The organism is Kitasatospora sp. NBC_01302 (genome assembly GCF_035976515.1).
Lineage (GTDB): Bacteria > Actinomycetota > Actinomycetes > Streptomycetales > Streptomycetaceae > Kitasatospora.
Genome location: NZ_CP108404.1, coordinates 850364 through 1311736, shown reverse-complemented (window position 1 = coordinate 1311736; position 461373 = coordinate 850364). Strand labels below are relative to the sequence as shown.

The following is a 461373-nucleotide window of genomic DNA, read 5'->3' as shown; positions in this document are numbered from 1 at the left end:
GTCGGCACCGCGATCAGGAACGAGGTGAGCGAGAAGAACGGCAGCAGCACCTGCCCGGTGGCGAACATGTGGTGGGCCCAGACCACCGCCGACAGCCCGGTGATCGCGATGGTCGCCCCGACCAGCCCGAGGTAGCCGAAGATCGGCTTCCGGCTGAAGACCGGCAGGATCTCGCTGACGATCCCGAAGAACGGCAGCGCGACGATGTAGACCTCCGGGTGTCCGAAGAACCAGAACAGGTGCTGCCAGAGCAGCGCGCCGCCGCTGTCCGCGTCGAAGGCGTGCGCGCCGAGCCGGCGGTCGGCCAGCAGCACCAGCAGCGCGGCGGTCAGCACGGGGAAGGCGAAGAGCGCCAGGATCGAGGTGAAGAGCACGTTCCAGGTGAAGATGGGCATCCGGAAGAGCGTCATCCCCGGTGCGCGCAGGCAGGCGATCGTGGTGACGAAGTTGACCGCGCCGAGGATGGTGCTCAGGCCCGCCACCGCCAGCCCGGCCGCCCACAGGTCCCCGCCGGTCCCGGGCGAGTGGACGGCGTCGTTCAGCGGGGCGTAGGCGAACCAGCCGAAGGCGGCGGCGCCGTCCGCGGTGAAAAAGCCGCTCAGCACGATCAGGCCGCCGAACAGGAACACCCAGTAGGTGAAGGCGTTCAGCCGGGGGAAGGCGACGTCGGGCGAGCCGATCTGCAGGGGCATGATCCAGTTCGCGAAGCCGGTGAAGGTCGGGGTCGCGAAGAGCAGCAGCATGATCGTGCCGTGCATGGTGAACAGCTGGTTGTACTGCGCGTCGGTGACCACCTGCATGCCGGGTCTGGCCAGTTCGGCGCGCATCACCATCGCGAGCACCCCGCCGACCAGGAAGAAGCCGAAGGAGGTGGCCAGGTAGAGGGTGCCGATCAGCTTGTGGTCGGTGGTGGTCAGCCAGCCCAGCACGGTGCTGCCGCGCCGTACCCGGGTCACCGTGCCGGGGGCGAGTTCCGGCGCCGGCCGCTCCGGCTGCTCCACGACGGTCATCCGTCCTCCAGGTGGTTGGTCGGCCGACCGGATGCCCCCGTCCCGCGTGCTGCTCGCGGACGGTCACGGACGGTCGGCGGGTCGGGGACCATGCTGGGCCCGGCGGGCGGCCGGGTGGCCGGCGCAGCGCGGGGGAACGGACGCGGTTAGCCCGGACGGCGGCAGGGGGCGTGGGCCGGTCGCCGCCGGGTGTGGCGGGGGCCACGGCGGGGCCGATTTCTGACGGAGGGTAGCGCTCTGATTGCGTGGTGCTGATCCCGTGCGAGGTCCGGCGGGTGGCGTGCGTCACGGAGAGGCGGGGGTGGTGGGGGTGTTTTGGCTGCTTTTCGATGCTTTAGGGCTGATTTGAGCCGCAGGTTACCTCGGGTAATGGGTGCTGGCCTGGGGATTCGCCAAGCGGTTGAGGGCGGACCGCGGGTTGCCTAGCTTCGTTCTCGGTGCAGCGAGCACCACCCGGTACCACCGAGCCCCGAAGGCGGGGGGTGGGTCAGGGCGCCGGAACCCTTCCCGTGACGTGGTCTGTGGGGGCGTGGTTCCGTGCGGCCCGGTCCGGGGCCTGCGACATGGGAGATCCTTTGACTTTCCGTAACGAGAACACCGTCACCACCGCTGTCAAGGCCGCCAAGCGCAACCGCGTCCGGCTGGCCGTCCTGGGCGGGGCGGTCGCCGTCCTGCCGGTGGCGGGCCTCGTCACGGCGACGACGGCTTCGGCCGCGTCGGCCTCGACCTGGGACGCGGTCGCGCAGTGCGAGAGCACCGGCAACTGGAACATCAGCTCCGGCAACGGCTTCTCGGGCGGCCTGCAGTTCACGCCGAGCACCTGGGCGGCGTACGGCGGCACGCAGTACGCGGCGAGCGCGGCGCAGGCCACGCAGGGCCAGCAGATCGCGGTGGCGGAGAAGGTGCTGGCGGACCAGGGTCCGGGTGCCTGGCCGGTCTGCTCGGCCAAGGCGGGCCTGACGGCGGGCGGTGCCCCGGCGCAGGTCGACACCGGCAGCAGCACCCGTGGCACCGGCAACAGCGCCCCGGCCCCGGCCGGCCCGGCCGCCGCCGCGCCGCAGGGCGCGCCGGCCGAGCAGGCGCCGAAGCCGACCCAGCCGAAGCCGACCCAGCAGCAGGCGCCGAAGCAGGCGCCCAAGCAGGCCCAGAAGGACGTCCGGAAGCATGCCCCGGTCCAGCGCGGCGCCGACTCCTACACCGTCAAGAGCGGCGACACGCTGAGTGCGATCGCCGCCGCGCACGGCACCAGCGTGGCCGAGCTGCACGCGCAGAACGCCCGGATCATCGGCGCCAACCCGGACGTCATCCTGCCCGGCCAGGTGCTGAGCGTCTGATCGCGTCCGCTGTCGCGATGAGGTCGGGCCGACCGTCAGGCCGTTCCCGGGGAGGAGCGGCCTGACGGTCGGTCGATTCAGCTCGCCGTGGCGGTGGCCGGCGCGTGCAGCCCTGGAGCCAGGGCCAGGGTCACCGCCAGCGAGGCTGCTGCCGGCAGCGCCATCGCCGGGGCGGGGGAGCAGTGTTCGGCCAGGGGCTCGGCTCGGTGGGGCGGCATCTGAGGGTGCTGCTGGACGCCGGCCTGGTGGGCCGGCGGCGGGCCGGGCGCTCGGTGCTCTACCAGTGGACCGGGGCCGGCGAGACGCTGGTGCGGGCCGCGAAAGGCTGACGAAAGTGACGGGTGTTGCGTGATGTGGCCTGTGGGACAACGTGAGGTCCGACGGGCCTGGGGGAGCCGGACCGGCGGCCCGAGGAGCCGTCCGCACGTCCCGAAGACCCCTCCAGGCACCCACAACGCCGACCGCCGGCCCGGTGGCCCTCGCCGCAGCGGGCGGGATGGGGCCACCGGACCGGCGGTCGGTGGGAGCGTTCGAGGCGGTCCGCTGCGGCGCAGGGGTCAGAGCGACTGCCAGGCCGGCTTGGCGGCGTAGGTGGCGCGGAAGTAGTCCGCCAGCTTGAGCCGGGAGGCCGCCGCCTCGTCCACCACGACCGTCGCGTGCGGGTGCAGCTGCAGGGCGGAGGCGGGCACGAACGCGGAGAGCGGACCCTCGACGGCCTGCGCGACGGCCTCGGCCTTGGCCTCGCCGGTGGCCAGCAGCACCAGGTGGCGGGCCTCCAGGATGGTGCCGATGCCCTGGGTGATCACGTGGTGCGGCACCTGGTCGATGCTGTCGAAGAACCGGGCGTTGTCCACCCGGGTCTGCTCGGTCAGCGTCTTGATCCGGGTTCGCGAGGCCAGCGAGGAGCACGGCTCGTTGAAGCCGATGTGCCCGTCGGTGCCGATCCCGAGCAGCTGCAGGTCCACGCCGCCCGCCTCGGCCAGCGCGTGGTCGTACGCCGTGGCGGCGGCGGCGATGTCGTCGGCGGAGCCGTCGGGGCCCAGGAAGGCGCTCTCGGCGATGCCCAGCGGCTCCAGCACCTCACGCAGGACGACCGAGCGGTAGGACTCCGGGTGGCCCTGGGGCAGGCCGACGTACTCGTCGAGCTGGCAGATCCGGGCCCGCGAGACGTCCAGCGCCCCGGCCCGCACCTTGGCGGCCAGCGCCTGGTAGATCGGCAGCGGCGTCGACCCGGTGGCCACGCCGACCAGCGCGTCGGGCTTGCCGGTGAGCAGCTCCGCGATCGCCGTGGCGATCAACTCGCCGCCGGCGGCAGCGTCGGGAACGATCACAATCTCCATCTTGACCAACCGTCCGAAAGCGTGTATGTAGTGGTCTAGACCAATATAGGCTGGGCTGAGCTTATCGCAGCTGGTGACTGGTTCGAAAGCTCATCTCCAGGATCGGTCGCACCAGCCGGAACGGCGGCCGGACCAGGGCAGCCCGTCGGGCGCGACTTGAGTTATCCGCCGGTGCCGTGGATGCTGGCCGGACGGACGACCGGAGGACGGGGCAGCAGTGAGCGGGACCGTGCGCAGTGAGACCGTTCGCGACGAGAACAGCAAGCGCAGGGCGGCGCTGATCCGGGCCGGTATCTACATCGCGGGCACGCATTTCTTCGCGTTCTTCGTGATGCTGCTCTTCTATCTTGGCAACCACCACCACTGAACGCACCGCTGGAGCCGCCCCGCCGGGGCTCGAGCCGAGGGTTCGGACCGGGGGCGGCTCAAGCCGGGGGGCTCAGGCCGAGCGGTGGCTCAGGCCGCGCCCTGCCACTTGCTGTCGCGCGGCTCGGGGGAGCGCAGCAGCGACCGCAGCTCGGTGGGGCTGACCCCCTCGTAGAAGTGCATGAAGACGGCGCGGCCCGAGCGGCCCATCGGTGTGGCGGCGCCGATCCACAGGGAGCCGGCGCCGTAGCGGGCGTGGATCAGCGGCCGGATGTCGCCGTCGGGGCCCGCGCGCCCGGCCGAGTGCAGCGGAGTGCCCAGCGTCTCCTCGGTCCAGCGCGCCAGTTCCGCGAGCGCGGGGTGGTCCGGGCACTCCTGCAGCTGGATGTCCAGCTGCGGCACCGCACGGCGCAGCCAGTACTTCGTGTGGTCGGGCAGCTGGGCGCGGCCCTCCCAGACCATCCACTTGAAGATGTTCTCCGGCACCCGCCGCCGGAAGAACGTCTCCTCGAACGCGTCGTTGTAGGCGATCACCCGCCACGCCGCGTCGACCGCGTAGGCGATCGGGCCGACCAGTTTGAGACCGGGCGCGTGCTCGCTGACCCGCGCGACGGTGTTGCGGACGAGCGTGGCCCACGTGTCGCGGGCGTCCGCGTTGGTTGTGCCGATGGGATGCTCCTCCGGGTACGTCATGGACACGATTGTGCCTGCCGGGTCGGGAGTTCTGCCAGGGAGGCCCCGGGTCGGCGCGGGCGTTCACCAGCCGCTCGCCCGGCGCCGACGGACCCCGGTGACGGTGCGCTGCCGTCGCTCTGACGGCCTGTGATCTGATGCCATCGATCCTGTCCCCGTGCCCGGCGTACTCCCCGATGCCGCGGTCCCGGGGGGGCGCAGGCACTCGACAGTCGAAGGAAGTCAATGGGACCCGTATATGTCAGCCGGCCGGCCGTGGTGCTCCCGCCCCACCAGGTACCACGCCAGCTGATCACCGACGACATCATCACCAGGCACGCCGCGCAGCTCCCGCCCCGGCTGCCCGAGCACCTGGCCCAGCTGCCCGCGAACCGCCACTACAGCCGCCCCCTGCCGGCCGTCCTCGGCGAGTGGGCCATCGAGGAGCGCAACCAGGCCGTGGTCACCGACCTGGTGGCGATCGGCCTGGACGCCGCCCGGGCCGCGATCGACGCCGCAGGCCTGCGGCCGGCCGACATCGACTGCCTGATCACCGGGCACGCCACGGGCTTCCTGCTGCCCGGCCTCGATGTCGCGCTGCACAACGCACTGGGCCTGCGGCCCGACGCCGCCTGCCGACCGGCCACCGAACTGGGCTGCGCCGGCGGCGCGTACGCGCTGCTCGCCGCCCGCGAGTACCTGGCCGCCCACCCGGGCGCGACGGTGCTGGTGGTGGCCGCCGAGATCCTCAGCCTCGCGGTGTACCACCATGAGGACAGCAGCATCGACCACCTGATCTACAAGGCGCTCTGGGGCGACGGCGCGGTCGCCGCGCTGGTCACCGACCGGCCGCTCGGCCCCGGCCTGCGGATCGACGGCAGCTGGGAGCACCTGCTGCCGGCCACCGCCGCGCGCTACCGGGCCCGGCTGGACGCGGTCGGCCACCACTTCGACTCGGACCACAGCGCGCTGAACTCGGTGCCCGAGGTGCTGCCCGCGCTGCGCGAGCACCTGGCGGCCGAGGGCGGGCGGCTCGACTTCGTGGTCTGTCACCCCGGTGGTCCGAAGATCCTCAAGCAGCTCGCGCACGGCCTGGCGATCGATCCCGAGCTGCTGAGGCACGCCCGCGCCTGCCTCGACGAGCACGGCAACCTCGGCGGGCCCTCGGTGCTCGCGGTGCTGGAGCGCACCCACGCGGCGCCGCCGGCCCACGGTGAGCAGGGCGTCCTGGTGGCGGTCGGCCCCGGGTTCCGCTGCATCGCGCTGCGTGCCACCTGGTGGGCCCCGCCGTCGGTGGGCTGACTGCTGGTGGCCTGATGGCCGGGGGCCGGGCAGCCACCCCTGGGGACCGGCGGCCCGCCGCGCGGGAGAGCGGCGGGACGGGCGGGCTCCGGGGAACGGGAACCGGGTGAACGGGGGAAGCCACGACGGGGGAGCGACCCGCAACGGGGGAGCAACGGGGAAACGGAGCCGGCCGTCGCGATGGTGAGATCGCGGCGGCCGGCTCCCGTTGTGTCCGGGACCGCGCTGCCCGACCACCCGCGCCACCCTGTCGCACCGTCCTTAACACGAACGTCAACTGACACACCATTGACAAGGAGCGCATCCTGCGATGGCCTGGACACCTCAAATTCCGAGAGGGGATCCGCCGTGCCCATGTCCGCACGTCTGCGACTCGCCGCCACCGCGGCGGCGGGAGCCTTCGCGCTCGCCGCGCTGCCGACCGTGGCCCAGTCCGCCGCCGCGCCGCTGCCGGCCGTGCACCTGCTGCGGAACGCGGGCAGCGCCGACGACCCGGTGCTCGCGGCGCCGCTGGCCACCAGCGACTGCGTCACCCAGCTGCACCGCGCCTGCTACTCGCCGTTGCAGTACCGCACCGCGTACGACCTCGACCCCCTCTACCAGCAGGGGATCACCGGCGCGGGCCGGACGATCGTGATCGCCGACTCCTTCGGCTCGCCGACGATCCAGCACGACCTGGACGTCTACTCGGCGCACTGGGGCATCCCCAGCACCCAGGTCGAGGTGGTGAAGTGGGGGCAGGTGCCGCCGTTCGACCCGAAGAACGCCGACATGGACGGCTGGGCCGGCGAGACCACCCTGGACGTGGAGGCCGCCCACTCCCTGGCGCCCGGGGCGAAGATCGTGCTGCTGGAGACCGGGGTCGCCGAGACCGAGGGCCCGGTGGGCGTGCCGGAGCTGATGAGCGGCATCAACCACCTGGTCAACAGCGACGACGCCGACGTGGTCTCGATGAGCTGGGCCACCAGCGAGGGCCAGTTCCCCGGCTTCGACCAGGGCGACTACACCAGCCTGACCACGCTGCGTTACGCCTTCGTCAACGCGGCCAAGCACGGCGTCACGCTGACCGCCAGCTCCGGCGACGGCGGCGGCGACTCGAAGAAGCTGGACGCGGCCTGGCCGGCCGGTGACCCGCTGGTCACCGCCGTCGGCGGCACCGAGCTGGCGCTGAACGACCAGGGCACCCGCACCACCCCGGACATCGCCTGGTCGGGCAGCGGCGGCGAGCAGTCCAAGGTCTTCGCCCGCCCCCGCTACCAGGACCCGGTGCGCTCGGTGGTCGGCGACCACCGCGGCACCCCGGACGTCAGCATGGCCGGCTCGCCCAACGGCGCGCTCTGGCTCTACTCCAGCTTCGACCCGGCCAACACCGGCTGGACGGCGGACGGCGCGGGCACCAGCGAGTCCTCGCCGCTGTTCGCCGCCGTGGTGGCGCTGGCCGACCAGGCAGCCGGCCACCGGCTCGGCCAGATCGACAACGACCTCTACCGGCTCTACGCCCACCACTCGGCCGGCCTGGTGGACGTCACCAGCGGGTCGACCGGCGCGGACGGCTACACCGCCGGACCGGGCTACGACCAGGCGACCGGCGTGGGCACGGTGGACGGCGCCAAGCTGGTGCGGGCGCTGGCGCACGGTGACCGTGCGTGACGGGCGGACCACGCGGGTGCATCTGACGGCTCCCTGAGGGGCCCGGCGCGGGCGGCGGCGAAACTCGACGCAGCCGCCGCCCGCCACTGGGCGCAGACTGGTACCAGAGGCCTGTCGGTGGCGTCCGGCGGCCGCCCGTCGAGTACCGAGGAGGCGTGCCATGTCAGCCGCATCCCTCTCGCATCGGTCCGCGGTCGGCCATGTGCCCGTGAGCTGCCACCTTCGGCGGGCCGTCGGACGGGAGCACAACCCGCTCTGCCGCCCGGTCGACCGCTCCCGCAGCCGGCTGCTGATCGCGCTGGTGGCGGCGGTGGCACTCTCCCTCGCGGTCGGCGCGGTGGTCTTCGCGGTCCTGCTGGGCGGCGCCCGGGCGCACGCCCAGCAGTCGGCGCTGCACCGCCACGAGGTCACCGCGACCACTCTGGCGGCCTCGACCGCGAGCCCGACCGGCTCCCCGTGGGCGGCGCAGGCCCAGGCCAGCTGGGCCTATCCGGGCGGCGATACGCACACCGGCGTGATCGGGGTGCCGGGCGACACCCCGGCCGGCAGTCACCTGCTGCTCTGGGTCGGCGACAGCGGGATCCCCAGCACACCGCCGGAGCCCTACGGAGAGTTGGCCGCAGCCGCCGCACTGTACGGGCTGGGCGCGCTGGCCGTGGTCGACGGTGCGGCCTGGATCGGCTACGGCCTGCGGCAGCGGGCCCTGGAGCGGCGCGGCGAGGCGGCCTGGGAGGCCGACTGGGAGCGGGTCGAGCCGCAGTGGACCGGGCGTAGCCACTGACCACCGGAGCGTGTCCGCGCCCTGTTCTTCGGGTGAGCGGAGCGGTTACCGTTGCGGACGGAGGGGGAGGGGACACCGCCATGCAACCACCACCGCCGCACCGGCCGCCGCCAGCGGGGCAACCGCCCGACCGGCCGGCGCCGGAGCGCGAACCGCTCTGTCTGACGCCCAGACTCGCGCCGCTGCTCGCCTCGGTCCTGGCAGCGACCGAACTGCTGCACTCACTGACCGATGCCCTGGGCTCACCGCTCAACCTGGTGCTGCCCGAACAACTCGCCGAGAACGTCGAGGGGTTCCGTGCCGTCTACCGCAGCCACCACCTCGCCGGGGAGATCTTCTTCGCGCACAAGGCCAACCGGTCCAGTGCGCTGGCCCGCCAACTCGCCGCGCTGGCGGTGGGGATGGACGTCGCCTCGGTGGCCGAGCTGCAGCACGCGCTGGGCGCCGGTTTCACCCCGGCGCGGATCATGGCCACCGGCCCCAAGAACCCGGAGTTCCTCTGGCTGGCCGCCCGGCTGGGCGTCACCGTCAACCTCGACTCGCGCGCCGAACTGGAGGAACTGGCCGCACTGGTGCGCAAACACGGGCTGCCCCGGGTTCCGGTGCTGCTGCGGCTGTCGGGCTTCCACGGCCCGGGCGTGACGCTGCTCAGCCGGCCGAGCCGGTTCGGCACCGACCTGGCCGAGCTGGACGAGCTGCTGGACGCGGTGGAGCGGCACCAGGACGTGGTCGAACTCACCGGCGCCGCCTACCACCTGGACACCGTGGGCCTGCCGGAGAAGGCGATCGCCCTGGAGGCCTGCATCGGCGCGCTGGACGCCTGCCGCCGGCGCGGCCTGAGCCCGCGCGCGGTCGACGTGGGCGGCGGCTACGGGGTCAACTACCTGGCCGACCAGGCCCAGTGGGAGCGCTACGGCACCGAGCTGACCAACGCCGTGCTGGGCCGCAGGCCACCGCTGACCTGGCAGGGCCACGGCTACGGGCTGCGCGCCGAGTCCGGCACCGTGCGCGGCACGCTCGGCCTCTACCCCGCCCACCGGTCGCTCGCCGCCGGGGGCTACCTGGACGAACTGCTGAACCTGCCGGCCCCCGAGCTGGGGCGTCCGCTGGCCACCCTGCTGCTGGAGAGCCTCTACGACCTGGTCGTCGAACCCGGTCGCGCGCTGGTCGACCAGTGCGGCGCGGTGCTGGCACGGGTCGTCGAGGTCCGCCGGAGCGCGGCCGGCGAGCCGCTGGTGCGCCTGGCGGCGAATGCCGGCGACATCGGCCTCGAACAGCACGGAGTCCTGGTGGACCCGCTGCTGATCCCCCGGGGCGGCGCGCCGGTTGCGGACGGGGACGGCCCGGTGGGCGTCTACCTGGCCGGAAACCTGTGCCTGGAGAGCGATCTGATCACCCGTCGGCTGGTCTTCCTGCCCGGCCTGCCCCAGCCCGGCGACCTGCTGGCCTTCGCCAACACGGCCGGTTACTGCATGGACTTCACCGCCCACCACGCGATGGGCCAACCGCTCGCCCGCACCGCCGCGCTCTACCGGGCGGACGGCCGCTGGCGCTGGCGGCTGGACGACGAGTACTGGCCCATCTATGGGACAAGGGAGAACAGTTGAGGTACGAGAGCATCACCGAGGCGATCGGCGAAACCCCACTGGTCAGGATCAGCCCGGCGGTGCACGGACTGCGCACCATCGACCTCTACGCCAAGTTGGAGATGCTCAACCCGTTCGGCTCGGTGAAGGACCGTGCGGCCTGGCGGATGACCCGCGCCGCCCTCCCGGAGGCGGTCGAACGCGGCGACACCATCGTGGAGTTGTCCAGCGGCAACACCGCCAAGGCGCTGGCGCTGATCGCCGGCCTGCACGGACTGCGGTTCAAGAGCGTGACCAACCGGATGAAGGTCCCGGAGATCAAGGAACTGCTCCTGCTGCTCGGCGCGGAGATCGAGGAACTGCCGGGCCAGGCGGAGTGCCTGGACCCCACCGACACCGACGACCCGCTCACCCGGATGCACCGGATGCTCACCGAGGCGGGCGGCGGCTACCTGCACACCGACCAGTACTACAGCGCCCTGAACACCGAGGCGCACCTGACCGGCACCGGTCCGGAGATCCTGCGCGACCTGGACGGGCGGGCGCCGGACCACTTCATCGCCTGCGTCGGCACCGCCGGCTCCTCCACCGGCGTCGCCGCCGCACTGCGCGCGGGCAACCCCGGCCTCGGTGTGCTCGGCCTGGTCGCCCACAAGTCGGACTTCATCCCCGGCATCCGCACCATCGACGAGGTGCACGAGGTCGGCCTCTTCGACCCCGCCACCTATGACGCCATCGAGTCGGTGACGGCCGACCAGGCGATCGACGGCATGGTCACCCTGATCCGCCGCTGCGGCCTGCTGGCCGGTCCCACCGGCGGAGCGGCCTACTTCGGCGCGGTCCGCCACCTGCGCCGCCTGGAGGACGAACAGCAGGCACAGGCCGCGCGGACCGGTGACCCGGACGGTGCACCGGTGCCGCGGCAGACTGCCGTCTTCATCGTCTGCGACCGGGTGGAGAGCTACCTGAGCTACATCCGCCGCCGCCGCCCCGAACTGCTCGGCCAGCCGCCGCGCCACAACTCCCTCGCCTCGCTCACCCCCGCCGAACTCGCCGCCGCCCCAGCCGTCGACCTGGAGGCGGCCCGCAAGTGGATCGCCGCCGAGCACCCGCTGGTGATCGACCTGCGCGGCCCCTCCGCCTACGCCGCGCTGCACATCGAGGGCTCGATCAACATCGTGGATCAGCTGTTCGACGAACTCCTGCACGGCGGCCTGCCGTTCAGCACCCGTCAGCCGGTACTGCTGGCCTGCCCGGTGGGCGAGAAGTCGCTCGGCTACGCCGCCCTGCTGACCCGGATGGGCCACCGGGACGCACGCAGCCTGACCGGCGGCATCGTCGGCTGGCGGGATGCCGGCGCCCCGCTGGTGCGGGACTGAGGCGCCACGAAGTGACAACCAGCGACGAGGAGTTGGCGAGTCTGGCGGAGTGGCAGCGGGAGCTGCGCGAGCAGTTCCCGATCATCGTGGCCAACCCGGGGCTCGCCTACCTGGACAGCGCGGCCACCGCGCAGAAGCCGCAGGCCGTCCTCACGGCCGTGCAGACCTATCTGACCACCGAGAACGCCAATGCGGGACGCGGCAGTTACCCCTGGGCCAACCGGACCACCGCACTGCTGGCCCAGGCCCGGCAGCGGGTCGCCGGGTTCCTCGGCGACCACGACCCGGACGGGCCCTCGGCCGTCCACTTCGTCAGCGGCACCACCGAGGGCCTGCGCACGGTCGCCCGCGACTGGCTCACCACCCTGCTGACCGACGGCGACGAGATCGTCGTCCCGTTCGCCGACCACCAGGCGAACCTGCTGCCCTGGCTGGAGGCCGAGCGGCTGCTCGCCGCCCGGGGCGTGCGGATCGCCGTCCGCCCGCTGCCCTACCAGGCTTCCTCGCAGGACTACGACACCGCCGCGCTTGCCGAACTGGTGGGCGAGCGCACCGCGTTCGTCGCCGCCACGCATGTCCACCACGTCTACGGCGGCAACCTGAACGTGCACCGGATCCGCGAGGCGGTCGGCCCTCGGGTGCCGATCTGCCTGGACGCCGCGCAGTCGGTCGGCCACCTGCCGCTGGACGTCGGCACGCTCGACGTCGACTTCGTGGTCTTCTCCGGCCACAAGGCGATGGCGCTGCCGGGCAGCGGCGCGGTGTGGGCCCGCAACACCCGTGGCCCGCGCTTCGAGCCCGGCGGCTGGTCCGGCACCCCGAACACCGTCGGCGCCGTCGCGCTGACCGCGGCGCTGGACTGGCTGGCCGCCGCCGGTGAGGCCCGGATCGAGCGCTGGACGGTGGCACTGGCCGCCCGCCTCACCGAGGGACTGCGCCGGCTGGCCGACTACGAGGTGCTCGGCTGCCAGCTGAGTCTGGCCGCGGATTCGACCGTCCAGCGGCGGCAGGGGATCGTGACCTTCCGGCACCAGGGCATCAAGTCCGACGACCTCGGGTTCGTGCTGGCCGCGCACGGCTTCCTGGTCCGCTCCGACAGCCTCTGCCAGGCGGGCCGGGACGAGCGGGAGGGCTCGGTGCGGGTCAGCCTGCACGTCCACAACACGCCGGCCGAGATCGACCGGCTGGTGGAGGTGCTGGGTTCGCTCTGACCGTCGGCTCGGCGCCGGACGGCGATCGGCTGCTGCCGGAACCGGAACCGGAACCGGAACCGGAGCCGGCAGCAGAGCGCGGGGTGCCGGTGGTCGTGTCGGGCTCGCCCGTTCTGTGCGGATATCGCTATCTTCGGGCGGCAGCGGGCCTTTTGTCACCGCCGCTGTTCCGCACCCCCGAGAGGACGTCCCCGGATGACCGCCGCCACGCAGCACGAGCCCCACACCGACCACCCGCACCAGCACGGCGAGGGCTGCGGCCACGTCGCGATCCCGCACGGCGACCACGTCGACTACGCCCACGACCGGCACCTGCACCGGGTCCACGAGGGCCATGTGGACGAGTGCGCCACCGGCGGACACGAGGTGCACCCGGGGCACGAGGGCCACCAGCACGGCACGGACTGCGGCCATGTCGCCGTGCCGCACGGCGACCACGTGGACTACGTGCACGACGGACACCGCCACGCCGCCCACGAGGGCCACTGGGACGACCACTGACGGCCCTGTCGCCGATCGTCCCGCCGTACCGGGACACCCTCCCTCACGCACGGTGGTCGCCGCCGAGCTGCACGTGACGATCACCTCGCCTAGCGTCGTCAAGGAGCGCCGGAGACCCGGCCGGGCGGCCCGCCCGGCCCCGCCCGGGGCCGGCAGCCGCCGCGCGTGTTGGAGGGACGAGCATGACTGGCTACCGCAGAGCGCTGGGGCCGCGCCCCGCGCGTCCGGGGCCGCTCGCGCCCGACCTGGCCGGGTGGCCGGCGGAGGGCGCGGCCCCCGGCGCGTCGGTGTTGCTCTCCCAGCTCGCCACCACCTGGCCCGGCGCCGAGCTGCGCGGCGGTGACGCCGCCGTGGTCGACTGCACCCACGACAGCCGCCAGGTCCGCCCCGGCTGGCTGTTCTGCGCGCTGACCGGCACCCGGACGGATGGCCACCACCACGCGGCCGCCGCCGTCGCGGCCGGTGCCCGGGCCCTGCTGGTGCAGCGCTTCCTCGAACTCGACGTGCCGCAGCTGCGGGTGCCGAACGTGCGCTGGGCGATCGGCCCGATAGCCGCGGCCCTGCACGGGTGTCCGGCCGAACGGCTGTCGATAGCCGGAGTGACCGGCACCAACGGCAAGACCACCACCAGCTACCTGCTGCACGCGGCCTTCGTCGCCGCGGGCTGGCGGGCCGGGCAGCTCGGCACGGTGGAGACCCGGATCGGCGAGCACCGCTGGGCCTCGGCCCTGACCACCCTGGAGGCGCCGGACCTGCAGCGGGTCTTCGCCCGGATGCGCGCCGAGCGGGTGCGGGCCGCCGCGATGGAGGTCTCCTCGCACGCCCTGGACCAGCACCGGGTGGCCGGGATCGCCTTCGACGTGGGCGTCTTCACCAACCTGTCGGCCGAACACCTGGACTACCACGGCACGATGGAGCAGTACTACTACACCAAGTCGCTGCTCTTCGTCCCCGGCCGCTGCCGGCAGGCACTGGTCTGCGTGGACGACGAGTGGGGCCGGCGACTGGCCGCCCAGGCACTGGTGCCGGTGCTCACCTTCGGCCACAGCGAAGGGGCCGAGGCGCGGATCACCGAGACCTGCTGCGACCGGCACGGCACCCGGATCCGACTGGACTGCGCGGACGGCCTGGTCGAGCTCTCCGCCCCCGTGCTGGGCTCCTGCAACAGCACCAACCTCGCCGCCGCCTACCTGACGGCGCGCGCGATGCGGGTGCCGGCCGACGAGGCCGCGGCGGGCATGGCCGGCTGCGCGCCGATCCCCGGCCGCTCCGAACTCGTCGACGCCGGGCAGCCGTTCCTGGTCGTGGTCGACTACGCGCACACCCCCGGTGCGCTGGCGGGCCAGCTGGCCACCTGCCGCGACCTGGTGGGCCCCGGTGGCCGGGTGCACCTGGTGGTCGGCTGCCGCGGCGGGCGCGACCGGTACAAGCGCCCGGAGACCGGCCGGGTCGCCGCCGGCGCCGACACGGCCATCCTCACCAGCGACAGCCCCGGCGACGAGGATCCGCGGGTGATCGTCGAGCAGATGCTCATCGGCGTACTGGACCGGCCGGACCACCGGGTGGTGCTGGAACCCGACCGGGCCGCCGCGATCCGGCTGGCCGTCGCCCGGGCCGAACCCGGTGACGCGGTGCTGGTGGTCGGCCGCGGTCACGAGACCACCCAGCAGGTGGCGGGCCGCGAACTGCCCTTCGACGACCGGGAGCACGCCCGCGCGGCGCTGGCGGCCCGTGGCTGGCCCCCGGCCCGGCGGTCGGCCGTCCGGCGGCGGCGCCGCGCGGAGCGCCGCGGGCACGGCGTGACGGTCGGTGATCTGACGCACGGCACGGTCGAGGAGGCGCGGCTCGGCTTCACCGATCCGGCCGACGAGGTCTCGCCGCGTGCGGTGCCGCCCCCGTGAGCGCCCCCGTGCTCGCCCCCGAGCAGCGCCGTGCCCGCCGGCCGCGCCCCGAACTGGCGATGGCCGCCGGCACCGCGCTGTCCCGGCTGACCGGCCTCGGCCGGGTCTTCGCGCTCTCCTACGCGCTCGGCGTCACCCCGCTCGCCGACGCCTACAACCTGGCCAACACCACGCCGAACATGATCTACGACCTGGTGCTCGGCGGCGTGCTGTCGGCCACCCTGGTCCCGGTCTTCGTCGCGCGCCTGCGGCCCGGCGGCGAGGCGCAGGACGAGCAGGACGGCTGGCGCGGAGTGTCCGCCGTGGTGACGCTCTGTCTGGTCGTGCTGGTCCTGATCACCGGCCTGGTCGCGGTCGGTGCGGGGCCGCTGATGCGCGGCTACACGCTGGCGGCCCCGAGCGGCACGGCCGGGACGGAACACGCGGTGGCGGTGCGGCTGCTGCGGCTGTTCGCCCCGCAGGTGCTGCTCTACGGGGTGATCGCGCTGGCCACGGCGGTGCTGAACAGCCTGCGCCGGTTCGCGCTGGCCGCCTTCGCCCCGATCGCCAACAACCTGGTGCTCATCGGCGTGCTGCTGCTCCTCTCCGGCACCCTGCGGCACAGCTCGACCGGCCGGGCGCTGGCCGACCCGACGCTGCTGCTGCTCCTCGGACTCGGCACCACCGCCGGTGTCGCCGCGCAGACGCTGATCGTGCTCCTCGGGCTGCGCCGCAGCGGTGCCCGGCTGCGCTGGCACTGGGCCCCGCGCGAGCCGGCGGTGCGGCGGGTGGCCGGGCTCTCCGGCTGGACCTTCGCCATGGTCGCCGCCAACCAGGCCGCGCTCTTCGCGGTGCTGCTGTTCGCCAACAGCCGGCCCGGCGGAGTGAGCGCCTACACCTACGCCTACAGCTTCTTCCAGGTGCCGTTCGGCGTGGTGGCGGTCTCCATCACCGGCGCGCGGCAGCCGGGTTGGGCCAGCGACTGGGCGGCCGGGCGGGTGCGCGAGCTGCGCACGGCGGTGACCGGCGGGCTGCGGCTGCTGGTCCTGCTGATGGTGCCGATCGCCGCGGTGCTGGCCGCGCTGGCGGACCCGATCGTGCGCCTGCTGCTCGGACACGGCGCGACCAGCGCGGCGGGTGCGGCGCTGACCGGGCAGGTGCTGACCGTGCTGGCGCTCGGGCTGCCCGGCTTCTCCGCCTACCTGTACTTCATCCGGGTCTTCCAGGCGATCCAGGACCTGCGTTCGGCGTTCGCGCTCTACGTGCTGAACAACGGGCTGACCGTGCTGCTGGCGCTGCTGCTCTACCGCTCGGCGGGGGTGCAGGGCGTGGCGGTGGCGGTCTCGGTGGGTTACGCGGTCGCCGCCCTCGCCGCCGCCGTGGTGCTGCGCCGGCGGATCGGCGTGCTGCCCGAGGAGCCGACGGTGCTGCCGGCGCTGGCCAGGGCGCTGGCCACCAGCCTGCCGGCCGCGCTGCTCGCCTGGCTGACGGTCCATGCGATGACGCCGGTGGCCGGTGTACGGGCGGTGCTGCCGCTGCTGGTCGGTCTGACCGTGGTGGCCAGCGCGCTGCCGGTGAGCCTGGGACTGGCGGCGCTGGCGCCGGCCGGCTTCTCGCTGCGTGACCGACTGCTGGGCGAGCGACTGCCGGGTGAGCGACTGCTGCGCGAGCGCCTGCTGGGTGAGCGATCGCTGGGTGGGCGACCGGCCGCCGGCCGCGGGTCCGCGGCTCAGCCCCGGCGCAGCCGGCGCCGCACCCGGCCGCCCAGGAAAGGGAGCAGGTAGCCCACGGCCGCGCCGGGCACGTGCCGGGCCAGGCCCGCCAGCCGTACCTCGCGCAGCACTCCCCGGGTGTGGTGCGGCTGACCGGCCAGCAGGAAGGCCAGCGCGAAGCGCAGGTGGTGCCAGGTCAGCACCCGGGCGAAGCCGACGGCGGTCAGTGTGGTCCCGTGCCGTTCGCGCTGCAGCATCGTCAGCATCCGCCGGTACAGCCGGGGCAGGTCCTTGCTGTAGCCGGTCGGCTCGTCGCGGTAGACCACCAGCGGGACGTCCAGCTTGACGGCCGGGCCCAGCTTGGCGCAGCGCAGCCACAGGTCCCAGTCCTCGGCGCCGTCGAGCGCCGGGTCGAAGCCGCCGCACGCGGTCAGCACCTCGGTGCGCACCAGGACGGTGGAGGTCTGGAACCGGTTGAGCACCAGCAGGTCCCCGTAGCCCAGCAGGGTCTCGGTCTCCGGCGCCATGGCGTTGCCGTCCGGACGCTGCGGCGTCGACGCCGTGCGGACCCAGTCGCCGGCCAGCAGCACGGCCTCGGGGCGCCGTCCGGCGATGGCGAGCTGCCGGGCCAGCTTGCCGGGCAGCCAGAGGTCGTCCGCGTCGAGGAAGGCCACCCAGGGCTGGCCGGCCGCGCGGATCCCGGTGTTGCGGGCCGCCGAGGGCCCCTGGTTCTGCTGCGTGATCAGCTCGACCCCGGCAAAGGCCGCGGCCACCGCGGCCGTGCCGTCCGTCGAGCCGTCGTCGACGACGACGACCTGGGCCGGCGGGGGGAGCTGCGCCAGTACGGAGGCCAGCGCCGGGCCCAGGGTCCGCTCCGCGTTGTACGCGGCGATCACCACGCTGACGGGTGCTGGCTGCTCGGCCATCGCGCATCTCCTCGTGCTCGGTCGGGGGCTGTCCACCCGGTCGCCGGGCCGTGGGGCGGCCGGCCGCCCTCATGGTGCGGGCACGACCGGCCGGGCCCGGGCAGCCGGAAGGCGTGGCGTGCGCGGCGCAAGCCATCCGGCGGACGCCAAGGCGCGTCGGAACGGCTGGGCCGGTGCCGGCGGCTAGCCTCTACTGCTTAGTCCCCCCACCCCGATGCCCCGGCCAGGGCCCACTGGCCGGGTCGTGTCCTGCTGACGGAGCGGAGCCGCCCGTGGTCCCCATGACGCTGCACGAGATCGCCGAGACCGTGGGCGGTGTGCTGTACGACGCACCCGACCCGGACGCGCTGGTCGACCGCCCGGCGGTGATCAACTCCCGGCTGGCCGAGCACGGATCGCTCTTCGTCGCGCTCCCCGGGGCGCACACCGACGGTCACCGCTTCGCGCGCGCGGCCGTCGCCGCCGGAGCGGTGGGCGTGCTGGCCGCCCGGCCGGTGGGGGTGCCGGCCGTGGTGGTCCCCGACGTGGTCGCCGCGCTGGCCGCGCTGGCCCAGGGGGTCTTCGCACGGCTGGAGGCCCCGACGGTGGTCGCGCTGACCGGCTCGGCCGGCAAGACCAGCACCAAGGACCTGCTCGCCCAGGTGCTGGAGACCATGGACACCACGGTGGCCACCCCGCGGTCGTTCAACAACGAGATCGGCCTGCCGCTGACCGTGCTCGGCGCGGAGCCGGGCACCCGCTACCTGGTGGCCGAGATGGGGGCCAGCCGGGCCGGGCACATCGCCTACCTGACCGGGATCCTGGCGCCGAACGTGGGCCTGGTGACCAACGTCGGCACCGCCCACATCGGCGAGTTCGGCGGCAGCAAGGAGGCGATCACCGCGGCGAAGAGCGAGTTGATCCAGGCGCTGCCGGCCGACGGCCTGGCGGTGCTCAACGCCGACGATCCGTACGTGATGTCGATGGCCTCGTGCTCCGCGGCCCCTGTCCTGACGTTCGGTCAGACCCAGGGCGACGTACGGGCCGTCGAGGTGATCCTGGACCGGGCCGGCCGGCCCTCCTTCACGCTGACCCACCACGGCGCCGCCGCCCGGGTCGAGTTGGGCATGTACGGGCTGCACCACGTGGCCAACGCCACCGCAGCCGCCGCCGTCGCGCTCGGCCTCGGCGCCGGACTCGACCAGGTCGCCGAAGCACTCTGTGCGGCACGGCAGTTGACGCCAGGACGAATGGAGGTCAGCGAGCGCCCGGACGGCGTCACGGTGGTCAACGACGCGTTCAACGCCAACCCCGACTCGATGGGGGCGGCACTGCGCGCGGTGGCCGCGATGGCCGACGGGCGCCGCCGGGTGGTCGCCGTCCTGGGTGAGATGCGCGAGCTGGGTGAGGACTCGGCGGCCCACCACACCGAGCTGGGCCGCCAGGTGGCGGCCACCGGCGTCACCGAGCTGATCGCGGTCGGCACCGACGAGGCCGCGCTGACCCACGCCCAGGCGCGGGCCCAGGGCGTGTCCAGCACCCTGGTCCCCGACCGCGATGCGGCGCTCGACCTGCTGCTCGCCTCGCTGCGCCCCGGCGACCTGGTGCTGCTCAAGGGCTCGCACACCGCGGGCCTGGAGGAGACGGCCGTGCGCCTGCGCGAGCCCGCGCAGGCACCGGCCGCGTTCTAGGCCGTGTCTCACAATTCGCGTCGCGCGCCTGGCGGGAATTGTGAGACACGGCCTCTAGGTGTACTGACCACGGAGGTTGGTGACAGAGCTCACGGCTGGGTGATCTTGAAATGAGTGAGGGCCTTCTGGCTCGGTGTGGATTGCGACATCTGCACCGACTTCAGAAAGGCCCTCATGCCACACCGTAACGCACCCCTGACCGAGACCGGACGCCTGCGCCTGGCCCGCTGCGTGGTCGAGGACGGCTGGCCCCTGCGTCGGGCCGCCGAGCGCTTCCAGGTCTCGCCGACCACGGCCAAGCGCTGGGCCGACCGCTACCGTGCGCTCGGCGAGGCCGGGATGGTCGACCTCTCCAGCCGGCCCCACCACAGCCCCCGCCGGACCCCGACCCGCACCGAGCGGCGGATCATCAAGGTCCGCGTCCTGCGGCGCTGGGGCCCGGCCCGCATCGCCTACCTCCTGCGACTCAACCCGGCCACCGTGCACCGGGTCCTGACCCGCTACCGCCTCGCCCGCCTGGCCCACCTGGACCGCGCCACAAGTCGGCCGATCCGACGCTACGAACACAGCGCACCTGGCGAGTTGGTCCACGTCGACATCAAGAAGCTCGGCAACATCCCCGACGGCGGCGGCCACAAAACCCTGGGCCGCCAGGCCGGCCGCAAGACCCGCTCCGGTGCCGGATACAGCTACCTCCACAACGCCGTCGACGACCACTCCCGCCTGGCCTACAGCGAGATCCTCCCCGACGAACGCAAGGACACCGCCGCAGCGTTCTGGACCCGGGCGAACGAGTTCTTCGCCCGGGCCGGGATCACCGTGAAGCGCGTGCTGACCGACAACGGCTCCTGCTACAAGTCCCACCCCTGGCGCGACGTCCTCGCGGCGGCCGGGATCACCCACAAGCGAACCCGGCCCTACCGCCCGCAGACCAACGGCAAGGTCGAACGCTTCAACCGCACCCTGCTCGACGAGTGGGCCTACGCAAGGCCCTACCGCACCGAGCAGGAACGACGCGACGCCTACCCCGCCTGGCTCCACACCTACAATCACCACCGCGGACACACCGCACTCGCAGGCAAGCCACCCGCCAGCCGCGTCCCCAACCTCACGGGTCAGAACATCTAGGGCTCAGAGCTCGGTGAGCGGGACGTCCGGGTCGGCGAGGGCGGTCGCGTCGACGGGGCGGCGGGAGCGGACCAGTTCGCGGATCGGGTCGGTGACGTCCCAGACGTTGACGTTCATCCCGGCCAGCACCCGCTCGCCCGCCAGCCAGAAGGCGATGAACTCGCGGCCCGCGACATCGCCGCGGAAGACCACCCGGTCGTAGCCGCCGGGCTCGACGTAGCCGGTGTACTCCATGCCGAGGTCGTACTGATCCGTGTAGAAGTACGGAATTCGGTCGAAGGAGACGTCCTGGCCGAGCATGGCCCGGGCGGCGGCGCGCGGTTGGTGCATCGCGTTGGCCCAGTGCTCCAGGCGGATCCGGCGGTCGTAGAACGGGTGGTGGGCGTCGGCGACGTCGCCGGCCGCGAAGACGTCGGGGTCCGAGGTGCGCAGGCTCTGGTCGGTGGCGATGCCGTTGCTGACGGTCAGGCCGGCCGCCTCGGCCAGGGCGGTGTTCGGGGCGATGCCGATGCCGACCACCACGGCCTCGGCGGGCACCAGCGAGCCGTCCGCCAGCCGCACGCCCGTCACCGTCCCGCCGTCGCCGACGAGTTCCGCCACCTGCACGTTGAACCGCAGGTCGACGCCGTGCTCGCGGTGCAGGTCGGCGAAGACCTCGGCGGCCTCGCGGCCCAGCACGCGCAGCAGCGGCAGCTCCAGGGACTCCAGCACGGTGACGCCGACGCCCGCGGCCCGGGCGGCGGCGGTCACCTCCAGGCCGATCCAGCCGGCGCCGATCACCACGATCTGCTTGGCCGTGCGGAAGAGGGTGCGCAGTTCGTCGCTCTCCGCCAGCCGGCGCAGGTAGTGCACGCCCGCCAGGTCGGCGCCCGGCACCGGCAGGCGGCGGGCGGAGGCGCCGGTGGTGAGCAGCAGTTTCGCGTAGTCGAGCGTGCCGCCGCCGGCCAGGGTGAGGCGGTGCGCCGCGAGGTCCAGACCGGTGACGGCCGTCCCCAGCCGCAGCTCGATCCGCTGCTCCCGATACCACTCCTCGGGGTGCACGAAGACCGCGTCCCGCGGGTCCTTGCCCAGCAGGTAGCCCTTCGACAACGGCGGCCGCTCGTAGGGGATCTCGCTCTCCTCGCCGACCAGGACCAGCGGGCCCTGGTAGCCCTCCTCGCGCAGGGTCCCGGCGGCCCGGGCCCCCGCCAGGCCGGCGCCGACGATGACGTGGGGCGCGGTGGTGTCCATGCGTGCTCCTTGCTGCCGCTCGGGTACTGATCGGTGGTCAGGGCCGGTGCGGGTCGAGTCCATCACAGCGCCCGGAGCCTGGGAAGGGGCAGTGGGGGAGCGCGGGAGCCGCGCCGACTGGGTCCGCCTACGGCGCGCTGGTCGCCGGGCCGCCCAGTGCGTTGCGGCGCTCGGGCATCCGCAGGGTGGTCATCCGGCGCCAGCCGCCGAGCTGTTCGTAGCGGTAGACCGCGTGGATGCCGCCGGCGAGCACGGCGGACTTGGCGCGCGGCCAGTGCAGGATCGCGGCCAGGTGCGCCATCACGGCGAGGCTGACGTCGCGGTAGGTGCGGATCTCGGCGCGCGCCGTCTGCTGGAGGGTGTGCAGGATCAGCCGTCCGTGGCCGGCCGCGGCCAGCCGCAGCAGCTCCTCGTGACAGTAGGCGAGGTGGTTGTCCTCGTCCTCGGAGATCATCCGCACGGCGCGGCCGACCTCGGGATGGCCGCCGAAGACCTTGCGCAGCAGTTGCATCTGCTCGGCGGCGCGCTGCTCGGTGACCCGGCTGTGCGCCAGGTAGGTGATCACGTCCCGCTCAGTGAGCGGCTCGTTCCGGCGCAGCCGGTTGTGGGTCAGGCCGATGCCCTGGCGTTCCAGGAGCATCGTGTAGTCGGTCTCGTCGGGGACCGGGACGGCGCCCAGGCCGCGCTTGTGCAGCAGCGCGTTGAAGATGCGGCCGTGCTTCTCCTCGTCGGCGCCGTGCCGGGCGATCTTCGGGGCGAGTGCCTGGTCCGCCACCAGCAGAGCGATCCGTCCGTTCTCCCAGCCGCCCTGGTCCTCGCCCTTGGCGGCGATCGAGCAGAAGAGCTGGAACGCCTTGTCGTTGCTGTGGATCTCCTGGAACAGACTGCGGGCTGACAGCACCTGCACCACCCTCGCGCGGCCGGCCTGGGCCGGGATTCGGAGTCGGAACTCCGATCAGTGAATGCAGCCCGTGCGGCCGGGGCAACCGCTGACCCGCGCGTTTGCCCCGTTCGGGGGATGACGGATGGCGCGGACGGGGCAACAGGCCCGTCCGCGCCATCCCCTGGTGCGGGCGGGCCTGTCAGACCTCCAGGTCGGCCTCGATCTTGGCCAGCTGGTGGCGTGCCATGGCGAGGTTGGCCCGGCGCTTGTCGAGCGCCAGGTAGAGGAAGAGGCCCTTGCCGCTGCGGCTGGTCAGCGGCCTGATCAGGTGGTACTGGCTGCTGAGCGTGATCAGGATGTCCTCGATGCCCTCGTTGAGCCCGAGCATCTCCATGGTGCGCAGCTTGGCCCGCACGACGTCCGTGTTGCCGGCGGCGGCGACCGTCAGGTCCAGCCCGCCGCCGCCGTCCACGGTGCCCAGCGCCATCCCGCTGCCGTAGTCCACCAGGGCGGCGCCGATCGCGCCTTCCACGGTACTCATCGCCTGGCGCAGCGAGCTGTCGGCGTCTGCCATGTCGTTTCTCCCAAGGTTGCTGGTGTGGTGGGGTCGGGTGGTGCGGTGGTGCAGGGAAGGCGGGGAGGGAAGGTGGGGGTGGTCAGGGGGTGCTCTGGAGCAGTTCGCCCAGCCGCTGCGCCGAGCGCCGCGCCTCCAGGTGCAGGCGGCCGACGCTCACGTCCGGGTGGGAGAGCAGCGTCAGGACGCAGACCGGGCCGGCCGCGTAGGTCGCCACGTAGCCGTGTTCGCCGCGGACCAGCGACTCGCGGAAGTCGCCCTGGCCGGTGGCCTCGGCCAGCCGCCGGGCAACCCCGAGGGTGGCGGCGGTCAGTGCGGCCAGGCTGTCCGGCTCGGTGCCGTGCGTGTCGTGGGCGAGCAGCAGGCCGTCCACGCTGGCGACCAGGCCGCCGGCCAGGTGCGGCACCCGCTGGCGCAGCACCCGCAGCTCGGCGAGCAGGGCGTTCTCCAGGGCCGCCGAGTGGCGCCGTTCGCCGCGCGGTTTCAGTGCCCGCCTCATGACCGGGTGCGGGGGGCGGCGGGTGGAGAGGGGGTCACAGTCGAGCCTCCAGGGCGGTTCGGATCCGGAGCAGCAGGGCGGTCTCCGGGGCGTGGGCGGACAGCTGGTCGTCGGCCGCGCGGCACCGGGAGGCGCCGCGGGTGCGCCACGGGAGCGGTTGCGGGCGTGCGTCGGGGTGGGGCGGTGCGGGGCGCGACAGCGCGTCGACCGCGCAGGTGGCGGCGCCCCTCGGCAGGGCGGCCGGGTGCGCGGGGGCCGGGTGCGCGGGGGCCGGCGGTGTGACGGCTGGGGGTGTGGCGATCAGGCCGGCCGCGGCGAGCCGGCGGACCTCCAGCACGGTGGCGTAGCTGGAGCGGCCCAGCAGACGGGCCAGGTCGGCCGGGGTGCGGCGGCCGTCGGCGTGCTCCAGGATCTCGCGCCGCCGGCAGCCGGGCGGCAGTGCGCCGGGCAGGGTCCGGCCGGTGCGCACCACCGGCGCCGAGTCGACCTGCGGCCAGGGCCAGACCCGCTGGAGCAGCAGGCGGCGGCGGACGACCTCGCGGTGCAGCAGCCGCGGTGCCACGGCGTTCACCGGACCCAGCCAGTGGCGCGCCCCGGGCTCGAAGCCGGTGTGACGCGAGCCGGGGCCGAGCGCGAAGTAGCCGGCGTCGTACAGCGCGGCAACCGAGCAGGCCTCCAACTCGCCTGTGGTGGCCACCCCTTGGGCGACGAGCAGACGCCCGATCCGGTGCTCGCCGGCGAACCGGTCCAGCAGGCGCTGCCAGGCGTCCGGGGTGATCCGTCCGCAGCCGATCAGCAGCTCGCCGAGGCCCAGGCAGTGCGGGCTCTCCGCGTGGACCACGGCGCCCTGGTGGAGGAAGAGGGTGCCGGTCTCGGTGTGCAGCGCTCCGGTGGCCCGCCGGTCGGCCAGCCGCGCCACGGCGGCCGCGTCCTCGTCGAAGGCGGTGCCGTCGACGTCGGCCCTGGCAACGTTGGTGCTGTCGGTGCTGGTGGCGTCGATGCCGGTGGCGCCGCGGACGGGGACGGCGGCGGTGGTGTTCACCCGAGCACCAGCTCCTCCGCGAGGGCCTGCAGCCGCAGCCGCGCGCCGGCCAGGTTGGCCTGGTCGCGATCCAGCCACAGGTGCAGCAGCAGCCGGCTGTCGAAGACCGTGCCGATCAGCCAGAACAGGTGGTAGCTGCGGGTGCTGGTGAGGATCAGGTCCTGCAGGGGCAGCCGCGGATCGCCCGGGTCCGCGAAGCTCAGGCTCTCCGCGGCCAGCCTGACCAGGTCGGTCGCCTCGGTGGCGGTGGTCTCGTGGTCCTCGGCCGCGCTGGCGCCCGCCGTGCCCAGCGCCAGTCCGCTGCCCCAGTCGAACAGACCTGCCCCGCGGGCGCCGGGTATCCGCAGGGCCGCGGACAAACAGTCGTCGATCCCCGGCACCTGACGCTCCTTCGGATGGTGACAGCGGTCGGGCAGGGCGGCGCGAGGCCGAACGTCCGCTACGACGCGTCGCTCTTCTGACACGGAAGGCTACTGAGTGACGCCTGCGTTATGACAATGCCATTGGCATATCCATAGAGGGGGCGTCGATTTCAGGCCAGCCCGTTGGTCCGCCGTTTTCCCGACCGCAACGCCCCGGCGTGGCGCTTCTGCGGCCGGGCGGGTCGGCTGGAGCCCCATGGCGGGTGGGGAGTTGGCCGGTTCTCGACCGGCTGCGCGGCGCCCCGCTGCGGGTTACGGTGGCCGGGTCGAGTCGTTCGGGGGGAGACTGAATGGCACAACAGGTGTACGACCGGCTGGAGTTCGACGCCGCAGCAGGCCGGGGCGGGGTGCGGACCATCGACCTGCGGGTCGGCACCGGCCCTGAGGGGAGCTGGGAGCTGGTCCGGGCCGCGCCCGCGGGCGCCCCCGGCTCCGGCGTGGCGGGCTACCGCGGCTACCGGCTCGCCCTGCACCGGCCGCAGCGCCGGCTCGAGATGCCCAGCGGACTGGTCACCCTGCTCCTCGAGTTCGGCGGTTCGCTGCGGCTCGGCCGGGTCGGGCGCTCGCTGACGGGCGACCCGCAGGCCGGCTGGACCCGTCTCGACTCGCTCTTCGCCGGTCTGCAGACCGAGCCGACGGTGGCCGAGCACGACGGGCGGCTGTGCGGGATCGAGGTGCTGCTGGAGCCCTGGCTGGCCTACACCGTGCTCGGCGTCGGCCTGCACGAGCTGCACGGCGTCGCGGTGCCGGTGCGCGATCTGCTGGGGCGCCAGGGGGCGTTGCTGGCCGAGCGGTTGGCCGGGACGCCGCGCTGGTCGGACCGGTTCGCCCTGGTGGACGCGTTCCTGCTGGAGCGCGTCGCGTGCGGCCGGCCCGCCGCGGAGCAGGTGGTGCACGCCTGGCGGCAGGTGGTCCGGTCGGGCGGTGACGGGTGTGTCGGCGGTCTGGGAGCGGCGGTGGGGTGGAGCGAGCGCCACCTGGAGCTGCGCTTCCGCGAGCAGATCGGCCTCTCGCCCAAGCGGGCCGCCCGGTTGCTGCGACTGCGACACTCGCTGCGCCTCCTGGAGGCCGGCTGCCCACCGGCCCGGATCGCGGTCGCCTGCGGCTTCTACGACCAGGCCCACTACGCACGGGAGTTCAAGGCGATGACGGGCTGCACGCCGGCCGGTCTGCGCCAGCTGCGTGCCATGCCCGAGCGTCCGGTGGACCGCCTGCCGGGCCGGGCCACCAGCGTACTGCTGCGCGGCCGCCCGGCGAACTCCGCTCGGCCGGAGAGCCGTTAGCGGATTTCTCCAAGACCGGACGGCGGGGCTGCTGGCATGTTGGCGTGCGCACGGCGCACTGTCCTTCCAAGCGTCCATCACGGACGCCGAACTGATGGAGAATCAGATGCAGATCGGACGCAGGGTCGCTGCGGTCCTGACCTCGGCGGTGCTCTTCGGGGGCGTGGCCGGCCTCGCCGGGGCCACCGGTGCGAGCGCGGCGGCGCCGTCGGTGCTGAAGCCCGCGATCAGCTGCAGCGGCTGGTCGACCAGCCACACCGACCCCGGCACCTACGCCTACCTGACCGGCACCTACAACCTCAAGGTCGGCCCGTACGCGAGCTGCGGGAACGTGGCCTCGGTGAGCTCGGGCACCGAGCTGTGGATCTGGTGCTACGCCACCAACGACTACGACAACGTCTGGTACTACGGGCGGATCGCGGGCACCAACACCACGGGCTGGATGTCGGGCGACAACCTGACCAACTGGGGCGGCAACTTCGGCTACAGCCAGTGCTGATCCGTTCCCGCTGACCACCGCCCGGCCGCTCCTCGGCCGGGCGGGATGGTCGAAGTTCTAGAGCGGGGGCGCCAGTTGGGCCCAAGGGCGGGCGGTCTCCAGCTGGGCGGCGAGGGCGAGCAGGGTGCCCTCGCCGCCCAGCGGGCCGACGAACTGCACGCCCAGCGGCAGCCCGTCCGGGGTGCGGTGGGTGGGGACGCTCATCGCGGGGCGGCCGGTGAGGTTGGCCAGTTGGGTGTACGGGGTGGCCGAGAGGTTGGCCACGACGGCGCGCTCCCAGGCCTTCGTCCCCGACAGGGTGCCCAGCAGGCCCAGCCGCAGCAGGACCCGGGCCACCGCGCGGACCGGGCGCGGGGTGTCCAGCTCGCCGATCCGCACCGCCGGGCGGGCCAGCGTCGGGGTGAGCAGCAGGTCGTAGCGCTGGTGGAAGGCGGCCAGCGCGCGGTTGTAGGTGTTCCAGCGCTGGCGGGTGCCGTGGTGGTCGCAGGCCCGCTGGGCCCGGCCCGCGGCGGCCAGCAGGAGGGTGTCCAGCTCGAAGCCCTCCGGACCGGCACCGGTGATGCGCCGGGTCTCGGCCACCGCGTGGGCGGTCTGGACGCACCACATGCTCAGGAAGTCCAGGGCCATGCGGTGTTCGTCGATGCCGGTCTCGGCGGGCTCGACCTCGTGGCCGAGTCCGGCGAGCAGCGCGGCGGCGTCCTCGACGGCGGCCACCGCCTGCGGGTGCACCGGGGTGCCGAGCGGGGAGCGGGTGCTGAAGCCGATCCGCAGCCGTCCCGGTTCGCGCCGGGCGAGTTCGGCGTACGGCAGCTCCGGGCGGGCGGCGAGGTAGGGGCCGCCGGGGTCGGGCGTGCCGGTGAGGACGTCGAGCATCGCCGCGGTGTCGCGCACGCTGCGCGAGATCACCCCGTTGGTCGCCGCGCCGTCCAGGTGTTCGGCGGACAGCGGGCCGGCCGGGACCAGGCCACGGCCCGGCTTGAGGCCGAAGAGCCCGCAACAGGCGGCGGGTATCCGGATCGAGCCGCCGCCGTCGCTGGCGCCCGCCACCGGCACGACGCCCGCGGCGACCGCGGCCGCCGAGCCGCCGGAGGAGCCGCCGGGGGTGCGGCCGAGGTCCCAGGGGTTGCGGGTGGGGCCGTTGGCCTCCGGCTCGGTGACGCCCTTGGCGCCGAACTCGGGGGTGTTGGTCTTGCCGAAGACCACCAGGCCGGCCTCCAGCCAGCGGCTGACCACGGTGCTGTGCTCGGCGGCGACCCGGTGCGCCAGCGCCCGGCAGCCACTGCCGGTGGGCAGCCCGGCGTAGTCCTGCTGGAGGTCCTTGAGCAGGAACGGCACACCCGCGAACGGCCCGGTCAGCGGCTGCGCGGCGCGGGCCCGGGCGAGCTCGTACATCGGGGTGACGATGGCGTTCAGCCGGCCGTTGACGGCCTCGGCCCGCGCGATCGCCAGGTCGAGCAGCTCGGTGGGCGACACCTCGCCCGCCGCCACCAGCTCGGCCAGGCCCACCGCGTCGTGTGTCCGGTACTCGGCGTAGTCCACCGGGTGGTGCCTCCTTCAGACAGGGCCTGGCGGCGCTGATCGACTGGAGGCGGACACTACACGCGCCCCGGCGCGGCACCAAGACCCCCGGTGCGCCCCGGCGGCTACCAGCGCACGGCGGTGAAGTCGACGGGCCTGGGCCGGAGTTGCCCGGTCCGTTCGGCCAGGCTGCGCAGCCGCTCGGCCATCTTGTCGGCGGGCAGCTGCCGCCGGTCGCCGTGGCCGGGCAGCAGCCACTCGAAGCGCAGCCTGGGCGCGGTGCGGGCCAGCGAGGCGGCCAGTTCGCGGATGGAGTACCAGGTGACGCTGTCGGCGACTTCGAGGTCCCCGGTGGTCCGGGACCAGTAGAAGCTGTCGCCGCTGAAGCAGTACCGGTCGTCCGCGAGGTAGAGGACGCTGCCCTCGGTGTGGCCCGGCAGCGGGAAGGCCGTCACCCCGGTGGCGATCTCGGTCGGCTCGGTGCCGCGCAGCACCTGGTCGGCGTCGGGCGCGGCGGCGAGGTCGCCCTCGTGGATCCACAGCCGGGCGCCGAACTCGTCGGCGTAGCGGCGGCCGTGCGCGGCGTGGTCGCGGTGGGTGAGCAGCACGTCGGTGACGCGGCCGAGCGCCTGGTAGCGGGCGGCCAGCGCGGCGCTCCACCGCGGCGTGTCCACCATCATCGCGCTGCCGTCGGGGCGGGCCAGCAGGTAGGAGTTGGCCCCGGCGGTGCGCGGCGAGTTGTGGCCGCACAAGCGCACGCCCGCGTCCAGCGCCAGCGGGAACGGGTCCAGGACCGGGTCCAGCCGCCCCTCGGGCGGGCGGATCGACCGGGTGGGGCAGGCGTGCGCGGCGCTGTGCAGGGCCTCCCGCTCGACCTGGTCGCGCGGCTGGCGCAGCACCACCGAGCGGCCCTCGGCCTCGCCGATCAGGCCCGGGGCCAACTGCCGCGCGACGTCGCAGTTGGTGCACCGCTCGTCGACCCGCCAGCCCTCCGTCAGCTGTTCCGTCCCCATGCTCTCGACCTCTCCCGTCGGCGGGCACCCGCGGTCGGGCGCCCGCCTCCAGAAGTACCGTGCGCCGAACGGAAACCGGAAGGGGGCGCGGATCTTGTGGTTACGCCGCGGGGCCGCTCTACGGGCCGGCCGCACGACCGGTCGCAGCGGCGTACGCCCCCGGCCGGGTCGCCCTCACCGCGGCGGGCGGCCGGTGGCGTGTCACCGGCCGGTCCCGGTCCCGTCCCAACCGTGCGCCCGGCCTTGGCCGGCCCCGGGCGGCGGCGGTAGCGTCCAGGGGCGAGGTGGCGTCGGACCGCCTTCGGCGGTACGCCGGGCGGCAGCGCCGCCCGGCAGGGGGAGGGGCTCGGGATGCGGGCGGTAGTCAAGGGCAGCACCATGCCGGTGCTGGAGGTCGAACTGGAGGCGGGCGAGAGCCTGGTCTCCGCCCACGGCGAGCTGTCGTGGATGTCGGCGAACATGCAGATGTCGCAGACCACCAACGCCGGTGGCGGGCGCGGCGGCCTGATGAACACGCTCAAGCGCGCGGTCGGCGGCGGTGGCATCTTCCTGACGCAGTACCAGGCGCACGGCGGCCCGGCCCTGGTGGCCTTCGCGGCCAAGGTGCCGGGGCACATCGTGCCGGTGGACATCGCGCCGGGGCGCACCATGCTGGTGCACCGGCACGGCTGGGTCTGCGGCACCCCCGGGGTCAGCCCCACCGTCGCCCTCCAGCAGTCCTTCCGGGGCGGCCTGTGGGGCGGCGAGGGCTTCGTGCTCCAGCGCCTGCAGGGGCAGGGGCGGGCCTGGGTGGAGCTCTCCGGTGAGCTCACCCAGTACACCCTGGGGCCCGGCCAGACGATGCTGGTCCACCCCGGGCACGTCGGGATGTTCGAGGAGTCGGTGCAGTTCAGCATCACCCGGGTGCCGGGCATCGCCAACAAGATCTTCGGCGGCGACGGCTACCACCTGGTGGCACTGACCGGACCGGGCCAGATCTGGCTGCAGAGCATGCCGCTGTCCAACCTGGCCCACGCGCTGGAGCCCTACCTGGCCCGTGACGCCGCCACCGCCGGTGCCGAGGGGGTCGGCCTCGGCGGCATCGTCGGCACCATGATGCGGAACTGACGGATCATCAGGCGATCTGCGGCAGCAGGCGGGCGAGCGGGCGGGGCAGCCACCAGTTGAGGTTGCCCAGCAGCTCCATGATCGCGGGCACCAGCACCATCCGGACCACCGTGGCGTCCAGGAAGACCGCGACCGCCAGACCCAGGCCGAACTCCTTGACGGCGATGTCGGGTGTGGCGAGCACCGAGAGGAAGACGGTCACCATGATCGCGGCGGCGGCGGTGATCACCCGGGCGGTGCGGCCCAGGCCCTGGGCCACCGCCTCCCTGGTCGGCGCGCCGGCGTCGTACTCCTCGCGGATCCGGGAGACCAGGAAGACCTCGTAGTCGGTGGAGAGCCCGAACAGGATCGGGAAGATGAACAGCGGCACCCAGGCCGTGATGGGCGCCGTGGTCGGGAACCCGAGCAGGCCGCCGAGCCAGCCCCACTGGACGATGGCGACCAGCACGCCGAAGGCCGCGCCCACCGACAGCAGCGTCATCACCGCCGCCTTCAGCGCGATCGCCACCGAGCGGACCAGCACCAGCAGCAGGACCAGCGCCAGCCCGATCACGGTCGCGATCAGCCAGGGCAGCCGGGCCGACACCTCGGCGGCGAAGTCGGTGTCGCCCGCGGTGGGACCGCCGATGTGCACCACCAGCCCGGTGCCCCGGACGGCGTCGGGGATCACCTGGCCGCGCAGCCGGTCGAGCAGCTTCGGGGTGGCCGCGTTCTGGTGGGCGGTGGTCGGGTAGGCGATGAAGAGCGCGGCCATGCCGTCCTGGCTGGTCTGCGGGGGCGTGACCGCCGCGACCCCGGGCGTGCGGGCGACGGCGGCGACCACCGGGTCCAGCTGCGCGCCGCCGCCCGGTGCGCCCGGCGGGGGCGCGGCGGGCAGGGCGGCGACGATGACGAAAGGCGCGTCGAAGCCCGGCCCGAAGCCCTCGCTGAGGATCCGGTAGGAGGCGTAGCCGCTGGTGTCGTGCGGCTCGGTGCTGTTGTCCTCGAAGCTCAGCCGCATCGAGAAGGCGGGCACGGCGAGCACGATCATCAGCGCGGCGCCCGCCACCAGGCCGGTCACCGGGCGGCGCTGGATCACCCGGGCCCACCGCTCGGCCATCGGGCTGCGCGAGCCGGTCCGCCCGAAGTAGGGCAGCTTGAACCGGTCGATGCCGCGCCCGGCGAAGCCGAGCAGCGCGGGGAGCAGGGTGATCGCGGCGACCATCGTCATCAGCACCGTGACCGAGGCCGCCACGGCGGTGGCGTTGAGCAGCTTCTGCTGCACCACGAAGAGCCCGAGCATCGCGATCACCACGGTGGCCCCGGCGAAGAGCACCGAGCGCCCGGCCCGCGCGATCGCCACCACCACCGCGTCCTCGGGTGTCAGCCCGTCGGCCAGGCCCTCGCGGTAGCGGGTGACGATGAACAGCGCGTAGTCGATGCCCACGCCCAGGCCCAGCAGCGTGGAGACGATCGGACTGAACGACGGCGCGGGGAACAGGTGGCCGAGCAGGAAGATGAGGGCCAGCCCGGTGCCGATGCCGAACAGCGCGGCGAGCATCGTCAGACCCGTCGCCAGCAGTGAGCCGAACGCGACGAGGATGACCACCATCGCGGCAAGGCCGCCGATCGCGTCCGACGCACCGCCGTAGGGAGTCTCGGCCGCCACCACGTCGGCGCCGCCGAGCGCGAAGGTGACGCCGGTGCCGCCGGCCGCCTTCACCTGGTCGACGAGGTGGCCGACCTCGCTCGCCGGCAGCGGGGTGACGGCGGACTGCAGCGTCGCGAAGGCGATCGTGCCGTCCGCCGAGATCTGCCCCGGGCTGCTGTACGGCGAGTGCACCGTGGTGAGGTGCGGGGCGCCGGACAGCTGGGTCAGCAGGGCGTCCACCCGGTCGCGCACCGCCGGGGCCGCGACGCCCGCCGGGGCCTGGACCGCCAGCGTCAGACCGCTGCCCTGGCGCTCGGGGAAGTGCAGCTTGATCAGGTTCTGGGCCTGCGCGGACGGCGACCTCCCACCGGTGAAGTTGTTGTCGGCGGGGGCCTTGAAACCGAAGCCGACGAGCAGCAGCAGGACGGTACCGACCACCCAGAGCAGCAGCACGAGCCGACGGCGGCGGTAGCAGAAGCGGCCGAGCCGAGCCATCCGTCCTTCACGGGCGACCGCTGATGCCATGCCGGGACCACCTCGTCCGCTGCCGAGCGCCTCGGTCGCGCCGGACTGGCGCAACCTCCTGATCAAAGCGCGCCGGCCAGGCGGGCGCACGCCCGGCGAGCCGATCGGCCGACGGGTCGGCGGACCGGGCACCGGTCAGCGTTGAACGCCGCGGCGGCCCCGATCCGTCCCACAGAATGCCGGAACCGAGACAGTGGAGAGAGGACGCACCCATGAACGACGTCGTCGAGGTGACCCAGCTGGTCCTGCACGAGCGCCAGGCGCGCGACCGCGGCTGGTGGGAGCAGATGCGCGCCTGCTTCGCGCCCACGGCCACGGTGCGACTGAGCTGGTTCCGCGGCAGTGCGGCGGACTTCGTCACCGCCTCCGAGCAGATGGTGGCGAGCGGCGACCTGGCCGCCCACCGCCTCGGCCCGCCGGTCGTCGACGTGCACGGCGCGCGGGCGGTGGTGGAGCTGCCGGCGGCGATCGAGCTGCGGGCCGAGCTGGACGGCGTCGAGGTGGACCTCACCTCCTACGCCAGGCTGGTCTACCGCGTGGCGCGGCACGAGGGGCGGTGGCTGATCGAGTCCTTCGACCCGGTCTACGAGCGGGACACGCTGCTGCCCAGCCACCCCGGCGCCCGGCTGGTGGTGGACCCGGCGGAGCTGAGCGGGCTGCGGCCCGCCTACCGGCTGCTCGGCCACCTGCTCGGCCGCCGCGGCTACCGGATCGCGGACGACCTCTACGGCGACGACCGGCCGGAGCCGGTGGCCGCCTTCTACCGGGAGACCTTCGCCTGGCTGAACGCCTGAGCGGGCGTCAGCCAGGGAGTCAGGGACGGCCCAGCCGCCGCGCACCGCCCGGGGCGGTGTCGTAGGCCAGCTCGTAGTGGGCGAAGACCGCCGCCTCGTCCTCGGCCGGCAGCACGTCGTCGGTGCCGATCGACGGCGCGTCCTTGACCTGGTCACGCGGGTAGCGGACCTTCAGGTAGCCCGGCCCCACGCTCGCGCCGGCCAGCGGCACGAAGGTCAGCCGTCGCCGGGTCGGCATGCCGACCACGACGGTGGCGAAGGCGGGCTGGTCGCTGAGGGTGTCCACGTAGACGGCCTCCAGCTGGCCGATCCGGCGGCCCTCGACGTCGACCACGTCGTGGCCGCGCCACTCTCTGATGTCCTCGGGCTCGAACACTGCTCGACCTCCTCGCGCGTATCGCATTCCATGGTCTCGCGGGTCCGCCGGAGCGGCGCGTCCACCCGGGCTCCTGCGGAGACCGGTTCAGAACAGGCGGTTGGCGAACTCCTCGGCCGTTTCGGGCCAGCACAGCCGCTCGCTCTCGGTGCCCGGCGGCACCAGCCGGTAGCTCGCCGCCAGGAAGTCCTGCAGGTCGGACGCCTCCAGGTGGAAGGCCGCGAAGCCCTCCGCCGAGTGGAAGGTCAGGCGCACGGTGCCCGCCGACGGCAGCGGCCGCAACCGCAGGTCCCCGAGCCCCGCCGGGGTGTGGCTGCCCTCCGCCAGCAGCTCCCGGCCCACCGTCCAGGACAGGCCGCTGCCCGCGCCCGGCTCCTCGTCGAACCGGGCGCCGCTCGGGAAGCAGAGGTGGACGGCGTACGGGTCGTCGGCCCGGTAGCGCAGGACGACCCGCAGGCGGCGTGGAAGTGGGCCGGTCAGCTCCCCCGAGGTGAGGAACTCCACGGTCTCTGGCATGCCCGGCCTCCTGCGGCGAACGGTGGTTCGTGTTGTCTCCAGAGTCGCGTCTGCCCGGAATCACGCGCTCCATGCCGGGCGTGTCGCGAGGCGCTGCCGCTGCCCCCCGGCGCGCATCCGGGCGGCGTCACGGGCGGGCGGCGGAGGTCGGGATCTCGTCCCAGGACCGAGCCGGTTTCGGAACAGAGCCGTTGCTGCGCCGGGCTCGTTCCCTAGGATCCTTGCCATGCTCGCCTATCTGCTGGCCGCCCTGCTGGGCGCCGCGTTCGTCGTCCGGACCCGCCGAGACCGCAGGCGGTTCGGCAACGGCGTGCTGCTCGGCCTGGCCCTGTGCTGCCTGGCGCTGGGCCTGCTCGGCGAGCTGAGCCGGTTCCCGCTCCGGGCGGCGCACGTGGTGCTGGCGGTGCTGCCCACGCTGGTCGGGCTCAGCGTGCTGGCGACCGCGATCCTGCTGGTGGCCAACGGGGTCACCATGGTCCGCCGGGAGGGCGGGCGGCTGCCCAACCTGCTCTCCGGGCTGGCGGGCCTGGGCATCTTCGCGCTGCTGGGCCTGCTGCTGGCCGCCGTGCACCTGGACAGCCGTCCGCTGCGGATGCTGGCGGTGGTGCTGCTCCTGCTCGCCGGCTACTTCGGCTTCCTGCTGCTCTGCTTCGTCGGCTACGCGCTCCTCTACAGCCGCCTGATCCGCCGGCGCCCGGTGGACTTCGTGGTGGTGCTGGGCGCCGGGCTGGTCGACGGCTCGCGGGTGCCGCCGCTGCTCGCGGCCCGGCTGGAGCGCGGGCTCGCCCTCTACCAGGCACAGGCGGGGCGCGGCTCGGCGCCGCTGCTGCTGGTCTCCGGCGGCAAGGGCTCCGACGAGTCCCGCTCCGAGGCCGACGCGATGGCCGACTACCTGATCGGTCGCGGGCTGCCCGCCGAGCGGATCAGGCGCGAGGGCCGTTCGGTCAGCACCGAGCAGAACCTGGAGTTCAGCCGGGCCCTGATGGAGGCCGAGCGGCCCGGCTACCGCTGTGCCGTCGTCACCAGCAGCTTCCACGTGCTGCGCGCGGCGGTGATCACCCGCCGCGCCGGGGTGCGCGGCCAGGTGCTCGGCGCGCCGACCGCGCCGTACTACTGGCCGAGCGCGACGCTGCGCGAGTTCGTCGCCGTCCTGGTCGGCCACCCCGTGACCAACCTGGGGGTCTGCGCGCTGCTCGTGCTGCTGGGCACGAGCGCCGGCTGGCACCGCTGAGGGCTGCCGACGGGCAGGCGCGGCGCGCGCGGGAAGCGCCTGCCCGCCGGCGGCCCTCAGCCGGCCGGCAGGTCGATCTCGGCCCAGACCGCCTTGCCGGGCCCGTCGGTGCGCGGGGTGTGGCCCCAGCGGCTGGCGAGCAGGGCGACCGTGTGCAGCCCGTGGCCGCCGGGCCGCCCGGGGGTGTGCGGCAGGCGGGGGACCGGTGGGGCGGCGACCGCGTCGAAGACCTCGATGCGGATGGTGCGGGCGCTCGCGCGCAGCACCAGCTGGTCCGCGCCGCCGGTGTGCTGGCAGGCGTTGGTGACCAGTTCGGAGACCACCAGCAGCAGGTCGTCCGCTCTGGCCTGCTGGTCCGGGTCCTCGGTGGGCAGCAGGCCCCAGTCGTTCAGGGCCTGGCGGGTGTGGTCGCGGCACCGCCCGACCGTGCCCTGGGTACCGGCCAGGGTCAGCCGGCGGATCTGCCCGGAGGCGGGCAGGCCGGGCAGCGTGGGCAGACCGGGCGGCGCGGTCCGGTCGCTGGTCCGGAACTCACTGGCGCTCATCTGTCCTCACTTCGGCGGCCTGGTGAAGTGGCGGTGGTCGACACTCGCTGTCTCGTGTGCCCGCTGGAACTCACCGGACACCTGGTGCTCCGGTGCCCGGTGCGAGCGTGGCGGCACGGCCGGCGGACGGTCATCCGCGGACGGCCGCGGGGACGTCGGGGCGGATGTCGAAGACCGCGTCGGTGCCGGTGAGCTCGAAGACCCGGGCGACGGTGGCCTGCAGGTCGGCCAGGACCAGGGTGAGGTTGGCCTGCTGGGCCTCGATGCGGGTGGTGAGCAGGAGGTTCAGGCCGGTGGAGTCGCAGAAGGACAGGCCGTGGCAGTCCACCACCACGCGTTCGGTCGCGGCACCGATGGCCTCGCGCAGCCGCTCGTGCAGCAGGCCGGCGCTGTCGAAGTCGAGTTCGCCGACCGGGGCGACGACCACGGCGCCGTCCGTGGCCCGCACCTCGGCGGTGAGCCGTGCTGCCGGCTGCCGCCCGTGGGGCGGTGTGCCGGCCCCGCCCTGGGCGGGGACGCTGTTGCGCATGGTGCTCCTTCGTCGGGCCTTCGCCGGGGCCACCGCCGTGCTGGAGCCGGCCGCGCGACGCACTGCTTAGACCATACGGGTGTGGTCCCGCACGGGGTAGGCAACAGTAGCCCGGTCGGCGAGCCAGGCGCCTGCTCCGTGAAGTCCTCGGGTGGGATGTGAGGGAAGTGTGTCGTATTGGTGGAACATCGGAGAAGTTCGGAGCAATGAGGTCTGGCCTCGCCGAACCGGGGCACCCGACCCCCTGTTGCCAGCAGCGAGCGACTTCCAGCAGAGGAGAGAGAGCATGCCGACCATCGTGTCCGGCCCTTCGACCACTGCCCAGCGCGAGGGCGCCCGGCCGAGCGACCCCGCGCCCGCGGCGGCCGTGACCGGCCCGGCGGACCTGACCAGGCTCGCGGCCGACCTCGGGATCGACACCGAAGACCTGGCGCGGGTCTGCCCGGCCGACGCGCGGGCGCTGTCGAAGGTGCTCTTCGACCGGCTGCGCGCGGCGGAGGAGGGCACCGCCGAGTACTCCTACGTGCGCGGCACCCTGATCGAGCTGAACATGGCGCTGGTCAGGTTCGCGGCCGGCCGGTTCTCCCACCGCAGGGAGCCGGTGGCCGACATCCTGCAGGTCGGCACGATCGGCCTGATCAAGGCGATCGACCGCTTCGACCCGGCGTACGAGGTGGAGTTCTCCACCTTCGCGCTGCCCACCATCAGCGGCGAGATGAAGCGCTTCTTCCGGGACACCGGCTGGATGGTGCACGTGCCGCGCCGGCTGCAGGAGCTGCGGCTGACGCTGGCCAAGGCCTCGGACGCGATGGAGCAGCTGCTGGACCGGGTGCCGACCGCGGCCGAGCTGGCCGCCCATCTCGATCTGACGGAGGAGGAGGTGCGGGAGGGCCTGACCGCCTCCCAGGCGCAGAGCACCAGCTCGCTGGACGCGCCGGCCGGTGCCGACGGGTCGGTGGACGGGTGCCCGCTGGGCGAGCGGCTGGCCGTGGAGGAGCGCGCCTTCGAGACGGTGCTCTGCCTGGAGGCGCTCAAGCCGCTGATCGCCGCGCTGCCCGAGCGCGACCGCACCATCCTGTCGCTGCGCTTCGGCACCGAGCTCACCCAGGCCGAGATCGGGCGCGAGCTGGGCATCTCGCAGATGCACGTGTCGCGGCTGCTCAACCGGATCCTGGCCCGGCTGCGCACCGCGCTGCTCGCCGAGAGCTGAGCCGCCGCTCGCCGGGGGCTCGGCCGCGCCCGTTCCCCGTTCGGGGTTCGGTGCCCGGGTTCGGTGCAACTCGTGGTGCTGGTGGCACGGTTGCGCCTATCGTTGCGCCATGGCGGGATTCGACGGTTATGGCGTGCTGGTCACCGGCGCCGGGCAGGGCATCGGCGCGGCGATCGCCCGGCGCTTCGCCGCGCAGGGTGCCGGGGTGCTGGTCACGGACCTCGACCCGGCGCGGGCCGAGCGGGTGGCCCGGGCGATCCGGCAGGACGGCGGCGCGGCCGAGGCGGCGGGCTGCGACGTCGGTGACGGCGCGGCGGTGACGGCGGCGGTGGACCGGGCCGTGCGGGCCTTCGGCGGCCTGGACGTGCTGGTCAACAACGCCTATGCCTGCCACCCGGATCCGGAGCTCTTCGAGGACCACCAGGACGCGCCCTGGTACCAGGACTTCGAGATCACCCTGCACGGCGCCTACCGCTGTGTGCGGGCCGCGCTGCCCAGCCTGGTGGCGGCCGGCGGGCGCGGCGCGATCGTCAACATCGGCTCGGTGAACGCCGAGCGCTGGTTCGGGGTGCACGCCTACAGCGCCGCCAAGGCCGCGCTCGCCTCGCTGACCCGCACGCTCGCGGTGGACTGCGCGCCGCGCGGGGTGCGGGTCAACCTGGTCGAGCCCGGCACCGTCGGCACCAGCGTCTGGGACGACCGCCCCGGGGTGCTGCAACGCGCCGCGACCCAGTACCCGCTGGGACGCGTCGGCCGGCCCGAGGACATCGCGGCGGCCGTGACCTTCCTGGCCTCGGCGGACGCCTCCTGGATCACCGGGGTGACGCTGCCGGTGGACGGCGGGCTGCTGGTGAGCAACCTGGGGCTGAACCGGGCGATGTCGCCGCCCTTCGACTGAGCCCGCTCCGGCCACAGGCCCTCGGGCCTGTCCAGCACGCCCTATGGCCTGGCCCGGCCAGGGCGGTGCTCCGCCGCCGCCGGCGGGTCGGGGGTCAGCGTCCCGGGGCCGAGCGAGTCGGGCTGCGGGATCTCGCGGAGGTCGAACTCGTCCATCTTGACCGGGAGTTGTTCGATCACGGCGGCCAGGGCCGGAGGCAGCTGGGGCGCCAGGCCGCGGTGGCAGCGGGCCAGGATGTCGCGGCGCACGGCGTCCGGCAGCAGCGGCTGGCTGGAGCGCAGCGGCCGCGGCGGCGGGGAGGCCTCGGCCAGCTCCGCGCGCTCGGCCAGGTCGCGGGACCAGGCCTGCCAGTAGTCGGCGTCGCTCAGCTCGCCCAGGTGCAGGTGGTGCAGGTGCAGGCAGTAGGCGGAGATCCGGCTGCCGGAGCCGGCGGCGAAGCGCCACCAGAACTCGGCCCCGTCGATCCGGCCGGTGGCGTACAGCAGCGCGGCGAACACCTCGGCGCCCTCGGGCTGGATCTGCTGACTGTTGACCAGCAGGTCCAGGCCGCTGGCCGCCTCCGGTGCGTCCAGCACCAGCGCGACCACCAGGCCGAGCTCGAACCGGGCCTGCTCGTGCTCGGAGTGCAGGTTGACCGGGGCCGCGGTCAGGCGGGCCTCGCGGGCGGTGGCGATCCGCTCGTCGTACGGGCGCGGTGGAGCCGGCACCACCAGCGGGCCGGCGCTCGCCGCCGCGTCCGCGCCGGGCCGTGCGCCCCGGTCCGGCGCCGCGGGCTCGGGCGGCTCGGCCGGGTCCAGGCCCAGCCAGCTCTCCAGCGCCTGGGGTTCGCCCGGACTCCGGTGCGGGCCGCTCATCGCTCGGCCCTGCGATCCGGCAGGTCGGCGATCCCCAGCCGGCGCGCCAGGCGCTCGCGGGCGTGCCGCAGGCTCGAGCGGACGGTCTCCACCGGCCGGTCGAGATAGGCGGCGATCTCCTGGTCGTCCAGGTCCAGGACGTAGCGCAGGATCACCGCGTCGCGCTGGCGGTCGGGCAGCGCCAGGATCGAGCTGTAGAGCCCGATCTGGTCCTCCTCGGTCCGCAGGCTGTCGCCCGCCAGCTCCTTGAACCCGCCGATCACCGCCGCGAAGGTGGTGGCCTCGACGGCCAGCGCGTCCTCGTCCCAGGACCAGGAGTGCAGATGGGACTTGAGCAGCCGCCAGGCGTAGGCGGCCGGCAGCGGGTGGCGCAGCGCGTGCGACCACTGCTCGGCGAGGTCCGTGCGCATCGCCGTGACCACCAGCTCGGCGTCCGCGCGGTTGCCGATCCTGGTGCGGGCGAAGGCGAGCCAGGCCCGCCCGTGGATCTCGCAGAAGACCTGGTAGGACAGACGCAGCCGGGCACTGGCCGCGTCCTTGCCGGTGCTGTCCACCGCCTGCCCTCCCTGGCGTCCAGCGGTCTGGCCGCCCCTGTCGAACGTCATGGGTCCTGCCTTTGTCGGTCGTCGGCGCGGCCGGGCCGCTGCGGGAAGCCTCGGTCATACCCTCGCGGACCTATGGAACCAGAATGGACACGCTCTGGTGCAAGACAAGAACAGTTTGTGATGCTCAGACAGTCCTACAGTCCGAGAACTGGTCGGACATCCCACTCTGACATATTGTCATATGCTTTTGGCACAAGCATCCTTGGGGCCCTCGGTCCTGATGGTTGCGGCGCTCGGTCCCGGGAACCATGATGATCGGATCATGACGGAACGTCCGTCCGCGCTCACCTGGGGGGAAGCCGATGACCGACTACGACGGGGTCAACCTGGAACTGCACCGGGCGCACTCGGCCCGGATGTACGACTACTTCCTCGGCGGGGTCACCAACTTCGCGGCCGACCGGGAGGCCGCGGGCAAGGCCAAGGCGGTCATGCCGTGGATCGAGACCACGGCCCGGATCAACCGCGCCTTCATGCACCGCTCCACCCGCGCGCTGGCCGAGGCCGGAATCGACCAGTTCCTCGACGTCGGCACCGGTATCCCCACCTCGCCCAACCTGCACGAGGTCGCCCAGCAGGTGAACCCGGGGGCCACGGTCGTCTATGCCGACAACGACCCGATCGTGCTCGCGCACGCCAAGGCGCTGCTGGTCGGCACGCCCGAGGGGCGCACCGCTTACCTCCAGGCCGATGTGACCGATCCGGCCACGTTGCTCGACTCGGCCGAGCTGCGCGAGGTGCTCGACTTCTCCCGGCCGATCGGGCTGAGCCTCAACGCGCTGCTGCACTTCGTGCCCGACGAGCTGGGGACCTACGAGATCGTCGAGCACTTCAAGAGTGTGCTCGTCCCCGGCAGCACGCTCACGATGACCCATGTGACCTCGGACTTCGCGCCCACCGAGATCGCCCGCCTGGTGGAGATCTACCAGGCGGCCGGCACTCCGCTGCAGTCGCGCAGCGAGCAGGAGTTCACCCGGTTCTTCAGCGGCTGGGACCTGGTGGCGCCCGGTGTGGTGCCCACCCAGCGCTGGCGTCCGGGCACCCCCGAGGTGGCGGCGGCCAGCGACGTCGAGTCCTCGGTCTACGCCGCGGTGGCGCTCAAGCCCTGACGGTGCGTCCGCGGGGTCGGCGGTTCTCCGGCCCCGGCCGGCGCAGGGCCCGGAACGCGCCGGTCCGGTGCGGTCGGCAACCCGCCGACCGCACCGGACCCCCGGGGCGCGTGCGTCAGGCCGCCCCGGCCGCCGCAGGTGCGGCCGCTGCCGGCTCGCGCAGCGGGAAGTGGCAGGCGGCCAGGTGGTCGCCCGCACCGAAGGCCACCAGCGGCGGCTCGGTGCTCGCGCACAGGTCCTGCGCCGCCGCGCAGCGGGTGCGGAACCGGCAGCCGGACGGCGGGTCGATCGCGGACGGCAGCTCGCCGGCCACGCCCTGGCTGCTCTTGGCCTTCTCCAGCACCGGGTCGGCCACCGGGACGGTGTCCAGCAGACCGCGGGTGTAGTGGTGCACGGGGGAGGAGTAGACCGACTCCGCCGGGCCGACCTCCACCAGTTTGCCCAGGTACATCACGCCGATCCGGTCGGCCAGGTACCGCACCACCGACAGGTCGTGCGAGATGAACAGGTAGGACAGCCCGAACTCGCCGCGCAGGTCGCTCATCAGGTTGAGCACCTGGGACTGGATCGAGACGTCCAGCGCCGAGACCGGCTCGTCGGCCACGATCAGCCGCGGCTGCAGCACCAGCGCCCGGGCCAGCCCGATGCGTTGGCGCTGCCCGCCGGAGAACTCGTGCGGGTAGCGCTCCAGCGCGCTGGACGGCAGGCCGACCACGTCGAGGATCTCGCGCAGCCGCTTGTCCCGCTCGCTGTGGCTGCCGACCCGGTGGATGTCCAGCGGCTCGCGCATGATCGTGCGCACGGTCATCCGCGGGTTCATCGCCGCGTACGAGTCCTGGAACATCAACTGCAGTTCGCGGCGCAGCCGGCGGCGTTCCGGGCGCGCGGCCCGGGTCAGGTCCTTGCCGTCGAAGAGCAACTGGCCGCTGGTGGGCGCCTCCAGGCCGACGATGAGCTTGCCGAGGGTGGTCTTGCCGCAGCCGGACTCGCCGACCACGCCCACCGTCTCGCCGTGACGCACCGTCAGCGAAACGTCCGCCACCGCGCTGACCGCGCCCACCGCCCGTCGCAGCAGCAGGCCCGAGGTGATCGGGTACTCCTTGACCAGGTTGGCCACCCGCAGCAGCGGCTCGCCCTCGGCACCGTCGAGTTCTCGCACCGTCCTGGTCCGCTCGGTGGCCTGCGCCACCGCCTCCCGCGGCAGCGCGGCGGCCTCGCCGCTCTCCGGCGCGCCGACCGGATGGAAGCAGGCGAAGCGGTGTGCGGGCACCTCGCCGCCGAGCGGCGGCTCGGTGCTGCGGCACTCCTCGGTGGCGTAGCGGCAGCGCGGGGCGAACCGGCAGCCGGCCGGCGGCCGGGTCAGGTCCGGCGGCAGGCCGGGGATCGAGTACAGCCGTTCCCCGGACTCCGCGCCGCGCTCCGGCAGCGAGGCGAACAGCGCCTCGGTGTACGGGTGGCGCGGGTTGGCGTAGAGCGTCTCGGTGTCGGCGGTCTCCACCACCTTGCCCGCGTACATCACCGCGATCTGGTCGGCCCGGCCCGCGATCACCCCGAGGTCGTGGGTGACCAGGATGACGGCCATGCCCAGCCGGTGCTTCAACTGGTCGATCAGCTCCAGGATCTGCTTCTGGATGGTGACGTCCAGCGCCGTGGTCGGCTCGTCGGCGATCAGCAGCTTGGGCTCGTTGGCCAGCGCCATCGCGATCATGGCGCGCTGGCGCATCCCGCCGGAGAGCTCGTGCGGATAGGCGAGCGCGCGCTGCGCGGGACTGGGCATCCCCACCAGCGAGAGCGCCTCCACGGCGCGTTCGTGCGCCTCCTTGCGGGAGGCGTGGCGGTGGATCCGCACCGACTCGGAGATCTGCTTGCCGATGGTCATGGTCGGGTTCAGCGAGGTGGCCGGATCCTGGAAGATCATGCCGATCTCGTTGCCCCGGACGTGGTCCATCGCCGCGTCGTCCAGTTTCAGCAGGTCGCGCCCGTCCAGCAGCACCTGGCCGCCGACCACGTCACCGCCGTTGGGCAGCAGTTGCATGATCGACATGGCGGTCATGGTCTTGCCGCACCCCGACTCGCCGACGATGCCGAGGGTCTGCCCGGCATCGACGCGCAGGCTGACCCCGTCCAGTGCGTGCACCACCGAGCGCTTGAGCCGGATCTCGGTGCGCAGGTCGGTCAGTTCTAGAAGGGCCACGGCTCACCGCTTCTGTAGACGGGTCTCGAAGGCGTCGCGCAGGGCGTCGCCGATCACGTTGAAGCACAGGATGATCAGGATGATCACGACGGCCGGCGGATAGATCATCCACCAGTACCCCTGGCTGGCGAAGGTGGTGCCGATGTCGAGCATGCCGCCCAGGTCGTTGTTGGGCGCCTGCAGACCCAGGCCGATGTAGCTCAGGGTGGAGAGCGCGAAGACCGCGTCGGCGATCGAGAACGTGGTGTTGACGATCGTGGTGCCGATGGTGTTCGGCAGGATGTGCCGCAGCACGATCCGGCCGCCGTTCGCGCCCATCATCCGGGAGGCGGAGACGTAGTCGCGGACCTTAAGGGTCAGCGCCTCGCCGCGCACCAGACGGGTGATGCCGAACCAGGAGGTGAAGCCCACCTCCATGATCAGCATCGTCTTGCTCTTGCCGTAGACGCCGCTCAGGTAGATCAGCAGGAAGATCAGCGGGAAGGACATCAGCGAGTCGATCACGCGCATCATCAGCGCGTCGATCCAGCCGCCCAGGTAGCCGGCGATCGCGCCGTAGAGGGCGCCCGCCACCGCGGCGATCAGACCGGCGGCCAGACCGATCTCCATGCTGGTCTGCCCGCCGACCATCATCTTGCCGAGCTCGTCGATGCCGTCGTTGTCGGTGCCCAGCGGGTGTCCGGTACCGGGCGGCTGGGTGACGGCGTGCAGGTCGACCACGGTGGTGTTCGAGTGGTAGAAGAGCGGGCCCAGGAAGCAGAATCCGACGATGACCACCAGGATGCTCACCGCGGCCAGCGCCAGCTTGTTCTCCGCGAAGACCTCCCAGCCGCGCCGCAGCATCGAGCGGGGCCGCTCGATGGGCTCGGTGCCGGGCGCGGGGACCGGAGTGTCTGACGCCGTGTCAGTTGTCGTTGTCATCAGGCGAGCCTCACTCGGGGATCGAGCACGGCGTAGCTGAGGTCGGCGATCAGCGAACCGACGACCGTGACCACCGCGGTCAGCAGGGTTGCCGCCAGGGTGATGCTGTAGTCGTTCTGCTGGGCCGCGCGGGTGGTCAGCAGGCCGATCCCCTGGATGTTGAAGACGTACTCGACGATCAGCGAGCCGCCCACCAGGACCGGCAGCGACAGGCCCACCAGGGTGACCATCGGGATCAGCGCGTTGCGCAGCACGTGGGCGTAGAGGGTGCGCCGGCTGGAGGCGCCCTTGGCCTTGGCGGTGCGCACGTACTCCTGGGTGATCTGGTCCAGCACCCCCGAGCGCATGTAGCGGCTGTAGCCGGCCACCGTCGTGATGGTCAGGGTCAGTACCGGCAGCACGACCGCCTCGGGGTTGCTCAGCGCGTCGCCGAAGGTGGAGACCTGGTTCTGCACCGAGACCCACTTCAGGTCGTCCTCGAACCACTGCTGGATCAGGAAGCCGAGGAAGAAGGTCGGGACCCCGTAGGCCACGAAGGAGAAGACCGTGAAGCCGTGGTCCAGCGCGCTGTTGCGCTTGATCGCCTGCGCCATGCCGACCGGCACGGCGATCAGCAGGGCCAGGACCAGCGCGGCGCCGACGATGAAGGCGGAGGCGCCCAGTGCGTTGAACAGCAGGTCGGAGACCGGGCGTTGCTGGGCGTAGTCGAAGCCCAGGTTGCCGTGCAGCAGGCCGTCGAGCCAGTTCCAGTACTGCACGTAGACGGGGCGGTCCAGGCCCATCTGGTGGGTGAGGTGTTGGATGGTGGTCGGGGTGGCGCGTGCGCCGAGGATCGCTCGCACCGGGCCACCCGGCATGAGTTGCATCAGGCCGAAGGAGATGACGGTGACCATGAACACCGTGACCAGGGCCTGGAACAACCGACGGACGAGGTAGGCCGTCACTGCGACCCCCCGAGGAACAGGGGGGCCGCAGCGGGCAGTTCAGCGGTCAGAGTCATTTGGTGTAGTACCAGTACTCCGGCTCGTAACCCTGGAACGGGTCACCCGCGTCGATGTGCAGGTTCTTGCTCACCTCGCCGGCCGCCAGCAGGTTGGGGTTGTAGATCACCGGCTGGTCGTTGGCGATGTAGTCCTCGTAGGCGTACATGTCGTTCACGTCGTTGCTCGTGGTGACCTTGGCCGCGAGCGCGTCGAGCTTCGGGTCGGAGAAGCCCCAGATGTTCGGGCCGGCGCCGGTGGCGAAGAGCGCGTCGCCGGTCGGGTAGTAGTCGGGGTTGAAGACCCAGCCGCCGTAGAGCAGCGCCTGCCACTGGCAGCCCGCGGGCTGCGACGGGGAGCAGGCCACGCCCTCGTTGCCGATGGTGTTCTGCGCCTGGCTGACCGTGTTGATGCTGATCCCGGCCTTGGCCGCGTCCGAGCGCATGTCGGCCGCCATGGTGTCCAGGGCCGGCTCGCCGGAGGGGTAGTCCAGGGTGAAGGCGGCCTTGGTGCCCGCGGCGATGCCGGCGCCGCACTGGCTGTCGCCGGTGCCCGGCGAGGTGCACACGGCCGGGGACTGGCTGGTGTCCCAACCGTGGCTGGTCAGCGCCTGCTTGGCGGCCGAGGGGTCGTAGTTGACCTGCTCGGAGGCGCTCTTGGGCGACAGGGGGTTGCCGGACGGCTGGGAGGGCACCGCGCCGGTGGTCGGGTAGGCCCAGCCCTTGTAGATGCCGTTGATGATGCCCTGCTGGTCGACGGTCTGCTGCAGGGCCTTGGTGAAGTAGGACTGCTTGAAGAGCGGGCCCACGTTCGGGTTGGCGAAGTTGATCTGGTAGTACGAGATCGAGTCCAGGTAGGTCGGCGCCGGGATGTAGTAGCCCTGGCCGCTCAGCGGGTTGCCCGCGTCCGGGTTCTTGGCGTTGTACTGCGGGGTGTCCTGGGCCGGGAGGTAGCCGACGTTGATCGCGTTGGCGCCCGAGCTGCCGGCCTGCAGGTCCGCGAACTCCTTGGTGTCCGAGGTGTAGGGGACGAAGTCCACCTCGTCCAGGTAGGGCTTCTGCGGGCCCGAGTAAGTGGCATTGGGCGCCATGGCGTAGGCGCCGGAGGTGCCGTCGTAGCTCTTGAGCTTCCACGGGCCGTCGACCACGGACCAGAGCGGGCTGCCGACGTAGCTGCTGCCCTTGGTCGACTCACCGCTGAGGTAGGCGTAGTCGGCGGCGCAGTCGCTCTTCATCGCGTCCGAACCGTAGGTGTCCGTCGCGCACTTGCCCTGCTTGCCCGCGCCGGTGACGTCCCAGGCGAGCGGCATCGGGACGATCTGGCTGAGCTCGTTGTCCAGGAACCAGGTCTGGTTCACCTGGGTGTTCAGGGTCAGCGTCAGGGTCTGGCCGGAGGCGGTGGCCGAGGCGATGTTGTCCGGGAAGTACTTGGCACCGATCGCGGGGTTGGGCGGCGTGTAGTTGCCGCTGTTGCTGGTCTCCGCCGCCGACATGTTCACCCAGAACAGCGCGTCCTGGGCGGTGACGGTCTCACCGTTGGACCACTTCCAGTCCTTGAGCTGGATGGTGACCGTGTTCCCGTCCGCGCTCCAGCTGGGCGTCTGGCCGATCGACACGTCGGGGTCGAGCGAGATCTTGTCGTTCAGGCCCCAGTAGTACAGCGGGCGGTACATGAGCTGCTGGAACTGGGTGGTGTTCACCGTGGATTCCTGCGGAGCGGTGTCGAACGGCCAGATGGCGTTCGGGAAGGCGGAGGGCGTTTCGGCCACGCGCACCACGCCGCCCTGCTTCGGCGTCCCGGTGGGGCCGTTCGCGTTGTTGCCGCCACCGCCGCTGCCCCCACACGCGGCCGTGGTCGCAAGTGCCGCGATCAGCACCGCGGCCTTGGAGAGCCTGCGTGGCCCCACGGATTTCCTCATTGCGTGACACGCCCCTTATCCCCTTGGACATCAGCGGGTTGCCGCCCTGCGCGTCCGGCCGGGTCTCGGCGGGCGCGAGGTGATGTCTCCTCATAAATGGTTTGCTGCCGTGCGGTTGAGCGAAGTACAACTGACCCGGAGGGCCTGGTGCTCGCCGTGCTGGGCTGTGCGAGGTGCGAGTACGTACGGGCGCGTGCGCTGTCCCGGCGACGGGTCGCCCCCAGGTTCGAGGGCGCAGGCCGCCATCGGCCGAACAGCTGATGCGCCGTCAAGCCGCAGTGCCGCGAGTCGGGTACGACCGATCGTAGGCGTCGCAGCCCGGACTCCTCGCGGGCCCGATACTGCTGAGCCTGATCGCGAGTTGTGCTACCTAGTTAGACCGATTTCCGAACCGGAGAGAAGAGGCCGGAAGGACACGGCTGGTCACGTTTCCATCAAGGAGTGGACCATGAACCGGAACCTGCGGCGCCTGGCGTGAGCATGCCGGATGGCTGTCCCGGTCGCCATCCGGGCCTTGATCAGGTCGTCTTCACTGGTGGATCGTCCAGGGCCGGGGTGGATCACTGGTGCGGTGCACCACTGCCCGCCATCCGGACGCGTTGCTTCAATCCTTTCATCGATCTGGTGGAGGACGGTGAAGAGCGTGGACCTGAACACGGTGCTGGAGGTGCGCGATGCCCGCAGCCGCGGGGTGTGGCGGCCCGGTGATGCCTGGCTCGGTGGTGGGACCTATCTGTTCTCGGAGCCGCAGCCGCAGCTGCGCCGGCTGATCGACCTGAGCCGCACCGGCTGGCCGCCGCTGCGCATGACCGCCGAGGGCGACCTGGAGATCGCCGCGACCTGCACCATCGCGCAGCTGTCCCGGTATGCCGCGCAAGCGGGTTGGGCGGCCGCGCCGCTCTTCGAGCAGTGCTGCCGGGCCTTCCTCGCCTCGTGGAAGATCTGGAACATGGCCACCGTCGGCGGTAACCTGTGCAACTCGCTGCCCGCCGGGCCGATGATCTCGTTGACCGCGGCGCTGGACGGGCGCTGCCGGCTGCTCTCCCAGGGCGGCGGGGTGCGCGAGGTGCCGGTCGCGGACTTCGTCACCGGGGCGGGGCGCAACGTGCTGCGCCCCGGCGAGCTGCTGCGTGCGGTGACGCTGCCCGCCAGCGCGCTGGCCGCGCGCACCGCCTTCCGGCAGGCGTCGCTGTACGGGCTCGGCCGGTCCGGCGCGTTGCTGATCGGGGCGCTCGAACCGCCCGCGGCCTCCGGCCGTCACGGCATCCTGACGCTCACCGTCACCGCTGCCACCGTGCGTCCGATCCAGCTGCGGTTCCCGGTGCCGCCCAACGCCCGCGCGGTGCGCGAGGCGGTGGAGAACGCCGTCGAGCCGGGCGAGTACTTCGACGACATCCATGGACTCCCGGCCTGGCGACGCCACATGACGCTGCGTTATGCCGAGGAGATCCGCACCGAGTTGGGCGGGGAGGAGGACCGATGAGCTTCTCGATCCGGGTCAACGAGCAGTCGTTCGACAACGATCCGCGCCCCGGTCAGTGCCTGCGCACCTATCTGCGCGAGCGCGGCTGGTTCGGGGTGAAGAAGGGGTGCGACGCCGGGGACTGCGGCGCCTGCACCGTCCAGGTGGACGGCGAGCCGGTGCACAGCTGCCTCTATCCGGCGGTACGGGCCGACGGCCGCTCGGTGACCACCGTGGAGGGGCTGGCCGAGGACGGCGAGCTGCATCCGATGCAGCGCAGGTTCCTGGACGCGCAGGGCTTCCAGTGCGGTTTCTGCACGGCCGGCTTCCTGATGACCAGCTCGGCCCTGACGGAAGATCAGCTGACCGACCTGCCAAGGGCCTTGAAGGGAAACCTGTGCCGCTGCACCGGGTACCGGGCGATCGAGGACGCGATCCGCGGCGTCACGCACACCGAGCAGCCCTGCGCCGGGCAGGCGGTGGGCCGCAACCTGGGCGCGCCGGCCGGCCCGCAGGTGGTCACCGGAACCGCCCGCTACACCTTCGACCTCGAAGTCGAGGGCCTGCTGCACATGAAGCTGCTGCGCTCCCCGCACCCGCACGCCAGGATCGTCTCGATCGACACCTCGGCCGCACTGCGGGTGCCCGGGGTGCACGCCGTCCTCACCCACCGCGACGCCCCCGAGCGCCTCTACTCCTCGGCCCGGCACGAGCACCCCACCGAGGACCCGGACGACACCCGGGTGCTGGACGACGTGGTCCGCTTCGCCGGGCAACGGGTGGCCGCCGTGGTCGCCGACAGCGAGGGCGCCGCCGAGGAGGGCTGCCGGCGGATCGTCGTGGAGTACGAGCGACTCCCGCACGTCATCGACCCGGAGCTCGCGATGGCCCCCGGCGCGCCGGTGCTGCATCCCAAGGGCCCCGAGTCGAGGATCGCCCGCGCCGAGGCCAATGTGTGCGGCGAGGTGCACGGCGAGATCGGCAGCGTCGAGCAGGGCTTCGCGGCGGCCGACCTGGTCTACGAGGAGACCTTCCGCACCCAGCGGGTGCAGCACGCCAGCCTGGAGACGCACGGCTGCGTGGTGTACTTCGAGCAGGACGAGGAGGGCACCGAGCGGATCGTGGTCCGCTCCAGCACCCAGGTGCCGTTCCTGACCCGGCGCGCCCTGTGCGACCTCTACGACCTGCCGCAGGAGTACGTCCGGGTGGTCGCGGGCCGGGTCGGCGGCGGGTTCGGCGGCAAGCAGGAGATGCTCACCGAGGACATCGCGGTGCTGGCCGCGCTGAAACTGCACCGCCCGGTGAAGCTGGAGTTCACCCGTGCCGAACAGTTCCACGGTGCCACCACCCGGCACCCGTTCACCATCGGGTTCAAGGCGGGGGCCACCAGGGAAGGGATTCTGACGGCCCTTCAGCTGAGAGTGGTCGCCAACACGGGCGCCTACGGCAACCACGGCCCGGCCGTGATGTTCCACAGCGTCGGGGAGTCGATGGCCGTCTACCGGGCCCCGCACAAGAAGGTCGACGCCTACTCCGTCTACACCAACTGCGTGCCGGCCGGGGCCTTCCGCGGCTACGGCCTGGGCCAGGTGACCTTCGCCGTGGAGTCGGCGATGGACGAGATGGCGCGCCGGCTGGGCATCGACCCGCTGGTCTTCCGCGAGCGCAACATCATCGGCCCGGGCGAGCCGATGGTCAGCCCGGGCGGCGAGGAGGAGGACCTGCACATCGCCAGCTACGGCCTGGACCAGTGCCTGGGGGTGGTCCGCCGGGCCGTCGCCGAGGACCGCAGCACCGCCGACGCCCCCGAGGGCTGGCTGGTGGGCCACGGCGCCGCGCTGTCGATGATCGCCACCGGGCCGCCCGGCGGCCACTTCGCCGACGCCACCGTCAAGCTGCTGGAGGACGGCGGCTACGACATCGCGGTCGGCACCGCCGAGTTCGGCAACGGCACCACCACCGTGCACAAGCAGATCACCGCGGGCGCGCTGGGCACCACCGTCGACCGGATCACCATCCGGCAGTCGGACACCGACGTGGTCCGGCACGACACCGGCGCGTTCGGCTCGGCGGGCACGGTGGTGGCGGGCAAGGCGGTGATGAAGGCCGCGAACGCGCTGGCCGAGCGGATCCTCAGCTTCGCCGCCGAACACGCCCGCACTCCGCGCGCCCTGTGCCGGCTGCTGGCCGACGCGGTGGACTGCGAGGGGCGCCCGGTCACGCTCAAGGAGCTCTTCGAGGCCGCGCGCGAGCAGGGCGTGGCGCTCTCCGCGGACGGCCACTGGGGCGGCTCGCCGCGCTCGGTGGCGTTCAACGCCCAGTGGTTCAGCCTGGCCGTCGACCCCGACAGCGGGGAGATCAGGATCCTGCGCAGTGTGCACGCGGCCGACGCGGGCAAGGTGATGAACCCCATGCAGTGCCGCGGCCAGGTGGAGGGCGGCGTCGCGCAGGCGCTCGGTGCCACGCTCTTCGAACAGGTCCTGGTGGACGAGGCCGGCCAGGTCACCACCGCCGCGTTCCGTCGCTACCGGCTGCCGGCCTACGCGGACGTGCCGCGCACCGAGGTGCACTTCATGGAGACCTCCGACGCGATCGGGCCGCTGGGCGCCAAGTCGATGAGCGAGAGCCCGTTCAACCCGGTCGCGCCCGCTTTCGCCAATGCGCTGCGCGACGCCACCGGGGTGCGGTTCACCGAGGTGCCGTTGCTGCGGGACCGGGTCTGGCAGGCGCTCGCGGACCGGCGCGACCGGCCGTGACGCCGCACGCGCCCGCCCGGCCCGCGGTCTCAGTGCCCGAGCAGCGCGGCGAAGTCGGTGCCCAGGTTGGCCACCTTGGTGAGGTCGCCCAGGTCGGAGATGGCGCCGACCGGAATGCTGTAGGTGTGCTCCTGCTTGGACGGCGCCGGGTAGTTCGGGTCGCCGGCGGTCGCCGCGGCCGCGCCGCCGACGGCGGCGAGCACGGCGGTGCCGAGCAGGAGGGTGGTGACGGTGATTCGGGCGGCGGTGCGCATCGGGCCTCCGTGGTCAGGGACGGGCTGACCTGATCAACCGTCGGCGGCGCCGCAGGTTACGGGCGTGCCGCGGGGTACGACCGGCCGGTCGTACCCCGCGCTCTGTCCGGCGGTGGCGCGAATCAGCTGATCGGATGGGGCGAGTCGCCGGCCAGCAGCATCTGCGGCACCTGCGTGAAGCGCCAGCCGGTGCCGTCGGCGGTCAGCACCCAGACCACGTCGAACCGGTTGTCCGGCCAGTCGGTGGGCGGCGCCGGGGTGATGGTGCCGAGGCCGGCGAGGATGGCCGCGATGCTCTCGTGCTCCCAGGCGACCAGCTGGGGGCCGCTGGTGGCCAGCAGCGCCGCCGCGAGACCGGCCTCGTCGCCCTTGGCGTACCGGGTGTCGAGGGTCAGTCCGAGGGCCGCGGTGAGCGGGGTGGCGGTCTCGGCCGGGCGCTTGCTGCCGCCGGTGGTCGGGTCGGCCGCGTAGACCGTGGCGGGCCGGGTCAGGCCCGTCGGTACCGGCGCAGCCGCCCCGCCGCCGGTCCGCGGTGCGAAGAGCGAGATCAGCGCGCCGGCCCGGGTCCAGCCCTGGACGGTCAGCGACTCGGAGTCCTTCTTGCCCTGGTCGGTGACGCCGTCCGGGGCGCCGGAGCCGGTGGGCTTCTCGGCATGACGGATGATCATGATCACACTGGAGGCGTCGGCGGGTCTGGCGGGGGAGACCGCGGCGGCCTGGACGGCCCGGGTGGACCGGTGCTTGGGACTCTTCGTCTCCTCGGCGCCGCAGGCGCCCAGGGCGGGCACCGCGGCGGTGGCGAGGATGCCGAGGACGGCGCGACGGGCCGTCATGATGTTCTTCACCATTCTCCGAACGTCCTGTCCGATCACGGGGTGGCGGAGACTGCTGCCATTGCTGACAAGGTACTGAGCGAACCTGTGGATCGGATGAGAGCGGTGGGCGCAGCCCGTCGTACAGGCCCTATGCTGCCTCCCATGCGCGATCGAGCCCCGGACCAGCCCGAGGCGCTCCTGCCCGCCCCGGCGGACGAGGAGCGCCTGACCGTGCGCGTCACCTGCCGCGGCTGCGGCCGGGTGCTGCACGACCCCGAGTCCCGGATGCTGCGCCTGGGCCCCGGCTGCCGGCACCCCGCCGAGCCGGTGCGGCGCCACGAGGTCGACCAGGACACGCTGCCGGGCCTGTGAGGGCCGGGGCCTGACGGTCTGCCCGGCAGGCGCTAGCTGTTCTGACCCGTGAGGTTGGGGACGCGGCTGGCGGGTGGCTTGCCTGAATCGCTGCGGGTTCTTCAGAGGCTCTAGATTGTGGCTGTGACCTGCAGGTTTGGCTGTTGGCTGTAGTACTTGGCTTCGTATTCGGCGGGTGGGGTGTGGCCGAGTTCACTATGGAGCCGGGTGGAGTTGAACCAGTCGACATACTCTGCGGTGGCGATCTCAACGTCGGCAAGGGTGCGCCAGGGGCCCTGACGCTTGATGAGCTCGGTTTTGTACAGCCCGATGGTCGATTCCATCAGGGCGTTGTCCAGGGCGTCTCCGACCGATCCGATGGACGCGGCGATCTTCTCCTTGGCCAGGTGGGTTGCCAGGCGGAACGACGTGTACTGCGAGCCGGCATCGGAGTGGTGTATCAACTCCCTTGGCATTACCGGGAATCCGGAGCGGTCCCGCTGCCACAGGCCCATCTCGAGGGCTGAGAGGATCAGTGGGGTCTGCTTGTTGGTGGCCGCCGACCAGCCGACGATCCGCCGTGAGAAGGTGTCGACGACGAAGGCGACGTAGACGGTGCCGGCCCACGCCGCCACGTGCGTGAAGTCCGCCACCCAGACGCGGTTCGGTGCGCTCGCGACGAAGTTGCGCTGGAGCAGGTCGGGCGCCCGGTCGACGCTCTTGTCCGAGACGGTGGTGACGATCTTCTTGCCGCGCACCGCTCCTGACAGTCCTTCTGCCTTCATCAGGCGGGAGACCGTGCACTGGGCGACCGTGTGGCCGCGCCGGTTGAGTTCGGCCCAGACCTTGCGGTAGCCGTAGACGCCGTAGTTGCTCTCGTGGATCTCCTTGATGATCGGGACGATTTCGGCGTCGCGGCGGGCGCGGGCGGAGGTGGTGCCGCTCTTGTGGGCGTAGTAGGTGCTGGGGTGGATGCCGCAGTCGTTCGCGGTGAGCGTCCTGCAGATCGGCTCGACTCCGCCGAAGCGGTCCCGGTGCTCGTCGATGAACGCTACGAGCGTGTGTGTGGCCGGTCGAGCTCGGCCGCGAAGAAAGACGCCGCGGCCTTGAGGATCTCGTTGGCGCGCTTCAGCTCGGCGTTCTCCCGCTTGAGCGCCTTCATCGCCGCGGATTCCTCCGTCGTCGTGCCCGGCCGGGCGCCGGCGTCGGTCTGGGCCTGGCGGACCCACTTGCGCAGGCTTTCCGGGCCCACGTCGAGCTTGGCGCCGATCGACCGGATGCACTGGTACTCGGTCTCGTACTGATCGCGGGTCTCCAGCACCAGGCGTACCGCCCGCTCCCGGACCTCACTGGGGTATGGCTTCCTCATAACGGAATCGATCCTTCCAAGAGAAGGAGTCTCGGTCAAACCCGCAGCGATTCATGCCTGCGAGTGCGGTGTGTCCGCGGTGGTGATTGTAGGTGTGGAGCCAGGCGGGGTAGGCGTCGCGTCGTTCCTGCTCGGTGCGGTAGGGCCTTGCGTAGGCCCACTCGTCGAGCAGGGTGCGGTTGAAGCGTTCGACCTTGCCGTTGGTCTGCGGGCGGTAGGGCCGGGTTCGCTTGTGGGTGATCCCGGCGGCGGCGAGGACGTCGCGCCAGGGGTGGGACTTGTAGCAGGAGCCGTTGTCGGTCAGCACGCGCTTCACGGTGATCCCGGCCCGGGCGAAGAACTCGTTCGCCCGGGTCCAGAACGCTGCGGCGGTCTCCTTGCGTTCGTCGGGGAGGATCTCGCTGTAGGCCAGGCGGGAGTGGTCGTCCACGGCGTTGTGCAGGTAGCTGTATCCGGCACCGGAGCGGGTCTTGCGGCCGGCCTGGCGGCCCAGGGTTTTATGGCCGCCGCCGTCGGGGATGTTGCCGAGCTTCTTGATGTCGACGTGGATCAACTCGCCTGGTGCCGAGTGTTCGTAGCGTCGGATCGGCCGACTTGTGGCGCGGTCGAGGTGGGCCAGGCGGGCGAGGCGGTAGCGGGTCAGGACCCGGTGCACGGTGGCCGGGTTGAGTCGCAGGAGGTAGGCGATGCGGGCCGGGCCCCAGCGCCGCAGGACGCGGACCTTGATGATCCGCCGCTCGGTGCGGGTCGGGGTCCGGCGGGGGCTGTGGTGGGGCCGGCTGGACCTGTCGGTCATGCCGGCCTCGCCCAGTGCGCGGTAGCGGTCGGCCCAGCGCTTGGCCGTGGTCGGTGAGACCTGGAAGCGTTCGGCGGCCCGGCGCAGGGGCCAGCCGTCCTCGACCACGCAGCGGGCCAGGCGCAGGCGTCCGGTCTCGGTCAGGGGTGCGTTACGGTGTGGCATGAGGGCCTTTCTGGGTGCCGGGTCAATGCCGTTGCTTGAACTCGTCAAGCAGTTCGTGACGTCGGGGTGGCACGGTCGTTGGGCCTGGCATGCATCCGTGGGTGGGGTTGTCCGATCAGGTGCGGCTGGGGGTGGTGACCCGGTGGGTGACGCCGGAGCTGGTCGCCGAAGTGCTGGAGAGGTGCGGGGTCCGGGACAAGAAGCCCGGCGCGCTTCCTGCTGGGTTCATGGTCTACTTCACGCTTGCCCTGGCGCTGTTCCAGCAGGACTCCTATGACGACGTCGCCGAGCAACTGGTATGCAATGTGCCGGAGTTGAGTGCCAGCGTCCCGAACAAGTCCTCATTCGCTCGGGCGCGCACCCGCCTGGGGCCGCAGGTCCTGGAGACCTTGTTCCGCGAGTTGGCCGGCCCCTTGGCTTCGGTCGGCCCAGAGGGCTCCTTCTACCGCGGGATGCGGCTGGCCGCGGTGGACGGGTTCGTGCTGGACGCGCCGGACACGAAGGCGAACCGGGCCACGTTCGGCGGTCCGACCAAGAACGGCCAAGCGGCCGGATTCCCTCAGGTGAGGGTGGTGACGTTGACCGAGTGTGGCACGCACGCGCAGATCGACGCGGCCGTGGGTGGATTCAACGGCGGTGAAAGGGAGTTGGCGATCGATCTGGCGCCCTCGGCGAGCAAGATACTGGTCATCATGGACCGGGGCTTCCCCGGGGTCGAGTTGTGGAAGGCATATCTCGGGGCCGGGGCCCACCTGCTGATCCGGGCCCGGTCACCGGTGGCGCACCGGCCGGTCGAGTATCTGCCCGACGGGACCTATCTGGCGAAGATGAGCCTGGCCGGCCAACGAGCCTCGCATCCGGGCGGGGTGACCGTGCGGGTGATCGAGTACCGCGTTGACGACGGCGAGGTGGTCCGGCTGCTGACCGATCTGCTGGACCCGATTGCGTATCCGGCGGCGGAGCTGGCCCGGCTCTACCACGCCAGGTGGGAGGCGGAGTCGGCGTTCCGGCAGATCAAGACGTTCCAGCGCGGGCCGGCCGAGGTCCTGCGCTCAGCGGACCCGCAGCTGGTACGGCAGGAGGTCTGGGCGCACCTGGTCGTGCACCACTGCCTCACGCGAGTCATCGTGCGCCTGGCCGACGACAACGGCATCGATCCCGACCGGATCTCGTTCGTCAAGGTCCTCAAGCACACCCGACGCAGTGTGGTCCGGCAGTGCGCGGACACACCCACGAAGATCAAGGAGTTCCTGGCCGTGCTGGCGGCGAAGGCGCGCCGCAAGCTCGACAACGGCGCCAGGCGTCTACGCGAGGCGGACCGGCATCTCAAGCGGCCGGACTCCAAGTACTCCTCGAAGCTCTCCTATCGGATCAACACCCGAGACCGGCAGCCGACACGGCGCGTCACACCCAAGGTCATCACCCTGCAACCAGCGATAGTTCACTGAGTCAAGCAACGGCATTGGGTGCCGGGTAGATGTCGCAATCCACACCGAGCCAGAAGGCCCTCACTCATTTCAAGATCACCCAGCCGTGAGCTCTGTCACCAACCTCCGTGGTCAGTACAGCTAGCGCAGACGCGGGTCGCAGGCGTCCCGGACGGCGTCGCCGAGCACCATGAAGCTCAGCACGGTGGCCGACAGGAAGAGTGCGGGAAACAGCAGCAGGTGCGGGAAGTCGAGGAAGTAGGCCTGCGCGGCGTTGAGTTCGAGCCCCCAGGAGACCGCCGGGTACTGCAGCCCGACGCCCAGGAAGTCCAGCGTCGCCTCGCCCGAGATGACGTTCCCGACGCCCAGCATCGCGACCACCAGCACCGGTGTCACCGCGTTGGGCAGGATGTGGCGGAGCATCAGACGGCCTCCGCCTGCGCCGGTGGCCCGCGCGGCCCGGACGTAGTCGGTCTCCTTCACCCCGATCACCTGGGCGCGCATCACCCGGGTCATGGTCGTCCAGCCGAGCACCACCAGCACCAGCGTCATGGCACCGAGCCCGTGGTCGGGGAAGGCCACCAGCACGACGGTGGCGCCGAGCACGAACGGCAGGCCGAAGAAGACGTCGGCGATCCGGGAGACCAGCCCGTCCACCCAGCCGCCGTAGAAGCCGGCCAGCAGCCCGAGCAGCACCGACAGGGCCAGCGCCCCGGCCGTCACCGCGAGGCCGATGAGCAGCGAGGGGCGGCTGCCGCGCACCGTCTGGGCGAGGTAGTCGCAGCCCTGCACATCGAAGCCGAACGGGTGCGAGAGGCTCGGCCCGACCCGGGAGTCGGCCAGCTCGCAGCGCCCGGTGTCGTGCGTCAGCAGCGCGATGAACGGGTCGGGGAAGGCCGCCATCAGGGCGACCAGCAGCAGCACCGCGGCGGCGGCCAGCGTGCCGGGACGGGCGCCGAGCACCGGCAGGGCGCGGGCCCGGAGCCGGGCCCGGGTGCGGGTCCCGCCCAGGCCGCCGGCCCGCTCGCGGCCTGCTCGGCCGGCGGGCGGCGGCGGCTCCTGGGGGCCGGGCGGCGCGGTCACGGGCGGGGGACTAGTCATGCCGGATCCTCGGGTCGAGCAGGCCGTACAGCAGGTCGACGGCCAGGTTGGCCAGGCAGAAGACCAGCACCAGCACGGTGGTGATGCCCACTACGGTGGGGCCCTCGCGCAGTTGGATGGCTTGGAAGACCTGCTGGCCGATGCCCGGCAGGTTGAAGATGTACTCGGTGACCACCGCCCCGGCCAGCAGCGAGCCCAGCTCGATCCCGAGGAAGGTCACCACCGGCACCAGCGAGTTGCGCAGCGCGTGCACCACCACCGTCCGGCGCCGGGACAGCCCCTTGGCGGTCGCCGTGCGCACGTAGTCGGCGCCCAGGCTCTCCAGTACCGAGGAGCGGGTGAGCCGGGCCACGTAGCCGGCGCCGAAGCAGGCCAGCACCAGGCCGGGCAGCAGGTAGGCACCCGGCCAGCCCGCCTCCGCGCCGGCCACCGGGAACCAGCCGAGCCGGACGCCGAGCACCAGTTGGGCGAGGTAGCCGAGGATGTAGACGGGTACGGCGGCGGCCAGCGTGGTGCCGCCGAGCACCGCGCGGTCGGCCCAGCGGCCGCGGCGCAGCGCGGCCCAGACGCCGAGGCCGATGCCCAGCACCGTCTCCAGGAACCAGGCGGTCAGGCCCAGGCGCAGGGTGACCAGCCAGTGCCCGGCGAGTGCGTCGGCCACCGGCTCCCCGGTGAAGGTCCGGCCGAGGTCGCCGCTGAGCAGGCCGCGCAGGTAGCGGGCGTACTGCACGAAGAGCGGGTCGTCGAGGTGGTAGCGCCGGTGCAGCTCGGCGACGACGGAGGGGGAGATCGGCCGGTCCCCGGCCAGCGCCTGGATCGGGTCGCCGGGCAGCACGAAGACGAGGGTGTGGATCAGGAAGGTGGTGGCCAGCAGGACGGGGATGGCGTACAGCAGGCGGCGGGCGAGGTAACGACCCATCGGGCAGGGCCCCTTGGTTCGGACGGCTGGGGAGTCTGGGCGGGAAGTGGTCAGTGCCGCACGGTCACCTGCTCCAGGTGCAGGCCCGCCACGTAGGGGTCGAACAGGACGTTGCCCACCCGGCTGCTCCAGGCGCTCTGGTCCTGCCAGTTCCACAGCGGGATCAGCGGCAGCTGCTGCAGCGCGAGGTCCTCCGCCTGCTGGTAGTAGGCGATGCCCTGGGCGGCGCTGGGGGCCGCGTCGCCGCGCGCGAGCAGGTCGTCGAAGGCGGGGCTGCTCCAGCCGGGGCGGTTGCCGTGGCCGAGCAGCCCGGCCAGGTAGTCCTGCTCGCTCGGGTAGTCGGCGACCCAGTTCTGCCGGTAAGGGCCGGTGGCCTTGCGGCTGTTGAGGATCGGTGCGAGGTCGGCGCCGGGCATGGTGCGGAACGCGACGTCCCGGATGCCGAGGTTCTGGCGCAGCTCGTTGGCCACCGCGGTCATCCACTGCAGGTAGCTGGGGTCGGAGTTGGCGAAGTACAGTTCGAGCCGTCCGCTGAAGCCGCCCGCCTGCCGGAGCAACTCCCGTGCTCTGTCCGGCTGGTAGTCGCAGCTCTCGCCGCAGGCGCCGGCCCGGTGGCCCGGGATGGTGACGCCCACCAGCGAGTCGGCGGGCAGGTACACCTCGTTGTAGATGGCCCGGGTGATGCCCCGGCGGTCGATCGCCATCGACAGTGCCCGGCGGAGCTCGGGCTTGGCGTAGCGCGGATCCCACAGCGGCAGTCCGAGGTAGTCCATGGTGCCGCCGGGGCGCACGGCGTAGTGGTGGCCGAAGGTGCGCCGGGCCTCGTAGGCCCGGGCGGCGGGCACGTTGGTGACGAAGTCCACGTGCCCGGCGCTCAGTTCGGTGTACGCGGTGTCGGTGCTGGTGAAGATCTTGAAGTGGACGCCGTCGGCCATCGGCGGCCGGGGCCCGGTGTAGGCGGCGGCCCGGCGCAGGTCGATCCGCTGGTTGCGCTGCCAGTCGCCGGCCATCTCGAAGGGGCCGTTGCCGACCGGGTGCAGGTCGAAGTGGTCCGGGTCGCTGAACGCGGCCTGCGGCAGCGGGGCGAAGGCGGGGAACGCGAGCAGCATCGGGAACTGGCTGAACGGGGCCTTGAGGGTGACCCGCAGGGTGCTGTCGTCCAGCACGGTCAGGCCGCTCAGGTGCCGGCTCGCGGGCGGGCGGCCGTCGGTGGGGTTCAGCGCGTCGTAGCCCTCGATCTGGGCGAAGTAGGAGTTGGCGTCCCAGCCGTCCGGGCCGTAGGCGGCGGCCTCCCAGGCGGCGGCGAAGCTGTGGGCGGTGACCCGTTCGCCGTTGTGGAAGACGCCGTCCGGGCGCAGCGCGACGGTCCAGACCCGCTGGTCGTCACTGGTCACCGAGCGGGCCGCGAGCGGGACGGGGTGGCCGTCGTGCGGGTCCAGGGCGAGCGGGGTGTCGAACAGGCCCTCCAGGACCTGCAGTGCGTAGCTGCTGGTGGTGCGGCCCGGGGTCAGGTGGTCGGGCTCGGTCAGCGCGACGGAGTACGAGCCGCCCGGGACGGCCGGCACGGGCCGGTCGTCGTCGGCGCTGCCGCGCGCGCAGCCGGTGGCGGTCGCGGCGAGCAGCGCGAGGGCGGCAAGGGAGTGTCCGGCCAGCGCCACCGCGCTCCGGCGGAGCATCAGCATCGGCCCGCTGCCGCGCAGCCGCTCTCCCAGTCGTGGGCGATGCCCGGCGGGAGGCGCCGGGGGGTCGGTCCGGGGCCGGCGGCAGCGGCCGACGCATCGGTGCCGGCGAGCTGGGCGGCGAAGGCGTCGAGCACCGGACGCGGGCTCTCGCCCGTGAAGTCGTCGAGCAGCACGGCGAAGGCGAGGGTCCGCCCGTCCGCCCGGTCCAGGTAGCCGGCCAGCGCCTCCACGCCCGTCATCGACCCGGTCTTCGCGTGCACCCGCCCCTCGGCCGGGGTGCCGCGCATCCGGCCGCTCAGCGTGCCGCCGACCATCCGGCGCGGATCACCGGCCACCGGCAGCGCGTCGTACCAGGCCGCGAACCACGGCTGCTGCCGGGCGAAGTGCAGCAGCGCGGTCAGGTTCCGGGCGGTCGTCAGGTCCTTGCGGGACAGGCCGGAGCCGTCGGCCTGGCGAGTGCTGGCAGCGGTCAGACCGGCGCGCCGGGAGAAGTCCGCCAGCTGGGCGAGCCCCGCGGTCCAGCTGCCCGAGCCGGACCGCACCCGGCCGACCTCCTTGACCAGGTGTTCGGCGATCCCGTTGTTGCTCAGCTTGAGGAAGGGCGGCAGCAGTGCGGCGAGCGGTACCGAGTCGTGCTCGGCCAGCACGGCCGCGCCGCCCGGCGCCGGCTGCTCGCGCACCTCGCCGCGCACCGTGACCCCGTGCCGGGCCAGGGCCGCACGGAAGACGGTGCCGGCGAGCCGGGCCGGGTCGGTGACGGCGACCCACTCCTCGGTCGGCCCCGCGTCGGCCGGCAGGGTGCCGGAGAGCACGATCTCGTTGCCGCCCGGGCGCCGGTCCGCCTCGGCGGTGGTCTCACCGCCCGGTGCCCCGGTGTCGACGTGGCCGCTCAGGCGCACCGGCGCCTCGGCCGGGGTGACCCGCACCGCCGCCGGGTGGCCGGGCGCCGGGTCGGGGGTCAGGGTGAGCCGCACGCTGCCCACGTCGTCGTCGGCGTCGGTGGTGAGGGTGAGGGCGGAGATCTCCGGACTGTAGTAGGCGCCCTGGTCGTCCCAGGCCCAGCCGGCGCCGAGCGGAACGTCGTCGTAGCGCGAGGCATCGGCCAGGACGTCGCCCGACACTTCGCCGATCCCGGCGGCGGCGACCCGTGCCGCCAGCGCGTCCAGGTCGGCCGGCAGCAGGCTGGGATCGCCGCCGCCGCGCAGCACCAGGTCGCCGGTCAGCACGGTGCCGGTGCGCCGGCCCGCAGCGAGCACGGTGGTGGTGAACCGGTGGTCCGGGCCGAGCAGGTCGAGCGCCGCCGCCGCCGTCACGGTCTTGAGCGTGGAGGCGGGCAGCAACTGGGCGTCGGGGGAGTGCTGGTAGAGCACCTCGCCGGTGGTCGCGTCGGTGACCAGCGCGGAGACCGCGGCGCCGGTCAGGCGGCGGTCGGCGAGCAGCCGGTCGAGTGCGGTGGCGGCGAGCGGTGCGGGGCTGGCGGGTGCCGCCTCGACCGCCCGCGGTGCGGTCCCGGGGGCCGGGCCCGACCCGGTCAGCAGCAGGGCGACGAGGGCGGTGGCCAGGGCACGCCCCAGGACAGGCCCTTGCGGCGCGGCCGACCGCCGCGGCGGGATGCAACGCACGGCGCCTCCAGGGCGGGCGGGCTGAGGGTGGGGCGGCCGGAGCCGGGCCGCGGTTCGCGACCCGGGCTGCTGCCCGGCCAACCACCCCACCTTCGCGCCGACCGACCGCCGGTGGCGGTTGTTGACACGCGCGCGCCGAGAAATCGCCCGCACGGCGCACAGGGTGACAGCTCATCAGTTCGACGGCGGTGCTGTCAGCCCGATTCGCGGGAGCGCTGGGCCGGCACCCTCGCGGCCGTCGTCTCCGGTGCCGAGCGCCGCCGGGCCCGGGAGCCGCCGCGTCCGCTCGCGGCGCGGCGGGCACGGCGGGAGCGGCGGCGGGCGAGGGCTGCCCGCAGCACGATGACGAGCAGGGCCGCGAGCAGGGCCGCCGCCATCACCGGGAACGCGTGCACCACCCAGCGCGCGGCGGCAGTGGCCAGCGCGCTGCCGTGGAGGCTGTCGTGGTGCTCGAGGTACTGCGCCCCCGACGCCACCGCCAGCACGATGACCGGAGCGCTGGTGCTCACCCACCACCAGCCCGCCCGGCTGCTCAGCGCGGCGGCGAGGGCCGCGCCGAGCACCGCGCAGACGGCGAACACCGGACCGGGCCCCGAGCGGGTCAGTTCGTCCACCAGTGCTCCGCACACGGGCAGTCCCAGGGCCGGCAGCGCGCTGGGCACCCGGCCTCGGCCCGACCTGGACCGGTGACCGGCTCGGGGGCCGGACTCGGCTTCAACTGCCGGACTCTGGCGATCCGTCAGCTGCTCGGACGGCGGCGGCCCGCCGACGGCGGCCACGCGATCAGTCCACGCAGGCGAGCGAGCCCGCCTGCGGCGTCGCACCGGCTCTGCCCGCGAGGCCCGCGGCATCCCCGCCGCCCCCGCCCCCGCCCCCGCCGCCGGTGTCCGGTGATCCCGTCCCCGTCCCCGCCCCCGCTGCCGTCTGCGGCGCGGCGAACCGCGCCTGGACGAACGCCTTCGCCGCCACTGGGTCGACCATGCTCACTTCCATTCCTCGTACCGTCTCGATTCCCTCGCTCGGCAGCGTGCTGTAACTCACGTCACCGCCGGTCAGGTTGGGCACCTGCCGGAGGAAGTCCAGGACACTCCACCGGTCGTCGATCACCACGTCGTCGTGCACCGCGGCCAGCAGCGACTGCAGCTTTCCGAGGTCGGCGAAGACACCGGCGTTCGCCAGCGTGCTGCGCAGCGAGGCGAGGAAGGCCTGCTGACGGCGGATCCGGTCCAGGTCGCCGGCCAGCAGCCCGTGCCGCTGGCGGACGAAGGCGAGCGCCTGCGCCGGGCCCAGCGCGTTGATGCCTGCCTCGAGGTGGGCGCCCGACCCCTGTCCCTGGACCGACGGGTCCGAGACGGCGTGGTTGAGGCAGACCTGCACCGGGCCGATCGCCTCGACGATGTCGTAGAAGCTCGCCAGGTCGACCTCGGCGAAGTGGTCGATCCGCACGCCCAGCAGGTTCTGCACGGTGGCCAGCGTGGCGACCCGTCCGGCCTCGCGGCTCTGCTGCTCCAGCTGGCCCGCGGAGAGCCCGTGGCCGGTCAACTCGGCCTGGGCGGTGGCCATCGCGATGCCGTAGGCGCCCGCGATCCGGTCCATCGGGCCCTTCGCGTCGCCGGTGCCGCTCGTGCCGTCCACCCCGTAGGTCTGCACGTAGTCGTCGCGCGGGATGGAGACCCCGCTCACCCGCCCCCCGTCGGCCGGGATGTGCAGCAGGAGGAGGGTGTCAGTGTTGTAGCCGCCCGCCGCGCTGCTGCCGGCGTGCAGTTGATCCCGGACGAACGGCGCGGGCAGGTCGTTGCCGGCCAGGTCCTTGCGGCTGTCCAGGCCGATCAGCAGCAGGTTGACGGACTTGTCGGCCGGAGCGGTCACCGTCGGTGAGCTCTGCGCCGTCAGGTCCAGTGCCCGTGAGGTGGTGACCGGCGGGGTGCGGAGCTCGTTCACGAGCAGTCCGCCCGCCGTGGCCAGCGCGAGGGCCAGCGCCGCGCCGGTCAGCGCGATCCGCCGGCGCCGGCGCCGGGCCCGGCCGCGGGCCATGCCGCCGGCGATCATCGCCTCGGTCCTGACCGGCACCGTGTCGGCCGCGCGCTTGAAGATCTCGACGAGTTCGTCGGCGGACGGTGGTTCCGGCGTCGGATCGGTGGCCATGGTGTGCGATCGCTCTCTCTGCGGGCCGTGCGGTCGGCCGGTGCGGGGGACGTGGAGTGGGGTGGTGGTGTGGGGTGCGCGTCAGCGGGCCGCGAGTTCGAACAGCGAGTCGCCGAGCAGCCCGCGCAGCTTGACCAGGGCCCGGCTGCTGCGCACCCGCACCGCACCGGAGCTGACCCGCAGGATCTCCGCGGTCTCCTCCACGCTGCGGTCCTCCCAGTAACGCAGCACCAGGACCGCCCGGTCGGTGGGCTGGAGCTGGGCGAGCGCGTCGAGCAGCGCCACCCGCAACGTCGGGTCGGCCTCCTCGCCCGCCAGCTCGGGGAACTGGTGGGTGGGCCACTCGGTGCTGCTGCGCCGCCGCCGGTGCGACAGGAAGGTGCGGACCAGCACCTGCTGCGCGTAGGCGGCCGGATTGTCGATCTGCCCGCGCTGTCCGCGCCAGGACGTCCGGTGCCAGAGCGTGTACATCCGGCCGAGGGTCTCCTGCAGCAGGTCCTCGGCGAGGTGGCTGTCGCCGCCGGTGAGGAAGTAGGCGGAGCGGTACAGCTGCCCGGTGCGCCCGTTCGCGAACTCCAGGAACCCGGCGTCCACGCCCTCCCGCGCACCGCTGCTCTTGCCCAGCGCCACTCCTCGTACCCCCGCATCGATGATGTTCAGCTCTAAGACGTGCCGGGGTGGGGATGGTGTTACAGCTGTCGGGCGAAATCTTTTCCCGTCCGGCTGTCACGGGGCCCATGGGCGGAGCACACGGGTGCCGGACGCGCAGGTGTCGGGCGCGCGGGAGGATGGAGGTCAGGAAGGGGGCAGCCCCATGGAGCCGACCGCAGCGATCCTCTTCGACCTGGACGGCACCCTGGTGGACAGCGGCTACCTGCACACCGTCTGCTGGTGGCAGGCGCTGGCGCAGCACGACCACCGGGTGCCGATGGCGCGGGTGCACGGCGCGCTCGGACTGAGCGGCGCGCGACTGCTCGACGAGCTGCTCGGCCCGGGCCGCGACCGGGCCGCGGACGAGCGGATCGAGGCCGCCCGTACCTTGCTCTGGGCCCGGTACTCGGCGGTGCTGCAGCCCTTCGAGGCCGCTGCCCCGCTGCTGCGCGAGTGCCTGGTACGCGGTTGGCAGGTGGTGCTGGTCAGCCCGGCCGGGCCGGTCGGCGCCCGGGAGCTGGCGGTGCTGGGCCGTGCGCTGGACGGCGCGGAGCTGCCGGTGGCCGCCGGTGAGCCGGGGCCCGGGCTGCTGCGGAGCGCGCTCGCCCTGGCCGGCGCCGCGGCCGAGCACTCCGCGCTGGTCGCCGACACCGTCTGGGACGCGCGGGCGGCCGGGCTGGTCGGGCTGCCCTGCGTCGCGGTCCGCAGCAGCGGCATCGCGGAGCAGGACCTGCTGGCGGCCGGCGCCGCCGAGGTGCACCCCGACGTGGGCGCGCTGCTGGCCCAGCTGGACGACAGCCTGCTGGCCCGGCCGCGGGTGTTCGGGCAGGCGCGGAGGTGACCGGCGCCCGGCGGGCGGCGGAGGTCAGCGGCCTGCTGGCCGGGCTGCCGCCCCACGAACAGCGCCTGCTCCGCCCGGCGCCTGCCGACCCGGGCACCCCGATGCTGGCGGTGTCCGGTACGGCCGGGGCCGCCGGAGCTGCTGGCTCCTTCGGCGACGGCTGGCTCTTCGAGCGCAAGCTCGACGGCATCCGCCTGCTCGCCGTCCGCGACCGGGAGCGGGTGCACCTGTTCTCCCGCAGCGGCCGTGCGCTGGACACCGGCTACCCGGAGGTGCTGGCCGCGCTGGCAGCCCAGGCGTGCCAGGACTTCGTGGTGGACGGCGAGTTGGTCGCACTGAACGGCGGCCGGACCGACTTCTCGCTCCTGCAGCAGCGCATGCAGCTGACCCAACCCGCCGCCGTCCGCGCCAGCCCCGTCGTCGTCAGCTACTTCCTCTTCGACCTGCTGCGCCTGGACGCGCGCGACACCACCGGGCTGCCGCTGCGCACCCGCAAGGCCTTGCTGCGCGACGCCCTCGCCTTCCGTGCCCCGCTGCACTACACCGCGCACGACGAACCCGGCGCCCGGGGCGGCCGGGACCTGCTGGACCAGGCGTGCGCCCGGGGCTGGGAGGGGCTCGTCGCCAAGCGGGCCGACGGCCGTTACCTGCACCGCCGCTCCACCGACTGGCAGAAGCTGAAGTGCGTCGGCGGACAGGAGTTCGTGATCGGCGGGTTCACCGAACCGGCCGCCGGCCGGACCGGCTTCGGCGCGCTGCTGCTCGGCTACTACGAGCAGGGGCGGCTGCGCTACGCCGGCAAGGTGGGGACCGGCTTCGATGCCGCCGCGCTGCGGGCGCTGCGCGGCGGGCTGGACACCATCGAGCAGCCCCGCTCACCGTTCCAGGACGAGCCCGCGGAGCGCCGGGCGCACTGGGTGCGCCCGGTGCTGGTCGCGCAGGTCGGCTTCTCCGAGTGGACCAGGGCGGGCCTGCTGCGCCACCCCCGCTTCCTGGGCCTGCGCGATGACAAGCGGCCCCAGGAGGTGGTCCGCGAATCCCGGTGAGGGTCAGGCCTCCACCGGGTGCTGCGTGGCCAGGAACTCCAGGATCAGCCGGTCGAGCTCGCCGGCCCGCACGGCGGGCATCGCGTGGTGCGAGACACCGGGCAGCACCACCGTCTCGGCCTGCGGCAGCAGCTCCCGTGCCGCTGCCTGGACCCGCCGGACGTCGTGCGCCCGGCTCGCCCCGGCGAGCACCACCAGCGTCGGCAGCGTGCAGGCCTGCAGCTGGGCGGCCGTCGGGCGCTTGCCCACCACGACCTTGCGGCGCGGGAACTCGGCGGCCAGCCCGTACAGCTCCAGGAAGCCCGGGTCGAGCTTGGCGCCGCCGGCCTCCCACCGCAGGAAGGCGCGGGCGCCGCGCGCCGTGGGCCGCAGCAGCATCGGCAGTGCGTGCAGCAGGTAGCCGGGGCGGAAGCCGGCGAAGCACTGGGTGGGGTCGAGCAGCACCAGCCGGCGGACGCGCCGCGGCGCGCGCAGCGCGTACGTCAGGGCCTGCCAGGCGCCGTAGGAGTGGCCGCACAGGTCGGTGCGGTCGAGGCCGAGGCCGTCGAGGACACCCTCCAGCCAGTCGAGCAGGTCCGGGACGGTGCGGATGGGGCGCTCGCCGCACCGGCTGCGGCCGGCCTCGCCGATCCGGTCGACGGCGTGGACGCGGCGCTCGCGGCTGAGGTCGGCGATGTTGGCGAACCACGAGGCCGCCGTGTTGCCGCCGCCGTGCAGCAGGACCAGCGGCTCGCCGTCCGCGGGGCCGCGGACGAGGACCCGGGTCGTGCCGTACGCCGACGCCAGGTCGATCCGCTCGACGCCGCCGGTGCCGCCGGGCGCGGTCCAGCGGTCGAGGAGGGTGTCGTACGCCGTGTGGAACGCAGTCGGATCCGCCGAAGGCATGAGAGCTCCCCGAAAATAAGTCGCTGAGCAACTATCTCGCTGAGCAAGATACTATGCCCCTCATGGACGAAACGGAGCCCGGCCTGCAGACGGTGCATCAGCTGCGCGCGCTGACCCTCGAACTCCATCTGCTGGGAGCGGAGTTCGCGCAGCGCAACGGCCTGCACCCGACCGACCTGCGCGCGCTGATCTGCCTGCTGGACGCGGCCCGGGCGCAGACCCCCGCCACGCCGGGCCGGCTCGGCCGTCAGCTCGGCCTGAACTCCGCGGGCACCACGGCCGTGATCGACCGGCTCGAACGGCTCGGCCATGTGCGCCGCACCCGGGACGACCGCGACCGGCGCCGGGTGCTGCTGGAGGTGGACGAGCGGGCGGTCGCGCTCGGCCGGTCCTTCTTCGGTCCGCTGATCGCGGACGTGGTCGCTGCCGCCCAAGCGCTCTCGGAGGCGGAGCTGGCGGCGGTTCAGCGCTTCCTGGGTGCGGTGCAGGAGTCCGTCGCCGCCCAGCGCGACCTGCGCTGACCTGGTCGGACGCGGGTCTCCGTGCGCCGGAATATATGAACGGTCATTCATTAACCGCCTGTATGATGAGACGCATGGGTCATGGAGCCGCATCCCCGCAGAACGCCGTCCCGCGCACGCGCCTGGACGCTGCCGCCGCCGCCCGGGTGGCCACCACCCTGCAGGCCCTGGCCACCCCGTCCCGGCTGCTGATCCTCTCCCGGCTGCGCGAAGGCCCCTGCGCCGCCACCGAACTCGCCACCGAGGTCGGCATGGAGCAGTCCGCCTGCTCCCACCAGCTCCGCCTGCTGCGCAACCTCGGCCTGGTGATCGGCCGCCGCAACGGCCGCTCGGTCGTCTACGCGCTCTACGACAACCACGTCGCCGAACTCCTCGACCAGGCCGTCTACCACATCGACCACCTGCGCCTGGGCCTGAGCGATGCGGTGGACCCGGTGGACCCGGCGGCCACCCCGGGCTGAGCCGTCCGTCCGCCGCCCCCGCAGCATCCGCGAACTCCGGGAGCCCTGTCGGCTTCGTCCCCAGCCACGACGTCGTCGAGTGGGCCCAGTGCTCCAGGCAGGCGATCGGCTCAGAAGAACGTGGGCTGGCGCGTGACGTAGGGCGCTTCGAGGGAGTCGATCTCCTCAGTGGTGAGCTTGATGTCGAGCGCGGCGACGGCGTCCGCGAGGTGGTGCGGCTTGGTCGCACCCACGATCGGGGCGGAGACCACCGGGTTCTTCAACACCCAGGCCAGCGCGACCTGAGCCATCGACACGCCGCGGGCCAGGGCGATGCGCTGGACGGCCTCGACGATGGCCCGGTCGCTGTCGAGGAAGATCGGCCGGTCCTGCTGGTCGGTTGTCCGGTTCAGCTCCGCGCGCGGCGTGGAGCGTTCGCCCCAGGGCCGGGTGACCAATCCCCCGCCCAGCGGGCTCCACGGAATGCTTCCCACGCCCTGGTGGGCGAGCAGGCCGAACATCTCGCGTTCCTCCTCGCGGTGGATCAGGCTGTACTGGTCCTGCATGGAGACGAACCTGGTCCACCCGTGGGCCTGCGCGGCATGCTGCATCGTGGCGAACTGCCAGGCCCACATGGACGAAGCACCGACGTAGCGGGCCTTACCCGCCTTGACCACATCGTGCAGCGCCTCCATCGTCTCCTCGACCGGCGTCTGCGGGTCGAAGCGATGGATCTGGTAGAGGTCGACGAAGTCGGTGCCCAGGCGCCGCAGCGAGGCGTCGATCTGCTCCATGACGGCCTTGCGGGACAGCCCCGCCCCGCCCGGGCCCTGGTGCATCGGCGCCCACAACTTGGTAGCCAGAACGATGTCGTCACGCTGGGTGTACTTGCGCAGCGCCCGCCCGACGACCTCCTCCGAGGTGCCCAGGCCGTAGATGTTCGCGGTGTCCCAGAAGGTGATGCCGAGTTCGACGGCCTGGCGGAAGACCGGCTCGGCCGCGTTGTCGTCGAGCGCCCAGGTCGTCCGCTGGGCGGGGTCGCCGAAGCTCATACAGCCCAAGGCGATCCGGCTGATCTTGAGTCCTGATGTTCCCAACCGCGTGTACTCCATGGCCTGCTCCTGCTCGGCGAGGTGGACTTGTGCACGTGCTCCAGAGAGCGGTTGCCTTCACTGCCCACCCTGGCACGAAATGCCGCGCATGGCGGATACATCAAGCGCGAACGCGGCACCGTGCGCGGCGGGGGCAGAAGTCGGCGGCCAGGTCGAACAAGTGGGCGCGTGCGGCCTCGTCGAGCTGAAGGGAGGCGTTTGACGCCGCCGCGGTGCTGGAGGACGTCATGGGTGGCCCAGCGGGTGCGGAACAGCTCGCTCCGGGTGGAGAGTTCTCCGACCAGGTCGATCAGGCCCCCGTCGTGGGGGTCGCGTCCGGCTTCGGCGCGCGCAGGATCGCGACGGTGCCAGCGGCCATGCGTTCCCCGTCGTCGGCGAACTCACCCTCGGCTACGAAGCCCTGGCGCTCCCCGCCGACACCGGGCTGACCATCATGGCCGACAGCGCCGAACCCGGCACACCCGCATGCGACGCCCTGAACCTGCTGGCCGGTTGGGCCGCGACGATGGACCGGAACGACGGCTCCGATGCGGAGCCTCGTCCCATGTCCACCCCGTGGCCCGGCACCTCCGCCTGACGGCATGCCGATCGTCGCGTCGTCGGCGGGGCCGTCACGCGGCCGAGTCATCAAGGCCGACCCGGGCGCCCGCCCAGCCGGGCCCGCCCCAGGCCCTCGGGCCTGTCCGGCCCTAGCCGTGTGCCGCCGCCAGCTCCAGGAAGCGGTGGCCCACCCGGGTGACCTCGTCCGGGGTCCAGTGGAGGGCCGGGGCGCCCAGGGTGACCTCGCCCATGGCCAGGCCCGGGGCGGCGTCGGACCAGTAGCCGATGAACCAGGTGCCCTCCTGCTCGGCGAGGGCGAGGTTGGCCGCCCGCAGGGCCTCGGCCGAGTGGGGGAGCCAGAGCTGGAACTCGTGGGTCGGCGGCGCGGCCGGGTTGATCCGGGCGCCGGGCAGGGCGGCCAGGGCGGGGACCAGGGTGGCGGCGTGCTCGGCGTAGCGCGGGATGTGCGGGAGGACGGTGTCCAGGCCGTGCAGCGCGGCGACGGCCGCGGGCCACTGCTGGAACAGGTCGCCGCCCATCCGGTGGCGCCAGGCGCGGGCGTAGCCGGCCAGCGCCGAGGTACCGGCCAGGGCGGCGCCGCTGATGCCGCCGAGGTCCTTGTAGAAGGAGACGTAGGTGCTGTCGGCCAGGGCCGCGATCTCGGCCAGGGAGCGGCCGAAGTGGGTGGTGGTGTTCCACAGCCGGGCGCCGTCGAAGTGCACCCGGGCGCCGACCGCCCGGGCCGCCTCGGTCAGCTCGACCAGCTCCGTCCAGCTCGGCAGCAGGTAGCCGGGGTCGCGCAGCGGGAGTTCCACGGCCAGGGTGCCCAGCGGCTCGCCCAGTTCGGCGATCTCGGCGGGGGTGGGCTGGCGCTGCTCGGTGGTGGGCCACAGCGCGCGCAGGCCGGTGAGCTGGTTGTAGGCCTGTCGCTCGTGCTGCTCCAAGTGGCTCAGCGGGTGCAGGGCGACGGTCCGGCGGCCGGTCAGCTCGGCGCCGTGGCGCAGCGCGACCTGCTGGGCCATGGTGCCGGTGGGGAAGAAGACGGCGTCCTCGGTGCCGAGCAGTTCCGCGGTGCGCTCCTCCAGCCGGCGCACCGGCCCGTCGGTGCCGTAGAAGTCCGGCACCTCGTCGAGCCCGTCGATGGCGGCGAGAGTGGTGAGCCGGTCGCGCATGGTGCGCAGCGGGCCGTCGGACAGGAAGCGCTTGCTGGAGAGGCGGGCTGCGCGGCGCCGCTGGACGGCGCTCTGATCATGGCTCATCCGGCGATTGTCTGATCATCAGCGAGAGCGGGCCAAGCGATTTTCGCCGGCGCTGCCCGCTGCCCGCTGCAGCTGCCCGCCCGCGCTGCCTATGCCTGGGTGGACCCGAGGATGCGGCGGAGTACGTCCAGCAGCTCGCCGGGGCGGGACGGCCGGCCGGCCCGCCAGCCGATGTGGCCGTCGGGGCGGACCAGGAGGGCCCCGGTCGCCGGGAGGCCGCAGAGCCTGCCGACCGCGCCCGGCTCCGCCTCGCGCAGCGGCCCGCTGTCCAGCGCGTGCACGGTGACCGGGTGGCCGCCCGCCGCGGCGGCGTCGGCCTGCTGCCGCCAGGCCGGGTCGTCGTGCGGCGTCAGCAGGACGAACCCGGGGCCCACCAGGTCGAGCGTGGAGCCGACGCCGGGTGGCCCGGCGAGCCGCGCGTGCGGCAGCCGGTGCCCGGGCGCACCGCTCGGACGGTAGCCGGCGAGCCCCAACGGCAGCCACTCCGAAGCCTCCGACGCCTCCGAAGCCTCTTGGGCCCCCTGGGCGTCCGGAGCGGCCTGGGCCCCGTCGTCGATCACGGCGCTCGACCGGTAGGCGGCGGTGAGCAGCAGCTCGTCGTCCATCCGGTAGCCGCCGCCCTGGGCCCGGGCCCGGGCGTTCTCGCTCGACAGCTCGATGACCTGACGCGCCACCGGCCGGCGCTCGGCCTGGTAGCTGTCCAGCAGCGCCGGGGCGCCGAGACCGGCGGTGACGGCGGCCAGCTTCCAGGCGAGGTTGTCCGCGTCGCCGATCCCGGTGTTCATGCCGTGCCCGCCGGTGGGCGGGGTGAGGTGGGCCGCGTCGCCCGCCAGCAGGACGCGTCCGCGGCGGTAGTCGTCGGCCAGCCGGGCGTCCATCTGCCAGGTCATGGTGGAGTGGATCGTCACGTCCAGCTCGGGCAACCCGGCCATGGTGCGGACGAGTTCGGCCAGCCGGCGGTGGTCGGTGAGGTCCTGGTGCGGTCCGGGGACGGCAGGGTCGAACGGGTACTGGTAGACCCACCGGCGGTCGTTGTCGATGGCCAGGAAGCCGCCGAGCCCGGGCGGGGTGAGGAAGTACGACGTGCTGGCCCGGTCCGCCACCACCGCGCCCAGCGGTGCGTCGAAGCGGATGCTGAGGAAGTGCCGCAGGCCGGTCGGGCCCGTCATGGCCAGGCCGGCGCCGGTGCGCACCGTGCTCGCCGCGCCGTCGCACCCGATCAGCCAGTCGGCACTCACCTGGTACGGCTCGCCGCCGTCCCGGTCCTGCAGGACGGCGCGCACGCCCGGCTCCGCGCCCTCGTCCGCCGTCTGCTCGAAGGAGAGCAGGCGCACGCCGAGCCGGATCCGGTCCGCCGCCAGTTCGCGGGCCCGGTGGCGCAGCAGCGGCTCCAGCAGGTCCTGGGAGCAGACCACGCCGGGGGAGGGGGTGTGCGCGGGTCCCTCGGCCCGGTCGGCTGCGACCCCGGTACGGACGAAGCCCGGGTCGACCAGGTCCCGGCCGCGGTAGAAGGACACATGGGAGGCGGGGAGCGCGCGCTCGCGGATCGCCGCCTCGACGCCGCAGCGCCGGAAGATCTCCATCGAACGGGCCGAGATGCCACGGGCCTTGGGGTGCGGCGAGCTGTCCGTGCGCGCTTCGACCAGCAGATGGTCCACGCCCTGCGCGGACAGCAGGATCGACAGGGTCAGGCCGACCGGCCCACCGCCCACGATCAGTACCGGGGTCGTCGTCGGTGACGGCATGGCTCTCCCATGGGGCGAAGGCAGCAATAGTTGGTAACGTCTAACATCTAATTTTGACGTTACCATGGAGTCATGCCCGAGAACCTCGCCGATGCCAACCCCCGCGGCCTGCACTTCATCGTCGAACTCGCCAACGCCGTCCAGGACACCGTCCAGGACGGCACCCGGGTCGGCGCTTCGGACCTGATGGAGCTGCTGGCCCGCCATGGCGGCCCGCCGTTCCGGCTCACCGAGGCCGATGCCAGTCGACTGTGCGATGCCACCGGCGAGTTGATCGGCATCCTGGCCGCCAAGGAGCCGGATGCGGCGGCCGAGGCCATCAACGCCCTGCTCCGCCGCCACCCCGCCCGGCCGCACCTGGTGCGCCTGCCCGGCCGCCCCTGGTCGCTGCACGCCCAGGCGGACCCGGAGGACGGCCCCGTCCCCTGGCTGCTCGCCACCGCCGCGCTGGCGCTGGGGCTCTGGTTCAGCGAGCGCGGCGGCTGCGCCTGGGGGCAGTGCGCCGCACCCGACTGCGCGCACTACTTCATCGACACCGGCCGCCGCACCCCGCAGCGCTACTGCTCGGCCCGCTGTGCGACCCGGGTCCGGGTGGCCGCCCACCGCGCCCAGCGCGGCAGCGCCGCCCCTGGTGGGGCAGGTGAGTGAGCGTCAGCGCCCGTGCGAGGGTGGCGGGCCGCCCGCCGCCAGCTGCTCGGCCAGCAGGGCGAAGGCGCGGATCTTGGCGCTCTCGGTGTCGGAGCGCCAGATGAGCGCGCCGTTCGCGGGTGCCATCCCGCTCAGCGGGCGGCGTACCACCCCAGGGTGCTGGTAGAGCCGGAACAACCCCTGGTGGGTGGCCCACACCATCGCGCCGGCGGCGACCTGGTTGAACGCCTCCTGGTAGGTCTGGCCGCCGGCCTCCCGCACCAGCGGCCGTCCGAGCGGGGTGAACGGCGGGAACAGGTACAGGCGCAGCGCCTGCGGCAGTTCGGCCGGGCCGTCCAGCAGGACCTGCCCGGCCAGGTCCTCGACGTCGATGCCCCGGCGGCGCGCCAGGGGATGCCCGCTGCCGACCGCCAGGACCCGGTCGTAGGAGACCAGGACCGGTCCCACTGTCAGGTCGGGTTCGGCCACCGGCAGCAGGGTGAGCACCAGGTCCACCTCGCCGGCGCGCAGCGGCCCGTACGGATCGGCCCAGGAGACCTCGACCGTGGCGATGTCGCAGGCCGGGTGCCGCCGCGCGAAGCCAGCCACCACGTCGGTCAGCGGCGGCCCGTTGAGGCAGCCGAGGAAGCCGACCCGCAGGGTGCCGACCACCCCCTGCGCGAGGCTGCGGGCCTGCTCGAAGGCGGTGCGCAGCGCCTCGTGCGCGGCAGCGAGGCCGCGCCGGGTGTGCTCGCCGAGCGGCGTCAGGGCGACCTGGCGGCTGGTACGGGTGAACAGCGGCGCGCCGATCCGCCGTTCGAGCGACCGGATCTGCTGGCTGACCCTGGACTGGGACAGGTGGCGGCGTTCCGCGGTGCGGCCGAAGTGCAGTTCCTCGCAGAGCATGAGGAAGGTCTCTATCTCCGCCAGATCCATGTTCTCTCCCCCGGATCGATGAGCGTGGCTGATGGATTGTGCTGCAGATCGACCTTGATCGGCTACCGGCCGCGCTGCCAGGCTCCTGGTGACGGGGGATCAGCAGCAGGACGATCGAGCAGCAAGTGATGGGGAGTCATCTCGTGATTGTGGTCACTGGTGCGACCGGTACCGTGGGTTCGAAGGTGGTCGGCGGCCTTCGCGAGCGCGGCGCCGCCGTGCGGGCGCTGGTGCGTGACACCGACGCCGCCCGGGGGACCTGGGACGAGGGGGTGGAGCTCGCCGCCGCCGACTTCGCGGATCCGGCCTCACTGGACGCCGCCCTGGCCGGCGCCGACGCGGTCTACCTCCTGGTGGCGGTCCACCCGGAGATGGGCACCCACGAGCGCAACGTGATCGACGCGGCGGTCCGCACCGGCCGCCGCCCGCACATCGTGCTGCACGCCGCCGCCGGCATCGAACAGCGGCCCAAGGGCGTGCGTTTCGTGGCCGCGCACGTCGCCGGCCACGACCACCTGGCGGCCAGCGGCCTGCCCTGGACGGTGCTGGCGCCGAACGGCTTCCACCAGAACTTCCTGGGCATGGCGCAGGCGGTGCGCGGTGGCGCGCTGGCGCTGCCGGGCGGCACCGGCGCGGTCTCCTACGTCGACGCGCGCGACGTGGCCGACGCCGCCGTCCGGGTGCTGACCACGGACGGGCACCAGGGCGCGACCTACACCCTCACCGGCCCCGCCGCGCTGACGCACGACGAGATCGCCGCCGTGCTCGCCACCGCCGTCGGCACCCCCGTGGCGTACACCGCCGTGGCGCCCGAGGCGGCGCTGGCCGGCATGCTCGGCGCCGGCTGGGACGCCTGGCGGGCCGAGGGGATGGTCGAGCTGTACGGGCTCTACGCCGCCGGGCGGGCCGCCGCCGTCAGCTCGGACGTCGAGAAGCTCACCCGCCGCCCCGCACGCTCCTTCGCGGAGTTCGTCGCCGAGCACGCGCAGCTCTTCGCCTGACCGACCGCCGCACGGCCCGCCGCGCGTCCCCGCACCCCGCGCCGACGCTCCGGTCCGCACCCCGCCCCGACGGCCCGTCCACCGGGGCGGTCGGCGCGGGGTGCGCCGGCGGGTGACCGCCGGTCAGCGGCTGAGGTCGAGCCACATGGTGACCTCGTCCCGCTCGTCGCCCGGCGCCACCCGGATCGCCCGGGGCGCCCGCCCGATCTCGGTGTACCCGCAGCGCCCGTAGAAGGTCTCCAGGCCGTGGCCGCCACGCGCGGTCAGCCGCAGGCCGCTGAGCTTCCAGTCCCGGGCGATCCGGGCCGCCTCGGCCATCAGCTCCCGGCCGTACCCGAGCCCCTGGAAGTCGGGGTGGACCATCACCGCCTTGAGCATCCGCCAGTGGTCCATCGGCGCGAAGCGCAGGTCCTCGAAGAAGAGGAAGCCCGCCAGCCGCCCGCTGTCCGCCTCGTGGGCGACCAGCAGCCGGTCCGGCAGGCCGGGCCCGACCCCCGCGAGGTTCTTCCCGGCGGCCGTGCGCACCTCGGCCGCCGTCACCGGGGCGACGAAGCCGACGGCGCCGTCGGCGTTACTGGCGTCCGTCCAGAGACGGACCATGGACTCGCGCAGCTCGTCGTCGATCCGGGGATCCAGCGTCATGGTCAATGTCATGGTCGAAGAGGCTAACTGACCATTACATGCCCGGACAACGGATTTTCACCGGAGAGTGAGCAGAAGTGGCGGGCCGTGACCTGCGCCCATAGCTTCGACTCAACGGACACGCGCAGCCGGGCGCCGAGCGCGGCGTCGCCGACGGACTGCCATCCGGTCCGCCGCTGAGCACGGAAACTCCTTGCCGGGGTCCTGGAAAGCAGGTTGGGACCATGCCCACACGACGGGCTCGCCAAGTGGCGGGCGCGACCGCCGGCCTTCTGCTGGGGCTGGGGGCCGCTTCGCCCGCCCACGCCAGTGCGACGCATCCCGCCGTCGTCCACGTCCATGCCGGCCACCCCGGCTCCACCGACCGGACCAGCCGCACCGCCCTGACCGGCCGCATCGCCCGTACGGTCCACACCGTCCGCCCCGGCCAGTCGATCCAGCAGGCCGTGGACGGCGCCCGGCCGGGGGACACCGTCCTCGTGCTGCCCGGCACCTACCGGGAGAGCGTGCAGATCACCACCTCCGACCTGACCCTGCGGGGCGCGGAGGGCCTGAGCGTGATCACCCCGGGGCCGGCCGGCGCCACCGGGTCGGCCGCCGCGTGCGCCCGGGCCGGTCACGGCATCTGCGTCACCGGCGCGGAGGGGAAGCGCCTCACCGGGGTGCGGATCGAGTCGCTCACCGTCTCCGGCTTCCCGAAGAACGGGCTCTCGGCCTCGCAGACCGACGGGATGACGGTGCGCCACGTGCTGGCCGAGAAGAACGGCGAGCAGGGCATCAGCCAGGAGAAGTCCATCCGCGGCCGGTTCCTGGACAACGAGTCCCGGGGCAACGGCCAGTCCGGCATCTTCCTGGCGAACATCGCCGACGGCAAGGGCGGGGCGATCGACACCGAGGGCGCGCAGGTCAGCGGCAACCGCCTGACCGGCAACCGGATCGGCGTGGTGGTCCGGCGGCTGCGCGACCTCGTGGTCGAGCACAACACCATCACCGGCAACTGCGGTGGCGTCTTCGTCGTCGGCGACGACGGCAGGCCCCGCGCGGGCGATCTGACCGTGCGGCAGAACACGGTGGACCGGAACAACCAGTACTGCGCGCCGAACGACCGCCTGCCCTACATCCAGGGCACCGGCATCGTGCTGACCGGCGTGGAGCAGACCCGGGTGACCGACAACGAGGTGCTGGACAACGTCGGCGCCTCGCCGCTGTCCGGCGGCATCGTGCTCTTCCGCAGCTACGTCGGCGGCCTGAGCGCGGACAACACCATCAGCGCCAACACGGCCAAGGGCAACGGGCCCGCCGACCTCGCCGACCGCGACGGCGGCCCCGACAACACCTTCAGCGGCAACACCTGCCGGGTCTCCGAGCCCGCGGGCCGGTGCTGAGCGGCCGGCAGCCGACGGCCCGGGGCCCCGGCCTCCCCAACCCCATCGAGAGAACGGCGGCGCTTATGACCACCACATCGTCCACTCCGACCACACCCACCACCACGCCCACCACCATGACCAGCAGCTCGGCCGCCGCCCCGGCGGCCATGCGGCTGCGTGAGCTCGTCTTCGGCGCCGCCTGCGCGGCCGCCGTGCGGGCGGCGGCCGGACTGCGCGTCGCCGACGCGCTCGGCGAGAGCCCGGCCACGGCCGACGAGCTGGCCGGCACGCTGGGGATCGAGCCCGGTCCGCTCGGCCGGCTGCTGCGCGCCCTGTCCTGCTACGGCATCTTCGCCGAGACCGGGGACGGCCGCTTCGTCCACACCGAGATGTCCCGGCTGCTCCAGGAGGACGCCCCCAACAGCCTGCGCTACATCGCGCTGTGGTGCACCGCCCCGTGGACCTGGGAGGCCTGGCCGCGCCTGGACGAGGCGGTCCGGTCCGGGGAGAGCGTCTTCCCCGACCTGTACGGCAAGGAGTTCTTCGACTACCTGCACGACGACGCGGCGGACACCGCCCGGGTCTTCGACAAGGCGATGACCCACTCCAGCCGTCAGTCCGCCGACGACATCGCCCGCTTCGTCGACCTGACGGGGGTCGACTCGGTGGTGGACATCGGCGGTGGCCAGGGCCACGTGCTGGCCAGCCTGCTGGAGCGCTACCCGCAGCTGCACGGCGCGCTGCTCGACCTGCCCACCGTGGTGGCGAACGCCGATCCGCGCCTGCGCGAGGGCGGCGCGCTCGCCTCGCGGGTCCGGCTGCTGCCGGGCGACTGCCGCAGCGAGGTCCCGATCCAGGCCGATCTCTACATCATCAAGAACATCCTGGAGTGGGACGACGACAGCACCCGCCGCACCCTGCGCAACGTGGTGGCGGCCGCCCGGCCGGGCGCCCGGGTCCTGGTGATCGAGAACCTGGTCGACGACAGTCCCTCGATGCGGTTCACCACCGCCATGGACCTGCTCCTGCTGCTCAACGTCGGCGGCGCCAAGCACTCCAAGGACAGCCTGGTCACCCTGATGACGGAGGCCGGCCTGGCGGTCGGCGACGTCCGTCCGGTCAACGCCTACCTGCACGCCTTCGACTGCACCGTGCTGGGCTGACGGCCCGGACACAGCAGGGCGCCGGCAGCGAAATCGCTGCCGGCGCCCTGCTGTGCGGGGTCGGAGGTCAGCCGGCCGGGACCGGGGCGGCGGGGGCCGGCGGCTCCTCGGCGGGCTGCTCCTCGGTCATCGCGGCGACCAGGCCGGTGGTGTGCCGGGCGGTCTGGAAGAGCGGGTGCGCGAGGGTCTCGCGCAGGAAGCCGATGGTGGTCCGCACACCCGGGCCGGCCACCCGGAACTCCTCCAGCGCCCGGTCCATCCTGACGATCGCCTGCTCCCGGTCCGGGGCCCAGACGGCCGCCTTGGCGAGCAGCGAGTCGTAGTCGGGGCCGACCCGCCAGCCGGGGTAGGCGTGCGTGTCGATCCGCACGAAGGGGCCGCCGGGCGGCACGAACTCGGTGAGCAGGCCCGGCGCGGGCGCGAAGTCACGGGCCGGGTCCTCGGCGTTGACCCGGCACTCCAGCGCCACGCCGCGGGTGCGGACCTCGTCCTGACGCACCGACAGCGGCAGGCCCGCGGCGATGGCGATCTGCTCGCGCACGATGTCCACCCCGGTCACCAGCTCGGTGATCGGATGCTCCACCTGCAGGCGGCAGTTGATCTCCATCAGGTAGAACTCGTGGTCCGGCGTCAGGACGAACTCGAAGGTGCCGGCCCCGACGAAGCCCACCGCGGCGGCGCCGCGCACCGCCGCCGCCCACATCGCCTCGCGCAGCTCGGTCGGCAGCTCGGGCGCGGGGGCCTCCTCGATGAGCTTCTGGTGCCGGCGCTGCACCGAGCAGTCGCGTTCGCCCAGGTGGATCACCGAGCCGTGCCGGTCGCACAGCACCTGCACCTCCACGTGGCGCGCGTCCTGGACGAAGCGCTCCAGATAGAGACGGTCGTCGCCGAAGACGGCCCGGGCGTGGGCCTGGGTCTCGACGTAGGCCAGCCGCAGGCCGTCGGCGTCCTCCACCACGGCCATGCCGCGACCGCCGCCGCCCGCGACCGCCTTGAGGATCACCGGATAGCCGACCTGCTGGGCGAGTTCCTTGGCCTCGGCCGAGGAGGCCAGCGCATCGGTGCTGCCGGGCAGCACGGGCAGCCCGGCCTGGGCCATCAGGGCCCGGGCCACCGCCTTGTCGCCGAGCTGCTGCATCACGTGCGCGGGCGGGCCGATGAAGACGATGCCGTTGGCCTCGCAGATCTCCGCGAAGTCCGGGTCCTCCGACAGGAAGCCGTACCCGGGGTGGACGGCCTGCGCCCCGGTCTGCAGCGCCGCCTCGATGATCGCGGGAACGCTGAGGTAGCTCGACTTCGCGGCGGGCGGGCCGATGTGCACCGCCTCGTCCGCGAAGCGGACCACGGCCGAGTCGCGGTCCACGGTCGAGTACACCGCCACCGTCCGGATGCCGAGTTCGCGGCAGGCGCGGGCCACCCGCAGCGCGATCTCCCCACGGTTGGCGATGAGAACGGTTGAGAACATGGAGATCACCTCGGTGGTCGGGGCACGCGGACGCACGCGCGAAAGGCCGAAGGGCCCGTCCGGCCGTGCCCGCGCACGGCGGGCACGGCCGGACGGGCCCCTAGTCCTCCTCGGCGGCGACGGGTTCGAGGGCGATCAGGCGCTGGTCGAACTCGACGGCCTGACCGTTCGGCGCGATCAGCTCGACCACCCGGCCGCCGACGGCGGAGGTGATCGTGCTCATCATCTTCATCGCCTCCAGGACCCCCACCGGCTGGCCGGGCTGGACCAGGTCGCCGATGCCGACGAACGGTGCGGCCTCCGGCGAGCTGGCGTGGTAGAAGGTGCCGACCATCGGGGAGCGGACGTAGCTGAGGTCGTCCTGCTCCTCCGCCACCGGCCCGCCGGGCTGCTCACCGGCCGGCGTGCGGCCCGCGGGCTGCGCCGGGTCGCCCGGGTCGGGCCACTCGACCTCCACGCTGGTCTGCCCGTCCCTTATCCGGATCCGCCGCGGTGTCGCCGGTGCGGCCTTGGCCAGCTGCGCGACATTGCGGCAGACCGCGTCGAGCAGCTCGCCGGGGGCCGGCGCCGGGTGCTCGGCCCGGCTGCCGTTCGCAGCCTGGCCCGCGTGTCGCCCGTCCTCGGGGTCCAGCTTGCGGCGGTCCTCCTCGCGACGGGCGAGCTCTCGGCGTTCCCACTCCACACGGTCCGGCTTCACCGGGCACCTCCTTCAGCACTCAGGCCGCTGTCGAGTCCGAAGCGGTGAAAGCGGTCGCGGCGCTCGCTCAGCAGCCGCTGCGGCTCCCATGGCTCCAGTTCGTCCAGGGCGGTGGTCACGGCGTTGCCCAGCAGGGCGGCGGCCTGCAGGTGGTCGGTGTGCGCACCGCCCGGCGGCTCCGGCACGACGCCGTCGACGATACCCAGGCGCAGCAGTTCCCCGGCATCGACGCGCAGGGCCGCCGCCGCGGTCGGCGCGGCCTGCGCGTCCTTCCACAGAATGGCGGCGCAGCCCTCGGGGCTGATCACCGAGTAGATCCCGTTGGCGCAGATCAGCACCCGGTCGGCGACGGCCAGCGCGAGTGCGCCGCCGCTGCCGCCCTCGCCGGTGACCACGGCGACGATCGGCACCGGCAGCCGGGCCATCAGGCGCAGGTTCTCCGCGATCGCGACGGCCTGGCCGCCGCGCTCCGCGTCCGGCCCCGGGTTGGCGCCGGGGGTGTCGATCAACGTGACCACCGGCAGGCCCAGCTTGGCCGCCATCCGCATCAGCCGGGCCGCCTTGCGGTAGCCGCCGGGGCTCGGCATGCCGAACTTGCGACGCTGGCGCTCGACCAGGTCGTTGCCGCCCTTCTGGTGCCCGATCAGCATGACGGGCCGTCCGTTCAGCCGGCCGGGGCCGCCCACCACGGCCGAGCAGTCCTCCGAGATCCGGTCGCCGTGCAGTTCCCGGAAGCCGTCCAGCAGGTGCGCGGCGTAGTCCAGCGTGGTGGGCCGCTCGGGATGGCGGGCGAGCCGCACCGCGCTCCAGGCGTCGCCGGTCGGCAACTCCTCGACGCTGCGCAGGATCCCGCCGCCCGGCCCGGCCGGCTCGGCGGTCTGCGCCGGTGCGGCGTGGGCCGCGGAGCCGTCCGGCGCGGGCTGCAGGCTCAGCAGCTGCGCGAGCGTGGCGCGCAGCGCGGCCCGTGGCACCACGCCGTCGACCAGCCCGTTGCGCAGCAGGAACTCCGCGGTCTGGAAACCGGCCGGCAGGCTCTCGCCGATGGTCTGCTCGATCACCCGCGGCCCGGCGAAGCCCAGGCGCGCGCCCGGCTCGGCGATGATCACGTCGGCGAGGGTGGCGAACGAGGCGGCCACGCCGCCGTAGGTCGGGTCGGTGACCAGCGACACCACCAGGACGCCGGCCTCGTCGAGTTCGGCCAGCGCCTGGGAGGTCTTGGCCATCTGCATCAGCGACAGCACGCCCTCCTGCATCCGGGCCCCGCCCGAGGCGGTGACCAGCAGCAGGGGAATCCGCAGCCGCAGGCTGGTCCGGGCGGCCTCGGTGATCAGCGCGCCGACCCCGCAGCCCAGACTGCCGCCGAGGAAGCGGAAGTCCATCGCCGCCACCACCACCGGGCGGCCCTCGACGGTGCCCCGCACGCAGAGCACCGCCTCGCGCAGCCCGGTGGTGGTCTGGGCGTCCAGCAGCCGCTCCGGGTAGGGCCGGGTGTCGGCGAAGCCGAGCGGGTCGCTGACGCACTCGACGTGGTCGAGCGGCTGGGCCGAGTCCGGGTCGAGCAACTGGTCCAGCCGCTCGCGCGCGGTGAGCCGGGCGTGTGATCCGCAGTCGGGGCACACGCGCAACGCCCGGCTGAAGCGCTTGCCGTAGATGAGAGTGACGCAGCGCTCGCACCGCACCCAGGAGGGTGCCTGTTCGGCCGCCGGGTTCCCTACCTCGACCATGGAGTTTCCTTCCAGCCTGTGCGTCCGCTACCGGCGGGCGCCGCGCGGACCTGTCCGGCGGATCTTCACGCGGTGGAGCCGCGCTCCCAGCGGTAGAACTCGCGGGCCATCGCGTCCTTCGGCTCCCGCCAGGTCTGCGGGTCGTACGCCTGGACGTAGGCGGCGAGCCGTTCGCTGACGTCGCGGAACTCCGGGTGGCCGGTCACTTTGGCCACCTCGGGGCCGGGGGGACGCTCGGCCTCGATCAGGTGCAGGTACAGGTCGCCGAACTGGAACAGGCTGCGGCCGGTCACCCCGATCAGCTGGGGCAGTTCGCCGCGGTCGGAGTCCGCGAAGGTCCTGGCGATGTCGGGGGCCGCGCCGGGCTTCATCCGGGCGACGATCAGAGCGCGGTGCATGGGTCGCGTGCCTTTCCTGAAGTGCTTCGCGGGCTGGGTCAGTTGGGCATGGCGGCCGGGGCGCCGCGGCCGGTCTCGCGGGCGTGGCGCTCGACCTTGTCGCGGATGAGCTCCATCTGGATCCTGGAGTTGCGGTTGATGTGGGCGGTCATCCCGGCGTCGTCCACCGGCGCGGTGGGCTTCATCGCGAAGTCCTGGATCCAGCGCATCGCGGTGCCGCCGTCGGCCTCCCGGTACTCCCAGCGGATCTCCATGAACTCGAAGGGGCCCGGCTCGACCCGGCGCGCCCGCACGCTGAGCGCATCGCGGTCGGTCTCCCGCTCGGAGACCCAGCTCCACACCTGGCCGTTCTCGTCGGGGTGCATGGTCAGCCGGAAGGTGACCTTCTCGCCCTGCCGGTCGAGCACCTCGACGGAGGCGTACTCGCTGAACAGCTGCGGCCAGCCCTCGAGGTCGTTGGTCAGGTCCCAGGTCAGCCCGACGGGGGCGGCGATCAGGATCTCGTTCTCGGTGTGTCCGGTCATCTCAGGCTCCAACGGTGAGTTGGTCGTTGACGAGGGCGAGGAAGTCCTCGGGGGTCTTGCAGCTCTCCGGCTCGTTGCCGATCGGCTTGCCGTAGCGGTTCTCCAGCTCGGAGACGATGCCGAGCAGGCCGAGCGAGTCGAGCCCGAACTGCTCGAAGAGCGCGTCGGGCTGGCGCTCCAGGTCGGCGGCGTCGACCGACAGTCCGGCCCGGCCCTTCATGAGCGAGGCGAGTTCTTCGAAGGTCACGGGGTCGTTCATCTTGGTCTCCTTCAGGGTGGGGTGGAGCGGGATCAGGGGCGGTCGTCGGTGCCGCGCCGCAGCACGAGCGCCGAGTTGCAGCCCATCAGGCCGCGGCTGAGCACCAGCGCGGTGCGCAGCGGCAGCTTGCGGGCGTGGCCGGTGACCAGGTCGAGGTCGTGCCGCACCTCGGTGATGTTCGGCGTCGGCGGCACCAGACCGTGTTCCAGCGCCAGCACGGCGGTGGCCACGTCCAGCGACGAGGCGGCCGAATAGGCCCGGCCGTAACCGGTCTTGGGCGCGGTCACCGGGACCTCGGCGCCGTGCGGGCCCAGCGCGTCGGCGATCGCCAGCGCCTCGGCCTGGTCGGCGGCGGGGACGCCGAGGGCGTCGGCGAAGACCACGTCGATCTCGTCGGGCGCGCAGCCCGCCTCCGCCAACGCGCCCTGGATCGCCCGTGCCAGGCCCTGCCGGGAGGCCTCCCAGCCGGCGGTGCCGGTGAAGGTCGCGGCGTGGCCGGCCACCATGGCCCGGACCCGGGCGCCGCGCCGCTGCGCCGCGCCCGCCTCCTCGACGACGAACATCGCGCCGCCCTCGGCCGGGGAGAAGCCGCAGGCGTCGTCGGTGAACGGCAGATACGCCCGGTGCGGCTCCTCGGCCAGGCTGAGCTCCGGGTAGCCGAGCTGGCAGACCACCGAGTAGGGGGCCAACGGTGCCTCGGTGGCGCCGGCCACCACCGCGTCGGTGCCGTGCCGGATGGTCCGGCAGGCGTGCGCGAAGACGTCGAGGCCGCCGGCCTCGTCGTTGGCCAGCACGCCGCACGGCCCCTGGAAGCCGCCGCGGATGGAGATCTGGCCGGTGCTCGCGGCGTAGAACCAGGCGATGGACTGGTAGGGGCCCACGAACTTGGGCCCCTGTCCCCACAGGTTCTGCAGCTCGCCCTGGCCGAACTCGCCGCCGCCGGAGCCGGCCGCCGTCACCACGCCGATCCCGAAGGGCTGCTGCGGGTCCTTCGCCAGCTGGGCGTCCTCCAGGGCGAGTTCGGCCGCGGCCATGGCGAAGTGGGTGAACCGGTCGGTCTGCACCAGGAAGCGGTTCTCGATCAGCCCGGCGGGGTCGAAGCCGCGCACCTCGCCGGCCACCCGCAGCGGCAGGTGGGTGCAGCCCTCGCGGGAGACCGGGCCGAGCACGGCGGTGCCCTGCTGAACCGCCTTCCAGAAGGCGTCGGTTCCCACCCCGCTCGGCGCGACCACGCCCAGGCCGGTGATCACCGCCCGGCGCTCGTCCGGTTGCCGTGCCGGGTCACGCTGTCGGGTCATTGCGTCCTCCCGTCGGAGCGGGTGAGCACCACCGCGGACTGGAAGCCGCCGAAGCCGCTGCCGACCGAGAGCACGGTGCGCAGGTGCGCGGCGCGAGCGGTGCGCGGCACGTAGTCCAGGTCGCACTCCGCGTCGGGCGTCTCGTAGTTGGCGGTCGGCGGCACCACCCCGTGGGTCAGGGCCAGTGCGCAGGCGGCCAGTTCGATCGCGCCGATGGCGCCGAGCGAGTGCCCGACCATCGACTTGATCGAGCTCATCGGCACGGTGTAGGCGTGCGCGCCCAGTGAGCGTTTGACGGCCGCCGTCTCGTGCCGGTCGTTCTGCTTGGTGCCCGAGCCGTGCGCGTTGACGTAGTCGACGTCGGTGGGGTCGAGCTGGGCCTCGGCCAGCGCGCGGTCGATCGCCTCCGACATCTCCCGGCCCTCCTGGGTGAGGCCGGTCATGTGGTACGCGTTGCCGAAGGTGGCGAAGCCGCGGATCTCGCAGTAGATCCGCGCACCGCGGGCGCGGGCGTGCTCCAGCTCCTCCAGCAGCAGCACGGCGGCGCCCTCGCCGAGCACGAAGCCGTCGCGGTCGGCGTCGAAGGGGCGCGAGGCGTGCGCGGGGTCGTCGTTACGGGTGGAGGTCGCCTTGATCGCGTCGAAGCAGGCGACCGTGATCGGGGAGATCGGCGAGTCCGAGGCGCCGGCCACCACGATGTCCGCCTTGCCCTCGGCGATGGCGTGGAAGGCGTGGCCCACCGCGTCCAGCCCCGAGGTGCAGCCGGTGGAGACGGTCTGCACCGGACCGTGCGCGCCGATGTCCTCGGCGACCTCGGAGGCCAGCGCGCTCGGCGAGAAGGCGCGGTGCAGGTGGGCGCCCGCGCCTTGGTGGTCCACGTCCCAGCGGCCACCGCCGGCGCTGACCGCCACGTAGTCGTGCTCCAGCCGGGTGGTGCCGCCGACGGCCGAGCCCAGCGAGACGCCGATCCGCCAGGGGTCCTGCACCCCGAGGTCGAGCCCCGAGTCGCGCAGCGCCTCGGCGGCGGCGGCCAGCGCGAACTGCACGTAGCGGTCGGCGCGTTCGGCCCGCTCCGGCTCCAGGCCGCAGGCCATTGCGTCGAAGTCGCACTCGGCCGCGATCCGGGAGCGGAACCCCGCGGGATCGAAGAGGGTGATCCCGCGGGTCGCGGTCTGGCCGGCCGTGAGCAGGTCCCAGAAGGCCCGCACGCCTATCCCGCCGGGGGCCACCACACCGAGGCCGGTGACCGCGACGCGGCGCATCACGCCGTCGCTCCGGTCGGGTCGGGCGGCATCGACAGGGCACCGGCCACCTGGGTGGTGTCCTCGGTGTCGACGTGGCCGAGTTCGGGCCGCGGCGCCAGCGGCCCGAGGTGGAAGACCATCCGGGCCTCGGTGCCGCCGGTGTTGCGGAAGCGGTGGCGCACGTCGCGCGGGATCATCAGGCCCTGGTCGGGCCGCAGCGGGTGCGTCGCCCCGTCCAGGTCCACCTCCAGCTCGCCGCTGACGACGAAGACGAACTCCTCGGAGTACGGGTGGTAGTGCTCACCGATCCGCTCGCCGGGCTGGATGATCGCCAGCCCCATGAAACCGCTGGTGGCGCCGACGGTGGTCGGCGTGAGCAGGGCGCGCAGGTCGCCGCCGCGCCGCCGGTTGGGCTGCGTCTCGTCGAGGTGCACGATGCGTACGGGCTTGGCGGTCACGGGTCACTCTCCGGTGGCGGCGGACGCCGGGGCGGCGTGCGGGTCGGGGGACGGGGACTTGCGGTCAGTGACCAGGTCCATGGCACAGCCGTCCAGGAAGCGGGTGATCCCCGCCGCGGTCGTCAGGTCGGTGTCCGCGGGCAGGTCCAGGTGGCGGCTCAGCGCGGTCGGCGTGCTGCCAGGGGCCAGGCCCGCCGCCTGCGCGGGCGCCTGCCGGTAGGGCACCCGCAGGTCGACCAGGCGCACCAGCAGGCCGTCGCGCAGGAACATCGTGGCGGCGGCCAGCGGGTGCGTCGCGTCCCCGGCGGCCGACTTGTCCTGCTCGGCGAGCAGCTCGACGGCGGCGGCGCCGTGGCCGGGCCGCACCGGGTAGAGGAAGGCCAGACGGGTGAGTTCGCCCGTGGCGGACTCGCCGCCGGTGTGGTGCACCGCGGGCAGCGCCGCGCGGGCGAAGAAGGCCCGGGTGGAGGCCGGGTCGGCGAAGTCGCGGGCCTCCTCCAGGTACGGGTTGACCGCCTCCTCGACGGCCCGCACCTCGGGCTGCACCGCCACGTGCCGCAACGCGTTGCCCAGGTCGCCCTCCACCTCGACGGCCCGCACCACGCGGTTGCCGCGCATGAAGAGCGAGGTGCGGCAGAGCCGGGTGGTGCGGTCCACCTGGGCCTGCGGCGAGCGGTAGCCCGAGAGGATGTCGGCGACGGCCGCTTCGCTGCCGGGCTTGACCGTGAAGGTGAGCGCGTGGCGCACCACGCCTCCGTTGGCCAGGGGCGGCGTCGGCAGCGGGTCGGTGCGCCGGGTGGGGGGCCCTGCGCTGACCGCCGCGGTCCTGCGCAGGGGTGCGCCGGTCGGTCCGGGCGTCGGCTCGGGGGTCTCCCGGGCGATGACGAACCGCAGCGAGCGGGTGTCGCTGACGCACTGGTGGAGCGGTTCGACCACCTTGCGGTGGGCGGCGCTGTCCACCCAGCTCAGGAAGGGCTCGGCGCCCTCCCACTCGCTGGTGATCAGCCACTGCGAGGCGTTGCCGAGGGACTGGCACAGCTGGTCGCTGATGTGGCCGGGGACCTTGGCCACCTGGTGGCGGATCTGCTCGTAGGCGGCCAGGAAGCGCTGCTCCTGGCCGTCGTGCACGTCGAGCAGCAGCACGACGCGCAGCCGGGAGTCGGTGGCCGGGGTGAGGGGTGGGATGTGCCTGTCGGACAGGGTTGTCACGGTGCTAGTTCCTCTCGCTCGATCCCGGCCCTTGCACACGTTCCGGGGCCTGATCGCATGCGTTCGATACTACGTACCGCAACGATTCCCGCACGATGCGTGAGTCGCTCGGGTGAAGATCCGCTTCCGGTCGGCCGCGGCTGGGAATACGTAGGCCCCGGGCCGATTCGGAGCGTCGCGACGGCGGCGGCCGGGCCCCTTCCCCGTACGGCTGGAGAGACCTCATGACCTCGCAGGTCGACGACCGCGTGCCGGTCCTGATCGTGGGCGGTTCCCTGGTGGGGCTGTCCGCCTCACTGTTCCTCGGGCGCCTGGGCATCGAACACCTGGTGGTGGAGCGACATGCGCGCACCTCGCACCACCCGCGCGGACGCGGCAACAACGTGCGCACGATGGAGCTCTACCGGACGGCGGGGGTGGAGCAGCAGATCCGGCAGGCCGCCGCCGTGCTGGCCGAGAACCACGGCATCCTGCAGGCCGGCACGCTGACCGGCGCCGACCAGGAGTGGCTGTTCCGGGAGATCGACCCGGGCGGCGCGCTCTCCCGGCTCAGCCCCTCCGGCTGGTGCCTGTGCAGCCAGAACGACCTGGAGCCGGTCCTGCTGCGCTGCGCCCAGGAGTTGGGCGGCCAGGTGCGCTTCGGCACCGAGCTGGACTCCTTCGAGCAGGACGGCGCCGGGGTGACGGCGCTCGTCCGGGACCGGGAGAGCGGTCAGCTGCGCACGGTGCGCGCCGACTACCTGATCGCGGCGGACGGTCCGCGCAGCCCGGTGCGGGAGAAGCTGGGCATCGGGCGCACCGGGCAGGGCGACCTGTTCCACAACGTCAGCATCACCTTCACCGCCAAGCGGTTGGCCGACGTTGTGGGCGAACGACGTTTCATCGTCTGCTACTTGACCAATCCCGAGGGCGCGGGAGCGCTGCTGCCGGTGGACAACCAGCAGCACTGGGTCTTCCACGCGCCCTGGCACCCGGACCGCGGCGAGGAGTTGGCGGACTTCACCGACGAGCGGTGCGTGGAGCTGATCCGGGCCGCCACCGGCGTCCCCGACCTGGAGGTGGAGGTGACCGGCAGGGCGCCCTGGCACGCCGCCGAACGGGTCGCCGAGCGCTACGGCGAGGGCCGGGTCTTCCTCGCCGGGGACTCGGCGCACGAGATGTCCCCGACCGGGGCGTTCGGGTCGAACACCGGGATCCAGGACGCGCACAACCTCGCCTGGAAGCTCGCGGCGGTGCTGCGCGGCTGGGCGGGCCCGGGGCTGCTGGAGACCTACGACGCCGAGCGGCGCCCGGTGGCGTCGGCGACCAGTGCCCGCGCCTCGGCGCGCTCCGCCGAGCACCGCCACCCCGGGTACGAGGTCAGCCCCGGCACCGGGCGGCAGGCCGGCATGATGGCGGTGGTGCTGGGCTACCGCTACGACTCGACTGCCGTGGTGGACAGTGCGGCTGACGGATCGCCGGTTCCGCAGGACTTCCGGCCGATCGCCGAACCGGGCGGCCGGGCGCCGCACCTGTGGGTGCGCCGGGGCGGGGCCCGGGTGTCGACGCTGGATCTCTACGAGACCGCGCCGGTGCTGCTGAGCGGACCGGAGGGCGGGGCCTGGCACGCCGCCGGGCAGCGGGTGGCCGAGCGGCTGGGCGTGCCGCTCGCCTGCTACCGGGTCGGGCCGGATGCGCAGCACGACCTGGTGCCCGAGGACGGCGCCGACTGGGAGCGCCTGCACGGGGTGGCGGCGGACGGCGCGGTACTGGTGAGGCCCGACGGGTTCGTGGCCTGGCGGGCGCGCGGCTCGGCGGCCGAGCCGGAGCTGCTGCTGGCCGAGGTGCTGGGCCGGGTGCTGGACGTGCGCGCCGGCTGACCGCCGGGCGCACGACGGCGGGGGCGTCCGGACCGGGCGCCCCCGCCGTCGCGTGCTGACGGAGCGTCAGGTCACTTGGTAGCGACCGACCATGCCGCCCATCATGTGGTGGATGACGTGGCAGTGGTAGAGCCAGTCGCCGGGGTTGTCCTCCAGGTACTCGATGGTCAGCGTGGTGGAGGGGCCGATCATCTGGGAGTCCACCCAGTCCTGGTGGCCGGGACCGCCGCGCCAGCGGTGGCCGTGCAGGTGGAAGACGTGGAACTCCTGCCCCAGTGCGGCGATCCGCCACCGCACCCGGTCGCCCTCCCGCGCGGTGAAGGTCGGGGTGTTGCCGAGGAAGGCGCCGCCGTTGAAGAGGTTGAGGTTCTGGCCCAGGGAGGGGATGTCGGCCTTGTAGGCGTCGTGCAGGAAGAGCACGAACTCGCAGTCGACCTCGGGGGTCTGCTCGTCGGTGACCACCAGGACGCCGAACAGGCCGAGTTCGGCACCGATCTCCATCACCGGGTCGCTGGAGCTGAGCCGTTGGGACTCGTCCAGCCCGTACTCCTTGTGCGCGGGCCCTGTGCCCGCGCCGGCCGGCGCGGGGATCGACTGCGGGGTCGAGTGGTCGTGGTAGAGCCAGGTGCCCACCGAACTGGGCGGGCAGGCCCAGGTGTAGGTGTAGCTCTGGCCGAACGGGACGGCCGCGCCGGGCCGGTCGGGGTCGTCGGCCACCCAGCCGCCGTCGTTCTCCCGGTTGTAGCGCACACCGTGCGGATGGATGCTGTGCGGCCAGCGGTAGTGCGCGTCGTTGTTGCGGAAGTGCACCCGGATCAGGTCGCCGACCTCGGCGCGCAGCACCGGCCCTGGGACGCCCTGGTTGGCACCGAGTCCGTCGGGGCCGAGGTCGGCGTCGAGCGGGTGCTCCCAGTTCGGCGTGTAGGCGCGGAAGCCGACCGCCCAGAACGTCAGCCTGTCGGCGTCGACATGATGGCCCATCATGGCGTCGTGGCCGGTGGGCACCGGGTTGTGCCGGAAGGACTCGGCCTGGATCCAGTACTCGCGCACCCGGCCGCTGGGCCGGAAGGTGTCGGCGGCGAACGGGTCGTGGGCCTCCTGGCGCCGGACCGGTGCCGGGGTGCCCGCGGGGGCCGGGGCGGCGGACGCGGGCCCGGCGGTGCCGGCCAGCGCGGCGGCGGCGCCGCCGCCCAGCAGGGTCCGCACCACGGACCGGCGGCCGTGTTCGGTCCTGTCGTCTCGCTTCTCGTCTTGGGCCTGATCAGCCGACATGGGTCCCTTTCGGGTGGGGACGTGGAGCTGGGTGGGGATGGGGAGCCGGCCGGTGGGCCCGGCCACCGCTCCGCGGATCAGCAGTCCCGCCGAGGTTAGGCACACTCCGGCGTCGGGGCGGGGAGCTGACCGGCTGCTATCGCCCAGTCGGCCGAGCCGGTTGCTCCGAGGGTGCCGGTTGCTCCGGGGGCGGTGGTGGTCCGGGGCCGGTCGGGGTCGGGCCCGCATCGATAAGACAACCTTTCAACCTGCCAAAACATCGCTTGGTGATCTTGTTATGCATGGAAAAAGCTCGATTTGAACTAGGAATCTAAGCGTGTAAGGCTGTGCTGCCAGCCGTTACCAAGAGGTAACCCGCCGTGGCCGCTGCCCCGCCGACCTCAGGTCCGTGGTGGGTGCCGCACGGCGCGGAACAGGCCGAGCTGGCGATTCCCAGGGCCCCGGTGCTGACCGGTGCGGCCCTACCTTCGAGCTGGAAAGCGTTGGTGTCATGCAGAGCCGGACTGCCGATGTGGCGACCCTGCGAACCGAGATCGAGGAGCTGTGGGAGCGGCGGGACGAGATCCCGCTGGACGGCGCCGAGGCGGCGGCCGCCGTGGACGCGGCGATCGGGCTGCTGGACACCGGGCGGGCCCGGGTGGCGGAGCTGGTGGACGGTGAGATCGTGGTCCACGACTGGCTGAAGGCCGCGATCCTGCTGCTCTACAAGCAGGCCCAGCCGCAGCCCTCGCAGTTCGGGCCCTTCGAGTGCGCCGACAAGATCCCGCTGAAGACCGGCATCGCCGGCTCCGGGGTCCAGGTCTCGCCCGGTGCGGTGATCCGGCGCGGCAGCTTCCAGGAGCCCGGCGCGGTGGTGATGCCCAGTCACATCGGCATCGGCTCCTACGTCGGCGAGGGCACCCTGGTCGACTCCTGGGTCGGTATCGGCTCCTGCGCCCAGATCGGGCGCAATGTGCACCTGTCGGGCGGGGTGGGGCTCGGCGGCATGATCGAGCCGCCGATGGCCAGGCCCGTGGTGATCGAGGACGACGCCTTCATCGGCGCCCGCTCGATGATCTACAGCGGCGCCCGGGTCGGCGAGGGCGCCCTGCTCGGCGCCGGCTCGCTGCTGACCGACACCATTCCGGTCATCGACGCCGCGACCGGCGAGGAGCTCAGTCGCGGCTCGGTGCCGCCGTGGACCGTCGCGGTGCCCGCCAGCCGGCCGCGCGAGTTCGCCGGCGGCACCTTCGGCCTGCCCTGCCTGCTGGTGATCAAGCACCTGAAGAAGGGCGAGCGCCACGACAAGGCCAAGCTCAACGACGTGGTGCGCACCCAGCCGCCGGTGCTGAACCTCTGACGCCCCGTCGTCTGTCGCCGCGTCACATCTGAACCGTTCGAGGAGTACTTTCCCGTGTCTGCCAACGGAATCCTGCCGATACTCAAGCGCCACCCGGAACTCGGGGAGCTGCACGCCCGCCTGAGCGCCTTCCTGGACACCCATCTGCCCGTCCCGCTGTGCGAGGAGGCCGACCGGCCCGACTGGCTCGAGCTGCGCCGCAGGGCGGCCGCGGCCGGGCTCACCGGGGTCGACCTGGCGGACGCCGGTGCCGCCGTGCGGGAGGGGAGCGCGGCGGGCGGGCGGGTCGCCCAGGGGATGGCCATGTTCCTCGCGGGGGAGCGGGACTGCGACGCGCGCGAGGTCTTCAGCAGCGGGCACGGCGCGATGGCGCTGACCTACGGGACGCCCGAGCTGGCCCGGCTGGTCCACGAACAGGTGGTCGTCGACGGCAGGTTGGCCGGTGTCGCGTCCAGCGAGCCGCAGTCCGGATCGGACCTGCGCGGCTTTCGCGCCACGCTGGTCGACCACGGCGGCCACTACACGCTGTCGGGCTCCAAGGGGCTGATCAGCCGGGTCGAGGAGGCATGCGGGTTCGTCGTCTTCGCCAAGATCGTCACGGCCGCCCAGGCCGGCACCGTCGACCTGCGCGAGGTGCCGCTGTCCGCGGTCTGGCTGCCGATGGACACCAAGGGCGTGCTGACCGAGACCACCGACCCGCTGGGCATGCGGGGTTGGAGCTTCGGGCACCTGCACTTCGTGGACGCGCAGCTGCCCAAGGACCTGCTGCTCGGGGCGCCCGGCGAGGGCCGGCGGATCTTCGACACGCACTTCTCCGCCTGGCGGCTGATGATGTCGCTGGTCTGCCTGGGAGCCGCCGCAGCCGCGATCCAGGAGGCCGCGGACCGCACCCGCCGGCGCACCGTCGGGCGGCTGTCGCTGGCCGCCATCCCGTCCGTCGCCGCCCGGCTGGGAACGGCCGCGGCCGAGGTCGAGGCCGCCACCGCCTGGTGCTTCGCGCTGCTGGAGCGGATCGACCAGGGGGACGTGGACGCCGCCGCCTGCTCGGCCGCCAAGGCCCTGGCCACCGACGCGGCCTACCGCGCGGTGGACCTGGCCCTGCAGCTGCACGGCAGCGAGGGCTACACCCGGCGGACCCCGATGGAGAAGCGGCTGCGGGACATCCGCGGGCTGCGGATCGCGGACGGCCCCAACGACACGCTCTACAGCGTGCTGGCGCACGCCATGCTGACGGAGAGTCAGGAGCCGTTGCAGGCCGTGCCGTCCGAGTCCCTGCGACCGCTGGCCAGCCGCTGACATGGAGAGCCAGCCGAACCCCACCAGCGCCCCCTTCCGGTCCGAAATCGTCCAGATCCTGGAGGTGTTGGCCGCCGACCGCGAGCGGGAGGCGATCCGCCACCAGGGGCAGGTCCTGACCGCCGGCGAACTGCTCGACCTGACCCACCGGTTGGCCCGGGCCATGCAGGCCCGGGGCATCGGGCGGGGCCGGACCGTCACCCTGCTGAGCGGGAACCTGCCGGCCGCGATCGCCGCGCGCTACGCCGCGGGCCTGCTCGGCTGCCGGGTCAACCAGCTCTACACCAAGCTGCCCGCCGAGACCCAGGCGGTCATGGTGCGCGACGTCGAGACGCACACCCTGATCGTCGACCCGCCGCACGCCGAACGCGCCGCCGAGCTCACCGCAGCGGCCCCGGTGGCCGGCGTCCTGGCCCTCGGGCCGGCGGCCGGCACGACCGACCTGCTGGCGCTGGCCGCCGAGCAGTCGGCCGGCCCGTTCGCCAGCCTGGCGCGCCCGCAGGACGTGCGGACCATCCGGCACTCCGGTGGCACCACCGGCCACTCCAAGGGCATCTGCGTCAGCTACGGGCAGGTCCGGCCGTTCGGTCCCGACCTGCCCGGCGAGCCGGGCCGGCCGCCGCGGCTGCTGGTCTGCACCACTATCGCGCACGCGGCCGGGCAGATGGCCGACAAGGTGCTGCGAGCCGGCGGCAGCGTGGTGCTGCTGCCGGAGTTCGACGCGGCCACCGTGCTGGCGGCGATCGAGAGCGAGCGGATCACCGACCTGTTCCTGATGCCGCCCCTGCTCTACCAGCTGATCGACCACCCGGCCGCGGCGCGGACCGACACCAGCAGCCTGCGACGGCTGAGCTACGGCGGCTGCCAGGCCTCCCCGGCACGGATCATCGACGCGCTGCGCCTGCTCGGGCCGGTCCTCGTCCAGCTCTACGGGCAGCACGAGGCGGGCATCATCAGCGTGCTGGCCGCCGAGGACCACGACCCGCTGCGCCCCGAGCGACTGCTCTCGGTGGGCCGGATCGCGCCCGGCTACCAGGTGGTGATCCGCGACGAGGCGGGCCGCGAGCTGCCCGCGGGCACGCCCGGCGAGATCTGCGTGCGCTCCGACACCCTGATGCAGGGCTACTGGAAGCAGCCGGAGCTGACCGCCGAAGCGGTCCGGGACGGCTGGCTGCACACCGGCGACATCGGCCGGCTGGACCAGGACGGCTACCTGACCATCGTGGACCGGCTGAAGGACCTGATCAACACCGGGGGCGGGCACGTCTACACCTCCGAGGTGGAGGACCTGCTCAACTCCCACCCCCAGGTCCGCCAGAGCGCGGTCTTCGGTGTCCGGGACGCGGACCAGGTGGAGCGGGTGCACGCGGTGGTGGTGCCGGTGACGGGCGCCGCGGTCACGGCGGAGGAGCTGCGTGCCCTGGTGCGCGAGCGGCGCGGGGTGACGCACGAGCCGGCCCGGATCGGCTTCGCCGAGGCGCTGCCGCTGACCGACGCGGGCAAGCCGGACAAGAAGGTGCTGCGGAGCCTGGCCGAGCAGGCCTTGGCAGGTGCGGTGGACTAGTGCCGGCCCCGGCCCAGCCTCCGCCCGTTTCCGCATGGGGAGTGGGCCCCCATGTTCCTGGCGGACCAGTGGGGGTCGCGTGGTGGAAATATGGGGGCCGGCACCCGATGTGCGGGTCCGGGTCCGGGTCCATGCTGCTGACGGAAGGTCAGTGGCACATCGACCCAGGAGAAACCGATGGGTGAGCCCGTGCGAGTCAGCATCGTAGCCCTGGATCCGGTGCTGGAGGCCGGCACCAGGAGCACCTTGCAGAGCAGCGCCGATGTCGCGGTGGCGCTGCCGACCGAAGCGGCCGAGGTCGCCGTCGTCATCGTCGACCGAATCGCCCGGCAGGCACTGGACGTGGTGCGCGCGACCCGGAACGCACCGCACCGCCCCGAGGTCGTCCTGGTGGCCACCGACCTGGCGCCCACCGAGGCGGCGCAGGCGATCGCGGCGGGCGCCCGCGGGCTGCTGCGCCGCACCGAGGCGAGCGCGGACCGGCTGGCCAGGACCGTGCTCGCGGCGGCCGGCGGCGACTGTACGGTGCCGCCGGAACTGCTGGAGGGCCTGCTCGACCTGGGCGCCTGTCCGCCGGGGACGGGCGCCCGGGCCACGTCGGCCGGGGCCGCGGGCGCTCAGGGTGAGAAGGCCAGGGGCGGGCCCGGTGCGCAGCCGCCCCGCGGCGCCGCCGGCCTCAGCGAGCGCGAGCGGGCGGTGCTGCGGCTGGTCGCGGACGGGCGCGAAACAGGGGAGATCGCCCGCGAGTTGTGCTACTCGGCGAGGACGGTGACCGCCGTGGTGCACGACGTGACCCAGCGGTTCGGGCTGCGCAACCGGGCCCACGCGGTGGCGTACGCGCTGCGAGCGGGGCTGCTGTGATCGGCGCCGCGCTGCTGGGGGGCGCGGCGCCGACGAGTGGCACGGTGCGGCTCGCGCCGGACGGTGCCGGGGCGGGCCGGTTGCGGGTCCGGGTGGACGCGAGCGATGCGGCCGTGCGCGAGGCCGTGGTCAGCAGGCTGCGGCACGGCGGCCTCGCGGCGCTGCCCGATCCCGGCCGGGGGCCCGGCACCGTGGTGGTGGCGGCGGGGTGCACCGTGGACGACGCGATCGACGCCTGCCGGGTGAGCCTGCGCGACGGCGAGGTGCGCCTGCTGGTCGTCGCGGACGTGCTGTCGCCCAGCGGGGTGCTGCGGGCCGTGCGGGTCGGGGCACGGGCGATGCTCCAGTTGGCCCAGGCCACACCGGAGCGGCTGGTGGCCGCCGTGCACTCCGCGCACCAGGGGGACGGGCGGTTGCCGCACGGGGTGCTGGTCGCGCTGCTCGACGGCGTCGCCGGGGCCGCCGGGGCCGGGGCGGCGGATCCGACACCCGGGACGGGCGCCGTGCCGCTCACCGCCCGGCAGACCGAGGTGCTGGCGCTGATGGCCGAGGGGCACGGCAACGCGGCGATCGCCCGCGCGCTGTGCTGTTCGGAGCACACCGTGAAGAACGTGATCTACGAGCTGATGGCCCGGCTCCAGGTCCGCAACCGCTCGCACGCGGTGGCGCACGCCGTTCGTACCGGACTGATCTAGTGCCGCGTCAGGCAACCTTCGCCCCGTCAGGCACCCCGCGCTACCGATCCTGCTGCGCGTTTGTCCCTACCCCCGGTCGGTGCGGCCGGGCAGGCTGGGTCGACGTCAGCGCAGGGTCGTGGGGACGGCCCTGGCTGGCGTCACCTTTCCGGTCGCGCCCGGGCGTGGTGGGCCGGTTGCCGCCGTCGTCACCGGCGGCAACACGGCCACGGCGCTCAGCCTGACGAGCGCTGGAACAGGCGCAGCGGTATCGGCCCGCGGTGCAGCACGTGCGGGACGTCGCCCCAGGGCAGGCCGGGCTCGTCGGGGGCCAGGGTGCGCAGCCGGGCCAGCGCGCGGTCGGTCACCTGGGAGACCGCCCGCAGGGTCGCGGTGGTGAGCGGGAGGTAGTCGTCCTCGTCGGCCGGGTCCGCGCTGAGCCGGCCCCGGGTGAGCCGCATCAGCCGTACGCAGCACCGCCGCGGGTCAAGCAGGGCGGCGTCCAGAGTCCACATCCGCGGGTCAGCCACCGCCCGTCCGGCGCTGCGCATCGCGCCGAACAGGAGCGTGGAGTCGACCGGTGAGAGGAAGACGACGTCCGTCCACGCGCAGTCCAGTGGGAGCACCCGCTCGCGCAGCCGCTCCTCCCGGCCCTGGTACTTGGCGAGATGACGGGCGTACAGGTCCGGGTAGGGGGCCTTCAGGGCGGAGAGCGGCAGCAGGTCCTCGCCGCGGGGATCCTTGATCGCGGTGTGGAAGAGGGTGCCGCGAGCGGCCGGCACGGGGCCCTGGTCGGGCCGGGGGACGTCGAGTTCGGTGGGCATGAAAAAAGCGTCGCGCCACCTCGTGGTGACGGACGCCTCATAAGAATTATATCAGGTGCGGGGTGGCGCGGGCCAGGAAAGCGGTTGATCGGACCAGCTCGCCTGGTTAGGCTCGCGGAGATCATCTTCCGAAAACCGAAGGTCGTGCCATGGAACTGAGCAACCGTCACACCCTCCTGATCGGCGCCGCCACCGCCGCGCTCGCCGCCGCGGCCGTCGTGGGGGTGAGCGCGGGCGAGCAGTCGGGGAACACCCACGGCCTCGTGGTGGAGGCGCACATGGCGATATCGGCCCCGGTCGCGGGTGCCGCGCCCGCCGACGCCGCCGACGGCCTGGTCGTGCCCGACCATATGGCGCTGGCCGACCACATGGCGCTGGTGGTGCCCGACCACATCGCGATCTCCTGAAGGTACCGGCGCCCTGAACACCATGGTCGAGAAGCCGGGCGATCCCACGGCCCGGCTCATCGCCGAGACCGCCGAACGACTGGTGCGGCTCTGGGCCTCCCGGTCCGAGCTGCACCACCCGGGCTGGGGGCGCCCGTTCCGGCCGCTCGGTGAGCTGCTGCCCGAGCAGGACACCGAGTTCGCCGCGCAGAACCCACAGATGGTGCCGCTGCTCTGGTATCCCGCGCTCCGCCACGGCAGCAGCCGAGCGCCCGTGGTCGACGTCTTCGACCACCTGCCCGCGGAGCTGGGCCCTGCCCTGCCCCGGCGCCAGGAGCTCTCGCGCATCTACAGCTGGGCGCTGGCCTCGCGCACCGCGCTGGACTGGATCGCCGAGTGCCTGGACGGGCGTGGCCTGCTGGAGGTGGGCGCCGGCAGCGGCTACTGGGCGTGGCTGCTGCGGGCCAGGGGCATCGACGTGCTGGCCACCGACGCGGCGTCCGGTACCGAGCAGAACGGCTGGACCGACCGGTTCCAGTTCACCGCGGTGCGCCCGGGCGGGGCCGCCGAGGAGGCCGCCGCACACCCGGACCGGGTGCTGGCCCTGCTCTGGCCCCCGTACCGTGACCCGATGGCCGTCGACGCCCTGCGCACCTACCGGGGGCCCGGTGTGCTCTACCTCGGCGACCGCCCCGGCGGGATCTGCGCCGAGCGGTCCTTCTTCACCGAACTGGCCACCCACTGGCGCCCGTTGTCGCACTGCCCGCTGACCCTGCGCTGGCTCGGCAACCGGGACGTGGCCACCTTCTTCGTGCGGCGCTGACGGTCCGCCCTCGTCGTGCGGCGCCGACGGCCGGCGCCGCACCGGTGCCGGGCCCTGGGTGAGGGGGCCCGGCTGCCGGGGCGCCGCCGGTCAGTCCAGTTCCACCTCGAAGTCCCAGGTGGCCAGCGGCTTGCCCGCCGCGTTCCAGGTCAGCGTCGAGTGGCCGGCCGCGAAGGTGCCCGACAGGTGGAGCACGCCGTCGTGGCCAGGATCGACGGTGACCGAGGCGTTGTCGGCGGTGAGCGGGATGCCGTGGCCGAGCTCGTCGGTGGCCGTCAGGTCCTGCGCGCTGAGCTGCTGCTGTCCGGCCGTCAGGTGCAGGGTGACGGTGAGGGAGCCGGCCGACTGGCTGGCCGGTGCCGCGCCCGGTGCGGGGTCGCTGTTCGCCAGCTCGGGCCCGGTCGCGGTGATCTCGCCCTGTTCGGCGCCCAGGTCCAGGTGGACCCGGTCGCCCATCGCGACCAGCTGGGCGTGCCCGGGGGCGGCGGTCACCACGATCGGTGCGCCCGGGGCGCTGGGGATCGGCACCCGTCCCAGGTCCTGCTTCGTCGAACCGGCGCACCCCGCCGCACCGAGCAGCAGCGCGGTCAGCAGCAGGGGCAGCGCACGGCCTCGGCTGCTGGAGCGGTCGGTCACTTGCCGGCTCCGGGCTTCAGGCTGTCCTCGGCGGCCGAGGCCCCGGTGAAGTCGGGCGCGACCACGGCGGGCTGGTCCTTCGGCTGCTGGCCGGTGGCCGACCAGACGCCGTTGCTGCCCATGGCGGCGGGCTGCATCGCCTTGCCGCTCGGGTTGTTGTACACGTCGGGGCCGAAGGCGCGCAGGCCCGGCGTGGCGGCGTAGCCGAGGTGGCCGTGGCCGTCGGTGCCGCCCTTGGTGACGTGGAAGAGGTCCTCCATGCTGCGCAGCCAGGAGTAGTGGTTGTAGGGCTGGTCGCTGATCGTGCCGGGCTTGATGTAGCGCGAGATCAGCAGCGAGCCGGTGATCCCGCCGCCGGGGGTGGTGTCCTGGCCGAAGGCCTGGTCGCCGGGCTGCGGGGTGTTCGGCCCGGGCAGCTCGTTGCAGCAGGCGACCACGGACTGCGCCGTGTCGGTGGGGGTGTTGAGGGTGGGGTCGCTGTTGCCGGTGTAGTCGGCGCCGGAGTTCCCGTAGAGCTTGTAGGGCGGGAACGCCTCGTCGAAGGTGATGTCGATCATGCCGTTGTCCTGGAAGGCCGGCGAGGCCATGATCTGCGGGATCCACTTCTCCAGGAACAGGTCCGAGGCGTACAGGCCGCCCTGGTGGTTGTTCGGGTCGCCCGATCCGTTGTCGCCCTTGCAGGTGGAGTCGTGCGCGTCCGAGCAGTTGTCCGGGGTGATCCAGGAGAACTCGGGCGTGGTCGCCTCGCTCTTGAGGTCCTGGGCCAGACCGCTGAGGGCGGCGTGCCCCGGCTCGGCCGGGCGGCCGTCCAGCGGCACGACCTGGGCACACTCCTGCGGGTCGTCGATCAGCGAGTGGAACCAGGCGGTCGGGTTGTGCTTGGGCACGTACTGGTCCTGGGCGGTGGCGCCGCCCGGGTCGACCACGCCGGCGCCGGACGGGTCGCCGGGGGTGCCGCACTTGTACGGGTCCTCGCGGCCCGGGGTGTTGCCCATGTCCTGCATGTACGCCTTCCAGCTGACGTTCTTGTCGTCGAGCTGGTTGAAGAGGGTGTAGACCGAGTCCGGGTAGACGCAGCCGGTGGCGGCGTGGGTCTGGCCGTCGGCGGCCGGGGTGCCGGGCGCGACGTCCTGGTACTGCGGGCAGTCGTTCTGGGTGGCCGGCGCCGGGGCCTGGCCGCTGACCGCGCTGATGTAGTTGTCGAGGCTGTAGTGGCCGGTGCCGTAGTACTGGCGCAGCAGTTCGCCGTACTGCGGCAGCGTCTTCCACAGGTAGCTGTTCTGGTTCAGGCCGGTGAACGAAGCCTCGTAGGATTTGTTCTCCAGCATGATCATCCAGACATGCTTGATCTTCGGCGGCTGGAAGTGGTGCGAGGCCGCGACCGCCGTGCCGCTGCCGCCGACCAGCCCCGCGGCTGCCAGTGCTCCCGCCACCAGCGTCGCGGCTATCCGCGGGCGTCGGCCCGTGCTCATCCGGCGCAGCCGGATTCCCCTGAGATTCATGGCCATATACTGGCATGAACATTGCATATAGGGGCAATTGAGGTCGCGTCAGTCCTGGGGGTCCGGGTCCGGGTCCGGGTCCGGCCGGCGGCGCGGCAGCGTGGTGGCCAGGGCCAGGACGGCGAAGGCCAGCAGGGTCAGCGCCGCGGTGCGGGCGCCGCCGGCGCCGGGCACCAGGTGCAGCGCGAGCGTGACGGCGGCCACGCCGATCGCGGTGCCGAGGCCACGGGTCATGTTCACCATGCCGCCGCCGGTGCCCGCCGAGGTGCTCGGGACGGCCCGCATGACCAGGGTGTTGTTGGCGGGGATGAAGGTGCCCAGGGCCAGTCCCAGCAGCGCGAGCGGGTAGGGCAGCAGCGCGGCGTGCTGGGGCAGCACGGTGAGCAGCAGCAGGGCCGCCACGCAGCCCGCGGCGCCCAGGCGGCTGCGCCGGGTGTCGTCCCAGCCGGCCGGCAGCAGCCGGTCGGCGGTGGTGGCGGCGAGTGCGAAGCCGACCGGCAGCGCGGTGAGGACCAGGCCGGTGGCCAGCGGCGTGGCGCCGTGCCAGGAGAGCACCACCGGCACCAGGACCAGTGGCCCGAAGAGCACCAGGTAGCCGCAGAGCCCCGCCAGCAGCCCCGGGCCTATCCGCCCGGAGCGCAGCAGGGTCAGGTCGACCAGCGGGTTGGCGCAGCGGGCCTGCCGCCGGACGAAGGCCCAGCCGGCCAGCCCGGCGAGGCCCAGCAGCGCGGCCGTGCTCCAGCCGGGCAGGCCGAGGCCGGAGGCGACGGAGAGCGCGAGCAGCGCGCCGGTGGTGGCGGTGGCCAGCAGCAGCACCCCGGTGGTGTCGATCCGGCTGGTGCGCACACAGCCGCGGGTGCGGGGCAGCAGGTAGTGGCCGGCGACCAGTGCGGCGATCCCGATCGGGACGTTCACGCCGAAGACCCAGCGCCAGCCCAGGGTGGCGACCAGCGCCCCGCCCACGGTGGGGCCGAGCGCGAGGCCGATGGCCTGCCCGGCGGCCTGGATGCCGAGGGCGGCGCGCATCCGGCCGGGCGGCGCGCTGGTGGTGACCAGAGCGACGCTGTTGGCCTGCATCAGCGCGGCGCCGACGGCCTGGACGACGCGGAAGCCGACCAGGGCGGCCAGCGTGGGCGCGAGCCCGCAGGCGGCGGAGGCGGCGGTGAAGACGGCGAAGCCGTAGAGGTACATCAGCTTGCGGCCGTGTACGTCGGACAGCTGCCCGACCGGGACCAGCAGCGCGACCAGGGCCAGCAGGTAGGCGAGCGAGACCCACTCGACGCCGGCCAGCGAGCTGTGGAACTGGGTGCGCAGCGAGTGGTAGGTCAGGGTGACGATGCTGGCGTCGAGCTGGCCCATGAAGGCGCCGAAGCAGACGGTGCCCACGGCCAGCCGCCAGGCCCAGGGGTGCTCACGGACGGCGTCGGGACGTGGGCGTTCGGTGGTGAGCAGGGTGCGCAGGCGCGGCGCCGACGGGCGCGGCCGGTGCTGCCTGTGCTCGCTGAGCGCCATGGTGACGTCCCCCAGGGGGTGGGCCGGGCCGGAACGGCTCGGCTGGCTCGGCCTTCGAGCCTCGTGACCCACGCCCGCACACCCGAGCGGGCGCACCCGGACGTGGGCACGTCACCAGATTACATCTGCGGCAGACATATTCGGTAGGGGAGGTTGTCTGGGTGGGACGGACCGCTCAGTGCGCGGCCTCCGTGGGCTCGGTGGCCGCGGTGGCTTCGGCGGCGTCCGTGGACTGCGCGACTTCGGCCGCCATGGGCTCGGGTGCCGGCCGGTTGCGGGTGAGGACCAGGTAGGCCACCGCGCCGAGGAAGACGATCAGCGCCGTCCAGTCGTTCAGCCGCAGGCCCAGGATGTGGTTGGCGTGGTCGTCGCGCAGCGCCTCCACCCAGCCGCGGCCGACCGTGTAGGCGGCCACGTACAGCGCGAAGAGCCGTCCCGAGTGCAGGCTGAACCGGCGGTCGGCCCAGAGCAGCAGGGCGACCACGCCCAGGTCCCAGAGCGACTCGTAGAGGAAGGTCGGCTGGTAGGTGGCGATGTCCGGGGTGGCCGGCGGGCGGTGGGCCGGGTCGATCAGCAGGCCCCAGGGCAGGTGGGTGGGGTCGCCGTAAAGCTCCTGGTTGAAGTAGTTGCCCCAGCGGCCGATCGCCTGGGCCAGGATCAGGCCGGGTGCCAGCGCGTCCGCGTACGTCGCCAGCTTGATGCCCCGGCGCCGGCAGCCGATCCAGGCGCCGACCGCGCCGAGCGCCACCGCGCCCCAGATGCCCAGGCCGCCGTCCCAGATGTACAGCGCCCGGATCGGCTGCTCGCCGGCCTTGAAGTACAGCTCCGGGTCGGTGATCACGTGGTACAGCCGGCCGCCGACGATGCCGAACGGCACCGCCCAGACCGCGATGTCCGAGATGTCGTCCGGGTTGCCGCCCAGCACCGCCCACCGCTTGCGGGTCAGCCACACCGCGGCGGCGATGCCCGCGATGATGCACAGCGCGTAGGCGCGGATCGGAAAGGGGCCCAGGTGCCAGACGCCTTGGGAGGGGCTGGGCAGATACGCCAGGTGATGCATGCGGGGCCGTTTCCCTTGCCGGCTGGGGCGCGGTGGTGGTCCCGCCGCGCGAGGGGCACCACAGTACCTCGGGGCCCGAACGACTCCGGAGCAGCACTGTTCCCCTCCGGGTCTGTTGACTGATGAGCCATCATGTTTGAAAATGTTGGCATCGGATGCGGTGTGGCACTTCGGCCCCGGTCCGCGCGGGCCGACCCGGCGCCCGGAGCCCTCGGAGGAGCGTGAAGTGGGCATGCCCATCGGCGAGTTGGCCGGTCGCACGGGGTGCCGCATAGGGTTGACCGGGTGACCAGCCGCGACGGGATCGATCGCACCGTGGGCGAGTCCGGCGGGCGCAGGGGCGGAAAGGGAGCAGTACAGGTGTCTGAGAACAGCAACCTCCTGGCGGAGCAGCGCCGCGCGCTGATCGTCGACGAGGTGCGGCGGCAGGGCGGGGTGCGGGTCAACGAACTGACCCGCTGGTTGAACGTGTCGGACATGACCATCCGCCGGGACCTGGACGCGCTGGCCGGGCAGGGGATGCTGGCCAAGGTGCACGGCGGCGCCGTGCCGGTGCTGGAGGCCAGCACCCACGAGCCGGGCTTCGAGGCCAAGTCGGGGCTCGAGCCGACCGCCAAGGAGGCCATCGCCCGGGAGGCCGCCCGCCTGGTCGCACCGGGCAGCGCGATCGCGCTGTCGGCGGGCACCACCACCTACTCCCTGGTGCCGCACCTGCTGAAGGTGGCGGGGCTGACGGTGGTGACCAACTCGCTGCGGGTCGCCGACGCCTTCGAGCACGCGCTGCGCCAGGGCGGACCCGGCGTCCACCCGGCCACGGTGGTGCTGACCGGCGGGGTGCGCACGCCCTCGGACGCGCTGGTGGGTCCGCTGGCCGACCGCGCGATCAGATCGCTCCACTTCGACCTGCTCTTCCTCGGCTCGCACGGCATCTCGGTCACGGCCGGCCTGTCCACCCCGAACCTGGCGGAGGCCGAGACCAACCGCTGCTTCATCGCCTCGGCGCGCCGGGTGGTCGCGGTGGCCGACCACACCAAGTGGGGGACGGTGGGCCTGTCCAGCTTCGCCCGGCTCAGCGAGGTCGACACCCTGGTGACCGAGGCACCGCTGCCGGAGGAGATCCGCGCGGCGGTGGCCGAGCAGGTCCGCGAGATCGTCATCGCCCACGGGTGAACCCGGGCAGCGCGAGGCGCCCCGCCGGTGAACCGGCGGGGCGCTCTTTCGTCGGGCTCGGAAGGGGGTCAGCCCTTGTTGGCGCCCAGGGTCAGGCCCGAGACGAACTGCTTCTGGAGGGCGAAGAAGACCACCAGGGTGGGGATCGCCACGATCAGGGCGGCGGCCGAGATCAGGTTGTTGTTGACGAAGAACTCGCCCGTGAGGTTGTTGAGCGCGGCGGTGATCGGCCGGTTGTCGCCGGTCTGCATCAGCACGGTGGCCCAGAAGAAGTCGTTGTAGATCCAGGTGAACTCCAGCGTGGCCAGCGCCGCCAGCACCGGGCGGCACAGCGGGAGCACGATCTGCCAGTACTGCCGCCAGGCGGAGGCGCCGTCCACCAGCGCGGCCTCGCCGAGTTCGGCGGGGATGGTGCGCATGTAGTTGGAGAGCACGAAGGCGCAGAAGCCGGTCTGGAAGGCGACGTGGATCAGGATCAGGCCGATGAAGGAGTCGTCCAGCTTGCCGGAGGCGGCCAGCCAGTCGGGCAGCGGGATGAGCTGGTAGAGCTTGTAGAGCGGGGTGATGATCGCCTGCTGGGGGAGCAGGTTGCCAGCGGTGAAGATCATCAGCAGCGCGATGTTGATCCGGAAGTCGTACCGGGCGACCACGAAGGCCACCATGCTGGCCAGCGCCAGCGTGATGAGCAGTGCCGGCACGGTGATGATCATCGAGTTCCAGAAGTACCGCGGCAGGTCGGCCTGGGTCCAGGCGGCGGTGAAGTTGGCGAAGCCGTAGTGGCCGCCGACCGAGACGTAGCCGTGTTTCGCGGTGTCCTGGTAGGGGCGCAGCGCCGTGTAGAAGGCGTAGAGCAGGGGCGCCAGCCAGACCAGCGAGGTGCCGATCAGGAACAGGTGCAGCAGGATCCGACCGGTGCGCGGCGGCCGGGCGGCCGTCCTGCCGTGCTCCGCCGCGGAGTTCGCGAGGCTGCCCCGGGACAGCGGGCCCCGGGGGTGTGGGCGCCGGTCCATGGCGGCGGTCATCCGCGCTGGTCCTTTCGGAAGACGGTGATCAGGTAGGGCACGATGAAGACCATCGAGATGAGCAGCAGGATGGTGGCCAGTGCGGAGCCGAAGCCGATCCGGCTGGCCTCGCCGATGATGTTGTCGGTCACCAGCACGGAGAGCAGTTGGAGTCCGTTGGTGCCCTTGTTGACCACGTAGACGATGTCGAAGGCGCGCAGCGACTCGATCACGGTGATCACCAGGACCACCACGTTGATCGAGCGCAGCGCCGGCCAGACCACGTGGCGGAAGGTCTGCCACTGGTTGGCGCCGTCGAGCGCGGCGGCCTCCTTCATGGCGGGGTCCACGCTCTTCAGGCCGGCCAAGTACATGATCATGATGTAGCCGGTCTGCCGCCAGCAGGCCATCACCAGCACGGCCCAGATGTTGAGCTTGGGGTCGCCCAGCCAGTCGATCATGCCGTGCTGACCGGCGTGCCCGGTCAGGTTGTTGATCAGTCCCTGGGTGGGGGAGAAGATCAGCTCGGTCATGAAGCCGATCAGCGCGAGCGAGAGGACCACCGGCAGGAAGAGCACGTTCTGGTACAGCCGGGAGAAGCGGATCTGCTTGTCCAGCTGGACGGCGAGGAAGAGGCCGAAGGGCGCGGGCAGGCAGAAGAAGACCGCCAGCCAGAGCAGGTTGTGCTCGACGGCCGGGGTGAACTGCGGGTAGATGGTGAAGATGGTCCGGTAGTTCTGCAGCCCGATCCAGTGGATCGTGTCGATGCCACCGATCCCCGGCCAGCTGGAGAACGACAGGACGACGGACAGCAGCGCCGGGAGCCAGACGAAGCCGACCGTCAGCACGGTGGGCACGCCCGCCATCAGGGTGAGCGTCAGCCGGTCCCGCGGTGACAGGCGCCGTGGCCTGCTGCGTATGCGCTCGGTGGGTTTGCGGTCCGGTGCAGTCATGCGCGTCCTCGATGCTGTGCAGGTGTCGGTACGTGGCTGGCCGGGCGGGACCGGCCGGGTGGGTCAGCCGTTGGCGGCCCAGATGGTCTTGGCCTGCTTGTCGATGTTGGAGAGGATCCCGGCGGCGCCGTCGGGGCTGTTCAGGAACTGCTGGATGGCCGGCAGCATCACCGGGTCGGCGAAGTCCGGACGGGTGTCGCGGTCCATGAACTGCGAGAGGTGCTTGGCCCCTTGGATCAGCTGCACCGAAGCGGCCTGCGGGGCGGTGTACTTGCTGGTGTCCACGCCGGCGGCGGTGGCGATGTCGGCGGGGTTGGAGCCGAGCCAGGTCTGCTGCGCGGCGGCGGTGCCCAGGTAGGAGAGCACGGTCTGGGCGCCGGACTTGTTCTTCGGCGACCTGGACATCATGAAGCCGTCGATCGGGGCCTCGACCGCGTCCTGGCCGTAGCTCGGGTTGATCTCGGGGAAGGCGAAGAAGCCGAGGTCGTCGGCCTGGGCGCCGGTGAAGATGGTGCCGATCTGGTCCAGGCCGAGCACCATCATGCCGGCCTGCTTGTCGAGCAGCTGCTGCGCGCCCTCCTGCCAGGTCAGGCCGAGGAAGCCGGGGGAGTAGTACGGGATCAGCTCGCGCCACTGGTCGAAGACGGCCTTGACCTGCGGGGTGTTCCACTTGGTGCCGTTGCGCATCAGGTCGATGTGGAAGTCGTACCCGTTGATCCGCATGTTGAGGTAGTCGAAGGTGCCCATCGCGGGCCAGCCGTCCTTGTCGGTGAAGGCCATCGGGATGAGCCCGTCGCCCTTCATCTTCTTGGCCAGGGCTATGAAGTCGTCCCAGGTGGTGGGCGCGGTGTAACCCTTGCTGGCCCACAGGCTCTTGCTGTAGTAGACGGCCCAGGGGTAGTAGTCGAACGGCACGAAGTAGTAGTGGCCGTCCGCTCCCTTGCTCTGCGCCTTCATCGCGTCGGTGTAGTTGGCGCCGATCTTCGCCCACACGTCGTCGACGTTGCTGAGCAGGCCCTGGGCGGCGAAGAACTGCATGCGCTCGCCGGCGAACCAGCTGAACACGTCCTGCGGGTTGCCCTGCAGGTAGGTGGTGATGTTCTGCTGGAAGGTGTTGTGGTCGACCCAGTTGACGTTGACGGTCAGTCCGGTGCTCTGCTGCACCTGGGTGAAGAGGGTCTGGTACGCGCCCTTGGGCTCGGGGATCGCGGCGTTGGAGCCGAGCGTGACGGTCTTGGGGTCGCCGGAGCCGCCGGAGGAGCTGCTGCACGCGGTGAGGAACGAGGGCACGGCGATCGCACCCGTGGCCATGAGAGCCCCGCGCAGCAGTGAGCGCCGTGTGAACGACTGTGTGAACGTGTCGGGTGCTGCGGACGTGGACTGCCGGTTCTCGGCAGAGGGCTGGGCCATGGCCCCTCCTGGGGGTGCGAATGAAACAGAAACCAACGTGAGCGTTCAGATATCACCAACAGCGGGGGAGTGTGTCAAGGCTCTGGGCGCGACCAATCTGCGACCGCCCGGCTGCCGCCCGGCGCCCTCGGCGGCCCGGCTCGGCGGTGATCGGCGGGCGCTGCTCCCGGCGTAGGGGCTGACCTGCGCTGTTGTCAGCAGGTGGCGCGCGGCGCCGATCACGTGCGGGGAGTCGGGCCTCCGGTGCCGCGGTTCGGCGCGGGCATCGTGATCTAATCGCGACCCGAGCGCGGCGGCGGCCTGCCGAGGCTGCGGGATCCCTTGACACCCCTCCGGCGCTGCGTTCTTATGTGGGCAGATCCGTTTGGAAGTGTCCGATTCTGGTGTTCCTTGCGGATTCCACCGCCGGCTGACAGCCAGTCAGACCGGCTCCGCTGTGGCTCGGTCCCATCCGGTCCCCACCCCTGGAGACACCGTGTCCTTCACCTTCACCGCCCGGCTGAGCCGTCGGCTCGCCCGGGCGGCCCTCGCCGCGGCGCTGGCCGGCGCGGCGATCCCGGCCGCCCTCGCGGGCGCCGCGCCCGCGCACGCCGAGGCCAATGGCGTCGCGGCCACGCCCCCGATGGGCTGGAGCAGCTGGAGCTACCTGCGCAGGACTCCCACCGAGGCGAACATCGAGGCCCAGGCCAAGGCGATGTCCACCAGTGGCCTGGTCGCGCACGGCTACCGCTACGTCAACATCGACGACTTCTACTACCTCGACCCCACGACCACCGTGGACGCCAACGGGCGCTGGGTCACCGACCCGGCGAAGTTCCCGGACGGCATGGGCGCGGTCGGCGCCTACGTCCACAACCTGCACGAGCAGTTCGGGATGTACCTCACCCCGGGCATCCCGGTCGCCGCCTACAACCAGAACACCCCCATCCAGGGCACCGCCTACCACGCCCGGGACATCGTCTCCGACACCATCGACCACGAGACCAACTACAACTTCGGCAACGGCTCGATGTACTACATCGACTACGCCAAGAACCCGGCCGCCGCCCAGGCGTACCTCGACTCCTGGGCCGACGAGCTGGCCTCCTGGGGCGTGGACTACCTGAAGATCGACGGGGTCGGCGACTGGGACGTCCCCGACATCCAGCACTGGTCGCAGGCGCTGAACCAGACCGGACGGCCGATCCACCTGGAGCTGTCCAACAGCCTGGACGTCAACAACGCGAGCACCTGGCAGAGTGACGCCAACGGCTGGCGGATCGACGGCGACGTCGAGTGCTACTGCGGGGCCGGCGGCTCCTCCTACCCGCTGACCGACTGGAACAACGTCGCCGCCCGCTTCACCGACGCGCCCAAGTGGACCTCCTACGCCGGCCCCGGCGGCTGGAACGACCTGGACTCCGTCGAGGTCGGCAACGGCGACAACGACGGCCTGACCCCCGCCGAACGCCAGACCCAGCTCACCCTGTGGGCCATCGAGGGCGCACCGCTGCTGCTCGGCACCGACCTGACCGACCTGGACAGCGGTGACCTGGCGCTGCTCGGCAACGACGCGGTGATCGGCGTCGACCAGGCTGGCCACCCGGCCCGCCCCGTCGACCAGCTGACCCAGCAACAGGTGTGGACCGCCGCCAACGGCGACGGCAGCTACACGGTGGCCCTGTTCAACCTGGGCTCCGCCGCGGCCACCGTCACCGCGCACTTCTCCGACGTGGGCTTCAGCGGCACGGCCGACGTGCGCGACCTGTGGAGCGGCAGCGACCTCGGCAGCGCGACCGGCAGCGTCGCCGCCACCCTGGCCCCGCACGCCTCGCGCCTGTTCCGGGTCACCCCCGCCGCCGGCAGCCGGGCGGCGACCCTGCACTACAACATCGTCAACGCCGCCACCGGCCAGTACCTGGACGTCAGCGGCGGCTCCACCGCGGACGGCGCGGCCATCGTCCAGCAGCCCGCCGACGGCGGCGCGGACCAGCAGTGGCAGCTGGTGCCGACCGGCGACGGCAACGACACCCTGGCCAACGTGAACAGCGGTGACCTGCTCGGCATCCCGGGCAACAGCACGGTGGCCGGCACCCCACTGGTGCAGCAGCACGAACAGGGCGCGGGCGACGCGCGCTGGAAGCTCAGCCCGAACGGCAGCGGCGCCTACACCATGACGGCACGCTCCGACGGTCAGGCCGTGGACGTCGTCGGCGGCTCCGGTGCGGCAGGGGCGGCCGTGGTCCAGGCCGTCGCGAACGGCGGCGCCAGCCAGAACTGGCGGCTCGTCCCGGTGCCGGTGCCCGGCGCGCAGTACAAGCTGGTCAACGGCGCCACCGGCGGCCGGATGGACGTCTTCACCGACTCCACCGCCGACCGCGCCCCGATCGTGCAGTTCAGTGACAACGGCGCCGGCGACCAGCTCTGGACCTTCAACCCCCAGGGCGGCGGTGTCTACACCGTGGCCAACGTCAACAGCGGCAAGCTGCTCAACATCCCCGGGCCCACCACCATCCAGGGCACCCAGCTGATCCAGTACTACGACGACGGGAACAGCAACTCGCGCTGGACCCTGGTCGACGCCGGGCCCAACCGGATCCAGCTGAAGAGCTCCTACGACGGCCAGCTCATCGACCTGGACAACAGCACGCTCAGCCTCGACGGGTCCGTGCTGCAGTGGCCCGCGGACGGCGGCGCCAACCAGACCTGGAGCCTGGTCCCGCCGTCCTCCTGAGGATCTGTTCGTTCACGTTTGATCCTGTTTGATCCTGGTGGGTCCTGCCCCTGTGTACGGCGGGGCCCACCATCCCCCACCCTCACCCCTCCGGGAGCTCCCCCATGTCCATAACGCTGCCCCACCCGCCTCGGCGCAGAGCCCTCGGGCGGTTGCCCGGTGCCCTGCTCGCCCTCGCCCTGGCCGCCTCGGGCCTCGGCGCAGCCGCCCTGGGCACCGCCGCCCCGGCCGCCGCGCTCGGCAACGGCGTGGCCCTGACGCCGCCGATGGGCTGGAACTCCTGGAACTCGCTGGGCACCGGGGTGACCGAGCAGCAGATGGTCCAGACGATCGACTTCATGAGCGCCAACGGGCTGGTCGCCGCCGGCTACAACACCGTGACCATCGACGACGGCTGGTCGCTGGGCCACCGCAGCGGGCAGAGCAGCGACTTCGCCAAGGACGCCTACGGCTCGATGCAGCTCTACGACACCGCGGGCAACCCGGTCAGCGGCACCGACGGCACCGGCAACGACCCGACCTCGGGCGACCTGCTCCCCAACCCGGCGAACTTCCCGCCGCAGACCGTCAACGGACAGACCGTAAACGGCATCCAGTACCTGGCCTGGTACGCGCACAGCAAGGGCATGAAGTTCGGGCTCTACGCCACCGACACCTACACCACCTGCCAGGGCCACCCCGGCAGCCTCGGCCACGAGAGCACCGACGCGAGCGACTTCGTGGCCTGGGGCGTCGACTACGTGAAGTACGACGACTGTCCCTACGGCCCGGCGATCACCGGGCCCGACGGCCACAACTACGGTACCCAGGGCGAGGGCAAGGAGCTGACCGAGTCGATGTACGCCCGGGTGCAGGCCTTCCAGCACGCGCTGGACGCCGCCTCCACCGCGCAGGGGCGGCCCCGGGTGACGCTCAGCGTCTCCGCCCAGCCTGTGCACACCGGCGTGCCCTACCTGGAGTCGCCGAGCGACCCTGCCCGGACCGACCCCGTGGTGGTGGCGGCCGGCACCGCGCCGTACGACGCGCCCGGCTACTCGCCCACCGGCACCTGGTGCGGGCAGGTCGCAAACCTCTGCCGGATCGGCGGCGACCGCGACAGCGAACTGAGCGGCGTGCTCTACGGCGGCCAATTGCAGACCGCGCTGCAGTACGCGGGCAACGTGCGGCCCGGCAGCTGGAACGACATGGACATGATGTTCGCCGGCTGGAACGACGTCTACGGCGACTACGGCGTCACCGACACCTACCCCGGCCACAAGCCCTTCACCGACGACGAGTCGCGCACCGAGATGTCCGTCCTGTCGATGATGGCCGCCCCGCTGATCTCCGGCGCGGACTTCCGCACCGCCGCCGACTCCCAGCACAGCGCGAACGGCTACACCTGGTCCACCGGGATCAACGCCGACAGCCTGGCCGTCTACAAGAACACCGATGTGATCGGCATCGACCAGGACAGCCTCGGCCAGCCCGCCACCCTGGTCGGCAGCCCGCCGAACTCGCCGACCGCCCCGGTCGTCCTCAAGCGCCGGCTCGCCAACGGCGACACGGCCGTCCTGCTGGTCAACCAGGACCCGAACAACTGGCAGACCATCTCCACCAGCCTCGGCGCGCTCGGCCTCAGCGGCTCCGGCTACAACTACAAGGAGCTGTGGAGCGGCGCCACCGGCCAGTTCACCGGCACCGTCGGCGGCACCTGGGTCGCCCCGCACGGCGTCGCGCTCTACCGGCTCACCGCCCAGGCCACCAGTGGCCCGGCGGCCGTGATCGGCGACGGCCGGTACCACAGCCTCAGCCCCGGCGGCAGCGGCGGCCAGGCCCTGGAGGTGGCCGGCACCTGCAGTGCCGCGGACGGCGCGTCCACGGACGTCAACACCTGGTGGAACACCCACACCTCCGAGCAGTGGACCTTCGCCGCGAACGCCGACGGCACGGTGCGGATCACCGACAACTGCTACACCGGCACGCAGGTCCACGGCACCCTGACCGCGCCGGGCTCGCCGGGCAGCGCGGCGTACGTCACCAACGGCTACGACCCGGGCAACGCCGCGCAGAAGTGGACCGTGCGGCAGAACACCGCGACCGGGGCGCTGACCATCACCAACACCGCCACCGGGTTGGTGCTCGACGGCCCGGGCGGCAGCGGCGGCACGGCGACCGCGTCGGCGCTGAACCCGGCCTCCGGCGCGGCGAGCCAGAGCTGGACCACCCTCTCCTGACCATCTTCGCCCCCGTATCCCGACTCATTCTGGAGACCGTATGCGCAGGACCTGGGCGGCGTTAGTCGCCGCTGCCCTGACGGTGGCGCCACTGGCCACCGTCTCACTGACCGCCACGCCCGCCGCCGCCCTGGACAACGGGCTGGCCCTCACCCCGCCGATGGGCTGGAACGACTGGAACGCCTTCGGCTGCAACGTCAGCGCCAAGCTGGTGGAGCAGACCGCCGACAAGATCGTCTCCAGTGGTCTGCAGGCCGCGGGCTACCAGTACGTCAACATCGACGACTGCTGGATGGGTTCGAGCCGCGACGCGGGCGGCCACCTCGTCCCGGACCCGGTGAAGTTCCCCGGCGGCATCAAGGCCGTCGCCGACTACGTGCACGCCAAGGGCCTCAAGCTCGGGATCTACGAGAGCGCCGGCACCCAGACCTGCGCCGGCTTCCCGGGCAGCCTCGGCCACGAGACCACCGACGCGGGTGACTTCGCCGCCTGGGGCGTCGACTACCTGAAGTACGACAACTGCTACAACCAGGGCGTTCCGGCCCCGCAGCGCTACCAGGCGATGGGCGCTGCGCTGGCCGCCACCGGGCGGCCGATCGTCTACAGCCTCTGTGACTGGGGCCTGGAGTCCGTGCCCAGCTGGGGCCCGGGAGTCGGCAACCTCTGGCGCACCACCGGCGACATCAACGCCTCCTTCGGCAGCCTGCTGTCCAACTTCCACCAGAACGTCCAACTCGCCGCCGCCGCCAAGCCCGGCGCCTGGAACGACCCGGACATGCTGGAGGTCGGCAACGGCATGACGGCCACCGAGGACCGCTCCGAGTTCTCGCTCTGGGCCGAGATGGCCGCCCCGTTGATCTCCGGCACCGACCTGACCACCGCGAGCACCGACACGCTGGCCGACTACGGCAACCGCGAGGTGATCGCGGTCGACCAGGACAAACTGGGCCGCCAGGGCACCCCGGTGACGCTGGCCGGCGGTCTGGACGTGCTGGCCAAGCCGCTGGCGGACGGCAGCGTGGCGGTGACCCTCTTCAACGAGAACGCCGCCCCGGCCGTCATCTCCACCACGGCCGCCGCCGTCGGCCTGCCCGGCGCCCACGGCTACACGCTGCGGGACCTGTGGGCGCACCGGACCACCGAGAGCGCGGGCACCATCAGTGCCTCCGTCCCGGCCCACGGCACGGTCATGTACCGCGTGGCGAGGACCAGTTCGCCGGGCACGTACGCGCCGAGCGTCCAACTGGCCACCACTGTGCCGAACCAGACGCCCGGTCAGAGCAGCACCGTCACCGCGACGTTCACCAACAACGGTGCCCAGGCCGTCGGTGACCTGCGGCTGGGGCTGAACGCTCCGGCCGGGTGGCAGGTCAGGCCGCTGACCGGCACCGCCTTCGGCAAGGTGCCCAGCGGCCATGAGGCGATCGCGGCCTTCCAGGTCACGGCGCCGGCCACGCTGCCCGCCCCGATCACCCACGCCACCCTCACCGGCACCGCCTCGGCCCACTGGAGCGGCGGAAGTGTGAGCGCCGACTCGGCGAACCCGGTCGAGGTCGCCGCCCCGGTGGCGGCGCCGTTCAAGACCTTCACCGACAACAGCGCCGTCTTCGGCAAGCAGGGCGACGCGATCGCCGTCGACGGCGCGGGCGCGGATCTGTGGGGCAGCACCGACCAGTACAGCACGGTCTACCAGTCGGGTGCCGAGCACGACGGCTCCACGACGGTCGTCAAGGTCACCGGCCAGGCCGACACCAGTGACTGGGCCAAGTCCGGGATCATGGTGCGCAACGACCTGACCCAGCCCGGCGCCTCGGCGGGCTACGTGATCCTGGCCGAGGCCCCGGGCAAGGGCTACGTGCTGCAGTGGGACAGCACCGGCAGCGGGCAGTTGGACTCCAACAGTGCCCCGGCCAACCAGGGCACCGGCACCGCCGCGTACCCGAGCTGGCTCAAGCTGGTGCGCAGCGGCTCCGTCTTCACCGGCTACTACTCGACGGACGGCAGCACCTGGACCCAGGTCGGCAGCGCCACGGTGCCCGGCGTGCACCCGACCCAGGACGTGGGCGTCTTCACCAGCTCGCACAGTGACGGGACCTCGGGCGAGGCGGACTTCTCGGGCTTCAGCCAGAGCTGAGCCGGTCCACAGCGTGGAACGGGGCCCGGCCGGGGCGATCTCGGCCGGGCCCCTCGGGTTGGTGCTGTTGCTGCCGCCGCTGTTGCTGCTGCGGCGTTGCCTGCTACCGCTGCGTGGCCTGCTTCTGCTACTTCGCCGCAAGCACGTCCACCGGCACGATCTCCGGGGCGCTCGCCAGCAGTCGGGGTGCCTCGGCCATCAGGGCGGCGGCGATCGGTCCGTCCAGGTGGGCCTTGCGGCCCGCGTCGTCGCCGAAGGTGTCGAAGATGCCGAAGGTGGTCGGGCCCAGGCGCAGCGCGAACCAGGCGTTGGTGCCGGGCTCCGCCTGGGCCAGCGGGAGGGCGCCGGCCAGGAACTCGCCGAGCTCCTCGGCGTGCTCCGGCTTGGCCTCGAGGCGGACGAGCAGGCCGACGCGGTGGGTGGCGGAGGTGGTCATGAGGAGGTGGTCCCTTCAGGTGCTTGGCTTGATGTGACCAACCTATGAGCGGGGTGGGTATCCCGCTCAGTGGCGGAAACGACACATCCCTTACCGTTTCCGCCATGAAGATCTCGGTCCTGGTCCTCGACGGCGTGTTCGACTCCGGTCTCGCCTCGGTGCTCGACGTCTTCCAGACGGCCAACGAGCTGCGCGGCGAGCTCCCGCAGCCACCGCCGCGCTGGGAGCTGACCTGCGTCAGCCCGCAGGCGGGCTCCCGTCGCGGCGGTGACGGCGGTGACGGCGCTGGGGGCGGCGCGACGGTGCGCACCGCGGCCGGGCACGCCGTGGCGGTGCGCCGGCCCGAGGAGGCCGACCCGCCCGAGCTGCTGATCGTCCCCGGCGTCGCCCACAAGCAGCCGGGCCCGCTCGTCGACTGGCTGGCGGCGCCCGAGCGGCGCGCCGACCGCGAGCTGGTCGAGCGGACCCATGCCGGCGGCACGGAGCTGGCCGCCGCCTGCACCGGCACCTTCCTGCTGGCCGACGCCGACGTGCTCAACGGGCTTCCCGCGACAACCAGTTGGTGGCTGTCCCCGCTCTTCCGACAGCGCTATCCGGCGGTGGCACTGGACGAGAGCAGCATGCTCACCCGCGCCGCCGGCATCACCACCGCCGGTGCCGCGCTGGCCCACCTGGACCTCGCGCTCGCCCTGGTCCGCGACCGCAGCCCCGCCCTGGCCGATCTCGCCGCCCGCTACCTCGTGGTCGACTCCCGCCCCAGCCAGGCCAGTTACGCCATCCCCGAGCACCTCGCCCGCACCGACCCGACCGTCGCCGCCTTCGAGCGCTGGGTCCGCGAGCACCTCGACCAGCCACTGCGCATCGCGGACGCGGCCCGCACCCTCGCCACCAGCGAGCGCACCCTGCAACGCGCGCTGGACCGGGTCCTCGGCATCTCCCCGCTGCGCTTCGCCCAGCGCATCCGCCTCGAACAGGCCGCCCACCTGCTGCGCACCACCGACCTGCCGATCGAGACCGTCGCCCGCCGGGTCGGCTACGAGAACGCCACCACCTTGGCCACCCTGCTCCGTGACCGCCTCGGCACCACGGCGGGCCGGCTGCGCCGCGAGGTCGGGGGCTGAGACCCGGGTCCTGCGCCAGAGATGGACGGCGGCGGGGAGCACGAGCAGTCTGGAGTGGGGGACACGGACCGCTCGGCAGGCGGGAGGCTACTGATGGGGCTCAGACAGTGGTGGGAGCGCCGTTCGACGGCGGGGAAGGTCGCGGTGGTCAGCGTTCCGCTGGTCGCCATCGGTGTCGGCACGGCGCTGGCCACCATCAGCGGCGGCGGTGGCCACCCCACCGCGGTCTCCTCCCCGACGGCGTCCGGCCCGCCCTCCGGCGCCCCGACGGCGCCGCCGTCCGGCTCGCCGAACGGGGTCGCCCCGCTCACCGGGCTCGACCAGCCGGAGGGCCGGATCGTCGCGGTGAAGATCGACAACATCGTCAACGCCCGCCCGCAGACCGGGATCAACTCCGCCGACGTCGTCTACACGATCGAGGTGGAGGGCGGCATCACCCGCTTCCTGGCGGTCTTCGACGCCAACCACTTCCCCTCGGTGGTCGGACCCGTGCGCAGCGCCCGCGAGTCGGATCTGCCGATCCTCGAACAGTACGGGAAGGTGGCCTTCGCCTACTCCGGCGCGCTGACCAGGTTCCTGCCTGTGCTGGCGGACGCGAACATCTTCAACGCCTCGGCCACGCAGGCCGGTTCCTCGTACTTCCGGGGCCCCGGCGTGGCGCCGTACAACCTCTTCGTGCGCCCGAGCAGCATCCTGGCGGCCTACCCCGACTCCGCGCAGGCCCAGGACATCGGCTTCCGCTTCGGTCCCGCGCCGGCCGGCGGGCAGGCCGAGAGCACCGTCAACGTCGGCTTCCCGGCTGCGAAGTTCAGCTTCGACTGGTCGCAGCAGGAGCAGAAGTGGCTGGTCTCGATGGACGGCAAACCGGCCCGGACGACCGACGCCGGGCAGATGGGCGCACCGACCGTGGTGATCCAGCACGTCGCCGAGACCACCTCGCCGCGCGGCTTCGAGGACTCCCCGGGCGTCCCGTCGCCCTACGCCCCGACGGTGGGCAGCGGCAGCGCCACGGTGCTGCGGGACGGCAAGGCCTACGACGCCAGTTGGTCGCGGCCCACCGACGCCAGCCCGACCACCTTCACCCAGCCCGACGGGCAGCCGATGGACTTCCATCCGGGCCAGGTCTGGGTGGTGCTCGCGCCCTCCTGAACGCTCCGGGGCGCGTGGACGCTTCGGGGCCTGGGCGCTTCGGCTCCCGGACGCTTTGGCTCAGCCCGCGGTGTCCCGTGGGACGACGTGCCAGCCGTTCGCGGCCCGCCGCCGGATCTGGGTGACCACGTACTCGCCGCCGCTGCCGCCCTCCACCCGCTCGGCGTGCGCCCGGGCCCGGGCGTCCGCCATGGGGTCCAGGCCGATCCACTCGACGTCCAGGACGCCGTCCGGGGCGGAGAACTCGTAGGTGCCGGGGGTGCCGATGCGTGGGTCGTCGCTCATCTCGCCCTCCAGGTTCGTCGGGGCGCTGCCGGTGCGGCTCACCTCTCCCTTCATCCTCGCCCCTTCGCCCGACGGCCGCCCGCGCCCGCGCTCGCGCTCGGCTGTCCGCCCGTCCGCTCGCACGTGCCCGCCTGTCCGCCCGCTCGTCCACGCCTGCCCGCCTGCCCGCCTGCCCGCCTGCTCGTGCCCGTCCGCTCGTCCGCTGCCCCGGGACGGCGCACAGTGGAAGACATGGGTCTGCGGCAGCGCCTCGCCGGCGGCGGGCAGCCATGGCGGTCGAGCCATGCGCTGGTGGCCATTCCGCTCGTGCTGATCGCGGTGATCACCCTGGTCGACCTCGCGGTGCCAGCGGACGTGCACCTGGGCCCGCTGCTGGTGATCGCGCCCGCGATCACCGCCTCCTTCGCCGGGCCCCGGCTCACGGCGCTGATCGGCCTCCTGGCGGTGGGGGCGCAGGCCTGGATCGGTCTGCACTTCGGGGTGCTCGCCTCGCGCAACGTGATGGTGCAGATCGCCGCCCTCGCGGTGCTCTCCGCCTTCATCGTCTTCTTCTGCCGGGTCCGCGAGCGACGCCGGGAGGAGCTGGCCCGGGTGCGCTCGGTGGCCGAGGCCGCACAGGCCGTGCTGCTGCGCCCGCTCCCGCACCGGCTCGGCCCGCTGCGGATCGCCAGTCGCTACCTGGCCGCCGAGCACGAGGCGCGGATCGGCGGCGACCTGTACGCGGCGACCCGCACCGGGAGCACGGTCCGGGTCATCATCGGCGACGTCCGGGGCAAGGGCCTGGCCGCCATCGGTGAGGCCTCCGCGCTGCTCGGCGCCTTCCGCGAGGCCGTGTACCAGTACGACACCCTGCCCGAGCTGGCCGCCGCCCTGGACCGCAGCGTGCGCCGCTACTTCGCCGAGGCCGCCGAGGTGGACGGCGAGTTGGTGGAGCACTTCATCACCGCGCTGCTGCTGGACATCCCCGAGGAGGAGCCGGTGCTGCGGCTGACCAGTTGCGGCCACCCGGTACCGCTGCTGCTGCGCCGGGACAGGGCCGCGCCCGTCGCCGGGCTCTACCCCTCGCCGCCGCTGGGGATCGGTCCGCTGGGGCCGGCCGACCACAGCGTGCACACTGCCGCCTTCGAATCCGGCGACACCCTGCTGCTGTTCACCGACGGCGTGGTGGAGGCCCGCGACCGGGACGGGCGCTTCTACCCCCTGGCCGAGCGGGCCGCCCAGTGGACCGGGCTCGGCACCGAGGCCCTGCTGCACCACCTGCGCCGCGACCTGCTCGCGCACGCCGGCGGTCACCTGGGCGACGACGCCGCCCTGATCGCGCTCCACCGCGCCGCCGGGCCCGAACTGGGCCGCCAGCTCGGCCGGATCGTGCACCACCAGGGGCATGACCACCGCGCACCGCCCGGGGCGTGACCTCGGTGACCGCGCACCACTGAGGGGCATGACCTCGGTGCCGCCGCCGTGTCCGTCGGCGACCGATCGGCTACCGTACGGAGCGACCCCGACCCACCTGGGAGGACCGGCATGCCGGCGACCGGAACCACCCACGCCCGCACCCGTACCGTCGGCGAGGGTGCGCTCACGCTGGGCACGCTGCCGGTGGCGGCGGCCGTGCTGACCGCGACGGTGGCGCTCTACCTGCTCCTGGTGGTCTTCGGCAACATCACCGATTTCGGCACCAACCAGCAGTTCGTCCACCACGTGCTCGCGATGGACACCACCTTCCACGACCGGAACCTGATGTGGCGGGCCATCACCTCGCCCGCGCTGCAGGACGCCGGGTACGTCCTGATCATCGTCTGGGAGGCGCTGGCCGCGCTGCTGCTCCTGGTGGCGACGGCCTGGTGGGTGCCCGCGCTGCGGCGGCGGGAGTTCACCCGGGTGCGGCGGGTGAGCACGCTGGGGCTGCTGATGATGCTGGTGCTCTTCGGGGTCGGATTCATCGCGATCGGCGGCGAGTGGTTCGCGATGTGGCAGTCCAAGGCCTGGAACGGGCTGGACGCCGCGATCCGCAACGTGACGCTCGCGGGCCTGGCACTGCTCGTGCTGCACCTGCCCTCGACGCACTGGTCGACCGACTGAGCCGGGCGTTCGGGGGGTAGGGCTGGGGGAGGCCGACGTTCGGGAGGGGGTCGCATGTCTCAGCCGCTGGCTCAGCCAATGTCTCAGCCGCTGCCGCAGTCGCTGCCGTTGGCGGGCGTCACGGTGGTCGCGTTGGAGCAGGCGGTGGCCGCGCCGCTGGCCACCCGGCACCTGGCCGACCTCGGCGCCCGGGTGGTGAAGATCGAGCGGCCCGACGGCGGCGACTTCGCACGCGGCTACGACCGCAGCGTCGGGGGACTGGCCAGCCACTTCGTCTGGCTCAACCGGGGCAAGGAGTCGATCACCCTCGACCTGCGGACACCCGGGGGCCGGGCCGTGCTCGCCGACCTGGTGGCGGGCGCGGACGTCTTCGTGCAGAACCTGGCTCCCGGGGCCGCCGCCCGACTCGGCTTCGGCGCCGTCGAGTTGCGCGCCCGGCACCCGCGGCTGATCACGGTGGACCTCTCCGGCTACGGCTCCGGCGGGCCCTACCAGGACAAACGCGCCTACGACATGCTGATCCAGGGCGAGGTGGGGCTGGTCTCGCTCACCGGTACGCCCGAGCAGCCGGCCAAGACCGGCGTGCCCAGTTCGGACATCGCCGCCGGCATGTACGCCCTGTCGGGCACGCTGGCCGCGCTGGTCGGCCGGGCCGGCAGTGGGCAGGGCAGCGCGGTCCGGATCTCGATGTTCGAGGCGACGGCGGAGTGGATGGGCCACCAACTGCACCACACCCAGGGCACCGGCCGCTCGCCGGGCCGGGCGGGCCTGTCCCACCCGGGCATCGCGCCCTACGACGCGTTCCCCACGGCCGACGAGCAGGAGGTGCTGATCGGCATTCAGAACGACCGCGAGTGGGCCAGGTTCGCCGAGCACTTCCTGGCCCGCCCCGAACTCGCGGAGCACCCCGACTGGGCGACCAACGTCGAGCGGGTGCGCCGCCGGCGGCAGGTCGACGCGCTGGTGGCCGGGCGGACCGTGACGATGACCGCGCCGGAGGTGATCAAGCTCCTGGACGCACTGGCCATCGCCTCGGCCCGGCTGAACGACGTCGGCGACCTGCTGGAACACCCGCAACTGGCCGCCCGGGACCGCTGGCGCCCGGTGGCGACCCCGGCCGGGGAGATCCGCGGGCTGCTGCCGCCGTTCGACTTCGCCGGCGTCGAGCTGCCGATGGGCCCGGTACCGGCGCTGGGCGAGCACACCGAGCCGGTGCTGCGCGGACTCGGCTACCCGCCCGAGCGGATCACCGCCCTGCGTGCGGCCGGGGCGCTCGGGGGGTCGTCGGCTACTGCGGGGTGACCTCGCGGGTCAGCTTCGAGCCCCAGTCACACCAGGTGGAGCCGGGCAGGAAGGCGCCGCCCACCTCGTTGAGGTGCTGGCCCAGGTAGACCATGTTCGAGTCGCACGCCTCGACGGCCATCCCGAAGAAGGAGACCGAGTCCGGGTCGAGCTGGTACTTCCAGGGCTTGTTGTAGGGGGCGGGGGTCTTGACGACCTTCCCGATGACCTGGGTCCGCTCCGTCTCCGTGCCGGCCAGGATGTTCCGGGCCTGCTGGATCTTGCCCTGGTCGGTGAGCTTGAAGACGAAGGTCTGCTGCGTGCTGTCGGTGAACTCGAAGTAGGCCGGCGCCGCGCTCGCCTGGGCCGCCTGGGCCGCCTGGGCCGGCTGGGCCACGGCCAGGGCGAGCATCGAGATCGCCGCGAGACCACTGAACTTGGTGAGGATCCGTCGCATGAGTCAGCACCTCCAGTGCCTGTCGGGTCGCGTTCTGCGACCGCTCCCACGAACGTAATCGAGAAGGCAAAGGAATGGTCTTGTCGTGGCAAAGTCTGCCCCATGGGGCTTTTGTTCCCGATCCGCCCATTGCGTTGAGTCGGGCCGTCGCTGCGGCTCCTCGGGCGGGCGGCGGTAAATCGGTTGCGCCCCGCTGGTGGCCCGATAGCATCGTGGCGTTCCTGCGAGGTGAGAGAGCGAGGTGAGGTGCTGATGGTCGCCGCCGTGACGCGGCGCGCCTCTGCGTGCGCGCCCTACGCCCTCTCTCGTTTCCTGCCCGCCGGCTGACGTCGCGTCCGCTGACGCACCCTCCGGTGGGCCCACCTCCACCAGGAGCACATCAGTCATGCGCAAGCGCTTTGCCGACGACGAGTCCTTCAGCCGTATCCGCAGCAAGGGCGCGGGTCGCCGTGCTTTCGACGACGACGCCTATGAGCAGGCGTTCGCCCAGTACCAGGGCTACGAGGCCCAGAGCGACGAGGCCTGGGGCCACGAGGCCCGGGGCTTCGAGTTCGGCGACGACACCACCGGGGACGTCGACGGCGACCAGCGCCACGACACCGTCCCGGCGGGGGACGGGCCGGCCGAGGGCGACCGCTGGTCCACCTGGGACCAGTCCACCCCCACCGAGAAGGGCCCAGAGCCGCGCCCCGACTGGGTGGTCACCGAACTCGCCGCGGTCGACACCGAGTTCGGCATCGTGAAGACCGGCAAGGAGGCCGACGTCTTCCTGCTGGAGCGCGCGGTGCCGGGCACCGGGCGCCGCACCCTGATGGCCGCCAAGCGCTACCGCGACGGCCAGCACCGGATGTTCCACCGCGACTCCGGCTATCTGGAGGGCCGGGCCCACAAGGAGTCCCGGGTCAGCCGCGCGATGGCCAAGCGCACCGACTTCGGCAAGCAGGCGATCGCCGGCCAGTGGGCCGCCGCGGAGTTCACCGCGCTGTGCCGGTTCTGGTCGGCCGGCGTGGCCGTGCCCTACCCCGTCCAGATCCTCGGCACCGAGATCCTGATGGAGTTCATCGGCGACCCCTCCGGTGCCGCCGCCCCGCGGCTGGCCCAACTGCGGCCCGAGGAGGCCGACCTGGACGACCTCTGGCAGCAACTCGGCGCCAGCCTGGCCGTGCTCGCCCGGGACGGCTACGCGCACGGCGACCTGTCCGCCTACAACATCCTGGTGCACCAGGGCCGCCTGGTGATCATCGACGTGCCGCAGATCGTCGACGTCATCGCCAACCCGCGCGGACGCTCCTTCCTGGAGCGCGACGTGCGCAACGTCGGCGCCTGGTTCACCTCCCGGGGGCTGGCCGAGCGGCGGGTCGAGGAGCTGGCCCGGGAGCTGGCCTTCGAGGCGAGGCTCGACTGATCTGTCGACTGATCTGTCGACTGGTCTGTGGACTGATCTATTGTCGATCGCCAGGAGCAGACCGCGCGCAGCCGAGGGGGCCGCACCAGATGACCGGTGGTTCATCGCACCAGCCCGAGTCCTTCTACCTGGACCTGGGGGAGGGCCGGTTCGAGAGCACCAGGTCCACCGCCGGACCGTGGAGTCCGAAGGCCCAGCACGCCGGCCCGCCGTCGGCGCTGCTGGGCCGGGCGCTGGAGCGCCACCAGGCGCGCGAGGGGTTCCGGATCGCGCGGGTGACGCTGGAGATCCCGCGCCCTGTCCCGGTCGGCGAACTCACGGTGGCCGTGCGCACGGTCCGTTCGGGCGCGCGCACCGAGCTGCTCGAAGGCGAGATCACCGCGGACGGCCAGGTGGTGATGCTGGCCCGGGCCTGGCGCCTGGCCGCGAGCCCGTCGGACACCCCGGAGCTGCGCCCGGAGCCCACCCCGCCGCCACTGCCCGGGCCGCAGCCGCCGCACGGCCTGCGCGGCGCCAACCTGGACGGCTACGTCTCGGCGATGGAGTGGCGCTTCCCGCCCGGCACCGGCTTCGACCGGCCGGGCCCCGGGGCGGCGTGGGCCCGCCAGCGGATCCCGTTGGTGGCGGGCAGCGCCGACACCCCGCTCACCCGCGCGCTCACCCTCGCCGACAGCAACTGGGCGGTGGCCTTCGAGCTCGACCACGTCCGGCAGATGGTCATCAACACCGACGTCACCCTCGCCCTGCACCGCGACCCGGTCGGCGAGTGGCTCTGCCTGAGCGCGGCCACCACCGCGAGCCCGCTCGGCTCGGGCCTGGCCCTCGGCCGGCTGGACGACGCCTCGGGTGCCTGCGGCCAGGTGCTGCAGACCCTGTTCGTCGCGGAGCGCTGACGGCTCGTCGGGCCTCGCGGCGCGTGGACGCACGTGGGCCGCGGCCACCCGATCCGGGTGACCGCGGCCGCTCGACCAGCGATTCGGCCTCAGGGCTTGCGCGCCACGCCCACCGCCGCCAGGCGCAGCACCGGGTTGGCGCTCAGCGGCGGGGTGTCGGCGTCCGGGCGCCACTCGGCGACGGTGACCACGCCGGGGTCGACCAGGGCCAGGCCGTCCAGGAAGGCGGCGACGGCGGCCGGGGTGCGGAACTGCGCGCGGCCCACGCCTTGGCGCAGCACCGCCTCCGCGGCAGCCGCCTCGGCGTCCTCACCGGCGACCAGCAGGTGGTGGATGAAGACGTAGCTGCCCGAGGGCAGGGCGTCGACCAGCTGGCGGACGATGAGCGCGGGCTCCTCCTCGTCCAGGACGTAGTGCAGGATGCCGCAGAGCAGCAGCCCCACCGGCTGGTCGAAGTCGATGTGGCCGCGCAGCACCGGATCCGCGAGCAGCGCGGCGGGCTCGCGCAGATCGCCCGCGAGGACCGTCGTCTCCTTGTTGTCGGCCAGCAGCGCCCGGGCGTGGGTGAGCACCACCGGGTCGTTGTCGACGTACACCACGCGGGTGGACCGGTCGACGGCGTGCGCCACCTGGTGCACGTTGTCCGCGGTCGGCAGCCCCGACCCGAGGTCCACCAACTGCCGAAGCCCCGCCTCGCCCACCAGGTACCGCACCACCCGCCGCAGCACGGCCCGCTGCTGCTGCACCCCGAGGTGGACGGCGGGGAGCGTCTGCTCGATCCGCTCGCCGACGGCCCGGTCGGCCGCGTAGTTGTCCTTGCCGCCGAGCAGGTAGTCGTACACCCGGGCGATGTTCGGCGGCGGCGGGTCGTACGCGCCGGCGACGGCCGGTGCGGTGCGGGTGTCCTGATCCGACACGGCGGGGGCTCCTCTGGTGCGACGCGGCTGCGATGGGCGGTGGGGTGCCCGGGAACGACGGGGCGCGTGGGGCGGGCCGCCGCGCAGACTCATCGCGAATGATGGCCGATCATGCTCCGACTTTCAATGCCGAGTTGACCGTCACTGCCCACCGCGTCGGGCCGAGGTCAGACCCCGTACTCGTACCCGATCGTCAGCCGGGTCGGCAGGCACCACTCGGAGTACTGGATGACTCCCTCCGCGTCACCCCACCGGCTGGCACCGGCCAGGATCGGCGCCCCGGCGGCGAGCCCGAGGGCGGACGCCTCGCGGGCATCCGCCGCCCGGCCGTGCATGTCGTCCCGGGCGGTGGTGACGGTCCGGCCGGTCGCCTCCAGGATGCGCGCCGTCAGGCCGTCGTTCTTGCCGGGCGCGGTGCTGAGCAGATCGGGGACCAGTACGGCGAACGGCGCCGGGAACCAGTCGACGGCGAAGAGCGTGCGGACACTGCTGCGCCCCGCGACGTACTCCCGCCGGACCACCTGGTCCCCGTGGTCCAGGTCGAAGAGGTCCGCGACGTACACGGGCGGGACGAGCAGTTGAGCGGCCGAGACGATGCTGGTCTCGCCGTCCATGAACGTCCGCATGGTGCTGCGGACCGCCGCCAGCCGGTCGGCCGGACTCGCCGTCGCCGGCGTCTCGTCCGCGACGAAGGTCCCGCGCGGACTGGTGCGGATCAGCTTCTCCACCTGCAGCTGCGAGAGCGCCTTCCGGACCGTCTCGACGGCGACGCCCCAGGTGGCGGCGAGTTCCTTGTTGGTGGGCAGCTTCGTGCCCGCGGCAAGGCTGCCGGTCAGTATCAGGCGCCGGTAGTGGTCGGTGATCCGGGTGAACGTCTTCTCAGCTGGCATGAAGTCATCTCCGCTGGTGGCGCAGTGTCCTGTCGAGACGGAGCGTACTAGTGGACTGGAATCGGTAGCCATGCAACCTAGGTTACTGCCATAGTGACCTAGGCCACTACTGACGGGGCGTCACTTCGCCGTACGGGCTGGGGCAGCCTGCTGCCTGTGCCCTCTTGGCTTCGGGTGCCAGTCGCGTGGTCGCGTTCATCAGCAGCCATGCCGCAAGGGAGCTTCGCCATGTCTGAAACGCTTGACCGACTGCCAAGGTCCGCCGCCATGGAGCCGACGTGGCTGGCCAAGAGCGGCCAGGCTCCGAGTACGGCCAGACGGCTGCTGCTCGACTTCCTGACTGGTGTGCGGGGAGGTGCGCAGTTCGCGGACAAGGGTCGTTTGCTCGTCAGCGAGTTGGTGACCAACGCGCTGGTCCACGCGACACGGCACGATCAGCTGATCCGGCTCAGCCTGGAGGTGGACGAGGACCTGCTCTGGATCACGGTGGAGGACGCCTCCGACACGCTGCCACAGCAGCGTGGGGACGCTGACGGGGAGTCGGGTCGGGGGCTGCTGCTCGTGGATGCTCTGTCCGAGGCGTGGGGCTGGGGTCCTCGGGAGGGCATGGGCAAGCAGGTCTGGTGTGTCTGCGAGCCCGATCCGGTCGTGGGCTAGGGGCGAATCGCGGCGTTGGATTCGACCAGGCGGAACTGTTGGGCGACCACGAGGGTGGAGTCGTCGATGACCAGGGTGTGGCACCGGGCCGGTGAGGGTGGTCTTCTGGCCGCTGAGGATCGCTGCCACACCGCTGTCGCGCTCCGGGCAGGGGGATTTTCGTGACAACTGGGGGCGTCAGCTGCCTGCGAGGCGCTTCCAGAGGGTGAGCTTCCCGGTGAAGTCGGGGGTCTGGAAGTAGTTGTGCGACGGGGTGGCGCCGGTGATCTGCCACATGGCGAGGTTGCCCTTGCTGGTCACCGTGCAGAGCAGGTCGCCGACCTTGATGGTGTTGCCGTCCGGTCCGAGGGCCTTGCCCGGCAGCTGCTGGGGCAGCGGGGTGTTGTTCGCCGCGGTCAGGCAGGACTGCGGGGTGGCGTCGGCGGCCTTGCCGGTGGGGGTGTTGAAGGTCAGGTAGTCGTCGTCGTAGTTGAACTCCGCGTCGGAGTCGGACATCTGGTGCGTGGGATCGACCTTCGGGGCGTCGAGGTCGACCTGCACGCCCATGCTGATGGTGTCCGGCGGCGCGACGGCCAGGGGGACGTCCTGGAAGATGACCTGGAAGGCGGCCGGGGACGGCGGGGCCGAGGCCGTCGCGGTGGTCGTGGTCGGCCCGGTGCTGGGCGGCGGCGGGGTCGGCGTCCTGCCCGGGCGGGTGAGCGCGTAGCCGACCGTGCCGATGACCAGCGCGCCGATCGCGATGCCGACGACGATGAGCGGCTTGCCGCCCCGGCTCTCCCGCTCGGGCCCGGCAGCGGGCGGCGGGGACGGGGACGGGGGCGGCGCCACCGGGGTTGTGCGGGTGGGCTCGGACGCGAAGCGGGCGGCGTCGTCGGTCGGGCGATCGGCCTCGGTCGGCGGGTAGGGAGCGGATCCGGCGCCCGACCGCGCAGCCGCCGTCGCCCGCCGCACCGCGTCCGCGTGGCGGGCGATGTCTGCGGCGAGCGGGCCCGGCAGCCAGTCGTCGTGGTCCCGCGCCGTGCGGCCCGCGGCCCGCTCGCACAGGCGCGCCAGGTCGGCGGCGGTGGGCCGGGCGGCCGGGTCCGCGGCCAGGCAGCGCTCCAGCAGCGGCCGGAGCCGGTCGGGGTAGGCGGCCAGATCCGGCGGCCGGTGCTCGGTGTTGGCGATCCGGGCGGCCGTGGTGATCGCGCCGCCGTCGCCGTACGGGTGGCGCCCGGTGGCCGCCACCGCCATGATCAGGCCGAGCGAGAAGACGTCGGTCGCCGGCGTCAGTTCCGATCCGTTGGCGTGCTCCGGCGACATGTACTGCGGGGTGCCGATCAGGGCGCCGCTGCGGGTGAGTTGGGTGTGGTCGCCGGCCCGCGCGATGCCGAAGTCGATCACCCAGGGGCCGTCCGCGGCGAGCAGGACGTTGCCGGGCTTCAGGTCGCGATGGATGACGCCGGCCGCGTGCACCGCCTGCAGCGCCTCGGCGGTGCCGCAGGCCAGGTGCAGCACCACCGGCAGCGGCAGCGCGCCGTGGGCGGCCAGCGCCCGGTCCAGCGGCAGGCCGGGGACGTGGGCGGTGACGAGCCACGGCTGGGCGCCGGTGGTGTCGTGGTCGAGGACGGGCACGACGTGGTAGCCCTGCACCCGGCGGGCGGCGCGCACCTCCTGCTCGAAGCGCCGCCGGAACTCCCCGTCCTGGGCGAACTCGCGCCGGATCAGCTTCAGCGCGACCGGCTGACCGCCACGGGTGAGCGACAGGTAGACGGATCCCATGCCGCCCTCGCCGATCCTGGCGAGCAACCGGTAGTCGGCCACGTCGCGCGGCTCGTCGGGCCGCAACGGGGAGAGCACCGAACCGTCCTGAAAGCCTGTCACGCGCCACACTCCCGGTCGACGAACGCCGCCGATCCTAGCGGCAACCGAGAAGTCGAGCGGGCCGATTTTTCGTGGCCCCAGCCCTCCTACGGCGGAGACCCGTCAGGCGCCGAGCAACTGGGCCTCCTGCACCGGCGAAAGCCCGTGCTCCAGCGGGGGTTCGCCCCGCTCGCGGTCCCAGGCGAGCACGTCCGCGACGGTGGTCGCGAGCGGTGTCGCGGGCAGGCCGGCGGCCCGGGCGCGGGCCGGGCTGCGCTGCTGGGCCGTCCACTGCGCGGTGGGTCGGATCAGCGGGAAGAACGGCGGCGCCGCCTCCGCGGGCGCCGGCACGATCTCGACCTCGCTGCCCGCCACCCGCGCGCAGGTGCCGATCAGCCCGGCCAGGGTGATCGGCTCGGCCGGACCGACGGCGTGGAACGCGCCGGGCCGGTCGTCCCGCAGCAGCCGCACCACCAAGGTGGCCAGGTCGCGCGAATCGACCAGCTGGATGGGCTGTTCGGGCCTGCCGGGCAGCGCCACCCGGCCGCCGCGCGCGGCCCGGCGCACCCAGTAGGTGAGCCCGGCCTGCGGGTCGTGCGGGCCGACCACCTTGCCCGGCCGCACGATCGTGGCCCGCTCGCCGTAGCGCGCCAGTACGTCGTCCTCGCAGGCTGCCTTGAGCGGCCCGTAGGTGGCCTCGCTCAACTCCTCGGTGTCCCGCACCGATGGGCGGCGCGGGGTGTCCTCGTCCGAGCCGGGGCCGACGCCGGTCCGTGCGTAGACGGCGTGGCTGGAGACGAACAGGTAGCGCCCGGCCCGGTCACCGAGCGCCGCCATCGCCTGGCCGACGTGACGCGGCACGTAGCCGCTGACGTCCACCACGGCGTCCCAGTCGCCCGCCCGGCCGAGGGCGTGGTAGTCGCCGCTGTCCCGGTCGCCGATCAACCGGGGCACGGCGGGGAAGAGTTCGGCTCCGGTGCGGCCACGGCCGAACACGGTCACCTCCGCGCCCGTCCGCAACGCTTCGTCGACGATCGCGCGGCCCACGAACACGGTTCCGCCAAGTACCAGAATGCGCATGAGGAGTGACGCTACCTCAGATCGGCGCGTCAGGGCTGGATCCGGCGGGCGAGCCAGTCGAGGGCGAGCGGGTAGCGGTAGTCGATGCCGCCGTGGCCGCCGTCGAACAGCTCGAAGCGGACCGCCTGTTCGGGCAGTCCGGCGGCGCGGACCGCCCGGTGGAAGGCCTCGGCGCCGACGTCCAGGAAGAAGTCGTCCCGGGTGCCGGCGTCGATCCACACCGCGCGCAACGACCGTACCGCTTCCGCGTGTCGGGGGACCATCCGGACCGGGTCGAGGTCGAGCCACCGCTGCCACAGCTCCGGGATCAGCTCACCCGTGCCGGTGTCGAACGGAAGCCGCGGCGTGCCGTCCGGGTCCGCCGAGAAGCAGGCGGCCACGCCGAGCGCGCTCAGCGTGACGTCGTCGCCGGGCCTGGTCATGGCGGGCCGCTGCCGGAAGTCGTCCCACCACGCGCCGATGTCACCGCCCCAGGGCCGTAGGGTGCGCACCACCTGCGGGAACTCGGGTACGTAGCAGTACTCGTAGAGCGCGTCCCCGGCGTGCGTGGCCAGCGCGCCGAAGAGGTCCGGACGCAGCATCGGCGTGATCATCGCACCGAACCCGCCGCTCGACTTGCCGGCGATCGCCCGGTGTTCACGCCCGGCGAGGGTGCGGTAGCGGGCGTCGACGTACGGGACGACCTCCTCGCACAGGTACGCGTGGTAGCGGCCCGTCCCGGGCGAGTCGACGAACTGGCTGCCGCCGTAGGACGTCCAGGCGTCGACCAGGACCAGGACGACGGGCGGCGTACCGCCGGCGAACAGCGCGTCGGCGGTCTCCGGGAAGGGCCGGCGGAACGGGGTGCGGTTGTACCACATGCCCAGATGGCCGCTGAAGCCCTGGATCACGTAGACCGCGGGGTAGCGCCGTCTTGGCTCGTCGTCGTACCCCGGCGGCAGGTAGACGTGCAGCGGCCGTTCGAACGGGTCGCCCAGCGGGTTGCCGCGCAGCAGCTCGCTGGTGATGACCTGCCGGTCCATCCGGCCCGCGAGGTCGGCCGACCACGGGAGCATGGGGTGCCCCTTCCGTTGGCGTGTGGCGTGTGGCGTGTGGCGTATGGAGCGTGGCGCGCTCAGCGTAGGGCGGTAGGGGGCTCGCCGGGAACACGGCCGCGCGGGCCTCCCGCACCGGCGGTGAGCGCCCGGTCGGCGGCTGCCAGGATCCGGCCGAAGACGTGGCCGATGACGGGGGCGCCCACCACGCGGGCGAAGGCGTCCCCGAAGGGGGCGGGGAGCCGGAAGGCGGTCTCCCAGACCACCAGGGTGCCTCCGTCGACCTCGGTGAAGGTCATCCGGCCCAGTTCGTGACGGGCCGGCGGGAAGCTGCGGTCCACGGTGTAGTCGAAGTCGTACGGCGGGTGGTAGCTGGTGATCCGCTCGCGGAACCAGCCGATCAGCCAGGTGTGCACCCGGACGGCCCCCACCCCGTAGGCCGCGCCCGCCCCCGGCCGGGCCAGGCGCGCCCGCAGGACGAACCGGGTGCGGGTGTAGTTCGTGGTGGTGGCGCACCAGTCGAAGACCTCGCCGATCGGCGCCGCGATGACCCGTCGTACCGTCACGGTTGCCATGTCTCTTCCCTCCTGCGGAGCGGGCGGTGAAGCCGCCCTGACACCTGCTGGACAGGGGAGGGGCGCGGAACGTGACATGCCGGCCCGGTGGCCGTCCCCGCACGGCGGCGCCCAGGCCGGTCACCTCACCCGGGCAGCCCCGTCAGCCACTCCAGCAGCAGCCGGTTCGTCTCCGCCGCCCGCTCCTGCTGGATCCAGTGGCCGCAGCCCTCCAGCAGGTGCGAGGAGACCAGGCCCGGCAGCGTGGTGGGGAAGGCCGCGATCGCGTCGGCCAGCCAGGTGGTGGAGGCGTCCAGCGCACCGCCCAGGAACAGGGACGGCTGGTCGATCGCCGCACCGTCGAAGGCGGCGAGGTCGGCCCAGTCGCGGTCCATGGCGCGGTAGCGGTTGAGTGCCCCGGTCAGGCCGGTGCGCTCGAACTCGCCGGCGTAGACGTCGAGATCGTGCTCGCTGAGCCAGCCGGGCAGGGCCCCGGCCGGGAAGCGGTCGCGCAGGGTGCCTCCGGGGGTGACGAAGTGCGGGTCCGGGGCGCCGGGGGCGGGCATGGTGTCGGCGGACAGCGCGGCGTAGAAGCCGGCCAGCCAGCCGCGGACATCGGGCTCGATCTCACGCTCGGCGCGGCCGGGCTGCTGGAAGTAGGAGACGTAGAACTCCTCGCCGGAGCCGGAGCCGGAGCCGGAGCCGGAGCCGGAGCCGGAGCCCGAGCCGGAGTCGGAGTCGGAGCCCGAGCCCGCCCCGAGCCGGGCGAAGACCTCGCTGGGCCGCGGCCCGCCGCGCGGGGTGTACGGGACGCTCAGCAGGCCCACCGCGCGGAAGACGTCCGGCCGCAGCAGGGCCGAGTTCGCCGCGATGGCCGCTCCCCAGTCGTGCCCCACGATCACTGCCGACCGCTCGCCCAGGGCGTGCACCACGGCGGTGTTGTCCGCCACCAGGTCGAGCATGCCGTAGGCCGCAGCCTCGGTGGGACGGGAGGAGCGGCCGTAGCCGCGCACGTCGACGGCGACCGCGCGGAAGCCGGCCGCGGCCAGCACCGGCAACTGGTGGCGCCACGAGTACCAGGACTCCGGGAAGCCGTGCACGAGCAGCACCAGCGGGCCGGTGCCCTGCTCGACCAGGTGGATCCGGCCGGCGGGGGAGGGGACCAGACGGTGGCGCGGCTCGGTGGTCCGCGGTGGCCTGGTGGTCTGCTGGGACATGCGTCCTCCAGAGGATCGGGGCTCTCGGAGCTCTCAGCAGTGATCATCCGGCGGGCGGCCCGGGAACGCCGAGGCTTGTTGCCGTTTCGGCAAGTCCGGAGCCGCAGCCGCACGCGCCCGCCCGCGTCTGGCGGTGAACCCGTGCCCGGCGGTGAACCCGCGCCTGTCCGAGCGCCGTCAACCCAGGCGTCGGCCATCCGGCCGACCCGGTCCGACGACGCGCGCCCGAGGCGCGTGCCGGACGACGGCTCGGTGAGGTCAGCTGGTCTGACCATCCATCAGGAGGTCCCGCCATGGTTCCGCGGAAGCCCGCGAAGGTCCTGCTCGGAAGCACGACACTCGCCTGTCTGAGCGCCGGTCTGCTCGCGCTCGGGTGCACGGGAGGCGGGACGACGTCGGTGGCCGTGGCGGCGGCGCCGGCCTCGGCGGCGCCGAGCGCGCACCCGGTGATGAAGCTCAGCAGCCTGACCGGCCCGGTCACGCCGGCCGAGATCAGCTCGTTCGACTCCTACATCCGCACGCTCACCCCGGCCGGGGACAACATCGGCAACCAGTGGGCGCAGGGGCACAGCGGCGAGGACACCAAGGCCATGGGCATGGTGTACGAGATCTCCGGCGACCAGGCGATCCTGGACCGGATGATCGGCTACTGCGACACCGTGCTGTCCGAGCGCGACGACCTGGCGCCGGCGCCGGTCGGGCAGCACGTGCTCTGGACCGGCGACATCGGCCCGGCGTGGCCCAACAACGTCACCACCGACCCGATCGGCACCGGTGGCGAACAGGGCGACCCGGTGGGCCACCTGGCCAACTGCGCCCGGCTGATCCTGCAGACGCCCGCGATCTGGAACAAGCCGGTGGCCGACGGCGACCCGCACGGCTACGGCGCCACCTACCTCGACCGGGCCAAGAAGTTCGTCGCCGAGGCCGACACCTCCGTCGACCAGCACATCCTGTCCCGGCTGCTGGACGTCTCCCAGGGCAACCGGATGTACTTCGCGTCGGACTCGCCCTACAAGGGCGGTCAGCCGGTGCCGTGGAACCAGCAGATGATGTTCGACTACGGCTTCCAGAACCTGGCGGTCGCCCACCAGTTGCTGGGCGACGACCCGCAGCGGGTCACCAAGTACGACTCGCTGGTGCAGACCAGCGTGGACTGGTTCTTCTCGCAGGCGCAGAAGTACACCGACCACGCCGGCAAGACGGCCTACACGTGGATGTACGCCCCGGCGGGCGGCGACACGGAGGACAACGACCACGGCAGCCTGGACACCGCGGGCCTGTACCGGGCCTACCTGTCCGGCCGCTACCACATCACCCCGGCCATGATGGCCCCGTTCGCCAACACCTTCGTGGACGTGATGAGCACGGGGGCGGGCCACTACGCGGGCCGCGTGGACGGGACGGACGGCGCCGGCAACAGCGCCCCCACCAGCTACGTGCGCAGCGGCTGGCTGCTGATGACCGAGTTCCGCCCCGACGCCTACCAGAAGCTGATGAAGGTCGACTTCCCCAAGGGGACGACCACGGCCGACGACCAGTTCTCGCGCGCCCTGGAGCTGAAGAGCCGGTTCGCCAAGGCGAAGAGCTGAGCCTTCGCGGCCTTCGCGGCCATTGCGGCTGCCACGGCTGTGGTGGCTGTCACGGCTGTCGCCGGCAGTGTGTCGACTCCATCATGCCTGCTCCGGGGCCTCGGCGGTAGGACGGAGCGCACGCTCGTCCGCCCTTGTCCGCGCACCCCGCGGCCCGCAGACTCGACGTCATCCACCTCCCGGCTCACGTGCCGGCGTCCGTCACCGGGCGCCGGCGCGGACGTCGTGCTGCCCCGCCGCCGGCGGGGACCGGCCCGGGAGGTGCTGGGACGACGAGGGGGCGACGATGGATCGCGAGACCGTACTTCGGGCGCGGATGAAGCTGCTGAGCACCGACCGGCCGGTGCTGCACGGGCCGGACGCGCTGTGGGTGTACCGGGTGCTGGCCCAGGTCAGCCCGGCGGCCTACGGCTCCAAGCTCGCCGTTGTGCTGCTGCGGCTGAGCGACTCGCACCGCCTTCGTGAACTTCCGGACGCGCGAAGGGGGTTGCTGGAGGAGGCGCTGGCGGTCGCCAAGGCGCTGGACGCCGCGGACCCGTACCGCGACATGGTGCTCAGCTGGGCGCTTCGGGCACTGCGGTGGGAGGAGACGCCGGTGCCGGCCGAAAAACCCGGTGCCCCGGCGGACCGGCTTCACTAGGCTCGCCACTGATCGCGCGCCGCACCGTCATCGTGGCGCGCACCGGGACGAGTTGAGGGGAGAGTGGCCATGCGGTACCGCACCGCCGTCGTCGTTCCCCCGTCCCGGTACGAGGTGATCCTGGTGTCTTCGTGCGCCCGGTGCCCGCTGCGCGGCCGGCACCGGACTCCGTGACGAACTCCTGACCCCGCCGCGCCCGGTGGTGACCCGCCCGGGCACGCCCGTCGCACCGCGGCGGGGGCAGGGGGCCAAGTCGGCCCGGCCACGGGCCGTTTCGTCCGGCAATCGCGCTGACCCGTTCGGGAACCACCCTGAAAGGCCATGGGCCATGCGCAGCAACCCGCACACTCAGCACGTCGACGACCTCGGCACGGTTCGCAACCTGGGCATTCTGGCCCACGTCGACGCCGGCAAGACCACCGTCACCGAGCGGATCCTCTACCGCACCGGCGCCACCTACAAGCGCGGCGAGGTGCACGACGGCACCACCGTCACCGACTTCGACTCCCAGGAGCGCGACCGCGGCATCACCATCTTCGCCGCCGCGGTGAGTTGTGCCTGGGACGGTCACCGGATCAACCTGATCGACACCCCGGGCCACGTCGACTTCGCCGACGAGGTGGAGCGCTCGCTGCGGGTGCTCGACGGTGCGGTCGCGGTGTTCGACGCCGTCGCGGGCGTGGAGCCGCAGAGCGAGTCGGTGTGGCGCCAGGCCGACCGGCACGGTGTGCCCCGGATCGCCTTCGTCAACAAGCTCGACCGGGCCGGCGCGGACCTCGACACGGCGGTCGCCTCGATCCGCGAGCGGCTGCATCCGGCGCCGCTGGTGGTGCAGCTGCCGATCGGTACGGAGGACGGCTTCACCGGCGTGGTGGACCTGCTGCGGATGCGCGCGCTGGTCTGGGCCGACGGGGGCGACGGCGACGGCTTCGCCGAGGGGCCGGTCCCGGAGGCGGTGCTGCCGCAGGCGCAGCACCGCCGCCGGCTGCTGGTGGAGGCGGTGGCGGAGCTCCACCCGGGCGCGCTGGAGGAGTTCTGCGCGACCGGCACCGTCGAGGCGCCGACGCTGGCCGCCGCGCTGCGCGACCTCACCCGCACGGGCGAGGGCGTGGTGGTGCTGTGCGGCTCGGCCTACCGCAACCGCGGCATCGAGCCGCTGCTGGAGGCCGTGGTGGCCTACCTGCCCTCGCCGCTGGACGTACCGCCGGTGCGTGGTGCGGGCGGCGCCGGCGGGGCGGGCGGCAGCGGGGCGGACGACGCGGTGCAGGAGCGCACCGCCGACCCGGCGGCTCCGTTCGCGGCCCTGGTGTTCAAGGTGAACTCCACCAGCACCGGGCGCCTGACCTTCCTGCGGGTCTACTCCGGCACGATCGACAAGGGAGCGGCGGTGCTGGACGTGGGCGCGCGGCGGACCGAGCGGATCAGCCGGATCCTGCGGGTGCAGGCCGACCGGCACGCGGAGGTGGACCGGGCGGTGGCCGGGGACATCGTCGCGGTGATCGGGCCGAAGGCCGCCCGGGCCGGCGCCACGCTGTGCGCGCCGGCGGCCCCGCTGCTCCTCGAACCGCCCTCGGTGGCCGTCCCGGTGGTCTCGGTGGCCGTCGAGGCCCGGCGCCGCACCGAGACCGAGCGGCTGGTCTCGGCGCTGGCGCGGCTGGTCGAGGAGGACCCCTCGCTGGCGGTGCGCACCGACTCCGAGACCGGCCAGACGGTCCTGTCGGGGATGGGCGAGCTGCACCTGGAGGTGGCGGTGGAGAAGGTCCGCCGCGACCACGGGCTGGAGGTCAACGTCGGGCGGCCGAAGGTGGCCTACCGGGAGACGGTGCTGCGCGGGGTGTCGGGCCTGGTCCACCGGCACGTCAAACAGGACGGCGGCGCCGGGCAGTTCGCCCATGTGGTGCTCGATGTGGCGCCGCTGACGGCACCGGCCGGGCAGGAGCAGGAGTCGGGCAGCGCGCAGGGCTTCGTCTTCCGTTCGACCGTCGTCGGCGGGCGGGTGCCGCAGGAGTACGTCCGGGCGGTGGAGGCCGGCTGCCGGGACGCGCTGGCGGACGGGCCGCTCGGCGGGCACCCGGTGACCGGGCTGCTGGTCACCCTGACCGATGGTGCCACCCATCCCAAGGACTCCTCGGAGCTGGCGTTCCGCACCGCCGGGCGGCAGGGGCTGCGCGAGGCACTGCGTGCCTGCGTGCTGGCGCTGCTCGAACCGGTGGTGGAGGTCACCGTCGCCGTGCCCGAGGACGCGGTGGGCGGGGTGCTCGGCGACCTGGCGGCACGGCGCGGGCGGGTCTCGGGCTCGACCGCGCGGGGCGGCACGGCCACGGTCACGGCCACCGTGCCGTTGGCCGAACTGTTCGGCTACGCAACCCGGTTGCGCAGCCGCACCCAGGGCCGGGGCACCTTCACGGCCCGACCCACCGGCTACGCCCCGGCCCCGGCCGACGCGGGGACGGCAGCCCGGTAGGCGGGTGGCCGGACAGGGCGCCGACCCGGTGGCACGGCCTCTCAGGAGGCCGTGCCACCGGGCGCCGCCGCAGGCCCCGCGCCCGCCGGGCCGGCGTCTGCCCGGCCAGCGCTTGCCGGCCCGGCATCCGCACGCCCGGCACCCGCCCGTCCGGCACCCGCACGCCCGGCGCCCGCACGCCCGGCGCCCGCACGTCCCGCGCCCGCACGACGCCCCGCGCCCGGCAGCGCCCGGCCGAGCAGCGGCTGCACGGCGGCGAGCAGCAGGCAGCCGGCGGCCAGCACGCTCCACAGGCAGGTCACGCCGCCGTGCGCCAGCAGCTGGGTGCCGAGGATCGGCGCCGCGACGGTCGCCACGCCCCAACTGGTCCCGTAGACGGCGAGGTAGCGGCCACGGGCCTCGGCCGGTGCCAGGTCGACCACCACGGCGTAGCTGCGTCCCATCATCAGCAGGTCGCCCAGGCTCCACACGACGGTGGCGGCCAGATACCCCGGCAGGGTGCGCGCCGCCGCGTAGCCGGCCAGGCCGCCCGCGAGCAGCAGGTAGCCGAGGGCGAGCGCGGCGGGTGCGGGGAGCGCGGCCAGGCGGCGCAGGCGTACCAACGGCTGCCCGGCCACCACTGTGACGGCGGAGACGGTGAGCAGCAGGCCGGCCTGCGAGGCACCCAGACCGCGCCGGAGCAGCGAGAGCGGCAGCGAGACCATGACCTGGAGGTAGACCACCGCGAACAGGGTGCCGCAGCCGAGCATCGCCAGCAGGGCCCGGTCGCGCCAGGCGGACGGCCCGTCCGCTTGGTCGCGGCCACCGTCGGCGGCGGGGCGCGGGCGGTCGGCCGGCAGCACGGCGCGCACCACGAGGGCGCAGGCCAGGCTGGTCAGCGCGTCGGCGACGAAGAGCCAGCGCAGGTCCCAGCGCCCGACGGTGGCGGCGATCAGTCCGGCGCCCATGCCCGCGCCGGCCAGCGCGGCGCTCAGCGCCCCGTAGGCGCGGACGTGTTCGGCGGGCTCGACGGCATCGGCGATCATCGCCTGGCTCGGCGGTTCGTAGAGCTCGAAGACCAGGCCGAGCAGCACGGCGAAGAGCGCGACGGTGGCCAGTGAGCCCGCCGCCGCGATCCCCAGCTCGGTGACGGCGCAGCCGCCGAGGCCGAGCAGGATCGTGCGGCGGCGGCCCAGCCGGTCGGCGAGCCGGCCGCCGGCCAGCCGGGAGGGGATCGTGGCGAGTCCGAAGGTGGCCGAGACGAGTCCGGCGGTGCCGAGGCTCGCGCCGAACTCGGTGCTGACCAGCACCGTCAGGAAGGGCAGCGAGAAGGCGCCGAGCCGGTTGACGGCCCGCGCGACGATCAGCAGTCGCACCCCGCGTGGCAGTCGTCCGCTGGTTCCGGGCATGGGAGACCCCCACCTTTCGTCACTGGCTAAACTGATATCGTCAGTGACGAACGCTAGAGCTGGAAGGAGTGACTGGTCAAGTGATGTTCGACAGTCATGTGGCCACGCTGCTGGAGGCGGCGGTCTCGCTCGTCAACTCCCTGACCGACGGGGAGGCACGCGGTCGGCCGTACCTCGCGCCGCACGGCGCCGAGCTGCCGGCGGCGGTCGACGCGGCGCTGCCGCGCACCGGTCCGGGCGCCGGCCCGCGTGCGATCGATCCGGCGCAGGCGGCCCGACTCGCGCAGACGGCGCAGCAGCTGCGCCGGATCTTCGAGGCTGCGGGCGCGGGGCGGATCGACGAGGCGGCCCAGGTGTTGAACGGCCTGCTGCTCTCGACCGGGGCCCGCCCGCAGCTCAACCAGGTGCCCGGCGAGCCCTGGCAGGTCCACTTCCACGGCGCGGACGACTCGTTGGCCGTGGGCTGGAGCGCGGGCTGCGCGGCCGGCCTGGCGCTGGCCGTCGGCAGCGACCTCGCGGGCCGGCTCGGCGTCTGCCAGGCCGCGCACTGCGACCGGGTGTACGTCGACACGTCGCGCAACAGCGTGCGCCAGTTCTGTTCGACGGCATGTCAGAACCGCACCAAGGCTGCGGCCTTCCGGGCCCGCCGGTCGCGCCAGGCCTGACCCGGCGGTCCACGGCCCGGCGGTCCACGGCCCGGCGGTCCACGGCCCGGCGGTCCACGGCCCGGCGCGCCGCCGGGCCCTTTAGCATGCCCCATATCGATTACGGAGTGTGATCGGATAGTTCCAGCCAGAATCCACTCCCTGCTGCCGGTGATCTTCCCGCCGTACGTCCCCGCAGGGCGCGCGGCCTGCGGAGCGACAACTGGCCCGGCATCGCCCGGACATGGATGCCGGTGCGGCCCGGCGTGCTGCTGACGGGGTGTCCCACAAGGGGCTGCCGTGGCCAAGAGCGACGCCCGTGTCAGGTGTTGGCGAGTTCGCGTCGAAATTCCGTTCTCGTTGTTCGGATTTCGGTAGCGTCGGCTGCCGTCGAACCGGAATTCCTCTCTCCATTTATGGCAGACGGATGTGTGGCTGATGGTCCGACACCCGCCAAGCGCAGCAGGCCGAGCACCCGGCCCGTCCCCCAGGAGAACCCCGATGTCGATAGCCGCCGATCCGGACTTCGCCCAGGGCCTCGTGCCCGGCCCCACCCCCGCACAGCTCAGCCTGAGCACCGCCGCCGCCCGCAACCTGGCGACCACCACCAAGTCCGCTCCGCAGATGCGCGGCATCACCTCGCGCTGGCTGCTGCGGCAGCTCCCCTGGGTGCAGGTCTCCGGCGGCACCTACCGGGTCAACCGCCGGCTCTCGCTGGCCGTCGGCCGCGGGCGGGTCGGCTTCGTGCAGGCCGGGGCCGACGACGTGCGGATCGTCCCCGAGACGCTGCGCGAGATCCCGGCGCTGCGCGGCTTCGAGGACGACGCGCTGCTCGCCGAGCTGGCCGGCCGCTTCACGCCCCGCGACGTGCGGAGCGGCGAGGTGCTGGTCGAGGAGGGCCGGCCGGTCGAGGAGGTGTTCATCGTCGCGCACGGCCGGGTCGAGCGGATCGCCACCGGCAAGTACGGCGACAGCAAGACCCTCGGCGTGCTCTCCGACGGCGACCACCTCGGCGACGAGGCGCTGCTGCGCCCCGACCCGCGCTGGACGGCCACCGTGCGGGCCGCCACCGCCGGCACCGTCATGGTGCTGCCCTGGGCGACCTTCCTGGAGCTGTTCGACCGCTCCGAGAACCTGCGCGACCACGTGGACCGGTTCCTGGCCAGCTCCGCGCGGAAGGTCAACTCCAAGGGCGAGGTGGAGGTCGCCATCGCCGCGGGCCACCAGGGCGAGCCCGACGTCCCCACCTCCTTCGTCGACTACGACCTCGCGCCGCGCGAGTACGAGCTGTCGCTGACCCAGACCATCCTGCGGGTGCACTCGCGGGTCGCCGACCTCTACAACGAGCCGATGAACCAGCTGGAGCAGCAGCTGCGGCTCACCGTCGAGGAGATCCGCGAGCGCCAGGAGTGGGAGCTGCTGAACAACCGCGAGTTCGGCCTGCTCCACAACGCCGACTACGACCAGCGGATCAACACCTGGTCCGGGCCGCCGACCCCGGACGACATGGACGAGCTGCTGTCGATGCGCCGCGGCACCGACCTCTTCCTCGCCCACCCCAAGGCCATCACCGCGTTCTTCCGCGAGTGCACCAAGCGCGGCATCTACCCGGACAGCGCGGACGTGGGCGGCCACCAGGTGCCCGCCTGGCGCGGCGTGCCGATCTTCCCGTGCGGCAAGATCCCGATCACCGGGCACACCTCCTCGATCCTCGCGATGCGCACCGGCGAGCAGGACCAGGGCGTCATCGGGCTGCACCAGACCGGGATCCCCGACGAGTTCGACCCCAGCCTGAACGTCCGGTTCATGGGCATCGACGACAAGGCGATCATGAAGTACCTGGTCACCGCCTACTACTCGGCGGCGATCCTGGTGGGCGACGCCGTCGGCATCCTGGAGAACGTCGACATCGCCGCGCCGCGGTCCTGAGCCGGCGGTCAGGAGAAGAGCCGATGGCAGCCTTCGACACCGGCGCCGGAGCGGGCCGGGCGTTCGTGACCGGCCCGACCGGCCTGGGCACCTCAGCCGCCCGGATCACCGAGCTGCTGCGCCCGCGCACCGCAGCCGCCCCCACCCCACCGACCATTGTCCCACCGACCGTTGTCCCACCGACGGTCGCCCCAGCGACCGTTGCCCCGACCGCCGTTGCCCCGCGGGCCGCGGCGCCGCAGCCGCTCGCGCCGCAGGGCACCGGCCGCGCCGTCCCCGGTCTGTACTGCCCGCCCCACCTGCGCGACGACCGCGCGCTGGCCGAGGAGGTCAACGAGCGCCTGGTCGACTGGACCAGGCAGGTGGGCATCTACGCCGGCCGGACCGAGAAGTTCCGGCAGGCCGACTTCGGCCGGCTGCTGATGCTGACCCACCCCGACACCGACGACCCGGACCGGCTGCTGGCCGCCGGCCGCTGCCTGGCCGCCGAGTTCGCGGTCGACGACTACTTCTGCGAGGACGCCACCACCGGCGACCACCCCGAGCGCCTGGGGCCGCAGTTGATGCTCGCCCAGTCGGCGATCGACCCGCCCCGGCTGCCCGGCCGCTACCAGGAGCGCTGCGAGCGCTCGATGCGCGAGAACCCCGTGCTCAACGCGCTGCGCTGCTCGGTGCGGGACCTGGCCGGCTACGCCAGCGGCGCGCAGATCAACCGGCTCCGGCAGGAGATCGCCGGGCTCTTCCTCGGCATGGACGCCGAGGCGGGCTGGCGGATCGGCGGCAGCGCGCCCTCGGTCGCCGAGTACCTGGCGAACCGTCAGATGAACAGCTTCCTGCCGTGCATGACCCTGGTCGACGCGGTCGGCGGCTACGAACTGCCCGCCGACGTCTACGGCCGGCCCGACGTGCGCCGTGCGACCCTGCAGGCCGCGCTCGCCTCCGTGCTGCTCAACGACATCTACTCGATGCACAAGGAGGGCGACGCCCAGGGCGTCGAGTACAACCTGCCCACCGTGCTGGCGGCGGAGGAGGGTTGCCCGCTCGCCGAGGCGACCCGGCGCTCCGTCGAACTCCACAACGAACTCGTGCGCTCCTTCGAGGCCTCCTCGGCCGCCCTCACGCTGACCGGCGACCCGATCCTGACCCGCTACCTGGGCGCCCTGTGGGCCTGGCTCGGCGGCAACCGGGAGTGGCACGCCGGCAGCCCCCGCTACAACGACCACCAAGGACAGTGACAGCCATGACGATCACCGACACCACCGCCCCGGTCCTGGCCACCAAGTACCAGCAGTCCGTGGCCGACTACTGGAACCAGGAGAAGGACCCGGTCAACATCCGGCTCGGCGAGGTCTCCGGCACCTTCCACCACCACTACGGCATCGGTGACGTGGACTGGTCCGTGCTGGAGGGCGACGAGGCCACCCGCGACGAGCGGATCATCAAGGAGCTGCACCGGCTGGAGGCCGCCCAGGCCGACTTCCTGGTGGAGCAGTTGGGCGCCCTCGGCCCGGCCGACCGGATCCTCGACGCCGGCTCGGGCCGCGGCGGCACCAGCTTCGTGGCCAACCAGCGGTTCGGCTGCCAGGTGGACGGCATCTCGATCTCCGAGGAGCAGGTGAAGTTCGCCAACAACCAGGCCCAGCAGCGGGGCGTGGCCGACAAGGTGGCCTTCCACTTCCGCAACATGCTCGGCAACGGGTTCCCCGACGCCACCTTCCAGGCGATCTGGAACAACGAGAGCACCATGTACGTGGACCTGCACGAGCTCTTCGCCGAGCACGCCCGGGTCCTGAAGCCCGGCGGCCGGTACGTCACCATCACCGGCTGCTTCAACGACGTGCACGGCCGCCAGCCCTCCCGGGCCGTCAGCCAGATCGACGCGCACTACATCTGCGACATCCACCCGCGCAGCGCCTACTTCGCCGCCATGTCGGCCAACGACCTGATCCCGATCAGCGTGGTCGACCTGACCGCCGCGACCATCCCGTACTGGGAGCTGCGCGCCAAGTCCTCGGTGGCGACCGGCGTGGAGGACCCGTTCCTCACCGCCTACAAGGAGGGCAGCTTCCACTACCTGATGATCGCCGCCGACCGCATCTGAGATCCGGCCGGCCGCTGCCGTCCCCGCTCGTGCGGGGGCGGCAGCGGCTGCCGCGTGCTCAGTCGGACCCGGACGACCGGGGCGGCGGCCCGAAGACCGCGACCTCCCAGCCGAAGCCGACGGCCAGCCGGCCGTCCGGCGCCACGGCCAGCGCCTCGATCCCCAGCGGCAGCACCAGGTCGGGCCGGAGCCGGGCCCGGGTGGCCAGGTCCCAGCTGCGCACCGTGCCGTCCTCGCCGCCCGCGACCAGGACCGGACGGCCGTCGAGCACCCCTGCGGTCAGCGCCGTCAGCCAGTCCTCGGCGACGGTGACGGGCTCGCCGAGCGGGGCTGCGGTGGCCAGGTCCCAGACCTGCAGCAGGCCGTCGGTGGTGCCGGTGACCGCGACCGGGCGGCCGTCGAGCTGCACGGTGGCCACACCCGCGACGGTGGGCAGGTCCTCGTCGTCCTCGTCGCCCTCGTCCGCCGCACCACCACCTTGCAGCGGCGCGCCGATCGCGGCGCCGGTGGCCAGGTCCCAGATCCGCGCGGTGCCGTCGATGCTGCCGCTGACGACGACCGGGCGGCCGTCCGCCACCGCGACGGCCAGCGTGTCCACATGGCTCTCATGGCCGGTCAGCGGCTCGTACAGGGGCTGCCGGGTGGCCAGGTCCCACGCCTCGACGGTGCCGCCCCAGCTGCCGGTGACCACGATCGGCCGGCCGTCCAGCAGCGCGGTGGCGACGGCGGCCACGCCGGTGTCGTGCTCCAACGGCTCGCCCACCTGTGCGCCGGTCCCCGGGTCCCAGATCCGCACCTTCCGGTCGCGCCCGCCGGTGACCACCACGGGACGGTCGTCGAGCACCGCCGTCGCCGCTCCGTACACCAGGTCGTGGTGGCCGCCGAAGGGTTCGCCGACGGCGGCGCCGGTGACGAGGTCCCACAGCCGGGCCGTTCCGTCCGAACTCACGCTGACCACGAAGGGGTTGGCGTCGGCGACGCCGTCCGGTGCCGCGATCGCCAGCGCGTTCACCGAGTCGCCGTGACCGGGCCGCGGAGCACCCGGGGGAGGGGTGCCGGTCAGGTCCCATCGGCGGACCGTGCCGTCCCCGCAGCCGACGATCGCCACTGGCTGCCCGTCGACCACGCTCGTGGCCACCGCCGCCACGCCCTCTGGCCCGGCGAAGCACCGTGCGGTCTCCTCCCCGGTGTTCGGGTCCCACAGCCGTAGCATGCCGTTGACGTTGCCGGTGACCACCAGATGGCGGTTGCCGACCTCCGCTGTCGCCACCGCCCGCGTCGAGGTGTCGTCGCCGCTGAGGCTCTCGCCCACCGGGGCCCCGGTCGCCAGGTCCCACAGCGTGGTCACCCCGCCGAAGGTGCTGACGACCACGGTCGGCCGGGCGCCGGCCACCACGATGCTGAGCGCCTCCACACTGCCGGCCACCCGGGCCACGGGCGAGGCCAGTTGGCGTCCCTTGGTGAGGTCCCAGGCCCGGACGACGCCATCGTTGTCACCGGTGACCGCGATGGTCCGCCGGCCCAGTTCCGTGGTCGCCACCGCGCGCAGCCTGCCCCCCAACGGGCTGCCCGGCCCGCTCCGGTCGTACAGCGGTTCGCCGACCGGGGCGCCGGTGGCCAGGTCCCAGACCCGCACGGTCCGGTCGTCGCCGCAGCTCACCACCACGGGGCGGCGGCGCACCTCCGCCATGGCCAGCCCGGTCACCCAGTCGCGGTGGCCGGTCAGCGGCTGGTGCAGCAACTGATGGGTCGTCAGATCCCAGATGCGCACCGCCTCGTCGCTGCCGCCGCTGATCGCCACCGGCCGGCCGGCGGACTCGCCCGCCGCCACCGCCAGGACCATGCCGGTGTGGCCGGTCATGGGTTCGCCGATGGGCGCGCCGGTGGCCAGGTCCCAGAGCCGGACGGTGCCGTCGCCACCGCCGGTGACCGCGACCGGCCGGTCGTCCGGGGCCGTGACGGCGATGGACCGGACGCCCTCCTCGTGGCCGGTCGCCGTCCACCGGAACCCGCCGAGCTGGCTGCCGCTGGATCCCCCGACCTGCCAGTGCGCCGGGGGCTCGTCCGGCACCGGTACGGCGGCGATCCGCGCGGCCAGCTCCGGCGATCCGTACCGGGTCGCGTCCAGTTCCAGCAGTTGGCGGCGCACCGCCGGCCCGGCGGTGCGGTGCCGCTCGGCCGAGGCCTGGTACACCGCCGCCCCCAGCCTGCCCGCGCCCCAGGCGCCGGGCAGCAGCGGCAGCACGATCGCCGGGTCGGCGTGCACCAGGAACCCGGCGTCGACGAAGGGCGTGAAACCCAACTGGTCGGCGACGGCCCGCCGCAGCTGCGGATCCGGGCCGTCGGCAGCCTTGAGCCACTGGGTGACGGCTTCCGGCACCCGCCCGGTCTCGCTGAGCAGCCCGCCGAGCCGCACCTCGGCCAACTGGCGGTAGGGGACGACGGACGAGCCGACGGCGGTGCGCAGCAGGCGCTCGGCCTCCTGCTGATCGCCCCTGGTCCGGGCCTGGTCCGCCAGTTCGATCATCGCCGTGACTGCGGCCAGGGAGTCCGCGACGCCCGCCGACCCGCCCGCGGGGACGGCGTCCGCCACCGCGTCCCGCTGCTCGTCGAGTTCGCCGAGCAGTGCGGTCAGTCGCACCCGGGCCTCGGCGGCCAGCTCCCGGCCGCCCCCGCGCACCGCCTCGCAGTACAGCTCGCGGGCCTCCTCGCGGGCACCCGAGCGCTGCTTCAGCATGGCCAGTTCGAAGGCGGCCCGCGGGCGTTCGGCGTCCCGGCCGTCCTCGTAGGCGGTGCACAGCAGCGGCAGTGCGGCCTCGTCGTCCTGCGCCGCCACGAGGAGGTGGCCCAGCGTGAGCGCCGCGGAGGTGGCTATCGCGTGGACGGGGGAGGTGACGGCGAGCGTGAACTGCTCGATCGCGCGTGGCTGGTCGTCCAACTGGAAGTGGACCAGGCCGCGGCAGTAGGCGGCCTCGGGCGCCGCCTCGGCACCGGCGAGGGCCACGATCCGGTCGGCGCCCGCCAGCACGTCGGCGTACCGCTCCTCGGCCATCCCCATCAGACAGCTCATGACCTCGGCGGCCGCCTGCTTGGCCGGCTCCCGGCTGTCGCGCGCCTTCCGGGCGAGTTGGACGGCCTCGTCGACCCGGCCCTCGTCGATCAGCGCGAGCAGGCGTGCCACCAGGTCCCGATAGCCCATGCCGATGGTGGCGAGGGTGCCCTGCAGGGCGTCGAGGTTCTCCAGCGCGCGCCGCTCCCGCCGCCCGCCGCCGAACACCCGCCGTGCCCAGCCCTGCCGATCCCGCGCGTCCGTCATGCGTCTCTCCTCGTACCCGTCCCCACCCGAGTTCGCGCTACCGGTCCAGCCGCCGGGGGCGGTTGGGACCGGATCACGTGACGTTCCGGTCAAGGATGGCGTACGGCTTGGATCGTGCCAATAGCAGCCCGGGTCTCACCGTGCGGCGGTGGGTGGCTCCGCTGGGGCCGGCGGTCTTCCGGCCGGCTGCCTCGGTGACGCTCGCAGGCTGGAGCGGCTGGTGGATCGGGGGCGATCCCCGGTCACCGGTCACGGGCCAGGGACAGCAGGAGCTGCAGCGCGCGGGCGTCGACGCGCGGGTCGTAGGCCAGGCCGAGGCCGACCGTGGGTGTCGGGGCGGTGAGCCGGCGCAGTCGGATGCCCGGGACGCGCAGGGCGTGCGCACGGCCCTCGGGGATCGGGGCGACGCCGTGGCCGGCGGCCACGGCGAGCAGCAGCTGTTCGTCGTCGGGTTCCTCGCGCACGATGCGCGGCCCGTGGTCGGGCCAGAGCTGACGGATGATCAGATCGTGCATGCCGGGGCCGTTTTCGCGCGGCCACAGGATCACCGGTTCGGTGGCGATCCGGCGGCGGCTGATCCGGGAGCGGGTCGCGGCGAGCGGGTGGTCGGCGGGGACGGCCAGGAGCAGCTCCTCCTCCCCGAGTGGCAGGCAGGTCAGCTCGGGGGCGTCGAGTGGCGGGCGGACGAAGGCCGCGTCGAGCTGACCGGCGAGCAGCAGGGTGACGTTGTGGGCGGTCCAGCCGGTCTGCAGGCGCAGCTCGACCTCGGGGTGGCGCTCGCGGAAGGCGCTGACCAGGGCGTCGGCGGGGCCGCCGCGTGCGGAGCGGGTGTAGGCGAGGTTCAGGCGGCCGTGCCGACCGGCGACCGCGGCGGCGATCCGCTCCTCGGCCGCCGTGGCCCGCGCGAGGACCCCCCGCGCCTCCTGGGCCACCACCTCGCCGACCGCGGTGAGGGTGCAGCCCGTGCTGCCGCGCTCGATCAGCCGGGCCCCGAGCCGCCGCTCCAGCGCTTTGACCTGCTGGCTCAGCGCGGGCTGGGCGATGTGCAGCCGCCGCGCGGCGCGCGTGAAGTTCAACTCCTCGGCCAGTACCGTGAAGTAGCGCATCTGCCGGAGATCCATGCGGCCGATGATAAGCGCGGCTTATCGCCGGTGCCAGGGCTGGTCTTGGACGGGCGCCGCGCGCACCGGCCAGGCTGTCCTTCAACCGCAGGCGATCGGCGCGGCGGTGATCCGTGGACCGGAGCTGATACTTCGTCAGATCCGGCCGCACGAAAGGAAGAAGGGGCGAACATGCTGGACGTGGTAGTGGTCGGCGCCGGGGTGGTCGGGCTGACCAGCGCGCTGCGCCTGCAGCGGCAGGGGGCCCGGGTGCTGGTGGTCGCCGAGGCCTTGCCGCTGTCGACGACCTCCGCCGTGGCCGCGGCCGTCTGGTACCCGACCGGGATGACGGCCGGTGACCAGGTCGAGCGGTGGTCGGCGGAGGGCTACGCCGAGTTCGCCCGCCAGGCCGCGGAGGCCGTGCCGGGGGTGACGATGTGCCGCACCTGGATGCTCACCGAATCCTTCGCGCCGGATGAGCGCCCTGCACGGGAGAGCCCTGTGCAGGAGGGCCCCGTACAGGAGCGCCCTGCACAGGAGGGCCCTGCGCCGGAAGGCGCCGGGCAGGACGCCGCCGCGCAGGGGAGCATCCCTTGGTGGGCGGCCCCCGTCCCTGACCTGCGCCCGCTGCCGTCGGCGGGCGCGGCCACGCCGGGCGAGCGGGCCCGGCACGGCTGGGAGTTCACCGCGCCGTCCGTCGAGATGCCGCGCTATCTGGCCTGGCTGCTGGACCAGTTCCGCGAGGGCGGTGGCCGGGTGGTCCAGCAGCGGCTCGACTCCCTTGCCCAGCTGGCCGGTTGGGCGCCCGCCGTGGTCAACGCCAGCGGATTGGGCGCCCGTCTGCTCTGCTCCGACCAGGCGGTGTACCCGGTGCGCGGCCAGATCGTGCTGGTCCGCAACCCGGGCCTGCGCACCTCGGTACGGATCGAGGGCAACCCGGCCGGCTACACCTACGTCCACCCGCGCAGCGCCGACGTGGTGCTGGGCGGCACCTTCGAGGAGGGCAACTGGGACACCGCCGTCGACCCGCGGACGGCGCAGTCCATCCTGCGCCGCTGCACCGCCGCCGTGCCCGAGCTGGCCGGGGCCGAGGTCACCGGTCACCTGGTCGGCCTGCGCCCGGCCCGCCGTGGCGGCGTGCGGCTGGGGGTGGACGAGCACACCCTGCCGGGCACCCGGCTGGTCCACAACTACGGCCACGGGGGCGCGGGCGTCACGCTCTCCTGGGGGTGCGCAGCCGCCACGGCGGCCCTGCTCTGAGCAGCGGCGCCCGACACCCGCCCGCACCCGCCCTACCGCACCTGCCCTGCCGCGCCCGCCCCGACCGCGCCCGCCCCGACCGCACCCGCTCCTACCGCACCGGCGCGTCCGTCCCCAGCAGCTCCGTCCCCAGCAACTCCGCGCTGAGCCGCGCCGCGGGCAGCCGCGGGTTGAGGTAGACGTACTCGCTGCGCTGCTCCACCTCCGCGTTCAGCGAGCGCAACGTGACTTGGGCGTCCGCCAGTTGCCCCGCGTGATGCTGGGCCTCGGCGAGCAGGCCCAGGTGCAGCGGGAGCCGCAGCAGTGTGCGGCTGGTGCGCAGCACGGCGAGGGCGGCCTGGATCCGGGCGACCCCGGCGCCGCCGTCGCCGCGGTGCGCGTCGGCCCAGCCCAGGCAGATCTCCAGCATCGCCTTCCAGTAGCGCAGGCCGGCCTCGGCCGCCACCTCCACGCCCAGCGTCCCGACCCGCTCGACCCGCTCGACGTCGCCCTCCAGCCCCGCGAGCACCGCGTCCACGTAGAGCGCGAAGGACCGGTCGGAGGGCCGGGCGTCGCGGCCGGCCAGCGCGATCAGCTCCTCGCGGCGCTCCATCGCGGCCCGCTGGTCGCCGAGCAGCCAGTGGGTGAAGGCGTCGTAGGACCGGCAGGAGACCCGGGGGTCGTGCTGGAAGGCCTTCGCCAGCGTGTTGCCCTGCCCGCTGCAGAAACGATCCGCCGCGCTGACGCCCCGTTCCAGCTCGGCCAGCGCCGCCGGCAGCTCGCCGCGCACGTGCAGCACGATGCCCTGGCCGTACGCGGCGCCGAGCACCGCCACCGGATCCGGATCGCTGCCGGACATCTCCCGCAGCCGACCGGAGAACGCCAGCGACTCCTCGTACCGCCCGGTGACCAGGTGTGCGGCGCACAGCGCCCACAGCACCGGGGCGCGGTCGGGCGTGCCGGTGACGGCGTTGAGTTCGCGGCTGCGGTTGAAGGCCACCTCCGCCTCGGCGTCCCCGTAGCCGCGGATGAGGGCCAGCACCTGGCCCAGCTGGATCTGCAGCCGCTGGTCGAGCCCCGGGGTCGCGGGGTTGCCGGCCGGCAGCTCGCGCAGCAGGCACATCGCCCGGCGCAGCCAGGTCTCGGCCTGCTCGTAGGCGAGGCGCTGCTCGGCCTGCTCGGCGGCGCGCAGCAGCGAGGGCAGCGCCTCCTTGGCCGGCATCTCGCAGCCCGCCTCCCAGGCGTGGTGGGCGACCTGTTCGACGTCCTCGTCCGGCACGTACGAGCGGTCGAGCAGGGTGCGGGCCACCTGGGCGTGCAGCAGGGCGCGCTGCTCCTGGTCGAGCTCCTCGTAGAGCGTCTCCTGGACCAGGGCGTGGGTGAAGTGCAGCAGGTCGGGGTGGTGGGCGTCGGCGCGCAGCAGCTGGGCCAGCACCGCCGACTCGACGGCGGCCCGGGTGGACCGGTCCTCGCCGGTGATCTCGTTGAGCAGCCGCAGGTCGACCTCGGTGCCGAGCACGGCGCAGGTCCGCAGGGTGCGCAGCGCCTCGGCGGGCAGCGTGGCGAACCGCTGGCGCAGCACCTCGCGCACCCCCGAGGGGACCCGGGCGAGCAGCAGCCGGGCGGCGTGCGGGTCGTGCAGCCCGTTGGTGCCGCCCAGCAGCGAGAGCAGCTGGGCGACGAAGTAGGGGTTGCCCTTGCTGCGTTCGTGGAGCGCGCTGGTCACTGCGGCGCTGATGCCCGAGCCCGCCTTGCTCCGCACCAGCACCCCGACCTCCGCCTCGGAGAGGCCGCCGAGCCGCAGCGCCTCGGTGCGCGGGTCGCGCAGCACCTCGCCGAGCTTCTGGGACAGCACGGGGTTGGTGCCGATGTCGCTGTCCCGGGCGGTCATCACCAGGCCCAGCGGACGCCCGTGCTGGCGGGTGGTGAGCAGCCGCAGCAGGTCCAGCGAGGGCGCGTCGGCCCAGTGCAGGTCCTCCAGCAGGACCAGCAGCGGGCGCCGGTCGGCCAGGGCCAGCAGCACCTCGCACACCGCGTCGTAGGTGCGGAACCGCTCCTGGGCGCCGGCCTCCTCCGGTGTCTGCTGCTCGGCGGCGGGCAGCAGTTCGGGGATCAGCGGCGCGAGCGCGGTGCCGAAGCGGGCGGCGGCGGCCGTGAAGTCCTCGGGGCGGCGCGCGGAGAGCTGGCGCAGCACCTGGGCCCACGGCCAGTACGGCGGGACCCCCTGGCCGGCGAAGCAGCGGCCCCACATGACGTCCGGAGCGCGGTTCTTCAGCGGTGTGGCGAGCTCCAGCAGCAGCCGGGTCTTGCCGATCCCCGCCTCGCCGAGGACCGCCGCCGCCCGCCCGTCGCCGTCGACCGTGTCCGCCACCAGTGAGCGCAGCTCCAGCAGCTCGCCCTCCCGCCCGGCGAAGCCGCGGGTCTTGGGCGCCTCGGTGAAGGCGGGCGGCTCCGGGGCGCGCTCGTGGACGCAGGCCCGCTCGGCGTCGCCGGGCGGGCTGCCGCGGCCGTCCAGCTCCTGGCGCAGGATCGCGCCGTGCAGCTCCTGCAGTTCCTCGCTGACCGCGACGCCGAGCTCCTCCAGCAGGCTGGTCCGGGTACGTTCGTAGACGAAGAGCGCATCGGCCTGCCGGCCGAGCCGGTAGAGCGCGGTCATCAGCTGCCCCACCAGCCGCTCGCGCAGCGGATACCGGCCCGCCTCGCGCTCCAGCTCCGCCACCACCGCCTCGGGCTGGCGCAGCATCAGGCAGGCGTCGGCCCGGGTCTCCACCGCGGTCAGCCGCACCTGCTCCAGCCGCGCGCCCTCGCCGGCCAGCGGCCCGTACTCGGTCAGATCGGCGTACGGCGCCCCGCGCCACAGCTCCAGCGCCTCGGTGAGCAGCGCGCGGGCGGCGGGGAACTCGTGCTCGCGCTGCAGCCGGCGGCCCCGGGCGACCAGGCTCTCGAAGCGGTAGGCGTCGACCTGCTCCTCGTCCAGGTCCAGCACGTAGCCCGAGGCGACGTGGCGCACCAGCGACTCGGCGGCGCCCGGCGCGGCCATCGGCGCCAGCGCGGTGCGCAGGTGGGAGACGTAGCTCTGCAGCGAGGCCTTGGCCTGCCGGGGCGGGTGCTCGCCCCACAGCTCCTCGACCAGCTGGCCGGTGGAGACGGTCCGGCCCAGCTGGATCAGCAGCAGACCGAGCAGTGCGCGCCGCCGTGGCGGGCCCAGCGGGAACTCGCGCTCGCCGAGCTGCGCCGTCATCGGTCCGAACACGCGCAAGCGAAGACCGCCGGACTCAGACATACGCCCCCTTGGATCGCCGCCCCGGGTCAGCGACGAGACGTGTCGTCACCACCTGCTTTGGATCATGGCACATGACCGAGGAGGATCCAACAGGCACGCAGCGTGGCCGCACTGCCGCAGCCCTGTCGCTCGTGACATTGCCGCTTGGAGGGCTGTTCCTTCGCTGCGGGCGGGTGCCACCTCGTTCCTCGGCGACCCCCACCCTTCGCTACGTCGCAGCCCTGTCGCTCGTGACATTGCCGCTTGGAGGGCTGCTCCTTCGCTGCGGGCGGGTGCCACCTCGTTCCTCGGCGACCCCCACCCTTCGCTACGTCGCAGCCCTGTCGCTCGTCAAACAAGTAACATGCCCGCCGGGGCCCGGTAAAGGGCGCCCGCCCCGGCCCTGGTGTCGACCCCGCCGTCAGCCCGCCGTCAGCCCGCCGTCAGCCCGCCGCCGGCGGAGCGTCCGTCAGCACGTCCGAGACCAGGTCCGCCCACCGCTCGCCGGCCAGCCAGGCGGCGCTGGCGTCGGCGTGCCCGCTGGGCTGCTCCACGGTGATCCGGCGCCACAGGTCGTCGATCCGCCGCCGGGCGGCGGCGCAGTAGAGCTCGGCCAGCTCCTGGGTGCTCTCGGGCCCCAGCCGACCGCACTGCGAGGTCCGGGCCAGCACCAGGGACATCAGCAGCAGCTCGCCCGCGACCTGGTTGAGCTGGATCAGCAGGTGCTCCTGCTCGAACAGCTCCTGCGGGTCCGGGTGGCGGCGCACCAGCGCCAGGCAGGTCCGGGCGAAGGCCTTCACCTGGTGGGCGGTGAACCGCAGGTGGCCGAGGTTGGGCTCGGTCAGGTCGGCGTCGTCCAGGCAGCTGACGTCGGCCGGCTCCGACTCGATCGCCCGCGCGTTCGCCGGCTCCGGGTAGTAGCAGCCGAGGACGCCCAGCCGCGCGGCCCGGTTGTCGAGCTGGAAGTCCACCCCGCAGGCAATCCGCAGGCCCCGGGCCTCCCGGAAGGCCCGCTCCACCGGCAGCGGCACGGCGCCGCGGCGGGCCTTGCTGTGCGCGGTCTCGTAGCCCTCGGCGCCCAGCAGCGACATGGTCCGGTCGACGATGCGCCAACAGGTCGCCGAGGCCAGGTTCTTGGCCGCGAGGTGCTCGTAGCGCAGGTTGGCCGTCCGCTTGTCGGCGGGGCCGTCCTCGCCCAGCAGGCACCACTGGGCCAGCGTCTCCAGCGCGAAGACCTCGCCGAGGGTGGCCGCGACCATGCGCTGGGTCTCCTCGAAGGAGCCGAGCGGACGGCCGTCCACCTGGCGCCTGCCCGTGAACTCCCGCGACCAGTGCAGGCAGAGCCGGCCGAGTGCCAGTGCCGGGGCCACGATGCTGTGCACCCGGCTGCGGACGACCAGCCGGTTCAACTCGGGGGTGGGGTCCTGGTCGTGCTCCTCCTCGGCCGCCATCAGCTCGGCCGGCACCCGCACGTTGCGCAGGGCCAGTTCCCTGGCCGGGTACCCCTTGAGGCCCATGAACTCGTGCTCCGCGGTCACCGTGAGGCCGGGGTCGGCGGTGTCCACGAAGAAGGTCCGGACCCGTTCGCCGCCCGCCTCGCGCACGGTCGCGGTCACGCCGACCAGGCCCGCGAGCGAGCCGTTGCCGCTGAAGACCTTACCTCCGGTCAGCAGGTACGCGGCGCCGCCCTCGACGGGGACGGCGGTGGTGCCGCACGGGCGGCCGTCGGCGCCCGTCGGCGCGGTGTCGGCGCTGCCGCACACGTCCCCGGCCCGGACCCGGGCTCCGAGTCCCTCGTGCAGCGGGCCCGGGGGCAGCGCCGCCAGGGGGGCGCCGGCGCCGACGGTGCTGTGCACCGCGAGCAGCCGCGCCACCGGCATCGACCAGCTCGCGGCCGCCTGGACTATCCGGAAGGCGTTCATGCCGGACAGGCCCAGGCCCCCGAGTTCCGGGGCGCTCTGCAGCCGGGTGTAGCCGCCGGCCGCCAGCGCCTCCAGCAGACCGGGCGGCAGCCGCCGCTCGGCATCCACCTCGCTGGGGTCCACCCGCTCGCGCAGCAGCGCCCCGAAGGCGGCCAGGACGCGGTCGCCGGCCTGCCGGTCGGCCTTGTCCTGCACCGGGAAAGGGTGGATGAGGTCCCAGCGGAACTCGCCGAGGTAGAGGCCCTCCAGGAAGCTCGGCACCCCCGGGACGTGCCAGGGGTTCTGCGGGTGCGGGCTGGTCGCCATGGTCTCCGTCCGGAGGTGCGGGGCCGTGCTGCGGCGGGGGAGCGGGCTGCTCGGGATCACCGCGGCGGCCGGCTCACGGCGGCCGGTGCGCCGTCGCCCCAGGAGGTGTCGGGCCGGGAGAGGTGCGGCCGGGAGGCGGCCGGCCGGGAGAGGTACGGCCGGGTGGTGTCCAGCGGGTCTGTCATGCTGCTTCTCGCCTTCGATGGGGCTGGGTGCGATCGCCCGGCCGGCTGTGGTGGGGCCGGTGGTGCCGGGCGCGACCGGGGCCAGGGGTGGCCTGGTCCGGTCCGGAGTCAGAGCGTCAGGCGGATCCCGTACCGGTCGAGCCAGGTGTTCAGCTGCAGCGCCATCTCGACGTCGGCCCGGTCCGGCCAGCCGCCGCGGTCGGTCAGCCGGGGGTCCTCGACGAAGGCCCGTGCGGCCTTCGTGTCGAGCAGCGCCGCGACCGGTGCGTGCGGGTCGGCGAGCACGCCCGCCAGCGCGTCGCGCAGGTGCGCGGTGTAGCCGTCGTCGTAGGTCGCGGGGAACGGTGCGCTGGACCGGGCCAGGATCGCGGGCGGCAGCAGCTCGCCGGCCACCGCGCGCAGCAGGCCCTTCTCCCGGCCGCCGTAGGTCTTCATCGCCCAGGGCGTGTTGTAGAGGTACTCCACCAGGCGGTGGTCGCAGAACGGGAACCGGATCTCCAGGCCGGCCGCGGTGCCCAGCCGCTCGGAGTGCAGCAGCAGCGGGTCCAGCCAGCGGGTCAGGTGCAGGTGGCCCAGCTCGCGCATCCGGCGTTCGAGCCCGGTGGACGCCGGCAGGTGCTCGACCTCGGCGATCGCGTCGTGGTACTGGTCGGCGCAGTAGGCGTCCAGGGCCAGCCAGTCGAGCAGCGCCGGGTCCAGCAGCCCGGCCCCGAGGCCGTGGGCCGCCCCGAACCGGCGCGCCCGGGTCAGCCAGGGGAACATCTCGGCCGCCAGCACCTCCCGGTCGCCGGCCCAGTCGAAGCCGCCGAACACCGGGTCGGCCCCCTCGCCCGACAGCGCCACCTTCACCTGCTCGCCCACCGAGCGGTAGAAGAGGTAGGGCGTGATGTTCTTGTCCCCGTACGGCGTGGGCAGGTCCTTGGCCGTCAGCACCGCGGTGCGCACCACCGGGTCGGCGAGCACCTCCGGGTCGAGCGGGGCTTCGAGGTGCGAGGCGCCCAGGTGGTGCACCACCTGGGCCACGTAGGGGCTGTCCGGCACGCTGTCCGCGTTCACGCCGATCCCCACGCTGAAGGTCCGCAGCGGCTCGCCGCCCGGTGTGCGGCCCGCGGCCAGCGCGGCCACCGCGCTGGAGTCCAGGCCGCCGGAGAGCAGGATCCCGGGCGCCGGCTCGCCGGCCATCGCCGAGGCGACCGCGCCGCCGAGCAGCCGGCGGACGGTCTCCAGCGTCTCGGGCAGGCTCTCGGTGTGCGGCTGCGGACGCAGTCGCCAGTACGCCTCGGTGTGGATCCCGCTCACGCCCACCTGGACCAGGTGTCCCGGCGGCACCTCGCGCAGGCCGCGGAAGACGCCGTGCCCGGGCACCTTGATCGCCGTCAGCACGGCGCGCAGCCCGTCGGCGTCCACCCGGGCCTCGGCCAGCGGATGCGCGAGGACCGCGCGGGCCTGTGAGCCGAACAGCACGCCGGCCTCCAGCGGGAGGTAGCTCAACGGCTTGACGCCCAGCCGGTCCCGGGCCAGCACCAGCCGGCTGACCCTTAGGTCCCAGATGGCGAAGGCGAACATGCCGTCCAGCCGCCGCACCCCCGCCGTCCCCCAGCGCAGGTAGGTGCGCAGCACCACCTCGGCCTCGCTGCCGAAACTGAAGCGCTCGCCGGAGTCGGTCAGCTGCCGGCGCAGTCTGGCGACGTTGGACACCGACCCGTCGTAGCTGATCACCGCCACCGGGCGGCCCTGCTCGGCCACCACCAGCGGCTTGCCGCCGTCGGTCTCGTGGACCGCGCCCGTGCCGCGCTGACCCAGCACCGCGCGCGGGCAGGCCCACATCCCCTCCCCGTGCGGGCCGCGCCCGGCCAGCGAGGCCGTCATGGCGAGGACGGCGTGCCGCTCGCGCGCCACGTCCCGCTCGAAGTCGATCCAGCCGGCGATTCCGGACACCTGGTTCCTCTCTCCTGTACGTGCTGGGTCCTTGGCGGACCGTCCATCGGCCTCCGGGCGGGCTTCGGCTACCGGGCGGGGGTGATGGTGTGGTGCAGGCGGCCGTCGATCAGGCCGAGCAGCGCCGCGGGGAAGTCGAGCAGGTACATGTGCCCACCGGGCAGGCAGGCGCACCGGAAGTCGGCCGAGGTGTGGTCGCGCCACTCCGTCAGGCGTTCGGTGCCGATCACCTGGTCGTGCGAACCGCGGATCGCCGTGATCGGGACGTCCAGTCTTCGCCGCGGCGCGGGGCGGTACCGCTCGTGCATCCCGATGTCGGCCCGCAGCACCGGCAGCAGCGCCTCGCGCAGGGCCGGGTTGTCGAAGGCCGGGCGGCGGTAGCCCTCGGCGTGCGCGACGAGATCCAGGAACTCGGCGTCCGGCAGGCCGGTGGCGACCGGCCCTGGCCGGCTCGCGGGGCCCGCCGAGCCGCTCACGAACAGGCCGCACGGCGTCGGCCCGCCCTCGGCGGCCAGCCGGCCCGCCACCTCGAACGCCAGCACCGCCCCGAGGGCGTGCCCGAACAGCGCCACGCCCCGGTGGGCCGCGGCCCGCTCGCGGATCCAGGGCAGCACGTCGGCCACCACGTCCGCCACCTGCTCGAACGGCGGTTCGCCCAGTCGCTGCTCGCGGCCCGGCAGGGCGACCGGCGCGACCTCCAGCCCGGCCGGTGCCAGCGACCGCCAGGGCACGAAGAACGAGGGCCCCGCGCCGGCGTGCGGGAAGCACAGCAGCAGAGTGGAGGTCATCGCAGGGGCCCTTCCCGACGTGCAGGTGGTGTCGCGGAAGCGACCGTACGCGGACGGACTTGCGGAGGGCTTGCGGTACCGCTTGCGTTCCCCTTGCGGTCCACTGGCAGGCTGGTCGCCAGGGCCGGCCGCGCGGGCCGGCTGCCCGGGCCGGTCGCCGGTCGCACCGCGGCTCGGAGGCCCTGTCAGCGGGGCCGCCCGATCGCGTACAGTCCGTACCGTCGGCGTCGCCGACGGTACGTCAGATCCATCGTCCAGCGGTTGAACCAGGAGAAGGACCGTGGCCACCGAAGCGAGTCCGCTGCCCAGCAGCCCGACGGCCGGCGAGAGCTCCGGCAACGGTACCGGACCGGGCGGCGCCCGCCCGGTCCCCGAGCTGGACCCCGCACTGGTGAAGCGCTGGCAGGCGGAGGGCGGCGAGCTGGTCGAGCTGCTGGGGCTGGCCCGCGAGCGGCTCGGCGGGGTCGCGGCCGTGCGCCTGGGACCTCGGCCGACCGTGCTGATCACCGATCCGCAGGCGGTCCAGCACGTGCTCGCCCAGCACCCGGACCAGTACGTCAAGCGCTCGCACCGGGCCCGGCTGCTGGTGGGTGACGGCGTGCTGTCCGCCTCGGGCGATGCCTGGAAGCGGCAACGCCGCTTTCTGCAGGCCCAGTTCACCGGTACCGGAATGCGCCGCTACGAGCAGCGGATCGCCGCGGCGGTCGAGGCCTGCGCCGAGCGCTGGGCCGGGTACGCCCGCACCGGGGAGCGCTTCGACCTCGCCGCGGAGATGCGCCGCTTCGCGCTGGACAGCATCTGGCGCGCCCTGACCGGCCATCCCGTGGACGCCGCCACCGAGGCCGAACTGGCCTCCATCGACGACCTGGTGGGCGCCCTGCCGACGCTGCCCGCCGATGTGGTCGAGGTGCCGCCGGCGGTCGCCGCCGACCTGGCCAGGCTCGACACCGTCACCAGGCACGCCATCGAGGCCGCCCGCGACGGCGTCCCGGGGCCCGACGGCCCCGGCCTGCTGCACGACCTGCTGGCGGCCGCCGTCGAGCGCCCCGAGTACACCGACCGCCTGATCCGCGACGAGCTGGTCACCCTGCTGTTCGCCGGCCACGAGACCACGGCCACCACGCTGACCTGGCTCTACCTGCTGCTCGACCGCCACCCCGCCGCCCGCGAGCAGGCGTTGGCCGCCGGGCCCGAGGGATCGGCCGAACGCCGGGAGGCCGTCCAGGCGTTGGTCCACGAGACGCTGCGGCTCTACCCCTCCGCGTGGATGCTGCCGCGCCACGCCACCGCGGACGACACGGTGGCCGGCCACGCCGTCGCGGCCGGCACCGACGTGCTGGTCTGCCCGTGGCTCACCCACCGCGACCCCGAACTCTGGCCGGACCCGGAGCACTTCGACCCCAGCCGGTTCACCACCCCGGGTGTGCGCCCCACCGTCACCGGCGCCTACCTGCCGTTCGGCCTCGGCCCGCGCGCCTGCCTCGGCCTGCAGTTCGCGCTGCGCGAGACCACCGCCCTGCTCGAACGCCTGCTGCCCGCCCACACGGTGGCCTTCGACGCCGTGCCCACCCGGGCCGCCTACGGCATCACGGTCCGCCCGGACGGCCCGACCACGGCCACTCTCGGGTAGGCCCTGTCCGGCAGGATCCGCCGGACGGGGCCCGGCAGCTGGATCCGCCCTCCCACGCCAACCCCAAGGAGGCCCTCGTGGTGCACGCCCAGTTCGACCCGACCGCCCGTCAGACGCTGGCCATCGCGGCCGTCGACGCCAAGACCCGCCGGGACCTCTCCTGGCAGCAGATCGCCGATGTGGCCGGCCTGTCGGTCGCCTTCGTGACCGCCGCCGTCCTCGGCCAGCACGCCCTGCCGGCGGACGCGGCCAAGGCCGTCGCCGGACTCCTCGGCCTGGACGAGGAGGCGGAGCGGCTGCTGCAGACCATTCCGACCCGCGGCTCGCTGGCCGGCGGGATCCCCACCGACCCGACCATCTACCGCTTCCACGAGATGATCGAGGTCTACGGCACCACCCTCAAGGCGCTGGTGCACGAGCAGTTCGGTGACGGCATCATCAGCGCGATCAACTTCAGGATCGACGTGCAGAAGGTCGCCGATCCCGAGGGCGGCGACCGCGCCGTCATCACGCTGGACGGCAAGTTCCTTCCCTACAAGCCTTTCTGACGTTTCAACAGTTCACGAACAGCGGGCCGCTCCGGTACTCCGGGGCGGCCCGCTCGCTGGGTAAACCTCGGATGCGAACGACCCCTGTGTTTGTCGTGTTCCGGCCATGTCGACTTGATGAGCTGGCATGCACTCGTCATCAGCCCCTATGGTTGGGACACTCCGCCGGCGGCGCAACTGTCGGCCCCCAGGCGGACGGGGTGATGACGGCACGTCAGCCTGCTGCGTCGCCAACGTCGGTTTCCTGTCGGCTCGCTGGCCGGCAAGCCCCCGTCGCACCGCCCGTTCGTTCCTGCACCGTCCCGCGGCAGGCCCCCACACGCCGCCGCGACCGGGTCCCCCACGAGAAGAAGGACGCCACGCAGTGAAGAAGAACACCTACGCCCGCGCCGTCGCGGTGCTGGCGATAGCCGGTGCGTTCAGCACCGCGATGGTCTCGGCCGCCGATGCGACTCCGTCGGCCGCCGCGCGCCCGCACCACCACCACTTCGCGCTCGGCGCGCAGTTGGACCACCCCGTCCAGCCCCGCATGCACAGCGCGATCGCCCCGCACGCCACCAAGGACGTGCCGGCGAGCGTGGACCTGAGCAACTACCTTCCCCAGGTGGGCGACCAGGGCCAGGTCGGGTCCTGCGTGGCCTGGGCCATCGACTACTCCGCGATCGGCATCATGGAGGGCGAGCAGGGCATCGCGGGCGCCCCGCACGCGCCGATGTACACCTACGCGCAGATCGCCCAGGGCAACGACCAGGGCAGCTACGCCAGTCAGCACTTCGACATTCTGACCACGCAGGGCCTGGACACCAAGGCCGACTACTGGCAGGGCGACTTCGACTACACCACCCAGCCCGACGCCAACGAGACCGCGAACGCGGCCAACTGGAAGCTGTCCGGCTACACCGCGCTGGACACCGGCAGCGCGCTGGTCGACGAGGTGAAGAGCTCGCTGGCCCAGGGCGAGCCGGTGGTCTTCGCCTTCAACGTGTACCAGAGCCTGGAGGACATCGACGCCACCACCGCCGGGAACTACACCTACTACCCGAGCGCGGACGAGCTGGCCGGACAGCCGCTGGGCGGCCACGAGGTGGCCATCGTCGGCTACAACGACCAGGGCGTGAAGATCGCCAACTCGTGGGGCAGCTCGTGGGGTGACAACGGCTACTTCACCGTGCCGTGGAACTTCGTCACCGACCAGATCCAGGAGGCCGACGCCGTCGGCCAGATCGTCGCCACCGGCCAGGGCGTGCACTGACCGGACGGTCCCGGGCGGTACCGAGGCTGCCCGGGACCACTCCTGCTGCCCGCCGACGCCGCGCCCGCGCGTCAGGTCAGGGCGGCGTTGAGCACCAGCACCCCGGCGAACGAGGTCAGCGAGAGCAGCGTGTGGGACACCGTCCAGGTCCGCAGCGTGCCGCCGACCGAGAGCCCGAAGTACTCCTTGAACATCCAGAACGAGGCGTCGTTCACATGGCCGAGGAAGGCCGCCCCCGAGCCGAGCGCCAGCGCCAGCAGCGCCGCCTGGGTCGAGCCGAGGCCGTGCGCCATCGGACCGATGATGCCGGCCGCCGCGACGGTGGCCACCGTGCCGGAGCCGGTCGCCGTGCGCATCAGTGCGGCCACCAGCCAGGCGAGCACCAGCAGCGGGATGTGCAGGTGTCCGGCGGCCCGGCCGATCGCGGCGTTGACGCCCGAGTCGGCCAGCGCCTGCGAGTAGCCGCCGCCCGCGCCGACGATCACCAGCACCCCGGCGATCGGCGGGAACGAGCGCGACAGCGAGGCCTGGACCTGCTCGCGCGAGGCGCCCACCGCGTAGCCGAAGGTGCCGAGCGCCACCAGGACCGCCACCAGCAGCGCGACCACCGGCGTGCCGAGGAACTCCAGCACCGTGTAGAGCGTGCCGTGGGCCCAGTGGAAGGTGTCGCAGCCCGCCTTGAGCATCATCAGCGCGATCGGCAGCAGCACGGTGGCGAGCGTCACCGAGAAGCGCGGCAGCCGGCGCGGCGCGGCACCCGCGGCACCCGCGGTGCCCTCGGCAGCGCCGTCGGCGTCGACCGCCGTGGTGGTGAAGGCGGCCAGTGCGGCGTCCGGGATCCGGGCCTCGACCCGCGGCCAGGCGTAGGCGGTGAAGAGCGGGCCCACCACGATCGCGCAGGGGATGGCCACGATCAGCCCGTACACCAGCGTCAGGCCCACCGAGGCGTGCACCGCGGTGATCGCCACCAGCACGCCGGGGTGCGGCGGCACCAGTGCGTGCACGGTGGCGAGCCCGGCCATCGCCGGGATGCCCACCCGCAGCACCGGGTAGTCCGCCCGCTTGGCGATCTGCAGCACCAGCGGCACCAGCAGCACGAAGCCGACCTCGAAGAACATCGACAGCCCGACCAGGCAGGCGACCAGGGTCACCGCCCACGGCAGGCCCCTGGGGCCGACGGCTCTGGTGAGCGTGCTCACAATCTGGTCGATGCCCCCGGAATCCGCCATCAGCCGGCCGAGCATCGCACCCAGAATGATCAGGATGCCGACTTTTCCGGTGATGTTCCCAAGGCCGGTGGTAAAGGAATCCGCGACCTTCTGGACCGCTTCTCCGGAGAGCAGGGAAACGGCGAAAGCGCCGACCATCAATGCCAGGAAGGCGTGCACCTTCAGCCAGCTGATCAGGACCACGACCAGCGCGATCGATATCCCGACCACGGCCAGCAGCCACGTGTCGTGGCCGGTCCACACCGTATTCGCGGCCTTGCCCGGAGCCGTGCTCGCGGCCTGCGCGAGCAGTGCGGACGATGATGCCAACGCTGCCATCATGCGTATTCCTCTTCCCTGTTCATTTACTGCTGCGGGGCACCGTATGTGGCCGTCGCCGCCCGCCGCCAGGGCCCCGGGGATTGCGTCGATTGCGGTCGCCGGAAATCTTTCCGCTCGTTCTGTGCGTTCTGTGCACGGCGGTACGCTGGCCGCATGTTCCGCCGTATGTTCGACCGCAGGCCCCGCCTCGCCACCCAGACCCTGCTCGCCCAGGTGACGGTGCTCTGCGTGGTGCTCGGCGGCGGGTTCGCGCTGACGGCGGAGCTGCTGCGCGACTCCGCCGAGCAGGACTACGAGCAGCGGGCGCTGGCGGTGGCCCGGTCCACCGCCGAGAACCCGGTGGTGGTGGACCGGATCGCGGCCGGCGACGATCCGCGCGGCGAGGTGCAGCAGGCGGCCGAGGCCGTCATGCAGCGCACCGGCATGCTCTTCGTGGTGGTCACCGACAGCCGCGGCATCCGCTACTCGCACCCCGACCCGGCGCTGCTGGGCAAGGAGGTCAGCACCGCGCCGACCGCGCTGGACGGCCGCGAGTCGGTCGCCATCCAGCGCGGCACGCTCGGTGACTCGGCCCGGGCCAAGGTGCCGCTGCGCGCCGCGGACGGCCGGGTGATCGGGGAGGTCAGCACCGGAGTGCGGCTGAGCACCGCGCTCGGCGCCGCCGCGCCGCTGATCCGCGAGGAGGGTGCCTTCGCCGGTGGCGCGCTGCTGGTGGGCGCCGGGGCGGCGGCGCTGCTCACCCGGCGGCTGAAGCGGCAGACCCTCGGCCTCGAACCGGTCGACCTCGCCGATCTGCTGCGCGAGCAGCAGGCGGTGCTGCACGGGGTGGGGGACGGCGTGCTGGCGGTGGACCAGGACGGCCGGGTGACGGTCTGCAACGCGGAGGCGGCCCGGCTGCTGGGCCTGGACGCTCCGAGCTCCCCGGGCGCCACGGGTGCCCCGGGCATCCCGGGCATCCCGCCGCGCCCGGGGACGGCGATCGCCGAGGCCGGCCTGCCGCCCGCCCTGGCACGCATTTTGATGGAACGTCAGGAGCTGTGGCAGAGCGTGCTGGTGGTCGGCGAGCGGGTCCTGGTGGTGACCGCGCAGCCGGTGCGCCGCGGTGAGCGCAACCTCGGCCACGTGCTGACCCTGCGCGACCGCACCGAGCTGGACGAACTGGCCCGCGAACGCTCGGCGCTGCGGGCGCTGTCGGACGCGCTGCGCGCCCAGGCCCATGAGTACACCAACAAGCTGCACACGCTGGCCGGCCTGCTGGACACCGGCGCCACCACCGAGGCCCGCTCGTACCTGCGCGAGCTGGCCGCCGCGCCGCTGGCCACCGAGGGCCGCGACGGCGCCCGGCTGGCCGACCCCTATCTGCGCGGACTGCTGGCCGCCAAGGCCGCGACCGCCTCCGAACACGGGGTGGCCCTGCGGCTGGACGAGGACTCCCATCTGCCGCGCCGGCTGACCGATCCGCTGGACGTGGTGAGCGTGGTCGGCAACCTGCTGGACAACGCGGTCAAGGCCGCCGAGACGGGTGAACGGCGGCCCGCCTGGGTGGAGTTGAGCGTCCTGGCGGAGGGCGGCACGCTGCACGTCGCGGTGCTGGACAGCGGCGACGGGGTGGCCGAGGCGGACGTCGAGCGGCTCTTCAGCAGCGGCTTCACCACCCGGTCCGCCGAGGAGCGCGACGGCCACGGCATCGGTCTGACGCTCGCTCGCCAGTTGGTCGTCAAGCACGGCGGCGAGCTGCGGCTGGAGCGCACCGGCGGGGCCGGGCACGGCGCGGTCTTCGTCGCCAGGATCCCCGGTGTCCTGGAGCGGCCCGGAACCCTGGAGCGGCCGGGATCCCTGGCGCACCCCGACGATCCGGAGCGGCCGGCCGGCCTTGCCGCGCAGGACGAACTGGTGGGAGGAGAACGGTGATCCGGGTTCTGGTGGTGGACGACGACTACCGCGTCGCCGAGCTGCACGCCCGCTACGTGGCCGCGGTGGACGGCTTCGAGGTGGTGGGCACGGCCCGCTCGGCGGCCGAGGCGGTGCGGCTGGACGCCGAACTGCGGCCCGACCTGGTGCTGCTCGACCAGTACCTGCCCGACCGGCTGGGCAGCGCGGTGCTGCCCGCGCTGACCGGCGATGTCCTGATGGTGACCGCCGCCGCGGACACCGCGCAGGTGCGTGCCGCCCTCGGCGGCGGCGCGGTGGGCTACCTGATCAAGCCCTTCGACGCCGCGGCGCTCACCGACAAGCTGGCCGGATACGCCCGGTTCCGCGCCCAGCTCGCCGCCGACCGCACACTGGACCAGGAGCAGGTGGACCGCGCCCTGCGGGCCCTGCACGGCACCGACCGCGGCGGTCGCCCCCGCCGCCCGCGCGCCACACCGACCGGCGAGCTGGTAGCCGAGGCCGTGCGCGCCGCCGCCGGCACCGTCACCGCCAGTGAGCTGGCCGTCCGGCTGGGCATCTCCCGCCCCACCGCCCAGCGCTACCTGGCCGACCTGGCCGCCGACGGCACCGTCCGGGTCGAGCTGCGCTACGGCGCCGCCGGCCGCCCCGAGCACCTGTACTCCTGGCACGGCCGGTAGAGCTCACCCCGTCCCGCGAAGCTGTCTGTACAACTCACCTCATATCCCGGCCATTTCGGCCAGAGCGCGTTGGCCCGCCGTTCTTCCCAAGGACAGCCTGGACCGTTACTCATGACCTGGCACGGACAACAGGCTCACGGTGATCGGGAAGGGTCAGTGACCATGGGACGACTGACGACAAGACGGATGTGGCGGGCGCTCTGCGGCGTGTTCGCCCTGCTGGGCGCGCTGCTCACGGTGACGGTGGCCGCGCCCGCGGGCGCGGCCACCGGCAGCGCGAACCTGATCGTGAACGGCGACGCCGAGGCCGGCTACTGCACCACCGACTGGACCGCGGCCACCACCATGCCCGGCTGGACGGTGCTCTCCGGCAGCCCGGACGTGATCTGCTACTCGGCCGGCAGCTTCGCCCACCCGAGCAGCCCGGCCCCCGGCACCGCCTTCTTCGCCCCCGGCAACCAGGGCGACGGCGCGATGGCGCAGACCGTCGACGTCTCCGGCGCCGCCGGCGCGATCGACGGCGGCTCGGTCGGCTACAACCTCTCGGGCTGGCTGGGTGGTTGGACCAGCTACGCGGGCTACGCCCAGGTCTCGCTGCAGTTCCAGAACGGCGCCGGCCAGCAGCTCGGCAGCACCGCCACCCTGCCCACCGTCTCCGCGGCCGACCGCGGCAGCGCCACCTCGTTCCTGGCCCGCAGCAGCACCGGCACCGTCCCGGCCGGCACCCGCTCGATCCGGGTCGAGGTGCAGTTCCTGCAGAGCTCGGGGGAGTCCGGCTACCTGGACAACCTCTCGCTGACCCTGAACACCCCGGTCCCGGCCGCCACCCTGGCGCCGCCGGTCTCCAAGGTCCCCGGCTACGACCACGTCTTCATGGTCATGATGGAGAACACCGACTACGCCGAGGTGATGGGCGACCCGGCGGACACCCCGTTCATCCACAGCCTGATGGCCCAGGGCGCCTCGATGGCCGACTACCACGCCGTCTACCACCCCAGCGACGAGAACTACCTGGCCGTCGCGGGCGGCGACACCTACACCACCGGCGCCACCTACTACCCCAACATCAACGACCCGAAGAGCAACCTGGGTGACACCATCGAGGCCGCCGGCAAGACCTGGAAGGCCTACGAGCAGGGCATGGGCACCCCCTGCAACACCACCACCCAGTACGACGCGAAGTACGAGCCGGACGACGCACCGTTCTTCAACTACACCGACATCAGCGGTAACGCGAGCCGCTGCGCCGCCCACCTGGTCGACACCAGCCAGCTGACCACCGACCTGAAGAGCACGGCCACCACCCCGAACTTCTCCTGGCTCGCCGCCGACGACTACTACGACGGCGAGGCCTCCGGCAACGGCAACGCCACCAGCCTGCAGACCCAGGACGGCTGGCTGAAGCAGACGCTGACCCCGATCCTCTCCTCCCCGGCCTGGACCACGCAGAAGTCGCTGCTGATCCTGACCTGGGACGAGGACAGCAGCCAGCCCGACAACCAGGTGGCCGCGATCGTCGACGGCTCCCAGGGCACGGTGCCGGCCGGCACCACCAGCACCAGCCGCTACGACCACTACAGCACCGCCCGCACCATCGAGGCGGCGCTCGGCCTGCCCGGCATCACCGCCAACGACACCTACGCGACGCCGCTCAACGACGCCTTCGTCCCCGGCTCGGCCCCGGCGCCGACCAGCACCCTGAGCACCACCACCCCGAGCGTGGCCAACGGATCGAGCGTCACCTTCCAGTACGCGACGCCGTCGGGCACCACCAGCTCGACCAACTGGATCGGCATCTACCCGGTGGGCGTCACCCCGGGTCAGAAGTCCTCGCTGACCTGGCAGTACGCCCCGAACGGCAGCGGCAGCCTGACCTTCGCCACCAGCAGCCTGTCCGGCCCCGGCAGCTACGCCGTCTGGTACCTCTACGACAACGGGTACACGGCACTGGCCGGCCCGGTCACCCTGACCGTGACCTGAGCAGCGCGTTCCCCGCGAGCCGTCGGCCCGCCGTGCAGCACTGTTGCGCGGCAGGCCGACGGCCGTCACGATGATCTGCGCCGACCATCATCCGGGGGGACACATGAGGTTGCGACGGCCCGTGGGCCCGCTGGACAGGTACAACACGGCGGCGGCCGTGGCGGGCGTGCTGCTCCTGGACGCGGTGATGCTCGCCCTCTGCCTCCTGGCCGTCGCCGGGCGCGGCCTGTGCGGTGCCCTGGGCGGCACCGATTGCGAGAGCCACAGCCTGGTCCGGTTCACGCTCGCCGCCTGCGTCGCGGCCCTGCTCACCGCAGGCCTGTGCCTGTGGTACAGGCGGGATGCCACCGCGCTGTTCCAACTGCTGGTGGCCGCCCTGTTCGGGGCGTTCTGCCTCTCCGCGGCCCATGCCCCCAGCAACCCGCCGCCCGGCCGCCGCCCGGCCACGGCGGACCAGTGGCCCGGTCCGGCCTTCCCCGGCCTCACCATCGGCGCCCTCACGGGACCCCTCACCCAGCGCTGGGGCCTGACCTTCCGGACCAGCCGGGCCGGCATCGACGGCACCGGACTCTCTCTGCCCGGCACCCTCGACACCGCCACGGCCGAGCAGCCGGGCGGGTACGACCTGGGTGTCCAGGTGCGGGTCGATGCCGCGGGCGGCGTGCGCACCATCGAGTGCTACACCGACAACTCCGCTGCCCGGCCCGCCCAGGCGGCCGACAGCCTCGCCGACTGCTACGACCTCGTGCTGAACCACCGCGCCACCGCCACCGAGGAGACCTGGGTCCGCCAGCACCTGGCGGGCGCCGGAGACGCGGCCGTCCGGCAGACCGGCCGCATCGGCCTGACCGATGACGCGGTCCACACGGCGATGACCGTCCAGGCCGGCCAGACCATCCTGACCCTCACCCGAACTGCCTCGTAAGGCCGGTGACGACCGCTCAGTCGAACCGGATGTGCCTCGCCCCGGTCCAGGCCCGGCGCAGGCGCCCGCGCAGTGCGCCATCGGTGTTCGGGGCGAGCCGCAGTCCGGCAGCGGCGGCGATGTGGTCGGCGACCTGCGGGACGGTGAGGCGATCGGTCCACAGGTGTTCGGCGAACTCCGCCTCGCGCAGGCGCTCCAGGCACACGTCGAGCTTCGACAGGGCGAAGCTCTCCCGGCGCAGCGGGGCGTCCTTCCCGGCGGCGATCCGCACGGCGTGCCCGAACCCGCGCTCACGCAGCCGCCGCAGCACCGTCTCGCGCTCGGCCAGCAACGCGAAGTGCCGGACCTCGTGGCCGCGCTCGCGCAGCCGGCCGACCGTCTCGCGGAAGTACACCGGCTCCACGACCGTCATCGGCGCGATCACCACACCGTCGTGCGCGGCCAGAGCACGGTCCAGCACCTCGTAGACACCCTGCCGCCACGCGGGGAGGTCCTGGAAGTCCCCGCGCAGCGCCGGGGGCGTCATCCGGTGCAGTCCGAACCCCACGTGCTCGGGGTCGCAGATGACGCTGCCGGCGAGGCGCCGCCGGATCTCGTGCGCGGTCTGCGTCTTGCCACCACCGAAGGGGCCGTTGATCCACAGGAGCATGCCCAGACCCTACTGCGCTGCAGCGGCACCGGAGTCGGGTGCCAGCGCCTGCACCGACATCCCCGCCACTGTCGTCCTTCCCTCCGGCGCCGCACTGCCGGGCAATCCTCGCTGCCGTGCATCCCGCCGCTGCGCATCCTCACCCGGCCGTCACAGCGGCCGAGGAATCCGACGGTTCATGGGTCCATGTACATGGCAATTTCATCTGACCGACCTATCGGGCAGTCTACGCGCGTGGTGTCCTGGATGAGCCGTCGCCCGACCAGTGCCGACGGCTCTTCAACTCCCAGGGAGAACAGTGATGTTCCGCCGTTTCACCCGCCGTGCCGCACTGGCGGCCGCGGTCTGCGCCGCCTCCCTCGCCACCACGGTGCCGGCCCACGCGACCGGCGACTACTCGGCGTTCGCGTTCTCGCTCAGCAGCAGCGAGCCGACGATCTACAACTTCATCAACTCCGCCACCCGCACGCTCGACATGACCATGTACGAGCTCAGCGACAGCACGGCGGTCAACGACCTGATCCAGCGTGAGCAGGCCGGCGTCACGGTCCGGGTGATCCTGGACCGCACCAGAACGTCGGTCAACGACTCGGCCTACAACACGCTGAAGCAGGCCGGCGTCGGCGTGGTCTGGTCGTCCTCGCAGTTCGTCTACACCCACCAGAAGACCATCACGGTGGACGGCACCGAGTCGCTCGTCCTGAGCGGAAACCTGACCTCCAAGTACTACTCGACCAGCCGCGACTACGGCGTCTTCGACACCGACGCCAACGACGTCCAGGCCATCGAGCAGGTCTTCGACGCGGACTACGCCGGCACCAGCACCACGCCGAGCGACGGCGACAACCTGCTCTGGTCGCCCACCGACTCCCGGGACCGGCTGCTGTCCGTGATCAACGGCGCCACCACCACCCTGGACGTCGAGGAGGAGGAGTTCAGCGACAGCGCCGTGGTCGACGCGATCGCCGCCCGCGCGCAGGCCGGGGTGACGGTGCGTCTGGTGCTGGAGAGCCCGTCCTCGTACTCCTCCGAGATCTCCGAGATCGAGAACGCCGGCGGCACGGTGGTCGGCTACTCCTCCAGCACCGGCTTCTACGTGCACGCCAAGGCGATGGTCGCCGACTACGGCCTGAGCACCCAGACCGTCGAGGTCGGCTCGATGAACGACACCACCAACTCGCTCGACAACAACCGCGAGCTGGGCATCATCCTGACGGACAGCGGGGTGGCCTCGGTGGTCGAGAACGCCTTCGCGAGCGACTACGCCAACGGCACCCCAGCCTGATCCGGCGCCCGGCACCAGCCCTGACCGGGCCGTCGGGTGCTGCCGCCCGACGGCCCGGTCAGGGCTGCTCGGGCCGGTCGGCGGTGGGCACCTCCATGCCGACCTCGCGCTCGGGCGAGGGGAGGAACGGCGACACCAGCAGGCGGTAGAGCGCGGCCCCGATCAGGCCGCCCACCAGCGGACCGACGATCGGCACCCAGAAGTAGAGGTGCCCGTACTGGTCGCGCCAGGCGTGGTCGTAGCCCGTGAGGTAGCTGGCCAGCCGCGGCCCGAGGTCGCGGGCCGGGTTGATCGCGTACCCGGCGGCGGTGCCGAAGGACATGCCGATCGCCACGATCAGGAAGCCGATCACCACACCGCCGAGGTTCGCCTGCGGTGCGCTGTTGCGCAGGTCGGTCACCGCCATGATCACCAGCAGCAGGATCGCGGTGCCGATCACCTGGTCGCGCAGCGCGCCCCAGTCGCTGATCGGCAGCGATCCGTTGCCGGGCAGCGTGGAGAAGACGAACTGGCTCTTGAGCGTGTGGCCCGGGTCGAACTTGGCCAGCACCTCGGTGTAGTTCCACCGCACCAGCAGCGCGGCGACGAAGGCGCCGAGGAACTGTGCCACCACGTAGGGAATCACCTTGCGCCAGGGGAACTTGTTGAAGACGGCCATCGCGAGGGTGACCGCCGGATTGAGGTGCGCTCCGGAGAGCCGTCCGGCGATGTAGATGCCGAAGGTCACCCCGAAACCCCAGGCCCAGGCGATGCTGTCGTGGTCGCCCAGGCCTGCGGCCACCACCTGGGCGACCACCCCCAACCCGAACAGGAGCAGCACCATCGTGCCGGTGAACTCCGCGAGGAATTCGCCCGTCAGCGTGCGCGTGCTTGCGGAAAGTCGGTCCAGCACCTCGGACTCCTTCGGTTGGTGACGCCGGTCAGTGCAGCGGCACGATGTCGGGTGCGCCCAGCCGAGCCGCGTCCGCCGTGGCGTCGTCGGGCTGGTGCTGGGCCGCTCGCTCGGCCTCGACCCGCTTGGCGTAGTGCTCGATCTCGTTGCTCACCTGCTGCTCGTCCCAGCCGAGGTGGGCGGCCATCAGCGCCGCCGCAGCGGGAGCCGCGGCCACCCCGCGGTCCCAGGACTCGATGGAGGCACGGGTGCGCCGGGTCAGCACGTCGTCCAGGTGCCGGGCGCCCTCGTGGGTGACCCCGTAGACCACCTCGGCGAGCAGGTAGTCGTCGGCCCCGGGCAGCGGTTCGGCCAGCCGGGGATCGGTGCGGATCAGCTCCAGCAGCTCGCCGATCAGCGAGCCGTAGCGGTTGAGCAGGTGCTCGACCCGCGCCACGTGCAGGCCGGAGCCGTCCGCCAGCCGCTGGCGGCGGTTCCACAGCGCGTGGTAGCCCTCGGCGCCGACCAGCGGCACCTCCTCGGTCACCGAGGGCCCGGGCTGGGTGCCCTCCAGGGTGCGCACGGCCTCGTCCACCGCGTCCTTGGCCATCACCCGGTAGGTGGTGTACTTGCCGCCGGCGATCACCACCAGGCCCGGAACCGGGTGGCCGACCAGGTGCTCGCGGGAGAGCTTGCTGGTCTCCGCCGCGTCGCCGGACAGCAGCGGGCGCAGGCCCGCGTAGACGCCTTCGACGTCGTCGCGGGTGAGCGGGGTGGCCAGCACCCGGTTGCAGTGCTCCAACAGGTAGTCGATGTCCTTGGCGCTGACGGCCGGGTGGTTCTTGTCCAGGTCCCAGTCCGTGTCGGTGGTGCCGATCAGCCAGTGCCGGCCCCAGGGGATCACGAAGAGCACGCTGGTCTCGGTGCGCAGGATCAGCCCGGACTTGGAGTTCACCCGGTCCCGCGGCACCAGCAGGTGCACGCCCTTGGACGCGCGGACGTGGAACTGCCCGCGGGTGTCGGCCATCGCCTGGGTGTCGTCGGTCCACACGCCGGTCGCGTTGATCACCTGCTTGGCGTGCACCTCGAACTCGCGGCCGTTCTCCAGGTCGGTGATCCGCGCCCCGGTCACCCGCTCGCCCTGGCGCAGGAACCCGGTCACCTTGGTGCGGTTGGCGACGTGTGCGCCGTAGGCCGCGGCGGTGCGCACCACCATCATGGTGTGGCGGGCGTCGTCCACCTGCGCGTCGTAGTACTGCACCGCGCCGACCAGGCTGTCCGCCTTGAGCGCCGGAACCTCCTGCAGCGCGTGACGCCTGGTCAGGTGGCGGTGGTGCGGCAGGCCGCGGGAGTTGCCGGAAGTGATGCCCATCGTGTCGTACAGCAGCACTCCCGCGCCCACGTAAGGGCGTTCCCAGAAGCGGTGCTTGAGCGGGTAGAGGAACTTCACCGGCCGCACCAGGTGCGGGGCGAGCTTCTGGATCAGCAGCCCGCGTTCCTTCAGCGCCTCCTGGACCAGCCGGAAGTCCAGCATCTCCAGGTAGCGCAGACCGCCGTGGATCAGCTTGCTGGAGCGGCTGGAGGTGCCGGAGGCCCAGTCCCGGCTCTCCACCAGTCCGACGGACAGGCCGCGGGTCACGGCGTCCAGAGCGCAGCCGGCCCCCACCACACCGCCGCCGACGACCAGGATGTCCAGTTCACGGCCCGACCCGAGGGCCGTCAGGGCGTCTTCTCGGGTGCCGGGGGAGAGCGCGACTGGCTGCACGAGGGTGCTCCTCACCATCTGGGGGCGTCAAGTCACCTCCATTCGATGGGGGAGCACCACCGGCCGCATCCGCTGGCCACCGCGCACTACGCCGACCCAGCGACCCCGACCGGCGTGGTGGCTCGCGCCGCGCCGGTGGCGGGGCGCTGCGTCGCGGGCAGTGCGAGGGCGGTCGCCGCGGTGGCCATCAGGGCGGCGAGGGCCGGGTGCCAGGGGCGGTTCGCCGGGCCGGTCAGGACCAGGCGCCGGGCCAGCCGCGGCTCCAGCGGGACCAGCACGCAGCCGGGCGGCAGCATCGCGTGGGCCAGCGCGGGCATCACCGTGACGCCGATGCCCGCGTTCACCATGCCGATCAGGGTGCCCACGTCGCGGATCCGGTGGGCGGGGGCGAACCGGGCGCCGGCCCGCCGGTGGATCTCGCGGATCTGGCGTTCGCAGCCGCCCTCGGAGAGCAGGAAGGCGTCGTCCGCCAGGTCCCGGATGTCGACCACCGGCTGCTGGGCCAGCGGATGGTCGCGGCGCAGCAGCGCGTGCATGGAGTCCTGACCCAGCGGCAGGGCGCCGGCGGGCGCCGGCTCGGGGTCGATCAGCACGGCGGCGTCCGCGGTGCCGCTCGCCAGCCAGGCGTCCAGCTCGTCGTCCTCGCCCTCGAAGATGCGCACGGTGACCCGGGGGTGGGCGGCCCGCCAGGCGCCCAGCAGCTCGGGCAGCAGCCCCTGGCAGACGGTGGTCGGTGCGGCCAGCCGTACGGTGCCGACGGGTTCGCCCTGGTGGCGGGCGGCGATCGTGGCGATGGCCTCGGCGGCGGCGGTGGCCGCGCGCGCGTGCGGCAGCAGCTGCTCGCCGAGCGGGGTGAGCCGCACCCGTGCGCCGCGGTGCAGCACGGGTGCGCCCACTGTGCGCTCCAGGGCCGCGACGGCGTGCGAGACGGCGGACTGGCTGATCCGCAACTCGTCCGCCGCGCTGCCGAACCCGCCGCTCTCCGCCACGGCGACCAGGGCTCGCAGCTGGGCCAGATTGACGCCGGTGGCCATGAGCAACTCTCATCTCGTCCGCACTTGTCCTTGTTGGACTCATGATTGCCCGACCCGGCACCGTGTGTCCATCAGGTCGTACGGGTTCTGGGAGAGGCGGGTGGCGTGGTGCGGCAGTGGTGGCCGGGTTTCGTGCTGCTGTCGGTGATCTGGGGCGCGAGCCTCGCACTGATCAAGGTGGCGGTGGACGCCGGAGTGCCGCCCCTGTGGGTGGCCCTGTGGCGGTGCGTGCTGGGGGCGGTCGCGCTCTGGACGATCCTGGCCGTGCGCCGCGAGCCGGTGCCGCGCGAGCCGCGGGTGTGGGCGCACTCGGCGGCGGTGGCGGTGCTGCTGAACGCGGTGCCGTTCGTCCTCTTCCCGCTCGGTGAGACCCGGATCAGCTCGGTGCTGGCCGGGCTGTGGAACGCCTGCACACCGCTGTTCACGCTGCTGTTCACCCTCGGCACCGGTGAGCGCCCCGGCCCGCGCCGGGCCGCCGGGCTCGGGCTCGGCTTCGCCGGCGTGCTGGTGGTGCTCGGTGTCTGGCGGGGCTTCGGGGCCGGTGAGCTGGCCGGCAGCCTGGCCTGCCTGGGGGCCGCGTGCTGCTACGGCGCCGGCTTCGCCTGCACCCGCCGCTTCCTCACCGGTCTGCCGTACGGTGCGACCAGCCTGGCGACCCTCCAGATCAGCTGCGCGGCGGTCGAGTTGGCCCTGGTGACGCCCGCGGCGGCCGGTGCCCCGCACTGGCCGGGGGCGGGTGCGGCGCTCTGCCTGCTGGTGCTCGGCGCCCTGGGCACGGGGGTCGCCTACATCCTCAACCTGACCCTGGTCCGCACGGCGGGCACCACGGTCGCGGCCACCGTCACCTACGTCATCCCGCTGTGGTCCACCGCGCTGGGCGCCCTGCTGCTCGCCGAACCGGTGCACTGGAACACCGTCGTGGGCGGCCTGCTGGTGGTCGGCGCGGTCGCGCTCACCCGCGCCCCCGCCGCTTCCCGCCACCCGGACGGCGCCCGTCCCGTCGGCGCCGGCGTGGGCCGATCGAGCGAACTGGTGGCACCGCCCGGCGATTCGTGAGGCGCGGGGGCGGGAGGCATACGTACGGTGCTCCGGACGGTTCTTCATTTTAATGATGAACGTACTGACGATCCCCTGAAGGGGCGTCACCCGCCGACCGTGGCACACCGACCGGGCCCCTGGGGCCCCCGGATGCCCCGGCCGGTCCGACCATGAGGAAATCCCATGCGCCGCCCTCCCCGTCTGGCTTCGGCCCTCGCGCCGTTAGCACTGGCCGCCGGAATCGTGCTGGCCACCCCGTTATCCGGATCCGCCGCCACCCAGCCCGGGCCGGGGTTCCCGCCCCGCTACACCGCCCCCTACATCGAGACCTGGCGCCCCGGCAGTTCGCTGACCGAGGCTCAACAGGCCACCGGGCTTCAGTACTTCACCCTCGCCTTCGTGATCAGCGACGGCGGCTGCAACGGTGCCTTCGACGGCACCACGTCCGTGACCAACGAGGGCTGGCAGGCTGCCGTGAACCGGCTGCGCGCCGGTGGCGGCGACGTCATCACCTCCTTCGGCGGTGGCGCCGGCACCGAACTCGCCCGGGTCTGCGACTCGGTGGACAGCCTCAAGGCCGCCTACCGGCGGGTCATCGACGCGCTCAACCTGACCATGGTCGACTTCGACATCGAGGGCGCCGCGCTGAGCGACACCGCCTCGGTCGACCTCCGCAATCACGCCCTGGCCGACCTGCAGCGGGAGTACGCCGCTGTCGGCCGCACCCTGAGCGTGCACTACACGCTCCCGGTCAACCCGGACGGGCTGTCACCCGAGTCGGTGCGCCTGCTGCAGAACGCCAAGAAGCAGGGCGTGACCATCTCCGTGGTCAACATCATGACCATGGACTACGGCCCCGACCTGAACATGGGCCGGGTCGCCACCACCGCCGCCGACGGGCTCTACGAGCAGATGGTGAAGATCTGGCCGGAGAAGAGCTCGGCCGAACTGTGGGGGATGCAGGGCAACACCCCGATGATCGGCGTGAACGACGCCACCAACGAGGTCTTCTCCACCGAGGACGCCCGGGTCCTGGTGAACTACGCCAACGACAAGGGCATCCAGTTGCTCGCCTTCTGGTCGGTGGGCCGCGACCAGGCCTGCTCGACCGACGGCCTGCTCGCCACCACCTGCAGCGGCACCCCCCAGCAGCCGGCCGACTTCTCGCACCTGCTCACCCGGCCCAGGCCGCGGCCCGCCCCCGACTGGCGCCCGTCGCACTGCGCCGGCCTCGGCGTCGCGCAGGTCTCCTGCGGCGGCCCGCTCGGCCCGCCGGTCGGCCGCACCCCGGTCTCCTCGCCCGGGCAGGACGGGCGCGCCCTGTGGGGCGGTCAGTGCCAGAGCGGCTGGAACCGGAGTGTCTGGTCGCGTCCGATGGTCTGGTGCCGGGGCCCGGTCGGGCACTGAGCGTTCCCGGGTCAGGTGTCCGGGTCAAGGGGGAGCTCGGATCGGCAGGGATCCGGGAAAGGGCCGTCCGTCCAGGCGTCGTCGAGCCCTCGGACGGCCTGTGGCAGGGGGATTCGCATCGCTGGAGGTCAGAGCGACATGAACATTGATCAGATCATCACACCTCGCCGTCTGGTGCTCACCTTCGGCTGCGCGACGCTGCTGTGCGCGTGCGGCCGGGCCGGCGTCAGGGCGTCCCGGGCGCCCGCCCCCCTCGCCTCGGCGACCGGCGACGCCTCGGACGATCCGTCCGGCTCCGCCGAGCCGAGCGAGGCGAGCCCGAGCGCGGCGGCCACGAGTGCGGCGGCCACGAGCGCGAGCCCCGCGCCCGCTCCCACGCCGAGCGCGGCCGGCACCGTGCCGCCCGCCGACCCGGCCGGGGCTGCCGGGGAGGCGGACACCATGGTGCACGCCGGCCCGAAGACGGTGGCCCTGACCTTCGACGACGGGCCCAACCCGATCGACACACCACGGGTCCTGGAGATCCTGCACAAGTACGGGGTCACCGCGACGTTCTTCATGATCGGCATGAACGTCCGCAGGTACCCCGACACCGTGCGCGACGTGGTGGCCGCGGGCCACCGGATCGGCAACCACAGCTGGTCCCACCCCGACCTCGGCACGCTGTCCAAGGCCGGGGTCCGCCGGGAGCTGCAGCGCACCAGCGACATCATCGCGGACACCTGCGGCGAGCGGCCCGTGCTGTTCCGTGCGCCCGGCGGGCACTTCACCCGCAACTCCTACGCGGTCTGCGCCGAGATGGGGCTGCGCTCGGTCTGCTGGGACGTGGACCCCGAGGACTGGTCGAACCCCGGGGCCGGCACCATCGTCCAGCGCGTGCTCACCGACATCAGGACCGGATCCATCGTGCTCAACCACGACGGCGCCCTCACCGACGGGCTGATCACCGCCCCCGGCAGCGACGGCGACCGCTCCCAGACCGTCGACGCGCTCCGCGTCTACCTGCCCCAACTCGTCGAGGCCGGCTACCGGTTCACCCTGCCGGACGGTGCCTGACGGGTGCTGCCCCGAGGGCGGCGCCGGTCAGGGGATCAGGACGATCTTGCCCCGGGTGTGTCCCTCCTCCAACTGCGTGTACGCGGCCCGGACCTCCGCCAGCGGGAACTCCGCGGCGATGGGCACCTCCAGCGCGCCGTCCGCGACCAGCGCCGCCAGCTCGCCGACGACCTCGGCGCTGCTGGCCTGCGCGTTGCCCTCGGCCTTCACCCCGTACTCCGCGGCGGCGGCGAAGTCGATGATGGTGTCGATCCGGTCCACCGCCACGCCCAGCTCGACGGCGAGCTTCACATAACCGTCGCCGTGGGTGTCGATGAACGCGTCGATCCGGCCCGCCGCCTCGCGCAGCCGCTGCGCCAGGCCCTCGCCGTAGGCGACCGGCTTGACGCCGTGGGCGGCCAGCCAGTCGTGGTTGGCCGGCCCGGCGATCCCGATCACCTCGGCCCCGGCGTGCTTGGCCAGTTGGACGACCAGCGACCCCACGCCGCCCGCCGCCCCCGACACCGCGACGGTGTCGCCGGGCCGCAGGGAGACCGAGCGCACGGCGGCGTAGGCCGTCGTCCCGGCGACGAACAGCGAACCGGCCACCTGCCACGGCACGTTGGCCGGCTTGGGCGTCAACTCCCGGACGTCGGTGACCACGTACTCGGCCTGACTGGCCCGCAGATCGGTGAACCCGGCGACCTCGTCGCCGACGCCGAACGCCGTCACCCCGGGGCCGAGCTTCTCCACCGTCCCCGCCAGGTCGCTGCCCTGGCCCGACGGGAACGTGGCGGGCCAGCGTTCGTGCAGGCTGCCGGTGCGGATCCTGGCCTCACCGGGGTTGATGCCTGCCGCCCTGACCCTGACCAGCACCTGCCCCTCGGCCGGCTCGGGCAGCGGCACCTCCACCACCTGCAGCACCTCGATGCCGCCGTACTCGTTGAACCGCACTGCCTTCGGCATGCTCAGCTCCTCGTCGTCGCGGCCCCGATCCCGGGGCCCGTCCTGCCGCAACACCTCGCTGCAACAGCGGCCGGGCCCCGGCTATGCCCCGACTTCACGGGCCGGATGCGCTAGGCGCGGCTGCGGGTGAGGCGTTCGGTGACCAGCAGGCTCAGGCGGCGGGGAAAGAGCCCCACGGTGGCGGCGGTGACCATGTTGGGCAGACCGCTGACCACACTGCCGGGGCCGGTGCGCCGGTCCAGGGCGCGCATCGCCCGCGCCACCACGGCCGCCGCCGTCTGCTGGCGGCCGACCCGGGCCGATTCGCCCGCGACGTCGAAGAATTCGGTCTCGGTGGCGCCCGGCGACAGGGCCAGGACGCGGACGCCGGTGTGCCGGGTCTCGGCCCACAGCGCCTCGGTGAAGTTGAGGACGAAGGCCTTGGTGGCCGCGTAGACCGCCATGTGCGGGACGGGCTGGTAGGCCGCCGCGCTCGCCACGTTGACGATGGCGCCGTGGCCGCGCTCGACCATGTCCGGCAGGTAGCCGCGGGTCAGGTCGGTCAGCGCGGTGATGTTGAGCTGGATCTGGCCGGTCAGCCGCTCCGGCTCGGTGTCGACGACGTCGCCGTGCGAGCCGAAGCCGGCGTTGTTGACCAGCACGTCGACGGTAAGGCCCAGCCGCCGGGTCTCGGCGACCAGGGCCGCGCCGGCGCCCGGCAGGCCGAGGTCGGCGACCAGGACGCGGGCGTCGTTGCCGTGCCGGGCGCGCAGGGTGTCGGCCAGCGCGGTGAGGCGCTCCTCGCGACGGGCCACCAGGATCAGGTGGGCACCGCGGGCGGCGAACGCGTCGGCGAACGCGGCGCCGATGCCCGAACTGGCGCCGGTTATCAGGACGGTGCGGCCGATGAGGTCCATGGGGTCGTTGCCTTCCGGAAAGAGGGGGTCGGGCGGGGGTGCCCGGGGGTCACGGGCGCTGCGGCGACCTGGCCAGGCCTGCGACGAGCAGGCTCACGCCCTGGCGCAGGCGGCGCAGCGGGATCTCGGGATCGGCCGAGCTGACTTCGAGGCCGTGGGCCAGCGCGAGCAGCAGCTCGGCGAACTCCCCGGCATCGGTGTCCGGGAGCTCGGCGCCGATGGTGGCGGTCAGCTCGGCGTGCAGCGCGGCGTGGAAGTCGCCGAGCAGCTCGGCGGTCAAGGTGGCACTCTCGCCCAGCAGTTCCTCGGCGTGCGGGCTCTCCCGCCACACCCGCAGGACCAGCTCGATCTTGTGGCTCAGCGCCGCGACGAGCCGCTCCGCGGGCGGCCCGGGCGTCGCCAGGGCGACCCGGATCTGCTCCAGGGTCTCCCGCAGCATCCGCTCGGCCAGCCGACGGAAGGCGTCCTCCTTGTTGCGGACGTACTGGTAGACGGCCGGTCGGGACATCCCCGCCCGCTTGGCGATGTCGTCCATCGTCGTGCGGCGCACTCCGTGGATCCGGAAGGAGTCGTAGGCCGCGTCGAGGATCGCCTCGACCTTCTCGTCGTCGAACATGCTGACAATCTTTGCATAGATTGTCAGTATGTTCGGCAGGTCGGCCCGGTCATCCGGCTCTGAGAACTCTCTTAGACCGTCCAAGCAGGCTGCTGGGCATGAGGACAGAGCACGAGGACCGACCCCTGTCGGTGGTGATCGGAGCCGGTGGCACCGGTGGGCACATCTATCCGGGCCTGGCCCTGGCCGAGGCGCTGCGGCGGGCCGATCCGGGAGCGGTGATCTCGTTCGTGGGCACCGAGCGCGGGCTGGAGACCCGGCTGATCCCGGAGGCGGGCTACCGGTTGCACACGGTGGACATGATCCCGTTCGACGCGTCGCTCGGTCTGCGCCGCTACCTGCTGCCCGCCGCGCTGCTGAGTTCGGGGCGGCAGTGCCGGGAGATCCTGCGCGCACAGGGTGCGCAGGTGGCGGTCGGGATGGGCGGCTACCCGAGTGCGCCGGTGATCGTGGGGGCCCGGCTCGCCGGGCTTCCCAGCGTGATCCACGAGTCGAACGCGGTGCCCGGGCGGGCGAACCGCTTCGCGGCCCGGCTCACCCCGCACATCGCCCTCGCCTTCGACCGCACCCGCGCCCACCTGCCGGCCGGCGTGCGGGCCGAGACGGTCGGCATGCCGCTGGTGGGCGCGGTGGCCGGGCTCGACCGGGGCGCGCTGCGGGCCCAGGCCCGGCAGTGGTTCGGGGTGCCCGAGGGTGTGCGGCTGGTGGTCTTCAACGGCGGCAGCCTGGGGGCCGCCCGCCTGACCGAGGCCGCCGTCGAACTGGCCGCCCGCTGGCGCCACCGCAGCGACCTGCGCCTGCTGATCAAGACCGGCCCGGCCGCACTCGACGAGGTCCGGAGTCGGCTGGCCGACAACCCGGTGGCCGTCGCCGTGCCCTACCTGGACCGGATGGACCTCGCCTACGCCGCCGCCGACCTGATGATCTGCCGCGCCGGCTCCGCCACCGTCGCCGAACTCGCAAGCGTGGGCCTGCCCGCCGTCCTGGTGCCCTACCCCCACGCACCCCACGACCACCAGACACACAACGCCCGCGTCCTCTCCGACGCCGGCGCCGGCCTCCTCCTCCCCGACCACGCCTGCACCGGCGAAGCACTCGCCACCCTCATCGAACCACTGCTCGCCGACCCCACCCGCCTGCTCACCATGAGCCGCGCCGCCGACCCCGGCACCCACGCCCAGGCAGCCGACCTGCTCGCCGCCAAGGTCCTGCGCATCATCGGCCGAACCGCCCCCAGCCACCAACCGACCAACGACGCACGGAGTTTCGCATGAACGACCGCATGAACGACCGCATGAACGACCGCATGATCGCGCACGACTGGAGCGGGCGCACGGTGCTCGTCACCGGTGCCGAGGGCTTCATCGGCAGCACCCTGGTCGACCTGCTGGTCGAGCGCGGTGCCCGGGTGCGGGCGCTGGTGCACTACAAGCCGTACGCCGAGCGCGGCTACCTGGCGCGCTACCTGGCCGACCCCGACAGCCCGGTGGAGATGTTCGCCGGTGACGTCCGCGACTCGGGGCGGGCGCTGGACGCGGTGGACGGCTGTGACACCGTCTTCCACCTGGCCGCGCTCATCGGCATCCCCTACAGCTACCAGGCGCCCGAGGCGTATGTGCAGACCAACGTGGTCGGCACCCAGAACATCGCCGCCGCCTGCCTGCGCCACGGTGCCCGCCTGGTCCACACCTCCACCAGCGAGGTCTACGGCAGCGCGATCACCGTGCCGATCAGCGAGCAGCATCCGCTGCAGCCGCAGTCGCCCTACTCGGCCTCGAAGATCGGCGCGGACATGGCGGCGCTCTCCTACTGGCACGCCTTCGAGCTGCCGGTCTCGGTGGTCCGGCCCTTCAACACCTACGGCCCGCGCCAGTCCGCCCGCGCGGTCATCCCCACCGTGCTGGCCCAACTCCACTCCGGCGCCCGCGAGGTGCGACTCGGCTCGCTCACCCCCACCCGGGACTTCACCTACGCCACCGACACCGCCGAGGGCTTCCTCGCCGTCGCCCGCGCCGACCGCACCCTCGGCGAGGTCGTCAACCTCGGCACCGGCAGCGAGGTCTCCATCGGCGACCTCGCCAAGGCACTGATCGCCGCCTCCGGACGCGACGCCGAGATCGTCGTCGACCCCAGCCGCCTGCGCCCGGGCGGCAGCGAGGTCGAACGCCTGCTCTCCGACAACACCAAGGCCCGCCGCCTGGCCGGCTGGCAGCCCCGGGTCGACCTGGCCGAGGGGCTGCAGCGGACCTCGGACTGGGTCGCCGAGCACCTGCACCTGCTCGCCCCCGGCCGCTACCAGGTCTGAGCCGACGGGCTCGAACCCGCCGGCTCAGACCTGCTGCCTCGGACCAGTTGCCTCAGAGGACCAGGTTCAGCGTCCAGTTCGACGCACCGTTCACATCCAGCTCACGCATGCCGATATTGATCGACGGGTCGGCGGCGGTGTCCGGGCACCAGTCGAATTCCGAATAGGGCACGTTCTCGGGGTACGGCCCGGACCATTGGGTGTTGTCCACGGCGAAGGCGTACCAGTACCAATACCGGTTGAGCGCGGCGAGATCCCCGCCGTAGGCGACCGCGGACCCGCCCGGCTGGATGACCCACCAGCCGGTCCGGTGCCAGGGGGTCGGCTGACAGCTCGCGTCGTAGCGCTCGATCATGACATTGATGGTCTGGGAGTAGCCGTTCTGGAAACGCAGCATGCGGCCCGCCCCTCAGCGCCCGGACTGGGTCGGCTGCCGCCGGAAGGCGGGGCCGGTGCTCGTCTGTGCCGCCGTCGTCGGCTCCACGACCACGGAGATCGCGCCCGCGTGCTCCAGCCGGACGGCTCCCTGGGTGGAGCTGGCCAGCTCGGGGGAGATGCCCGCCGTCTGCCCGGCCGCAGTGGTCAGCTGCCCTGGATCGACGCTCGAGGTGGGATCGACGGGGAGGTTTTCCGGAGAATCATTGGCCATCAGGCAGAGCTCCTTCCACACCGGTCGGCTGCCGCACACCGAGTGCGGTCGGCCTGGTTCGAGAATAGGAGTGGAGGGAGTGCGCTGGCCAGAGTTCGTGGGCGATGATTAAAGGTCATCCATTGTGATAATCAATTGAATTGCGGTCGCTGTTTCGCCGGCCATCGCACAGCACGGTGCCGCATCCGACCGGGACTGCCCCGGGTCCGATGCGGCACCGTGCTGTGCCCGCGTCCGGTGTCAGGACGCGTCGGTGGCGTTCACCTTGATCACCGCGAAGGTGGCGCCCTGCGGATCCTGCACGATGGCCATCCGGCCCGCCATCATGTCGAACGGCGGCTTGAGGACGTTGCCGCCGGCCCGGATCAGCGCGTCGACCGTGCTGTCGGTGTCGTCGACGGCGAAGTACGTCAGCCAGTGCGAGGGGGTGCCCGGCGGCAGGCCCTCGATGTTCGCGAGCCCCTGCAGGCCGCCGACCGGACGTCCCCCCACGGAGAGGGAGAAGTAGCCCTCCGCGCCCTCCATCGGGCTGACGCTGATGCCCAGGGCCTTGTCGTAGAAGGCCGCGGTGGTCTTCGGGTCGGTGGTGTTCAGCTCGTTCCAGATGATCGCGCCGGGCTCGTTGACCACGCCGGCGCCGCTGAACTCCCGCGCCTCCCAGATGCCGAAGACGGCGCCGGCCGGGTCGCCGACGACCGCCATCCGGCCGATCGTCATCACGTCCATGACCGGCATCATCACCTGGCCGCCGTTGGCCGCGACCGCGCTCTGGGTGGCCTCCGCGTCGGCGGTGGCGAGGTAGGTGGTCCACACGGTCGGCGGCATCGGGTCGGGCGTGCTGCCGTCCGGGTTCCGCGCGGCCATGATGCCGGCGACCGCCTTGCCGTTCAGCGTGCAGACCGCGTACCCGCCGGTCTCGGGCGGGCCGACCTCGCCCTGCCAGCCGAAGAGGTCGCGGTAGAAGTCGAGGGCGGCCTGCTGGTCGGGGGTCATGAGGTCGACCCAGCAGGGGGTGCCGGGTGCGTACGGGCCGGTGACTTCGGGCATGACGGGGCCTCCAGGGTGAGGGTGGGCTTCTCCCCTCCGCCACCTTTGCCCCGCGCCGCCCGGCCCGCCATTTCTGGAGGCCGTACGTGTGCCCGGCTCAGCCCGGCACGGCGCGCTGGTAGCGGAGCAGGACGACCCCGTTGCCGAAGGTCCTGGTGCCGGTCAGCCGGAGATCGAGCTCGGTGTCGAAGCCGGAGAAGAGCCGCTTGCCCGCGCCGATGAGCACCGGGTGGACCAGGAGGTGGTAGCCGTCGATCAGGTCGTGCCGCAGGAACGCCGCGGCCAGGTCGGCGCCGCCGAGCGCCAGATCGCCGCCCGGTTCGGCCTTGAGGGCGCGGATCCGCTCGGGGTCGACCTCCCGGACGATGCTGGTGTGCCAGTCGGCCCGGTCCATCGTCCGGGAGAACACGATCTTCGGCATCTCCCGCCAGATGCCGGCGAACTCGACCATCGCCGGAGTGGCGACCGGGTCGGCGTCGGCGGTCGGCCAGTAGCCGGCCATCAGCTCGTAGGTGACCCGTCCACTGACGAAGGCGCCCATGCCCCGGAGCTCTTCGTTCATGTGGTTGTGCACTTCCTCGCTGACCTTGTGCCAGCCGATCTGCCGCTCCGGTCCCTCGATGAAGCCGTCGAGGGAGACGGACATGAACAGGATGATCTTTCGCATCGCGGTCCTCGCCGGGGCTTGTCAGGCTCGGGGCTCGTCGAGCTCGGGGCTTGTCGGGGGAGCGGGGCTGCCGTCGACCAGACTGGCACGGGCGGGTCCCCCGTCCCGGTGAGGGCGCGCCGGGCGTCAGTTGCGGATGAGCAGCACGATGCCGCTGACCGCCAGTCCCAGCAGCACGCCGCCCGCGCCGTAGGCCAGGCGGTGGGCGCGCAGCACCGGGACGAAGCGGTCGAGCGCGTAGCGGCCGGGACCGGTCAGCGCGATGCCCGCTGCGGCGGCGGTCAGCAGGAGCTCGTACTCCACGCCCTGCGGGGCGAAGAAGCCGCCGCCCCACTTGACCGCGAGGGCGTTGAGCATGGTGCCGACCAGGGCGGCGCCCGCCAACGGGGTCAGCAGGCCGACGGCCAGGCCCAGGCCGCCCAGGGTCTCGCTCAGCCCGGCCACGGCGGCCATCGCCTTGCCGGCGGGGTAGCCGCTCATGGTGAAGAACTTCCCGGTGCCGGTGAGGCCGCCGCCGCCGAACCAGCCGAACAGCTTCTGCGAGCCGTGGGCGGCCATGGTCAGTCCGAGCGCTATCCGGAGCAGCAGCAGGCCGGCGTCGTAGGCGTGAGCGGTTGCTGCGTGTCCGGTGGCGGCGTCGGGGTTCGCGCGGGCGGTGGCCGTGGTGGCGGGGGACGTCATGGAGCAGGTCCTCTCGGCAAGGTCATGGAAGGGTGGTTCAAATTCGAACGATGACCGAATCGTACCCCATGATTCGAATTTGAACTACCGCTCCGTGTCCGGTCCGCTGCGCTCCGCAGGCCTGACAGGGCATCAGAAAGGGCCGGGCCCCGAAGCGCTCGCTCGCGCTCCGGGGCCCGGCCCTTGCGAAGGCCGAGGGCTGCCCTCCGGTCCCGTCGGGGACTTGGTGAGGCGTCAGAGTGCCAGGAAGGCCGAGAGGTCGCGCTCGATGGCGGCCCTCGGCTTGGCGCCGACGATGGTCTTGACCACCTCGCCGCCCTGGAAGACGCTCATGGTCGGGATCGACATGATGCCGTACTTGGCGGCGGTGACCGGGTTCTGGTCGATGTTGAGCTTCACGATCTCGATCTTGTCGCCGTGCTCGGCCGCGATCGCCTCCAGCGAGGGGGCGATCTGCCGGCACGGGCCGCACCACTCGGCCCAGAAGTCGACCAGGACCGGCTTGTCGCTGGCCAGGACGTCCTGGTCGAAGGATGTGTCGGTCACGCTCTTCAGCGCCATGGCGGGCTGCCTTTCGATACGTCGGCGGCGTGGGCACAGCGCCGGGACGAGCGCGAAGTGCGGGACACCGCAACAGGGGTGTGCGGGTCCATCCTCCCCAATCCACCGCCGGGACCGACAGAGGCCGGCACCATGCCATCGCGTGTCGGACGCCCCGGGCGTCGCCGGGGCCGGTCTACCAGCTGCCGTGCGGCGGTTCCCAGACCGAGCAGTCGTGGGCGAACAGCACCCGCTCCGGGGCGAAGTCGGCGAGCCGGTCCAGCCAGGCGCGGTAGTCGGGCAGCGGCTCCGCCACGGCGTCGAGCCGGGCCCGGCGGGCCAGCTCGTCCGAGGCGAACTGCGAGGCGAAGTCGTACGCCTGGCCCGCCAGCACCACCGAGCCCTCGCCCTGCCGGACCACCAGGCTCTGGTGCCCCTCGGTGTGTCCGGGCGTCGGGACGACCCGCACCCCGGGCCAGATCTCGGCCTCGCCGGTGAGCTCCTCGTACCGGGCGCCGGGAAAGTCCACCAGTGCGTCGATGGTGTAGTCGCCGCGGCGGGCCGTGGCCAGCTCCACCTGCTGGACCAGGACCGGCTTGCCGCGCAGCAGCGGGTTGCCGCCGCAGTGGTCGAAGTGCAGATGGCAGTTGACCACGAGGTCGATGTCCTCGACGGTGGCCCCCACCGCGGCCAGCGCCGCCGGCAGCGCCCGCCGCCGGGGCCGGTAGTACGCCTCGGTCTCCGGATCGCCACCGCCGATCCCGGTGTCGAACAGGATCAGCCCCCGCTCGTGCCGCAGCAGATGGCCCAGCACCGGTTCGACCCGCGGCTGCGGCCCGCCGGCCTCCGCCGCAGGCCGGACGAAGTAGCCGAGGTCGAGCCGGTGCACCGTGGTGTTCGTCGCCATCCGCCCATGCTGCCAGTCCCGGCCGGCTGCGCCCGTGGTGGGGGCGGGTGCGGGGTGTGCGGAGTGGTCGAAAGATCCGCTAGTATCTACATCAACACCGAGCGCGGGTGGCGGAATAGGCAGACGCGCTGGATTCAGGTTCCAGTGCCCGCAAGGGCGTGGGGGTTCAACTCCCCCCTCGCGCACCAGGGTCAACCGACCCGATGGGGCCGGTCAAACCGACAGTATGTCGGTTTGACCGGCCCCATCGCTTTGCAGAACGTGCTTCGGCCCCCTGCGGCTTCGCCGGGGGCCGGATCTGTTCGCGCCAGGCGGCGAAAGGCGTTGCCGGGCTCGGCGATGACGGCTCCCGTGCGATGCGACCCCGAGTCCCAGGCCGAGAGCCGCGCTCAGGCCGACAGGTCCGCCGACCGTCCGCGCCGGATCAGGTCAGATGGTCCAGCTGACGGGGTAGGTGACGATCGGACTGACCGTCACGCCGACCGTCTCCATCTCCCCGCGCGCGACGAGGACCATCTCCCGGAGGTGATTCAGCTGCGCCGAATGCTCCTCGGAGTCCCAGACACTGACCTGCAGCATCGAGCCGTCCGGCGAGACGCCCGCGGAGAAGCGGATGAGCCCGGGCAACTGCTCGACGGCCGGGGCCAGGTACTCCGTCTGCTTCGTCGACAGGGCGTCGACCTCGGCGAAACGGCTCGGGTCGAACGTGGCGCGCGAGGCGCGGACGACTGCGCCCGCGGGCAGCGACTCGATCATGGCAATCCTCCGGGTGGATGACGTGTCGATCGGCGGCACTGCTTTCAACGGCCTGACGCGGCCCTAGCGACCGTGGTGGAGGAACGCCTCGACGGCGGGGACGAAGGCGGCCGTGTCCTGGAAGAGGAAGGCGTGGCCCGCGTCCGGGTAGAGGAGCAACTCGGCGTCGCGCAGGCCGTCGTGCAGCAGGTGGCTGTTGGCGGTGGGGTCGAGGGCGTCCAGGGTGCCGTCGGCGACCAGGGTGGGCACGTGGATCCGGTGCAGGTCGCGGCCTGCCCGGTCCTGGCCGGCCATCCACTGGGCGATGGCCGTGTCCTGGGCGGCCCTGGTGGGGGCGGAGACCGCGTAGCGGTTGGGGTACTGCAGGAGGCCGGCGCCGTAGGCCCGGGCCGCGGCGAGCTGGTCCGGCGGGAAGAGCACCGAGAGCACCACGGCCGGGTCGGGGCTGTCCGCCGCGGCCGCGGCTGCCGGGGGGATGGGCAGCGAGGCCCCGGTGCCGGCCTGGGTGGCGGCCAGCACGAGCCGGCCAACCTGGGCGGGGTGGCGCACGGCGAGCGCTTGGGCGATCATGCCGCCCATCGACCAGCCGAGCACCGCCGGGCGGTGCAGCCGGAGGGTGCTGATCAGGGCGCCGGTCTGGTCGGCCATCGCCGAGATGCTGGTCGGCGGGGAGACCGGGGCGGTGGCGCCGACCCCCGCGTTGTCGAAGACGACGACCCGGTGGTGGGCGGCCAGTGCGTCCACGAAGGCGGGCGACCAGGTGTCCATGGTCGCGTTGTGGCCGGCGACCAGCAGGATCGGGCTGCCGGTGCCGACCTCGCGGTAGCCGACGTCCCCGGCCGCGGTGTGGGCGATCCGGGTCGGTGCGGTCAGGATGCCGCCGGCGGGCAGCGTCACCGCGCCGCGGTCGGCTGCCGAGGCGGGCGCGAAACCGGCCACGGACACCGTCGCCGCCAGCGCGACGGCCGCGCCCAGCGCGACCCGCGAGACCCGGCCCGGTCGGTTGCGCCGCGCTCGTACCTCGTTTGGCATGTCGTTCTCCCCCGAACTGACGAAGCGTCACAGCTGGAGGGCCGCAGCCACACTGGCACGCGCTGTGGCCCGGTGAACGGCAGTCACCCTAGCAGCGGGTCCCGGGTGGCAGGGCGGTGGTCCGCGGGGCGGAAATCCGGTGGAGCCCGACCGGCCGGGGCACCTATGGTGACCAGGTCGTATGCGCCGAGGGGGCGCCGAAGACTCGAAATGTGAGAGCAGGGAACCAGTGGAGCACAGCGGGTGGGCCGACCAGCGATTCGCCGCGGTCGCGGACGTCTTCGCCGAGAACTTCGCCGAGTTCGGTGAACTCGGCGCAGCCGTCACGGTGTTCGTGGGCGGCCGCAAGGTGGTGGAGCTGTGGGGCGGTGTCGCGGACCAGCGCAGCGGCCGGGCCTGGGAGCAGGACACCGTGGTCCCGGTCTTCTCCTGCGCCAAGGGCGTCGTCAGCCTCTGCGCCCACCTGCTCGCGCAGGACGGGCAGTTGGACCTGGATGCCCCGATCGCCCGCTACTGGCCGGAGTTCGCGCGGCACGGCAAGGAGGCGATCACCGCGCGGATGGTGCTCGGCCACCGGGCCGGCCTGCCGGTCCTGGACCAGAAGCTGAGCTTCGAGGAGGTCGTCCGCTGGACGCCGGTGGTCCGTGCGATCGAGGAGCAGCAGCCGCTCTGGGAGCCCGGTACGGCCTACGAGTACCACGGGCACGTCTTCGGCTTCCTGCTCGGCGAGGTGATCCGCCGGATCACCGGGCTCACCCCGGGCGCGTGGTTCCGCAAGGCCGTCGCCGACGATCTGGGCCTGCGCACCTGGATCGGCCTGCCGCAGGAGGAACTCGCGCGGCTGGCCCGCCTGGTGGAGGCCGAAGGGCGCCCGGCGATGCCGGACCCCGAGTCGCTGATCATGCGGATGGTGACGATGAACGGCGCGCTCGCCGTGCCCGGCCTCGAGGAGCCGCACGGCTTCAACGACCCGGCGCTGCTGCGCGCCGAGTTCCCGGGTGCCGGCGCGGTCTCCTCGGCGAGCGGCCTGGCCGGGCTGTACGCCGCGGCGGCCACCGGGATCGACGGCTCGGCGCGGCTGCTCAGCGAGCAGACCGTCACGGAGGCGGTGCGGGAGCTGTCGGCGGGGGCCTCCTGGTCGGGCTTCCCGGACGTCGGCGTCCGCTGGGGCTCGGGCTTCCTGCTCGACGGCCCGCGGTTCCGTCCGATGCTCGGTGCGCGCAGCTTCGGCAACGACGGCATGGGCGGCCAGTTCGCCTTCGGGGACGACGAGTTCGGGGTGGGCTTCGGCTACGTCGCCAACCGGATGATCGGCCACGGCGATGCGCGCGCCAACCGCCTGGTCACCGCGGTCCGGGAGTGCCTGGGCGCCTGATCGGCCCGGCCTGCCCGGTACGTGCGCGGGTGGGACGGAACCGGGGCGGGGATCGCCCACACGATCCCCGCCCCGGCGGCACACCTCGAGCCCGCACTACATGTGCACGGCCTTCGGCGCGTTCGGGTCCTGCTGGGTACGGCCGCGGCGGTAGAGCAGCGCGGTGAGCACCAGGCCGGCGGCGAAGAAGCCGGCCGACCACCAGTAGGCGGTGGCGTAGCTGTGCAGCGCGGCCTGGGCCGCGTTGGCCGGGGAGGGCTGCTTGCCGGCCAGGTAGTTGGTGGCGGCGCTGGCGGCCAGCGTGTTGAGCAGGGCGGTGCCGATCGAACCGCCGATCTGCTGCATGGTGTTGACGGCGGCAGAGGCGACCCCGGCGTCCTCGGCGGAGATCCGGTCGGTGGCCAGGCTCATCGCCGGCGGCATCACCAGGCCCAGGCCGAAGCCGGCGACCAGCAGCGGCGGCAGGATGTGCGCGGGGTAGCTGCTGCCCAGGCCCAGTCCGGTCAGCCAGGCCATGCCGGCGGCGGCCATGCCCATGCCGAGCGGCACGACGGGCTTGGGGCCCAGGCGCGGGATCAGCAGGCTGGTGGACAGCTGTGCGCTGACCATCAGCGCGCCGATCATCGGCAGGAAGGCGAGGCCGGTGCTGACGGGGGAGTAGTGCAGGCTGGCCTGCAGGTAGTAGGTCAGGAAGAGGAAGACGCCGAACATGCCCGCGCCGGAGATCGCCACGGCGAGGAACGAGGCGCCGCGGTTGCGGTCGAGCAGCACGCGCAGCGGCAGCAGCGGGTGCGCGGCGCGGGTCTGCCACCAGGTGAAGACGGCCAGCAGCAGGCCGCCGGCGAGCAGGAAGCCCCAGGTCTGCGGCGAGGACCAGTGGTGGCTCTCGGCGTTGGAGAAGCCGTAGACCAGCGCGAACAGGCCGCCCGAGACCAGCAGGGTGCCGGGCAGGTCGAGCTTGGGGCGGTGCGCGGGGGCGCCGCGGCGCAGCAGGATCAGGCCGCCGGCGAAGGCGATGGCGGCGAAGACCAGGTTGACGTAGAGCGTCCAGCGCCAGCTCAGGTGCTCGGTGAGCAGGCCGCCCAGCAGCAGGCCGAGACCGCCGCCTGCGCCGGCGATCGCGCCGTACACGCCGAAGGCCTTGGCCCGCTCCTTGGCGTCGGTGAAGGTGGTGTTGAGCAGCGAGAGCGCAGCGGGTGCCAGCAGTGCGCCGAACAGACCCTGCAGGGCGCGCCCGGTGACCAGCACCTCGAAGTTGCCGGCGGCTCCGGCCAGCGCGGAGGAGGCGGCGAACCCGGCCACGCCGATCAGGAAGACGATCTTGCGACCGAAGAGGTCGGCCAGTCGGCCGCCGAGCAGCAGCAGGCTGCCGAAGGCGAGCGAGTAGGCGGTGACGATCCACTGCCGGTTGGCGTCGCTGAAGCCGAGGTCGTGCTGGGCCGAGGGCAGGGCGATGTTCACGATGGTCGCGTCGAGCACGACCATCAGCTGGGCGAGGCCGATCACGGCCAGGATCCACCAACGCCTGGGCGCGGGCGCCTGGGTGGCGGGCGTGAGGTCGACGGGTGCGCCGACGGTGGTCCGGGACATGGCGAAGCAGCTCCAGGAAAGACGGAGGTGTGGGACGGAGGTGTGCGCGGGCTGAACGTGACGGTGTGTCAGAAAGGGCTGGCGCGACGCTGCGTCAGCTGTGCCGGAGGGCCGGCAGGATGACGGAGTCGATGTAGCGGATCATGAACTCGGCATCCACGAAACGGTCTTCGACGATCTTGCGGGCGGGCAGGATGCCGACCAGCATGTGCATCAGGAACTCGCGCGCCGACGCGTCGGGCCGGATCTCGCCGCGCCGCTCGGCGCGGTCCAGGACGGCCGCGAGTGAGGCCCGCTCGGGTTCGATGATGTGCTCGCGCAGCGCCTCGCCGAGTTCGGGGTTGCGCAGGATGGCGTGGCTGACGGCGGCGAGCAGCTCGGTGTCGGGCGCGCTCTCCTCGGTGCGGCGGGCCAGCTCGTGCAGGTCGCCGCGCAGGCTGCCGGTGTCGATGTCGTTGGTGTTGCCGGGCTTGTGGTGCCGCAGGGCCGCCGCGACCAACTGCGGCTTGCCGTTCCACTGGCGGTAGAGGGTGGCCTTGCTGCTGCGGGTCCGGGCGGCCACGGCGTCCATCGTCATGGCCTCGTAGCCGGACTCCTTGACCAGCTCCAGCACGGCGGTGAACAGCTCGCCCGCACGCTCGGGGGTCAGTCTGCTCCGGCGGCCGGATGACGACGGGGCTGCGGTGTCCATGGCGCCGGACCTCTCGTGGAACGAAACGGTTTCGTACACCTGACGGTACTCCGGGCCTTATCGAAACGCAAACGTTTCGCTAAACGGTGGGACGGGTTCCGCCACCCGGGGCGCTGCGAACCTCCCGGCCACCGGCGCACGTTTCCGCCTACAGGGCCCGCCTCGGTGCGGCGCCGACGGGGGACCGGCCTGGCCGGCCGCCGGGTCGGTGCCGCCGGGGCGGGGTCGAACGCCGTCGGTCAGGGCCGGCCGCGCTCGACGGACCGAACCCTCCGGCCCGAGCAGAGTGGAGTACTGCCTTGAACCTGCCCGACACCCTCGCCGGCCGGCTGCGGCTGCTGGCCTTCCAGCCCGATTCGGGACGGCCCGCCGGCTATCTCGACCTGGACTTCGCTCTGCACGCGGCGGCGCTGACCGATCTGCTGCTGCGGGGCCTGCTGGTGGACCGGATCGGCCTGGCTGAGCGGCGCGGCGCGGTGTCCGCCCGGCTCGCCCCGGAGCTGCAGGGCATCCTGTGCGGGAGCGCGCTGGCGCAGCGGCAGTCCGCCCGGTGGGACGTCCTGATCGAGCGCCCCGCGGGCACCACGGCGATCGGCCGGGCGATCGACGAGCGGCTGCGGGAGGGCGGCTTCGTGCGGTTCGCCGAGGACCGCGGCGCGGGTCGCTTCCCCGCGCTGCGGCCGTTCCTGTGCGACGAGGCGGCGCGGGAGCAGCTGGCCGGCGCGGTCGAGGCGGCGCTCGCCGGGCCGATCGACGACGTCCAGCCGTGGCAGGCCGCCCTGGTGGTGCTGGCCGCGGAGTGCGGGATCCGCACCGCGCTGAGCTGCGCGCGGCGCCGGGCCGAGCGGGCCCGGCTGACCGAGCTGCGGGCGCTGGTCCCGAGTCCGGTCCTGCTCGCGCTGCGCCGCGTGGTGCGGGAGCGCAGAAAGCGTGACTGAGCCGCTGCCACGCGCCCTCGGCCTGCCGCCCGCGCGCCGTCGCACTCGCTCGGCGCGCGACGGGGTGGTGTGGAGCCGCCGACCGGCTCGGCGGGAGTGTCACTCCACGTGATCGCCCGTCACGCACGCTAGAACCGTGGCATGCCCAAACGACCGGCCGCCGCCCCGCGGCTCACCGCGCCCCAGCCGACCACCCGCCGCTCCGCGCCGCCCGGCCCCGCGCGCCGCCTGCGCTGGCCGGCGCTGCTGGTCGCCGTGGCGACCGCCGGCGGGGCCGGGCTGGCCGGCCCGGCCCGGGCGGCGGGCGATGTGGGCGACCCGGCCGCGCCGGGCGGGCTGGCCCGGCAGTTCGCCGCCGCGGCCACGGAGTTCGGGGTGCCGCAGAGCGTGCTGCTGGCGCTGGCGTACCAGGAGAGCCGCTGGGAGTCGCACCGGGGACAGCCGAGCACCACGGGCAACTACGGCGTCTTCGGCCTGACCGACGTCGACGTCGCCGCCGAGAACGCCGCGCGGGCGACCGGCAACGCGGCGGCCGGCACCGCGCCGGTCGGAGCGGTGCTGGGCGACACGGCGCGGGGGCAGAGCGGGCGCGGCGAGGACCGGCCCGGCGGGGACCGGCCCGGCCATCCGCAGGCGCGGCCCGCCGCCCCCGCCCGGCCCCCGGTCACCGACTCCCCGGCGCTGCACACGCTGGACGCCGCCGCGGCACTGATCCACCGCCCGGCAGCGCAACTGCGCGCCGACACCGCGCAGAACATCCGCGGTGGCGCGGCCCTGCTGGCGCGCTACCAGCAGGCGGGCGGCGGCAGCACCCACAGCACGGACCCGGGCCGGTGGTACGGCGCGGTGGCCCGCTACGGCGAGGGCGGCCTGACGGGCCAGGACGCCACGGCGGGCCGGGTCTTCGCCGACCGGGTCTTCGCGACCGTGCGCGCCGGGGCCGCCCGGACCACCTCCGAGGGGCAGCGCATCACCCTGCCCGCGCGCCCGGACCTGGCGGTCGACCGCCCGTCGGCCGCCACCCCGCGGGACGCGGCCGAGCAGGTCGAGTGCCCGAGCGACCTCGGCTGCGACTACACCCCGGCCGCGTACGCGCTGACCGACCCCAAGGACCCCACCTCGTACGGGAACTACAACCCGGCCAACCGGCCCGCCGACGGTCAGGCGATCCGCTACATCGTCATCCACGACACCGAGAGCGACTACGCCGGGGCGATCGCGTCCTTCCAGAACCCGAACGAGCAGGCCACCGCGCACTACCTGGTGCGCTCCTCGGACGGCCACGTCACGCAGCTGGTGCACACCAAGGACATCGCCTGGCACGCGGGCAACAAGACCATCAACATGCACAGTGTCGGGATCGAGCACGAGGGCTTCGCACTGCCGGACGACCGGCCCACCTGGTACTCCGAGCAGCTCTACCAGTCCTCCGCGAAGCTGGTGCGCTACCTCGCCGCCCGGTTCGGCGTCCCGCTCGACCGCGAGCACATCATCGGGCATGACGACGTGCCCGGCCCCACGCAGGCCGACATCGCCGGCATGCACTGGGATCCGGGCACCTTCTGGGACTGGGCGCACTACCTCGAACTGCTGGGCGCGCCGATCCCGCCCGGCACCGACGCCCCGCCGCAGCCCGGTGACACGGTCACCATCGCCCCGGCCTTCGACAGCACCAACGAGCCGCCGGTCTCGGGCGTCGCGGCCCGGCCGGAGAACTTCGTCTACCTGCGCACCGGGCCGAGCACCGACTCGCCGCTGATCAACAACGGCGGGACCAGGGCCGACGACTGGAGCGACAAGGCGGTGACCGGCGCGACCTACGCGGTCGCCGACGAGCAGGGGGACTGGACGTCGATCTGGTACGACGGGCAGAAGTGCTGGTTCGCCAACCCGGGCGGGCACGCCGCTCGGACCAACCGGCGTGCGGCGCCCAAGCTTTCGCCCTACGCGTCGGTCTTCGACGAGTTGGCCGACTGGGCCGCACTGGTCGGGCCGGCCACGCCGGCCGATGCGACCGACTCCGACGAGGCGTCCGCCGGGCCGGTGCTGCTGACGCCGCGCTCGGGACTCGCCTCGATCCCGGTCTACGGCCGCGCCTACCCGGAGGCCGCCGCCTACGCGCCCTACCCGGCCATCAAGGCACCCGCGGTGGTGCCGGTCAGCGCGACCATCGCAGCGGGGCAGGAGTACCTGGCGGCCGAGAGCACGCCGCAACCGGGGCAGTACTTCTACGACGAGAACATCAACGGCGACGCCCCCAATGACCGCACGCTGGTGGTCGGCAAGGACACCTACTACCCGATCCGTTTCAACCACCGGCTGGCGTTCCTGAACTCCGCCGACGTGCGGGTCGTCCGTTAGCGGTGTCGAGTGCACCAAGTCCTTGCAGGGGAGCGCCTGTTGTCCCGTCGTGTCCGTATCGAGGCGCTGTCCGCGCTGCTCGTGCTGAGTGCCGCCCTGCTGTCGGCCGCACCGGCGCGGGCCGTCGGCGACGAGACGGAAGGCGCCCGCGCGGCCTTCCCCGCCCACTTCACCGCGCCCTACGTGGGCCTGTGGGATCCGCCCGACAGCCTCGCGGCGGCCGGAGCGGCAGCCGGTCTGCGGTACTTCACCCTCGGGTTCGTGATCGGGGACGGCGGCTGCCACGTCGTCTACGACGGCATGTCCGCCGGGGCGCTGCCGGACTGGCTCGCGGCGGTGTCACGGCTGCGGGCCGCGGGCGGCGACGTGATCGTCTCGTTCGGCGGCGGCGGACGTGAACTCGCCCCCGACTGCGCGACGGTGGACGCGTTGAAGGCCGCCTACCGGAGCGTGGTGGACACCTTTGCGCTGACCCGGATCGACTTCGACGTCGAGGGCGACACGCTGGACGACCGGCAGGCCAACGACCGTCGCAACGAAGCCCTCGCCGAGCTCCGGCAGGAGTACGCCGCCGCCGGGCACGACCTCGCCGTGCAGTACACGCTGCCGGTCAACCCCTGGGGCCTGTCGCCCGATGCGCTGGACCTGCTGCGCAGCGCCCAGGCGCACCACCTCGACGTGGACGTGGTCAACATCATGACGATGAACTACGGGGACGAGCTCGACATGGGCGCCGCCGCGACCGCCGCGGCGGCCGGTCTGCACAGCCAACTCGCCCAGATCTGGCCGGAGAAGAGCGCCGACCGGCTCTGGGCGATGGAGGGCAACACCCCGATGATCGGGCTCAACGGCGGCGGCAAGGAGGTCTTCTCCACCGGCGACGCCGGCCGGTTGGCAGCGTTCGCCGCGGAGCAGGGGATCCGGCTGCTCTCCTTCTGGTCGCTCGGCCGGGACAAGGCGTGCGCGGTGGAGGGCACCCGGTCCGAGACGTGCAGCGGGACTGCGCAGAGTCCATATGCGTTCTCGCGCATCCTGGGATCTGCGAACGGATGACAGTTTCTGAAATCTGTCAGCTGTCAGTCGGCGTCTGTCGGGTGTCGGCTGGCAGCCGTTAGCCGTTAGCCGTTAGCCGTTAGCCGGCGGCGGTCAGCGCTCAGCGGTCGCCCGTCGTCCGTCGTCGTCGTCCGTCAACTGCAACCCGTCACCTGTCGCCGTGGGTCGCGTGCCAGCCGTGCTCCAGCAGCTCGAAGGCGCACTCGATGCCGGCCCGGCGCCCGTCCGGGCCGTCGGCGAGGTTCCTGCTCTGCAGGGCGAAGCGGGCCAGGGCGGCGCTGGGCAGGTCGTCCTCGGGGGCGCCGACCGCCTCGGCGATCGCGTGGGCCAGGGCCTGCTCGTGGCGCAGCCACATCCGGCGGCTGTACTCGTCCAGCGCAGGGGTGCTGCGCACCAGCTGCAGGAAGGCGGCCTGGGCGGGATCCGCCTCGCTGGGGCCCTCGTGCTCCAGTAGTCGATCGCGGAGGGCGGCCGGGATCGACTGGCCGGGGGCCCGGTCGCGGACGGCCGCGACCAGCGCGTCCTCGATCTCGGAGTCCTGGTCGAAGACCAGCGCCTCCTTGCCGGGGAAGTGCGCGAAGAGGGTGGTGGTGGAGACGTCGGCGGCGTCCGCGATCTCCCGCACGCTCACCTGGTCGTAGCCGCGTTCGAGGAAGAGTCGCAGGGCCGCGTCGGCCAGCGCCTGGCGGGTGGCGGCCTTCTTGCGCTCCCGGCGGCCCAGGGTGCCCGTGGTCGTGTCGGTCATGGTGTCACTCTACCCCCTTTGGTTGTCTGGTTTAGAAAGTTGACTCGTTGCACTTTCTGAATCGGTGTGGTCTTCTGAGGGGGTCGGCGCGGCGGCACCAGAGCCAGCAGTCGACCTCCTCTGCCGCTGCCGGGCCGGCGTGTGCCCCCGGCTGCCTTCGAACACCCTTGTGAGAGGCGTGATCAGCCATGCCCGTTTCCCCCTCGACACCCTCAACGCCCTCGGCACGCTCGACCCCCGTGGCCGCCCCCTCGGCCGTGGCAGCCGAATCGGCTGTCGGCCCCAGGCGCATCCGGCTCACCATGCTCGGCATCATGCTGGCCATGCTGCTGGCGATGCTCGACAACGCCATCGTGGGCACCGCGATGCCGACGATCGTCGGCGACCTGGGCGGACTCGCGCACATCTCCTGGGTGGTGACCGCCTATGCGCTGGCCACAGCCGTCTCCACGCCGGTCTGGGGCAAGTTCGGCGACCTCTTCGGCCGCAAGCGGGTCTTCCTCAGCGCCATCGTGGTCTTCCTGCTCGGCTCGGTGCTGGCCGGCGCCGCCACCTCGATGACCGCGCTGATCAGCTTCCGGGCCGTGCAGGGCTTGGGTGCCGGCGGTATCGGTGCGACGGCGTTCGCGCTGGTCGGCGCGCTGGTGCCGCCGCGCGAGAGGGGCCGCTACCAGGGTATGACTGCCTCCGTGATGGCGATCGGTACCGTCGGCGGGCCGCTGCTCGGCGGCTTCGTCACCGGTCATCTGGGGTGGCGCTGGGCCTTCTACCTCAACCTTCCGCTCGGCCTGCTCGCCGTCGTCTGGTGCGCGGTGCTGCTGAGGCTGCCCGCCGGACGCGCCAAGGCACGGATCGACTGGCCCGGCATCGTCCTGCTGACCGCCACCATCGGCTCGATCGTGCTGGCCGCGAGCTGGGCCGGTACCACCTACGCCTGGGGTTCCTGGCAGATCCTGTCGCTCGGTGCCGTGGGCGTGCTGGGCTTGGTGCTCTTCGTCGGCCGACAGCGGCGGGCGGCCGAGCCGGTGCTGCCGCTGCGGATCTTCGCGGACCGCAACGTCAGGCTGGTCTGCGTGATGGTCTTCGCGGCCGGCGCGGTGATGTTCGGCGCCACGCTCTACCTGCCGTTGTTCCAGCAGAGCGTGCAGGGGGCCTCGGCCACCAACTCGGGCCTGCTGCTGTTGCCGATGATGGTTCCGATCGCGCTGGTCTCCAATGTCGCCGGCAAGGTGATGTCCCGCACCGGCCGGTACCGGATCTTCCCCATCCTCGGTGCGGGCTTCCTGGCCCTGAGCACCGCGCTGCTTGCCACCATGGGCACCGCCACCCCGCGCGCCGTCACCGGCCTCTACCTGGCGCTGGCCGGCATCGGTCTCGGCTTCCTGATGCAGATGACCACGACCATCGCGCAGAACAGCGTCGAGCCGCGTGACCTGGGCGTGGTCTCGGCGGCCACCCAGCTCTTCCGCACCGTCGGCGGCTCGCTCGGCGTGGCGCTCTTCGGTGCGCTGTTCACCCACGCCACCGCCGGGGTCACCGGCGCCGCCGAAGGCGCGCCGGGTGCGAACCCCGGCAGCGGCGCTCTGGCCCAGCTGCCCGCCGCCGCCAGGGCCGCCTACCTGCACGCGGTCGCCACCGGCACCCAGCGGGTCTTCATGCTCGCCGCCGCGTTCTGCGCCGTCGCCCTGGTGGCCGCGCTGCTGGTCAAGGAAGTCCCGCTGCGCGGCAAGCCGGCCGGGCCGGCCGCCGCGGGGCCCGAACCCGTTGCGCTGAAGGCTCGTTGACGCTGCGGCACGCCGGAGCCCCGGAGCGGTTGCCGCCCCGGGGGTCCAGTCGGCCGAGCACCGACCGAGCACCGACCGAGCACCGACCGATCAGCCGCAGATCGGTCGGTGATCAGCCGCCGCTCTGCCGCTGGGACTCTGCCGCTGGGACTCCGCCGCAGCCACCGCTGCGGCCACGGCAGCCCGTGCGGCGGCTCGCGCGGCCAGGGTGGTCAGTGCCGTTCTGGTGGCCAGCGGGGTCATGGCTAAGAGCTGTGACGTTTCGTCAGGCCGGACCGGCTGCTGCGGAAGGTGGGGCGGAAGCCAGCTGGACACGCAACTCGCGCCAGCCGGCACCTGGTTGATGAGGATTCTGGTCACGGGGGGCAAGTGAATCGGGAACGGGCGAGGCCCGCACGCTGGATCAACCGGTCCCACTCGTTCGTGTCAGCCGTTCACTCGTGATGGTGACCGAACCGGCCCAACGCTGGGCCGGACGGGTGAGCAGCACGACTGCCGCCCCACTCACCCGGCTCATGCCACACGGGTCACTCCTCGCCGAGGACGCCGCGCCGCGCCGACTCCAGGAACCGTGCGACCAGCGGGCTCTGCTCCCCGGCGCGCCAGGCCATCGCCACCGTGGTGCGCTCGCCGCTCGGGTCGATCCGGCGGTAGGCGACCCCCTTGAGGCGGATCCGGCGGATGCTCGCGGGGGCGAGCGAGACCCCGAGCCCCGCGCCGACCAGTGCGCTGACCGTCTGCCACTCCACTGCCTGCTGGCCGAGCCGGGGCTCGAACCCGCTCGCGCGGCACAGGCGCAGGATCCGGTCGTGCACCGTGGGTCCGGCCTCGCGCGGCAGCAGCACGAACGGCTCGTCCGCCAGCGCCGCCACGGGCACGACGCGGCGGGCCGTCAGCCGATGGGCCGCCGGCAGCACGGCGACGAACTCCTCGCTCAGCAGCGTCTCGCTGGCCAGCCACGGCTCCCGCGGTGGCTCGCGCAGCAGTCCGACGTCGAGCAACTGCTCGCGCAGGGCCGTGACCTGGGGAGCGGTGGTCATCTCGCGGATCTCCAGGTCCACGCCCGGGTACCGGTCCCGATGGGTGCGCAGCAGACCGGGCAGGAGCGTCAGCGCGAGCGAGGCGGAGAAGCCGATCCGCAGCCGGCCCTGCTCGCCGTCACCGGTGCGGCGGGCCGCCGCCAGCCCGGTGGCCAGCTCGTCGAGCGCGCGCCGGGCGGCCGGCAGCAGCTCGTGTCCCGCCGGGGTGAGGGCGATCCGGCCGGGCCCGCGGGTGAACAGCGGGTGCCCGACCTTGGCCTCCAGCCGGCGGATCTGCTGGCTCAGCGGTGGCTGTGCGATGCCCAGCCGCTCCGCCGTGCGCCCGAAGTGGAGTTCCTCGGCGAGCAGCACGAAGGCGTGCACCTGCGGGAGGGCCAGTTCGGGGCGATGGTCGGTGCCGTGGTCGGCGGAGTCTTCCATACCTCTGGAGATATCACACGATGCATCGCGCGCTATTGGACATATCACCGCCGCTTGCCTAGCTTTCGCGGCATGACGGAACGACGAGCGATTCTCAGCGGCTCCACCTTCGAGGAACAGATCGGCTACGCCCGGGCGGTGGTCGACGGCGACTGGGTGCACGTGTCGGGCACCACGGGATTCGACTACGCGGCGATGACCATCTCCGAGGACGTGGTGGAACAGGCGGAGCAGTGCCTGCGCAACATCGGGCAGGCGCTGGCGGAGGCGGACTGCTCGTTCGCCGACGTGGTGCGGGTCCGGTACCTGCTGCCCCGGCGCGAGGACTTCGAGCCGTGCTGGCCCGCCCTGCGCCGCTGCTTCGGCGAGGTCCGGCCGGCCGCGACCATGATGGTCTGCGGCCTGGCCGATCCCCGGATGAAGATCGAGATCGAGGTCTACGCCCGCCGGGCGGAGTTGTCGAACTCGAACCAGGACCACTGCTCGGCCGCCCGGTAGCCGAGGGCCCGGTTGACCGCGAGCATGTGGTGGTTGTCGGAGTTGTTGAAGGTCTGCACCGCCCTGGCGGCGGGGAACTCGTCCAGCATCCAGAGCGTCTGCGCGGCCTTGAGCCGCAGGCCGAGGCCCAGCCCGCGGTGGTCGCGGGGCACGCCGGTGTCCCAGATGTCGAGGCTCTCGGGACCGTCCGGGGGGCTGATGAACATGGTGAAGCCGCCGATCTCGCCGCTCGGCGCGACGGCGGCCAGCACCTTGCGCCGCACGCCGGACCGGATGCTGATCTCCTCACGGCCGCGCAGTCGCGCGCGGTCGTTCAGCGCGTGCTCGTAGACCATGTCGCCCTGCGGTGCGTCGGACATGGTGTCCATCGCGGTGCAGAACGCGTCGAGCAGCTCCTCGGGGCAGCGGTCGGTCCACCGCACCAGCTGGTAGCGGGAGTTCTTCGGTGTGGCGCGGGCGGTCAGCTCGAACGCGGCGCGGTCGACGGCGCGCAGGTCCAGCACCGACCGGGTCACCGTCTCCACGAGCCGCCCGCCGCGGGCGGTGAGCAGCGCGTCGACGGGCACGGTGGCGGCGGCGTTGGTGACCACCCGCGGGCGCCCGAGTTCGGTGCTCAGCTGCAGCACCCGTTCGAAGAGCGCGGAGCCGACGCCGCGGCGCCGCGCGTGCGGGGCGACCCACACACAGGTGCTGAGCAGCTCCGGGTTGGTGTCGGTGTCCCACTCCGTGATGGACAGGCCGTCGGCGACGGTCGCCTCGGGGGAGTCGAAGGCGGCGAAGACGGTGCTCCGCCCCGCCCAGTCGGGCAGGCACCACAGGTGCAACAGGCTCGCCGGAAGCGCCGGGAAGTCGCCCAGCTGCTCACCGAGGACGGCGCGGGCGGCGGGCAGGATCGCGGCCAGGTCAGCGGGCCGCCGGGCTGGATCGATCTCGCGAATCTGCATGACCCAACACCCTGCACCCGGCGGCGGCGCCGCGCCACTGGATTTCGTGGTACGACGCCACCGCCGATGCGCTGGCGCACCGTCAGGGTGCGCCGGACGGCACGGCTGTGACGGGCGGCACGGCCGTGACGAGCGGATCGGCGGCTTCGGGCCGGCGCGGGGCGGCGATCGCCTGGCCGGGCGGGCGGCGACCGCCGTGGGCGGGCAGGCGATCGGCCGGTGGGCGTCAGGTGGTCAGCAGCACCCCGGCGTACGCGATGAGTGCGATGAGCAGCCAGGAAGCCCCCGCCACCAGCACCGCCCGCCGTCCGGTGCGCAGCAGGCCGCGGATGTTCACCGTGCTCCCGAGTGCGAAGAGTGCGGCGGCCATCAGGAGTTCGTCGACCTGCTCGGTGGTGTTGACGACCGGGAGCGGCACCGCGCCCGTGGTGCGCAGCAGCACGAAGGCGAGGAAGCCCACGATGAACAGCGGCACCAGCGGTGGCCGCTTGGCCTTCGTGCCCGCCGTCTGCGCCGTCTGCGCCATCTGCGCTGTCTGCGCTGTCTGCGCCGTCTGCGCCGAAGCGGCCGAAGCGGGGGAGGCGGCCCGGGCGCGGCGGCGGGCGATCGCGACGCCGGTCACGATCGGGGCGAGCAGGGCCACCCGCATGAGCTTGACCACCACGGCCTGTGCCAGCGCGGTCGGCCCGGCGGTCTGGGCGACGGCCACCACCTGGCCCACGTCGTGGACGCTGGCGCCGGTCCAGCGGCCGAACTGGAGGTCGCTCAGGCCCAGCGGGTGGTGCAGCAGCGGGAGCAGCGCGATGGCGAGCGAGCCGCAGAGCGTGACCATGGCGACCGCCGTGACCACGTCCTCCTCCTCGCTGTCGGTGACCCCGTTCATCGCCGCGACGGCGGAGGCGCCGCAGATCGAGAACCCGGTGGCGATCAGCAGCGGCTGGTCGCCCGGCAGGCCCAGGCGCCGGCCGAGCCACTGGGTGCCGAAGAAGGTGGCCGCCACCACGACCACCACCACGGCCAGCGTCTGCCAGCCCAGGGCGAGGACGTCGCCGAGGGCGAGCTTGAGGCCCAGCAGTGCGATGGCGACCCGCATCAGCCGCTTGCCCGCGAAGGTCAACCCGGGGCGGGTGCGGGGCGGCAGCGTGCGCAGGTTGCCGGCCAGCACGCCCAGCGCGACCGCCGCGGTGAGCGGGGACATCGCCGGCAGCGCCAGGTTCACCGCCCAGGCCACCGTGACCGCGACCGCCACCGCGCCCATCCCGGGGCCGGTCGTGCGGACCCACCGCGCCGCCGCGGCGGCCCGCCCGCCGCCGGCCACCGGCGTGGCGCCCATGACCGGCGTGGTGCCGGTGACCGGCCCGGGGGCGGCGGCCGATCCGCGTGTGGCGGCCGGGGCCGGGGCAGGGCGCTCGGCGGCGGGTGGGCGCGCGGGGCTGATCGGGCGGCTGTCGGGCCGCGACGGTGGCGGGAGGATCGTCATACCGTCACCCTGCTGCGGGCCGCGCACCGCCGGTAGCAGGCAGTTTCTTCCCATGCCATAGGGTTTTCCTATGGCAGCTTCCCCCATCGACCCCGCGCATCCCCCCGGCGCAAGTGCCGCCGAGCCGTCCACCTCGGCCCGGCGGCCGTTCGACCTCCACTCCCTCGAACTGCTGGTGGCGGTCGCGGAGAGTGGGAGCATCGGCCAGGCGGCGGCGAAGCTGTCGATCAGCCAGCCCACCGCCAGCTCGCGGATGACCACCCTGGAGCGCCGCCTGGGTCTGCAACTGCTGGAGCGCTCGACCGCCGGCTCCCGGCTCACCCCCGCCGGACTGGTGGTCACCGACTGGGCCCGCGGTGTGCTGAGCCAGGCCCAGGCACTGACCGAGGGCCTGGCGGCGCTGCGCGCGCAGCAGCAGGGCAACCTCCGGGTGGCCGCCAGCCTCACCCTGGCCGAGTACCTGCTGCCCGGCTGGCTGGTCACCCTGCGCCAGCTGCACCCCGCCACCCACGTGGGCCTGCGGGTGACCAACAGCCACCAGGTGATCGAGGCGCTGCGGCGCTCCGAGGCCGACCTCGGCTTCACCGAGGGTCCCTTCGTCCCCCGGGACTTCCGGTCCGCGCTGGTGGGTCGCGACCGCCTGGTCGTCGTCGTCGCCCCCGGTCACCCGTGGGCCCGCCGGAGCGAGCCGCTGACCGGCGCCGAGCTCGCCGAGACGCCGCTGCTGCTGCGCGAGACCGGTTCCGGCACCCGCGAGACCCTGGAGCGGGCGTTGCGTCCCTGGGACGGTCCGTCCGTCCCGCTGCTCGAACTCGGCTCCACCGCGCCGCTGCGCAGCGCCGCCGCCCAGGGGGCGGCGCCGGCCGTCCTGTCCGAGCTCGCGGTGGCCGAGGACCTCGCGGCGGGACGGCTGGTGGAGATCGCCGTCGCCGAGGACCTGCCGCTCGCCCGGAGCCTGCGGGCGATCTGGGCCAGCGGCAGCGAGTTGCCACAGGCCGCGCTGCACCTGCTGGAGGTGGCCCGGCGCTCGACGCCCGCCGCGTGACCGGTGGGCGACCGGTGCGGTGGCGGGCCCGGGTGGCGTCGGCCGGTCGGGTGACGTTCCGGCGGGTTTGCGCCGGGGGCCGTGCCGTGGTGCGGGAAGCTCGCAGCTGGCCGGGCCACCTCCCTCGAACCGGGCCCGGTGGGCTCGGAGGCCATCATGCGGATCCTGCTCGTCGCGAGCGCGTTCAACAGCCTCACCCAGCGGGTCTTCGTCGAACTGCGCGATCGCGGGCACCGTCCGGCCGTCCATCTGATGGTGGGCGACGACCCGCTGCGCGAGGCCGTGCGGAAGTACCGGCCCGAGCTGATCGTGGCCCCGATGCTCAAGACCGCCGTTCCGCGGGACGTCTGGACCGCGCACACCTGCCTGATCGTGCACCCCGGGCCGCTCGGTGACCGGGGGCCGTCCGCGCTGGACTGGGCGATCCACGAGGGCGCCGAGCGCTGGGGGGTGACCGTGCTCCAGGCGGACGAGCTGATGGATGCCGGCGACGTCTGGGCGCACGCCGAGTGCGAGCTGCCGCCGGTGGGCAAGAGCGACCTGTACCGGGGCGAGATCGCGGACGCGGCGCTGCGCGCGGTGCTGCTCGCCGTGCGGCGCTTCGCCTCGGGGACGTACCTCCCGCGGCCCCAGCGCGGTCCCGGCTGGGCCGTCCCCGACCACACCCGGCCCTACCTGGATCAGCGGCTGCGGCGGATCGACTGGGCGGGCGATCCGACGGCGACCGTGCTGCGCAAGCTGCGCGCCGCCGACTCCCAGCCCGGCGTGCTGGACGAGCTGCTGGGTGCCGAGTGGTATCTGCACGGCGGTCATCCGGAGCGTGAACTGCGCGGCAAGCCAGGCGAGTTGCTGGCCACCCGGGCGGGCGCGCTGTGCCGGGCGACGGTGGACGGCGCGGTCTGGATCCCCCAACTGCGCCCGCGCCGACGGCCCGGCGGTCCGGCGACCTTCAAGCTGCCCGCGACGCTGGCGCTCGGCGACCGGCTCCCCGTGCTGCCGGAGCTGCCCCCACTGCCCTCGCTCTTTTCGCCGTCCGCTGCGCAGCGTCGGTCGGGGGTGCCGGACTCGCCCCAGGGGAAGGGTAGTTGGACGGACATCGACTACCACGAGGATGGGCCGGTCGGGTTCCTGCGGTTCTCCTTCCCCGGCGGTGCGATGAGCACCGAACAGTGCCGGCGGCTGCTGGCGGCCTACCGGCACGCCCTCGCCCGACCCACCTCGGTCCTGGTACTGGGCGGCGGCCGGGACTTCTTCTCCAACGGCATCCATCTCAACGTGATCGAGGCGGCGGCCGATCCGGCCGCGGAGTCCTGGGCGAACATCAACGCGATCGACGACCTGGTGGCCGAACTCATCACCACCACCGACCGGTTGGTGGTGGCCGCGGTCGGCGGCAACGCGGCGGCGGGCGGTGCGATGCTGGCCCTGGCGGCGGACGAGGTCTGGTGCCGCGAGGGCGTGGTGCTCAATCCGCACTACCGCCTGATGGGCCTGCACGGCTCGGAGTACTGGACCTACACGCTGCCGAGCCGGGTCGGCGCGGCAGCGGCCGATCGCCTCACCCGGCGCGCGCTGCCGGTGAGCGCGGCGAGCGCGCAGCAACTCGGCCTGGTGGACCGGGTGATCCCGGCGACCCCGGGGGAGTTCGGGCGCGAGGTCGCCCGGTTCGCGGCGCTGCTCGCGGCGGGGCCCGGGTTGCAGGAGCGGATCGCCGCGAAGAAGCTCGGCCGTGAGCGCGACGAGGCGATCAAGCCGCTCGACGCCTACCGGGAGGAGGAGTTGGCGCTGATGCGTCGCACCTTCTTCGATCCGGACGAGCCGTACCATGCGCTGCGCACCGCCTTCGTCCGCAAGCACCCGGTGCACAGCACGCCGCCGCACCTGACCGGTGTTGGGGAGCCGAGTTGACGTCACGTCAGGTGAGTCGGCCGACCGGGTGGCGGGCGATCGAGGTGTTCGACGGCGACCGGGGCTACGCGGCGTACCTGGCGTCCCTGAGCTACTACGCGCTCTGCCTCGCACTGACCTGGTGGGCCGGCCTGCGGGGCCAGGCGGGGGAGCAGGAGGGCTGACGGCTCACGGACGGGCGGCGGCGACCGCGCGGCCCTCGGCGCGGGCCGCCTCGGCCCGTGAGGCCTCGGTGCGGGCCGCCTCGTCCAGCAGCTGCTCGTCGGCGGGGTCGAGCGCGGCGGGGGAGCAGTCGTCGTCCAGGTCCTCGTCCTCGGCGTAGGGACGCGCCCACCGCCGGCCGTCCAGCAAGCGCAGCCCGGGGATGTGCCGGATCTCCAGCGAAAGCAACGTCAGGAGCGTCCCGGTGCAGGCGAACAGCAGCAGCCCCTCCCCGGCCGCCGCGCCGATCGCCGCCGCGGCGAAGATGGTGGCGGCCGTGGTGACGCCGCGCACCACCTCCCCGTTCGCCCGGCTCTCCCGGAACGTCAGGCCGCCGCCGATGAAGCCGACACCGGTGATCACCCCGGTCAGCGCATTGGGCGCACCGTTCTGCGCCAGCACGGCCACCAGCGCGGCACCCACCCCGATCAGCGAGAACGTCCGGTCCCCGGCAGCGGCTCCGCGCAGGTTGCGCTCGAAGCCGATGGTGTAGGTCAGCGCGAACGCGGCCAGCAGGTGTCCGGTCATCGGGATCTCGTGCATCATGCCCGCATTCAATCCCAGCCCCTCGAACCCCCGAGCACGGACTCCCCCCCCGGCCCGTCCCGGCCCCGGCCGACCGGTGCGGGCCGGGTCGGACGGGCGGTTCGGCGACGCTGTCGGGCGGGCGGGATGACGGAATCCGGCGCGTCTTTGGACGGAACGGTGGCGCCGGGGTGGTTAAGGTGTAACGTTTGAATTAAGCAGTCGTGGTTCCGAAGTTCTCGCCCGCGGTGACATGCCGCGGGCGGTTTTGCTGTCCAGCAGCGCTTCTCCGGACCTAGGCGATTACCTCCAGGCCCTCGCACCTCGCGAGGCCTGACCGACGTCCGTTGAGAAGGAGAACAACATGGCCACCGGTACCGTGAAGTGGTTCAACGCGGAAAAGGGCTTCGGCTTCATCGAGCAGGAGGGTGGCGGTCCTGACGTGTTCGCCCACTACTCGAACATCGACGCCCAGGGCTTCCGTGAGCTCCAGGAGGGCCAGAAGGTCACCTTCGACGTGACCCAGGGCCAGAAGGGCCCGCAGGCGGAGCACATCCGCCCGGCCTGACCCCCGGCGCTGCGGCGCACTCGGGCGCCCCGCACCTTCTGGTGCGGGGCGCCCTGCTGTCCGCCTCCGTGACTCAGGCGGACGGCCGCGTGCAGTTGTAGAGGGTGCCGCCGACGCCGGTGGCGTCACCGAAGAGCCCGACCGGCCTCTGCTCGGCCACCCCGAAGGCGGTGTCGGGGACCTCGGCGCAGTTCTGCGTCACCCAGCCGTCGATCCGGCCGACCGCCGTGCCGCTGCTGTTTCCGCCGAAGAAGGAGCTTATTCCGCCGGCGCCCTGGACCAGGACGAACCGGACGGCGCCGCCGCGCATCAGGGAGTCGAAGCTGCCGGCCGACGGCGCGGGCACCGTGCCGCTGAACCCGCCCATCGGCAGCACGGTGTCGCCGGTGGCCAGGACGTAGGGCGAGGCCGACATCCAGTTGTCGACGGCGAGGACGTACTTCGCGCCGTCCTGGCGGGCCTTGACGTAGTCGTACAGCTTGCGCTGGTCGCCGGAGAGGCTGCTGCTGATGTCGCCGCCGGGCCCGCCGAAGCCCGCCGGGGCGGGGGCGCCGCCCGGTCCGCCCGCGGCGATCATCTTGGTCAGCATCGCGCCGAGCCCGCCGTCGGAGGGCCCGGCGAGGGCGTCGAAGGAGCTGCCCGCGTACTTCGGGTCGAGCACCGAGGCCGACCAGGCGACCGGCGTCACGGCGGCACCTGCCAGGCCGGTGAGCAGGCCGACCAGCAGCAGGCGGGAGGGCGAGTGGCGGCTGAGCCGGCCCCACACCATGGCCGCGACGCCGAGCACGGTGGCGGCCAGGACCAGCCACTTCAGCCAGGGCAGGAAGCCGGGGGTGAAGTGGCCGAGGTACCAGGCCCAGCCGGCCTCGGCGGCCACGGCGATGGGCAGCAGCCAGGCGCCGCGCTCGTTCTTGCGGTAGGCGTCCCACATCAGCACGCCGCCGGCGCCGGCCAGGGCCGCCAAGGCGGGGGCCAGGGTGGCCATGTAGGCGGTGTGCGGGATCGAACTCATCTTGCTGAAGACCAGGCCGACGACCAGCAGCCAGCTGCCCCACATCACGAAGCCGCCGAGCAGCCGGTCGGTGCGCCCGGCACGGCGGCGCGACCACAGGCCGAACGCCAGAGCGAGGAAGGCGAACGGGTAGAGCCAGCCGATCTGCGGGCCGAAGCGGCCCTGGAAGAGTTTCAGCCAGCTTGAACCGCCGTCCAGGCTCGCGGGAGCTCCGGCCGGCGCCGCGCTCGGGGCGCCGCCGGGGTGTGCTCCGACGGCCGGTGCCCCAGCAGCGGGTGCCCCGGTGACGGGTGCTCCGATGCTCGGTGCCCCGGCCGTGGGGCCGCCGCCGCCCGGGGCGGCGTGCGGTGCGCCCCCGCCGCCGAAGTCCAGGTTGGGCACCGACCCCGGCACGTGGATGCCGAACCGCTCCAGGCCGTTGTAGCCGAAGACCATGGCGACCGCGCTGTTGTTGGTGCTGCCGTCCACGTACGGGCGGTCGTTGGCGGGGGTGACCGTCATCAGCAGGATCCAGGAGAGCGACACCCCGAGACACACCAGGCCGGCCAGCAGCAGGTGACCGACCCGCTTGCGGAGCCCGGTCGGTGCCGCCACCAGGTACCCGATGGCCAGCGCCGGCAGGATCATCCAGGCCTGCAGCATCTTGGCCTGGAACCCGAGGCCCACCCAGGCCCCGGCGAACAGCAGCGAACGCAGGCGCGCGTCGAGTACCGCGCGCTGGTAGCAGTCGGCCGCCATGACCAGGCAGAAGGTCAGGCCGCCGTCCTCCATCGAGTGCCCGAACATGGACGCGGCCACCGGCGTGAAGGTGAGCGCCGCCGCCGCGGCGAGCCCGGCCCGCGGCCCGGCCCAGCGGCGCACCATGCGGTACATCACCAGCACGCAGACCACGCCCTCGATGCACTGAGGGAGCGTCACCGACCAGACGTGGAAGCCGAACAGCCGCGCGAAGAGTGCCTGCGGGACGAACGAACCGGCGAGCTTGTCGGGCGTGACGGTGGCTCCGGGGTCCCAGGCGCCGTAGAACAGCGCCTTCCAGCTGACGGACATGCTCTTCGCGGAGTCGGAGTAGAAGAGCGCGTAGCCCGCGGTGGTGATGTGCCAGGCGTAGAGGACGGCGGCGACGGCGGCCGTCAGCAGCAGTGCCGGTCTGGCCCAGCCGGGCTGGTCGGCGGGGGAGCGCCAGAACTCCCAGGGCCTGCGGGTGCTTCCGGAGCCCCGTCCGAGGTCCTGCTCGGAGTTGGGGGGATGACCGACGACGGTCGCGGACAAGGGGGAACCTCCTGCTGGACGGAGCATCGATGCTGGGAGCCGGGTGTGAGGGTCCTGAGAGGCTGTCAGCTCATCCTGCGAACTACCCCTGCCGTGGCCCGCTGATGCGTCCGAATTGATGGCGCGTCAGGAAGGGTCGGCCGCCGGGCCGGGCGCGGGCCGGGCGGGCGGAGCGGGCGGCGCGGAAAGCCAGGAGCGCAGCTCAGGCCGGTGTGGCGTCCGAGTGAAATGCCATCCGTATGCGATCGTTGGCACAGGGCGACCGCCGGTGGGGTGCGTTCCACATGTTTGGCGGATTCTGGCTGGCGTCCCGTCGTCGGGGTGTCGGTCGGACACTGTGTCGTGCTCCCATCACTGGGTGTACTGGTTGGCACGGTGGCACGGTGGCCTTGGCGCGCCGGCGCGGATGCCCCCGGCACATGCCTCCCGCCACTGCGCACGAGAGGATCTTCCGTTCCCATGGCTCTCGAAGTCGCCGACCTGCTCAACTCCTTCCCGGCCCCGGGCGAGGACTTCGTCCTTCCGCTGGATTCGATCGAACTGCCGGAGCTCTACCAACTGTTCGGCGCGGGCAAAGAGTTCGTGCTTCGGGTGACGGAAGCCGTCCGGGACGAGCTGACCGTGACCGGCACGGCCGCACTGCTGAACGGCCGCGAGGCCCTGCTGCGCTTCGAGTTCCTCGCCGACGCGGCGCGGAAGTACGTCACGGGGCTCAAGGCCGGCATCGACGTGACCGTGGGCCTGGTCGAACTCGCCGCCGCCTGGGAGCTGGATCTCGGCGAGGTGCCCGAGGCGTTCCTGGCCGAGGTGCGGCAACTGCTGGCGACGTACGATCTGACGAACAGTCAGGTGGTCATCGGCGCGGAGACCGAGCACCTGCGGCTGGTGTTCGCCGCGCCCTCGATCGGCGGCCCGCTGGTGGCGCTGCTCGGCGTCAAGGAGAGCGGCGCGCTGCTCTCCGAACTTCCGCACATCGGGGGCGAGATCCCCGACGGCGAGCTGATCGGGGTGCACGGCGTCGAGGCGATCGTGGCGGCCGGGGCGCTCAGCGCGGTGCAGAGCACGGCGGTGAACCAGGCGGTGGCCGCGGCCGTCGAGGGCCAGGGGTGGTGGCCGCTGCTGCCGGAGCGGGAGCTGGCGGCGGGCGTCTGGGTGGGCGCGGCCTACCAGCTGCCCGAGCAGGACCCGCAGGTCTGGGCCGTGCGGCTGAAGATGCCGGAGATCGGCTGGGTGCCGGGGTTCCCGTCCCTGACGCTCGGGCGCTTCACGCTCTCGGGCTTCGGTCTGCGCTGGCCGCCGACGGGCTCCGGCGCCGGAAGCGGACTGGGAGCGTACTTCCGCCTGTCGATCGGCCTGGGCTGGCTCGACCTGCAACTCCCCGATGTCGGATTCGACTTCTCGCTCCCGGACCTCCCCGACGCGGGTGACTTCTCGGTCATCCCGCGCCTGCCCTCGATCAGCCTCTCGCTGGGCGGCGTGGACTTGACCTTCGCGGTGCCCCAGGGCCCCGAACTGCCGCAGCTGCCGGGCTTCCCCGGGCTGCCGGGGCTCGGAGTGCTGACCGGCTGGTGGGACGGCTCCGGCGGCGGGGGAGACAAGCGGCTGCTCGACCTGCTCGCGCTCTTCGACGTCTCACTGCCGTCGCTGCCGGACCTCTTCAATCCGCAACTGCCCGCCCTCGGACTGCGGTTCGACCTGAGCGTGGGCGACTTCGAGCTGACCGGCGAATCATCGTGGCTGCGTTTCGTGCTGGCCGGCCTGCCGTCGCTGTCGGGCCCCGAGGGCTGGGGCAAGGTCGCGCTGCTGGGGATCAAGGGGCTCGAAGCCTGGCTCGCCGACCTGCCGTTCATCGGTACCCTGCTGCCGGAGCTGCCCGACTTCCTGCTCAACGGGATCAGCCTGGCGGCCATCGGCTCCGGGCTCAGCCGGCCGCAACTGGATCTGCTGAACAACTGGATCGGCTCGTTCCCGGGCGGGCTGGACGGCTGGTGGCCCACCCTGAACTGGGACTCCTCCGGCGGCGGCACGGGCCGTCCCGGCTGGTCGCTGGACGTGAACTGGCGCCTGCCCGACCGTCCCGCCCTCTCCTGGGGCATGCCCTGGCCGCCACCGCTCACGCCCCCGGACCTGTCCTGGGTGGAGTTCCCGGAGCTCACGATCGGGCCGCTGAAGCTCTCGGGCATCGGCCTGACCTGGCCGGCCGTGGACGAGCCGGACTGGAACTTCGGCAGCGACTGGGTGCTGCGCATCGCCTTCGACGTCAGGCTGACGCTCGGCGGTGGGATCTCGCTGGGCCTGCCCGGCCTCGGGTTCGACATCGACCTCGAACAGTTCAAGGTGCACCCCCGGTTCCCGCACCTGTCGTTGACCCTGCCCGGTGGCTTCGACATGGAGTTCGCCGTCCCGATGCCGACCGGCCCCACGCCGCCGATCGCGCTGATCGCCCGCTGGCACGACGAGGCGGGCGTCCCGGCCTCCGACCTCATGCTCGGCCTGGGCGCGGACCTGGTGACCGGAGTGATCCCCGACCAGCTGATGCCGCGCCTGTACTCGGCCGCGCTGCGCTTCGACTTCCGGACCTACGAGATCCTGGTGGCCGCGACCTCGTCGTTCTTCGGCTGGATGCTGGTCGTCCAGCCCGCCAACGACCCCAAGCTCCGCCGCTACCTGGTGGCGGTCCGGGGCACCGTCCAGGCGAAGGCCTCGGACCTGCCGATCGTCGACGAGACCGACCCGGACCGCGACGTCACCGTGAGCGACATCCAGCTCGCGTGGGCCGGCGTGACCGAAGGCGCGACCCGGCGGGGGTGGACGGCCGCCGAGGTGCTCGTACTGAACAAGTTGCTGGCCGAGTTCGCCGTCGACCCCGCCGTCGCCGGCGCGGACCCGACGGCCGCCGGCCTGCTCCCCGTCCTGCTCCCCGGCGACTTCGAGCCCGGGACGGCGGTGATCTGGGCCAAGCTCGGTTTCGAGGGCGGCAAGCTCGACCTGGTCCACCCCGCCGACCGGGAGTTCCCGGTGCTCGGCCAGGGCGGCACCGTGGTGCTGGGCCGCGAGCGGGCCGAGGAGGAGGCGCGCCGCTTCGACGGGTACGCGCTCGGCCCGGTGCGGTTCAGCCACGCCGCCCTGGGCTACGCCCACGGGCAGCTGTTCATCGCCTTCGACGCCACCATGGCGGTCGGCCCGCTGACCATCGAGCTGCTGGGCCTGGGCCTCGGCGTGGACAAGGACTGGAACGTCGGGCCGGTGCTGCGCGGCGCCAGCCTGGCGCTGGAGCGCCCCGGGCCGCCCAAGGTGGTGATCTCCGGCGCGTTCAGCCGGCTGGACCTCGGCCCCGACTACGAGTTGGCGTTCGGCGCCGCGGGCAAGATCGAGCTGCTCGACCTCTTCGCCATGCAGCTGACCGGCAGCTGGGCCAAGCACAAGGACGGCTGGGACTCGATCTTCGCCTACGCCGAGCTCGTGGCCGGCAAGCACATGGTCAACGGCCTGTTCAGCATCGGCCCGGTCACCTTCACCGGCGTCGTGCTCGGCTTCGGCATCAACAGCACCGTGCGCATCCCCACCACCGCCGACCTCGGCACCTTCCCGCTCATCAAGCGCCTGGGGGCGACGGCCGACGAGCCGAAGATGACCCCGGGGCAGGCGCTGAACGACCTGGTCGGCGCGGGCGGCTGGGTGACCCCGGCGCGGGGCCAGTACTGGGTGGCCGGCGGCATGGAGTTCACCGTCTACCGCTTCATCCAGGCGCGGGCACTGGCGCTGGTCGAGTGGGGCGAGGCGGGCTGGAAGGTGATGCTGGCGGGCAGCACGACGCTGCTGCTGCCGCCCGTGGTGCCCACCTCCAGCGATGCCTTCGCGGCGGCGCCGCTGGCCGTCAACAAGCTCTGCCTCGGCAAGGTCGTCGTCGACTTCGTCTTCGCCTACGACTCCGCGCTCGGCCGCTTCTCGATGGACACCGTGATCGCCAAGGGCTCCTACATCCTCGACCCGGACGCCCAGCTCACCGGCGGCATCTCGCTCTACGTCTGGGGCAAGGACCTGCCCGACGGGACCAAGAAGGGCTTCGTGCTCTCCGCCGGCGGCTACCACCCGCAGTTCGAGGTCCCCGCGTACTACCCGAAGCCGCCGCGGATCGGCTGGCTCTGGGAGCGCGGCCCGATCACCATCAAGGCCCAGGCCTACGCGGCGCTCACCGACGGCGCGTTCATGATCGGCGGCGCGCTGGCGGCCGTCTTCGACGCGGGCGGCAACATCCGTCTGCAGGCGTGGTTCACCGCCCACGTCGACGCGCTGGTGCAGTGGAAGCCGTTCTACGCCGACCTCGCCCTGGGCCTGAGCATCGGTGTCGCCGCCACCGTGAAGGTGCTCTTCGTGCGGGTGCGGGTCTCGCTGGAGGTCAGCGTCAGCCTGCAGCTGTGGCTGCCGCCGATCGGCGGGCGGGCGAAGGTGAAGGTCTGGTTCGTCTCCTTCACCATCGGCTTCGGCGCCGACCGCAAGGGCGCGCCGCCGGTGCCCTGGGAGGACTTCCAGCTCCAGCTGCCCGCGCCTTCGCGCACCGCGCTGAAGCAGGGCTGCGAGCTGCCGGACGTCACCAAGGACGAGTCCGAGGCCCGCATCGCGGCCGAACTGCCCGAGCTGGTGCGGATCGACGGCTTCACCGTGTCGGTGGAGTCGGCGCTGCCCGCCTCGCAGATCACCCTCAACGGTCGGCTGTTCGCGGGCAGCGAGGACGACCGGATCGACATCCGCCCGATGCGGCTGGACGACGTGGTCTGCGAGCAGGTCGTCGAGATCCTCGACCAGCGGGGCGATCGGTACGACTGGAAGGAGGAGGGCTGGACGATCACGCCCACCGTCGAGGGCATGCCGCAGGCCCTGTGGGGTGAACCGCTGGACGACCCCGACCAGGCCCTCAAGCAGCCCGGGCTGGTGGACGACTGCCTGACCGGGCTGACCATCGTCGTCCCCGGGCCGACGAAGCAGCTGGGCGTCGGGGACGTCCCGTCCAAGGCGCTGGACGTGGAGGGCCTGCCGTCCAGCCGGATGCCGCTGCGCGACGGCGCCGTCGCCGGTGAGTCCCCGGTGCACGACGAGGAGAGCGTCGGCGTGATCACCGGCACCCTGGTGCCCACCGCCGCCAAGCGCACCCTGCTGCACCAGGCGCTCGCCGGGCTCGGCGTCGCGCCGGGCAGCGACGGCCCGCTGACCCAGTCCGCGAAGAAGGCCGGCAAGACCCTGACCGACCCCCCGCTCCTGACCGCAGCCGCGAGGTGACCGCGATGCCCACCCGACCCGACCTCAACGTCTCGTTCTACGATCACCTCGATCCCAAGGCCACCGCCGGCGTCTACACCATCACCGTCGAGCACCGGCTGTCCAAGGACGGCCAGGCGATCGACGCCGACGTCAAACTGCCCAAGGCCTCGGACAGTTACGAGATCCGTGCCGCGCAGTTCGTGCTGGACCCCTCCTCGGTGCACGCCACCTTCCCGCCGACCGGCGCGGTCGGGCGGTACACCCACGTGCTGCCGCACATCACCCTCAGCCGGGCCATCCTGCCCTGGGAGCGGCAGCTGCTGGGTCGGATGGCCGCCAAGGAGCCGTGGCTGGCACTGCTGGTCCTCGCCGCCGGTGAGGTCGACGACGACCCGGACGCCCAGGGCGAGTTCACCACCCGGCCGATCAGCGAGCTGCGCGAGCCCGGCGACGGTATCCACGGGCCGAAGCTCACCGGAACGATCGACGGCAGCAACCCGTGCCGCACCATCGACCTGCCGGTCAGCGTCTTCCACGCGGTCGTGGCGCGCCAGGACGAACTGTTCCACCTCACCCACATGCGCGACGTGCACACCGCCGCGCAGCGCCTCGACAACGGGGAGATCCTGACCGAGGGCGAGTACGCGGTACTGGCCGCCAACCGGTTCCCGCGCTCCCCGGGCAACTACGCGGTGCACCTGGTCTCGCTGGAGGGCTGGCTCGGCCGCCTGGCGCCCGACAGCCTGCCCGCCACCGAGAAGGTGCGGCTGTGCAGCCTGTGGTCCTGGAACTTCACCAACGACCCCGAAGGCACGCTCGACCCGGCCGGCCTGCTGCGCAACCTGGTCGCCCCCGGGCACACCGATCCGGAGAACCTCGCGCTGCGGCTGGCGCCCACCGGCGAGCCGTCGCCGAGCCCCGAGGTGGAGCAGGCGCGGACGAGGCTGCACCGCGGCTACACCGCCGTCGCCTACCGCACCCTGGCGGGGGAGGACACCTACGCCTGGTACCGCGGCCCGTGCACCCCGCTGACCGCCCCGGAGCTGCCCGTCGAAGCCACCCAGGGCCCGCACACCACCGCCGACCACGCGCTGATCTACGACCGCGAGTACGGCCTCTTCGACGTCAGCTACGCCGCCGCCTGGACGCTGGGCCGCGCCATCGCGCTGGCCGACCCCGACTACAGCAGCGAAGTCGTCGAAGCCCGACGTGAGTTGGCCAACCGTGCCGCCACCCTGCTGGCCCTCTCCACCGACCCGGCCCGCGCCATGGTCGACCCGGACGAGCCGGCCGGTTCCGCCGCGCTGCGCGAGCTGGCCGCGCCCGGCTTCGGCCGCGGCCTGCTGGAGGCCCTGCGGGCCCCTGCCGTCCAAGGCCCGCCCCCGGTCAGGGTGCTGCGCCGGACCAGGCTGGAGACGCCCGCGCTGCTCGCCGAACCACGGTCCCGGCAGTCGCTTCTGACGCTTGCTCAGGACACCACGCCGACCATGCCCGACTGGCTGGAGCGCCTGGGCCTGCTCAACGGCGTGCCCTTCGCCCATCTGGTGCCCGACCCGCGGATGCTGCCGCCGGAGAGCCTGCGCGCCTTCCGGATCGACCCGGCCTGGATCCACGCGCTGGTCGCCGGCGCCGCCGACGTCGCCGCGCACACCACGATCGACCACGACCTCCACCCGGTGCTCACCGAGCGGCTGAGCCGGGCCGGCACCGCGCTGCCGGTGGCGGGCCTGCTGATGAACTCCGAACTCGTGCGCGCCTGGCCCGTCTTCGACATCCTCGCCACCACCGCCGACGGCGAACCGGTGGGCGAGCTGCGCCGCGACCACCTCGCGCCGGACGTGCTGCTGGTGCTCTGGGACGCCGTCCCGGACCAGATCGCCATCCGCGAGCCCGGCCAGGGCATCCACTTCGGCATCAACTCCGAGGAGCGGATCAGCCTGCGCCACCTGACGGGCAGCCGGGTCGGCTACCCGACCGACACCGAGTTTCCCGACCCCGGCGCCCCGGGCTCCGGCACCGTCTTCGACTACCTGCGCCCGGGCCGGGGCGGCGCCCTGCCGGACGTGCTGGACCTGGGCGGAGCCGGCGGGCTGGTGCGGGCGCTGTCCGCCGCGTGCCTGCCGAGCGGTGAGCTGTCGCCCGGCCAGTTCGCGCTGGAGCTGGTCAACGCGCCGCTGGAGCAGTTGCTGCTGCCGCCCACGGTGCGCCGCGACTGCGTGGCCGACACCATCGCGCAGTACGGCCAGGGGGCGGAGTTCGGCGCCACGGACCCGCTGCTGGTCAAGAACGAGGGCCCGAGCAGCACCGTCACCCGGATCGCGTACCTGCGCTTCGACACCACGCAGCTGCCGCCGCCCGAGCAGATCGGCAAGGCCCTGCTGCGGGTGTACGCCGCCGCCCAGGACGAGGGGGCCTTCGACCTCAAGGCGTATGCCACCGGCAACGACTGGGACGAGTCCACCCTCGCCTGGGCCAACAAGCCCGCCCTGTCGGCCAGTCCGGTCGCCACCGCGCGAGTCGGCGCCGTCGACGCCTGGGCCTGGCTGGAGTTCGACATCACCGCGCACCTGCGCCAGCACAGCGGCGACGAGCTCTCGGTGGCGCTCAGCAAGGACCAGGCCGCCCGCCAGCTCGCCCGGATCATCTCCCGGGAGGCCGCCGCCGACCAGCCGCACCTCAGCATCACCATCACGCAGCCGACACTGAACTCCGGGGAAGAGCGCTGATGACCGACACCGACCTGATCGTGCCCGTCGAGCTGCACGCACTGGTGGCCAACCGCGCGGTCCGCGCCGACAAGGACCGGTTCAAGCGCTGGTCGCCGATGTTCACCATGATGCTCAACGAGGAGTTCAAGACCAGCGGCGAACCCGAGCCGTACGAGAACCTGCAGGACTACTGGACCGGCACCGACTTCGAGGGCGTCCACCTGCAGTGGCAGCTCCCCGAGGCGCTGACCACCGGCTACATCGACCCCGAGAGCGGCGAGAGCACCTTCCCGCTGGTGCCCAACCGCTGGCTGGTGGTCCGCTACGCCACCGTGCGCGGCAGGACCACGGCGGCCGGCTGGGTGGTGCACAGCGACTACCTCTCCTCGGAGCGCCCCAGCTCCGACCCGATCTGGGACGGCAGCAACTCCTACCTGAACCCGGACGCCGGCAAGGCCGCCACCGACCGGATCGGCCGCGCCCACGACCTGGCCACCGGGCCCTGGACGGAGCCTGCACCGCGGCGGCTCTTCCTGACTGCGATCGGCTCCGGGCTGCCGGCCTTCGCCGCGTTCGCGCCCTACCACCGCAACGTCTTCCTCTTCCAGGACACCCTGAAGGACCTGCGCGACCCGCAGTACGGCGACAACTACCCGCCGGACGCGGAGCTCAGCTACGCGGTCGTCGGCTGGTACTCCAAGGACGACGCCGACATCCTGCGCACCGCCGCCGGCATCCCCGGCCTGCTGCCGCCCGATGCCGCCCCCGGCAACCTGGTCGACGTCCTGGATGCCCTGGGCTGGGCCGCTCCTGACGGCATGCCGGGTTCCATCGTGCGCACCCGCTACGCCGGCACCGCCCTCGGCATCGACTGGCAGCGCGAGGGCATCGTCCCCGACTCCGACCGGCCCGACGGGACGTCGACCAAGGTCGCGCTCGGCCACAGCACCGCGGACGCCGCCGCCGCGCTGGTGGCCCAGCAGACGCAGTCGGCCCGGGACGGCGACCTGATCAAGGCGCTGTTCCACGGCGAACTCGGCGCGATGGACAGCGCCGACGGACCGATCGAGCTGGACGAGGTGATGCGCCGCTCGTGGTTCAGCGGCAGCGACGGCGGCTACCTCTGGCAGGTCGTCAACCGGCCCGCCGATGAGGGCACGGACGAACCGGCCCCCGAACTCCCGCAGCCCGCCTGGCTGGACGAACTCAACGGCCACCAGGCCGCGTACGACCGGGGCACGGCCGAACTCGCCCGACTCCAGTGGCGGTTGTGGTCGCTCTGGTGGCTGCGCGAACTGCCCGAGAAGCGGCGGCCCAAGCCGTTCGAGTTCGACCTGGCGGCCTGGAACGCCGAGATCACCGCCGTCGGCCAGCAGATCAGCACCCTGCAGGCGAAGCTGGAGGAGCTGCGGGACGAGATCCCGTACGCCGAGGACCCCGAGGAACTGCCGTCGGCGATCGAGGAGTTCGCCGCCGACCGGGAGCTGCCCGCCACCCAGGAGCTCAAGCGCGCCCCGCAACCGTCCTTCTACCGGCCGGCCGACCCGGTCCTGGTGATGGAGGGCACCGGCACCACCCAGCCGCTGGGCCGCGCTGACGACCAGCCGCTGCCCTGCCGGCTGCCCTCGGCGTTGCTGACCAAGGTGAAGATCGGCAGTGAGGAGGTTGTCCCGAGTCCGAACCCGGCGACCCCGGACCTGACCGGTCTGCCCGGGCTGTGCAAGTCGCTGATCGCCGAACTGGCCGTGCTGGACCGCGCCGCCCGCACCGGCAGCGCCCTCAAGGACATCGTCGAGCGGCCGACGGAGCTGACCGACGGCCCGTTCCCCGAGTACACCCGGGTCTGGCGCCAGCCCTGGACGCCGATGTACCTGCAGTGGCGGATCAAGTACTGCGCCACCCCGTTCCGCAGCGGCGGCACCGGCACGGGCGGCAGCGACAACTGGACCTTCGACGGCGACGGCTACCACTGGAACGGCACCGGCGTGCCGCAGGGCGACGGCGAGGGCGGCGTGCGCTGGACGACCTTCGCCGGGCGCTCCTTCCTCACCCCTGCCCTGTCCTACGTGCTGCGGGAACAGACCAAGCGCAAGCTGGCCGGGGCGCCGGACGGCCTGCTGGGTCAACTGCGAGCACTCCAGGACGACTTCGACAAGCTCGACATCCTCTCCCAGACCCTGGACGGCTTCAACGACTGGCTGGTCCAGCAGGACGGCGCCGCCCAGGTCACCACCGACCCGGGCATCCTGGCCCTGGCCGGGCAGAGCAGCCACGTGCCGGACGGGGCGGGGGACCGCCGCGAGCAGCGGTTCCAGCCGGTGCGTGCCGGGCAGTTCTACTTCACCGAGCTGCACATCGTCGACCGCTTCGGCCAGGCCCTGCGGCTGGTCACGGCCCAGCAGGGGCAGCCCGGCCAGTTCGACCCGGTCCGCGCGGCCAGCGTCGCCCCGGACCCCGAGAAGCCGCTCTACCCCGGAACCAGCACGGACCGCTTCATCCAGCTGCCGCCCCGCCTGCTCCAGGAGACCCGGATCCGGTTCGAGCCCGTGCACCACAGCGACGACCGACCGCTCGCGGCCGTGAGCAGCGCGCCGGACCCGGTCGGCGACACGCCGGTGGCCGGCTGGCTGCTGGTCAACCACCTCGACCAGACGCTGCTGGTCTACGCCCCCGACGGCAGCCCGCTGGGTGAACTGCGGGTGATCCACACGGCGCAGGCCCAGCGGGAGATCGCCTGGAACTCACTGCCGCACGCACGTTACGACGAGCCCGAGGACTTCACGGGCGTCTACCCGCACGTGGCCGGTTTCGCCGGTGAGCTGGTCGGCCGCGACGCCGAGACCTTCGACGCGCTGATGGCCACGATCGACCGGGCGCTGAGCCGGATCACCGACCCCGCACCCGGGGAGGACCGCACCCCGGCCCGGCTGATCGGGCGGCCGGTCGCCCTGATCCGGGCCCGGCTCGGCCTGGAGCTGCAGGGTCCGCCGCTGACCGACCCGGCCTGGGACGAGGCGCTGCGGCCGACCGCCCAGGAGTACCCGGACTACCGGTGGCCGGTGCGGCTGGGCGAGTACGAGCAGTTGGCCGACGGGCTGATCGGCTACTACACCTCCGAGCCCGACGAGCAGACCTCGTACCATCGGCTGTACCTGCCCAAGCAGCCCCGGGGCGCCGCCGCAACGGCCGACGACTCGTACTTCGCGCCGATCGGAACCGGCGCCGGGACCGCGATGCCCGCCCGCTCCGTCGACCGTCCCGTCACCCGGTACCTGACCCTGCTCGCCTGCCCGCACACGGCCGTGCACGCCACCACCGACGTCCTGCCCGTCACCTCGCTCACCGTGGACGCCGACATCACCCACCGGGCGCTGGCCGCGATCCGCGCCTCGTTCCGCCTCAACCCGCTGCTCGCGCCGGTCCGTACGGCGGAGCCGACGCGGCGCTCGGCCGAGCCCGAGCCCGCGGGCCACGGCATCTTCATGCCGCGCCCCAGCGCCCTGTACGGCGCGTGGAGCTGGGCTGAGCCGCTGGTCTCGGGGGACGGGCCGCCGCTCTGGACCGACCTGCCGATCCTGCCCGCTGACGACCTGTCACATCCGGACGACCCGGTCCCGGCCGCCCGGGCCGGCTACCTGCAACTGCACCCGGGCGCGGGTGGCGAAGGAGAGACCCGATGAGCCTGCTGCTGCCCTACCGCGTGGACATCACCCCCGGACCGGCCAGCACGGACGACGCGCCGCCGCGCTACCACCAACTCCGGTTGACGGTGGGCGAGGAGGGCGTGGCCCGCGCCGAGCAGCCGGTGCGCTGCACCCGGATCGCGGTGCGGGTACCGGCCCCGACCAGCGACCCGCGGCTCGCGCGCCAGCCGTTGGCCGTCTCCACCACGGTGCCGTCGGTGCGCAGCAGCGCGCAGGGGCAGGAGTGGTGGATCGTGCCGGACACCACCGACCCGGCCGTGACCGTCTTCGCGTGCGTGCCGGACCAGCCGGCGCAGTTCGACGGGACCTGGGCCATCTCCTTCCTGATCGAGATGGACCCGGGCTTCGAGAGCACCGACGTCGAGATCACCGAGGAGACCGCGGCCGACGGCGGCCCGGTCAGCAGGCGCAGCAGCCGGGTGATGGCGAGCGTGCTGGCCGCAGGCGATTCGGAAGGACAGCGGTGACCGGTATGGAGCCCACGGCGGACACGAACCTGGTCAAGCCCGCGCGGGGGACGGTGCCGTCGCCGTTGCGGGTGAGCACGATGCATGAGTTGGAGTACGGGACGGTGGTGTTGCGCTTCGGGCGGGATCTGCCGTCGGGGACGTCGAAGGTGTATTGCAAGGGGATCACGTTGACGGTGCCGACCGGGGTGTCGGGTGCGGATCTGACCCGCGAGCCGTCGTTGATCACGACGGCGGTGAGCATCGTGGAGGGGGAGGCGCAGGGGACGGAGTGGTGGGTCGATCGGGACACGACGGATCCGAACAAGGCGGTGTTCTCGTTCGTGCCGGACACGACGGCGGTCTTCGACGGGACGTGGGCGGTCAGCCTCACGTTGTCGGGGATCGAGGTGAATCCGTCGATCGGGACGGTGACCCTGGCTGTCGAGGAGACGACGTCCACGACGGGTGCGGAGGACAGTTACCAGAAGCGGAACGGGGAGGTGGAGGTGAAGAAGGGGAACGACGAGTTCTTTTTCCGCAGCCTGCACCCTCGGACGACCGTCATCGGGCGGGGCGTGACCGTCGACCTGTTGTGGGACGCGCCTGCCGACACCCGGATCCAGTACACGATGTACTACCGGGGCGCCAATGGGCAGGAGACGTACGACAACAACCAGGCCAAGTTCGCGAACCGGAAATGGACGTCGCCGGCGCTGAACGACAACGCCAACTTCACGCTCAAGGCGACTCTGGACGGGCAGGACTACTTCCTGACCACCTACCTGACGGTCAACGACCCCAACATCGTGGTCAACACGCTGAACGCCAACAGCAACGTCACGGTGGCGGCTGCGGGGACGCTGACGGCGAATGGGAATGTCACGGTGGCGGCGGGCAAGACGCTGACGGCGAATGGCCCCATCCAGGCGAACGGCAATGTGACGGTGGCGGCTGCGGGTACGTTGGCGGCGAATGGGAACGTCACGGTGGCGGCGGGCAAGACGCTGACGGCGAATGGCCCCATCCAGGCGAACGGCAATGTGACGGTGGCGGCTGCGGGGACGCTGACGGCGAATGGGAACGTGACGGTGGCGGCGGGCAAGACGCTGACGGCGAATGGCCCCATCCAGGCGAACGGCAATGTGACGGTGGCGGCTGCGGGGACGCTGACGGCGAATGGGAACGTGACGGTGGCGGCGGGCAAGACGCTGACGGCGAACGGTCCCATCCAGGCCAACGGCAACCTCATCGTCGATCCCGGGGCCAATGGGTACATCTGGCTGAAGACGGGCCGCTTCGACACCGCGGCTGCGTCCGAACTCAACGTCTACGGGCCGACCAATATGCTCGGCCAACCGCGAACCCTGGACGTTCCGCTGAACACCTCGCGGGGCTTCAGGGCGACGACGTCCGGCATTGTCGTGGCAGTGGTCTATGGCAATGGCAGTGGCGAATTCCCACGTGTCGTGATGCAATCGCCGAACTTCACAGCGGAGATGTCGGCTCACTACAACGGTCAGACGGATCAGAGCACCGCGACGCTTCCCGTGGCGAAGGGAGCCCACTTCACTCTCACCCTGACCGCCAGGGGCGGCTCCACAAGCGGCAGCTGGCAAGGGGCGCGGTTCATCTTCATCCCCCTGGGCGTCGGAACGGCCAATCCGGAATGAACGGGTGCAGGACACGGCCCTGAGCGAGCAACAGGTGGACCCCCGTCGCTACTTAGAAAGGCACCATCATGACCGTCAGTGGACCAAATGCGGACACGAACCTGGTCAAGCCGGCTCGCGGGACGGTGCCGTCGCCGTTGCGGGTGAGCACGATGCATGAGTTGGAGTACGGGACGGTGGTGTTGCGCTTCGGGCGGGATCTGCCGTCGGGGACGTCGAAGGTGTATTGCAAGGGGATCACGTTGACGGTGCCGACCGGGGTGTCGGGTGCGGATCTGACCCGCGAGCCGTCGTTGATCACGACGGCGGTGAGCATCGTGGAGGGGGAGGCGCAGGGGACGGAGTGGTGGGTCGATCGGGACACGACGGATCCGAACAAGGCGGTGTTCTCGTTCGTGCCGGACACGACAGCGGTCTTTGACGGGACGTGGGCGGTCAGCCTCACGTTGTCGGGGATCGAGGTGAATCCGTCGATCGGGACGGTGGATCTGAAGGTCGAGGAGACGACGTCCACGACGGGTGCGGAGGACAGTTACCAGAAGCGGAACGGGGAGGTGGAGGTGAAGAAGGGGAACGACGAGTTCTTTTTCCGCAGCCTGCACCCTCGTTCGGTCGTCATCAATCGCGGCAGCACGGTGGACCTGCTGTGGGAGGCGCCGGCCGACAACCGGATCACGTACACGATGTACTACCGGAAGGCGGACGGGACCGAGACGAGTGACAGCGTCCAGGCCAACTTCGCGAACCGGGTCTGGAAGTCGCCGGTGCTGGACGACAACGCCAACTTCACGCTGAAGGCGACCCTGGACGGGCAGGACTACTTCCTGACCACCTCGCTGACTGTCAACAACCCCAACGTCGTGGTCAACACGCTGAACGCCAACAGCAACGTCACGGTGGCGGCTGCAGGGACGCTCACCACGCACGGTCCTGTCCAGGCCAACAATGACGTCACCATCAAGTCGGACAAGGCGCTCAAGGTCACCTTGGTGGATCCGGTGGTCGCCAACGGCACAGTCACCGTTCGGGGAAACCTGACGGTTTCCGCCGACAAGAAGCTGACCGCAGGCCCGCTGAGCGCGGGTGCCGTGACGACAGGTGCCGTGACTGCCGGCGGCCTGGTGACGGCGAACGGCGGTCTCACGGTGAAGTCCGACAAGACGCTGTCCGCCGGTGAGGTGACGATCGCGAACGGAAAGGTCCTGAGCGTCAGCAAGATCAAGTCCCCGGTGAACAGTGCGATCGAGCTTCAGAACAGCATCAACCAGACGGCGGGTGGCATCACCACTGGAAGCCTCACCGTCAATGTGAACGGAACCCTCACCGTCAATGGCACGCTCGCGGCCAAGGGAGCGACCGACCTGCTCGGCGCCCCGCAGAGCTGGTCGCTGACGTGGAACAGCTCCAAGACTTTCACTGCTCCGACCTCGGGTCTCGCGATCGCGCTTGTCCACAGTGATGGTGGCAACCGCAATCCGATGGTGACGATCACCTCCGAGGGAAGGACCACGCGGGCATCCGCCCTGAAGTTCAACTCCCCGCCGCGCGACGGGCGCGAGACGACCATGCTCGGTATCCGGAAGGGCAAGTCGTGCACTGTCTGGTTCGGCGACTCCGGCGGGGACAGCGGAAGCGACTACAAGTCAGCGTGGTTGATCTGGATCCCGTTCGGAGCAGGCAGCATCTCCCTGTGACCGCTACGCCCCTCCCCGCTTCGGAAGGACAGCTATGACAGCCAACACGCCCACGGCGGACACGAACCTGGTCAAGCCGGCGCGGGGGACGGTGCCGTCGCCGTTACGGGTGAGCACGATGCATGAGTTGGAGTACGGGACGGTGGTGTTGCGCTTCGGGCGGGATCTGCCGTCGGGGACGTCGAAGGTGTATTGCAAGGGGATCACGCTGACGGTGCCGACCGGGGTGTCGGGTGCGGATCTGACCCGCGAGCCGTCGTTGATCACGACGGCGGTGAGCATCGTGGAGGGGGAGGCGCAGGGGACGGAGTGGTGGGTCGATCGGGACACGACGGATCCGAACAAGGCGGTGTTCTCGTTCGTGCCGGACACGACGGCGGTCTTTGACGGGACGTGGGCGGTCAGCCTCACGTTGTCGGGGATCGAGGTGAATCCGTCGATCGGGACGGTGACCCTGGCTGTCGAGGAGACGACGTCCACGACGGGTGCGGACGGTAGTTACCAGAAGCGCACCGGTCAGGTGGAGGTGAAGAAGGGGAACGATGAGTTCTTCTTCCGCAGCCTGCGTCCTCGGACGACCGTCATCGGGCGGGGCGTGACCGTCGACCTGTTGTGGGATGCGCCGGCCGACACCCGGATCCAGTACACGATGTACTACCGGGGCGCCAATGGGCAGGAGACGTACGACAACAACCAGGCCAAGTTCGCGAACCGGAAGTGGACGTCGCCGGTGCTGAACGACAACGCCAACTTCACGCTCAAGGCGACGCTTGACGGGCAGGACTACTACCTGACCACCTACCTGACGGTCAACGATCCCAACATCGTGGTCAATTCACTGAGTGCCAGTGGGAACGTGACGGTGGACCCCGGGGCCAACGGGTACATCTGGCTGAAGACGGGCCGGTTCGACACCACGGCGGAGGCCACCGTCAACCTCTACGGTGTCCTCAACGCCAACGGCAATGTCACGGTGGCGGCGAACAAGACGCTCACGGCGAACGGCCCGGTCCAGGCGAACGGCAATGTCACGATCAAGGCGGACAAGACCCTCAGTGCTGGGGACGTCACGATCGACAAGGACAGGACCCTCAGTGCTGGGGACGTCACGATCGACAAGGACAGGACCCTCAAGGTCACTTGGGTGGATCCGACGGTCGCCAACGGCACGATCAATGTGCGCGGAAGCCTCACCGTTGCGACCGGCAAGACCCTCACCACGAATGGGCCGATCCAGGCGAACAGCAACGTCACTGTGGATCCTGGGGCCACTGGGTACATCTGGCTGAAGACGGGCCGGTTCGACACCGCGGCGGAGGCCACCGTCAATCTCCACGGTGCCCTCAATTCTCACGGCCACTTGACCATGGCCGCGGGCAAGAACATCACCATCCCCCTGGGCGGCGGCCAACTCGCGGTGGCCGACGCGTTCGTCGCCAAGTCCCACCATCCGGAGTGGACATACCCCAAGGTCGAGATCGGCCCGGCGGCGAATGTTCCCACCGAAGGGAACATCGTCGTCGGTGGGAAGAGGGTTCTGCGGGACGGCGACAGTGTCACTCTCAAAGCGGGGTGGGCACAGAACGGCTACCTCTGGGACAACGACGGCAGCTCGACCAAGGACCAGGGCAATGTCGTGCGCAAGATCAACGACGCCCCCGTCAACAACCTGCGGTCCAGGTGGACACTGGGATACCGGTCATCGAACAATCCCACCGTCGTTGATCCCGACGGAGATGCCGATGCCCAGGAGTGAATGCAACCTGACCATCCACAAGCGTTGATCAGTGCGATCGTGCCACTGCTTCGGAAGGGACACTCGTGAACGCCGCTGCATCGCCTGCGGAGACGAATCTGCTCAAGCCCGCTCGCGGCACCGTCCCCAGCCCGTTGCGGGTGAGCACGATGGACGAGTTGGAGTACGGGACGGTGGTGCTGCGCTTCGGGCGGGACCTGCCGGCCGAGACGTCGAAGGTGTACTGCCGGGGGATCACGCTGAAGGTGCCGACCGGGGTCTCGGGGGCCGATCTGACGGTCGAACCGTCGTTGATCGCAACCGCTGTGAGCAAGGTGCACGGCGAGGCGCAGGGGACGGAGTGGTGGGTCGACGCGGACACGACGGATCCGAATGAGGCGGTGTTCTCGTTCGTGCCGGACACGACGGCGGTGTTCGACGGGACGTGGGCGGTGAGTTTCACGTTGTCGGGGATCGAGGTGAACCCGTCGATCGGGACGGTGGACCTCGACATCGAGGAGACGACCTCCACGACGGGGGCGGAGGGCAGCTACCAGAAGCGCACCGGGCAGGTGAAGGTCAAGAAGGGGAACGACGAGTTCTTCTTCCGCAGCCTGCATCCCCGGTCGGTGGTCATCAACCGGGGCCTGGCCGTGGACCTGTTGTGGGACGCGCCCTCCGACAACCGCATCGTGTACACGATGTACTACCGGAAGGCGGACGGGACCGAGACGAGCGACAGCAACCAGGCCAACTTCGCGAACCGGAAATGGACGTCGCCGCAACTGGACGACAACGCCAACTTCACGCTCAAGGCGACCCTCGACGGGCAGGACTACTTCCTGACCGCCTCGCTGACCGTCAACACCCCCAACGTCGTGGTCAACACGCTCACCGCCAACAGCGCCCTGACCGCCAAGAGCACCCTGACCGCGGAGAGCACGCTCACCGCAACCGGGCTGCTGTCGGCGAATGGTGGGGTGACGGTGCCGTCGGGGAAGTCGGTGACGGCCAATGGTGGTGTGTCGGCGACGACGGTGACGGCGTCGGGGTTGGTGTCGGCGAATGGTGGGGTGACGGTGCCGTCGGGGAAGTCGGTGACGGCGAACGGTGGTGTGTCGGCGACGACGGTGACGGCGTCCGGGTTGGTGACGGCGAACGGCGGCTTGACGGTGAAGTCGGACCAGACACTGTCCGCCGGTGACGTCACGCTCGCGAGCGGAAAGGTCCTGAGCGTCACCAAGATCAAGTCCACCGTCAACAGTGCGATCGAGCTGCTGAACAGCATCAACCAGACCGCGGGCGGCCTCACGACTGCCGGCGCGGTCACCGCAACGGGTGCCATCAAGAGCGGCAACCGGGCGGTGATCCTCGCCGGCGACAGCGTTTCGCTCGAATCGCTCTACTTCACGGGGAAGTTCCTCAACGGCTCAGGGAAGCAGAGCCACTCCGACAACTCCAACGTCAGTGGCCCCGCAGCCTTCTACCGGAGCTACGACGGCGCTTCCAAGTTCAAGATCGCCCACCGCTAGCCCGACCTGGACCGGGTCGGCCCAGGCCTGCCCGAGCCCGTACTACGGGATCAGCACCGCCCGGTACTTGGCCTTGTTCATGTTCTGGAAGGTGTTCTCCGCCGTCTCCAGCGGATGCGTCTCCACCATGGGTCGCACGCCCTTGAGGGCGGCGAACGCCATCGCCTCCTCGCTGTCCTTGGCGTGACCGCTGTACCAGCCGGTCACGCCGCGGCGGCCGAAGACGAGCAGGTCGGGGTTGACCGCGATCGGCGCGCGGTCGCTGGCGAGGACGATCAGGCGGCCGTTGGGGGCCAGGCCCTGGATCAGGTCGGCCTGGGCGGGGCTGCTCCCGACCGTCGAGATGACGGCAACCGCGCCGCCGAGCTTGGCCAGCGCCTCGCCGGTGCTGCCCTCCTCGCTGTCGAGGTACTCGTCGGCACCCAGGCGGCGGGAGATCTCCTCCTTGCCCCGGCCGCGGTTGATCGCCACCGTGCGGAAGCCCATCTTGTCGGCGAACTGCACCGCCAGGTGGCCCAGGCCCCCGATGCCCTGGATCGCGACGGTGTCGCCAGGGCGGGCGCCGCTGTTGCGCAGCGAGTTGAAGGTGGTGATGCCCGCGCACATCAGCGGCCCGGCCTCCTCGAAGGAGAGCACCTCGGGGATCCGCGCGAGGGCGTCCTGCGGCGCGACCATGTACTCGGCGTAGCCGCCGTCGTAGGTCACGCCGACGATCCGGCCCGCCGCGCAGTTGGCGAAGTCGCCCCGGCGGCACGGGTCGCAGGTGAAGCAACTGCCGCCGTGCCAGCCGACGCCGGCCCGGTCGCCGGGCTGCCAGGCGGTGACCCCGGCACCGACCGCGTCGACCTCGCCGGCGATCTCGTGTCCGGGCACCCGGGGCAGCCGCACGCCGAGCAGGCCGAGCCGCGCGATGTTCTCACCGCCGCAGACCCCGCAGGCGCGCACCCGCAGCGGACCTGGCCGGGGCCCGGCTCGGGGACCGGGAGTTCGACGAGCGTGAACGGCTTTCCTGCCTCGATGACCTGCACGGCCTTCATGGTGGACAGGCTCATGACTGCTCTCCCTCGGGTGGCGACGGCGGCGCGGACTCAGGCGGCGTGATCATAGCCGCTGGGGTTGCCGAGCTGCGGTATTTCGCGTGCCGACGAGAAGATATGACGGACCGTCATGCAGGTGGATCGCCCAGCACGCCCGGATCGGGCCGCAGCGCGAGCAGGCCGTCGGCCAGACCGACCACGAGGTTGCCCGCGGCGGTGGTGAGGGCGTGAGCGGGGGAGTAGACGGGGATCTCGGCGAGGCAGACCGGGGCGAGCGGGTCCCAGAGGCGCACGGTCCGGTCGATGCTCGCACTGGCGAGCAGCAGGCGGTCGCCGAGCCGGACGGGATGCACGGCCGTGACGGGGGCGCTGTGGCCGTGCAGGGTGTGCAGCTCGTCGCCGCGCAGCGGGTCCCAGAGGCGGACGGTGTGATCGGCGGACCCGCTGGCGAGGAGGGGCGGGCCATCGCCGGGCAGCAGGCAGAGTGCCTGGACCGGGCCGGCGTGACCGGTGAGCGCGTCCAGCGGAGCGACGTCGTCCAGCCGCCACCGCAGGATCGTGCCGTTCTCCGTGCCGGCGGCGAGCAGCAACTGGTCCGGGAGGTCCACCGTACACAGGGCCAGGACGGCGGTCGGCTGCTGCTTGAGCTGGTGCAGCGTCCTGCTGGTCTGCGGATCCCAGATCCGCACGGTGCCGTCGAGGTGGCCGGTGGCGAGTCTCCGGCGGATCGGGTGGATGCTCCGGATCGGGTCCATCACGCCCATCAGCAGGCGCTCGCGGCCCGACATCGGATGCCAGAGCCAGGCGCCGCGGTCCTTGCGCCCGGAACCGGCCAGGACCGGGCGGGTGTCGACCCGGCTCTGACAGAGCATCAGCAGATTGGGCGGACCGGCGTGCGGGACCTGCACCGGCTCGCCGTCGGAGGCCGAGAGGTACCGGACCTCCTGGTCGCCTCCGGCAGAGACCAGAACGGTCCTGCCGCGGATCTCGACGCCGGCCAGGGCTGCCGCCTGGACGGGCTGTTCAAGGCGGTTCCCGGAGCGCCTCCGGACGTCGGGGTGCCAGATCCGCACCGTGCGGTCCGCGCCGCCGCTGACCACCATCGCCCGGCCGTTGACCCGGACGGTGCAGACGCTCTTCACCGCGGAGAGGTGGCCGTGCAGAGCGCCGATCGGCTCGCCGCCGTCCGCCTGCCAGAACACCAGGTTGCCACGCGCGGTGCCGGCGACGACGACCGCGTTGAACGCCGGAACCGGAACGGCACAGAGCGCCGTGAGCCCGCCGGTCGCACCGACCAGGGTCCGCAGGATCGCTCCCGTGCGGTGGTCCCAGATCCTCACCGCCGTGTCCCGGCCGCCGGCGATGAGTCCCCTGTCGTGGGCGGGCACGTCACACATGACGTCCGTGGACCTGCGCCCGGTGACGAAGTGCCGGACCGAGCCTGTGCCGGCCTGCCAGACCCCCGCCGCCCGGTCCTCGGTGCGTGTCACCAGGACCTCGTCCGCCGCCGCCCCGTAGACCTCGCCCAGCGGCACCAGCGGCCCGACGTACCCCTCCAGCAGTTCGACCTGACGCCCCGTCACCGGGTCCCAGAGCCGCACCGTGCGGTCCTCGCCAGCGCTGGCCAGCAGCTCGCGCCCGTCCGCCCGCACGGCGCACAGGTGGCGGACCTCGCCGGTGTGCCCGTGCAGCGCGTGCAGGCGGTGGCCGGTGAGCGGGTCCCAGAGCCGCACCGTGCCGTCCGCGTTGGCGGTGGCGAGCCAGGGGCCGGCGGCGGTCGGCACGGTGCAGAGGGCGTTCATCCGGCTCTCCTGGCCGGGGAGGATGCTGAGCAGTTCGCCGGAGGCGGGGTCCCAGATCCGGACCGCCGACTCGTCCAGGCTGGCCAGCAGTGAGCGGCCCTCGGTGGGGATCTCGCAGACCGCGATGACCTCGCCCTGGTGGCCCTCCAGCACGGCTTCGGCCTGCTGGGTCGTCACCGAGGCCCACTGCGCCGCGTAGGGGACGCCGGCGACCTCACCCGCGTAGTCGCCCCGCGGCAGCCCCTCGCGGACCTCGGTGACGGTGAACATCGCGGCCCGCTCCGCCGGGCCGGCGGCGATGGCGCGCGGCGTGCGGCGCAGCAGGGTGGCCCGGTGGCGGGCGGCCGGCCGGCCGGCGAGGTAGGCCTGTGGGATCAGCCGGGTGAGGTCGACGTGCAGCAGGTAGGCGTCGTCGGTGAGCAGGTCGTCGATGAGGCCGCCGCGCGCGGCGTGGCCCGGTAGCGCGCGGCGCAGGTAGGCCGGTGCCCGGTCCCAGCCGAGCGAGCGGCCCAGGCCCAGCAGGGTGCGGGTGAGGGCGCGCTCGTCGCCCTGGGTGGCGTCCAGGTCGGCGCGGGCGCCGAGCAGCGCGTCGTTCAGGGCTTGGTGGAAGAGCCGGAAGAGGCGGTCGCTGCCGGTGTCGCTGGCCTCCACCAGGAAGTTGGCCGCCGAGGAGCGGGCAAAGGCCCGCAGCGCCTCCTCACCGGGGGCGATGCCGTAGAGCGCGCCGATGGTGGCCTGCCACACCGTCAGCGGCATGCCGGGCGGCTCGGCGTAGGCGAGCGCGGTCAGCGCGTCCCAGGCCGGGCAGCCGGCGACCGGCGGCAGCAGCTTGAGGTACTCGCGCAGCGCCGCGTCCACGGTCGGGGTGAACGCCACCGCGGCGGGGGCCACCGGTTCCCGGTCGGCCATGCCGTGGGTGCGCGCGACCAGGCCGGCGATCAGGAAGTTCTGTTCGGCCAGTGCGGCGATCCGGGCGGCCACCGGGGCGGCCACCCGCTCGTCCTGGTAGGGGTTGCCGGGGCGCTCGTCGCCGACCAGTTGCAGGGTGGCCAGCGCGTAGGCGGCCAGGTCGGCCTCGGCGAAGTAGGCGGCGTCGTCCAGGTCGATCTCGTGCCTGGCCGTCCCGAAGACGGTCAGCAGCCCGCCGCCGTTGTCCCGGCGCCGGCTGCCGAGCACGACCCGCACGCCCAGGTCGGAGCAGGTCTCGACGAGCGGTTGCACGACGGCGGTGATCACCGCGCGGGCTTCCAGCGGGCTCGCGGCCTCGTCCAGGGCGTCGATCACCACGTTGAAGTCGCGGTGCCGACGGCCGCTCAGCGCATCGCGCAGGGCCGGGGCGAGGTCCTGGGCGACGGCGGGCAGCGCCGCCGAGGCGGCCCGGGCGATCTCCTCGGCCACCGCCAGCGCGGTCTTGCCCTTGGCGTGCACGGCGCAGGCGATCGAACCCAGCGGGGCCCGCACGGCATCGTCCTGCGGCGGGAGGGCGGCGGCGATGGCGGCGTCGGCGGTGGTGACGATCCGGCCGAGCACGGCCGACTTGCCCACGCCGGGCGAGCCGGTCACCACCAGGGCCTGCCGCTCGGCGCCGCGGTCCAGCCAGCGCACGATCTCGCCCAGCGCGGCGGTGCGCCCGCGGAACCGGAAGCCGCGCTCGGCGTCGGTGCTCACCCCGCGGGCGCGCGGGCGCCAGTGCCGGCGGGCCTCCGGGTCGCTGTCCAGCCGCCACCCCCAGGCGGCCAGCGCGCCCTCGCCGGCGGCCTCCGCCGACCACTCGGTGAGCCGGGCCAGCTTCTGTTCGGGCAGGCAGAGGTCGGCCATCCACAGGGTGATCGCCTGGGCGTCGCCGTGCTCCCCGTTCGCCTGTCCGAGCACCCCCACCACGGCGTCGTACTCCGGTGACCAGAGCGCCGCCCCGCTGAAGCCCGGCCGGACGGGGTACCGGGAGCCGGTGTCCAGGCGCACCCAGCCGAAGCCGAGCGACTCGCCGACGCCGCCGTCGGCCGAGTTGCCGAGCAGGCGGCCGTTCGGGAAGCCGAAGGACCACCAGGTCTTGCCGACCAGGTCGTCGGGGGTCGGCCGGCGCAGCCGGGCCGCGGCGTGCGGGGGAGCGGGTTCGGCGAGCACCAGGACCGCCAGATCGGGCTGGACGGCCTGGAACCGCGCCTCGGGCAGCACGACCTGCTCGACCTGGATCCGCCGGGTCATCAGCTCGGGCAGCTTGGGGAAGGCGACCCAGAGCTCGCCCTCGGGGCGCCCGGCCGGACGGGCGACATGGGCGCAGGTCAGCACCCGGCGCTCGTCGATCAGGAAACCCGAGCCGAGGGCGTCGCCGGCGGCCGAGGCGTGGATCGAGGTCACCCAGCCGTCCGAGGCGGGGCGTCGGACGGCGCGCTGCTCGCCACTCACTCCGCAACCGGCGCAGAGGTCATCTCGGCCCTCCCCCTCCGTCGGCCGTGGGAGGACAGCGTACAACTCGTCAACGGCCCGGAACCCGGCGGCGGACGGTACGCCCGAACCGCACCGGGCAGCCCTAAGGTGGGGCGGGTGAACGTCATTCTCTTCGGGGCGACCGGCATGATCGGTCAGGGTGTGCTGCGCGAGTGCCTGCGGGACGACGCGGTCGAGCGGGTGCTGGTGATCGGCCGCAGCCCGGTGCAGCAGGAGCACCCCAAGCTGGTCGAGGTGCTCCGCTCCGACCCGTCCGACCTGTCCGGGCTGGAGGCCGAACTGGCCGGCTACGACGCCTGCTTCTTCTGCCTGGGGGTCTCCGCGGTCGGGATGCCGGAGGCGGAGTACCGGCGGATCACCCACGACCTGACCCTCGCGGTGGCCCGTACCCTGGCCGCCGCCAATCCCGGGCTGACCTTCGTCTACCTCTCCGGGGAGGGCGCGGACAGCACCGAGCAGGGCCGGGTCATGTGGGCCCGGGTGCGGGGCCGCACGGAGAACGAGCTGCTGCGGCTGCCGTTCCGGGCCTTCGCGTTCCGCCCGGGCGTCGTGCTGCCGCAGCACGGGGTGGTCTCCAAGACCCGCCTCTACCGCGTCGGCTACTCGGTGCTCGGACCGCTCATCCCGCTGCTGCGCAAGGTCGCACCGAACCTCGTCACCACCAGCGAGCAGATGGGCCGCGCGATGATCGCGGTGGCCACGCCCGGCGTCGTCCCGCCCGGGGCCGATGCGACGCGCCGGATCCTGCGCACCAAGGACATCAACCGCCTGACGGAGCATACGGAGCGTACGAACTCCTGATCGCCCAGGGGATCTTTGTGCGTGAAATTCTCTGCCCGAACTGCTTCTCGCCGCGTAGGAATGGCTTCTCGGCCTGACCGGCCGCCCGCGATCACGAGGAGCCAACGCCCATGACCCGCCTCCGCACCACCTGCATGACCCTCGCCGGCGCCGCAGCGATGTTCGCCCTGGCCGCTGCACCCGCCCACGCCGCCCCCGGTGACGTCACCACCGTCTGCGGGAGCGTCCTCACCCCGAGCGGCTACGTCGACGTCAGCTGGGGCTACAGCAGCAGCTGCGGCACGCAGAGCTTCAGCCCGAACATCAAGCAGATCAAGCAGCTCACCGGGCTGCCCGTCGGCACCGTGGTCCAGGCCTGCGGAACCACCTACCCGCCGGCGGGCTGGGTGCAGACCAGCTCGTACTACACCAACAGCTGCGTCGCGTGGTCGAACCCCAGCTTCAACAACAACGCCTGGACACTGAAGCGCGTCTCCTGACCCAGTAGTACCGCGTCGGCGGCCCTACAGCGGCTCGCCGGGCAGCTGGGCGTAGGTCCGGCGCAGCTCGTCGAGCACCGGGTCGTCGGTGGCGAACGCCAGGTCGTCGATCGCGGCGACGGTGCGCACACCGATCGCGGCGTTGGTCGCGAAGGCGGCCCGCATCGCGGGCAGCGCCGCGGCCGTCACCGGGGCGGTCGCGGTGGGCCGGTGGGCGGCCTGGAGCAGCCGCATGGTGACCCCGGGCAGCACCTCGGCCCGCGGCCACACCACCGTGCCCGCCGCGTCCACGAAACCGATGTTCCAGGTGCCGCCCTCGGCGATCCGGCCGTCGGCCGCCACGAACAACGCGTCGTCGAACCCGGCCAGTTGGGCCTGGCGACGGAGCCTGAGCTGGTTGAACAGGCCGACGTGCTTGACCGCCGCCGCCTCCCGGGCCACCGTGAACCGCTTGGCCCGCAGCGGCGGCGGTGGCGCGTCGCCGGCCGCCCTGGTCGTCACCAGGATCGCCGGCTCGGCGCCCGCTCCCGGGTGGGCCAGGTCGAGCGCCGGATCGAAGACCGTCACCCGTACGGTGACCGGTGCGCCGTGGGTGCCGTGGGCGCCGTGGGCGCCCACCTCCTGGCGCACGAAGGCGCGCACCCGGTCCGGGTCCAGCGCGGTGCCGAACACCGCCCGGCAGTCGTCGACCAGCCGCGCCAGGTGCAGCGACAGGCCGCGCACCGCGCCGTCGGCCACCCGCATGGTGGTGAAGTGCCCGTAGTTGGTCAGAGCCAGGCTCTGCAGCGCCTCGGGTGACGCCGGTGCTCCGTTGACGGTGGCCATGGGACAAGTCTGGCAGCTCCCGGAACTCACCCGCCCTCGCGGCCGACTACCTGGGCGGGCCCGCAGTGGCGGTCCCGATGATTCCGGATCACCAGGAGAGTTCCATGCGTTCTCGTGTGCTGTGCGGCATGGCGGCCGCGGTCGCCCTGCTCGTCACGGGCTGCGGCAGCGGCGCCAAGCAGGTCGGCGCGGCGGCCCCGGCCCCGGCGGGCAGCGCTGCGACGGCCTATCCCGTCACGGCGAGCGACTGCGCGGGGGCCACGACCACGTTCACCGCCGCGCCGAAGAAGATCGTCACCAGCAACGCGGCCGGCCTGGAGCTGCTCCTCTGGCTCGGCGCGGGGGACAAGGTGATCGGCACCGGGTTCCCGCCCGGCGCGGGCACCATGCCGAGCACCTTCGCCGACCAGGCGGCGAAGGTGCCGGTCCTGGGGCAGAGCGTGATCCCGAAGGAGAAGCTGCTCGGCTCCGGCGCCGACCTCTACCTCGACACCTTCGCCGACATGGGCTCGATGGGCGGGGCGATGGGGGCGGCACCCACCGAGCAGGAGTTCGCCGCCGCCGGGATCAAACACCTCTACCTGCGCTCCACGGCCTGCGCCGCGATGCTGAAGGGCCCCCAGCAGGACCTGTCCCGGGTCGAGGAGGACGTCAGGACCCTGGGCGCGGTCACCGGCACCTCGGCCAGGGCGGCTGAGCTGGTGGCGGGCATGGAGCAGAAGGTCCAAGCGGTGCGCAAGGCGCTGGCCGGGCTGCGGGCGGACCAGGAGCCCTCGTACTTCTTCTTCGACTACGACGCCGGGACCAAGCAGCCGATGGCCGAGTGCGGCCGGCAGATCGCCAACGCGGTGATCACCCTGGCCGGGGCGCGCAACGTCTTCGCCGACTGCGACGGTGACTTCAAGGCGGCCTCCTGGGAAGAGGTGGTGGCCAAGGACCCCGACTGGATCCAGCTCGGCGTGCGCGACCAGGGCAGTGACGCGGCGAACCGGAAGGCGTTCGACGCGGCCGAGCAGTTCCTGCGGACCTTCCCGGCCACCAAGGGCCTCAAGGCCGTCCAGGCGGGCCACTTCGTACGGATCGGCTCGGAGGTGACCACCATCGCGGGCGTCCGCAACGCCGACACCGTGCAGCAGATCGCCCACATCATCCACCCGGACCTGGTGACCTCGTGACCGGACCCGGACCGGTCCTGGCCGCCCGCCGGCCCGTGCGCACCGCACGGGCCGGCCTGGTCGCCGCCGTGCTGGCCCTGGCCCTGCTCGCCGCGCTCACCGCCGCCGTCTCGCTGGGCGCGGTCGACATCCCGGTCGGCGAGGTGTGGACGGTGGTCGGCCGCCGGCTGCTCGGGCAGGCCCCGGCGCCGGGCACCCGTGACCTGATCGTCTGGCAACTGCGCGCGCCGCGAGCCCTGCTGGCGGCGGTGGTGGGAGCCGGGCTGGGCCTGGTGGGCAGCGCCGTCCAGGCGCTGGTGCGCAATCCGCTGGCCGATCCCTATCTGCTCGGCATCTCCTCGGGCGCCTCGCTGGGCGCGGTCGCGGTGATCGTGCTCGGCGCGGGGGCGGGCTCGGCCGTCGGGTTCGGCGTCCCGGCAGCCGCCTTCGCCGGGGCGCTGGGCGCCTTCGCGCTGGTGTGGCTGCTGGCCCGGCGCGGTGGTGCCTTCGCGGCGATGCGTCTGGTGCTGGCCGGGGTGGGGATCGGGCAGTTCCTCTCCGGCTTCACCAGCTTCCTGGTCCTGCAGGTGGGGGACGACCAGCAGACCCGGGGCGTGCTGTTCTGGCTGATGGGCAGCCTCGGCGGGGCCACCTGGAGCCAACTCCCTTTGCCCGCGGCGGCCGTGGCGCTCGGACTGGTGCTGCTCCAGGCCCGCGCCCGCGGCCTCAACGCGCTGCTGATGGGCGACGAGACGGCCGCCGGCCTCGGTGTGGACGTGGGCCGGCTGCGGCGCGAGCTGTTCGCGGTGACCAGCCTGCTCACCGGTGTGCTGGTGGCCGTCTCCGGGGCGATCGGCTTCGTCGGCCTGCTGGTGCCGCACGTCTGCCGCCTGCTGGTCGGCGGCGACCACCGCCGGCTGCTGCCGCTGTCGGCGCTGGCCGGGGCGGTCCTGCTGGTCACGGTGGACACGCTCGCGCGCACCGCGCTCGCCACCCAGGAGGTGCCGATCGGCGTGGTGACCGCGCTGATCGGGGCGCCCGTGCTGCTCTTCCTGCTGGACCGACGTCCGGAGCACCGGTGAGAATCTCCGTCGAGGACCTGAGCGTCACGCTGGCCGGGCGCACCGTGCTCAGCGGCGTGCACCTGCTGGCTGCCGAAGGGGAGATCGCGGGCCTGGTCGGCCCCAACGGCAGTGGCAAGTCGACCCTGCTGCGGACCGTCTACCGGCACCTGAGCCCCTCGGCGGGCCGGGTGCTGCTGGCCGGCCGGGACCTGCGGTCGTTGACGCCGGCCCAGCGCGCGCGGCACATCGCCGCGCTGCCCCAGGAGCGCGGCGACGACTTCGAGTTCACCGTCCGGGAGATCGTCGCAATGGGACGCGCGCCCTACCAGCGGGCCTTCGCGGGCGAGGACGCCGCCGACCGCGCGATCGTGGCCGCGGCTCTCGACGAGGTGGGGCTGGCCGGCCACGGCGAGCGCCGGTTCGGTGCACTCTCCGGTGGCGAGCGGCAACGCGTCCTGCTGGCACGGGCGTTCGCGCAGCAGCCGAACGTACTGGTGCTGGACGAGCCGACCAACCACCTCGACGTGCGTCACCAGGTGGAGCTGCTCGCGCTGCTGCGGGCCCGGCGCCGTACCACGTTGATCTCGCTGCACGACCTGAACGCCGCCGCCTCGCTCTGCGACCGGCTGCACGTGCTGCACGAGGGCGCGGTGGTGGCCTCCGGGCCGCCGCGCGAGGTGCTCACCCCCGCCCTGCTGGCGGCGGTCTTCGGGGTGCGCGCGGCGGTGGTGCCGCACCCGCTCACCGGGGACCCGCTGATCGCCTTCGACCACCACACGCCCGTCGCTGCCGACCCACGGGACTGAGTGGCCTGCGAGCCCCGGTCAGTCAGCCACGGCCCCGTCCGCGATGGGAAGCACCAGGGCCGACGGGTGGTGGAGCGAGATCCGGGCCGGTGCGAGGCGGGTGGTCGTCGCCGGCGGCTCGCCGGTTCCGGTGTTGCGTGCGAAGCGCGGGTGGGCGCCACCGCTGATCTGCAGGCGGATCCGGTGACCGGCGGGAAAGCGATAGGCGGTGGAGCTCATTCCCACGGTGATGGTGGCAGGGGCCTCGGCATGCCGGAGCCTGTGCAGTCCGTCGCAGACGTTGGTCGAGCGGTTCTGCGGGTCGACGTCGCAGAGCCGGGCGAACACGTCGGCGTGGCCGGTGTCCGTACCGATCCGCAGTACCGCGCTGACCGGCCCGAGGACGTCGACCGGCGCCGGAAGCGGTGCCGTGGTGAAGGTCAGCACGTCATCGCGCGCCTCCAACGGCCTGTTGTCCTTCTGCGTGGTCGTGGCGCCGGCGAGGGCGCCGCCGAGGGAGGGAGTCGGATCGGCGGGGTCGTACCGGAAGGACAGCGGCTCCGTCGTGGCCTCGGGCGCCCGGGGGACCAGGGCGGCGCCGGTGTCGACGTACCAGTGCTGGTCCCTATGGGCCGGCGGCCAGTCGGGTAGGTCCTGCCAGGCCCGACGGCCTCCGAGGTGGACCCGGACTCCGGTCGGCCGCAGGCCGGACGGGTCACCGCACAGGTGGGCCCGCAGCCAGGCAAGGCTCTCGGTGAAGATCTCGGGCCAGCCTTGCTGGAGTGCCGACTGGTGCGACCAGGGGCCGACGAGCAGGGACGTTTCGCAGCCCGTCCGCTGCAGCCGCCCGTACTGCTGCAGAGTCTGGTCGAGATTCACGTCGTGCCAGCCGCCGATCAGGGCGGTCGGTACGGTCAGTGCTTCGGCCGCGGCTCCCATGTCCGCCCCGTGCCAGTGGACATCCTCGGGATCGGGGTGCGCGATCGCCTCTTCGAGGAAGGGCACCGGGCCGCCCAGCGCGGGCCGGTACGCCTCGGTGAGGGGAAGGCCTTCCGCGGCCTTCCGCAGGTGGCGCCGCAGCCGCAGGCTCGCCCGCAGAAAGCTCGGTATGCCCCGGTGCTGACTGGTGAGGCCGAGCGCGGCGACGAGCGCGTTCTCCAAGGAGAACGCGCCGCCGCGGTAGAAGAAGCCGTAGGGATCGTGCATGCCGATCTGGACCACCATCGCGCGCAGCTCCGGCGGCGGGTCCAAGGCGAGCGCCCACTGGACGTAACCGAGGTAGCTGGCGCCGACGGTCCCCAGTACTCCGCAGAACCAGGGCTGTTGGCGCAACCAGACGACGGTGGCCTGACCGTCGGCGGCCTCGTTGCGCCACAGGTCGAACCCGCCGCCGGAGCCGCCGGTGCCGCGGCAGCTCTGGAGGACGACGTGGAAGCCCTGCTCGGCCAGGAGCACGCCGTACATCGGTGCCCAGGGGAAGCCTCGGCCGTAGGGCGAGCGGACCAGGAGCGTGGGGAAGTCGCCATCGGTCAGGGGGAAGTAGTGGTCGGTCAGCAGCGGGCTGCCGTCGGCTGCGGGCACGACGAGGCCGGGCTCGTAGGCGATGTCATGCAGTTTGGGCGGCAGCCCCCGCATGGACCGTCTCATGACCCTGGCGCTCAGGGGCGGCTTCTTCGCGGGCGGGCGGTGCGTCGGCGTCACAGCGGTGTCTCGATTCCTGGACGTGGGCGAGTCCCTCACTTCTCGTACAATGTACGAGAATAGCCCATGCTTGGATGGGCCCGACAGGAGGAGGGAGGTGTCCCCATGGGCCGCGCAGACTCATCGGGCACGCAGACCGGCGTGGATCCAGAATCGCTCTGGTCACCGGCGGAGCGCCCGCGCCGAGGCAGGCCGCCTGCTCGCAGTCGCGCCGCGATCACTGCGTCCGCGGTCGCCATCGCGGACGCCGAAGGGCTTGCCGCCGTCACGATGCGCGCGGTCGCGACCCGGCTCGGAGCCGGAACGATGTCCCTGTACAGCTACGTCCCCAACAAGGAGACGCTGCTGGAGCTGATGATCGACGAGGTGAGCGGCGACCACCGGCTACCGGCCGAGCCCTCGGGCGACTGGCGCTGCGACCTTCGGGAGATCGCCCATGAGCAGCGCGCCATCATGCGGCGCCATCCCTGGCTGCCCGCCGCACTGCCGGCCCGCCAGACGCTTGGCCCGAACACCCTCGCCGTCCTGGACTACGCGCTCGCCGCACTCGCTCCCACCGGCTTGGATGCCCAGGCGCGACTGGAGACCTTCAGTCTCCTCACCGGATTCGTGGCCAGTCACATGTCGTACGAACTCGCCCGGGAACACGCCGTCGAAGCCGCAGGCCGGACCCCCGGCGAGCTCCTCGACGCCCAGGCCCGCTACCTTCGCTCCGCCGTCGCCCATGGCAGCTATCCCCATCTCGCCCAAGCCCTGGCCGAACCGGGCGGCAGCCAGAACCCGCAGGCGGTCTTCGATCGCCTCCTCGATCGGGTGATCAACGGGATCGCGCCGGGAGCATGACATCAGCTCAGCGGGTCGACCATCGCGCTGGGCGTTCGACAACCCGGGGGTACCTGCCTCACGCCGCCTCGAAGTGGCTCGGCCGGCCGTCGCGCAGCACCAGCCGGCCGAACCGCTCGGCGTCGCTGCGGTGCATCAACTCCCATCGGCCGCCCGCGCGGTGGACGGCGGCGGCATGCCACGGGGTGGTCCAGGTGTCGGTGGTGTCCAGCAGGCGCAGGCCGAACTTGGCGGCGCCGGGCGGCTGCGGGTGGATGGACAGCCGGACCGCGCGCGGGTGGTGCTCGGCGATCAGGGCGCCCCAGGCCCGGCTGCGCTGCAGGACGCCGTAGGCGCGGCGGCGGCAGTCGCGTTGCAGGGCCGACCTGGTGCCCTCGAAGCCCACGGTGTCCTCGGTCAGGAACCGGGTGATGCCGCGGTAGAGGGCGAGGGTGGCCTCGTCGGTCCGCAGCTCGGCGCGCAACTCCTCGACGGTGGGCGCGTACCGGGCGTGGACGGCGGCGCGCTTCTCGTCGTGGGAGAGGTCGCCGAGCACGTCGCGCAGGTCGAACACCGAGAGGCGGTCGAGGCGTTCGCGCCGGATCATGGCGGCCAGCTCGTCGGCGTAGGCGTCGATGTGCCGGTCGGGGACCTGGATCAGGTCGCCGAAGATGTGCCCGTCCGAGCAGATCACCGTCCGGGCGCCCGGCGGGTAGGCCCGCTGGACGGCGGCGCACAGCTCGTCGAGGAAGCCGAGCGAGCGGCGTTCGCCCTCGTCCGGCAGGTGGCCGAGGACCTTGGCGGGGCTGGGCGACTTGCAGGGGAAGCCGGGCAGCGTGAAGACGATCGGTTCACCGCGGGCCACGAAGCCCGCGAGCTGGTCGAGTTGCCGGGGGAACGCCTCGACCGGTGCCGGGGTGTGCGGCGCGGCGGCGCGCCGGTGGGGCAGCAGCAGGGCCAGGACGTCGGCACAGGTGCGGGCAACGGCCGGCGCGGGTGCCAGGCAGCTGGCGAGGGACGGCATGCGGTTTCTCCAGGAGGGCATGACGGGATGGCGCCCCGGCCCTGCGAGGGGCCGGAGCGGATGGTGGCGGGGATCAGGCGCGGCGCTCGTCGTAGGCGACCGGCAGTTCGTTGACGCCCCGGGCCAGGACGGCCGGGATCCAGGCGAGTTCGTCGAGGTCGCCGGCGGGGCGCAGGCCGGGCAGCCGGGTGAGCAAGGTGCCGAGCGCGATCTGGAGTTCGGCGCGGGCCAGCGCGGCGCCGGGGCAGAAGTGGATGCCGTGGCCGAACGCGAGATGGGAGTTGGGCGTGCGGGCCAGGTCCAGGGTGTCCGCGTCGGGGAACCGTGCGGGGTCGCGGTTGGCGGCGCAGAGCGAGACGATGACGGAGTCGCCGGCCGGCACCCGGGTGCCGTGCAGATCACTGTCGGCGGCGAAGAACCGCCAAGTGGTGAGTTCGAACGCGCTGTCGTAGCGCAGGAGTTCCTCGATCGCGCGGGGCATCAGCGCGGGCTCCTCGCGCAGCTTGGCCAATTGGCCGGGGTGGCGCAGCAGGGTGACCAGCATGGTGGTGAGCTGGTTGGTGACCGGTTCCTGGCCGGCCACCAGGAGCTGGAAGACCATCGAATCCAGCTCCTCCTTGGTCAGTTCCCCCTGCTGCTGGGCGAGCACCAGCCGGCCGAGCAGGTCCGCCGACCGGTGCTCGCGCTTGTCGGCGACGACGTCGGCGATGTACGCCTGCAGCCCGCGCAGCCGTCCCTCGTAGGCGGGGCGGCCGGGGTCGTCCGGGCCGACCGGCTGGACGACCTTGCCCCAGTCGCGGTCGAAGCGCGCCGCGAGCCTGGGCGGCAGGCCGATCACCTCGGCCAGCACCTGGAAGGGGTAGTGCGCGGCGAAGCCCGCGACCAGGTCGGCGCCCCCCGCGCTCGGCAGGGCGTCCACCAGGGTGTCGGCCAACTCCTGGAAGCGTGGCCGGAGTTCCTCGACGCGCCGGGGTGCGAAGGCGTCCAGGACCAGGCGGCGCAGCGCGGTGTGCCGGGGCGGGTCCTGGTGCAGCAGGTGGACCTGGAGCTGGGAGTGCTGGGGCTCGGGCATGATCGAGGCCAGGCTGCGCCAGTAGTCGTTGCCCAGCGCGTGGTTCTTGCCCAGGCGCGGGTCGCTCAGCGTCTGCTGGGCGGCTTCGTGACCGGTGACCAGCCAGGCGGCGATGCCGCTGGGGAAGCGGACCCGGTGGACGGGACCGGCCTCGCGCATGGTGCGGTAGAGGTCGTAGGGATCGCGCTTGTAGGCGGCGCCGAGCAGCGGGATCGGCTCCGGCGGGGTCGACTGGGACGGGACCGCCCCGGACGGGGTGGCGCCGGTGACGGGACAGCGGGGTGCGGCGGCCGGGTCGGCTTCGGCTGGGGTCATGTCGGCTTTCCTTCGGCGGAGTTCGGCGGCGGTCACAGCGAGATCGTCGGGCGGTACTGGTCGAGCCACAGGGCAAGGTCCACGACCCGTTCCAGCCGCAGCCGTTGCCCCCACGGCAGCCGCTCCTCGGGGGAGTCGAGGGTGGCCCGCAGGGCACCCTCGTCGGCGATGTCGCGCACCTGCGGCAGGTCGAGCGCCTGGCGGGCCAACTGCCGCAGGCCGTGGTCGTAGTCCGGGTGGTGGGTGGCCGGGTAGTGGTTCTTGGGCCGCCGCAGTACCGACCCGGGAGCCAGCCCCTGCCCGGCGGCGCGCAGCAGGCTTTTCTCCCGCCCGTCGTCGCTCTTCAGCGACCACGGTGTGTTGAAGGCGTACTCGACCAGGCGGTGGTCACAGTAGGGCACCCGGACCTCCAGCCCCTGCGCCATCGAGAGCCGGTCCTTGCGGTGCAGCAGCTGGCGCAGCCAGCGGGTCAGCGACAGGTGCTGCAGCTCGCGCTGCCGGTGCTCGACCGGGCTCTCGTCGTCCAGGTGGGGGACGGCCGCGAGCGCGTCGCGGTAGCTGTCGGCACGGAACTCGCCGATCCGCAGGGTCGCCGCGAGGTCGGGGTGCAGCGGCATCGCGGCCTCGTCGCCGGTGACCAGCAGCCAGGGGAAGGTGCGGGCGGCCAGCGCCTCGGGCCGGTGGAACCAGGGGTAGCCGCCGAAGACCTCGTCGGCGGCCTCGCCGGACAGGGCGACGGTGGCGTGCGCGCGGATCTCGCCGAAGAGCAGGTAGAGCGAGGTGTCCATGTCGCCCACACCGATGGGGGAGTCCCGGGCGGCGACGACGGCCCGGCGCTGCTCCGGGTCGAGCAGGGCACGCGGGTCCAGCACGACGGTGGCGTGCTCGGTGCCGATGAACGCGCCGGCCTCGATGGCGAAGGGCGTGTCGTGCCCGGTGCGCAGCACGTCGCCGGTGAACTTCTCGGCCTGGTCGCTGTAGTCGACGGCGAAGGAGCGCAACCGGCCTGCCGAGCCCTCCCGTCGGCGCAGCTCGTCGGCGGCCAGGGCGGTGATCACGGTGGAGTTCAGACCGCCGGAGAGCAGGCTGCACAGCGGGACGTCCGCCTCCAGCCGGGTGCGGGCGGCCTGGTCGACCAGGTGGCGGACCCGTTCGACGGTGGTGGCCGGGTCGTCGCGGTGCGGGTGCGCCGTCAGCTGCCAGTAGCGGTGCTCCCGCAGCCCGGAGCGGTCGAAGGTCACCAGGCCGCCGGGCTGGACCTCCTGGACGCCGGCCCACAGCGTCGCGCCGGTGCCGAACAGCAGGCTGTACGCCTCGCGCAGCCCGGCCGCGTCCACCCGGGGGTCGAGCTCGGGGTGGGCGAAGAGCGCCTTGGGCTCGGAGGCGAACGCGAGGCCGCCCTCGATCCTGGCCCAGTGGAGCGGTTTGACGCCGAGCCGGTCGCGCACCAGGAGTAGCCGCTCGTGGCGCTCGTCCCAGATCGCGAAGGCGTACATGCCCTCCAGCCGGTCGACCACCGCCTCGCCCCACTGCCGGTAGCCGCGCAGCACCGTCTCGGTGTCGCTGCGGGTGTCGAACTCATGTCCGAGGGAGCGGAGTTCGGCGCGCAGCTGATGGTGGTTGTAGACCTCGCCGCTGTAGCTGAGCACCACCGCCCGGTCCGCGTGGCGGTCGGTCATCGGCTGGGCGCCGCCGACTGGGTCCAGCACGGACAGGCGGCGGTGGCCCAGCGCGGCGCCCGCACCGAGCCAGACGCCGCCCGCGTCGGGGCCGCGCCGGGCCAGCGTGGCGGTCATCGCCTCGATGACCGGCCGCCTGTCGCGGGCGTTGTGCCGGAACGAGGCCCAGCCGGTGATTCCGCACATCGATGGATGCCCCTTCGCTGTCACGGGCACCGTCGGGTGACGGCGCCCGTGACAGCAGTCGGCCACCGGCCACCGGAAGTTCCGAACAGCCGACGGGTTTTCACGCCCGACGGCCGTCCGCCGGTGCGCAGCTGCCTCAGCCGGCCAGGGGAGCACGGCCCCGGCCGCGCCGGGCCGGCTGCCAGGTGCGCAGCCGCAGGCTGTTGGCCACCACCAGCAGGGAGCTGGCCGACATGGCGAGCGCGGCGATCATCGGATTGAGCAGCCCCGCCGCCGCCAGCGGAATCAGCACCGCGTTGTAGCCGAACGCCCAGACCAGGTTGGCCCGGATGGTGGCCAGGGTGCGCCGGGCCAGCGCGACCGCCGTCACCAGCGCCTCGATGTCACCGCGCACCAGCGTCAGCCCGGCCGCCCCGATCGCCGCGTCCGTGCCCGTGCCCAGCGCGATGCCGAGGTCGGCGCCGGCCAGTGCGACGGTGTCGTTCACCCCGTCCCCCACCACCGCCACGCTGCGCCCGGCCGCGCGCAGTTCGGCGACCAGTTCGGCCTTGCGCTCGGGCGAGGCGCCCGCGTGCACCTCGCTGATGCCCAGCTCCTCGGCCACCGCGCGGGCCGGCCCGGGCCGGTCACCGGTGGCCAGCACGGTCGTCAGGCCCATGCCGCGCAGCCGGTGCACGGCACGGTAGCTGCCGGGGCGCAGGGTGTCGCCGACCGCGAGGACCGCAGCCGCCCGGCCGTCCAGCTCGGCGACCACCACCGTCTGCCCGGCGGCCTCGGCGCCCGCCAGCGCCGCACGCAGCGCCGGTGGCAGGTCGGCGACCTCGGGCCGCACCACCCGCACCCGCACGCCCTCCACCGTGCCCGCCACCCCCAGCCCCGGCGTCGCCCGGAACTCCGTCACGGCGGGCAGCGGCCGGGGCGCCGCCGCGGTCAGCGCCCGCGCCAGCGGGTGCTCGGAGCGCTGCTCGACCGCGCCGGCCAGACGCAGCACCGCGCCGATCTCGAACCCGTCCGCCACCGTGCTGGTCACCAGCGTCATCCGGCCGGCCGTCAGGGTGCCGGTCTTGTCCAGCACCACGGTGTCGATCCGGCGCAGACTCTCCAGCACCTCCGGCCCGCGCACCAGGACACCCAGCTCCGCGCCGCGCCCGGTGGCGGCGAGCAGCGCGGTGGGCGTGGCCAGCCCCAGCGCGCAGGGGCAGGCGACCACCAGGACCGCGACGGCGGCCGTCAGGGACCGGGACCAGTCGGCCCCGGTGCCCAGCCAGAACCCGAGCACGCAGACCGCGATGCCGAGCACGACGGGGACGAACACCCCGGCCACCGTGTCGGCCAGCCGCTGCGCGCGGGCCTTGCCGGCCTGGGCCTCGGTCACCAGCGCGGTGATCCGGGCGAGCTGGGTGTCGGCGCCCACCGCGGTGGCCCGCACCAGCAGCGTGCCGCCGACGTTGAGGGTGCCGCCGGTCACCTGCGCCCCGGGGCCGACCTCCACCGGGACGCTCTCGCCGGTCAGCAGGCTCAGGTCGAGCGCGGAGCCGCCCTCGACCACCACTCCGTCGGTGGCCACCCGCTCACCGGGCCGGACCACGAACTGCCGCCCCGGCAGCAGCTGTTCGATCGGGGCCAGCCGCTCGCCACCGTCCTCGCGCAGGCAGACCTCCTTCGCCCCCAGCTCGGCCAGCGAGCGCAGCGCCGAGCCGGTGCGGGCCCGCGCCCGGCCCTCCAGGAGCCTGCCGCACAGCACGAACAGCGGCACCCCGACCGCCGCCTCCAGGTAGATGTGCGAGCCGCCGCCCGGGTCGGCGCCCAGCGAGAACGGCATCCGCATGCCGAGCGTGCCCGCGCCACCGAACAGCAGCGCGTATGCCGACCAGCCGAAGGAGGCCAGGACGCCGAGGCTGACCAGGGTGTCCATGGTCGCGGTGGCGTGCCGCAGCGCCCGCCAGGCCCGCGCGTGGAAGACCGAGGAACCGATCGTCACCACGAAGGAGGCCGACACGAAGCAGGCCCACTGCCAGCCGCGCAGCTGCAGCGCGGGCACCATCGACACCACGATCACCGGCACGGCGAAGAGCGCGACCAGGAGCAGCCGCAGCCGCTCGTCGGGGTCCTCGGCGGCCGCGACCACGGCAGCCTGCTCGGCCACCGGCTCGGCGGTGCACCCCGCCCGCTCCACCGCCGCCACCAGCTCCGCCAGCGGGACGTCCGCGGGGTGCAGCACCCGGGCCCGCCCGGTGGCCAGGTTCACCCCGGCGCTGACCCCGTCGAGGCGGGCCAGCTTCTTCTCCACCCGCGAGACGCAGGCGGCGCAGGTCATCCCGCCCACGGCCAGATCGGTCGTGACCAGGCCCGGCGCACTCGTCGCCGGTGCGGGGTCCGCGGCAGCGGCGCTCATCGCGGCACCGCCGCGGTGCCCGGGCCGGACTGCGGCGCGGACAGCCCGGCCATCCGCATGCCGGACATGTCGTCGCCCATCGGGCCCCGGGCGGGTCCGGCGGGAGGGGGGGAGGGCGGTCCCACCCACCGTCCCACCGCGAACGAGGCGGCGAAGAGCAGCACGAGCAGCAGGGCGAAGCCGAGCAGGACCCGGCCGGGCCGTGCCGCGGCACGCCCGCCTGGTACGGCTGTGGTCATCAATCGCAAAGAGGTCTCCAGATTCGGGGTCCGCCGGCAGTGCGCCGACGGACGGGTGTCAGATGTCTTTCGAGCCAGGGCAGGCGGGAGCGGGGGCCGTCAGGCCGCCAGGCCCGCGTCCGCCCGTTCGGCGTCGGGCGTCGGGCGGCCGCAGCCCACGGCTCGGCGCTCGCCGCCCCCGCGCTCGCGGCCTCCGCCGTCCCCGCCGCGGGCCTCGTCCTCGGCCGAGCGCAGCAGCGTGACGAGCTGGTCCCGCGCGCGGGCGACCCGCGAGCGCACCGTGCCCACCGCGCAGCCCGCCACGTCGGCCACCTCCGCGTAGCTCAGCCCGACCACCTGGGTCAGCACGAACGCCTCCCGCCGCTCGTCGGGGAGACGGCTCAGCAGGTCGGCCAGCGCCACCTGGTCCTCGAACCGCGCGACCGGGCCCGGCTGGAGCTGCGCCGCCTCCTCCGCGTCGGGCAGGGCCGAGCAGCGCGGCCGGGCCGCCGCGCTGCGGTAGCGGTCCACCACCGTGCGCCGGGCTATCGAGAGCAGCCAGGTGCGCGCCGAGGAGCGCCCGGCGAAGGAGGGCAGGCCCCGCAGCGCCCGCAGGAAGGTCTCCTGGGCCAGGTCGTCGGCGGACTCGACGTCCGTGAGGTGCGCGACGAAGCGCCACACGTCCCGCTGGGTGGCCCGGACGAACGCCTCGACGTCCAGCGGACGGCCCTCCCGCGCCGCCAGGGCCAGTGCGGTCACCTGCTGGTCATCCACGGTCCGCCTCCGGCCTGCGGGCCCGGGCACCGGTGCCGGGCGTTACCGCCCGGGTCGACCGGTGCGGGAGCATGAGGGCATGACCTGTGCCGACTACCGCCTCGCGATATCCGCCCGGCTCGACGGTGAACTCGGGGCGCACGACGCCCTGCCGTGCGCCGCGCACGCGCGCGGGTGCACCGACTGCGCCCAGTGGCTGGCGGGCGCCCGCCGGCTGCGCGAGCTGACGCGGGCCGCGGCCGGGCCGTCCGAGCAGCGGTCGCAGCTGCTCGTCAACGCGGTGCTCGATGCGCTTGGCGGTACTTCTGTTGCTCATGAGGGGTCCTGACAGCGGGAACGAGGACGGCACCGCGAACCGGCGGAGCCGTCGATCGGCAAGACGGCCCACCCACCGCTCCGGCCCGCGCAGGCCGATTCCGGCCGATTCAGGCCTGCTCGGGCCCGTTTCAGGCGCGAGCGGGCCCGCGAAGGCAGCGCGCAGCGCGGCGCGGCCGGGGGCCGGGCGCCGTGCTCGGGAGGGTGTGGTGGCCGGACCCGTGCGTCCCTGGGCGGCGAGGGCCGGACGGGCGCAGGGGTGACCTGCCCGCGGGCACACCGGGCAGCGCCCTCCGGGCGCCCCGAGGGGGCGCGCTGGACGCGGCGGATCCAGGGCTTGCCTGCCTGCGGCAAGCCTCAGGTGTGACGGGCGCTCAGAAGGCCAGGGCGGGGCTGGGCGGGCCGCGCCGTACCACGGCGTGCGAGAGCGCCACCAGGCGCGGCAGCCGGGTGCGCGCGGGCCTGCGGCGCGGCGGGGCCGGCGGTTCGTCCCCGTGCGGGGTGAAGGCGAGGGCGAGCAGCGCCAGCACCGGCAGGAAGACCCCGGCCAGCGTGCGCAGCGTCTCGAACAGGCCGACGATCGCCCGCTCGCCGCGCCAGAGCAGCAGCGCGCAGGCGAGCGCGGCCAGCAGGTGGGCGGCCAGCATCCCGGCGGACAGGCCGTCCACCAGAGGCGTCCCCATCCCGCTCATGCCGGTGCCGCTCGTACCGTTGCCGGGCATGCCGCTCATCCCGGCCATCCCGCTCATCCCGGGCATCGACGGCATGGCAGCTGCTTGGCTGCCCACCGGCGTGCCCGGCGCCAGGCCCGCCAGCGCGGCCAGCCCCTGGGGGGTCAGCGCGGTCGGGTTCGACCCACCACGCGTGCACAGCAGCAGGTTCACCCAGTCGGGTGCACCGCGGCCCGCCCGGACGGGTGAGGCCTGCACCGTCGCGGTGGCCTCGAAGAGCGTGTGCAGCGCGGCCTGGACGGTCACCATCCACCCGCTGATCGCGACCGGCCCGCGCCGGCGCCCGGCCAGCAGCCAGCTGCCGCCCACCGTCCCGGCGAACGCTCCGGCCAGCACCGGCACCGGCAGCACGGCCTCGGCCATGCTGACGTGCGCGGTGGCGGCCAACGCCACGCACAGGGTGGCGAAGACCACGGCGCGGAGCATGCGAATCTGCCGGATCGTCACAGTGCGCACCATCCTCGCACCTGCTTACGCCGACGCTGCGACCGACTCCCCGGCCGCCGGCGCACCACGGCGACATCGCTACAGCGCCGCGACCGTGTCCGGCTCCAACTCCAGGCGTCCCTCGGCCTTGTCGTACTCGAAGAGCTCACCGTAGCGGCCCCAGTCGATCGCGGTGTCCAGTTGGCGGCGGGCCTCCTCGTCGGAGAAGCCGCGGCGCAGCAGGTCCAGGAAGAGGCCCTCGCGCAGCACGTGGTCGGCGGCGGTGGTGAGCGCCTGGACGATGGCCCGCACCAGAGGGGCGTGGGCGACGGCGTGCCGGGCGAAGAGCTGCTTGCTGGTCAGGATGTCGGCGTCGGCGAACTCGCGGCCCGCCCCGGTCAGGGCGATCCGCGGGCCTTCGGTGCGGGCCAGGTCGAGCAGGACGGCGGCGTCCACCAGCGGCAGCAGGTCGTCGACCTCGAAGCTGAGTTCACCGGCGAGTTCGGCCATGCCGTCCTCGCCGCCGCGGGCGGCCAGGATCTCCAGCAGCCCGGCGAGCCCGCCGGGGCTGACCAGCGGCAGTGGTGCGCCGGTGGGGGTGGCGGGCAGCGCGGTCCGGGCGGCGGGTACCGCGGCGCCGCTCTGCGCGCGGTCGGTGAGGATGCCGTAGACGGTGTCGACCAGGGCCTCGAACTGCGGGGTGCGCCGGTCACGCGGGCGGGGCAGGTCGACGCTCAGTTCGGCCTTGATCCGCCCCGGGTTGGCGGAGAGCACCAGGATCCGGTCCGCCAGCAGCACCGCCTCCTCGATGTTGTGGGTGACGATCAGCACCGATTTCACCGGCGCCTCCTTGCCCTCCCACAGGCCCACCAGTTCGTTGCGCAGGTTCTCCGCGGTCAGCACGTCGAGCGCGGAGAACGGCTCGTCCATGAAGAGCGCGTCCGGCTCCACCACCAAGGCCCGGGCGAAGCCCACCCGTTGGCGCATGCCGCCGGACAACTCCTTGGGTTAGGCGCCCTCGAAGCCGTCCAGGCCGATCAGGTCGATCGCCCCGAGCGCCCGGCGGCGGCGCTCCGCCTCGCCCACGCCCTGGGCCTGGAGCCCGAGTTCCACGTTCTGCTGGACGGTGAGCCAGGGCAGCAGGGCGAAGGACTGGAAGACCATCGCCACCCCCGGGTTGGCACCGTTCAGCGGTGTGCCGCGGTAGCTGACGCTGCCGGTGGAGGGGGCGATCAGCCCGGCGGCGCAGCGCAGCAGGGTGGACTTGCCCGAGCCCGACTTGCCCAGCAGGGCCACGATCTCGCCCTCGTGCAGCGTGAAGCCGACCGGGTCGAGCACCGGCAGCGCGTTGCCGTCCGGGGTGGTGAAGGTCTTGGTGACGTCCGTGACGGTGATGACGGCCTCGCCGGCGCCGTGCTGGTCCGCGCGGGTGTTCATGGGGGGTCTCCTGCCTCGGGCTCAGAGGGCGTAGCGGGTCTGGGCGATGCGGTACAGGCGCCGCCACAGCAGGCGGTTGAGGGTGACCACGTAGACGATCATCACGATCACCCCGACCAGGATCCGCGGGTGGTCGCCGACCCGGGTGGCCTGCGCGATGTAGGCGCCCAGGCCGTAGCCGGTCAGGTGCTGGTGCCCGTAGTCGACGACCTCCGCGACGATGGAGGCGTTCCAGGCCCCGCCCGCGGCGGTGATGCCACCGGTGACGTAGTAGGGGAAGACCGCCGGCACGATCAGCCGGCGCCAGCGCAGCCGTCCCCGCACGCCCAGGTCGTCCATCGCCTCGCGCAGGTCGCCGGGTATCGCGGAGGCGCCCGCGATGACGTTGAACAGGATGTACCACTGGGCCCCGAGCGCCATCAGCAGCATGCTGCCCCAGCTGAGCGGGATCCCGAGCGCGAGGAAGGCGGCGATGGCGAACGGGAACAGGAAGTTGGCGGGGAAGCTGGCCAGGACCTGGACGACCGGCTGCGCGTAGCGGGTGATGCGCGGGTTCATCCCGATCCACACCCCGATCGGCACCCAGACGGCGGTGGCCACCGCCAGCAGTGCCAGCACCCGCCCGAAGGTGGCCGCGCCCAGCTCGAAGGCGTGGCCGAACTCGCCGAGCCCGACCGTGCCGCGGATGCCGGTGAAGGACTGCCAGCCGCCGTACAGCACCACGCCGCCCACCGCCACGGCGAACGCCGCGTCCCCGGCCCGGCGGCGCAACACCGGTGACTCCAGCGGGTGTTCGGCCAGGCCGAACGGCCGCGTCCCGGTGTCCAGCAGTCGTCCGAGCGGGTGCAGCGCACGGCCCAGCAGGCCCGGCACCACCGAGCGGCGCAGCACGTCGAGGACCAGGCTGCGCGGCTTCTCGGCCGTCTGTGACCCCTCCACCCGGAACCGCTCGGCCCAGGTCGTCATCGGGCGCCAGAACAGGACGTTGACGCCGATCACCATGGTCACCATGACGGCGGTGGCGATGCCGATCCCGCCCAAGTCGCCCTTGGCCGCGGCTGCCGCCGCGTAGGAGCCGATGCCCGGCAGCGCGTACTGCTGGTTGAGCACGCTGATGCTCTCGGAGGCGGCCAGGAAGAACCAGGCACCGCCGAAGCTCATCATGCCGTTCCAGACCAGCGGGATCATGCCGCTGGGCACGTCGATCTTCCAGAAGCGCTGCCACTTGGTCAGGCGCATGATCCGGGACGCCTCGTCGAGGTCCCGGGGCTGGCTGACCAGCGAGTAGTAGAAGGCGAAGGTCATGTTCCAGGCCATCGCGGTGAAGATGGCGAACACCGAGGCGCACTCCAGGCCGAGTTCGGAGCCGGGGAAGAGTGCGATGAAGGCGGTGACCGTGACGGACAGGAACGCCAGCACCGGGACGGACTACAGGATGTCCAGGACCGGCAGCAGCACCTTCTCCGCGCGCCGCAGCCGGGCGGCGGCGCTGGCGTAGACGAAGGTGAACAGCACCGAGGCGACCAGCGCCGTGAACATCCGCAGCAGCGAGCGCACGGCGTAGAACGGCAGCTCGCCCGGGTCGGTGGAGACCGCGGCCGGGGCGGTGCCGGGCAGGAACGGCGCGCCCAGCGAGGGGGCCAGCCGCAGCAGCCCGTAGAGCAGGCCGATCAGGGCCAGCGCCACCACGATGTCGACCGCGCGCAGGCCGGGCCGCCGGAGCACGCCCCGGGTGGGGACCCGGTCCTCAGCTGCCACTGCTCGCCTCCATGGACAGGCCGCCGCGGCGCCAGGCGGCGCGACGGTGACGGGAGTTGGGGGTTGACGGGCGCGGCGACGGTGCCGGCGCCCCGACGACCATACTGGTGTTCCGGGGGCCCGAAACCCGCCGTCGGCCCGCTCAGCAGGGCTTTTAACAGCTTCCCTACGGCGCGGGCCGGATCCGGCCCGCCCGACCGCTGGAGATGTGAACCCGGCCGGGCTCGGCGACCATGGGTGGAGCGGCACGCGAAGGGAGCCACTCACATGTCGATGCTCGACAAGCTCAAGGGCCTGCTCAAGGGCCACGAGGACACGGCGCGGCAGGGGGTCGAGAAGGCCGGCGACGCGTTCGACGCGAAGACCGGCAACAAGTACCAGAGCCAGGTCGACGCGGTGCAGCGGAAGGCCGATGAGCAGTTGGCTCCCGAGGACCCGGACGGCAGCCAGCCGCAGTGAGACGGAGGCCCTGCGCGGCCCTTCACCGGCCGGTTCGGACTCCGGCCGGCGAAGGGCCGCCCCGCAGGAGTCCGTCTCGCAACTCCTCGACACCCTGCCGTAGTTGGGACGGAGTCAGGGGGGCGTAGCGCTCGATCCGCCCGTTGAACGGGCGGCGGAACCTCGCGCAGTGGCCGTCGTCCGGAGCTGTTCCTGGTGCCGGCGGGGGTCGAGCACGCGGTGGGCCCGGGCAGTCGGGGCACCCTGGTGATCGTCGAGGTGCCGCAGGACGGGGTCCCGCCGGGGGAGGTGCCGCAGGACGAGGTACTGCAGGACGAGGTGCCGCCGGGGGAGGAGCCGCAGGAGGCCGGGCCGGTGCAGGAGTGCGTCACGGCGTGATGGGCGTGCTGCGCAGCAGCAGGAGGGCGATGTCGTCGGTGCGGCGCTTGGAGCGCTCGGCGTGCTGGATCAGCGTGTCGGCCAGCTCCTCCAGCGAGCCGCCGTCGTACCGGGCGAGCTGGTCGCCGATCCCGGTCAGCGCGGCGTCCAGGTCCACGCCGGGGGCCTCGATCAGGCCGTCGGTGTACAGCGCCACCACGCTGCCCACCGGCAGCGCGATGCGGGTGAGGGTGTACGCCGGGGCGGGTTCGACGCCCAGCAGCAGCCCGGCCGGCGCCTCGACCACGCGCACCCGGCCGCCCGGGTCGCGCACCAGCGGCATGGGGTGCCCGGCGCTGGCCAGCCAGCCCTGGCGGCCGCGCAGGTCCAGGCGCAGATAGGCGCAGCTGGTGAGCAGGCCGGAGCCCAGACCGGCCATCAGGCGGTTGGTCCGGGCCAGGATCGTGGCGGGGTCGTTGCCCGCCGTCGCGTAGGCGCGCACCGCGGTGCGGACCTGGCCCATCAGGACGGCCGCCGCCACGTTGTGCCCCTGGACGTCGCCGATCACCGCCCCGGCGCTGTCGTCGTCCAGGCGCACCACGTCGAAGAAGTCGCCGCCCACCTCCATGCCGTCGGTGCTGGGCAGGTAGCGGGCTGCCGTCTGCAGGCCGGGCACCGGCGGCAGTGCGTGCGGGAGCAGGCTCTCCTGCAGGCCGCGGGCGAGTTCGAGCTTGGTGTCGTACAGCCGCGCGCGGTCCAGCGCCTGGGCGATCAGGCCGCCCACCGAGGTGAGCACGGCGCGGTCGTCGGTGGTGAAGCGGTGCGGCTGGGCGAAGGCCAGCACGCAGGTCCCGACCAGCCGCCCGGAGGCCACCAGCGGCAGGTAGGCCCAGGCGGACATCGAGTCCTGCAGCTCCGGGCGCTGCGGGTAGAGCCGCTCCAGCTCCTCACGGGACTCGATGAAGCTGGGCACCCCGGTCATCAACGCCCGCACGCCCGGGGTCGGCGCGGTGAGCGAGGTGCCGTCGAAGCCGTCCACCACGCCGGCCGGGTAGCCGTGGTGGCCCACGATCCGCAGCCGCCCGCCGTCGACGGCCAGGATCGCCACGCTCTGGCCGCCGAAGGCGGGCACGATCTGCTCGGCGACCAGCCGCACCACGTCCTGCACGCCGACCGCCTCGGTCAGCGCGCTGGCCAGGTGCAGGATGTGGTAGATCCCGCCGGTGCGGGTGGGCAGCACGGCACGGTCCGCCGACGCCGGGCGGGCGGCCGTCGTCGTCGCCGGGGCGTCCTGCGGGGCGACCTCGGCCGCCGTGATCCGCACGGTGAGCCCGACGGCGTCCGGATACAGCTCGAAGGAGAGCCAGCGGTCGGGCGGGCGCAGTGCCACGAACGAGGTCGGCAACTGGCTGACCACCGCCGCCCGGTACCGGTCCTCGTAGACGGGGTCGTGCAGCCACGGCAGCGCGCTCCACGGCTGGGCGCCGATCAGGCGGTCGATCGGCGCGCCCAGCAGGTCGAGGGCCGCAGGTGTCACCCAGCTGATCCGGCCGGCGTGGTCGAGCGCGCAGACGCCCTCCGGCAGCCGCGCCACCATCGCGGACAGCACGTCGGTCGGGCCGCCGCGACCGCGCCGCGCGGAGATCACCACCGGCCGGGCCCCGGGCCGCATCGGGCGCCCCGCCGCGGCTGCGCCGGCCACCAGGCGGGCCAGCTCGTCGGCGAGCGCCGTGAGCCCGTCCCGCTCCTGGCCGGACAGCTCCGCGGGGTGCGAGGCCGGCCAGGCCACGAAGAGCGAGCCGTAGCTGCTCCCGGCCACGGTCAGCGGCAGCGCCGCCAGGCAGAACGCGTAGGGCATGGCGAGCGCGATCCGCGGGTAGCGGCGTGCCATCTGCGCCTCGCCGCCCACCCACACCAGGCGCTGTTCGCGGACCGCCTCCGCCACCGGGATCGGCGCCGCGGGCGCCACCCCCTCCCAGGGCGCGACGAACTCCCGCGGCATGCCCATCAGCAGGGTCAGTTCGAGCACGCCCCCGTCCTCGTTCAGCAGGTAGAGCCCGCCCACGTGCGCGCCCAGCCCACCGACCCCGGCGGCCAGGCGACGGGCCAGCACCTCGAACTCCGCGTCGGTGCCCGGCTCGCCTGCCCCGGGCTGCTGGCGCGGGACCTGGGACTCTGAGCTGTGCACGGTCACCACCCTCGTCAGCGCCTGGCAGTTGAGAAGACGCTCATTAGGGACGGTACGCCCCCTGCGCCGGGTTTTCCTTACCCGCCCGGGTACCCCGCGAGACCCTCCCGGATACCCCGCGAGGGGCCCGTGGCCGCCCGCCCGGTGGCCTGGTCAGGTGAATCGGGGGTAGACCAAAAGCATGGCCCGGTTGAAGGTCACTTCCTCGGACGCCTCGCCCACCGGCCGGTTCCGGCGGAGCCGGCGGGCGCCGCCGCCTGCCGACCCGACGTCCTCCAAGCCCCGTTCACGGTTGTTCCGGGGCTTTCGCAGCGTCGCCGGGCAGGTCTTCGCACTCCAGGTGCTGGTGGTCCTGCTGCTGGTCGTCGCGGCGGTGCTGGCGCTGGTCCTGGAAGGGCAGCGGGACAGCACCCGGGAGGCCCGCAACCGCTCGGTCGCCGTCGCCCAGACCTTCGCGAACTCGCCCGGGATGGTGGCCGCGCTCGCCTCCCCGGACCCGACGGCGATCCTGCAGCCACGCGCGCTGGCGGCCCAGCAGGGCTCCGGCGTGGACTTCATCGTGGTGCTGAACACCGACGGCATCCGCTACACCCACCCCGACCCGGCCCGGATCGGGCAGAAGTTCGTCGGCACCTACGAGCCGGCCCTGCAGGGCCAGGTGGTCGTCCAGCAGCTCACCGGCACCCTCGGACCGCTGGTGCAGGCCGTGGTCCCGGTCCACGACGCCAACGGCAAGGTGGTCGGCCTGGTCTCGGCCGGGATCACCATCAGCAAGGTCAGCGGGGTCGTCGAGAACCAGCTGCCGCTGGTCTTCGGCGCCGCGGGCGTCGCCCTGGCGCTGGCCACCGTCGGCACCGCACTGGCCAGCCGACGGCTGCTGCACCAGACGCACGGGCTGGGCCCGGCCGAGATGACCCGGATGTACGAACACCACGACGCGGTGCTGCACGCGGTCCGCGAGGGCGTGCTCATCATCGGCGGCAACGGGCGCCTGCTGCTGGCCAACGACGAGGCGCGCCGGCTGCTCGACCTGCCGGCCGACGCCGAGGGCCGCCCGGTCACCGAGCTCGGCCTGGACCGCGAGGCGGCCGAACAACTGGCCTCCGGCCAGGTGGTCACCGACGAGGTGCTGCTGACCGGCGAACGGCTGCTGGTGGTGAACACCCGGCCCACCGACCGTGACGGCGGCCCCGACGGCATCGTGGCCACCCTGCGCGACTCCACCGAGCTGCACGCCGTCTCGGACAAGGCGCAGGCGGCCCGCAAGCGCCTGAAGCTGCTCTACGACGCGACGATCGCCATCGGCACCACCTTCGACGTGACCCGCACCGCCGAGGAGCTCGCCTCCTTCGCCGTCCCGCGCTTCGCCGACTACGTCACCGTCGACCTCGCACCCGCCGTGCTGCGCGGGGAGGAGCCGGCGCCGGGCGAGGGCGGGCCGATGCTCCGGGTGGCGGTCAGCGGCGTGCGGGAGGACGCGCCGTTCCATCTGGTGGGCGAGGAGATCACCGTCACGCCTGCCACCCCGCTGGCCTGGAGCATGGACACCGGGCACGCGATGCTCGACCCCGACCTGCGCTCCTCCACCGGCTGGCTGGCCCAGGATCCGCAGACGGCCGGCAGGCTGCTGGCGCACGGCGTCCACTCGGTGGTCCGGGTGCCGCTGCGGGCCCGCGGCGTCCTGCTGGGCATGGTCCGGTTCTGGCGGGCCGACCCCTCGGTCCGCTTCGACGAGGACGACCTGTCGATCGGCGAGGAGGTCGCCGCCCGCGCGGCGCTGAGCATCGACAACGCCCGCCGCTACACCCGCGAGCACGCCATGGCCGTCGCCCTGCAGCGCAGCCTGCTGCCGCACGGCCTGCCCGAGCAGAGCGCCCTGGAGGTCGCCTCCCGCTACCTGCCCGCGCAGGCGGACGTCAGCGGCGACTGGTTCGACGTGATCCCGCTGCCGGGCGCCCGGGTGGCCCTGGTGGTGGGCGACGTGGTCGGCCACGGCCTGCACGCCGCCGCCACCATGGGGCGGCTGCGCACCGCGGTGCTCAACTTCGCCACCCTGGACCTGCCGCCGGACGAGCTGCTGGGCCACCTCGACGAGCTGGTCAGCCGCCTCGACCAGGACCAGACGGCCAGCGCCGACGGCGACGCCGTCACCGGGGCGAGCTGCCTCTACGCGATCTACGACCCGGTCTCCCGGCTGTGCACCGTGGCCCGGGCCGGCCACCCGCCGCCCGCGCTGGTCCACCCCGACGGCACGGTGGAGTTCCCCGACGTGCCCGCCGGGCCGCCGCTGGGCCTGGGCGGCCTGCCGTTCTCGGCGGCCGAACTGCTGCTGCCCGAGGACAGCACCCTGGTGCTCTACACCGACGGCCTGGTGGAGGACCGGGAACGGGACATCGACGAGGGCCTGACGCTGCTGGGTCGCGCACTGCGGCAGGCGGGACGGAGCCCGGAGGAGATCTGCGACGCCGTGTTCGACGCGCTGCTGCCGCCGCGCCCCACCGACGACATCGCCCTGCTGGTGGCCCGCACCCGGGTCCTGGGGGCGGAGGACGTGGCGCAGTGGGACGTGCCGTCCGACTCGGCGGCCGTGGGCGAGGTCCGGGCGGCGGTCAGCCGGCAGCTGGCCCAGTGGGGTCTGGACGAGATGGCCTTCGTCACCGAGCTGATCCTCAGCGAACTGGTCACCAACGCGATCCGCTACGCTACCGAGCCGATCCAGGTGCGGCTGCTGCGCGACCGCACGCTGATCTGCGAGGTCTCCGACAGCAGCAGCACCTCCCCGCACCTGCGCTACGCGGCCAGCATGGACGAGGGCGGGCGCGGCCTGTTCCTCGTCGCCCAGTTCGCGCTGCGGTGGGGGACGCGGCACACGGCGACCGGGAAGGTGATCTGGGCGGAGCAGGTACTTGAGTATCCGCAGTAGCCGGTGCTGGCGGTGCTGGCGGTGCTGCCGGTGCTGGCGGGGAGCTGGTGACGCCGGGGGAGCGCCGGACAACGCCCTGCCGGACAACGCACCGCCGGACAACGCACTGCGGACGAGCCCGGCCGCCGCCGGCTCCGGGGGAGCAGGGCGCGGGGACTCGTCCGCAGGGAAAGTCTTCGGTGACCAGTGGTACCCGGCAGTGGGCCGGCTTAGTACCAGTGGTGGCTCTGCCAGAACGACCACGCGGCGTTCGGGCTGCCGTAGCGGCTGTTCATGTAGTCGTAGGCCCAGACGATCTGGGTCTTCGGGTTGGTCCGCCAGTCGGCGCCGGCCGAGGCCATCTTGGAGCCCGGCAGGGCCTGGCCCAGGCCGTAGGCGCCCGAGGAGGCGTTGGTGGCGGTCACGTTCCAGCTGGACTCGTGGGAGATGATCTGGCTGAAGGAGGCCAGCTGGTTGGCGGGCACGACCTGGGCCGCGATCGCCTGCGGGGACAGGGTCGCCGCGGAGGCGGTGGCCGGCATCAGGCCGGTGGCCAGCGCGGTCAGACCGGCGGCGCCGGCAAGAACCGCGGCGGAAGTGCGCATACGAAGCTTGAAATTGGGCATGGGGTAAAAGACCTCATCCGGGGTTGGGCCGCGCCCCGCGCGTCTGACACCACAGGCCGGGCAGGGCCACAGGAGACGCGCGGGACGCGGCAGCAAGCAGAGCCGGCTGGGCAGGTAGCCGGCTCGTGCTGACGACTGAGCCATTGTTAGCGGGCCGCCCACCGGTGGCCAAGAGGTGTGACCTACGACGCCGCGTCGTAGGTCGATGGGTCGTGCTCGCGGGCTCGTCCGCGGTCGCGCTGGCCGGGCTCGTCTCCTACGCATCGTCGTAGAGGCCCCGACCGTGTGAGTACCCTCACCGTGCCCCGTTGCTGCACGTCCGGTTACTGGTACTCCGGGTAGTCGTGATCATGGCCTGAAAGAGGCCTGGGTCACAGTCCCGGGGTGAGATGCTGCCGGAACCACGCGCTCACTGTCTCGTCCACGGCCTTGGCCACCGGGAGCTGCGGCGCCGGCTCCAGCCCGGGGCGCTCGGCCAGCGGGTGGGCGAGGCCGGCCACGGTGGTCAGCCGGACCCGTTCCGGCTCGGCGTACCGCTCGCGCAGCGCGGCGACCAGCTCGGCGGCGTCCGTCCGCAGACCGGGGAAGTCCAGCTCGCCGCTGACCAGCAGCAGCGCCGGCTGCGACACCGGCTGCGACGGGCCGCCCGCGAGGTCACCGGCCCGGGCCACGAAGTCGAGGCGGCCGGCCGCCGCACGCGAGGCCGCGGTCCACCCGTAGGGCCGGTCGCTCGCCTGCTCCACGAGCTCGACCACCGATCGCGCCCTGACCGCCGGATTGACCAGCGCGGCCGCGGCCACCGCGACCTCCTGCCGCGCCAGCACCTGCAGGGCCACGGCCCCGCCCAGCGAGCCGCCCACCACGCCGATCGGCCCCTCGGCCGGCGCGAACCGCTCGCGCAGCGCGGCCAGCGCCGCCGGGCACTCCTCGGTGGCCTGCCGCACCATCGGCTCCACGTACGCCAGCATCGTGTCCTGCCGGGAGAGCGCGAGTACCGCCGCCATCCCGTCCGCCGACATCCGGCGCCCGCACAGCGGCATCCCCAGGTGCACCCGCCAGGCCGGCACCCCGGCCATCGGGAGCGCCGCGGCGAACGCGGCGTCGCTGCAGGGCGCGTCCATCATGTGCCAGGTGACGATCAGCGGCGCGGGGCGCCGGCGCGGGCCGGCCGGCGCCAGCGCGGTGAACGGCACACCGGCGGCGGTGCCGGTGATCACTCCGGTGGGCTGCTCGGTCATCGGCTGCTCCCTGGGCCGCTCGAGCTGATGGTGTGTCACCACGGTAGCCTGCACGCCATGGTGCCGAGCGATCCTCCCCCTGAGCTGCTGGCCGTGTGCCCGGCCCTGACGGACGCCGAACTGAACGAGCTCTTCGGCGCCTCCTGGCCGGGCCACCGGCCGACCTCCTTCGCCCCCGTGCTCTCCCGCAGCCTCGCGTGGATCGCGGCGCGTCGCGCCGACCGGCTGGTCGGCTTCGTCAACGTGGTCGGCGACGGCAGCGTGCACGCCTTCATCCTCGACACCACCGTGCACCCCGACGAACGCCGCAACGGCCTCGGCACACGACTGGTGCGCGCGGCCGCCGCTGAGGCCCGGGCCCGCGGCGCCCGATGGCTGCACGTCGACTACGAGCCGCACCTGGACTCCTTTTATAGGGGCTGCGGATTCCGCCCGACCGCGGCCGGGCTGCTGCGCCTGTGAGCCGGCCGGGCGCGGGGCCCGACCGGCCTCCCCGGTGCACCTGAGTACAGGTGCTCAGGTGCACCACGGGCGGGGGCGGCAGGATGGCGGGCACGGCGCAGCGCGCGCCACCACGCTCCGAGGTCTTAGGGATCCGCCATGCTCGGTCGCATTGCCACCACCGTCGTGCCGCTCTTCGGGACGCTGACGATCAGTACCGACGCCCGGGCCGAACTCGCCCCCGGCAGCATCGTCGCGGCCAACCACACCTCGCTGGCGGACCCGGCCGTCGTCCTGGCCGCGCTGCACCGCTTGGGCGTGCGCCCGGTGGTGCTGGCCACGGCCGGCCTCTGGCGGATACCCGGGCTCGGTCGCGCGCTGGAGCGCGAGGGCCACATCCCCGTGCACCGCGGCACCCGGCGGGCGGCCGAGTCGCTGGACGCGGCGGCGCAGGCGCTGGCGAGCGGGCGGCTCGTCCTCATCTACGGCGAGGGCGGCCTGCCGCACCGCCGCGACGCCGGCGAGGCCGCGCCCGGCACCTTCCGCAGCGGCCTGGCGCGGCTCGCGCAGGCCACCGGCGCCCCGGTGGTGCCGCTCGGCCAGGCCGGCGCCCGGCGCCTCAGCTCCGGGAACTCCGCCAAGCAGCTCGCCGGCATCCTCACCGCCCCGCTGCGCCGCCCCGCCCTGCACGTCCACGTGGGCCCGCCGGTCCGGCTGACGGGTGACCCCGGACCGGCGAGCGCCACGGCCCAGCAGGCGGTCGCCGCCGCCTGGCGCCAGGCGGCCGAGCATGCGGCTGAGCGGTGGCGGCCGGCGCGGTGACCCGGTGGGGGCGCGGTCCTCGTGGCCTTCCGCGGCTGCCGTTACGTCGGGTCGGGTGGGGTGCGCTGGTCGAGGACGCGGACGGCGAGTTCGCCCCAGTGGATGTTCTCGCGTTCGAAGGCGATGCCGCGCAGCAGGGTGAGGTAGGGGCCGACGCGGTCGGCGGTGGCGAGGTGCTGTTCCTCGGTCCGGCCGTCCAGCAGGCGGGTGCGCAGGCGTTCGTAGCGGGCGAGCTTGGCGGTGGCCCAGGCGATGCGCTCGATGATGGCCGCGCGTACCGCCGCGCTGTCGCCGGCGTCGGCGCACTGCACCTTGACCAGGAGTTCGTCCCGGATGGTGGTGGGGCGGCCGGGGGGCTGCGTGGTGTAGGCGTGGACGGCTGCCAGGCCTGCCTCGGTGAGGGAGAAGACCCGCTTGTTGGGTCGTCGTTCCTGCTCCACGAGGCGGGCGGAGATGAGCCCCTCGCCCTCCATCCGCTCCAGCTCGCGGTAGAGCTGCTGGGGGGTGGCCATCCAGAAATTGGCGACCGAGGCGTCGAAGCCCTTGGCGAGGTCGTATCCCGATGCCTCGCCCTCCAGCAGGGCGGCCATCACCGCGTTGCGCAATGCCATCGCGCCAACCTAGCAGCCCTGGACGGGAGGCCCGGCGGCCCGCATAATCACCCACACACCTAGTCACTTAGTTGAATATGAGGGCTCGCCGATGCACCCCTTCCGCAAGGCCGTCGAGGACCGCGACGAGGACGCCGTGGCAGCGCTGCTGGCCGAGGACGTCGTCTTCACCAGCCCCGTCGCCTTCAAGCCCTACCCCGGCAAGGCGATCACCGCGGCGATCCTGCGCGGTGTGCTGCGCGTGTTCGAGGACTTCCACTATGTGCGCGAGATCGCCGACCCGGACGGCCGCGACCACGTCCTCGTCTTCGCCGCGACGGTGTCCGGCAAGCAGGTCCAGGGCTGCGACATCCTTCACTTCGACGAGGACGGGAAGATCGACGAGTTCACCGTCATGGTCCGCCCGCTCTCCGCCGCGCAGGCGCTGGCCGAGGCGATGGGTGCGCAGTTCGACCGGATCGCCGCGGAGGCGGTCGGGCGGTGACCGACCGGTGGTCGCTCGGGAGCCGCACAATGTCGACACCCGTATGCCGATAGCCGGTATCGGCGTTTGCATTGGTTGCTGACGCCGGGTCAGGTCTACCGTCGAGGGCAGCAGCACCCTGGCCTGCGTGTGCGGAGCGTCAGGGTGCGGACCACATGGCCACCACCCTCGGAGTGAATCAGACCATGGCAAGGATCCTTTTCGTACTGACCGGTGCCGACCACTGGACACTGGCGGACGGCACCAAGCACCCCACCGGCTTCTGGGCGGAGGAGGCCGTCGCCCCCTACCGGGCGTTCCGGGCGGCCGGCCACGAGATCGTCGTCGCCACGCCGGACGGCGTGGTGCCGTCGGTGGACCAGGGCAGCCTCGCGCCCGAGTTCAACGGCGGTGAGGAGGGCGCGCAGAAGGTCGCGGCCGCCCTCGCGGCGATGACCGAGCTCCAGCACCCGATCAAGTTGGAGGACGTGGTGCCGGGCGGCTACGACGCCGTCTTCTACCCGGGCGGCCACGGACCGATGGAGGACCTGGCCGTCGACAGCGACTCCGGCGCGCTGCTCACCCTCACGCTGCGCTCCGGCAAGCCGCTCGGCGTCGTCTGCCACGGCCCGGCCGCGCTGCTGGCGACCGGGGGCCAGGGCGGCGACTCGCCGTTCGCGGGCTACCGGCTGACCGCCTTCACCAACGTCGAGGAGGTCCAGGCCGGTTTCGCCGAGCGGGCGAAGTGGCTGTTGCAGGACCGTCTCGTCCAGCTCGGCGTGGACTTCCAGGAGGGTGAGCCCTGGGCGCCGCACGTGGTGGTCGACCGCAACCTGGTCACCGGACAGAACCCCGCCTCGGCGGCCCCGGCGGCTGCGGAACTGCTGAAGATGCTGCCCTGAGGGGACCGGCCACTGCTTCAGTGGCCGGGTCTCGGGGCGATGCGGTCGGCGGCTGTCAGTTGCAGTCGCCGCAACTGCAGCAGCACTCGCAGCATTCGATGCCCTGGCAGCAGCCGTTGCAGCACTCGAGCCCGCCTTCGCAGCCGTCGCAGCAGCCCGGGTGGCGCTCGCACCAGCCCTTGGTGCGCTCGCGGCTCCACGGGTCGTTGTGGTCGCAGCAGAGCAACTGGCAGGTGCAGGCCATCAGCGTCCACATCGCGCAGCCGGCCAGGGCGGAACGCCGGGGCGGGCGCTTCCCGCCGCCGCCCGGGCCGAACGGCAGCCCGCCGGGGCCGCCCGGTCCACCCGGGCCGCCGAAGCCGCCCGGGTCGCCCGGCCCGTACGGCGGCTGGGCGCCGTAGCCGGGCGGCTGCCCCTGGTACGGGTCCTGCTGGTACGGGTTCGGGTGCTGCGGCGCGTTCGGATAAGGCGCGTTCGGGTAGGGCGCGTTCGGGTACGGCGGGTGGGGCGGCTGGTCCTGGTGCGGGCCCGGGCCGTACGGCGTCTGCAGGCGGGGAGCGCGGAAGACGCGGTCCACCGCCCGCCCGGTCTCGTGCGCGAGCAGCACGTGCACCAGCGCGCGGTCCGTGAACTCGACCTCGCCCAGCGCCAGTCGGATGCCGTGCACCGCGTCCCGGCAGAGGCGTTCGGCCTCCGCGCGGTCGGTGCCGGTCGCGGTGAGCGGGTTCCAGGCGCCGGTGGCGGCGTCCTCCGCCTGGTCCTCGGCGGCGTCCAGCAGGTGGGCCAGCCGGCCGAACAGGCGGCCGGCCTCGGCGAGGGCGTCGGCGTTGTGCGGGCGCCCGGCCAGCACGGCGGTGTGCGCGAAGGCGGCCGAGGTCGCGCTCTCGGTCGGCTCGGTGACCAGCAGGACGGGGCTGCCCGGCGCCGCGTCGCGCTCCAGCTCGACCTGGCGGGCGGCGGCGGTGAGCAGCACGCCGGTGTCGAAGCCGAGCGTCGAGCCGCTGCCCGCACTCTGCCGGTCCCAGCGGCGGGCCACCGCGCGGGCGCCGAGCGCCACCGGCTGACGGGCGAACACACCGTCGCGGTCGGCGACGTGGTCGCGCATCTTCACCGAGGCGAGGGCCAGTGACACCGAGGCCGCGAGCCGGGCGCCCTCGCCGCGGGCCACCTCGGCGGTGCGCATCCCGCGCAGCGGGCACGGTCCGGCGGTCCGGCGTCCCGTCGGGTCGGCGGTGGGCCGTTGAGCCTCGACCAGCACCGAGATGATCAGGCCGTCGTAGTTGGTGGCGGTGCGCGCCAGCTGTCCGTGGTCGTCGCGCAGTGCGAGGCACAGGCCGCACAGGTGGGCCATCCAGGAGGTCCGCAGCCGCTCGGACAGATGGTGGCGGCAGGGCCTGATGATTCCGAACACGATCCCCCTCGTGAGCATGGGCCCGGACGGCCCGCGCTGGACGTCGCGTATCTTACGACCCGACAGTCTGACCAGCACGGACGGGTGCTGAGGGAGCCGGTGGGCCCGCGCGGTCCTGCTCCCCGTGGCGTCGGCCGTCGTGGCCGTCCGGGCCGCCTGGCCGGAAGTGCCTCACTGTGATCGACCGGTGACATTGTGTCGTCCGACCCATGGAGTTTCCTGTCGTGGACACGTAATGTTCCCCGCAGTCCGAACCACGGGATCGATCGAAGGGAATCGCCCCATGCTTCGAGCACTCGCGACGGGCGGCACGGCCGCCACGCTGCTTGCCGCGTCCCTGCTGTGCGGTACTGCCGCGCATGCCCGGACCGTCGATGTCACACCACCGGGATTCACCATCGGGCTCGTCAGCGTCAACGGCTCCGGCTGCCCGGCCGGGACCGCGGCGGTCGCCACCTCGCCCGACGACACGGCCTTCACCGTGACCTACAGCAACTACCTCGCCCAGGCCGGCGCGGGCTCCGGCCCCACCGACTTCCGGAAGAACTGTCAGCTCACCGTCCAGGTGAACGCCCCGCAGGGCTTCACCTACGCCGTCGCCGAGGCGGACTACCGCGGCTACGCCTACCTCGCCAGCGGCGCCAGCGCGCAGGAGGGGGCGAACTACTACTTCCAGGGGCAGCCGCAGACCGCCACGGCGACCCACAGCTTCACCGGGCCGATGGACGACAACTGGCAGGCCAGCGACACCACCACCATCGCCTCGCTCGTCTGGGCGCCCTGTGGTGCGACCCGGGATCTGAACATCAACACCCAGCTGCGGGTGAGTGCGGGCTCGTCGGATCCGAGCACCACCAGCTTCGTGACGATGGACTCCACCGACGGCAGCCTCACCACCATCTATCACCTCGACTGGGAACAGTGCGTCAGCTGAGCGCGACCGGTACGACCGGCGGCCGCTGACGGCTGCTCCGGTGGTCCCCGGCATGCCTGTGGCGTGCCGGGGGCCACTTGATGGAAACCTTTTCTGCATCTTGCTGAAATATCTTGCGAACAGTACGTTCTCCCTACTTGCCGCATCGCTGACGCCGCCTCAAGGGAGAGCCCGCGTGGTCAGAAGAGCCAGATTCCGCAGCCTGATCGTCTCGGCCGCACTCCTCGCGCCGATGGCAGCGCCGGCCTCGGTCCTCGCCGCGGTGGCACCGGCCGCCGCGGCCGCGCTGCCCGCCGCGCCGTCCGACCGGTCGCTCGCGGCCACCCCGGACCGGCACGATCTGACCCGTGAGCAGTACTACTTCGTGCTGCCGGACCGCTTCGCCAACGGCGACACCGGCAACGACACCGGCGGGATCACCGGTGGCCGGATGGACAACGGCTTCGACCCCACCGACAAGGGCTTCTACCACGGCGGGGACCTCAACGGCCTGATCGGCAAGCTGGACTACATCAAGAAGCTCGGCACCACCGCGATCTGGATGGCGCCGATCTTCAAGAACAAGCCGGTGCAGGGCACGGGTGACGCCGCGTCAGCGGGCTACCACGGGTACTGGATCACCGACTTCACCCAGGTCGACCCGCACTTCGGCACCAACGCCGAGCTCAAGCAGCTGATCGACAAGGCCCACGCGATGGGCATGAAGGTCTTCTTCGACGTCATCACCAACCACACCGCCGACGTCATCGACTACGCGCAGGGCAGCCAGGACTACCGCTCCACCGGCGCCTACCCGACCCTGGACGCCGACGGCCGCCCGGTGGACACCACCGCCATGGCCAACGCCAACGCGGCCAACGGCACGTCGAACTACCCGAAGCTGAACACGAGTTCCTTCCCCTACACGCCGGTCTTCGACAAGCCGGGCGACGCCACCGCGAAGAGCCCGGCCTGGCTCAACGACCCGACGCTCTACCACAACCGGGGCAACTCCACCTTCACCGGCGAGTCCGGCACCGAAGGCGACTTCTCCGGCCTGGACGACCTGGACACCCAGGATCCGCGCGTCGTCCAGGGGTTCGAGAAGGTCTACGAGGACTGGGTGAAGAACACCGGTGTCGACGGCTTCCGGATCGACACCGTGAAGAACGTCGACATGGCCTTCTGGCAGCAGTGGGCGCCGGCGCTGAAGAAGTTCGCGGCCGACCACGGCAACCGGAACTTCTTCATGTTCGGTGAGGTGTACGACAGCGACACCTCCACCACCTCCTCGTACGTCACCCAGGGCAAGTTGCAGGCCACGCTGGACTTCCCGTTCCAGTCGGCGGCGCAGAGCTACGTCGCGAACGGCGGGTCCGCCCGGGCGCTGTCCTCGCTGTACGCCGACGACTACAAGTACACCAGCGCCGACACCAACGCCTATGAGCTGCCGACCTTCCTCGGCAACCACGACATGGGCCGGATCGGCTACTTCCTGCAGTCCGCCAACCCGAACGACAGCAACGCCGAGCTGCTGAAGAAGGACCAGCTCGCCCAGCAGCTGCAGTTCCTGACTCGTGGCCAGCCCGTCGTCTACTACGGCGACGAGCAGGGCTTCACCGGCACCGGCGGCGACAAGTCGGCGCGGCAGGACATGTTCGCCTCCCAGGTGGGCGAGTACAACAGCGACACCGTCATCGGCGGCGCGGGCGGCTCCGCCGACCGCTACGGCACCGACACTCCGCTGTACACGACCATCGCCGGCCTCGCCCAACTGCGCAAGGCCAACCCGGCCTTGGCGGACGGCGCGCAGGTCGAGCGCTACGCCGCGAACGGGCCCGGGGTGTACGCCTTCTCCCGGATCGACGAGAAGCAGCAGGTCGAGTACCTGGTAGCGGTGAACAACGCGACCAGTGAGCAGAGCGTCAGCCTCCCCACCTACTCGGCGGGCATGCGCTTCGACCCCCTCTACGGCGCCCCGGCCGGTGCCCTCACTACAGGTGCGGACAGCAGGCTGGCGATCACCGTCCCCGCGCAGTCCGCCGTCGTCTACAAGGCGGCCGGCAGGCTGGCCAAGCCCGCGGCCGGCCCCGCCGTCACCCTCACCGCCCCCGCCGCGGGCGCGACCGGCAGCGCCACCGTGGCCGCGAGCGTCCCCGGCGGCGGCTTCGACCGGGTGACCTTCGCCGCCGCCGTCGGAAACGGCCCGTGGCAGACGCTGGGCACCGCCGACCACGCGCCCTACCAGGTCACCCAGAACCTCGCGGGCGTGGCCCCCGGAACGACCGTGCGCTACAAGGCGGTTGTCCAGGACAGCGCCGGCCGGCTGGCCGACGCCACCGCGAGCACCAGCGTCGGGACGCCCGCGCCGGTGACCAGGCCCACGGCTGCGAACCGCAGTTACGCGGTCGTCCACTACTACCGCGCCGACGGGAACTACACCGGGTGGAACCTCTATGCCTGGGGCGACCTCGCCGACGGCGAGGGCACCAGCTGGCCGGCCGGCCACCCCTTCGTCGGCCGTGACGCCTACGGCGCCTTCGCCTACGTGAAGGTCAAGCCCGGCGCGGCAGGCGTCGGCTTCATCGTGGAGAACAACGGCACCAAGGACGGCGCCGCGGACCGGTCCATCGACCTGTCCGCCACCGGCGAGGCCTGGGTGAACTCCGGTGACCCGACCACCTACACCAGCAACCCCGGCAGCACGCCGCCGGTTCCGGCGAACACCGCGATCCTGCACTACCACCGCGCCGACGGAAATTACGCCAGCTGGGGCCTGCACGACTGGACCGGCGCGGCGAACCCCACCAGCTGGACCGGCCCGCTACAGCCCTCGGGGACCGACGCGTTCGGGGACGTCTTCACCGTGCCGCTGGCGCCCGGGGCCACCGTGCTCGACTACATCCTGCACAACGGCGACACCAAGGACCTGCCGGACAACCAGGAGCTGAACTTCGCCGTCAGCGGACGCGAGGTCTGGATCACCGACAGCACACCCGGCTACATCCTGCCGCAGCCCACCGCCTCCGCCGCCGACCTCGACCTCACCCAGGCCAAGGCCCAGTGGATCGACGCCACCACGGTCGCCGTCCCGGCCGGCTGGGGCTTCGGCCAGAACCTGGCCGCCGGCGCCTCGGCCGAACTCGTCCACTCGCCCACCGGCGCACTGGCCGTCAAGGACGGCGACCTCACCGACCCCGGCTACTGGCTGCGGCTGCTGCCCCGGGCAAGCGGCCTGACGGCGGCCCAACTGGCCGCCCACCCCGAGCTGAAGGGCTACGCCGCCTTCACCGTCGACCCCCGCGACACCCAGCGGACGGCGACCGCGCTGCGCGGCCAGCTGATCATGACCGAGCGCGAGGCGAACGGCGCGCTGCTCGCCGCCACCGGCGTGCAGACCCCCGGCGTGCTGGACGCGGTCTACGGCGCGAAGGCGAGCAAGGCCCAGCTCGGCCCGGTGGTCAGCGGCAACGCGGTGCGCCTGTCCGTCTGGGCCCCGACCGCCGCCAGCGTCAGCCTGGAGCTCTACGACAGCGCCACCGCCACCACCCCGCACCTGGTCGCCATGAAGCGCGACGACGCCACCGGTGTCTGGTCGGCGAGCGGCAACGGCTCCTGGAAGGGCAAGTACTACCTCTACCAGGTCACCGTCTGGGCCCCCTCGGTGCAGCGGGTCGTCACCAACCACGTCACCGACCCGTACTCACTGGCGCTGTCCACCGACTCCAAGCGCAGCCAGATCGTCGACCTCGACGACCCCGCCACCGCGCCCGCCGGCTGGCGCGGCGAGCAGTCGCCGCCGGCCATCAGCGCCGGGCAGCAGGAGGTCCAGGAGCTCCACGTGCGCGACTTCTCGGTCGCCGACACCACCGTGCCCGCCGCCGACCGCGGCAGCTACCTGGCCTTCACCGACCTGAACTCCGACGGCATGAAGCACCTGGCGGCCCTCGCCAAGGCGGGCGTCACCACCGTCCACCTGCTGCCCGCCTTCGACTTCAGCTCCGTCCCCGAGGCGAAGTCCGAGCAGTCCACCCCGCCCTGCGACCTCGCCTCCTACCCCGCCGACTCGCCGCAGCAGCAGGCCTGCGTGGCCAGGACGGCCGCCACCGACGCCTACAACTGGGGCTACGACCCCTACCACTACACCGTCCCCGAGGGCTCCTACGCGACGAACCCGGACGGTGCCGCCCGCACCGAGCAGTTCCGCCGGATGGTCGCCGCCCTGCACCAGGTGGGCCTGCGGGTGGTGATGGACGTGGTCTACAACCACACCGCCGCCTCCGGCCAGGACCCGCACTCGGTGCTCGACCAGATCGTGCCCGGCTACTACCAGCGGCTCTCGGCCACCGGCGCGGTCACCACCGACAGCTGCTGCGCCGACACCGCGCCCGAGCACACCATGATGAACAAGCTCGTGGTGGACTCCACCCGCACCTGGGCGACCCAGTACCACGTGGACGGCTTCCGGTTCGACCTGATGGGTCTGGACCCCAAGCAGACCATGCTCGACGTGCAGTCCTCGCTCCAGCAGACCGGCCGCAGCGAATTCCTCTACGGCGAGGGCTGGAACTTCGGGGTGGTGGCCGACGACGCCCGCTTCGCCCAGGCCACCCAGGCCAACATGGCGGGCACCGGCATCGCCACCTTCAACGACCGCCAGCGCGACGCCGTGCGCGGTGGCGGCCCGTTCGACACCGACCCGCGCCTGCAGGGCTTCGCCTCCGGGCTCTTCACCGACCCCAACGGCGATGCGGCCAACGGGAGTCCGGACCAGCAGAAGGCCGCCCTGCTGCACGCGATGGACCAGCTCAAGGTCGGCCTGACCGGCAACCTGGCCGCCTACTCCTTCACCGACAGTGCCGGAAAGGCCGTCACCGGCTCGGAGGTCGACTACAACGGCTCCCCGACCGGCTACACCGCGAACCCCGGCGAAGCGGTCACCTACGTGGACGCGCACGACAACCTCACCCTCTACGACGCGCTCGCCTACAAGCTACCGACCGGCACCTCGGCGGCCGACCGGGCCCGGATGCAGTCCCTGGCCCTGGCCACCACCGCGCTCTCCCAGGGCCCCGGTTTCGCGGTCGCCGGCAGCGACCGGCTGCGCTCCAAGTCGCTGGACGCCAACTCCTACGACAGCGGCGACTGGTTCAACGCGATCCAGTGGAACTGCGCGCAGGGCAACGGCTTCGGCCGCGGCCTGCCGCCGGCCTCCGGCAACCAGTCCTCCTGGCCCTACGCCCAGCCGCTGCTCGCCAACCCCGCGCTGGTGCCCGGCTGTTCGGCCGAGAACGCCGCCTCGCAGCAGTACCAGCAGTTCCTGCGGATCAAGCAGTCCACCCCGCTCTTCTCGCTGGCCACGGCGGCCGAGGTCCAGCAGCGGCTGAGCTACCCGCTCTCCGGTACCCCCGGCGAGGTCCCGGGCGTGCTCACCCTCCACCTCGACGGCGCCGGGCTGCCCACCTACCGCTCCGTCACCGTGGTCTTCAACGCCACCCCCACCGCCCAGCGCCAGACCCTGCCCGCCCTGGCGGGCAGCGCCGAGCAGCTGCACCCGGCCCAGGCCGGCGGCGCGGACCCGGTGGTGAAGACCTCGGCCTTCGACGCCACCACCGGCACCTTCACCGTGCCGGCGAGGACGGTGGCGGTCTTCGTCCAGCAGTAGTGAACGCTACACGTGCGCCGGTCCCGCGAACCGCGGGGCCGGCGCACGGCCGTGCCGGGGCGGTGCACCGCGTCGGCGAGGGATACGGCCGGTCAGTCTCCGGTGCCGGCGCCGGCGGTGAGCCGCCACAGGCCCGCGACCTCGTAGTAGACGCCGTTCACGAGCTGGAGCAGCACCAGCGTCACCGGCCACAGCAGGCCGCCGAGCCCGGGCACGGCGTCCACCGGCAGCGTGTAGGCCATCACGATGCGGGCCGCCGCGTCCGCGAGCATCGCGATGCCCCAGATGACGGTGGACACCCGCCAGATCCGGCGGAAGGACGGCTCGCGCTCCCACAGGACGTCCCAGGAGGTGCCGTCGGAGCGGAAGCGCCCCTCCAGGAGCGGTCGGCCGCCGAGGAACACCAGCGGCCGCCGCGCGCGGACCGACGCCAGGAAGCACAGACCGGCCAGCCCCGTCACCCAGCCGTCCCTGGCGAGCATGAACCGGGTGCTCCCGCTGACCAGCGAGGCCGCCACGCTCAGCAGCATCACACCCGCGACGAACGCGGCCATCGCGTCCAGGTGCCGCGCCCGCACCCACTGCACCGCGACACTCGCGGCGGGGGAGAGCGAGCCGGCCAGCAGCGCGAGGAAGGTGCTCGCGCCCGCGGCCCGCAGGCCGTAGAAGAGGGCGATCGGCGCCGCGATGTCGATCAGCGTGGTCAGCAGCAGCCGACGTCCGCCGGGCCGTGCACTCGGGGCGGTCACGGCTCGCGTACCGGGTCGAAGGCGCAGAACCGCATGGGGAGGTTCTTCCTCGCGCGGGCAGCCCGAAACCAGGCTGTGTGATCATGGCTGCTGCCGCGGCGGTGTCCGTGCCGCCGCGGGGGAGAGCCGAGTACCACCCGAGGAGTTCGCGCGCGATGACGGACAGCTGGCAGACCCTGGTCGTCCCCGGTTACGACGGCTCCGGCCCCGAGCACTGGCAGTCCCGGTGGGAGGCCGCCGAGCCCGAATGGCGCCGGGTGGAGCAGCGCGACTGGCTGGCGCCCGAGCGCGCCGACTGGGTCGCCGCCCTGGACGCGGCCGTGGCCGGCGCGGAGCTGCCCGTCGTGCTCGTCGCGCACAGCCTGGGCTGCGCCACCGTCGCCCACTGGGCGGCGGCCCAGCCGGAGCGGGCGGGGCGGGTGCGGGCCGCGCTGCTGGTGGCCCCGGCGGACGTGGAGCGCATCGAGGACCTGCCGCTGAGCCCCTTCGCCCCGGTGCCCACCACGCGGCTGCCGTTCCCGACGCTGGTGGTCGGCTCGGACGACGACCCGTACTGCGCCCCGGAGCGCGCGGCCGGCTTCGCCCGCGCCTGGGGCGCCGAGTACGTCGAGCTGGCCGCGGCCGGCCACATCAACAGCGCCTCCGGGCTGGGGGAGTGGCCCGCCGGCCGGGCCCTGCTGGAGCAGTTGGTCGCCACCGCCGGCTGAGCCGCCGCTGGGGCCCGTCGTCAGCCGCGCGCCGGGAAGCGCTCCGCCAGGAACTCCTCGAAGGTGCCCGTGCCCACCGCCCGCTCCGGCGTCAGATGCCCGCCCGCCTGCAGCCTGCGGTAGGCCTTGCCCGCCAGCGGGACGTTGAGCAGCGGACGGCGCCGCCCGGTCGCCCGCTGGTAGGCGCGCACCAGCTCGGCCAGGGTGTGCACTTCGGGGCCGCCCATGTCGGGCACCCGTCCGGCGGGGGCGGCCAGGGCGAGGCCGGTGAGCCGGTCGGCGACCTCCGCCACCGCGATCGGCTGGTCGCTGATCCCGGCCGGCAGCAGCATCACCGGCGGCTTCGCCAGGGTCTGCAGCACCTGGAGCACCAGGTCGTGGAACTGCGTGGTGCGCAGCACGGTCCAGCCCAGCCCCGACTGCGCCACCTGCTCCTCCACCGCGAGCTTCGCCCGGTAGTAGCCGAGCGGGACCCGGTCGACGCCGACGATCGAGATGTAGACCAGATGGGCGACCCCGGCCTGGCGGGCCGCCGCGATCAGGTTCGCCGCGGCCTTCTCGTCCCCGCCGCGCGGGGTGGAGGCGCAGTGGACGACCACCTCCGCACCCGTGACCGCCGCCGTGAGCCCGGGGCCGCCCTCGCGCAGGTCGACGGCGTAGGGCTCGGCGTGCCGGCTGAGCACGCGGACCTCGTGCCCGCCCGCCCGCAGTCGCTCGGTGACGAGCCGCCCGAGCGTTCCGGTGCCGCCGGTCACCAGGATCGTGGTCATCGCTTCCGGTCCTCTCCTCGCGGGACGCTCCACCACGGAACGTCCTCGCCGAGGAGGACAGCGGAGCTGCCGCAGGTGTGACATCCCGCGCCATGGTGGTGCGTGTGAGCAGCGTCACTCCGGGCGGCGCGTGCCTCAAGGGGTCCGCCCGACTGCCCTGACGTGGACCGTTGGTGACGGGAAGTCGGTCATTGGGGGCCCGGCCGCCCGCCGTGGCACGCTGGGCTCGCACCAGCGCGTGAGACGTGGAGTGAGACGAAAGCGAGCAGCCCATGCCCAGCACCATCCGTCGCGCCATCATCCCCGCCGCGGGCCTCGGTTCCCGGCTGCTGCCGGCCACCAAGGCGGTCCCGAAGGAGATGCTGATCGTCGGTGACCGGCCGGTGATCGAGCACACCGTGCGCGAGGTGATCGAGTCCGGGATCACCGACATCACCATCGTGATCTCCGGCGGCAAGAGCATGATCCAGGAGCACTTCCGGCCCAACCCCGCGCTGGTCGCCCAGCTCCGGGCGGACGGCAAGGACGGGTACGCCGAGGCGGTGCGCGAGATCGGTGAGCTGTCCCGGCTCGGTCACATCACCTACCTCGACCAGCACGGCCCGTACGGCAACGGGACCCCGGTCCTGAACGCCTACCGCCACCTCGACGAGGCCGCCCTGGTGATCTGGCCCGACGACGTCTTCGTCTCCGAGGTCCCGCGCGCCCAGCAGCTCATCACGGCGTACGAGAAGACGAACGCGCCGGTGCTCGCGCTGATGCCGATGGATCCCGTCGACTCCCACCGCTACGGCGTGCCCGTGGTGAAGGAGGACCTCGGCGAGGGCTCGCTGCGGATCACCGGTCTGGTCGAGAAGCCGAAGCCGGACCAGGCGCCGTCCGCCTACGCCGCGATCGGCGGCTACGTGATCACCCCGGGCATCGTGGACGAGCTGCGCGAGGCCACCCGGCGCTGGCACGAGAACCCGGTGGGCGAGATCTACCTGACCGACGCGATCAACCGCTACGCGGCGGGCCGGGCGGTGTACGGCCAGGTGATCGACGGGACCTGGTACGACACCGGCAACCCGCTCGCCTACATCAGCGCCCAGGTCGCCTTCGGCCTCGCGCACCCCGAGTACGGCCCCGCGCTGCGCAAGCTGGTGCCCGCCGCCGAGTAGGCCACGGCCCAGGGCCGGGCACCTGGTCTGCCAGACTGCCCGAATGATCATCAGACTCGCGCGCGAGCAGGACGTCGACGGCTTCCTCGGCCTTGCCGCCGAGGTCGAGCACTGGTTCGGCCCGATGGTGGCGGAGCCCGGCTTCCACCGCGCCGTGGAGCGGCAGATCCGGAGCGCGACGGCACTGGTCGCCGTCGGCACGGGGCCGGAGCTGCCAGGGCCTCTCCTGGGCGGGCTGCTGTTCGGGGCCGAGGCGCCGACCTACCACGTGCACTGGCTGGTGGTCTCGCAGCGGGCGCGCGGGACGGGCGTCGGCCGGGCGCTGATGGCGGCGGCGACCCGGCGGTTCGTGCGGGGGCCGGGCAGCCTGGAGGTCGTCACCTTCGGCGCCGACCATCCGGGCGCCGTCGCCAGCGGGGCGCGGGTCTTCTACGAGCGCCTCGGCTTCACGGCCGGCGAGCCCACCGACCCGGGCCCGGAGGGCGGTTCGCGGCAGGTCTACCGCCGGGCCGTCGGGTGAACGCCGGCCCGCCCCGGTGCCGTGAGCGGCACCGGGGCGGGCTGGTGGCCGGCGGACGGAGGGGCGATCAGCCCATCTCCTCCAGGGACTTGCCCTTGGTCTCCCGGACGAACTTGAGCACGAACGGGACCGAGAGCACCGCGAACACCGCGTAGATCACGTAGGTGCCGGAGAGGTTCCAGCCGGAGAGCGTCGGGAAGGTCACCGTGATCAGCCAGTTGGCGACCCACTGGGCGGCGGCGGCCACTCCGAGCGCGGCCGCGCGGATCCGGTTGGGGAACATCTCGCCGAGCATGACCCAGACCACCACGCCCCAGGAGAGCGCGAAGAAGAAGACGAACGCGTGGGCGGCGATCAGCGCCAGCATCCCCTGGCCGTGCGGCAGGGCGTGGTCGGCGCCGGTGCGGGCGGAGAAGGCCCAGGCCTCCAGGGCCAGCGCGAGCGCCATGCCGACCGAACCGACCACCGCGAGCGGCTTGCGGCCGACCCGGTCGACGAAGACCATCGCGACCACCGTGCCGATGATGTTGATGATCGAGGTGGTGAAGGAGTAGAGGAACGAGGAGCTGGGGTCGATGCCCACCGACTGCCACAGCGTCGAGGAGTAGTAGAAGGCGACGTTGATGCCCACCAGCTGCTGGAAGACCGACAGGCCGATGCCGACCCAGACGATCGGCAGTAGGCCGAAGCGCCCGCCGAGCAGGTCCTTGAAGGTGGAGCGGTGCTCGCTGCGCATGGCGTGCTCGATCTCGGCCACCCGGGCGTCCAGGTCGGCGCCGGCGCCCTCCACCTCGGCGATGACGGCCTTGGCGCGGTCGATCCGGCCGGTCGAGATCAGGAACCGGGGCGACTCCGGGATCGCGAAGGAGAGCAGCCCGTAGAGCGCGGCGGGCAGCACCATGACGCCGAGCATCAGCTGCCAGGCCTCCAGGCCCAGCACGTGGCCGCGCTGGTTGCCGCCGGCGGCCTGCAGGATGCCGTAGTTGGCGAGCTGCGAGACGGCGATGCCGATCACGATCGCCGCCTGCTGGAAGGAGCCGAGCCGGCCGCGGTAGGCGGGCGGTGCCACCTCGGCGATGTAGGCGGGGCCGATCACCGAGGCCATGCCGATGCCGATGCCGCCCAGTACCCGCCACAGGGCGAGGTCCCAGAGCGAGAACGGGAGCGCCGAGCCGACCGCGCTGACCGTGAAGAGGGCGGCGGCTATCTGCATCACCCGGATCCGGCCCAGGCGGTCGGCCAGCCGGCCGCCCAGCGCCGCGCCGATCGCGCTGCCGATCAGGGCGATGGCCACCACCTGGGCGAGGGCGCCCGAGCCGACGTGGTACTTGTCCCGGATCGCGGCGACGGCGCCGTTGATCACGGAGCTGTCGTAGCCGAAGAGGAACCCGCCCATTGCCGCGGCGGCCGTGATGAAGATGACGTGTCCGAGATTGTCCGAGGCTCCTGGCCTGCGGACCTGCGGCGCTTGGGCGGTGCTGGTCACCTGAACGCTCCTTGTCCCTGGGGAACGTGACAGGACTTCTGGCGTTCAGGTAATGAATCTGACTGGGACGCCATTGTCCAGTTCGACTTTGAGAACTAGAGCATAACTGCCGACATTCCCGGTTCGAGTCGGGGTCGGCTCTGGATAAGGTTCATCAAGAATTGAACTGATGTGGGCATGACACTTCAGTGCTGAAGTCGGCTGTCGATCGGAGCACGGCGGGTGGCCTCAGCCGCGGCGCCCGAAGAGCGGGCCGAGCGCGAGCTCGGCGGCCCCGAGTGCCACGGCGGCCGGGCCGGCGGGGGTGAGCGAGACCGGCACCTGCTGCCACTCCCGGTCCGGCAGCCGCGCCGCCAGCCCGTCGGCGATCTCTGCCGGGTACAGCTCGGGGTGGGCGAAGACGACCGGTCCGCCGAGCAGCACCCGGTCGACGTCGAGCAGTTGCACGAGGTTGGCCGCACCCACCGCCAGCAGCCGGGCCGCCGCCCGGTGGTCGCCGGTGGCCACGGCCGCCAGACAGAGCGCCTCCAGGCAGCCGCGCGAGCCGCAGCTGCAGGGCGGGCCGTCGAGCTGCACCACCTGGTGGCCGAACTCGCCCGCGTTGGTCCGGGCGCCGCGGTGCAGCGCCCCGTGCAGCAGCAGGGCCGCGCCCAGGCCGTCGCCGAAGTGCAGGTAGGCGGTGTGGCCGGGGCCGGCGCAGGCCAGCGCGGCGGTGTTGGTGTCCTTGTCCAGCCGCACCGGCCAGGGGGCCAACTGCTCGGCGAGCGCCTCCCGCAGCGGGAAGCGGTCCCAGGATGCGAGGCCGGCCGGGCGGTGCAGCACGCCGTGCGCGTGGTCGAGCGGGCCCCGGCAGCCGACGCCGACGCCGAGCAGGTCCGCGCCGGCCGGGGCCGTCGCGGCGACCTCGCGCACCAGGGCGGCGATCAGCTCGACGGTCTGCCGCGGCGGCGCGTCCGCCAGGCCGGTGGGCGCGGTGGCGCGGTGCCGGATCCCGCCGCACAGGTCGACCAGCAGCACGGTGGTCCGGTGGCGGTCCAGCTCGACGCCGACCGCGAAGCCGGCCGCCGGACGCAGCCGCAGCAGCGTGCGCGGCTTGCCGCCGGTGGAGGCGCCGCGCCCGTCCTCCTCGACCAGCGCGGCGGCCAGCAGGCGGGCCACGATCTTGCCGATCGCCTGCGGGGTGAGGCCGGTCCCGGCTGCCAGCTCCACCCGGCTGCTGCCCTGCGGGGCGGCCCGCAGCAGGCTCAGGACCAGCGCGGTGTTGTGGTCGCGGAGCCCGGTCAGGTTGCTGCCGGCGTGCGGTGTGTCCATGGGGACCATTCTGCGGCCGGGTCCGGGGTGCTCGGCCGGCGCCCGTTGCACTTAGGAAACAGTGTTGCTTAACTGGTCCCCATGGGTACCCCCACCGAAACCAGCACCCCGTTGCGCGTCGCCCTGGTCGGCTACGGCCTGGCCGGACGCGCCTTCCACGCCCCGCTCATCGCCACCACGCCCGGCCTGCGGCTGCACAGCATCGTCACCGCCGACCCCGGACGCCGGGCCGAGGCGCTGCGCGACCACCCGGGCGTCAAGGTGGTCGCCGACACCGGGCAGCTGCTCGCCGACCCGGCGGACCTGGACCTGGTGGTGATCGCCTCCCCCAACCACACCCACGTGCCGGTGGCCCGCGCCGCGCTGGCGGCCGGTCTGCCCGTGGTGGTCGACAAGCCGCTCGCCGCGACCGCCGCGCAGGCGCGCGACCTGGTCGAGCAGGCCCGGGAGCTGGGCCTGCTGCTGACGGTCTTCCAGAACCGCCGCTGGGACGCCGACTTCCGCACGCTCCAGGACCTGCTGGCCCAGGGGGCGCTCGGGACGGTGCACCGCTTCGAGTCCCGCTTCGAGCGCTGGCGCCCGGCGCCCGCCGCCGGGTGGCGGGAGAGCCCCGACCCCGCGTGGGCCGGCGGCATCCTGCACGACCTGGGCAGCCACCTGGTCGACCAGGCACTGCGGCTCTTCGGCCCGGCCGAAGGGGTGTACGCCGAGATCGACGCCCGGCGGCCCGGCGCGCTGGTGGACGACGACGCCTTCCTCGCGCTGACCCACGCCGGCGGCGTCCGCTCCCACCTGTGGATGAGCGCGCTGGCCGGGCAGCCGGGCCCGCGGCTGCGCGTCCTGGGCGACCGGGCGGCCTTCACCGCCCCGCGCCTGGACCCGCAGGAGGCGGCGCTGCGCGCCGGGTCGCGCCCCGGTCCCGGCTGGGGCGCGGTGCCCGAGGCGGACTGGGGCCTGCTCGGCACCCCGGAGGGCGCCAGGCCCCACCCCTCGCTGCCCGGTGACTACCCCGCGTTCTACGCCGGCCTGGTCACCGCGCTGCGCGAGGGCGCGCCCGCCCCGGTCGACCCCGCGGACGCGGTGGCCGTGCTCACCGTGCTGGAGGCCGCCCGCCGCTCCGCCGCCTCGGGCCGCACGGTCGAGCTGGGCGGCTGAGACCCGATGACCGGCCCGGACCGGCCGGCACGGCGTCAGGCCGGGCGGTGGTCCGGGCGGTTCGGGTGGTCCAGGCCGGTCAGGTGGTTCAGGTGGTGATGGTGGCGACGGGTTCGAGGCCGTACGTGCGGGCGTAGCCGTTCTCGGTGCCGACGAGGAGGTCGACGACCTCGAAGTAGCGGTCCCAGAACGGCGTTTCACGCAGCGCGTCGATCAGGAGCCGATAGGCGTGATGGTCGTCGGCTTCCCACACCCAGACGTCGGTGACCCGCGCCGAGTAGAACTCGGTGTCGTAGAAGCGCGACCGGACGCCGGTGGTCCTGGCCTCGATCGTGGGCAGCACCTGGGTGGTGAAGGCTTCCACGCGTTGTTCGACGGTCAGGGCGAGCCACTCGGGTGTGGTCTTGACGAGCATGAACGCCGTGACCGGTGGTTCGGTTCGTTCCGTGGTCATCAGGGTTCCTCCAAAGGGGGTGGCGGGTGGTGGGCTTCAGGAGAGGACGGCGGGCTTGAGGGTCTGGGCGCACCACTGCTCGAAGCCGGTGGGGGAGGCGGTCTCCGGGGTGCGCGCGACGCCGGTGTCCAGGCCCTGGTCCTTGGCCCGCTTCATGTCGACGATGCCTTGGACGAATGCCTCGGTGAGGCCGTAGCCGACGAGGGTGGTGTGCAACTCGTCGAGCGGCTGGCGTTCGTAGCGCACGGGGCGGCCGAGCTGTTCGGTCATGATCCGGGCCAGGTCGTTGGGGGACAGGTCCTGCGGGCCGAGGACCGGGACGCTGCCGCTGCCGGTCCACGAGCGGTCCAGCAGCAGCCCGGCAGCCGCGGCCGCGATGTCGGCGGTGGCGACGAGCGGAGCCCTGCGGTCGGCGTCGGCGGAGTCGGTGAAGACGCCCTCCTCGCGGATCGAGTCGGCCTCCTCCAGGAGGTTCTCGAAGAAGGACGGGTTGGCCAGGGCCCGGTAGGCGACGCCGCTCTCCGCGATGAGGTCGTCCAGGGCGAGGGTGGCGGTGACGAGACCGGCCCGGTCGGCGAGCGGGGTGCCGCGGCCGAGCGCGGAGACGCCGACGACATGGCCGACGCCGTGGGCGGCGAACGCCTTCACGGCGGGTCCGCTGAAGCCGCTGTAGGCGTCCTGCGGGGTCGCGGCGGGGACCGGGGGGACGAGCCAGAAGACGGCGTCCGCACCCTCGAAGGCCCGGTCGACGACCTCGGCGTCACCGTGCGAGCCGACGACCACCTCGACGCGTCCGCGCGCCGCGTCCGGAAGCCGGGCGGGGTCGCGCACGATCACGCGCAGGTCCTCGCCCGCGGCGGGGGCGGACTCCAGGAGCCGGGAGAGCAGGTGGCGGCCGATGTTCCCGGTGGGAGCAGTAATGACGATCATGAAAACCTCGCAGGTCGTGCCGGTCGGTACACCCCCATCCTGCGAAGGAGCATGGTGTTGCCACAATGGGAACTTCAGCACGGAATCATTGACTGAAATGGAATGATGCTGGTGAACAGCCCGGATCCGTCCCTCGACGCCAACCTCGCCATCGCGCTGGACGCCCTGCTGGCCGAGCACAGCGTGACCCGGGCCGCCGCCCGCCTGCACACCTCGCCCGCCGCCATGAGCCGCACACTCGCCCGCCTGCGCCGCACCCTGCAGGACCCGCTGCTGGTCCGGGCCGGGCAGACCATGGTCCCCACCCCGCGCGCCCAGGAGCTGCGCGAGGAGGCCGCAGCCGTGGTGCAGCGCCTGGGAGCGCTGCTCAGCCCCGGGACCGGGGTCGACCCCGCCGTCCTGCGCAGCACCTTCACCCTGCAGACCGCCGACCTGGTCGGCGCGGCCCTGGCCCCCGGACTGCTGCGCCTGGCCGAGCAGGAGGCGCCGGGGGTCTCGTTCCGTCTCCGGGCCGAGGAGTTGGAGGCCGGCCCCGCGCTGCGCGACGGCCGGATCGACCTGGAGGTCGGGTCCATCGACCATGCGGACCCCGAGACCAGGGTCGAGGAACTCGTCAGCCTCCGGATGGTGGCGGCCGTACGGCCCGGCCATCCGCTGACCGAAGGACCCCTGACCCCGGCCCGGCTCGCCGCCGCCCAGCACGTCGCGGTCAGCCGCCGCGGCCGGTTCACCGGCCCCCTCGACACCGCTTTGGCCGCGCAGGACCTCGGGCGGCGGGTCGGCATCGTCGTCCCCAGCCACCTGGCCGCCATGACCCTTGCCGCGCGCAGCGACTTCGTCTGCCTGGTACCCGCCGCACTCCCCGGCGCCGCCCCCTCGCCGCTCACCGGCGACGCCGTCGCCCTCGGACTGCACCTGCTGGACATCCCGCTGGCACTGCCGCCCGTGACCATCGGCATGGCCTGGCACCCCCGCCATGCGGCCGACCGGGCCCACCACTGGCTCCGCAACGCCGTCCGCCGAACCCTGCGCACCCCCGGGAGTCCGACCGGCTGATGCCGGGCCGCTGACGGTGGCGCAGGTGGTCAGCGGGGGCGGTGGGCGATGACGGCGAACATCGTCACGGACAGGAGGAAGGCGCCCTGCTCGGCGGCGGAGGCGAGGTCGGCGTAGAGGCGGTCGCGCTGCTCCTCGGTGATCAGGTTCCGCCCGAGGGCCGCGGTGCCGAGTCCGTGGACGATCGGCCAGCTGACCGAGTGCGGGTCGTGCACGAGGACGTCGGAGCCGAGCTCGTCGACGGTCAGGCCCGCTGCGGCCAGCCAGCCCGCCAACTGGCGTCCGGCGTCGGGGGTGGCGGCGGTGCCCTGGGTGACGGCGGCCAGCGCGGGACGGACCTCCGGAGCGGCCGGGTGGAGCACGAAGGTGGCCCAGTCGGTGTCGAGCAGGGCCACCCGGCCGCCCGGGCGCAGCACCCGGGCGATCTCGGCGACGGCCCGCGCCGGATCGCTCAGGTGCTGCAGCACCCGCTCGCACCAGACCACGTCCAGGTCGGCGTCGGGCAGCGGCAGTGCGAGTGCGTCGCCGTCCAGGAACCGGGCCGGGCTGCCGGCGTCGGCGGCCCGCTGCTCGGCGACGGCACGCAGACCGGGGTGGGGTTCGAGGCCGGTCGCGACGCCGCCCGGGGCGACCGCCGCCGCCAGCACCCTGGTCTCCGAGCCGGTGCCGGAGCCGACGTCCACCGCCCGCTCGCCGGGTTGCGCGGCCAGGCGCGTGTGCGCCCATGCGCGCAGCCCGCGCACGCCGGGGTTGGCGGCCTGGGCGTCCAGCGCGGCGATCAGCCGCTCGGTGACCTCGGGGTCGGCGTTGGCCGCGTGAAACGCCGATGTGGGGCGCGAGTTGGTCATGGCGCCGACTATAGGCGGGCGCGTGCTGCGGGGACGGGGATCTCTCTGTCAGTCCCCCGCACTGGGGAAGCTGGCCGGACGGTAGTGGGGCTGCTGCTGACGGAAGGTCCGGGCCAGGTGGTGCTGCAGGCGGACGTGGCGGAACTGGTAGACCGCGCCGGTCTGGCGCAGCACGCCGCGGTGGTAGGCGTCGTCCAGGAAGGCCACCGTGTCCCAGGGGAGTCTGCCGGTCAGCGGCAGCCAGACCCGGGACAGCAGCGCCCACTGGCCCCAGGCGGTGAAGGCGAGGGCATAGGAGGCGGCACCGCCGATCCCGGCGACCGCACCGATCAGCAGACCGTCCGACAGTCGCCAGGTCAGGTGTCCGAGCACGCCGTCGAGCAGGACGACGACCAGCCGGCCGCCGGTGGCCACGATGAGGGCGAACAGCGGTGCCAGCACCAGGACCTGACGGCCCACCGTGGCACGGTTGGCCGCGAGCAGGCTGACCGGGGTGGCCGCGGAGGTGACGTCCACGGGCGCCTCCAGCGCGGAGGTCAGCCCGAAGACCAGGGCGGCCGCCAGGCCGAAGATCAGCCCGAAGCAGAGCATGTTGACGAGCGTGCCGTTGATGACGTCGGGATCGCTCAGCGGGAGCCCCCAGGACAGCGCGCGCTCCAGGCTGATCGCGCACGCGTAGCCGACGCCCATCACGGAGCCGCCGAGCAGCCCGTCCCGGAAGCGGACGGCGAAGGTGCGCAGCGGGCGGCGGCCGACGCCGCTCCGGGTGCCGGGCAGCCGCCAGCGCACCTGGGCCGGTTCGAAGACGGCCCCGCCGCCGTAGAGCATCATGGCCGCGTACACCAGGCCGAAGGCCAGGCCGGCGACCGGGCCCATCAGGATCCCCTGGAGCAGCACCTCGCCGATCCCGAGCCCGGTGAGCAGCAGGGAGAGCAGCCAGTCGGCCAGTGTGACGCACAGCGTGGTGGCCAGCACGACGACCAGCAGCCGGGTCGAGCGCCGCAGCGAGTCGCCGATCCGCCACCAGGCGAGGTCCTGCTGGTCGTGGTCGAGCCGGACCAGGTGGTGCGAGAGGTGGCCGAGCCACTGCTGGGCGCGCTGCGGCTCCCAACGGTGCGGCCGGCGCGGGCCCGTGGCCGCGGCCTGTTCGGGAACGCGGCGCCGGTAGACCGCCGGGACGAAGCCCGCCAGCAGGTGCTCCTCCAACGACCTGGCCGTGGGGAAGCGGGTGGCGTCCAGCAGTTCGGCCGGATCCCGGTCGGGCGTCCCGCTGTACATGGTGCGCGCCAGGATGACCATGAGCGGGGTGGTCAGCACCTCCGCGAGGTTGGCGCCCGCCGGGGTGTCACCGGCGCGCACGGCGGCCAGCACGCCCTCCCAGAGCGCCCCGCGCCCGCCGGCCCCGGGGCCGGCGCCGTGGGCCACCTCCCGGACGGTGCGCGGCAGGTAGCCGGCCAGGTCGTCCGGCGCGAGATCGGTCAGCTCGATGCCGGCGGCCCAGACCAGCGGTGCGCGGGCCGCCTGGACGGCCTCGGCGAACTCGGCCCGCCGACTGGTCAGGACGAGCGGCAGCGAGGTGGCGTTGAGCGCTTCCAGGGCCTCGCAGCGCAGTCCCTCCGCGATCTCGTCGAACCCGTCGAGCACCGGCAGCACGAGGTCGGCGTCGACCAGCGCGGCGGCCAGCGTCGAGCCGGCGGCGCTGCGGCGGGCCAGGTGGGGGTGGTCGCGCAGCAGCCGGGCGATCAGCCAGTCCCGCAGCGAGGTGGTGGTCGGGTCCCAGGCCCCGAGGCTGAAGACGACCGGTACCCGGCCGGGTGCGGCCCCCGCCCCGATGAAGTCCAGCACGAACCTGATGGTGAGGATCGACTTGCCCGAGCCGGCCCGGCCGAGCACCACCAGCCGCCCGGAGGAGATCCGCCGGTAGACCTCCGCCACGCTGCGCAGGTCGCCGCTCAGGTCCACCTGGCGCGGCACCGCCCCCGGCCCGAGGCGCTGGATGTTCTCCGAACGGTCCGTCAGACCGGCCGGCGCCGGCTGCCAGCGCACCGGCAGCGGGAACGGGTCGTGCACCTGGCGCTGCTCCTCCTCGCGCCGCCAGCGCCGCCGGATCTCGCGCGCCAGTTCCTGCACGGTGTCGGCGAGCGCGGCGGGGACGTGGACGGGCGGGGGCGGCGGCACGGGAGCCGGTGCGGGGTGCTCGGACGGGGACGCGGGTGCGGACCCGGACGCGGGCAGCACGCGTGCGGGTGCGGGCGCTGCGGGCTCCGGTGCGGCTGCCTGGGGCACCACCGCCGCCGACGCCGCCCCGGACGGCGCCCCGGACCCCGCCCTGGCGACCGCGTCCTGCTGCTGCGTTCCGGTGAGCGTGGCCGCCAGCCGCTGACGGTCCTCCGGCCCGACGTCCAGGGCGTCCGCCAGCAGGTTCACCGTGCCCAGCCGGTGATCGGCGGATCTGCCCGTCTCCAGCCGGCGGATGGTGCGGACGCTCACCCCGGAGCGCTCCGCCACCTGCTCCTGCGTCAGTCCCGATTGGTGGCGCAGTCGGCGCAACAGAGTGCCGAGCTGATCTGTCACCGGGTCAGCCTTCCTACTTGCCGGTACGGCCGCCGGTGAGCCTACCGTGACGGCCGGTCACCACCGGCCGGTCACCGATGGCCGGTGCCGTGGCCTGTCCGCCGAGCAGCACGGACGTGACGATCGACGGCGGGGTGGCCGCGTGGGCCGATGACGATCCCCACGTGGCGACGACCGAGGGAGCCGGCATGGCCTACCGCTACTGGTGCGGTGAGTGCGGTTTCAAGACGCCCTGGCTCAGCCAGGCCCAGGGCGAGCAGCAGCAGATCGAGCACTACGCCAGGCGCCACCCCGGCATTCCGCCCGGCGGCCACGTCGAAGCGAACCGAAGAAGGCCGAACGGAGGGCACGGCTGCCTCCCGCTGATGGTGATCGCCGTGCTGCTGCTGATCCTGGCGGCCGTCCGCCGCCGCCCGCCGGGGCCGTCGGCCTGACCGTCCGCCGGGGCCGTCGGCCTGACCGCGCGGCGGCCGCCGACGACCAACCACCGCACACCGACCGGCCGGTCGGCCTCGCACCCGGGTGACGAGGCCGGCGGCCGGCTCATCGAAGGGAACCGACAGGTGTCCGACACGAAGCTGCACAAGGTGATCAGCCGCTGCACGGCGGTCCTCGGGGTCGCCGCGCTGGCGCTGGCCGGCGCCGCCGCCGTACCGAGCGCCGCGCACGCCGACACCCCGCACCACTACTACGTCGAGATCGGCGGCACCGGTTCGGCGGTGGACGGTCCCGCCTGTACGTCCACCTACACCTACGCCAACCAGCACCTGGACGGCGGGATCCCGGTGCCGGTCTGCTACCCGGCCAGCGGCGGCCCGTTCGTCGGGAGCCACAACGAGATGCCGGCCCCGCTCGCGCCGAGCTTCGCCGACAGCGTGCAGCAGGGCTACCAGAACGCCCTGACCACGCTGCAGAACACCTACCGCGCGGACCCCACCGCCCGGTTCACCGTCGTCGGCTACTCCCAGGGCGCCTGGGTCGGCGACCTGCTGCTCCAGACGATCTCCGCCAACGGCACCACCGTGCCCCGCTCGCAGGTGGACGGGATGCTCTACTCCGACCCGAGGCAGCCCGGCACCGGCTTCTGGCACCTGCTCCCGGCAGGTGTCCCGCTGCCGCTGGTCGCGGTCTCCCCGGGGACCGGCCCGGTGGACTTCCCCGGCGTGCCGGTGCAGCGCTTCTGCATCCACACCGACGGCATCTGCGACGCGACCGGCCTGGACTCCTTCGCCGGCTTCCTCCAGCAGCACCCGCGCTACTGGCAGGACGGCAACGTGATGACCCGGACCATCGCCCAGGACGGCGGCAGCGGGATCGTCTGGCTCCCGGCCGAGGCCTGACCGGGGCTCGACGCGGGGGAGCGGGGCGACGGCCGGGCAGCGCGCTCCGGCCGGCGTCCCCGTGCTTCCGCACCGCATCAGCGACACCCACCTCGAAACCAGCGGTACCGACCTCGAAGGAGATCAGGATGTCCGTCACACCCCGCCCCGAGGGCGAGTTCACCCGGCGCTCCGTGCTCGGCGCCGGCCTGGCGCTGGGCGCCGGCCTCACCGTGGGCTCCGGCCTGCTGCGCGCCACGCCCGCCGCCGCGACCAACGGGATCGGCCAGACCGGCGCACCGCTGTGCCAGCAGCCCGGCGACTCCGCCGCCCGGGTGGGGCTGGGCAGCGGCGACCTCGGCATCCCCTACTACCGGGAGCACGACAAGACCTGGGGCTACGTCTTCGGCGACTCGAACGACGCGAACAACGGCTACATCGGCTCCCCGGTGATGCTCAACCAGGCGACCTTCGACCGCTCCGGGGCCACCCCGATCGGGTTCACCTACGCGATGCCGAACGGCAGCGCCGACCAACTGTTCCACTACACCCACGGGGTCGACAACGGCTACGGGGTGGAGAGCACCCGCATCCCCAACGACTGCATCGAGTTCGGCGGCCGGACCTACCTCCAGTACACCTCGGTGCACAACGGCATCGGCAGCTCCGACCTGCCGCCCGGCGAGGACGGCTCGTTGATGTCCGGGGTGGCCTACTCCGACGACTTCGGCGTGACCTGGACCGACTACCCCTACCACTGGGACGGCCAGTACCGCGGGGTGAACCAGTCCATGTACGGGATGTGGTCCTTCGCCGGCATCGACCCGGACGGCTGGCTCTACATCTTCTCCAAGCGCTGGAACGGCAGTCACAAGAACACCGCCGACCAGGGGGCGATCCAGCTGTTCCGGATCGACCCGGCCGAGTTCCGGGCCGGCAACTTCGGCGCCCAGCAGAACTGGGCCTACAACGGCAGCGGCTGGTACTGGGCCACCGACGGCACCCCGCCCACCCCGCTCTTCGCACCCGGCAACAACATCGGCGAGTTCTCCGTCAAGCGGATCGACAACACCTACTGCATGAGCTACCTCGACCTGGTGGACGGCTCGATCTGCACCCGCACCGCCCCCAGGCCCGACGCGGCGTGGTCCGCGCCGACCCCGCAGATCGTCGCGAACACCAGCTGGCCGCCGAACCACTGGCTGCGCCCGCAGCTCGACAGCCTGTACGGCGGCTACATCCACCCGGGCAGTGCGAGCGCCACCTCGCTGACGCTGATCGTCTCGCAGTGGACCCCGCAGGGCGCCTACCGGGTGCTGCAGTACGACGGCATCCGGCCGTAGCACCCGTGCCCGCGCCCGCTCCCGTGCCCGCAGGTGCTCCCGCGCGGAGCACGACCGTCGATGCGAAGGAACTCCCGTTGAAATTCGGCATCCTGGCCAGGGCGCTGACCTGCGTCCTGGCCCTCCTGGCCGCCGCCCTCACGGCGGCTGCACCGGCCACCGCCGCCACGGCCTCCGGTGACGGCGGCAGGACCGTGCGGTACCACGGCGTGAGCCTGCGGGTGCCGGCCGCCTGGCCGGTCGTCGACCTGGACCGGGCGCCCGGCAGCTGCGTGCGGTTCGACCGGCACGCCGTCTACCTGGGCCGTCCCGGGGCCGCCCAGGACTGCCCGTCCCACCTGCGCGGACGCAGCGAGGCGGTGCTGGTCCAGCCGGCCGCCGCGGGCACCGCCCAAGGCGCCCGGGCGGACACCGCCGCCCACGAGATCACCGTCACCACCGCGCATGTGACCGTCACCGCGACCTACGGCACCGACCGCGCGGCCGTGCAGGCGATCCTGGACAGCGCCGGCCTGCCCCGTCCCGGCCGGGCACCGGCGGAGCCCGCCGCCCCGGCCGGCCGCGCGGCGGGCGCGGCGACGAACGCCGCCGCGCCCGCCGCCATGGGCCCGGGCAGCACCAGCTTCACCGGCCAGGGCTTCGACCCCTGCGAGGCCCCGAGCTCCGCCGTCATGGGCAACTGGCTGAGCTCCTCGCCGTACGGCGCCATCGGTCTCTACATCGGCGGCGTCAACCGCAGTTGCGACCAGCCGAACCTGACCGCCGACTGGGTCGCCCACCAGGCCGCGGCCGGCTGGCACTTCTTCCCGCTCTACGTCGGCTACCAGGCCCCCGGCGCCTGCAGCGGCTGCGCCACGATCCCCTCGCCCGGGCAGGGCACGTCCGACGCCGACGACGCGATCGCCCAGCTCTCCTCCCTCGGCTTCCCCGCGGGCACGCCCGTCTTCATGGACTCCGAGGCCTACGCCCCCGCGTACAACGGCACGGTGCTCGACTACCTGTCCGCCTGGACCACCGAGTTGCACGCCCGCGGCTACCTGTCGGGGGTGTACGGCAGCATGGGCAGCACGATCGCCGACCTGGTGGCCAACTACAGCTCCGCGCCGATGCCGGACCTCATCGACTTCGCCTCCCTGCCGGGGGACGGGAGCACCAGCACCTCGGACCCGGCGATCCCCGACGACGAGTGGGCCGGTCACCAGCGCATCCACCAGTACACCAACGGTCATGACGAGACCTACGGCGGTGTGACCATCAGTCTGGACTCCGACTACCTCGACGTGCAGCCGGCGGCCCCCGGCGGCGGCTGGGACGACTTCGGCGACGGCCGCCAGAACCCGGCGGTCGGCCGGGAGGCGAACGGCGCGATGATCGCCTTCGCGGTCTCGCCGGACCAGCAGTCGCTCTCCTACCGCGAGCAGTCGGCCCCCTCCGGCGGCTGGGGCGCCTGGCAGCAGCTCGGCGGCCCGGTCGGCGGCCTGCCGGTGGTCGGCCGCGATCCCGACGGACGGCTTGAGCTGTTCGTGCTGGGCCCCGGCAAGAAGAACATCGCACACATCTGGCAGACCGCTCCGTCCGGCGGTTGGAGCAGCTGGGACGCCGGCTTCGGCGGCCCGGCGGGCGGCCTGTCGGTGGGTCGGAACGCGGACGGCCGCCTGGAGGTGTTCGCGGTGGCGCCCGACCTCGGCTCGATCTCGCACATCTGGCAGACCGCGCCGGGCGGTGGCTGGAGTGCCTGGAACGGTGACGGCGACGGTGCCTTCGGTGGGCCGGCGGGTGGGGTGCCGGTGGTGGGTCATGAGGCCGACGGGCGGATGGCGGTCTTCGTGCTGGGGCCGAACGGTTCGTCGGTGGCGGAGCGTGAGCAGGTGGCACCGTCGGCGGGCTGGGGTGCCTGGAACGGCTCGTTCGGCGGCGCGGCCAGTGGCGTGACGGTCGGTGAGAACGCGGACGGCCGGATGGAGGTGTTCGCGCTCGCTCCCGGTGGCGCGAACATCTCGCACATCTGGCAGACCGCGCCGAACGGCGGTTGGAGTGCCTGGAACGGTGACGGCGACGGTGCCTTCGGCGGGCCGGCGGGTGGGGTGCCGGTGGTGGGTCATGAGGCCGACGGGCGGATGGCGGTCTTCGTGCTGGGGCCGAACGGTTCGTCGGTGGCGGAGCGTGAGCAGGTGGCGCCGTCGGCGGGCTGGGGTGCCTGGAACGGCTCGTTCGGCGGCGCGGCGGCGACCGTGAACGTCAGTCACAACGCCGACGGCCGGATGGAGGTGTTCGCGCTCGCTCCCGGTGGCGCGAACATCTCGCACATCTGGCAGACCGCGCCGAACGGCGGCTGGAGCGCCTGGAACGGTGACGGCACGTTCGGCGGCCCCGCCTGGACCGGGGCGTGAATCCGGTGCGTCCGGTGAACCCTACGAGAGGAGTCGTTGAGACCATGAGGTCCACGTCCACCCACCCCGGACAGCCCCCGAGCCGGCGCGGCCCGGCAGCGGCGGTCCGCGCCCTGCTGACGGCCGTGGTGCTCGTCCTCGCCCTGGCGGGCACCGGCCTGGCCGGCGCCGGCCACGCAGCGGCGGATTCGGTGCTCGGCGGCCGGATCACCCGCAGCGAGATCATCTCGCGAGCCCAGTACTGGGTGGACAACCAGCCGGGACCCTACGACTCGAACGCCTACTCACCCGGCCCCGGCGGCGACTTCGACTACCGCCGCGACTGCTCGGGTTACGTCTCGATGGCCTGGCACCTCAACACCAACGCCTGGACCGGGTCGCTGTCGGACAGCTTCTCCACCGAGATCGCGCGCGGCGACCTGCGCCCCGGCGACGTCCTGGACGACTACAGCGACCACGTGCTCCTCTTCGACCAGTGGCTCGACGCCAACGGCGGTTTCTCCTACTACACCTTCGGCGCGACACCGGTCCAGCACCTGACCGCCAACATCAACGACGCCTCGCTCGACGGGCACCCCAACAGCGCCTACACCGCCCGCCGTTACAACAGCGTCATCGAGGACAGTGTCGCCAGGCCGCACCCCTACCCGTCCGGCCGCGTGGTGTCCGGCCGGGACGCCGACGGCCGGCTGGAGACCTTCGCGGCGGGCCCGGACGGCGTCTGGCACACCTGGCAGACGGCGGTCAACGGCGGCTGGTCGGAGTGGACCAACGTGGGCGGTCCGGCCGACGCACAGCTGGCGATCGCGCCGAACCAGGACGGCCGGCTCGAACTCTTCGCGGTGAACGGCTCCGAGCTGGACCACAGTTGGCAGAACGCGCCGAACGCCGACTGGTCCGCCTGGTCCCGGCTGGGCGGCGGCGGGACCAGGATCGCGGCCGGCAGCAACGCCGACGGCCGGATCGAGCTGTTCGCCTCCAGCGCGGCCGGCGTCTTCCACACCTGGCAGACCGCGCCGAACAGCGCCTTCGCCGACTGGGCGGGCGTGGGCGGTCCGGCCGACGCGCAGCTGCAGATGGAGAACGCGCCGGACGGCCGGCTGGAGGTGTTCGCGCTCTCGGCCACCACCTTCGGCCACCTCTACCAGAGCGCGGTCAACGGCGGCTGGTCGGCCTGGGAGGACTTCGGCGGCGGTGGCACGGGCCTGACGGTCGATCATGACGCCGACGGGCGTCTGGAGGTGTTCGCCTCCAGCGCCGCCGGAGTGTTCCACCGATGGCAGACCAGCTTCACCACCTGGTCGGACTGGGCCGCCACCGGCGGCGGGGCGACCGGCTCCGAACTCTCCTCGGCGCGGTCGGTCGACGGCCGGATCGAGGTGTTCGCGATCAACGGCAGCACCGCCACGCACCTCTGGCAGACCGGCGTGAACGGCGCCTGGTCCACCTGGGAGACCTTCGGCACCGGCGGCACCGGGATCACGGCGACCGACAACCAGGACGGCCGGATCGAGGTGTTCGGCACCAGCAGCACCGGCGTCCACCACCGGTGGCAGACCGGCTTCAGCACCTGGTCCGACTGGGCCTGGGTGAACTCCACGCCGGGCCCGTCCATGGCCTGAGCCCCGACCGGACGGCCCTGCGGCGCTGCGGCCCTGCCACGCGAACCCCGCGCGGCAGGGCCGCTCCGTCAGTTGTCGCGCGGGTACTGCCCGGAGCGCGGCTCGCGCTCGCGCTAGTGTTCGTGCGTGAGTCTTCACGTCGTCATCGGATTCGGGCCCGCCGGGGCCGCCACCGCACGGCTGCTGGCCGACCAGGGGCACGAGGTACGGGTGGTCACCAGGTCGGGCCGAAGCCCCGAGCCCGGCATCGAGCACATCGCGCTGGACGCGACCGACAGCACGCGCCTGACCGAGGTGGTGCGGGGCGCGGCCGCGGTGTACAGCTGCGCGGCGCCGCCCTACCACCGCTGGGCGAGTGACTGGCCGCCACTGGCCTCCTCGCTCTGCGCGGCGGCCGAGGCCGGTGGGGCCGTCCTGGTGATGCTCGGCAACCTCTACGGCTACGGCCCGGTGGACGGTCCGCTGACCGAGCGGCTGCCCCTCGCGGCGACCGGCACCAAGGGACGGGTGCGCGCCGCCCTGTGGGAGCAGGCCCGGAGCCTGCACGAGCAGGGCCGGATCCGGGCGGTCGAGCTGCGGGCCTCGGACTTCTTCGGGCCCGGCGTGACCGACGGCGGACATCTGGCCGTGCGGGTGATGCCCCGGCTGCTGCGCGGCAGGCCGGTCTCGGTGCTCGGCGATCCGAACGCCGCGCACAGCTGGAGCTACCTCCCCGACGTGGCCCGGGCGTTGGCGGAGCTCGCGGGCGCGGAGCAGGCCTGGGGACGGGCCTGGCACGTGCCGACCGAGCCCGCCCGCTCCGCCCGGGAGATGGTCGACCAGCTGGCCGCCGAGGCGGGTACGGGGCCGGTCGCGGTGCGCGGGCTGCCCTCGGCCGTGCTGGGCCTGGCCGCGCTCTTCTCCCCGCTGCTGCGCGAGTTGAAGGAGGTCCGCTACCAGTTCGAGGCGCCCTTCGTGATCGACGCGAGCGCTTACCAGGCGGCCTTCGCGGTGCGGGCCACGCCCCTCGACGCGCAGGTGACGGCGACCGTGGCGTGGTGGCGCGCGCGCCTGGCCGCGCCGCGCCGGACGACCGGCTGAGCGCCTGGCCGTCCCGCCCCATCACCAGTCCGAGCCACTGACCGTCCGACCCATCAGCCGTCCGACCCACTGGCCCGCCGCAGCTCGCGGCGGGCCTTCTCGTATGCGACGAAGCGGTCCACCGCCGCCGGTGGGCAGGCGCGAGCGTGTTCCGGTCGGCGTTCGGAGGGTTGACGTGGCCTCGGCACGGGGCGAAGGTGTCAGCAGCAAGGCCTGACATGCGACGTGTGATATTGCACAGTGATGTCCGGGCCTCGCTGTTCCGTGTCGCCGGGCGGGCGGGCCGGCCCCTGGATCCTCCGCAGTCGGGGCAGGCTCAAGAAATGTATGACGCGTGACATTGTACTGTCACTCGTCTGGTGGCAGGATGCACGTCAACCCCCCTGGCGTCACTTGATGTTCAGTCAACTCCCCCCACAGGAGAAGGGCTTTAGCAGTGCGTCTGCGCATACCGCTCCCCACCCTCATGGCCGGTGTCGTCGCCGGCTGTGCCACCGCCGCCACCCTGCTGCCGGCGCCCGCGCTGGCCGCAGCGGCACCGGCCGCCGCCCGGCCGCCGGCCGCGACCGCACCCGCGGCCGCCGCCTCCGCCGTCCCCAAGCCGCTCGGGCCGACCGTGGCCGCCGGATCCGACGACTTCGCCCCCGCCGCCGCCCCGCTGCCACCGGCCCTGCTCGGCCAGGCCGTGATGGGCCAGCCGGCCGGCACGGCCGTGCAGACCACGCCGCGTCCGGCCGCCTCCGCGCCCGTGCCCGCCAAGCCGAAAGCGGCCCGCGCCAATGGTGCGAAGGACACCCAGAGTTGCACCCCGGCCGACTTCGGCAGCCGGACCGGGTCCGGCCTGGTCTCCTTCGTGGAGGGCTCGACCACGGACTGCGTCAACACGCTCTTCAACGTCACCGGCACCGACGCGGGCAACATCTTCAAGGAACCGCAGATGCTCTCCGTCGCCCAGGCGTTCCAGAGCCTGGCGGCCGACTACACCGGCGACGACTCCACCGGCATCTGGCAGCTCGTGCTCTTCCTGCGGGCCGGCTACTACGTCCAGTCCTACAACGCCGGCGCCGTCGGCAGCTACGACGCCGCGCTCACCAGTGCGACCAAGGCCGGACTCGACGCCTTCTTCGCCGGGCAGCACTGGACCGACGTCAACGACAACAACGGCAGTGTGCTGTACGACGTACTGGTGCTGACCGACAGCGCGAACCTGCAGGGCGACTACCTGAAGGTCTACAAGCAGGTCCTGAGCGGCTACAACAACTCCTACAACGCCTTCCCCAAGCTGGTGAACGCGGTCAACTCCGTGCTGTCGGCGCCGTTGTGGCGGGGCAACTACAACCCGGACTTCGTCACCGCGGTCACCGCCGACCCGAGCATCCTGGGCACCCTCAGCACCTTCGCGCTGGGGCACGAGGACCTGCTCACCGGCCCGAACGCCTTCCTGGACGAGAACGCGGGCAACGACCTGGCCCGGATGTCCGGCGACAACGCCACCATCGAGGCGGCGGCCAGGCCGCTGGTCAAGGCGGTGCTCGACTCCGCCCGGATCACCGGCAGCACCGGCCCGCTCTACGTGCACACCGCCTACCAGGCGGACGCCTTCGACGGCGCCCAGTGCTCGTACTACAACACCTGCGACCTGCCGGCGAAGCTGACCGCCGCGATCCTGCCCGACACCCTGGTCTGCGACAACCGCACCATCGAGACCGAGGACCTCTCACCCGCCGACCTGGCGGCGGTCTGCACCAGCCTGCGCGGCGAGGACACCTTCTTCCACAACATGGTCAAGGACAACGGCCCGGTCCCCGGCCAGTACGACAAGACCATCACGCTGGGGATCTTCGCCAACCAGGCCGACTACGTGAACTACTCCTGGGCGATCTTCGGCAACTCCACCGACAACGGCGGCCAGACCGTCATGGACCCGACGGACCCGACCAACCAGGCCGTCTCGGTGATGTACCAGAAGTCCTGGAACGACGGCTTCACCGCCAACGTGTGGAACCTGAACCACGAGTACACGCACTACATGGACGGCATCTACGACATGAAGGGCAACTTCACCACCGAGACGTCCGTCCCGGACATCTGGTGGATCGAAGGGGTCGCCGAGTACGAGTCCTACGCCTACCGCGGCACCACCGACACCCAGGCGATGCAGGAGGCGGCCAACCACACCTACAAGCTCAGCACGATCTTCCAGAACACCTACGACAACTCGGACTCGACCCGCGTCTACCCGTGGGGCTACCTCGCCGTCCGGTACATGTTCGAGAAGCACCCCGCCGACGTCACCAACATGCTGAACCACTTCCGCGCCGGTGATTTCCAGGGCGCCTACGCGGTCTACAACAGCATCGGCACCGCCTACGACGCCGACTTCGACAGCTGGCTCACCAGCTGCGCCGCCGGCGCCTGCTACGCCGAGGGCCCGACGGCGCTGTTCGACGCCTCGGTCAACGGGGCCACGGTCAGCCTGAGCGACAAGTCGGTCGAGACCGCCAGTTCGGACAGGATCACCTCCTGGCACTGGACCTTCGGCGACGGCACCTCCTCCGACCAGCAGAACCCGACCCACACCTACGCGGCGGCCGGCACCTACACGGTCGCCCTGACGGCCACCGACAGCAGCGGCAAGAGCGCCAGCACCCCGGCCTCGGTCACCGTGACCACCGGTGGCACCACCACCCTGCCCACCTGCACCGACGCGCGCACCGACGCGATGGGCCAGAACTGCTCCCGCTCCGGCCGCGCCGAGAGCGCCGGCAACCTGGACTACCTGTACATCTACCTGCCGGCCGGCACCACCACGCTGAAGGTCTCGACCTCCGGCGGGACCGGCAGCGCCTCGCTCTACTACGACCCGAACACCTGGGCCTCGCCGAGCACCTTCACCGCCTCGTCCACCACCCCCGGTAGCACCGCCCAGTCCCTCACCGTCACCAACACGACGGCCGGGTACCGCTACCTCAGCCTCTACGCCAACACCGACTTCAGCGGTGTGACGGTCAGCACCCAGTACTGACCCGGCGCCACCTGGGCGGGCACGGCGACGGCGGCGGCCGTGGCCGTGCCCGTCCGGCGTTCCCCGGCCCCTGACGGACCGTCAGTCCGGGGCGGGGTGCCCGGCCGCCCGCGCGGAGGTGTCCACGCGGTGGCCGCCCGCCGCCGCGGACCTGCGATCATGGGGGCATGGTGGAACGAATCATCGCAGCGTGTGACGGAGCGGCCAAGGGCAACCCCGGGCCGGCGGCCTGGGCCTTCGTGGTGGCGGACAGCGCGGGCGTCCCGCAGCGCTGGCAGGCCGGCGCGCTCGGGCACAGCACCAACAACATCGGCGAACTCACGGCGCTGGAGCAGCTGTTGGCCGCCACGGATCCCGGCACGCCGCTGGAGGTCCGGCTCGACAGCACCTACACCCGGGACGCGGTGACCAAGTGGCTGGCCGGCTGGAAGCGCAACGGCTTCAAGACCGCCGCCGGCAAGCCGGTGGCCAACCGCGAGCTGATCCAGCGCATCGACGCCCTGCTCCAGGGCCGGGACGTCACCTTCGTGTACGTTCCGGCCCACCAGGTGGGCGGTGACCCGCTCAACGCGATCGCCGACCAGGCCGCCAGCGACGCCGCCCGCTCCCAGCAGAACGCCGGCGGCACCGCGGCCGACCTCCCGGTGCCGGACCCGGCCGCCGCCACCGCCGCGCCGCGCGCCGCCCGGTCCGGCGCGTCGTCGGGCGGTGCGTCGGGTGGTGCGTCCGGCGCCAGGCGCGGCTCCGGCGGCGGCTCGCGCACGCTGGCCGCGCGGTTCCCCGGCACCTGCCCGTGCAGCCGCCCGTACGGCAAGGGCGACACGATCACCAAGGTCGGCAGCAGCTGGGGACACCCGGAGTGCGCGACGGCGCAGCCGCGGGCCTGACCCGTACCCGAAAAGCTGGGGTGCCGCCCCGGGATCCCGCCGACCGGGCGGGGCCCTGGGGCGGCCCGGCACGGCGGCGCGGTCGGGGCGGCGGTGCTGGTGGGAAGACGCGCAGGGCGTCCTTCTCCGTGCGGCGGCAGGGCGATCGCATACGCGTGCCGCGGGCGGTATACCAGCCGGGTGGCGCAGCCCCTGCTGGCGCCCCGGGCGCGCAGGGCGCAGCGTGGAGGAGGACACCCAGGCGAGCGAGGTGATGGCGGTGGCGGGACAGGAAGGCGCCCTCGGACCGGAGGGCACGCTCAAGGTGGTGGTCGGCGTCGACGGCTCTGCGTCGTCGCGGGCGGCCGTCCGCTGGGCGATCGGCTACGCGAAGCTGATCGGCGCGGTGGTCGAGGCCGTGGGGGTGGTGGAGCTCCCGATGAACTACGGCTGGTCGGCGCCGGTGGTCGACACCTCGCTCGACGAGGACACGGCCCAGCGCAACTTCCGCCAGGAACTGGACGCCGTGCTGCCCGCCGCGCTGGGGGAGGGGCAGCCGGTGGAGGTGCGGGAGCTGCTGGTGCGCGGAAACCCGGCCGAGGCGCTGATCGAGGCTTCGCGGGACGCGCAGGTGCTGGTGGTCGGCAGCCGCGGTCACGGGACCTTCGCACGGGCGATGCTCGGCTCGGTCAGCCAGCGGTGCGCGCAGCACGCGCCGTGCCCGGTGGTGATCGTCCGGCCGGGGTAGGCCCGAGTAGGCCCGGGTGACCCCGAGCAGCCGAGACCGGGAGGAGCGAACGCCATGACCAGGACCCACCCCAGGACCGACCCCGCCCGCCGGTTCGCCCGCCGCTGGCCGGCCGTGGTGAGCGTGCTGCTCGTCGTGGCGGCACTGGTGCTGCTGATCGTGCTGCTGGCCACCTTCCCGCTGTCGTCCAGCTGAGCCGCGCTCGCGACGGCGGGTGGTGGCCCGTGCTGCTCAGGTGCTCAGAGGGACAGGCAGGGTTCCCCGATCTTGTCGAAGTGGCCGTTGACGCCGTCCCAGCCGACCACGCAGTAGTTGCCGGCGTCGGCGTGCACCCGCCAGGAGGACCCACCGGCCACGTCGCCGGCCCCGAACGTGCCGTCCCGGCCGTTGAGTTCGTGCCCGCTGGGCTGGAGCAGCTGGAAGTGGCCCGTGAAGGTGCGGTCGTAGGCCCACGCCTTGACGGTCACCGTGCCGGTGGTGCCGTCGATGGCCATGCAGACGTCGCCGTTGCAACCGCTGTTGTCGCGGAGCTGGGCGGGGGCGACGGTGGCCGAGGCCGTCGGCGCCACCACGGTCGTGCCGGCCAGCGCCAGTGCCGCGGCCGCCAGGGACAGGATGCTGGAACGCACGGGTCTCCTCCGTTGCTCGGTGTCGTGCTCGATGCCTTGCACGATGGCTGAAGTGGCCCTGCGCCATGGGCCGCAGGGCGTTGCCACCGTAGCGAGCGACACCGCCGCCACGGGGTGAGGCGCACCAGGCGCGCCGTGGTCGGCGGCCCTACATCACCCGTCCGTGGAACGGGGCACCGAGCAGGCGGAGAGCTGGGAGCAGGCGCAGCCTCAGGGCACCGGGCGCACGGCGGTGGGGGAGAGCGAGTCCTGGTGCCCGGTGGTGGCGAGCATCCGTATCTCGCCCCGGTCGCTGATCTCGGCCCGGACGGCGCCGCTCGGGTCGGCGTAGATCGGGTGGCCGCCCGGCCCGGTGGCGCCGGTCGGGCGGACCGTGACGACATCCTGATCGTCCTCGCCGGGGCCGTGCGGGTCGTGGGCGAAGACGAGTTCGTAGGCTTCGGCCATCGGAGGCCTCCCTGATCGGCTGAGGGCTGTTCGACCTGGCCGATCGGCTCGGACTGATCGGCTCGGGCGGTGCCCGGGGCGCGGGTCCCTCTAGCCACGGTAGTGCCCGGGCCGCGCTCCTGGGCTGTGCTGCGCTGCACCGGGCTGCGGGGCCGGGCCACGGGGCAGGGCAGCCGGAGCGGCTACGCGCTCCGGTCGGTGAGCGGGTGTCGCGCCCGGCTGACGGCCTCGCGAACCGCCAGGGCCGGGCTGGTCAGGACCGGGACCGGGAGGTCGGCGAGCAGGGCGGCGGCGGGTGCCATCGAGGCCTGGGCGAGGAGCACCACGTCGACGGCTCCGGCCGCGGCGCGGACCCGGTCGGCGACGGCGGCGTGGTAGCCGGGCAGGTCGCCGGCCTCGAAGAGCGGCCAGGCCGCCGGGCAGGCGATCTCGACCACGCGGTCGCCGGCACCGACCTCGGCCAGCAGCGCGCGGGTCGGGGCCAGGGTGGACTCGACGGCGTACCCGACACCGATCCGCGGATACCGGGCGGCGGCCTCGGCCATCGGCCGGTCGATCCGCACGACGTTCGGGGCGGCCTGCTCGGCGGCCCCCGCGATCGTCGAGCAGGTGCAGACGACCACCTCGGCCCCGGCGGCGCCCAGCTCGCCGAGCCGGGCCCGCAACCCGTCCTGGTAGGGCCGGCCCGCGCGGGCGTCGGCGAGCAGGCCCGGGTCCACCACGTGCCGGTCGGCGATCCCGGGGGCGAGTTCGCGCAGCAGGGCGCGGAAGGCGGGCACGTGCACGTCGGCGGTGTGCAGGAATCCGATGGTGGTCACGCGGCCCATGATGCCGTACGGGCCGGGGCGGAGACCCGTCCCCGGCGGCCTGTCCCGGCGTCCCGTCCCCGGCGGGCCGTCAGGTGCGGGCGCCCTTGGTGTAGCGGCCCGGGGTGGTGCCGATGACGCGTTTGAAGTGCCGGGTGAGGTGCGCCTGGTCGTAGAAGCCCGTGGCGGTGGCCACCTCGCGCGGCGACTGCCCGTCCAGCAGCAGGCGGCGGGCCAGGTCGACCCGGCGGGAGACCAGGTACTGGTGCGGGGCGATGCCGAAGGCCGCGCTGAAGGCGCGCACCAGATGGGCCGGGTGGGCGTGCAGCAGACCGGCGGCCCGCTCCAGGGTGAGGCCCTCGACCAGCCGCTCGTCCAGCAGCTCCCGCAGGCCGCCCGCGATGCCGCCACCGCCCTGCGGCTGCCCGAAGGCCGGGCTGGGGCGCAGGTGGCCGCGCAGCCGCTCGCCGATCAGGGCCAGGCGGCTCTCCGCCTCCAACTCCTCGCCCCGGTGGGCGAGGGCCGTGTGCAGGCGGGCGACCCGGTCGCGCAGCAGCGGATCGGCGAGGTCCGGGCCGTCCACCGCCGCACCGATGAACCGCTCGTCCAACTGCGTCATGTCGAGGTACAGCACGCGCTTGCGGAACCCCTGCGCGGTGGCGGGTGAGCCGTTGTGCGGCACCTGCGGCGGCAGCAGGCTCACGGTGCCGTCCGGGGTGCCGTGCCGGTGGCCGTCCAGGTCGTAGCGGACCGCCCCGTCGTCGACGATCAGCAGCGTCCAGGCGTCGTGGACGTGCATCGGGTAGGAGTGCTCGGTGAAGCGGGCGTGGAGCACCTCCACGACACCCGGGACCGACGGGTGCCAGGCGGTGAGCTGTGCTGCGGTGCGTTCCTGTCCCGGTGCCACGCGAGGAACGTACAAGACCGCGGAGCCGGGCACCCGGCAGTCTCGGTGCATGAGATCCACGAACGAGACCGAGTCCGCCAGCGCCAGCGCCCCCACCAGCGCCACCGCCCCCACCAGCGCCACCGTCGTCGGCGAGGCCGCCGCCGTCCCCGTCCGCTTCGACACCAGGATCGCCGTGCTGCTCCGCGACGACCTGGAGCCCTGGCAGCGGCTGAACGTGACCGCCTTCCTGGTCAGCGGGCTCGGCACGGTGGCCCCCGAGGTGATCGGCGAGCCGTACCGGGACGCCGACGGCACCGGCTACCTGCCGATGTTCCGCCAGCCCGTGCTGGTCTTCGAAGGGGCGAAGGAGACCCTGGCCGCCGGGCACGCCCGTGCGCTGTCCCGTGCGCTGCCGGTGGCCGTGTTCACCTCGGACCTGTTCGGCACCGGCAACGACCGGGACAACCGGGCGGCGGTGCGGGCCGTGGGCCGCGACGGACTCGATCTCGTGGGCATGGCCGTGTACGGGCCGCGCAACGCCGTGGACAAGGTGCTCAAGGGGGCGCACATGCACCCCTGAGTCCGCGGCGCCGCCGCGGTGGCCCCACCCCCGTGCGGGCCACCGCGGCGGCGCCGTGCCGGCGGTGGTGCGTGCCGCCAGGTGGGGCGAGGGTACGGGCGCCTGGCGCGCCGGGGTACCCCGACGCGTGCACAGCGCCGGCCGCCGCGGGTACCACCGATGCACATCCGCCCAGGTGGGGACAGGTGGAAGCGGGATCGGCCGGGGGCGTCAGTGCGGCTCGGCCGCTGCCTCCTTCGACGGCCCGATGGCGCCGACGGCCAGCAGGCTCAGGACCAGGTCGTGCGGGCCCGAGGGGGAGAGCAGATCGCGTTGCAGCAGCCGGTCGGCGGCCTTCAGGTGGTCGCGGACCGTGTCGGGGTAGAGCCCCAGCCGGGCAGCCGCGCGCTCCACCCGGGTGTTGCAGCCGACCCAGGTCAGCAGGGTGCGCCGCAGGTCACGCCCGTCCTGCGCGAGCGGGGCCAGCCACCGCTGCGCCCAGCCGCGCGCCGGGTCGGCGGCCAGCAGCCGCGCCAGCGGGACGGGCCGCTCGGCGAGGGTGCCGCTCGGCGGCTCGGACGCGGTCTGCAGCTGCAGGGCGAGGTCCAGCCGGGCGCGGGTCAGCACGTCGCCCAGGTCCAGCGCGAGCAGGGCCGCCGCGCGCTTGCGGGTGCCCGAGACCGTGTTGCGGTGCCGGCCGGTGAGGCGGGCCGCGCCCGTCACCCCGAACTCCAGGACCAGCCGCAGGGTGTCGAGCAGCGGTTCGCGCTCACCGCGGGGCAGCGCCAGGGCCGGCCCCAGCAGCGCGTCCGCCCACGGCCGGGCCCGCTGGTCGAGCACCTCCACCAGCTCGATCCGCGCTCCGCCCAGGGCCACCCGCTCGGCCAGCTGCCGGGCCACCGCCAACGCCCGTGCGGCGTCCCGGTAGGACTGCGCGGTCGCTGCCAGCGGTGCGGTGCCGCTGCCGCCGAGGTAGCGGTCGGGGCGGGCGGCGACGACCCCGCGCAGCCGCGCGCGGACGGTGTCCCAGTCGGCGCCCGGGCGGGCGTCGCCGTGCACCGGCGCCACGATGATCACGTTCCCGTCGTAGACCGGGCAGCGCACCACCAGCGCCGCGCCGACCGTGGCCGCGCCGCACTCCGCCACCGCGCCCTCGCGGTCCTCGGGCCGCCCTTGCAGGATCAGCACCCGAGCCTGCTCGGCGTCCAGCAGCCCGGGGTCGACGCTGGCGGCGGTCCGCTGGGCCAGCAGCAGTTCACCGCCCATCAGCATCTGCAGCACGCCCACCCGCGCGGCGGCCAGCAGCCGGTGCGCCCGCAGCTCCCGGGCGTTCGCCTCCCGGAGCCGCAGGAGCAGCGGCAGCAGGTCGGCCGCACCGGCCATCGCGTGCGTCAGCCCCGGGTCGAACGGTGCCGTCCGCCGCACGGCCAGCACCGGGCGCGGCGGGTGCTGGCCGTGCGGCGGACGGCGCAGCTGCCCGGAGCCGAGGTCCAGGCCGGCCGCGTCCAGCTCGCCGGCGCGGACGCGGGCGATGCTCGGTGCGGCCTCCGGCGGCAGCTCCCGGGCCCCGGCGGGTGCCTGGGCCGTCGGGGCGCCGGTGGCGGCGATCAGCACGACCTCGCCGGCGACCGTGCGGGCGAGCCAGTCCAGCACCGCCTGCACCTCGCCGTCGACGCCGGTACCGTCGCCGTCACCGCTGCCGCCGTGCATGCCCTGACCGCCGTGCCCGCCCTGCCCGCCGTTGGCGTCGGACCGGCCGCGCAGCCGGGCGAGAAGTTCGCCCGGCAGCCGGGCACCGGCCTGCGCGGCCCGGTGGCGCTCGTCGCTGACGGCCTGCGCGACCTGCGGCCAGTCGACGCCCTCGGGGACGGCGAGGAGCGGGAGCGCGACCCGCTCCGCCGCCGCGGCCAGCACCGCCGGGGCCGACCGGCCGTCAGGACCGGCCGGGCAGGCGAGCCCGGCCACCCGCCGCTCCGTCAGCCGCCGGAGCAGCAGTTCGGCGCCCACCGGGTCGAGCGTCCCCGCGGCGCCGGGCGGCAGCAGCACCAGCACGTCCCGCAGGTCCAGCTCGGCCGACGGCAGTGCCAGGCTCGCGTCCAGTGGTCGCACGCCGCGCACCGGCCGGTCGGCGAACCGCTCGGGAACGCCGCTCGGCCGGGCCGGACCCAGCGAGCGGCTCAGCGAGGACAGGGTCGGGCCGGCCACCGCCGCCCCCGGCCGGACGCCGCGAGCCTCGCCCCCGCCCGCAACGCCCACGTCCACCGGCACATCGGTGCCCACCGGCACATCAGCGTCCACCGGCACATCCACGACCCATGATCCCCTGGCTCGAGCCACGAGCGGCGTCCGCACGTACGACCCGCCCCTCCCGCATGCCGCCCACCGGGTCGATGGCGGCAGCCCAGCCTGCTCCGGAACCGGCCGCCGACGCAAGCCCGGGAGTGCGGGCGGGCAGGCCGCCGCAGGGCCGGCGGCGTGCGGCCGGACTCGGCCGTGCCCTCGAACGCGCCTTCGTCTAGCACGACTTCGCTGCACCCGGTGACGCTTCCCGGGACAGACCCCTCGCATGAGCGAACCTGGCGGCGATGCCGGTACGACAAGTCCGGGGCGTGGCAAGTCTGGTGCCAGCGCCGGTCCGGCCGATCGGGGCGGCGGGGGCGTGGGGCGGCTGGTCCGCACTGCCTGCCACTGGTGTGCGAAATGACTGGAACGACCCGAAAGAAAGTGTCAAATCAGCTTTGGTGCAAGAGTTTTGAGATTTAGTCAGAAATATTCCGAACCGGCTATGCTGCTCGCCGCCGGAGCCGGTTCCGATCCGTCCCTCCCCGTACGCTTCGATCGCTCTTGAGGATGCTGAATGCTTGCTGGAACGTCACCCGGAAGCCGGCGCTCCGCTCCCGTGCTCGTGTGGCTGCTGCCCACGGTCGTGACGGTGGCGGCGGCCGTCCTCGCCGCCTCGGTGGTCTCCCCCGACGCCCGCGAGGGCGTGGTCTGGTGCGGAGTGCTGGCCGTCGTGGGGGTGGTGGCGGTGGCCGTCGAGACCGCGCGCCGGGGGCGTGCGATGGTGGGGCTGCGCGAGCGGGCCGCGCGGCTGGAGCAGGAGCTGCGCCACCGGCTGGCCCGGCAGGAGAGCGAGACGCTCCGGCTGGCGAGGACCGACCTGCCCGACGCGGTCGCCCGGCTGCAGCGCGGCGGTTTCATCGAGGACGTGCTCAAGGTCTACCAGGCCCACGACCCCGCGGTGGGCGCGGAGTTCCAGGCCGCCCGGCTGGCCGTGCTGCGCTCGGTCCTGGAGGCGGTCGACAACGAGGAGAACATGCGCGAGTCCGCGCAGCGGGCCTTCGTGAACATCGCCCGCCGGGTGCAGGCGATCATCCACCGGCAGGCCCAGGACCTGCGGGAGATGGAGGACCGGCACGGCAACGACCCCGCCGTCTTCGACGACCTGCTGCGCCTGGACCACGGCAACGCGCTGGTCGGACGCCTGGCCGACAGCATCGCCGTGCTCGGCGGCGCCCGCCCCGGGCGGCAGTGGAGCAGGGCGGTGCCGCTGTACAGCGTGCTGCGCGGCGGCATGTCGCGGATCCTGGAGTACCCGCGGGTCGAGCTCCACCCGGTCTCGGCGGTGGCCGTGGTCGGACCGGCGGTCGAGCCGCTCATCCACGCGGTCGCCGAACTGCTGGACAACGCCACCCGGTACTCCCCGCCGCAGACCAAGGTGCATCTGACCGCCGCCGAGGTGCAGACCGGCATAGCGATCGAGATCGAGGACGGCGGCCTCAGCCTCAGCGAGGAGGGCCGGGCCCGCGCCGAGCGGATGATCGAGGAGGCCCGGGCCGGCATCGACCTCAACGACCTCGGCGAGACCCCGCGGCTCGGCCTGGCCGTGGTCGGCCGGCTGGCGAAGGCCTACGGGTTCCAGGTCTCGCTGCGCCCCTCCGCCTACGGCGGCGTTCGCGCGGTGCTGATCGTGCCGCAGGAGTACCTCACCACCGCGCCCGCCACCGGCCTGGCCCACGGCATCGGCGTCACCGGCGGGCCCCGGGACGCGACGGGGACGCGGCGGCGGTCGGCCACGCTGCCGGGCTTCTCGGCCCGGCCCGCCTTCGGCACCACCGCGGCGGCCCGGCCGGGGCCGTCCCACCAGGACGACGACGTCCCGGTGGTCACCGAGCGCACCGCGAACGGCCTGCCGCAGCGCCGCCGGCACGCCGCGCCGTTCCGGATGAGCACGGGCCAGGCACCCCGGACCGGCGCCGCCGGGACCCCGAAGGCCGCCGAGCCGGCCAAGGAGGTCCAGCCCGGTCTGTGGCTGGCCGCGTTCACCGAGGGCGTGAACGGCCACACCAGTAGCGAAGAGTCGGCAGAGAAGGGCGAGCAGTGATTCAGCAGCGGACCAACATGGACTGGATGCTCAAGGACCTGGCGGACAGCGTCCCGTGCCTCCGTCACATCATCGTGCTCTCCGCCGACGGCCTGCGGATGGCCCAGCACGGCACCTGCACCGACACCGCCGACCGGCTGGCCGCGGCCTGCGCCGGCCTGCAGAGCCTGGCCGCGGCGGTGGGGCAGGAGTTCCCCGAGGGCGACGGCCGGATGCGGCTGGTGGTGATCGAGGTGAGCGGCGGGTTCTTCTACCTGATGGCGGCCGGTGCCCGCGCCTTCCTCGCGGTGCTGGCCGACGAGGGTGTGGACGCCGGCCTGGTGGGCCAGCGGATGCGGGACCTGGTCGCCCGGATCGGCGAGCACCTCAGCACGCCCGCGCGCAAGGGCGAGGTCGCGTGAGCCGGCGGTGCGGACCGCCGAGCGTGCCGAGGCGGTCGCATGAGCACACCTGAACGCGGCGAGGGCGGCATCCCCGAACGCCTCTACGTGATCACCCGTGGCCGCAGCGGCCTGGCCGACCAGACCACGTTCGACCTGGTCACACTGATCGTCGCGCGGGCCGAACCGACGCCGGCGATGCCGCCGGAGCACGCGGCGATCCTGCGGATCTGCGGTTCGCCGCTGTCCGTGGCCGAGATCTCCGCCTACCTGCGGCTGCCGGCCAGCGTGGTCACCGTGCTGCTGACCGACCTCCTCACCGAGGAGCGGATCGAGGCCCGCGCGTGCGTCCCGCAGGCGATCCTGCCCGAGCGCGCCCTGTTGGAGGCGGTGATCAGTGGACTACAGCGACTCTGAGCGGGTGCCCGACGGCACCGGGCCGGTGGCGGTGGCACCGCAGGGACCCGCCGTGGGGCCGCAGGACGAGGACCTGCTCCCGGACTCGGCCACCATGGCGGTCAAGGTCGTGATCGTGGGCGGCTTCGGCGTCGGCAAGACGACCCTGGTCGGCTCGGTGAGCGAGATCCGCCCGCTGACCACCGAGGAGACGATGACGCAGGCCGGGGAGGGCGTCGACGACCTCTCCGGGGTCGAGCGCAAGACCCGCACCACGGTCGCGATGGACTTCGGCCGGATCAGCATCAGCGAGGAGCTGGTGCTGTACGTCTTCGGCACGCCCGGGCAGGAGCGGTTCTGGTTCCTCTGGAACGGGCTGTTCGAGGGGGCCCTCGGCGCGGTCGTGCTGGTCGACACCCGCCGGCTGGAGGTCAGCTTCGACGTGATCGGGCGGCTGGAGGACCGCGGCGTGCCGTTCGTCGTCGCGGTGAACACCTTCCCCGAGTCCCCGAGTTATCCGACGGAGGAGCTGCGCACCGCCCTCGACCTGCCGGCGGAGGTGCCGATCGTCGCCTGCGACGCGCGGACCCGCGAATCCAGCCGGGACGTCCTGATGGCCCTGATGCACTACCTGTACACCCTCTCGGCCCCGCCCACGCGGTGACCGCGCCACCCTGGCCGGCACGCTCGACGACCGCCTCGCGCTGACCCCGGAGATACCGTGACCACCCCGTTTTCTGACGACGCTCCCCTCACCCCGCCGCCGGGCTGCCCCGCCCACGGGCTCGACGCCGCCGGGTACGACAGCGGGTTCGACCCAGGCTTCGACACCGACGGACTCGGCGTCGGCGGGTTCGCTGCCGACGGGTTCGCCGTCGCCGGACTCGCCGCAGGCGGAATCGAGACAGCCGGGCGCGGCGCAGGCGGCCTGCGGCGGCTCTACGGGCCCGAGGCCGAGGCCGACCCGGTGGGCCTGTACGAGAAGCTGCGGGCCGAGTACGGCGAGGTGGCGCCCGTACTGCTGCACGGCGACCTGCCGGCCTGGCTGATCGTCGGCCACTCCGCGAACCTCACCGCGATGCGCACGCCCTCCCGGTTCTCCCGCGACTCGCGCCGCTGGCGGGCCTTCCAGGAGGGGCAGGTCGCCCCGGACTCCCCGCTGATGCCGGTGATCGCCTGGCAGCCGCTGTGCGTGTTCGCGGACGGCGAGGAGCACCGGCGGCTGCGCCAGGCGGTCACCGACAGCCTGAACCGCTTCGACCGGCGCGGGATCCGGCGCCACGTCACCCGCTTCACCGACCAGCTGGTCCAGGACTTCGGCCCCACCGGCCGGGCCGAGCTGGTCTCCCAGTTCGCCGAGCACCTGCCGATGCTGGTGATGACCCAACTGGTCGGCATGCCCGAGGAGTACGGCCCCCGGCTGGTGGAGGCGGCCCGGGACCTGATGAAGGGCACCGAGACGGCGATCGCGAGCAACGACTACGTGGTCGCCACGCTGCGCCGGATGATGGACCGCAAGCGGGTGGCGCCCGGCGCCGACCTGGTGTCCTGGCTGATGCAGCACAGCGCCGGGCTCAGCGACGACGAGGTGCTGGAGCACCTGCGGGTGGTGCTGCTCGCCGCCAACGAGACGACCGTCAACCTGATCGCGGACACCCTGAAGATGGTCCTCACCGACCAGCGGTTCCGGGCCCATCTGTCGGGCGGTCAGATGACCCTGTCCGAGGCGCTGGACCAGGTGCTGTGGGACTCCCCGCCGATGTCGCTGGTCGCGGGCCGCTGGGCCACCGGGGACACCGAGCTCGGCGGGCGGCGGATCAAGGAGGGCGACATGCTGCTGCTCGGCCTGGCGGCCGGCAACGCCGACCCGGTCGTCCGCCCCGACCTGTCGACGCCGCTGCACGGCAACCGCTCCCACCTGTCCTTCGGCAGCGGCCCGCACGAGTGCCCCGGCCAGGACATCGGCCGGGCGATCGCGGAGACCGGCATCGACATCCTGCTCACCCGGCTGCCGGACATCCAACTCGCCGTCGAGGAGGAGGAGCTGACCTACACCTCCGCCTGGATCTCCCGTCACCTGGCCGGGCTGCCGGTGTACTTCGAGCCGCGCACGCCCGACGAGGAGGAGCCGCCGCCGGCGCTCGGGGCGGACGCGCCCGCGCTGCCGCGGCTGCCGCAGGCCGCGCCGGGCGTCGCCGGGACCGTCGGCATCCCCCGGCAGCGGCGCGGCTGGTGGCGCACGCTGACCGGGCTGTTCCGCCGCTGACGGCGGCGCCCACCCCCCGGGGGCGGGCCGTACGGTGGTCAGGGCTGGTCGTACCAGGAGAACGCGGCGATCCGCCAGCCCTCCGGGGTGCGGACGAACTGGAAGGTCTTGGTCCCCACCCCCTCGTACGGCTCGCCGTCCAGGGTCCCGGACTTGCGGTACTCGCCGAACCGGCAGGCGATGTCGCCCGCGATGTCGGTGCGCTCGGAGGTCTCCCACTCGGAGAACTCGACCAGCCGCCCCTCGCTCAGCAGCTGCCGGCGGGGCTCGATGAACTCCTCCACCGTGTAGACGGTGAAGTGCGCACCGGTGTTGACGATCACCCCGCTCGGCAGCATCAGCCGGCGGATCCGGTCCACGTCGGCGGACCGGCCGCCGCGGTTGTCAAAGGCGCCGAAGAACTCGGCAGTTGCCGCGTCTATCTCGATCTTGGACATGGCGGGACAGTAGCACCTGAGCCCGGAGCCCGGGGCGCAGCCGCGGCAGGGAGCCCGGCGGACGCGGCACTGGCCGGGCCGCCCCGCGCGGTGGGCGCGCGGCGCGGCCCCGCTCGCTCAGTCGGTGCGCCGGCCCAGCGGGAGCAGGTACTGCAGCGGCTGGTCCGTGGCGTCCAGGCCGAACAGCTCGTGGGCCAGGTCGTCGAGGAAGCCGGACAGCGGCACGCTGCGCAGGCCGAGCGCGGTCGCGGTGAGCAGCAGCGTCTGGGCGAGGTGACCGGCCTCCAGGAGGCCCAGGCGCAGCGCCCGCAGGCCGTAGCGGCCGCGCAGCAGGCCGAACTCCAGGTGCAGGCCCAGCACCGCGGGCACCTCGGCGATCCCCACCAGGTCGGGATCGCCGGCGGGGCGGGAGAAGTAGGAGGAGAGCGCGGTGAGTTCGTCGATGCTCGGGGCGGGGCCGATCGGTCGCAGCGCGCGCTGTTCGGGGACGCAGTCGTAGGTGCCGGCGGCCAGGCCCGGGACGTCCAGGGCGATCAGGCGCAGCCGGGCGGTGTAGAGCGCGCCGGCGCTCGGGTAGGGACGGTGCGCCGCGACGTAGCGGGTGCCGTCGGGCAGCAGCCGCTCGCTGTGGTGGCTCTCGGCGAGGGTGGACCAGAGCAGGGTGCCCAGTGTGTCGGCGGCCAGCGGTCCGGTCAACTGGCCGCGCGCGGTGACCCGTTCGGTGAGCGCCTGGTGCAGCGAGGACGTGGGCGGCGGGCCGGCGGGCAGCGCGACATCGCGCGGCCCGGGGCGGCCGAGCGCGGTCGACGCCTCCGGTGGCAGCAGTCGCAGCGCGCTGTCCTGGGGGCGGCCGGCCTGGAACTTGCTGCGTTCCAGGTACTGGTGGTCCGGGGCGCGGTGGCCCTCGGGGAAGAAGGAGGGCGGCTCGCCCGCGTCCAGCAGGGCGCGGGCCGCCAGCCGGCAGACGGCCCGCTCCTCGTCGGGGGTGATGCCGAGGCGGTTGAAGAGCATGTGCAGGTGGGAGGCCCACACCCACGGCTCGCGGACGGTGGCGGCGCGCACCCGCTCCGCCCAGCGGGTGAGCCAGGGGGCGGCCTGCTGCGCGGGGTCGGTCCAGAGGGCTTCGGCACGGCCCACCAGGGCCTGGTGCTGGAGCGCGAAGACGGAGTTGACCCGTGCGTGCACCGTGGCGCCCGGCAGCACCGGGACTTCGGTCACCCAGCGCCAGCCCGACGCCTGCCTGCGCAGCCACTGGGCGCCCGACAGCCGGTCCAGGCCGAGCGCGAGCGCGGTGGTCAGGGCCAGGTCGATGCCCAGCGCGAGGCGTTGGGAGGCGCCCGGCCCGGGTTCCAGCGCCAGCACCGCCACCCGGGAGGAGAGCGCGAACACCTCCTCGGCCTCCGGCAGCGCCGACTCGCCGCCGTAGCGCTCGGTTTCGGGGACGTAGGGCACCAGCCGCAGCTCGCCGTGGCTCGATTCCCAGGGGCCGTCTAGGGAGGGCAGCGCCTTGCCGAGCCGGCCCAGCGTGGCGGCCAGCTCGGCGGAGTCGGACCGGCTCAGGTCGCGCACCCGGATCCGCAGGTGCGGGCCGCCCTCGCCGTAGCGGATGAAGAACCAGGCCGAGGCCCGCCCCTCCGCGACCAGGCCGTCGAGCAGCGGGGCCAGTTCGGCGGTGAGGAAGCCGTCCACCGCCGCGGTACCGCTGTGCAGGTGGAGGTGGAAGCTGTCCCAGTCGGGCATGAGGGTCCTCGGTCTGTCGGCATCGCGGGGGCGGTCTGGGCGCTGGTGCGGTGGGGGCGGCGCAGGCTCAGGGGAACGGGTGCGGATGGATCGTCAATTCGTCGTAGCACAGCGGCCGTTCGGTGCGGCCGAGCCGGTGCGGGACCTCCAGCAGCCGGGGCAGTCCGCGGGTGCGGTGGTTGACGTGGCCGAAGGTCATCGGCAGCGAACCGGGCACGACGACCTTCGCGCTGTACAGGCCGAGTTGGTCGCGGATCCCGGGTTCGTCCTGGCGCACCGCGATCACCTCCAGGTCCAGCCCGGCCAGCCGCCGGACGGTGCGCTCCAGCAGCTCGGTCAGGTCGGGCACCGGCTCCGGGGCCCCGGGCCAGGCCTCGCGCCAGTCCAGTTCCGGCGTGTCGGCGAACAGGAAGGCCAGCCGCGACTGCGCCTCGGGCAGGGTGTTCACGCCGACGTGGTCCTCCAGGCCCAGGACCAGCTCCGGCTGCGTCAGCATCGGTCGCAGCCGCTCGGGCGCGTAGGGCTGCTCCTCGCTCTGCGAGCGGCGTGCGCAGGCGTGCACGGTGGTGACCACCTCGACCACCGCCGCCCGGATCGCGCTGCGCGGGTCGTGGTGGGCGCCGGCGGCGAGGAACACCCTTGGTGCCTCCGGGTGTTCGCCCTGGTAGCGGCAGACGGCGAGGACAGCCGGGATGCCGAAGTCGTTGGTGGCGTCCAGCAGGAGCAACTGGTAGCCGAGCAGTGCCGTGCGGTCGGCGAGCAGCCGCAGCCCGGGGTCGTCGGCGGGCAGCGTGATCCGGCGCAGCGGGGTGGCGGTGTACCAGGCCATCAGGAAGGCGTCCCGCTCGGCGACCTCGAACAGGCCGTACAGCACGGCCTCCTGGGGGCTGTTGCCGAGCCCGCAGCCGTTGGAGGACTCGTAGACGACACGCGGCCGGTCGGGGTCGGGGACGTCCCAGTAGGCCACGTGCTCGGGGACGGCCAGTGCGCGCTCCCGGGTCAGCGACCAGCCGTGCACCCAGTCCAGCTCCAGCTGCGGGGTGTAGGGGACGGTGCGGCTCGCCGGGTGGCCGTGGTAGGCGGGGTCGGGCAGGCCCAGCCGTGCCGGGTCCACCGCGCGGTCGGGGCCCAACTGCTCGTAGCAGGCGCGCAGGACGGTGCGGTGGCCGGTCGGGCGCATCCCGGTGTAGCGCTCCACGGCCTCGAAGAGCGCCACGCGTTCGCTGCTCTCGAAGTCGTCCGCACGGCCGTAGCCGCCGTCGTCCACCGCCCGGCCGTCGGTGGGGTAGGCGCTGGTCAGGCTGAACGCCGAGTCCTCGGTGCGGATCAGCCGGCGGACCGGGCCGAACCGGGTGTCGTACAGGGCGCCGCGCAAGCCGGCGGCGCCGGTACGGGAGTTGGGGCCGCGCAGTACCGTCGGGTCGGCCATCGGACGGGCGACGCGCGGCAGTTCGGCGTCCGCGGGGGCGTCGGCGGGCAGCGGGGCGCAGACCGGGCAGCCGCCGATCGGACGGATCCGGTGGGTGGACCAGGTGGCCCGGGCGCCGTGCAGTAGGTGAACGGTCGCGCCGGGGCGGTCCACGGCCGGGTCCGGTGGCGCATCCGGGTCGGCGAGCAGGTCGGCGGCCAGTGCCATGGCGGCCTCGTCGAGGGCCGGTGCGGCCGGCCCGGCGAGCGCCAACTGCGGGCTTTGCCAAGGCACCCGGCCGCCGGTGGTGGCCAGTCGCTGGTAGTCGGTGCAGCACAGACAGGCCGCCGCCCCCGGGCGCAGCACCGGGCCGATCACCGTCAGCGCGCCGTCGCGGCGCACCGGGACGTACAGCACGGAGTGCTGGAGCGCGTGCCGGCTCAACTCCTCGGCCAGGCCCAGGCTCCACTCCTCCAGCAGGACGACGGCCGAGCCCTCGGTGGCCGCGAGGGCAGCCGCACCGGTGAGGACGGGGAGGGCGGGCGGTGCGCTCATCGGGCGGCTCCGGGGGTGCGCAGGACGGTGAAGCCGCAGCTGTGCAGGGCGACGAGCACTGCCTGGGCGTCCGTGGCGGTGGCGGCATCGGTAGCGGCGGTTTCGGCGGCGGTGGCGGCATCGGTGGCGGTATCGGTGTCGACGGCGGTCTCGGGTGTCCAGGCGCTGGCGCGCAGGGCGGTGGCCCGGCGCAGGTCGGCGTGCAGGGCGGGCTCGCGGGTGGCGAGGTCCGCGAGCCAGCCGGTCGTCCAGCCCTCGTCCTCCCAGCCGGTCAGCTCCAGTCCGGCGACCGCGAGCGGGGCCGAGGCGCCACTGGGCAGCGACAGTCGGCGGGGCGCCGGGGCGAGACGTTCGCCGATGGTACGGGCGAGCGCGCCCAGCGCCGCGAAGGTGGCGGCGTCGCCGGGCGTCGCCTCGATCGCGTGGCCCAGTGGCCGGCCGGCCGCGCGGACGGTGGCGGAGTACACCGCAGTGTTGAGCTGACGGACTATCAGTTCGCTTTCTGTGTCGATGTATTCGACGAAGGTGCGCCACCAGTGCCGGGCCTGCGGGTGCGCTCCCCAGGACTCCGGGGGCAGCAGCTCGCCGGGGCGACCGTCGGCCGCGGTGCGCGCTGCCGCCCGGCGCAGCGCGCGACCCCAGGCGTGGCCCGCGCTCGCGCCGACCGTCACCTCGGACTCGCCGTCGCTCAGCCGAAGTTCGGCCGCCCGGCAGAGCGCGTCCAGCCGGGCCAGATCGGTGCGCGCGCCGGCCGCGAGGAGCGTGCCCCCGGGCTGCGCGCAGGTCACCATCGCGACGGGCAGCTGCGGCAGCGCGCCGGGCAGCGCCGGGGCGAGGACCCCGACCCGCTCGTCCCCGAGGGCGGTCACCCGGCGCAGCGCCTGCTCCAGGGTGGCCGGCTCGGGGAGCGGCCTGGCGCGGTCGGGGTCCAGCACCTGTGGGCCGAACCAGCTGCGGTGGTCGGCCCGCAGCGGGCGGGCGTCGGCGACCAGCACCGCGGGCCGGTCCGGCAGCACCCGCTGGTCCTCGCCCTCGTGCGCGGGATCGGGCAGCCCGGCGACGGCGCAGAGCAGCTGCTGGGCGGCGGCCGCGGCCACCAGGGTGGTGAGGGTGCTCGGCGTGCCCGGCCCGGCGTCCGGCGTCAGGCCGAGTCGGGCCGTGAGTGCCGCGGCGTCGGCAGCGGCCTGCCCGGGGCTGCCGGGCGCCGTGACGAAGCCGCCGTCCGCCGTCGTCAGCGCCGCGACCGCGATCGACCCGCCCGGTCCGGCCGGTCCGTCCGACCCGCTTGGTCCGCCCGGTCCGTCCGCGAGCAGGAGCAGCCCGGCGGGCCCGGCAGCGAGGCTCGGCTCGGCCCCCGCGCGGCGCAGCGCCCGGGCGGCGGCCTGGGCGAAGGGGCCCGCCGGGTCGGCGGCCAGCACCCGCGGGCGGGCCGCCGCGATGGCCGCGGCCGCCGCGGTCGGGTCCACCGCGGCGGCGCGCAGCCACGGCGAGGCGGCATCGCTGCGGACCACCAGCAGGTCGTGTGCGTGCAGTTGGTCGATCAGGGTGTTCAGCGCGGTGCGCAGCGGCGAACCGGCCGGGGCGCGCTCGGTCAGCGCGGCGTGGTCGCCGGTGCGCAGCGCCTGCTCCAGCAGCTGCCACAACGCGGGCAGCGCACGGCTGCCCTCCAGCGTGACCGCGGCGCGCCAGCCCCGCAGGTGCAGCCCGTCGCGCAGGGGAGTGACCGCGACACCCGGCCGCAGCTGCTGACCCGCCAGCGCGGCGACACCGTCGGTGGCGTCGTCCGTGGCGCTGGCGGCGTCGTCGTCCGTGGCGCCGTCGGTGGCGCCGTTCTCGGTGCCGGGTTCGACCGTGGTGCTCACGAGGCGGCCTCGACGGCCGTGGCGACCTCGTCCAGCCGGTCGCGCCAGCGGTGTCCGGTGAGGACCGGCACGGCCTGGACCACCAGGTGGGCGGCCAGGTAGCGCTCCAGCGGCCGGACGTCGCAGATGGTGAAGAGCCGGTAGAGGCCGTTGGTGCAGGCGCGGTAGACCAGGTAGTCGGGGCGCTGGAACATCGACCCCTGCGGATCGGAGCGGCGCAGCAGCTGGTGGAACTCGCTGTACCGGGTGCGGAGGTCGGGGCTCCAGCGCTCCAGCTGGGCCGGATCGCCGGTGGCCGCCGCGCGCTCCTGGTACGCCGCCGGGCTCCCGTGCAACTCGGCGCCATCCTCCAGTCGGCGCTCCGCCAGCTGCCAGGCGTCGGCCGACCAGCGGGCCCAGGGCCGCTCGCGCTCCAGCAGGTCCCCGGCGGCGATCCGCTCGACCAGGGCGGTCACCGCCTCCCGCGAGTCCTGCCAGCGCTGCTCGAAGGCCTGCCGCAGCCGGCCGTCCTGGTCGTCGTGGACCAGGAAGTCCTCCAGGTGCGAGACGTAGGAGTAGTGGCCGCCCACCAGCGAGTCGGGATGCGCGGCGGCGTGCGCGGCGAGTGCCGACACCAGCAGCTGGATCCGGGCGGTGCTGCCGTCGCCGTGCTCGCCGAGGAACTCCGAGCCCGCGCGCAGGGCCGGCAGGCCCAGGCGCAGCAGGTCGTCGCGCAGGGCGGCGCCGTCGGGGCCGAGCAGGGTGCGCAGCGCCGTGCGGTCGACGCGTTCGATCCGGACGGTGTTGTCGGGCACCACCGGGCCGTAGGGCGGGGGGATCAGCTCGATGCTGCCCGCCTGCGCGGCCTCGGCGAGCAGCTCGGCCTCGCTGCGGTCGCTGCGCGAGGGGTGCGCGTACAGCCAGCCGCGCAGTGTGCTCGCGCCCTGCTCGGCCGCGGCGGCCACCTGCTCGGGCGGGCCGTCGATCCGCAGCCGCAGGTGCGGGCCGTGCAGCCAGTGCCGTTCCACCTGGACGGTCAGCCCCTGCGCCGCGTACCGCTCGGCGAGCGGCAGGACCGCCTCGCGCAGCAACGGGCCCTTGACCGGCTGGTGGTAGTAGGCGACCAGGTCGCGGGCGCTCTCGTCGGACACGGGTGACTCCTGCTCGCGGCGATCGGGACGGCGGGTCGTGGTGGGGCCGGGTACGGTCACGACGGTAGCCCGGTGGGCCGGCCGGCGCGGTAGGTCTCGGCCACCAACTCGACCGCCCGGGTGGGCCGGTGCTGCCCGCCGGGTGCGGGCAGCGCCTCCTCCAGCACCACGCCGTGCGGGTTGCGGGCCAGCCAGCGGCCCAGGCAGCGCAGGTGCAGGGCATTGCCGAGGTCGACGAACTGCGGCTTGGGCTGGCGCAGTCGAGTGAGCAGATCGTCGGCGGTCCAGCCCGTCGAGGCGGCCGGGGCCGGGCGCAGGAAGAGCTGCTCGGGCAGGTCGAGCCGGGCGCGCCAGCGGGCGGTGGTCGCCACCGGCACCTCGCGGTCGGCGCCCAGCTCGGCGCCGAGCGCCGCGACCGCCTCGGCGGGCAGCTGCCAGCGACGCCGCTGCAGCACCAGGTGGCGGTAGGTCAGCCGGGGCGTGCGGACCACCTGGGCGCCGCCGGGTGCGGTCAGCACGGCCTGCGGGAGCAGCGCGCGGAAGTCGACGACGCCGTGCGGCTGGTCGGACAGCAGGGGGGCCAGCCGCTGCGGCAGCATGACGGGGGCCAGGAAGCCCGCGTACACCACCTCCAGCCACTCGCCCGTGTCGCGCAGCCGCAGCCGCACCTGGTCGCCGGCCGGGTCGTGGACCAGCTCCAGATCGGCCTCGCCGATCGATGCCCAGCGCCGGTCGGGGCCGATCTCGTCGGGGAGCAGCCGCGGGTGCAGGTTGGCGTTGAAGCCGCCGACCGGCCGGACCTGGGCGGCCCGCACCCCGGGGCCCAGCCCCCGGCGGATCTGCCGGGCGACCTCGGTGGTGGCGCCGGGTTCCAGCGCGTCCAGGAACCGGCTGGTGAACCGGCCCCAGCCGCCGTACACCTGGTTGACGCAGAGCCGCTCGCCGTCGCTGTCGCGCTGGACGAAGTAGGAGTAGCTGAGCGGGCGTTCCAGTGCCCAGGCCGGCAGTCGGGCGCCGAGCCCCTGGACCAGGCCGGTGGGCAGCTCGACGTCGCGCAGGCCGTCGTCCGCCGTCCGCCCGCCGCGGAAAGCGGCTCGCACGCTGGTCCGCAGGTCGGCCAACTCGGCAAGGCTGTCGGGGAACCCACCGGGCTGCCGGACCAGGACCGGCAGTTGCCAGGCCTGCTCCCAGGCCGCGGTCACCTCGGCGCCGAACTCCCACAGGTGCGGACAGCTGCCACCCACCCCGTAGCGGGCCACGAAGCGGTCGCGGACGATCCGGCGGACCACGTGGCCGGCGTCGAACAGCTCGGCGAGCGGCGTCAGTTCGGTGAGCGCCTCGGTGTCCGCGGTGCTGAGCTGCCCGTCCAGGCGCAGCGCCCGCGGTGCCACCACGTCCTCGGACAGCACGCTCAGCGCGGCGCCCTGAGCCGGCACCGGGCGGCCCGCCCGGTCCAGCACCTCGGTCCAGCGCGTCTCCAGATCGGCGAGCGCGGCCGGTCGGCGGTCGGCGGCCAGCTGGGCGAAGCGTGCGGTGGTCCGGGCGATCTCCTCGATCCGGTCGGCGAGTTCGGTGTCCTCCGGCCAGGACCGCAGCCACTGCGCCAGCCGGGTCAGGGGCTCGCCCTCCTGGGGGTCCAGCGGCTCGCTGGGGAGCAGCAGGCCGGCCTCGGTCAGTCGCGCCAGGAAGCCGGCGGCCGCCGCGCCGTTCGGCGGACCGGCCAGGGCGGCGCTCAGTCGCTGCGTCAACTCGTCGAGTGCGGCTGGGGTGTGGCTCTGCTCGGTGACGAAGGAGAGCGGCCCGGTGGCGGCCAGCGCGACCTCGTCCTCGGAGCTGATCAGGAACCGGCCGCCGGCGAACTCCAGCCGGCTGCGGGCGTAGGCCGCCTGCCCGTCGCTGATCCGCGCGGTGCTGGTGATCCGGTGCGGCAGCCCGGCGCGTCGGCGCGGGGAGTCCAGCAGGGCCTGGCTGAGCGCGCTGACCAGCGCCCGGTTGACCTTCACCACCGCGGTCAGCGGGCCGGTGGCCAACTCGGTGCTGGCGTCGTCCGGTTGGCCCGGTCCGGTGGGCGCGGCGGTCAGCAGGCCCCAGCCGACGGCGGTGAACCAGGAGAGCGGACTGGTCTTGGTGCTGGCCCGCAGGGCGTACCGCAGCACCCCGGGCTCCTCCTTGCGGGCCCGCTTGTCGGTGCTGCCCGCCCCGGCGCGCTCGACGGCTCGCAGCAGGTCGGCGCTGGTCAGCGCGACCGCCCTGGCCAGCGCGGGCTCCCGGCAGAGTGCCGCCAGCGCCTCGCGCTCGGCGGCCAAGGCGCGGGCGGCGGTGGTGTCCGTGGTGGCGAGCAGCTCCTCCTGCCGCCGGCGCAGCGCCAGCCAGGCGGCCAGCTCGGGCACCCGCCCGGGCAGCTCGCCGAGGCGCTGCAGCAGCGCGGGGCGGGGCTCGCGCCCCTGGTGCAGCGAGCGCCGCAGCGGCAGCACCACCTCGTGGTGGAAGTCCTGCGGGTGGCCGGCCGCACTGGCGTACAGGGCGTCGCCCAGCAGTGGCCGTAGCTCGGCCAACTCACGTTCGATCTGGGTCAGTTCGGATGCCTCGGCGCGGAACGCCGTGGCTCGGGGGTGCTCGGCGGGGTGGCACAGCACGGTGGCGCGCACCAGGGCGTACGGTGCGCGGTGAACGGCGTAGCCGACCGCCCGGCGGGCCGGCTCCGTGGCGTACGTGGTCATCACACCCCTCCTTCGTTCGTGCCGGGTTCGCTGCGCCCTCGGGGCACCCGGTGGTGGCCGGGTGCCCCGAGGAAGCTGTCAGCTGTCGGACCGTGACGGCGAGGTCAGGCCGTGGGGTACGGGTGGTTCTGCTGCGCACAGGACGAGGAGCCCTGGCAGGAGCTGGAACCCCACGACGCGCCGCCCTCGGGCAGTGCGGCGCTGTCGCGCAGCGAGGTGACGGTGAGGTCGCTCAGGTCGAGGTCCTGCAGCTCGAAGCTCGGGGTCTCGTGGAGGTCGGACATGGTGGATCTCCTTCCGGTTGGGGGCGGTGGACCGGGGACCTACCCCGGGGTGGAACCGATCAAGCGCTGATCGAGAGCGACTTTAAGCCGGAATGCACCGGCCTTTCTGCCCCGATATGCCTGGCGCCGACACTGCTTGAACGAGCGTCAGATACTGCTTCAGGTCAGGCCGCTGTCGCACGGTATGTCCGTGGACTGGCGCCGCGATGACGCGCCGCTGACACGGCGGCAGCACGGATCTCCCGGCACGGGTGGGGTGTTCACGAACGCTGCGGCTAAGGTGTGATCCGCTGCCCGACCGGGAGGTTCTGCCATGACCAGTAGGTTCACCGAGCTCGCGGTCGACTGCACCGACCCCGACGCTCTCGCGCGGTTCTGGTGCTCGGTCCTCGACTACGAGGCGCGAGAGGAAGACGAGGACGGAGTCGTCACCATCGGCCCGCCGGTGACGCCCGGGGCCGGGAACCAGCGCGGCCCGGTGCCGCCGACCTTGACCTTCGCGCGGTTGCCCGAGGGCAAGACTGTCAAGAACAGGCTCCACATCGACCTCTCCCCGGCCGACCGGGAGCAGGACGAGGAGGTCGGCCGCCTGCTCGCGCTGGGCGCGCGGACCGCTTACGTCGGCCAGGGCGACGAGAGCTGGGTGGTCCTCGTCGACCCCAACACACCTGACTACCAGTTCTGCTGAGCATACCGGCACGTCAGAGAACGCAAGAGGCCCCGCACAGTCGGAGAGACCGCACGGGGCATCGTCGTACATGGGGCCTACCGGACCAGGGCCCGAACTTCCGCGCTCAGTCCCATTCGATCCGCTGGCCCTCGGCGCTGACGATTATCCGCAGCCGCTCGCCCGTGGGCTCACCCGCGACGCGCCACCGGGTGATGAGTTCGGCAACGGAGTCCCAGAGCCGGACCGGCCCGCCCTGCCGGACCAGCCACCGGCCCCCGTCCTCGAACACCACGGCCCATGACCCGCCGTCCACGTCTACCAACACGTGCTCGGTGCGTCCGTTCCGAGGCATGGCGAAGTACTGCGCCGTGGACGCTGCGAACTGCGCCACGAACCGCGCTGCCCACTGGTCGAGCACGTCAGCGCCGATGCCCGCCGGACGGGCCTCGCCCTGGTCGAGCGGGGGCAGCATGCCGAGCGGCGGGGGCGTGTGGGGGCGGGCGAGCATGAACGACACACCGCCGCCGAGCACCGGACCGGTTGCCGTGCCGTCCTCGGCCACCGTGAGCCGCACCAGCTCAGAAGCATTTATCCAGCCGCCCACGGTCACCAGGATCTCGCCACCCGGCCGGGTCTGCGCGATCCAGTCGGCTGGAACGGTCCGGACTCCGCATGTGGCGATGATTCGGTCATACGGCGCTCCCTTGGCGTGACCGGCGAGCCCGTCACCGGTCACCAGTTCGGGCCAGTACCCGAGTCCGCCGAGTGCCACGGACGCCCGCGCCGACACGTCCGCGTCCACCTCGATCGACGTCACCTGGTCGTCGCCAAGGACGTGCGTCAGCAACGCAGTTGAGTATCCGGTGCCGGTTCCCACCTCCAGCACGGACACGCCGGACTGCACCCGCAGGTCTTCGAGCATCCGGACCACCAGGCCGGGCAGCGTCGAAGACGACGTCGGCACCTGCGCCAACCGGCCCTCGACCTGCCGGGGCACCACGCAGCCGGCGAGCTGCGTCACCAACGTGTCGTCCTCGTACACGCGGCCGATCAGCTCGGGCGACCTCTCCAGCGACACGGGCCGATACCACCCGTCGCCGTCGTACTCGAACCAGCCGTCCCGTAGGAACGCCTCACGCGGGACAGCCAGCACCGCCGCTTCCCACTCGGCGGTCAGGATCACCTCCGCTTCCTTGAGCTGTGCGGCCAGCACCGCCCGCAGCCCTTCGGACTCGCTCACTCGTTTACTCCGTTCTCCAGAAGATCGGCGATGGCGGACGTGATCGGCAGGCCCGCCGCGTGCTCCAACCACGCCCATTGACCGTTCGGGTTGCACTCCAGGAACCACCATTCACCCTCAGGGGTCACGGCGAAGTCGAACGCCCCGAAGCGCAGACCGAACTCACCGAGGAACCGGAGCAGAGCGGCCCGAACCGGCTCGGGGCATACCACGGGTTCGTAACTCAGGTTCCGGTACTCGCTGCGCCAGTCGACCACCCCGGGAGGTGCGGTGATCAGCGCACAGAACACCCTCCCCCCGACCACCACGGCGCGCACGTCGCCGGACTTCGGCACCTGCGCCTGAAAGAGATGGGCGCAGTTGCTCACGGCGTCGGTGATCTCCCCCGGCTCGACCGGTGCCGCCCAGATACCGGCGGGTTCACCGTCCACGTGGTAAGCCCCGGCGTGCAAGGGCTTGTAGATCGTGGGTCGCGCGGTGGCGAACAGCTTCGCTTCGGCCGGGTTGTTGGTGATCAGTGTCGCCGGGACCAGCAACCCGAGCCCGGAGGCGAGGGAAAGTTGCGCGGGCTTGTACTCGGCGCGGGCGATGGCCTGCGGGTGGCTCAGGTAGAGACAGCCCGGAAGCACGCCGAGCACTCCGTTGAGCCCCCGACGGTTCTCCTGTGCGGCGAACCGGTCGGCTTGGTGCTCGCTGTCAGGGATGTACGGGTTCGGCCGCCGGTGATAAAGCGCACGGATGCGGGAGAGATCGGCGGTCCGCTTGCCTACCGTGAGACTTCCCGACCAGCCGTCAGCCGTGATCGAGGCGGCCAGCGTCGCGCGGGTCGGGAAGTCACGTCCGGGGTCGAATCGGAGGACGGGCACCCGGCGCCGGTTCAACTCCGCTATGACCAGATCGGCGGTCGGGTCCTCGGTTTCGGTGGAGACCAGCACCGGGCGTCACGGTGGCGCCCTCCAGCAGCTCGCGGATGATGCGCTCGATGACCGCCACGGCGTCCGGATCGGGCACCAGCGTCCAGCCCTTGCCGCCGAACTCCTCGGGCATGGGGGCGGGCATGTAGCCGTACGGCGGACGGCCACCGCCGCGCCAGCGAAGCGGCATCTTGCGCATGGCGGCCTGTGCGCCGCTGACGCGGTCGCTGATGGACTGCGATTCGAACTATGCGGCGAAAGCCAGCATGAACAGTTGGAGTTCTGCCATGGGGTCCATGGGGTTGCGGAAGTCGAACACCTGCCGACCCCCGCCCAGACCCTCGGCGAAGATGAGTACCTTGCGGTGCTCGCGCGCCGAGTTGGCGAGGGCGTACATGTGCCCCATGGACCGGATGGCACGGTCGAACCGCCAGAACACAAGCGCGTCGTACGCCTGCGGGTTGCTGAGCCAGCGAGGAAGTTGCGGGCGCTCCCACGGGGACGTCTTGGACGCGCTGACGTCAAGGTCCACCGCTTCGCGCAGCGCGTCACCCTGCCGAACGTGACCTGCAACTCTCCAGCTACGTGGTCGCTCGCCTCCCGCTGACGCTCGGGGCTGGTGGTCTCGTCCGTCAGGACGGACAGTCGGATGCACCGGACGCCCCGAAGGGTCTCGGTGAACACAGTGCCGGAGAGTGGGTTGCGCGCATCTTCCATGTCCCACTTGGGGAGCGCGCCTTGCCGCTGACCAGCTTCCGGGCCCTTGACCAGCACAGATGCCGCTGCCATCTCTCACACTCCAGAACATCCAGTTCTGTGTGCCGGGAGATCCGGAGGGGAACGAGTTCTGCGTCCTCGCGGGCCGGCGCCCGTGACCGCCCTGCAACTGCCAGCCGAGAGCTTCGACGCCGTGGTGGCGCTGTACTCGCTCATCCACATCCCGCTCGCGGAACAGCCGGGGCTCCTCGGGCGGATCGCGGCCTGGCTGCGGCCCGGCGGCCTGCTGCTCTGCACCACCGGGCACCGGGCGTGGACCGGCACCGACGAGAACTGGCTCGGTGGCGGCGCGGCGATGTGGTGGAGCCACCCGGACGCCACCACCAGCCGGGGCTGGCTGGTGGACGCCGGGCTGGAGCTCGTCGGCGAGGAGTACGTTCCGGAGGGCGACGGGGGGCACGCGCTCTTCTGGGCCCGTCGGCCACCAGGGTGAACCGGAGGGAAACAGTGCGGGTCGAGCCGACCGCTCCCTGCCCCTCGCGCCGCGCGGGTGCGCCCACCCGGTATGACGTCGCGGGTTGTGGTGAGGGAGCATGCCGCTATGGATATCCAAACGCTCGTCCGCACCCGCCGCGCCCTGCACGCCGTCGCCGAGCTGGTGCTGGCCGGCCCGCAGTACCGCGCCAGTGGCACGATCAGGCTGCGCGCCGCCCTCGGGGGCTTCGCCACCACCGCCGAGCCGCATGTGCAGGTCGTCGGTGCGGAGCTGGTGGCGGCCGGTGAGCGGCTCTTCCTGGAGTGGACCACCTGTGCCGCCCTCGGGGCTGCGATCGGGGTGAGCCCCGGTGCGCCGGCCGGGCTCTACCAGGACGGCTCGGGTGCCGCGCCGCACGACCCGATCGAGGTCGATCCGCAGGCCGCACAGCAGATCGTGCAGGCCTTCGCGGTCGGCGACGCTGCGCTGCGCCGGCTCTTCCCGCAGGCCGAGCCGGTGATCTGGCCCGAGCACTTCGACATCGCGGTGACCGTGGCGGAGGTCAACTACGGCGTCTCGCCGGGGGACGCCTTCCAGGCCGAGCCGTACGCCTATGTCGGCCCGCACGCCGTGCCGCAGGGGCCGTTCTGGAACGCACCGTTCGGCGCGGCGGTCACGCTGCGCGAGCTCGGCGGCGTGGACGGCGTGGTGGCCTTCTTCGAGCAGGGGCGCGAGCTGCTGGCCTGACCACCACACACGCCCCGCCCCCGCCCGCGCCCCGCCCGCGCCTCAGCCGAATGGGCCACCGGCGGCGAAGGCCAGCGCGGCGAAGCGCTCGCCGATGCGGTGGTGGGCGGCGGCGTCCGGGTGGAGCTCGTCGGGCAGCGGCAGCTCGGCGTAGTCGGCCTCGCCGTACAGCTCCCGGCCGTCGAGGTAGTGCAGGTTCGGGTCCTCGGCCGAGCGCTGCGCCACGATCCGGGCCAGCTCCTCCCGGATGACGCCCAGGGCCAGCTTGCCGCTCGCGCGCTCCGCCGGATCGCCCGCGGCCCGGAACCGCAGCTGCCCGCCGGCGAGCGCGCTGAAGTCGGGGAGGCTGGGGCCGGGCGTCTCCTCATGGATGGGGCACAGGACGGCGGAGACGACCAGCAGCGGCGTATCGGGGTGGCCCTCGCGGATGGTGTCCAGGAAGCCGTGCACCGCGGGGGTGAAGGCGCGCAGGCGCATCAGGTCGGTGTTCACCAGGTTGATGCCGAGCTTGACGCTGATCAGGTCGGCGGGGGTGTCGCGCAGGGCGCGGGCGGTGAACGGGTCGAGCAGGGCGCTGCCGCCGAAGCCCAGGTTGATCAGCTCCGCACCGGCGGCCGAGGCGGCCAGCGCGGGCCAGGTGGTGGTGGGGCTCGGGGCGCCCGAGCCGTGGCTGATCGAGCTGCCGTGGTGCAGCCACACCGGGCGGCCCCGGTGCGGTGCGGGCTCGACGGGGGCGTCGGTGCGCAGCGCGAGCAGCTCGGTGGTCTCGTTGTGCGGCAGCCAGATCTCGACGTCCTTGGCGTCCGCGGGCAGGCCGGTGAAGCGCAGCGTGCCGGGCGCGCCGGGCCGGTGCTCGGCGCTGCCGGTGGTCATGTCGATGGTCAGGGTGTTGCCGCTGTCGACGCTGCCCTGTCCGCTGAGCCGGCCGTCGACGAGCAGGTCGTAGACGCCCTGCGGGCGGGGCGGGGCGCCGACGTAGACCTGCTTGGTGGGCAGCGTGTCCAGCTCGACGGTGGTGGCCCGGGTGCGGAAGACCAGCCGGACGCCGGAGGGCTGGGCCTCGGCCATCGCGAGCTGCCCGTCGGTGCACTGGGCGCGGGCCCGGGCGGGCAGCCGGTGCGGGAGGACGCCGTGGGCGGTGTGTTCCAGGTCGAGGGCGCCGCGCAGGAGGTCGGCGGTGACGGGAGTGGTGATCCAGCCGGGCGTGCCGGTGGGCAGGGACATGGGGGCTCAGCCTGTCGTTCGTGGTGGTGGTCGGGCATGGTGGTCGGGCGTGCTGGTGATCGGGCCGGCCGGGCCGGGTTCAGGCCGCGGGCCAGTTGCGCAGCAGCGCGTCCATCGCGTCCAGTACCCGGTTCCAGCTCTCCTGGCTGTCGGGGGCGCTGTGGCTGAAGCCGCCGCCCAGCTCCAGGCTGACGTAGCCGTGGAAGACGCTGCCCAGCAGCCGGACGGCGTGCGTCTGGTCGGGTTCGGTCAGGTCGTAGCCGCGCAGGAGCGCCCGGGTCATCTGGGAGTGCCGTACACCGGCGCTGCCGGCGGCGGTCTGCGCGTCGAGCCGGTACTGGGTGGCGGCGTAGCGGCCGGGGTGCTCGCGGGCGTAGTCGCGGTAGACGTTGGCCAGGGCGGTCAGCGCGTCCTTGCCGGCCCGTCCGGCGAGCGCGTCGGCGGCCCGGTCGGCGAGCTCCTCCAGGGCGAGCAGGGCGATCCTGGTCTTCAGGTCGTGGGAGTTCCTGACGTGCGAGTAGAGACTCGCGACCTTGACGTCGAACCGTCTGGCGAGTTCCGAGACGGTCACCTGGTCGAAGCCGACCTCGTCGGCCAGTTCCGCTCCCGCCTTGGTCAGGCGTTCCGGGGTGAGTCCTACGCGTGCCATAGCCTGCCTCTCAATCGACGTGCCGATTATGCATTTGCCTAAAGCCTTTAGGCAAATTAGCCTGCGTTGTATGAAGCCACTGACCGAGCAAGAGATCCGTGCCGCCTTCGTCAACTGCACCAAGGGTGAGGTGAAGCGGCTGGCCGTCCCGCGTGACCTGGCCGAGCGCCCCTGGGACGATCTGGACTACCTCGGCTGGCGAGATCCACAGGCGCCGGACCGCGCCTATCTCGTCGCCGAGCTGGACGGCGGGCCGCAGGCCGTCGCGCTGCGCTGCCCGAGCCCGGCCGGCTGGCAGATGCGGCGCAGCATGTGCTCCTTCTGCCTGACCGCCCACACCGGCGGTGTCTCCCTGATGGTGGCCCGCAAGGCGGGCAAGGCCGGGCAGCAGGGCAACTCGGTGGGCGGCTACATCTGCAACGACCTCGCCTGCTCGCTGTACGTGCGGGGCAAGAAGGAGGCGGGCGCCGGGGCGCGGCTGCACGAGTCGCTCACCCTGGAGGAGAAGATCCAGCGCACCGTGGCCAACCTCGCGGCGTTCATCGAGAAGGTGACCGCCTGAGCCGAGGGCCGGCTCGGCGGCCCGGAAAAACTGCTGTGGATATGGCTGGAATTCGCAGCAGCTGAAGTGGAGATGCCGCTCTACCGTGACCGAACAACTGTGCTGTCCCGGAACGGAGTTGAGTGACATGACCATGTTCACCAGATCCCGCACCGACGCCCTGGTCGCCGCCTGGCTCAGCGGCGCCGAGGGCGTCGACGGCCTGGCCAACCCGGCCGGCCCGCTCTACGTCGGCGGCGCCGCCGCCGAGGCCGCGCTCGCCGAGTCCTACGAAGGCATCCTCACCCACTGCAGCAGCTGTAGCGCCTCGCTGCACAGCTACTGCTGCTGACCAGGCAGTACGAGGGCGGCGCTCCCGCGGTCCCGCACCGCGGGAGCGCCGCCCGTCAAGGAGACCAGGGCCGGACCGGGCCCTGGCCGAGGACCGCCCGGAGAGGACGCACCATGACGCAGGAGGCCGTCGCCGCGCCGCTGGAGGAGGGCTGGTTCGCCGAGCCCGTGCAGGCGCTGGCCGCCCCGCTGCTCACCGAGCTGGAACACCGGCTCGCGGAGCTGACCGGCCTGGCCACCGGCGAACGGCAGGTGCTGGCCACCGCCTTGCGCACCAGCCTGTCGCGCTCCCTCCAGCTGAAACTGAACCGGGTCCTCCTGCTGGAGCTGCGGGCCGCGGCGCTGGCCGGTGAGCTGGCGGGCGCGGACGAGGCGCAGCGCTGGCACAGCTTCCTGCGGCGCGCCAGCACCGTCGACTACCTGGACGGGCTGCGCGAGCGCTACCCCGTGCTGCACGAGCGGGTCCGCGCGGCGGGGCGCCTGCAACTGGACGCCGGACTCACCCTGGCCCGGCGCCTGGTGGCCGACCGGGCGGCGCTCGGCGAGCTGCTGGGCGCGCCCGCCGGGCCGCTGCTCGAGCTCGAACCCGGCGCCGGCGACCAGCACCGGGGCGGGCACGCGGTGGCCCGGCTGCGGTTCGAGGGCGGCACGGTGATGTACAAACCCCGCTCGCTGCAGGTCGACGCGGCGCTGCGGGACCTGCTCACCGCGGTGCTCCCGGCCGGGCAGGCCGCACCGATCCGGGTGCCCACCGTGCTGACCCGGCTGGACCCGGGCGGCGAGCCGTACGGCTGGGCCGCCCACGTCGAGCACGTGTACTGCGCGAGCGAGGCCGAACTCGCCCTGTTCTACCGCAACCTCGGCCACTGGCTGGCCGTCATGCGGCTGGTCGGCGGCACCGACCTGCACGCCGAGAACCTGCTCGCGCACGGTCCGGTGCCGGTGGTGGTCGACGCCGAGAGCCTGTTCACCCCTGATCCGCCCACCGAACCCAGCGGCCGTGGCGACGCGGTCGACCTGGCCGCCCGCACCGTGCGCAGCACCGTGCTGCGCACCGGCATCCTGCCGCTGCGCCTGGACGGTTACACGCTGGCCGGGGTCGACCTCTCGGCGGCCGGCGGCCTGCCGGGTCAGCAGCCGCGGATCCCGATGCCGGTGATCGTGGACGGCGGGCGGGACAGCGCCCGGATGGAGCTGACCGCCGTCGAGGTCCGGGCCTCGCGCAACCACCCGAGCCCCGCGCCGGTGCTGGCCCGGCACTGGCAGCAGGTCCTGGGCGGCTTCGAGGAGTTGACCGCGCGACTGCGCCGACTCGACGACCAGGGCGAACTGCGCCGCGTGCTCGGTGCCTTCGAGGGCTGCGAGGTGCGGCTGATCCGCCGCCCCACCCAGGCGTACATGGAGATCGGCCGGATGCTCTGGCACCCGGCCTCCTTGCACGATCCGGCCGCCGCGCTGACCCGGGCCAGGGACATCCTGGCCCGCAACGCGCAGGGCAACCCGGTCGCACCCCGGCAGGCCGCCGAGATCGAGGCGGAGATCGACGACCTGCTCCTCGGCGACGTCCCGGTCTTCAGCATGCTGGTGGATCCGGCCACCCTGGCGGCCGCGCTGACCGACTGGCGCGCGGCCGACCTCGCCCTGGAGCAGGAGGTGATCCGCGGCGCCCTGGTCGGCGCCTACCTGAACGAGCGCCAACTGCCCGCGCGGACACCGAAACCGGCCACCGCACCGCACCTGCGCCGGGCCGAGGAGCGCCGCCGGCGGCTGGCCGCCGAGGCGGTCCGCACCATCGGCGCCGCCGCCGTGCGCGGCCGCGACGGCACGGCCACCTGGATCAGCCCGGTGCTCACCGATGTCGGCTGGGCGATCCGCCCGCTGACCGCCGACCTCTACAGCGGGCAGGGCGGCGTCGTCCTCGCGCTGGCCCAGTACCGGCAGGAACGGGCCGCCGGCCGGGCCGACGAGGTGGCGGGGCTCGACGAGCTGCTGCGGGGCGCCCTGCGGGTGCTCGCCGCCACCGAGGACCAGGTGCCCACCCGGCAGATCGGTGGCTTCACCGGCCTCGCCTCCCAGCTGTGGACCTGGTCGACGCTGCACGAAGTCCTCGGGGAGGACTGGCTGCTGGAGCGCGCGCAGGCCAGGGCCGCACTGCTGGACGCGGAGCGGATCGGCCAGGACCGGGCACTGGACGTGCTCGGCGGCGCGGCCGGCGCCGTCGTGCCGCTGCTGGGGCTCGCCGCGGCCACCGGGGCGCAGCGCTGGCTGGCAGCCGCCGCCGAGGCGGGCCGGCACCTGGAGCGGACGGCCGTGCTGGACGAGCGCGGAGCGCGCTGGCCCACCGCGCTCTTCCCGGCGGCGGTGGGCGGCTTCGCGCACGGCGCCACCGGCATGGGCTGGGCGCTCACCAGGCTCGCACTCAGCCCGGCCGGAACGCCGGCGGATCGCGAGCGCTGGCGTCAACTCGCCGACCGGGCACTCGACTTCGAACGATCGCTGTACTCGCGGGAGGCGGCCGCCTGGGCCGACCTGCGGGAGACCAGCGGGGTGGACCACGCCACCGCCTGGTGCCACGGTGCCACCGGCATCGGGCTGGCCGCCGCGGACCTCCACCGGCGCACCGGGGATCCGGCCCACCTGGAGACCGCCCGCCGGGCCGGCCCGGCCGCGCTGCGCGAGGGCTTCGGCTGGACCCACACGCTGTGCCACGGGGACCTGGGGCTGTGGGAGCTGCTCGCGGCGCTGCGCGCCTGCCACCCCTCGGCCGTGCCCCCGGTGCACCAGGACCGCGGTGCCGCCGACGCCGAGTTGCTCAGCGGCCTGGAGGAGCACGGCGCGATCGGCGGACTGGCCCGCGAGGCGTTCTCGCCGGGTCTGCTGCCTGGACTGGCCGGTGTGGTCCACCTGTTGCTGCGGATGCACCCCGAACAGCGGCTGGCCTCCCCGTTGCTGCTCGGCCGCGCGGGGGAGTGATCGGAGCCGCTGCACGCGGGGGCCTACCCGCCAGGAGACCGGCGGGTAGGCGCGAGCCCTGCGACACGCCCTCGGGCGTGGGCGGTCAGCGGGGGAGGGCCTGGTACAGCCCGCGGCCGGTGCGCTGCGCGCGGGAGGCCTTCACCAGGCGCTCCAGCGCGGTGCGGATCGCGTTGACGCTGCCGGGGGTGGACTCGCGCCCCAGGCCCTGGGCGACGTCACCGGCCCGCACGGGCTGCTCGGCGCCGGCCAGGAACTCCAGGATGCCGTCGGTGAGTCCGGGTGCGCGCTTCTTCGCCGCCTCGGCCGGCGCGGGCGCCGTGCCCTTGCGCGGCTTCGACGCGCGCCGCGCCCGGCGCGGGGCCTCGGCCGCCGCCGGCTCGGCGACCGCCTGGGGGGCGGTCTCCGGCGCCGCCGCCGGGGCGACCTCGGGTGCGGTCTCCGGCGCGGACTCCTGCGCCGGGGCGGGCACCGCGGCCGCTGCCTTCGCCGATGTCTTCTTCGCCGCTGCCTTCGTCGACGTCTTCGCCGGCGCCTTGGTCGCGGCCGACCCCTTGGCCGGGGAAGTCCTGCGGGTGCGACCCGTCTTCGCGACGGCGGCCCGGCGTGCGGTCTTCGGCGCGGTCTTCGCCGGCGCCTCCTCGGTGCCCTCGGCCGCCGCCGGCTCCGGAACCTCGGTGGGCGCGGGTGCCTGGACCGCGATCGTCTCCGTGGCGGGCGTCTTCTGCGCCGGCACGGTGGGGGCCTGCTGCGCGGCGGGGGCAGGCGCCGGGGCGAGCGACTGCAGGCTGCTGAGGGCGCTGCGAACCGCGCCGAGGCGGTCCGTCACCTCCGCCAACTGCCTTTCCAACGTGCCTTGTTGCTCCTCCAGGCGGGGGAGCTCGGACTGCAGCAGGGCGATGGTGGACGCGACGCTGCTGTGACTGTTGAACGTGGTAGCCACGAATTCCTCGCTTATTCCGGGTGTGGGAAGTGCTCGTGATGGTCTCCATGAGCCGTACGGTGCATTTGCCTTCTTTCCATCCCCGGTAAACGTGAATGCGTATGAAGTCTGTACGGCACCAGCGGCTCGGGTGGTGGTGCCGACCGGCATTGACGTCGGCGCAGGGTCCAACGTGCGGTGGCCGGATCAGTTACGAGAGCGACGAAGAGCGACCCCGACGAGCGAGTTGACGGTGTCGGATGTGAACGCGTCATCCTCGTCGATGCCACGCGTGGTTTCCGCGGCCGGCCCACCGGTCAGGCCGTGCCCAGGAACCAGGTGGTGAGCATGGCGAGTCCGGCTCCCGCCATCGGCAGGCAGGCACTGCGCAGGTAGTCCGCGCAGCTCTGGACCGCGTGTTGGCGCCTGGAGCGGGTCGCCAGGCCCAGGAACACCGCAGCTTGCGGGGAGATCCGCGCGCCCGTCGGCACGCCGTCCCGCGCCGTGGCCAGGTCCTGCGCGGTGGCTCGGTCCTGCGCCGTGGCCAGGTCCTGCGCCGTGGTGCCGTCCTGAGGCTGCAGCAGGGCGGTGAGGCGTTCAGCCACCTGCTTCCCGGTCACCTGCAGCGAGACTCCTCGGGCGTCGGTGAGCACCAGGTCGTCCCACCCCCGGTTGCCGGGGACCCGGTCGCGGCGGATCCGCACCAGCGCGGTGAGGTCGACCGTCCGCACACCTGTCAGCGTACGGGCGGTGAGATACCGCAGGTCGGGTCCGTGGATGACGGGGTCCCCGGTGTTGTGCCGGTTCATGAGGAGCATCGTGGCCGCTGTCCCGGTCAGCGCACCGATGAACTGCTCACCGGCCTGGACGGTGCCGCAGCGTTCGACCACGGCGGGTACGGCGATGCCCGCGGCTGCGGCCGCGCCCAGCACCGCACAGCCGATCCGGCCGTGCCGGAGGCTGACGTCGGCCGGTACGCCGGTCGGCCCTGCCTTGGTCAGCAGCCTGGCCTCGCGCCGGCTCGGCTCCGTGACGGTCCGGTCGGCCGCCCGCCCGGGCTGCGGCTTCTTCCGCCGCTTCTTGCCTGCCATGTCAGCCCCCTTGTCGTGCCTGTTCCGACCGGCACCGTAGTCCTGCGCCGTCACGCCGTCATGGGCGGGGTCCGGTCGCCGTGCCGACCCGCCGGGCGACCGATCCTTTCGGGACCGAACCGTGGGTACGGTCGGTGCGTCCTGGTAGTCGAGTCCCGTTCATCCAGCAGAGGAGACCCATGAACGACGCCGGCTTCGCCGCCCGTCCCAGCCGCCGCACCATGCTGGCCCTCGGTGCCGGGGCGGCGCTCGCCGCCACCGTGGCCACCGCCGGACCGGCCGCCGCCGCGACGCCGGGCGGCAGCGACCTGCACCGGGCGCTGGCCGACCTGGAGCGCGAACACGCCGCCCGGCTCGGGGTGTACGCGCGCAACACGGTGACGGGCCGCCAGGTTCGCTACCGTGCGGGCGAGCTCTTCGCGACCTGTTCGGCCATCAAGACGGTCACCGTCTCCGCCGTCCTGCGGGACCTCGACCGGGACGGCGACTACCTGGCCAAGCGCATCCACTACACCCAGCAGGACGTCACGCGCTCGGGCTACGCCCCGATCACCGGTACCCCCGAGCACCTGGCGAACGGCATGACCGTCGCGGAGCTGTGCGCGGCGGCGATCGACTACAGCGACAACACCGCGGCCAACCTCCTGGTGGGCGAACTCGGCGGTCCCCAGGCCGTCACCGCCTTCTGCCGCTCGATCGGGGACCGCGTCACCCGGCTGGACCGCTGGGAGCCCGAACTCAACTCCGCCGAGCCCGGCCGGGTCACCGACACCACGACCCCGCACGCGATCGGCCGCACCTACGCCAGGCTCGTCCTCGGGGACGCGCTCACGGCTCCGCACCGGCAGCAGTTGACCACCTGGCTACTGGGCAACACCACCAGCGGCGCACGCTTCCGGGCCGGACTGCCCAAGGACTGGAGGCTCGGCGACAAGACCGGCACCGGTGACTACGGCACCACCAACGACGTCGGCATCGCCTGGACTCCGGCGGGGGAGACCGTGGTGCTGGCGGTCCTGTCCACCAAGCAGGACCAGAAGGCGCCGGCGGACGAGCCGCTGATCGCCAAGGCCGCCGCCCTGCTGGCGCCCGCCGTCGGCTGACCGGGGTTCTCCGGCTGCCACCGGTTGTCCACCGGCGCCACCGACGTCCACCGATGCCACCGACGCCCACCGCGCCCGGCTAAGGTCGTGGTGGGACGTCGCCGGCGACCGCCGGGGCGGTCGTGGGACGAGGCTGGAGGGCCGGGCGTTGACGGAGATCATGGTCATCGGTGGGGGCGTCGCCGGAGCGGCGGCCGCCCTGGGCCTGCACAAGGCGGGCTTCGACGTCACCGTGTACGAGGCGCACCCGGACACCGGGGCCGACATCGGTGCCTTCCTCACCCTGGCGAGCAACGGCATGCGCGCGCTCGCCCAGCTCGACGCCGCCGCACCGGTCGCCGAACTCGGCTTCCCGCTCACCGAGATGAGCGTGCTGGACGAGGCGGGCCGGGAGCTCGCCGCGATGCCGCTCGGCGAGGCCGACCACCCGCTGACCCGCTACCGCTGTCTGCGCCGCGCCGAGTTGGGCGCGGCGCTGCGGCGCGAGGTCGGCCGCCGCGGGATCCCGATCCGGCACGGCGCGCGGCTGACCGGCCTCGTGGAGAGCGCCGGGGGAGTCACCGCGACCTTCGCCGACGGCAGCTCGGCCCGCGCCGAACTCGCCGTCGGCGCCGACGGGTTGAACTCGACGGTGCGCGCCCTCCTGGACCCGGACCAGCCCGGCCCCGAGTACGCGGGCCAGCGCGTCTGCTACGGCTACACCACCGACTACGCGCCACTGGGCGAAGCCTCGCACCGGATCACCATGCTCCGCGGCAGCGGTGCCGCCTTCGGCTACGCCTGCTCCCCGTCCGGCGAGACCTTCTGGTTCGCCCGGGTGCCCGGCCCACCGGTCGCCGCCGACGAACTGGCCCGCACCACGCCCGCCCAGTGGCGCGAGCACCTCCTGCCGCTGCTGCACCCCGACCGCACGCCCGCCGCGGACATCGTGGCGGCCACGGCGGAGCGGCTGATGGTGACCAACGCCCAGCACCTGCGGCCGGGTGGCCGCTGGCACCGCGGCCGCACCGTCCTCATCGGCGACGCCGCCCACGCGGCCTCTCCGGCCACCGGCCAGGGCGCGTCGATGGCCCTGGAGGACGCGGTGGTCCTCGCCAAGGCCCTGCGCGAAGCGGGCCCGTCCACGGACGCGCTCACCCGCTACGAACTGCTCCGCAGGCCGCGCGCGGAGCAGAACATCGCCACCAGCGCCCAGCTCACCGCGAACCGCACCAACACACCCCCGCCGCCCACCCCCACCACCCGCCCGCCCCGCGACTCCGCCCGCCCCGCATCGCGCACGGACGAGGAACTGCTGCGCCTGCTGGACTGGCAGACCCCGCTGCCCGCACCCGGCCAGGAGGGCTGACCCGACCTCCGCGCCACCGGGCCACCGGGCCGCCGCGCCGGGTCGCCGGGCCGCTAGCGGCCCGTGCCCGCCTGGCTGCCCGTCAGGCCGTCCACCAGCGCCCGCAGCCCGCTCAGGTAGGTGTCCTGAGCGGTCAGCGACTCCCAGCGGCCCGCGACCTGTGCCAGCCGGGGGAGCTCCTCGGCATCGAGGTCGGCGAAGACCGCCGCCCGGTAGGTGGGCCGGTCGTCGTCCGCGCGGCGCCGGGCCGCCGCGGCGCGGATCATGATCTCGCCGGCCGTGTAGTGCCAGATCGCGCGGTAGCCGTGCACGGCCTGGTCGGGCGTCAGTCCGCAGTCGACCAGCCCGGCCACGATCTGTTCGACGAACCACAGCGCGGTCCTGGACATCAGGTCGTCGGCGGTCAGCACCGCGACGATCCAGGGGCAGTCGGCCAGCACCGCGTGAATCGCGTCCGCGGCGGCGACGACCCGCTCGCGCGCCCCGGCGGGCAGCGCCTCGGGCCGGCGCAGGGTCCGCGTCGCGTAGTCGTCCAGCAGCAGCACGAGGAGTTCGTCCTTGTTGCGGACGTGGTGGTAGAGCGCCATCGGCGTGCTGCCGATCTCGGTGGCCAGCCGGCGCATCGTCAGCCGCTCCACGCCCTCCTCGTCCAGCAGCCGCAGCGCCGCCCCGATGATCTCCTCGCGGGAGATCCGGGCAGGTCGGCCGGGTGTCTTGCGCGGTGCGGGCGGTTGCGGCATGCCCCCATCATCCCCCAGGAGTCGACAGCGGGATGCATCGGGCGCTAGTTTTCGTACATGTATAAAAACTCACGGGGGCGACCCGGAGCCGTGCTGGCGGCTGCCGCGGTCGCGCAGTTCGTCCTCGCCCTGGACATGTCGGTGGTCAACGTCGCGCTGCCCGCCATCCGCGACGCCCTGGGATTCACCCCGCTCGGGCTCTCCTGGGTCGTGCACGGCTACGCGCTCGCCTTCGGCGGCCTGCTGCTGCTCGGCGGCCGTGCCTGCGACCTGTACGGCCGGCGCCGGCTCTTCGCCCTGGGCCTGGGCGTCTTCGGACTCTGCTCCCTGGCGGGCGGGTCGGCCCAGGCGCCCTGGCAACTGGTCGCCGCCAGGGCCGGCCAGGGCCTGGGCGCCGCTGCCGCCGCACCGGCCGCCCTGGCCATGCTGACCACGACCTTCCCCGAGGGGCGGGCACGCACCCGTGCACTCGGGGTGTGGAGCGCGGTGAACGCGGCCGGCGGCGCGCTGGGTGTGCTCGTGGGCGGGCTGCTGACGCAGTACGCGGGCTGGCGGTGGGTCATGCTGGTCAACCTGCCCATCGTCGCGGCGGCCCTCGTGCTGCTCCCCGCAGACGCAGACGCAGGCGCAGGCGCAGGCGCAGACGCGGGCGCGGGAGCCGAGGCGCCGACCACCGGTCGCAAGGACCCGGACGTGCTCGGCGCCCTGCTGGCGACCGGCGGCATCGGGCTGCTGGTGTTCGGCGTCCTGCGCACGGACACCCGGGGCTGGACCTCCGCGACCACCGTGGCGACCCTCGCCGCCGCGGCCGTGCTGCTGGCCGCCTTCGTCGTCACTGAGTCCAGGGCCGCCGCACCGCTGCTGCGCCTGGGGCTCCTGCGCAGCCGCTGGGTCGCCGGCGCCAACGTCCTGGTCTTCCTCGCGGCAGCCGGGCAGTTCAGCGCCTTCTACTTCGTCTCCCTCTACCTGCAGCAGGTGCTCGGCCTGGGCGCCGCGGCCACCGGCGCCGCCTTCCTGCCCTTCTCCGCGGGCCTGGTCGCGGGCACCGTCGTCGCGACCCGCCTCACCGCCGTCCGTTAGCCGCGCGCGGCGCTGATCCCCGGCGCGCTGCTGGCCGCGGCGGGGCTGGCCTGGTTCGCGTGCATCCGCGTGGACGGCGGCTTCCTCACCGACGTCCTCGGCCCCGCCCTGCTCACCAGCATCGGGACCGGACTGGTGCTGGCCCCGGTCGCCGCCGCCGCGACCACCGGCGTCGCGCCCCAGGAGGCCGGCATGGCCTCGGGTGTCTTCAACAGCGCACGCCAACTCGGCGGTTGCGTCGGCCTGGCCGTCCTCGCGACCGTCGCGGCACACCGCACCGGCCAGGCCACCGGCCCCGCCGCGCTGAACGCCGGCTACGCCACGGGCCTGGCGGTCGGCGCCGCACTCTTCCTGCTCGCGGGGGTCGTGGCGATCGCCCTGCTGCCCCGCCGCCGGGCCGCCGCCACCACCGTGCCGGCCGCCGTCCCGGCTCCGAACCGACCGAAAGACAGGACCCCGTCATGACGACGACCCCCATCGACCTGTTCGCCACGGCCCTGCAGTTCCACCCCGACGGCGCGGTGCGGAGCGCCGAACGCCGCATGGCGAGCGGCGATCCGGGCGCCTGGCAGATCGCCGCCTTCCACGTGGAGACCGACTCCGACGTGCACGCCGACCACTGGGAGATGCACCCGGAGGCGGACGAGGCGGTCTGCTGCCTGGCCGGCGGCGCGCGCCTCCACCTGCGCCCCACCACCCCCGGCGAACCCGAGGAAGCCGTGCACCTGCCCGCGGGCGCCGCCGTGATCGTGCCCCGGGGCCGCTGGCACCGCCTCGAACTGGACGCGCCGAGCGACCTCATGTCGATCACCCTGCGCCAGGGCACCCGCCTCGAGCGCCGCTGACCACCGCGGTGGCCCGGCAGCCCCTGCTGCCGGGCCACCGCGTCCGTCGGGACCGGAGCAGGCCCTACCGGCACCCGCCCAGCACCCGGCGCAGCGCTTCGACGACCGAGTCGGGCGGGAAGCGCAGGCGGGCCGCCTGCTCGGCGAGTTCCAGGGTGGCGGCGAGGTCGTCGGGGGCCGCGTCGGCGACCAGGCCGCGCATCCAGGCCAGCAGCTCGGCGGGCACCTGGGGCCGGCTCCCGGCGAGGATGACGGCATCCGGCACCTCGGCGACCGGGGCCGGTCCGGGGAACGCCCGTACCGGGGCCTGCCGCACGGATGCGGTCGGATCGGCGTGCGGTGCTGGGGGCCCGGCCGGGCGGGCCGGGGGCGGGCAGGGTGCCGGGAGCGGCTCGTCCGCGCTGGCGTAGCGGCCGGCGGGCAGCCCGACCTTGTAGGGGTGCACGCACACCGCCACGCCCTGGGCGGTGTAGCGGAACCCGGTCCGCGGATCGAACGGCGCCTCGCGAGCGGGCCGGTCGTAGACGTCGAACCGGCCGCCCGGGTAGCGCAGCGCCGGGCAGATCCAGCAGACGTCGTGGTCGCTGTCGTCGTCGATGAACGGTGTGTCCGGGCCCATGCCGCCGCACCTTACCGTCGAGCGCCGAGCGGCTTCGCCCGGGCCCGGCCGGTCGCGATACGGTCACGGCATGGCTGACACCCGGCTGACCACCCCCTCGTACCTCGTCCTCGGCATCATCGACAAGCTGGGCGAGGCCAGCCCGTACGACGTGAAGGTCGAGGCGGCCCGCACGGTGGCGCCGTTCTGGTCGGTGCCGCACGCGCAGGTGTACGCGCAGTGCGACCGGCTCACGGAGGCGGGGCTGCTCTCCGAGGTCCGGCAGGAGGGCGGGCGCAACCGGCGGCTGATGAAGCTGACCGAGGCGGGCCGCACCGCGCTGGCGCGGTGGCTCTCGGACACCGCCTTCGTGCCGGTCGAGGCGCGCGAGCGCAGCATCCTGAAGCTCTGGTTCGGGGCCCGGGGCGAGCTGCTCGCTCCGGAGCAACTGACCCAGCACGGTGCCACCTTGGCGGAGTACGAGGAGCTCGCGACGAGCGTCGGAACGCTGCTGACCCGCGGTCAGCGCGAGGCGCTGGAGTTCGGCATCCGCTACGAGCGGATGATGGTCGACTTCTGGCAGTGGGTGGAGCAGCGCGAGGGCTGAGGCCGCGCGGGGGCTGACAACGACGACGGTGCAGGGGCGTTGACCCCGACCGGGGACCGCCGCTACCTTCGCGATAGTCCAGAAAGGACTATCGATGAGGTAGTCGGGAGCGGGTACACCCCGAGGGAGCCGCCGTGAACCGTCTCAGGAACGTCGCCTGGGGGCGTGTGGCCACGATCGCCGTGGTGGTCCTCTGCCTGGGCTACGCGCCGATCGCGATGACCGAACTGTGGCCCTACGCCCACCCGGGCGCACCGGCGTTCGGGCAGTGGGTGCTGGCCCGCGCGGTGTCGCCGCGCTACGTGGCGGACGCCTTCGCCACCCGGATCGGGCCGTACGGGCGCAGCCTGGTGCCGCTGGTCGTCCACTCGGTGCTCGGCGGCCTGCTGATGCTGCTCGGGCCGGTCCAGCTGCTCTCGGCGGTCCGCCGGCGCCGACGGCTGCACCGGGTCGCCGGGGTGGTGTTCGCGCTGACCGTCTACGTCTCGATGGCCGGCGCCGCGGTCTACCTGGCGCGCACCCGCCTGGCCGACGCGTTCGGCGGGTCGACGTTCTGGATCGTGCTCGCCACCATCCTGGTCGGCACGGTGCTGAGCGTGACCTTCGGCATCCTGGCCGCCGTCGGGCGCCTGCCCGACCTGCACCAGCGGTGGATGCTGCTCTGCTACGGGTTCCTGATGACCGCGCCGCTGCTGCGCCTGGAGTGGGGCGTGCTGCCGTGGCTGCTGCCCGGCCTGCCGATGACGGAGATCAACCGGGTGGCGATCATGCACCTCGGCTCGGTGGTCACCTTCGGCGCGCTGCTGGCCTCCCGGGCGCTCGACCGGCGGGAGAACGTCCCCGGGGTGCGGGGCAGTTGGGTGCCGCTGCCGGTGCTCGTCCTCGCCCAGCCGGCCGGCGCGGCGGCGCTGCTCTGGATCACCCGGTCGTTCTGGGGCTGGGGAGCTGAGGGGCGCCGGCTGCTCCTCGCGTACCTGATCCCCTTCGCGCTGACCTACGCGGTCCTGTTGGTCCGTCAGTGGCGCGCGGGCCGGGCCGGGGCGAGCTGGGCGCGCGAGGAGTGGCGGCTGCACCTGGTCGCGCTCGCGGTGGCGCCGGTCTTCTCGGTCGGCGCGGCGCAGCTGTTCGAGCGGCAGCTGGGGCTCGACGCCCGCACGGCCCTGTCCGCCGGGGTCGCCATCGGCTGCGGGGTGCTGGCGTTCGCGGCGACCACGATGGTCAGCCTGCGGGTGATGTACGGGCGCGAGCTGCTCCGGCGGCAGCCGCGCGGCGCAGGGCGGCCCGTCGACCTGGCGGTTCGGTCAACCATCAGCTGAGGGGGAAGAGTTGAGCAGTGTCGAGGTGGCACCGGCCGCCGATCTCGAAGGACCGGGACCCGGGCGCGGACTGACCGCGGCCGTGACGATGCTGGCCACCGTGGTGGCGGTGGTCAGCGGCCTGACCGGCGCGCTGATGGCGGCCGTGAGCCTGTCGGGCCACGTCTTCGGCGCCTGGGCCTCGCCCGAGCCGCTGAGCCCCGGCCTGATCGGCGCCGCCATGCTCGGTGTCGCACCCGGCCTTCTCATGGTCGGCCGGGCCCGGGTCTGGGAGGAGGTGCGCACCTTGGTGCTGCCGACCGCCGTCGTGCTGCTCGGCCTGCTCGCGGTGTCGCTGCTCAACGCCGGCCAACTGCAGGTGGTCCGGGGCGGTTCGGTCTTCCTGGTGATGTTCAGCCTCGGCTGGATCGCCGTGCTCGGCCTGCTGGCTCTGCTCGCGCTCGGCTGCCTGGCCCGCCAGTACCTGGAGCCGGCCCGCCCGCCGGCCCCGCCGGTCGTCCCGCTGCCGGCCTGGTCGAAGCCGTTCATGGCCGTGCTCGGGTCGGGCTGGTTCGGCATCGGGGCGGGCCTGCTGGCCGTGCCGGGCTTCTGGGCCGCACTGGTGCCCTGGCACGTCGACCGCCCCGACGCACAGGCGCTCGGCGTCTGGGGCATCGCCCTGGGGGTGGGCGTCCTCGGCGCACTGGCCGAGGACGACCTGACCCGGCTGCGCCCCGCCCTGACCGCCCTGCCCGGTGTCGCCCTCGCCGTGGCCCTGGTGCTGGGCGTGCGGGGCTCGGCGGTGCACTGGAGCTCGGGCCCCGGGCTCTGCCTGATCACCCTGGTCGGCGGGCTGCTGGCCGCCGGACTGATCGGGCAGTGGCTGCTCTCCCGGAGGGCGTCGCCGCAGGTCTGAGGTGCAGCTCTGAGCCGCTGGCCAACGCCTGGTAGGCCGGTGCGTCAGTCCGCTGGTGCGGGGCGGGCCGGGGAGCCGAGGCGGTTCACGGCGGCCAGGACCGGGCCGGTTCCGTCCTCCTGGCGGATGCGGGCGGCCAGGGCCTGGGCGCGGCGGGTGTAGGACGGGTCGGTCGTGGCCTGGACGAGGGCCGCGGTCAGGGCCTGGGCGGTGAGCCGGCGCAGCGGGATCGCGGTGGGGGCGACGCCCAGGGCGGTCAGGCGGGCGGCCCAGAACGCGGCGTCGAACTGGACGGGGAGGGGGACGGCCGGAATGCCCGCGCGCAGGGCGGCGGCGGTGGTGCCCGCTCCCGCGTGGTGGACGGCCGCGGCCATGTGCGGGAACAGCAGCTGGTGCGGCATCTCGTCGATGGTGAGCATGTCGTCGTCCTCGCAGGCGAGTTCGCTCCAGCCGCGCTGGATGACCCCGCGCAGCCCGGCCGCACGCAGGGCGCGCACGACGGTCCGGCTCAGCCGCTCGGGGTCGGGGACGGTGGCGCTGCCCAGGCCGACGAAGACCGGTGGCGGGCCGGCGGACAGGAAATCGCTCAGCCGGTCCGGGAGTTGTGCCTGGGGCGGGTCGTGGGGCCACCAGTATCCGGCGATCCGCAGGCCGGGGCGCCAGTCGTGCGGGCGCTGCACCACGAGGGGGCTGAAGCCGTGGTAGACGGGCCAGTCCTGGCGCTCGCGGGCCCGACGGGCGGTGTGCGAGCGGTGGCGGGGGAGGCCGAGGCGGTCCTGCAGCGCGCGGGCGCTGTCCGCGAAGATGCCGTCCACCGCAGCGTTCACTGCTCGTCCGGCCAGCCGGTTGCCCACCGCTCCCCAGGACCGGGTGCCGGTCACCGGAGGCGCGAACTCGGCTGTGGCGGCCAGGGGTTGGAGGTACACGCCGATGCTCGGCAGCCCCAGCCCCTCGGCGATGGCGTGGCCGAGCGGGCCGAGCGAGCTGGACAGCAGCAGGACGTCGCTGGTGCGGGCGGCTGCCAGCAGGTCCTCGGCCGTCCGCCCGACCGCGGACCGGGCCAGCGCGATGACCCGCAGCAGCTTCCCGGCGCCGGTGGTACTCCGATGCAGCGCCTGTCCGCGCGCAGACCGGAGCTCCGCAAGCGGGTCGACCGGCAGCGCATGGAAGCCCACCCCCGCCGCAGCCGCGAGCGGCGCGAAACGGGCATGGGTGACGAGCGTGACCTGGTGTCCGGCCTGCGCCAGAGCATGGCCGAGCCCGGTGTAGGGAGCCACGTCGCCGCGCGAACCCGCGGTCATCACTGCCACTCGCATGACGGCCAGTATCGTCCAGCGGGGCCCGTTTCGGCAGCTGTGCCACGCAGGGCGTTGACGGGCGATCGCTGGGCCGGTGTCGCGACGCCTGGCAGGCCCCACCGTGGAGGATGTCACCGAGCAGGCCCGTGCTCTCGGGGCTATCGGCGACGTTGAGGTGAACGAACGCGCCATCATCGTCGAGGGCTTGAACGAGCCGCCGCGCTCCTTCCTGCAGCGCTGCTTCGGTTGCCAGGTCCACGACCGTGACAAGCCGTGCAACCACCGCCGGACGGCCGCGCCGACATCGGCCGGGCCGCCGCCCAGTAAGGAGACCGTGATGGACTTCGGTACCTGGCCCCGCGTCCTCGTCGTGGACGTGGAAGGCAACGGCGCCCAGCCACCGGACCTGGTGGAGGTCGCCGCGATCCCCATGGTGCACGGGAGCCCGGTGCCGTCGTCCGCCCGCTCCACCCTGCTGCGCCCCCCGAACCCCATCACGCCGTTCGCCACGCGGGTGCACCGCATCACCAACCAGGACGTCGCGACGGCGCCGACCTGGGAGCAGGTCGGCGCCCGGGTACACGCCGACCTGGAGGGCACATGGATCGCCGCGCACAACGCCCACGTGGACTACGGGGTGCTGCTGCGGCACATGCCGCAGTGGCGACCGGCCGGGGTGCTGGACACCCTCCGGCTCGCTCGAGCGACCTGTCCGGCGGCCGGCGGGTACAGCCTCGACGCGCTGATCGACCTGACCGGCATCGACCTGGCCGCCGTCCCCGGCCAGCGCCACCGCGCGGGCTTCGACGCCCACGCCACCGCGCTGCTGCTGCTCGACCTCGCCGCGCACTACGACACCTGGGACGCGCTGCTCGCCGCTGCAGTCCCGCCCAAGATGCCCGGCGCCTCCCTGCCCGCTACCCCCAACTCCGAGGATCAGACTCTGTGGTGACACCGCTTTCCTCTGCATCGCCGGAACGAACTCGTCCGGCAAGAGCACCTTGGCCCGGAGCATCGAGGTGGCCGGTGTCCCGAGGCGACGTCAGGACACCGGCGGCCCGGCGGGGTCGCTCAGGGGCGGACGATCGCTGCGATCGTCATCACCGTGGCGGACTCGTAGTGGACCACTGCGCCCTTGTGCGGGGCGTGGATGATCTGGCCGCCGCCGACGTACATGCCCACGTGGCCGCGGTCGGCGAAGTAGATGATCAGGTCGCCGGGTTGGGCGTTGGCGATGTTGGTGCCGAGGTTGGTCCCGATGGTGGCCTGCTCCTGGGAGGTGCGCGGCAGGGAGATGCCGGCCTGCGCGTAGGCCCACTGCATCAGGCCCGAGCAGTCGAACTGGGTGGGGCCGGCGCCGCCCGGCACGTAGGGCATCCCGAGCCGGCTCTCGGCGGCGGCGATCGCGGCCTGGGCGGCCGAGTTGCCGGCGGAGCTGCCGCCGGGCGGGGTGCTGGGGGCGGTCGTGCCGGTACCGCTGCCGGTGCCGGTGCTCCCGGGGTCGGTGCGGGCCGCGTCGCGTGAGGCGGTCTGGGTGGCGTCGGTCTGGGCCTTGGCGGCGGCTGCGGCCTTGGCGTCCGCCGCGGCCTTGTCGGCTGCCGCCTTGGCGTCGGCCGCGGCCTTCGCCTCCGCGGCGGCCAGCGCCTGGCGCTGCTGCTCGGTGAGCGAGTTGAGCAGGTCCTGGCTCTTCTTCAACTTGGCCTGGACGTCGTCCTTGGCGGCCCTGAGCTGCTGCGTGGTGGCGTCCAGCTCGGCGAGCTTGGCCTGCGCCTCGGCCTTGTCCTGGTCGAGCTTGCGCTGCTGCGTCTGGAGCTGCTTCAGGGCGTCGGACTCGGTGTCGCTCAGCTGGTTGAGCGACTTGGCCTGGCTGAGGAAGGTGTCCGGCTTGGCGGAGAGCATCAGCTGGACGGTGGGCGATATTCCGTTGGTGGCGTACTCGTCGGCGGCCACCGAGGACAGCCCGGACTGCAGGTCGGCGACCTGGCCCTGCTGGCGGGCCAGCTGGTCCTGCAGGTCGCCGACCTGCTTCTGCAGGGTCTGCTGCTTGGCCTGCGCGCCGTCGTAGTTCTCGGTGGCGAGCTCCGCCTGGTGGTTGAGGTCGTCGACCTGGGACTTGACCTGGTCCAGCGAGGGCGGCGCCGGGTCGGCGTGCGCGGCACCCTGGGCGGAGAGCGCCATGGCGGTGGCGGCCGTGGCGGTCAGGATCGACGCACGGGTACGGCCGACGGGCTTGGGACGACGGTGGGACGCCATTGCTGCCTCTCCCTCGCGGGGACACATGGTTCCCCAGTACCGCTTGGCAGCTCCCCCGCGAGGGTCCCCTGTCGGACAGTCAGCTGTCCTTGCTGCGCTCGAACTCGGCGGCGCCCGCCACTGCCACCCGGGTCGGGTGATCACCATCGCGGCGGTCTGCTTGCCGACCTTAGTGATAACTCCGTGATCTGTTCAAATCTTTGGCGACAAAAACGTCCAACACCCCTCAGTGAATGGTTCCTTCGGAAGTGTGCACATCAAGTCGCCGGGTGGCGGCGCAGCTCAGCAGGGCGCGCAGGCCCTGGGCGACCGCGGCGGCCGGCAGGGACGGCACCGCCTGGTCGAGGACCTGTTCGGGCAGGGACGGCACGTGGACGAAACCACCCCGGGTGGTGGGTCGTTCGACGGCGATCAGGTGCATCAGGGCGTAGAAGACATGATTGCAGACGAACGTTCCGGCGGTGTGCGACAGCGAGGCGGGCAGGCCGGCCTCGCGCACGGCGGCCACGCACGCCTTCACCGGCAGGGCGGCGAAGTACGCATCGGGGCCACCGGGCACCACCGGTTCGTCGACCGGGCGGCGTCCGGTGTTGTCGGGAATGCGTGCGTCGTCGATGTTGACGGCGATGCGCTCCACGCTGATGTCGGGCCGCCCGTGAGCCTGGCCGACGCAGACCACCAGCTCGGGGTCGGTCGCCCGGACGGCGTCCCGCAGTTCGTCGATCGCCCGACCGAACACACAGCTCAGCCGCAGCGGTGTCACCTCCAGCCCTTCGGGTGCATCGGCCGCGACCAGGCGCACGGCCTCCCAGGAGGGATTACGGGTGGCGCCGCCGAACGGTTCAAAGCCGGTGAGCAGGACGCGGGTCATGGGTGGTCACACCTCTCGCAGTGACGGGCCTCGAAAGACCGAGGAAGGTCTCGGAAGGTCGCGGAAGGCTCCAGATGGCCTCGGATGGCCTCGGATGGCCTCGGAGGGCTTCAGAAGGCGAAGAGCGAGATGATGGCGATGTTGCACACCAACAGCGCTCCCGCGGTACGGACCTGAGCCTTGATCGGCCCGTACTGGTCCTTGAGCTCCAGCAGGGCCGCGGGCACCAGGTTGAAGTTGGCGGCCATCGGCGTCACCAGGGTGCCGCAGAAGCCGGCCAGCATCCCGACGGCCAGCACCACCGCCGGATTCCCGTGCAACTGGGTGACCAGGACGGGCCAGCCGATCGCGGCGGTCATCACCGGGAAGGCGGCGAAGGCGTTGCCCATGATGACGGTGAACAGGGCCATGCCCACGCAGTAGAGCACCACGGCGGGGAACCGGCTGCCGTGCGGCAGGATGTCGGTGGTGAGCCTGCCGACCTGGGTGCCGACCCCGGCCACCTGGAAGATCGAGCCGAGGACGGCCAGCAGCTGGGGCAGCAGCAGCGCCCAGCCCATCGATTCGAGCAGCCCGCGCCCGGCGTGCAGGGCGACGACGGGCTTGCGCTCACGGGTCATCAGCAGCGCGACCAGCAGGGCGACCAGGGCGCCGATCCCCAGCCCCACGATGGTCTCGCTGCCCGCCTGGAGCACCGGCCGGTTTCCGAGGTGCCAGTCCTTGACCACGGTCGAGCAGAGCACGGCCACCAGCGGGATGGTCAGGGCGGGGACGAACACCCGGTTGCCGAGCCGGGCCGCGGTGGCGGCGCGCTGCTCGGGTTCCGGGGCGCGGGAGGCTCCGCGCCCGGTGAGGCCGAAGCCCGCCAGGCAGATCATCACCAGGACCGCGGCGCCGAGCGGTGCGGCGGGTGCGGTCCTGCGCACCACCCAGGTGCCGTAGATGAAGCTCAGGCCCAGCAGCCCCCAGAAGGCGGCGGAGCCGAACCGCTTGGGGTTGCTCCGGTCGACCGCCATCTGCCCGGCCACCGCGAGGAAGAGGGCGCCGATCAGCCAGTACAGCCACTCCGCCTGGATCATTTCGCCTCCCCGGCCCGGGCGCGCCCGACGGTGGTCTGCTTCGCGGTGCTGGTCTGCACGGTGGCGTTCTCCCGGTCGAGGGCACGGTCCAGGCGCAGCAGCTGCAGGCCGTGGATGACGGTCGCGCACAGCGCGCTGGGGATGGCCCACAGCGCGAGCTGGGTCGGTTCCAGGTGCGTGTGGTAGGTCGCGTTGGCGAAGCCGGTGATCAGCAGGATCGAGCCGACCGCGAGGAAGCAGTCCTCGCCGAAGAAGAGTCCGACCGTGTCGGCACTGGCGGCGTACGAGCGGACCCGCTCGCGCATCCGCTCGGTGAGCGTGCCGTGGCGGCGCTCGGCGGCGGCCTCCGCCATCGGGGCGACCATCGGGCGCACCGCCTGGGCGGGGCCGCCCAGCCCGGTGAGGCCGAGTGCCGCGGAGAGCTGACGCAGCACCAGGTAGATCGCCAGCAGCCGCCCGGTGCTGAGCGCGCCGAGCCGGCCGATCAGAGTGCGGGCCTGTTCCTGCAGGCCGCGGTACTCCAGGAGGCCGATGACCGGCAGGACGATGACGAAGATGGTCACCGACCGGCTGGAGGCGAAGCCGGTGCCGAAGGCCGCGAGCACCTTCATGGACGAGAGCTTGCCCAGCAGGCTGGTGACGACGCCCGCCACGCCGACGATCAACAGCGGGTTGCGTCGAGTGGCGAATCCCGCCACCACGACGAGGATGCCGAAGAGAACGATCACGCTCTTGGCCACCTTCCGAAGGAGGTTCCCGGCCTTGTGGGGGAGGCCCTGGGGGGAGTTGAGCCGAGGTTAGGGGATTGTTGAACAATCCCACAAGACTTGGGTACCGTTCTCCGACAACGGATCGGCCACGGGCTGCCGGGGTGCATGAGCCGGGGTGCATGATCGGCGCGGGCTGCATGATCGAAGAAGGAGGGCCGCCGTGGTCTCAGACGAACGGGCGACGACCGGGGAGTTCAGCGCCATCGCGGCCGATCGCGGGCGCCTCGGGCGCACCAGCGCCGCGCAGCGGGTGGCCGAACTGCTCTGCGAGCACATCACCGAGGGCCGTCTCGCCCCCGGCACCAGGCTCTCCGAGGAGGCGCTCGGCGAGGCGCTCGCGGTCTCCCGCAACACGCTGCGCGAGGCCTTCCGGCTGCTGGTGGACCAACGCCTGCTGGTCCATCAGCTGAACCGCGGCGTCTTCGTACGGGCGCTGCGGCCCGCGGACGTCGCCGACATCTTCACCCTGCGCCTGGCCCTGGAACAGGTCGGCGTCCGGGCCGCGCCGCACGCCGCACCCGAGCTGATCGCCGCCGTGCGCGGCGCGCTGGCCACCGCCGAGGCGGCCGAGCAGCGCGGCGACTGGGTCGCCGTCGGCACCGCCGACCTGCGCTTCCACCAGGCCGTCGCCGGGCTCGCGGGCAGCGAGCGGATCGACGAGTGCATGGCCCGGTTGCTGGCCGAACTGCGCCTGGCCTTCGGCGCGGTGGCCGATGCCCGGGGCCTGCACGAGCCGTTCCTGCGCTGGAACCAGGCGCTGGCCGGGCTGCTGGAGTCGGGCGCGACCGACGACGTCGAAGTGGAACTGACCCGGTATCTGGACGAGGCCCGGAGGGTGATCGTGACCGCCATGACGGAGACGGAGCCGGACCGGTGAGCGCCGAGGCAGCAGGCGCCGGGCCGGTGAACGCCGAAGCAGCAGGCACCGGGCCGGTGAACGCCGAAGCAGCAGGCACCGGGCCGGTGAGCGCGGCGGCAGTGGAGACCGGAGCAACTGCTGACGGAGCAGCGGTGATCGACCTCAACGCCGACCTGGGCGAGGGCTTCGGCCGCTGGCAGCTCACCGACGACCGGGCGCTGCTCTCGGTGGTCACCAGCGCCAACGTCGCCTGCGGCTTCCACGCCGGTGACCCCTCCACCATGCGGCGGGTCTGCGCGATGGCCGCCGAGCACTCGGTGCGGATCGGCGCGCACGTCTCCTACCGGGACCTGGCCGGCTTCGGCCGCCGCGCCATGGACCTGCCGCTGGACGAGCTGGCCGACGAGGTTGCCTACCAGATCGGTGCCCTGGACACCTTCGCCAAGGCGGCCGGGACCAGGGTGCGCTACGTCAAGCCGCACGGCGCGCTCTACAACCGCACCGTCCACGACGAGGGGCAGGCCACGGCCGTCGTCGAGGGCCTGCGCCTGGCCGGCCTGACGCTGCCCGTCCTCGGCCTGCCCGGCTCCCGGCTGCACCTGGCCGCCGAGGAGGCCGGGCTGCCCACCGTCACCGAGGCGTTCGCCGACCGCGCCTACACCCCGCAGGGCACCTTGGTATCGCGCCGCGAGGTGGGCGCGGTGCTGCACGACCCCGGCGAGGTGACCCGGCGCTCGGTGGCCATCGCCCAGGGCGACCCCGTCGGCACGAACACCGGTGGGCGGATCCGGCTGCGGGCCCGCTCGCTCTGTCTGCACGGGGACACCGCCGGCGCGGCCGACCTCGCCCGCGCGGTGCGGGCCGCGCTGCACGGCGCCGGTGTCCGGATCGAGGCGTTCGCATGAGGGCGCTGCCGGTGGGGCTCGACGCGCTGCTGATCGAACTCGACGGCGCCGCGGAGACCGCCGCGCTCCACGCCGAACTGCTGCGGATGCGCGAGGCCGGCCAGTTGCCCCGGGTCCGGGAGATCGTGCCGGCCGCGCTGACCGTGCTGCTCGACGGGGTGGACGACCCGCGCGCCCTCGCCCGGCAGCTGGCCGGCCGGCGGGTGCCCGCGCTGCCGGACAGCGCCGGTGAGGTCATCACCGTCCCGGTGCACTACGACGGCGAGGACCTGCCGGCCGTCGCCGCGCTCTGGGGGGTCGGCGAGGACGAGGTCGCCCGGATCCACGCCGCCGCGCAGTACCGGGTGGCGTTCAGCGGGTTCGCGCCCGGCTTCGGCTACCTGACCGGGCTCGACCAGCGCTTCCACGTGCCGCGCAGGGCGGTGCCGCGCACCAGCGTCCCGGCCGGGTCGATCGCGCTGGCCGGCGCCTACACCGGCATCTACCCGCGCTCCTCGCCGGGCGGCTGGCAGCTGATCGGCCGCACCGACGCCGTGCTGTGGGACCCCGCCCGCGAGCCCGCCGCCCTGTTCGCCCCGGGCCACCGGGTCCGCTTCGTCAGCGTGGAGCACCGCGTGGAGCACAGTGTGGAACACCGCGCGGAACACGGCTCGGAGCACGGAGCCGAGCACCGCGTGGAGCATGGAGTCGCGCACGGAGTGGAGCCGAGATGACCCTGACCGTCGTCCGTCCGGGCCTGCTGACCACCGTTCAGGATCTCGGCCGGCCCGGCCACGCCCACCTCGGCGTCCCCCGCTCCGGTGCACTGGACCGCCGCGCCCACCGGCTGGCCAACCTCCTGGTGGGCAACTCCGCGCGGGCCGCCACGCTGGAGACCACCGTGCTGGGCTGCGCGGTGCGGGTGCACCGCCCGGTGGTCGCGGCCGTCACCGGAGCGCCCTGCTCCGTACGGGTGGACGGCCGCCCCGCCGCCTGGGGCGCCCCGCTGCGGCTCGGCGCGGGCGCGCTGCTGGAGCTCGGCACCGCCGCCCGGGGCGTGCGCAGCTACCTGGCGTTCGCCGGCGGGGTCGCGGCCGAGGCCGTGCTCGGCAGCCGCGCCACCGATCTGCTCTCCGGCCTCGGCCCCGCGCCGCTGGCCGCCGGTGACGCGCTGCCGCTCGGCGCCGACCCGGCCGGCCCGCCGCTCGCCGCGGACGTGGTGCCCTGGGTGGCCCCGCCCGAGCACCTGGTGCTGCCGCTGCGGCTGGGGCCGCGCGACGACTGGTTCGCACCCGCGGCCGTCACCACCCTGGCGGCGTGCGACTACCGCGTCTCGCCCGCCAGCAACCGGATCGGCCTGCGCCTCACCGGCCCGGTGCTGGAGCGGGCCGTCGAGCGGGAGCTGCCCAGCGAGGGCATGGTGCTGGGCGCCGTCCAGGTCCCGCCGGACGGCCGCCCGGTGGTCTTCCTCGCCGACCATCCGACCACCGGCGGCTACCCGGTGATCGGCGTGGTGCCCGAGGACGCCCTGTCCGCGGCGGCCCAGGCACCGCCCGGCACCCCGGTCCGGTTCGTCCCCGTGCCTGGCGCCGGCTGGTGAGCCGAGGTCCATGAGAAGGCCCTGGGGGCGGGCCGTCCGCGGCCGGCCCGCACTGTGCGATGGTGGACGGGTGATGCTGGAAGACCTGGTCCGGCTGCGCCGGGCCCGTGACCTGATGGACCGCGACTACGCACAGCCGCTGGACGTGGCGGCGCTGGCGCAGGTGGCCCTGATGTCGCCCGGCCACTTCTCCCGCAGCTTCCGCGCGGCCTTCGGCGAGACGCCCTACAGCTACCTCATGACCCGCCGGATCGAGCGGGCCAAGGCACTGCTGCGCCGCGGTGACCTGTCGGTGACCGAGGTCTGCTTCGCGGTCGGCTGCACCTCGCTGGGATCGTTCAGCTCGCGCTTCACCGAGCTGGTCGGCGAGAGCCCCAGCGCCTACCGGGAGCGTGACCACGAGGCGGACGCGGCCCTCCCCGCCTGCCTCGCCAAGATCCACACGCGACCGGTCAGGAACGGAGAAGCCCGGACCCGGACACCGCCCGTAGGGTGAGGCGCATGGAGACCAAGCGTGACAAGCAGCCGGCCGCACCGCACAGCGCCGACCGCCACGATCTGATCCGCGTGCACGGCGCGCGGGTGAACAACCTCAAGGACGTCAGCCTCGAACTGCCCAAGCGCCGGCTGACGGTGTTCACCGGGGTCTCCGGATCGGGCAAGAGCTCGCTGGTGTTCGAGACCATCGCCGCCGAGTCGCAGCGGCTGATCAACGAGACCTACAGCGCCTTCGTGCAGGGCTTCATGCCGACGCTGGCCCGGCCCGAGGTCGACGTCCTCGACGGGCTGACCACCGCGATCATCGTCGACCAGCAGCGCCTGGGCGCCGACCCCCGCTCCACGGTCGGCACCGCCACCGACGCCAACGCGATGCTGCGCATCCTGTTCAGCCGCCTCGGGCGCCCGCACATCGGCCCGCCCAGCGCGTACGCCTTCAACGTCCCCTCGGTACAGGCCAGCGGTGCGATCACGGTGGCACGGGGCGCCGCCACGAAGGCCGTGAAGGCGACCTTCAACCGCACCGGCGGCATGTGCCCGCGCTGCGAGGGCCGCGGCTCGGTCACCGACATCGACCTCACCCAGCTCTACGACGACTCCAAGTCGCTCGCCGAGGGCGCCTTCACCATCCCCGGCTGGAAGTCGGACAGCTTCTGGACCGTGCGGGTCTACGCCGAGTCGGGCCTGCTCGACCCGAACAAGCCGATCCGCAGGTTCACCAAGAAGGAGATGCACGACTTCCTCTACCGGGAGCCGACCAAGGTGAAGGTCGAGGGCGTCAACCTCACCTACGAGGGGCTGATCCCCAAGCTGCAGAAGTCGATGCTCGCCAAGGACAAGGAGGCGCTGCAGCCGCACATCCGCGCCTTCGTCGAGCGGGCGGTCACCTTCACCACCTGCCCCGAGTGCGAGGGCACCCGGCTCAGCGAGGGGGCCCGGTCCTCGAAGATCGACGGCCTCAGCATCGCCGACGCCTGCGCCATGCAGATCAGCGACCTGGCCGCCTGGGTGCGCGGTCTGCGGGAGCCCTCGGTGGCGCCGCTGCTCACGGCGCTCGGGCAGACCCTGGAGTCGTTCGCCGAGATCGGGCTGGGCTACCTCGCGCTCGACCGGCCCGCGGGCACGCTGTCCGGCGGCGAGGCGCAGCGCGTCAAGATGATCCGCCACCTCGGCTCCTCGCTCACCGACGTCACCTACGTCTTCGACGAGCCCACCACGGGCCTGCACCCCCATGACATCCAGCGGATGAACAGCCTGCTGCTGCGGCTGCGGGACAAGGGCAACACGGTGCTGGTGGTGGAGCACAAGCCCGAGGTGATCGCGATCGCCGACCACGTCGTCGACCTCGGCCCGGGCGCCGGAACGGGCGGCGGCACCCTCTGCTTCGAGGGCACCGTGGCGGGGCTGCGGGCCAGCGGCACCGTCACCGGACGCCACCTCGACGACCGGGCCGCCCTCAAGGAGAGCGTGCGCACGCCCACGGGCAAGCTGCCGATCCGCGGCGCGTCGGCCAACAACCTGCAGGACGTCGACGTGGACATCCCGCTCGGGGTGCTGGCCGTGGTCACCGGCGTCGCGGGCTCCGGCAAGAGCTCGCTGGTGCACGGCTCGCTGCCCGGATCGTCGGGGGCCGGCGACCCGGAGGTGGTCTCGATCGACCAGAGCGCGATCCGCGGCTCGCGGCGCAGCAACCCGGCCACCTACACCGGGCTGCTCGACCCGATCCGCAAGGCCTTCGCCAAGGCCAACGGCGTCAAGCCGGCCCTGTTCAGCGCCAACTCCGAGGGCGCCTGCCCCACCTGCAACGGCGCCGGCGTCGTCTACACCGACCTGGCGATGATGGCGGGCGTGGCCAGCACCTGCGAGGAGTGCGAGGGCCGCCGGTTCGACGCCTCGGTGCTGGAGTACCACCTCGGCGGGCGCGACATCAGCGAGGTGCTCGCGATGTCGGTGACCGAGGCCGAGGAGTTCTTCGGCACGGGCGAGGCCCGCACGCCGGCCGCGCACGCGATCCTCACCCGGCTCGCCGACGTCGGCCTCGGCTACCTCAGCCTGGGCCAGCCGCTCACCACGCTCTCCGGCGGCGAGCGCCAGCGCCTCAAGCTGGCCACCCACATGACGGACAAGGGCGGCGTCTACGTCCTCGACGAGCCGACCACCGGGCTGCACCTCGCCGACGTCGAGCAGCTGCTCGGCCTGCTCGACCGTCTGGTCGACTCCGGCAAGTCGGTGATCGTCATCGAGCACCACCAGGCGGTCATGGCGCACGCCGACTGGATCATCGACCTCGGCCCGGGCGCGGGCCACGACGGCGGCCGGATCGTCTTCGAGGGCACCCCCGCCGAGCTGGTCGCCGCCCGCTCGACCCTCACCGGCGAGCACCTGGCGGCCTACGTCGGCGCCTGACGGGGCCGCCCTCACGGGTCCTCGTACGTCTCGCCCTCGGTCGGCCGGTCCTCGGGCGAGCGGTCGTCGCGGCTGACCCGGCCGACCATCGCACCGGCGTACACGGTGTAGCCGACGCCGATCAGCCAGGACTGCACGATCAGCACGGACCCCACCGCGCCGTAGGAGACCGCGTTGGAGACGATCAGCGGTGCGAAGACCAGCTGGGAGAAGACGCGGAGCCCGGCGAAGGCCGCCACCGTCGCGACCGCTCCGGGGAACAGGGCCGACCAGGCGATCCGGGAGGCGAGCAGCAGGTGCTGCAGCCACCAGAAGTAGAGCACTCCGCCGCAGACGCTCAGGCCGGCCCGCAGCGCGGTGGACGCGGTGGCCTCGTGCGGGAGCGCGCCCCGCCAGGTGGTCAGCAGGATGACGGCGATCAGTCCGGCCAGCCCGAGCACCTGGCGCCACACGGCGTGCCAGGCGCCGGGGCGCAGGTTCCAGATCCGCTCGTAGGTCCGCTGGACGGCGGCCATCAGCGAGATGCCGAAGACGGCGAGCGCGGCCAGGCTCAGCGCGGTGGTGGTGTTGAGCACCTCGCTGCGGGAGGCGAACAGCTCGCCGACCGCCTTGGCCGACCGGCCGGACAGCGCGAGGCCGTCGTTGATCCAGTCCGCGATCCCGCTGCCCCGGCTCGGAAAGGCCGCGGCGACCACCACCAGCAGCGGAACGAGCGTGACGAAGAACAGCGCGGCGAAGGCCATCGCGCGGTGGAGCAGCTCGATCTCCTGTCCGCTGCGCCAGACGGCATGCGCCAGCGCCCTGGTCTCGCGGCCCAGGTCCTTGATGCGGTCACCGACGGGTTTCGCGACGGCGGCTCACCTCCTCCCGGTCCCGTCCGCCGGTGCGGCTCGGCGAACACTCCCCGTCCCGCCTTCCACCTGCCGGTCCGGCTGACACCTGCCGCCCGGCGCACCCACCGGATCGCAGTACGTCCTGCCGCCGCCTGCCCGCCGCGCGGGCCGTCTGTCCCGCTCGTCCGGGGCGGCCTGACGGAGCGTCCGCCGGGCGATCCTCCGCCCTCCGGAGGGCGATCCGGAGGGCGATCCGGAGGGCGGGACTCGTATTTGTCGCCCCGGGGTCGCTCGTGGGGGAACGGGTGGCAGGATGTCCCCGCCATGCCTGCCTCCGCAACCCGGGGCGCACCCGCCGCGGTGCCTCCCGCCTCGCTCGACTTTCGCGTACTGCGTGCTGTGCCGTTCGCGACGGTCTGCGTCGTGCTGGCCGCAGCCGGGCACGCGATGGGTTCCGGCGCCGCGGTCCCGCTCCGGGCGGTGGTGCTGGGCTGGCTCCTGGTCCTGGCGGCCGCCGTGTCGGGCGCCCGTCGGGAACGGTCGCTGACCGCGATCACCGGCGCGATGGCGGGCGGACAGCTGGGCCTCCACCTGCTCTTCCACGCCGAGCAGGCGTACCAGGCCGAGCGGACGCCGGTGCGGGCGCAGACGGCACCGGCGGGCATGGCCGGGATGGGCGACATGCCCGGGATGCCCGGGATGTCGGGGGGTGCTCACCCGGCCGCGGCGGGCGCCCAGCTGGGCGCGCCGGCCGGGATCGCGCCGCACGCCTCCGCGACCCTCGCGCCGCACCTGGCGCTGTGGTGCCACGCCTGGCTGCTCGGGATGAGCCCCACCATGTTCGCCGGCCACTTCGTCGCCACGGTGGTGGCGGCCTGGTGGCTGCGGCGGGGCGAGGCGGCGGTGTGGCGGCTGGTCCGCAGCACCGCCGAGGCGGCCTCGGCGGTGGCCGCGGCGGGTGCGGCGAGGCTGCGTGCGGCCGTCGCGCGGCTCGGTGTCGCGCTCTTCGGCGGGCTCGGGCGCGGCGGGCAGCCGCCGCGCGGGTGGTTCGCGGGGGCGGGCGGCCGGTGGCGGCTCCCCTCGCCGGTCCTGTTGCGGCACTGCGTGATCAGGCGGGGGCCGCCGGCGGCCCCCGCTGTCTGAACCCGACGGCCCCGAGCGCCCCCTGGCGCCGACCGGACGGGTGACGGCCCCGTGCCCCTGATCACCTCGGCGCGCCCACCCGTACCGGCGGCACTCTCCCGCCGGTGCGCCGCACGCGTGCCCGCTCCCCTCGGAGAACACCAGACATGACAGTCACCCTCAAGCGCCGCCTGGCCGCCGCGACCGCCCTGGCCGGCGCGGCCGTGCTGCTGATCGCCGGACCCGCCTCCGCGCACGTCACCGTGCAGCCCTCCAGCGTGGCCAAGGACGCCACCGACCAGACGTTCGCCTTCCGCGTGCCGGACGAGGACGACACCGCCAGCACGGTGCGGGTCGAGGTCGACTTCCCCCTCGACCACCCGATCCCGTCCGCCCTGGTGGCGCCGGTGCCCGGCTGGACCGACCAGATCCAGACCACCAAGCTCGCCACCCCGATCCACACCGACGACGGCGACATCACCGACGTGGTCTCGCAGATCGTCTGGACCGGCGGGCAGATCGCCCCGAACCACTACCAGGACTTCACCGTCGACTTCGGGGCCCTGCCGGACAACACCGACCAGGTCGTCTTCAAGGCCCTGCAGACCTACAGCAACGGAAACATCGTGCGGTGGATCGACGAGCAGAAGCCCGGCCAGCCCGAGCCGGACCACCCGGCGCCGGTGCTGCACCTCACCTCGGCGCCCGCCTCGTCCGCGCCGTCGGCGCCGAGCACGGCGGCGAAGAGCAGCAGCGACGCCACGGCCCGCGGTCTGGGGATCGCCGGCATCGTCGTCGGCGTGCTCGGCGCGGTGGCCGGCGCGGTGCTCGGCCGCCGTGGCCGGGGCGCCGACGGTTCCGGCACCTCCGCCTGACGCACCCGGCCCGGTGTGCGGGAGCCGTCGCTCCCGCACACCGGGCCGGTGTCTTCTCCCGGCGCCTCGGCGCCTGGGCGTTGGTGGTCAGTCGGACGTGGCGGCCCGGGGGCGGAACTGCGGACCGTAGCGGCCGGAGCCGTCGGGCAGCGGGATGTCCATGAGCGCGAGGGCCGGCTTCTCCAGTGCCAGCATCGCGCCCACCGCACCGTCCAGGGCATCGGAGTCACCATTGGCCCAGGCGTCCTGGAGACCCTGCAGCACGTCGGAGAACGTGTCGTCGAACTGCTGCAGCAGATCCTGGACCTCGGCGGCAGGCGAGGGCCAGCCGCCCGCCGGGACGACGCCCATCGGACGGGTCTGCGGGAACGGGACCGCTTCGCCGCTGAACTCCCAGGCCCCGCCGACCTGCTGCAGCCGCCGTTCGTGGTAGATCTCGCCGAACGCGTAGTAGTGCGCCGGCGCGTCCTGGGCGGACGGTGCCTCCGGCGTGGCCGAGGTGCCCTCGCCCTGCTCCCTGATGGTCTCGATCGACTGCTCGACGTCGTCGAGGCTCGTCACCGGTGTCAGGGTGTCCGGGCCGATCCGCAGCTCGAGCTGGCGGTCCGGCGCGAGGGCGGGGCGGACGTCCTGGAACGCGGTCAGGAGCGCGGTGTAGAACGCGCCGATGGTCGGCGGACCGGACTGCCGGGCGAGCGGGCTCTCGGGAGTCTCGATGCCCATCAGGACCTCGCGCACGTACTCCTTGGTGAGCCCGGAGAGGTACACGGTCAGCCCGCCGCGCACGCCGCCGGGCAGCGGGCCGGGGTAGCCGGGGACGGCGTCGGCGATCCGCGGGGTGCCGCCGACCGCCACGAGCAGGTTGCAGGCCGACCCCATGTGGAACATCTCGTCGCAGACGATGCCCTTGATGAGCGCGGCGGGCTCGCAGTCGCGGTCCTCGATGGACCACCAGGCGCACAGGTAGGGCGGGATCGTCGCCAGCTCCAGCTCGACGGCGATCTGCAGCGCCCGGCGGATCCAGTTCTCGTCACGGCGGTCGCGGGGCACCGCGAGCAGCCTGGCGACGGCCCCGCGGCCCTGCTCCGCCCGGGCCTGCGCGGGGCCCGCCGCGACGGCCGGGCCCACCGTGGCCGCCGCGGCCGACTTGAGGAACCCCCGGCGCCCGAGCGAGGGCACCCGCCGACCGTCGGTGCTGTCAACCGGTTCGATCACGCTTGACTCCGTTCCCGAGCGGGTGGACCCGGCCCACCGCGGGCGGTCTCCCGCGGCCCTGCCACGGCTGGCGAAGCTATCAGGCGGACGCGCGTGCCCGGAGTAGGCTCGACGGGCCCGTTTGTGCTGATCAGAGGCAGCGGACAGGAAGAGGGGTGGGGTTGATGGCCCGCGCATGGGGTCACCGCGTCGCGCAGCGCCCGGACCGCCAGGATCCGCCGGACAGGCCCGGCCCCGGCTGAAGAGCCGGGGCCGGGGCGGACCACCTCGGTGGGCCGGATCAGTGGCCCGGCAGGGCCGGCAGGTCGAAGGCCGCCGCGGCGATGCCGTACTGGGCGGCGAACGAGGCTCCCTCCCTGCTGGTGGGGGTGAGCGAGTAGACCAGGTCCCGGGCGCCGTCCCGGGTGGCGAAGACGCCGTTGCTGTAGCCCGGACGGCTGCCGGTCTTGCCCCACAGCACGCTGCCGTCGGGGGTGGTGAAGCGCATCAGGCCGGTGCTGAAGCAGGCCCGGCCCGTGACCGGGCCGGTGTCGCAGTTCGGGTTCTGGACGTTCGGCACGTCCGGGACCGCGAACAGCTCGGCCTGCTGCGCGGGCGGCAGCAGCCGGCCGCCGAGCAGAGCGGTGAAGAAGCGGTCCAGGTCGGGCGCGCTGGAGAGCATCCCGCCCTCGGCCCACGGCCAGGGGCTCTGCTCGGTGACATCGGCCTGCCTGGTGCCGCCGTCCGGGGTGCTGACGGTCAGATAGCCGTGCGCGGTGGGGTGCGGCAGCCGGGTGTCGTCGGCGGCCGGGACCGAGGTGTGGCGCAGGGCGAGCGGGCGCAGGATCCGCTGCTCCACCTCCTGCGCGTAGGAGCGGCCGGTGACCTGCTCGATCAGCAGCCCGGCCAGGTAGTAGTTCGTGCCGTTGTACTGCTGGGCGGTGCCCGGGGCGAACTGCATCGGGTGGGTGGCGGCCTCGGCCACCACCTGCTGCGGGGTCCAGCCCTCGTCCTTGTGGTCGACGAACCACTGGGCGCTGCCGTCGTCGCCGAAGTCGCCGCCGGTGGGCAGCCCGCTGGTGTGGTTGAGCAACTGCCGCACGGTGATCGGCGGGTAGGAGGCCGGCAGGGTGCCGGGCAGGTACTGCTGGACGGTGCCGTCCAGGTCGAGCCGCTTCTCGGCGGCCAGTTGCAGCACCACGGTGGCGGTGAAGACCTTGGAGATGCTGCCGATCCGGAACCGGCCGTCGGCCGCCACCGGCCGGCCGGTGGCGAGGTCGCCGCTGCCGGAGGTGCCCGACCAGCGGCCGTCCCGGCCGTCCACCAGGACCACCGCGCTGGTCAGGTGGCCGTTCGGCAGCCCGGCGATCGAGGCCCGCAGCGCTGCCGCGTTCGGCGCCGGCAGCCTCCCGGCGGCCTGCGCGCCGCCCACGGTCCCGGCGGTGAGCGCGACGACCAGGGCGCCGATCACCCCCGCGCCGGCCCGACGGCGGCGGTCGGTGCGGTGCCTGACGGTGGTGCTCGTCATCTGGTGACTCCTCGACGGGTGGGGCGGGTGCGGCCGACGGTGCGTCAGCGGCGTCGAGGAGAGTCTGTTGCGTCCGGCCCGCCCGGCCATCGGGGATCCACCCTGACGGTTCCCTGACCGCCCCCTGACAGCCCCCGGGGGCAGGGAGCCGGAATGGCTGGTTCCGGTCGGTCCGGCGGCGTCCTCGGTGGGGCGCGTTGTCGGCTGTGATGTCAGGGGCAGACTTCACTGGTCGAAAGGGGCACCCCGGTTGCCCCGGGCGGGCAAGGCGGCGGGATTTCGGGCGGCACCACAAGGAATCGGGTGCCCCGCCGGACGGCGGGCGTGTGTCGGGTCACGAACGGGCCGTCTTTCGCCTGTCCGGAAAACACTGATATCTCTTGAGCACCTTAAGATATGAGTGCCACTCAGTTCATCGACCGACCCTGCCGGTGCCCTCCTGCTGCCCTGCGACGCGCGCGGCGACGACGTCATTTCCGAAGCCGGCCACCCGAACCGGCCATCGCGGACGGCTCTCTTGATGAGGACATGGTGCAGGAAGGGGCCGGAGGGGAGATCAGTGCTTGAGATCGCTCAGTTCTCCGCTGACGTTGAGCAGTTCGTGGCACTGGGAGGCCTGCTTGCCGGAGGCCGGAGTGCCCGGCTGCTGGCAGGTCACACTTGCCGTCACCGTCTGGTTCTCGGTGACCTCGATGGGAGTCACCCAGTGGTAGTCCTGGTTGCGGAAGGTCTCCAGCGCGATCGTCGTGATCGTCTGGTCGCCGAACTTGATGGTCAACAGCCCTTGGTCGCCCTGGAAGTTGGCGACGACGATGTCGGTGATGCCGAGGACCTTGCCGGCCGGCACCTGGTAACTGCCCACCGCGGCGGCGCCGCTCGCGGTCTGTACGTCGATCGTGGCGGAACTCTGCTCGCCGGTGCCCGGCACGGCCCGGCCGGAGCCGCCGTCACCGCCGTCACCTCCGCCGGTGCCGCCCTGCTGTCCGGTGCTCGGCTGCCCGGCACCCGGCTGGCCCTGGCCGCCGGTCGCGCCCCCGCTCGCGCCCGGCGTGGGCGGGGCCGCGGTGGGGGGCGGGCTGGGCGCCAGGGTGTGCTGGTCGACGACCTGCTGCGCGGCCTGCTTGGCGGAGCTGCGCACCGCCGGGCGCACCAGGGCGAACCAGGCCAGCAGCAGCGCGATCAGCGCCGCGAGGAGGGCGAGCAGCCACCTGGGCAGGATCGGGAGCTGGACGAACTCGCCGTGCAGCTGCCGGCGTTGCCCTGCGGGCTGCTGCGCCCCCGGCTGCTGCGGCGCCGCCTGCTGGGTCCCCGGCTCCTTGCCGCCCGGTTCGTTGCCGCCCGGCGCCTCGGCGGCGGGCTCTCCGCCGACGGCGACTTCGAAGGGCCAGGAGGCCGGCTTGCCGAACCAGATCAACTTCCGTGCGCGGACCCGCACGCGGACCTCGGCCGACTCCCCGGGCTGCAGGCGCAGCCGGTCCGGGGCGACCCCGAAACGCAGGTCCTCCCCGGCCTGGGCGGGCGCGAAGGTGACCGCGCTGGGCGCGTTGCCCAGGTTGCGCACCGCGGCGCGGTAGCGCGCACGCAGCCAGCCGCGGCGCCGCCGGGGCGCGATCTCGGCCTGCAGCTCGTGGAACGGCGTGACGGTCACCGTGGTCTCGGGGACGGTCACCAGCTCGGGCCGCTCGGCGGGCAGCACCCGGATGCCGAGCGGGAAGTCGCCCGCGCGCACCTCGGGCGAGCGCGGCGGGGCCAGCTGCACCGTCACCGTCTCGGAGGTCCCCGGATAGAGCGAGACCCGGGCCGGCTCGACCGTCGTCCACGGGGCACACTCCCCGACCACCTCCAGCGAGTAGGCCTCGACGATGTCGGTCCCGTTGCGGACCGTCAGGGTCGTGGTGGCCACGCCTCCGGGCGACACCGTCAATGCGGGAAGGCCGAGTTCGGCGGATGTGGTCATAGCGCGACGGTAGGACCGCCGTACCGCCCGCGCAGAGGGACGTGCGGGCAAGGCGCGGGCAGGCCCCTTGCCCGGGCGAACAGACCCCCGCCCCGGCCGTGCCCGGGGCCGGCGCCGTGACGGGGAGGCCCGGCCCTCAGCACCACACGTCCATTGGCCCGCAGGAGTAGAACGGATCCGTTCATGACGTCGATCGAGACAGCCCAAGAGGCGCCGGTGGCGACGCGGTTCGCCCGCGTCCCCCTGACCGGAAGGGACGGGACACCCACCGGGCCCGGATCCGCCGAGGTGCGGGTCAAGGCCGCCCGGGTGCCGGTGGCGGTGTTCGCCGAGGACATCATCCTGCACACCGGCGTGGTCCAGCAGTTGAGGCAGCGCCCGGAGGTGGAGCTGCTCACCGACGGCGAGACGGAGAGGGCACGGGTCTCGCTGATGGTGGTCGACGTGCTGAACGACGCCGTGGCCGAACGGCTGCGCACGCTGCGCCGCGGCACGCAGAGCCGCACCGGGCTGGTGGTGGGCCGCTTCGAGGCCGGCGGGCTGCAGACCATCATCGAGTGCGGCGTCACCGCCGTGCTGCGCCGCTCGGAGGCCGACCAGGACCGGCTCGTGCACCTGGTGACCGCGCTGGCCAACGGGGAGGGCGTGATGCCCGGGGACCTGCTCGGCACCCTGCTCGACCGGGTCGGGAGCCTGCAGCGCACCATGCTCGACCCGCGCGGCCTGACCCTGTCGACCCTCACCGCCCGGGAGGCGGAGATGCTCCGGCTGGTCGCCGACGGCCTGGACACCGCCGAGATAGCGGTGCAGACCTCCTACTCCGAACGCACGGTCAAGAACGTGCTGCACGAGATCATCACGCGGCTGGGGCTGCGCAACCGCGCCCACGCGGTGGGGTACGCGATGCGCCACGGGCTCATCTAGGGCGCCCGGGGCCCGGCCGCTCGGCCGGTTGCCCTCGGGGGCACCGGCGGCTACCCCCGGCACGGGTCGCCGGGCTCTGCCCCCGGCGCCCCGGGCCGGGGAGACTGCCGGGAGCACCGCCCTTCTCGGTCTGTGAGGTTGAGCGTGATCGGCGCCCCCGGTACTCCCCGCCCCGAGCGGCGGTCGGCACGAGCCGTCGTCGCGGCCCTGCTCTGCCTGGCCGCCGTCGTCCTGACGCTGGGCTTCGCGCACTCCGACGCGCCGGGCGGCACGCGCCCGGCGGCCGCGGACAGCACCCCGGCCGCTGACCGGATCGTCTTCGCCGGTACCGACCACCGCAGCCTGGCCCGGGTGACCGGCGCGGCGTCGACCACGCCGCTGTTCGGACCCGGTCCCGCCCACTTCGACGTGGAGCCCTCGGCCCGCGGCGACCAACTGGTTTTCAGCAGCCTGCGCGACGAACCGCTGCCCCAGGTCTACCTGCGCGACGCCACCGGCGCGGTGCGCAAGTTGACCACCGGCATGGACACCGCCGACCCGACGCTGACCCCCGACGGCACGTCCGTGGTCTTCGACGCGCTGGAGCCCGGCGGCACCAACGGCGCCTCGCAGCGGGACCTGTGGCTGGTGAAGACCGACGGCACCGGGCTGCGCAGGCTCACCGACACCACCTCCAACGAGACGCACCCGACGGTCTCGCCCGACGGCCAGTGGGTCGCCTACACCTGCGACGCGGACCCGGCGCACACCCAGGTCTACCTGATGCCGCTGGCCGGCGGCGCCTCACGGCGGATCACCGACGTCACCACCGGCAGCGCCTTCGACCCGGCCTGGAACCCGGTGAACGACGACGCCCACGCCAACCAGATCGTCTACACCTGGGACCAGGGCACCGATCGCGGCCCCCAGCTGATGCTCACCTCGCCCACCGGCGGCGACCGGGCGTTCTTCCCCGGCACCGGCTCCACCTGGCAGTCCGGATCGGCCGCCTGGCTGCCCGACGGCAGCGGCGTGCTCTTCCTCAGCCCCAACCAGCCCGACGGCACGCTGACCGCGATCCAGCACCTGTACCGGGCGCCGACCTGCTCCTGCACCCCGCCCCAGCCGCTCTACAGCGACGACCGCCTGCTGCAGACCCCCACCTGGCTGGGCAACCAGAGCGACGGCGGGCCGGTGGTGGAACAGACCAGCGCCTCGGCCGCCGACGTGGCCGACGTGGAGGACGTGCGCCCGGACGGAGTGGACCCGCGCGACCTGGGCATCAGCGTGCTGCGCGAGGACCCGGCCGCCGACACCGACACCGACCCCGGCTCCGATCCGCTCTTCAACCCCCGCCCCGGCTACGACCCGTGGTTCGAGCGGCAGGGCTACACCCCCGACGGCCGGCAGATCGTGGTGACCCGCTTCGAGGACTCGCCCGCGGGCCGGATCGAGCGGATCTGGCTGAGCGGGGCCGACGGCTCGGACCCGCAGCCGATGAACCTCGCCGGACGCGGACCGAACGACTGGGACACGGACCCGGAGATCTCGCCGGACGGCACGCTGATCGCCTTCACCCGGACCTCGCCCGGCGGCATCGGGGCGGCCTCCGGGCCGGGGCGGGTGGTGATCGCCCAGGTGGCGACGGGCGCGATCGTCGGCACCATCGAGCCGCCCGCCGGGCAGCCGGGGGCCTATGACGCGCAGCCCACCTGGTCCCCGGACGGCAAGCTGCTCGCCTTCACCAGGACCGAGGTGATCGACGGCAACGGCGCCAACAAGCACGTGTGGACGGTGCCCGTCGGCGCGCTCGGCCAGCAGAGCGACCTGTCCGCGAAGGCCTGCCCCGCGGGCTGCGCCGTCATCGACGACAGCCCCGCCTTCTCCCCGGACGGGAAGCAGGTCGCCTTCAACCGCAAGAGCGGCGACGGTGCGGTGGACCAGCGCGACGGCATCCTCATCGCCTCGTCGACCGGCGGCAGTTGCACGGTGGTCCTGCCCGCGGGCCTGACGAAGGACCCGAGCGCCTGCACCCGCCCGCTGCCGGACACCTCCGCCACCGGCCCGTTCCAGCCCCGCGACGCCGCCTGGACGGCCGACGGCTCGCAGCTGGTGCTGACCTCCCGCCGGGCCCTCGCGCCCGACTCGCCGGAGGGACTCTCGGTCTACGACGTCCCGACCGGCAAGCTCATCCCGCTGGACTGGAACCTGCCGGGGCGCCAGAAGGAGCCGAACATCCAGCAGTCGGTGGACCTGTCGCTGAGCGCGCCGGCCAGTACGCCCCCGCTCGTGCCCGGCGGCAGTACGAGCGTGGCGCTCACCGTGACCAACCAGGGGCCCGCGCCCTCGCCGGGCACCGTCTTCACCGCCTCGGTGCCCGGCGGCGCGCGGCTCGGCGGGCTGACGGCCTCGGTCGGACAGTGCGACGCAGCGGCGCTGCGCTGCGACCTCGGCACCCTGGCCCCGGGGGCGCGTGTCGAGCTGACCGCCACCGTGGTCGCCACGCTGGTCGGCGACCAGCCGTTCGGCTGGAGCGTGGCCGGGTCGGTGGTCGACCCCAACCCCGCCGACAACGCGGCGCAGACCGTCGTGCCCGTGGTGGCCGCGCCGCCGCCGACCACGTCGCCGCCGACCCCGCCACCCACCACCACGCCGCCGCCGTCCTCCTCCCCGCCCGCCCCGCCGCCGACCACGCCGGCCGCGGCGCCTTCCGGCGGGCCGCAGCAGCAGCCGGGGCCCGCGCCGAAAGCCGGACCGGGCGTGTCCGTGGCAGCCCAGCCGGACCCCGGCTACGTCGGCGGCCATGTGACGGTCAGCTACACCGTGCGCAACGACGGCCAGGCGCTCGCCACCGGGCTGCGCCTGTCGCTCGGGCTGCCCGCCGGGGTGCCCGCCGAGGCGCTGCCGCCCGGCTGCGCGGACGGCGCATGCGCGCTGGGCGACCTGTCCCCGGGCGGACGGGAGGTGGTGCAGGTGGTGCTCGCGCCGAACGCGGCCCTGCGGGCCACCGTCACCGCCGTGCTGACCACCACCGGCACCGACGCCGACCCGGGGGACCACGTGGCGCGGACCCCGCTGCGGATCCTGCAGCCGCGCATCGTCGCGGTGCCGCCGATCGGCAAGCCCGGTTTCGTGACCTCGGTGCGCGGCCTGGACTTCCCGCCCGGAGCGCCGGTCACCTTCACCTGGCAGCCCGGCATCACCGCCGCCGCGGCGCCCACCGTGCCCGCCGCCGACGGGACCTTCGCCGGGCAGCTGCTCATCCTCCCCAAGGACCAGACCGGGCCGCGGACCATCACCGCGAGCGGCCCCGGGTTCTCGCCGGTGAGCTGCCCCTTCCTCGTGGTGGCCGGCAGCATCGGCCCGCCGGAGGAGGTGCAGCGGCGGTGATCCACGAGGTCGACGAGGCGCTGCGGCTGCTGCTGACCGAGAGCGGGCTGCCCGAGCGCGGGGTGGAGGTGGTCTTCGACTCGCCCACCCGCGACTGGGCCGCCCGGCGCAACAGCCCGACGGTCAGCGTCTTCCTGCACGGCATCCGCGAGGAGGTGACCCGCCGGCAGAGCGGCACCGCCGCCGAGCACGACACCGACGGCGTGGTGGTGGCCTGGCGCGCCGCGCCGCGCTGGTTCGAGCTCTCCTATCTGGTGACGGCCTGGGCCGGGCGGCCGCAGGACGAGCACCGGCTGCTGGCGGAGACGCTGCACTGCCTGACGGCGGTGGACGCGCTGCCCGTGCGGCTGCTCACCGGGACGCTCGCCGAGCTCGGGCTCACCGTCGGGCTCGACACCGCCGGACCGGAGGCGGGCCGGCCGTCGGTCTCCGACGTGTGGTCGGCCCTCGGCGGCGAGTTGAGACCCTCGATCGACCTGCGGGTGCTCGCCCCGCTCTCCGGCGAGCGCGCCCCCGCCGGGCCCCCGGTCACCGAGGGGCTGGTGGTGCGGGCCACCGACACCGGCGACACCGGCCGGGGGACCGGCGCCGGCCCAGCGGACGGCTCCGGCCGTCGGCTGCGCTACCGCGAGGGCACGGACCCCGGCCCGGACGGCTTCGCGGCGCCCCGGGAGCGCCCGCTGCCGCCCGGGCGACGCCGGCGCGGCGGTGCGGCGCGATGACCCTCGACCCAGGGCCTTTCTTCTTGCCGGGCGCGCGGTGTTGGCCCGCAGCGTCAGCTGCTGATGTCGCTGCCCGCCTGGACGCACCGGCGAATCATCCGAGTACGACCCAGTACGAGGACGATCCGCCGGCACGCCCAGCCGGGCCCCCGACACCGCGCGCTGATCCGGCAACATCCATGAGAAAGGCCCTGGCCGTGGCCGGGAGCGCGCCGCCGCAGCCCGGCCACGACCAGCCGGCGGACCGGTACCTGTGGGACCGGCTGGGCCACCTGGAGCAGCGCATCCGGGCCGCGGTCCGCGAGCGCCGGGCCGGCGACCCGGACCCGGACGACCCCTACCGCGGCCAGTACCTCACTCCGGAGGCGGTCGAGCGGATCCTGGCGGCCCCCGCCATGGCGGGCCGCGCGGGCGGCGGCCTCGGCGAGCCGCCGGCGCCGCCGCCCGGGTCGCGGACGGCGCGGCTCGCCGAGGCCTTCGGCCTGCTCACGATCGACCTCGAACTCCTGCTGGTGGCGCTGGCTCCCGACCTCGACACCCGCTTCGAGCGGCTCTACGGCTACCTCAACGACGACCTGACCCTGCGCCGGCCGACCATCGGGCTGGCGCTCGAACTGTGCGGGCTGCCGGGAGCGGGCCCCGGCCGGTTCCGGTTCTCCGCGCACGCCCCGCTGATCGCCGGCGGCCTGCTGGAGATCACCGAGCCGGAGCGCCCGCTGCTCTCCCGGGGCCTGCGGGTGCCCGACCGGGTGACGGCCCGGCTGCTCGGCGACGACGAGGTCGACGGCGCGCTGCGCGGGCTGGTGCGGGTCGGCACCGGGACGGGCGCCGGTGGCGAGGACGGTGCCGGCGCCCTGACCGGGACCGCCCGCCGCTTGCGCGCCGCCGCGGCGACCGGCAGCGGACTGGTGTACCTGCTGGACCGCAGCGGCACCGCCGGCCCCGAGGCGGTCGCCGCCCTCGCGGGCGGGGGCCGCCGTCCGCTGGTCGTGGACGTCGCCGCGCTCGCCGCCCGCCCCACGGACGAGGCCGTGCGCGCGCTCGTCCCGCTCGTCCGGGAGGCGCGGCTGGGCGGCGGCGGTGTGGTGCTCGGCCCGCTCGACCGGCTGGCGCCCGAACGCCCCGAGCGGGCAGGGCTGTTGCGCGAGCTGTGCGCCCGGCTCGCCGGGGTGCCGCTGATCGTGCACGGCAGCCCGGCCTGGGAGCCGGGCTGGGCGGCGGAGAGCCCGGTGGTCCTCGCGGTGCCGCCGCCCGACCCGCGCGAGCGCGCCGAGCGGTGGGCACGCGTGGTGCGTGGTGCGGCGGGCGGTTCGGGGGGCGAGGAGGCAGGCGGGGCGGCGGCGGGCGGTTCGGTGGGCGGTTCGGGGGGCGGCGAGCCGGTGCCGAGCGCCGAACTGGCCGAGGTGCTCGCCCCCTACCGGCTGGACGAGGACCAGTTGGCCAGGGCCGCCGACGTGGCGGCCAGGACCGCCGCGGCCGAGCGGCGCCCGGTGCGCGCCGAGGACCTGCGGGCCGCGGTGCGGGCGCAGAACGGGGCCGGGCTCGCCCGCCTCGCGCGTCGGATCGAGCCCGCGGTCGGCTGGGGCGACCTCGTGCTGCCCGAGACCACCTCGCGCCAGCTGCGCGAACTCGCGCTGCGCGCCAGGCACCGCGACCAGGTGCTCGGCCAGTGGCGGATGCGCCCCGGGGGTGGCCGCGGGCGCGGGGTGATCGCCCTGTTCGCCGGCGAGTCGGGCACCGGCAAGACGATGTCGGCCGAGGTGGTAGCCGCCGAACTCGGCATGGAGCTCTACGTCGTGGACCTGTCCAGCGTGGTGGACAAGTACATCGGCGAGACGGAGAAGAACCTGGAGCGGATCTTCACCGAGGCCTCCCAGGTCAACGGGGTGCTGCTGTTCGACGAGGCGGACGCGATCTTCGGCAAGCGCTCGCAGGTCAAGGACGCCCACGACCGCCACGCCAACGTGGAGTCCGCCTACCTGCTGCAGCGGATGGAGTCCTTCGACGGGATCGCGATCCTGACGACCAACCTGCGGGCCAACCTCGACGAGGCGTTCACCCGGCGCCTGGACGTCATCGCGGAGTTCCCGGTGCCGGACGAGGCGCAGCGCCACGCCCTGTGGGACCGCTGCCTGGGCTCGTGGATCCCGCGCGGGGACGACCTCGACCTCGCCTTCTGCGCGCGCCGCTTCGAACTCGCCGGCGGCTCCATCCGCTCCTGCGCGGTGACCGCCGCCTACCTGGCCGCCGCGACGGGCCGGCCGCTGGAGATGGCCCAGCTGGTGTCGGCGGTGGCGCAGGAGTACCGCAAACTCGGCCGCCTGGTGCTGGCGGGCGAGTTCGGCGAGTGGCTGCCGGGCTGACGTGGCCGGTTGCTGACCGCCGGCCGTGGTCCGCTGGTCCGCCGGCCGTGCTCCGTGTGGCGCACGTGGCCCGCGCGGTCCGCCGCCGGGTGCCCGCCGGGGCAGCGTTCTTGCCCCTGGTCCGGGACCCGGGGACATGTCCTGGCAGGCGGCCCCACCGCAGACTCGGTGGCGGATGATCGGACCGGCCGAAGGAGCAGCATGCCGTCGTACCTCACCCCGGGTGTGTACGTGGAGGAGGTCCAGTCCGGTGCACGGCCGATCGAGGGAGTCGGCACGGCTGTCGCCGCCCTGGTCGGCTTCGCCGAGACCGGCCCCTGGCACGAGCCCACCCTGGTGACCAACTGGGACCAGTACGTCCAGCTCTTCGGCGGCTTCACCGAAGGCAGCTACCTGCCGCACGCGGTCTACGGCTTCTTCGCCAACGGTGGCGGCTCCGCCTACATCGTGCGGATCGGCGAGCCCGGCCGCGCCGCGACCGGCAGCGCGCCGGAGCCCGCCCACCGGGCGCCGGCGCCCACCGCCATCGCGGGCTTCCTCGTCGCGGCGCTGCCCGGCACCGGCGCCGACGTGACCGTCGAGATCGCCGACGCCGAGGGGGAGAACGTCCCGGAGGACCGGTTCCGGCTGCTGGTCCGCAAGGGCGGCGAGGTCGCCGAGACGTACGAGGTGTCGACCCGCAGGAACACCAAGGGCTATGTCGTCACCCAGCTGCGCGAGTCGAAGCTGGTCACGGTCACCGAACAGCCCGGCAGTGCGCCGAGCCGGCCCGAGCGCCAGTCCTTCGCCCTCGCCGAAGCCCCCGCGCCCGCCGCCCCGGCCGCCGCCCCCGCCACCCGACTCGACCCCGCCGAGTACGTGGGCGACGCCTCGGCCCGCACCGGGTTCGCGGGCCTGGAGTCGATCGACGAGATCACCATGGTCCTGGTGCCCGACCTGATGAGCGCCTACCAGCGCGGCGACCTGGACGCGGAGGGGCTGCGCACCGTCCAGCTGGCGGTGATCTCGCACTGCGAGCAGATGGGCGACCGGATCGCCGTCCTGGACACCCCGCCGGGCCTGAGCGCCCAGCAGGTGCGCACCTGGCGCAACCACGAGGCGGGCTACGACTCCCGCTACGCGGCGCTGTACTACCCGTGGATCAAGGTCTTCGACCCGGCGAGCGGACGCAACGTGCTGGTCCCGCCGAGCGGGCACGCCGCCGGGGTGTGGGCCCGCAGCGACGCCGAACGCGGCGTGCACAAGGCCCCGGCCAACGAGGTCATCCGCGGCGCGGTGGACCTGGAACTACGGCTGAGCAAGGGCGAGCAGGACCTGCTCAACCCGATCGGCGTCAACTGCGTGCGCGCCTTCCCCGGGCGCGGCATCCGGATCTGGGGCGCGCGCACCCTCGCCTCCGATCCCGCCTGGCGCTACCTCAACGTGCGGCGGCTCTTCAACTACCTGGAGGAGTCCATCCTGCTGGGCACCCAGTGGGTGGTGTTCGAGCCCAACGACGACCGGCTGTGGTCCAGCATCCGGCGGAACATCACCGCCTTCCTCACCGAGGAGTGGCGGCGCGGCGCGCTGTTCGGCCAGACCGCCGCGGAGGCCTTCTACGTCAAGTGCGACCGCGAGAACAACCCGCCGGAGTCCATCGACCTCGGGCAGGTGATCTGCGAGATCGGGGTCGCTCCGGTCAAGCCCGCCGAGTTCGTGGTGTTCCGGCTGGCCCAGTTCTCCGACAGCACCAGCCTCGTCAACGAGTGATCAGCACAGTTCGGCACAGTTTCGGCACCCTGGGAGGTGACAGGAAGTCATGGCTGAAGGCGATCCGCTCTCCACACATATCTTCGGCGTCCAACTCGGCGGCTACAACGTCGAGTCCATCAAGGAGGTCAGCAACCTCACGGTCGATCAGGAGGTCGTCGAGTACAAGCAGGTGACCCAGCAGGGCAAGCTGCTCGTCCGCAAGCAGCCCGGCGCGCGGATGCCGGGCGAGGTGACGATCACCCGCGGTCTCGACAAGAGTTCGGCGTTCTCGGACTGGATCAAGGAGACCCTCAACAACGGCGCGATCAACACCGCACGGCAGAACCTCACCATCGAGGTGAAGGACACCACCGGGGCCACCCTGCGCCGCATCCAGCTGATGAACGCCTGGGCGAGCCGCTGGGAGGGTCCCACCCTCACCGCGGGCGAGTCCAGCGCCGCGAGCGAGACGGTGACCATCGTGTTCGAGGAGATCTCGGTCGAGTGAGGCGACGGATCGGCGTTGAGGAACTCCTGGCGCAGGCCCAGGCGGAGGCACCGGCCCCGGCGGCACCCGCACCGGCCCGGGGCCCGGCCGCGCCGCCGCGGTCCCGGGGGCACGAGCTGCGCACGGAGTTCGACTTCGAGCTGCCGCGCGGGTACGTCGACGACGAGGGCACCGTGCACCGGCACGGCAGCATGCGCCTGGCCACCGCGCGGGACGAGCTGATGCCCCAGATCGACCTGCGGGTCAAGGAGAACCCCGCCTACCTCAGCGTGGTGCTGCTGAGCCACGTGATCACCAGGCTGGGCACCGTCACGGACGTGCACGCGGGTGTCGTGGAGCGGATGTACGCCACCGACGTGGCCTTCCTGCAGGACTTCTACCAGCGGATCAACAGCGAAGGGCACACGCGCGCCGCGGTGACCTGCCCGCACTGCGACGGCGCCTTCGAGATCGACCTCGCCGGTGGGCGCCTGGGGGAATCGTGACGTACGCGGCCGGCCGGCTGTACGAGGAGGTCGCGTACATCGCCTACCACTTCCACTGGCAGCGGGATGCCGTCCTCGATCTGACCCACGACGAACGACGGCGCTGGGTCCGGGAGATCGCGCGGATCAACACCCGTGTCAACGAAGGCGGATGAGCGGCATGGGCTTCTGGGACGGGCTCGCCCGCCGGACGGGGGGCAGGGGCGCGGGGCCTGCGGAGGTGGCCGGGGTGGCCCCTGCGGAGGTGCCCGGGGCGGTGTCCGGGGCGGTTCCTGCCGCGGACTCCGGTGAGGGGATCCCGGACGGGGGCTGGCGGGCGGTCGCGCCCGTGGCCCCGATGCTCGCCGGGCCGGTGACCGGGGTCAGCGACGGTCTGCGCTTCCGGTCCCGGCTCGCCTCCTGGCAGAACCCGTCGCGCTGCGGCAGCCTCGGCCACGCCGTGCTCCCGTCGGCGCCGGCGGGCATCCTGCGGGCGGTGGCCCGGCCGCTGCGTCCGGTGGGGGCCGCCGGTGCGGACGGCGTCGTGCTGCCGTACGTGACGCCGAGGCCGCCGGACGAGCCGTTGGTGGAGTCGGCGGGGGTGGAGCCGGCGAGGGCTGCGGGTGCGGTGCGGCGGGGTGGTGCGGCGCGGCAGGTGCAGCGGTCGGGTGCCGGCAGGCCGGGCGGTGCTGCGGGTGCCGGCGTCGAGAACCGGGCGGCGGCGCCGGCTGCCGAGGGTGAGGCCTCGGGGCTGCGGGAGCCGCGAACGGTCCGGCCGCGCCCCGTCGGTCGGCCGCTGACCGCGGCGCCGCGCCCCGGTGCGCTGCCGCTGCGGACGGTCGCTGTGGTGCGGCCCGTTGTCGGGGAGCCGACCGGGCCCCCAGCTGAGAGCCCTGAGGCGAGTGCGGCGGTTGTGGCCCAGCCGCAGCCAGTGACCGAATACCGGGCTGCTGGGCCCGCCGGTGGTGTGGTCCAGCGCGCCGCGGCTACCGGCGCCGTGCCGGGCCGACCCGTTCTCGGCGCGCCGCTGACCGCGCTGCCCGCGAGCGCGTCGTCTCGGCCTGCGGCCCAGCGGCCCGGTGGAGCTGACCGTGCGTCCGGTCCGTCGGCTGCGCCGATGCCGATCGTGCGCGGGGACGCCCACGTGACCGGTCCTGGAGGTCCGATGGCCGGGACGGCAGAGTCGGGCCGCCCCGCGTCCACGGCCACCGGCGCCACCCACGGGCAGCGCTCGGCCGCTCCTCCGGCGGACGGCTCTCCCCCTGCGCGGGGGCGTGGGGGGCTGGGCGCGCCCCTCAACGCGCTGCCGCCGACCGCAGCCGTGCCGGGCGGCCGTCCTGCGCGGCCTGGCGAGCGGCACGGGCGGTCCGAGCGGCCCGAGCGGCCAGGCGAGCGGGGCCCTGCTGTGATGCGGAGTACGCAGCCGGTGGGGAGGAGCGCTGCGGACGGCGGGTCGGGTCCCGGCGGCGGCCCTGTCGCGCAGCGGTCGGCCGCGGGGAGCGGGACGGGGCCGCGCCGGGAAGGCCCAGCCCGGGACGCTGCCGCTGCGGGTCCAAGCGGCGGCGCGCTCGGTGCGCGTGGGGAAGGCGTTGTCAGCACCGGGCAGTCCGGCGGCGGTGCGGATCCGACCACCGTCCAGCGCGCGGCCGATGAGGGGCGATCCGACACCGGTCGCCGGGTCGCGACCACGCGCGGGGGTGCACGGGACGGCGGCAGCAGGCCGATGGCCCGGCAGGCTCCGGGTGGCGGGCCCCGACCTGAGGCCGGCGCACCGCCGGGGGCCACGCACCTCGTCCCGTCGGCGCCGCCTGCTGCCGTGCCGCAGCCACTTGCCGTCCCGCCCCGGCAGGACGACCGCGAAGCCTCGGACCAGGCCCGGCAGCCGTCGGCGCCGGCCCGTCCGCCGATCGGTGAGCGGCCGGTGCAGCGCGCTGTGGCGGCGAGCGGTCACATGCCGGCGGTGCCGGTGGTTGCTCCGCACGGCGCGGCGCGCACGGCCGGGGCCGTCCACCGCACGCGCGGGCTGCTCGGCGAGCGGCGGATGAGCTTCGCGCTCCCGGCGACCGCGGCGGCGCGCGCAGCTGGTCCCGGGGCGGCCGCGCCCGCGCAGCCGACCACACCCGTGGTCAGGGCCGCCTGGCGCCAGGACCCGCCCGCGCCCGCCGAGGGAAGGTCGGGTGCGGGCCGGGCGGTGCCTGGGGCGGCTGTGCCTGCGGCTGCGGCTGCGGCTGCGGTTGTGCAGCGGTCGCGGGGCGGACGGGGGGTGGCGCCGGTGGGTTCTCCGGTCGGCGTTGCGGGGCGGTCGGCTGCGGGGATGGTGACCTCTGGGGCGGTTACCGGTGCGCAGCGGTCGCGGCGCGGGCGTGGTGTCGCGGGCACGGTGGTGGCGCCGGTGGGTTCTCCGGTCGGCGTTGCGGGGCGGTCGGCTGCGGGGCGAGCGGTACCCGGGGCGGCTGCCGTCCAGCAGCGCTCGCGCGCTGGTGGGCAGCCAGGTGCGGCTCCCGCTGCGCCCAGCGCCTGGCGGCGCGGGCTCACCGTCGTCCTGCGGCGGGCGCTGCCCGGAGGTGGGCCTGCGGGCCCTCGCGATGCCGCGACCCCGGTGGCGCCGACGGCCCCTGGTGCTGCCGTCCGTCCGCCGCGACCGGGCGCCGCGCATGCCGTGGCCCCCGTCCTTCGTCCGTCGACACCCGGGCGCCCGGGCGGCGGTGCTCGCGCGGCGCTCGCGCCCGGTGGCGCTGCCCCGGTGCAGTTGGACGCGCCGTACGTCGCGCCTTCGGCCCGGTCAGGTCCCGCGTCCGTGGCCGTGCCCGCGCCAGGTCCCGCGCCAGGTCCCGCGCCCGTGCCAGGTCCCGCGCCCGTGCCAGCGCCCGTGCAGCGTGAACAGCGCGGCGCGCCTGCGGCCGTGGGCCGGGCCGCTGCGCCCGGCCCGGTGGTCCGCCTGGTGCCTCCGCGCAGCGCGGCGGCCGTCCAGCGGTTGCCGGTCGGTGCCCGGCCCACCCGGTCGTCCGCGGTGCCCGTGCCAAGCATGGACCCCGCATCCACGGTGGGCGGCTCGCCCGCCCGCTCGCATCCGTCGGCCGGTACGGCGGTGGTGCTGCGGCGGGTGGCCGAGCAGGCGGGGCTGTCCGGGGTGCCGTTGACCGCCGTACCCGCCCGCACCCCGACCACCGCCCCCGCCCCCGGCAGGGCGACTCCCACCAGGACCACCCCCGCCACCACCCGTACGACCACCCCGGCCGCCACGTCACCCCCGCCCACGTCCCCGCCCCCGAGCGCAGGTCCGCCGCAGGTGGCCGCCGCCGAGCTCGACGAGCTGGCCCGGCGCCTGATCGAACCCGTCGGCCGACTGCTGCGCGCCGAACTGCGCAGGGGAAGGGAGCGCGCCGGGCGGCCGTACGACGGCCACCGCTGAGCAGGCGGGGCACGCGTGGCAGGCGTGGCAGGCATGGCGGACAGGGCAGCGGCGGGCAGGCGACGGAGGCAGGAATGACCGACAACATCTTCGCGACGAGCGTCTTCTTCAGGCTCACGATCGGCGGCAACGATCTCGGCGACTTCACCACCTGCTCGGGACTCGGCGCCGAGGTCGAGATCGAGGAGTTCGCGGAAGGCGGCAACAACGGCTTCTCCTGGCAGTTGCCGGGCCGCATCACCTGGTCGAACATCACGCTGAGCCGCGCGGTCACCGCCGACACCGCCAAGATCGCGCGCTGGCTGGACGAGATCGTCCGGCGGGTGGAACCGAAGGACGGCGAAATCGTGGCGCTGCGGCCGGACTTGAGCCGCATCGTCGCCTGGCAGGTGCTCGGCATCGTCCCGGTGCGGTGGCAGGGGCCCTCGTTCGACCCCGCGAGTTCCGAAGCCGCGGTGGAGAGCCTGGAGATCGCCCACGTGGGCCTGCGCCCGTCATGACCCACTGCCCCGCCCGACCAGCCACCGGACCCGCCACCGGACCCGCCGCCCGCCCTGCCCCAAGACCAGCCGCCCGCCGCACGGAAGGAGGTACCGGATGTCCTCGGCGATCCCCGCGAGTGTCACCCGCGCCCAACTGACCATCATGGAGCCCCCGTCGGCGATCGGCGCCCAGCCCGGCGGGGCGATCGTGAGGCTGCCGCTCCAGTTCAACCCGGCGACCCTGGTGCTGCGCAAGTCCACCGAGTGGCGGCGCACCCCGTCCCGGATGGCGGGTCAGTCGGCGCTGCCCGAGTTCGTCGGCAGCGGTCCGCGCTCGCTCTCGCTGGAGGTGTTCCTGGACGCGACGGCGACCCATGACAACTCGGTGGAGCGGGCGGTGGCGGAGCTGATGAAGGGCTGTGTCCCCACCCCGAGCAGCCTGGCGAGCAAGACCCCGGCGAGCCCGTGGCTGCGGCTGGACTGGGGCACCACGCAGACGACTTCGTTCAACGGGGTGCTGACCGATCTGTCGGTCACCTACACGCTCTTCGACGTGGACGGCAAGCCGTTGCGGGCCGTCTGCGCGCTCACCATCGAGGAGGCGAGCGTCGACCCGGCGGGCCAGAACCCGACCTCGGGCGCGCCGGAGGCACGCAGCACCCACCAGGTGATCGCGGGCGACAGTCTGCCGCTGCTCGCCTGGCGCGCGTACGGCGACGCGGGCGCCTGGCGCACCATCGCCGAGGCCAACGGCATCGACGACCCGATGGTGCTCGTCCCCGGCAGCGAGCTGATCGTGCCGGGCACCGCGGAGCGGACCCGGGGCGGGCGCCCATGAGCACCATCGAGGAGCGCGGCGGCCGGTCCTTCGCCGCGGACCCCGTCGTCGAGGCGCCGGGCCCGCTGGCGCCGGTCTGGGCGAAGCAACTGGTCTGCTGCGACATCGAGGAGAGCGTCGGCCTGCCCGACACCGCCGCGCTGACCTTCCGCGACGCCAACCACACCTTCCTCACCGCGACCGGGATCACCATCGGCACCCCGCTGCGGGTCTCCGTGGTCACCGTGCAGGGGCACGCGCAGCTGCGGCTGTTCACCGGCGAGGTGACCGCCGTGGAGCTGGAGGTGGACACCACGGGCTCGTTCACCGTGGTGCGGGCCGCGGCGGTCACCCACCGGCTGATGCGCGGGCGCCGGGTGAAGGCGTTCCGCAACATGACGACCGCGGACGTGGTGCGCGAGGTCGCCGCGGGCGCGGGGCTCGGCTGCGGGCGCGTCGACGCGTTCGCCGTCGTCCACCAGCAGCTCTCCCAGGCCAACATCCCGGACTGGGAGTTCCTCCAGTACCTGGCGCAGGAGAGCGGCGCGCAGGTGCGGGTCGACGACGACGGGCTGCTGGAGTTCGTCAAGCCCCAGCCCGCTTCCTCGGCCCCGGCCCCCAGCACCCCGGCGCCGCTGAGCCCGTTGGTGCTGGAGTACGGGCGCAACCTGCTGGAGCTGCGCGGTGTGCTGACCGCCGCCGGCGGGGCGCAGACGGTCGAGGTGCGCGGCTGGAACGTGACCACCAAGAGCGAACTCGTCGCCACCGAAGCGTCGGTGACCGCGCAGACCGTGCAGCCGGGGATGAGCCCGTCGGTGGTGACCGGTGCCTTTCGCGGTCCCACCCGGCTGACGGTCGCCGACACCCCCTACCGCACGCAGGCGGAGACGGCCGCCGCGGCCGGGTCGATCGCCGCCTCGGTGGCTGCCGGGTTCGGTGAGTTGGAGGTGGTGGCCGAGGGCAATCCGCGGCTGCGGGCGGGCACGCCCGTGGCCCTGGGCAATGTGGGCGCCGCCTTCTCCGGGCGCTACACCGCGACCGCCGTGCGTCATCTCCTTGAGCCGTACCGGGGTTACCGCACCACGGTGGTGGTCAGCGCGGCGCCGGACCGTTCGCTCGCCGGGCTGGTGACCGGGGGCAACGCCGCGCCGCGCGGGCCGCGGATGCCGGGGCTGGCCATCGCCGTGGTCACCGACGTCCGGGAGCCGGGGGACGCGCAGCGCGGCTGGGTGCGGCTGAAGTTCCCCTGGCTGGACGACAGTTACGTCTCCGACTGGGTACGTACGGTGCAGTGGGGCGGTCACGGGGGCGGCGGTGTGTTCAGCCCCGAGGTCAATGACGAGGTGCTGGTCGGCTTCGAACAGGGCAGCCTGGACAGCCCCTATGTGCTGGGCGGCCTCTACAACGGCCTGGACGCGCCGTCGCCGCACGACGTCCCGCTGATCAGTGCGGGCAGCGGCCGGGTCAACCGCCGTTCGCTGGTCTCGCGTTCGGGGCACCGGCTGGAGCTGCTGGACGTGCCGGGCGGCCCCTCCGGGGTCCGACTGGCCAGTGGTGACAAGAAGTTGGAGGTCAAGCTCGACGAGCAGAACGGCCAGATCGTGCTGACCGTCTTCGGTGCGGCCGGTGGGGCGGCGGCGAGTTCGGTGCGTCTCACCTCCTCCGGCATCACTCTCGACGCCGGCGCCGGGGAGGTGCGGCTGACCGGTGGCTCGGTGACCGTCAGCGGCCGGACGGCGGTCACCGTGGACGGCGCAGAGGTGACGGTCACCGGCCGGACGGCGGCCACCGTGGACGGCGGTGCGATGGCGGTGCTCAAGGCCGCTCTCGTCAGGATCAACTGACCCCGGACAACCCGACCCCCGGACAACCAGAACCCCGAAGAGCCCGACCCCCGAAGAGCCCGAACCCTGAAGAACCCGGACCTCGAACAACCCGATTGGAGCGCGCACATGCCCCCCGCAGCCCGGACGGGCGATGCCACCGACCACGGCGGGACGATCACCACCCCGCCGCCGGGTGCCATCGCGGTGGCGACCGTGCTGATCGGCGGCCGGCCGGCCGCGGTCACCGGCAGCCTGCACGCCTGCGTCCCGCACGTGGAACTCGGGCCCGCCAACGTCGTCATGCCGGGCGTCGGCGCGGTGGCCGGGGGAGTGGTGCTGATCGGGGGTCTGCCCGCGGCGCGGATGGGCGACCAGACGGCCTGCGGCGCCAAGATCATCGCCGGTGCCTTCGACGTGCTGATCGGAGGCGCCGCGTGAGTGGCGACTTCATCGGCCGCGGCTGGGCGTTCCCGCTCCGGGTGAACGCCACCGGCGGCATCGGCATGGTCGACCGCGACCGGGAGATCGCGGAGGCGATCCGGCTCGTCCTCGGCACCGCCCCCGGCGAACGCCCGATGCGCCCCGAATTCGGCTGCGGCATCCACGAGTACGTCTTCGCGCCGGGCGACGGGACCACCGCGGGCCGGATCGCGCGCGAGGTGCGGATCGCGCTGGAGCGCTGGGAGCCGCGGATCGCGGTCGACGACGTGCGGATCGCCTTCGACAGCATCGACGAGGGCACGCTCTACATCGACGTCCACTACACCGTGCGGTCCACCAACGACCGCCGCAACCTCGTCTTCCCCTTCTACACCATCCCCGAACACCCGGATGCCGCCGACGCCTTGGACGGAGGAGGCCACTGATGGCGCTGCCCTCCCCGAACCTGGACGACCGCCGTTTCCAGCAACTCGTCGACGAGGCCAAGCGCTACGTCCAGCAGCGCGCACCGGAGTGGACCGACCACAACGTCTCCGACCCCGGGGTCACCCTGATCGAGACCTTCGCCTACCTGGTGGACCAGCTGCTCTACCGGCTGAACCGGGTACCGGAGAAGAACTACACGGCCTTCCTCGACCTGCTCGGCATCCAGCTCTTCCCGCCGTCCGCCGCGCGGGCGGAGGTCGACTTCTGGCTCTCGGCGCCGCAGCCGGAGACCGTGCTGCTGCGGGCGGGCACCGAGGTCTCCACGCTGCGCACCGAGACCGAGGAGGCGGTGGTGTTCGCCACCGCCGAGGACCTCCCGGTGGTGCCCAGCTCGCTCGAACGGCTGGTCACCCTGGCCGCCACGGGCGAGCAGCGCGACCGCACCGACCAGCTCGCCGAGGGCGTGGACCTGCCGTGCTTCCAGCCGCGTCCCGAGGTCGGGGACGCCATGCTGTTCGCGCTGCCGCAGGTGGTGGCGCGGTGCATCCTCATGGTCCGGCTGGACAGCCGGGTGGAGGGCGTCGGCGTCGACCCGCGGCAGCCGCCGCTGCGTTGGGAGGTGTGGGACGGGCTGCGGTGGGTCGCCTGCGAGACCGGCACCGACACCACCGGCGGCCTCAACCGGCCCGGTGAGGTGGTGGTGTTCGTTCCTCCCGTGCAGGCCGTCTCGGTGGTGGCCGGGCGGCGCGCGGCCTGGCTGCGCTGCCGGGTGACCGCGCCGGAGCCGGGCCAGCCGTTCTACGCCGAGTCGCCCACGATCCGCCGGGCCGAGGTGTTCACGGTCGGCGCCACCGCGACCGTCACCCACGCCCAGTCGGTGGCCGACGCGCCGCTCGGCACCTCGGAAGGCGTCGCGGGTCAGCGCTTCCGCCTGGCCAGAGTGCCGATCCTGCTGGACGGCGAGCCGCCGGCGGTCGAGGTGTCGGCGGGCGAGGGCTGGGAGCGGTGGACCGCCGTCGAGCACTTCGGCGACTCGGCGCCGACCGACCGGCACGTGGTGATCGACGCGACCACGGGCGAGTTCAGCTTCCCGCCCGCCGTCCGGGAGCCCGACGGGAGCCTGCGCTCCTTCGGCGCGGTGCCGGCCAAGGGGGCGCAGCTGCGGGTCCCGCACTACCGCACGGGCGGCGGGAGCGCGGGCAACGTCGCCCGCGGCACCATCTCGGTGCTGCGCAGCTCGGTCCCCTACGTCGCCAGTGTCGACAACCGCGAGGCGGCGCACGGCGGCGTCGACGGCGAGACCCCGGAGAACGCCAAACTGCGCGCCCCGCACCTGCTGCGCCTGCAGGAACGGGCCGTCACCGCGGAGGACTTCGAGCTGATCGCCCGGCAGGCCGCGCCCGCCGCGGCCCGGGTCCGGTGCGTGCCGGCCGTGGCCGGGGAGGCGGGGGCGGTGCGGGTGCTCGTGGTGCCCGGCGCGGTGGCGGACGAGGGCGACCGGCTGCGCTTCGAGCAGCTGATCCCCGCCGAGTCGATGGTGGCCGCCATCGCGGCCGAGCTGGACGAGCGGCGGCTGCTCGGCACCCGGCTCGTCGTGCAGCCCCCCGACTACCAGGGCGTGACGGTGGTCGCCCGGCTCACCACCCGCTCCCCGGACGCCGACCGGGTGCGGGAGGCGGCGCTCGCGGCGCTTTTCCGGTACCTCAACCCGCTGGTCGGCGGCGCCGACGGGCGGGGCTGGCCGTTCGGCCGGGCGGTGCAGTACGGGGAGATGTTCGCGGTGCTCCAGCAGGTGCCCGGCGTCGCGGGCGTCGACGAGCTGCGGCTCTTCCCGGCGGACCCGATCACCGGCCGCCGCGGTGCGCCCGCCGAGCGGGTCGAGGTGGCGCCGGACGCCCTGGTCTTCTCGCACCAGCACCAGGTCGCGGTCGGCACGACCGACGCGGAGGGTGCCGCATGAGCCGGGCCGCCGTCCCCGGGCTGCCGAGCCCGCACCCGATCGGTGAGCTGCTGCCCGCGCTCTTCGCCGACGACGACTTCGCCCAGCGGTTCACCGCGGGCCTGGACACCGTCCTCGCCCCGGTGTTCGCCACCCTGGACAACCTGCCCGCCTACTTCGAACCACGCCTGGCGCCGGAGGACTTCCTCACCTGGCTGGCCTCCTGGGTCGCCATCGAGACCGACCCGGCCTGGCCGGCGGAGGTGCGCCGCACCGTGGTCCGGCGCGCGATCGAGCTGCACCGGCGGCGCGGGACCCGGCGGGGCCTTACGGAGCGGCTGCGGCTGATCCTCGGCGTCGGGGCGCAGATCGTCGACGGCGGCGGCGTGGCCTGGTCCACCACCCCGGGCGCCGCCCTGCCGCCCGCGCCCTCGGGGGAGCTGCTGGTCCGCGTCTGGCCCGAGCGGGGTGCGGCGGCGGTGGTGGAGGAGCAGGTGCTGGCCGTGGTCCGGGCGTGCTGTCCGGTGCACCTCACCTGCCGGGTGCAGATGCTGCCCGGTCCACCTGTTGCGCCCGCGTCGCCCGCTTCGCCCGATTCACCTGATTCACCTGGTCCGGCTGGGAGAGCGGAGAACTGACGGATGCGTACCTGCCCCGACTGCGGCACGGCCAACGGCGATGGGGACGACTTCTGCGGCAACTGCGGTGCCTACCTGGGCTGGTCGCGGGCGGGCGCCGCCGCCGCGCCGGAGGTCTCCGCGCCGGACGCCTCCGTACCGGACGTCCCCGCGGCCGGCGATCCCGCGCCCGGGGCCCGCGCACCCGAGGTCCGGACGCCGGATGCCCCGGCGCCGGAGGTCCCCGCGCCGGAGATCCCTGGGCCGGAGGTCGCCGCCCCTCAGGTCCCCGCGCCCGCCGAGCCGCCGCGCCCCGGCACTGCCCGGACCCCGGCGCCCGCCCCCCGGACACCCGCGCCCGCCCCCCGGACGCCGGCACCGCCCGCCCCTGGCGACGCTCCGAGGCCCCCAGCGGCGGACCCGGTCGCGGTGCAGCCCGCCAGGGCCGTCGCGCCCCGCCCGGTGGTCCGGCCGTCCGCGGCCGAGGAGGCCCAGGACGGCCCGCCCTGCCCCCGGTGCGGCACCCCCAACCGGCCCGACCGGCGTTTCTGCCGGCGCTGCGCGGCACCGCTGACCGTCACCGCAGCGCCGCGGCCCCTGCCGTGGTGGCGCACCCGGTGGCCGTTCCGGCGCCGGGTGCGGATCGGCGGCTCCGGTCTCGCCCTGCGCCGGATGATCGTGCTGCTGGTGCTGGCGGCGCTGGTGATCGCGGGGATCCTGCTGTACCCGGCGGGCCGCAACGTCTACCAGGACACGCTGGACAAGCTCCGCAGTGCCGGCGCGATCACCCCCACCTCGGTCTCGGCGAGCGCGGAGCTCCCGGACCATCCCGCGGCCGCGGCCGACGACGGCCTGACGAACACCTACTGGGGAGCACCGGACGTCGGCGCCTCGATCACCTTCGCCTTCCGCAGCCCGTTCCGGCTGGTGGATCTCATCATCCACACCGGCGACTCCGCCGATCCGCAGCAGTACCAGCAGCAGGCCCGGCCCACCACCCTCGACCTCCAGGTCACGACGTCGGACGGCAGGACGCACGATCGCCTGGTGACCCTCAACGACAAGCCGGGCCCGCAGACCGTGACGACCGGGATCAGCGACGTGGTCCGGGTGACGCTGGTCGTCCGGGGCACGGCCGGTGCCGGCCCCGGACGCCAGATCGCGCTGGCCGAGGTGGAGTTCTTCAAGCGCGGCTGAGCGGCCACCGTGCCGGTCCTCGATGCGCGGCCGGTACCGGAACCGGGCCGCGGCCGGCAACGTCCCATCGCCATGGCGAAGATACGCAGCCGCTCGGTCCTGGTCGTCGTCCTGTCCGCCGTCGCCCTCCTGCTCTGCTCCGCGTTCGTGCACCTGATCGCTGCTCCGCCCTCGATCACCCCCGCTCCCGTCACCCTCACCGGTGACACCGGGCAGGTGCTCGTCGGCGCGGTCGCCTGGACGGAGAACGGTGAGGCGATGCTGCTGGTCCGGTCCACCGAGGACCCTCGGCCCAGCACCGCCGCGGTGATCGCGATCGCGGACAGCAGCCCGTGACGGCTTCCTGGTAGTTACGCCCAGGCCGGGGTCCAGGTCGGGACGGCTGCCACGCCGTCGCTGTGGTCCGCGCCGCGGGAGGAGTGCGGCCCGGAGTGCGGCCGGGAGTGCGGCCCGGAGCGCAGGTGGGCGCGGAGCGTGGCGAGGGCCGGGTGCGGGTTGTCGCGGTGCCAGACCAGCGAGTGCGGGTAGACGGGTGTGGGATCGCGCAGGGCGATGCGTCGCAGGCCGTGGTCGGCGGGCCAGACGAGGTGGGTCCGCTCGCCGACGAAGGTCGCCAGCGAGCGGGAGTCGGCGATGGTGTCCAGCAGGGGCTCGGTGCCGAAGTCGGGGCCGGTGACCTCGATGGTGAGCCCGAACGCGGTGGCGAGGTCGGCGTAGTAGGCGGCCCACTCGGTGCCGGGAACGATGCCGGGCATCCAGATCCGGTGCCCGGCCAGCTCGGCGGGCGTGACCGCGCGGGCGCCGGCCAGGGCGTGGGTCGGCCCGGTGAGGAGCTCGATGGGCTCGTCGTAGACGCGGGCGGCCCCGAGGTCGTCGGGGAGCTGTCGCCCTGGCCGGGTGACGGCGCGGAACGACGCGTCGATGGTACCGGACCGGATGGCGTCGACGGCCGCGTCCGCGTCGAAGAGGGTGACGACGTCCAGCTCGACCTCGGGGTGCGCGCGACGGAAGTCGCGCAGCAGGGTGGCCGGGGCGAGCCGGCGGCCGATCACGTCGACCCGCAGCGCGCGGTGGCCGGGACGGACCGAGGCGAGCGCCCGCTCCTCGGCCCGCAGCAGGTCGCGGGCGTGGGGCAGGAACGCCTGGCCGTCGATGGTGAGTTTCGCCCCGCGCGCGGTGCGGGTGAACAGTCGCACGCCGAGGAGCTTCTCCAGCGTGGCGATGCGTTTGGAGACGGCCTGCTGGGTGACCGACAATACGGCGGCGGCCTCCTGGAAGCGCCCCGCATCCGCGGCGGCCACGAAGGTGCGCACAGCGTCGAGATCCACGTCGGCCATGCTAAGGCCTGCTCCATGGCACAACGTATGGTTGTGCCTCGGTGGCGTGTCGGTTGTTTGATCTCGCCGTCTGCCACCCGCTTGGATACCGGTGGTCAACAGCTGGTTGTTCAGGTCATGGGAGAGGTGCGGTGGGTATGGCGGGGCGGCGGACGCTCGGGCGGCAGTTCGGGTGGCTGTGGACGGCGTACGTGGTCAGCGCGTACGGCACCGGGTTCGGCTTCGGCGCGTTCCCCTTGATCGCGGTCCTGGTGCTGCACTGCGGGCCGGCCCAGGTGGCGGCGCTGGCCGCCACGGGACGGGCGGTGGGGGCCCTGGTCGCGGTGCCGCTCGGCCCGTGGGTGGAGTTCCGCCGCAAGCGGCCGGTCATGATGGCGATGGACCTGGTCCGGTGCGCGGCGCTGCTCAGCATTCCCGCCGCGTTCGCGCTCGGCCTGCTCAGCTTCGTCCAGCTGCTCCTCGTCTCGGTCGCCACCGCCGCGGCCGACATCGCCTTCAAGGCGGCCAGCGGCGCCTACCTGAAGTCGCTCGTCCCACCGCAGGACCTGCTCGTCGCCAACGGCCGCTTCGAGTCCACCACCTGGAGCGCGACCATGATCGGACCGCCGCTGGGCGGCGCCGCGATCGCGCTCTTCGGCCCGGTGACCACCGTGCTGGCCGACGCGGTCAGCTATCTGCTCTCGGCGCTGGGCATCCGCGCCATCGGCGGCACGGAACCGCAGCCCGCCCGGAGCGCTGCCCCGCGGCTGCGCGCGGGCGACCTGCTCGAAGGCTGGCGCCACATCCTGCGCCACCCCGTGCTGCGCCCGCTCTTCGTCAACTCGATCGTGGTCAACGGCCTGATCATGGCCGCCGACCCGCTCATGGCCGTCCTCATGCTGGGCCACCTCGGCTTCGCCCCCTGGCAGTACGCTCTCGCCTTCGCGGCCCCGTGCATCGGCGGACTGATCGGTTCACGCCTCGCGCGCCCGCTCGCGGCGCGGTTCGGGCAGCGCCGGATGCTGCTCGCCAGCGGGGTGGTGCGCGCGTGCTGGCCTGTCGGCCTGGCGTTCGTGCAGCCCGGTCTCCCCGGGATCCTGCTCGTCATCGGCGTCCAGCTCGGCCTGGTGACCTGCTGCGGCCTGTTCGGCCCGCTGCTGTCCACCTACCGGCTCGAGAACACCGACTCCGAGCTCGTCGCCCGCACCCTGACCGCGTGGTCGATCGGCAGCAGCGCCAGCATCGCGGCGATGACCGCCCTGTGGGGCCTGCTCGCCGCCGCCACCAGCCCCCGCACCGCGATCGTCCTCGCCGGCGTCCTCCTGCTGGCCACCCCCCTGCTGCTGCCACGCCGCGAGCGGGCACCCCGCGAGGCGGCGGACCAGGCAGCGGTGAGCCTGACCTGAGGCGCACGTCACCCGGGGTGGTGCCGCACCGGTACGGCCAGGGGCCTTCCGCCGCCTGCCCGGCGCGTGCCTCGTGCGCTCCCTGGACCGGGCGGAGGATCGCGGCGATCATAGGGACGGCCAACTGACCGAGCGTCACCGTGTCCGTGGAGGACTTCTCTTGCGACTCCGACCCCGCCCGACCTCCGGGCCCGCGCCCTGGCAGACCGCTGTCGTCATCGGTGCCGGGTACGCGGGCCTGGTCACCGCCCGGGTCCTGGCCGACCACTTCCGCGAGGTCGTGCTGCTGGAGCGGGACGAGGTGACCAGCGACACCGGGGTGCACCCGCACACCCCGCAGGGCCACCACGCCCATGCGATGCTCGCCAAGGGCGCCGAAGTCCTGGAGCGGTACTTCCCGGGCCTGCGCGCGGAGTTGCACGAGGCAGGAGCGCCGGTCTTCGACTACGGCGAGGCGATCAGCTTCCTGCTGCCCACCGGATACGCGCCGCGCTGCCGCACCGGCGTGCGGATCCAGACGTTCACCCGCGGCGAGCTGGAACGCCGCCTGCGCCGCCGGGTCCTGGCACTGCCCAACGTGACCCAGCACGCGGGCACCCGCTGCGAGGGGCTGGTCTTCGCCCCGACCGGGGCCGTCACCGGCGTGCGGTACCGCACCGGGGAGGACGAGCAGGCCCGGGAGTTGACGGCCGACCTGGTGGTCGACGCGGGTGGCCGCTCCAGCCCGCTGGACCGGTGGCTGCGCGAGGCCGGGGTCGAGGTGCCGCCGGAGCGCGTCGTCAAGGGCCGGATCACCTACACCTCCTCCACCTTCGAGCGGGACACCGCGAACCCGCCGGAGCACCAGGTCGCCTACCAGATGACCTTCGCGCCCGAGGTCGCGCGCGGCGGCGTCCTGATGGCCGTCGAGTACGACCGGTGGACCTGCTCGCTCTTCGGCTACGGCGACCTCGTGCCGCCCACCGACGACGGCGGCTACCTCGACTTCGCCCGCCAACTGCGCAACCCGCACCTCGCCGAGCAGCTCACCCGGCGCGCCGAGGCCGGCCCGGTCCACCGCTACACCAACGTCAACAGCCGCTGGCGCCCCTTCCACGCGTGCCGCAGCTGGCCGGCGCAGCTGCTGGCCCTGGGCGACTCGGTCTGCGTGTTCAACCCGGTCTACGGCCAGGGCCTCACCGTGGCGGCCCTGGAGGCCGACCTGCTCCACCGCATGCTCCGCGCCCGCCGCACCCGCCCCGACGGCCTCGCCACGCTCGGCCGCGCCTTCCAACGCGGCGTGGCCCGGATCGTGCTCGCCCCCTGGACCCTCTCCGGCAACTCCGACCTCATGTGGGACACCGGCCGCCACCCCCTGCCCGCCCGCTTCGCCCACTGGTACAACACCTGGCTCTTCGCCGTCGCCACCCACGACCCGGCGGTCTGGACCCGCTTCGCCAGGGTGATCAACATGGTCTCCCCGCCCACCACCCTCTTCCACCCGGCGGTGGCCGCCAAGGTGCTCCGCAAGGCGCTGGCCTCCCGCCGCGGCACGGGTGGGCCGCCACCCGGCACACCGGCCTGACCCGTCGAGGCGGGGAGGGCCGGCTCCGGTCGCCGACGAACGCCCCGGCCCGCACGCGCGGGCCGGGGCTCTCGTGAGCGGGTGGGTCAGCCTGCTAACCGATCGTCCACTGCTGGAGCGCCGAGCCGGTGGCGGGCTGCTGGGTCACCGGCGAACCGTCCGAGGTCGTCGCCGTGGTGAGCAGCAGGCCGCTGTGGGTGTTGGTGAGGGTGTAGCGGCCGTCGGCCAGCCTGGCGGCCGTCCAGTGCTGGTTGGCGGCGCCGGTGCAGGGCCACTGGATCACCGGGGTGCCGGGGGTGGTGGCGCCGTTCCGGTCGTCGGCGCAGAGGCCGGACTGGGTGTTGACGAGCTGGTAGGAGCCGTCGGGCTGCTGGGTGAACTGCCAGCTCTGGTTGGCGCCTCCGTTGGGGGTCCAGGTGATCAGTCGGGTGCCCGCGGTGGTGCTGTGGCCGGGGTCGTCCAGGGCCTTGCCGGCGGCGGCCAGGGTGTGGGCGCCGTTGAGGTTGCCGGTGACCGTGCCGACCGGGGTCATGGTGAGGGTCTGCTGCGCCGCGGTGCGACCGCCGCCGACGGGGCTGCCGGTGGTGTCGCTCCAGGAACGGGGTGCGGTGGTCTCGGCGTGGCCGCCGCCGGTCGAGGTCAGACCGAGCACCAGGCCGCTGTAGCGGTTGACCAGGCGGTAGTTGCCGTCGGCCGCCCCGGTGGCGGAGGTGTCGGGCAGGACGAACCACTGCTGGCCGACGGTGGGGCCGCCGGTGCCGGCGGGGGTGACGGTGGGGCTGGTGCCCCAGGCGCGGTCGGCGGTCGTGCCGGAGCCGACGCCGAGCAGTCCGCCGGTGGCGGCGTTGGTGATCCGGTAGGAGCCGTCCCCGTCGCTCGCGAAGGACCAGCCCTCCCGGGCCGAGCCGGTGGCGGCGGCTGCGGAGGTGGTGGCGGAGCCGTTCGCGGCCTGGGTCAGGACCCGGCCCTCGCCGCTGGCGATCCGGTAGGTCCTGGCCGGGTCGAAGGGCGCGGCGGCGGGGGCGGAGGAGTCGACCGTCACGTTGGCGTACTCGCCGTCCGAACTGGCGCAGGAGATCGCGCAGTAGGAGCGGAACGACTTGCCGATCAGGGTGGAGCTGGTGAGGTTGGCGCTGTCGAGGAACCAGCGGTACCAGGAGCCGGACTGGTAGCTGCCCGAGTCGCCGGCCAGGTGCCACTGCTGGGTGGCCAGGTTGTCGGTGACGTAGAACTGCTGGGGAGCGGTGCCGGAGACCACCTCGGGCTCGCCGATGTAGAGGCCGAGGTAGGCGTCGTAGGCGATGTTCATGATGAACAGGGGCGACTTGGCCGGCAGCACCCCGGCCGCCACCTGCTGGTCGACGTTCCCGGTGTTGGCGGGGTTGTAGTCCTGGCCGACCGGCGTGTACCCGCTCGGTGCGGCGGCGGTGGCGGGGACCATGTTGCTCTCCAGGCCGCCCACGCCGGGCTGGGTCCACGCGCCGTCGTACCACTTCTGCCAGCTGCCGGGCGCCATCTTGCCGGAGATCGGGGCGCGGGCGACGTGCGCCAGGCCGCCGTTGCTGCCGCCGGCGCCGGCCTTGGGGATGATCCGCGAGCCGTAGTAGACGTAGAAGTAGCCGGAGGCGGTGTCGACGAACAGGCGCGGGTCGCCGTCGCCGTAGTCGTAGGTCTGGTTCGGGAACGCCGAGTTGTCGCCGCGCGTGGTGCTGTACGGGGAGGTGATGGCGTGGCCGGAGATGGTCCAGGTGTGGCCCTGGTCGTGGGAGACCGCGTAGTCGATGGCGTCGTAGTGCAGGCCGTCGCCGAACGGCTGGGGGGTGAACTCGTTGTGCACCAGCCCGTACCAGTCGCCGGTGTCCGGGTCGACCCAGACGCCCACCAGGTCGCAGTAGTTGGGCTGGGAGTAGCCCGAACCAGCTGGTGCGGCGGTGGAGTTGACTCCGGTGACGCTCGTGTTGCAGCGCCAGGTGGTGTCGCCGTTGCTGTCCTTGGAGTTGGCGGGGTCGACGGCGTTGCTCAGCGAGGTGTCGAGGGTGGCACCGGCGAAGTCGCTGCCGGTGTAGAAGCTCCACTGGCGCGGGTCGGTGGCGCCGTAGAGCGAGTGGGACTCCTGGAAGTAGAAGGTGCCGTCCTTGTCGAGGTACGGGCTGGCCGGGGTGTCGTCGGCGTAGCCGTAGCTGCCCGTCGAGCCGATGGTGATCGTGTAGGTGGCCGCGTGGGGTGCGGCCGAGGCCTGCGCGGCGCCCAGCAGGTTGCCGCCGGCCAGCGACAGCGCCAGGGCCGTGACCGCGCCGAGCAGCCTGCGGCGTCCCGAACCTCGGGCACTTCGCGAGCTTCGGGCACTTCGGGAGCTTCGGGCACTTCGAGGACTTCGGGCGCTTCGGGGACTTCGAGGAGCTGACACAGTGACTCCTTGTCTTCTCGGGGCCGCCGTGGGGGGCGGGCCCCGGGTGTACCGGCGTCGCAGGCCGACGCCGGTCGGGTCGGGACGGGGGTCCCGACCAGCTCTTCCCCCCAGGGTGGTGCGGTCCGGTGCGGGATCAGCCCGCCGACATGCGGAAGTCGTACTGCGGCGGTACCGGTTCGCCGGGGTGGACGGCGAGCCACAGGGTGTCCAGGGACACCTCGCCCTCGCGCATGTTGTCCACCCGGATGCCCTCGGCCAGCAGCCGGCGCACCCGGTCGTCGTCACCGGCGGCGTGGGCGGCGGTGGCCTCCGCCAGCCGGATCCGGCCGTGCGCGCGGGTGGCGGCGGGCAGCGCCTCGATGAGGGCGAGGGCCGCTCGCACGCGGTCGGCCGCGAGCAGCGTGTCGAGCACCTCGATGGTCAGTTCCCGCAAGCCGGGCCGTAGTTGATGGGCCTCGGCCATCAGGTCGGCGGCCTCCTGCGGGTCGGCGGCCAGCTGCGCCAGCGCGCGCAGTGCCCAGCAGGTCCGCCGTTCGCCCAGTGAGCGCTTGAACGCCTGCCGGGCGGCGTCGGCTTCGCCGTCGGCCAGGCGCAGCAGGCCGAGGTGATAGAGGGCGTGCCAGTCCGGCGCGTGGTCCTCAAGGCGGCGGCGCCAGTGGGCTCCGGTGACGGGGGCGGCGGGCGGGTCGCTGACCGGCAGGGTCCCGGTGGCGAGCAGTCGGCGCCAGGGCTGCTGCTCGGCGCCGGGCGCACCGAAGGGCAGCTGCGGGGAGGCGGGCAGCTCGCCCGCCTCGATCTCCAGCGCGGCCCAGCCCGAGCCGTCGGACAACTGCTCCACGGGCTCGCCGAAGCCGTCCGCCGCGGCCGGCGCCTCCGCCAGCGCGGACGGCGGCACGAGGCGGTCCAGCGCCGCACCGGCCGCCGCCCGCGCCTGCTCCCAACTACCGTGCACAGCGGCCGGATCGGCTTCGAGCCTGCCGTACGCCTCGGTCCACGACCAGGTCTCCCCGGCGGGCAGCGGCAGGTGTTCCAGCTGGGTGCGGGCCAGGCCGGCCTGGATCTCCAGGTAACCGGTGCCCGGCCCGGAGAGCCACTCCTGCCAGTGCCGGCCGCCGGTGGCGGTGCCCCAGCAGAACAGCTTGCGACCGCGCAGCCGGTCGGTGGAGGTCTGCACGAGTCCGATGCCGTCCCGGTCCAGGGCGGCGATCCAGCGGCGCTCGCCGTCCGGGATGTCGAGGAAGTAGTCGGCGGCGCGGGCGACCCGGCCCGGGTAGCTGCGGTCGGCGCCGTCCAGCTGGGGGAAGGGCACCCGGGTCAGGTCGCTGACGTAGTCGCAGTGGAAGGCGTGCCCGGCCGGGCCCAGCACGCGGGTGTCCGCGTCCTCGGGGACGGCGATGTTGGACCACCAGTAGACCGGGGTCGGCTGCGGCGAGGGATTGTGCAGCCGGACGTGGACGAGCAGCACCGGCGATCCGCTCGGCAGCCAGGCGTCCATCCGCAGCACGATGCGCCGCAGCCGCTCGAAGGCGTACATCCGCAGGACCGGGGTGCCGTCCGGTGCGTTCAGCCGCACGGCGTGCAGCGGCTCGCAGGTCAGCGGCCAGTGCCCGGTCATGCCGAGGTTCCACTCCACCCCGCCGGCCAGCCAGGCGTCGCGCAGTGCGAGGTTGGCGGGCTGCAGGACCGGGTTGCGGTGCAGCAGTTCGCGACCGCTCGGCCGGTGCACCAGCGACCAGAGCCGGCCGCCCAGCGAGGGCAGGAAGGTCGCGGTGAGGATCTCGTTCGCCAGGACCACGCACGGCAGTTCGCGCTCGGCGCGGACCCGGTCGTAGTCGCCCTGGCGGGTGTAGGGCAGCAGCGAGGACGGTGCGCCGTAGGCGAGGTTGCGGCGCATCTCCTCGTCCACCCCGGCGCCGCCGGCGGTGGAGGGGGACAGGCCGTGCAGGATCGGCAGCAGGCCGGCGACCGGGTCGGCCGTCCCCTCGATCCGCAGCAGGCCGGTGTGCAGGGAGGAGGTCACTTGCCGATTCCTGTCGTCATGCCCTGGATGATCCGCGTCCCCATCCAGGAGAAGAGCGCGATCATCGGGGCGAGGATGATGCAGACCCCGGCGAACATGGTGCCGTAGTCCAGGCCGTTGAACTGCTGTGCGGCGACGAACGAGGCGAGCGCCACCGGGAGGGTGACCTTGCTCTGGCTGCTCGTCAGCACGATGGCGAAGAGGGTCTCGTTCCAGCCGGTGATGAACTGCAGCAGGAACGCGGTGATCAGCCCGCCCCGGGCCACCGGGAGGACCACCTGCAGGAAGGTGCGCAGCGGCCCGGCGCCGTCCAGTACGGCCGCCTCCTCCAGCACCCCGGGGATCGAGGAGAAGAAGCCGGTGAGCAGGAAGACCGTGAAGGGCATGGCGAGGCCCACGTAGACCAGGGCGAGGCCGAGGTCGCTGTCGGTCAGGTCGACCTTGGCCAGGCCGACGAAGAGCGGCACCACCAGCACCTGGCCGGGCACGCCGAGCCCCAGCGCGAAGGTCATGGTCAGCGCGGAGGAGGTCCGCGAGCGGCGCCGGGCCAGCGCGTAGGCGCAGGGCGCGGCCAGCGCGATGGCCACCAGCGAGGAGCCGGCGGCGGTGAGCACGCTGTTGAGCGCGGCCCGGGCGAAGCCGCCCTGGCCCAGCGCGGTGCCGTAGTTGCCGAACCGCGGGAGGGTCGTCAGACCGAAGTTGTGCTTGAGGATGTCGGGGCCGCTGCGCAGCGAGGTCAGGAAGATCCACAGGAGCAGCAGCAGGTTGGCGGCGACGACGGCCCACACGACCGCCGTGCCGATGCGTACCGCCGCTGATCCGCGTCTGCTTGGCACGGGGTGGCCTTTCGTCGGGGTGGGTGGTGATCGGCTCAGTACTCGATGGGGTCGCGGCGCAGAACTCGGCGCAGCACCACGGTCACCAGCGTGACCATCAGCAGGGTGACCACCGCGGCGGCCGTCGCCATGCCCAGCCGCGGCACCGTGGCGCGCGGGAAGGCCTCCGCGTACACGTACAGGGCGGTGTTCCAACTGTCGACCGGTGGGAGTGAGTTGGTGCTGCCGCCGAAGAGCAGGATCAGCTCGAAGATCTTCACCGAGCTGACCGTCCACAGCACGGCGCAGACCGAGATCACGTCCCACGCGCAGGGCAGGGTCACATGGCGGAAGCGCTGGAAGGCACCCGCGCCGTCGAGTTCGGCGGCCTCGTAGAGGTAGTCGGGGATCTGGTCGACCGCCGCCATGATGATCGAGGTGTAGTAGCCGGTGGCCGTCCAGATCACGGTGCCCAGCACCATCGGGAACAGGTCGGCGGTCGAGAGCCACTTGGGCGGCGTGGTCACCCCGAGCAGGTGCAGCGCCTGGTTGACCGGGCCGGTGGGCGAGAAGAGGAAGCCGGCCGCGATGCCGAAGACCATGCCGTTGACCAGCGAGGGGAAGAAGAGGACGGAGCGGGCGAAGAGCCGGGCCTTCATCTCCCGCAGCACCAGGGTCAGCACGAAGCTGATCAGGAAGGTGATCGCCCCGCCGACGAACATCAGCTCCAGCGTGTTCACCAGGGAGGTGCGGAACACCGGGTCCTGGAAGAGCACTTGGTAGTTCTTCAGGCCGCGCCACTGCATGGCGCCCATGCCGTCCCACTTGTAGAGGCTGGTCCATACCGCGTAGCCGACCGGGGCGAGGAAGAGCACCGCGTAGGCGATCAGTGCGGGGGCGGTGAACGGCCAGAACATCCGGCGCTGTTGGCGCTCGTGGGGGCCGAGGCCGCGGCGGCGCGGGCGGCGGGCCTGGGTGCCGGCGCCCGGGGCCCGGGGAGGGTGCTGGATCGTGGTCGTCACCGGCTCAGCCCTGCGTCTGCCAGTACGTGGCCTGGGCGGAGCGGCACTTGGCCACGAACTGCTCGGCGCTGATGCTGCCGTGCCACAGGTCCAGGTAGTTCTGGTCGAGCACCTTGGGCGACCAGTCGCCGGCCACGCCGTCGAAGGCCAGGCGCACGCTGGGCCCGCTCAGCTGCTGCTGCGCGTCGGCGAGGGCCGCGGGGGCCGGGATGTCGGCGCGCGGGGTGAGGTTGAGCGCGGTGGTCGCCATGCCCGACAGCTCCTTCTTCTGCAGGAAGAATGCGATGAACTTCTCGGCGGCGGTGGCGTTCTTGGCCCGCTTGGGGATCGAGAAGCCGAACAGCGAGACGTCCGGGCTCTTGGCGCCGGGCGGCAGCATCGAGCCGAACTTCCAGGTGGGCGGGATCTGTTTGGCGACCTCGCCGGTGACGTAGCTGCCGTCCATGTAGAAGGCGGCCTTGCCGCTCGCCCAGTTGGTCTCCTGCGCCGGGTACTTGGTGGCGTCGTAGCCGGAGATCAGGTAGCCGCCGTTGACCAGCCGCGCCACGTCCTGCGCCGCCGTGAGCACGGCCGGGTCGTTCCAGCTCGCGCCGGACTTGTCGGCCGACAGCTTGCCGAAGTCGACGCCGGCGGCGTTCAGCAGGTAGTCGAAGTACAGCTCATTGGTCCACGGGTCCTCGCCCTCGGTGGCGACGCAGGACTTGCCCTTGGCCTTGAGCGCGTCGCAGACGCCGAGCAGCCCGGTCCAGTCGGCCGGCGGACTCGGCATGGCCGCGGCGATGTCCGGGTCGGCGGCGTTGTAGAACATGCCGGTGGTGGCGACGTCGTACGGGATCAGGTAGCGGTTCTGACCGGCCGGGTCCTTGGGCAGCACGTCGAGGAACTTCGCCGGGACCACCTCGGAGACCGGCACGTTCTCGCCCGGGACCTGCATGGCCAGCACGGGGGAGAGGTCCAGGGCCTGGCCGGCGGCGGCCACCGAGCCGTAGACCACGTCGTTGGACTCGTCCCACAGGTCGGGTGCCTGGCCCGCGGCGATCGCCGGGCCGATCTTCTTGGCGATGTCGCGACCGGTCCAGTTGACGGTGACCTTGATGCCGGTGGACGCGGTGAAGTCGGCGATCGCGCTCTTCAGCACCTGCGCCTGCGGCTCGTCGGAGCGCCACATCGACCAGTAGGTGAAGCCGCCCCCGCTGCCGCCGCCCGCTGCGCCGCCCGAGCCACTGCCGCAGGCCGTCAGCCCCAGTACCAGCGCGGTCGCCACGGCCGCACCGGCCACCCGAGTGGCCGGCATCGTCGTTCTGCCCATCAGTGTGTCCTCTCCGAGGCGCGAGACTCGCGCAGAGCCGCCGCCGGCGGGCCCCGTCCCGCGGAGTCGCCGACTGGGTCGGAAACGTAGTGCGCATTTGACCGATAAAACAAGAGGGAGGTTGCAAAAAAGTGCGCAGCAACCGAACACGTGACGATCGAGGCGCACGTGGCCGCTGGGGAGACAAGAGCGGGGCGCGGGATCTTGCTTGACGCGGCCGACCGCTGGGGCTACCTTGCGAGCGTCTTTGCTTAACCGGTCAAATGCGAGGGATCATCGATGGTGACGATGCAGGACGTGGCCGAGCGCGCGGGGGTCACGAAGCAGACCGTCTCCAACGTGATCACCGGACGGGTCGCGGTGCGCCCGACGACCGCGGCCCGGGTGCGGGCGGCGATCGACGAACTGGGCTACACCCCGAACCTGGTGGCCCGCTCGCTGGCCACCGGCAGCACCATGACGGTGGGCCTGTTCGTCCCCACCCTGGCCGGCTCCTTCTATGCCGAGCTGGTCGAGGAGGTCGAGGACGTGCTGGAGGCGGCCGGCTACCACCTGCTGCTGGCCACCACCCGCCTCGACGGCGAGCGGGCCCGGCGCTACCTGGCCGGGCTGACCAGCCGCTCGGTGGACGCGCTGCTGATCGCCGGCGACCAGGACCTGATCGACCACCTGCCGCTGCTGGCCGACGCCCGGTTCCCGGTGGTGCTCTGCGCCTGGGAGACCGAGGCACCCGACCGGTTCCCGGTCGTCACCATCGACTACGAGCGGGCCGGCTACCTGGCCGGGCGCCACCTGCGCGAACTCGGCCACCAGCGGGTCGCCGTGCTGGCCAGCCCCGCGCACACCGTGCGGGTCGCCGGCTTCCGGCGCGCCTTCGCGGCCGACGGCCTCACCGTCCCCGACAGCGCCGTGCACCTCGCCCCCGAACCCACCCCGGCCGGCGGTTTCGCCGCCGCGCGCGCCGCCCTCGCCGCCGACCCGGGCGTCACCGCGCTCTTCGCCACCCACGACGTGCTCGCCCTCGGCGCCCTGGAGGCCGCCCGCGACGCCGGGCGCTCGGTCCCGGGCAACCTCTCGGTGGTGGGGCACGACGACAACGCCGAGGTGCAGCTGACCAGGCCCTCGCTGACCACCGTGTCGATCCCCAAGCGGGAGATGGCCCGGCAGGCGACCGAGCTGCTGCTGCGGGCCATCACCAAGACCGGGACGCCGTCCAACTCGGTGCAGCTGCTGCGGCCCGAGCTCATCGTGCGGGACAGCACCGGGCCGTGCCCCGGGGTCTGAGCGGCTGCCCGGCGACCGGAACTCCCCGACAGGAAAGCCCCTATGACCCTCGACCCGGCTCATCGGCAGCAGCGCCTGTGGTACCGCGGCCCGGCCCGCTCCTTCCTGGAGGCGCTGCCGCTGGGCGACGGGCGGCTCGGCGCGCTGCTGTACGGCGGCGGCGCGGCGGAGACCGTGCACCTCAACGCCGACACACTGTGGTCCGGCGGCCCAGGGCCGCGCGACCGGGCGGGCGCGGCCGACCAGTTGGCGGCGCTGCGCACGGCCGTCCTGGTGGAGCGCGACTACGCGAAGGCGGACCGGCTCGCCGAGCGGATGCAGGGCCCGTTCACGGAGGCCTTCCAGCCGCTGGCCACGCTGCGGCTGGCCTTCGGCCGCTCAGGACAGGTCGTTGAGGATCACGTTCGCGCCCTGGATCTGGACACCGCCGTCCACCGCGTCTCCTACCGCGTCGACGGGGCCGACGTGCTGCGGGAGTCCTTCGTCTGCGCCCGGACCGGCCTGTTCGTCACCAGGATCACCTCCTCGCGGCCCGGCACGCTCGGCCTCACCGCCCGCCTCACCACCCCGCACCCCGGTGCCCGCTGGTACGGCGGTGAGACCCCGGACCTCCTTGCCGTGACCGGCCGGGCGCCCGCGCACGTGGCCTTCGGTGCGGACGACCCGGCACACTACCGCGACGACGCGGGCACGGGATTCGCCGCCGGGCTGCGGGTCCTGGCCGTCGGCGGTCAAGTCGATTTCTCGGGCGATGAGTTGACGGTCAGTGGTGCGGACGAGGCGGTGCTGCTGGTCGCCGTCGCCACCGGCTACCGCGGGCCCGACGCGACCCCCGTGGGCCCGGACGACGGCCCGTACCAGGACGTCCTGGCGCGGCTGGCCGCGGCCGTCGATCACCCCTACGAGCGGCTGCGCGAGGCGCACATCGCCGACCACCGGCGGCTGTTCCGCGCGATGACGCTCACCCTGGGCGACCCCGCCGACGACCTGCCCACCGACGACCTGCCCACCGACGAGCGGCTCGCCGCCGTCCGGGCGGGCGGCGACGACGTCGGTCTGACGCAGCTTCAGTTCGCCTACGGCCGCTACCTGTTGATCGCCTCCTCGCGGCCTGGTGGCCAGCCCGCGAACCTGCAGGGGATCTGGAACACCGAGGTCGCCCCGCCCTGGAACGCCAACTGGACCACCAACATCAACCTCCAGATGGCCTACTGGCCCGCCGAGACCACCGGCCTGCCCACCTGCCACCAGCCGCTGTTCGACCTGATCGCCGACCTCGCCGAGCCGGGCGCCCGCACCGCCGACACCTACTACGGCGCCGACGGCTGGACCGTGCACCACAACACCGACCTGTGGCGCGCGACCAACCCGGTCTGCGGCTCGCCGTCCTGGGCGAACTGGCCGATGGCCGCCGCCTGGCTCTGCGCCCACCTCTGGGAGCACTACCAGTTCGGCGGCGACCGGCGGTTCCTCGCCGAGTGGGCCTACCCACTGATGCGCGGCGCCGCCCGCTTCCTGCTGGACTTCCTCACCGAGGACGGGGAAGGCCACCTGGTCACCTGCCCCTCGACCTCCCCCGAGCACCACTTCCGCCTGCCGGGGGGCACGCATCCCGGCGGCGGGCTGGCCGCCGTCTCGGCCGGGGCGGCCATGGACCACTGGCTCACCGCCGAACTCCTCGCCACCACGGCCGCCGCCGCCCGCCTGCTCGCCACCGACCACGACCTGGCCGGTCGCCTGGACGCGGCCAGGGCCCGGCTGCGCCCGCCCGCGACCGGCCCGGACGGGCGGCTGCTGGAGTGGTGGGCCGACCTGCCCGAGGAGGACCCGGGGCACCGCCACTTCTCCCACCTCTACGGCCTCTACCCCGGCAGCGCGATCGACCCGCTCACCGACCCGTCCGCTGCCCGGTCGGCCCGGCTCGCCCTGGAGCGCCGGCTGGGGAGTGTCCACGGCGGCGGGAGCACCGGCTGGAGCACGGCCTGGGCCGCCGCGCTGGCCGCCCGCCTCGGTGACGGCGAACTGGCCCACCGCGCCGTCCGCCGGCTGGCGGCCGAGTACACCGCCCCCAACCTCTTCGGCCTGCACCCGCCCGACCTCTTCCAGATCGACGGCAACCTCGGCCTGACCGCCGCGGTCGCCGAGATGCTGCTGCAGAGCCACAACGGCGTGCTGCGCCTGCTGCCCGCCCTGCCCCGGGCCTGGCCGCAGGGCCGCGTCCAGGGCCTGCGCGCCCGCGGCGGCAGCACCGTCGACCTCCGCTGGGCAGGCGGGCGCCTCGCCGCGGCCACCGTCCGCACCACCCGGGCCCAGCGCCTGACCCTGCTGCTCGCGCCCGGCACACCGCGGCCGACCGTCACCGACCACACGGGCGAGGCGGTGCGCACCGTCCCGGCCGCGTCCCCGACGGGCAACCCGTGTCTGACCGTCGATGCCACCGCCGACGCGACCTACCGGCTGGCCGTGAGCCGCTGAACCGGCCGCCGAGGGATCCGGCGGCCCGCACCCGCGGGCCGGTACCCGCCGGTTCGCGCTCGCCGGCCCGCACCCGCGGGCTCGCACCCGCCGTGGTCACCGCAACCGATTCTGTCCGCCCCCCGACGCAAGGCCGAGAGGAACGCCGTGACCAAGACGATCGCCGCCCTGGCGGACGGCCGCGAGCTGATCTACTTCGACCGGGACGGGTCGTCCGCCGCGCGGAACATCACCGACCCGCGCCCGCTCGCCCCCGTCGCGAACCTGTCCACCGTCCGCCGCGACCCGGCCACCGGGGCCTGGGTGACCATCGCGGCCCACCGCCAGTCGCGGACCTACCACCCGCCCGCCGACGAGTGCCCGCTGTGCCCCTCGGGCGACGGGCGGCGCAGCGAGATCCCGGCCGACGACTACCAGGTGGCGGTCTTCGAGAACCGCTTCCCCTCGCTGGCCATGACCGCCGCGGGGCCGCACGACGGGCTCCTCGCCGGCCCCGCCGACGGGCTGCGCACGGAGCACCCGGGCGTGGGCCGCTGCGAGGTGGTCTGCTTCACCGCCGCGCACGGCTCCTGCTTCGCCGACCTCACCCCCGACCGGGCCCGCCTCGTGCTGGACGCCTGGACCGACCGCACCGGCGCGCTGATGGCGCTGCCCGGCGTCGAACAGGTGTACTGCTTCGAGAACCGCGGCGCCGAGATCGGCGTCACCCTCGCCCACCCGCACGGCCAGATCTACGCCTTCCCCTTCACCGCGCCGCGCACCGCCCGGATGATCGAGCAGGCCGACCGGCACCGCGCCGCCACCGGCCGCAACCTCTTCGAGGACCTGCTGGACGCCGAGTGCGCCGACAAGGTCCGGGTGGTGCTGGCCGGGGAGCACTGGACGGCCTTCGTCCCCTTCGCCGCGCGCTGGCCCTACGAGGTCCACCTCTACCCGCACCGCCGGGTGCCCGACCTGACCGCGCTGACCGAGCCGGAGCGCGCCGAGTTCCCCGCGCTCTACCTGGAGTTGCTGCGCCGCTTCGACCGGCTGTTCGCCGGGCCCGGGCGGCCCGCCCCGGCGGACCCGACGCCCTACATCGCCGGCTGGCACCAGGCCCCCGTCACCGGGGGGAGTGAACTCGCGCTGCACCTGGAACTGTTCACCACCCGCAGAACGGCCGACAAGCTCAAACACCTGGCCGGGGTGGAGTCGGGGATGGACGCGTTCGTCAACGACGTCACGCCCGAGGCGGCGGCCGAGCGGCTGCGCGAGGTGGCCACCTGACGCAGTCCGGCGGCGGGTTGCCCGAGCGGGCCGATTCCGATCGCGGGTGGTGACGGGAGCGGCACCCCGCGTGTACTGTGCAGAGGCTTCGTATACGTGACGAACGGCCGGTGTCCGCCGCGTCCCGCGGGCGCGCGGTGGCAGGGGGCTGGTGGAGAAGAGGGAGGGGGTCGTCATGCCCGGACGATGCTCGCCGGTCTGGCCGGATGGTCCCGAGATCAGGCTGGTCGCCGTCGGTGTGCTGCGGATCGCCGCCGGCGAACCGCTGCCCGGCACCACCGGCCCGGTGCGACCCGCGCGGGCGGCCCGGGTGCTCGATCTGCTGGAGAGCTGGCTGGCCGGCCCCAGCGTCGGCGGGGCCGGGCCGCGCGAGTGCCTGCTCGCGGTGCTCGACGCCCTGGCCCGCCGGTCGGCCGGCCTGGTCGTCGCCCTCCATCAGGGGAACACCGCCGCCGCCAAGGCGAGGCTGGGCGAGGCCTCGGCCGCGGCCCGGCAGACGGCCCGCGCCGACGGGGACGCCCGCCCGCCCGAGCCGGCCGCCCTCGCCCTGGTGTGGCTGGCCGTCGAGGCAGCGGCGGACGCGGCCCGGGTGGTCACCCCCGGCCCGTCGGGCCGTACCCAGCGCCGCCCGAGCGACCGCTTCACCAGCCGCTACGACGGCTTCGTCCGCGACGACCACCTGCTCGACGACACCTGCGCGCTGCTCCTCGCCATCGCCGACCTCACCACGGCCACCCTGACCTGCCTGCTGGACGAGGCTCCGGACGCGGTGCCGGGCTACCTGGACCGCTGGGGCGAGCAGTTGCTGCGGAGCACGGGCGAGGCCGCCGGTTGGGTGCCCGACCACCCGGGCGCGCTGATCGCGGGCACCGACGGCTGCTGACGGCCCGCCCGGCCGGGGCGGCTCACCCCGCCTCCAGGTCCCGGCGGCGGAGCCCCTGCACATGCTCCTCGAAGAACCACCGCGGGTCGCCGCCCATCCGGCTCAGCAGCACCAGCGCGCTCACCGCCACGTCACAGGCCTCCTTCCGTACGTCGTCCCAGGAGTGGCTCTGCCCCTTGCGGGGGTTGGCCGCGAGCGCGCCGATCACGGCCTCGGCGACCTCGCCGCACTCCTCCTGCAGCTTGAGCGCCTGCAGCACCCACCGCTCCTCCCCGGCGGGCAGGGGCGAGTGGGAATCGAGGCGTGCGGCAAGGGAGTTGATGATCTCCCAGGTGTCGTCCATGTCCGGTGATCCTGCCGGTGTTCGAACGGTTCGTTCAAGCCGGGAGGTTCTGGGCGAGTTCCGGCGTGCCCGGGGCGAAGGCGGTGATTTCGATTCCGGCCGGACCTGCGCAGGGCCCGGTCCGGGCGGGGGAGCGTCGTGCTGGGGTGGTCCGCCGGGCGGGGCGTCGACAACGGGGCAGGTGGGGAACGTACGATCAGCGAATGTCTGAAACGACGGAAACCACGCCAGGCTGGCTCGCTCCCGAGGAACTTGAGACGACGCGGGCCCGGATACCGATCCTCTACGTCGAGGCCGTGCCGGTGCGCGTCGACGACACCGGTGAGGTCACCCAGATCGGGCTGCTGCTGCGGATCGGGCCGGACGGGACGGTCAGCCGCACCCTGGTCTCCGGGCGCGTGCTGCACCACGAGCGGATCCGCGACGCGCTGCTGCGCCACCTGGAGAAGGACCTCGGCCCGGTCGCGCTGCCCCGGATCCCGGCCTCGCTGCAGCCGTTCACCGTCGCGGAGTACTTCCCGACGCTGGGCATCACCGAGTTCCACGACCCGCGCCAGCACGCGGTCTCGCTCGCCTACGTGATCCCGGTGGCCGGTGACTGCCGGCCGCGGCAGGACGCGCTCGACCTGGTCTGGTTCAGCCCCCAGGAGGCCGCCTCGTCGCTGGTGCTGCAGGAGATGCCGAACGGGCAGGGCGCCCTGCTCAAGCGCGCCCTCGCGCACGTCGGCTGCCCGACCTGAGCACCTTCCTGACCTGGGCGGGTGCCCGACCTGAGCGGCTGAGCACCCGGGCCGGCCGGGCCCCGGCCCCTTCGTGCCCCACCCTTTGCCGCACGGCAAGGGTGGGGCACGGACGTGTACGGCCGGAGGCCGGGTGCACCGGCCGCCGGTCAGCAGGCGAGCGGCTGGACGAACGCGTCGTCGGCGGCGAAGCCGGCCGCGGCCGAGCCGGCCGGGACGTTGTAGCGCAGCTGGGCGGCGGGTCCGGCGCCCGGGGTGAGGCGGGCGGTGCCGAGGGAGCGGCCCGCGACGGTGATGTCGTAGGTTCCCGCGGCGGGGTGCAGCACCAGCGAGACCGGCAGCCAGACCCCGGCGGGGTAGGCGAAGGCCGCGTCGGTCCAGCTGCCCGCGTCGGTGTAGGCGGCGTTGCCGTCGGCGGCCAGGCTGAACTGGGCGAGCGGGTTGCCGGCGGCGTCCAGCACGTGGAAGCCGACCGCCGCCGTGGTCTGGGCGGCGCGCAGCCGGGTGTCGATCCGCACGTCGCCGCCGGGCGCGGTGAACGAGCGCACCACGCTGGTGGCGCTGCTGCCCGCGGTCAGCAGCAGGGCGGCGCCGTAGCCGCCGGCCGGATCGGCGCCGGCGAGTGCGCCGGAGCCCGGCCCGGTGACCGTCCAGCCGGTGGGGGCGCTGCCCGCCGGGTCGGTGTTGAAGGTGTCGGCGAGCGGCGGGGCACAGGCCGGGGCGCCGGTGTAGGCGCCGACGGGCACGGGGCCGTTGGCGGGCAGCGCGGTGCCGAAGTAGTCCTGGCCGCCGTTGCCGGCCACGCTCACGCCCGCGCCCGGCGCCGCCGAGCCCGCGCCGTACTGGTAGCCGTAGGCGTCGACCAGCTCGCGGCCGGTGAACAGCGGGGCCGCGGTGGTGGAGTTGGTGGCTCCGGCGGGGACGGGGACGTCGTAGAAGAGGTTGTGGTCGTTGATCCAGGCGGGGGCGTCGAGGGTCCATCCGACGGTGCCGGTGGAGCCGTGGCGGACCACCGCGTTGTCGGTGAAGTGCACGTCCAGAGTCGCGCTGGTGCTCTCGGTGACGATCTGCTGGCTGATGCCGTCGGCCAGGTAGAGCGTGTTGCCGTAGATCCGGCCGTTGGTCAGGGCGCCGTCGCAGACCTGGAAACCGCGGGCCCTGTCGTCGATGGAGATGTTGTAGCGGATGGTGAAGTCGCTGGTGGGGGTGTTGTACGGGCAGAGCAGGAAGAAGCCGCCCTGGTTGTCGTGCGACAGGTTGTACTGGAAGACCACGCCGTCGGTGGAGTGGTCCACGTCGTAGGCCATCCCGTCGGCGGTGGTCTGCCCGCCCGAGGTGTCGTTGTACTGGAAGACGGCGTTGACCGTGTTCGCCGTCCACATCCCGGCGTTCGGTGAGCCGGAGCGCACGTTGAAGCCCTGCAGGGTGTTGTGCTCGACCAGGGTCTGCTGGCCGGTCATCGGGGCGATGCCGTCGCCGCCGATGTCCCAGAGCAGGTTGCCGCGCACCACCAGGCCGGTCATCGGGTCCCACGGCGCGCTGCACAGGCTGTTCCAGAAGGCGGCCAGCCGGCTGGAGCGGCACCAGTTCGACCAGGTGTAGATGCCCTGGCGGTCCACCGAGTGGATCCGGTTGTCCAGGATCTGCAGCCCGGCGAAGGCGGTCGGGGTGGTGCTGCCCTGGGCCTCGACGACGATGCCGCCGGAGGCGCCGGCGTACTTGCCGGTGCCCGCCCCGCTCCTGGTGCTCGACGGCAGGGCGCCGCGCACGTCGTGGACGTCCAGCCCCTGCAGCACGATCCCGGGCAGCGTGCCGGCGTCGGCGGCGTAGACGTAGACGCCGCGCCGGGCCGTGGTGTTGTCGCCGGGGGCGGACAGCGACAGGTCGCGGACCTGCAGGTAGGACTCGCCGGAGAGCAGCACGGCCTGGGCGGCGCCGTTGGCGTTGATCGCGGGCAGCGCCCCGGTGCCGTAGGCGTCGACGGTGACGGGGGCCGCGGCGGTGCCGGAGCCCTGCGGGGCCAGGGTGCCCAGGCAGGTGGTGCCGCGGTTCAGCAGGACGGCGTCGCCGGGCTGCAGGGTCAGCGCGTTGACGTCGGCCAGGCTGTTGAACGGGGCGGCCTGGGCGCCGCTGCCGTCGGTGCTGGCCGAGCAGTCGACGTAGTACGTGCTGGGGCCCGATGCGGCCTGGGCGGCGGGGGCGGCGGGCAGGGCGAGGGCGAGCACGCCGAGGATCAGGGCGAGCGGGCGCAGCCGTGCCGGGCGGGTGCGGGGTGACACCAGGGGTCCTCCTTCACGGACCGGAGCGGTGGGGAGCGGGGGCCGGGATGACGGCCGGTCAGGAGCGCAGCGCGGTCAGCGGCTCGGCGGCACCCGTGGTGCTGGGGGTGGACGCGGCCGGCGAGGCGGCCGGTGTCTCGGCGGCCGTCTCCTCCAGCTCGGCGCCGGTGGTGGCGAAGAACGGGAAGGCGAGCAGCACCAGTGCGCAGACCAGGTAGGCGGCGGAGAATAGGGCCACCGCGTGCAGGCTCCAGGCGCTGATCACGGTGGGGCCGAAGCCGGCGGTGACGGCGATGGCGAGGCGCCCCGCGGCCTGGGTGAAGCCGACCCCGACGCCGCGCAGCGCCGTCGGGAAGAGCTCCGCGGACCAGACCCAGGCCAGCGTGCCGGGGCCGATCCAGGTGAAGAAGGTGAAGGCGAGCCAGCAGGTGAAGACCAGGGTGTGGTTCTCCTTGCCGCCCCAGGCGAGGAGTTGGGTGGAGGCGAGGGCGCCGAGCGCGGTGGCCGCGCCGAACCAGCGGCGGTTGATCCGGTCGATCAGCAGGGCGCCGAGCAGGACGGCGGTCAGGCCCATTAGGAAGCCGTAGAGGGTGAACTGCATGGTCTGGCTCTTGTTCAGGCCGGCCGCCGCCAGGAAGAGCGGGCCCGCGATGGTGCTGACGCCGCCGCCCAGGCCGTTGGCGGCGAAGAAGAGCGCGAAGGCGAGGGTGCGGGTGCGGTAGCGGCGGCCGAACAGGGCGCGGTAGCCGCGCGGCTTCCCGGCCTTGTCCGTCGTGCCGGCCGGCTCGGCGGGGGCGGTGCGGGCCGGGGGCGTGAGGCCGAGATCCGCGTAGAGGGCCTGCGCCTCGGCCTCACGTCCCTGCGCCTGCAGCCAGCGCGGCGACTCGGGCAGCAACTGCCGGGCGGCCAGCACCAGCAGGGCCGGCACGGCCGCCAGGCCGAAGAGCCAGCGCCAGCCGTCGGGGTGGCCCTGGAGGCCGATCGCGACCCCGGCCGAGGTGATCGCGCCCAGCAGCCACATCGCGTTGGGCAGGGTCCCGGAGATCCGGCCGCGGCGGCTGCGCGGGGCGACCTCGGCCAGGAACGCGGAGCTGGTGGGGAGGTCCATGCCGACGCCGATGCCCACCAGCACGCGGGCGACGACCAGTTCGGGGACGTTGGTGACGAAGGCGGAGGCCAGCGCGGAGACCACGAAGAGCACCAGGTTGAGCACGAAGATCGCCCGGCGCCCGAAACGGTCCGTCAGGTCGCCGAAGACCAGGGCGCCGACGGCCGCGCCGACGAAGCTGGCCGCGCCGAGCACGCCCTTGTCCGCGGCGGTGAGCGCGAAGGCGGGGGTGAGGAAGACCAGGGCGCAGCTCATCACCAGCAGGTCGTAGCCGTCGACGAACTCGCCGAAGGCCACCAGGGGCGGGGCGAGTCTGCGCACGGTGCGCGCGGAGACGCGCGAGGTGGTCACGGGGGTGCTCATGGGATGGGTGCTCCTGGCGCCTGGGGGGCTTAATTTCTTTCGGAAATTTAGTAAGCCGCCGTCAGGACGACAAGGCCGCCCGCCGGATCGCCATCCGCGGCGACACGCCGTTCACACGGCGCAACACTCCATCCCCGGCAGGCCTCGGCCCGCGAAGGCGTGCGCCGGCAGGCCGGTCACGCCGGGCCGGCAGGCGAAGAGCGACCCGGCCAGCGGCTGCCCGGCGAGCTCGGTCGCGTCCAGCAGCCGGCTGGCGGTGGTGATGTAGAGCGTGTCGAGCCCCGGACCGCCGAAGGCGCAGCTGGTCACCTTGGCCACCGGCAGCGGCACCACGGCGTCGAGCGTGCCGTCGGGCCGGTAGCGGTGCACGGCCCAGCCGTTGAAGAGCGCGACCCAGACGCAGCCCTCGGCGTCGACCGCGAGTCCGTCCGGCACACCGTGCGTGAAGCGGGCCAGCGTGCCCACCCGGCGCGGCGGGCGGTGCGGGTCGGCGCAGTCGAGCACGGCGACCTCGCCGGTCGGCGTGTCGGCGTAGTAGGCCAGCCGGCCGTCCGGTGAGTGGTCCAGGCCGTTGGAGATGCTCACCCCGGCGAGCTGGAGCGTGCTGCGCCCGTCGGGGTCGACCCGGTGGAGCGCGCTGGTGCCCCGCTCGCCGGTGGTGGACATGGTGCCCACCCAGAACCGGCCGAGCGGGTCGACCCGGCCGTCGTTGAGCCGGTGCTCGGGTGAGGGCAGCGGCACCCGGGCCACCGGGGCGGTCCGCCCGTCGTCGGTCAGGTGCAGGACCTGGTCGCCGAGGGCGGCCAGCAGCCCGCCGCCGGCGTGCAGCGCGACCGCGCTGAGCGGGCCCGGCAGGTCGGGGCGGGGCACGGTGTCGGTACCGGAGTCGGCGCCGGAGTCGATGTCGGAGTCGATGCCGGCACCAGGGTCGGCGCCGGTCGCCGGAGCGAAGCGGTGCAGCCGTCCGCGCGGGATGTCGGTCCACCAGAGCACGCCGGCCCGGGAGTCCCACAGCGGTGACTCGCCGACCTCGGCGCGGGTGCGGACCACCGGCACGGCGCGGTGGGTGACGGGGGATCGGTGCACGGCGGTCACAGCTCCGGCAGCCGGGCGGTGATGCCGCCGTCCACCGGCAGGACCGCGCCGGTCACGTACGAGGCGCCGTCCCCGGCCAGGAAGGCCACCGCCTCGGCCACCTCCACGGGCCGACCGGCCCGGGCGAGCGGGTACTGGCTCAGCCGGCGCGCCAACTGCTCCTCGTCCTGCCAGAGGTGGCGGTTGCGCTCGACCGCGATGAAGCCCGGCGAGACGGCGTTGACCCGGATGCCGTGGCCGCCCCACTCGACGGCGGCGGTGCGGGTGAAGGCGAGCAGGCCGGCCTTGGCGGCGGCGTACGGGCCCATCCCCGGCGCGGCCAGGCCCGCGTGGACGGAGGCGATGTTGACCACCGCACCGGGGGCGCCCGCGGTGATCAGCGTGTCGGCGAAGGCCCGCGCGAGGCGGACGGCCGCGTGCAGGCTCACCTCGAAGGTGCGGGCCCAGCCCTCGTCGGTCACCTCGCGCAGCGGGCCGCGCTCCTCGGCGAAGGCGCAGTTGACCAGGGTGCGCGGGTGGCCCGGCAGGTCGCGGGCCGCCGCGAGCACCCGGCGCGGGGCCGCGGGGTCGGCGAGGTCCGCGACGAGGGCGGCGACGGGGGCGGGCGCTGCCGCCGTCAGGGTGTGGACGCGCGGGTCGAGGTCGACGGCCAGTACGGCGTGGCCGCGTTCGGCCAGCGCGGCGACCACGGCGCGGCCGATGCCGCCGGCGGCGCCGGTCACCACGGCGGTGCGGCCCGCGGGGGCGGGCTCACGGGTGGTCATGGGGTGCGCTCCGATTCCAGGGTGCGGGGTTCACGGGTGCGGGGTTCACGGGTGCGGGGTTCACGGGTGCGGGGTTCACGGATGTGGGATTCACGGGTGTGGACGGTGGCGGACCAGAGCAGGGTGGCGCTCGGGTGGGCCGGGTCGAAGTCGGCGCCGAGCCCTGGGCCCTGAGGCAGCAGGAGTTCGCCGCGGGCGATCCGCTCGCCGCCGCCGACCAGGTCGGCCCGCCACGGCACCTCGCCGACCGCACTCTCCAGCAGGTCGCCGTCGAGCGCCACGGTGAGGTGGGCGCTGTGCAGCGCCGCCACCGGTCCGCTCGGGTTGTGCAGCGAGATGCGGGCCCGGCCGGCGGCGCGGGCCAGCGCGCGCACTGCCGCCGGACCGCCGGCGTGCTTGACGTCCGGCAGAAGGACGTCCAACAGGCCCTCCACGGACGTCAGTTGAGCGGGGTTGTGGGCGAACTCGCCGCCGGCCAGCGGCAGGGCGGTGCGGGCGCGCAGCAGCCGCAGCTCGGCCGGGCGGTCGATGCCGACCCCGTCCTCCAGCCAGCCCACCCCGGCGGCGGCCAGCCCGTCCAGCAGGGCGCTGAGCGGCCCGAGCGGCAGCCGTTCGTGACAGTCGACCAGCAGGCGCGGCCCCGGCCCGATCGCGGCGCGCACCGCCTGGACCCGGCGCAGCCCGAGCCGGCCCAGCTCCCTGGTGCCGGGGACGGTGCCGGGGACGTCGAAGGGGGCGAGCTTGACCGTGTGGTGCCCGGCAGCCAGCGCGGCTTCGGCGGCGCGGGCCACCTCGGCGGGCGTCCGGCCGCCCGGCACCCGGTTGATGTTCGCGTAGAGCGGCACCGGGCGCGGGGCCGTGCCGCCGTACCAGGACCACAGCGGCTGGCCGGCCCGGCGGGCGGCCTGGTCCGCGCGTGCCTGCGCCAGACCGCCGCCGACCGTCCGTGCGGTGAAGTCGCCGGGCGGCGGCGCGCCGGCCGCCCAGGCGCGCAGCCGTTCGACGACGGCGGCCACCGGCCCGGCGTCCGAGCACTCGCCGTACCCGGTCACCCCGTCCTCGTCGGTCAGCGCCAGCACCAGCCACCGTGTCCGCTCACTCACCGCGCAGCCGTAGAGCGCCGCTTGCTGTGCCATTCCGCCCCGCCCACCAGCCGTTCCCGGTTAATTTCGAGAAGAAACTAACCGGCGTACAAGCGGCTCCGCAAGCGGTGCGCGGGCGTGCGGGAGTGCGCACGGCGCGCACCGCCCCAGACGCGCCGGGGTGCCCGGGCGTGGGGCGCGGTACTGAACTGCCGTGGGAGATATGGTGCGTAACACCTCAAACGGACCCCTTCGAGAACGGGTGATGGACCGTGTCCGCTGAACTCTCCGACGACTTGAAGAAGTACCTCGACGAACAGCCCGCCTTCGTGACCTTGGCGACGATCCAGCCCGACGGCAGCCCCCAGCTCTCGGTCACCTGGGTCCTGCGGGACGGCAACGACCTGCTGATCTCCACCACCGTCGGCCGCCGCAAGGAGCAGAACCTGCGGCGCGACCCGCGGGCCACGGTCATGATCAACCCGCCTGCGGCGCCCTACACCTACGCCGAGGTGCGCGGCACGGTCAGCATGACCGGCGAGGGCGGGCAGGAACTGATCAACACCCTCTCGCGGCGGTACACGGGCAAGGACTACGCGGACTTCAATCCCGCCTCGAAGGACGACGCCCCGCGCGTCGTCGTGCGCGTGACCCCGCGCAAGGTCGTCGGCTCGCTGTAGCGGCTGTCCGCCCCTGGGCCCGTGCCGGCCCGTGCCCGGCGGCGAATCGTCGAATCGCCGGGCATCAACCGGCCGCACGGGCTTGCCCGTTCGGCCGCGGCCCGGGATCCCCGCGGCCTGCCCCCGGGGGGCAGCCGGCGGTGTCCGGCCGGGGTCGGAATAAGCCGTCGAAATGGTCCGGTCCGGGCAATTCCCGCGGGCCCCGGTGCCGTATTCGGGCCGCCGGCCCAGGGCGGGGCGGTCACCGTGCCGTGCGCGAGCGGCTCCGTGCGGCGGCCCGGGTGACCTGGGCGGGGTGGCCGAGTTCACCGGTCCGTGATTGTCATGGACTCACCATTGTCATCAAATCGCCATGAACCGAAACGCCGATTCGCGCCATTTGTTGACGCGGAGTTTGCGCGGCGTTTGGGGCGCTGTTCTTCGGTGATGGCCCGGCGGTATTCCGCCGGGCCCGGAGAATGGTCACCTATGGCGGGACATACGCGGATTCCAGCGGTGGCCAGGAACGAGCTTTCGTGTGTTATCCCGGGCAGTACGCTAATGACGCCCTACCGCCGGACCCACGAAATCCACAGGGTCTTCACCGCCCTGTTCCAGCCCCACCCAGGCCTCCACCACATCCCGCCGAGTACGCACACGATGCTCGCGCTCGCCGGGGATTCGCGCGCCAGGAGCAGCTTCATGGACATGCCATACCCGACCTCTGTCGAACCACAACTCAGTTTCGCCGTGCTCGGTCCGCTGTCCGTCCGGCGCGGGAGCGCGGCGCTCCCGCTCGGCTCGCCACAGCAGAGCAGATTACTCGCCCTGCTCGCCGTGCAGGCCAATCGCCCGGTCCAACGAGCCTCGCTGATCGAGGCGTTGTGGGAAGGCCGACCGCCGGCCAGTGCAGTGAACATCGTACAGACCTACGTGGCACGGCTGCGCCGACTGCTGGAACCCCAGCGCCCCTCCCGGCGGCCGTCCTGCCTGATCGTCTCCTCCGGCACCAGTTACACCCTGCGGATACCCGAGGAGCGCGTCGACGCCTTCAGATTCGAGCAACTGGTACGCCAGGCGGCCTCGTTGGCCGGTGAGGGCTGGTACGCGGAGGCCTTCGACCGGTACTGGGACGCGCTCGCGCTCTGGCGCGGCCAGGGTCCGGCCGACTGCGTGGCCGCCGGGCCCGAGGCCGAGCCGCTGGCCCGCCTCTCCCGGCTGCGCTTCACCGCCGCCCTCGCGCTGGCCGACCTCGGGCTGCCGCTGCTGCGAGCCCGCGAGGTCGCCGACACACTGGAGCCGCTGGCCCGGCTCGCCCCGCTGCACGAGGCGCTGCACGCCCGTCTCGTGCTGGCCCTGGCCGGCGCCGGGGACACCGCCGCGGCACTGGGCCGCTTCGAGGCGATCCGCCGCCGGCTCCGCGACGAGTTGGGCATCTCGCCGGGCGAGGAGCTGCGCCGGGCCCACCGGCAGGTGCTGCGGGCCCCCGAGGCGCAGGCCCCGCAGGCGCGGACCGGTGGCGAGCGGGCGCGCGAGCGCGGCCACCGGTGGAGCGGATCACCGCCTGGGCTGCCGGAGTTGATCGGCCGTCAGCACGACCTCGGCCGGCTCGCCGCGCTCTGCGGCCGCCGGCAGCTGACCACCGTCGTCGGCGCCCCGGGCTGTGGCAAGTCCGCGCTCGCACTGCGTTACGCGGCGACGGTGGGTCAGGGTGCCGGGCAGCGGGTGCTGGTGGTGGCGCTCGCCGACTGCCACGACGACGCGGCGCTGCGCGAGCGGCTGATCGCCGTCTGCGGCCCGCCCGGCCTCCCGGGCGCCACCGTGGAGGAGCGGCTGGCGGCGCTGTTCCGGGAGGGTCCCACCCTGCTGGTGCTGGACGACGCCGATCCGGTGGCCGAGGCCGCGGCGGCGCTGGCCGAACGGCTGGCGGCGCGCTGCCCGTGGGTGCGGGTGCTGGTGACCTCGCGCGAACCGCTGGGCGTGGTGGGCGAGGCGATCCATCAGGTCGAGCCGCTCGCGCTGCCGCCCGCCGAGGCCCACTCCGTCGAGCAGCTCGCCCGGATCGACTCGGTCGCGCTCTTCTGCCGCCGGGCCGAGGACGCCTGCGGGTTCCGCCTGGGGGCGGCGAACGCCACCGCCGTCGCCCAGCTGTGCCGCCTGCTGGACGGGCTCGCGCTGGCCCTGGAACTCGCCGCGGCCTGCCTGCGCACCATGCCGATCGAGGAGTTGGTGGCCGGCCTGGACGATCCGTTCATGCTGCTCACCATGGTCCGGCGCGGCGGACCGCGCCACCACCGCACGCTGCGCGCCTGCCTGGAGTGGAGCTTCGCTCGGCTGAGCGCCGACGAACGGGCGGTGCTGGCGCGGCTGGCCGAGCAGCGCGAGCCGGTCAGCTACCGCGAGGTGATGCTCCGCTGCGCCGGCGTGCCGGTCCCGGCCGCAGACCTGCCGGCGGTGGTCAACCGGCTGGTGGACCGGTCGCTGGTGGCGGTGGACCGGGTGGCGGGGCAGGCCCGCTACCGGGTCCTGGGCACGATCGGGGCCTTCGCCCGGGCGGCGGGCGCGGAGCTGGCCGAGAGCGCGCCCGCCCGCGGAGTCTGACCGGCACCCCGCTGGTGCACCGCCCCGTACGACACGGCACGACACTGCACGACACGGCACGGCAGGGCCCGCCCCGGGGACGGGGGCGGGCCCTGCCGTGCGGCGCTGTTGCTCAGCCGCCGCTGTTGCTCAGTCGCCCTGGGCGGCGGCCATCGCCCGGCGCAGGCTCAGCGGGCGCAGGTCGGTCCACACCTGCTCGATGTGGTCCAGGCACTCCTGCTCGGTGCCGGCGAAGCCCTTGTCGTACCAGCCGAGCGGCAGCTCCCGGTCGGCCGCCCAGATCGAGTACTGCTCCTCGTCGTTGGCCACCACCAGGTAGCGGGTCTGGTCGCTCATGACAGTCCTCCAGAGGTTGGGAAGTGCGAAGAGGGGTGTGGGACGGGGGTCAGACGGCCGGTACCGGCTCCGGGGCCTCGGCCGGGCTCTCGGGCTGCTCCACCGAGCGCAGCCCCGGGCTGGCCAGGCCGAGCAGGGCGATCACCACCACGGCCGCGCCCATGAACAGGAAGAGCACGCCGATGCCGCGCCCGGAGCCGGTGCCCAGCATCGGGAACACGTGGTGCGCCCAGCTGCCGGGGGTGAGCAGGTGCCGGAAGGCCAGGTCGATCAGCGGGCCGGCGGTGAAGTAGGCCAGCGGGGCGGTGATCTGGGCCACCATCCGGCGCACCGCGAAGACCCGGCCCTGGGCGCCGGGCGGCACCCGGCCCTGCCAGATCGCCGAGGAGGAGGCGTTGACCACCGGCAGGAAGAGGTAGAAGCCGAACAGGCCGGCCCCGACCAGCACGGCCGTGGGGTGCACTCCCTGCAGCGCGATGCACAGCCCCTCCAGCAGCAGGCCGCCGAGCAGCGCGTGCACCCGGCGCCGGGTGCCGCCCCAGGCGGTCATCAGCACCCCGCCGACGAGCATCCCGGCGCCGCCCGCGGTCAGCACCGCGCCCAGCGAGCCGGGCCCCGCGAAGGAGAGCACCCAGGGGGTCACCGCGACCGCCGCCAGGCCCACCGCGAAGTTCAGCGCCGCGAACATCAGCAGCAGGCCGAGCAGGGCCGGGCGCTGCCGGATGAACCGCCAGCCGTAGGCGAAGGTGTCCTCGGCGCCGGCCGGGCCGTCCTCCTCGTCCTCCTCCAGCACCGTCGGGATCCGCAGCGGCAGCAGCGTCACGATCGCGAACAGGAAGGAGAAGAGGTCGAGCAGCACCACGCCGGTGACCTTGACGGTGAGCATCAGGGCGCCGGCGAGCAGCGGCGAGAGCACCTCGGCCACCGCCTGGCCGACCTGGACCAGGCCGTTGGCGCGCCCGCGGTGGCGTTCGTCGATCATCGGGGCGAGGGCCGCGTCGTAGGCGGTGCCCTGGACCATCCCGGCCAGCGAGCCGATCACCAGCGCCGGGTAGAGCGGCCACAGCGCCGGGTGGTGGGTGTGTACCAGCAGCAGGACGGCCAGGCTGCTCAGCGCCGCACCGGCGTTGCCGGCGATCATCGCGGTGCGCCGGTCGATCCGGTCCACCAGGACGCCGACGTAGGGGGCCAGCAGCAGGCCCGGCAGCAGGTCGAAGACCATGATCAGGCCGAACTGGGTGGCCGAGTGGCTGCGCTCGTAGACCCACAGGCCCACGGCGAAGGCGAACATGCCGGAGCCGATCGCCGAGACGGTCTGGCCCGACCACAGGGTCAGGAAGGCCGGCCAGCCGGTCAGGCGCTTGGTCGGGGACGGGGTGTCAGTCACGGTCGCTCTCCGGGCAGTTCGCGGTCAGTTCGACGAGCAGGGCGGTGCAGCGGTCGATCAGGTGTTGGATGGTGGACTCCTCGTGCCGTCCCGCGCTGTACTCCCACTCCAGCCGCAGCCGCCCGTGCGCCACCGCACCGTTGACCATGAGCAGGCGCATCCGGCGCGACTCGGTGTCGTGGTAGTGGCCGGAGTCGCCGGCCAGCGGCTGGAACAGCTGGAACCCGCCGGCCGGGGTGCCGAAGAAGTTGAACATCAGCTCGGGGACGGGCTGCGCGGCCAGCGCCTCGGCGGTGGCCCGGTCGGTGCCGAAGTAGCGCAGCGCGCCGTGGCCGAGGCCGCCCTGCGGCACCGCCTTGAGCTGCCGGGACACCTCGCGCACCGCCTCGGCGGGCGGCAGCGCGCGGGCCCGGTCGAGCCAGACCGGGTAGCGGTAGGTGAGCCAGCCCACCGTCCGGGACAGGTCGACGTCCTCCCAGGGGGACTCGCGGCCGGGCACGTAGAGGTCGACCGGCAGGGTCTCGGTGCCGGCCCACTCGCCCAGCGCGCTCACCAGTGCCCACAGCAGGATCGCGTCCAGCGGCAGCTTGGCGGCCTTGTTGGCGCGGCGCAGCAGCGCCTCGGTCTGGTCGGTGGACAGGGTCAGGAAGAGCGCGCGGTTGGCGGCCACCCGGTTGTCGCCCTCGGGGTGGTCCTGGGGCAGCGGGACGGCCCGGGAGCGGGCCGGCGCCAGCCAGTAGTCGCGCTCGGCGGCGGCCTGCCCGGTGGCGTACTCGGTCAGCCGGCCCAGCCACTCGTGCTGCGAGGTGGTCTTGGCGGGCAGCTGGTAGGGCTCGTCGTGGGCGCGCCTGCGGTAGAGCACGTCGAGGTCGCCGGCCAGGATCTGCCAGCCGATCACGTCGGCGATCAGGTAGTGCCCGGCCAGCAGCAGCCGCTGGTCGCGCCCGGGGCCCAGGTCGAAGAGGAGGGCGCCGAACAGCTCGCCGCCGGTCATGGTGAAGCGGGTCTGCATCCGGTCGGTGTGCCGCTGGATCTCCTGCTCGACCGCCTCGTCGTCCAGCCCGGCGAGGTCGACCTGCTCGACCAGCGGGCGGCGCCGGTGCGGGTCGTGGGTGAGTCCGAGGCGGCCGTCCTGTTCGGTCAGCCGCAGCCGCAGGGTGTCGTGGTGGCCGACCAGCTGGTCGAGCACCTCGTCGAGCAGCGCGGGGTCCAGGGGCTCGCGGGCCCGCAGCAGGAAGCTCAGCGCGTGGTAGTCGGGGCGCGGGGGAGCGGACTCGAAGAACTGGTGGGTGGCCACCGGCAGCGGGCTGGGGCCGGTGATCGCGTCCTGGCGGGCCAGCAGCTTCACCGTACCGGCCGCCGCCGCCAGTTCGACCAGCGTCTTGTGCTGGAAGGCCTGCTTGGCGGTGAGCCGGATCTCCTGCTGGGCGGCGGCGCCGACCATCCGGACCACCAGCAGCGAGTCACCGCCGAGCGCGAAGAAGTCGTCCTGGCGGCCGACCCGCTCGACGCTGAGCAGCTCCTGCCAGATCGCGGCCAGCGCCTGCTCGACGGGGCCCTCGGGCTCCTGGTAGACGGTGCCGGAGGCGGTGGCGGCCTGCTCGGGGGCGGGCAGCGCGCGCCGGTCGATCTTGCCGTTGGGGGTCAGCGGGAAGGCGGGGACGGTGGCGAACAGCGCCGGCACCATGTAGTCGGGCAGCACCTCCTTGAGGTGGGCCCGCAGTTCGGTGACGGTGGGCTCGGTCCCGGGCGCGGCCACCAGGTAGCCGACCAGCCGCTCGCCGGCCGCCGTGGCGCGCACCGCCGCCACCGCCTGGGCGACCTTCGGGTGGGCGGCCAACGCCGCCTCCACGTCGCCGAGTTCGATCCGGTAGCCGCGCACCTTCACCTGGTCGTCCAGCCGCCCGAGGAAGTCCAGGCGTCCGTCGGGGCGGCGCCGGGCCAGGTCGCCGGTGCGGTAGATCCGGGCACCGGGGGTGGCGGCGAAGGGGTGCGGGCGGAACCGGTCGGCGGTCAGTGCGGGACGGCCGTGGTAGGCCTCGGCCAGGCCCGCCCCGCCGATCCACACCTCGCCGGCCACGCCGTCCGGCTGAGGGACGAGCCGCGGGTCCAGCACGTGCAGGTCGGTGTTGGCCAGCGGCGGCCCGATCGGCACCCGGTCCTCGTCCTCGGTGAACTCCACCGGCCCGGCGGCCGACCAGATGGTGGTCTCGGTGGGTCCGTACATGTTCCACAGGGCCTTGACCAGCGGGCGCAGCGTGCGGCCCAGGTCCTCCGGAAGCCGCTCGCCGCCGCACAGCACGGTGAGCGCCGGATCGCCCGGCCAGCCGGCGTCGGTGAGCAGCCGCCAGGTGGCCGGGGTCGCCTGCATCACGGTGGGGCGGTACTCGGCCAGCACCTTGGCCAACTGGTCGGCCGCGGCGGCGGACTGGCGGTCGCAGACCACCAGGTGGCCGCCGGCGACCAGCGGCGCCCACAGTTCGAGGCCGGCGATGTCGAAGGAGAGCGAGGTGACCGCGAGCAGCGTGTCGCCCGCGCCGATCCCGCAGCGCTGGCCCGCCGAGCCGAGCAGGTTCACCAGCGAGCGGTGGGCGATCCGCACGCCCTTGGGGCGTCCGGTGGAGCCGGAGGTGAAGATGACGTACGCGGTGTGGTCGGGCGAGGCGACCTCCGGCAGCGGTCCGGCGGGCCCGGCCGCGATCGCCGCGGCGTGCTCGTCCAGCAGCACCAGCGCCTCGCGCGGGACCGGGATGCGGGCGGCGAGCCTGCCGGTGGTGACGGTCAGCGCGAGGCCGGCGTCCTCGGTCATCACCGCGAGCCGGGCGGCCGGGTAGTCGGGATCGAGCGGCACGTAGGCCGCGCCGGTGCGCAGCACGGCGAGCAGGGCGACGGGCAGGTCGGTGCCGCGCTCCAGGGCCACTCCGACCAGCTGCCCGGGGCCCGCGCCACGGGCGGCCAGGTGGTGCGCCAGCCGGTCGGCGGCCCGGTCCAGCTCGGCGTAGCTCAGCGAGGCGGCACCCGGGGCGCTGACGGCCGGGGCGTCGGGCCGTTCGGCGGCCCGCTGCCGAAGGAGCTGATCTACCGTCAGCTCGGTTATGGGGGTGGCCTGCTGGGCGGCGGTCAGGGTCGCCAGCCGGTCGGCGGTGAGCAGCGGCAGGGCGTCCAGCGTGGTGTCCGGGGCGGCCACGGCCGCGGCGAGCAGCGTGCGCAGCCGCTCCAGCAGGGCGCGCACCGAGGCCGACTCGAACAGGTCGGCGCTGAACTCGGCCGCCACGGTGAGGCCTTCGCTCCCGCCCGGGGCCGGCTCGGTCACGTACAGGGTCAGGTCGGTCTTGGCGGTGCGGCTGTCCGGCTCGACCGCGCCCACCGTCAGGCCCGGCAGGGTGAAGGCGGCCGGCGGGGTGTTCTGGAGCACCAGCATGGCCTGGAAGAGCGCGGTCCGGCTCAGGTCGCGCGGCACCTCCAGGGCGTCGACCACCCGCTCGAAGGGGACCTCCTGGTGGTCCCAGGCCGCGAGCGAGCCATCGCGCGCCCGGCGGACCAGCTCGGTGAAGGCGGGCTGCCCGCTCAGGTCGGCGCGCAGCACCACGGTGTTGGCGAACAGGCCCACCGTCGGCTCCAGTTCGGGCCGGTTGCGGCCGGCCACCATGGTGCCCACGGCGAAGTCGTGCTGCCCGGCGGAGCGGGCCAGCAGGCACTGGTAGCCGGCCAGCAGCACCGCGAACAGGGTGGCCTCGCACTCCCGGGCCAGCGCCGTCAGGCCGTCCAGCAGCTCGCGCGGCCATTCCACCGTCACCAGTGCTCCCCGGTGGCCGCGCACCGGAGGCCGGGGCCGGTCGGTGGGCAGCTCCAGGGCCGGGACGCCGGTCAACTGCGCCTGCCAGAAGTCCAGTCCGCGCCGCAGCTCCGGCTCGCCGAGCCGCTCGCGCTGCCAGGCGGCGTAGTCGCGGTACTGCACCGGCAGCGGATCGAGCACCGCCGCGCCCTCACCGGCCACCGAGGCCCGGTAGCAGGCGGCCAGGTCGGCCATCACCCGGCCCACCGACCAGCCGTCGCAGACGGCGTGGTGGAAGTCGAGGAAGAGGATCGCCTGCTCCTGGGCGAGCCGGATCAGCCGGGCCCGGAAGAGCGGGCCGCGCTCCAGGTCGAAGGGCCGCTGCGCCTCCTCGGCGAGCACCGCGCGGGCCATCGCGGCCCGCTCCTGCTCGGGCTGACCGGACAGGTCCACCTGCGGCAGCGGCACCGGGGCCGGGTGGGTGACCAGTTGGCTCCACTGCCCGTTCGAGCGCGGGAAGGCGGTGCGCAGCGCCTCGTGCCGGGCCGACACCTCGTCCAGCGCCCGCTGCAGCGCGGCCTCGTCCAGCGGGCCGTCCAGGGTGAAGGCGTGCGGCATGTTGTGCTGGGCGGTGTCCGGGTCGAACTCCTCCAGGAAGAGCACCCGCGCCTGGGCGAAGGAGACCGGGCTCGGCCGGCCGTCGCGCACCAGGACGGGGATCGTGTCGTCGGCCGCTCGCCGTTCGGCGGCCCGGCGCTGGTGGAGCAGCGCGAGCACGGCGGCCCGGCGCTCCGGATCGAGGGAGGGCGCCTGGGCCCCGGGGTCAGTGTCCGTCATGGCCAGGGCCTTTCGCACGGTGGTCGGTTGCGGTGGTGGTGCCAGCGGTGGTGGTGGCAGCGGTGGTGGTGTCAGCTGTTGTGGTGTCGATGCCGGCCAGCAGGCGGGTCAGTTCGCTCTCGTCGAGCGTCGCCAGCAGCGCCTCGTCGGCCGCCGCGGCCAGGGTGCGCACGGTCGAGGAGGTGAAGACGGTGCGGACCGGCAGCTCCACCCCCAGGTCGCGCCGCAGCCGGGCGACCGCGCGGGCCGCCAGCAGGCTGTTGCCGCCGAGTTCGAAGAAGTCCTCGTCCCGGCCGGGCACCGGGCGGCCCAGCAGCTCGGCCCAACTGGCCGCGACTGCCTGCTCGGTGGGACCCTCGGGGGGAGTGGTGACGGCCTCGGTGTCCTGCGCGGCGGGCGGGTGCAGGGCGGCCAGGGCGCGGTGGTCGACCTTGCCGTTGGCGTTGAGCGGCAGCTCGTCGAGCACCCGCAGCACGGCGGGGACCAGGTAGCCGGGCAACTGCTCGGCGCACCAGGCGTGCAGGGTCGCGGGCGCGAGGTCCCCCGCCCCGTCCGTGCGGGCCGCGTAGCCGACCAGCCGGGCGTGCTCGCCCTCGCCGTCGAGCAGCACCGCCGCCGCCCGCACCTCGGGGTGGGCGCGCAGGGCGGCCTCGATGTCGCCCAACTCGACGCGGAAGCCGCGCAGTTTGGTCTGCCGGTCGATGCGGCCGAGGAACTCCACGGTGCCGTCCCGGCGTTGCCGGCTGAGGTCGCCCGAGCGGTACATCCGGGCGCCCGGCGCGCCGCTGAACGGGTCGGGCAGGAAGGCCCGCGCGGTGCGGGCCGGGTCGCCCAGGTAGCCCCGGGCGAGGTGCGGACCGGTCAGGTGGATCTCGCCGGCCACCCCGGGCGGCACCGGGCGCAGTTGCCGGTCCAGCACGTGCACCCCGCAGCCGGGTGCCCCGACACCGAGCGGGGCGAGCCCGCCGCCGGGGGCGTTGGCCCAGTCGCGCCAGCCGGTGAGGGTGACGGTGGTCTCGGTGGGTCCGTACTGGTTCTCCAGCAGGGCCGCGCTCTGCCGCCGCAGCGACGCGGCCAGTTCCACCGGCAACCCCTCGCCGCAGCTGACCATCAGCCGCAGCGACGGGCAGTCGCCGAGGGTGCCGTCGTCGGCGAGCAGCCGCAGGTAGGAGGGGACCCCGCCCAGGTAGCTGACCCGGTGCCGCCGGACCACCTCCAGGGTGGCGCGGGCGTCCGCCTGGTGGCGTGGGTCGAGCAGCACGGTGGCGCCGCCGCCGAGCAGGCCGCCGAAGAGCTCGGGCACCGAGACGTCGAAGCTGTAGGCGGTGTGCAGCAGCAGACGGTCGGCCTCGGTGCCCTGGAACACGGCCTGGAACCAGCGCAGGTAGCTGGTGACGTTGGCGTGGGTGATCACCACGCCCTTGGGGATGCCGGTCGAGCCGGAGGTGAACAGGACGTAGGCGGCGTCCGCCGGGTCGGGGGCGCCGGGCGCCGGGGCCTGGGCCGGCAGCTCGCCGTCCGCCGCGATCCACCGCGGGTGCGCGGGCAGCTCGGGGCGGGGGAGCCCCTGCTGGGTGAGCACCACGCGCAGCCCGGCCGCGCGGGCCACGGCGGCGAGCCGGGCCTCGGGGTGGTCGGGGTCGAGCGGCACGTACCCGGCGCCCGCCCTGAGCACCCCCCACAGCGCGGCGGGCAGCGCCGCATCGCGCCGGGCGTGCACCCCCACCAGGTCGCCGCGGCCGATCCCGGCCGCCTGCAGCGCCGCGGCGATCCGCCCGGCCCAGGCGTCCAGTTCGGCCCAGCTCAGCTGCCGGGTGCCACCGTCGGGGTGGTCGGCCAGCAGCGCGGGCGCCTCGGGCGTGGCGGCCACCCGCTCGGCCAGCAGCGCGGTCAGGGTGACCGGCGCGGCCTGGGGGGCGGGCCCGGTGGCCAGCCGCGCCACCCGCTGCTGGGCGGCCCGGTCGAGCAGCCGGGCCCGCTCCAGCGGGGCGTCCGGGTCGGCGCACACATCCGTCAGCAGGAGCAGCAGGGCCTCGGAGAGGCCCGCCACGGTCTCGGCGTCGAACAGCTCGGTGCTGTACTCCCAGACCCCGGCCAGGGTGCCCTGCTGCTCGGCCATCGCGAGCGAGAGGTCCAGTTGCGCGCCCGGTGCCGAGGGCAGCGGCGCACAGGCCACCCCGGGCAGCGCGAAGGCCGGCGCCGGGGTGTTCTGGAACGCGAACAGGGCCTGCACCAGCGGCGGGTGGCTCAGGTCGCGGCGCGGTGCCAGCGCGTCCACCATCCGGTCGAAGGGCAGCTCCTGGTGGTCGAAGGCGTCCAGCACGGCGTGCCGGACCTGGCCGAGCAGGTCGGTGAACGAGGCGCCGGGGGCGAAGGCGGCCCGCAGCGGGAGCGTGTTGACGAAGTTGCCGCACACCGCCTCGGCCTCCTCGGTCAGCCGCCCGGCCACGGGGACGCCGACCAGCAGGTCGTCCTGTCCGCTGTAGCGGTGCAGCAGCAGCTGGTAGGCGGCCAGCAGCAGCACGAACGGGGTGCTGCCCGCGCCGGTCGCCACCGCCTTGACCCGCTCGGCGAGTTCGGCGGGCAGCGTGAAGCAGTGGCGGGCCGCGCCGTCACCGCGCAGCGGCGGACGCGGCCTGTCGGTGGGCAGCGCGAGCAACTGCGGGGCGCCCGCCAGGGTGTCGCGCCAGAAGGCGAGCAGCCGATCGGCCTCGGGACCGGCCAGCCGGTCGCGCTGGGCCACCGCGAAGTCGCGGAAGTCGAGCGCCGGGTTCGGGGGCGCCACCGCTGCGGGGTCCAGCGCCGCGCGGTAGGCGGTGGCGAGGTCGGCCAGCAGCAGCGACAGCGACCAGCCGTCGACCGCGATGTGATGGGCCGTCAGTGCGAGCACATGGTCGTCCGCGGCCGTCCGCAGCAGCCGGAACCGCACCGGGTGCTCGACCGCGAGGTCGAACGGGCGCCGGGCCTCGGCGGCCAGGACGGCGGTCAACTCGGCTGCCGCGACCGCCTCCACGGCCGGTGCGGCCTCCTCGGCGACCGGGTCCACCTGCGCCAGCGGGCCGCCCGGCTGCTCCAGGTAGCGCGTGCGCAGCGCCGGGTGGCGGGCCGAGACGGCGGTGATCGCGCGCCCGAGTGCGGCCACGTCCAGCGCTCCGGTCAGCCGGAAGGCCACCGGCAGGTGGTAGCCGGTCGCCTGCGGATCCATCTGCTGCAGGAACCACAACCGCTCCTCGCCCGGCGCCAGTTCGCCGCGCCGAGCCGGGTCGGCCGGGGCCGGTGCCGGAGCCTGCTGCTGCCCGGTGGCCTGCACGGCCCGGGCGTAGCCGGCCAGGGTCGGCCGGTCGAAGAGCAGGCGGACCGGCACCTGGCTGCCGAGCGCCCGGCGCACCCGCGCGGTGACCTGGACGGCGGCCAGCGAGTCGCCGCCCAGCGCGAAGAAGTCGTCCTCGCGCACCGGTGCCGCCGCCGCGTTGAGCACCGTCTGCCAGACCTCGGCCAGCCAGCTCTCCACCGGGCCGCGCGGTGCGCTGCGCGGCCCGGTGGGCGTGCGCACCGCGGGCAGCGCCCGGCGGTCGACCTTGCCGCTGGGCAGCAGCGGCAGCACGGGCAGCAGCGACCAGGCGGTGGGGACCATCGCCCGCGGCAGCCGCTCGGCCAGGTGGGCGGCCAGCTCCGCGAAGCGCGGCGGCGGCCCGGCGGGGTCGGCGGGCACCAGGTGGGCGACCAGCAGCGGGGTGCCGTGCGGGCCGGGGACGGCGACCACGGCCGCCGCGGCGATCGCCGGGTGGGCGCAGAGCGCGGCCTCGACCTCGCCCGGCTCGACCCGGTGCCCGCGGATCTGCACCTGCTCGTCGGCCCGCCCGTCCAGCGCCAGCACGCCGCCGGCCAGCCAGCGGCCCAGGTCGCCGCTGCGGTAGCAGCGGGCGCCGGGGCGCGCGGCCCGCGGGTCGGGCACGAAGCGCTCGGCGGTGCGGGCCGGGTCGCCCAGGTAGCCGAGCGCCACGCCGGAGCCACCGAGGTGCAGCTCGCCCGGCACCCCCGGCGGCACCGGCTCGCCATGCGTGTCCAGCAGGCTCACCGTGGTGCCGGGCACCGGGCGCCCCACCGGCAGCGCCTCGGTGGCGGGCAGCTGCGCCGGGGGCCGGTAGAGCGTGGAGGTGATGGTGGTCTCGGTGATGCCGTAGGCGTTGAGCAGGTCGACCCGCGCGTCGGTGCGGGTGCGCCAGGCGGCTGCCGCGGCGGTCCACACCTTCTCGTTGCCGACCACCAGCAGGCGCAGGGCCTTCGGGACCGGGGCCTCGGCCTCGCGCTGCCAGGTGTGCCAGTAGGCGGCGGGCAGGTTGGCGACCGTCACGCCCTCGCGCTCCAGCAGGTCGCGGAACTCCTCGATGGTGTCGGTGCGCCCGGGCGGGTGGACGACCACGGTGGCACCGGCGGCCAGGGTCGCGAAGATCTCCTCGGCGGCGACGTCGAAGGAGGGCTGGGAGAAGAGCAGCACCCGGTCGGTGGGGTCGAGCCCGTAGCACTCGCCGATCAGCCGGCTGTGCCGGGCCAGCGAACCCCGGGTGACGACCACGCCCTTGGGCGTGCCGGTGGAGCCGGAGGTGAAGACCACGTAGGCGGGGTGGTCGGGCGATCCGGCGGCGGGCAGGGGGGCGTCCGTTCCCTCCGACAGGTCGACGTCCGCCGGGCCGAGGACCACCGTCAGCCCGGCCGCCGCGGTGAGCGCGGCCCGGCGGGCGGCGGGCAGTTCGGGGTCGAGCGGGACGTACCCGGCGCCGGCGGTGAGCACCGCCAGCAGCGCCACCGGCAGCTGCGCGCCGCGCTCCAGCGCCACCCCGACCAGGTCGCCGGGGCCGATGCCGCGCTCGCGCAGCGCGGTGGCCAGCCGGCCTGCCGCCCGGACCAGGTGCGCGTAGTCGAGCTGGACACCGGACGCGCGCACCGCCACCGCCGTGGGGTCGGCCGCGGCCCGCGCCGCGATCTGCTCGGGCAGCGCCGGCGCCTGCGGGAGGTCCGCCGTGCCGCCGCCCCAGCCGCGCAGCAGCTCGGCGGTGGGCGCGGGCAGCGGGGCGAGCCGGCCCAGCGGGCGGTCCGGGTCGGCGGCCAGCTCCGCCAGCACGTGGCGCAGCTGGTCGAGCAGGCCGGTGGCCACCAGGTCGTCGACCCGGTCGCGTCGCCAGTCCGCCTCCAGCCGCAGCCGCTCGCCGGGCAGTGCGGTGAGGGTCAGCGGGTAGTGGGTGTGCTCCTCGGCGGCGCCGGTGACCACGCGCAGGCCGCCCCACTCGGTCCTGACCGCCTCGCCCAGCGGGAAGTTCTCCACCACCAGCAGCGTGTCGAACAGGTCCTCGACCCGCGCGAGCCGCTGCACGGTGCTCAGCGGCGTGTACTGCCGCTCCTGGAGCGCGGCGGTGCGCGCCATCTCATCGGCCAGGAACTCCCGGACACTCCGGCGGCGGTCGATCCGCACCCGCACCGGCACGGTGTTGATGAACAGCCCGACCATCGACTCCACCCCGGCCAGCTCGGCCGGGCGGCCGGCCACCGTGGTGCCGAACACCAGGTCGTCGCGCGAGCCGGTGTAGCGGTTGAGCGCGAGCGCGGTGGCGGCCCGCAGCACGACGGCCGGGGTGACGCCGCAGCCGGTGGCCAGCTCGCGCACGGCGGCCGTCTCGTCGGCGGTCAGCTGCGCGGCGTGCCGTCCGTAGCCGTCCTGGCCGCTCAGCGGTGTGCGGGGCAGGGCGGTGGGGCCGGCCAGGCCCGCCAGTTCGGCGCTCCAGAACGCGGTGTCCGCCGCCTGGTCGCGTCCGCGCAGCCAGCGCAGGTGGTCGCCGAACGAGGCCGCCTCGCCCGGCTGCCAGGCGGTGCCGGTGACCTGCGCCCGGTAGGCGCTCATCGCCTCGGCGAAGACCGTGGCCAGGCTCCAGCCGTCCAGCACCAGGTGGTGGTGGGTCCAGAGCACCCGGTGGTGCTCGGACGTCAGGGTGAAGAGGGACAGGCGCATCAGCGGCGGGGCGGCGAGGTCGAGCGGGGTGGCGCGCAACTGCGCCAGGTGCTGCGCCAGTTCGGCCTCGCGGCGCTGCTCGGGCAGCGCGCTGAGGTCGTGCACGACCGGCACCAGCGGCGCGCCGGCGTGCACCGCCTGGACGGGGTTCTCCGCCTCGGCCCAGTGGAAGCCGGCGCGCAGTGCGTCGTGGCGGTCCACCACCTGCTGCCAGGCGGCCCGGAAGGCGGCCTGGTCGAGCGGGCCGAGCAGGTCGAACTCCAGGTGGTTGAGGTAGCTGGAGTGCTCCGGGCGGTCCTCACCGCGCAGTGCGTGGAAGAGCAGGCCCTCTTGCAGGGGGGTGAGGTCGTACACGTCCACGATCTCGGTCATCGCCGCTCACCTTCCGTTCAGGCGGGCCATCAGCGCCGCTTTCTCGTGGCCGTCCAGGCGGGTGGCCGATGCGCTCGGGCCCACCGCCCGGTCGGTCGACTGCTGTGCTGCTTCCAACGGCTGTGCCGCCTCGGCCTGTTCGGCCAGGCTCTGGTGCCGGAAGACCTCCCGGGCCTCCAGGGCCAGGCCCACCGCCCGTGCCCGCACGGCCAGTTGGACGGCCAGCAGGGAGTCCCCGCCGAGTGCGAAGAAGTTGTCCTCGGGGCCGATCCGCTCGCGTCCGAGTACCTCGCGCCAGACACCGGCCAGCAGCCGCTGGCGCTCGGTCAGTTCGGCGGCAGGCGCGTCCTGCTCGGCGGCGCGCAGGTCCTCGGCCAGCCGGGCGGCCAGCGCGGCCCGGTCCACCTTGGCGTTCGGGGTGAGCGGCAGCCGGTCCAGGAACAGGATCCGGGCGGGCACCAGGTGCTCGGGCAGCCGGTCGCCGAGGTCGCGGCGGATCTCCTGCTCGTTCGCCGCATCGCCGGCCGGGGCGACGTAGGCGACCAGCCGCAGCGCCGGTGGCGCCCCGTGCGGCAGCACCGCGCACTGGCGCACCGCCGGGTGCCCGGCCAGCGCCGCCTCCACCTCGCCCGGTTCCACCCGGTGGCCGCGGATCTTCAGCTGGTGGTCCAGTCGGCCCAGGAACTCCAGCTCACCGCTCGGCAGTTGGCGCACCCGGTCGCCGGTGCGATAGAGCCGGGCGCCGGGTTCGGCGCCGTACGGGTCCGGCGGATAGGCGCGGGCGGTGGCGGCGGGGCGGCCCAGGTAGCCGCGGGCGATGCCCAGTCCACCCAGGAACAGCTCGCCCGGCGTGCCCGGCGGAACCGGCGTGCCGTAGCCGTCCAGCACGTGCAGCGTGGTGTTGGCCAGCGCCGTGCCGATCGGGAACCGCAGCGGCGGGGCGGTGCCGTCGGCGGCGGGCTGGTGCAGGGTGGCGGTGACGGTGGCCTCGGTGGGTCCGTAGGTGTTGATCCAGCGCACCGGCGCGTCGCACAGCCGCAGCCAGTCCTGGTAGCGGGCCGGTGCGGGTGCCTCGGCGTTGAGCAGCAGGGTGTGCACCCCGCCCGGCACCCGCAGCCGCTCGGCCGTCATCCGCTCCACCCAGGCGTGCCAGAAGGAGACCGGCAGGCTGAGCACGGTGGGCCGGGTCGCGGCGAGGAAGGCGTCGAAGCCGCTGTCCGGTGTGCGCAGCCCGTCGGGGCGCAGCACCACGCTCGCACCGGCCACCAGTGCCGGGTAGAGCTCCTCGACGGTCGCATCGAAGCTCACCGAGGCGAAGCCGAGCACCCGGTCGCCGGGTCGAAGGGCCAGCCTCGGGCCGATCGCCTCCAGGTAGCCGGTCAGGTTGGCGTGGCTGACGGCCACCGCCTTCGGGCGTCCGGTGGAGCCGGAGGTGAAGATGGCATAGGCCAACTGGTCCGCCGCGGTCGGCAGTTCCTCGGGGGCGTGGGCGGGCAGTGCGGCCAGCTCGCGCACGGTGGCGGGATCGTCCAGGGCCAGCGTCGGGCCTGCCGCCCGCAGAGGCCCGCTGCCCCCGTCCGCCGTCAGCCGCGCCAACTGCTCGGTGCCGCCCAGCACCAGGTCGGCGCCGGAGTCCTCCAGCAGCGTGCGGATGCGCTCCGGCGGGTATCCGGGGTCGATCGGCACATAGCCGCCGCCGGCCTTGAGGACGGCCAGGAAAGCGGTGACGGCCTGCGCCGAGCGGCCCAGCAGCACGGCGACCGCGCGCTCGGGCCCGATCCCCGCCTGCCGCAGCCGGTGGGCGAGCCGGTTGGCGGCCTGATCCAGCTCCCCGTGGGTGGTGACGACGGTGCTCCCGTCGGCGGGGCGGTACTCGATCAGTGCCGGGGCGTGCGGGGTGCGGGCGGCGGTGGCGGCGGTGCGCTGGTGCAGCCAGGGGCCCGCGGCGGGCGCCAGCGCCGGGCGCACCGCGGGCGCGGCGGGCAGCGCCCGGCGCGGACGCTCGTCGGGCCCGGCGAGCACCGCCTCGGCGAAGCGGCGGAAGGTCTGCGCGATCCGCTCGGCGGTGGCCTCGTCGACGGCGGCGGTGTCGTGGTCGATGCCGCCGCTCAGCCCGCCGTCCTCGTCCGGGCGCAGCCACAGCGTCAGGGCGAAGTCCGCCCGGTCGTAGGGGCGGCGCACCAGGTCGAGCCCGAGGCGGCCCAACTGCTGCGGCCAACCAGGGTAGTTCTGCAGGACGCAGAGCGTCTGGAAGAGCGGGGTGCGCTCGGTGGACCGCTCGGCCCCCACCGCCTCCAGCACCTTCTCGAACGGCACCTCCTGATGGGCGAACGCCTCGGTGCAGGTGGCCCGCGCCCGGGCGATCCGCTCGCGCCAGCTGGGGTCGCCGGCCAGCTCGCAACGGAGCGCCAGGTTGTTGACGAAGAACCCGACCAACTGCTCCAGGGCCGGCTCGGTGCGCCCGGCGGAGAACGTGCCGACCGCGAAGTCCTGCTGCCCGGTGTGGAGTTCGAGAGTGGCGGCCCACAGCGCCAGCAGCAGCATGTAGAGGCTGGCCCGCTCCTGGCCGGCCAGCAGCTCGGCCTCCCGGCGCCAGCGCGCGGGCAGCGACAGCGCGATGGAGCCCACACCGCCGGGCCCGGCCTGCGCCGGTGGCGGCAGCTCCAGCGGCGGGGTGCCGCGCAGCCGCTGCCAGGGCGCGAGTTCGGCCTGCAACTGCTCGCCGCTGAGCCACTCGCGCTGGCGGCGCGCGTGGTCCAGGTAGCGCACGGGCGGGGCCGGCGGCAGCACGGCTCCCGGCTCCTCGCACAACACCGCGTAGGCGGCGGCCAGTTCGCCGAGCAGCACCGAGGTGCTCCAGCCGTCCGCGATGATGTGGTGGAAGGTCAGCAGCAGCCAGTGCTCCTGCTCGGTCAACCGCAGCAGCGCGGCTCGCCACGGCGGGCCCGCGGTCAGCTCGAACGGCAGGGCGGCCTGCTCGTCGGCGGCGGCCAGCGCGGCGGCCTCGTCGGCCACCTCGGTGACCGGCAGCTCGACCGGCACCGGTGGCAGCAGACGCTGCTCGGGCACGCCGTCGTGGTCGGCGAAGACGGTGCGCAGCGCGCCCTGCCGGGAGGCCACCAGGGCGAGGGCCTGGGCGAGCGCCGAGCGGTCGAGCGGGCCGGACAGGCGCAGCGCGAGCGGGATGTTGTTGGCCGCGGTGCCCGGGTCGAGCCGGTCGAGCACCCAGTGGCGCAGCTGGGCGAAGGAGAGCGGCCCGTGCTCAGCCTCGCCACGGGTCAGCGCCGGGCGGTGGCCGGCGGCCGGTGCACCGGCCACCCGGGCGGCGAACTCGGCCAGCCGGGGCCAGTCGTAGAGCTCGCGCAGGGCGACCTCGCGGCCGGTGCGCACGCGCAGCCGGGAGACCACCCGGGTGGCGCTGATGCTGCTGCCGCCCAGCGCGAAGAAGCTGTCCGAGGGCCCGGGGCGGGTGCCGAGCAGCTCCTGCCAGATCTCGGCGACGGTGGCGACCAGGGCCGGGTCCGCGGCGTCCGCCGGGGCGCTCGTGGCCTGCGGTGCGGCGCCGGTCGCCCCGGCGACGGCGTCCTCGGGTGCCGCGGCGTCGGACGGACGGGCCGTCAGGTCGGCGCCGGCGGCGGCCAGCAGGGCCAGCAGCCGCTCGTGCAGCCGGCCCACCTCGGCGGCGGTGCGGGTCGCGGTGGCGAACTCCCAGAAGCCGGTCAGCCGGGTGCCGTCGTCGAACAGCGACAGGGTCAGGTCGAACTTGGCGGTGCCGTGGTGCGCGGGGCGCAGCACCGCCTGCGCGCTGCCGAACGCGAGGCGGGCGGGCAGCGCGGGCTGCACCTGCACCATTGCGTCGATCAGCTGCGGTACCTGGCCCGCCTCGTCGCGGACCAGTTCGGCGATCTGCTCGTAGGGCAGCGCGGCGTGCCGGGCCGCATCCAGCAGGGTGCGCCGGACCTGCACCAGCGCCTCGCCGAAGGCGGGCCCGCCGTCGAGCGACAGCCGCAGTGGCACGGTGGTGAGGAAGAGGCCGATCTCGCTCTCGAAGCCCTCGTCGAGCCGCTGGGCCATCGGGGCGCCGAGCACCACCTCGCCCGCGTGCTCCTCGGCCAGCAGCAGCCCGGCGGCGGCGGTGACCGCCATGTGCAGGGTGGCTCCGGCGCCGGCCGCCCGTTCGCGCAGCGCCGCCACCGTCGCGGCGGGCACCTCGACCCGCAGCAGCTCGCCCGGCGAGGCGTCCCCGGCGGCGGCCGGGCGGTGCAGGCCCGCGAGCCGCCGGCGCCAGTGCCCGGTCAGCTCCTCGCGCGCCGGCCCGGCCAGCAGCCGCCGCTCGGCGAGCGCGAGGTCGATCCCGGTGGGGGTGGCCGCCGCGGCCGGCGGCAGCGCACCGGCCGTGTCGTAGGCCCGTGCCAGGTCCCGCAGCAGGACCGCGACGCCCGCGCCGTCCACCACCAGGTGGTGGACGGTCAGCAGCAGCCTGGCCCGGTCCGGTCCGGTCGTGATCAGCAGGGCGCGCAGCAGCGGGGCCCGGGTCAGGTCGAACGGCCGGGCCACGAACTCCGCCCGCAGATCCCGGTAGGCCAGCTCGCCGGCCCGCCCGGCCAGCGCGCCGAGATCGGCGCGCTCCAAGGGGACGGGCAGGCCGGGCGGCAGGATGCGCTGGCGCGGCTCGTCCCCCGCGGCGTCCACGGCGGTGCGCAGCGCGGGGTGCCGGTCGACCACGGCCTGCAGCGCCGCGGCCAGCGCTGCGGGCGCGAGCGGCCCGGTCAGCTCCAGCTCCAGCGGCACGGTGTAGGCCACGTCGGCCGGGTCCTTGAGGTGCACCGCCCACAGCCGCTCCTGGGCGTGCGAGAGCGGGCCCAGCTCCGCGCCGCCGGCCGTCACGGCGGGCACCGTGACCGGGCCCGCCGCCCGGGCGGCCTCCACCGCGACGGCCAGGCCCGCCACGCTGGGCGCCGCGAAGACGGTGCTCACCGGCAGCTCGACGCCGAACCAGGAGCGGATCCGCCCGATCAGCCGGATCGCGGCCAGGCTGTGGCCGCCGAGCAGGAAGAAGTCGGCCAGCCGGCCGACCTGGGTCACTCCGAGCACCTGGGCGAAGAGCGTGGCGAGCAGCTCCTCGGTCCCCGGGCGCGGTTCCTCGCCCGCCGCCGTGTCGCCGGTGTCCCGGGCCGGGTCGACCAGCGCCCGCCGGTCCACCTTGCCGGTCGGGCCGAGGGGGAGCCGGTCCACCAGTACGACCCGGCCCGGCACCAGGTGGGCGGGCAGCCGGCCGAGCAGCCACGCGCGTAGCTCGGCCGCCAGGGCGTCGTCCGCGTCGGTCGCCTCGGCGGGCACCACCCAGGCGATCAGGTGCTTGTCGCCGCTGGGCAGCGGACGCACCGCGACGGCGGCCTGCGCGGCCCGCGGGTGCTCGGTGAGCGCGTTCTCCACCTCGCCCGGCTCGATCCGGAAACCGCGCAGCTTGACCTGGCCGTCGGCGCGGCCGAGGAACTCCAGCGTGCCGTCGGCCCGCCAGCGCGCCCGGTCCCCGGTGCGGTAGAGCCGGCGCCCCGGGCGCGGGTCGAAGGGGTCGGGTACGAAACGCTCGGCGGTGCGTGCCGGGTGGCCCAGGTAGCCGAGCGCCACGCCGTCGCCGCCGGTCCACAGCTCGCCGACCGCCCCGCGCGGCACCAGGTTCCCGTGTGCGTCCACCAGATGGACCGTGCTGCCCTCGACGGGCCGGCCGATCGGGACCGGATCGGTCACCTCCTCCAGCGTGCGCAGCACCTGGCAGGTGGTGAACGTGGTGTTCTCGGTGGGCCCGTAGCCGTTCACCACCGGGCCGTCGACCGCCGCCAGCGCGGCCCGGACCTGACGGGGCGCCAGCACGTCGCCACCCGCCAGGAGTTGGCGCAGCGGGCGCAGCCCCTGCGGGTTCTCCTCGGCCATCGCGTGGAAGAGCCCGGCGGTCAGCCAGAGCGAGGTGGTACCGGAGCGCTCGATGAGCGCCCCGAGGCCCTGCAGGTCGGGCACCCCGGGCGGGCCGATCAGCAGCACGCCGCCGGCCAGCAGCGGCGCCCACAGCTCCAGCGTCGAGGCGTCGAACTCGGGCGGTGCCAGCGCGAGCCAGCGCGTCTGCTCGGTCATCGCCGCGAACCGGCCGCCGCGCACCAGGCGCACCACGGCCCGGTTCGGCACCGCCACGCCCTTGGGGACGCCGGTCGAGCCGGAGGTGAACATCAGGTAGGCCGGGTCCAGCGGGCCGCCGCGCAGTGCGGGCGGTCGGCCGCCGTCCGTGGGGTCGGGCAGCGCCAGCACCGGGATGCCGGGGCCGCTCGCCGGTTCGCCCGTGCCGCTGTCCAGCACGAGGCCGAGACCGGCCTGCTCGATCAGCAGCGCGGTGCGCTCGGCCGGCTGGGTGAGGTCGAGCGGCACGTAGGCGGCGCCGCACTTGAGGATGCCGAGCACGGCCACCACGAAGCGCACCGAGCGCCCGCCCGCCACGCCCACGAACTCCCCGCGGCGCACGCCGTGCCGGGCCAGCGCGGCGGCCACCGCATCGGACCAGGCGTCCAGTTCGCGGTAGCTGAGCGACCCGGGGGCGCCCGGCTCGGCGGACTCGGCCCAGGCCAGGGCGAGTTGATCCCCGCGCCGGGCCGCGGTCCGCCGGAACAGCTCGGCGACGGTCGCCTCCTGCGGGTAGTCGGCGTGCGGCGGCGTGCCCAGCCGGATCAGCTCGCCGCGCTCGGCCGCGTCCAGCACCTCCAGGGCGCTGAGCGCGGTGTGCGGCTGCTCGGCCGCCGCCTGGCTGACCCGCAGCAGGTGGTCGGCCAGCCGGTGGGCGGTCGCGTCGTCGAACAGGTCGCGGTCGTACTCCAGATGGCCGCCGGCCGAGCCGTCCGGCCGCTGGACCAGCTCCAGGGTCAGGTCCAGCTTGGCGCCGCCCGCGTAGACCCGCTCCACGCTGGTGTCCAGGCCCGGCAGCACCAGCTCCTCGCGGTGGCCGCTGAGCATGGTGCACGCCACGTCGAAGACCGGGTTGCGGCCGGGCAGCCGGGCCGGGCGCAGCTCCTCCACCAGCCGGTCGAAGGGGATCCCCGGGTGGTCGAGACCGGCGAGCAGGGCCTGGCGGGTCCGCTCGGTCGCGGTGGCGAACGAGGGATCCCCGCCGAGGTCGACCCGCAGCGGCTGGAAGTCGGCGAACAGGCCCGCGCTCTGCCACCAGTCGGCGCCGGTGCGCCCGGCCACCGGCACCCCGAGGGCGAAGTCGTGCTGCTCGGTCCACCGGTGCAGCACGGTGGCCCAGGCGGTCAGCACCGCGGGGAAGGCGGTGCCGCCGGCGCCCCCGTCACCCGGGCCGCGCAGCGCCTCGGCGGGCAGGGCGAGCGGCACCAGGGCGCCGCGGCGCCCGGCCCTGGCCAACCGGGGGCGGTCGGTGGGCAGTTCCAGCAGTGGGACGTCGCGGGTCCGCTCGACCCAGTGGCCGAGCGAGCGGGCGGCCTGCGGCCCGGCCAGCCAGCCGCGGTGGGCCAGGGCGTGGCCGCTGTACCCGGGAGCCGGCGGCAGCCGGGGCGCCTCGCCGCGGCAGCGGGCCGCGTACAGCTCCCCGAGGTCGCGCAGCAGGCGGCCCACCGTCCAGCCGTCGGCCACGATGTGATGCAGCGTCAGGATGAGCTGGTGGCGCTCGGGCGCACGGCGCAGCAGTCGGCAGCGCAGCAGGGGCCCGGTGGTCAGGTCGAAGGCATGCTCGGCCTCGGCCTGGACGATCCGCCTTACGGTGGCCGGGTCGTCCTCGGGCAGCTGCTGCACCGGCAGGTGCACCTCGGCGGCCGGTGCCACCCGCTGCAGCGGGACGCCGTCGCGGACGGCGAAGCTGGTCCGCAGGGCTTCATGACGTTCCGTCAGATCTGTCAGGGCCGACCGCAGTTCGTCGACCCGCAGCGGTCCTTCGAGGGTGATCGAGCGGCAGATGTGATAGGCGCAGCGGCCGGGGGAGGCCTGCTCGGCGAACCAGATGCCGCGCTGCTGGGCGCCGAGCGGGAAGACGGTCGGGCCCTGGGGGGCCTGGCCACCGGCGCCGGACCGGCCGGCGAGCCGGGCGGCCACCAGGCGCCGCTTCTCGGCCGCCGAGAGCGGGGCCGCGGGGTGTGGCTGCTGCTCGGTCACTGCTTCTCCTCCGTCGCTTCGGCCGGCGCGCCGTCCCAGGCGGCCAACAGGGCGTCGATCTCCGCGTCGGACAGGCCGGCCGTCGGATCCTCGGCGGCCTCGCCGCCCGACGAGATCGCACCGCCCGACGAGATCGCACCGTCCGCACCGGCTGCGTCAGCCGGCCCGTCCGCGCCGTCCGCCAGTGCCCCGGCCAGCTCGGCGACCGTCGGGTGCTCGAACAGCAGCCGCAGCGGTGCCCCCGGCGCCAGCTCGGCCATCACCTGGTAGCCCGCCAGCGAGTGCCCGCCGAGCGCGAAGAAGTCGGCGTTGCGGTCCTCGACGGGGTGGCCCAGCACCGCGGACCAGGCCTCGGCCACCCGCCGCTCGGCGGCCGAGCCGAGCGGTTCGGCCGGCCGCTGCCCGCCGGTGGGCTCGGGCAGCGCGGCCAGGTCCGGCTTGCCGCTGGGCGTCAGCGGCAGCGCCGCGAGCAGCGCCCACGCGGTCGGCACCAGGTGCAGCGGCAACTGCCCGGCCAGGAAGGTGCGCAGCCCGGCCGGGTCCGGCGCCAGCGCGGGGTCGCTCGGCACCACGTATCCGGCCAGCGCCGCGCTCTCGCCCTCGCCGCGCAGCACCACCACGGCCGCGGCCACCCCCGGATGCCGCAGCAGGGCGTGCTCGATCTCGCCCGGCTCGATCCGCACCCCGCGCAACTGCACCTGCTGGTCGACCCGGCCCAGGTAGTCGAGCTCGCCGTCGCGCCGCAGCCGCACCCGGTCCCCGGTCCGGTACGCCCGGCTGCCGGGCGTACCGCCGGCCTCGGGCCGGAAGGCGGCGGCGGTGCGCGCCGGATCGCCGAGGTAGCCGCGCGCCACGCCGGGCCCCGCCAGGTACAGCTCGCCGGGCAGGCCCGGCGGCACCGGGCGCCCGGTGCCGTCCAGCACCAGCAGGCGGGTGTTGTCCACCGCCGTGCCGATCGAGGGCAGCCCCGCACCCGCCGGGTCGACGGTCGCGCTGCTGGCCACCACCGTGTGCTCGGTCGGTCCGTAGGCGTTGACCAGGGTGAACGGAAGCCCGGCCCGTGGCCGGCGGCGCAGCCGGTCGCCACCGGCCAGCAGGTGGCGCAGCGCGGTGCCGGCCGGCCAGGGCAGCGCGAGCAGCCGCTCGGCCAGCGGGGTCGGCGCGAAGCTCACGGTGATCCGTTGCTCGACCAGCCAGTCGCGCAGCGCCGCGGCGTCCCGGCGCACCTGCTCGGGCACCGCCACCACCGTGGCACCGGCGGCCAGCGCCGGGTGGACCTCCCAGACCGAGGCGTCGAAGCCGAGGCCGGCCAGGTGGGCGACCCGGTCGGCGCCGGTCAGCCCGAAGCGCTCGCGGTGCCAGCCGGCCAGGTTCGCCAGACCCGCGTGGGTCACGGTGACCGCCTTGGGGCGGCCGGTGGAGCCGGAGGTGTAGATCGCGTAGGCGGCCTGGTCCGGCCGCAGGTCGGGTGCGCCCGCCGGTGTGCCGGGATCGCCGTCCAGCGGCGCCAGCAGCTCCTCCACCGTCAGCCAGTCGCCCGTCAGCGTGCCGCGCAGCGCGGCCGTGGTCACCGCGCGGGCCGGCCCGCAGTCCGCGACCAGCGCGGCGATCCGCTCGGCGGGCTGCTCCGGGTCCAGCGGCAGGTAGACCGCGCCCGCGCGCAGCACGCCCAGCTGGGCGGCGATCCCCTCGGGGCCGCGCGGCAGCACCAGCGGCACCCGGTCCTCGGGGCGCACCCCGAGCGCCCGCAGCCGCGCCGCGATCCGCCCGGCGGCGGCGTCCAGCTGCTCCCGGCTCCAGGCGGTGCCGTCCACCGCGACCAGCGCGGGGGCGGCGGGCTGCTCGGCGGCCCGCGCCGCGATCGCCGCCGGCACCGAGCCGTCCTGGGGCCACGGCCGCACCGGTCCGCTGCCGGCCGCCCGCACCGCGGCGGTCTGCGCCTCGTCCAGCAGGTCGAGCCGTGAGACGGGCCGGTCGGGGTCGGCGACGACGGCACGCAGCAGCGCCTGGTAGTGCCCCGCGAGCGCCGCGACGGTCTCGGGGTCGAACAGGTCGCTGGAGTACTCCCACCAGACCAGCACGCCGTCGTCCGGCGCACCCACCAGCCCGCTGCCGGGCCGCTGCACGCCGAGGCCCGCCCGCTGCTCGGGGCGCGGCACCACGATGACGTTGAGGTCGGCCTTGGCGGTCCCGTTGTGCAGCAGCTCCAACTCGGCGCGCAGCGCGCCCTCGGCGTCGGCCGGGGCCAGTTCCAGGTCCGGCACGGCCGCGTCGTGGAAGCTGAACATCACCTGGTAGAGCGGGTTGTAGCTCAGGTCGCGATCCGGGCGGACCACCGCGACCACCTTCTCGAACGGCGCGTCCTGGTGCGCGTAGAGCTCCAGCGTCGCGGCCCGGACCCGGGCCACCAGCTCGCGGAAGCTCGGGTCGCCGCCGAGATCGGTGCGCAGCGGCAGGGTGTTGACGAACATGCCCAGCAGCGGCTCGCTCTGCGGCAGCCGCCGGTTGGCCACCCCGGTCGCGGTCAGCACGTCGGTACTGCCGCTGACCCGGTGCAGCAGCGTGCTGAACGCGGCGCTGAGCAGCATGAAGAGGGTCGCGCCGCAGTCCCGCCCGAGCGCCTTCAACTCCTCGTACAGGCCGGGGGCCAGCAGCTCCTTGTGCACCCCGCCGGCGAAGCTCTGGCGCGGCGGGCGCGGGCGGTCCAGCGGCAGTTCGAGCAGCGGCGGCAGACCGGCCAGCTTCCCCTGCCAGTAGTCGAGTTCGCGCTCCAGCCGGTCGCCGGCGACCACCTCCCGGGTGTGCGCCGCCAGCTCCCCGAACTGGTACTCCAGCTCCGGGAGTTCGGCCTGCCGCCCGGCCACCGCCGCGCGGTAGAGCGCCACCAGTTCGCCGAGCAGCACCCCGAGCGACCAGCCGTCGTGCACGAAGTGGTGCTCGACCTGGACCAGCACGTGCTCGGTGGCCGACACCCGCAGCAGCCGCCAGCGCACCAGCGGCAGCCGACTGGTGTCGAAGCCGCCGTCCAGCGCCTGGCGGATCAACTCCGGTACCGCGGAGCGGCGTTCGTCCTCGGTGTCGCCGGGCACCGGCTGCACCGGCAGCAGCACCGCGAACGGCGGGTGCACCCGCTGCACGGGCCGGCCCGCCACCTCGTGGAAGGAGGTGCGCAGGATCTCGTGCCGTCGCACGATCTCGGTGTACGCGGCCTCCAGTGCCGGTACGTCCAGTGGACCGCGCAGCGTCAGCGCGCACTGGAAGTTGTAGGCGGTGTTGTGCGGAACCAGCTGCTTGAGCAGCCAGATCCGCTCCTGCGGGAAGCTGAGCGGCAGGTCCGCACCGGTGCGCGAGCGGTGCCGGATCGCCGGCTCCGCCGCCGCCGGGCCGGCCGGCTGCTCGGCGCCCAGCGCCCGGGCCAGTTCGGCGATGGTGGGGTGGGTGAAGACCTGCTCCACCGTGACCGGCACCCCCAGCTCGGTGCGGATCCGGGTGGCCAGCCGGGTGGCCAGCAGACTGTGCCCGCCGAGCGCGAAGAAGTCCTCGCTGGGGCCGATGGCGGGCAGACCGAGCAGTTCGCACCAGAGCGCCGCCAGCCGCTCGCGCAGGCCGGCCTGGTCGGGGCGGCCGCTCGGGTCGCCGGGGTGCTCGGGCCGGGTGGACGGCATCGGCCAACTCCTTGTCTCGGGCAGCTCGCACGGGCGTGGCTGCTGCGGGGTGCGCCCACCGTGCCGGTGGGGTGCGCAACGCGGGGCCGGCGCAAGGGCGGTGGAGGTTCCGAGCTGCGCCACGGCGGTCCGGGCAGGAGTCTGGCGGACGCCTCCCGACGCCGAGTGGACGCCGCTGGACGCCTGCTGGACGCACTGGACCCCGACCGGACGAGCCATGGACCGGGTTCCGGAACCATGCAGAATTCGGACGGGCCGTCAGCTCCTGCCCGTTCCTCGTTCCCGCCGCCCCGTGGAGAGATCTGATGGCTGATCACCTCGCCCTGACCACAGCCCAGCTGGTCGACGAACCGCCGCGCGGGATCGCGGGATCGGCCTACCGCTACCAGCGGCGCGAACTCGTCGAACCCGACTGGCGCCGCTTCCCCGGCTGGCGCGCGGTGAGCGCCGAGCAGTGGCGCTCACCGCGCTGGCAGCGCGCCCACAGCATCCGCAACCCGCGCCAGCTGCGCGAGGTGCTCGGCTCCCTGGTGGGCGACGAGATCTACGACGATCTCGCCCTGGACCAGCAGAAGTTCGCCACCATGCCGCTGCTGGTGCCGCCGCAGATGCTCAACACCGTGATGCCCCACCGGGATCCGGCCGGTCCCGGCTCGCTCACCGAGGAGTTCCTGGCCGACCCGGTGCGCCGCTACATGCTCCCGCTGGCCGGCGACCGCGGCTCCCAGTGGCCCTCCCACCCGCTGGCCGAGCGCGACTCGCTGCATGAGGCCGAGATGTGGGTGGCCGAAGGGCTCACCCACCGCTACCCGACCAAGGTGCTGGCCGAACTGCTCTCCACCTGCCCGCAGTACTGCGGTCACTGCACCCGGATGGACCTGGTCGGCCCGCCCACCCCCGGCACCGACAAGCGGCGCTTCGAGGCCAAGCCCGCCGCCCGCTACCCGGCCATGCTCGACTACCTGCGGTCCAACCCGGGCGTGCGCGACGTGGTGGTCTCCGGCGGCGACGTCGGCAACCTGCCCTGGCCCAGACTGGAGGCCTTCGTCGCCGAGCTGCTGACCGTCGACTCGATCCGGGACATCCGGCTGGCCTCCAAGGCACTGCTGACCCTGCCTCAGCACTGGCTGCAACAGGAGGTGCTGGACGGCCTGACCCGGCTCGCCCGGCTGGCCGGCCGGCGCGGGGTGGGCCTGGCCGTGCACACCCACGCCAACACCGTGCAGAGCATCACCCCGCTGGCCGCCGAGGCCGCCCGCGCCGTGCTGGCCACCGGTGTACGGGACGTGCGCAACCAGGGCGTGCTGCTGCGCGGCGTCAACGACTCGCCCGAGGCACTGCTCGACCTGTGCTTCGCGCTCCAGGACGAGGCCCAAGTGGTGCCCTACTACTTCTACCTGTGCGACATGGTCCCGCACAGCGAGCACTGGCGGACCCCGCTGCACCAGGCCCAGCAGCTCCAGTCCGCCCTGATGGGCTGGCTGCCCGGCTTCGCCACCCCGCGCCTGGTGGCCGACGTGCCCGACCTGGGCAAGCGCTGGGTCCACCAGGTGGCCGAGTACGACCAGGTGCGCGGCATCGCCTCCTGGACGGGCGCCGACGAGCGGACGCAGTTCCGCTCCTACGACCCGGTGGACACCCTGCCCCCCGAGGGCCAGGCCTGGTGGGAGGCCCGCTCCCGCGCGGCGGGCGGCCAGTAGGTTCTGTTCACGCGACGAGCTGCACCAGCTGCCAGGCGACCATCCCGTGCGCCACCGCGCTCGCGGACCAGCCCGAGGCCCTGCGCACCCCGTGCCGGATCACCGTGCCCCAGGCCGCCAGCACCAGCAGGGCGGCCAGGCTCCAGGACACCCAGGCGACCACGAGCCAGCCGTCGGTCACCGAGGTGAGGATCCGCACCAGCAGGCAGGGCACCAGCGCGACCAGCGGCACCACCCAGGTGGCGTCACTGACGGCGGTGTCCGCGGGTGTGTCGGTCATCGGCGCTGTCCTCCACGGACGCTGATCAAGGGCTGCGGATCAAGGGGCTCCAGACTTCTTAACACATGTCCGCCCCGGGAGGACATCCGGAAGTAGGTGCGACCGGCGCGACGGATCGCGAACCAGGCGCAGGGATCGGCCCACCACTGTGTAGCGTGCCCCTGAAGCAGTGTCACCAGTGGTAGGGAGATGGGCCCGTGGCGGTTGTGCTCACCGTGTTGTTCGCCGTGCTCGCGGCGCTGAGCAACGCCACCGCCATGGTGCTGCAGCGCTCCGCCGCGCGGACGGTGCCGCAGAGCGACGCGTTCAGCGTGCGGCTGATGCTCGATCTGGTGCGCCATCCGGTCTGGCTGGGCGGGATGCTCACCGTCCTGTGCGCGGCGGTCTTCCAGGCGCTGGCGCTCGCGGAGGGCTCGCTGGCGCTGGTGCAGCCGATCTTCGTCACCGAGCTGACCTTCGTGCTGCTGATCGCCTGCGCGGTCTTCCGGCGCCGGCTGCCGACGCTGGGCTGGTGCGGGATCGTCGCGGTCACCGTCGGGATCGCCCTCGCGCTCGCCTCGGCCGCGCCCTCCGGAGGGCGCGACCACGCCGCGCCCGCGGTGTGGGTGCTGACCCTGGCCGCGGGCGGCGGCGCGATGGTCTGCTGCGTGCTGGCGGCCCTGCCCTACGGCCGGGGCAAGGCCAGGGCCGCGCTGTTCGGCACCTCGGCCGCGATCGGCTACGCCCTGACCGCGGCGCTGATGAAGACCTCCGTCAGCGCGGCCGGCCACGGCGTCACCGCGTTCTTCACCTGCTGGGCCACCTACGCCTTCGCCGCGGTCGGCGGCTGCTCGCTCTTCCTGCTCTCCAACGCGGTGGAGTCGGGCCCGCTGCTGGCCTCCCAGCCCGCCCTCACCCTCGGCGACGCGGTGACCAGCCTGGCCCTGGGCATCCTGGTCTACGGCGAGCACGTGCGCACCGGCTGGTGGCTGCTGCCCGAGGCGGTGGGCGCGCTGCTGGTGGCGGCCGGCGTGATGGTCCTGCCGCGCGTCGAGACCGAGGCTCTGGGCCCGCGCCCGACGGGCCGCTGAGCCGCCCCGCGCGTGCTCGGCCCCGCCTGCCGCGCACCGCCCGTGCTCCGCCCCGCCCGCCCCGCACCGCCCGTGCTCAGCTCCGGGCGGCGCGCAGCACCGCCGTGAGGTCGGTCGCGGGATGGCCGGTCAGCCGCTCGACGGCGTCGCTGACCCCGGCGAGCTCACCGGCGGCCACCGCGGTGTAGGTGGAGACCCAGGCGTCGAGCTGCCACTGCGGGGCGCCGTAGTGGGCCCGGGAGGCGTAGGCCTCCTCGACCGTCTCGGCGTGGTAGTCGACGGAGCGCCCGCTGGTGTGCGCGAGCACCGCGGCGATCTCCTCGAAGGTGAGCGCGTGCGGGCCGGTCAGGTCGTAGGTGGCGCCGGCGTGCTCGGGGGCCCGGGCGAGCACGGCCGCGGCGGCCTCGGCGATGTCGTCCTGCGCGACCACGGCGGCGCGTCCCTGGCCACCGGGCCCGCGGATCACGCCGTCCTCGCCGACCAGGTGGGGCATGAAGTCGGCGTAGAGGTTGTCCCGCAGGAAGGTGAAGGGCAGCCCGCTGGCGCGGATGTGCTGCTCGGTGTGCCAGTGGTCGCGGGCCAGGGTGAAGGTGGCCTCGGGCGCCGCGCCGTAGAACGAGATGTAGGCCAGGTGCCCGACCCCCGCCTCGGCCGCCGCGTCGACGAAGGTGCGGTGCTGCTCCAGCCGGTCGGGCGCCTCGGCGGCGGAGACCATCAGCACGCGCTCGACGCCGGTCAGCGCCCGGAGCACGGCCTCGCGGTCGCCGTAGGCGCAGGACAGCGCGGTGGCGCCCGGCAGCGCGGGGACCTTGGCGAGGTTGCGGGCGAGCAGCCGCTGCGGCAGGCCGGCGGCGGCCAGCAGGCGGGCGACCCGCCCGCCGAGACGGCCGGAGGCTCCGGTGACGGCAACGGTGGGTCGGCTGGGGACGTCCGCCATGGCGGGCTGCTCCGTTCCTGGGGGGATGTTCCGGGGATGTTCCGGGGGTGGCTCAGGGGTGGCTCGGGTGGCTGCCCTGATCCGTACCAGACCCGCCGACGGTGGCACCAGCGCGACGCGCCCGGGGCGGGCGCGGGCCCGGGGCAGGGGCAGGGGCCGGCGCGGGGCCCGGACCGGGCGCTGTGACGCGCCTGTGACAGGATCTGTGGCCTGCCTCACTGCCCCCATGATCGACTCCTGATGAGCTGACCGGATGCGTCCCGCCACCCCCCTCCTGCTGTCCGCCGCCCTCGCCGCCACCGTGTTCCTGACCGGCTGCGGGTCGCGGAACGCCACCGCGGGCCCCGCCGCCCCCTCCGCCACCGCGAGCTGCGCGGCACCGGCGCCCACCGGTGCGGCCGCCGGTCCGAAGCGGACCACCGTGACCCTGGTCGGCCCGGGGTGCCGCACCTCCCCGGAGTCGACGGCCGAGCTGGAGGTCACCAACGGCGAGAGCGAACCGTTCAGCTACACCGTCACCCTCACCGTGCTGGACCGCTCGGGGCAGGCGCTGGACAGTGTCCCGCAGACCGTGGCGTCGGTGGCGCCCGGCCGGACCGTGCGTCGGACGGTCGACACCGGGCTCTCCCCGGGCGGGGCCGCCGGGGCCGGCGCGCAGCTGCGGATCGCCAAGGTGCGGGCGGTGCCGACGGCGGAGGCGCCCGTCGCGGCCGGGGCCTGCCCGCCCGCCGGGATCCGGGTGACGGCCGACGAGGTCGACGCCGCGATGGGCCTGCGCGCCATGGGGCTCCACCTGACCAACTGCGGAACCGCCGCCTACCGCGTCAACGGCTACCCCCAGCTCCAGTTCCTCGACGTGGACCGGAGCCCGGTCCCCGGCATCCAGGTCCTGCAGGGCACCGACCGGATCGCCACCGGGGTCGTGCCCGATGCCCCGCCCCGGCCCGTGACGCTGCAGCCGGGCGAGTCCGCCTCGGCCACCCTGGCGTGGCGCAACACCACCGGCTCCGGCGATCCGGTGAACGTCCCCTACCTGCGGGTGACGGCGCAGGCCGGGGCACCGGCCGTGACCGTCACACCGGAACTCGATCTGGGCACCACGGCCGCGATCGGTGCCAGCGCCTGGCGGCACGAGTAGGACGCGGGACGGCAGGCGCATCCGCAGGCGCATACGCTCGTGCAACCGGCCTGCCCGCCGGCGCGTCGTACCGACGACACGAACACCGCTCGAACAGCGGCCCAGCAGGCGGAGCAGCCCGATGACCCAGCACACCGCACCCGCACCCTCCCCGGCCTCGCCCGAGCCGGCGGCCCGGCAGGAGCTGGACCGGCCGGAGCGGGACCGGCAGGCGGTGGACCGGCGCGCCCTGCTGCGGCTCGGCGCCGGGGCCGCCGCGGCCGCGGCGCTGACCGGCTGCACCGGCCGCGCCGCCACCGGGGCCGGCCCCGTGGCGAGCACCGCACCCGGCCCCGCGCACAGCCCCGCGCACAGCCCCTCCACCGTCCCCGGCAGCACCCCCAGCAGTAGTGCTCCGGCCGCCTCGGCGGGCCCGGCGGACTGGACCGCCCTGGCCAAGGACCTCCAGGGCACCCTGATCCGGCCGGGGGACACCCCGTACCCGGCCGCCGCCCGGCAGTACCAGCCGCAGTTCGACGGCGTGCGCCCCGGCGGCGTCCTCTACCCGGCGAACGCCCAGGACGCGGTCACCGCGCTGGCCTTCGCCGGCCGCTACGGCCTGCCGGTGGCGCTGCGCAGCGGCGGGCACAACTACGGCGGCTGGTCCGCGGGGCCGGGCCTGGTGCTGGACGTCGGCCGGCTGAACACGGTCACCGCCTCCGGCGGCGGCGCGACGGTGGGCGCGGGGGCACGACTGATCGACGTGTACGCGGGCCTGGCCGGCCAGGGCGTGGCGATACCCGCCGGATCCTGCCCGAGCGTCGGGGTGACCGGGCTGACCCTCGGCGGCGGGGTCGGGGTGACCTCCCGGGCCTACGGGCTGACCTGCGACAGCCTGACCGGCGCCGAGGTGGTCACCGCCGACGGGCGGATCCTGCGGGCCGACGCGAACAGCGAGCCCGACCTCTTCTGGGCGCTGCGCGGCGGTGGCGGCGGCAACTTCGGCGTGGTCACCTCGCTGGACTTCCGTACCAGCCCCGCCGTCGACTGCTCCTACGCCTTCCTCTCCTGGCCCTGGTCCTCGGCGGCCGCGGTGGTGCGGGCCTGGCAGGCCTGGGCACCGACCGCTCCCGACCAGCTCTGGGCCGACCTGCACCTGCTGGCCTGGCCGGACGGCCGGCTGGAGCTGAGCAGCACCGCCGTCCATCTCGGCCCGGCGGACGAACTGTCCAACCTGATCGACCGGTTGGGTGTCCAGCCGAGCAGCGCGCCGGTGCACAGCAAGTCCTTCCTGGAGACCATGCAGGTGATGGGCGGGGTCTCCGGCTGGACCCAGGCCGCCGCCCACCTGCCCGGCTCGCTCCCCGGCCAGAACCCGCAGGGCCGGCTCACCCGCGAGTCCTACGCGGCCCGCTCGGACTTCTTCACCAAGGCGCTGCCCGACACCGGCATCGCGGCCCTGGTCGCCGCCGTGGCCGACTACGCCCGCACCGCACCCCAGGGCGGCAGCGCGGGCGTGGCCTTCGACGCGCTGGGCGGCGCGGTCAACCGGGTCGCCCCGGGGGACACCGCCTTCGTCCACCGCGACGCCCTCTTCCTGGCCCAGTACACCGCCAACTACCCGGGCACCGGTGCCGGTTCGGGCCCCGGCGTGGACCAGTCGCGCAGCTGGCTGAACACCCTGTGGAGCGCCCTGCGCCGCTACGCCAGCGGGCAGGCCTACCAGAACTACGCCGACCCGCAGCTGACCGACTGGGAACAGGCCTACTACGGCGCCAACGCCCCCCGGCTGCGCCAGGTCAAGCAGCAGTACGACCCGCGCGGCACCTTCCACTTCCCCCAGTCCGTCCCGCTCTGACGGGTCTAGGCCGTGTCTCACAATTCCCGCCAGGCGCGCGACGCCGGGCATCCCGCCTGGACGCACCGGCGAATCATCCAAGTACGACCCAGTACGAGGACGCTTCGCCGGCACGCCCAGCCGGGCGCCCAACGCCGCGCGCTGATCCGACGCGAATTGTGAGACACGGCCTAGCCGGCGGCCTCGGTAGCATGATCATGGTCTGATCAGGCATGGGGGGAGCACAGGTGCGGATCTTCGAGCAGCGGTACGAGCTGCGGCTCCGGTTGGGGTTGGCCGCGTTGGCGGTGGTGCTCGTGGTGTGGATCTTCATGATGGGGGTGGCCCCGCAAGGGCATGCCGAAGTGCGCAACTGGTCCAGCTCGTGGATCGGGCTGGACGTCCTGGAGTTCCTCGGGCTGCTGGGGACGGCGCTGTTGTATCCGCGGCGTCCGGCGCTGCTGGCACCGGTGGCGGCGGCGACGGCCACGCTCTTCGGCATCGACGCCTGGTTCGACACGATGACGGCGCTGGCCGGTGCGGACTGGTACACGGCCTGGGCGTTCGCGCTGGTCGCCGAGGTGCCGCTCACCGCGCTGCTGGCCACGCTGGCGATCCGGTCGGCCCGGCGGCTGGACCGGCTGGTCTCGGGGCCGGAGGGAGTGGACGGGCCGGACCGGGTGGACGGGCAGGGCGGGGTGGGCCAGGTACATGCGGGGCCGGTTCCGGGGGCCGCCCTTGACGGAGTTAGTGATTGACCAATAACTTGAGGGCATGGCAGGGGCGAGCCGGCGGATGTCGGCGGAGGAGCGGCGCGAGAGCGTCATCCGCGCAGCGATGATCGAGTTCGCCGAGCGCGGCTACAACGGGACGTCGACGCAGGCGATAGCCGCTCGGGTCGGTGTCTCCCAGCCGTATCTCTTCCGGCTGTTCCCCAGCAAGCGCGCCCTCTTCGAGGCGACCCTGCGCCGCTGCGTGCAGGAGGTCAAGGCGACCTTCCTCAAGGCGGTCGAGGGCCTGGACGACCCGCAGGACCGCGCCGAGGCCATGGGCGAGGCGTACGTCGAGCTGATGGCCGACCGCAGTCTGCTGATGATGCAGATGCAGATGTGGGTCTCCACGGCCGCCGCCGAGGCGCAGGGGGAGGCCGAAGTGGGGGAGGCGGTCCGCGCGTTGTGGCTCGACCTCTGGGACTCGGTGCGGGTGGCCGCCGGTATGAGCGAGCAGGAGATCACCGATTTCTTCGCCCGCGGGATGCTGATCAACACCATGCTCGCGATGGGCTTTCCGCCCGGTCACCGTCTCTGGGAGGGGCTCGGGCTGGGGGAGCAGGGGTGCGCGTAGCGGCGCCCCTGCATCTGCCCCGCGTCTGCCCCACATCCGCCCCGCATCCGGTTCGCAGGGCGCCGTTTTTTCTTGAGCGTAAAAGTTATTGATCAATTACTACCTTCATCGGTCCACACCACCTGTGTCTTGTGAGGAGTTCCCGTGCGCAGAGTCAGCCCGGCCGTCTGGGCTTTCGTGATCGCCAGTACCGCCGGATTCATGGCCGCGCTGGACAACCTGGTCGTCACCACCGCACTCACCTCCATCCGGCGCGACCTCGGTGGCGGGATGAGCGACCTGGAGTGGACGGTCAACGCCTACACCCTCAGCTTCGCCGTCCTGCTGCTGCTCGGCGCCGCCCTCGGTGACCGCTTCGGCCGCCGCCGGATCTTCCTCGTGGGGCTCGGCGTCTTCACCTTCGCCTCGCTCGCCGCCGCGCTGGCCCCGAACATCAACGCCCTGATCGCGGCCCGCGCGGTCCAGGGGGTCGGCGCCGCGATGCTCACCCCGGTCAGCCTGACGCTGCTCACCGCGGCGGTGCCGGTCGCCCGGCGCGGACTGGCCTTCGGCGCCTGGGGCGCGGTCAACGGCATGGCGGTGGCCACCGGGCCGCTGATCGGCGGGACCGTGGTCGAACACCTCTCCTGGCAGTGGATCTTCGCGCTGAACGTCCCGCTCGGCCTGCTCCTGCTGCCGCTCGCCCGGCTGCGGCTCACCGAGAGCGTCGGCCCCGACAACCGGCTCGACATCCCCGGCACGGCGCTGGCCAGCACCGCCCTCTTCGGCATCGTCTACGCCGTCATCCGGGGCAACGACGACGGGTGGACCAGCGGCCCGGTGCTGGCCGGCCTGATCGCCGGCGCGACGCTGCTCGTCGCCTTCCTCGCCTGGGAGCGGCGCAGCCCGGCGCCCGCGGTGCCGCTGCGGCTGTTCCGCAGCCGAGCCTTCTCGGCGGTGAACGTGGCGAGCACGCTGATGTCCCTGGGCATGTTCGGGGCGATCTTCCTGCTCAGTCAGTTCCTGCAGGCGGCCCAGGGGTTCAGCCCGATGCAGGCGGGCGTGCGGATGCTCCCGTGGACCGGCATGCCGATGGTGGTCGCCCCGCTGGCCGGCATGCTGGCGGACCGGATCGGCGGCCGGAACATCATCGCCGTCGGGCTCGCGCTGCAGGCGGCCGGCCTGGGCTGGTTCGCCTCGGTCGCCACGGCGGACGTCAGCTACGCCGCCCAGGTCCCCGCGCTGATGCTCTCCGGGGCCGGCATGGCGCTCTTCTTCGCTCCGGTCGCCACGCTGCTGATGAGCTCGGTCCGCGAGTCGGAGCAGGGCGTCGCCTCGGGGGTCAACAACGCGCTGCGGGAGGTGGGTGGTGCGCTCGGCGTGGCCGTCCTCACCGCCGTCTTCACCGCGCACGGCAACTACACCAGCCCCCAGCACTTCGTCGACGGCCTGGTCCCGGCGCTCTGGGTGGGCGCCTCGGTGGTCGGCGTCGCGGCGCTGGCGGTCCTCGCCGCGCCACGGCGCAGCGGGGTCGGGACGGCGGCCGGGACGGCCGAAACCGGCCGGGCCGTGGCGGACGTACCGGCGGTGCTGCGCTCCTGAGGGGGCGGGCCTGGGGGTGGGCCCTGCCCCGGGACCGACAGCCGGTCGCCTCCCACCGGTTGTCGGTCCCCTGTGGCATGCTCCCGGACCGTGGACACTCACCAGTTCCGGTCCCCGGCCGCACAGTTTGCCGACGACGACTGCGCCGTTCCGGCCGTCGACTTCGCGCTGCTGCTGCACGCCTACGGGACGGCGTCGGACACCCCGGCCCAGCTGCGCGCCCTGGCGGCCGGCGACCAGGTCGCCCGCCGGGCCGCGCTCGCCCACCTGAACTCCGCGATCGTCCACCAGGGCACGCCGTGGACGGCCACCGGCCCCGTGGCGCGGCAGCTGTGCGTGATGCTCCGTCAGGACGCGATCGCCGACGCCGAGACGCTGGCCCGCACGCTCCGCTTCCTGGCCGAGGTCGCCGAGGCCGCCGGGCTCGGCGCCGACGAGGACTTGACCTCCGTCGCGGCCTGCGCCGGACGCGACATCGCCGCCGAGGTCACGGCCCTGCTCACGGACCCGGCCGAGCCCGACGGCGCCGACCTCGTCTACGAGGACGAGGACCGCGCGGACGCCCTGTGCGCCCGCGCGGTCCTCGACTGCCGCGCCGCCCTGCCGGCGATCGCCGACGCGGCCCGGCAGGCCGCTTCCCATCCCGATGACCAGGTGCGCGACGCCGCCGTGCGGACGACGGCCGAGGTGGCACGCGTCACCGCACGGCTGGCGCCCTGAGCGGGCCCGTCGTCACGACTCCGACGGCTGGTGGCTGCCGTAGGGGCGGGTGATGATCTCCATCCCGTGGCCGACCGGATCGAGGAAGTACAGCCCGCGGCCGCCGTGATGGTGGTTGATCTCGCCGGGATGCCCCATCCGCGGGTCGGCGTAGTACGTCAGCCCGGCCTGCCGGATCCGCGCGAACGCCACGTCGAACTCCTCGTCGGAGACCAGGAAGGCGTAGTGCTGCACGGCGATCGACTCGGCCGGGACGCGGGCGAAGTCCAGCGTGACGCCGTTCGCCGTGGCGACCGGAACGAACGGCCCCCACTCGGCCCCGACCTCGAGCCCGAGGATCCCCGCCAGGAACTCGGCGGATTCCCGGTTGTCCCGGGCGTGAACGATGGTGTGATTCAACTCGACTGACATGTGCGTCATGCCTCCGTAAGGCACTCCACGGCCACCTCCATGCCTCACCCAGCCGGTGACCGACACGCGATGCCGCGCCCACGACCCTGTGCCGCACCGGCCCACCCCGTCGAGCACCGCCCTCAGCCCGACCCGCGCCCGTCGTCAGTCCGCTGGGGCCGGTTGGCGGGCGGGGCGGTCGGCGGGCCGTGGGGCTGGTCGCAGGAGGCCGGCGGCGTAGGCCGCGGCGAAGCACAGGGCCGTGGGGAGCACGAGGGCGAGGTCGAGTGCGACGAAAATGAGGTGTCCGACTACCTGCCGGGTTACTGCCTGACCGGGTACTACCGTTCCGTCCACACGGAGCCGTGCAACGCCACGAAGGACGGTACGAACTGGTGGGAGCGCTGGTACGAGATCAGCACACCCACCGGATGGGGGAGGGCCCGCAGGCGTTCAATGCTCGTGTCGGACAGCCGGGTTCAGGCGATGAGCAGGCGCAGGCCCAGCTCTGCCGCGTCGAGGGCGGCGAGTTCGCCGTTGCGTTCGGCCCAGCGGCCCGAGGAGAGGTCCTCGCGCAGTGCGGCCACCGCCCGCTGCTCCGCCTGCGGCCCGACCCTGGTCCACACCGACACCGCGCGGCGCACGTGCTCGTCCAGGTACGCCTCGGGACGGCGCCAGTGGGCCTCGAAGAAGCCGTCGGCGCAGTCCCACGGGATGAGCACCGGCTCGAGGCGGGCCCCGATCGCGCCGGCCAGCTCGGTCACCGCCGGTCGGTCGGCGACCAGGCCGGCGACCTCGGGCAGGTAGTCGCGGCTGAGCCAGAACCGGTTGCGCCAGCCGACGTCCGTGGAGTCGTGCGTGAACACCACCACGCGGCGGGCCACGCGCTGCATCTCGCGCAGCCCGGCGATCGGGTCGTCCCAGTGATGGATGGTGCTGAACGCCATCGCGGCGTCGAAGGACTGGTCCTCGAACGGGAGGCGCTCCGCACTGGCGGCCACGCACGGCGCCGCACCCGCGGGGCGCTGTGCCCGCATGACCGCCGACGGTTCGACCGCCGTGACGTCGCGGTCCGGGGGCTCGTAGGAGCCCGTGCCGGCGCCGACGTTCAGTACCGTCCGCGCATCCCCGAGCGCATCCCAGACCTGCGCGGCGATCCGCGGCTCGGTGCGCCGCGTCGCCGGGTAGGCGGACCCGATGGCTTCGTACAACTGCGCGCCGAACACCTTCAGTTGCTCCTCCGGTGTCGTCCTGATCCCCATGGCCCGCGCCTCCAGTTCCTTGTCGATGGCCGTCACCATGCCGGCAGCGCGGTCGCGCTGTTCCAGCAGCAGGCCGCGCAGCCGGTGCAGGTGCGCGACCGCATCGGTGGTCGGGTCGTCCACCAGATCCGCGATCTCGCGCAGTCCGAAACCCAGCCGCCGATAGGCGAGCACCTCCCGCAGCCGCTCCACGTCATTTGCCGAGTAGGCCCGGTACCCGGCCGCGCTCCGCGCGGACGGCTGTACGAGGCTGATCTCGTCATAGTGGTGCAGCGTGCGGACGCTCACACCGGCCAGCTCGGCCACACGTCCTACGGTCAGGTGCTCTTCCATGCCAGAGACAATGCGGCATGACGCCACGTGAGGGTCAAGCAGCGGTCCCGCCGCTCGTTGGAGGCGGGGACGGTGCCCTCCCGGATGAGGAACCGGATGAGGAACTGGCTGGTGGCGGCTGGTGGGGTTCCGGACGGTGAGGCAGCGGGCCGGACTTCGGGTCGAGCAGCGTGCCGTTCGGCTGCGGACTCCACTGCTGGGCACCGGTTCCGTTGCAGGCAGGTGGGCAGGGCAACGGGTCCGACCGCGGCAACCCTGGTTCCGGTTTCGCCAGGAGGGCAGCGGCGGGTGTGGCCGTCGGGGGCCGGGGCAGACGAGGGTGGCCGAAGTCCGGGCCCGACGTCCTGGGAGGTCGTGATGAGCAAGCCGGTGCCGTACCGGATCGGAGCCGAGGTCCACTGCGAAGGAGGCGGCGACTGCGGGCGCCTGGAGCGGGTGGTGATCGATCCGCTGGCGGGCCAGGTCACCCACCTGGTGGTCGGCGACCGCCTGGTGCCCGTCGAGCTGATCGAACCGCTCGACGCGGTCGGAGAGCCCGCGAGCGGCCACCGCGCGGCAGCGCCCGACGAGGTCATCCGGCTGCGCTGCACGCCGGAGGAGGTCGACCGGCTGGAGCCCGCCGAGGAGACCCGCTACCTGCCCGGCGGCGTCAACCGCTTCGGCTACAACCCCAACGAATCGCTGCTGCTGCCCTACTACGGCCTGGGCGTGGGCGGCGCCGGCCTGGCGCCCGCACTGCTGACGCAGGACCCCGGGCCGACGCTGGTCGCGCAGGAGCGGATACCGCCCGGCGAGGTGCAGATCCGGCACGGCGACCGGATCGAGGCCACCGACGGTGCGATCGGCCGGGTCCAGGGCCTGGTGATCGACCAGCAGGACCACAGCGTGACGCACGTGCTGCTCCAGGAGGGGCACCTGTGGGGCCGCAAGACCGTGGCGATCCCGATCCGGGAGACCTACTGGAGCGGCGGCGTGGTCAAGGTGCGTCTGACCAAGTCCGAGCTGGGCGAGCTCCCGCCGGTCGAGCTGGACCCCGGTGCGACCACGGGCTGACCGCCGGCCGACCGCCGACCGCCGACCGCCGACCGACCACGGGCCGACCGCGACGCGCGGGCGACGGCAGCAGGTTGACGCGGCATCCGGGCGGCGGCATCATGGCGAACTGCGTGGCCTACGCCGAACCTCCCGCGACCGTCCCCAGCACGGTCTCCCAGTGGAGGCAAAGGGACCAGCGTCTCAGGTCGCTGTTGCAGCCCGTTCGCCTCGGGCGGGGTTGCTGGGGAGCCGTCGCCCCGGGGCGTGGAAGGCCGCAGTGACAGACCGATGACAATCCACAAGAACTTCAAGCGCCAGGTGCGCGCCCGTGCCGCCAGGACCGGCGAGTCCTACACCGCCGCGCTGCGACACTTCCGGCCGGCGCCGTCCGGGGCCCTCGCGCCGGACCTGCGCACCCCCGGGAGCGTGCGGCTCGCCGTCGCGCAGACCCCCGTCCGGGAGGATCCCCGCGACGCCGACGCGCTGCGCGCCAGCGGCCGCCAGGTCCGCGCCCTGATGCGCGAGGCCAGTGCCCGGGGCGCGCGGATCGTGCACTTCCCGGAGGGCGCGATCTGCTTCCCGCACAAGCTCGTCATGTCCGTCCACGGCCCCGAGGCGGTCGGCCCGGCGGACTGGGAGCGGTGCCGCTGGCCGGTGCTGCAGGAGGAGCTGGCCGCGATCGCGCAGCTGGCCCGCGAACTGCGGCTGTGGACGGTGATCGCCTCGGTGCACCGCCTGACCGGGCCGCACCGCCCGCACAACAGCCTGTACGTCGTCTCCGACCGCGGCGAGGTCGTCACCCGGTACGACGAGCGCCTGCTGTCGAACACCAAGGTCTCGTACCTGTACTCGCCGGGCACCGCGCCGGTGACCTTCGAGGTCGACGGCGTGCGCTTCGGCTGCCTGCTCGGCATCGAGATCCACTACCCGGAGCTGTTCGCCGAGTACGAGCAGCTCGACGTCGACTGCGTGCTGTTCTCCAGCACCGGTGTCCGGCCCGGCAACGCCGCCGCCCAGGCCCAGGGGCACGCCGCGGCCAACAGCTACTGGGTCAGCTTCTCGGTGCCGACCGAGCACAGCGCCACCGCGCCGTCCGGGGTCATCGCCCCGAACGGCGACTGGCTCGAACGCTGCCCGGCCGACGGGTCGCCGTCGGTGGCGGTGGTGGACCTCGACGACGGCGCCGAGGCCGCCGCCGAGGCGGTGACCCACGCGCGCCCTTGGCGTCGCCGCTCGCGCGCGGGCCTCTACGCCCCGCACCAGGTGTCGGATCCGCGGAGCGAGGACCGCACGGCCGCCTTCTGACGGTCGTTCACGTAGGGTACGAGCGATGGTGAGGGTGTCCGGGACCGTCCTGCCCGGACCGGTCCCGGACACCCTTGGTCAGATCTCAACCGATGGGGGGTCGGTGCCGGGTGGGTGCCGCACGAGAGCACGTCGATCGGTCAACTGCCGCGCGGCGGGCGGCCCACGGCGCCGTCGCCGGCTCGCTGGCGCTGCGCGGCGATCACGAGCTGCGTGAACTCGTCGACGGGGCACAGCCATTGGGTTCCGGCATCGGCGGCAGAACGGCGCTGCTCCAGGTGGCGGGCACCCCGGTCTTCGTGAAGCTGGTGCCGCTCACCGCCCTGGAGACGCGGCCGGAGCACACCCGGTCCACCGCGAACGTGTTCTCGCTGCCGGCCTTCTGCCACTACGGCATCGGCAGCCCCGGCTTCGGGGCCTGGCGCGAGCTCGCGGTGCACACCATGACCACCGACTGGGTGCTCGCGGGAGAGCACCCGGGATTCCCGCTGACCTACCACTGGCGGGTACTGCCGAACACCACGGCGCCAGGCCTGCCGGAGGACCTGGCCGACGTAGCGAAGACCGTTGCCTACTGGGGCGGTGGGCCGGAGGTCCGCGAACGGCTCGAGGCCCTGCGGCAGGCACCGGCGCACCTCGCGCTCTTCCTGGAGTACCTGCCGCAGACCCTGGGCCACTGGCTGGGCGAACGACTGCGGGCGGGCGGACCGGCCGCCGACCGCGCCTGCGCCATGGTGGAGCGGGAGTTGGCGTCCGTCACCTCGTTCATGCACGCGCGCGGGCTGCTGCACTTCGACGCGCACTTCGAGAACATCCTGACCGACGGCCGGCGGCTGTACTTCGCCGACTACGGCCTCGCGTTCTCCTCCCGCTTCGAACTGGAGCCGCCGGAGGCCGAGTTCTTCGAGCAGCACCGGAGCTACGACCGCTGCTACACCATCACCCACCTGGTGCACTGGCTGGTCACCCACCGGTACGGCCACCGGGGGGACGAGCGCGACGCACTGATCCGCGCCTTCGCCGAGGGCGAGCCGCCGCAGGGCCTCCCCGGCGGGGTGGCGGCGCTGCTGACCCGGCACGCGCCGCTCGCCACGGTGATGTCCGCGTTCTACCGCCGCCTCCAGCGGGAGGACCGAAAGGCCCCCTACCCGCTGGAGCAGATCCGCCGCACGGCAGGGGAGGTCCTGTCGTGACCGCCGAAGGGATACCCATGGACATCGGCCCCGCCGCGCCGGCCAGGCCCGCGCCCCCCGTGGACCCGGAGCTGGCTCCCGTGCTGGCTTCCTTCGGGGAGCTGCTGGAGAAGCCGCTCACCCCGGAGAACCTCGCGGCCAGGCAGCACCAGGATGCCACGTCCCGGCCCTGGCCGACGCTCCAACAGCTGCAGGAGGACGGCCGGTTCGAGGTCGCGCAGCTGCGGGCGCCGGGCGTCGCGGACGGGCCGGAGGTCCGCCTGGTCAGCGCCCGGCCCGCGGGGGCCACCGGCCCGCTGCCGCTCGTCTACTACCTGCACGGCGGCGGCATGATCATGGGCAACGCCTGGGCCGTGCTGCCGGGGGTGCTGCGCGAATGGGCGCAGCCGCTGGGGCTCGCGGTCATCTCCGTCGAGTACCGCCTGGCGCCGCAGACGCGCTACCCCGGCCCGGTGGAGGATTGCTACGCCGGACTGCGCTGGGCGGCCGAGCACGCGGCCGAACTCGGCATCGACGCCGAGCGCATCATCATCGCGGGCAAGAGCGCGGGCGGCGGACTCGCCGCCGCGCTCGCCCTGCTGACCCGCGACCGCGGCGGGCCGGTGCCGATCGGCCAGTTGCTGCTGAGCCCGATGCTCGACGACCGCGGCGCCACCTTCTCCAGCCACCAGATGGCCGGCCGTGACCTGTGGGACCGCACCTCCAACGCCACCGCGTGGCAGGCCCTGCTGGGCGACCGCTACGGCGCCGCCGACCTGCCGCCCTACGCGGCCCCCGCCCGCGCCACCGACCTGTCCGCGCTGCCCCCGGCCTACCTGGAGGTGGGCTCGGCCGAGACCTTCCGGGACGAGGTCGTGGCCTACGCCAACACGCTCTGGCAGTGCGGCGGCGAGGCCGAACTGCACGTCTGGTCGGGCGCGTTCCACGGCTTCGACGCCCTCGCCCCGCAGGCCGCGCTCACCCGCGACGCCCGCGAGGCCCGCTCCCGCTGGCTGCGGCGCCTGCTCGGGCGGTGAGCCCGGGGCCCCGGTGCTCCAGCCGGACACGGTCGGTCGATCCGAGGTCCGTCGTCGCACTCGGGAACACGCGGGTCATGTCACGGTAAGTGACTTCTCGCTCACTGGATCGTAGCCTCGGCTTGACCATGAAAGTCGGCTCACGCCGCCGCCCGCGAGGCCGGCCGGAGGCGTCCGGCGTCCAGTGAACGGGAAACCTGATGAGAGCCTGGCTACGGGCAGTCACTGCGGCTGCCCTGACGACCCTCCTTGCCACCGCGGGGCTGAGCGTGCAAGGGGCCACCGCCGCGGCCGGACCCGATGGGGACCGCGCGGCGCGGTGCGCGCCCGGGGTGGCGGTGGGCCCGGACGGGGCCGACTTCTACGAACCGCCGTCACCGCTGCCCAGCGGCCAACATGGTGACCTGATCTGGGCTCGTCGCATCGACGGGCCCGGGCATGCGCGGGCGTGCAAGATCCTCTACCTGTCGACGCTGCACGACGGCACGCCGGTCGCCGTCTCCGGTCTGGTCGTCTGGCCGGACGGGCCGGCGCCGTCGGGCGGGCGGAACGTGGTGGCGTGGGCCCACGGGACCGTCGGTGGCCCGCGGCAGTGCGCGCCGTCGGCCGCGCCGGATCCGGCCCGGAACCTCGACGACTACTTCAGCTACCAGAGCCCGTTCGGGATCGATGTCGGGGTTCCGGCACTGACCGACTTCCTCGGTGCCGGTGACGTGGTGGTGGCGACCGACTACCAGGGGCTGGGGACGCCCGGCGTCCATCAGTACGTGGTCGGTGCGACCGAGACGCACAACGTGCTGGACTCGGTCACCGCGGCGCAGCAGCTCCGCACGGCGCACGCGGGCAAGCGGGTGGCCGTGCTGGGCTGGTCGCAGGGCGGCGGTGCCGGGCTGTTCGTCGCCCAGTACGGCCCGGCCTACAGCCCGGACCTCGACCTGGTCGGCGTGGCCGCGCTCGCGCCGGCGGCCGACCTCGGTCCGCAGTTCGCCGGACTCGTGCCGCCCGGTCCGCGCAACGAGTCCTCGGAGGCGCACAACGCCGCGCTGCGGATCAACGTCTACCGGGGGTTCCTGGCGGCCTACCCCGAACTCCGCGCGACCGACGTGCTGCAGGAGGCCGGGCTGCAGGCGCTGGCGGGCGACGGAGTCGCGTGCATCGAGCACTTCGCCGACGTGATCCAGAACAACGTGGCCGACGAGCACCAGTTGGACACCCTGTTCAAGCCGGTGCGCGACGTGCCGCAGGCGTGGAGCAACCGCTTCCACGAGAACACCCCGGGGTACGCCACCACCGTGGCTCCGGTGCTGGTCATGCAGGGGACGGCCGACACGGTCATCAACCCGCACTCCACCGAGCAGTACATCAGGCGGGCCTGCACGTTCGGCCGGCCGGTCGAGTACACGACCTACCAGGGCGCGACCCACAACACGATCCCGTTCGAGGCGCAGCAGGAGTACCTGGCGTGGATCGCCGACCGGTTCGCCGACGGTACCGCTCCCTCGAACTGCTGATCCACAGGCCGTAGTACGGCCGGAGTGTGCCGCGCACGAGGTGCACCGGCTCACGGGTTCCGAGAACCCGTGAGCCGGTGCACCTCGTCACGTCCCCGGCGCAGGACGCCGGGGATCAGGCGCGCAGCATCAGCAGCACCAGCGCCGCCGACCAGCTGAAGTTGGTGGAGTTGCGCCCCGCGCCGGTCAGCGGGTCGTAGTTCTCCCGCAGCGGGCCGTCGCTGCTCAGCCCCTCGGCGGTCGCCAGCAGGCGCTCGGTCAGTTGCGCGGCGTCCTGGTGCCAGCCGTAGCGGCGCAGACCGGTCAGGGCGAAGTAGCTCTGGTCGATCCAGGACAGGCCGCGCCAGTAGCCGGCCGGGTCGAAGAAGGCGGAGCTGCGGGCGACGGTCGGGAACGGCATCGCGGTGCCGAACTCGCCGGGGGCGAGCAGCAGGGCGCGGACCGCTCGGGCCTGGGCGGGGGAGGCGGTGCCGGACCAGAGCGGGACGGCGCCCTCGATGCCGCGGCCACGGGCGGTGAGGCGGGCGCCGGTGGTCAGGTCGGTGTCGTGGAACCAGCCGGTGGCCTGGTCGAACATGGTGTCGCGGACGGCCCGGTCGATCGCCTGGGCCTGGCCGCGCAGCCGGGCGGCGGTCGGTGCGTCGCCCAACTCGGCCGCGATGGCGGCCAGGTGGCGGTGGTCGGCGGCCTGGTAGGCGTTCAGGTCGACGGAGCGCTGGGTCAGGGACCAGCCCAGCAGGGTGCCGTCCTTGCCGTGGTTGGCGACGACGCCGGCGCCGAGGGCCGCGTCGAAGCGCGGGGCGTTGTCCATGCCCGACTCCCAGGCCGCGGCCTGGCGGCAGTCCTCGGGGGTGGCGTTGGCCGGGTCCACCGTGGCGCCGTACTCGCACAGGCCCTCGCCGTCGTGGTCCCGGTCGCGGTACCACCACTGCTGGTAGGCGGTCAGCTTGGGCAGCAGCTCGTGCAGGAACGCGCGGTCGCCGCCGCGCCGGTAGACCTCCCAGACCGCCCAGGAGGCCAGCGGGGGCTTGGAGTTGCGCTCGTTCCAGTTGCCGCCGCCGGTGCTGGGGTCGTTGTAGAAGATGCAGTCCGGGACCATGCCGGCGTCCGCGGGACGGTCGGACCAGTCGGGGGCGATCTGGTGGTCGAACATCGCCCGGATCTGGTCGGCGGCCAGGGCGGGCGCGAAGACGGCGGTGCCGACGGCCTGCTTCCAGGTGTCCCAGGCCCAGGCGCCGTTGAACCACTTGTTGGAGAGCGAGGGCGTGACCGCGTCGTGCCGGATCTGCCCGGCCGGGCTGCGCCAGTTGGTGACCAGCGTCTGGACGCACTTGACGGCCGTGCGCGCCCGCGCGGCCGGGACGCCCTCGGTGGCCCGGGCGAGGTAGCCGGCCCAGCGCGCGGCGCCGGCCGCCACGACCGCCTCCGGTGCGCGCAGTGCGGCGTCGGCCTCGGTGACGGCGCGGGCGTACTCGGCGTCGGTGAAGGTGTAGCTCTCGGTCCAGTCCAGGGTGTGCTCGGCACCCGCTACCAGCCTTACGGAGTCGGCCAGTTCGGTGCGGTAGCCGTCACCGCTGAGGGTGGTGCGCACCGGGTCGAGGTGGCGGACCTCGAAGCGCTCGGTGCCGTCGGTGAGGTAGTCCCAGGTCTGCCGCACCCGGGCGAACCGGACGCCGACGCCGCGCTCGGCCGCGACCAGCGTCGGCGCGTCGTGCTGCGGGGCGTCGGCCGGGCGCAGCAGCGTGCCGCTCCAGGCGATCGCCAGGGTCCGCTCGCCCGGGCCGCCGTTGACCAGCCGGGCCCGGACCAGGGCGGTGCGGTTGCCGGCGAAGCGCAGTTCGAGGGTGAGCGCGAGCCCGCCGCCCAGCTGGTAGGACTGCCGTAACAGGCCCGGCAGGGACTGGAGTCGGGGCGCGCCGCCCGCGGTGAGGTCCAGCGCCCGGCCCTGCTCGCTCACCAGCAGGCGGCTGAAGCCGTCGCTGAGCCACCAGGGGTACTCCTGGGCCAGGTGGAGCGGGCCGGTGAAGCCGCCGAGGGGGTCCTGCGGGCGCGGCAGGGCGTAGGCGTGCCAGGCGCCGAGGTCGGCGAAGACGTTGATCGGGTTGTTGTCGGCGGCGTCGCCGGGGTAGGCCTGGGTGGGGGTGCCGTGCAGGTCCAGCACATCGGCCCAGCGCTCGTCGGCAGCGGCAGCGGCAGCGGCATCGGGACCGGCAGCGGCATCAGGACCGGCAGCAGCCTCAGCGGCCGGGGCCCCGAGCGCACCGGCCATGGTGAGGGCGACCCCGGTGGCGGTGGTTCCGGCCAGGAAGTGACGGCGGTTCAGCGGGCTCATGAGCGCTCCTCGGCGGGTGTGGGCAGCGGAACGCGGACGACGGCGGCGCCGAGCGGGTCCAGGCTCACGCCCCCGCTGACGTCCGCGCCGGTGAGCAGGTCGGTCCCGCCGGCCAGCGGGACGTGGCAGGCGGCCGGGCGGTGGTTGAGCAGGAACAGGTAGTCGGTCCCGTCGGCGGCCCGGCGGCGGGTGGCCTCGACGCCGTCGGGCAGGCCCGCCAGCTCCGGGGCCACCCCGGCCTCGGCGATCGGCAGGTCGAGCACCGACCCCACGTCGGCGGTGCCGAGCCGGCAGCTCAGGTACCACGCGCCGCCGCGGCCGTGGCGGCGCCTGGTGACGGCGGGCAGGCCGGCCAACTCGCCCTCGGTGTAGTACGCGAGGGCCTCGGCCCCCGCCAGCTCGAGCCACTCGCTCCAGTGCACCGCCTGCAGCTCGCGCTCCCCGAACCGCACGGCCGTCGCCGCTCCGTCCGGGATCGGCCAGTGCTCGTCCACGACGACGCCCAGCAGCGGGCGCAGCGGTCCCGGGTGGCCGCCGGGGTGGATGTGGTCGTGCCGGTCGCTGATCCCGCTGAACGGACCGCAGACCAACTGGCCGCCCGCCGCCACGAAGGCGGTGAGCCGCTCGGCGGTGGCGGTGTCGAGCAGGTACAGGTTGGGGGCCAGCAGCAGCCGGTGGCCGTCCAGCTCGCCGGTGGGCGGCACGAAGTCCACGGTGATGCCGCGCTCGTACAGTGCCGCGTACCAGGGCCGGAGCAGGTCGGGCCAGCGCAGCCGGGCCGAGGGGTGGTCGTCCAGCTCCAGTGCCCACCAGCTGTCCCAGTCGAGCAGCACGGCCGCCCGCCCGCGGATCCGGCTGCCGGCGATCTCGCCCAGCCGGCGCAGCTCGGCGCCCAGGTCGACGGTCGCCCGCCAGCCGCGCGAGGCGGTGCCCCGGTGCGGCAGCATCGCGCTGTGGAACTTCTCGGCACCGGCCACCGAGGCGCGCCACTGGAAGTGCAGCACCCCGTCGGCGCCCCGGGCCAGCGCCTGCAGCGACCAGAGCCGGTACAGGGCGGGCGGTTTGGGCAGGTTGACCGGCCGCCAGCTGACGGCGGACGGCGCCTGCTCCATCAGCAGCCAGGGTCGGCCGCCCTTGAGCGAGCGCATCAGGTCGTAGTTCATCGCCGCGGTCACGTGGGCGCGCGGGTCGGCGGGGTCGGGGTAGGAGTCGTCGGAGACCAGGTCCTCGTGGCGGCTCCACTCCCAGTAGTCCAGCGACTTGAGCATCGACATGAAGTTGGTGGTGACCGGCACGCCGGGCGAGACCTCGTCGAGGACGGCCTTCTCGGCGCGGTACAGCGCCAGCAGCGCGTCCGAGCCGAACCGGCGCCAGTCAAGGAGCTGGGTCGGGTTGACCGGACCGGGCGCGGTGCGCGGCGGCTCGATCTCCGCGAACCGCCCGTAGTGCTGCGACCAGAAGGCCGTGCCCCAGCAGCGGTTGAGCTCCGCGATCCGCCCGCCGTACCGCTCGCGCAGCCAGCGGCGGAAGGCGGCGGCGGAGTCGGGGCAGAAGCACTCCGTGACGTGGTCGCCGTACTCGTTGTGGACGTGCCACAGCACGGGCGCCGGATGGCCGTGGTAGCGCGCGGCCAGTGCCCGGGTGAGCCGGACGGCGGCGGCCCGGTAGACGGGGGAGGAGGGGCAGTAGTGCTGGCGCGAGCCGAACTCCAGCCGCACCCCGTCCGCGGTGACCGGCAGCAGCTCGGGGTGGGCGCGGACCAGCCAGGCGGGTGGCGAGGCGGTGGCGGTGGCCAGGTCGACGGCGACGCCGTGCGCGTGGCAGCGGTCCAGCAGCCGGTCCAGCCAGCCGAAGTCCCAGCTGTCGGCGTCGGGTTGGAGCCTGGCCCAGGCGAAGACGCCGACGGTGACCAGGTTGACCCCGGCCTGCGCCATCAGCTCCAGGTCCTCCGCCCAGACCTCCTCGGGCCACTGCTCGGCGTTCCAGTCCCCGCCGTACAGCAGGCCGGGGACCCGGGTGAGGGCGGCCGGGCGGGCCGCACCGTCGTTCACCGTGCCGCCGGCCGGGGGCCGTTGAGGCCGTCGGAGCCGTTGGGGTCATCGGGGTCGTCAGGGCTGTCGGGGTCGTCCGGGCCGCTCCCCGGCCGGACGGCCGTGACGACGTAGTAGTCCAACAGCCCGCTCCGGTAGGCGTGCAGGAAGTTGCGCGGCCAGCTGCCCGGCTCCCACCAGCGGGAGAGCCAGCGGTCCCACCCGGCCCACACCTGCGGCCCGATCGACTCGACGCGCACCTGGGTGAGCCCGGCCGCCGTGAAGGCCTGTGCGAGCGCGGCCACCGGCCGGGCGATGTCCAGGCCGCCCGCGAACGTCTCCAGCAGCTTAGCGAGTTCGCCCGGCCGGTCCGGCCCGTCGTCGACGGTGAAGAAGCTGGTGACGACCGCCCGCCCGCCCGGGCGCAGCACCCGCGCGGCCTCCGCGGCGAAGGCGGTCAGATCCGGGAAGTGCTGGGCGGCCTCCACACTCACGACGGCGTCGAACCCGCCCGCCCCCGACGGCATCTGCTCCGCCGCCCCCTGGACGAACCGCAGCCGCTGCGGCTCGCGCTCCAGCAGACCGGCGTGCGCCGCACGGGCCCGGCGCAGCTGCTCGGGGTGGATGTCCATGCCGGTGACCTCGCCGGGGCCGTACTCCCGCAGCGCCAGCGCGCAGCCCATCCCGAGCCCGCAGCCCACCTCCAGCACCCGCCGCTCGCGCAGCGGCCCGGCGGCGTCCAGGACCAGCCGGTAGAGGTCCTCCTGACTGCGGATCCGCTCCGCCTCGCCGAGCGGGAGAGCCAGATCGATGCCCCGCCAGTAGCCGAAGTTGATGAACCCGCCGGCGAAGATCTGCAGCCCGCCCAGGTCGGCCGGACCGTACGTCTCCCGCACCACGGGCCGCATGGCGGGGCAGTCCCGCCCCGTCTCGTCGGTCATGTCTCGCACCCTCCTGACAGCGCACACCGTCACTTGTGCGCCCCTCGTCACGGCACCGCCGTCCGACCGTGACAACGCCGCGCACGGCCGTCCGGTGACGAGCTTCATCCTCCGTGAGGGACACGTGCTCCTTCAAGTGGCCGAACGCACCCGCCGTGCCGTCAGAAGCCCCTAGACTCCGGTGAAGTGAGCACCCCGCGCCCGGCAGCAGACATCCGCGAGGTCCCCGAGGGGCACCTGGGCCGGGCCCTGGACCTCGCCTCGCTGGTCTTCCACGAGAGCTACGACACGGAGCAGCGCGACCGGTACCGCAAGCTGCTGCGCCGCTGCGACCGGCTCGGCGCTTACGCGGACGGCCAGGTGGTGGGCCTGCTCGCCGCCCACCGGCTGCGGCTCTCCGTCCCCGGCGGCCAACTGCCCTGCGCCGGGCTGACCTTCGTCTGCGTGGCGCCCACCCACCGCCGGCGCGGGGTGCTCTCCGCGATGCTCGCGCAGCTGTGGCGCGACTGCGCCGCCCAGGGGCGCCCGCTCGCCGCGCTCTGGGCCTCGGAGGCCGCCATCTACGGCCGCCACGGCTTCGGTGCGGCCACCCACCTGACCACGCTGGAGATCGACTCCACCCGGCCGCTCGCCCTGCGCCTGACCCCCGACCCCGGGCCGCTGCGCCTGCTGGACGCCGCCGAGGCCCCCGGCCTGCTCGGCCCCCACTACGAGGCGAGCCGCTCCCGGCGCGCCGGGCGGCCCGCCCGCGACCGCCTCTGGTGGCGCGAACAGGTGCTGCCCGAGGAGGACGAGGACGACGACGAACTCGGCCCGCCACGGATCGTGGTCTCGGGCCGGGAGCCGTACGCCGGCTACGCGATCTACCGCACCCGCGGCGGCGACGAGGACAACGGCACCCCCGGACTCGTCGAGGTCCACGAGCTGGAGAGCGACAGCGCTGCCGTGGCGGCCGCCCTGTGGAGCTACCTCGCCGGTCTCGACCTGACCGGCCGGGTCCGCGCCTGGGGCCGCCCGGCCGACGACGTCCTGCCGCTGATCAGCGCCGACCGCGACCAGGTGCGGATCACCCGGCAGTTCCCGGCGCTCTGGCTGCGCCTGGTGGACGTGCGCGCGGCCCTGACCGCCCGCGACTGGGCCGCGCCCGTCGACCTCGTCCTCGAGGTGCGCGACGAGGCGGTCCCCGCCAACCACGGCCGGTTCCGCCTGACCGCCGGCCCGGCCGGCGCTGCGGGCGCTGTCCGGGACGGCAACCGGTACGAGCCGACCACCGACCCCGCCGACCTCGTGCTCGACGTCCGCGACCTGGCCGCCTGCTACCTCGGCGACACCGGGCTGCACCCCCTGGTGCGGGCCGGACTCGTCACCGAACGCACGCCGGGCGCGGCCCGACGCCTCGACGCCGCGCTGCGCACCGAGCTGCTGCCGTTCACCCACGACGAGTTCTGACGCGTAGGCGGCCTCGGCGAGGCGCTCCCAGCCCACGCTGCCGTTCACCCACGACGAGTTCTGACCCGGGGAGGTCCGAGGTCGCTACCGGTGGGGCGGCGGGATGGTCGCGATGCCGGGGGAGGGTTCGGGCCACACCAGCAGCACGGGGCAGGGCGCGTGGTCGACCACGAAGCGGCCGGCCGGGCCGAGGCTGCGCGGGCCCAGGTGGCTGCGGTCGCCGTCGCGGGCGAGGATCAGCAGCTCGGCTCCGTCGGCCGCCGCGACCACCTCGCGTTCCACCCGCCCGCTGCGCGCCACCCGGGTGCAGTCGCGGCCCAGGCGTTCGGCGGCGGCGTCCAGGAGTCGGCGGGCACCGGCCGCGGCGAGGTCCGCCACCCGGTTGCCGGGGTCGCTGCCCCAGCCCTCGGCCGGGCGGTGCGCGCCGGGGTGCCCGCCAGGGTGATCGCCGGGGTGGCGACGGGCGTGGCCGCCGGGGTGGCCGCGTCCGAGGAGCCCGGCGAACGCGCCGTGTGCGGCGCCGGGGACGTCGTCGTCGCTGACGTGGAGCAGCACGATCGCGGCGTCGGCCGGGGCGTGGGCGCGGGCGGCGTCCACGCAGGCGGGCCAGGTGCCCTCGGTGATCCAGACGACGACGTCCACGGCGGCTACCCTCCGACGATCTGCAGTGCCCCCCACAGTGCCACCACGGCCAGGGCCAGGGCAGT

Annotated in this window: 378 protein-coding genes, 1 tRNA gene and 4 pseudogenes (2 of these 383 only partly in view); 194 read left to right on the top strand and 189 right to left on the bottom strand. The window is 73.6% G+C overall.

Annotated elements, in window-relative coordinates; all coding sequences use genetic code 11:
• Positions 1–1010 carry the 5' portion of an aa3-type cytochrome oxidase subunit I gene (gene ctaD, locus OG294_RS05860; protein WP_327065330.1) on the bottom strand. Its footprint begins 721 nt before the window's first position, so only the first 1010 of its 1731 coding nucleotides appear in the window; it begins with the start codon at positions 1008–1010; its stop codon lies off the left edge, out of view.
• A gap of 575 nt (positions 1011–1585) precedes the next feature.
• On the opposite strand from ctaD, the gene OG294_RS05855 reads away from it, so the two are divergent.
• On the top strand, positions 1586–2344 hold the full coding sequence (locus OG294_RS05855; protein ID WP_327065329.1) for a transglycosylase family protein: 759 nt from the start codon (positions 1586–1588) through the stop codon (positions 2342–2344).
• A gap of 77 nt (positions 2345–2421) precedes the next feature.
• Here the strand turns inward: OG294_RS05855 and OG294_RS05850 are convergent, their stop codons facing one another.
• The gene (locus OG294_RS05850; RefSeq protein ID WP_327071818.1) at positions 2422–2562 is read right to left on the bottom strand and encodes a hypothetical protein; all 141 of its coding nucleotides are present in this window, start codon (positions 2560–2562) and stop codon (positions 2422–2424) included.
• Between OG294_RS05850 and OG294_RS05845 the strand changes: the two are divergent.
• A pseudogene (locus OG294_RS05845) lies at positions 2524–2673 on the top strand (transcriptional regulator); the annotation flags it as partial. The gene OG294_RS05850 and the pseudogene OG294_RS05845 overlap by 39 nt on opposite strands.
• 228 nt (positions 2674–2901) lie before the next feature.
• Here the strand turns inward: OG294_RS05845 and nagB are convergent.
• Positions 2902–3684: a glucosamine-6-phosphate deaminase gene (nagB, locus tag OG294_RS05840; RefSeq protein ID WP_327065328.1), complete on the bottom strand. Its 783-nt coding sequence runs from the start codon at positions 3682–3684 to the stop codon at positions 2902–2904.
• Positions 3685–3913: 229 nt separating this feature from the next.
• Here nagB and OG294_RS05835 point away from each other — a divergent pair, with 229 nt between their 5' ends.
• Positions 3914–4051 carry a DUF6126 family protein gene (locus tag OG294_RS05835; protein WP_327065327.1) on the top strand — a complete coding sequence of 46 codons (138 nt, stop codon included), beginning with the start codon at positions 3914–3916 and terminating at the stop codon, positions 4049–4051.
• A gap of 89 nt (positions 4052–4140) precedes the next feature.
• Here OG294_RS05835 and OG294_RS05830 read toward each other — a convergent pair whose 3' ends face one another.
• Positions 4141–4743 (bottom strand): hypothetical protein, encoded by a 603-nt coding sequence (locus tag OG294_RS05830; RefSeq protein WP_327065326.1) that lies wholly within the window; start codon positions 4741–4743, stop codon positions 4141–4143.
• A 225-nt stretch (positions 4744–4968) separates the two neighbouring features.
• On the opposite strand from OG294_RS05830, the gene OG294_RS05825 reads away from it, so the two are divergent.
• From OG294_RS05825 to murJ, 9 genes are all read left to right on the top strand, one after another.
• Positions 4969–6024, top strand: a complete 1056-nt coding sequence (locus tag OG294_RS05825) for a PhlD (RefSeq protein WP_327065325.1) — start codon at positions 4969–4971, stop codon at positions 6022–6024.
• 354 nt (positions 6025–6378) lie between these two features.
• Positions 6379–7674, top strand: a complete 1296-nt coding sequence (locus tag OG294_RS05820; protein WP_327065324.1) for a S53 family peptidase — start codon at positions 6379–6381, stop codon at positions 7672–7674.
• Positions 7675–7834: 160 nt separating this feature from the next.
• Positions 7835–8455, top strand: a complete 621-nt coding sequence (locus tag OG294_RS05815) for an Rv1733c family protein (protein ID WP_327065323.1) — start codon at positions 7835–7837, stop codon at positions 8453–8455.
• An 80-nt stretch (positions 8456–8535) separates the two neighbouring features.
• Complete coding sequence (locus OG294_RS05810) at positions 8536–10062, top strand: alanine racemase (RefSeq protein WP_327065322.1); 1527 nt, start codon at positions 8536–8538, stop codon at positions 10060–10062.
• Positions 10059–11420 carry a pyridoxal-phosphate dependent enzyme gene (locus OG294_RS05805; protein ID WP_327065321.1) on the top strand — a complete coding sequence of 454 codons (1362 nt, stop codon included), beginning with the start codon at positions 10059–10061 and terminating at the stop codon, positions 11418–11420. The genes OG294_RS05810 and OG294_RS05805 overlap by 4 nt, the downstream gene beginning before the upstream one ends.
• Positions 11421–11431: 11 nt before the next feature.
• Positions 11432–12631 carry an aminotransferase class V-fold PLP-dependent enzyme gene (locus OG294_RS05800; protein ID WP_327065320.1) on the top strand — a complete coding sequence of 400 codons (1200 nt, stop codon included), beginning with the start codon at positions 11432–11434 and terminating at the stop codon, positions 12629–12631.
• Between the two features lie 195 nt (positions 12632–12826).
• A complete protein-coding gene (locus OG294_RS05795) occupies positions 12827–13132 on the top strand; it encodes a hypothetical protein (RefSeq protein ID WP_327065319.1) in 306 nt (101 codons plus the stop codon).
• Positions 13133–13314: 182 nt separating this feature from the next.
• Positions 13315–15033, top strand: a complete 1719-nt coding sequence (locus tag OG294_RS05790) for a UDP-N-acetylmuramoyl-L-alanyl-D-glutamate--2,6-diaminopimelate ligase (protein WP_327065318.1) — start codon at positions 13315–13317, stop codon at positions 15031–15033.
• Positions 15030–16796, top strand: coding sequence for a murein biosynthesis integral membrane protein MurJ (murJ, locus tag OG294_RS05785; protein WP_327065317.1), 1767 nt, complete (start codon positions 15030–15032; stop codon positions 16794–16796). Before OG294_RS05790 ends, murJ begins: the two co-directional genes overlap by 4 nt.
• On the opposite strand, the gene OG294_RS05780 is transcribed toward murJ, so the two are convergent.
• A complete protein-coding gene (locus tag OG294_RS05780) occupies positions 16742–17650 on the bottom strand; it encodes a glycosyltransferase family 2 protein (protein WP_327065316.1) in 909 nt (302 codons plus the stop codon). The two genes, murJ and OG294_RS05780, sit on opposite strands and share 55 nt — an antisense overlap.
• Before the next feature lie 272 nt (positions 17651–17922).
• Between OG294_RS05780 and OG294_RS05775 the strand changes: the two genes are divergently transcribed.
• Positions 17923–19320 (top strand): UDP-N-acetylmuramoyl-tripeptide--D-alanyl-D-alanine ligase, encoded by a 1398-nt coding sequence (locus tag OG294_RS05775; RefSeq protein ID WP_327065315.1) that lies wholly within the window; start codon positions 17923–17925, stop codon positions 19318–19320.
• 174 nt (positions 19321–19494) lie between these two features.
• Complete coding sequence (locus tag OG294_RS05770; RefSeq protein ID WP_327065314.1) at positions 19495–20448, top strand: IS481 family transposase; 954 nt, start codon at positions 19495–19497, stop codon at positions 20446–20448.
• Positions 20449–20451: 3 nt separating this feature from the next.
• Here OG294_RS05770 and OG294_RS05765 read toward each other — a convergent pair whose 3' ends face one another.
• From OG294_RS05765 to OG294_RS05740, 6 genes are all read right to left on the bottom strand, one after another.
• Complete coding sequence (locus OG294_RS05765; RefSeq protein WP_327065313.1) at positions 20452–21678, bottom strand: NAD(P)/FAD-dependent oxidoreductase; 1227 nt, start codon at positions 21676–21678, stop codon at positions 20452–20454.
• Between the two features lie 127 nt (positions 21679–21805).
• Complete coding sequence (locus OG294_RS05760) at positions 21806–22579, bottom strand: ferritin-like domain-containing protein (RefSeq protein WP_327065312.1); 774 nt, start codon at positions 22577–22579, stop codon at positions 21806–21808.
• A gap of 181 nt (positions 22580–22760) precedes the next feature.
• Complete coding sequence (locus OG294_RS05755; protein WP_327065310.1) at positions 22761–23135, bottom strand: hypothetical protein; 375 nt, start codon at positions 23133–23135, stop codon at positions 22761–22763.
• A gap of 82 nt (positions 23136–23217) precedes the next feature.
• Positions 23218–23634 carry a roadblock/LC7 domain-containing protein gene (locus OG294_RS05750; RefSeq protein WP_327065309.1) on the bottom strand — a complete coding sequence of 139 codons (417 nt, stop codon included), beginning with the start codon at positions 23632–23634 and terminating at the stop codon, positions 23218–23220.
• A gap of 34 nt (positions 23635–23668) precedes the next feature.
• On the bottom strand, positions 23669–24676 hold the full coding sequence (locus tag OG294_RS05745; protein ID WP_327065308.1) for a winged helix-turn-helix domain-containing protein: 1008 nt from the start codon (positions 24674–24676) through the stop codon (positions 23669–23671).
• Complete coding sequence (locus OG294_RS05740) at positions 24673–25035, bottom strand: hypothetical protein (protein ID WP_442789112.1); 363 nt, start codon at positions 25033–25035, stop codon at positions 24673–24675. Before OG294_RS05740 ends, OG294_RS05745 begins: the two co-directional genes overlap by 4 nt.
• A gap of 353 nt (positions 25036–25388) precedes the next feature.
• On the opposite strand from OG294_RS05740, the gene OG294_RS05735 reads away from it, so the two are divergent.
• A complete protein-coding gene (locus OG294_RS05735; RefSeq protein ID WP_442789111.1) occupies positions 25389–26381 on the top strand; it encodes a helix-turn-helix domain-containing protein in 993 nt (330 codons plus the stop codon).
• A gap of 106 nt (positions 26382–26487) precedes the next feature.
• Positions 26488–26880 (top strand): hypothetical protein, encoded by a 393-nt coding sequence (locus OG294_RS05730; RefSeq protein ID WP_327065306.1) that lies wholly within the window; start codon positions 26488–26490, stop codon positions 26878–26880.
• 57 nt (positions 26881–26937) lie between these two features.
• Here the strand turns inward: OG294_RS05730 and OG294_RS05725 are convergent, their stop codons facing one another.
• Both OG294_RS05725 and OG294_RS05720 read right to left on the bottom strand, forming a co-directional pair.
• Positions 26938–28419 (bottom strand): amidase, encoded by a 1482-nt coding sequence (locus OG294_RS05725; RefSeq protein WP_327065305.1) that lies wholly within the window; start codon positions 28417–28419, stop codon positions 26938–26940.
• 104 nt (positions 28420–28523) lie between these two features.
• On the bottom strand, positions 28524–29411 hold the full coding sequence (locus OG294_RS05720) for an MBL fold metallo-hydrolase (RefSeq protein WP_327065304.1): 888 nt from the start codon (positions 29409–29411) through the stop codon (positions 28524–28526).
• A 351-nt stretch (positions 29412–29762) separates the two neighbouring features.
• Here OG294_RS05720 and OG294_RS05715 point away from each other — a divergent pair, with 351 nt between their 5' ends.
• A complete protein-coding gene (locus tag OG294_RS05715; RefSeq protein ID WP_327065303.1) occupies positions 29763–30518 on the top strand; it encodes an AIM24 family protein in 756 nt (251 codons plus the stop codon).
• A gap of 7 nt (positions 30519–30525) precedes the next feature.
• On the opposite strand, the gene OG294_RS05710 is transcribed toward OG294_RS05715, so the two are convergent.
• Positions 30526–32673 carry an MMPL family transporter gene (locus tag OG294_RS05710; protein ID WP_327065302.1) on the bottom strand — a complete coding sequence of 716 codons (2148 nt, stop codon included), beginning with the start codon at positions 32671–32673 and terminating at the stop codon, positions 30526–30528.
• Between the two features lie 212 nt (positions 32674–32885).
• On the opposite strand from OG294_RS05710, the gene OG294_RS05705 reads away from it, so the two are divergent.
• A complete protein-coding gene (locus tag OG294_RS05705) occupies positions 32886–33467 on the top strand; it encodes a nuclear transport factor 2 family protein (protein ID WP_327065301.1) in 582 nt (193 codons plus the stop codon).
• A gap of 19 nt (positions 33468–33486) precedes the next feature.
• Here OG294_RS05705 and OG294_RS05700 read toward each other — a convergent pair whose 3' ends face one another.
• The gene (locus tag OG294_RS05700; protein WP_327065300.1) at positions 33487–33843 is read right to left on the bottom strand and encodes a PRC-barrel domain-containing protein; all 357 of its coding nucleotides are present in this window, start codon (positions 33841–33843) and stop codon (positions 33487–33489) included.
• An 87-nt stretch (positions 33844–33930) separates the two neighbouring features.
• Entirely contained in the window at positions 33931–34359 is a 429-nt protein-coding gene (locus OG294_RS05695) for an SsgA family sporulation/cell division regulator (RefSeq protein WP_327065299.1), read from the bottom strand.
• 226 nt (positions 34360–34585) lie between these two features.
• Here OG294_RS05695 and OG294_RS05690 point away from each other — a divergent pair, with 226 nt between their 5' ends.
• Positions 34586–35590 (top strand): YdcF family protein, encoded by a 1005-nt coding sequence (locus OG294_RS05690; protein WP_327065298.1) that lies wholly within the window; start codon positions 34586–34588, stop codon positions 35588–35590.
• Between the two features lie 56 nt (positions 35591–35646).
• On the opposite strand, the gene OG294_RS05685 is transcribed toward OG294_RS05690, so the two are convergent.
• Both OG294_RS05685 and OG294_RS05680 read right to left on the bottom strand, forming a co-directional pair.
• Positions 35647–36135: an ATP-binding protein gene (locus OG294_RS05685; protein WP_327065297.1), complete on the bottom strand. Its 489-nt coding sequence runs from the start codon at positions 36133–36135 to the stop codon at positions 35647–35649.
• Positions 36136–36265: 130 nt separating this feature from the next.
• The gene (locus tag OG294_RS05680) at positions 36266–36664 is read right to left on the bottom strand and encodes an STAS domain-containing protein (protein ID WP_327065296.1); all 399 of its coding nucleotides are present in this window, start codon (positions 36662–36664) and stop codon (positions 36266–36268) included.
• Between the two features lie 286 nt (positions 36665–36950).
• Here OG294_RS05680 and OG294_RS05675 point away from each other — a divergent pair, with 286 nt between their 5' ends.
• Complete coding sequence (locus OG294_RS05675) at positions 36951–37874, top strand: SigB/SigF/SigG family RNA polymerase sigma factor (protein WP_327065295.1); 924 nt, start codon at positions 36951–36953, stop codon at positions 37872–37874.
• 109 nt (positions 37875–37983) lie between these two features.
• Positions 37984–38772, top strand: coding sequence for an SDR family NAD(P)-dependent oxidoreductase (locus tag OG294_RS05670; protein WP_327065294.1), 789 nt, complete (start codon positions 37984–37986; stop codon positions 38770–38772).
• Between the two features lie 41 nt (positions 38773–38813).
• Here the strand turns inward: OG294_RS05670 and OG294_RS05665 are convergent, their stop codons facing one another.
• Both OG294_RS05665 and OG294_RS05660 read right to left on the bottom strand, forming a co-directional pair.
• Positions 38814–39626: a glycoprotein gene (locus OG294_RS05665; protein WP_327065293.1), complete on the bottom strand. Its 813-nt coding sequence runs from the start codon at positions 39624–39626 to the stop codon at positions 38814–38816.
• Complete coding sequence (locus OG294_RS05660; protein ID WP_327065292.1) at positions 39623–40231, bottom strand: RNA polymerase sigma factor; 609 nt, start codon at positions 40229–40231, stop codon at positions 39623–39625. Before OG294_RS05660 ends, OG294_RS05665 begins: the two co-directional genes overlap by 4 nt.
• A gap of 302 nt (positions 40232–40533) precedes the next feature.
• Between OG294_RS05660 and OG294_RS05655 the strand changes: the two genes are divergently transcribed.
• The gene (locus tag OG294_RS05655) at positions 40534–41340 is read left to right on the top strand and encodes an SAM-dependent methyltransferase (protein ID WP_327065291.1); all 807 of its coding nucleotides are present in this window, start codon (positions 40534–40536) and stop codon (positions 41338–41340) included.
• 115 nt (positions 41341–41455) lie between these two features.
• Here OG294_RS05655 and OG294_RS05650 read toward each other — a convergent pair whose 3' ends face one another.
• Genes OG294_RS05650 through OG294_RS05635 form a run of 4 tightly spaced genes read right to left on the bottom strand, consistent with a single transcriptional unit; the run spans position 41456 to position 47341 of the window.
• Positions 41456–43534 (bottom strand): ABC transporter ATP-binding protein, encoded by a 2079-nt coding sequence (locus OG294_RS05650; RefSeq protein ID WP_327065290.1) that lies wholly within the window; start codon positions 43532–43534, stop codon positions 41456–41458.
• A gap of 3 nt (positions 43535–43537) precedes the next feature.
• A complete protein-coding gene (locus tag OG294_RS05645) occupies positions 43538–44455 on the bottom strand; it encodes an ABC transporter permease (RefSeq protein WP_327065289.1) in 918 nt (305 codons plus the stop codon).
• A complete protein-coding gene (locus OG294_RS05640; RefSeq protein WP_327065288.1) occupies positions 44455–45399 on the bottom strand; it encodes an ABC transporter permease in 945 nt (314 codons plus the stop codon). The genes OG294_RS05645 and OG294_RS05640 overlap by 1 nt, the downstream gene beginning before the upstream one ends.
• A gap of 52 nt (positions 45400–45451) precedes the next feature.
• Positions 45452–47341: an ABC transporter substrate-binding protein gene (locus OG294_RS05635; RefSeq protein ID WP_327065287.1), complete on the bottom strand. Its 1890-nt coding sequence runs from the start codon at positions 47339–47341 to the stop codon at positions 45452–45454.
• A gap of 655 nt (positions 47342–47996) precedes the next feature.
• On the opposite strand from OG294_RS05635, the gene OG294_RS05630 reads away from it, so the two are divergent.
• Together OG294_RS05630 and OG294_RS05625 are read left to right on the top strand one after the other, a co-directional pair.
• The gene (locus OG294_RS05630) at positions 47997–48836 is read left to right on the top strand and encodes an FAD binding domain-containing protein (RefSeq protein ID WP_327065286.1); all 840 of its coding nucleotides are present in this window, start codon (positions 47997–47999) and stop codon (positions 48834–48836) included.
• Positions 48833–51571, top strand: coding sequence for a molybdopterin-dependent oxidoreductase (locus tag OG294_RS05625; protein ID WP_327065285.1), 2739 nt, complete (start codon positions 48833–48835; stop codon positions 51569–51571). The genes OG294_RS05630 and OG294_RS05625 overlap by 4 nt, the downstream gene beginning before the upstream one ends.
• Before the next feature lie 29 nt (positions 51572–51600).
• On the opposite strand, the gene OG294_RS05620 is transcribed toward OG294_RS05625, so the two are convergent.
• Together OG294_RS05620 and OG294_RS05615 are read right to left on the bottom strand one after the other, a co-directional pair.
• Positions 51601–51825: a hypothetical protein gene (locus OG294_RS05620; RefSeq protein ID WP_327065284.1), complete on the bottom strand. Its 225-nt coding sequence runs from the start codon at positions 51823–51825 to the stop codon at positions 51601–51603.
• 122 nt (positions 51826–51947) lie between these two features.
• Positions 51948–52673 (bottom strand): hypothetical protein, encoded by a 726-nt coding sequence (locus OG294_RS05615; RefSeq protein ID WP_327065283.1) that lies wholly within the window; start codon positions 52671–52673, stop codon positions 51948–51950.
• A 129-nt stretch (positions 52674–52802) separates the two neighbouring features.
• Between OG294_RS05615 and OG294_RS05610 the strand changes: the two genes are divergently transcribed.
• Complete coding sequence (locus OG294_RS05610) at positions 52803–53012, top strand: DUF6011 domain-containing protein (RefSeq protein WP_327065282.1); 210 nt, start codon at positions 52803–52805, stop codon at positions 53010–53012.
• 110 nt (positions 53013–53122) lie between these two features.
• Here OG294_RS05610 and OG294_RS05605 read toward each other — a convergent pair.
• Both OG294_RS05605 and OG294_RS05600 read right to left on the bottom strand, forming a co-directional pair.
• Positions 53123–54360 (bottom strand): IS3 family transposase gene (locus OG294_RS05605; RefSeq protein ID WP_327065281.1). Its coding sequence is split into 2 segments (ribosomal slippage): positions 53123–54087 and positions 54087–54360, totalling 1239 coding nucleotides; the frame shifts between segments, so codons are not numbered across the junction.
• Positions 54338–55321, bottom strand: a complete 984-nt coding sequence (locus OG294_RS05600; RefSeq protein ID WP_327065280.1) for an IS481 family transposase — start codon at positions 55319–55321, stop codon at positions 54338–54340. The genes OG294_RS05605 and OG294_RS05600 overlap by 23 nt, the downstream gene beginning before the upstream one ends.
• Before the next feature lie 101 nt (positions 55322–55422).
• On the opposite strand from OG294_RS05600, the gene OG294_RS05595 reads away from it, so the two are divergent.
• Positions 55423–56769, top strand: coding sequence for an IS4 family transposase (locus OG294_RS05595; RefSeq protein ID WP_327065279.1), 1347 nt, complete (start codon positions 55423–55425; stop codon positions 56767–56769).
• A gap of 120 nt (positions 56770–56889) precedes the next feature.
• Here the strand turns inward: OG294_RS05595 and OG294_RS05590 are convergent, their stop codons facing one another.
• The 7 genes from OG294_RS05590 to OG294_RS05560 form a co-directional block, all read right to left on the bottom strand.
• Positions 56890–57849, bottom strand: coding sequence for an ABC transporter permease (locus tag OG294_RS05590; protein WP_327065277.1), 960 nt, complete (start codon positions 57847–57849; stop codon positions 56890–56892).
• The gene (locus tag OG294_RS05585) at positions 57842–58768 is read right to left on the bottom strand and encodes an ABC transporter permease (protein WP_327065276.1); all 927 of its coding nucleotides are present in this window, start codon (positions 58766–58768) and stop codon (positions 57842–57844) included. Before OG294_RS05585 ends, OG294_RS05590 begins: the two co-directional genes overlap by 8 nt.
• 50 nt (positions 58769–58818) lie before the next feature.
• Positions 58819–60450 (bottom strand): peptide ABC transporter substrate-binding protein, encoded by a 1632-nt coding sequence (locus OG294_RS05580; RefSeq protein WP_327065275.1) that lies wholly within the window; start codon positions 60448–60450, stop codon positions 58819–58821.
• The gene (gene dacB, locus OG294_RS05575) at positions 60444–62072 is read right to left on the bottom strand and encodes a D-alanyl-D-alanine carboxypeptidase/D-alanyl-D-alanine endopeptidase (RefSeq protein ID WP_327065274.1); all 1629 of its coding nucleotides are present in this window, start codon (positions 62070–62072) and stop codon (positions 60444–60446) included. Before dacB ends, OG294_RS05580 begins: the two co-directional genes overlap by 7 nt.
• Before the next feature lie 194 nt (positions 62073–62266).
• Positions 62267–62923 (bottom strand): DUF6542 domain-containing protein, encoded by a 657-nt coding sequence (locus OG294_RS05570; protein WP_327065273.1) that lies wholly within the window; start codon positions 62921–62923, stop codon positions 62267–62269.
• Positions 62856–64217, bottom strand: coding sequence for an LCP family protein (locus tag OG294_RS05565; protein WP_327065272.1), 1362 nt, complete (start codon positions 64215–64217; stop codon positions 62856–62858). The genes OG294_RS05570 and OG294_RS05565 overlap by 68 nt, the downstream gene beginning before the upstream one ends.
• 81 nt (positions 64218–64298) lie before the next feature.
• The gene (locus OG294_RS05560) at positions 64299–64847 is read right to left on the bottom strand and encodes a SigE family RNA polymerase sigma factor (RefSeq protein WP_327065271.1); all 549 of its coding nucleotides are present in this window, start codon (positions 64845–64847) and stop codon (positions 64299–64301) included.
• Between the two features lie 184 nt (positions 64848–65031).
• On the opposite strand from OG294_RS05560, the gene OG294_RS05555 reads away from it, so the two are divergent.
• Together OG294_RS05555 and ligD are read left to right on the top strand one after the other, a co-directional pair.
• A complete protein-coding gene (locus OG294_RS05555; protein WP_327065270.1) occupies positions 65032–65709 on the top strand; it encodes an HAD family hydrolase in 678 nt (225 codons plus the stop codon).
• Positions 65706–66755, top strand: coding sequence for a non-homologous end-joining DNA ligase (ligD, locus tag OG294_RS05550; RefSeq protein ID WP_327065269.1), 1050 nt, complete (start codon positions 65706–65708; stop codon positions 66753–66755). The genes OG294_RS05555 and ligD overlap by 4 nt, the downstream gene beginning before the upstream one ends.
• 3 nt (positions 66756–66758) lie before the next feature.
• On the opposite strand, the gene OG294_RS05545 is transcribed toward ligD, so the two are convergent.
• Positions 66759–67640, bottom strand: a complete 882-nt coding sequence (locus OG294_RS05545) for an alpha/beta fold hydrolase (protein WP_327065268.1) — start codon at positions 67638–67640, stop codon at positions 66759–66761.
• A 62-nt stretch (positions 67641–67702) separates the two neighbouring features.
• Between OG294_RS05545 and OG294_RS05540 the strand changes: the two genes are divergently transcribed.
• Together OG294_RS05540 and OG294_RS05535 are read left to right on the top strand one after the other, a co-directional pair.
• Complete coding sequence (locus OG294_RS05540) at positions 67703–68161, top strand: MarR family winged helix-turn-helix transcriptional regulator (RefSeq protein ID WP_327065267.1); 459 nt, start codon at positions 67703–67705, stop codon at positions 68159–68161.
• A gap of 74 nt (positions 68162–68235) precedes the next feature.
• On the top strand, positions 68236–68622 hold the full coding sequence (locus OG294_RS05535; protein WP_327065266.1) for an ArsR/SmtB family transcription factor: 387 nt from the start codon (positions 68236–68238) through the stop codon (positions 68620–68622).
• 110 nt (positions 68623–68732) lie between these two features.
• Here OG294_RS05535 and OG294_RS05530 read toward each other — a convergent pair whose 3' ends face one another.
• The 4 genes from OG294_RS05530 to OG294_RS05515 all read right to left on the bottom strand — a co-directional run bounded on the left by OG294_RS05530 (position 68733) and on the right by OG294_RS05515 (position 73257).
• Positions 68733–69713, bottom strand: coding sequence for an aldo/keto reductase (locus tag OG294_RS05530; RefSeq protein ID WP_327065265.1), 981 nt, complete (start codon positions 69711–69713; stop codon positions 68733–68735).
• Positions 69650–69997 (bottom strand): MmyB family transcriptional regulator, encoded by a 348-nt coding sequence (locus tag OG294_RS41010; protein ID WP_442789310.1) that lies wholly within the window; start codon positions 69995–69997, stop codon positions 69650–69652. Before OG294_RS41010 ends, OG294_RS05530 begins: the two co-directional genes overlap by 64 nt.
• A gap of 405 nt (positions 69998–70402) precedes the next feature.
• On the bottom strand, positions 70403–71512 hold the full coding sequence (locus tag OG294_RS05520; RefSeq protein ID WP_327065264.1) for a threonine aldolase family protein: 1110 nt from the start codon (positions 71510–71512) through the stop codon (positions 70403–70405).
• Between the two features lie 89 nt (positions 71513–71601).
• Positions 71602–73257: an FAD-dependent monooxygenase gene (locus tag OG294_RS05515; protein WP_327065263.1), complete on the bottom strand. Its 1656-nt coding sequence runs from the start codon at positions 73255–73257 to the stop codon at positions 71602–71604.
• A gap of 72 nt (positions 73258–73329) precedes the next feature.
• Between OG294_RS05515 and OG294_RS05510 the strand changes: the two genes are divergently transcribed.
• Positions 73330–73905, top strand: a complete 576-nt coding sequence (locus OG294_RS05510) for a CGNR zinc finger domain-containing protein (RefSeq protein ID WP_327065262.1) — start codon at positions 73330–73332, stop codon at positions 73903–73905.
• A 3-nt stretch (positions 73906–73908) separates the two neighbouring features.
• Here OG294_RS05510 and OG294_RS05505 read toward each other — a convergent pair whose 3' ends face one another.
• A complete protein-coding gene (locus OG294_RS05505; RefSeq protein WP_327065261.1) occupies positions 73909–74820 on the bottom strand; it encodes a LysR family transcriptional regulator in 912 nt (303 codons plus the stop codon).
• Positions 74821–74963: 143 nt separating this feature from the next.
• Between OG294_RS05505 and OG294_RS05500 the strand changes: the two genes are divergently transcribed.
• Positions 74964–75821: an NmrA family NAD(P)-binding protein gene (locus tag OG294_RS05500; protein WP_327065260.1), complete on the top strand. Its 858-nt coding sequence runs from the start codon at positions 74964–74966 to the stop codon at positions 75819–75821.
• A gap of 123 nt (positions 75822–75944) precedes the next feature.
• Here the strand turns inward: OG294_RS05500 and OG294_RS05495 are convergent, their stop codons facing one another.
• The gene (locus tag OG294_RS05495) at positions 75945–76475 is read right to left on the bottom strand and encodes a GNAT family N-acetyltransferase (protein WP_327065259.1); all 531 of its coding nucleotides are present in this window, start codon (positions 76473–76475) and stop codon (positions 75945–75947) included.
• 212 nt (positions 76476–76687) lie between these two features.
• Here OG294_RS05495 and OG294_RS05490 point away from each other — a divergent pair, with 212 nt between their 5' ends.
• Both OG294_RS05490 and OG294_RS05485 read left to right on the top strand, forming a co-directional pair.
• On the top strand, positions 76688–77848 hold the full coding sequence (locus OG294_RS05490) for a right-handed parallel beta-helix repeat-containing protein (RefSeq protein WP_327065258.1): 1161 nt from the start codon (positions 76688–76690) through the stop codon (positions 77846–77848).
• A 65-nt stretch (positions 77849–77913) separates the two neighbouring features.
• A complete protein-coding gene (locus OG294_RS05485) occupies positions 77914–78993 on the top strand; it encodes a methyltransferase (protein WP_442789110.1) in 1080 nt (359 codons plus the stop codon).
• 67 nt (positions 78994–79060) lie between these two features.
• On the opposite strand, the gene OG294_RS05480 is transcribed toward OG294_RS05485, so the two are convergent.
• The 10 genes from OG294_RS05480 to OG294_RS05435 all read right to left on the bottom strand — a co-directional run bounded on the left by OG294_RS05480 (position 79061) and on the right by OG294_RS05435 (position 88269).
• Positions 79061–80458: an acetyl-CoA carboxylase biotin carboxylase subunit gene (locus OG294_RS05480; protein WP_327065257.1), complete on the bottom strand. Its 1398-nt coding sequence runs from the start codon at positions 80456–80458 to the stop codon at positions 79061–79063.
• Positions 80459–80558: 100 nt separating this feature from the next.
• Entirely contained in the window at positions 80559–81155 is a 597-nt protein-coding gene (locus tag OG294_RS05475) for an acetyl-CoA carboxylase biotin carboxyl carrier protein (RefSeq protein ID WP_327065256.1), read from the bottom strand.
• Complete coding sequence (accD, locus tag OG294_RS05470; protein ID WP_327065255.1) at positions 81152–82879, bottom strand: acetyl-CoA carboxylase, carboxyltransferase subunit beta; 1728 nt, start codon at positions 82877–82879, stop codon at positions 81152–81154. Before accD ends, OG294_RS05475 begins: the two co-directional genes overlap by 4 nt.
• A gap of 65 nt (positions 82880–82944) precedes the next feature.
• The gene (locus tag OG294_RS05465) at positions 82945–83277 is read right to left on the bottom strand and encodes a TcmI family type II polyketide cyclase (RefSeq protein WP_327065254.1); all 333 of its coding nucleotides are present in this window, start codon (positions 83275–83277) and stop codon (positions 82945–82947) included.
• Positions 83278–83315: 38 nt separating this feature from the next.
• Entirely contained in the window at positions 83316–83801 is a 486-nt protein-coding gene (locus tag OG294_RS05460) for an SRPBCC family protein (protein ID WP_327065253.1), read from the bottom strand.
• A 1-nt stretch (position 83802) separates the two neighbouring features.
• Positions 83803–84060 carry an acyl carrier protein gene (locus OG294_RS05455; protein WP_327065252.1) on the bottom strand — a complete coding sequence of 86 codons (258 nt, stop codon included), beginning with the start codon at positions 84058–84060 and terminating at the stop codon, positions 83803–83805.
• 32 nt (positions 84061–84092) lie between these two features.
• Positions 84093–85358 (bottom strand): beta-ketoacyl synthase N-terminal-like domain-containing protein, encoded by a 1266-nt coding sequence (locus OG294_RS05450; RefSeq protein ID WP_327065251.1) that lies wholly within the window; start codon positions 85356–85358, stop codon positions 84093–84095.
• Positions 85355–86623: a beta-ketoacyl-[acyl-carrier-protein] synthase family protein gene (locus tag OG294_RS05445; protein ID WP_327065250.1), complete on the bottom strand. Its 1269-nt coding sequence runs from the start codon at positions 86621–86623 to the stop codon at positions 85355–85357. The genes OG294_RS05450 and OG294_RS05445 overlap by 4 nt, the downstream gene beginning before the upstream one ends.
• Entirely contained in the window at positions 86620–87060 is a 441-nt protein-coding gene (locus tag OG294_RS05440; protein WP_327065249.1) for a cupin domain-containing protein, read from the bottom strand. Before OG294_RS05440 ends, OG294_RS05445 begins: the two co-directional genes overlap by 4 nt.
• 3 nt (positions 87061–87063) lie before the next feature.
• On the bottom strand, positions 87064–88269 hold the full coding sequence (locus OG294_RS05435) for a SchA/CurD-like domain-containing protein (protein ID WP_327065248.1): 1206 nt from the start codon (positions 88267–88269) through the stop codon (positions 87064–87066).
• 224 nt (positions 88270–88493) lie between these two features.
• On the opposite strand from OG294_RS05435, the gene OG294_RS05430 reads away from it, so the two are divergent.
• Positions 88494–90128, top strand: a complete 1635-nt coding sequence (locus OG294_RS05430; RefSeq protein ID WP_327065247.1) for an FAD-dependent oxidoreductase — start codon at positions 88494–88496, stop codon at positions 90126–90128.
• A 66-nt stretch (positions 90129–90194) separates the two neighbouring features.
• On the opposite strand, the gene OG294_RS05425 is transcribed toward OG294_RS05430, so the two are convergent.
• Positions 90195–91400 (bottom strand): multicopper oxidase domain-containing protein, encoded by a 1206-nt coding sequence (locus tag OG294_RS05425; protein ID WP_327065246.1) that lies wholly within the window; start codon positions 91398–91400, stop codon positions 90195–90197.
• Positions 91401–91890: 490 nt separating this feature from the next.
• Between OG294_RS05425 and OG294_RS05420 the strand changes: the two genes are divergently transcribed.
• The 5 genes from OG294_RS05420 (at position 91891) to OG294_RS05400 (ending at position 97155) form a co-directional block, all read left to right on the top strand.
• On the top strand, positions 91891–92739 hold the full coding sequence (locus OG294_RS05420; protein WP_327065245.1) for a 2,3,4,5-tetrahydropyridine-2,6-dicarboxylate N-succinyltransferase: 849 nt from the start codon (positions 91891–91893) through the stop codon (positions 92737–92739).
• Positions 92740–92793: 54 nt separating this feature from the next.
• Positions 92794–94035 carry an acyl-CoA dehydrogenase family protein gene (locus tag OG294_RS05415; RefSeq protein WP_327065244.1) on the top strand — a complete coding sequence of 414 codons (1242 nt, stop codon included), beginning with the start codon at positions 92794–92796 and terminating at the stop codon, positions 94033–94035.
• Position 94036: 1 nt separating this feature from the next.
• Positions 94037–95599, top strand: coding sequence for an AMP-binding protein (locus tag OG294_RS05410; RefSeq protein WP_327065243.1), 1563 nt, complete (start codon positions 94037–94039; stop codon positions 95597–95599).
• A 177-nt stretch (positions 95600–95776) separates the two neighbouring features.
• The gene (locus OG294_RS05405) at positions 95777–96460 is read left to right on the top strand and encodes a helix-turn-helix transcriptional regulator (RefSeq protein WP_327065242.1); all 684 of its coding nucleotides are present in this window, start codon (positions 95777–95779) and stop codon (positions 96458–96460) included.
• A complete protein-coding gene (locus OG294_RS05400) occupies positions 96457–97155 on the top strand; it encodes a helix-turn-helix transcriptional regulator (RefSeq protein WP_327065241.1) in 699 nt (232 codons plus the stop codon). Before OG294_RS05405 ends, OG294_RS05400 begins: the two co-directional genes overlap by 4 nt.
• A gap of 215 nt (positions 97156–97370) precedes the next feature.
• On the opposite strand, the gene OG294_RS05395 is transcribed toward OG294_RS05400, so the two are convergent.
• The gene (locus tag OG294_RS05395; RefSeq protein ID WP_327065240.1) at positions 97371–97958 is read right to left on the bottom strand and encodes a hypothetical protein; all 588 of its coding nucleotides are present in this window, start codon (positions 97956–97958) and stop codon (positions 97371–97373) included.
• Between the two features lie 149 nt (positions 97959–98107).
• On the opposite strand from OG294_RS05395, the gene OG294_RS05390 reads away from it, so the two are divergent.
• Both OG294_RS05390 and OG294_RS05385 read left to right on the top strand, forming a co-directional pair.
• Positions 98108–98365 (top strand): hypothetical protein, encoded by a 258-nt coding sequence (locus OG294_RS05390; protein ID WP_327065239.1) that lies wholly within the window; start codon positions 98108–98110, stop codon positions 98363–98365.
• A gap of 22 nt (positions 98366–98387) precedes the next feature.
• Positions 98388–99167 (top strand): hypothetical protein, encoded by a 780-nt coding sequence (locus tag OG294_RS05385; RefSeq protein ID WP_327065238.1) that lies wholly within the window; start codon positions 98388–98390, stop codon positions 99165–99167.
• A gap of 90 nt (positions 99168–99257) precedes the next feature.
• On the opposite strand, the gene OG294_RS05380 is transcribed toward OG294_RS05385, so the two are convergent.
• From OG294_RS05380 to lgt, 4 genes are all read right to left on the bottom strand, one after another.
• Positions 99258–99803: a hypothetical protein gene (locus OG294_RS05380; RefSeq protein ID WP_327065237.1), complete on the bottom strand. Its 546-nt coding sequence runs from the start codon at positions 99801–99803 to the stop codon at positions 99258–99260.
• Positions 99800–101305, bottom strand: a complete 1506-nt coding sequence (locus OG294_RS05375; protein WP_327065236.1) for an alkaline phosphatase family protein — start codon at positions 101303–101305, stop codon at positions 99800–99802. The genes OG294_RS05380 and OG294_RS05375 overlap by 4 nt, the downstream gene beginning before the upstream one ends.
• Positions 101306–101353: 48 nt before the next feature.
• A complete protein-coding gene (locus OG294_RS05370; protein WP_327065235.1) occupies positions 101354–102817 on the bottom strand; it encodes an MFS transporter in 1464 nt (487 codons plus the stop codon).
• Between the two features lie 175 nt (positions 102818–102992).
• The gene (lgt, locus tag OG294_RS05365; protein WP_327065234.1) at positions 102993–103877 is read right to left on the bottom strand and encodes a prolipoprotein diacylglyceryl transferase; all 885 of its coding nucleotides are present in this window, start codon (positions 103875–103877) and stop codon (positions 102993–102995) included.
• A gap of 360 nt (positions 103878–104237) precedes the next feature.
• On the opposite strand from lgt, the gene OG294_RS05360 reads away from it, so the two are divergent.
• Complete coding sequence (locus OG294_RS05360) at positions 104238–105047, top strand: DeoR/GlpR family DNA-binding transcription regulator (RefSeq protein WP_327065233.1); 810 nt, start codon at positions 104238–104240, stop codon at positions 105045–105047.
• 68 nt (positions 105048–105115) lie between these two features.
• On the opposite strand, the gene OG294_RS05355 is transcribed toward OG294_RS05360, so the two are convergent.
• The 3 genes from OG294_RS05355 to OG294_RS05345 form a co-directional block, all read right to left on the bottom strand.
• A complete protein-coding gene (locus OG294_RS05355) occupies positions 105116–106069 on the bottom strand; it encodes a carbohydrate ABC transporter permease (protein ID WP_327065232.1) in 954 nt (317 codons plus the stop codon).
• The gene (locus tag OG294_RS05350; RefSeq protein WP_327065231.1) at positions 106066–107001 is read right to left on the bottom strand and encodes a carbohydrate ABC transporter permease; all 936 of its coding nucleotides are present in this window, start codon (positions 106999–107001) and stop codon (positions 106066–106068) included. Before OG294_RS05350 ends, OG294_RS05355 begins: the two co-directional genes overlap by 4 nt.
• Positions 107002–107064: 63 nt before the next feature.
• A complete protein-coding gene (locus OG294_RS05345; protein WP_327065230.1) occupies positions 107065–108411 on the bottom strand; it encodes an ABC transporter substrate-binding protein in 1347 nt (448 codons plus the stop codon).
• Positions 108412–108886: 475 nt separating this feature from the next.
• Between OG294_RS05345 and OG294_RS05340 the strand changes: the two genes are divergently transcribed.
• From OG294_RS05340 to OG294_RS05330, 3 genes are all read left to right on the top strand, one after another.
• Positions 108887–111124 (top strand): alpha-galactosidase, encoded by a 2238-nt coding sequence (locus OG294_RS05340; RefSeq protein ID WP_327065229.1) that lies wholly within the window; start codon positions 108887–108889, stop codon positions 111122–111124.
• A 104-nt stretch (positions 111125–111228) separates the two neighbouring features.
• Positions 111229–113340 (top strand): alpha-galactosidase, encoded by a 2112-nt coding sequence (locus OG294_RS05335; RefSeq protein WP_327065228.1) that lies wholly within the window; start codon positions 111229–111231, stop codon positions 113338–113340.
• A gap of 40 nt (positions 113341–113380) precedes the next feature.
• Positions 113381–115474 (top strand): NEW3 domain-containing protein, encoded by a 2094-nt coding sequence (locus tag OG294_RS05330; RefSeq protein ID WP_327065227.1) that lies wholly within the window; start codon positions 113381–113383, stop codon positions 115472–115474.
• A 127-nt stretch (positions 115475–115601) separates the two neighbouring features.
• Here the strand turns inward: OG294_RS05330 and OG294_RS05325 are convergent, their stop codons facing one another.
• The gene (locus OG294_RS05325; RefSeq protein ID WP_327065226.1) at positions 115602–115910 is read right to left on the bottom strand and encodes a putative quinol monooxygenase; all 309 of its coding nucleotides are present in this window, start codon (positions 115908–115910) and stop codon (positions 115602–115604) included.
• Positions 115911–116014: 104 nt separating this feature from the next.
• Here OG294_RS05325 and OG294_RS05320 point away from each other — a divergent pair, with 104 nt between their 5' ends.
• Together OG294_RS05320 and OG294_RS05315 are read left to right on the top strand one after the other, a co-directional pair.
• Complete coding sequence (locus tag OG294_RS05320; protein ID WP_327065225.1) at positions 116015–117031, top strand: GlxA family transcriptional regulator; 1017 nt, start codon at positions 116015–116017, stop codon at positions 117029–117031.
• Between the two features lie 93 nt (positions 117032–117124).
• On the top strand, positions 117125–118180 hold the full coding sequence (locus OG294_RS05315; protein WP_327065224.1) for a DUF3048 domain-containing protein: 1056 nt from the start codon (positions 117125–117127) through the stop codon (positions 118178–118180).
• 60 nt (positions 118181–118240) lie between these two features.
• On the opposite strand, the gene OG294_RS05310 is transcribed toward OG294_RS05315, so the two are convergent.
• Entirely contained in the window at positions 118241–118519 is a 279-nt protein-coding gene (locus OG294_RS05310; RefSeq protein ID WP_327065223.1) for a hypothetical protein, read from the bottom strand.
• A 177-nt stretch (positions 118520–118696) separates the two neighbouring features.
• Between OG294_RS05310 and OG294_RS05305 the strand changes: the two genes are divergently transcribed.
• The 3 genes from OG294_RS05305 (at position 118697) to OG294_RS05295 (ending at position 121849) form a co-directional block, all read left to right on the top strand.
• Positions 118697–119878, top strand: a complete 1182-nt coding sequence (locus tag OG294_RS05305; RefSeq protein ID WP_327065222.1) for a PP2C family protein-serine/threonine phosphatase — start codon at positions 118697–118699, stop codon at positions 119876–119878.
• Between the two features lie 111 nt (positions 119879–119989).
• Positions 119990–120547, top strand: coding sequence for a DUF2165 domain-containing protein (locus OG294_RS05300; protein ID WP_327065221.1), 558 nt, complete (start codon positions 119990–119992; stop codon positions 120545–120547).
• 78 nt (positions 120548–120625) lie between these two features.
• Positions 120626–121849 (top strand): CaiB/BaiF CoA transferase family protein, encoded by a 1224-nt coding sequence (locus OG294_RS05295; protein WP_327065220.1) that lies wholly within the window; start codon positions 120626–120628, stop codon positions 121847–121849.
• Here OG294_RS05295 and OG294_RS05290 read toward each other — a convergent pair.
• Positions 121836–122285, bottom strand: a complete 450-nt coding sequence (locus tag OG294_RS05290; protein WP_327065219.1) for a BP74-related protein — start codon at positions 122283–122285, stop codon at positions 121836–121838. The genes OG294_RS05295 and OG294_RS05290 overlap by 14 nt on opposite strands.
• 385 nt (positions 122286–122670) lie before the next feature.
• Between OG294_RS05290 and OG294_RS05285 the strand changes: the two genes are divergently transcribed.
• Positions 122671–123690 (top strand): serine protein kinase RIO, encoded by a 1020-nt coding sequence (locus OG294_RS05285; RefSeq protein WP_327065218.1) that lies wholly within the window; start codon positions 122671–122673, stop codon positions 123688–123690.
• 89 nt (positions 123691–123779) lie between these two features.
• The gene (locus OG294_RS05280; protein ID WP_327065217.1) at positions 123780–124583 is read left to right on the top strand and encodes a thioesterase family protein; all 804 of its coding nucleotides are present in this window, start codon (positions 123780–123782) and stop codon (positions 124581–124583) included.
• Between the two features lie 89 nt (positions 124584–124672).
• Here OG294_RS05280 and OG294_RS05275 read toward each other — a convergent pair whose 3' ends face one another.
• Together OG294_RS05275 and OG294_RS05270 are read right to left on the bottom strand one after the other, a co-directional pair.
• Positions 124673–125500: an SAM-dependent methyltransferase gene (locus OG294_RS05275; protein ID WP_327065216.1), complete on the bottom strand. Its 828-nt coding sequence runs from the start codon at positions 125498–125500 to the stop codon at positions 124673–124675.
• Between the two features lie 167 nt (positions 125501–125667).
• The gene (locus tag OG294_RS05270) at positions 125668–126390 is read right to left on the bottom strand and encodes a GntR family transcriptional regulator (protein ID WP_327065215.1); all 723 of its coding nucleotides are present in this window, start codon (positions 126388–126390) and stop codon (positions 125668–125670) included.
• Positions 126391–126618: 228 nt separating this feature from the next.
• On the opposite strand from OG294_RS05270, the gene OG294_RS05265 reads away from it, so the two are divergent.
• A complete protein-coding gene (locus OG294_RS05265; protein WP_327065214.1) occupies positions 126619–127047 on the top strand; it encodes an ATP-binding protein in 429 nt (142 codons plus the stop codon).
• A gap of 177 nt (positions 127048–127224) precedes the next feature.
• Here the strand turns inward: OG294_RS05265 and OG294_RS05260 are convergent, their stop codons facing one another.
• The 5 genes from OG294_RS05260 to OG294_RS05240 form a co-directional block, all read right to left on the bottom strand.
• A complete protein-coding gene (locus OG294_RS05260) occupies positions 127225–128910 on the bottom strand; it encodes a serine/threonine-protein kinase (RefSeq protein WP_327065213.1) in 1686 nt (561 codons plus the stop codon).
• A gap of 102 nt (positions 128911–129012) precedes the next feature.
• On the bottom strand, positions 129013–129969 hold the full coding sequence (locus tag OG294_RS05255; RefSeq protein ID WP_327065212.1) for an NAD-dependent epimerase/dehydratase family protein: 957 nt from the start codon (positions 129967–129969) through the stop codon (positions 129013–129015).
• 29 nt (positions 129970–129998) lie between these two features.
• Complete coding sequence (locus tag OG294_RS05250; protein ID WP_327065211.1) at positions 129999–131024, bottom strand: alpha/beta hydrolase; 1026 nt, start codon at positions 131022–131024, stop codon at positions 129999–130001.
• Between the two features lie 59 nt (positions 131025–131083).
• Positions 131084–131578 carry an SRPBCC family protein gene (locus tag OG294_RS05245; RefSeq protein ID WP_327065210.1) on the bottom strand — a complete coding sequence of 165 codons (495 nt, stop codon included), beginning with the start codon at positions 131576–131578 and terminating at the stop codon, positions 131084–131086.
• Between the two features lie 125 nt (positions 131579–131703).
• On the bottom strand, positions 131704–132774 hold the full coding sequence (locus OG294_RS05240; protein WP_327065209.1) for an alpha/beta hydrolase: 1071 nt from the start codon (positions 132772–132774) through the stop codon (positions 131704–131706).
• 293 nt (positions 132775–133067) lie between these two features.
• On the opposite strand from OG294_RS05240, the gene OG294_RS05235 reads away from it, so the two are divergent.
• The 3 genes from OG294_RS05235 (at position 133068) to fusA (ending at position 137470) form a co-directional block, all read left to right on the top strand.
• Positions 133068–134366: a hypothetical protein gene (locus tag OG294_RS05235; RefSeq protein WP_327065208.1), complete on the top strand. Its 1299-nt coding sequence runs from the start codon at positions 133068–133070 to the stop codon at positions 134364–134366.
• 286 nt (positions 134367–134652) lie between these two features.
• On the top strand, positions 134653–135006 hold the full coding sequence (locus OG294_RS05230) for a hypothetical protein (RefSeq protein WP_327065207.1): 354 nt from the start codon (positions 134653–134655) through the stop codon (positions 135004–135006).
• A 328-nt stretch (positions 135007–135334) separates the two neighbouring features.
• Positions 135335–137470: an elongation factor G gene (gene fusA, locus OG294_RS05225; protein ID WP_327065206.1), complete on the top strand. Its 2136-nt coding sequence runs from the start codon at positions 135335–135337 to the stop codon at positions 137468–137470.
• Positions 137471–137511: 41 nt separating this feature from the next.
• Here fusA and OG294_RS05220 read toward each other — a convergent pair whose 3' ends face one another.
• Positions 137512–138858 (bottom strand): MFS transporter, encoded by a 1347-nt coding sequence (locus OG294_RS05220; protein ID WP_327065205.1) that lies wholly within the window; start codon positions 138856–138858, stop codon positions 137512–137514.
• Between the two features lie 83 nt (positions 138859–138941).
• On the opposite strand from OG294_RS05220, the gene OG294_RS05215 reads away from it, so the two are divergent.
• The 4 genes from OG294_RS05215 (at position 138942) to OG294_RS05200 (ending at position 143532) form a co-directional block, all read left to right on the top strand.
• On the top strand, positions 138942–139523 hold the full coding sequence (locus OG294_RS05215; RefSeq protein ID WP_327065204.1) for a CGNR zinc finger domain-containing protein: 582 nt from the start codon (positions 138942–138944) through the stop codon (positions 139521–139523).
• Positions 139524–140003: 480 nt separating this feature from the next.
• The gene (locus tag OG294_RS05210) at positions 140004–141431 is read left to right on the top strand and encodes a family 2B encapsulin nanocompartment shell protein (protein ID WP_327065203.1); all 1428 of its coding nucleotides are present in this window, start codon (positions 140004–140006) and stop codon (positions 141429–141431) included.
• A 23-nt stretch (positions 141432–141454) separates the two neighbouring features.
• On the top strand, positions 141455–142666 hold the full coding sequence (locus tag OG294_RS05205; RefSeq protein WP_327065202.1) for a family 2 encapsulin nanocompartment cargo protein terpene cyclase: 1212 nt from the start codon (positions 141455–141457) through the stop codon (positions 142664–142666).
• A gap of 5 nt (positions 142667–142671) precedes the next feature.
• The gene (locus tag OG294_RS05200) at positions 142672–143532 is read left to right on the top strand and encodes a geranyl diphosphate 2-C-methyltransferase (protein WP_327065201.1); all 861 of its coding nucleotides are present in this window, start codon (positions 142672–142674) and stop codon (positions 143530–143532) included.
• A 58-nt stretch (positions 143533–143590) separates the two neighbouring features.
• On the opposite strand, the gene OG294_RS05195 is transcribed toward OG294_RS05200, so the two are convergent.
• Together OG294_RS05195 and OG294_RS05190 are read right to left on the bottom strand one after the other, a co-directional pair.
• Positions 143591–146848, bottom strand: coding sequence for a hypothetical protein (locus tag OG294_RS05195; RefSeq protein WP_327065200.1), 3258 nt, complete (start codon positions 146846–146848; stop codon positions 143591–143593).
• Between the two features lie 242 nt (positions 146849–147090).
• The gene (locus OG294_RS05190) at positions 147091–147969 is read right to left on the bottom strand and encodes a LysR family transcriptional regulator (RefSeq protein WP_327065199.1); all 879 of its coding nucleotides are present in this window, start codon (positions 147967–147969) and stop codon (positions 147091–147093) included.
• 171 nt (positions 147970–148140) lie between these two features.
• On the opposite strand from OG294_RS05190, the gene OG294_RS05185 reads away from it, so the two are divergent.
• The gene (locus OG294_RS05185; protein WP_327065198.1) at positions 148141–149208 is read left to right on the top strand and encodes an FAD-dependent oxidoreductase; all 1068 of its coding nucleotides are present in this window, start codon (positions 148141–148143) and stop codon (positions 149206–149208) included.
• Positions 149209–149299: 91 nt separating this feature from the next.
• On the opposite strand, the gene OG294_RS05180 is transcribed toward OG294_RS05185, so the two are convergent.
• The 5 genes from OG294_RS05180 to OG294_RS05160 form a co-directional block, all read right to left on the bottom strand.
• Complete coding sequence (locus tag OG294_RS05180; RefSeq protein WP_327065197.1) at positions 149300–152428, bottom strand: BTAD domain-containing putative transcriptional regulator; 3129 nt, start codon at positions 152426–152428, stop codon at positions 149300–149302.
• 464 nt (positions 152429–152892) lie between these two features.
• Positions 152893–154677: an acyl-CoA dehydrogenase family protein gene (locus OG294_RS05175; RefSeq protein WP_327065196.1), complete on the bottom strand. Its 1785-nt coding sequence runs from the start codon at positions 154675–154677 to the stop codon at positions 152893–152895.
• A gap of 56 nt (positions 154678–154733) precedes the next feature.
• On the bottom strand, positions 154734–154862 hold the full coding sequence (locus OG294_RS05170) for a hypothetical protein (RefSeq protein ID WP_327065195.1): 129 nt from the start codon (positions 154860–154862) through the stop codon (positions 154734–154736).
• Between the two features lie 108 nt (positions 154863–154970).
• On the bottom strand, positions 154971–156800 hold the full coding sequence (asnB, locus tag OG294_RS05165) for an asparagine synthase (glutamine-hydrolyzing) (RefSeq protein WP_327065194.1): 1830 nt from the start codon (positions 156798–156800) through the stop codon (positions 154971–154973).
• 68 nt (positions 156801–156868) lie between these two features.
• Entirely contained in the window at positions 156869–157588 is a 720-nt protein-coding gene (locus OG294_RS05160) for a thioesterase II family protein (protein WP_327065193.1), read from the bottom strand.
• Positions 157589–157964: 376 nt separating this feature from the next.
• Here OG294_RS05160 and OG294_RS05155 point away from each other — a divergent pair, with 376 nt between their 5' ends.
• The 3 genes from OG294_RS05155 (at position 157965) to OG294_RS05145 (ending at position 161018) form a co-directional block, all read left to right on the top strand.
• On the top strand, positions 157965–159218 hold the full coding sequence (locus tag OG294_RS05155; RefSeq protein ID WP_327071453.1) for a cytochrome P450: 1254 nt from the start codon (positions 157965–157967) through the stop codon (positions 159216–159218).
• Between the two features lie 77 nt (positions 159219–159295).
• The gene (gene cynS, locus OG294_RS05150; RefSeq protein WP_327065192.1) at positions 159296–159766 is read left to right on the top strand and encodes a cyanase; all 471 of its coding nucleotides are present in this window, start codon (positions 159296–159298) and stop codon (positions 159764–159766) included.
• A gap of 364 nt (positions 159767–160130) precedes the next feature.
• Positions 160131–161018, top strand: a complete 888-nt coding sequence (locus OG294_RS05145; protein WP_327065191.1) for a C1 family peptidase — start codon at positions 160131–160133, stop codon at positions 161016–161018.
• A 71-nt stretch (positions 161019–161089) separates the two neighbouring features.
• Here the strand turns inward: OG294_RS05145 and OG294_RS05140 are convergent, their stop codons facing one another.
• On the bottom strand, positions 161090–162568 hold the full coding sequence (locus tag OG294_RS05140; protein ID WP_327065190.1) for a GntT/GntP/DsdX family permease: 1479 nt from the start codon (positions 162566–162568) through the stop codon (positions 161090–161092).
• Between the two features lie 153 nt (positions 162569–162721).
• Here OG294_RS05140 and OG294_RS05135 point away from each other — a divergent pair, with 153 nt between their 5' ends.
• From OG294_RS05135 to OG294_RS05120, 4 genes are all read left to right on the top strand, one after another.
• A complete protein-coding gene (locus tag OG294_RS05135; RefSeq protein WP_327065189.1) occupies positions 162722–164479 on the top strand; it encodes a sensor histidine kinase in 1758 nt (585 codons plus the stop codon).
• Positions 164476–165138: a response regulator gene (locus OG294_RS05130; protein ID WP_327065188.1), complete on the top strand. Its 663-nt coding sequence runs from the start codon at positions 164476–164478 to the stop codon at positions 165136–165138. Before OG294_RS05135 ends, OG294_RS05130 begins: the two co-directional genes overlap by 4 nt.
• Positions 165139–165300: 162 nt before the next feature.
• The gene (locus OG294_RS05125; RefSeq protein ID WP_327065187.1) at positions 165301–167118 is read left to right on the top strand and encodes an alkaline phosphatase family protein; all 1818 of its coding nucleotides are present in this window, start codon (positions 165301–165303) and stop codon (positions 167116–167118) included.
• A gap of 121 nt (positions 167119–167239) precedes the next feature.
• On the top strand, positions 167240–168043 hold the full coding sequence (locus OG294_RS05120) for a hypothetical protein (protein ID WP_327065186.1): 804 nt from the start codon (positions 167240–167242) through the stop codon (positions 168041–168043).
• 16 nt (positions 168044–168059) lie between these two features.
• Here the strand turns inward: OG294_RS05120 and OG294_RS05115 are convergent, their stop codons facing one another.
• A complete protein-coding gene (locus OG294_RS05115) occupies positions 168060–168692 on the bottom strand; it encodes an AAA family ATPase (protein WP_327065185.1) in 633 nt (210 codons plus the stop codon).
• 301 nt (positions 168693–168993) lie between these two features.
• Between OG294_RS05115 and OG294_RS05110 the strand changes: the two genes are divergently transcribed.
• A complete protein-coding gene (locus OG294_RS05110; protein WP_327065184.1) occupies positions 168994–169977 on the top strand; it encodes a phospholipase D-like domain-containing protein in 984 nt (327 codons plus the stop codon).
• Positions 169978–170035: 58 nt separating this feature from the next.
• Here OG294_RS05110 and OG294_RS05105 read toward each other — a convergent pair whose 3' ends face one another.
• The 3 genes from OG294_RS05105 to OG294_RS05095 all read right to left on the bottom strand — a co-directional run bounded on the left by OG294_RS05105 (position 170036) and on the right by OG294_RS05095 (position 173647).
• A complete protein-coding gene (locus OG294_RS05105) occupies positions 170036–170869 on the bottom strand; it encodes an MIP/aquaporin family protein (RefSeq protein WP_327065183.1) in 834 nt (277 codons plus the stop codon).
• A 28-nt stretch (positions 170870–170897) separates the two neighbouring features.
• The gene (locus tag OG294_RS05100) at positions 170898–172631 is read right to left on the bottom strand and encodes a glycerol-3-phosphate dehydrogenase/oxidase (RefSeq protein ID WP_327065182.1); all 1734 of its coding nucleotides are present in this window, start codon (positions 172629–172631) and stop codon (positions 170898–170900) included.
• 68 nt (positions 172632–172699) lie between these two features.
• Positions 172700–173647 carry a LysR family transcriptional regulator gene (locus OG294_RS05095; RefSeq protein WP_327065181.1) on the bottom strand — a complete coding sequence of 316 codons (948 nt, stop codon included), beginning with the start codon at positions 173645–173647 and terminating at the stop codon, positions 172700–172702.
• Between the two features lie 105 nt (positions 173648–173752).
• On the opposite strand from OG294_RS05095, the gene OG294_RS05090 reads away from it, so the two are divergent.
• From OG294_RS05090 to OG294_RS05080, 3 genes are all read left to right on the top strand, one after another.
• On the top strand, positions 173753–174703 hold the full coding sequence (locus tag OG294_RS05090) for a DMT family transporter (protein ID WP_327065180.1): 951 nt from the start codon (positions 173753–173755) through the stop codon (positions 174701–174703).
• Between the two features lie 165 nt (positions 174704–174868).
• Entirely contained in the window at positions 174869–176092 is a 1224-nt protein-coding gene (locus OG294_RS05085) for a chitinase (protein ID WP_327065179.1), read from the top strand.
• A gap of 138 nt (positions 176093–176230) precedes the next feature.
• A complete protein-coding gene (locus tag OG294_RS05080; RefSeq protein WP_327065178.1) occupies positions 176231–177148 on the top strand; it encodes a polysaccharide deacetylase family protein in 918 nt (305 codons plus the stop codon).
• 27 nt (positions 177149–177175) lie between these two features.
• Here the strand turns inward: OG294_RS05080 and OG294_RS05075 are convergent, their stop codons facing one another.
• From OG294_RS05075 to OG294_RS05065, 3 genes are all read right to left on the bottom strand, one after another.
• Positions 177176–178093, bottom strand: a complete 918-nt coding sequence (locus OG294_RS05075) for an NADP-dependent oxidoreductase (protein ID WP_327065177.1) — start codon at positions 178091–178093, stop codon at positions 177176–177178.
• A 110-nt stretch (positions 178094–178203) separates the two neighbouring features.
• Positions 178204–178989, bottom strand: coding sequence for an SDR family NAD(P)-dependent oxidoreductase (locus OG294_RS05070; RefSeq protein WP_327065176.1), 786 nt, complete (start codon positions 178987–178989; stop codon positions 178204–178206).
• Between the two features lie 49 nt (positions 178990–179038).
• Positions 179039–179605, bottom strand: a complete 567-nt coding sequence (locus OG294_RS05065; protein WP_327065175.1) for a TetR/AcrR family transcriptional regulator — start codon at positions 179603–179605, stop codon at positions 179039–179041.
• A gap of 98 nt (positions 179606–179703) precedes the next feature.
• Here OG294_RS05065 and OG294_RS05060 point away from each other — a divergent pair, with 98 nt between their 5' ends.
• Both OG294_RS05060 and OG294_RS05055 read left to right on the top strand, forming a co-directional pair.
• Complete coding sequence (locus OG294_RS05060) at positions 179704–180879, top strand: UDP-N-acetylglucosamine--N-acetylmuramyl-(pentapeptide) pyrophosphoryl-undecaprenol N-acetylglucosamine transferase (protein ID WP_327065174.1); 1176 nt, start codon at positions 179704–179706, stop codon at positions 180877–180879.
• The gene (locus tag OG294_RS05055; RefSeq protein WP_327065173.1) at positions 180876–181910 is read left to right on the top strand and encodes an SDR family NAD(P)-dependent oxidoreductase; all 1035 of its coding nucleotides are present in this window, start codon (positions 180876–180878) and stop codon (positions 181908–181910) included. The genes OG294_RS05060 and OG294_RS05055 overlap by 4 nt, the downstream gene beginning before the upstream one ends.
• Before the next feature lie 52 nt (positions 181911–181962).
• On the opposite strand, the gene OG294_RS05050 is transcribed toward OG294_RS05055, so the two are convergent.
• The 7 genes from OG294_RS05050 to OG294_RS05020 form a co-directional block, all read right to left on the bottom strand.
• Positions 181963–182307, bottom strand: a complete 345-nt coding sequence (locus OG294_RS05050) for a DUF1036 domain-containing protein (RefSeq protein ID WP_327065172.1) — start codon at positions 182305–182307, stop codon at positions 181963–181965.
• Between the two features lie 12 nt (positions 182308–182319).
• The gene (locus OG294_RS05045) at positions 182320–182559 is read right to left on the bottom strand and encodes a hypothetical protein (RefSeq protein WP_327065171.1); all 240 of its coding nucleotides are present in this window, start codon (positions 182557–182559) and stop codon (positions 182320–182322) included.
• A 240-nt stretch (positions 182560–182799) separates the two neighbouring features.
• Positions 182800–183606 carry a VOC family protein gene (locus OG294_RS05040; protein ID WP_327065170.1) on the bottom strand — a complete coding sequence of 269 codons (807 nt, stop codon included), beginning with the start codon at positions 183604–183606 and terminating at the stop codon, positions 182800–182802.
• 97 nt (positions 183607–183703) lie between these two features.
• Positions 183704–184273, bottom strand: coding sequence for a dihydrofolate reductase family protein (locus OG294_RS05035; RefSeq protein ID WP_327065169.1), 570 nt, complete (start codon positions 184271–184273; stop codon positions 183704–183706).
• 126 nt (positions 184274–184399) lie between these two features.
• Positions 184400–184954 carry a DoxX family protein gene (locus OG294_RS05030; protein WP_327065167.1) on the bottom strand — a complete coding sequence of 185 codons (555 nt, stop codon included), beginning with the start codon at positions 184952–184954 and terminating at the stop codon, positions 184400–184402.
• Positions 184955–185188: 234 nt separating this feature from the next.
• Positions 185189–185515 carry a thioredoxin gene (trxA, locus tag OG294_RS05025; RefSeq protein ID WP_327065166.1) on the bottom strand — a complete coding sequence of 109 codons (327 nt, stop codon included), beginning with the start codon at positions 185513–185515 and terminating at the stop codon, positions 185189–185191.
• Positions 185516–185690: 175 nt separating this feature from the next.
• Complete coding sequence (locus OG294_RS05020; protein WP_327065165.1) at positions 185691–186401, bottom strand: N-acyl homoserine lactonase family protein; 711 nt, start codon at positions 186399–186401, stop codon at positions 185691–185693.
• Between the two features lie 101 nt (positions 186402–186502).
• Here OG294_RS05020 and OG294_RS05015 point away from each other — a divergent pair.
• A tRNA-Leu gene (locus OG294_RS05015) sits at positions 186503–186589 on the top strand.
• A gap of 241 nt (positions 186590–186830) precedes the next feature.
• On the opposite strand, the gene OG294_RS05010 is transcribed toward OG294_RS05015, so the two are convergent.
• Positions 186831–187157: a hypothetical protein gene (locus OG294_RS05010; RefSeq protein ID WP_327065164.1), complete on the bottom strand. Its 327-nt coding sequence runs from the start codon at positions 187155–187157 to the stop codon at positions 186831–186833.
• A gap of 63 nt (positions 187158–187220) precedes the next feature.
• Positions 187221–188189, bottom strand: coding sequence for an alpha/beta fold hydrolase (locus OG294_RS05005; RefSeq protein ID WP_327065163.1), 969 nt, complete (start codon positions 188187–188189; stop codon positions 187221–187223).
• A gap of 229 nt (positions 188190–188418) precedes the next feature.
• Here OG294_RS05005 and OG294_RS05000 point away from each other — a divergent pair, with 229 nt between their 5' ends.
• A complete protein-coding gene (locus tag OG294_RS05000; RefSeq protein ID WP_327065162.1) occupies positions 188419–189564 on the top strand; it encodes a serine hydrolase domain-containing protein in 1146 nt (381 codons plus the stop codon).
• Positions 189565–189660: 96 nt separating this feature from the next.
• On the opposite strand, the gene OG294_RS04995 is transcribed toward OG294_RS05000, so the two are convergent.
• Positions 189661–191154 (bottom strand): DHA2 family efflux MFS transporter permease subunit, encoded by a 1494-nt coding sequence (locus tag OG294_RS04995; RefSeq protein ID WP_327065161.1) that lies wholly within the window; start codon positions 191152–191154, stop codon positions 189661–189663.
• A gap of 94 nt (positions 191155–191248) precedes the next feature.
• Positions 191249–191845 carry a TetR/AcrR family transcriptional regulator gene (locus OG294_RS04990; RefSeq protein WP_327065160.1) on the bottom strand — a complete coding sequence of 199 codons (597 nt, stop codon included), beginning with the start codon at positions 191843–191845 and terminating at the stop codon, positions 191249–191251.
• Positions 191846–192144: 299 nt separating this feature from the next.
• Here OG294_RS04990 and OG294_RS04985 point away from each other — a divergent pair, with 299 nt between their 5' ends.
• From OG294_RS04985 to OG294_RS04975, 3 genes are all read left to right on the top strand, one after another.
• The gene (locus OG294_RS04985; RefSeq protein ID WP_327065159.1) at positions 192145–192783 is read left to right on the top strand and encodes a GPP34 family phosphoprotein; all 639 of its coding nucleotides are present in this window, start codon (positions 192145–192147) and stop codon (positions 192781–192783) included.
• Between the two features lie 141 nt (positions 192784–192924).
• Complete coding sequence (locus tag OG294_RS04980) at positions 192925–195144, top strand: N-acetylmuramoyl-L-alanine amidase (RefSeq protein WP_327065158.1); 2220 nt, start codon at positions 192925–192927, stop codon at positions 195142–195144.
• A gap of 39 nt (positions 195145–195183) precedes the next feature.
• Entirely contained in the window at positions 195184–196197 is a 1014-nt protein-coding gene (locus OG294_RS04975; protein WP_327065157.1) for a chitinase, read from the top strand.
• A 148-nt stretch (positions 196198–196345) separates the two neighbouring features.
• Here the strand turns inward: OG294_RS04975 and OG294_RS04970 are convergent, their stop codons facing one another.
• Complete coding sequence (locus OG294_RS04970; RefSeq protein ID WP_327065156.1) at positions 196346–196942, bottom strand: TetR/AcrR family transcriptional regulator; 597 nt, start codon at positions 196940–196942, stop codon at positions 196346–196348.
• 188 nt (positions 196943–197130) lie between these two features.
• On the opposite strand from OG294_RS04970, the gene OG294_RS04965 reads away from it, so the two are divergent.
• Positions 197131–198726 (top strand): MDR family MFS transporter, encoded by a 1596-nt coding sequence (locus OG294_RS04965; protein ID WP_442789109.1) that lies wholly within the window; start codon positions 197131–197133, stop codon positions 198724–198726.
• A 527-nt stretch (positions 198727–199253) separates the two neighbouring features.
• Here OG294_RS04965 and OG294_RS04960 read toward each other — a convergent pair.
• A complete protein-coding gene (locus OG294_RS04960) occupies positions 199254–200186 on the bottom strand; it encodes a LysR family transcriptional regulator (protein ID WP_327065155.1) in 933 nt (310 codons plus the stop codon).
• 72 nt (positions 200187–200258) lie between these two features.
• Here OG294_RS04960 and OG294_RS04955 point away from each other — a divergent pair, with 72 nt between their 5' ends.
• Positions 200259–200684: a RidA family protein gene (locus OG294_RS04955; protein WP_327065154.1), complete on the top strand. Its 426-nt coding sequence runs from the start codon at positions 200259–200261 to the stop codon at positions 200682–200684.
• Here the strand turns inward: OG294_RS04955 and OG294_RS04950 are convergent.
• Together OG294_RS04950 and OG294_RS04945 are read right to left on the bottom strand one after the other, a co-directional pair.
• The gene (locus tag OG294_RS04950; protein WP_327065153.1) at positions 200624–201628 is read right to left on the bottom strand and encodes a GNAT family N-acetyltransferase; all 1005 of its coding nucleotides are present in this window, start codon (positions 201626–201628) and stop codon (positions 200624–200626) included. The two genes, OG294_RS04955 and OG294_RS04950, sit on opposite strands and share 61 nt — an antisense overlap.
• Positions 201629–201854: 226 nt before the next feature.
• On the bottom strand, positions 201855–203108 hold the full coding sequence (locus OG294_RS04945; RefSeq protein ID WP_442789108.1) for a YeiH family protein: 1254 nt from the start codon (positions 203106–203108) through the stop codon (positions 201855–201857).
• Positions 203109–203178: 70 nt separating this feature from the next.
• Between OG294_RS04945 and OG294_RS04940 the strand changes: the two genes are divergently transcribed.
• The 3 genes from OG294_RS04940 (at position 203179) to OG294_RS04930 (ending at position 206225) form a co-directional block, all read left to right on the top strand.
• Positions 203179–204153, top strand: a complete 975-nt coding sequence (locus tag OG294_RS04940) for a LysR substrate-binding domain-containing protein (protein WP_327065152.1) — start codon at positions 203179–203181, stop codon at positions 204151–204153.
• A 156-nt stretch (positions 204154–204309) separates the two neighbouring features.
• Positions 204310–206061: a hydrogenase maturation protein gene (locus OG294_RS04935; protein WP_327065151.1), complete on the top strand. Its 1752-nt coding sequence runs from the start codon at positions 204310–204312 to the stop codon at positions 206059–206061.
• A complete protein-coding gene (locus tag OG294_RS04930; RefSeq protein ID WP_327065150.1) occupies positions 206058–206225 on the top strand; it encodes a hypothetical protein in 168 nt (55 codons plus the stop codon). The genes OG294_RS04935 and OG294_RS04930 overlap by 4 nt, the downstream gene beginning before the upstream one ends.
• 4 nt (positions 206226–206229) lie before the next feature.
• Here OG294_RS04930 and OG294_RS04925 read toward each other — a convergent pair whose 3' ends face one another.
• Entirely contained in the window at positions 206230–206808 is a 579-nt protein-coding gene (locus tag OG294_RS04925) for an MgtC/SapB family protein (RefSeq protein WP_327065149.1), read from the bottom strand.
• Positions 206809–207151: 343 nt separating this feature from the next.
• Here OG294_RS04925 and OG294_RS04920 point away from each other — a divergent pair, with 343 nt between their 5' ends.
• Positions 207152–207355 (top strand): cold-shock protein, encoded by a 204-nt coding sequence (locus OG294_RS04920; RefSeq protein WP_327065148.1) that lies wholly within the window; start codon positions 207152–207154, stop codon positions 207353–207355.
• A 73-nt stretch (positions 207356–207428) separates the two neighbouring features.
• On the opposite strand, the gene OG294_RS04915 is transcribed toward OG294_RS04920, so the two are convergent.
• Positions 207429–209639 (bottom strand): ArnT family glycosyltransferase, encoded by a 2211-nt coding sequence (locus tag OG294_RS04915; protein WP_327065147.1) that lies wholly within the window; start codon positions 209637–209639, stop codon positions 207429–207431.
• A 459-nt stretch (positions 209640–210098) separates the two neighbouring features.
• Between OG294_RS04915 and OG294_RS04910 the strand changes: the two genes are divergently transcribed.
• The 8 genes from OG294_RS04910 (at position 210099) to OG294_RS04875 (ending at position 228390) form a co-directional block, all read left to right on the top strand.
• Positions 210099–214916 (top strand): DUF6603 domain-containing protein, encoded by a 4818-nt coding sequence (locus OG294_RS04910; RefSeq protein ID WP_327065146.1) that lies wholly within the window; start codon positions 210099–210101, stop codon positions 214914–214916.
• 5 nt (positions 214917–214921) lie between these two features.
• Positions 214922–217624 (top strand): CBM96 family carbohydrate-binding protein, encoded by a 2703-nt coding sequence (locus tag OG294_RS04905; RefSeq protein ID WP_327065145.1) that lies wholly within the window; start codon positions 214922–214924, stop codon positions 217622–217624.
• Complete coding sequence (locus OG294_RS04900; RefSeq protein WP_327065144.1) at positions 217624–221286, top strand: hypothetical protein; 3663 nt, start codon at positions 217624–217626, stop codon at positions 221284–221286. The genes OG294_RS04905 and OG294_RS04900 overlap by 1 nt, the downstream gene beginning before the upstream one ends.
• On the top strand, positions 221283–221777 hold the full coding sequence (locus tag OG294_RS04895) for a hypothetical protein (protein WP_327065143.1): 495 nt from the start codon (positions 221283–221285) through the stop codon (positions 221775–221777). The genes OG294_RS04900 and OG294_RS04895 overlap by 4 nt, the downstream gene beginning before the upstream one ends.
• Entirely contained in the window at positions 221774–223429 is a 1656-nt protein-coding gene (locus OG294_RS04890) for a hypothetical protein (RefSeq protein ID WP_327065142.1), read from the top strand. Before OG294_RS04895 ends, OG294_RS04890 begins: the two co-directional genes overlap by 4 nt.
• A gap of 68 nt (positions 223430–223497) precedes the next feature.
• Positions 223498–225123 carry a hypothetical protein gene (locus OG294_RS04885; protein WP_327065141.1) on the top strand — a complete coding sequence of 542 codons (1626 nt, stop codon included), beginning with the start codon at positions 223498–223500 and terminating at the stop codon, positions 225121–225123.
• Positions 225124–225157: 34 nt separating this feature from the next.
• Positions 225158–226879, top strand: coding sequence for a hypothetical protein (locus OG294_RS04880; protein ID WP_327065140.1), 1722 nt, complete (start codon positions 225158–225160; stop codon positions 226877–226879).
• A 65-nt stretch (positions 226880–226944) separates the two neighbouring features.
• Positions 226945–228390: a hypothetical protein gene (locus tag OG294_RS04875; RefSeq protein ID WP_327065139.1), complete on the top strand. Its 1446-nt coding sequence runs from the start codon at positions 226945–226947 to the stop codon at positions 228388–228390.
• Between the two features lie 42 nt (positions 228391–228432).
• Here OG294_RS04875 and OG294_RS04870 read toward each other — a convergent pair whose 3' ends face one another.
• Both OG294_RS04870 and OG294_RS04865 read right to left on the bottom strand, forming a co-directional pair.
• Entirely contained in the window at positions 228433–229335 is a 903-nt protein-coding gene (locus tag OG294_RS04870; protein ID WP_327065138.1) for an alcohol dehydrogenase catalytic domain-containing protein, read from the bottom strand.
• 220 nt (positions 229336–229555) lie between these two features.
• Entirely contained in the window at positions 229556–233635 is a 4080-nt protein-coding gene (locus tag OG294_RS04865; protein WP_327065137.1) for a trypsin-like peptidase domain-containing protein, read from the bottom strand.
• A gap of 138 nt (positions 233636–233773) precedes the next feature.
• Between OG294_RS04865 and OG294_RS04860 the strand changes: the two genes are divergently transcribed.
• Together OG294_RS04860 and OG294_RS04855 are read left to right on the top strand one after the other, a co-directional pair.
• Positions 233774–234478: an NAD(P)H-binding protein gene (locus OG294_RS04860; protein ID WP_327065136.1), complete on the top strand. Its 705-nt coding sequence runs from the start codon at positions 233774–233776 to the stop codon at positions 234476–234478.
• Positions 234479–234588: 110 nt separating this feature from the next.
• Complete coding sequence (locus OG294_RS04855) at positions 234589–234957, top strand: hypothetical protein (RefSeq protein WP_327065135.1); 369 nt, start codon at positions 234589–234591, stop codon at positions 234955–234957.
• A 24-nt stretch (positions 234958–234981) separates the two neighbouring features.
• On the opposite strand, the gene OG294_RS04850 is transcribed toward OG294_RS04855, so the two are convergent.
• Positions 234982–235782: an aminotransferase class IV gene (locus OG294_RS04850; RefSeq protein ID WP_327065134.1), complete on the bottom strand. Its 801-nt coding sequence runs from the start codon at positions 235780–235782 to the stop codon at positions 234982–234984.
• 104 nt (positions 235783–235886) lie between these two features.
• On the opposite strand from OG294_RS04850, the gene OG294_RS04845 reads away from it, so the two are divergent.
• The 3 genes from OG294_RS04845 to OG294_RS04835 are packed head-to-tail and all read left to right on the top strand — an operon-like array spanning position 235887 to position 238806.
• Positions 235887–236957: an ABC transporter substrate-binding protein gene (locus OG294_RS04845; protein WP_327065133.1), complete on the top strand. Its 1071-nt coding sequence runs from the start codon at positions 235887–235889 to the stop codon at positions 236955–236957.
• On the top strand, positions 236954–238018 hold the full coding sequence (locus OG294_RS04840; protein ID WP_327065132.1) for a FecCD family ABC transporter permease: 1065 nt from the start codon (positions 236954–236956) through the stop codon (positions 238016–238018). Before OG294_RS04845 ends, OG294_RS04840 begins: the two co-directional genes overlap by 4 nt.
• Positions 238015–238806 (top strand): ABC transporter ATP-binding protein, encoded by a 792-nt coding sequence (locus OG294_RS04835; protein WP_327065131.1) that lies wholly within the window; start codon positions 238015–238017, stop codon positions 238804–238806. The genes OG294_RS04840 and OG294_RS04835 overlap by 4 nt, the downstream gene beginning before the upstream one ends.
• A gap of 18 nt (positions 238807–238824) precedes the next feature.
• On the opposite strand, the gene OG294_RS04830 is transcribed toward OG294_RS04835, so the two are convergent.
• The gene (locus tag OG294_RS04830) at positions 238825–240420 is read right to left on the bottom strand and encodes a CocE/NonD family hydrolase (protein ID WP_327065130.1); all 1596 of its coding nucleotides are present in this window, start codon (positions 240418–240420) and stop codon (positions 238825–238827) included.
• Between the two features lie 132 nt (positions 240421–240552).
• Here OG294_RS04830 and OG294_RS04825 point away from each other — a divergent pair, with 132 nt between their 5' ends.
• Positions 240553–241329 (top strand): TetR/AcrR family transcriptional regulator, encoded by a 777-nt coding sequence (locus OG294_RS04825; RefSeq protein ID WP_327065129.1) that lies wholly within the window; start codon positions 240553–240555, stop codon positions 241327–241329.
• 58 nt (positions 241330–241387) lie between these two features.
• Here the strand turns inward: OG294_RS04825 and OG294_RS04820 are convergent, their stop codons facing one another.
• From OG294_RS04820 to OG294_RS04795, 6 genes are all read right to left on the bottom strand, one after another.
• On the bottom strand, positions 241388–242332 hold the full coding sequence (locus OG294_RS04820; RefSeq protein ID WP_327065128.1) for an isocyanide synthase family protein: 945 nt from the start codon (positions 242330–242332) through the stop codon (positions 241388–241390).
• 73 nt (positions 242333–242405) lie between these two features.
• Positions 242406–243719 (bottom strand): cytochrome P450 family protein, encoded by a 1314-nt coding sequence (locus OG294_RS04815; RefSeq protein WP_327065127.1) that lies wholly within the window; start codon positions 243717–243719, stop codon positions 242406–242408.
• Positions 243720–243751: 32 nt separating this feature from the next.
• Positions 243752–245584 (bottom strand): asparagine synthase (glutamine-hydrolyzing), encoded by a 1833-nt coding sequence (asnB, locus tag OG294_RS04810; protein ID WP_327065126.1) that lies wholly within the window; start codon positions 245582–245584, stop codon positions 243752–243754.
• A 136-nt stretch (positions 245585–245720) separates the two neighbouring features.
• Entirely contained in the window at positions 245721–247979 is a 2259-nt protein-coding gene (locus OG294_RS04805; RefSeq protein WP_327065125.1) for a heavy metal translocating P-type ATPase, read from the bottom strand.
• Positions 247976–248218, bottom strand: a complete 243-nt coding sequence (locus tag OG294_RS04800) for a hypothetical protein (RefSeq protein WP_327065124.1) — start codon at positions 248216–248218, stop codon at positions 247976–247978. The genes OG294_RS04805 and OG294_RS04800 overlap by 4 nt, the downstream gene beginning before the upstream one ends.
• Positions 248219–248317: 99 nt before the next feature.
• Entirely contained in the window at positions 248318–248971 is a 654-nt protein-coding gene (locus OG294_RS04795) for a sigma-70 family RNA polymerase sigma factor (protein ID WP_327065123.1), read from the bottom strand.
• Positions 248972–249050: 79 nt separating this feature from the next.
• Here OG294_RS04795 and OG294_RS04790 point away from each other — a divergent pair, with 79 nt between their 5' ends.
• Complete coding sequence (locus OG294_RS04790; protein WP_327065122.1) at positions 249051–249299, top strand: anti-sigma factor family protein; 249 nt, start codon at positions 249051–249053, stop codon at positions 249297–249299.
• 361 nt (positions 249300–249660) lie between these two features.
• On the opposite strand, the gene OG294_RS04785 is transcribed toward OG294_RS04790, so the two are convergent.
• The 5 genes and pseudogenes from OG294_RS04785 to OG294_RS04765 form a co-directional block, all read right to left on the bottom strand.
• Positions 249661–250476: a PE-PGRS family protein gene (locus OG294_RS04785; protein WP_327065121.1), complete on the bottom strand. Its 816-nt coding sequence runs from the start codon at positions 250474–250476 to the stop codon at positions 249661–249663.
• Between the two features lie 66 nt (positions 250477–250542).
• A complete protein-coding gene (locus OG294_RS04780) occupies positions 250543–250953 on the bottom strand; it encodes an AAA-associated domain-containing protein (protein WP_327071450.1) in 411 nt (136 codons plus the stop codon).
• 417 nt (positions 250954–251370) lie between these two features.
• A pseudogene (locus tag OG294_RS04775) lies at positions 251371–251880 on the bottom strand (ABC transporter ATP-binding protein); the annotation flags it as partial.
• Positions 251881–251901: 21 nt separating this feature from the next.
• Positions 251902–253299, bottom strand: coding sequence for an ABC transporter permease (locus tag OG294_RS04770; RefSeq protein WP_327065120.1), 1398 nt, complete (start codon positions 253297–253299; stop codon positions 251902–251904).
• Positions 253300–253308: 9 nt separating this feature from the next.
• Complete coding sequence (locus OG294_RS04765; protein WP_327065119.1) at positions 253309–253638, bottom strand: hypothetical protein; 330 nt, start codon at positions 253636–253638, stop codon at positions 253309–253311.
• 267 nt (positions 253639–253905) lie between these two features.
• Here OG294_RS04765 and OG294_RS04760 point away from each other — a divergent pair, with 267 nt between their 5' ends.
• Together OG294_RS04760 and OG294_RS04755 are read left to right on the top strand one after the other, a co-directional pair.
• Positions 253906–254097 carry an antitoxin gene (locus OG294_RS04760; RefSeq protein ID WP_327065118.1) on the top strand — a complete coding sequence of 64 codons (192 nt, stop codon included), beginning with the start codon at positions 253906–253908 and terminating at the stop codon, positions 254095–254097.
• Between the two features lie 195 nt (positions 254098–254292).
• Positions 254293–254475, top strand: a complete 183-nt coding sequence (locus OG294_RS04755) for a hypothetical protein (RefSeq protein ID WP_327065117.1) — start codon at positions 254293–254295, stop codon at positions 254473–254475.
• On the opposite strand, the gene OG294_RS04750 is transcribed toward OG294_RS04755, so the two are convergent.
• Complete coding sequence (locus OG294_RS04750) at positions 254465–256642, bottom strand: SpoIIE family protein phosphatase (RefSeq protein WP_327065116.1); 2178 nt, start codon at positions 256640–256642, stop codon at positions 254465–254467. The genes OG294_RS04755 and OG294_RS04750 overlap by 11 nt on opposite strands.
• A 292-nt stretch (positions 256643–256934) precedes the next feature.
• On the opposite strand from OG294_RS04750, the gene OG294_RS04745 reads away from it, so the two are divergent.
• Entirely contained in the window at positions 256935–259565 is a 2631-nt protein-coding gene (locus tag OG294_RS04745) for a SpoIIE family protein phosphatase (RefSeq protein WP_327065115.1), read from the top strand.
• A 209-nt stretch (positions 259566–259774) separates the two neighbouring features.
• Here the strand turns inward: OG294_RS04745 and OG294_RS04740 are convergent, their stop codons facing one another.
• Together OG294_RS04740 and OG294_RS04735 are read right to left on the bottom strand one after the other, a co-directional pair.
• A complete protein-coding gene (locus OG294_RS04740; protein WP_442789107.1) occupies positions 259775–260170 on the bottom strand; it encodes a transglycosylase SLT domain-containing protein in 396 nt (131 codons plus the stop codon).
• Positions 260171–260541: 371 nt separating this feature from the next.
• Positions 260542–261408, bottom strand: a complete 867-nt coding sequence (locus OG294_RS04735) for an alpha/beta hydrolase family protein (RefSeq protein ID WP_327065113.1) — start codon at positions 261406–261408, stop codon at positions 260542–260544.
• Positions 261409–261465: 57 nt separating this feature from the next.
• Here OG294_RS04735 and OG294_RS04730 point away from each other — a divergent pair, with 57 nt between their 5' ends.
• Together OG294_RS04730 and OG294_RS04725 are read left to right on the top strand one after the other, a co-directional pair.
• The gene (locus OG294_RS04730) at positions 261466–261870 is read left to right on the top strand and encodes a GNAT family N-acetyltransferase (protein ID WP_327065112.1); all 405 of its coding nucleotides are present in this window, start codon (positions 261466–261468) and stop codon (positions 261868–261870) included.
• Between the two features lie 138 nt (positions 261871–262008).
• Positions 262009–262671, top strand: a complete 663-nt coding sequence (locus OG294_RS04725) for a lysophospholipid acyltransferase family protein (protein ID WP_327065111.1) — start codon at positions 262009–262011, stop codon at positions 262669–262671.
• A gap of 41 nt (positions 262672–262712) precedes the next feature.
• On the opposite strand, the gene OG294_RS04720 is transcribed toward OG294_RS04725, so the two are convergent.
• Positions 262713–263282, bottom strand: coding sequence for a PadR family transcriptional regulator (locus OG294_RS04720; protein ID WP_327065110.1), 570 nt, complete (start codon positions 263280–263282; stop codon positions 262713–262715).
• A 91-nt stretch (positions 263283–263373) separates the two neighbouring features.
• On the opposite strand from OG294_RS04720, the gene OG294_RS04715 reads away from it, so the two are divergent.
• Positions 263374–263766 (top strand): nuclear transport factor 2 family protein, encoded by a 393-nt coding sequence (locus tag OG294_RS04715; protein ID WP_327065109.1) that lies wholly within the window; start codon positions 263374–263376, stop codon positions 263764–263766.
• Positions 263767–263951: 185 nt separating this feature from the next.
• Positions 263952–264647 carry a type 1 glutamine amidotransferase domain-containing protein gene (locus OG294_RS04710; protein WP_327065108.1) on the top strand — a complete coding sequence of 232 codons (696 nt, stop codon included), beginning with the start codon at positions 263952–263954 and terminating at the stop codon, positions 264645–264647.
• Positions 264648–264702: 55 nt separating this feature from the next.
• Here OG294_RS04710 and OG294_RS04705 read toward each other — a convergent pair whose 3' ends face one another.
• Positions 264703–266058 (bottom strand): DUF5685 family protein, encoded by a 1356-nt coding sequence (locus tag OG294_RS04705; protein WP_327065107.1) that lies wholly within the window; start codon positions 266056–266058, stop codon positions 264703–264705.
• Positions 266059–266341: 283 nt separating this feature from the next.
• On the opposite strand from OG294_RS04705, the gene OG294_RS04700 reads away from it, so the two are divergent.
• Together OG294_RS04700 and pulA are read left to right on the top strand one after the other, a co-directional pair.
• Positions 266342–266992, top strand: coding sequence for a DUF4360 domain-containing protein (locus OG294_RS04700; protein ID WP_327065106.1), 651 nt, complete (start codon positions 266342–266344; stop codon positions 266990–266992).
• A gap of 232 nt (positions 266993–267224) precedes the next feature.
• A complete protein-coding gene (pulA, locus tag OG294_RS04695; RefSeq protein ID WP_327071449.1) occupies positions 267225–272636 on the top strand; it encodes a pullulanase-type alpha-1,6-glucosidase in 5412 nt (1803 codons plus the stop codon).
• A gap of 92 nt (positions 272637–272728) precedes the next feature.
• Here pulA and OG294_RS04690 read toward each other — a convergent pair whose 3' ends face one another.
• On the bottom strand, positions 272729–273385 hold the full coding sequence (locus OG294_RS04690) for a VC0807 family protein (protein ID WP_327065105.1): 657 nt from the start codon (positions 273383–273385) through the stop codon (positions 272729–272731).
• 155 nt (positions 273386–273540) lie between these two features.
• Between OG294_RS04690 and OG294_RS04685 the strand changes: the two genes are divergently transcribed.
• The gene (locus tag OG294_RS04685; protein WP_327065104.1) at positions 273541–274092 is read left to right on the top strand and encodes an RBBP9/YdeN family alpha/beta hydrolase; all 552 of its coding nucleotides are present in this window, start codon (positions 273541–273543) and stop codon (positions 274090–274092) included.
• A gap of 20 nt (positions 274093–274112) precedes the next feature.
• Here the strand turns inward: OG294_RS04685 and OG294_RS04680 are convergent, their stop codons facing one another.
• Entirely contained in the window at positions 274113–274862 is a 750-nt protein-coding gene (locus OG294_RS04680) for an SDR family oxidoreductase (RefSeq protein ID WP_327065103.1), read from the bottom strand.
• 272 nt (positions 274863–275134) lie between these two features.
• On the opposite strand from OG294_RS04680, the gene OG294_RS04675 reads away from it, so the two are divergent.
• A complete protein-coding gene (locus OG294_RS04675) occupies positions 275135–276022 on the top strand; it encodes a UTP--glucose-1-phosphate uridylyltransferase (RefSeq protein ID WP_327065102.1) in 888 nt (295 codons plus the stop codon).
• Positions 276023–276065: 43 nt separating this feature from the next.
• Positions 276066–276542, top strand: a complete 477-nt coding sequence (locus tag OG294_RS04670; protein WP_327065101.1) for a GNAT family N-acetyltransferase — start codon at positions 276066–276068, stop codon at positions 276540–276542.
• 67 nt (positions 276543–276609) lie between these two features.
• On the opposite strand, the gene OG294_RS04665 is transcribed toward OG294_RS04670, so the two are convergent.
• Positions 276610–278028, bottom strand: a complete 1419-nt coding sequence (locus tag OG294_RS04665) for a sugar porter family MFS transporter (protein WP_327065100.1) — start codon at positions 278026–278028, stop codon at positions 276610–276612.
• A 228-nt stretch (positions 278029–278256) separates the two neighbouring features.
• Entirely contained in the window at positions 278257–279339 is a 1083-nt protein-coding gene (locus OG294_RS04660) for an ROK family protein (protein ID WP_327065099.1), read from the bottom strand.
• Between the two features lie 81 nt (positions 279340–279420).
• Here OG294_RS04660 and OG294_RS04655 point away from each other — a divergent pair, with 81 nt between their 5' ends.
• On the top strand, positions 279421–280494 hold the full coding sequence (locus OG294_RS04655) for a Gfo/Idh/MocA family protein (RefSeq protein ID WP_327065098.1): 1074 nt from the start codon (positions 279421–279423) through the stop codon (positions 280492–280494).
• Between the two features lie 88 nt (positions 280495–280582).
• On the opposite strand, the gene OG294_RS04650 is transcribed toward OG294_RS04655, so the two are convergent.
• Together OG294_RS04650 and OG294_RS04645 are read right to left on the bottom strand one after the other, a co-directional pair.
• On the bottom strand, positions 280583–280948 hold the full coding sequence (locus OG294_RS04650) for a darcynin family protein (RefSeq protein ID WP_327065097.1): 366 nt from the start codon (positions 280946–280948) through the stop codon (positions 280583–280585).
• A gap of 36 nt (positions 280949–280984) precedes the next feature.
• Positions 280985–281878 (bottom strand): NAD(P)H-binding protein, encoded by an 894-nt coding sequence (locus OG294_RS04645; protein WP_327065096.1) that lies wholly within the window; start codon positions 281876–281878, stop codon positions 280985–280987.
• A 102-nt stretch (positions 281879–281980) separates the two neighbouring features.
• On the opposite strand from OG294_RS04645, the gene OG294_RS04640 reads away from it, so the two are divergent.
• The gene (locus OG294_RS04640) at positions 281981–282934 is read left to right on the top strand and encodes a LysR family transcriptional regulator (protein WP_327065095.1); all 954 of its coding nucleotides are present in this window, start codon (positions 281981–281983) and stop codon (positions 282932–282934) included.
• 29 nt (positions 282935–282963) lie between these two features.
• On the opposite strand, the gene OG294_RS04635 is transcribed toward OG294_RS04640, so the two are convergent.
• Entirely contained in the window at positions 282964–283782 is an 819-nt protein-coding gene (locus tag OG294_RS04635; protein ID WP_327065094.1) for a methyltransferase domain-containing protein, read from the bottom strand.
• Between the two features lie 48 nt (positions 283783–283830).
• The gene (locus tag OG294_RS04630; protein WP_327065093.1) at positions 283831–286356 is read right to left on the bottom strand and encodes an XRE family transcriptional regulator; all 2526 of its coding nucleotides are present in this window, start codon (positions 286354–286356) and stop codon (positions 283831–283833) included.
• A 164-nt stretch (positions 286357–286520) separates the two neighbouring features.
• Here OG294_RS04630 and OG294_RS04625 point away from each other — a divergent pair, with 164 nt between their 5' ends.
• The 10 genes from OG294_RS04625 (at position 286521) to OG294_RS04580 (ending at position 298944) form a co-directional block, all read left to right on the top strand.
• A complete protein-coding gene (locus tag OG294_RS04625; protein ID WP_327065092.1) occupies positions 286521–286790 on the top strand; it encodes a hypothetical protein in 270 nt (89 codons plus the stop codon).
• 129 nt (positions 286791–286919) lie between these two features.
• Positions 286920–287696 (top strand): cutinase family protein, encoded by a 777-nt coding sequence (locus OG294_RS04620; RefSeq protein WP_327065091.1) that lies wholly within the window; start codon positions 286920–286922, stop codon positions 287694–287696.
• A 128-nt stretch (positions 287697–287824) separates the two neighbouring features.
• Positions 287825–289018: a DUF4185 domain-containing protein gene (locus OG294_RS04615; protein WP_327065090.1), complete on the top strand. Its 1194-nt coding sequence runs from the start codon at positions 287825–287827 to the stop codon at positions 289016–289018.
• Positions 289019–289095: 77 nt separating this feature from the next.
• The gene (locus OG294_RS04610; protein ID WP_327065089.1) at positions 289096–291408 is read left to right on the top strand and encodes a glycoside hydrolase domain-containing protein; all 2313 of its coding nucleotides are present in this window, start codon (positions 289096–289098) and stop codon (positions 291406–291408) included.
• A 44-nt stretch (positions 291409–291452) separates the two neighbouring features.
• Entirely contained in the window at positions 291453–293030 is a 1578-nt protein-coding gene (locus OG294_RS04605) for a hypothetical protein (RefSeq protein WP_327065088.1), read from the top strand.
• A 126-nt stretch (positions 293031–293156) separates the two neighbouring features.
• The gene (locus OG294_RS04600) at positions 293157–294110 is read left to right on the top strand and encodes an NAD-dependent epimerase/dehydratase family protein (protein ID WP_327065087.1); all 954 of its coding nucleotides are present in this window, start codon (positions 293157–293159) and stop codon (positions 294108–294110) included.
• 436 nt (positions 294111–294546) lie between these two features.
• The gene (locus OG294_RS04595) at positions 294547–297135 is read left to right on the top strand and encodes a collagenase (protein WP_327065086.1); all 2589 of its coding nucleotides are present in this window, start codon (positions 294547–294549) and stop codon (positions 297133–297135) included.
• Positions 297136–297302: 167 nt separating this feature from the next.
• Positions 297303–298022, top strand: coding sequence for a ribonuclease H family protein (locus tag OG294_RS04590; RefSeq protein ID WP_327065085.1), 720 nt, complete (start codon positions 297303–297305; stop codon positions 298020–298022).
• A 253-nt stretch (positions 298023–298275) separates the two neighbouring features.
• Positions 298276–298749 carry a universal stress protein gene (locus OG294_RS04585; RefSeq protein WP_327071448.1) on the top strand — a complete coding sequence of 158 codons (474 nt, stop codon included), beginning with the start codon at positions 298276–298278 and terminating at the stop codon, positions 298747–298749.
• A gap of 54 nt (positions 298750–298803) precedes the next feature.
• A complete protein-coding gene (locus tag OG294_RS04580; RefSeq protein ID WP_327065084.1) occupies positions 298804–298944 on the top strand; it encodes a hypothetical protein in 141 nt (46 codons plus the stop codon).
• 44 nt (positions 298945–298988) lie between these two features.
• Here the strand turns inward: OG294_RS04580 and OG294_RS04575 are convergent, their stop codons facing one another.
• The 4 genes from OG294_RS04575 to OG294_RS04560 all read right to left on the bottom strand — a co-directional run bounded on the left by OG294_RS04575 (position 298989) and on the right by OG294_RS04560 (position 301589).
• Positions 298989–299378: a hypothetical protein gene (locus OG294_RS04575; RefSeq protein WP_327065083.1), complete on the bottom strand. Its 390-nt coding sequence runs from the start codon at positions 299376–299378 to the stop codon at positions 298989–298991.
• A gap of 210 nt (positions 299379–299588) precedes the next feature.
• A complete protein-coding gene (locus OG294_RS04570; protein ID WP_327065082.1) occupies positions 299589–299825 on the bottom strand; it encodes a DUF6296 family protein in 237 nt (78 codons plus the stop codon).
• A 182-nt stretch (positions 299826–300007) separates the two neighbouring features.
• Complete coding sequence (locus OG294_RS04565; RefSeq protein ID WP_327065081.1) at positions 300008–300643, bottom strand: arylsulfatase; 636 nt, start codon at positions 300641–300643, stop codon at positions 300008–300010.
• 79 nt (positions 300644–300722) lie between these two features.
• Complete coding sequence (locus tag OG294_RS04560; RefSeq protein WP_327065080.1) at positions 300723–301589, bottom strand: helix-turn-helix transcriptional regulator; 867 nt, start codon at positions 301587–301589, stop codon at positions 300723–300725.
• Here OG294_RS04560 and OG294_RS04555 point away from each other — a divergent pair.
• On the top strand, positions 301588–302100 hold the full coding sequence (locus tag OG294_RS04555) for a DUF2000 domain-containing protein (protein WP_327065079.1): 513 nt from the start codon (positions 301588–301590) through the stop codon (positions 302098–302100). The two genes, OG294_RS04560 and OG294_RS04555, sit on opposite strands and share 2 nt — an antisense overlap.
• 210 nt (positions 302101–302310) lie before the next feature.
• Here the strand turns inward: OG294_RS04555 and OG294_RS04550 are convergent, their stop codons facing one another.
• Positions 302311–304377, bottom strand: a complete 2067-nt coding sequence (locus tag OG294_RS04550) for a helix-turn-helix domain-containing protein (protein WP_327065078.1) — start codon at positions 304375–304377, stop codon at positions 302311–302313.
• Positions 304378–304936: 559 nt separating this feature from the next.
• Between OG294_RS04550 and OG294_RS04545 the strand changes: the two genes are divergently transcribed.
• The 5 genes from OG294_RS04545 to OG294_RS04525 all read left to right on the top strand — a co-directional run bounded on the left by OG294_RS04545 (position 304937) and on the right by OG294_RS04525 (position 309505).
• Complete coding sequence (locus OG294_RS04545) at positions 304937–306463, top strand: ATP-binding protein (protein ID WP_327065077.1); 1527 nt, start codon at positions 304937–304939, stop codon at positions 306461–306463.
• Positions 306460–306864 carry a roadblock/LC7 domain-containing protein gene (locus tag OG294_RS04540; protein WP_327065076.1) on the top strand — a complete coding sequence of 135 codons (405 nt, stop codon included), beginning with the start codon at positions 306460–306462 and terminating at the stop codon, positions 306862–306864. The genes OG294_RS04545 and OG294_RS04540 overlap by 4 nt, the downstream gene beginning before the upstream one ends.
• Positions 306865–306903: 39 nt before the next feature.
• Positions 306904–307260 (top strand): DUF742 domain-containing protein, encoded by a 357-nt coding sequence (locus tag OG294_RS04535; RefSeq protein ID WP_327065075.1) that lies wholly within the window; start codon positions 306904–306906, stop codon positions 307258–307260.
• A gap of 25 nt (positions 307261–307285) precedes the next feature.
• The gene (locus tag OG294_RS04530; RefSeq protein ID WP_327071447.1) at positions 307286–307903 is read left to right on the top strand and encodes a GTP-binding protein; all 618 of its coding nucleotides are present in this window, start codon (positions 307286–307288) and stop codon (positions 307901–307903) included.
• A 234-nt stretch (positions 307904–308137) separates the two neighbouring features.
• Positions 308138–309505, top strand: a complete 1368-nt coding sequence (locus OG294_RS04525; protein ID WP_327071446.1) for a cytochrome P450 — start codon at positions 308138–308140, stop codon at positions 309503–309505.
• A 38-nt stretch (positions 309506–309543) separates the two neighbouring features.
• On the opposite strand, the gene OG294_RS04520 is transcribed toward OG294_RS04525, so the two are convergent.
• From OG294_RS04520 to OG294_RS04490, 7 genes are all read right to left on the bottom strand, one after another.
• Complete coding sequence (locus OG294_RS04520; protein ID WP_327065074.1) at positions 309544–309942, bottom strand: nuclear transport factor 2 family protein; 399 nt, start codon at positions 309940–309942, stop codon at positions 309544–309546.
• A 117-nt stretch (positions 309943–310059) separates the two neighbouring features.
• Complete coding sequence (locus OG294_RS04515) at positions 310060–311682, bottom strand: thiopeptide-type bacteriocin biosynthesis protein (protein WP_327065073.1); 1623 nt, start codon at positions 311680–311682, stop codon at positions 310060–310062.
• Between the two features lie 67 nt (positions 311683–311749).
• Entirely contained in the window at positions 311750–313645 is a 1896-nt protein-coding gene (locus OG294_RS04510) for a TOMM precursor leader peptide-binding protein (protein WP_327065072.1), read from the bottom strand.
• Positions 313642–315507, bottom strand: coding sequence for a hypothetical protein (locus OG294_RS04505; protein WP_327065071.1), 1866 nt, complete (start codon positions 315505–315507; stop codon positions 313642–313644). The genes OG294_RS04510 and OG294_RS04505 overlap by 4 nt, the downstream gene beginning before the upstream one ends.
• Positions 315504–316637 carry a hypothetical protein gene (locus OG294_RS04500; RefSeq protein ID WP_327065070.1) on the bottom strand — a complete coding sequence of 378 codons (1134 nt, stop codon included), beginning with the start codon at positions 316635–316637 and terminating at the stop codon, positions 315504–315506. Before OG294_RS04500 ends, OG294_RS04505 begins: the two co-directional genes overlap by 4 nt.
• A gap of 56 nt (positions 316638–316693) precedes the next feature.
• The gene (locus OG294_RS04495) at positions 316694–319357 is read right to left on the bottom strand and encodes a lantibiotic dehydratase (RefSeq protein ID WP_327065069.1); all 2664 of its coding nucleotides are present in this window, start codon (positions 319355–319357) and stop codon (positions 316694–316696) included.
• A gap of 104 nt (positions 319358–319461) precedes the next feature.
• Positions 319462–319641 (bottom strand): thiazolylpeptide-type bacteriocin, encoded by a 180-nt coding sequence (locus OG294_RS04490; RefSeq protein ID WP_327065068.1) that lies wholly within the window; start codon positions 319639–319641, stop codon positions 319462–319464.
• A 313-nt stretch (positions 319642–319954) separates the two neighbouring features.
• On the opposite strand from OG294_RS04490, the gene OG294_RS04485 reads away from it, so the two are divergent.
• Complete coding sequence (locus OG294_RS04485; protein WP_327065067.1) at positions 319955–320329, top strand: VOC family protein; 375 nt, start codon at positions 319955–319957, stop codon at positions 320327–320329.
• 106 nt (positions 320330–320435) lie between these two features.
• Here OG294_RS04485 and tgmC read toward each other — a convergent pair whose 3' ends face one another.
• The 3 genes and pseudogenes from tgmC to OG294_RS04470 form a co-directional block, all read right to left on the bottom strand.
• Positions 320436–321524, bottom strand: a complete 1089-nt coding sequence (gene tgmC / locus OG294_RS04480; protein ID WP_327065066.1) for an ATP-grasp peptide maturase system methyltransferase — start codon at positions 321522–321524, stop codon at positions 320436–320438.
• Positions 321525–321547: 23 nt separating this feature from the next.
• On the bottom strand, positions 321548–322486 hold the full coding sequence (gene tgmB / locus OG294_RS04475) for an ATP-grasp ribosomal peptide maturase (protein WP_327065065.1): 939 nt from the start codon (positions 322484–322486) through the stop codon (positions 321548–321550).
• Positions 322449–323182 (bottom strand): annotated as a pseudogene (locus OG294_RS04470) (recombinase family protein); the annotation flags it as partial. The gene tgmB and the pseudogene OG294_RS04470, both read right to left, overlap by 38 nt.
• Before the next feature lie 154 nt (positions 323183–323336).
• Here OG294_RS04470 and OG294_RS04465 point away from each other — a divergent pair.
• Together OG294_RS04465 and OG294_RS04460 are read left to right on the top strand one after the other, a co-directional pair.
• Entirely contained in the window at positions 323337–323675 is a 339-nt protein-coding gene (locus tag OG294_RS04465; RefSeq protein ID WP_327065064.1) for a class I SAM-dependent methyltransferase, read from the top strand.
• Between the two features lie 108 nt (positions 323676–323783).
• Positions 323784–324404 carry a hypothetical protein gene (locus tag OG294_RS04460; protein ID WP_327065063.1) on the top strand — a complete coding sequence of 207 codons (621 nt, stop codon included), beginning with the start codon at positions 323784–323786 and terminating at the stop codon, positions 324402–324404.
• Between the two features lie 42 nt (positions 324405–324446).
• Here the strand turns inward: OG294_RS04460 and OG294_RS04455 are convergent, their stop codons facing one another.
• Together OG294_RS04455 and OG294_RS04450 are read right to left on the bottom strand one after the other, a co-directional pair.
• Positions 324447–325628 carry a GDSL-type esterase/lipase family protein gene (locus OG294_RS04455; RefSeq protein ID WP_327065062.1) on the bottom strand — a complete coding sequence of 394 codons (1182 nt, stop codon included), beginning with the start codon at positions 325626–325628 and terminating at the stop codon, positions 324447–324449.
• A 79-nt stretch (positions 325629–325707) separates the two neighbouring features.
• The gene (locus OG294_RS04450; RefSeq protein ID WP_327065061.1) at positions 325708–326277 is read right to left on the bottom strand and encodes a TetR/AcrR family transcriptional regulator; all 570 of its coding nucleotides are present in this window, start codon (positions 326275–326277) and stop codon (positions 325708–325710) included.
• Between the two features lie 70 nt (positions 326278–326347).
• On the opposite strand from OG294_RS04450, the gene OG294_RS04445 reads away from it, so the two are divergent.
• From OG294_RS04445 to OG294_RS04435, 3 genes are all read left to right on the top strand, one after another.
• Complete coding sequence (locus OG294_RS04445; protein WP_327065060.1) at positions 326348–326839, top strand: FBP domain-containing protein; 492 nt, start codon at positions 326348–326350, stop codon at positions 326837–326839.
• Between the two features lie 127 nt (positions 326840–326966).
• Positions 326967–327170, top strand: coding sequence for a DUF6229 family protein (locus tag OG294_RS04440; RefSeq protein ID WP_327065059.1), 204 nt, complete (start codon positions 326967–326969; stop codon positions 327168–327170).
• A 113-nt stretch (positions 327171–327283) separates the two neighbouring features.
• Positions 327284–330142, top strand: coding sequence for a type 2 lanthipeptide synthetase LanM family protein (locus OG294_RS04435; RefSeq protein WP_327065058.1), 2859 nt, complete (start codon positions 327284–327286; stop codon positions 330140–330142).
• Between the two features lie 85 nt (positions 330143–330227).
• Here the strand turns inward: OG294_RS04435 and OG294_RS04430 are convergent, their stop codons facing one another.
• Positions 330228–331085, bottom strand: a complete 858-nt coding sequence (locus OG294_RS04430) for a hypothetical protein (RefSeq protein ID WP_327065057.1) — start codon at positions 331083–331085, stop codon at positions 330228–330230.
• A 296-nt stretch (positions 331086–331381) separates the two neighbouring features.
• A complete protein-coding gene (locus OG294_RS04425; protein ID WP_327065056.1) occupies positions 331382–332155 on the bottom strand; it encodes a hypothetical protein in 774 nt (257 codons plus the stop codon).
• A gap of 179 nt (positions 332156–332334) precedes the next feature.
• Here OG294_RS04425 and bla point away from each other — a divergent pair, with 179 nt between their 5' ends.
• Together bla and OG294_RS04415 are read left to right on the top strand one after the other, a co-directional pair.
• Complete coding sequence (bla, locus tag OG294_RS04420) at positions 332335–333258, top strand: class A beta-lactamase (protein ID WP_327065055.1); 924 nt, start codon at positions 332335–332337, stop codon at positions 333256–333258.
• Between the two features lie 148 nt (positions 333259–333406).
• Positions 333407–334606 (top strand): FAD-dependent oxidoreductase, encoded by a 1200-nt coding sequence (locus OG294_RS04415; protein ID WP_327065054.1) that lies wholly within the window; start codon positions 333407–333409, stop codon positions 334604–334606.
• 53 nt (positions 334607–334659) lie between these two features.
• Here OG294_RS04415 and OG294_RS04410 read toward each other — a convergent pair whose 3' ends face one another.
• Positions 334660–335346 (bottom strand): TetR/AcrR family transcriptional regulator, encoded by a 687-nt coding sequence (locus OG294_RS04410; protein ID WP_327065053.1) that lies wholly within the window; start codon positions 335344–335346, stop codon positions 334660–334662.
• Between the two features lie 57 nt (positions 335347–335403).
• On the opposite strand from OG294_RS04410, the pseudogene OG294_RS04405 reads away from it, so the two are divergent.
• Positions 335404–336891, top strand: a pseudogene (locus OG294_RS04405) (MFS transporter).
• Positions 336888–337271 (top strand): cupin, encoded by a 384-nt coding sequence (locus OG294_RS04400; protein WP_327065052.1) that lies wholly within the window; start codon positions 336888–336890, stop codon positions 337269–337271. The pseudogene OG294_RS04405 and the gene OG294_RS04400 overlap by 4 nt, the downstream one beginning before the upstream one ends.
• Before the next feature lie 64 nt (positions 337272–337335).
• Here OG294_RS04400 and OG294_RS04395 read toward each other — a convergent pair whose 3' ends face one another.
• Positions 337336–337890, bottom strand: a complete 555-nt coding sequence (locus tag OG294_RS04395; RefSeq protein ID WP_327065051.1) for a hypothetical protein — start codon at positions 337888–337890, stop codon at positions 337336–337338.
• Positions 337891–337960: 70 nt separating this feature from the next.
• Between OG294_RS04395 and OG294_RS04390 the strand changes: the two genes are divergently transcribed.
• The 3 genes from OG294_RS04390 (at position 337961) to OG294_RS04380 (ending at position 340687) form a co-directional block, all read left to right on the top strand.
• Positions 337961–338476 carry a helix-turn-helix transcriptional regulator gene (locus OG294_RS04390; protein WP_327065050.1) on the top strand — a complete coding sequence of 172 codons (516 nt, stop codon included), beginning with the start codon at positions 337961–337963 and terminating at the stop codon, positions 338474–338476.
• A gap of 134 nt (positions 338477–338610) precedes the next feature.
• Positions 338611–339792 carry a DUF2306 domain-containing protein gene (locus OG294_RS04385; protein ID WP_327065049.1) on the top strand — a complete coding sequence of 394 codons (1182 nt, stop codon included), beginning with the start codon at positions 338611–338613 and terminating at the stop codon, positions 339790–339792.
• 10 nt (positions 339793–339802) lie between these two features.
• A complete protein-coding gene (locus OG294_RS04380) occupies positions 339803–340687 on the top strand; it encodes a hypothetical protein (RefSeq protein WP_327065048.1) in 885 nt (294 codons plus the stop codon).
• Positions 340688–340731: 44 nt separating this feature from the next.
• Here OG294_RS04380 and OG294_RS04375 read toward each other — a convergent pair whose 3' ends face one another.
• Entirely contained in the window at positions 340732–342003 is a 1272-nt protein-coding gene (locus tag OG294_RS04375; protein ID WP_327065047.1) for a glycosyltransferase, read from the bottom strand.
• Positions 342004–342160: 157 nt separating this feature from the next.
• Between OG294_RS04375 and OG294_RS04370 the strand changes: the two genes are divergently transcribed.
• Entirely contained in the window at positions 342161–342937 is a 777-nt protein-coding gene (locus OG294_RS04370; protein WP_327065046.1) for a 3'-5' exonuclease, read from the top strand.
• 119 nt (positions 342938–343056) lie between these two features.
• On the opposite strand, the gene OG294_RS04365 is transcribed toward OG294_RS04370, so the two are convergent.
• The 4 genes from OG294_RS04365 to OG294_RS04350 all read right to left on the bottom strand — a co-directional run bounded on the left by OG294_RS04365 (position 343057) and on the right by OG294_RS04350 (position 346916).
• Complete coding sequence (locus tag OG294_RS04365) at positions 343057–344238, bottom strand: C40 family peptidase (protein ID WP_327065045.1); 1182 nt, start codon at positions 344236–344238, stop codon at positions 343057–343059.
• A gap of 226 nt (positions 344239–344464) precedes the next feature.
• Positions 344465–345109: a pyroglutamyl-peptidase I gene (gene pcp / locus OG294_RS04360; protein ID WP_327065044.1), complete on the bottom strand. Its 645-nt coding sequence runs from the start codon at positions 345107–345109 to the stop codon at positions 344465–344467.
• 110 nt (positions 345110–345219) lie between these two features.
• A complete protein-coding gene (locus OG294_RS04355; RefSeq protein WP_327065043.1) occupies positions 345220–346188 on the bottom strand; it encodes a DUF979 domain-containing protein in 969 nt (322 codons plus the stop codon).
• Positions 346185–346916, bottom strand: coding sequence for a DUF969 domain-containing protein (locus OG294_RS04350; RefSeq protein ID WP_327065042.1), 732 nt, complete (start codon positions 346914–346916; stop codon positions 346185–346187). Before OG294_RS04350 ends, OG294_RS04355 begins: the two co-directional genes overlap by 4 nt.
• A gap of 202 nt (positions 346917–347118) precedes the next feature.
• Here OG294_RS04350 and OG294_RS04345 point away from each other — a divergent pair, with 202 nt between their 5' ends.
• From OG294_RS04345 to OG294_RS04320, 6 genes are all read left to right on the top strand, one after another.
• Positions 347119–347835, top strand: a complete 717-nt coding sequence (locus tag OG294_RS04345) for a GntR family transcriptional regulator (RefSeq protein WP_327065041.1) — start codon at positions 347119–347121, stop codon at positions 347833–347835.
• 86 nt (positions 347836–347921) lie between these two features.
• The gene (locus tag OG294_RS04340; protein ID WP_442789309.1) at positions 347922–348722 is read left to right on the top strand and encodes a LamB/YcsF family protein; all 801 of its coding nucleotides are present in this window, start codon (positions 347922–347924) and stop codon (positions 348720–348722) included.
• Entirely contained in the window at positions 348719–349435 is a 717-nt protein-coding gene (locus OG294_RS04335) for a 5-oxoprolinase subunit B family protein (RefSeq protein ID WP_327065040.1), read from the top strand. The genes OG294_RS04340 and OG294_RS04335 overlap by 4 nt, the downstream gene beginning before the upstream one ends.
• A complete protein-coding gene (locus OG294_RS04330) occupies positions 349432–350301 on the top strand; it encodes a biotin-dependent carboxyltransferase family protein (RefSeq protein ID WP_327065039.1) in 870 nt (289 codons plus the stop codon). The genes OG294_RS04335 and OG294_RS04330 overlap by 4 nt, the downstream gene beginning before the upstream one ends.
• 70 nt (positions 350302–350371) lie before the next feature.
• Positions 350372–350797 (top strand): helix-turn-helix transcriptional regulator, encoded by a 426-nt coding sequence (locus tag OG294_RS04325; protein WP_327065038.1) that lies wholly within the window; start codon positions 350372–350374, stop codon positions 350795–350797.
• 5 nt (positions 350798–350802) lie between these two features.
• Positions 350803–353205: an excinuclease ABC subunit UvrA gene (locus OG294_RS04320; RefSeq protein WP_327065037.1), complete on the top strand. Its 2403-nt coding sequence runs from the start codon at positions 350803–350805 to the stop codon at positions 353203–353205.
• Between the two features lie 11 nt (positions 353206–353216).
• Here OG294_RS04320 and OG294_RS04315 read toward each other — a convergent pair whose 3' ends face one another.
• Positions 353217–353948: a YhjD/YihY/BrkB family envelope integrity protein gene (locus OG294_RS04315; protein WP_327065036.1), complete on the bottom strand. Its 732-nt coding sequence runs from the start codon at positions 353946–353948 to the stop codon at positions 353217–353219.
• A 414-nt stretch (positions 353949–354362) separates the two neighbouring features.
• Here OG294_RS04315 and OG294_RS04310 point away from each other — a divergent pair, with 414 nt between their 5' ends.
• Together OG294_RS04310 and OG294_RS04305 are read left to right on the top strand one after the other, a co-directional pair.
• On the top strand, positions 354363–355181 hold the full coding sequence (locus OG294_RS04310) for a hypothetical protein (RefSeq protein WP_327065035.1): 819 nt from the start codon (positions 354363–354365) through the stop codon (positions 355179–355181).
• A 146-nt stretch (positions 355182–355327) separates the two neighbouring features.
• Positions 355328–356035, top strand: coding sequence for a YcnI family copper-binding membrane protein (locus tag OG294_RS04305; protein ID WP_327065034.1), 708 nt, complete (start codon positions 355328–355330; stop codon positions 356033–356035).
• 87 nt (positions 356036–356122) lie between these two features.
• Here the strand turns inward: OG294_RS04305 and OG294_RS04300 are convergent, their stop codons facing one another.
• The 3 genes from OG294_RS04300 to OG294_RS04290 all read right to left on the bottom strand — a co-directional run bounded on the left by OG294_RS04300 (position 356123) and on the right by OG294_RS04290 (position 360714).
• Positions 356123–357250: a ferritin-like domain-containing protein gene (locus OG294_RS04300; RefSeq protein ID WP_327065033.1), complete on the bottom strand. Its 1128-nt coding sequence runs from the start codon at positions 357248–357250 to the stop codon at positions 356123–356125.
• A 280-nt stretch (positions 357251–357530) separates the two neighbouring features.
• Positions 357531–358757: a serine hydrolase domain-containing protein gene (locus tag OG294_RS04295; RefSeq protein WP_327065032.1), complete on the bottom strand. Its 1227-nt coding sequence runs from the start codon at positions 358755–358757 to the stop codon at positions 357531–357533.
• Positions 358758–359313: 556 nt separating this feature from the next.
• Complete coding sequence (locus tag OG294_RS04290) at positions 359314–360714, bottom strand: COG1470 family protein (RefSeq protein ID WP_327065031.1); 1401 nt, start codon at positions 360712–360714, stop codon at positions 359314–359316.
• A gap of 183 nt (positions 360715–360897) precedes the next feature.
• Here OG294_RS04290 and OG294_RS04285 point away from each other — a divergent pair, with 183 nt between their 5' ends.
• The 18 genes from OG294_RS04285 to OG294_RS04200 all read left to right on the top strand — a co-directional run bounded on the left by OG294_RS04285 (position 360898) and on the right by OG294_RS04200 (position 382288).
• A complete protein-coding gene (locus tag OG294_RS04285) occupies positions 360898–361638 on the top strand; it encodes a helix-turn-helix transcriptional regulator (protein ID WP_327065030.1) in 741 nt (246 codons plus the stop codon).
• Positions 361639–361785: 147 nt separating this feature from the next.
• Entirely contained in the window at positions 361786–365007 is a 3222-nt protein-coding gene (locus tag OG294_RS04280; protein ID WP_442789308.1) for a hypothetical protein, read from the top strand.
• A complete protein-coding gene (locus OG294_RS04275) occupies positions 365004–365729 on the top strand; it encodes a DUF4255 domain-containing protein (protein WP_327065028.1) in 726 nt (241 codons plus the stop codon). The genes OG294_RS04280 and OG294_RS04275 overlap by 4 nt, the downstream gene beginning before the upstream one ends.
• 179 nt (positions 365730–365908) lie before the next feature.
• Entirely contained in the window at positions 365909–368092 is a 2184-nt protein-coding gene (locus tag OG294_RS04270; protein ID WP_327065027.1) for an ATP-binding protein, read from the top strand.
• Positions 368093–368293: 201 nt separating this feature from the next.
• Positions 368294–369841 (top strand): phage tail sheath family protein, encoded by a 1548-nt coding sequence (locus tag OG294_RS04265; protein WP_327065026.1) that lies wholly within the window; start codon positions 368294–368296, stop codon positions 369839–369841.
• 49 nt (positions 369842–369890) lie between these two features.
• Entirely contained in the window at positions 369891–370331 is a 441-nt protein-coding gene (locus OG294_RS04260; protein ID WP_327065025.1) for a phage tail protein, read from the top strand.
• On the top strand, positions 370328–370816 hold the full coding sequence (locus OG294_RS04255) for a hypothetical protein (protein WP_442789106.1): 489 nt from the start codon (positions 370328–370330) through the stop codon (positions 370814–370816). Before OG294_RS04260 ends, OG294_RS04255 begins: the two co-directional genes overlap by 4 nt.
• On the top strand, positions 370813–370971 hold the full coding sequence (locus tag OG294_RS04250; protein WP_327065024.1) for a DUF6760 family protein: 159 nt from the start codon (positions 370813–370815) through the stop codon (positions 370969–370971). The genes OG294_RS04255 and OG294_RS04250 overlap by 4 nt, the downstream gene beginning before the upstream one ends.
• A 2849-nt stretch (positions 370972–373820) precedes the next feature.
• Positions 373821–374207, top strand: a complete 387-nt coding sequence (locus tag OG294_RS04245; protein ID WP_327065023.1) for a hypothetical protein — start codon at positions 373821–373823, stop codon at positions 374205–374207.
• 74 nt (positions 374208–374281) lie between these two features.
• Positions 374282–374707: a phage tail protein gene (locus tag OG294_RS04240; RefSeq protein WP_327065022.1), complete on the top strand. Its 426-nt coding sequence runs from the start codon at positions 374282–374284 to the stop codon at positions 374705–374707.
• A gap of 97 nt (positions 374708–374804) precedes the next feature.
• Positions 374805–375527 carry a CIS tube protein gene (locus OG294_RS04235; RefSeq protein ID WP_327065021.1) on the top strand — a complete coding sequence of 241 codons (723 nt, stop codon included), beginning with the start codon at positions 374805–374807 and terminating at the stop codon, positions 375525–375527.
• Positions 375524–377350: a VgrG-related protein gene (locus OG294_RS04230; RefSeq protein ID WP_327065020.1), complete on the top strand. Its 1827-nt coding sequence runs from the start codon at positions 375524–375526 to the stop codon at positions 377348–377350. The genes OG294_RS04235 and OG294_RS04230 overlap by 4 nt, the downstream gene beginning before the upstream one ends.
• 108 nt (positions 377351–377458) lie before the next feature.
• Positions 377459–377770, top strand: a complete 312-nt coding sequence (locus OG294_RS04225; RefSeq protein WP_327065019.1) for a PAAR domain-containing protein — start codon at positions 377459–377461, stop codon at positions 377768–377770.
• Positions 377767–378198, top strand: a complete 432-nt coding sequence (locus OG294_RS04220) for a GPW/gp25 family protein (protein WP_327065018.1) — start codon at positions 377767–377769, stop codon at positions 378196–378198. Before OG294_RS04225 ends, OG294_RS04220 begins: the two co-directional genes overlap by 4 nt.
• Entirely contained in the window at positions 378198–380159 is a 1962-nt protein-coding gene (locus OG294_RS04215; RefSeq protein ID WP_327065017.1) for a putative baseplate assembly protein, read from the top strand. Before OG294_RS04220 ends, OG294_RS04215 begins: the two co-directional genes overlap by 1 nt.
• Positions 380156–380776 (top strand): phage tail protein I, encoded by a 621-nt coding sequence (locus OG294_RS04210; protein ID WP_327065016.1) that lies wholly within the window; start codon positions 380156–380158, stop codon positions 380774–380776. The genes OG294_RS04215 and OG294_RS04210 overlap by 4 nt, the downstream gene beginning before the upstream one ends.
• Positions 380777–380779: 3 nt before the next feature.
• A complete protein-coding gene (locus OG294_RS04205; protein ID WP_327065015.1) occupies positions 380780–381952 on the top strand; it encodes an NADase-type glycan-binding domain-containing protein in 1173 nt (390 codons plus the stop codon).
• A 72-nt stretch (positions 381953–382024) separates the two neighbouring features.
• Complete coding sequence (locus OG294_RS04200) at positions 382025–382288, top strand: hypothetical protein (RefSeq protein ID WP_327065014.1); 264 nt, start codon at positions 382025–382027, stop codon at positions 382286–382288.
• A gap of 14 nt (positions 382289–382302) precedes the next feature.
• Here OG294_RS04200 and OG294_RS04195 read toward each other — a convergent pair whose 3' ends face one another.
• On the bottom strand, positions 382303–383280 hold the full coding sequence (locus tag OG294_RS04195) for a LysR family transcriptional regulator (protein ID WP_327065013.1): 978 nt from the start codon (positions 383278–383280) through the stop codon (positions 382303–382305).
• A 146-nt stretch (positions 383281–383426) separates the two neighbouring features.
• Here OG294_RS04195 and OG294_RS04190 point away from each other — a divergent pair, with 146 nt between their 5' ends.
• Positions 383427–384674: an MFS transporter gene (locus OG294_RS04190; RefSeq protein ID WP_327065012.1), complete on the top strand. Its 1248-nt coding sequence runs from the start codon at positions 383427–383429 to the stop codon at positions 384672–384674.
• Between the two features lie 160 nt (positions 384675–384834).
• Complete coding sequence (locus OG294_RS04185) at positions 384835–386238, top strand: FAD-dependent oxidoreductase (RefSeq protein WP_327065011.1); 1404 nt, start codon at positions 384835–384837, stop codon at positions 386236–386238.
• Positions 386239–386332: 94 nt separating this feature from the next.
• On the opposite strand, the gene OG294_RS04180 is transcribed toward OG294_RS04185, so the two are convergent.
• From OG294_RS04180 to OG294_RS04160, 5 genes are all read right to left on the bottom strand, one after another.
• Positions 386333–388645: an RICIN domain-containing protein gene (locus OG294_RS04180; RefSeq protein ID WP_327065010.1), complete on the bottom strand. Its 2313-nt coding sequence runs from the start codon at positions 388643–388645 to the stop codon at positions 386333–386335.
• 136 nt (positions 388646–388781) lie between these two features.
• The gene (locus OG294_RS04175; RefSeq protein ID WP_327065009.1) at positions 388782–390668 is read right to left on the bottom strand and encodes a DUF5107 domain-containing protein; all 1887 of its coding nucleotides are present in this window, start codon (positions 390666–390668) and stop codon (positions 388782–388784) included.
• Complete coding sequence (locus OG294_RS04170) at positions 390665–391504, bottom strand: carbohydrate ABC transporter permease (protein WP_327065008.1); 840 nt, start codon at positions 391502–391504, stop codon at positions 390665–390667. The genes OG294_RS04175 and OG294_RS04170 overlap by 4 nt, the downstream gene beginning before the upstream one ends.
• 35 nt (positions 391505–391539) lie before the next feature.
• Positions 391540–392505, bottom strand: coding sequence for a carbohydrate ABC transporter permease (locus OG294_RS04165; RefSeq protein WP_327065007.1), 966 nt, complete (start codon positions 392503–392505; stop codon positions 391540–391542).
• A gap of 4 nt (positions 392506–392509) precedes the next feature.
• A complete protein-coding gene (locus OG294_RS04160) occupies positions 392510–393814 on the bottom strand; it encodes an ABC transporter substrate-binding protein (RefSeq protein WP_327065006.1) in 1305 nt (434 codons plus the stop codon).
• A gap of 279 nt (positions 393815–394093) precedes the next feature.
• Here OG294_RS04160 and OG294_RS04155 point away from each other — a divergent pair, with 279 nt between their 5' ends.
• The 4 genes from OG294_RS04155 (at position 394094) to OG294_RS04140 (ending at position 399722) form a co-directional block, all read left to right on the top strand.
• On the top strand, positions 394094–395098 hold the full coding sequence (locus tag OG294_RS04155) for a LacI family DNA-binding transcriptional regulator (RefSeq protein WP_327065005.1): 1005 nt from the start codon (positions 394094–394096) through the stop codon (positions 395096–395098).
• Positions 395099–395140: 42 nt separating this feature from the next.
• Complete coding sequence (locus OG294_RS04150) at positions 395141–397573, top strand: glycoside hydrolase family 95 protein (protein WP_327065004.1); 2433 nt, start codon at positions 395141–395143, stop codon at positions 397571–397573.
• Positions 397574–397720: 147 nt separating this feature from the next.
• Positions 397721–398839, top strand: a complete 1119-nt coding sequence (gene galT / locus OG294_RS04145; RefSeq protein ID WP_327065003.1) for a galactose-1-phosphate uridylyltransferase — start codon at positions 397721–397723, stop codon at positions 398837–398839.
• Between the two features lie 175 nt (positions 398840–399014).
• Positions 399015–399722, top strand: a complete 708-nt coding sequence (locus OG294_RS04140) for a hypothetical protein (RefSeq protein ID WP_327065002.1) — start codon at positions 399015–399017, stop codon at positions 399720–399722.
• A 22-nt stretch (positions 399723–399744) separates the two neighbouring features.
• Here the strand turns inward: OG294_RS04140 and OG294_RS04135 are convergent, their stop codons facing one another.
• Entirely contained in the window at positions 399745–400065 is a 321-nt protein-coding gene (locus tag OG294_RS04135; protein WP_327065001.1) for a MazG-like family protein, read from the bottom strand.
• Positions 400066–400268: 203 nt separating this feature from the next.
• On the opposite strand from OG294_RS04135, the gene OG294_RS04130 reads away from it, so the two are divergent.
• Positions 400269–400805 (top strand): NUDIX hydrolase family protein, encoded by a 537-nt coding sequence (locus OG294_RS04130; RefSeq protein ID WP_327065000.1) that lies wholly within the window; start codon positions 400269–400271, stop codon positions 400803–400805.
• Positions 400806–400954: 149 nt separating this feature from the next.
• Here the strand turns inward: OG294_RS04130 and OG294_RS04125 are convergent, their stop codons facing one another.
• From OG294_RS04125 to OG294_RS04105, 5 genes are all read right to left on the bottom strand, one after another.
• Positions 400955–403084, bottom strand: coding sequence for a right-handed parallel beta-helix repeat-containing protein (locus tag OG294_RS04125; RefSeq protein WP_327064999.1), 2130 nt, complete (start codon positions 403082–403084; stop codon positions 400955–400957).
• Positions 403085–403142: 58 nt separating this feature from the next.
• Positions 403143–404555, bottom strand: coding sequence for an MFS transporter (locus OG294_RS04120; RefSeq protein ID WP_327064998.1), 1413 nt, complete (start codon positions 404553–404555; stop codon positions 403143–403145).
• 111 nt (positions 404556–404666) lie between these two features.
• Positions 404667–405641: an SMP-30/gluconolactonase/LRE family protein gene (locus tag OG294_RS04115; protein WP_327064997.1), complete on the bottom strand. Its 975-nt coding sequence runs from the start codon at positions 405639–405641 to the stop codon at positions 404667–404669.
• A 5-nt stretch (positions 405642–405646) separates the two neighbouring features.
• A complete protein-coding gene (locus OG294_RS04110) occupies positions 405647–406414 on the bottom strand; it encodes an SDR family NAD(P)-dependent oxidoreductase (RefSeq protein WP_327064996.1) in 768 nt (255 codons plus the stop codon).
• The gene (locus OG294_RS04105) at positions 406411–407550 is read right to left on the bottom strand and encodes an enolase C-terminal domain-like protein (protein WP_327064995.1); all 1140 of its coding nucleotides are present in this window, start codon (positions 407548–407550) and stop codon (positions 406411–406413) included. The genes OG294_RS04110 and OG294_RS04105 overlap by 4 nt, the downstream gene beginning before the upstream one ends.
• Before the next feature lie 218 nt (positions 407551–407768).
• Here OG294_RS04105 and OG294_RS04100 point away from each other — a divergent pair, with 218 nt between their 5' ends.
• Together OG294_RS04100 and OG294_RS04095 are read left to right on the top strand one after the other, a co-directional pair.
• Complete coding sequence (locus OG294_RS04100; RefSeq protein WP_327064994.1) at positions 407769–408176, top strand: PPOX class F420-dependent oxidoreductase; 408 nt, start codon at positions 407769–407771, stop codon at positions 408174–408176.
• A 681-nt stretch (positions 408177–408857) separates the two neighbouring features.
• Positions 408858–410756, top strand: coding sequence for an AfsR/SARP family transcriptional regulator (locus OG294_RS04095; RefSeq protein ID WP_327064993.1), 1899 nt, complete (start codon positions 408858–408860; stop codon positions 410754–410756).
• Positions 410757–410885: 129 nt separating this feature from the next.
• Here OG294_RS04095 and OG294_RS04090 read toward each other — a convergent pair whose 3' ends face one another.
• Genes OG294_RS04090 through OG294_RS04065 form a run of 6 tightly spaced genes read right to left on the bottom strand, consistent with a single transcriptional unit; the run spans position 410886 to position 435283 of the window.
• A complete protein-coding gene (locus OG294_RS04090) occupies positions 410886–411092 on the bottom strand; it encodes an MbtH family protein (RefSeq protein ID WP_327064992.1) in 207 nt (68 codons plus the stop codon).
• A gap of 49 nt (positions 411093–411141) precedes the next feature.
• Positions 411142–412479, bottom strand: coding sequence for an MFS transporter (locus tag OG294_RS04085; RefSeq protein ID WP_327064991.1), 1338 nt, complete (start codon positions 412477–412479; stop codon positions 411142–411144).
• A complete protein-coding gene (locus tag OG294_RS04080; protein WP_327064990.1) occupies positions 412472–417091 on the bottom strand; it encodes a non-ribosomal peptide synthetase in 4620 nt (1539 codons plus the stop codon). The genes OG294_RS04085 and OG294_RS04080 overlap by 8 nt, the downstream gene beginning before the upstream one ends.
• Complete coding sequence (locus OG294_RS04075) at positions 417078–423467, bottom strand: non-ribosomal peptide synthetase (protein ID WP_327064989.1); 6390 nt, start codon at positions 423465–423467, stop codon at positions 417078–417080. The genes OG294_RS04080 and OG294_RS04075 overlap by 14 nt, the downstream gene beginning before the upstream one ends.
• Before the next feature lie 6 nt (positions 423468–423473).
• A complete protein-coding gene (locus OG294_RS04070) occupies positions 423474–431618 on the bottom strand; it encodes a non-ribosomal peptide synthetase (RefSeq protein WP_327064988.1) in 8145 nt (2714 codons plus the stop codon).
• The gene (locus OG294_RS04065; RefSeq protein ID WP_327064987.1) at positions 431615–435283 is read right to left on the bottom strand and encodes a non-ribosomal peptide synthetase; all 3669 of its coding nucleotides are present in this window, start codon (positions 435281–435283) and stop codon (positions 431615–431617) included. The genes OG294_RS04070 and OG294_RS04065 overlap by 4 nt, the downstream gene beginning before the upstream one ends.
• A gap of 305 nt (positions 435284–435588) precedes the next feature.
• On the opposite strand from OG294_RS04065, the gene OG294_RS04060 reads away from it, so the two are divergent.
• The gene (locus OG294_RS04060) at positions 435589–436983 is read left to right on the top strand and encodes a KamA family radical SAM protein (RefSeq protein WP_327064986.1); all 1395 of its coding nucleotides are present in this window, start codon (positions 435589–435591) and stop codon (positions 436981–436983) included.
• A gap of 7 nt (positions 436984–436990) precedes the next feature.
• Here the strand turns inward: OG294_RS04060 and OG294_RS04055 are convergent, their stop codons facing one another.
• Positions 436991–437263, bottom strand: a complete 273-nt coding sequence (locus OG294_RS04055; protein ID WP_327064985.1) for a hypothetical protein — start codon at positions 437261–437263, stop codon at positions 436991–436993.
• A 197-nt stretch (positions 437264–437460) separates the two neighbouring features.
• Between OG294_RS04055 and OG294_RS04050 the strand changes: the two genes are divergently transcribed.
• Positions 437461–438333: a DMT family transporter gene (locus OG294_RS04050; protein WP_327064984.1), complete on the top strand. Its 873-nt coding sequence runs from the start codon at positions 437461–437463 to the stop codon at positions 438331–438333.
• Positions 438334–438409: 76 nt separating this feature from the next.
• Here the strand turns inward: OG294_RS04050 and OG294_RS04045 are convergent, their stop codons facing one another.
• A complete protein-coding gene (locus OG294_RS04045) occupies positions 438410–439270 on the bottom strand; it encodes an SDR family oxidoreductase (protein WP_327064983.1) in 861 nt (286 codons plus the stop codon).
• 253 nt (positions 439271–439523) lie between these two features.
• Between OG294_RS04045 and OG294_RS04040 the strand changes: the two genes are divergently transcribed.
• From OG294_RS04040 to OG294_RS04015, 6 genes are all read left to right on the top strand, one after another.
• A complete protein-coding gene (locus OG294_RS04040) occupies positions 439524–440408 on the top strand; it encodes a DUF4232 domain-containing protein (protein WP_327064982.1) in 885 nt (294 codons plus the stop codon).
• Between the two features lie 121 nt (positions 440409–440529).
• Positions 440530–442245, top strand: coding sequence for an FAD-binding oxidoreductase (locus OG294_RS04035; RefSeq protein ID WP_327064981.1), 1716 nt, complete (start codon positions 440530–440532; stop codon positions 442243–442245).
• A gap of 212 nt (positions 442246–442457) precedes the next feature.
• Positions 442458–442982, top strand: coding sequence for a hypothetical protein (locus OG294_RS04030; protein ID WP_327064980.1), 525 nt, complete (start codon positions 442458–442460; stop codon positions 442980–442982).
• Positions 442983–442998: 16 nt separating this feature from the next.
• Positions 442999–443568, top strand: coding sequence for a TetR/AcrR family transcriptional regulator (locus OG294_RS04025; protein ID WP_327064979.1), 570 nt, complete (start codon positions 442999–443001; stop codon positions 443566–443568).
• A 144-nt stretch (positions 443569–443712) separates the two neighbouring features.
• Positions 443713–445149, top strand: a complete 1437-nt coding sequence (locus tag OG294_RS04020; RefSeq protein WP_327064978.1) for a DHA2 family efflux MFS transporter permease subunit — start codon at positions 443713–443715, stop codon at positions 445147–445149.
• Between the two features lie 90 nt (positions 445150–445239).
• Positions 445240–445869 (top strand): hypothetical protein, encoded by a 630-nt coding sequence (locus tag OG294_RS04015; protein ID WP_327064977.1) that lies wholly within the window; start codon positions 445240–445242, stop codon positions 445867–445869.
• A 12-nt stretch (positions 445870–445881) separates the two neighbouring features.
• Here OG294_RS04015 and OG294_RS04010 read toward each other — a convergent pair whose 3' ends face one another.
• Positions 445882–446280, bottom strand: coding sequence for a VOC family protein (locus OG294_RS04010; RefSeq protein WP_327071443.1), 399 nt, complete (start codon positions 446278–446280; stop codon positions 445882–445884).
• A 458-nt stretch (positions 446281–446738) separates the two neighbouring features.
• A complete protein-coding gene (locus OG294_RS04005) occupies positions 446739–447854 on the bottom strand; it encodes a MerR family transcriptional regulator (RefSeq protein ID WP_327064976.1) in 1116 nt (371 codons plus the stop codon).
• A 357-nt stretch (positions 447855–448211) separates the two neighbouring features.
• On the opposite strand from OG294_RS04005, the gene OG294_RS04000 reads away from it, so the two are divergent.
• From OG294_RS04000 to OG294_RS03980, 5 genes are all read left to right on the top strand, one after another.
• Positions 448212–448907, top strand: a complete 696-nt coding sequence (locus OG294_RS04000; protein ID WP_327064975.1) for a hypothetical protein — start codon at positions 448212–448214, stop codon at positions 448905–448907.
• Positions 448908–449177: 270 nt separating this feature from the next.
• Positions 449178–450194 carry a carbon-nitrogen hydrolase family protein gene (locus OG294_RS03995; protein ID WP_327064974.1) on the top strand — a complete coding sequence of 339 codons (1017 nt, stop codon included), beginning with the start codon at positions 449178–449180 and terminating at the stop codon, positions 450192–450194.
• A gap of 92 nt (positions 450195–450286) precedes the next feature.
• Positions 450287–451387 carry a protein kinase family protein gene (locus OG294_RS03990; RefSeq protein ID WP_442789105.1) on the top strand — a complete coding sequence of 367 codons (1101 nt, stop codon included), beginning with the start codon at positions 450287–450289 and terminating at the stop codon, positions 451385–451387.
• A gap of 17 nt (positions 451388–451404) precedes the next feature.
• Positions 451405–452403: an alpha/beta hydrolase gene (locus OG294_RS03985; protein ID WP_327071442.1), complete on the top strand. Its 999-nt coding sequence runs from the start codon at positions 451405–451407 to the stop codon at positions 452401–452403.
• Positions 452404–452672: 269 nt separating this feature from the next.
• Positions 452673–453914 carry a lipase family protein gene (locus OG294_RS03980; protein WP_327064972.1) on the top strand — a complete coding sequence of 414 codons (1242 nt, stop codon included), beginning with the start codon at positions 452673–452675 and terminating at the stop codon, positions 453912–453914.
• A 115-nt stretch (positions 453915–454029) separates the two neighbouring features.
• On the opposite strand, the gene OG294_RS03975 is transcribed toward OG294_RS03980, so the two are convergent.
• From OG294_RS03975 to OG294_RS03965, 3 genes are read right to left on the bottom strand one after another with little or no spacing between them, the layout of a single operon-like run.
• Complete coding sequence (locus tag OG294_RS03975) at positions 454030–456246, bottom strand: MGH1-like glycoside hydrolase domain-containing protein (RefSeq protein ID WP_327064971.1); 2217 nt, start codon at positions 456244–456246, stop codon at positions 454030–454032.
• Positions 456243–458297: a beta-galactosidase gene (locus OG294_RS03970; protein ID WP_327064970.1), complete on the bottom strand. Its 2055-nt coding sequence runs from the start codon at positions 458295–458297 to the stop codon at positions 456243–456245. The genes OG294_RS03975 and OG294_RS03970 overlap by 4 nt, the downstream gene beginning before the upstream one ends.
• Positions 458294–459217 carry a class I SAM-dependent methyltransferase gene (locus tag OG294_RS03965; protein ID WP_327064969.1) on the bottom strand — a complete coding sequence of 308 codons (924 nt, stop codon included), beginning with the start codon at positions 459215–459217 and terminating at the stop codon, positions 458294–458296. The genes OG294_RS03970 and OG294_RS03965 overlap by 4 nt, the downstream gene beginning before the upstream one ends.
• 186 nt (positions 459218–459403) lie before the next feature.
• Here OG294_RS03965 and OG294_RS03960 point away from each other — a divergent pair, with 186 nt between their 5' ends.
• Positions 459404–460666 carry a GNAT family N-acetyltransferase gene (locus tag OG294_RS03960; protein ID WP_327064968.1) on the top strand — a complete coding sequence of 421 codons (1263 nt, stop codon included), beginning with the start codon at positions 459404–459406 and terminating at the stop codon, positions 460664–460666.
• Positions 460667–460750: 84 nt separating this feature from the next.
• On the opposite strand, the gene OG294_RS03955 is transcribed toward OG294_RS03960, so the two are convergent.
• Both OG294_RS03955 and OG294_RS03950 read right to left on the bottom strand, forming a co-directional pair.
• Complete coding sequence (locus tag OG294_RS03955) at positions 460751–461308, bottom strand: universal stress protein (RefSeq protein ID WP_327064967.1); 558 nt, start codon at positions 461306–461308, stop codon at positions 460751–460753.
• A gap of 5 nt (positions 461309–461313) precedes the next feature.
• On the bottom strand, positions 461314–461373 hold the end of the coding sequence (locus OG294_RS03950; RefSeq protein ID WP_327071441.1) for an arsenic transporter. Its footprint extends 1197 nt past the window's final position; the window shows 60 of its 1257 coding nt (coding positions 1198–1257); its start codon lies beyond the right edge, outside the window; the stop codon is at positions 461314–461316.

Coding starts and splice junctions, on each gene's coding strand:
- OG294_RS05250 (WP_327065211.1), bottom strand. CDS start 131,024: ATGCTCCCGTGGTCGGCCGACCTCGCGGGCCGGATGGACCGGCAGGTC.
- OG294_RS05480 (WP_327065257.1), bottom strand. CDS start 80,458: ATGTTCTCAACCGTTCTCATCGCCAACCGTGGGGAGATCGCGCTGCGG.
- OG294_RS04715 (WP_327065109.1), top strand. CDS start 263,374: ATGCACCCCTTCCGCAAGGCCGTCGAGGACCGCGACGAGGACGCCGTG.
- OG294_RS04355 (WP_327065043.1), bottom strand. CDS start 346,188: ATGATCCAGGCGGAGTGGCTGTACTGGCTGATCGGCGCCCTCTTCCTC.
- asnB (WP_327065126.1), bottom strand. CDS start 245,584: ATGTGCGGAATCACCGGCTGGGCCTCGTTCCGGCACAACGCCCGCGAC.
- OG294_RS05375 (WP_327065236.1), bottom strand. CDS start 101,305: ATGAATCTCAGGGGAATCCGGCTGCGCCGGATGAGCACGGGCCGACGC.
- OG294_RS04905 (WP_327065145.1), top strand. CDS start 214,922: ATGCCCACCCGACCCGACCTCAACGTCTCGTTCTACGATCACCTCGAT.
- OG294_RS05315 (WP_327065224.1), top strand. CDS start 117,125: ATGGGGCTCAGACAGTGGTGGGAGCGCCGTTCGACGGCGGGGAAGGTC.
- OG294_RS04215 (WP_327065017.1), top strand. CDS start 378,198: ATGGCGCTGCCCTCCCCGAACCTGGACGACCGCCGTTTCCAGCAACTC.
- OG294_RS05125 (WP_327065187.1), top strand. CDS start 165,301: ATGGGACGACTGACGACAAGACGGATGTGGCGGGCGCTCTGCGGCGTG.
- OG294_RS04315 (WP_327065036.1), bottom strand. CDS start 353,948: ATGGCCTTCGCCGCGCTGTTCTTCGTCACGCTCGTTCCGCTGCTGGTG.
- OG294_RS05425 (WP_327065246.1), bottom strand. CDS start 91,400: ATGTCGGCTGATCAGGCCCAAGACGAGAAGCGAGACGACAGGACCGAA.
- OG294_RS05200 (WP_327065201.1), top strand. CDS start 142,672: ATGACGATCACCGACACCACCGCCCCGGTCCTGGCCACCAAGTACCAG.
- OG294_RS05520 (WP_327065264.1), bottom strand. CDS start 71,512: ATGAGCCATGATCAGAGCGCCGTCCAGCGGCGCCGCGCAGCCCGCCTC.
- OG294_RS05705 (WP_327065301.1), top strand. CDS start 32,886: ATGAACGACGTCGTCGAGGTGACCCAGCTGGTCCTGCACGAGCGCCAG.
- OG294_RS04365 (WP_327065045.1), bottom strand. CDS start 344,238: ATGGCGTCCCACCGTCGTCCCAAGCCCGTCGGCCGTACCCGTGCGTCG.
- OG294_RS04055 (WP_327064985.1), bottom strand. CDS start 437,263: ATGACCGACACACCCGCGGACACCGCCGTCAGTGACGCCACCTGGGTG.
- OG294_RS05095 (WP_327065181.1), bottom strand. CDS start 173,647: ATGGCCACCGGCGTCAATCTGGCCCAGCTGCGAGCCCTGGTCGCCGTG.
- OG294_RS05020 (WP_327065165.1), bottom strand. CDS start 186,401: ATGGCGACGAACACCACGGTGCACCGGCTCGACCTCGGCTACTTCGTC.
- OG294_RS04445 (WP_327065060.1), top strand. CDS start 326,348: ATGAAGCCACTGACCGAGCAAGAGATCCGTGCCGCCTTCGTCAACTGC.
- OG294_RS04660 (WP_327065099.1), bottom strand. CDS start 279,339: ATGGACACACCGCACGCCGGCAGCAACCTGACCGGGCTCCGCGACCAC.
- OG294_RS05755 (WP_327065310.1), bottom strand. CDS start 23,135: ATGGCAGACGCCGACAGCTCGCTGCGCCAGGCGATGAGTACCGTGGAA.
- OG294_RS05610 (WP_327065282.1), top strand. CDS start 52,803: ATGCGCGATCGAGCCCCGGACCAGCCCGAGGCGCTCCTGCCCGCCCCG.
- OG294_RS05370 (WP_327065235.1), bottom strand. CDS start 102,817: ATGGCGCTCAGCGAGCACAGGCAGCACCGGCCGCGCCCGTCGGCGCCG.
- OG294_RS05205 (WP_327065202.1), top strand. CDS start 141,455: ATGGCAGCCTTCGACACCGGCGCCGGAGCGGGCCGGGCGTTCGTGACC.
- OG294_RS05675 (WP_327065295.1), top strand. CDS start 36,951: ATGCCGACCATCGTGTCCGGCCCTTCGACCACTGCCCAGCGCGAGGGC.
- OG294_RS04615 (WP_327065090.1), top strand. CDS start 287,825: ATGTCCGTCACACCCCGCCCCGAGGGCGAGTTCACCCGGCGCTCCGTG.
- OG294_RS04710 (WP_327065108.1), top strand. CDS start 263,952: ATGGCAAGGATCCTTTTCGTACTGACCGGTGCCGACCACTGGACACTG.
- OG294_RS05530 (WP_327065265.1), bottom strand. CDS start 69,713: ATGGAGTACACGCGGTTGGGAACATCAGGACTCAAGATCAGCCGGATC.
- OG294_RS04990 (WP_327065160.1), bottom strand. CDS start 191,845: ATGGACACCGCAGCCCCGTCGTCATCCGGCCGCCGGAGCAGACTGACC.
- OG294_RS04485 (WP_327065067.1), top strand. CDS start 319,955: ATGACCAGTAGGTTCACCGAGCTCGCGGTCGACTGCACCGACCCCGAC.
- OG294_RS04075 (WP_327064989.1), bottom strand. CDS start 423,467: ATGACCGAGATCGTGGACGTGTACGACCTCACCCCCCTGCAAGAGGGC.
- OG294_RS05390 (WP_327065239.1), top strand. CDS start 98,108: ATGGAACTGAGCAACCGTCACACCCTCCTGATCGGCGCCGCCACCGCC.
- OG294_RS05195 (WP_327065200.1), bottom strand. CDS start 146,848: ATGACGGACGCGCGGGATCGGCAGGGCTGGGCACGGCGGGTGTTCGGC.
- OG294_RS04295 (WP_327065032.1), bottom strand. CDS start 358,757: ATGACGAGCACCACCGTCAGGCACCGCACCGACCGCCGCCGTCGGGCC.
- OG294_RS05590 (WP_327065277.1), bottom strand. CDS start 57,849: ATGACTAGTCCCCCGCCCGTGACCGCGCCGCCCGGCCCCCAGGAGCCG.
- OG294_RS04850 (WP_327065134.1), bottom strand. CDS start 235,782: ATGGCCACCGTCAACGGAGCACCGGCGTCACCCGAGGCGCTGCAGAGC.
- OG294_RS05265 (WP_327065214.1), top strand. CDS start 126,619: ATGTCTGAAACGCTTGACCGACTGCCAAGGTCCGCCGCCATGGAGCCG.
- OG294_RS04000 (WP_327064975.1), top strand. CDS start 448,212: ATGAGCAAGCCGGTGCCGTACCGGATCGGAGCCGAGGTCCACTGCGAA.
- OG294_RS04805 (WP_327065125.1), bottom strand. CDS start 247,979: ATGAGCGCCGCTGCCGCGGACCCCGCACCGGCGACGAGTGCGCCGGGC.
- OG294_RS05045 (WP_327065171.1), bottom strand. CDS start 182,559: ATGGCCAATGATTCTCCGGAAAACCTCCCCGTCGATCCCACCTCGAGC.
- OG294_RS04455 (WP_327065062.1), bottom strand. CDS start 325,628: ATGTCCCTGCCCACCGGCACGCCCGGCTGGATCACCACTCCCGTCACC.
- OG294_RS04675 (WP_327065102.1), top strand. CDS start 275,135: ATGCCCAGCACCATCCGTCGCGCCATCATCCCCGCCGCGGGCCTCGGT.
- OG294_RS05245 (WP_327065210.1), bottom strand. CDS start 131,578: ATGGCAACCGTGACGGTACGACGGGTCATCGCGGCGCCGATCGGCGAG.
- OG294_RS05815 (WP_327065323.1), top strand. CDS start 7,835: ATGTCAGCCGCATCCCTCTCGCATCGGTCCGCGGTCGGCCATGTGCCC.
- OG294_RS04110 (WP_327064996.1), bottom strand. CDS start 406,414: ATGACCACCCGTGAGCCCGCCCCCGCGGGCCGCACCGCCGTGGTGACC.
- OG294_RS04895 (WP_327065143.1), top strand. CDS start 221,283: ATGAGCCTGCTGCTGCCCTACCGCGTGGACATCACCCCCGGACCGGCC.
- OG294_RS05355 (WP_327065232.1), bottom strand. CDS start 106,069: ATGACCGCCGCCATGGACCGGCGCCCACACCCCCGGGGCCCGCTGTCC.
- OG294_RS04825 (WP_327065129.1), top strand. CDS start 240,553: ATGCTTGGATGGGCCCGACAGGAGGAGGGAGGTGTCCCCATGGGCCGC.
- OG294_RS04670 (WP_327065101.1), top strand. CDS start 276,066: ATGATCATCAGACTCGCGCGCGAGCAGGACGTCGACGGCTTCCTCGGC.
- OG294_RS05850 (WP_327071818.1), bottom strand. CDS start 2,562: ATGCCGCCCCACCGAGCCGAGCCCCTGGCCGAACACTGCTCCCCCGCC.
- OG294_RS05055 (WP_327065173.1), top strand. CDS start 180,876: ATGAACGACCGCATGAACGACCGCATGAACGACCGCATGATCGCGCAC.
- OG294_RS04570 (WP_327065082.1), bottom strand. CDS start 299,825: ATGGCCGAAGCCTACGAACTCGTCTTCGCCCACGACCCGCACGGCCCC.
- OG294_RS04780 (WP_327071450.1), bottom strand. CDS start 250,953: ATGGCCGAACTCGCCGGTGAACTCAGCTTCGAGGTCGACGACCTGCTG.
- OG294_RS04080 (WP_327064990.1), bottom strand. CDS start 417,091: ATGACGGACACTGACCCCGGGGCCCAGGCGCCCTCCCTCGATCCGGAG.
- OG294_RS05795 (WP_327065319.1), top strand. CDS start 12,827: ATGACCGCCGCCACGCAGCACGAGCCCCACACCGACCACCCGCACCAG.
- OG294_RS05430 (WP_327065247.1), top strand. CDS start 88,494: ATGACCTCGCAGGTCGACGACCGCGTGCCGGTCCTGATCGTGGGCGGT.
- OG294_RS04375 (WP_327065047.1), bottom strand. CDS start 342,003: ATGCGAGTGGCAGTGATGACCGCGGGTTCGCGCGGCGACGTGGCTCCC.
- OG294_RS05305 (WP_327065222.1), top strand. CDS start 118,697: ATGGGTCTGCGGCAGCGCCTCGCCGGCGGCGGGCAGCCATGGCGGTCG.
- OG294_RS05255 (WP_327065212.1), bottom strand. CDS start 129,969: ATGCGCATTCTGGTACTTGGCGGAACCGTGTTCGTGGGCCGCGCGATC.
- OG294_RS04515 (WP_327065073.1), bottom strand. CDS start 311,682: ATGCCCGACTGGGACAGCTTCCACCTCCACCTGCACAGCGGTACCGCG.
- OG294_RS05780 (WP_327065316.1), bottom strand. CDS start 17,650: ATGGCCGAGCAGCCAGCACCCGTCAGCGTGGTGATCGCCGCGTACAAC.
- OG294_RS05540 (WP_327065267.1), top strand. CDS start 67,703: ATGGACGAAACGGAGCCCGGCCTGCAGACGGTGCATCAGCTGCGCGCG.
- OG294_RS05670 (WP_327065294.1), top strand. CDS start 37,984: ATGGCGGGATTCGACGGTTATGGCGTGCTGGTCACCGGCGCCGGGCAG.
- nagB (WP_327065328.1), bottom strand. CDS start 3,684: ATGGAGATTGTGATCGTTCCCGACGCTGCCGCCGGCGGCGAGTTGATC.
- OG294_RS04065 (WP_327064987.1), bottom strand. CDS start 435,283: ATGCCGTCCACCCGGCCCGAGCACCCCGGCGACCCGAGCGGCCGCCCC.
- OG294_RS04095 (WP_327064993.1), top strand. CDS start 408,858: ATGGACATGCCATACCCGACCTCTGTCGAACCACAACTCAGTTTCGCC.
- pulA (WP_327071449.1), top strand. CDS start 267,225: ATGGCAGCGCCGGCCTCGGTCCTCGCCGCGGTGGCACCGGCCGCCGCG.
- OG294_RS05230 (WP_327065207.1), top strand. CDS start 134,653: ATGGATCGCGAGACCGTACTTCGGGCGCGGATGAAGCTGCTGAGCACC.
- OG294_RS04760 (WP_327065118.1), top strand. CDS start 253,906: ATGTCGATGCTCGACAAGCTCAAGGGCCTGCTCAAGGGCCACGAGGAC.
- OG294_RS05505 (WP_327065261.1), bottom strand. CDS start 74,820: ATGGATCTGGCGGAGATAGAGACCTTCCTCATGCTCTGCGAGGAACTG.
- OG294_RS05215 (WP_327065204.1), top strand. CDS start 138,942: ATGTTCGACAGTCATGTGGCCACGCTGCTGGAGGCGGCGGTCTCGCTC.
- OG294_RS04035 (WP_327064981.1), top strand. CDS start 440,530: ATGACCCAGCACACCGCACCCGCACCCTCCCCGGCCTCGCCCGAGCCG.
- OG294_RS05270 (WP_327065215.1), bottom strand. CDS start 126,390: ATGCCAGCTGAGAAGACGTTCACCCGGATCACCGACCACTACCGGCGC.
- OG294_RS04510 (WP_327065072.1), bottom strand. CDS start 313,645: ATGAGCGCACCGCCCGCCCTCCCCGTCCTCACCGGTGCGGCTGCCCTC.
- OG294_RS05385 (WP_327065238.1), top strand. CDS start 98,388: ATGGTCGAGAAGCCGGGCGATCCCACGGCCCGGCTCATCGCCGAGACC.
- OG294_RS04555 (WP_327065079.1), top strand. CDS start 301,588: ATGAGATCCACGAACGAGACCGAGTCCGCCAGCGCCAGCGCCCCCACC.
- OG294_RS04395 (WP_327065051.1), bottom strand. CDS start 337,890: ATGGGCCCGGACACACCGTTCATCGACGACGACAGCGACCACGACGTC.
- OG294_RS05810 (WP_327065322.1), top strand. CDS start 8,536: ATGCAACCACCACCGCCGCACCGGCCGCCGCCAGCGGGGCAACCGCCC.
- OG294_RS05210 (WP_327065203.1), top strand. CDS start 140,004: ATGTCGATAGCCGCCGATCCGGACTTCGCCCAGGGCCTCGTGCCCGGC.
- OG294_RS05035 (WP_327065169.1), bottom strand. CDS start 184,273: ATGCGAAAGATCATCCTGTTCATGTCCGTCTCCCTCGACGGCTTCATC.
- OG294_RS05285 (WP_327065218.1), top strand. CDS start 122,671: ATGCGCAAGCGCTTTGCCGACGACGAGTCCTTCAGCCGTATCCGCAGC.
- OG294_RS04290 (WP_327065031.1), bottom strand. CDS start 360,714: ATGACCACATCCGCCGAACTCGGCCTTCCCGCATTGACGGTGTCGCCC.
- OG294_RS05185 (WP_327065198.1), top strand. CDS start 148,141: ATGCTGGACGTGGTAGTGGTCGGCGCCGGGGTGGTCGGGCTGACCAGC.
- OG294_RS04880 (WP_327065140.1), top strand. CDS start 225,158: ATGACAGCCAACACGCCCACGGCGGACACGAACCTGGTCAAGCCGGCG.
- OG294_RS05010 (WP_327065164.1), bottom strand. CDS start 187,157: ATGATCGAGTCGCTGCCCGCGGGCGCAGTCGTCCGCGCCTCGCGCGCC.
- OG294_RS05665 (WP_327065293.1), bottom strand. CDS start 39,626: ATGAGCGGCCCGCACCGGAGTCCGGGCGAACCCCAGGCGCTGGAGAGC.
- OG294_RS05065 (WP_327065175.1), bottom strand. CDS start 179,605: ATGTTCGACGACGAGAAGGTCGAGGCGATCCTCGACGCGGCCTACGAC.
- OG294_RS05235 (WP_327065208.1), top strand. CDS start 133,068: ATGGTTCCGCGGAAGCCCGCGAAGGTCCTGCTCGGAAGCACGACACTC.
- OG294_RS05455 (WP_327065252.1), bottom strand. CDS start 84,060: ATGAACGACCCCGTGACCTTCGAAGAACTCGCCTCGCTCATGAAGGGC.
- OG294_RS05070 (WP_327065176.1), bottom strand. CDS start 178,989: ATGGACCTCATCGGCCGCACCGTCCTGATAACCGGCGCCAGTTCGGGC.
- OG294_RS05395 (WP_327065240.1), bottom strand. CDS start 97,958: ATGCCCACCGAACTCGACGTCCCCCGGCCCGACCAGGGCCCCGTGCCG.
- OG294_RS04855 (WP_327065135.1), top strand. CDS start 234,589: ATGACCCGCCTCCGCACCACCTGCATGACCCTCGCCGGCGCCGCAGCG.
- OG294_RS04005 (WP_327064976.1), bottom strand. CDS start 447,854: ATGGAAGAGCACCTGACCGTAGGACGTGTGGCCGAGCTGGCCGGTGTG.
- OG294_RS05580 (WP_327065275.1), bottom strand. CDS start 60,450: ATGCTGATGCTCCGCCGGAGCGCGGTGGCGCTGGCCGGACACTCCCTT.
- OG294_RS05325 (WP_327065226.1), bottom strand. CDS start 115,910: ATGACCACCTCCGCCACCCACCGCGTCGGCCTGCTCGTCCGCCTCGAG.
- OG294_RS05330 (WP_327065227.1), top strand. CDS start 113,381: ATGCGCAGGACCTGGGCGGCGTTAGTCGCCGCTGCCCTGACGGTGGCG.
- OG294_RS04010 (WP_327071443.1), bottom strand. CDS start 446,280: ATGTCAGTCGAGTTGAATCACACCATCGTTCACGCCCGGGACAACCGG.
- OG294_RS04450 (WP_327065061.1), bottom strand. CDS start 326,277: ATGGCACGCGTAGGACTCACCCCGGAACGCCTGACCAAGGCGGGAGCG.
- OG294_RS04995 (WP_327065161.1), bottom strand. CDS start 191,154: ATGTCCCGGACCACCGTCGGCGCACCCGTCGACCTCACGCCCGCCACC.
- OG294_RS04650 (WP_327065097.1), bottom strand. CDS start 280,948: ATGACCACGGAACGAACCGAACCACCGGTCACGGCGTTCATGCTCGTC.
- OG294_RS04785 (WP_327065121.1), bottom strand. CDS start 250,476: ATGGTGCGCACTGTGACGATCCGGCAGATTCGCATGCTCCGCGCCGTG.
- accD (WP_327065255.1), bottom strand. CDS start 82,879: ATGGTCGAGGTAGGGAACCCGGCGGCCGAACAGGCACCCTCCTGGGTG.
- OG294_RS04725 (WP_327065111.1), top strand. CDS start 262,009: ATGCTCGGTCGCATTGCCACCACCGTCGTGCCGCTCTTCGGGACGCTG.
- OG294_RS05645 (WP_327065289.1), bottom strand. CDS start 44,455: ATGACAACGACAACTGACACGGCGTCAGACACTCCGGTCCCCGCGCCC.
- OG294_RS04980 (WP_327065158.1), top strand. CDS start 192,925: ATGCCCAAACGACCGGCCGCCGCCCCGCGGCTCACCGCGCCCCAGCCG.
- OG294_RS04105 (WP_327064995.1), bottom strand. CDS start 407,550: ATGGCACAGCAAGCGGCGCTCTACGGCTGCGCGGTGAGTGAGCGGACA.
- OG294_RS04950 (WP_327065153.1), bottom strand. CDS start 201,628: ATGCAGATTCGCGAGATCGATCCAGCCCGGCGGCCCGCTGACCTGGCC.
- OG294_RS04285 (WP_327065030.1), top strand. CDS start 360,898: ATGACGTCGATCGAGACAGCCCAAGAGGCGCCGGTGGCGACGCGGTTC.
- OG294_RS05300 (WP_327065221.1), top strand. CDS start 119,990: ATGCCGGCGACCGGAACCACCCACGCCCGCACCCGTACCGTCGGCGAG.
- OG294_RS05280 (WP_327065217.1), top strand. CDS start 123,780: ATGACCGGTGGTTCATCGCACCAGCCCGAGTCCTTCTACCTGGACCTG.
- OG294_RS04410 (WP_327065053.1), bottom strand. CDS start 335,346: ATGCCGCAACCGCCCGCACCGCGCAAGACACCCGGCCGACCTGCCCGG.
- OG294_RS05100 (WP_327065182.1), bottom strand. CDS start 172,631: ATGGTGAGGAGCACCCTCGTGCAGCCAGTCGCGCTCTCCCCCGGCACC.
- OG294_RS04305 (WP_327065034.1), top strand. CDS start 355,328: ATGACAGTCACCCTCAAGCGCCGCCTGGCCGCCGCGACCGCCCTGGCC.
- OG294_RS04920 (WP_327065148.1), top strand. CDS start 207,152: ATGGCCACCGGTACCGTGAAGTGGTTCAACGCGGAAAAGGGCTTCGGC.
- OG294_RS04045 (WP_327064983.1), bottom strand. CDS start 439,270: ATGGCGGACGTCCCCAGCCGACCCACCGTTGCCGTCACCGGAGCCTCC.
- OG294_RS05110 (WP_327065184.1), top strand. CDS start 168,994: ATGTTCCGCCGTTTCACCCGCCGTGCCGCACTGGCGGCCGCGGTCTGC.
- OG294_RS05190 (WP_327065199.1), bottom strand. CDS start 147,969: ATGGATCTCCGGCAGATGCGCTACTTCACGGTACTGGCCGAGGAGTTG.
- OG294_RS05510 (WP_327065262.1), top strand. CDS start 73,330: ATGCCCGAGAACCTCGCCGATGCCAACCCCCGCGGCCTGCACTTCATC.
- OG294_RS05060 (WP_327065174.1), top strand. CDS start 179,704: ATGAGGACAGAGCACGAGGACCGACCCCTGTCGGTGGTGATCGGAGCC.
- OG294_RS04260 (WP_327065025.1), top strand. CDS start 369,891: ATGGCTGAAGGCGATCCGCTCTCCACACATATCTTCGGCGTCCAACTC.
- OG294_RS04965 (WP_442789109.1), top strand. CDS start 197,131: ATGCCCGTTTCCCCCTCGACACCCTCAACGCCCTCGGCACGCTCGACC.
- OG294_RS04645 (WP_327065096.1), bottom strand. CDS start 281,878: ATGATCGTCATTACTGCTCCCACCGGGAACATCGGCCGCCACCTGCTC.
- OG294_RS04945 (WP_442789108.1), bottom strand. CDS start 203,108: ATGACGATCCTCCCGCCACCGTCGCGGCCCGACAGCCGCCCGATCAGC.
- OG294_RS05750 (WP_327065309.1), bottom strand. CDS start 23,634: ATGAGGCGGGCACTGAAACCGCGCGGCGAACGGCGCCACTCGGCGGCC.
- OG294_RS04800 (WP_327065124.1), bottom strand. CDS start 248,218: ATGACCACAGCCGTACCAGGCGGGCGTGCCGCGGCACGGCCCGGCCGG.
- trxA (WP_327065166.1), bottom strand. CDS start 185,515: ATGGCGCTGAAGAGCGTGACCGACACATCCTTCGACCAGGACGTCCTG.
- OG294_RS05565 (WP_327065272.1), bottom strand. CDS start 64,217: ATGGCCACCGATCCGACGCCGGAACCACCGTCCGCCGACGAACTCGTC.
- OG294_RS05690 (WP_327065298.1), top strand. CDS start 34,586: ATGCTCGCCTATCTGCTGGCCGCCCTGCTGGGCGCCGCGTTCGTCGTC.
- OG294_RS05765 (WP_327065313.1), bottom strand. CDS start 21,678: ATGGACACCACCGCGCCCCACGTCATCGTCGGCGCCGGCCTGGCGGGG.
- OG294_RS04270 (WP_327065027.1), top strand. CDS start 365,909: ATGAGAAAGGCCCTGGCCGTGGCCGGGAGCGCGCCGCCGCAGCCCGGC.
- OG294_RS05695 (WP_327065299.1), bottom strand. CDS start 34,359: ATGCCAGAGACCGTGGAGTTCCTCACCTCGGGGGAGCTGACCGGCCCA.
- OG294_RS04030 (WP_327064980.1), top strand. CDS start 442,458: ATGGGGGGAGCACAGGTGCGGATCTTCGAGCAGCGGTACGAGCTGCGG.
- OG294_RS04330 (WP_327065039.1), top strand. CDS start 349,432: ATGACCCTGACCGTCGTCCGTCCGGGCCTGCTGACCACCGTTCAGGAT.
- OG294_RS04210 (WP_327065016.1), top strand. CDS start 380,156: ATGAGCCGGGCCGCCGTCCCCGGGCTGCCGAGCCCGCACCCGATCGGT.
- OG294_RS05720 (WP_327065304.1), bottom strand. CDS start 29,411: ATGGGGACGGAACAGCTGACGGAGGGCTGGCGGGTCGACGAGCGGTGC.
- OG294_RS04060 (WP_327064986.1), top strand. CDS start 435,589: ATGGCTGATCACCTCGCCCTGACCACAGCCCAGCTGGTCGACGAACCG.
- OG294_RS04580 (WP_327065084.1), top strand. CDS start 298,804: ATGACCAGGACCCACCCCAGGACCGACCCCGCCCGCCGGTTCGCCCGC.
- OG294_RS04605 (WP_327065088.1), top strand. CDS start 291,453: ATGAGGTCCACGTCCACCCACCCCGGACAGCCCCCGAGCCGGCGCGGC.
- OG294_RS05545 (WP_327065268.1), bottom strand. CDS start 67,640: ATGCCTTCGGCGGATCCGACTGCGTTCCACACGGCGTACGACACCCTC.
- OG294_RS05600 (WP_327065280.1), bottom strand. CDS start 55,321: ATGCCACACCGTAACGCACCCCTGACCGAGACCGGACGCCTGCGCCTG.
- OG294_RS04960 (WP_327065155.1), bottom strand. CDS start 200,186: ATGGAAGACTCCGCCGACCACGGCACCGACCATCGCCCCGAACTGGCC.
- fusA (WP_327065206.1), top strand. CDS start 135,335: ATGCGCAGCAACCCGCACACTCAGCACGTCGACGACCTCGGCACGGTT.
- OG294_RS04320 (WP_327065037.1), top strand. CDS start 350,803: ATGGAGACCAAGCGTGACAAGCAGCCGGCCGCACCGCACAGCGCCGAC.
- OG294_RS04490 (WP_327065068.1), bottom strand. CDS start 319,641: ATGTCCGACCTCCACGAGACCCCGAGCTTCGAGCTGCAGGACCTCGAC.
- OG294_RS05685 (WP_327065297.1), bottom strand. CDS start 36,135: ATGAGCGCCAGTGAGTTCCGGACCAGCGACCGGACCGCGCCGCCCGGT.
- OG294_RS05535 (WP_327065266.1), top strand. CDS start 68,236: ATGGGTCATGGAGCCGCATCCCCGCAGAACGCCGTCCCGCGCACGCGC.
- OG294_RS04970 (WP_327065156.1), bottom strand. CDS start 196,942: ATGACCGACACGACCACGGGCACCCTGGGCCGCCGGGAGCGCAAGAAG.
- OG294_RS04200 (WP_327065014.1), top strand. CDS start 382,025: ATGGCGAAGATACGCAGCCGCTCGGTCCTGGTCGTCGTCCTGTCCGCC.
- OG294_RS05410 (WP_327065243.1), top strand. CDS start 94,037: ATGGAGAGCCAGCCGAACCCCACCAGCGCCCCCTTCCGGTCCGAAATC.
- OG294_RS04435 (WP_327065058.1), top strand. CDS start 327,284: ATGACGCAGGAGGCCGTCGCCGCGCCGCTGGAGGAGGGCTGGTTCGCC.
- OG294_RS05405 (WP_327065242.1), top strand. CDS start 95,777: ATGGGTGAGCCCGTGCGAGTCAGCATCGTAGCCCTGGATCCGGTGCTG.
- OG294_RS05080 (WP_327065178.1), top strand. CDS start 176,231: ATGAACATTGATCAGATCATCACACCTCGCCGTCTGGTGCTCACCTTC.
- OG294_RS04545 (WP_327065077.1), top strand. CDS start 304,937: ATGCTTGCTGGAACGTCACCCGGAAGCCGGCGCTCCGCTCCCGTGCTC.
- OG294_RS05495 (WP_327065259.1), bottom strand. CDS start 76,475: ATGACATTGACCATGACGCTGGATCCCCGGATCGACGACGAGCTGCGC.
- OG294_RS04235 (WP_327065021.1), top strand. CDS start 374,805: ATGTCCTCGGCGATCCCCGCGAGTGTCACCCGCGCCCAACTGACCATC.
- OG294_RS04130 (WP_327065000.1), top strand. CDS start 400,269: ATGTCTGAAACGACGGAAACCACGCCAGGCTGGCTCGCTCCCGAGGAA.
- OG294_RS05075 (WP_327065177.1), bottom strand. CDS start 178,093: ATGCCGAAGGCAGTGCGGTTCAACGAGTACGGCGGCATCGAGGTGCTG.
- OG294_RS04655 (WP_327065098.1), top strand. CDS start 279,421: ATGGGTACCCCCACCGAAACCAGCACCCCGTTGCGCGTCGCCCTGGTC.
- OG294_RS04585 (WP_327071448.1), top strand. CDS start 298,276: ATGGCGGTGGCGGGACAGGAAGGCGCCCTCGGACCGGAGGGCACGCTC.
- OG294_RS04730 (WP_327065112.1), top strand. CDS start 261,466: ATGGTGCCGAGCGATCCTCCCCCTGAGCTGCTGGCCGTGTGCCCGGCC.
- OG294_RS05335 (WP_327065228.1), top strand. CDS start 111,229: ATGTCCATAACGCTGCCCCACCCGCCTCGGCGCAGAGCCCTCGGGCGG.
- OG294_RS04815 (WP_327065127.1), bottom strand. CDS start 243,719: ATGACCCCAGCCGAAGCCGACCCGGCCGCCGCACCCCGCTGTCCCGTC.
- OG294_RS05050 (WP_327065172.1), bottom strand. CDS start 182,307: ATGCTGCGTTTCCAGAACGGCTACTCCCAGACCATCAATGTCATGATC.
- OG294_RS05825 (WP_327065325.1), top strand. CDS start 4,969: ATGGGACCCGTATATGTCAGCCGGCCGGCCGTGGTGCTCCCGCCCCAC.
- OG294_RS05515 (WP_327065263.1), bottom strand. CDS start 73,257: ATGCCGTCACCGACGACGACCCCGGTACTGATCGTGGGCGGTGGGCCG.
- OG294_RS03965 (WP_327064969.1), bottom strand. CDS start 459,217: ATGACCGACGAGACGGGGCGGGACTGCCCCGCCATGCGGCCCGTGGTG.
- OG294_RS04150 (WP_327065004.1), top strand. CDS start 395,141: ATGACCCTCGACCCGGCTCATCGGCAGCAGCGCCTGTGGTACCGCGGC.
- OG294_RS03995 (WP_327064974.1), top strand. CDS start 449,178: ATGACAATCCACAAGAACTTCAAGCGCCAGGTGCGCGCCCGTGCCGCC.
- OG294_RS04135 (WP_327065001.1), bottom strand. CDS start 400,065: ATGGACGACACCTGGGAGATCATCAACTCCCTTGCCGCACGCCTCGAT.
- OG294_RS05570 (WP_327065273.1), bottom strand. CDS start 62,923: ATGCCGCGGGCCTCGCGGGCAGAGCCGGTGCGACGCCGCAGGCGGGCT.
- OG294_RS05135 (WP_327065189.1), top strand. CDS start 162,722: ATGTTCCGCCGTATGTTCGACCGCAGGCCCCGCCTCGCCACCCAGACC.
- OG294_RS05450 (WP_327065251.1), bottom strand. CDS start 85,358: ATGACCCGACAGCGTGACCCGGCACGGCAACCGGACGAGCGCCGGGCG.
- OG294_RS05290 (WP_327065219.1), bottom strand. CDS start 122,285: ATGCGACGGATCCTCACCAAGTTCAGTGGTCTCGCGGCGATCTCGATG.
- OG294_RS05180 (WP_327065197.1), bottom strand. CDS start 152,428: ATGACGGCGCAGCTCGGCGAGCGCGAGTTCCCGCTGGGCCCGCCACGG.
- OG294_RS04230 (WP_327065020.1), top strand. CDS start 375,524: ATGAGCACCATCGAGGAGCGCGGCGGCCGGTCCTTCGCCGCGGACCCC.
- OG294_RS04790 (WP_327065122.1), top strand. CDS start 249,051: ATGACCTGTGCCGACTACCGCCTCGCGATATCCGCCCGGCTCGACGGT.
- OG294_RS04640 (WP_327065095.1), top strand. CDS start 281,981: ATGATGCTGGTGAACAGCCCGGATCCGTCCCTCGACGCCAACCTCGCC.
- OG294_RS04520 (WP_327065074.1), bottom strand. CDS start 309,942: ATGTCCAAGATCGAGATAGACGCGGCAACTGCCGAGTTCTTCGGCGCC.
- OG294_RS04335 (WP_327065040.1), top strand. CDS start 348,719: ATGAGGGCGCTGCCGGTGGGGCTCGACGCGCTGCTGATCGAACTCGAC.
- OG294_RS05730 (WP_327065306.1), top strand. CDS start 26,488: ATGCAGATCGGACGCAGGGTCGCTGCGGTCCTGACCTCGGCGGTGCTC.
- OG294_RS04940 (WP_327065152.1), top strand. CDS start 203,179: ATGGCAGCTTCCCCCATCGACCCCGCGCATCCCCCCGGCGCAAGTGCC.
- OG294_RS05710 (WP_327065302.1), bottom strand. CDS start 32,673: ATGGCATCAGCGGTCGCCCGTGAAGGACGGATGGCTCGGCTCGGCCGC.
- OG294_RS05660 (WP_327065292.1), bottom strand. CDS start 40,231: ATGACGTTCGACAGGGGCGGCCAGACCGCTGGACGCCAGGGAGGGCAG.
- bla (WP_327065055.1), top strand. CDS start 332,335: ATGAACGACGCCGGCTTCGCCGCCCGTCCCAGCCGCCGCACCATGCTG.
- OG294_RS05345 (WP_327065230.1), bottom strand. CDS start 108,411: ATGGCCCAGCCCTCTGCCGAGAACCGGCAGTCCACGTCCGCAGCACCC.
- OG294_RS05140 (WP_327065190.1), bottom strand. CDS start 162,568: ATGATGGCAGCGTTGGCATCATCGTCCGCACTGCTCGCGCAGGCCGCG.
- OG294_RS04400 (WP_327065052.1), top strand. CDS start 336,888: ATGACGACGACCCCCATCGACCTGTTCGCCACGGCCCTGCAGTTCCAC.
- OG294_RS05485 (WP_442789110.1), top strand. CDS start 77,914: ATGACCACCACATCGTCCACTCCGACCACACCCACCACCACGCCCACC.
- OG294_RS05490 (WP_327065258.1), top strand. CDS start 76,688: ATGCCCACACGACGGGCTCGCCAAGTGGCGGGCGCGACCGCCGGCCTT.
- OG294_RS04910 (WP_327065146.1), top strand. CDS start 210,099: ATGGCTCTCGAAGTCGCCGACCTGCTCAACTCCTTCCCGGCCCCGGGC.
- OG294_RS04155 (WP_327065005.1), top strand. CDS start 394,094: ATGGTGACGATGCAGGACGTGGCCGAGCGCGCGGGGGTCACGAAGCAG.
- OG294_RS04955 (WP_327065154.1), top strand. CDS start 200,259: ATGACGGAACGACGAGCGATTCTCAGCGGCTCCACCTTCGAGGAACAG.
- OG294_RS04205 (WP_327065015.1), top strand. CDS start 380,780: ATGCGTACCTGCCCCGACTGCGGCACGGCCAACGGCGATGGGGACGAC.
- OG294_RS05220 (WP_327065205.1), bottom strand. CDS start 138,858: ATGCCCGGAACCAGCGGACGACTGCCACGCGGGGTGCGACTGCTGATC.
- OG294_RS04460 (WP_327065063.1), top strand. CDS start 323,784: ATGGATATCCAAACGCTCGTCCGCACCCGCCGCGCCCTGCACGCCGTC.
- OG294_RS05735 (WP_442789111.1), top strand. CDS start 25,389: ATGGCACAACAGGTGTACGACCGGCTGGAGTTCGACGCCGCAGCAGGC.
- lgt (WP_327065234.1), bottom strand. CDS start 103,877: ATGCATCACCTGGCGTATCTGCCCAGCCCCTCCCAAGGCGTCTGGCAC.
- OG294_RS05160 (WP_327065193.1), bottom strand. CDS start 157,588: ATGACCTCCACTCTGCTGCTGTGCTTCCCGCACGCCGGCGCGGGGCCC.
- OG294_RS05240 (WP_327065209.1), bottom strand. CDS start 132,774: ATGTCCCAGCAGACCACCAGGCCACCGCGGACCACCGAGCCGCGCCAC.
- OG294_RS04245 (WP_327065023.1), top strand. CDS start 373,821: ATGGACCCCGCATCCACGGTGGGCGGCTCGCCCGCCCGCTCGCATCCG.
- OG294_RS04700 (WP_327065106.1), top strand. CDS start 266,342: ATGCTTCGAGCACTCGCGACGGGCGGCACGGCCGCCACGCTGCTTGCC.
- OG294_RS05820 (WP_327065324.1), top strand. CDS start 6,379: ATGTCCGCACGTCTGCGACTCGCCGCCACCGCGGCGGCGGGAGCCTTC.
- OG294_RS04225 (WP_327065019.1), top strand. CDS start 377,459: ATGCCCCCCGCAGCCCGGACGGGCGATGCCACCGACCACGGCGGGACG.
- OG294_RS04090 (WP_327064992.1), bottom strand. CDS start 411,092: ATGAGCGACCAGACCCGCTACCTGGTGGTGGCCAACGACGAGGAGCAG.
- OG294_RS05465 (WP_327065254.1), bottom strand. CDS start 83,277: ATGCACCGCGCTCTGATCGTCGCCCGGATGAAGCCCGGCGCGGCCCCC.
- OG294_RS04720 (WP_327065110.1), bottom strand. CDS start 263,282: ATGGCATTGCGCAACGCGGTGATGGCCGCCCTGCTGGAGGGCGAGGCA.
- OG294_RS04310 (WP_327065035.1), top strand. CDS start 354,363: ATGCCTGCCTCCGCAACCCGGGGCGCACCCGCCGCGGTGCCTCCCGCC.
- OG294_RS05005 (WP_327065163.1), bottom strand. CDS start 188,189: ATGCCAAACGAGGTACGAGCGCGGCGCAACCGACCGGGCCGGGTCTCG.
- OG294_RS05175 (WP_327065196.1), bottom strand. CDS start 154,677: ATGGCGACCAGCCCGCACCCGCAGAACCCCTGGCACGTCCCGGGGGTG.
- OG294_RS05555 (WP_327065270.1), top strand. CDS start 65,032: ATGGAGCCGACCGCAGCGATCCTCTTCGACCTGGACGGCACCCTGGTG.
- OG294_RS04025 (WP_327064979.1), top strand. CDS start 442,999: ATGGCAGGGGCGAGCCGGCGGATGTCGGCGGAGGAGCGGCGCGAGAGC.
- pcp (WP_327065044.1), bottom strand. CDS start 345,109: ATGACCCGCGTCCTGCTCACCGGCTTTGAACCGTTCGGCGGCGCCACC.
- OG294_RS04820 (WP_327065128.1), bottom strand. CDS start 242,332: ATGCCGTCCCTCGCCAGCTGCCTGGCACCCGCGCCGGCCGTTGCCCGC.
- OG294_RS05040 (WP_327065170.1), bottom strand. CDS start 183,606: ATGCCCGAAGTCACCGGCCCGTACGCACCCGGCACCCCCTGCTGGGTC.
- OG294_RS05680 (WP_327065296.1), bottom strand. CDS start 36,664: ATGCGCAACAGCGTCCCCGCCCAGGGCGGGGCCGGCACACCGCCCCAC.
- OG294_RS05625 (WP_327065285.1), top strand. CDS start 48,833: ATGAGCTTCTCGATCCGGGTCAACGAGCAGTCGTTCGACAACGATCCG.
- OG294_RS04740 (WP_442789107.1), bottom strand. CDS start 260,170: ATGCCCAATTTCAAGCTTCGTATGCGCACTTCCGCCGCGGTTCTTGCC.
- OG294_RS04590 (WP_327065085.1), top strand. CDS start 297,303: ATGGTGGAACGAATCATCGCAGCGTGTGACGGAGCGGCCAAGGGCAAC.
- OG294_RS05030 (WP_327065167.1), bottom strand. CDS start 184,954: ATGACGTCCCCCGCCACCACGGCCACCGCCCGCGCGAACCCCGACGCC.
- OG294_RS04140 (WP_327065002.1), top strand. CDS start 399,015: ATGCCCGGACGATGCTCGCCGGTCTGGCCGGATGGTCCCGAGATCAGG.
- OG294_RS03990 (WP_442789105.1), top strand. CDS start 450,287: ATGGGGGGTCGGTGCCGGGTGGGTGCCGCACGAGAGCACGTCGATCGG.
- OG294_RS05320 (WP_327065225.1), top strand. CDS start 116,015: ATGAAGATCTCGGTCCTGGTCCTCGACGGCGTGTTCGACTCCGGTCTC.
- OG294_RS05615 (WP_327065283.1), bottom strand. CDS start 52,673: ATGGTGAAGAACATCATGACGGCCCGTCGCGCCGTCCTCGGCATCCTC.
- OG294_RS04925 (WP_327065149.1), bottom strand. CDS start 206,808: ATGATGCACGAGATCCCGATGACCGGACACCTGCTGGCCGCGTTCGCG.
- OG294_RS05655 (WP_327065291.1), top strand. CDS start 40,534: ATGACCGACTACGACGGGGTCAACCTGGAACTGCACCGGGCGCACTCG.
- OG294_RS04390 (WP_327065050.1), top strand. CDS start 337,961: ATGGCTGACACCCGGCTGACCACCCCCTCGTACCTCGTCCTCGGCATC.
- OG294_RS04685 (WP_327065104.1), top strand. CDS start 273,541: ATGACGGACAGCTGGCAGACCCTGGTCGTCCCCGGTTACGACGGCTCC.
- OG294_RS05085 (WP_327065179.1), top strand. CDS start 174,869: ATGCGCCGCCCTCCCCGTCTGGCTTCGGCCCTCGCGCCGTTAGCACTG.
- OG294_RS03985 (WP_327071442.1), top strand. CDS start 451,405: ATGGACATCGGCCCCGCCGCGCCGGCCAGGCCCGCGCCCCCCGTGGAC.
- OG294_RS04120 (WP_327064998.1), bottom strand. CDS start 404,555: ATGAGCACCCCCGTGACCACCTCGCGCGTCTCCGCGCGCACCGTGCGC.
- OG294_RS04040 (WP_327064982.1), top strand. CDS start 439,524: ATGCGTCCCGCCACCCCCCTCCTGCTGTCCGCCGCCCTCGCCGCCACC.
- OG294_RS04680 (WP_327065103.1), bottom strand. CDS start 274,862: ATGACCACGATCCTGGTGACCGGCGGCACCGGAACGCTCGGGCGGCTC.
- OG294_RS04425 (WP_327065056.1), bottom strand. CDS start 332,155: ATGGCAGGCAAGAAGCGGCGGAAGAAGCCGCAGCCCGGGCGGGCGGCC.
- OG294_RS05115 (WP_327065185.1), bottom strand. CDS start 168,692: ATGCTCCTGTGGATCAACGGCCCCTTCGGTGGTGGCAAGACGCAGACC.
- OG294_RS04495 (WP_327065069.1), bottom strand. CDS start 319,357: ATGACCACGTACGCCACGGAGCCGGCCCGCCGGGCGGTCGGCTACGCC.
- OG294_RS05715 (WP_327065303.1), top strand. CDS start 29,763: ATGCGGGCGGTAGTCAAGGGCAGCACCATGCCGGTGCTGGAGGTCGAA.
- OG294_RS05420 (WP_327065245.1), top strand. CDS start 91,891: ATGCAGAGCCGGACTGCCGATGTGGCGACCCTGCGAACCGAGATCGAG.
- OG294_RS05460 (WP_327065253.1), bottom strand. CDS start 83,801: ATGACCGGACACACCGAGAACGAGATCCTGATCGCCGCCCCCGTCGGG.
- OG294_RS03975 (WP_327064971.1), bottom strand. CDS start 456,246: ATGAGCCCGCTGAACCGCCGTCACTTCCTGGCCGGAACCACCGCCACC.
- OG294_RS05620 (WP_327065284.1), bottom strand. CDS start 51,825: ATGCGCACCGCCGCCCGAATCACCGTCACCACCCTCCTGCTCGGCACC.
- OG294_RS04845 (WP_327065133.1), top strand. CDS start 235,887: ATGCGTTCTCGTGTGCTGTGCGGCATGGCGGCCGCGGTCGCCCTGCTC.
- OG294_RS05295 (WP_327065220.1), top strand. CDS start 120,626: ATGTCTCAGCCGCTGCCGCAGTCGCTGCCGTTGGCGGGCGTCACGGTG.
- OG294_RS04735 (WP_327065113.1), bottom strand. CDS start 261,408: ATGACCGAGCAGCCCACCGGAGTGATCACCGGCACCGCCGCCGGTGTG.
- OG294_RS04265 (WP_327065026.1), top strand. CDS start 368,294: ATGCCGTCGTACCTCACCCCGGGTGTGTACGTGGAGGAGGTCCAGTCC.
- OG294_RS04830 (WP_327065130.1), bottom strand. CDS start 240,420: ATGCGGGGGCTGCCGCCCAAACTGCATGACATCGCCTACGAGCCCGGC.
- OG294_RS05830 (WP_327065326.1), bottom strand. CDS start 4,743: ATGACGTACCCGGAGGAGCATCCCATCGGCACAACCAACGCGGACGCC.
- OG294_RS05350 (WP_327065231.1), bottom strand. CDS start 107,001: ATGACTGCACCGGACCGCAAACCCACCGAGCGCATACGCAGCAGGCCA.
- OG294_RS05770 (WP_327065314.1), top strand. CDS start 19,495: ATGCCACACCGTAACGCACCCCTGACCGAGACCGGACGCCTGCGCCTG.
- OG294_RS04885 (WP_327065141.1), top strand. CDS start 223,498: ATGACCGTCAGTGGACCAAATGCGGACACGAACCTGGTCAAGCCGGCT.
- OG294_RS04160 (WP_327065006.1), bottom strand. CDS start 393,814: ATGGGCAGAACGACGATGCCGGCCACTCGGGTGGCCGGTGCGGCCGTG.
- OG294_RS04900 (WP_327065144.1), top strand. CDS start 217,624: ATGACCGACACCGACCTGATCGTGCCCGTCGAGCTGCACGCACTGGTG.
- OG294_RS05310 (WP_327065223.1), bottom strand. CDS start 118,519: ATGAAGGGAGAGGTGAGCCGCACCGGCAGCGCCCCGACGAACCTGGAG.
- OG294_RS05790 (WP_327065318.1), top strand. CDS start 13,315: ATGACTGGCTACCGCAGAGCGCTGGGGCCGCGCCCCGCGCGTCCGGGG.
- OG294_RS05170 (WP_327065195.1), bottom strand. CDS start 154,862: ATGACAGACCCGCTGGACACCACCCGGCCGTACCTCTCCCGGCCGGCC.
- OG294_RS04560 (WP_327065080.1), bottom strand. CDS start 301,589: ATGCACCGAGACTGCCGGGTGCCCGGCTCCGCGGTCTTGTACGTTCCT.
- OG294_RS05585 (WP_327065276.1), bottom strand. CDS start 58,768: ATGGGTCGTTACCTCGCCCGCCGCCTGCTGTACGCCATCCCCGTCCTG.
- OG294_RS04440 (WP_327065059.1), top strand. CDS start 326,967: ATGACCATGTTCACCAGATCCCGCACCGACGCCCTGGTCGCCGCCTGG.
- OG294_RS04935 (WP_327065151.1), top strand. CDS start 204,310: ATGCGGATCCTGCTCGTCGCGAGCGCGTTCAACAGCCTCACCCAGCGG.
- OG294_RS04535 (WP_327065075.1), top strand. CDS start 306,904: ATGAGCACACCTGAACGCGGCGAGGGCGGCATCCCCGAACGCCTCTAC.
- OG294_RS04635 (WP_327065094.1), bottom strand. CDS start 283,782: ATGACCAACTCGCGCCCCACATCGGCGTTTCACGCGGCCAACGCCGAC.
- OG294_RS04240 (WP_327065022.1), top strand. CDS start 374,282: ATGACCGACAACATCTTCGCGACGAGCGTCTTCTTCAGGCTCACGATC.
- OG294_RS04190 (WP_327065012.1), top strand. CDS start 383,427: ATGGCGGGGCGGCGGACGCTCGGGCGGCAGTTCGGGTGGCTGTGGACG.